The organism is Microbacterium neimengense, assembly GCF_054782995.1.
Window position 1 is genome coordinate 280967 of the sequence record NZ_BAAGRK010000003.1, and the last position, 443036, is coordinate 724002.

Below are 443036 nucleotides of genomic sequence, written 5' to 3' on the forward strand. Positions count from 1 at the left end.
GATCGACGCGGGCGCTCGGGAAGCGCGAACGCGGGCGCGGTGCGCGCCGGTTCGGTGTCGATCGCACTCATACGAGCCTCCGTCGAACGGCGGCGCTCAGGGCGTCGAGAAGGACGACGAGCACGAGGATCTCCAGGATGATGAGCGAGAGCTGGTCGTAGCGGTAGTACGTGCGCACCGCGTCGATGAGCAGGCCCAGCCCGCCGGCGCCCACCAGTCCCAGCACCGACGAGGCGCGAACGTTGAGCTCGAACACGTAGAGCGTCTGAGCGACGAAGGCCGGCCAGGTGTCGGGCAGGGCGAGTGTGCGGTTGATCTGCAGCTGGGTTCCTCCGGCCGCACGGCCCGCCTCGATCGGGCCCGCATCCATCGCGTCGATCGACTCGGAGACGAGTTTGACGATGATGCCGACGTTGAAGAGCACGAGCGCGAGGATGCCGGGAAGCGCGCCGACGCCGACCATCGCGACCAGGACCGCGGCCGACAGCAGGTCGGGGACGGCCCGCACGACGTTCAGCACGGTACGAACAGCGCCGCGCAGCCACGGATGCGGGTTGGTCGGGCGTGCGGCGAGGAAGCTGAGAGGAAGAGAGATGAGCGCGCCGACGGCGGTGCCGATCACGGCCATCTGCAGTGTCTCGAGCAACGGCGCGACCGTGCGCGGGAAGAACGACCAGTCGGGCTGGAGCAGCCCCAGGACCTTGCTCGCGCCGTGCTGCCAGTTGCGTGCGATGCCGCTGAGGTCGAAGTCGATCCCGACGACGGGCAGGCACATGAACACCGTGGCCGCGGCGATGGCGGCGGCGATCACCCAGCCGCGCCACCGGCCGCCGGGTCTGGGCGGCAGCTCGAGCGACGACGCGCTCACGAGTCCAGCCGATCCTCGGCCGTGACCGAGCGACCGTAGATCTGGGCGAAGTCGGCATCCGTGGCATCCGCGGCCGACCCGTCGTAGACGAGCTCGCCTGCCCGCATCCCGATCAGGCGCGTGCCGTACTGACGAGCGAGATCGAGCAGGTGGAGGTTCACGAGCACGGTGATGCCGAGCTCACGGTTGATGCGGCGGAGGTCTCCCATCACCCCGTGCGCCGTGGGCGGGTCGAGGCTCGCGACGGGCTCGTCGGCGAGCACGATCCGCGGCTGCTGCGCGAGGGCCCGAGCGATCGCGACGCGCTGCTGCTGACCGCCCGAGAGCGCCGACGCGCGGTCGTAGACCTTCGCGAGGATGCCGACCCGGTCCAGTGCCTCGTAGGCGAGCTGCTTGTCGCCCGCCGTGTAGGCGCCGAGCAGTGTGCGCCAGGTGGGGGTGTGCGTCAGACGCCCGACGAGCACGTTGTTCAGAACGCTCGTGCGGCCAGCCAGATTGAAGCCCTGGAAGACCATGCCGATGCCGCCGCGCAGGCGCCGGAGCGTACGCGGGCGCGCGCCCGCGAGCTCGATGTCGCCGACCGTCAGCGAGCCGGCGGAGATCGGCACGAGCCCGTTGATCGTGCGGATGAGGGTGGACTTGCCGGATCCGGAGAGTCCCACGACCGCGACCATCTCGCCGGCGGCGATGTCCAGGCTCACACCCCGCAAGCCCATCGTGCCGTTCGGATAGCGCACCTGGACGTCGCGGAGGCGGATGGGCCAGGAGGCCGGGGCCGCAGCCCCGACCTCCTGGCGGAGAGGCGTCGTCACTGCAGCCCCAGCTTCTGCGCCGCACGGGCGACCACGTCGAGCGACGAGGGGTCGGCGGGAGCGAGCTTGGTGATGGAGTAGATGCTCTGCAGCACCTTCGAGCCCTCGTCGGAGCTCGAGTACTCCTCGAGGGCGTCGGTGATCTTCTGCTGCAGCTCGGGCGAAAGGTCGGAGGTGAGGGCGACGCCGTCGTTGGGGATCTCGTCCGTCATCGCGAAGACGACGACCTTCTGGCCCACGTCCGGCACGTCCTTCTTCACGATCGTGCGCGCGTCCCAGAAGCTGAAGCCGACCTCGGCGTCGCCGTTGTAGACCGCGAGCACCGACGCGTCGTTCGCGGTGACCGGCAGCTTCTCGATGTCGGTGTCGGTGTTGATGCCGGCCTCCTGCAGCGCCAGCACGGGGTAGATGTAGCCGGCGGGAGACCCGGGTCCGAGCATCGCGACTTTCGCGCCCTTGACCTTGGTGATCGAGTCCAGTCCCGCCGGGCCCTTCATCGCGTCGGCGCCGTTGCAGAAGAGCATCCCGTCGCGCTCGACGGGAGTGTCCTCGCAGTACTTGTCGGGGTTGTTGGTCATGAACTGCGCAGGGTAGGTGATGTTGCCGTTGCGCTCGGTCTGGAGCACGACCTTGGCGCCGTACTTGTCGCTGGCCTGCCAGAGCTGCAGCGAGGGCAGGAAGCCGATCTGCGCCTGGCCCGCGCCCATCGCCTCGACGGCGGCCTGGTAGTCCTTCGCGACGACGCCCGTGACGGGGATGCCGAGCTTCTCGGTGAGCATGTCGGTCAGGGGCTTCGCGGTGTCGACGAGGCCGTTCTGGTCCTGAGAGGGAACGAGAGCCAGCACGAGGGAGTCGGGGTCCGCCGCGGCACCGCTGGTACCGGGATCGGCCGAGCCGGCACAACCGGCGAGCAGCAGGGATGCGGCCGCAACGACGGCGGCTGCGGCGCCGAGGCGCAGACGGGTGATGTTCATGTGGTGTCCTTCGGATCGGGGTGGGGTGCGGGTCGGTGAGGTCAGGAGACGCGGGCGGCGAGGGCCCAGCGCGCGATGTCGTCGAGGAGGTCGTCCAGTCGCGCGGCGCGGTAGGTGGGCCGCGCGTCGGGAGCTGAGGATGCGCCGACGAGCGCCGTCGCGTGGCCGCGGGCGTGGGCGGGGGCGAGGTCGTTGCGCCAGATGTCGCCGATGCTCAACACGGGGCGGGCGGGATCGAGCTCGTCGAGGAGCGCCTCCAGTCCCGCGGGCTTCGCCGCATCCGTCACGATCCGGTCGAACCGCCCGGCGAGCCCCAGCGCGTCGAGCGCTTCGGGGAGCCGCACATCGGGCGCGTTCGTGAGGAGGATCCGCTCCGCGTCGACCTCGTCGAGCAGTCGCGCGAGGCCCGCGGGTGTGCCGATCGGGGCTGCGGATGTCGCCAGCATCCCGCGACTCGCCCGGTAGCCGAATGCGAGGTGCGCCTCGTCGGCGCCGGCGCGCTGGGCGAGGATGCGGACGAGGTCGTAGCCGTCGACGGCGTCCTCCGCGGTCGGGTCGTCGAGCCCCCGCCGCACCTCGGTGACGAAACTCTCCGGCAGGCGGCCGGCGGCGGCCACGGATGCGGCGTAGGCCAGCACCGGCCCGTCGCCGAGGGCGACGGTACCGTCGAAGTCGAAGATGAGAACAGGACGTGGCACGGGGCTCCTTCAGGTGGACGCTTCGTCCATGGTGAAGGAGGATTGTGGACGCAATGACCACGCCCGATGAACAGCCGGTTAAATCATCGACCGCCCGCGTGGATGCGGCGGCCCGCCGCGCGATGGACGACCCCGCCGCAGCACTCGCGCTCCTGCCCGGCATCGCCGCATCCGTTCGCCAGGACGCCGCGAACGGCCTGTTCGACGCGTGGGATCTCTCCACGGCCATCGACGAGAACACCGGAGAGCCGGTCGTCCCCGAGGCCTTCTTCGCGCATCTGCATGCGGTGGCGGGGCTGGATGCGAGCTGGCCCGTCGGCAACGCGGGGCTCGTGCACGTCTACGGCTATCTCTTCTCCCTCGCCGAGACACCGTACGGACTCAAGCGCGAACGGTGGCTGGATGCGGAACTGGCCGCCGCCTACGGCGAGCGCTCGCTCTTCCACGCCGAGGCGCTGAGTGGCGTTGCGCTCTCCGTCACGCCGCTGGCGCGCATCACGGCCGCCGCCCGCGGCCTGCTGGCCGAGCACACGGTGCGCGAGGAGCGCATCGGCCCGGTACGCGCGCGGATCGCGATCGGGCGGCACACCACATCCGGCCCCTTCGCCCTCGCCTACGCGATCGATCGCGGATCCGGCGAGCGCCTCGTGACGACGTTCCCGGTCTCCTCCCCCGCCGACACGCTCGCCGCGATCGACTCAGCGCCGCCCCGGCTGCGCTGGAACGCCGTCGAGTGAGCCCCCCGCGCACTCAGCTGGGCGCGTGCGCCTCGAGGAACTCGTAGACCTCGGTCGTATCGACGCCGGGGAAAGCCCCGGTGGGCAGGGTCGCGAGCAGGGTACGGGGCGTACGGACGTTCGGCCAGGAGTTCTCCCGCCAGGCGCTCTCGAGCTCGGCCGGTGCGCGTCGGCAGCACACCTCGACCGAGTGTCGTGAGACTCCGCGGTTGGCGGTGTCGCGTCCTAGGAACCACTTCGTGTCCTCGAAGCGCACGCCGACGCTGATCGAGTGCGCCCCTTCGCTCGAGTACTCGACTCGGGCGGTACACCAGTACGTTCCGTTACCCGTGTCGGTGTACTGGTAGTAGGGGTTGAAGCGGTCGTCGACGTCGAAGACCACGCGGCTCGTCCACCGCCGGCAGCACATCTGCCCCTCGATCGCGCCCAGCCGATCGGCCGGGAAGTTCACGTCGTCGTTCTCGTACGCCTTCGTGATGGTGCCCGACTCGTGCACCTTGAGGAAGTGCACCGGGATGCCGAGGTGCACCGTGGCGAGGTTCGTGAAGCGGTGGGCGGCCGTCTCATAGGAGACGGAGTAGAGGTCGCGCAGGTCCTCGATCGAGATCGCCCGGTCGGCCTTGGCGTCGGTGAGCACCGGCACGACGTGGGACTCGGGGACGAGCAGGGCGCCGGTGAGGTAGTTGGTCTCGACCCGCTGGCGCAGGAACTCGGCGTAGCTCGTGGGTTCGCGATGCCCGAGGATGCGGCTCGACAGCGCCTGCAGCACCGCCGTGCGTGCGTCGCCCTTCGCGGCGACCCGGCTCGAGAGGTACAGGCGACCGTGCTTGAGGTCGGCGACGCTCCGCGTCGTCTGCGGCAGGTCCGGAACGTAGTGCAGGGTGAAGCCCAGGTGCGCGGCGATGTCGCTGGCGGATCGCTGCGTGAGCGGGCCGCCGGGGTGGGCCACCGCATCCAGGATCGCCCTGGCCTCGGTCTCGAGCTCGGCGAAGTAGTTGTTCTGCTCCCGCATGAGATCGCGCAGCTCGACGTTCGCCCGCCGCGCTTCCTCGGGCGTGGCGGAGCGCTCGTCGCGGAGCCGGTCGATCTCGCCGTGCAGGGCGAGCATCGCCCGCAGCGCCTCATCGGGCACGGTCTTGCCGATGCGGAACGCGTCGATGCCGAGCGCCTGAAAGGTCTGCCCCTTCATCGCCCGCTGCAGCGCGATCTCCATGGCGGCGCGTTCGTCGAGCGGCTCGGCCTCCAGTAGCGCGTCGACGGTCGTACCGAGCGCCTTGGCGATGGCGCGCAGCAGCGTGAGACGGGGCTCGCGCTTGCCGTTTTCGATCATCGAGAGCTGGCTCGGCGCGCGGTCCACGGCGGCGGCGAGCGCGTCGAGCGTCATGCCCTGCGCCGTGCGCAACTGGCGGATGCGGCGCCCGATCGTCAGGGCGTCGGCGTCGTCGGTCATCGGATCTTCTTCGATCGTCATGGATCGGGATTGTGTCACAAGAACAGAAGAACGAGCAATCTTCTCCTCAGAAATCTCCTTTCGAGGCCGTGATCTTCACCCACAGTGGTCACACGCCTCGGGACGACGACCGTCCCTCAGATCACAGGAGACCGACATGACCAGCACCGCCCCCTTCGCCCAGGGCCCGCTGCGCGCGGGTGACATGACGCAGACCGCCGAAGAGCTGCAGGAGATCTGGAACACGGATCCCCGCTGGGACGGCGTCGAGCGCACCTACTCGGCCGAGGACGTCATCCGCTTGCGCGGCTCGGTGCGCGAGGAGAACACGCTCGCCCGTCGCGGCGCGGAGAACCTCTGGAACCTGCTGCACACGGAGGACTACATCCGCGCGCTCGGCGCCTACACCGGCGGACAGGCCGTGCAGCAGGTGCGCGCGGGCCTGAAGGCGATCTACCTGTCGGGTTGGCAGGTCGCGGCCGACGGCAACCTCGCCGGCCAGACGTACCCCGACCAGAGCCTCTACCCGGCGAACTCCGTCCCCGCTGTCGTGCGCCGCATCAACAACGCGCTCATCCGCCAGGACCAGATCGAGCACGCCGAGGGCGAGATCACGCAGGACTGGCTCGCCCCCATCGTCGCCGACGCCGAAGCCGGCTTCGGCGGCCCGCTCAACGCCTACGAGCTCGCTCAGTCACTCATCTCGGCCGGTGCCGCCGGCATCCACTGGGAAGACCAGCTCGCCAGCGAGAAGAAGTGCGGTCACCTCGGCGGCAAGGTGCTCGTTCCCACGCAGCAGCACATCCGCACCCTCAACGCCGCGCGCCTGGCGGCGGATGTGGCGGGCGTGCCGACGGTCATCATCGCCCGCACCGATGCTCTCGCCGCAGACCTCCTCACGAGCGACGTCGACCCGCGCGACCAGGAGTTCACCACCGGTGAGCGCACCTCCGAGGGCTTCTACCGGGTGCGTCCCGGCATCGACGCGGTCATCAGCCGAGGGCTCGCCTTCGCGCCGTACGCCGACCTCATCTGGGTCGAGACGGGTGAGCCCGACATCGAGCTCGCCCGCGCGTTCGCCGCCGCCGTCCACGAGCGCTACCCCGGCAAGCTCCTGGCCTACAACTGCTCGCCCAGCTTCAACTGGAAGCGACACCTGAGCGACGAGCAGATCGCGACGTTCCAGCAGGACCTCGCGGACCTCGGCTACAAGTTCCAGTTCATCACCCTGGCCGGATTCCACGCCGTCAACTACGCCATGTTCGACCTCGCCGCCGGCTACGCCGAGCGCGCCATGAGCGCGTACGTCGAGCTGCAGGAGGCCGAGTTCGCCGCCGAGGCGCGCGGCTACACCGCCACCCGCCACCAGCGCGAGGCGGGCACCGGCTACTTCGACCACGTCTCGACCGCGCTCAACCCCGACAGCGCGACCCTGGCACTGGCCGGCTCCACCGAGACCGCCCAGTTCCACTGACCCTTCTTCCGTTTCCTCCCCGCCTTCGAAAGGCAGAACCATGACTCCCACCGCTACGGGCCTCGCGCCCGAGAGCACCCGCATCCGCGGCGACGAACGCCACCCCGGCACAGGCCCCATCGCCACCGGGCCCCACACCCCCGCCATCGAGGTCCGCGGCCCGCTCCGTGAGCGCTACGACGAGATCCTCACCCACGAAGCCCTCGGCTTCCTCGCCGAACTGCACGACCGCTTCGCCGGACGCCGGCACGACCGGCTCGCGGACCGGATGCGGCGCCGCTACGAGATCGGAAACGGGCACGACCCCCGTTTCCGCGACGACACGGCCCGCATCCGCCACGACGCCTCCTGGCGCGTCGCCGGCGCCGGTCCCGGCCTCGAGGACCGCCGGGTCGAGATCACCGGTCCGACCGACCCGAAGATGACGATCAACGCGCTCAACTCCGGCGCGAAGGTGTGGCTCGCCGACCAGGAGGATGCCACGAGCCCCACCTGGCGCAACGTGATCGAGGGGCAGCTGTCACTGTTCGATGCGATCCGCGGGCAGCTGTCATTCACGAGCGCCGAAGGCAAGCGCTACGAGGTCACGGCCACCGAGACTCCCACGATCGTCATGCGCCCGCGCGGCTGGCACCTCGTCGAGGAGCACCTCGGGTTCACTGATCGCTCGGGGCGCACGCTCGCCGCATCCGGTTCGCTCGTGGACTTCGGCCTCTACGCGTTCCACAACGCGCACCGGCTGATCGAGAACGGCGCCGGACCCTACTTCTACATCGCGAAGCTCGAGTCGAGCGAGGAAGCGAAGCTGTGGGACGACGTCTTCAGCTTCACCGAGCGACGGTTGGGGCTGGCGCACGGCACGATCCGCGCGACGGTGCTGATCGAGACGCTGCCCGCGGCGTTCGAGATGGAGGAGATCCTCTACGAGCTGCGCGACCACTGCGCGGGGCTCAACGCCGGACGCTGGGACTACATCTTCTCGATCATCAAGAACTACCGCGGCCGCGGGGCGCGCTTCGTGCTCCCCGATCGCAGTGAGGTCACGATGACGGTGCCGTTCATGCGGGCGTACACCGAGCTGCTGGTGAAGACGTGCCACAAGCGCGGCGCCTTCGCGATCGGCGGCATGAGCGCCTTCATCCCGAACCGCCGAGACCCGGAGGTGACCGAGCGCGCGTTCGAGAAGGTCGCCGCCGACAAGAAGCGCGAGGCCGGTGACGGCTTCGACGGCACGTGGGTGGCGCATCCGGATCTGATCCCCGTGGCCCGCGCGGAGTTCGACGCCGTGCTCGGCGACCGGCCGAACCAGCTCGACCGGCAGCGGGACGACGTCGAGGTGACGGCCGCGCAGCTCATCGACGTGCACATCGGCCGCCCCATCACGGCGGCCGGGGTGCACGGCAACGTCTCGGTCGCCATCCGTTACATGGAGGCGTGGCTGCGGGGTCTCGGCGCCGTCGCGATCGACAACCTGATGGAGGATGCGGCCACCGCCGAGATCAGCCGCTCGCAGGTGTGGCAATGGATCCACCAGGACCGCTCGACCGAGGACGGCACCCGCATCACCCGCGAGTACATCGAGGAGCTGATCACGCAGGTGCTCGGCGAAGTGGAGCGGCGCGACGGCGACCGGTTCGACGACGCGGCCGACGTGTTCCGCGACGTCGCCCTGGGCGCGGAGTTCCCCTCGTTCCTGACCCTCGGGGCCTACTCCCGGTTCCTCGTCGAACGCTGATCACGCCGGAATCCCCGGTCGCCCCCGTCGCGGGGCGGTCGGGGATTCCCGCGTGCCCAACCGTCAGGGCGCGAGGAGGTCGAGCAGCTCCGCCGGCGCGGCGGCAGCCAGCAGATCCGGACCCACGACACGCCGGCATCCGTCGAGTTCCACGGTCACCGTCGCACCGGTCTGCGTCTCCGGCAGCGGATGCAGAACCACCGTGGATGCGGCCTCCGCCTCGCACGTCCCCGCGGGCACCGCCTCGTCGATGAGGGCGAGCACTCGCGCGGCCCCCTCCCGGTCGAGGTCGTCGATACCCGCGAACGGCAGCACTCCCTGGATGCTCAGCACCGTCCCCTCGGCGGGAAGAGGCGCCGGCGCGTATCGACAGACCCGCATCCCCATCACCTCGTCGGCGGAGGGTAGCGGGGGCAGCGGCACGGGGACGGCCGTCGCGCCGACCTCCGGGAGGACCCGATCGTGGTCGATGTCCACGCCCGGAAGCGTCTGGGCCAGCACCAGGATCCCGGCGGTCGTGGCGCACCCCGCCGCCGTCGCCTCGGCGGACTCGATGAGGCTGCCGCGCTGGAAACGCGACTCGACCCGGGCGAGCGCGGCGATCGCCGCCTCGATGCGCTCGAGGACATCGGGACGCGGCTTGGCGCATCCGGTACTCGGGTAGAGCGCGCGCACGTAGCGGCCCTCGGCGTCGGCGAGCCACAGTTCCGGCCCGATCCACATGTCCGCGGTACACGCGCCGAGACTCGGCGGGTCGTCCGGCTCGGCGAGGGCCGCGAGCAGCGCACTCAGATCGCCCTCGAACCGCTCGATCCGCGACCCCGCCCAGGTTCCCTCCGCATCCGTCTCGGTGGCGAACGCTTCGCACCGGTAGAACGCTACCGGCACGAAGTCGTCGGGCACGGAGCCTGCGACCACGTCCGGATCCGAGGTACCGAACTCGTCAGCGCAGCGCAGCTCGTCGACGGGTACCGCGTCGCCGCGCGGCTCGCCCGACACGAACGGCAGCGCCCCCGCGCACCCGGTCAGCGTCGCCGCCAGCAGCAGAGCGATGAAGGCCCCCGTCTTCCGCATCCCTCCACGCTACGGATGCGGCACGCAGCCTCGCACAACGAAGCGCTAACGATCAGCGCCCGAAGTCCTGCGTTTCGTCTCGTCGCTGCGCTCCTCGCTCAACGAACACGGCTCAGTCGCGCGACGCCCGTCCCGCGGCGAACCCGTCGGCATAGCCGACCTGACGCCCCATCGCGAGCGCCTCGTCCGTGCCGAGGCGGAACATGTCGTGCTCGCCCGTGCGGGGCAGGGTGCGTGCGCCGGGGGTGTCGACCTCGTCGGTGACATAGCGTGCCAACCCGCGGACCACCGCCACGGGACGCCCCGTCGCCTTGCCCTTGACGAGGTCGCCCGCCGACGCGATCTCGTCGGCGACGACGGGCACCGTCACCACGAGGGGCCTGCCCTGCGCGTCGGTCCCGCCGCGCAGATCGTCGACGACCCGCATCCCCGCCGCGCCTATCGCGATGTCGGTCTGCCCGATGCGCCATGCGCGTCCGAGGGTGTCGCTCACGACGATGCCCAGCCGCACCCCGAAGCGCTCCCGTAGCGCGGTGCACAGCGCGCGAGCCGACGCATCCGGGTCGACCGGCAGCAGCAGGATCGTCCCCTCGGGGGTGTTCGAGGCGTCGACGCCGGCCGCAGCTCCCACGACGCCGAGCCGGTTCTCCACGATCCGGGTCGTGCCGCGCACCCCGACGACCCGCACGGTCTCCGCCGTGATCGCGTCCTCACGATCGGATGCGGCCAGCTGCCGCCCCTCCGCCTTCGAGACGATCTTGGAGGTCACGACGAGGATGTCACCGTCGACGACGCCGTCCGCATCCTCCGCCAGTGCGTCACCGATGATCGCGGCGAGGTCGTCGCCGTCGGCGACCTCGGCGATGCCGTCGAGGGCCCAGATCTGCATGCGGGGTGCGCTCACCCGATCATGTTTCCACACCGCACGGGGGCCTTCGGCCCTGCTGCCGCACACGCTCCCCCGCTAGGCTCGGAGAGTGACCGAACGCGCCCCCGTCTCCCGCAAACTCTCCGCCATCGCCGAATCCGCGACCCTCAAGGTCGATGCGAAGGCGAAGTCACTGCAGGCCGCCGGGCGCCCCGTCATCTCCTACGCCGCCGGCGAGCCCGACTTCCCGACGCCGCAGTTCATCGTGGATGCGGCCGCGGAGGCGTTGAAGGACCCGGCGAACTTCCGCTACACGCCCGCCGTCGGCCTGCCGGTGCTGCGCGAGGCGATCGCCGCCAAGACGCTGCGCGACTCGGGACTCGAGGTCTCACCGTCGCAGATCATCGTCACCAACGGCGGCAAGCAGTCGGTCTATCAGGCGTTCCAGGCCGTGGTGAACCCGGGCGACGAGGTCCTGCTTCCCGCGCCGTACTGGACCACCTACCCGGAGACCATCCGCCTCGCCGACGGCGTGCCGGTCGAAGTCTTCGCCGGCGCGGACCAGGACTACAAGGTCACGGTCGACCAGCTCGAGGCGGCGCGCACCGAGCGCACGACCGTGCTCGTGTTCGTCTCGCCCTCCAATCCGACCGGCAGCGTCTACACGCCGGAGGAGACCCGCGCGATCGGCGAGTGGGCCCTCGCGCACGGCATCTGGGTCATCACCGACGAGATCTACCAGAACCTCGTCTATGAAGGCGCCCGCGCGGTGTCCATCGTCGAGGCCGTGCCGGAGCTGGCCGGCCAGACCATCCTCGTCAACGGCGTCGCGAAGACCTACGCGATGACCGGTTGGCGCGTGGGCTGGATGGTGGGCCCCGCCGACGCGATCAAGGTCGCCGCAAACCTCCAGTCGCACCTGACGAGCAACGTGAACAACATCGCCCAGCGGGCGGCCCTCGCCGCCCTCACCGGTCCGCAGAACGAGGCGGAGACGATGCGCGTCGCGTTCGATCGTCGCCGCCGGCTCATCGTCGACGAGCTCGCGAAGATCGAGGGCGTCACGGTCCCGAATCCGCTCGGCGCCTTCTACGTCTACCCCGACGTCCGGGGTCTGCTGGGCCGCGAGTGGGAGGGCGTCACCCCGACCACGACCCTGGAGCTCGCCGATCTCATCCTCGAGAAGGCCGAGGTCGCGGTGGTTCCCGGCGAGGCGTTCGGCCCGTCCGGCTACCTGCGCCTCTCGTACGCGCTGGGGGACGACGCGCTGCTCGAGGGCGTACAGCGTCTGCAGCGCCTGTTCGCCTGACGCGGGTCACCTGCTCGACGAGGAATCCGCAGGGACCTCGATCGTGATCCGGGAGCCGTCCTCGATGACGCCGTGGCCCTTGTCGGGCGTGGGAGCGAGGATCGGGATCTCCTGCTCGGCCTCCCACACGAGGCGCGCCTCGTGCGCGGACGGGTGGAAGAGTTCGTCGAATCCGAGCAGCCCGCCCGACGAGCCCGCATCCGCGCCGTCCGATCGCTGGCGGCGATGGGTGGAGATGCTCACGAGCACGAAGAGCAGGGGGATGCTCAGCACGAGGACGATGGTCCCCCACCCCAGCACGTCGCTCATCTCGGTCGTCAGTGCTGGTAGGCGCCGTGGATGATGGCTCTGCCGAGCGTCTTGAACGCCAGGTTGAACGAGACCACGGCGGGTGAGGCGTCCGCATCCACTCCGAGCGTCGGCTCGGAGACCGCGTGCACCACGAAGTAGTACCGATGCACCTGGTCACCCTCGGGCGGCGCTGCGCCCATGAAGCCCGCCTGTCCGCCGTCGTTGCGGACGTGGAACGCGCCTGCGGGCAGATCGGCCGAGGCGGCTCCGGCATCGAGGGACGTGACGGATGCGGGCACGTCGACGAGCACCCAGTGCCAGAAGCCGCTGGGCGTCGGGGCATCCGGGTCGAAGCACGTGATGACGTAGGACAGGGTCCCCTCCGGAGCACCCGACCAGGACAGCTGCGGCGAGGTGTTGCCGAGGGCGGCGACCTGGTCGTCCTTCAGCGGCGCACCGTCGGTGACGTCGTCGCTCGTGACGGTGAACGAGGCCACCGCGGGAAGGAGCGGGTACGGGTCCGGCGTCTGGGGGCGAGTGAGATCGGTCATGGCATCGAGCCTACGCAGGGGCCGTGCGAGTGGACAGGGCTTGCGGGCTACCCGCCGGACTCGGCCGCGCAGAGGGCGTCGCCGGCAGCGCTGCGGTAGTAGAGCACGGCGCGGCCGTAGCGGGCTCGGTTGAGCAGGCCCGCCCTCGCCATCACGCGCAGGTGCTGGTTGACCGCGGAGGTCGACACTCCGAGGCGCAGCGCCAGATCGGTCGAGGACGCGGGTTCGCCGAGCTCCGTCAGCAGCACGGCGCGGGTGCGGCCGAGCAGGTCGCTCACCGCCTCGGCGTCCGGGCCGACGGACGCGGACCACATCGCACCCTGGCCGCGCGCGGGGTACATGACGGTCGGCGGCAGGTGGTCATCGATCGGGGTGGACACGCGTGCCGTGAAGATCGACGGCACGAGCGTCAGACCGTCGCCGAGAACGGGCCGGTGGCGCACCTGCGGGTTCCACAGGCGCACGTCCAGGTGCCGACCGTCGTAGCGCACCGCATCCGAGAGCCCGTTGAGCACGGTCCCGATGCCCGCCTGGGCGGCGATGCGCCCCCGGTAGGCGATGTCGGCCTGCATGACGGCGTGCATGCGCGCCCAGTGCGGTGCGAAGCAGAGATCCCACGCGGTCGCGAGGGCGCGCTGCAGGCGCCCGACGACGGCGTCGTGTCGCCCCTGGAACACGCGGGGCACGCTGCCGTGCACCTTCTCGAGATCGGCATACAGGTGCGATCGACTGATCCGGCCGAGATCGGCGAGCTCGTCCTCCAGGGACGTCAACGGCGACGAGGGACGGGGGTTGACGAAGTCCGCGACCCACCGCCGGTCGTTGACGAGCGCCAGCAGCATGTCCTCGTCGAGCAGCGATCTCACGCCCGCGATGCGCTGCACCCACGGGCGCTGCAGGGGAAACCACTCCGGCTCGTAGAGCGCGCGCAGGGCGAGGCCGAGCTCGGACAGCGGCGAGACGCCGAAGCGGATGGCGGACACATCCGCCGCTTCCATCTCGTACCGAATCATGAAGCCATAATCTACATCGATTGCATGGCCGAGTCCCCGCTGCGGGAATGGAACGGTGACGAGCACCATCCCCACCGTTCCTCTGCGCACCCTCATCGCCGGCGATCAGACCCTGCGACGCCTGCTGACGATCACGCTCGTCGACACCCTGGGTCGCGGCGCGTTCTTCACGCTCACGACGCTGTATCTGACGATCATCGTCGGAGTGCCGGTTCTCTCCGTCGGCATCGGCCTGACGATCGCCGGCGCCGTCGGCGTCGTGAGCTCGCTCGTCTTCGGACACCTGGCCGACCGGTTCAGCGCCCGCCGGATGCTGCTCTGGCTGCACGTGCTGCAGGGTGCAGCCCTCATGGGCTACGTCGTGGTGCACGATCTGGCGACCCTCGTGATCGCCGCGTCTCTGGTCACCCTCGCGCAGCAGGGCAACGGAAGCGTGCGCTCCGCCGTCGTGGGCCGGGCGTTCCTCGGCGAGGACCGCGTCCGCATCCGCGCGATGATGCGCACCGTCACCAACGTCGGCATCGGCGTCGGCACGGCCGTCGCCGCGATCCCCCTCGCGCTCGGGACGGCGTTCGCCTTCCAGCTGACGATGGCGATCGCGGGCGCCCTCTTCCTCGTCTCCGCGGTTCTGGTGACGGGCCTGTCGGCCGAACGCGTCGACGCGCAGCGCACGTCACCGGGCGAGACGGATGCAGGCGCGGCGGCGCCCAAGGGTCCGAGCCCGTACCGGGACGCGCGCTTCCTGTGGTTGACGGGACTCATGGGTGTCTTCGGCATCCAGTTCGGGCTGTTCGAAGTCGGCGTGCCGCTGTGGGTCGTCGCGCACACGATCGCCCCCGACGTGCTCGTGAGCCCGCTCCTGCTCGTGAACACGATCGTCGTCGTACTGCTGCAGGTGCGCATGAGCCGGGGGACGGGCACCTTCGCGGGAGCCGGGCGCACCATGCGCACCGCGGGCGTGCTCATGGTGCTCGCCTGCGCGCTCTGGGCGGGAGCGGGGTGGGTCGGCGGCGAGGGATGGCTGCCCGTCGCGATCGCCGCGGTGATCCTCCTCGCGGCGGCGCTCGTGCACTCGCTCGCCGAGATCACCTCGAGCGCCGCCGGCTGGAGCCTGAGCTTCGACCTGGCGTCGCAGGATCGGATGGGCAGCTACCAGGGGGTGTACGGCACCGGCTACGCGCTCGGTGCGATGATCGCCCCCGCCGTGGTCACGATGACGGCGATCAACCTGGGTACGGCCGGGTGGGCGATCCTCGCCGCCATGTTCGCTGCCGCCGCGGCGGGCGTCGTGGTCATCGCCCGCCGCGCCGCGCGCGATGCGGCCTCGATCGACTAGAGCTCGACGCCGACGAGCACGGGTTCGGGCTGGAGGATGAGCCCGAACTCCTGCTGCACCCGCTGCTGGATGAACCGGGCGAGCTCCGCGATTTCGCCCGCCGTGGCTCCGCCGCGGTTCGTGAGTGCGAGGGCGTGCTTGCTCGACACGGCGGCGCGCGAGCGACCGATGCGGAACCCCTTGCCGATCCCCGCGTGCTCGATGAGCCACGCGGCGCTGACCTTCACATCGATCGAGCGCACCGGAGCCGGGGGGACGTACCCGTCGAACTGGTCGAGCGGGATGACGCGCACGGGCTCGATCTCGGGTTCGAGCGGCCACCTCGGGCACTCCGCCGGGAGGGTGCGCGCGAACTCCTGCGACACCACCGCGTTCTGGAAGAACGAGCCCGCGGAGCGCGTGTCGGCGTCGTCCGCATCGAGGACCATGCCCTTGCTGCGGCGGGTGGCGAGCACGGTGTTTCGCACCTCGGCGAGCGAGACGACCGCATCCGGTGCGAGTCCGAGAGCCCGGCGCAACTGCTCGCCGCGCACGGGCGCCGCGCCGTGGCCGACCTGCTGCAGTTCGAGGGTGACCGAGAGGATCACGGCACGACGGGTGGCCACCGATCCGTAGTGGTGCTTGAGCACCGAGGTGCGGAAGCCGAGGTTCAGCTCGGCGGCGGGGACCGTCGACACATCGCCGGTGGACTCGTCGATGAGCTCGACCTCGACGAGGGTCTGCGAGATGTCCTGACCGTACGCCCCGACGTTCTGCACGGGAGCCGCGCCCACGGTGCCGGGGATGCCGCTCATCGCCTCGATGCCGGCGAGCCCCGCGGTCACGGTGTCGGCGACCAGGGCGTCCCAATCGTGCCCGGCCTGCACGCGCAGACGCACGAAACCCTCGCGGGGTGAGGGCAGCCGTTCGATGCCCCGGGTCAGCACGCGCACCACGGTGCCGTCGAAGGGGTCGTCGCCGACCAGGAGGTTCGACCCGCCACCGAGCACGAACCAGTCGTCGCCGTCTGCCCAGACCTCGCGGAGCGCGGAGATCAGCTCATTGCGCGACCGGGCCTCGCGCATCCGCGCGGGGGCGGCGCCCGTGGCCAGTGTGGTCAGCTGCGCGAGCGGCAGCGGCTCTACGGCGGTCATGCCTCGCGGGTCACCCGCACCTGCGCCTTGCCCAGCACGGTCGTGTCGGCGTGGGTCACCGTCAGGTCGATGCGCAGCGTCTCGCCGTCGATCTGGCCCACGGTGGCGACGACGCGCACGTCTGCTCCGGTCTCGGCATCGACGACGACGGGCCGCGTGAAGCGCACGCCGTACTCGCGGATGCGGCCCGCATCCCCGAGCCAGGGCACGATCGTCTCGACCGACAGGCCCATGGTGAGCATGCCATGGGCGAGGACGCCGGGCAGGCCGACGCGGGCGGCGACGTCATCCCGGAAGTGGATGGGGTTGAAGTCACCCGACGCGCCCGCGTACCGCACGAGCGACTCGCGGGTCAGGTGCACGTCGCGCTCGGCGACGACCTGGCCGATCTCGTACGCGGTCATTCCTCGCCTCCGATCAGCAGGATGGATGTGGCGGTCACGACGTGCGCGCCGGCCGCATCCGTCACCTCGGCCTCGCTCGTGACCATGGCGCCCTTGCCCACGGCGCGCACGCCCGTCACGCGCAGCTGCGCGGTGAGCTCGTCGCCGGCGACGATCGGCCGCGAGTAGCGGAAGCGCTGCTCGGCGTGGATCGTGCGCTCGAGGGCGATCCCCGAGTCGGGCTCAGCCAACAGCTGCTGCAAGGTGAGGTCCTGGATCACCATCGCGAACGTCGGCGGCGCGACGACGTCGGCGTAGCCGAGCGCACGGGCTGCGGCCGGGTCGGTGTGCTGGGGGTCGGTGGCGAAGACGGCGCGGGCGAACTCGCGCACCTTCTCACGACCGACGAGGTACGGCGGTGTCGGCTCGAAGGCGCGCTCGACGAGGGTGGGATTCACGGGCACAGCCCCATCCTACCGAGGGGCCCCTGTCGAGCCGCCGTCAGAAATCGCTCAGCGCTTGCGCCCGCGCACGGCCTTGATGGCCATCTGGGTGCCGATGAAGACGAGGAAGGCCGCGAACAAGATGTTGGCGACGAAGGGATCGAGCAGCGTCGCGATCCACGCACCGAGCGCCGTGGTCGTGCAGGCGGCGACGCCGACGAGCGCGGCCGCGAGGAGGTCGACGTTCTTGCGACGCAGGTTCCCGATCGTTCCCGACAGGGCGGTGGGGATCATGAACAGCAGCGACGTACCCTTCGCCTCCAAGTCACTCGCGCCGAAGATGAGCACGAGGATCGGGACGACGATCACGCCGCCGCCGACACCGATCAGGCCCGCCATGATGCCCGTGAACACGCCCACCACGACGAGGGCGATGCCCGAGACCACCGTCACCTCGATGTGTGCGTCGCGAGAGGGGATGACGAAGAACAGGCTCGCGATCACCACGACGATGAAGGCGACGAAGCCCCAGCGCAACGCGGTCTGCGAGATCCGCGGGAGCAGCCACGTGCCGATCTGAGCGCCCACGACGGCGCCGACGGCGAGCAGGATCGCCGGTACCCAGGCGACCGACCCGTGCACGGCGTAGGAGATCACGCCGACGGCGGCGGTCGGCACGATGGCCGCGAGCGACGTTCCTGCGGCGAGACGCTGGTCGAACTTCAGGAACAGGACTAGCAGCGGCACGATCACGGTGCCGCCGCCCACGCCGAACAGTCCCGACAGCAGGCCGGCCAGCAGCCCCGTCGCGATGCAGGTGAGGATGAAGGCGGGAGTGCGTGGCGCAAGCACACGTGCGGGGGCGTCGGTCACCGGGAGAGCCTACCGCCGCCCCCGAGACGTCACTGCACCGACCATCCTCCGTCGGACGCGAGGATCACGCCGTTGATGTTGGCCGCGTCGTCCGAGAGCAGGAAGGTGATGGATGCGGCGAGCTGCTCCGCCGTGGCCACTGTCGGGATGAGCTGCTCGAAGGGCGATACCCGGGCGCGCCCGCTCTCGGAGAGGTGGGGCGGAAGAGCGATGCCCGTGGCGACGGCGCCTGGCGCTACGGCGTTGACCCGGATCCCGGCGGGGCCGTACATGAATGCGGCGGACTTGGTGAGTCCGACCACGGCGTGCTTCGAGACCGTGTACGCGTTCCCTGCGGCGTTGCCGCGCAGCCCCGCTTCCGAGGACACGTTGACGATCGCCCCGGCCCCAGCGGCGGTCATCGCGGGGATCACCGCGCGCGACAGTTTGAACGTGCCGGTGACGTTCACCGACATGACGCGCTCCCACACCGCATCCGTCGTCTCCCCCAGCGGCGAGAAGTCGTCCATGATCCCGGCGACGTTCGCGAGCGCATCGATCCGTTCTCCGGCGGCAGCGACGATCCGGTCGACGGCGCTCTGGTCGGTGATGTCGCCGGCGACCGCCACGAGCTTCTCCCCGTCATGCGCTGCGACCAGCTCGTCCAGGCGATCAGCGGAGATGTCGACGGCGACGACGCGGCCGTCCTCTCGGAGCACGCGCGACGCCACAGCGCGGCCGATCCCGGATGCGGCTCCCGTGACGATCACGGTGCGACCGGCGAAGCGGCCCGCGACCACACGCTCGACCCACGGTGCAGGGCCGGTCTCCTCGGGCATCGTGCCGCCGTTCGCCTGACGGACGAGATCGTCGACGACCGACTGGGGCAGCTGCCCCTGACTCAACGCGACGAGCTGTTGGAGCGGCTGCGACCGGACGGGACCCAGGGCGTCCTCCGTCGTCCCCGAGGACGCGAGCAGGCCGCGGATGAGATCGCCCCCGACGGGGTGATCCAACCATTGCGCGATCGTGCTGTTCGCGGTCAACACCACACTCTCCGACATTGCAGAGCCCTTCTCTCGAGCGGACCGTCGCCGTTCGACGGATAATCCCGCACGGGAAATACTACGCTCATGAGGACCGATGCGCCCGGGAAGATGGAGGAGACGGAGCCGACGTGACGCCAGGATCGCCCTCCCGTCGAGGACGCGGTGAACGCGCGGGGCTGGACCGCGGCGCCATCCTCGACGCTGCGCGGCGCCTGCCCGCGGAGGAGCTCACGATGCAGGGCGTCGCCGACGCCCTCGGGGTCGATCGCAAGGCACTCCACCATTACGTGCACGGGCGAGAGGGCCTGCTGGAGCTGCTCGCCGAGGACGTGTTCCTGACCCGCATCGCGGCACTCGAGATCCCGTCGGATGCTCCCTGGCCGGACGCCTGTCGTCGCTTCGCCGAGGGGATGCGCCAGTCACTGGTGGCCTCGGGCGCCCTCGTCGAGCACTTCCGCACCCTGTCGCGAGCCACCCTCGCCGCGGTCCGGCCCGCCGAGGTGGTGCTGGAGCGTCTGCTCGCCGGCGGCGTCGACGAGGTCACCGCCGGGCGCGCCCTGCTGCTGCTGACCACGGTCGCCACGGGCTTCGCTCGAGAGGAGGTGGCGGCCGCGGGCGCGGGCGGACATCCGCAGGTCGCGCAGTTCCGCGGGATGCTTCGCGAAACGGGCGCCACGGAGCTGAGCGTGCTGCGCCGGCTCGACGGGAGCGGCTTCGACGCCTACGGCGACGCGCAGTTCGCCTTCGACGTCGATGCCGTCATCGCCGCCGTCGACGCCCGCCTGGGCGGGTGAACGGATGCGCGCTCGCGCGTTGTGGGGCGCCCGCTCGCTCTACTCGCGACCGGGATCGATGGGCGTGAAGCCGGCGAGACCGCCGCGCTTGAGAAGCCCCGCGACCGCGAGAGAACCGGCGACAGCGAGGAAGATCGGCAGCAGCAGCGAGAAGCCGGTGTTGGTGAACTCGATGATGAGGGCGATCGCCGTGAACGGTGCGCGCATGTTCGCGGCGAGGAAGGCGGCCGCTGCGACGACCGCGAGGCCCGTGCCGCTCGCTCCCGGCCAGAGCAGCGCCCATCCCGCCGCCGCAGCCGCTCCCAGTGCGGCGCCGATCGCAACGGAGGGCTGCAGCGTGCCGCCGATGGCGCCCGCCCCGAGGGAGAGCGTGGTCGCGACGTACTTGAGCACCGCGAGGATGAGCAAGAACACGACCGGCTCGCTGAGCTCGAAGCCGGCGGTCGCCAGCGCCCGGCCGTTGCCGAGGATGAGCGGGAAGAACATCCCGACGGCGCCGACCGCGGCGAACACGAGCGGGAGCACGACGAGCAGCTTCCAGCCGGTGGGCCGGAAGGCGCTCAATCGTTTGGTCGCCGCCACGAAACTGGTCGCGACGACGCCCATCAGCGGTCCGATGACGAGAGCCGCGACGAGCAGGGACGCATTGACCTCGATCGATCCCAGGTCGTAGAGCGATTGGTCGCCCACGAGCGGCCGCGCGACCAGCGTGGCGATGGCGCTGACCGCGAGCGCGGTCACGGCGGCGGCGATCGAGAACTCGCCGAGGAGGATCTCCACCGCGAACACCGCGCCGCCCAACGGCACGTTGTAGACGGCCGCGAGACCCGCGCCCGCGGCCGAGGCGATGAGGATGCGGCGCCAGCGCGGTGTCAGGCGGAACCAGCCGACGACCTTCGACGACGCCATCGCGGCGAGCTCGCGCGGGGCGACCTCTTTGCCGATCGAGGCGCCCAGCGCGACCGAGACGACCTGCAGCACGGTGTCGACGAGGGTCTCCAGCACCGGCATCCGTCGCCCGTCGACACCCTGCTCGACGCTCGCGACGGGCCTGCCGAAGCGGCGGATGAGATACCAGCCGACGGCCGCGATGACACCGGCGGCGCTGACCGTGACCAGCGGCAGCCAGAACTCGGATGGTGCAGCGAGACCATCGAGGAAGGGACCCCGACCCTCACCCCAGACGAGGTGCTCGATCGAGTGGACGATCCCCACGAGCAGCAGCACGGCGAGCCCTGTGCCGGCCCCGGCGAGGACGGTCGCCGCACCGATGCGAGTGAGGTGACCGACGGCCGGGCGGAGCCGGGTCGCGCTCACCGCAGCGTACGCCGGGAGCTGATCTGGCCGGTGTCGAACCCCATGAGGTGCAGGCCGCCGTGGAAGCGCGCGTGCTCGATCTTGATGCAGCGGTCCATGACGACGGTCAGGCCCTTGCTCTCGCCGTAGCGCGCCGCATCCTCGTTCCAGATCCCGAGCTGCACCCAGACGGCGGGCGCGCCGACCGCGATCGCGTCGTCGATGACCGAGGGGATGTCGTCGGCGCGGCGGAACACATCGACGATGTCGGGCACTTCCGGGAGCGAGGCGAGGTCGGGATAGGCCGGCTGACCGAGGATCTCGGTGGCGTTCGGGTTCACGAAGTACACGCGGTAGGCGCCGGACTGCAGGAGGTACGTGCCGACGAAGTAGCTCGATCGGGCCGGATTCGCCGAGGCCCCGACGATCGCGATGCTCTTCGCGGCGCGGAGGATCGCGAGGCGATCCTTCGCCCCCGGCCCCTCCCACGTGCGCTGCGAGCGCAGCAGCTTGGCGAGGGGCGAGCCGGCGGGCAGGGCGCACGTCAGCCCGTTCGGCAGACGGGTCTCGACGGTCTCCTCGGCGGCGGTCACGTCGTTCATCATGCCTCCTGTGCGGCGGCGAGAGCCTGGTCGAGGTCGTAGATGATGTCGTCGACGTCCTCGATGCCGACGCTGATGCGCACGAGCCCCGGCAGCACGCCGCCGTCGACGAGCTGCTGCTCGGTCAGCTGCGCGTGGGTCGTGGATGCGGGGTGGATGACGAGCGTCTTCGCGTCGCCGATGTTGGCGAGGTGGCTGGCGAGATCGACCGACTCGATGAAGGTGCGACCGGCCGCGCGGCCCCCCTTGACCCCGAAGCTGAAGACGGCGCCGGGGCCCTCCGGCAGGTACTTCTTGGCGCGGTCGTGGTGGATGTGGCCGGGAAGCCCCGCCCAGGTGACGTACTCCACGCGCGGGTCGGCCTCGAGCCATTCGGCCACGGCGCGCGCGTTCTCGACGTGCGCCTTCATGCGGTACGGCAGCGTCTCGACGCCCTGGGCGAGCAGGAAGGCCGAGTGCGGCGCGAGTGCCGGGCCGATGTCGCGCAGCTGTTCGGCGCGGAGGCGCGTGAGGAAGGCGTACTCGCCGAAGTTGCCCGACCACTCGAGCCCGCCGTAGCTCGGCACCGGCTCTGTGAACAGCGGGAAGCGGTCGCTCGACCAGTCGAAGCGGCCCGACTCGACGACGACGCCGCCGAGGGAAGTGCCGTGGCCGCCGAGGAACTTGGTGGCCGAGTGCACGACGATGTCGGCGCCCCACTCGATCGGACGGCAGAGGTAGGGCGTGGCGACCGTCGAGTCGATCACGAGCGGAACACCGGCCGCGTGAGCGACCGCCGCGAGGCCCTCGATATCGGCGACCTCGCCCGAGGGGTTGGCGACGGTCTCCGCGAACACCGCTTTGGTGCGGTCGGTGATGGCGGCCGCGTAGTCTTCGGGGTCCGCAGAGGCGACGAACGTCGTCTCCACGCCGAAGCGGCGCAGCGTCACGTCGAGCTGGGTGATGGAGCCGCCGTAGAGGTTCGCGCTGGCCACGATGTGGTCGCCCGCCCCCGCGAGCGAGGCGAACGTGATGAACTGCGCCGAGAGTCCGCTCGAGGTGGCGACGGCGCCGAGGCCCTGCTCGAGCGACGCGATGCGCTCCTCGAAGGACGCCGTCGTCGGGTTCGCCAGGCGGCTGTAGATGTTGCCGTACTTCTGCAGCGCGAAGCGCGCGGCCGCATCCTCCGTGTCGTCGAAGACGAATGCGGTGGACTGGTAGATCGGCAGCGCGCGTGCGCCGGTGACGGCGTCGGGGATGTTGCCGGCGTGGATGGCGCGCGTGCGGAAGCCGTATTCGCGGTCGGCCATGAAGGGCCCTTTCGAAGGGGGATGCGGGTTTCCCGCAGCCTACCGGCCGCTCGGCGCCGCCCCGATTCGTGTGTCGGCGTGCGTCGACGCACCCGCGCCGGTCGCTATCGTCGGTGGCATGGAGGACTGGACCGAGCAGGCAGCCGAGGCGCTGGACCGGCTGACCGAGTCGGGGCTCGGCGCACCGTGGACCGGGACCGCCCGCATCCTGTCGGCGAGTGCACCGTCCGGTCGACGGCGCTACCAGACCTGCACCGTGGAGCTGGCCCTGGCCGCGGAGGGCTTCGAGGGCGCCACGGCATCCGCCGAGGTCGTGATCGACACCCGGTACTGGCCGGAGCCGGGCACGCTGCTGCCCGCGCGATTCTCGCGCGCGCTCCCTCGCACGCTCGACGTGGACTGGGAACGACTGCGCTCAGCGCGGTGAGAGTGACGGCACGTCGGTGGCGCCGAAGACGTGCTTCAGGGCGCTCCGCGCCGCCCACCACCCGGCCAGGCCGTGCACGCCGGGACCGGGCGAGGTCGACGCCGAACACAGGTAGACCCCCGGAAGAGGCGTGCGCCAGGGGTCTCTGCGCAGCACCGGGCGCTTGAGCAGCTGCGCGACGCTCGGGCTCCCCGCGGCGATGTCGCCGCCGGGATAGTTCGGGTTGTGGCGCGCGAGGTCGACCGCGGTGCGCGAGCGCGCCGCGAGGATCGTGTCGCGAAAGCCGGGGGCGAACCGTTCGATCTGCGCCACGACGGCCTCTTCTCGGTCGAGGTCACTGCCGGCGGGCACATGGGTGTACGCCCACAGGGTGTGGGCGCCGTCCGGGGCGCGCGTGCCGTCGAAGAGCGAGGGCTGCGAGATGAGCACGTAGGGTCGCTCGGGCATCCGCCCGTGCACGACGTCGTTCTCGGCGGCGGCGATCTCGGCGCGCGTGCCGCCCAGGTGCACGGTGCCGGCCTGCGCCACCGCGGGATCCGCCCACGGAACGGGCGCGGACAGCGCGAAGTCGACTTTCGCGACGGCGGCGCCGTAGCGGAACCGGCCGAGCGCCGCGCGGTACGACGGCGGCAGATCGTCGCCGGCGATGCGCAGGAACGCCGCGGGCGTGACATCCAGCAGCACGGCGCGCGCCGGCGGCAGCTCCGCGAGCGAGCGCACCTCGTGGTCGCGCACGACCTCGACCCCGTGATCGCGCAGATCCGCCACCATCGCATCGATGATCGCCTGGCTGCCGCCCACCGGGATCGGCCAGCCGCGCGCGTGAGCGTAGGCGCCGAGGGCGAGTCCGGCACCGGATGCGGCCAGGCTCGGCTGCGGAAGGATCGAGTGCGAAGCCACTCCGGTGATCAGCGCGGGCGCCGCCTCCTCTCGGAATCTCCATCCCCACATCCCGGAGCCCTGATCGAGCACGCGAAGGGCGAACCGCGCGGCGAAGACGGGGTCGGAGGGGATGCGCAGCAGCGATCCGCCGGTGAGCTCGGCCAACTGCGGCGTGTGCTCGGCGAGCGGGCGCATGAGACGCGCGTAGGCGGCTCCGTCGCGCCCGAGCGCGTCGCTCGTGCGCTCGAGATCCCGGTACGCGAGTGCGGCGCGCCCGCCGTCCAGCGGATGCGCGAACGAGACGTCGGGGACCACGAAGTCCACGCGGTCCGGGAGGGCGAAGGCCTGGAAGAACGCGGACTCGAAGGCGAGCGGATGCACCGCCGAGCACACGTCGTGGAGGAATCCCGGCAGGGTCAGCCCCGCCGAGGACGCGCCCCCGCCGAGGGTCGCGGCGCGCTCGTACACGCGGACGGAGAGTCCGGCCCTGGCGAGGGTCACAGCGGCGGCGAGTCCGTTCGGACCCGACCCGACCACGATGACATCGAGATCGCTCACCTTTAGATCATCCCCTCTTCGCGGCGCGACCCTCCGCCAGGAACGCCAGCCGCTGCAGCGTCTCGGCGTTGCGCAGGTGCAACGGGACGTTCAAGATCCATCGGGGGATCCACGATCCGGGGCCGGCGACGGCATCCTCCGTGATGCGCACCACGCATCCGTCGTCGCTCGGACGCACCTCCATGAGCACGCGGGCCTCCCCCACGGGCCAGCCGCGCGCCCGGAGGACGACGCGCCGGGGCGCGTCGTACTCGCGCACCTCCGTGGTGTCGTCGATCAGCAGCGGCCACACGCCGAAAGAATGGTGCAACTGCGCTCCCTCGGCCGGCCACGCCTCATCGACCGACCGCATCCGCGAGGCGCCTACGACCCACGAGGGGTACAACCAGCCGTCCGCCATCACGGCGAAGACGTCCTCCGGCGTACAGGACATGCGACGGACATTGCGTGACATGGTGCCTCCGATCGTCGTGGCGCCACGCTAAGCGCCACAGGCGCGGGGTCCGACGGGGTTGCCCTCCGCCGGCCGCCCCGCTATCCCGCGCCTGTGGCACCCTGGAGACATGCGGATCGCAGTGACGGGATCATCGGGAAAGCTCGGACGCGTGGTCGTTCGCGAATTGGCCGCGGCCGGTCACGAGGTCATCGGTCTCGATGTCGTCGGCGAGCGCGGACCAGGCTTCGTGCAGGTGGATCTGACCGATTACGGCCAGGTCGTCGACGCGCTCGGATCGGTCAACGACCAGCACGACGGCGTCGACGCGCTCGTGCACCTGGCTGCGATTCCCGCACCGGGTCTGCGCGCGGACGTCGCCGTCTTCCACAACAACATGACGGTGTCCTTCAATGTGCTGCACGCCGCGACCCGGCTCGGCATCCACCGGATCGTCACCGCGTCGAGCGAGACCGTTCAGGGGCTCCCCTTCGACGTTCCCCCGCCCTACATCCCCGTCGACGAGGACTACCCCGCGCGTCCGGAGTCGGTGTACTCGCTCGTCAAGCACCTCGAGGAACGGATGGCGATCGAGCTGGTGCGATGGCATCCGGAGCTGTCGATCACGGCGCTGCGCTTCTCGAACGTCATGGTTCCCGAGGACTACGCCGAGTTCCCTTCCTTCGACGGTGACGCTCGGCTGCGCAAGTGGAACCTGTGGAGCTACATCGACGCCCGCGACGGCGCGCAGGCCGTGCTCCGAGCGCTCGAGACGGCTCCGACAGGTTTCGACCACTTCCTCATCGCCGCGGCCGACACGGTCATGTCGCGCCCCAACGCCGAGCTCGTCGCCGAGGTGTTCCCCGACGTCGAGGTGCGAGGCGAGCTCGGCATGAACGAGAGCCTGTTCTCCACGGCGAAGGCGCAGCGCCTGCTCGGCTACGCGCCGCAGCATTCCTGGCGCGATCACGCCTGAGGTTCAGGACTCCGGCTGCACCGGCTTGCTCATCTGCACCGCCGTCACGCCGAAGCCGAGCGACTCGTACAGCCGGCGGGCGCGCTCGTTAAAGCCGAAGACGTTGAGCGCGAGCTCTCGCGCGCCCCGCTCGGCGACGTACCGCTCGGCCAGGAGCATCGCCGCACGTCCGTAGCCGCGTCCGCGATACGGCTCGTCGATCTCGACGTCCCATACCCACCACACGCCCTCGTTGCCGCGCGGATGCGGCCCCAGCCACATCACCCCGACGGTACGGTCGGCCGCCTCGACGTGGAGCACGTCGTGTCCCGCCGCGGGGAGCCCACCCGGGAAGAGCTCGGTATACGACTCGGATGCGAGGCGTTCCGCGGTGACGCGATCGTCGCCCGCGCGCATCCTGTCCTCGGTGTACGCCCGCCGCTGAACAGCGATCCACTCGGGAAACTCTTCGTCTGAGAAGCGGCGGAAGGTGACGTCGACCATGCCTCCATCATCGCGGCCATGCCGACCCGCATCCGCCGCAAGCAGGTCGCGATGTCAGAGGCCCTGCCTACTGTGAAGGTATGTCCGACGATGCACCCCTCTTCGAAGAGGACCCCGACGCGGCGTTCGCGCGCGCTGTCGAGAGGGCGCCGGTGGAGCCCGAGGACGCTGTCGATCGCGTCGTCGAGGTCTCCGCGATGCTGTCCGCCTTCGCCGCCGAGCAGGTGTGGGCGATCGCGGAGATGCGCGCCGATGCGCACGCGGACGCGAAGCGCGCGGGCCGTCACGATCGCGGCATCGTCGAGCGGTCGCTGCGCCTCGAGCTGGCGCAGGCGATCGGGGCCACCGAAGCAGCCGCCGACCGTCTGATCGCCCACGCCGTGGCGCTCGTCGAGCGATACCCCGAGACCCTCACCGCGCTGAGCCGCGCGCGGATCACCCAGCGGCACGCCGAGGCACTGGTCGACGCCGTCGATCGCGCCGAGCCATGGCTGCGCGAAGAGCTGGCCCCGCTCGCGCTGGAGCTCGCGGTGCGCCTGCCCATCGGTGTCTTCCGGCACGCCGTGCGCCGCCTCGTCGACGATGCCCGTACCGCCACGCTGGCCGAGCGGCAGCGCGAGGCTCTCGACACGCGCCGCGTCGCTGTCGACGACGACCGCGACGGAATGGCGTGGCTCAGCGTGTATCTGCCTGCCGTTGAGGCGAGGGCGATCTTCGACCGCCTCACACGCACCGCCGCAGCCCTCATCGCCGCGGAGCCGGCCGCATCCGAAAGCCCGGAAAGCTCCGTGGGCGACGAGGCCAACCGGCAGCGCACGCTCGATCAGGCACGCGCCGACGTCGCGGCCGACCTCTTGATCGACGGCGAGGTGCCGCAGCACGGCGCGCAGGCGCGCGGCATCCGCGCGACGGTCGCGGTCACCGTGCCCGCGCTCACCCTCCTCGGCAAGAGCGAGGCCCCGGCCGTCGTCGACGGCGTGGGCCCCATCCCCCTCGCGAAGGCTCGCGAGCTGTGCGGCGGGGCCGATGGATGGATGCGCGTGCTCACCCACCCCGAGACCGGGCTCGTCCTGTCGGTCGGGCGTACACAGTACCGACCGCCCGCGAGCCTGCGACGGCTCGCACGGTGGCGCAGCGCCAGGTGCAGTGCTCCCGGCTGCATGGTTCCGGCGAATCGGTGCGAGATCGACCACACGATCGCCTGGGAGCACGGCGGTTCGACCGCCGCCGACAACCTCACCCCGTTGTGCAAGGGGCATCACACCGTCAAGCACCACGGCGGATGGAAGGTGCGGCAGTTCGCGGATGCGTCCACCGAGTGGACGAGCCCGACGGGGCGCATCTACACCGTCGTACCCGAGCGACGCACGCCCACGTTCATCACGGACGCCTCACCTCCCGGCGACCCGCCGTTCTGACCACCGCGCCCGAACGTGCCGTCTCGCTCACAACGGCAGGCCGGCCGCCAGTCTGCGCCCGTAGTCGGCGATCCACCGCCCCACCGGGAGCCGTGCCGCGTCGTAGGCACGCAGCGCCTCAGCGGGCGCCCGGTCGGCGAGCAGACCCGCCAAAGCCAGCGCATCGGCGGCCGCCTTCGCCGCACCCATCGCGGTGTGAGGTCGCACGACGACGGCTGCGTCGCCGAGCAGGGCAACACGGCCCGCGGTCATCCGCGGCGGAACGTAGTCGTAGATGGCCTGCAGGAAGGGATGCGGCTCAGCAGCCACCGCGTCGGCGAACGGTGGCGGGAGCAGCCGTGCCGCGTCATCCACCAGTCCCTCGCGCAGGTCGACGGGGAGTTCGCCCGGAGCCAGTGAGCCCGCATCCCGGCGCCTGCCCGATGCGTCCAGGATGTCGCTCAACGCGCCGGCAGTCAGCGTGCGGTACCAGACCCAGTTGTAACGCCGCAGACCCGGCTCGGTCTCGCCGCGCGGCCCGGGCACGAGGTAGCCGAGCGCGTGTCCTCCGCGCCCCGTGAAGAACGCGAACCGTCCGATCAACACCTCGGCGGCCGCGGACGGCAGCGCCGCCTCGGGAAGAAGTCCGCGCCAGGTGACGTAGCCGCTGTACGCGTTCGTGTTCTGCTCAGGCGCCACGAATCCCCGAACCGCCGAGTGCAGGCCGTCCGCTCCGACCACGACGTCGAACTCGCGTCGGCCTCTCGAGCCCAGATCGAGGTATGCACCGCCGGGCGAACCCCCCGCGCCCGCGACGCGCGTCCCCGTGATGTACGCCGCGTCCGCAAGTGTGGAGCGCAGGGCGTCGTAGAGCACGTCCCACGAGAGCTGCGTCTGCGGCGTGGGATCGCGGGAGACGATGCGTCCCGCGGGATCGAGAACGATGCGTTCGGATGTCACGGTGCCACGCGCCGCATCAGGGCGGCCTGCCGCTCGCAGGAGCGCGAGGAGTTCGTCCTGCGCGACGAGTCCCGCGCCCCGGCCCGAGAGCCCGCTCGCCGAACGCTCGAAGACGGTGACGTCGTGGCCGGCCCGGGTGAGCAGTGCCGCGGCGCCGAGTCCGCCGAGCGATCCGCCCGCGATGCCGATCCGCAGTCGCTCTTCCATCTCCGCTTCCTTCCCGCGATCCGTGGACGAGGTCTTGTGCGACGACGATAGAAATGGATCGCGCCGTACGGCTGCGACAGGTGTCGAGGCCTCCTTCACGCGCGTTGTGCGCCACGGCTGGCATGCTCGAATCACAAGACGCGGCCACGGCGGCCGCATCCGCGCCGAGAAGAGGTCCGCATGCTCGAGACGCGTCTGCCCTACGACGACTGGCAGCCGACGAAGGAGACCCTGCACCGGTTCGTGCAGGTGGTCGGCAAGCTGCGGCTCGCGCGCAGCGTGCGGCGCAATCACTGGTGGAACGTGCCGTTCCACCTCACCGGCACCGGGATCACGACGCGTCCGATGGGATCCGACCCGACCTTCGCCGTGGACTTCGACTTCATCGATCACCGCCTGGGCGTGCTCACGAGCGACGGCGTGCGCACCTCGTTCTCGCTGCCGGGGCTGTCCGTCGCGGAGTTCCACGCGCGCCTCGTCCGCGCCCTCGAGAGCGCGGGCGTCGACGCCGCTCCGATCCTCGAGGCGACGCCGTTCGACCTGCCCGACGCAGCCCGCCCGTTCCGCGACGACACCGAACACGACGCCTACGACCCCGCATCCGTCACGGCGTCCTGGCGGCTGCTCTCGGATGCGGGTCTCGTTCTCGAGGAGTTCTGCGGTCGCTTCAGCGGCAAGACGAGTCCCGTGCATCACTTCTGGCACACGTTCGACATCGCCGCGACGCGCTTCTCCGACACCGTCGTGCCGCACACCGGCCAGGCCGACAGCGTCACCCGCGAGGCCTACTCCCGGGAGGTCGTCTCGTCAGGGTTCTGGTTCGGCGACGCCAGCGTGCCCGAGCCCGCGTTCTACTCCTACACGTCACCGGAGCCGCCCGGCATCGCACAGCGCCCGCTCCCCGAGGGAGCGCAGTGGCTGGATCGCGGCACCTCCCATCTCGCCGTGTATCCGCTCGCGCGCGCCCAGGCGACGGGTGACCCGCGAAAGGCCGCGCTCGAGTTCTTCGAGGCCGCGTATCGCGCCGGAGCGGAGCTGGCCGGATGGGACATCGCGCGCTACGCCTGTGTCGACGGCGTGACCGACCCCTTGCGCGCCGCCGTCCGCAGCTGAGTGCGCGCCACCGCTTCCGCGCGGATGCGGCAGGATGGTGCTGCGCGCGAGGGATGGGGGCCCGAGATGACGACGCACGACGACCCGACCGATCAACTGGTCCCGTTCGCCGACCTGCTCCACGACGGTGAGAACGACCCGCCGCCCGTCGATCGACGCGTGCGCCGCCGGCGCCGCTGGATCGTGACGATCGTGCTGTTGGTTCTCGTCGCGCTCCCGCTCGCGGCGGTCGGCGGCTATACGGTCTGGGCGCTGAATGCTCCGTTGCCGGAGCCGGTCATGACCGCGGAGAAGCCCTCGGTGTCGACACCTGGCGCCGCCGGCATCGCGATGCCGACGGAGGGCGCGGCGGCTCTGAGCGTGTCAGGAGGCGACGCCTATCTCGGCGCGGGCGCCAGTGGCATCTGGACCGCCAGCGGGGGTGATGAGGCTCGCCCGCTGGCCAGCATCAGCAAGCTCATCACGGCGCTCGTGGTGCTCGATGCGTCACCGCTCAGTGGGCCGGATGACCCCGGACCGACCCTCACGTTCTCGAAGGCCGACCACGACCTGTACGACGAGTACTACGTGCAGGGTGCGACGATCCTCGCCATGCCGACCGGCAGTTCGATGTCGCTGCGCGATGCGCTCACGGCAATGCTCCTTCCCTCCGCGAGCAACTACGCCGACGCCGTCTCCACCTGGGCGTTCGGCTCGCGCAGCGGATTCCTCGACGCAGCCCGCGCCTGGCTCGACGCGCACGGGATGACCGGCACCACGATCGTGGAGCCCACGGGCATCAGTGCACGCAACACCGGCACTCCCGCCGACCTGATCACCCTCGGCAAGCTCGCTGCGTCCGAGCCGACCATCGCCGCGATCACCGCGATGCCGTCCGCGTCGCTGGGAGAGCTCGGCACCGTGAGCAACACGAACAACCTCTTGGGCATCGACGGGATCACCGGTCTCAAGACGGGGAACCTGGGGCCCGACAACTACAACCTGCTGTACACCTCGACGCTGGATGTGGGAATCGGCGAGCCGCTGCACATCACCGGTGTCGTGCTCGGGGTGTACTCGCGCGACACCGTGGACAGCGTCGTGCGCGCGCAGCTGCAGAGCATCCGCGACGGATTCCACACGGTGCAGCTCGCCGCGGAGGGTCAGCAGATAGGCTCCCTCTCGACCCGCTGGGGTTCTCGTGCGACCCTCGTCGTCGCCTCGGCACCCGGCATTTTGACGTGGTCGGACACCGCGATCACGATCGCAATGGACGTCTCGGCGCCCACGACGTACACCGACGGCGAGGTCGTGGGCAGGATCACCTGGACGGCCGGGCCGAACACGACGACGGCGGACGTCGTCGTCTCGGGCGACATCGAGCCGCCGACCGAATGGTGGCGTCTCACCCATCCGGGACAGCTCGGCGGCGACTAGGCCACGATCTCGCGGAGCGCGTCCACGATACGGGTCGCCCGGTGATCGTCGACGGCCTCCATCCAGTTCGTGACGAACGAGAAGCCGACCCTGCTGTCGAGATCGGCGAACGCGACCTGCCCGCCCGCGCCGTCGTGGCCGAAGCTCGACGGTCCGAGATACCGCCGCGCCTCGGAATCGAGCTGGAACCCGGCGCCCCAGCGCGGCCACGGCGCCGGCGCGTCGAAGAACGGCGCTCCGGCCGTGCGCTCGCGGGTGGCTGCGACGACCGTCTCGTCGTCGAGCAGCCGCACCCCGTCGGTCTCGGACACGGTCGCCGACCACATCGCTGCGACGGCGCGCGCCGTCGCGACGACCCCGGCCCCGGGGATGACGGCGGCCTGCACCGCCGGCATGTTGAAGCCCGCCGCCTCGCCCACGAGAGTCGGCGGCAGAGCGCCGCCGAGGGTCATGGCACGGTCGCCCCAGTCGACGGCTCCGGGTGCGCGCTGAGCAGCCTGCTGTGCCACGAGGCCTTGGAGGGAGGCACCGACGAACAGGTGCGCGGCCGAGCCGGCGCGCTCGGGCGGCAACCCGAGCCACGCGTCCGCACCGAGCAGATCGGCCATCTCGCGGAACGCGGCGGCGGGGGCGAGCCCGCTCGCCCGACGCACGATCTCGCCCGAGATCCAGCCGTGCGTGAGGGCGTGGTACGCCCACGCCTCCCCCGGCTTCCACAGGGGTTCCTGCGCCGCGAGCAGCGCGGCGACGCGGTCGAAGTCGAGCACGTCCGCGGGCGTGAGATCGACGCTCAGCGCCGGCACCCCCGCGCGGTGCGCCAGCGCGTCGCCGACCGTCACCGCATCCTTGCCGTGCTGGCCGAACTCCGGCCACAGTTCGGCCAGGGGGCTGTCCAGATCGACCCGCCCGGATGCGGCGAGCCGCGCGACGAGGATCGACATCAGCCCCTTGGAACAGGAGAAGACCACCGACGGGGTCTCGCGTTCCCATCGACGGTCGACGCGCGCGTCCGCGGAACCGGCCCAGAGATCGATGACGCTTCGACCATCGACGCGGATCGCCAGAGCTCCCCCCATCCCCGGAAGCCCGTCGAACGCCGCCCCGAAGGCGTCGCCGACCGCCTCGAAGCCGCGGGCGATGTGGCCGTTGATCTCGATCATGCTGCGCTCTCCTCGACGATGAGACGGTCGTTCTCCCAGCGCACCGGAAGCGGATCCGACAGCGCGCCCACGAAGACGCCGTCCGTGCCGACGTTCTCGAACGCGAGCATCACGTCGCGCCCGGCCGCATCCTGCGTGATGCGACCGCTGTAGAGCTTCTCGCTCGCGACGAGCACGGCCCGGTCCACGGGGTAGGGCCCGAGCGGATCGTCGAGGGCCACCGCCCAGATCCCGCCCCGCGCACCGGTCCGTGCGCCGGCGAGGTGCGCGGAATCGCACGAGAAAATGAGCGCCCATCGACCGTCGATCAGCACGAGCTGCGGGACTTCGAGGTGCGCGAAACCCGCACCGGGGATGCTGAGCGGCGGACCCACCTCCCAGCGCAACAGGTCGTCCGAGCGGGCGTGGCCGATCACCCCGGCGTCGCGATCGCCATCACCCAGGGCGCGCGCGGTGACGAGCATGTGCCACCCGTCTCCGGCGGGATCGGCGAAGACCCACGGGTCGCGCCACGCCTGTTCATGCCAGGTGCCGTCGCCGAGTGTCTCGTACCACCGCGGGTCCGCGGCGACGACGACCGAGGCATCCTTCGTCCAGGTGCCCGGCTCCGATGCGGATGCGGCCAGCACCGTCTCCACGTTCGTGTGCGCCGCGGGGTCGAGGAACCGCGAGCCCGTGTAGAACATCCGCCAGATCTCCGCGTCGCGGACGACGCTGCCCGTCCACGTGGCCGTCGCATCCGACGCTGCCCCGCCCGACGGCTTCAGCACCGTGCCGTGCACGGTCCACGTGCGCAGGTCGGCCGAGGTGGCGTGACCGATCGTCGCATTGCGGTGGCGCAGATCGGGGTCTCCGAGCGAGGTCGGCGCCTGCAGGTAGTACATGTGGTGGGTGTCGCCGTCGCGGGCGAACCAGAAGTCCCAGACCCAGTGGTCGGGCAGCATGAACGTCACAGAGTTCTCCTCGTGAAGGGGGAAGGGGAAGGGTCTCTCAGCCCTTGACGGCGCCTTGCACCAGCGCGCGGATGAACTGCCGCTGGAAGACGAGGAAGAGCACGACCGCGGGCGTGATGATGATCAACGCCCCCGCATTCAGCAGCGGGATGCTGAGCGAGTACTGCCCCTGGAAGAAGGTCAGCGCACCCGCGACCGTCCGCTGCAGCGGGTCTGCGATGAGCACGACCGGCAGCAGGAACTGGTTCCACGTCCAGATGAACAGCAGGATCGCGAGAGCAGAGAGCGCGGGCATCGCGAGCGGGAGCTGGATGCTGCGGAACTCGCGCCAGAGCGACGCCCCGTCCACGCGGGCCGCCTCGGAGAGCTCCCTGGGCACGTTGATGAAGTGGGCCCGCATCCAGAACACGCCGAACGGCATGTACAGGCCGATGAGCGGGAAGATCACCGCCCACGGGGTGTTCACGGTGCCGAGCGACTGCGCCTGGTAGTAGAGCGGGATGATGAGGGCCTCGAACGGGATCGTCAGGCCCAGGATGAAGAAAACCAGCACCCCCCGACCGAAACGCACCTGGAGCGATCCGAGCGCGAACCCGGCGAGGGTGGCCGCGATGAGACTCGCCGGCACGACGCCGAGAACGATGAGCATGCTGGAGCCCATCAGCTGCCAGACGTGGCCCGTCTCGAACGCGGTGGCGAAGTTGCCCCACTGCGGATCGGTCGGCCAGGTGAGGCCGGTCGGGTTGCGGTCGGCGGGCTGCAGGGCGGCGGAGAACATGCTGACCAGCGGCAGCACGGTGACGATCACCGCCACGCTGAGTAGGAGGTAGCCGAGCACACGCTCGGTGCGGCTGGCGATCACGAGTCGCTCGCTCTCGAGAGTCGTTGGATGGGCAGGACGACGACGAGCACCAGCACCATCAGCACGATGCCGAAGGCGGATGCGAGGCCGACGTCGCTCTGGGTGAACCCGATGCGGAAGATGGACAGGCCCGGCACGAGGGTGGCCCGGCCCGGCCCTCCCTGCGTCGAGGTGTAGATGATGTCGAAGCTGGACAGCGCAGCGATGACGGTGACGGTCACGAGCACGGCGATCTCCTGGCGCAGCCCGGGGAGTGTGATGGTGAAGAACTCGCGCCACCACCCGGCCCCGTCGAGCCGAACCGCCTCGTACAGCGAGACGTCGATCTTGCCGAGACCTGTGAGCAGCAGCACGGTGCACAGCCCGGTCAGCACCCACGATCCGATCAGACCGACAGCGGGAAGCGCCGTGCCGTAGTCAGCGAGCCAGGGTCGGGTGATCCAACCGAGTCCCAGCCATCCCAGGATCTGGTTGACCGCGCCGGTCTGCGCGTACATCCACGACCAGGCGATACCTGCGGCGGCCAGCGGGATGATCTGCGGGAGGAAGAGCACCGTCTGCGCCGAGGCGGCGAAGGCCTTCGACCGGAGCCCCCGGATGAGGGTGGCCAGCACGAGGCCCGCGCCCACCGGGATGATCGTGAAGAACGCGATCAGCACGAAGGCATTGCGGATGGCGCCGAGCAGATCGGGGTCGGTGAAGACGGTGAAGTAGTTGTCGACTCCCACCCACCGGGCGACGCCGATGCCGTTCCAGTCGTAGAACGAGTACTGCACGCCCTGGATGAGAGGCCAGACCACGAACGAGACGTACGCCGCCAGAGCGGGTACCAGCAGGAGCCAGCCGGCGAGCGTCCCGCGCCGGGCGGCGGCTTTCGCAGCTGCCCGGCGCGGGAGTGCGGTCGTCGCCGCGGCGGTGCCGTCGGGTCGGGGTGCCGCCACAGCGGCGACCGCACGGTCGGTCATTTGCCGCCGACCTCCTTCTCGTAGAACGCCTGCACGCGGTCCACGAACTCCTTGCCCGTGATCTGGCTCGTCACCAGCAGCTGGGACTCGGGGATGATCGATCCGGCGTAGATGCCGGCGGTCGTGTTCGCCATGAAGTCGACCTGGCCGTTCTCGGCGCCGATCTGCGCGGACATCGCGAGCGCATCCTCGATGAGAGAACCGGACTCGACCTTCGGCTGCTCGAGCGACGGGTCGCCGCCGGGCGAGGCGCCGGTGACGTCGACGATGATCTGGCGGGCGGTCGGGTCGGTGTGCACCCAGTTGAGGAAGTAGACGATCTCGTTCAGGTGCGCCGACCCTGCCGCCACGGAGAAGGAGTTCGCCGCGCCCATGGCGACGTGGTCGCCTCCGGCCTCCGCCGGCGGGACGAGGAAGAACGACACGTCGGAGCCGAGGGCCTTCTGGTAGTTCGCCGCCTCCCAGTTGCCGTTGAAGGTGAACAGCCCCTCGCCCTCACCGAACCGACTCGTGAAGGTGAAGTAGTCGATCGCGTTGATGTCGGACGGGAAATAGCCCGCATCCGCCCACTTGCGCACGAGCTCGGCACCCTTCACGTTGCCCTCTTCGTCGTAGCGGGCGCCCGGCTCGTTGAACATCCACGACAGGAACTGGTCCTTGTCCACGTACTGGTTCATCGCGGCCTGCACGACGAAGTTGACGACGCCGTCCTTGTCACCGGCCATGATCGGCAGGATGCCGGCGGCCTTGGCCTTGGCCATGTCGTCCTCGAGCTCGGCGAGCGTCTGCGGCGGTGCGTCGATCCCGAGCTGGGCAGCGAGCTTGTCGTTCATATAGATGCCGGTGATGCTGTAGCCGAGCCCGAGCTGGTACAGCGAACCCGAGCCGCGGATGCCGTCCTCGCTCATCCGCAGTGGTGCGAGCTGCGAGGCGGGCCACGCATCCCAGCCGTAGGCGTCGAAGTACGGGTCGAGATTGGCCACGAGACCGTCGCGCACCGTGTCGCCCAGGGTGGGGAGGCGGATGAGGTCGGGCGGTGTCGCGCTCGCCAGCAGCTTGGGTGCGTTGGCCGTCAGGTTCTGGAACGTGTCACGGGTGATGGTGAAGGTCACGTTCGGGTGCTGCTTGGTGAACTCCTCGGTCAGCTTGTCGGTGACCGGGAAGCCCGTCTCGTCGGCGATCGTCAGCTCGACCGGGTCGGAGGTGAGCTCGGTCGAGACGGTGACGTCGCTCTGGGCGGCCGGTGCCGCGGCTCCCGGCGCGCAGGCGGTCAGTGCCGCTACGGCGAGCCCGGTGATCGCCAGCAGGGCGAACGGCCCTGAGCGACGCAGGCGGCGGTGCGGTGTCGTGGTCATGGGGCGACTCCTTTGTCTGTGGTGCAAAACACGGCTCCGGATGACGGGAAGATCGGGTCGTCTTCTCGCCGATCCGGCTGCTGAATGGATTTAGCACGCACATTGTGCGCATACTGGGTCCCCAGTGTCAATGTCCGCTCCGCGTACGCTGGGGGAGCATTCAAGGAGGTGTGCGTGGGCAAGCGAGTCACCCTTGCGGATGTCGCTCGCAGGGCCGGGCTGTCGCCGTCCGCGGCGTCGATGATCCTCAACGGCCGCCCCGACACCCGTTTGTCGGCCGATGCCCATGAGCGCGTGCACGCTGCCGCCTCCGAGCTCGGATACCGGCCGAACGTCGCGGCCAGGGCGCTGCGCACCGACACGACCCACACGATCGGCTTCATCTCCGATCACGTCGCGACGACCCGCTTCGCGAGCGGACTCATCAAGGGGTCCCTCGAGGCGGCGGAGGCGGCGGGGCACGTCGTGCTCGTCGCCGAGACCGGCGGTGAGCCGGAGCGCGAGGTCGAAGCGGTCTCGGCGCTGCTGGATCGCCAGGTCGACGGCATCATCTTCGCCTCCATGCGGGCGCGGGAGACCTTCGTGCCGCCCTTGCCCTCCCGCACGCGCATCGTGATGCTCAACGCGACGAACGACGTGCACACCTGCAGCGTGCTCCCCGACGAGGAGACCGGCGGGCGGCGGGCGGTCGAGCTGCTCGCCGACGCCGGTATCACCGACGGGATCGTGCTGCTCGGCTACGACGCCGAAGCGGAACGCGACGTGTTCCGCTCCGAGACGGTCGCGTCCCGCATCCGCGGCATGTCCGATGCCCTGCGCGAGCGAGGGATGACCCTGGCGCGTTCGGAGTCCATCTGGCTGTGGGAGCCCGCGAGCGGCCACGAGGTGATCGCACGGCTTCTGGCCGAGGGCGAGCGGCCGAAGGCGATCATCTGCCTCAACGACCGGCTGGCCTTCGGCGCGTCGCAGGCGCTGGCCGAGGCGGGCCTCGGCATCCCGGACGACGTGTCGCTCGTCTCCTTCGACAACGACGAGCTCGCGGCCTACCTGCGGCCGGGCCTCACCACCATCGGGTTGCCGCACGAGGAGATGGGCCGACGCGCCGTCGAGCTCCTGCTCGAGCCGGACGGCCCGCCGCCCGGCATCCACCTCGTGGAGATGCCGGTCGTCGTGCGCGCCTCCATCCGACCCGCGCCCCTGGGCTAACCGCCGGCGGGCGAGTAGCCGATCAGCCAGGTCACCCCGAAGGCGTCGCGCACCTGCCCGTCGACGTCGCCCCACGGCCGCTCCCCCATCGCCTCGACGACGGTTCCCGTCGCGGCGAGCGCGTCGAACCATCGCCGGGACGTCGCCGCGTCGCCGGCACCGAGCAGCGCGAAGAGCACGCCGTGCACCTGGACGGATGCGGCACCGTCGGCCGCATCCGAACCGAACAGGTCGACGGGGCCGCGCAGCTCGCCGTGCGCGATCCACGACGGGGCGCCGTCCTGGCGACCGAACTCGGCGAAGGTGTGGAGTTCCAGCTCACCGCCGAACACGTCGCGGTAGGTCTTCAGCGCGTCCGCGGCGATGCCGGCGAACTGCAGGTACGGGACGGGGGCGGCCATTCCCGCAGGCTACCGCCCGCCCCCGACCTGCGTCGCGATCAGACGAGCCAGGCGCGCTCGTCGCCGCTGAAGCGGTTGACGGCGCCCGGCGTGGACGTGGCGCGCTCGTACATGCGCGCGAGCCCGGGCATCACCGCCTGGTTGCGTTCGTCGAGGCTGTCCTGGCGTTCGATGATCTCGTCGAGGCGCTCGGCGAGCTCGGCCCGGGCGGCGCGCTCGTCCACCGTGATCACCTCGCCGCCGGCGACGACCACGCGCCCCTGCACCATGACGATGTCGATCGACGACCCGTTCTCGGAGTACACGAGCTGCAGGTCGAGCCTCTGCCGAGGCGTGAAGGCCATGGTCTCGAGGTCGTAGATCACGAGGTCCGCTTGCTTTCCGACTTCGAGCGAGCCCACGACGTGGTCGAGCACGGCGCTGCGCGCTCCCCCGATCGTTGCCGCGGCCAGCACCTCGGCGACAGTGGGCCACTGATCGATGTCCGGCTCGGTCACCTTGTGCAGCAGGGCCGCGGTCTTTACGACATCGAGCATCCGCGGCGAATCGCTGCTCGAGCAGCCGTCCGTGCCCAGCCCGAGGTTGACGCCCGCGATCTGGAGCTTCCGCCACGCAGCGATCCCCGAACCGAGTTTGAGGTTGGAGATGGGGTTGTGGGAGATCGAGGTGCCGGCCGCGGCGACCGTCTGCATGTCGGCATCCGTGAGCCAGATCCCGTGCGCGAGCGTCGTGTTGGGCGAGAGCGCACCGATCGACGCCATGTAGGAGACGAGGCTGCCACCGTACGACTCGTCTCCGGTGACCAGTTGCGTCTTGGTCTCGAGCACGTGGATGTGGCACTCCGCCGCGAACTCGAGCGCCATCTCGGTCGCCCCGGTCAGCAGTGCGGGCTCGCACCGCTGCGGCGCGGAGGGCGCCACCATGAACCGCAGCCGGCCGTTCGCACGGCCGTGGTGCGCGGCGAAGGCCTCGCGGGCAAAGGTCAGATACTCCTCGGTGGACGGCACGTGCGCGGAGCGGATCTCGCGCACCACGTCGGAAGGCAGGTACTCCTCGGCGAAGGGCACCGTGTCGAGGAACGGGCGGTTGATGACGTGTCCCGAGACGTTAGCCCGCACACCCAGCTGCTCGTAGGCGTCGAAGACCGCGGCGAGCTGCTCGTGGTCCTGCCCCGGCGTCTCGAGCACGTCGTCTACGAGCGTCGTGACCCCCGCCTTGAGCGACTCGATGCCGAAGAGGGTCGTGCGAAGACGCACGAGGTCCGGCGTGACCCGGCTGTCGCCGAGGATCGGATACGACATCGCCATCCACATCTCCAGCGGCAGATTGTCGTAGCGACCCTTGGAGAACATCTCCCACGAGTGGGTGTGCGCGTTCACGAAACCGGGCGCGACCAGGCGATCACGGCCCTCGATGATCTCGTCCCCCGGCTCGGGCTCGAGGTGCTCGCCGATCGCCACGATGACGCCGTCGGCGATGCGGATGCTGCGCACCAGCGGGGTGCTGCCCGAGATCGGGTCCATGGTGATGACGTGGGCGTCGCGGATGAAGGTGCTCATGGTGGTTCTCCGTCGAGGGGTGGGGCGAGGCGGGGCGGGGTCCTCAGCGGGCGGGCACGGTCTCGCGGGGCTCCGGCGTCGCCGTGAACTGCTGCACCTCGACCCATCGCTTGTGGCTGTTGCGGGCCAGCAGCCAGTAGGTGAGGCCGGCGGCGACACCGCCCGTGAGCCAGGAGATGTCGAGGCCGCCGAGCGCCTGCGAGCCGAGCCCCTGCAGCGCCGGCACCATGCCGTTCAGGAACAGCCAGGTGAAGACGATCCCGACGAAGAAGGCGATGATCGCGCGGGGGTTGACGTCGGGCAGACGCTTCGAGCCGACGGCGTCGAACAGGTGGTCGAACCGGCGCGAGCGGCGCTCGAAGATGCCGTAGTGCACGAGCATGATCGCGCCCCACGTGGCGACCCAGCCGACGACCCCGACCAGCCACGCGTCGAGGGTCTGGGCCGCATCCTCCTGGAAGATGAAGAAGACGGCGGCGGCGAGCGAGAGCACGCCGACGAGGATGTTGAGAGCCTTGCGGCCGACCTTGAGGTCGAGAGCCTGCGCGGCGACGCTGAAGCTGTAGATGTTGAGCACGTTCGTCGCGATGGGCCCGTGCAGCACCAGCAGCAGAACCGGAATGGCGAGGGCACCGAAGTTCTCGACGATGAGCTGGCCGGGATCGACCGTGCCGTTCTTCGTGGCGAGGGAGGCTCCGAGCAGGCCGAGCCAGATGACGGGGATGAACTGCCCCAGGGCGCTTGCGAGATACAGCTTGCGGCGCGGGACGCTCGTGCTGATAAAGCGCGAGTAATCCGCCGCATAGGTCAGCCAGGTGATGCCCCAGCCGATGCCGATGGCGGTCATCACTGCCGACATCGCGACGATGCGGTCGCCGCCGGAGAGCTCCGCCCCGGCGGGGCCGGAGTAGCCCCAGTCGATGTCGAGGAAGAACCACGCGACGATCGACATGATCACGAGAACGAGCACGGTCGGGGGCACCGTCCACCGCTCGAACGCCGCGATCGCCTTGTACCCGGCGAGCGCCACGCCCACTTGAATCGCCATGATGAGGGCGGCGATACCGATCTTCCAGCCGATGTTCGCCTGTGTCGGATCCAACCAGCCGAGCTGGCCGAGCAGAGCCGTCACGAGGTCGAGGACGATCCACGTGTTGACGGCGCACCATCCGATGACCACGACGGCCTGGATCACCGAGGGCAGGTAGTTGCCGCGGCGACCGAACACGGCGCGGCCGAGGAGCATGCCGGTGACGCCGGTCTTCTGTCCGAACAGCACGAAGATGCCGAACAGTCCCATGCCGATCAGGTTGCCGATCACGAGCACGAGCATCGTGTCGAGGAGGCTGAGGCCCATGCTGATGCCGAGCGCTCCCAGCACCCAGTTGATGGGCGCGATGTTGGCCCCCATCCAGATCCAGAACTGGCCGGATACGCGGGTGGTGCGGGCGGATTCCGGGATCGGCTGGAGCGTCTCTTCGATGTCGTGCGCACTGGCAGAAGACATGGGCGGTGTCCTTCTCGCGAGGTGGAGCGATCAGTGGAGCGGGTCGCCACCCAGCATGCGGCGACGGTGTTTCCGCGCCCGCGGCGCTCTGTAAACTCGCGGTCACGGCGAATGGACAGAATGTATGCCCCTCCTGCTCGATCAGATCCTCACGGACGCCGTCGTCCAGAAGACCGAACCCGAACTCGTCTGCGGCACCGCATCCGACGTGGATGTGCGCTGGGTGCACGCGAGCGAACAGCTCGACATCGCGCCGCTCCTGCGCGGCGGGGAGCTCATCCTCATGGAGGGGGTCAACCTCGTCACGGCGGATGCGGCCCAGCTGCGCACCTATGTCGACACCCTCGTCGCGCGGGAGATCGCCGCTCTCGCCGTCGAGACGACACCCCGACTCCCTCGCATCCCCGCAGAACTCCTGGAACACGCTCAGGCGAGCGGTCTGCCCGTCATCCACCTGCAGCGCCGGGTGCCGTTCGTGCAGATCTGCGAGAGCATCAACAGCCAGCTCGCCGATGTGAGCCTGCGGCGTCTGCGCATCGCCGATCGGATCTCCCTCGCCCTCTCCGAGGCGATCGAGAACCTGGCGAGCATCGACCAGCTCCTCTCCCTCATCCGCGACCGGGCGAACTCCTCGGCGCAGCTCACGTCGCTGTCGGGTCAGACTCTGGGCGCCGCGCTCGTGGACGCCGAGACAGCGTCGCTGGGCATCGAGTACACCGCACCGGTCTCGTTCGGCGGTACGGTCGTCGCAACGCTGACGCTGCGCCCGGCGGCAGACGCCGACATCCACCTCATCTCGGGTGCGCTGTCACGGGCACCGGAGATCCTCGCCATCGCGCTGCTGCGCACGCATCCGCTCTCCCCGCACGACCGACGCCGCAGCCGTTTCATCTCGCTGCTCGCCTCGACCGGTTCGCGCACCTCCGCCGCCGAGCACGCGCGTGAGCTCGCGGCGCTGGCCGTGCGGCTGGGATTCGAACCCGACGACCGGTTCATCCCGTTCGTCGTCGAACTCGACGACGCCTCGACTGTCGCGGCGGTGCAGGACGCGATCGCCGGGATCTCGCCGCGGTCGACCGGGCAGTTCGCCGACGGACAGTACGTCGGAATCGTGGGGTTCGCCCCGTCATGGGACGCACAGAACGTGCGCGACGCGGTGACGGACGCCCTGCGACGCCTCGCCTCCCGCGGCGGCGTGCGCGCCGCAGTCGGACCCACCAGCGCGAGCGTGGATCGCGCGGTGCGAGCAGTGCGATCCGCGAGGGAGAGCGTGCCGTACGCCTCCGATGCGGAGCCGGTCGTGGATGCGGCGAACATCGCCGTGACACGGCTCTGGCCGCTGCTGTCGCAGATCGAGCCGGTCGCGGAGTTCATCGACGAGCAGATCGGCGCGCTCCTCGATCGGGACGCGGTCTCGCACGGCGAGCTGTTCGACACGCTGCGCGCACTGGCCGAGAATCTCGGCAGCAAGACGGATGCGGCCGCATCCCTCGGCATCCATCGACAGACCTTCTACCAGCGCTTCGAGCGCATCACGGCTCTCCTCGGGCCGCTCGAGCCGGGGTCGGCCCGGATCGGGGCGGTGCTCACCGCCGTGTTCCTCGAGCGGGCACGGCGACAGGCCGCGGCTGCGGCCGGCGCGAAGCAGGATGCTGCGAACGCGTGACGGCGGGGGTCAGTCCTGCTCCGCTCGCACGACGGCGGCGCCGGCGCTCAGCGCGCTGAGCTTCGCGAGCGCCACCTTCCGCGGCAGCGGGGCCATACCGCAGTTGGTGCTGGGGATCAGCTTGTCGGCATCGACGTAGCGGAGCGCGTCACGGAGGGTGTCGGCGACCTCCTCGGGCGTCTCGACCTCATCGGTGGCGACATCGATGGCACCGAGCATGACCTTCTTGCCGCGCAGCAGTTCGATGAGCTCCATCGGCACGCGGGAGCCGTGGCTCTCGAGCGACACGATGTCGATCGCCGAGCGCTGCAGGAGCGGGAAGGACTCCTCGTACTGGCGCCACTCGGAGCCGAGCGTCTGCTTCCATCGGGTGTTCGCCTCGATGCCGTAGCCGTAGCAGATGTGCACGACGGTCTCGGCCCGTAGCCCCTCGGCCGCGCGCTCCAGCGTCGCCACTCCCCAGTCGCGCATCTCGTCGAAGAAGACGTTGAAGGCCGGCTCGTCGAACTGGATGACGTCGACGCCCGCCGCCTCGAGTTCTCTGGCCTCCTCGTTGAGGATGACCGCGAACTCCCACGCCAGCCTCTCTCGGCTTCTGTAGTGGCGGTCGGCGAGCGTGTCGATCATCGTCATGGGGCCGGGAAGCGCCCACTTCAGCGGGCGATCCGTCTGCTGACGCAGGAAGCGCGCATCCTCGACGAACACCGGTTCCGTGCGGCCGACGGCACCGACGACGGTCGGCACACTGGCGTCGTAACGGTCGCGGATGCGCACCGTCTCGCGGCGCTCGAAGTCGACCCCGGCGAGGTGCTCGATGAACGTCGTCACGAAGTGCTGCCGGGTCTGCTCGCCGTCGCTGATGATGTCGATTCCGCGACGCTGCTGCTCCTGCACGGCGATGCGCAACGCATCCTGCTTGCCCTCGACGAGGGCGTCCCTCGCCAGCTCCCACGGCGACCAGAGCACCTCGGGCTTTGCGAGCCACGAGGGCTTCGGCAGGCTCCCGACGATCGCGGTCGGCAGGAGCGCCGGGGTCTCCCCGCGGGTCATCGCGCGAGCGCCGGCTCGAGACCTGCCCAGCGTGCGAGCACATCGCCGTAGGGCGTCAGGAAGTGCTCGGCCGCGTACGTGCCCTGGGTGATCGCCAGCTGCGCGCGCTCGACGCGGTCGTAGTCCACCTGGGTGCGTGAGAAGTCGCCGTGCTCCAGGCTCGGGCGGTAGACGCTGCCCGCCGCCGCGTTCGCGTTGTAGATCTCCGGGCGGTAGATCTTCTGGAAGCTCTCCATCGCGCTGATCGTGCCGACCAACTGCAGATTCGTGTAGTCGTTGGCCAGATCGCCGCGGAAGTAGAACGCCAGCGGCGCCGTGGCACCTGCGGGCATGAAGTACCGCACGCGCAGCCCCATCCGCGCGAAGTACTCGTCGGTCAGCGAGTACTCGCTCTGGAGGTACTCGACACCGAGCACCGGGTGCGTGTTGTCGGTCCGGCGATACGTCTTGCTCGTCGAGACGCTGATGCAGATCACCGGCGGCGCCTCGAAGCGCTCACGGTAGGCGTCCGAGTCCAGGAACGCCTGGAACAGCGCACCGTGCAGGGCGCCGAAATCGTCGGGCACCGTGAAGGCGCCCGCATCCGCGGTGACGGCGGGAAGACGCACGCTGAAGTCGAAGTCGCGGACGTAGGACGAGAAGTTGTTGCCGACGATCCCGTGATGGCGGATGCCGGTGTGCGAGTCGCGGATGTGGACGTCGAGCACCTCGAGCAGCGGGAAGCGGCGCTCCTCCCCGCCGACAGCCAACGCCGCATCCACCGACACGATCTCGAGCTCGACGGCGTAGCGATCGCCGTTCGGGTTGTCCCATCGCGCGAGGTCGTTGCACCGGCGATCGATCATCGTCAGGACATTGCGGAGGTTCTGCTGCCGGCTCTCTCCGCGGGCGAGGTTGGCGAAGTTGGTCGTCGCACGGGACTCGACGGAGGGCGAGTAGTCCTCGTCGAACGGTGTCGTGGAGATGCGGAACGTGAGCTCGTTCGTCATGCGCAGCCAATCGGGTTCTCGCGCGCGCCGGTGGGTCGCGCGGGGATGTCGTGCCATCGTGCCGGTGTTCAGAGCCCATCAGGTAATTCAGGCTGACTATGCGCTCCTATAGGCTTCGGCTATGGCTAAGACCACCGCGGGCATCTCCCTGCAGCAGCTCCACTACTTCGTGGAGGTGGCGGCGGAGGGATCGATCTCCGCCGCGGCCGATCTGCTCTATGTGTCCCAGCCCACGATGTCGGCGGCGATGAAAGACCTCGAGACCCGGGTGGGGCGGGCCCTGCTCATCCGGTCGGCGCGGGGCGTGACGCTCACCGCCGACGGCACCGAGTTCCTCGGCTACGCCCGGCAGGTCGTCGAGCAGGTCGCGCTCCTCGAGCAGCGTTATCTCGGACGTCCGCCGGCCCGGCGCCTGCTCGGCGTCTCCACACAGCACTACTCGTTCGCCGTGGACGCGTTCGTGCGGATGGTGAGGAGTTTCGGTAGGGCGGAGTACGAGTTCTCGCTGCGAGAAACACGCACGTGGGACATCATCGAGGACGTCCGTACCCTGCGCAGCGAGATCGGCATCCTGTACCGCGACGACGTCAACCGGAACGTGATCGACAAGCTGCTCCGCGATGCGGGGCTCGCCTTCCACCCGCTGTTCTTCGCCGAGCCGCACATCTTCATCTCGCGCAAGAACCCGCTCGCCGCACGGGGTCGTGCAACGCTCGACGACCTCGCCGACCTGCCGCGGCTCACGTTCGATCAGGGGGCGAACAACTCGTTCTATCTCGCCGAGGAGATCCTCTCGACCCTCTCCGCGAAGCAGGAGATCCGAGTGTCCGACCGCGCGACCATCTTCAACCTCATGATCGGTCTCGGCGGCTACACGATCTCCACCGGCATCATCAGCGACGACCTCGACCCGGAGATCGTCGCCGTGCCTCTGGACGTCGACGAGAGGATCGAGATCGGCTGGATCGGCCAGGCCGCCCTCGGGCTCACCGAGCAGGCGCAGCGCTACCTCGACGAGGTGCGCGCGGTGGTGTCGGGCTTCGGTGTAGCAGTGTTGGGGTAGAGGGCTCGGACGGAACGGGGGATGTGGTGGGGCAACTCGTCGAGGTCGAGGATGCGTCGTACTCCCATGCCCCCATACGGCTCCGGGGTCAGGATCTCGTCGCGACCGCGGTCGCCTTCTTCGCGGCTCTCGTCTGCGCTGCGCTCGGAACACGCAGCTGGCCAGCGGGAACAGAGTCACGCACCGGAGAGCGGATCCGTCGAGGCTTCGTGCGCCTGGGTGCCGGATCGTTCGAGCTCCGCACGGGAAGCCGTGCGCACCTCGCCGCGTCTACGACGCAGGTGACCTCGAACGTGTGACGGTTCTGCGCATAGTGCAGGGGTCATGAACCCCCTTGCGCGGCTGACCTTCACAGATGGCACGATCTACGACATCGCTTTCTCACACGCGGGTCCGAAAGGCCTTCTGCCCGTGGAGCAGCGCTACGTCGAGGCGTTCGCCATGGCCGCCCGCTCGGCGCTCCGCCCGGCGGGCGCACCTCGCGTCGGATGAACACAATGCTCGGCAACACCAGTTCCGTCGGAGCGGTCGTGCGACAGTGGTCGGATCCGACGCGAGCGGCCTGGAACGGTGTTCCCGCCCGTCCCCTGCAGACGATGATCTGGTATCCGACCCACACCCAGGCGCGCGTCACCGAGCAGCGCATCGCAATCTTCCGGACCGGTCGGTACGCCGTGGATCGCGATGCTCCACGGGTGGCGGACGGGCGGCATCCGCTCGTCGTGGTCTCGCACGGCACCGGGGGCTCCGCCGCCAGCATCGCTTGGCTCTGTCGGCGGCTTGCCGAAGCCGGGTTCGTCGTCGCCGCCGTCAATCACCACGGCGGTACGGCCGCCGAGCGCGGGGGCTTGACGCTCCCGGGTGCCGTCCTGTGGTGGGAGCGCGCCACGGACCTCTCACGCGTGCTCGACAGGGTGCTCGCCGACCCCGCGTTCGGCGTCCGCATAGACCCGACATCGATCTCCGTGGCGGGATTCTCGATCGGTGCCTACACCGCGCTCGCTCTCGCGGGCGCGCGCCTGCAGATCGATCGGTGGCGGCCGTATTGCGACGCTCACGGCGCAGACTCCTCGTTGTGCCGTGTCCCGCCGGAGGCTGGGTTCGGAATCGACGAGGTGTGGGACTTCCTCGACAACGACACGCTCGCGATCGATTCCTTCGCCCGAGCCGACCTCGACTACCGGGACGCTCGTGTGAGAGCGGTCGCGGCGATCGCGCCCGTCACCGTTCCCCTGCTCGACGAGACGTCGCTGGCGGCGGTCACGGCCCCGGTGCACGTGTTCGCCGCATCAGACGACGACCAGAGCACCCTCGACGCAGACGTACGACCGCTCGTCCGCTCGTTGCCGAGCAGTGAACTCACCATCATCGACGGCGCCGGGCACTACACCTTTCTCAGCGAAGGCACCCTCGCCGGGCAGCTGATCGCCCGACGCTTCGTGACGGACAGACCGGGCGTCTCACGGCGGCGCATCCACGATCGCGTCGCTGCCGAGGCGGCTGCGCTCTTCGAGCGGCAGCGCGGTTGACACGTGGCCAGGGTCGGGACTGCAGGAAACCCGACCATGTCAGTGCCAACTCGCGCAAAACCGGCGCTCAATCACATTCAGGATGTCCGTCGGCATCGGTCTGGGTGAGGCCGATGAGTTGCGCGCGGGCGATGATGTGGGGTCGCAGACGGAGGCCGATTATGGCAGGCGTCGCGTCAGCCGCCACCGCCAGACGGGGCACGTCAAGCGCGCTGAGCGTGTAGGTGTATCGGTGGGGTCCGGTGCCGGCCGGCGGGGCGGCGCCGATGAAGACATCGGTGCCGTACTCGTTGCGGCCACGGACTGCGCCGGCAGGGAGGAGGAGGTCGTCCGTTCCCGCACCGGCGGCCAGCGATGTGACGCCGGCAGGGATGTCGATCAGTGTCCAGTGCCAGAACCCGGAGCCGCTCGGCGCATCCGGATCGAACACCGTCAGCACGTAACTCCCGGTCCGAGGTGGTGCGCCCTCCCAGTGCAACTCTGGGGAGCGGTCCTGGCCCCCGGCGGCGGCGCCTCGGGCCCACAGAGGGAGTTCCCCGCCGTTGGTGAAGTCCGGGCTGGTGAGGCTGAACGCCGGAACCCGGGGCAGCTTCCAGTTGGGGTCATTTGTCATGCTCGGTGCCTTTCGGTGCAGGGATGGCGGAGGTGGGCACTCGGCGCCGCGGCATGCGGCTGAAGTGGGCATTCTGGACGATGAGACCGGTCGCGGCCACGACCGCGATGGCAGCGGCATAGAGCAGCACGGCGGTCGTCAGACCTAGCGGTGCGATCAGCAGGCCCGCCGCGATCGCCGGCACCCCGAACGCCACATAGTTGACGACATAGATCGCCGAGAAGACCTCTCCGCGCTCGTGGGCTCGGGCGTGCGGAATGACCAGGCCGACCGCGCCGGCAAAAGCCATCCCGAAACCGGCGCCACTGACGACCGTCCCGACGACGAGGACGACGATGGCGTGGCCACAGATTGCAACGATTCCGAGCAGCATGCCGAGCGCAATCAGGAGGGACCCAAGCTTCGCTCCCGTCCGTGAGCCGAGAGGTTGGCTGAGTACGACGGTGACCGCCCCGATCGCCGAAAGACCAGCGATCAGCGCGCTGGTAGCGAACTCGTCGTCGATATCCAAGAGATCGCGAGCCGTCTCCCCGACGACGGAGAGGTAGAACCCTCCAGCCATCCACACCGCGACAGCGATCGGCACCGCTTTCCAGAACGGTCGCATCGCCGCCTGAGGGACCGCGATTCTGGGGATCAGACTTCGGGCTGCGCCCGGCCGTCGTGATGAAGACTCGCGGACGGTCGCAACGGCAGCCATTCCCATAGCGAAGAGAGCGGCGAGCACCGCGAAGATGGTCGGTTTGGGGTCGAAACGAACCTCCGCGACGGCGCCCGCGAACACCGCACCGAAAGCAAGACCGGCCAGAGGGCCAGCGCTGCCCAAAGTGGCTGTCAGTCTTGCTCGTCGTGCGCCGGCATAGTCGGCGATGGCTGCGGAGATCGCCCCCGTTGCGGCGCCTGTAGCCAAGCCCTGCAGCACACGCGCGAGCACGAAGACACCGATGTCCGCTGAGACGAGGAAGAGGACCAACGACACAAGTTCGAGGGCGGTGGCAGCGAGGACGACGGGCCGACGACCGACGTGATCGGAGAGCCGACCGATCACCAGAAGCGCTAGGAGGATCGCGAGTGCGTAGACGGCGAAGGCGAAGGTCAGAAGCCACGGCTCGAACCCCCACTCTCGGAGAAGGAGTGGCAGGAGCGGAGAGGGGGCCGCGGCCGCGGCGAAGAACAGAAAGAGCAGGGCGGTCATCGTCACCATGCCCCGGATGCCCCCACGGTTTCCCGGCGGCTGAGAAGCTCTCGGAGCAGCTCGTTCAGCGTGCGCCGACCCGTCAACGGCTTTTGGAGCGAGGGGATCGTGGTCGTGCATGCAGCGATGTCCTTCGGTCAGGCAGATACCTCGCGGCTCGGCAGGAGAACTGACTACTGCGACGGTAGAGCCGCACTGCTCACCCGCACATCACCCGGATCAGCCGCCGACATCACCCGGCCCCGCGAGTTATCAGAAGTCAGCTGACCGCGAGCGCTCGGCGAGGCGGGCCACGGCGATGCGAGAGCTGGGGTCGTCCGCCCGCAGAACCGCGAGCGAGAGATCTGACCGACCGGGAACCGTCAACCACTCGTAGGTAAAACACATCGGTCCGACGTGCGCATTCTCCACTCGAATCGGCTGCGGCTCGACGGCCGTCTCCGCGGCCCTCGTCCAGGCGTCAGCGAACCGCGAACTCGTCACCGTCAGCTGATTCACGAGCTCCTCGAACTCCGCGTCCCACTCGAAACGTGCCACCGACTCCTTCAGCGTGTCGGCGATGTACTGACGTGAGGCGGCCAAACCGGCGGGAACGCCGCTGGCGGCGAAAGCGGCTCGAGGGAGGTTTACCCCCTCTCGAAAGAACGGCGAAACGGCTTCCGCGAGACGGTTGGACGCCACGACGGTGAGGTAGCGATCTCGGATGAACGCAGGTGCCGCCGCCCATCCGTCGATCATCCGGCGCGCTTCGTCCGGAACGACCCCCGACGGATCGGCATCGATCATGGCGCAACGCTAACGGTTCGCGAGAGCGCAAGGTGGTAGCAAGAGGGCTACTCATGCGCCAAGCGACACCCTCTCTGCAGCGCTGGTCCACCGCAACCGAGGCGTGGGCGGGAGACAATATGGTCGGCAAGCCGGGTGAGAGGAAGATCAGATGGGGCCAACGCGGCCAGAGAACACTCTCGGCGACTTCCTGCGCACACGGCGTGAGCAGGTGCAGCCGGAGCAGGTAGGGCTCATGCGCTCCAGCGGACGGCGGGTTCCCGGTCTGCGTCGTGAGGAAGTAGCCGATCTCGCCGGTGTCAGCCTCGATTACTATCACCGGCTCGAACAGGGCAAGGACACGCGACCCTCAGACCAGGTCGTCGCGGGGCTCTCTCGCGCACTCCTGCTGGACCATGACGGCCGCCGGTACCTCACCAAGCTTGCTCAGCCCCAGCCGTTCGTGCGGGCACTCCCCGAGGCTCACGTGAGCGAAGCGGTAGCAGAGCTGCTCGCCCAGTGGTCTCACATGCCCGCCCACGTCTATGACGCCAATCTCAACGTCGTCGCGGCGAACCCTCTCGCTCGCGCCCTCGCGCCGAAGCATCTGAAACCCGGAATCAATCAACTCATCGAGGCCTACGGCGACCACGCCGAGTTTTTGGCAGATCCTGCGCCCACCCCGGAACGCGCAACCCAGGAAGATGCATGGGAGCATGCGCTCCGAAAACTGACTGCTGCGTTCCGGTTCAATGCAGACCCCGTCGATCCCGGTTTCAGGGATGTCGTCGGCCACTTGAGCGCCCGATACAGCGCCTTCCGACGTATCTGGGCCCTGCATGAAGCCAAGCCCCTGCTCAGCGGAAAAAGCACGTTCGAGATCGAGCGTCACGGATGGTGTGAGCTCAACTGGCAGACGCTCGATGTCCCCGGCCCTGTCAGCCTCTTCGTCACCGTGCACTTCGCTGCCGCCGGGTCACGCGCGGCCCATGCCCTTGAGAGCCTGGCCACAGGCCGCCACAACGCTCCGGCATCCTCGCCGCCGGGCGACGACGCAGCTCAACGCGGTGCGGACGAGCTTTCCGCTCGACGCTCCACGGCGGCCTCAGAGTCAGCATCCGATGGGGTGAAGACCAGAACGGCCAGGTCATCGTGATTCTTCAGCCCGAGAATGCTGTACGCGAAATGCAGCTCTCCGGCGTCGGCCATCTCGAAGACGATGCGACCCGTCATGCGGGTCGGCGTCCTCGAGTCGGCCCACAGTTCTGAGAATTCTCGAGATCCGATCGAGAGTTCACCGAGGAACCGCTGCGAGGCTCGATCTGCGTCGTGCTCATCGACGAACGCGCGAAGAAGACCCGCAGTCGCGGCCGCCGCTTCTCGCCATCTCGGGTGCGAGGTCTGGCGTTGCGGTGAGAGGAAGGCGAACCGAGCAAGGTTCTGTCCCACGCGGAATGCCCCCGAGAGATCTGCCGCGGTGTCCGTGGCGGCCACCACGTCCAAGTAGCGATCGATAAGGAGCGCAGGGTATGGGCGCCACGAATCCAGGAGCTGCCCCCACTTCCCCGCGTCATTGCGAGCGAGGCTGCGATCGGTCATCGTCCCAAGCTACGGCGGGAGCGAGACCCGCAGCTAGCCCTCGCACCCCCCCTTCGGATGACCGGGAGACCCGCCCGGGTGGACCCTGTCGGGATGAGCCGCCGCAACGATACCGGTCGCGGCTTCCCGCTTACTGCCCGCGGTGGCGGCTGGTCTCGAGGACGACCTTGCCGACCGTGCGTCCAGACTCCAGAAGCTCATGAGCGAGCGAGGCTTCGGCGAGCGGGAAGACCGTGTCGACGACCGCTCGGATCTCGCCCGATTCGATCAGGGGGAAGACATCGCGGACGACACCCGCAACGATGGCTGCCTTCTGATCGGCGGGTCGTCCGCGCAACAACGTCGCGGAGATGCTTGCGCGACGGGAGAGGAGTTCCCAGAGATCGAAGGTGACCGGACCGACAGCTCCTCCGATGATCACGAGGTGGCCGTCGTCGGCGAGGCACTCCATATTGCGGCGAAGGTAGGTCGTACCGATGATGTCGAGGATCGCGTCGACTCCCCGCCCGCCCGTCACGTCGAGGGCCGCCGTGACGAAGTCCTCGCTCCGGTAGTTCACTGCCCTCACCGCCCCGAGATCCAGCGCCGCTCGGGTCTTCGCCTCGCTACCGGCCGTGGTGACCACTCGTGCTCCGATCGCGGTGGCCCACTGGATTGCGAACGATCCGATCCCACCTCCAGCGCCGTGGATGAGCGCAGTCTGGCCGGCCCGAAGGCCAGCGATCATGGCGAGGTTCGAGTACACGGTGCACGCGACCTCGGGCAGCGACGCCGCTTCGATCATGCTGAGCCGAGTCGGGACAGGCATCACCTGAGCAGCGGGTGCGGTCACCTCCTCCGCGTAGCCGCCCCCGGCCACCAGGGCGCACACCCGGTCGCCGAGCCTCCACTCCGTCACCTCGCTTCCGAGCGCCGTCACGATGCCGGCAACTTCGAGCCCGAGACCCGGCGGGGAGTCCGGTGGTACCGGATAGTGCCCGCGTCGTTCGAGGAGATCGGCGTTGTTCACCCCGGCCGCGGAGACCTCGATGCGTACCTCGCGCGGCCCCGGCTCCGGGCGATCGACGCGCACCAGATGCAGGACATCGGGCGGTCCGTGGTGAGTGAAGCGGATGGCGGAGGACATTGCGCGCCAGGTTCCTTTCTCGGTGCGGCCGTGATCGAAGGGGGCTTGTGGCCCCCTTCGATCAGCTAGCTACTCAGTGCTCGTCATAGTGGTCGCCGTGAAGGGCATGACGGTGAGAGTCGTGGATGTAGTCGACATGGTCGCCGTGCACGACCGCCTCGTGTCCGCATCCTTCGCCGTGTTCGTGCGCCTCGGCGGTGTGATGCTCGTCGTGGGCTTGCGTAGCCATTCTTGATCCCCGGCGCAGCTCAGGCCTTGGTGGCGGCGGCTTCGGCCGCGCGGGCCTTCGCGAACGCCGCGATGCTCTGGGCATAGTGCGGGGTCTCGACCTCGCAGTGGGCGCCGGAGGCGTGCTGACGGGCGGCAGCAGCATCCTCGAAGGTCTGGCCGCTGGCGACGATGAACTTCAGGAAGTCCTCGGTGGGATGCGAGGTGACCGTGTTGACGTAGCGCAGCTGGTCGCCCTCGAGCTGCTCGATGCCGAGCTCCCAGATCACCTGAGTGGTGGTCCAGCCTGCCGCCGAATACACGTCGGAGATCGACACCATCTTGCAGTAGGTGGGGCTGGCAACCTCATAGCGGTACTGCTGGATGACGAGACCGGAGCCGATCATCTCGACGTTGATCGACATGGGGGTTCCGTCGTCATCCACCGTGTAACCGGCGGCCTTGTGGTCGCCGGGCGCACAGCGCTGGTACTCGTGCGTCGGCAGGGTCTTGAGCCACTGCTCGATGTCGATGTACTCGAACGGTGCGGTCACATCAGCGGTGACGACGGCGTGCGAGAGCACGAGGTCGTCGCGAACCATAACGCTCATGGATTTTCCTTCCGGTTGTGCCGGGTTCCCGGCGCGGATGCGTGACCAGGGCGGTCACCTCTTCGGGTCTGAAACCCGCATTCGGAACGGTAGATTCGCGCACGACGTCCGCACATCCCCTCGGCTCGAGCGCCACATCGCATGGGGCCGAAGGGGGGAGCGAGGGGGCTAGGGCCACCCTCCCGAGATCGATAACCTCTGAAGGTGCTTGCTGATGGCCGACACGCGCGCCGACTCGGTCTCGACGCGCTCTCTGGGACGGGTGCCGGTCGCTATCACACGCCGATCCGCGGCCGTGGAGCCGAAACGACGCAGATCGGCAACGGATTTGCGAGCGCGGCTGCGGGCGATCAGGCTGTCACGCTCCTCTCCGGCGATCCGGGAATCGGCAAAACGCGCTTGCTGCAGTATGCCCTCGACGTCGCAACCGATCACGGCTGGGGGACGATGGTCGTCGCTCCGGATGTCGACTCCCCGCTGTCCCCACTCGGGGCGATGATCAGCGCCGCGACACGGACCAGCCCTCCCCTCGTGGCGAACGACGACATCGGACCGCTGATGCAGTCACCGGCTCCGAAGTACTGGCTGACGCGAATGATCGCTGATGGCTTGGAGAGCATGGCCGGCAGATCCGGCGCGCTCGTCATCGTCGACGACCTGCAATGGTTGGATGCCGGGTCGCTCGGCGCCCTGGCCGCGCTCATGCACGATCTGCAAGGCGTCCCGATCTATTGGCTCCTCGCCACCCGCACCGGCGTGTACAGTGCGGCGCACCAGCGGTTCCTCGCGGACGTCGGGGAGCTGACGTCCACCATGGCTCTTGCGCCGCTGAACGAGTCCGCTGCCGACGAGATGGTGCGCGACGCGCTCGGCAGCAAGCCAGGCCCGAGCGTCGAGCGGGCCATCACGCGCGCAGCCGGGTATCCCCTCCTCATCCTCGAGCTGATCCGCGGCTTGCAAGAAGAGGGACTGCTTCAGGCGGCCGGGGGTGTCGTGGATCTCAGCGAAGACACCCTCCCGGCTCGGTTCGGAACCTCGACCCGCGATCGACTGCGCCATCTGAGCCGCAATGCCCTCAGGATCGCGCAGATCGGAAGCCTCTACGGCAGAACATTCCCGCTCGGCGGAGTCCTCGACATCCTCGGACAATCCGCCGCGGCTGCCGCGCCAGCAGTTCAGGAACTCCTGGATCTGGGCTTCATCGTCGATACAAGCACCTCGTTCGCGTTTCGCCACGACACCGTACAGGCCGCCGCGAGCGAGAGCCTCTCGCCGTCTCTGCGCCGTGCCATGACACGCGAGGTGATCCACAGCCGCCTCCGCGCGGGAGAGGGGGTCGCCACCCTGGCATCGTCGATCGTCTCCGTCGCCGAAACCGGCGACGACGAGTCGATCGAACTGCTCTTCCTCGCCGCCCACCAGCTCTCGTCCATCGATGTGCACGGAGCCGCCGGTCTGATCATCAGCGGGGCGCGATTGATCTCGACAAACGTAGACCATGCCCACCGCGCTGCCACGATGCTCCCCATCGTGGTCGCAGGGGGACGAGTCGAGGAGGCGATGGAGATCAGCCGAACCCTCAGGCCTCTCCTTCCGCCCGACGCACGCGCTCAGGTGAGCCTCGCGCTGGCTCGTCAGCTCACTGAGTCTGACTTCGACGGCGCAATCCGCGAAACAGACGCCGGCCTCGCCATTCCTGGGGCTTCTGATGCGTCACGGGTGGCGTTGCTCTCCGTTCGCGCGCTCAACTTCGCCAACAAAGCAGACGAAGTCAGACTCCGAACCACCCTGGCGCAGGCCCGTGACATTGCGGACGAGACTCGTGATGGGCTCGCCCTCGCCACTCTCGATGCCACCGAATCAGTGCTGGTCTTCTATCAGCACGACTTCGACGAGGCAGAGCGGCTTCAACGGAAGGCGCTCGAGCGTGTGTCCCATCTGGGCGTTGCCCCCGGGCTCTGGCTGCCGGAGGGTCTCTGGCTCGCATTCATGCGGAACAGCACCGGCCACTGCGAGGAAGCCCTCCGTCTGACCGATGACGGCCTTGCGGAGGCGGTCGGGGCGAAGAACGTCATCGCCGAGGCCTACTGGATGATGGTCCGCTCGCGGGTTCTCTACAGCCTCGGCCGGCTGGAGGATGCCCGGGCGCAGGCCGAGACCGTCCTCGAGCTCGGGGAACAGCTGGGACTCGGCGACTTCATGAACGCTACAGCGGGGGTCGTTCTGCACCGGGTCTCGCTCCGCACGGGGGACCTCTCACTCCGTGACCGAGCCCGTCCACTCGTCCAGAGTCTTGCTGACGGTGTGGGGCTGACCCGAACGGGCAGATGGAGTCTGGCGATGGAGGCACAGGAGCGGATGCGTCCGGCTGAAGCCTACGAATACTCCCGACTCGCGGTGGAGACTCTGCGGGATGCGACGCCATCGATGACGACGCCCGCCGATTTCGCTGATGACTTCGTTCTCGCCTACATCTGTCAGGTCGCCGGCGACTTCGAGGCAGTCGAACTTGTGGCCAGGGTCGCTCAGGAACGCGCAGACCGGAATCCCGAGAACGCCTTGGTCGCTGCAGTCGCTCGAGCCGCGCGGGGAATCCGAGACAGGTCAGCCGACGATCTCCTCGCCGCCGCTGAACAACTGCGCCCAGGCTGCCGCCCCCTGGTCACGGCGACCCTGTTCGAGGCCGTCGGGATCTATGCGACGGACACGACGCAGGCGACGAGCGCGATGACCGAAGCCGTTGCGCTCTATTCGCGATGTGGCGCCACTCGCGACGTCACTCGCGTTCTCCAGCAGCTGAGAAGCAACGGTGTCCGTCAAAGACCCGCCGCGCAACCGGCCGAGCGCGACTACGGGGGGCTGTCTCTCCGCGAACGTCAGGTCGCTTCGTTCATCAGTTCGGGCCTCACCACCCAACAGATCGCGGACGAGCTGCTGGTCTCTCCGCATACCGTCGTCACCTACATCCGACACATCTATGCGAAGTGGGGGCTCAACTCCCGCCGGGAAGTAGCGGCGCGCTACGCCGAATTCGCATCGGGGAGATAGAGGATTCCGAGCCGCTCCTGCACAGACGCGGGCACCGCGTCGGGATCGCTGGCAGTGGCGTTGTACGCGGCGATCCGGCAATGGCCCGCACGCCACCCGCGCGATCGCGTGACCCAGAACGCAGAAAACCCCCGGCGAGAACCGGGGGCCTTGTCTGTAGAGCCAGTACACAGCTACTCGAATACGTCGGCCCTGCTGCCGCCACCGCTGGTGGATCTGCAGAATTGGCTGGTCTGATACCGGATTCGGTCGCCTTCGCTACCCCGGTAGAGCAGGTTGGTCGATCGCTTCGACGGCGTCTTGAACCAGCTCTAGTCAAGCAAATCGCCTCCGAGTACGAGTCGGACGCGACGACCCCAAGTCTCTGCGAGACTTACGGCCTCTCGAAAACCAGTGTCCTACGCCTGCTTCGAGACGAGGGGCAACGTTGCGACGTCGGCCGCTGACCAACGGTCAGGTCGAGGTGGCAAGGACGCTGTACCAGGACGGCCACCCAATCATGGCCATCGCAAGCCGCCTTAACACCAGCTACAACAACCTGCGACAGCGACAGGTCTCATCCAGAGCTCTGACTGTACCGGAGTTGGCAGCCGCGACGAGCGGCGCCCCGCCTCATGGCACCCGGCGCCACCAGATAGGAGTTCCGATGGGAATGTACGTCGCTCTGCATCCACCGATCGTTTCGTCAGCAAGGCCACAGCCAACCGCTGGCCCGAAAGACCATCACCGAACGTGTCGGCTCCGGCACGGGCAACTCGACGACGGTGCACCGCTCCGCGTCGACGGGCCGGTTCGTCACCGAGTCCACTGCCAACCGCAACCTCGGCGGCACGATCAGCCAGCGCGTCTGATCTAACCCGAGAGGGCCTGCACGTCTACCGTGCGGGCCCTCTTTGCGTCGATGGGCTCTCTCAAGAATCAGACGCAGCAGCAACGGAGCGAGCCTCCCGCTCCCACGCTTGGGTGGCTACCTGCACCGCGTCCCATGGGGAGCCGAGTGGAGGCGTGTACGAGAGGTCGAGGTCGCTCATGGCGGCAACAGTCATGCCGTGGTGCAGGGCGGTTGCGTAGGTGTCGACGCGCTTGGAGATTTCGGCGCCGCGGGCGCCGACGAGCTGGGCGCCGAGGAGACGTCCGTCGCGGGTGTCGCCGGTGATGCGGATGCTGATGGGGGTGGCTCCGGGGTAGTAGCGCTTGTGGTCGTCGGCGATCGCGGTGTGACTGTGCGGGGCGTACGCGGCCGCGGCGGCTTCGTGGTCACGAAGGCCTGTGCGCGCGGCCACGAGATCAAAGACCTTGACGACCTGAGTGCCGAGGCTGCCTGCGAAGCGGGCGTTGCCGCCGATGGCGTTTTCTCCGGCGACACGGCCCTGCTTGTGCGAGGTGGTGCCGAGGGGCAGGTAGGTGACGCCGAGGAGGCGGTGGTGGGTGACCACGCCGTCTCCGGCTGCCCATACGTTCGGCAGGCCGGTGCGCATGTGCTCGTCAACGACGACCGCACCACCCGCTCCCGTGCTTGCGCCGGCTGCGGTGAGCAGGCTGGTGTTGGGGCGCACGCCCACGACCACGAGCACGAGGTCGGCGCTGCGGAAGAAAGCGTCACCGTCGCGGGTGCCGCTCACGGTGAGCCGGCCAGCGTCGCGGGTGACAGCTTCGATGCGGGTTCCGGTGAGGACGTCGACGCCGTGGCGGGTGAGTTCGTTGCGGACAAGGGAGCCGAGCTCGGGATCGAGGGTCGAGAGCACCTCGGGGCCTCGTTGGAGCTGGGTGACGTGCAGGCCGCGGACGGTGAGGGCCTCGGCCATTTCGAGGCCGACGTAGCCGGCGCCGACGATGATCGCGGTTTCGGGCTGGTGCTCGTCGAGGTAGCGCTCCAGGGTGAAGGTGTCGCCCATCGAGTGCAGCAGGTGCACGCCGTCGTCGGGGCCGAGGTGGTCGAGGCCGGAGATGCTGGCGGTGGACGGGGATGCTCCGGTGCCGACCATGAGCTCGTCGTAGGCGATCGTCGATTCGGTGCCGGCGGCGTCGCGGACGGTGAGCGTGCGGCCGTCGACGTCGATGCTGGTGGCCAGGGTGTTCAGGCGCAGGTTCATGCCGGTGGCTTCGAGGTCGGCGTGGGTGCGATGCGCGAGAGACTGCCAGGGCTGCACTTCGCGGGAGAAGTAGTAGGGGATGCCGCAGATGGAGAAGTTCGGGTAGGCGTCGGCCACGATGACGGTGACGTCGACGGAGGGGTCGAGTTCGCGGGCGCGCAGGGCGGTGGAGATGCCGGCGTCACTTCCGCCGATGGCTACGAGGTGCATGGGGTGCCTTTCAGGACGTGGTTTCGGGTTGCGTGGGCACCACGACGTCGACTGCGGTGCGCGCGGCGGTCGGGTAGAAGGCGAGCAGCAGCGCGACCCCGAGGGCGGCGCCGACGAGCTGGGCGAGGATGAACGGCGCCACAGAGGCGGGCGCGATGCCGGCGAACGTGTCGGTGAACATGCGGGCGATGGTCACGGCAGGGTTGGCGAATGATGTGGAGCTGGTGAACCAGTACGCCGCGCCGATGTAGGCACCGACCGCGGCCGCGGTCACTGAGCCTTTCCCGGTGCGGGCGAGCGCGAAGATCAGCAGCACGAGCCCGGCGGTGGCGACTACTTCTCCGACCAGGTGCCCGCCGGTCGCGCGGTTGTTTCCGGACAGCGCGGGCGCGGCGTCAAACATCACCCCGGCGAGGAGGGTGCCGGCGATGCCGCCGAGAACCTGCGCGGCCAGGTACGGGGTGAGTTCGCGCAGCGGTAGGCCCGTTGTCTCGCGGCGCCCGAGCAACCAGTCCGCGAGCGACACCACGGGGTTGAAATGCGCTCCCGACACCGGGCCGAGCATGAGGATCAGCACCGTCAGGCCGAGCGCCGTGGTCAGACTGTTCTCGAGAAGCTGCAACCCCACATCATTCGGGGAGAGACGTTGCGCAGCGATACCCGACCCGACCACGACCGTGACGAGCAGGCCCGTTCCGACGAACTCGGCAGCTGCACGGCGCAGAACGTGTGGTCGCCTCACGACGGGGTGTGGGTGGGGGGTGAGTTCCATGTCAGCCTCATCTTGACCCGAATGGGTTAGATCAGTCAAGATTGAATCAATGAACACTGAACGGATTGACTCGGTGGAGGCGCGCGCTGCCCGGCACGCAGCATTGAGCGATCCTTCGCGCCTGCGGATCGTCGACCTCCTCACGCTCGGTGATCTGTCACCATCGGAAATCCGGACGGTCCTGGGTATGTCCGGGAATCTGGTGGCTCATCATCTGAACGTGCTGGAAACTGCGGGCATGGTGGCGCGGTCCCGTTCGGAAGCCGACAAGCGACGCAGCTACGTCCACCTGACCAGCACGGCACTGCAGGGCCTCACTCCCGGTCGAGAGGAGAGGGCAAGCCGGGTGGTGTTCGTGTGCACGGCGAACTCGGCCAGATCTCAGTTGGCCGTGGCGCTGTGGTCGACCCGCAGCAGCATCCCTGCCGCATCCGGCGGCACCCATCCCGCAGACCGGATAGACCCCGGCGCGGTCGCGACGGCGGATCGTCACGCGCTCGACCTTCCCAACGAGTCGCCACGGGCCCTGGAGACGGTGCTGACCGGCTCGGATTTCGTGGTCACCGTGTGCGATAACGCGCACGAAGAACTCGGCGTGAATGCGCATCTGCACTGGTCGATTCCCGACCCGGTGCGCGTCGGCACCGACGACGCGTTCGATACCGCCTACGACGAGCTGGAGCGCCGGATCATCGAACTCGCTCCCCGGCTCGCCGCCACCTGACCCTCCGAGAAAGAGAACCCGTGACTGACACCACCCCGACCGTCCTGTTCATCTGCCAGCACAACGCCGGCCGCTCGCAGCTCGGCGCCGCGCTCCTGGAGCACCTGGCCGGCGGCCGGTTCACCGCGACGTCGGCGGGACTGGCGCCCGCAGACGAAGTGAACCCCGCCGTGGCCGCCACGGTCGCTGAGCTGGGCATGGACATCACCAACCGGGTGCCCCGTGCCGTCACCACGGACGACCTCGATCAAGCGGACGTCGTGGTGCTCATGAAGCCCGGCCTCGCCCTGCCGTCCACGCCCCGCGGCGAAGTCTTGGAATGGTCGTTCCCCAACCCGGAGGCCTGGGATGCCGAAGCCGTGCGGCCGCTGCGCGAAGCGGTCTCCGACATGATCCAGACCACGCTCATCGCACGCTGAGCAACCAGAAGGGGGGCGCGGTCGCTGATGCGATCCCGCCCCTCTCGTGTGTCCGGCTAGACAGCGGCCGGGGCGCCGCCGATTTGGAGCACCTGAGGCGGCGGGGCACAACAGGCGCCGCCCAGGGATGCCCCGGAAGCGTCGAACAGGCCGGCACCGCCGCAGACGCCCGTGTCGGGGAGCCCCAACTCGACCCGTCGAGCGGCCTCGTGGTCGCCCGCGAGCTCGGCGACGACGCTGCGCACCTGCTCGTACCCGGTGAGGGCGAGGAAGGTCGGTGCCCGCCCGTAGGACTTCGCTCCCACGAGGTAGAAGTCAGGCTCCGGCTGGGCGAGGTCGGCCGCGCCGGTCGCCGCAACCGACCCGCAGGAATGCACGTTCGGATCGACCTCCGCAGCGATACGCACGGGGGCCTGCAACGTGGGATCGAGCTCCAACCGCAGCTCCGACAAGAACGACAGATCGGGGCGGAACCCTGTGAGCACCACGACGCGATCAGCGCTGAGCGTGCGGCCGTCCTCTGCCACCAGGACCGGCTGGCCCTTGTCCGTCGTCACGCGCTCGACGCGGAAACCGGTCACGAGCGACACCAGCCCGGCGTCGACGAACTCCTTCGCCTTGATCCCCAGCGCCCCGCGTGCCGGTAGCTCGTCGGCCTCACCACCCCCGAAGGCGTTCCCGGCGGTGGCGCGGCGGAGCGCCCACGTCACTGTGGTGTTCGGGTCGCGGCGCGCCATGCGCGCCAGTGCGAGGACCGCGGTCACCGCCGAGTGCCCGGAACCGATGACGACCGTGTGCTTCCCCTCGAAACCCTCGCGGTCCCGGAAGTCGGGGATGCGATAGGACAGCAACCCGGCCGCGGCCCGCTCTCCCAGCGCGGGCAGACCGTCCGCACCCGCGGGGTTGGGCGAGGACCACGTGCCGGAGGCGTCGATGACCGCGCGCGCCTGCAACCGGTACTCCTCGCCCTCGCTCGGCTGCACGTGCACGGTGAACGGCTGATCGCTGCGGCCCGCGTCAACGAGACGGTCACGACCCAGACGGGACACCCCGACAACCCGAGCGCCGTACCGAACGCGGTCGCCCAGCTCGGCAGCAAGCGGCGCGAGATAGCCGCTGATCCACTGCGCGCCGGTCGGATACCCCGTCGTGGGCGCTGCCCATCCGGTGGGCTCGAGAATCCGCGTCCCGGCCGTGTCGACCAGCTCCGGCCACTCCGAGAACAGGCGCACATGCCCCCATTCGGCAACCGCCGATGCCGGTCCGGCCCCTGCCTCCAGTACAACGACCGGCAGGTCTCGCTCGATCAGGTGGGCGGCGGCCGCGAGCCCCTGTGGGCCGGCGCCGATCACCACGACAGGCAACGCGCTCTCCATCACACACTCCTCAACGCATCGACAGCATTCGATGGATCGAGAATCCTCGATGTATCGACGAATGTCAATGTGACGTGCCAGAATCGGTGCATGCCCGCGACGCTTCCCCTTCTCACAGCCGACGTGGCGGTGTGCTGCTCGCCGATCACCGCCGGGGCGCTGTCGCCGGAAGAGGCCGAGCGGACAGCGCGCACGTTCAAGGCGCTGGGCGACCCCACGCGCGTGAGACTTCTCTCCCTGATCGCCGCATCCGACGACGGCGAGGCATGCATCTGCGACCTCACCGAGCCGGTCGGATTGTCTCAGCCCACCGTCTCCCACCACATGAAACTGCTCGTAGACGCTGGCCTCGCCACGCGTGAGCAGCGCGGCCGTTGGGCATACTTCCGCGTCGTCACTGAGACGCTCGACCAGGCCGCGAGCTCGCTCCACCCATGAGCACCATCGACATCCGTACGATGCGGCCCGGAGACTGGCCCGCCATCGAAGCCATCTACCGCGAGGGTCTCGCAACGGGCAACGCGAGTTTCGAAGCGGATCCACCCACGTGGGACGCTTTCGACGGCGGGAAGCTGACGGCGGGCCGGCTCGTCGCCGTCGACACCGATGACGATGTGATCGGCTGGATCGCCGCGTCGGCCGTTTCCACCCGTGAGGTCTACCGCGGGGTTGTTGAGCATTCGGTGTACGTCGCCGCGCGCGTTCGCGGTGGTGGCGTCGGCCGAGCGCTCCTGAGTTCATTTCTCGAAGCCATGGACAACGCAGGAGTGTGGACGGTGCAGTCGAGCATCTTCCCGGAGAACCACGCGAGCCTCGCGCTTCACGAGCAGACGGGCTTCCGTCGCGTCGGACACAGGGAACGCATCGCGCTCATGACCTACGGTCCGTGGGCTGGCGAATGGCGCGACACCATTTTGATTGAGCGACGCCGCGCAGACGGGTGAAACCATCGTCGAACTGCTCGAGTAAGACCAGAGTCCTATCCCTGAAGTAGAGCCGGTACACCGCTACTCGGATAAATCCGCGCTGCTGCCGCCACCTGTAGTGGAGTTGCAGAAACTGGCTGGTCTCGCGCCCAATCCGCCCCTCTCAACTACCCCCGGAGAGCAGGTGAGTCGATCGCTTCGCCGACGCCTCGAACCTGCGCTGATCGAGCAAATCGTCGCTGAGTACGAGTCGGGCTCGACGACGCCGAGTCTGTGTGCGACCTACGGCCTGTCGAAGACCGGCATCCTTCGCGTGCTTCGAGACGGGGGAGCAACACTGCGACGTCAACCGCTCACAAGCGAACAGGTTGAGACCGCACGAGCAATGTACGAGCGTGGCCATTCAATCGCCACCATCGCGTCTCGCCTCGACACCAGCTACAACAATGTCCGGCAACGCCTCATCAAGGAGGGGGTTCAGCTGCGCCCGCGCGGTGGTAACTACAAGTGAGGTATCTCGTCCCTGGCATTACGCGCGTCAACCTTGGACCAAACAATGACGGTAAGGCAACCGTCAACGTCGAGGGGATTTGGCCGGTGACACCGCGCCACCGCCCCAATCCAACCTCTTTGGCGGCTTGATCGCTCTACGTCGCCTGCATCGAAGACATTCCATCTGGTCGGATTACGCGTCCGCCACGGGTGATCTTCGGGGCGTCGAGGTCCACGGTTGCACCGTCGCTGATTACCGCACCCGCGAGGTCTACACGGCCGGTGGCACCGATTGCCGTGCGCGCGAAATCAATGCGCCCACGGTCGCTGACTACCGCTCGCGACAGATCGATGATCCCGCCCCCGCCGATCGCTGCGTCGGCGAGGTCTACGTTTCCGTCGTTGCTGATCGCCAGCTTGTGCAGGAGCACTTGTCCGTCTTTGTCGATCGACGCGCTCGTGAGGTCTACGTTTCCCCCGTCGCCGATCGACAAGCCCTTAAGGTTTGCGATCCCTCTCTCTCGGATCTGTATTCCCCGAAGGACCACACTTCCAAGATCGGTGACTTTTGCATTCATGAGGTCCACCCGCCCGCGTCTGATTGACACGTCCCGGAGGTCGACGCTCCCGCGTTCGCTGACGACAGCAGCTCGGAGGTCGATACCCCCGTTCCCAACAATCACCGCCTCGGTGAGCTGCAGGCGTCCGGCCCCGCTGATCTGCGCGGCCGCGAGGTCCACACTTCCGTCGTGCCCGATCCAGATGCCGCGCAGGTCGAGCGCCCCGTCTGCTGTGATGAGTGGTCGCGGTAGTTCGACAGGGAAGTCGATGTGGGCGCGGGACAGGTTGAGTTGATGGTTCTGCCAGCTTGGCGACGCCCCTTGCTGCAGGTGGTTCCGGATGACGGCGTATCCGGCTTGCTTGACGGAAACCTCAACTGGGGTGGTGCGTTGGGTGAAGTAATAGTCTTCCGGGTCCGTGTAGTGAGCCTCCTCGGGGTCGAGGGGCGACAACATTTCTTTCGTGCGGGGGGCGCGAAGGTAGCCGGTGAGGACTTCAATGCACACCTGCACTTCATCGCGCTTGTCGAGTGCGTCCCAGTCGTCGGCCAGGGCTCCAAGGGCATAAAGCGCTGCCTGTCGGTTGACGGGGGCGGTGTCGCTGAGAAGCTGCACCGTCGTCACGAAGCGTTCCCGTAGAGATCTTTCGGTTTCGATGCGCCGCTGATCGACAACCTCTGAGAGCCGCGCCGCTTCACGTTTCTGGTCGTCGAACAATCGTTGACGGTCGCGCTCTGCTGCATCTAGTTCCTGTCGATGTCTAGAAAGGCTGAGCCCAACCGTGACAACAGCAATGACGCCGCCAAGCGCGAGAAGCACTAGGTTTCCCGCGGCGCCCAGAAGCTTTCCCTGTTCCTCCGGGCTGAGTCCTGGTACCCAATTGTTCAATAGCCCGGCGGGTACGTACAGGACGATGGGGATTGCCACGGCGACGTAGGCCGTGACACCAGCTGCGATGCGTCGCCCGTAGCTGACACGCTTTAACCAGGCCAGAAATCGCGCCACGGGTCCCGTCTTCGCGGGCTGCTCGTCGCCTGAGGGCTGCTTTGGTGTCACAGCTCGATTATGCGGGTTCGAGTTTGCCGGGTGAGAGCGTGGCCCTCGTCACTTATCGAACCAAACCCACGTGAGCCGCCCCACAGGACATGACCCGTCGACGACGTCTCTGGCACGCGCCCGATCCTGACCCGCGGCACTGACAGAACGAAGACGCACCGTCCTACAGCAGCTGGCCCAAGAGATTACGACTCATGTATTGCGAAACCGATCGGTTTCGCACCATCCCCGAGTCGACTTGGAGGCAGAACGGGGCTCGCCACCTTCGTTTTCGCATTTGGTCTCTCAGTGGTCCGCTTCGCACGCTCGCCTTGCGGTAGGAATGAGTGTGCCGAGGATCAACTGGGATGACGTACCTCTACCCAATGAGGTCACGTACGCCGAGGGAAGACTTACGACTCGCACGTACGTCTCGCGAAGTTTCATCACCCAGTTTGGGCGTGACGCGGGTTACCCGTCGCGCTATGTACACCGGGTCATCGACGAGGTGCAGTCAGACGACGGCGCCGGTTGGGATTGGACCATGCAGGTCATCAGCACCACGCCTGGGGGACGCAAGCAGATACAGCTCCACGTCGCCAGAGAATCCGGCGCCGTCCGAAAAATTAGGATCCAACGCGTGCCCACGTCCGGCGATCTGACTCGATTGGAAAATGTCCTCGAGCTTGACCGCGACCAATCGATGGCGCTGCTGGAAGCGCTTCGCGCCATCGACGCGATACCAATCGAAGGCGATCAGTCCGTGTACGTGGACGACCAATTGCTTCGTGACGTGTTCTCCGACCCCGGAGCAATCGCGCGCGTCTACGCTGACAATCCAGATCGGTTTCGATCTCTCATCGAATCTGACGCGACCGCGGAGGATGTCGTAGCGCTGCAACGTCGCCGAACCGTCGTCACGCAGATGCGCATGTGGATTGACTCTCCGGAACAGTTCGACGCGGCAACGGAAGACGCTGGCGGCCCTGAGCGAGCCTGGCAACGGCTCCTGGAAGAGAATCCCTGGGTCCTCGGGATAGGTCTCGGCGGTCAACTCCTCACGTCGTGGGACGAGGGAAAGCTGGAACAGACGGTTGTCGGCAGAAGCATCAAGGGCGTGGGGAAGCGCGTTGATGCGCTGCTGGCTTCCGCGGGGATCGTACGCAGCCTGGTCTTCGCGGAGATCAAGCATCACCGCACAGCGCTTCTCGCAGAGGAGTACCGCTCCGGCTGCTTCGCACCTTCCAAAGAGTTGGCGGGAGCAGTCGTACAAGTGCAGCAGACGACTCACCTCGCTGCCCGAGATCTTGGTGACTTTCTGCAAGATACGTCGGCTGAAGGAGAACTGCTCAGTTCTGGTGCATTCATACTTCGACCTCGATCGTTCGTCATCGTCGGCTCTCAGTCCGAGTTGACCGGAGCGACAGGAGGGCCGCTCCCGGACCGAGTGAGAAGCTTCGAACTGTTCCGACGCAACCTCCTCGAGCCCGAGGTGATTACCTTCGACGAACTCGTCGCTCGCGCCGAGTGGCATCTGGCGGAGGCAGAGGACACCATTGATCACACGGACGCAAGCATGGGATGAGCCACCCACCTGACCGTGGCACGGTCTCGCTGCTTGGGGTGCTCTGCCGTGAAGAGCGGCATGTACTGGGGGACGGAGAGAGAATGGTGCGGGCGTCTGGCTGGTGAGAACCTGAGCGGATGGAGCTAGACGAGCTGGCGCAACTCGACGTTGACGATCAATGGCTGATCCTTCTCGGTCGAATCGCGAAAGAGACGGTCTGGATGGAGACTCAACTACGGGGCCTCCACGCCCAGCTCAGACACGGCGATGCGACGCGCGAACATCTCTTCGCGACGCCCGACCGGTGGGGCGACCTTCATCGCGAGGCGAAGCAAATGGTCGAAAAGCTGAAGGTCGAGAAGGACGTCCGCGTCGCGATCCTCGATGCCGTGGCAGCCGCCCACGCCGCTAACAAGGGTCGCAACGAATACATGCACCGTGAGCTACTACGCCACGAACAGTGGGACACCGAAGAGCCCCCCGCGGAGAGGCAGGCCTCTGTCGCTCCCGGTGACCGACTTCGAATCAAGATCAGCAACCCCAACGGAATCCCGGCTCCCGAACCGGTCACCCTCGACGGAGCACACCAGCTCGTCAGCGACCTCATCGGCGCCGGTTGGCGTCTACGTTTCGCGCGCCTGCACCTCGCAGCTCGCGGCCACTGGAAAAGCGAACTGACCGCCCACGTGGTCGGCACCTGGGATGGAAACGCCGACCTCATCGGCGGCGATGACGATCCCAACGACTGACCACCGAGTCCACGCATTCTGCGTGACTCCACAAGTAGCCGTTCGAAGATCGATCTAGTGTGACCGCATGACGAGTTCTACGGCTGGGAGTCCTCAGGGTGCTCGACCATCGCGCGGCAAGCCCTCCGCTTCCGGAACGAGACGGGGCCACATGGTGACCGGCAGTTACATTCGCGCCTGGGCCGACGAAAAGAACGTCCTAGACGTCGCAGACGTCCAAAACGGGCGGGGGTACAAGTCTTCGTACAAGAACGCCTCGATCGTCAGCTACGTTTACGACCCCGCTGTCATGGCGGTGGACTTAGAGAACCGGTACGCAGAGATCGAAGACCGGGGCATGTCGGCGATCGCCAAGCTCCGCGCGGAACAGGGGCTCGACCAGAAAGAAGCAGAGGCGGCAATCGCCTTCCTCGACATGCACCTGCATCGCGGCCGATACGCCGACCGCGCCGGCGTTCGAGTACCCGCAGTGATGCTGATGAAGGACGGCACCACCCAAGAGAAGGACCTCCTGCTAGGAGACATGCTGGTCCTTACCCACGAGCACTCAGACACGCTCCGACTGACGTCTCGCGGGCTAGAGAGATGGACGTGGCAGATTTACACAACCGACGTCCTTTTCACGGGCGATGGGGCGGTCCTACTGTGGCGACCGGACGCCCAGCATGATTTCTCCACGGTCACTTTTCCCATCTCGCCCACGCAACTGCTAGTGATCGGCGACGACATCCCGAGTGACCTCAACGTCAACCGCTTCATAGTGAGCAACTGTCGCCGCTGGGTAGTTGGGCAGCGTAGCACCCTCCCACTCGAACGGATAAATCAGATCAAGGCGCAGCAGGAGTCACCGAGCGCGTAAGCCTCGGCCCGGGGCCTATCAATTGGGCAGCTCGTTCCCGCCCAAGCCGCGTCCGACCCCACCGCGCCCCCACGCCTCGTATCGGCCCTGCGCGCAGCCTCCACTCCGGACCCCACTCCCTCCCAGTGACCACATGGTGCGAAACCGGTCGGTTTCGCACCACTGAAACGATGTAAGCGTGGACTCTGACGTCAGCGCGCAGGACCTTCTAACCTCCGGCCGCGCTTATACGACCCGGTCTAGCCAAGCGGCCGCCGACGCCTGATGTCAGGCAACTCGCCGCATCGCGCGCGGCATGGGGCGCCCCTACCGGACGTGGGGTACTCCATCGGGCCGGTTTGGTACGTCAACGCCGTCATCGAGGACTGGCCCGCGACCGGCGCGGAGCGACGCGCACTCCGCGAGTGGGAGATGCGGAACAGCAAACAAGACGACGCAGGCGACGGCGCACCCCAAGTGACAGGGGGGCGCACCCCAAGTGACAGGGGATGGGAGGACATGAAACATGGCGAGGGATGACGCGCGCTCCTTCTTGCTCGACATGCTCGATCGGCGGCCCTGGAAGACGGGCGGAAGGTTGGACTGGCGTTGGAGCACCGTGTGAATGCGGATACCTTCGCGAGAATCGAGGACTGGTACCTGTCCTTCGACTCGGCGAGGGCAGCAGGCGGGTCGACCGAATTTTTCGAGTAAGGCGGTTAGCCCCTCCGAGAAGTAGAACTTATCGACCTCTATTCAAAAAACTCGGACGGTACGACCCTCACGCCGGACCAACAGAGGACTTGGGTAAATACGGCCAGGTCCGAGGCGCCTTCCACTTCCCCAGCGTCGCGTCGACCTCACCCACTCCAGCGACGCATCGGCGCAGACGCTCGCGCGGCGATGATCCGCAGGTACGGCGATGGGGAGACTGCGAAGACCCTCGCCGAGGAGTTTGGTATCGCGCGGAACTCGGTCCTGAACATCCTTCGTGAGCACAATGTCGTCGTGAGGAACCAGTCGCCCAGCGTGGAACAGCGTGATCGGTTGATCAAGGAGTATGAAGCTGGGGCCAGCATCGCAGCGCTGGTCGCGACGCATGGACACTCATACGGTGCAATCCGCCAGGCTCTCAAAGACGCGGGTGTGACGATGCGAGCGAGAGGCGGCAGCTACCGCGAGGTCGGTCGTTGAGTGTCACCCTCAGACATGCACGATCACTCAGCGTCCCGCCCCCCTCGCCTCGCGGCAGGGCCCGAGGGCCCCGGAGGTCCTGACGCTCCACTCCACCAAAGGGCTGGCTTGCGCTCGCCGAAGACCGGACTCGCGGGTGTGGCGATGGGCAGGGCTGTCGAAATGCCTTGCACGGAGAGACCTACGGTACTGTCCGCGTCTCGTCCGACCTGCGCTCGTCATCCCTCGGCTCGACTGACCGCGGTTCCGTCGATCCATCAAACAAGGCCGGCGGTATGACCGCCACATCCCCACCGATGACGGCAACCCAGTCATGTAGCTTTAGGTTCATCTCCCAGCCGCTGCCGTAGAACCGTAGGGTTCTCAAGGCCGCCGAGTGCTCGGAGATGGCTCGAGGTCGATACTTCCTTACGAGGTCGGCGACTGCGGGAACACTGTCATCTCCCGTGTACTGTGCCGACTCAGAAGGCCGCTCTGCGAAGTACGGGCGCACACAACTCCTCACTGCAAGGTGGACTCGGAAACTGGTTGTTAGTGCCGGATCATCATCCTCGCTCGACGCTCACTCACCCCTCCGCCGAGTGATTCAAAGCCGATGCGCTCGGAGTACCGGTGCCGGTGCCCGTGACACGGGACATCGTGCACCGGAGCCCGATTACGCGCGGGACGGGACGCGATAGTGACAGACGTGGTGCTCTCACCGGGCTCGTGGCAGTCCGCGGCGGCGATTAATCTCCTTGGCCGTTGCGATCAGCTCGGCTTCACTAGTGTCATAGAGACGCCGCAATGCTAGTTCGAGGAACTTCGCTCCCGCAATAACATCCATGAAGGCGAGACCACTCTCGTGGGTACCAGCGTTGCCAATCCACTTCACGGCCTCGAGCGTGTGGACAACGTCGGGCTGCGAACCGGCGAAGAGGTCCAAGCGCTCCTGCGTTGAAAGCCTCCTGCGTTTCCTCCTGTTCGTCAGTACTGTGCGCTTCACGCCACGCGCGGTCAGAAGTTCCTCCACGGCCAGCCTGAGTTGGGTGGCGGCAAGATCCGGACTCGTCCAAAGCACTGATGACGAGATCGCAATCGCTGAGGCGACCTTCGACGGCGTGCGCGCGGGGGTGAGCAGTAGCTGAGGCGCGGGGCTGATGTGCCGAAGAATGAAGAAATCGACGAGGCGCTCGCGCTCCTCCTCTTCATCGAACCCCCAACTGAGAACCCAGTCGCCCGCAATCGCCACGTCTCTCGCGCAACCACGGTTGTCGCAGCGGAGCAGGCCTGTGAATGTGCCAGCGAGTTCGTCAGGCCCGTCGAGTTGCCGCCTCACGAGTTCGATGTGAGCACGGGACTTGACGTCCGGGTACTTTACGGTCGATACGAGAGCAAGCGTGCCCTCCAAGCACTCCGGGCAAAGCACCCTTGGCCACGTTTCCGCATCTAGCCATCCGTTCAGTGATTCAAGGGGCTTTGCCATGCGTTGACGCTACTGCGTGCGGGTCCGTGTCACCATCCTTGAGGTGGGAGCCTGCACGGCTGCGTTAACTCTCGGAGCGGATGCCGAGTGACGGCTGCATGCGTTGACGCGCGTGCGGACACAACCGAGCAACAGCTCGGCGACCCTCTTGCGCCGCGAGGCTGATACAGACCAGCTGACGGCCGTCGCGGGCCGAACGCACTGATATGAATGGTCGTGGCGAAGTTCGTGCCGTGGATGAGAGCCGACTATCGCTTCCAGCAGCATCCGAAACGCTGAACGGACTCTGCCGAACAAGGCCCAGTCTGAGATCAGACGTATTCTGAGCTCGAACCCGCACGAGACTACGGAAGCACAGAATGGCAAGCCACACAGTACTGGACGAGCTCGTCGACGAACTTGGGTATCGAGACGGGCGTGGGTACGTCTCCGGCCCAGTTGGTGGCGGGCCGCGGGAGCCCATCTGGACGGACCTCAGCGGCAAGTGCGGGGTCACAGCGGCATATTTCCGGGGCGCGGTTCCCGTAGTTGCCTTCGTGGCCACGGACACGCGCGATCAAGCTCATGAAGTGCAGGGCCGACTCTGGAACTATGGGCGAGTTCCTATCCTCATCGCAGCCACCCCTGACGAGGTCCTCGCCTTCACGTGCAACGTTGCGCAGACAGCCACGAACCCTGACGCAGCCCTCCTGGCCAGGGCAGGCGTGGGAACCACGGCCCAAGTGCTGGAGGACTTCACGAGGTTCAGCGTCGAGTCTGGGAGGCTGACCGCGAACCGACGTCTGGGCAATGACCGGGTGGACCAGTCGCTTCTACGCAACCTTAGGTTCCTGCGGAAGAGTCTCCTCTCCGCCGGCGTGCGACCGAACGAGATCGAGCCGCTTCTCGGACGGTCGATCTTTGTCCGATACCTGGAGGACCGGCAGATTCTCGGGCCGCGAGAGCTTCGCGAATTAGGTCAGCCCGACTCGTTCGCGCGCGCTCTGGCGGGCGGTTGGGACAAGGTCTCCTCCTTCTTCGCGGCCATGTCCGACCACTTCAGCGGTGACGTCTTCCGTACTGATGCGCTAAGCCGCCCGCTACCGGCGGCGGCGTTAAACGTTCTAGCCCAGTTCTTCCAGGGGAGCAGCCTCGATACGGGGCAGACGTCGCTCTGGGGTTACGACTTTTCGATTATCCCGGCTGAGTTTCTCAGCTCGATCTATGAACAGCTCCTCGTGGACCAGCAGAAACATGACGCGGCCTACTACACACCCCGGAAGGTGGTCGATCTGGTTCTCGACGAGCTGCTCCCGGCCCGGCTAGGACACGAGACGCCCCCAACCATCCTCGACCCAGCCTGCGGATCAGGGATCTTCCTCACCGAAGCGTTCCGCCGGCTTGTGCGTCAGCGCACAGACCATACCCACGTGCCGCCCAGCTACGAGGAACTCAGCGAACTCCTCAAGAGTTCGATCTTCGGAATCGACCGGAACGCGGACGCCATCGGAGTCACCGCGTTCGGGCTCTACCTGGCCCTGCTCGAGCATGTCGACCCTCGAACAATCTGGCGCACTGTACGTCTTCCACAGCTAGTCGACCGTAACCTAATCGTTTCGGACTTCTTCGAGAAGAATCCGTTGTCCACCCGGCGATTCGATGTCATCGCAGGCAACCCTCCGTGGCAGAGCGCACTCACGCCGGCTGCAGATCGCTACCTCCTCGATCAGACATATGAGGTCCCCGATAAGCAGATCGCAGCCGCATTCATCTGGAAAACCGCCGAGATGCTTGCGCCTGGCGGGTTGGCGGGACTTGTGCTGCCCTCGAAGACGCTTCTACACAACCAAAGCGCCACCGCAAATCGCTTTAGGTTGGAGTTTTTTACCAGCCTCGATGTGCACACGGTCATCGACCTCTCGCCTTTAAGGCGAACACTATTCGGCGCCTCCAGCCCCGCAGTGGTCACCATCTACGGGCCCCAAACGGCGGAGCCGCGGCCCCAGTTGCTTCATGTCTCACCTCGCCGCACACCGATCTCTGAGATTGTCGACGGCATCGTTATCCCGCAGCAGAACATCCAGCGGGTCTCGCGGGCGAAGGCGTGTTCGGACTCTTCGATTTGGAAGACGTTGCTGTGGGGGGGAGCGCAGGACGTTGCGCTTGTTTCCTATCTTCGCGAGGGTTTTCATACGCTCTGGGACCTTGTGAAGCAGCGTAAGTGGGCGAACGGTGCCGGGTATCAGATCCGTGGAGGTAGGGAGGTTTCTGCGGAACACCTGCACGATCTGCCAGTGTTGAGGACGGGCGATCTTCGCGCGATGCGACGTCCAACCACGTTCCAACCTCCGGTCACTAACACCGTCATGCATAGTCCGCGCAGCAGGCAGATCTATCTCGCGCCGCACGTGCTCATGCGCAAGGGCTTCGCCAAGACTCCCGTCTCCTCCTTTGTCCCCGATGACGTGAGCTTCGCCGACGGCCTCGCTGCCATAGCAGGCCCAAGCGAGGACACCAGCCTCCTTGCGGCGGTCGCGGCCATTCTGGACTCGTCCGTGGCGAAGTACTGGTACTTCATGACGTCCAGCTCATGGGGCGTCGAACGCGAACAGCTCCACCTAAAGGAGTGGCTCGGTCTTCCTTTGCCTGAGTTGGATCACAGCACGGTGTCCAGGCTGGCCGAGATCACGCGAAGGGCTTCAGAAGGCGCGGCGGAAGAAGAATGGAGAGCGGAGCGGGACCGCACAGTTGAGGAAGCGTACGGACTCAACGCAGAGGAGCGACAACTTCTCTCCGATGCGCTTCATGTTCGATTGTTGGAGCTTCAAGGCGGGCCGACCTCGACTGCTTACCAGCCGCCCAACCACAGGGAGTTTGCTGAGTACGCATCAGCTCTCAAGATGCACATGGACCGGTTCGCCATGGGCAATTGGTGCGTCCAGCTCGCCGAGCGTCGCCAAGACTTCGCTCGGGTAACGTGCACCCACGAGCAAGGACAACCAGGGTCTGCTTCCTACACGGTCGAGCGCCTTGTTCAAGATGACAGCGCAGTACTCAACGAGGCGTTGTCCTCTGCCACGATCGTCGAGCCGCATGCGGTGATCCTCGACGACGAGGTGGTTCATCTGGTGAAGCCGAACCGACGTACGGTCTGGACTGCTAGTACCGCAGCACTCGATGCGGCGGACATCTTCAGCGCCCTCCTCACCCCCCACGAAGATGCTTGAGCAGGCGTTTGACCGGGTCGTCGGTCATATTTCCGTTGGCATCTCTGCGCTGGCGGCACGAAGACTGCCCACGCTGGTGAACGACATGTTCGCTGAGGCTTTGTCGAGGTGGGCGTTTAACAATTGGGCGACATTCGATCACCTGGAGGCGAATTGCACTGGACAGTTGTACCGGTGGCTCCATGAAGCACGGCGCTCGGACGCGCGCTTTCGCGTCCTCGAGGTGGGGATCGAGAATGTCACGCTGACGCCGGCGATGTGGGATGGCACAGAGTCGGTGACCACCGCGGTTCGCCCAGACCTACGTATCCGTGTAGGTGACCGAGAGCTCATAATCGAAGCCAAGCGGCTGTCTTGCTCCGGCAATCTCGCTAGGGAATACGTTTACAACGGCATGTCTCGCTTCGTCAGTGCTCGGTACGCTGCCAGGGAGGGGCAAGGGATGATGGTCGGTTACATCCAAGAGCGACTGGACGTCAGCACGCTGCGAGATCGGGTTAACGGATACGTGCACTCACACCCGGACATGGGTGCAGAGCACAAGCTGCTCGATGAGGCCGCCACTCCGACTGGGACGTGGCTCAACTCTTCGCATCAACGCGCTGTCGCCAGCCCCATCGATCTTCGGCACGTCTGGGTCAACCTCGTAGCCAGCACGAGCTAACTCGAATGTCTCCGCCCGGGCGAGCGGAGCGCGACTTCAGGACCAACGAGCGCCTCACGGCCCCCACCATAGCTCGCACCTAACTTCGCGGCGATGGTGTCGATGGTCTCACCGTCCTCATACAGCCTCACCGCGTTCTTCCGTTGGCTAGGCATTCGGTGTGTGGAGAACGAAGTGCCCCCCGGATGCGCCGCGCACCCCGCGTTGGAGGTCAGGACTGGGAGGCCACATCAATGGTCGTCGCACCCGGCGCCCACCGCTTCACGGAGGTAATACCCTCAAGGGCCTTCTGTTTTGTGGTGTACCGCTCCGACGTGGCGATCACTTCATCGTTCGGAGCCTCGAGGTTGAAGTAAAACTGGCCGTCACTTGATTTCATGACGATGAACCATCCGTGGTTTGCCATTCGATCCCCCTTGATCCGTGTGAGATCACTATCGATGCTACGTGGCGCTGGCGTCAATGATCTGCTGCAGCCCCCAGCATGGTCGGAGGCACACGAAATCCTAGGATGTGACGCTGTCGGATAGATATCCGCACACGACTGTTACGGGGGCGGACGATGGGAGCGAAGCCATGCGTCGATCTCATCGAGTTCAGTCTGCGTGGTCGCGAATCCAAGGGCGTGAACCGGAACCTTCACCTTCGCGCCGGCGCGAAGATCTGTACGCTCATCCGGGTCGAGTACGACGCCGTAGATCCGCGTGCGGGTCACCTTCTCGACCGAGATCTTGAACCACTGTTGAGTCCCGTACTGGTACTTTATGAACGCGATCTGCCCCGCGCTCACGTGGTTCCACGGATCGTCTTCGCCGCCGGCTCCTCTTAGTTCCCACCGTTGCGTCTCCAGCCTTTGGTCAGGCAACCTGCGAACGAAGCGAAAGCGAAGAGACATGCGAGCGGGCACGGCCTCGATGAAGATTCGCCCCACCTGTTCACCAACCCATACCGGGCGCTCCCACCGCGGCACGCTGTACACCTCTGCGGCCATCTCGGGCCTGCGAGGGTCGTCCTTCGGGAAGGCTAGCGACATCAACTTTGCGGCCAGGACCGGCATCACGCCGAAGACCACCAGGCCGATGATCACACCAACGAGCAAGGCCCCCGGAGCTGTCAAGTAGTCCTTCATGCGAAGCCCAGTCGTCGAGACGGGGCGCTCACAGGAGGCGACGGTTCAGTTGCAGCGATGGCACCCAGCTCAATCGCTCCGAGCTCGGTCAATCGGTAGTATCGGCGCGCGGGGCGCTTGGCAATGCGAGGGTCGATATGTTCCCATCCATCGGTCAGCCACCCTTCGTTGAGTAGCCGCTGCAGCAGCGGATACAAGACCCCTGAACGAAGGCCAGCGTCACGGCTCAGTTGGAACCCGTAGTGCTCAGACGAGGGAGACCTCATGAGCGCGACCGCCAGCGCTACGAGTGAGTCAGTACGCCGCATGCGCCAACTCTACATAGGGGTGGTGCTTCGAGACAACGGATCGCGTTGCACTTACTAACGCAAGCAACCTCAGCTCCATTGTTAAGTGGCCCGTTCTACATGCCGAGGTGCCGAGAGAACTCTGACGGATCGAGATGGAGGCGCCTCTCCGCATCCATGGGCTCATCCCGGTCGCCTTGACTCGACCGATCACCACCCTCAGCGGCTAGCTTCGTATGCCTCGACAACCTGCTGGGCGATCGCTGGCGGGAAGCATCTCATCGCCTGCTGCCCGCCAGGGATCCTGAGACTTGACCGGCCGGGTCGCTGATGAAGCAGTAGGCTCGGTGATTCGCGTCCTGCGATGCCCCACCGCTCGGTGCTTCGTAGGAGTACGCAAGTGTTGAGCTCGAGTGCGAGATCCCGACGAAGGTTTCGAAGGACGTACGACAAGTGTCGTCGACGACGGGTGTTACGGCCTCGTCGCCGGGGTAGTCCTCCGCGGGAAAGTCCCAGACCTTGTAGATCTCGTAGTCGTGAGGCTGGGAGCAGTCGACCCGCGGCGCCCTGCTAAGGGGTATAGATCCGGACGGGGAGTTCAGGCAGGCCCCCACCACGTTCGAGGTCGCGTTCCCCGCGCCGCCACCCATAATGAGCCCGGCGGCGACGATCGAGATCACTACAACGATCAGGCTGATCCCTGTGAGTATGGCACCGACAATGATGCCCGCGGTCGCGGGCCCATTCTTGTAGCCCGCGCGTTTGGACTGATTGCGGGCATCATCTGGGCCTTCCACGAGTACGCGACCGGCGAGTACTCCGTCGCACAGCTGGCTGCTGCGCTAGAGGAGCAGGGCCTGGTCACCCGACCGTCGCGCACCTACCGTTCACGACCGCTCTCTACGAGCGCGCTCGGAGTCATCCTCGGCGATCCTTACTACACCGGCGTCATCCGCTACAAGGGCAAGCTCTACCCGGGGCGGCACCAGCCCCTCATCTCGAAAGAGCTGTATCTCGAGGTCAAAGCGATCCTCGCCAGCCGCAACCGCACCGGCGACCGGGACCGTGTGCATTTCCACTACCTCAAGGGAATGATCTACTGCACCCGCTGTCATGCGCAAGGCCGAGAGAGCCGTCTGGTCTACAGCCAGAGCACCGGCAACGGCGGCACCTACGAGTACTTCACTTGCTCCGCCAAGCTCAAAGGCCAATGCGACATGCAAGGTATCCGTGCTGAAGAACTCGAAGACGCCGTCGCCACGCAGGTCGCCCTCGAAGGAGTTCCTCCCACGACGCTCGACTGGATCAACGCGGGCATCAGCGCCGCGATGGACGACCTCCAAACGATCGACCGGCAAGCGAAAGAAGCGCTTACCCGACAACTGACCAAGCTCACTCAACAAGAAGCACGCCTCGTCGACGCCCTCGCGGACGGCGACCTCCCCGTCCCCCGGCTCCGCGAAAAGCTGCAACAACTCATGCTTCAAAAGGGAGTCGTCGAAGAACGGCTGATCCGGAGCGACCAGAGCCTCCGCGTCGGCGCAGAACGCGTGCGCGCTGCGATCGACCTGCTCCGTGATCCCGGAGCGATCTACAGGGGACTGCCCGACCCCGCCCGCCGAGAACTGCTACACGCCCTCTTCAGCCGGATGTACGCCGAGATCACCGAGACCGACGTGTCGCTGCAAGGCGAGCGCACGGCCGGCAACGAGGCCATCCAACGCCTCGCGCGCCACGCCAGCGAGCCTGGGGCGCTCAGTGAGCCGTCAATCAAAAAGATCCCCGGCGTATCCGCCGAGGATTTCGATAAGGGAGACCATGGCCGTTATTTTCAGGTCAATGGTTCTAATAAGACCAACTTGGTAGCAGGAGCGGGGCTTGAACCCGCGACCTCACGATTATGAGTCGTGCGCTCTCACCAACTGAGCTACCCTGCCGCGACGTTCCGGCGGCGGACCACCGGATGCTGCGAGCCCCGAGTCAGGATTGAACTGACGACCCCTTCCTTACCATGGAAGTGCTCTGCCACTGAGCTATCGGGGCGCTGCCCGGAGCAATCCGGGCAACCAGAAAAGAATATCAGAGCCGAGGGCCCCGACGAAACACGGCCGGTCAGCCGCCGGCGTGCTGCCGCAGCCACGGCAGCGGGTCGATCGCCGTCGTGCCATTGTCGAGCACCTCGAAGTGCAGGTGGGCGCCGAACGAGTGCCCGGTGTCGCCCACACGACCGATGAACTGGCCGACCTTCACGGTGTCGCCGGTCTTCACCTGCAACGAGCCGTACTGCATGTGGCCGTAGCGGGTGGAGACGAGCTTGCCGTCGATGACGTGATCGATGATGATCATCACGCCGTAGCCGCCGCCGCTCTCCGTCGCGGTGCGCACGACGCCGTCGGCCACAGCCTGGATCTCGGCGCCCTCGCCCGGTGTGAAGTCCAGGCCCTCGTGCATCGTGCCGTCGCGCATCCCGAAGCCGTAGCTGATGGAGACGCCCACCTTGAACGGCCACTGGATCGGGCTGTTCGCGTTATTTGTGAAGAAGTTCGAGTAGTGCGTGATGCCCGACTCAGCGGCGAGCTCCGCGGTCGATGCCGTGGAGTAGTCGCTGCGATCCAGGGCGCTGACCTGCGCGTCCGCCGGAGCGACGTAGGCCTGAATCTCGTCGCTCGACAGCGCGCTGGAGGTGCCGGCTTTCGCACCGGTCGCGATCGACACGGATGCGGCGGCGGAGTTGCCCGCACCCGAGACCGCCTCTGCGGGCGTCGTCATGCCGATCGCCAGGAGTCCGACGATTCCCATCGCACCGACCGTGGCGGATGCGGCGGTCGCACGCTTGAACGCCGCGCCGCTGAACCGGCGACGCTTTACGGGAGCCGGCTCGGCGAGGTCCTGCGCCGCCACGGGCTCCTCGTCGATCGCGGCCGCGGCGACCTGGATCGGCGTCTCACCCGTGAAGGAGAACAACCGCGCAGCGGCCTCGAACTCGTCGGCGATCGCGTGCGCTTCGGCCTCGTCGGCGAGAACCGCGTCGGCGAACACACGCGCCTCGTCGTCGAGATCTACCGCGACATCCCCGACGGGGAGCTCGGCAGGACTGGCCTCGATCTCCGAAACGACCGACACGGTGTCCACGACGGGCAGAGCGACCGGCTCGTCGTCGATGGCGTCCAGGGCGACGTCGATCGGCGTCGCTGCGGCGGCGGAGGTCTGGGCGAGCGAACGCGCGCGGCGACGGGTCAGCGGCGCCTCGGCGACGGACGCCTCAGGCTCCGATACCGACAGCGTCACCTCGGCGGCAGCGACCGGTGCCGCGGGCACGGACAGCGTGACATCGGCGGCCGCGACGGGCTCCGGCACCACCTCGAGCACAAGTTCGGGCTCGGCGGCGGGTGCCGAACTGGCGACGTCGGTCTCGACGCGCTGCGCCGACCAGACCGGCGCGGGGCGCACCGCCGCCTGGCGCGCGCGAAGCTGTGCGCGAGTGCGCGGAGCGACCGCATCCGAGGTCCCCGAAGAAGCCGCCTCAGCAGTGCGGTTCCGGCCGGAGCGTCGCGTGGGAGCGGTCTCCGCCTGGGGATCTAGGGGGGTCAAAACGTAGTCAGCCTCGGTCTCGGTCGCACGGGCAGCGACAGGGAAAACGGAAGGAGGTGCTCATCCTCGTTCGGGCGACGAAGATAACGAATAGGTAAACACTACAACCCGGAGCCTGAGAATGCCATGCGCACGCATCAGTCTTCGAGGCGGGCGAGCAGCGCAGCGAAGAGTCCCGGTGCTGCCGCGACCGTCATCTCTCGATCGGCGCGCTTGCCACCGAGTCCCGCCACGACGCCGCCGGCCTCGGCGACGATGAGGGCACCGGCCGCGTGGTCCCACGGCCATAGGCCCTTCTCGTAGTAACCGTCGATGCGGCCGGCCGCGACGCCGGTCAGATCCAGCGAGGCCGCGCCGATGCGGCGCAGGTCACGCGCGAGCGGCATGACGCGGCCAAGCCGCTCGAGCGCGGGCGCGTGCGTCGCCGGGTCGTACCCGAATCCCGTGGCCAGCAGCGCACCCGCATCCGACGGCTCGGCGACGCGCAGCGTCCGCTCCCCCTCGATCGAAGAGACGAGACGCGCACCTTCGCCCCGCGCCGCGGTGAAGAGTTCGTCGACGGCGGGATTGTAGACGGCCCCCGCCAGCGCCTCCCACTCCTGCGGGTCGGGCTCCCCCGACACCGCGGCGATGCTCACGGCGTATGCCGGAATGCCGTAGGCGTAGTTGACGGTGCCGTCGATCGGATCCACGACCCAGCTGATCCCCGAGGCGGATGTGGCCACGCCGCCCTCTTCGCCGAGGAAGCCGTCGTCGGGGCGCGCCGCTGCGAGACGCTCGCGCACCAGCTGCTCGACCTCGCGGTCGGCGTCGGTCACGATGTCCGCCAGCGCGGACTTCGTCGCGGCGATCTGCACGCCCTCGCGGCGCCGCCGGGCGGCGAGCGCTCCCGCCTCCTTCGCGACCTCGATGGCGAGCGATTGCAGATCCAGAGCGGAAGGCATGCTCCCACGCTACCCTCGCGTCGGGCGACGAATGGCCGTTAGCGTGGCGGCATGACCGTCATCGCACCGACCCATGACGTCGTGATCGTCGGTGGGGGCCACAACGCCCTCGTCGCCGCCGCCTACCTCGCCCGTGCCGGCCGTTCGGTCGTGGTGCTGGAGCGACTCGATCACACCGGCGGCGCGGCCGTCTCCGAGTCCCCGTGGGCCGGCGTCTCGGCACGACTGTCGCGATACTCCTACCTCGTGAGCCTGCTGCCCGCCCGCATCGTCGACGACCTCGGGCTGCGGCTCACCCTGCGGCGCCGACGCTACTCCTCGTACACGCCCGATCCCGCCGACCCGGCGCGCGGCGTGCTGGTCGACACCCGCGACGCCCAGGCGACGGACGCGAGCTTCCGCCGCGCGACGGGCAGCACCGCCGAGTCGGATCGCTACCGGAGCCTCGACGCGCGGGTCGCGCCGCTCGCGCGCACGGTCTTCCCTTCCATGACCGAACCGCTGCCCACCGCATCCGCTCTGCGCAGGGCGCTCGGCGACGACGCGCTGTGGGACGCGATCACGGCCCGGCCGCTGGGCACACTGCTGCGCGACAGCCTGGAGAGCGACCTCGTCCGCGGCATCGCGCTCACCGACGGGCTCATCGGCACGTTCTCGCACGCCGACGATCCGTCGCTGGGGCAGAACCGCTGCTTCCTGTACCACGTGATCGGCGGCGGCACGGGCGACTGGGACGTCCCGGTCGGCGGGATGGGACAGGTCAGCGCGGAGCTCGACCGTGCCGCGCGGAACGCCGGCGCCGAGATCCGCACCCGCGCCCCGGTCACGAGTGTGAGTCCCGACGGCGAGGTTCGCTACGGCGGGAAGGATGCGGGCGTCGTCACCGGTCGACTCATACTCTCCGCCGTCGGACCGGCCGTGCTCGATCACCTGCTCGCAGCGGCGGGGGCCGACGTCCCGCAACGGCCGGAACCGGAGGGCGCGCAGGTCAAGGTCAACATGCTCCTGCGCCGGCTCCCCCGACTGCACGATCGCCACGTCGCACCGGCGGCGGCGTTCGCCGGCACGTTCCACGTGAACGAGACGATGACGCAGCTCAACACCGCGTACACGGAGGCGGTCGCCGGCCGCATCCCCGACCCGCTCCCGGCAGAGATCTACTGCCACTCGCTCACCGATCCCTCGATCCTGGGACCGGAGCTGCAGGAGGCGGGCGCGCAGACGCTCACTCTCTTCGGCCTTCAGGTACCGCACCGGCTCCTGAACGGCGCGGACCCCGAAGCGATGCGCGCCACGCTGCTGGCGGCAGCAGAACGCTCACTCGAGTCCGTGCTCGCCGAGCCTCTCGCCGATTGCATCTGGGGGACCCCGACCGGGGCGCCCTGCATCGAAGCGCGCACCACCGCGGACCTCGAGGAGTCGCTCGGCATGACCGGCGGCGACATCTTCCACGGTCCGCTGTCGTGGCCGTGGCGCGAGGACGAGACGGATGCGACCTCCCCCGCCGAGGCGTGGGGCGTCGACACGGCACATTCCCGCATCCTCCGCTGCGGATCCAGCGCCGCGCGGGGCGGCGCCGTCAGCGGTCTGGGCGGTCACAACGCGGCGATGGCCGCGCTCGCGCTGCTGCCGGGCTGACACGGGAGCGTCACCTGAGCGAGCGCTCGGGCCGGAACGCAGCACTGGGCGGCGAGGTATGACTGCTCAGCGCGGGGGCAGCGGCGGCGGGGGAGGGAAGCCCTCGTAGCCCGGGGCCGCGGGCGGCTCCGACGGCGTGACGGGCGATGCGGATGCGGGCGGCTGGGCGCCATACGCCGCCTCCGCCGTGGGCGAAACGGCCGGCGGCGCCTGGTGCCAACCCGTGGGGTATCCCGTGTAGTACGCCTGCCAGTCGGGCGAGCCGTCGGGAAGGACGGGCAACGGCGTGACGCGGTCGGCGTACGTGGGCCAGGCCTGAGGGGCGGCGACCGGCCAGGTCGGAGGCACCGCCTGGGGCCGGGGCGTCTTGGGGCCGAACAGCAGGTTGACCAGCGGGACCAGTGCGGTGCCGACGGCGGCCAGGATGGTCACGGCGACGACGATGCGCCAGTAGACGTCGTAGAAGTCGACCCATTCCTGGATCGTCAGCGGCAGCACGAGCAGCACAACGAGGGCTGCCACGAGCCCGACGGTCACGTATCCGACGATGCGGTTGAACAGAGTGGGCACGCGCACGATCGCCTTGGTGTACAGCCGCACGTGCAGCACCGCGAGCTGGACGATCAGCACGATCATCAGGAACGAGAAGAACCGGGTGAAGCTGGTGAGCCCGTCGCCGTAGCGGTACGCGTCGAGCGAGGGCCGCTCCGGCATCCAGATGAGGAAGGCACCGACGATGAGGATCAGCACCCACGCGATCATGCTCGTCAGGACGAACCATCCGGGGCGCCGCGGGGCGAGGTGAGCGTCGAGGATCGCGACGCCGGCGAAGGCGGCGAGCAGGAAGATCGTGAGGAAGGCGCGCCCGACGATCCCGTTCTGTGAGCCGATGAGCACCCAGACCACGCTCACGAGCGCCGCGGCGATCAGAGCGCCGATGGCGACCCAGATGCCCGCCCGCACGAGGCGGTTCGGGCTCGACGACTCGGCGGTCGGTGCAGCGGACGGTGCGACGGGCGGTTGCGGCGCGGACATCACGGCTCCCTTCGCGGGCGCCCCTCGCCCGCACCCTCATCCTGGCACGCCGCGCCGATCCGCCGAGGAGGGTTGTGGGCAGCGTGGAGAACCGGCCGTCGCCGCACGGAGAGGCTGTGCTCCCCTGTCACAGATCTCGCTCAACGCGTCGATCTGTGACAGGCGAGCAGGCCGCGCACACGGGTACAACATGGAAAAGCCGAAAGCCCCCAGGCGGGGGCTTTCGGCTTTGGTGGTGGCGAGTGAGGGATTCGAACCCCCGAAGGCTACGCCGGCTGATTTACAGTCAGATCCCTTTGGCCGCTTGGGTAACTCGCCAAGTGCGCACCTGCCCAGCTTGTACAGTCGAGCAGAGGCGCGATCTCCGATACTACCCCCTCGCCGACGTACTCAGAAATCCGCGGCGGGCCCGCGCGCGGCGGCTCAGGAGCCCTGATCGAGCCCCGACAGCGCGGAGGGCAGCCGCAGCAGCGCACCCTCGAAACGACAGGTGGCGGCGGCGACCTCCATCGCCGTGTCAACCAGCGTCACCCAGGCGGCCTCGTCGCTCGGATGCTCGGACAACAACGACGCGACGGCGGAAGAGAGCACCGCGTCGCCCGCTCCCATCGTGTCGATGATGACGCCGGGGACGGAGGCGATCGGACGTTCGATCGCGACCGCATCCGTGACGACGCCCGCACCCTGCGCGCCGCGCGTGGTCAGGACGGCCACGGCACCGAGCTCCCGCATCCGGTCGCGCACCGTGTCCAGCGGTGCCGCGTACAGCAGCTCCGCATCATCGTCGCCGACCTTCACGAGGTCGGCGAGCGCGGCGAGCACTTCGAAGCCCGCGACGAATGAGGCGCGGTCGTGCATCATCCCCTCGCGCGGATTCGGGTCGACCGCGAGCAGCCCGTCGGCGTCGCGCACCGCATCCGCGAGCTCGGCCGCCTGCGCCGCGTCGTCGAACGGGAAGCAGCTGACGACCGTGATCGCCGCATCCGCGATCACGCGACGCTCGTCGTCGCCGAAGTGGATGCGGCGGTTCCAGGCCGCCTCGTTGAACACGTAGACCGGTTCCCCGCCGGCGTTGCGGGTGCTCACCGCGCGCGACGAGCCGTGCGGCGACGGCGTCGCCACGAGCTCGACGCCGAAGTCGTCGAGGTAGGCGCGGATACGGGCGCCGGGCTCGTCCTCACCGACCATCGCGATGAGCGTGGTGGGCAGGCCCAGCCGAGCCAACCCGACGGCCACGTTGAGCGCCGCTCCCCCGACGAACTCGCGCACTCCGGTGTCGTCGCGCAACTCATCGATCAGCGCGTCTCCGATCACTGCGACCCGTCCCGCTGCGGTCATACCCGTTCCCCCTTCACGCGCCCGACGAACGCTTCAGCCCGTGCGCGTGTGCCGTCGATACGGCGATCGACGCTCGCCCGGATCTCGCTCGGCGCGAGGGGGGCCGCCAACCGCACGGTCTCGTGGCACGACAGATCAGCGCACATGTACGTTCCCACACTGTCACCGGTCTCCCCCGCCTCGCCCGCCCGGCGCGCGGTGAACAGCGCGACCTGATCGCCGGGCTGCATCGTGTGGCACAGGTTGCACATCGCCGACCGCGCGCGGCCGTTGCCTTCCGCCGCGCGGAGCACCACGCCCGCCGGACGACCCTCGGACTCGGTCACCAGGTAACCCCGGCCGCGCGACCGCGGGTCGCGCCACGCCAGGAAGTCGAGGTGGTCCCAATCGGTGAGCAGGAAATCGTGCGGCATGGCGGCCACCCGCACCTCCTCCGGCGCGGCGTTCACGAACGACTCGCGCACCTGTTCCTCCGTCAGAGCCCGCATGACATAAGTCTACGAATCGGCGCGAGCGCCCGGATGCGGGCCGCATCCGCCCGTGGAAGAATCGCGGCATGGCAGATTCCTCGTTCGACATCGTTTCCAAGATCGATCGGCAGGAGGCCGACAACGCTCTGAACCAGGCCCGTAAGGAAGTGGAACAGCGCTACGACTTCAAGGGCACGGACGCCTCCATCGAATGGAGCGGCGAGTCGATCCTCATCAAGGCCAACAGCGAAGACCGGGCGAACGCGGTGCTGGACGTCTTCCAGACCAAGCTCATCAAGCGCGGCATCTCGCTGAAGAGCCTGGAGTCGGGCGAGCCCACCGCCAGCGGCAAGGAGTATCGGATCGTCTCGACGCTGAAGGAAGGCATCTCGCAGGAGATCGCGAAGAAGATCGGGAAGATCATCCGCGACGAGGGCCCGAAGAGTGTCAAGTCGCAGATCCAGGGCGACGAGCTGCGCGTGCAGTCGAAGTCCCGTGACGACCTGCAGGAAGTCCAGCGTCTTCTCAAGGCCGCCGACCTCGACGTCGATCTGCAGTTCACCAACTACCGGTAAGCAAGTGCCGACGAGCTTTCTCGTCACAGCTCGCCGGCTGCGGCGTCTTCCTCTGCGACACGCGATCGACAACCCGTTCGGCACCGTCTGACTGCGAGCGGGCGGGGTCGGCGATGCGCACCGCCCCCGCCCGCCAACGACCTCGGTAGGATTCTGCGGCACCCTCTCGATCGAATGAACACCGCTATGTCGCCAGCGCCACCCGTCTCGTCCGGCTCTCATGCCGCCCTCGAGGCGATGATCCGCTCCGACCCGCAGCGACTGCGCGGGCGCTCGATCTCGCTGGGCATCGATCCGTCCGATGCAGACGATGTCGCGCAGGATGCGGTCATGCGCGCGTGGCGAGCCGTGGAGCGCATCCACTCGCCCGAGCCCGGCCAGATGTGCTCTTGGCTCGACGCAATAGCCCGGAACGCGGCCTACGACCTCGCCCGACAACGACGCCGGCATCCTCTCGTTCCCCTCGCCGACGACCGCAGCGATGACGCCGACACCGCCCTCGATGTCGAGATGCGGCTCTTGCTGGCCGGCGCACTGGCAGCCATCAACGACCTCCCGGACGAGCTTCGCCGGCCGCTTCTGTTGAGCGTCGTCGACGGCCTGTCCAGCACGGAGATCGCCGAGCGGCTGGGACTGAGCGCGGCCGCTGCACGTCAGCGCGTGGCCCGCGCCCGCAAGGCACTCGGCGCCTGCCGCAAGGCGGGCATGGAGGAAGCAGGCTGAGCAGGCGCCGCTGATAACCGGAGGGGAGACCGCACGTCACGCGTGAGAACGTCATGAGAGTCGTTTCACATTCCGCCGAGGAACGTCATGGGGTGAAAGCCTGGTCACAAGCAACACCGCGCGCCGGGGATGTTCGGGTCATCGTCGTCGTGTGAAGCGCGATGTCGTGTCGTGTAGCCCCTCCCCTTCGCGGGAGGGGCTTTCTTCTTGGTGCGCTCAGGCCTGCAGTTTCAGGTCGGTGAGACAGGTCGGGTCCTCGGGTCCGGTCGCGATGGACGAGACGGCGACCTCATCTCCGGTGCGTACGGTCAGCGTTGCCTCGATGCCGCGAGGCAGCCAGAAGCCGAAGAATCCGTTGTCCGCCGCCACGAGAGTTTCATCGAGGATCGTGGCGCCGGCGTCGTCGACCACGGTCACCTCGAACGTGCGTCCCGCGAGCTCGCCACGGCAGCTCGTCAGGTTGTGGAAGAAGCACTCGTGCGTCGAGACCTCGTACGGGGCCACCGATAGGTGGAACGAATCCTCGGGCAACGGCTTATCGACCTCGCGGCCGTCCCCCGCGGTGAGCAGCAGCGCGTCTGGGCGCACCGATGCGGAGTAATCGGTCGCCCGATCGGCGACAGGGATCGCCTCCAACGCGTCGATCGCCTCGGTGGCACTCATCGCCTCGACCTCGGCGAAGGAGACGGCCGCGGAAGGGGCGGCGGGCGCCACGGGGGCACTACATGCACTGAGCACCGCCCCGGCGGAGAGGAGGACGGCGGCAAGCCCGAGGGAGAGGGAGGTTCGACGCTGCATGTTCTCCAGCCAAGCGCCCACGATGAACGCGCGCCCCGTGTCGCCCCGTTTCTATGACGGGACGTGTGCGAATCCGTCAGGCGGTGAGGTGCGAGATCAGGATCTGCGTGCCGATGCCGATGAGCACCAGGCCGCCCACGATCTCCGCCGGGCGACGGAAGCGGGTACCGATGCGGTGCCCGATGAGCACCGCGGCGAACGACAGCACGAACGTCACGACGCCGATCGCGATGACCGCGATCCACACCGGGAAGTTGAGGAACGCGAAGCTCAGCCCCACCGCGAGAGCGTCGATGGACGTGGCCACGGCGAGCAGGATCGTCTCGCGCGTCGAGAGGCGGGAGCTTCCGGCTTCGGCGCCCTCCTTGTCGGGCGTCAACGCTTCCCAGAGCATCTTGACGCCGACCGCGGCGAGCAGCGCGAAAGCGACCCAGTGATCGAACGGCTCGATGAACGCGGCGAAGGCGCTTCCGAGGAGGTATCCGAGCAGCGGCATGAGCGCCTGCGCGAGCCCGAAGGCGAGCGCCAGCACGAGGGCGTTTCGAACGATCTGCGAGCGCAGCTGCAGGCCCTTGCCGAGGGCGACCGCGAAGGCATCGGCGGAGACGCCGACGGCGAGCAGAGGCAATGCCCAGAACGACATGACGCTCCTGGTGTGATGGCGGGAGGATGCGGGGCGATCGCCCGCGTCATCCAGCCTGCCGATTTCGGAAAACCGAACTCAACTCCACGACACGATTGTCAGCTTTTCGGCTTCCCAAACATCAGTGGAAGCGTGCGCGCGCCCACTGTTCGAGCGCCGCATACGCCCGGCGGCGAGGCTCGGGCGCGGACAGGAAGACGTCGTGCACGGCCCCCTGGATGCGCGCGATCGTCACGAGCGGGCCGAGCTTCAGCGCGGCGCGCGCGATGTCGTCGACCACCAGCACGGAGTCGGTCGAGGTCATCTGTTCGCTCCAGCGGATCGGCGACGACGACCGCGCCGAAAGCAGGACGAAAGCGGGCGCTCCCACATCCACGCCCGCGGCAATGCGCGCGTGCCCCTCCAGGACGGCGTGCAACCATCCGGGGTGGGTCGCGAACCCCTGTGCGGGGCGCCACTGCTCGCGGTAGCCCGGGGTCGGCAGCACGCCGAGCTCGGTCTGCGCGCGCGTGTAGAACCCGAGGTCCACGACCGGCTGCGCACCGCGGGGCTGCACGCGGGCTCGAGCCTGGATGAGGGGCGCGATCGCCTGGCGCCCGAACGAGCCGATCTGGAACTCCAGCCAGGGACTGTTGAGCACGAGCGCGGATGCGGTCCCCGGATGGCGCGCGGACCACAGCGACAGCGTCAGCCCGCCCGTGGAATGTCCGAGCAGCACGAGACGCCTGTTGCCGCGCGGCCCCATCGCGGCGAGCGCCGCGGCGATGTCGGCGTCGTACTCGTCGAGGCTGTCGGCGTAGCCGGGCACCTGCCCCTCGCGCAGGCTCCGGCCGTACCGGTGCAGGTCGAGGGCATAGAAGTGCGCCCCGAGCCGAGTCCAGAACTGGGCCAGCTCGGTCTGGAAGAAGTAGTCCGACCAGCCGTGGACGTACAGCACGTCCACATCGCGCAGCGGTGCGACCAGCCGTCCGAGCGGATGCGGCAGGTGCCGCACGAGCGTCGCCACCAGCGGTCCGTCGTCCGCGGGAAGATCCAGCGGCAGGGTCTGCTGCACGAACCCTGGCCCGAGGATGTCGGGGACCCAGGCGCTCATGCCGTCAGCCTAGCGACGCACCTCCGGGAAGCGACCGATCGGTCGCGAGCTCACTCGCCGCGCGAGATCGCCACCATCTCGTCGCGCGGCACGACCTTGACGCGGGCCCGCTCGGCGGGAGCACCGAGGGCGATCTCGTGCTCATCGAGCCGGTGCCAGCCCTCGAGGTCGGTCCAGCGCACACCGCGCTCGGCGAGCAGAGCGGGGATAGCCTCCGCAGTGGCGTCCTCGGGCTGCCACCACGAGGCCTGACCGTTGATGAGGTGGCGCACCGTCTCCATCGCGTCGGACTTGGTGTGTCCGATCAGGCCGACCGGTCCGCGCTTGATCCAGCCCGTCGCATAGACGCCGGGGACGACCTCGTTCGAGTCGGGGTGCAGCACCTGGCCCTCGTGGTTCGGGATGACACCGTGGCGCTCGTCGAACGGGACGCCGGGAAGCGGTGAGCCGAAGTAACCGACGGCGCGGTACAGCTGCTGGATCGGGACCTCGCGCAGCTCCCCCGTGCCTGCGACGCCGCCTTCGCCGTCGGGACGCGTGCGCTCGTAGACCAGCGCCGCGACGCGGCCCGCCGCATCCTTCTTGACCTCGACGGGCTTGGCCCAGAAGTGCAGGTGAAGGCGGCGGGACGCCTCGCCGCCGGCACCGTTCGCGCCCGGGCGGGTGCGCCATTCCTGCAGAACGCGGTCGATGACCTTGACCTGCTTGTTGCTCGCGATCGCGGCGAGCGACGCCTCGTCGTAGTCGAAGTCCTCGTCGTAGACGACCATGTCGACGTCGCGCAGCTCGCCGAGCTCGCGCAGTTCGAGCGGCGTGAACTTCACCTGGGCGGGACCGCGGCGCCCGAACACGTGGACATCGGTGATCGTGGAGGCCTCGAGCCCGGCGTGCACGTTCTCCGGGATCTCGGTCGGCAGCAGATCGACGGCGTGCTTGGCGAGCATGCGCGTGATGTCGAGGGCGACGTTGCCGTTGCCGATGACGGCGACCGAGCTGGCATCCAGCGGCCAGGTGCGCGGCACGTCGGGGTGTCCGTCGAACCAGCTCACGAAGTCCGCGGCGCCGTAGGAGCCCTCCGCGTCGATGCCGGGGATGTCGAGGTCCGCATCGCGGATCGCGCCGGTCGCGAAGATCACCGCGTTGTAGTGCTTCTTCAGGTCGTCGAGGGTGATGTCCTCACCGAAGCGCACGTTGCCGAACAGACGGATGTCGCCGCGGTCGAGCACGTCGCGCAGGGCGGTGATCACGCCCTTGATGCGGGGGTGGTCGGGGGCGACGCCGTAGCGCACGAGTCCGTAGGGAGCGGGCAGGTGCTCGAACAGGTCGATCGACACATCGAACGCCCGCTCGGCCTTCAGCAGGATGTCGGCCGCGTAGATGCCCGCGGGCCCTGCGCCGACGATGGCCAGCCGGAGCTTGGTCATGGGAGTCCTTTCGAGGGGTACGGCGGCGTCGGTGGCGACGCCTCGAGCGCTCTGGTTCGCAGGCGCGGAGATCAGCTGCTGCGATCGGCGACGGCGTCGGCGAAACGCGTCAGCGCCTCACGCACCGCACCGCGCGGGAGCGGCTCCAAAGCAGCGACCGCCGCGTCCGACCATTCGTGCGCGAGCGCCAGGGTCTGCTCGGTGGCGGTATGCTCGCGCAGTTCGGCCAGCGGGTCGTCCAGCAGCGCCGGGTCGGCACCGTCGGCGATCTGGGCCACGCCGGCGTCGATGCGCGAGAGCAGGTCGACGGATGCCGCATCGTCGAGGCGTCCGAGCAACAGATACGGCATGGTGGGCACGCCCGCGCGCAGGTCCGTGCCGGGGACCTTGCCGGTCTCTGCCGCATCCGCGGAGAGGTCGATGACGTCGTCGAGCAGCTGGAAGGCGACGCCGACCTTCTCGCCGAAGGTCAGCAGCGGCAGTTCGTAGGCGAGCGGTGCGTGCGAGAAGAGGACGCCGGCCTGCGCCGAGGCCGCGATCAGCGAGCCCGTCTTGTCGCTCAGCACCTGCAGGTAGAAGTCGACGGGGTCGTCGCCCGCCTGCAGCCCGACCGTCTCGTGCATCTGCCCGAGAACGAGCCGCTCGAAGGTATCGGCCTGCAGCTTCATGGCCTTGTCGCCCAGGCGCGACATGATCTGGCTCGCGCGGGAGAAGAGCAGGTCTCCGGTCAGGATGGCGACGCTGTTGCCCCAGACGGAGTGCGCGGCCGGCACGCCCCGGCGCACGTCCGCACCGTCCATGACGTCGTCGTGATAGAGCGAACCGAGATGGGTCAGCTCGAGAGCGGATGCGGCGTCGATGACCTGCTCGTTGACGCCGTCGCCCAACTGCGCGGTGAGCACCGTCAGCATCGGACGCACACGCTTGCCGCCGGCCTCGTAGAGGTAACGACTGGTGGCGTCGGCGAGCGCGTCGGCCACGTGCAGCTCGTCGGCGAGGTGGGCCTCGACCTTGGCCAGACCGTCTTCGACGGTCTTCTGCAGTCGGCGGGAGACGGGACCGGCGAAGACACGATCGGCGAGGCCGAGTCTGTTCGCGAGGTGCGCGCCAGGCGCAGAGGGGCTCCGTGTCACTCCTCTAGCCTACCCGCGGGCCGGAGACGCTCGACCCGCTGTGAGCCGTCAGTTCGCTGCGGGATCGGGGAACGGCGCACGCGCGCGATGCAGCGCCACGATGCCGAACGTGAGGTCGCGGTGCGCGACGTCGACCCAGCCGGCATCCCGGATCCAGCCGCTGAGCGTGCGCTGGTCGGGCCAGTCTTTGATCGACTCGTTGAGGTAGTCGTAGGCGTCCGCGTTCGAGCTGAGGCGGCGGGCGACGATCGGCAGGACGCGGTCGTTGTAGAAGCGATAGAGGCCGGCGAACAGCGGGTGCGGCGGGTGCGAGAACTCGCAGACGACGAGCCGACCACCGGGCTTGGTCACGCGGCGCATCTCGGCGAGCGCCGCGTGCGGGTCGTTCACATTGCGCAGTCCGAAGGAGATCGTGACGGTATCGAACGAGGCGTCCTCGAACGGGAGCGCGGTGGCGTCCGCCTCCTGGAAGGTGAGGTTCATGATGTGCCCGTGGCGCCTGACGCCCTGGGCGATCATGCCCGGTGAGAAGTCGGCGGCGACGACCTCGGCGCCGCTGCGGGCCAGGGCCACCGCGCTCGCGCCAGTGCCGGCGGCGAGGTCGAGGATGCGCTGCCCGGCGCGCGGTGCGATCGCGCGGGTGGCCGCGACGCGCCAGAGTCGGTCGTTGCCGAGGCTGAGCACCGTGTTGGTGCGGTCGTAGCCGGCGGCGACCTCGTCGAACATGCCGCTGACACGGCCCGGATCCTTGCCGAGGTCGGCGCGGTGCTGGTCGGGGCTCTCACTCACGCCCCCAGCCTAAGCCGTGAGTTCGCACCCCTCTCGCTGGGCCTTCCTCGAGCGCGGCGAGTCTAGGCTGGCAGGGTGATTCGTGCCTCGCGTCCTCGGCTGCTCGTCGAGACCCGCGAGATCGACCCGATCGACGATCTGCTGGCCTTCACAGACCCCGCGCGCCCTCTCGTGTGGCAGCGCCGGGGCGAGGGCATGGTGGGTCTCGGCGAGCCGCTCGCGCTCCCCTTCGCCTCCGACGCCGACGCGCGCGCCGACCGCTGGCGAGAGCTGGCCTCCGCCGCGGTCGTGGACGACCCGCTCGAGATCCCCGGCACGGGTCTCGTCGCCTTCGGCGCCCTGCCCTTCGATCGCCGCTCCGACAGGCCGGGCGCCCTGCTCGTTCCTCCCGTCGTGATCGGACGCCGCGACGGACGTTCCTGGCTCACCCGCATCCGCTGGAGCGACGAGGCGGCCATGGCCCCCGTGGCGACGCCCTACGGCGCTCACTGGTCCGCCACCCTGGGACCTGGCCGGCAGCATCCCGCCGGCTACATCGCCTCGGTGCGCGAGGCCGTCGAGGCAATCGCAGCGGGCGAGGTCAGCAAGGTCGTCCTCGCGCGAGACCTCGCGGGCACCGTGCCCGCCGGCTCCGACCTGCGCCGCCTCGTGCGCGCCCTCGCATCCGGCTACCCCGACACGTGGGCCTTCGCCGTCGACGGGCTGATCGGCGCCAGCCCCGAGACCCTCGTGACCGTCGAGCAGGGCACCGTCACCGCCCGCGTGCTCGCGGGTACGACGGCACGCGGCGCGGATCCGGATGCGGATGCGGCGGCCGCCCTCGCCCTCGCCACGAGCACCAAGGATCAGGACGAGCATCAGTTCGCGGTGCGCAGCGTTCTGGCCGCGCTCGATCCGCACACCCGTGCCCTGCGCTCGAGCGAGCAGCCGTTCACTCTCAAGCTGCCGAACGTCTGGCACCTGGCGACCGACGTCGAGGGCGCCCTCTCCGACAGGGCATCCGCCTTGGATCTGGTCGCGGCGCTGCATCCGACGGCCGCCGTCGCCGGCACCCCGACGCAGGCGGCGCTCGATGTGATCCGCCGCTTGGAGCCCTTCGACCGAGGCCGCTACGCGGGCCCCGTGGGATGGATCGACCAGGCAGGCGACGGCGAGTGGGCCATCGCTCTGCGGTGCGCACAGTTCGACGCCCCGGACTCGGGCGGCGACGTCTCCCTCACCGCCTATGCCGGTGCGGGCATCGTGGCGGCCAGCGATCCCGAGTCCGAACTGCTCGAGACGCGCGTGAAGTTCCGCCCGATCGTCGAAGCTCTGGCCTGAGCGCTCAGCGCTCCAGCGGCACCTCGATGAGCTGTCGGCCGCCTGCGGGCGAGGTGAGCGCCTGGTCGAGCGCGGCCCGCGTCGTGATCCGGCGGTACTCCCAGCCGTAGGCGAGAGCGAGATGCTCCAGTCGCACCGACTGCGGCGTGTACTGCACCCGGTCGATCGCGGCCGCATCCGCGACGCTCGCGACTTCGAGTCCGTCGAAGATCGTGCCGCCGCCGTCGTTGCCCACGATCACCTGGATACGCGGCTCCGCCTCGGCCGCCGGCAGCAGCAGCGCGCCGACGTCGTGCAGGAGGGCGAGATCCCCCAGCAGCACGCGGGTCACGCCCGGGCGCCCTTCGTCCTGGCTCGCGATCGCCACGCCCGTCGCGGTCGCGACCGTGCCGTCGATGCCGGCGAGCCCGCGGTTCGCGTGCACCGGAACCTTCTTGCCGCCCAGCACCTGATCGGCGACGCGGACAAGTCGGGAGGACCCGAAGAACAGCCGGTCGTGGGGCCAACTCGCGCGCCACACGGCATCGACGAGCGCCGCTCGATCGAGCGGGGCGCGCAGCACGTCGAGTTCGGCCGAGACCGCCGAGAGCCGCTCGCGCGGGACGGCGGAGGCGAGTCCGTCCGCATCGGGCGCGGGCGGCGAGAGATCGACCGATGCGGCGCGGGAGGCGCGCATCCACTCCCCCAGCCACGCGCGGTCGGCGTCGCCGGGCGCCACGGCGACCGCGTCGACGGCGGTGGTGCGACCGTTGAGGTTCAACGGCTCGCCAGGGCCGCGGATCGCGATGACCTCGACGTCGTCGCGACGCAGTAGAGCGGCGACCTCACGGCTCAGCGTCGGATGCCCCCACACGACGGCACGCTCGACGCGTCCCCCGAGCTCGGGGTCGGACAGCGCCTGCCGGTAGCCGTGCACGAGCAGGCGACCGAACCTGGCCCCGCTGACGATCTCCGCGATGAGCGGCCAGCCGCCCTCGTGCGAGACGCGTTCGGCATCGGCTCCCGCATCCGCCCCCGCGATCACGACCGTGCGCGGCCCCTGCGTCAGCAGCAGCGGAGCGGCTCCGGGCTCCTCGGGAATGTCAGACTCGCCGATCCCCCCGCCGCCCTGATAGAGCGCTCCGGATGCGCGCTCCTCCTCCTGCGCGGCGGAGAGTTCATCGGCGCCGGAGACGGCGAACCACGCGGGAAGAGCACCCGCCAGCGGCTCACGGAAGGGCAGATTGACGTGCACGGGCCCCGCGGGGCGGGTGCCGGCGCCGAGAGCGGCGTCGAAGGCATCATCGGCGAGCCGGCGGAACATCCGACTCTGCTCGGAGGAACCGTCGGCGTCGATCGCGTCGGGCACCGGGGCGTCGATATCGAGACGCGTCGCCGGTTGAAAAAGCCCCGGTTGCCGCGTGGTCTGGTTCGCGCCGACGCCGCGCAGCTCCGGCGGGCGGTCCGCGGTGAGCAGCAGGAGCGGAACGCCGGCGTGATGCGCCTCGAGGGCTGCCGGCATGAGGTTCGCGACGGCGGTCCCCGACGTGCACACCACGGCGGCCGGGACACCGGATTCCCGCCCGATCCCGAGGGCGGTGAACCCCGCGACCCGTTCGTCGATGCGGACGTGCACGCGCACGCGCCCCGACGTCTCGGCGGCGGCGGCGACCAGCGCGAGCGCCTGCGACCTGGAGCCGGGGCTCACCACGATGTGCGCGACACCACGCTCCATCAGCCGCGCGAGCAGCGCCGCAGCCGCATCCGTCGCCGGCGCGCGGCCGGCGTCTTCGGGCGTCGTCATCTCAGCGCGGCTCGTCCTCGTCGGGCCGACGCGGCGCGGGATGCCCCGGCGCCTCCGGCGAGCGGGGCGTGTCGTCGTCGGAGTCGAGCTGTGCGAGCTCCGCTTCCAGACGGCGGATGCGCTCGTCCTGGTCGCTGATGGAGCCGATCGTGCGGAGGAAGTCCGGATCGTCGTCCGGCGCCCGCCGCACCGGTGCCGCGTTCTTGCGCGCGCGCCCGGTCACGAACCACAGGATGCCGCCGACGACCGGCAGCAGGATGACGATGACGATCCACGTGCCCTTGCTCACGCCGCGGTGGCGCGAGGCCGGTTGCACCGCGCAGTCCACGACTGTGTAAACCCAGAAGACGACGGCAACCAGCGCCAGAATGAGCAGGAGCCGGACCATTCCCCCATCCTAGGCCGCGTGGCCTGCACGGGCCCCGAGAGCGCAGGCGCTCGACGCGTAGGATGAGGGGGTGAAGGCCCGTCCCGCGATCGTCTATTCGGTACTGCGCGTTCTCGCGTTCCTCGTGCCGTTCGCGATCCTCATGCTCTTGCCCGTGTTTCAGGAGCTGTACTGGCTCGCGGCCATCTTCGCCGCGCTGATCGGGCTGAGCCTGTCCATCCTCTTCCTGCGCCGACCCCTTGCGGAGGCGACGGCCGATCTCGGCAAGCCCCGTCAGCCGCGCCGCCCGCTCGGTGCCGACGACGCCGAGGCCGAAGACGCCGCATCCGGCGACTGAGTCCTCAGCTCTCGCACCTGACGCGAGCCGGGACGGATGATCGCCGTCCGCCGCTCAGCCGTGGAGCGCCCAGAACACGAGCGCCGCGTAGGCCAGCGAGCCGAGCGAGGTGAGACTCAGCGCCACCACCAGTTCCTTCGGCTCGCGGTACGTCCACACGATCAGCACCGCGGGAAGCACCAGCAGGAGCACGAGCAGCGTGAGCCACGCGGGCGGGTAGAACAACGCCAGGAAGATCGAGATCGCGAACGGCACGAGCACGATCACGGTGAACAGCACCTGCGTCGCCCGCTTGCCGATCCGCACGCTCAGCGTCTTCTTGCCGGCCTTCTTGTCGGGCTCGATGTCGCGCAGGTTGTTGGCCAACAGCACGGCGCAGGCAAACAGACCCGCGGCGACCGCGCCGAACCAGGCCTCCTGCGGCAGCACCTGCACCTGGACCCACGTCGTGCCCAGGGTCGCGACGAGCCCGAAGAACACGAAGACGACGACCTCGCCGAGGCCGGCGTAGCCGTAGGGGCGCTTGCCGCCGGTGTAGAACCACGCCCCGATGATGCAGACGGCGCCCACCGCCAGGAACCACCACTGCTGCGTGCGGATGGTGAGGGCGAGTCCCGCGAGCGCGGCCAACGCGAAGAAGGTGAGGGCGACGATCAGCACGGTGCGCGGCTTCGCTTTGCCTGCGCCCGTCAGGCGGGCGGGTCCGACGCGGAAATCGTCGGTGCCGCGGACCCCGTCGCTGTAGTCGTTGGCGAAGTTGACACCGATCTGCAGGAGCACGGCGACGGCCAGGCAGCCGAGCGCGAGCAGCCAGTGCAGAGCGTTGTCGATCACGAGCGCCGCACCCGTGCCCAGCAGCACCGGCGAGACGGCCAGCGGGAGGGTGCGGAGCCTCGCGCCTTCGATCCAATCCCCCACGCCTGCGCGCCGAACAGGACGCGGACCGACCTGCGCGCGCGCCTTCTGAGGGTTGCCCGAGACGCCGGGTCGCTTCTTCTTGGTCTTACTGGCCACGAGCAGTCATCCTATTGCGACGACGTCAGCGTTCGACGAGCGCACGGAGCGCTCGACGATCCGGCTTGCCGCTGGAGAGCGCGGGGATGCTCGCGACGACCTCGATGCGATCGGGTCGCGCCGGTGCTCCGACGTCGGCACCGACCGCAGCCCGCACCTCGTCCAGGCGAGCGGATGCGGCCGCGTCCGCTCCCGGCACGACGACGACGGGCGTCTCGCCCCACCGCTCGTGCGCCGCGCCCACCACGACCGCGTCCGCGAACCCGGGCAGTCCGCGCACGACGCGCTCGACGCGGTCGAGCGATACGTTGACCCCGCCGGAGACGATCACGTTGTCGAGACGGCCCGTGACCCGCAGGCGACCGGCGTCGAACGAGCCGGCGTCGCCCGTGCGATACCAGCGCACCCCCGCGTCGTCGCGCACGAAGGCGGCGGCCGTGCGCTCGGGATCGTCGCGGTACCCCTCGGCGAGCATCGGCCCCGACAGCTGCACCTCGCCGTCCGCGATCCGCACACGCGCACCGTCCAGCGAAACGCCGTCATACACGCATCCGCCGCTCGTCTCACTCGCGCCATAGGTGCGCACGATGCGCGCTCCGAGAGATGCGGCCCGCTCGCGAACGGCATCCGGAAGCGCCTGCCCGCCGACGAGGATCGCGTCGAACGAGGCGAGGGCCGCACGCACCTCAGACGCGCCGGCCGCGGCGATCAGCTGGTTCACCTGCGCCGGGACGAGCGAGGTGTAGGTTGGCGTGCGCGCGCCGTGCGCGGCGGAGGCCATGCCCCGCGCGGCGGCGACGAAGCCCTCCACCGAGAAGTGCCCCTCGAGGATGGCCGGTTCGTGGCCGGCCAGCAGCGAGCGCACGAGCACCTGCAGCCCCGCCACGTAGGTCGCGGGCAGCGCCAGCAGCCACGCGCCCTCGCCGATCCGCGCGGCGGTGGAGCTCGCGCTCGCGATGAGGGCGCTGCGGCTGAGCAGCACGTCCTTGGGGTAGCCGGTCGACCCCGAGGTCGTGACGACCGCGGCGACCCCCGCCGGCACCGGCACCGGCGCTGCGCCGCCGAGATGCACGGCGGGGCCCGCACCGTCGAGCGCCGCGCGCACAGCCCCCAGCACCCCGCGGGCGCCAGGCGCCGAGGGGGGTCGGGCGGTCAGTAGTGCCACGGGTAGGGCGACCAGTCCGGTTCGCGTTTCTCGAGGAACGCGTCCCGTCCCTCGACCGCCTCGTCGGTGCCGTACGCCAGACGGGTCGCCTCGCCGGCGAAGACCTGCTGCCCCACGAGCCCGTCGTCGACGGCGTTGAAGGCGAACTTCAGCATCCGGATCGCCGTCGGCGACTTGGTGAGGATCGTGCGCGCCATCGCGATGGCCTCGCGCTCGAGGTCGGCGTGCGGGACGACACGGTTGACCGCGCCCATCTCGTACGCGCGCTGAGCCGAGTACTCCTCCGCCAGGAAGAACACTTCGCGCGCGATCTTCTGCCCGACCTGACGGGCCATGTACGCCGAGCCGTAGCCCGCGTCGAAGGAGCCCACATCCGCGTCCGTCTGCTTGAACCGGCCGTGCTCGGCCGAGGCGATCGACAGGTCGGCGACGATGTGCAGCGAGTGCCCGCCGCCGGCCGCCCAGCCGGGGATCACGGCGATGACGACCTTCGGCATGAACCGGATCAGGCGCTGGACCTCGAGGATGTGCAGGCGCCCCGCCCGTGCCGGGTCGGCCACGGTCGTCTCGTCATCGGAGTACTTGTAGCCGTCGCGGCCGCGGATGCGCTGGTCGCCGCCGGAACAGAAGGCCCACCCGCCGTCCTTCGGGCTCGGGCCGTTTCCCGTGAGCAGGACGACGCCGATGCGCGGATTCTGACGAGCCGCATCCAGGGCGCGGTAGAGCTCGTCCACCGTGTGGGGGCGGAAGGCGTTTCGCACCTCGGGGCGATCGAACGCGATGCGCGCGATGCGGCCGTCGCGCGAGACGTGCGCCGTGATGTCGGTGTAGGAATCGGCCCCGGGGGCGAGTTCCCACTCCGCAGGATCGAAGAGTTCGGAGACGCTCACGCTCGCAATCCTAGTTGTCTCGCCAGTGCAAATCCCGTCGGTGAGAGTTGCAAATAATCTGCCGGATAGAACATCGTGCATGCCTGAAATGGCGCGAAAATTGCTAGATCCGGCAATTAATCGACCCAGGCGGCGCAATAATCGAGAGCATGGACGACAAGTACGAAATCCCGCGCCTCGACTTCGGAACGGAACTCGTTGCCACACTCTTCGAGATTGAACGCCTCCGCGCCGACATCGGCACGGGCACCACGCCGTCCGATACCTTCGTCGAGCTGCATCGCCTCTTCGACGTCGTGATGAGCGTGGTGTCGGCGAGGATCGAGGGCAACCACACGACCGTGTACGACGCCATCGAACAGGTCGGATCCGGCGTTGCCGCACAAGAGGACCACTTCCGAGAGATCTCCAACATCGCGGAGACCGCGAGATTCATCGACCGGATCGATCCGGCGGAGCCGCTGTCACACTCCTTCGTGCGCGAACTGCATCGTCGTACCGTCGAGGACCTCCTGCGCGAAGGGGATCCCCATCCAGGCGCCTATCGCGAGGTGGACGTCGCCATCACCGGCTCGGCCCACGTTCCCCCCAGTTGGGTGACGGTACACGCGGAGATGACGTCGCTGCTCGACTTCGCCAACACTCCGCGCCCCTTGCATGAGCAGATGCTGCAGATCGCCATTGCGCACCATCGCTTCGTTTGGATCCACCCCTTCCAGAATGGCAACGGCCGCGTCTCCCGCCTCTTCACGTATGCCATGTTGCGCAAGACGATCTTCGCCACGCGCGGCTACAGCGCGCTCAACCCCACCGCTGTCTTCGGCAACCAGCGTGAGGCCTACATCGCCGCGCTGGAACGCGCTGATGATCTGAGCGATAGCGGCACCATCGCGTGGGCGGAGTTCTTCGTCCGAGGCATCCGCAACGACGTCGCACGTCTCGTTGAGCTGCAGCAACACGACTTCGTGGTCGCTGAACTGGTTGGACCCGCTCTCGAATCCCTCCTTCGAGACGGTCTGATCTCACCACAGGAACGAGACGCGCTTCGCCTCACCCTCGAACGCGGAGTCGTCAAAGCGGGCGATCTCGAACCGACCCTGCCCGGCACCGCGTCAGCGCGCTCGCGCGCCATACGCAGCCTGCTCGATCGACGCCTGCTGCAGCAGGCAGAAGAAGGTCCTCGCTTCTACCGGCTCTCACTCTCACGTGGGCCGCTCGCGCCGCGACTGATCCGCCGGTTGGATTCGCTCGGCTACCTGCCGTCCCTGCTGGCGGATGACTGAGAGCGCTCAACCGTTCTTCGCGTCGCGCCAGCGCAGCCAGCGGCGAGCGATCTCCGGGTCGTAGTCGGGGCCGTTGAGTCCGAGCGTGAAGGTGCGCACGCCCGCGGCGAACAGCGCGTCGGCGTACTCCTCATCGCGATCCTTGAGCTCGTTCGAGATCACGAGGTTCGACACGTCGCGACCCTCGGTCTCCGCCCACTTCTCGATCACGCCGAGCTTGTGCGCGATGTCCTCGGGCGCGACGAAGCTGTGCCAGATGTCGGCGTGACGCGCGACCAGACGCAGCGTCTTCTGCTCACCCGCGCCGCCGATGAGGATCGGGATGCGGCGGGTCGGAGCCGGGTTCAGCTTGCCCCACCGCGTCGTCACGCGCGCGAGGCCGTCGGCGAGCTCGTTCAGCCGCGAGCCGGCGGTGCCGAACTCATAGCCGTACTCGTCGTAGTCGCGCTGGAACCAGCCCGAACCCGTGCCGAAGATGAATCGTCCCTCGCCGCCCTTGGCGCTGATGTGGTCGATCGTGCGGGCCATATCGGCCTGCAGGTCGGGGTTGCGGTAGCTGTTGCAGTTCACCAGGGCGCCGAACTCGACCCGCTCGGTCTGCTCGGCCCACGCGGCGAGCATCGTCCAGGACTCGAAGTGCGCGCCGTCCGGGTCGCCGAACAGCGGGTAGAAGTGGTCCCAGTTGAAGAGGATGTCCACGCCCATGTCCTCGAACCGCACGACGGCGTCGCGGATGTCGGAGTAGGCGGCGTGCTGCGGCTGGAGCTGGAGCCCGAGACGGACCGGAGTATCGAGAAGAGGCATGCCGTCAGCCTACGACCGCCAGCACAATGGAGAAGTGACTCCCGCGCTCGCCGACATCCGCTCGAACCTCCACGTGGTCGCGCTTCCGCTGCGCACCCGCTTCCGGGGCATCGACGTGCGCGAGGCGCTCCTGTTCGAGGGTCCCGCCGGGTGGGCGGAGTTCTCGCCCTTCGTCGAGTACGCCGACGATGAGGCGGCGACCTGGCTGGCCGCGGCGATCGACTTCGCCTGGAACCCGCAGCCGGATGCGGTGCGCACCCGAATCCCGGTCAACGCCACTGTTCCGGCCGTCCCCGCATCCGACGTGGCGGAGGTGCTCAGCCACTTCGACGGCTGCCGCACCGCGAAGGTGAAGGTCGCAGAGGCCGGGCAGACTCTGGCCGACGACATCGCGCGGGTCGCCGCGGTGCGCGAGGCGATGGGGCCGGCCGGCCGCATCCGTATCGATGCGAACGGCGGGTGGAACGTCGACGAGGCGGAGCACGCGCTGCGCGCGCTCGCCGAATACGACCTGGAGTACGCGGAGCAGCCCTGCGCGAGCGTGGCGGAGCTCACGGAGCTCCGCTGGCGCGTGCATCGTTCCGGCATCGACATCGCGGCGGACGAGAGCGTGCGCAAGGCCGCGGATCCGCTGCTCGTCGCCCGCGAGCAGGCGGCCGATCTGCTGGTCGTGAAGGCGGCGCCGCTCGGAGGTGTGCGCCGGGCGTTGCGGATCGTCGCGGATGCGGGGCTTCCCGCCGTCGTCTCCAGCGCCCTGGACACGTCGGTGGGACTCGGCATGGGGCTCGCGCTCGCGGCGGCGCTCCCCGAGCTGGACTACGACTGCGGGTTGGGGACCGCATCGCTGCTGGCGGCCGACGTGACCGCCGCGCCGCTGCGTGCGGTCGGCGGCGCGATCGAGGTGCGACGTGCGGTGCCGGACGCCGACCTGTTGCGCAGGCATACCGCTGACCCCGCCCGCCGCAGCTGGTGGGAGGATCGGCTCGAGCGGTGCTACGGGCTGGTGAGCGAGTCCGGACTCACTCCGCGTCGGTGACCGCCGCCGCCAGCGCCGCCGTGCGCTGGGTCAGCAGGTCCTTGGCGGCGAGGGGCGCGAGGCCCGAGATCACCGCGAAGGCACAGGTAGCGTCCCACACGTCGAGGATCAGCCGCGCGAACTCGATCGCGGGGATGCGCAGCCGCAGTCGGTACGTACCCGCAATATCGCCGATGATCTCCGCGACCCGCTCCGCCATTGCGGCCTCCCAGCCGAGGTAGGCCTCGGCGAGCCGCTCGTCGCGCATCGCGTTCGTGCGGATCTCGCTCATCAGCACAACACCCGATGGCACGTCGGTTCCGACGTCGAGGACGCTGGTGACGAGTTCGGCGACATTGCGGTCGACCGAGGTGTCCTCGCCGAGTTCGCGCACCCGCTCGGTCACCTGCTCCAGCTTCTGGTCGGCGACCTGCTGCATCAGTCCGAGCAGCAGCTGCTCCTTGGAGGCGAAGTTGGAGTAGAAGGCACCGCGCGTGAAGCCGGCGCGCTCGCAGATCGCCTCGACGGATGCGCCTTCCAGGCCCAGCTCGGCGAACACCTCGGATGCGGCGGCGAGAAGGCGCGCACGGGTGTTCTCCCGACTTCGAGGCACGGCAGATTGCGTCACGATCTCTCCTTCCACCACGTCCATGTGGCTTTCATCGATCGCCCAGGTTCACCACGGAGGTGACTCTAGGATACACAGTTGTATCGGATACACTCCCGTATCGAACCCGCCCGATCACCTCGACCCACGGAGGCGCCGGTGTCCACGCTCCTGTACTCGCTCGGCCGCTGGTCGTACCGCCGACCGTGGCGCGTACTGATCGCCTGGCTGCTGCTGCTCGCGCTCGCCGGCGCCGGCGCCGCACTGTTCTCGCAGGGCACCGACAACAAGTTCTCCATCCCCGGCACCGAGTCGCAGGCGGGCCTGGAACAGCTCTCGCGCACATTCCCCCAGGTCAGCGGCACGAACGCGCAGTTCGTCGTGGTCGCCGCCGACGGCACGAAGATCACGGACGACGACTACCGCACGCGCATCGAGGACACGATCTCGACGATCGAGAAGCTCGACGGCGTGCTCGCGGTCACCGACCCCTACGACGCGTCGATCACCGGCAGCATCTCCGACGACGACACCGCGGCGATCGTGCGGATGCAGTTCGACGGTCAGGTGACCGACGTGCCGGAGTCCACGCGCACCGATCTGCAGTCCACGGTCGACGCGCTGGAGCCCGAGCTCCCCGCGGGATCGCAGGTCGCGCTCGGCGGCGATCTGTTCGCCGTCTCGCTGCCCGGGGTCACCGTGACCGAACTCGTCGGTCTGCTGATCGCGCTCGTCGTGCTGATCGTGACGTTCCGGTCGTTCGTCGTCGCGGGGCTCCCGCTCATGACGGCGATCCTCGGGGTCGGTCTATCGATGGCGCTCATCTTCGTGGCCACCGCTTTCGCCTCGGTGTCCTCGACGACGCCGCTGCTCGCACTCATGCTCGGCCTCGCGGTGGGCATCGACTACGCGCTGTTCATCATCTCCCGGCATCAGGACCAGGTGCGAGGCGGCGCGGACCCCGAGGAGTCCGCGGCCCGCGCGACCGGCACTGCCGGCTCCGCCGTGCTCTTCGCCGGGATGACCGTGCTCATCGCGCTCATCGGCCTCGGCTTCGCCGGCATCCCGTTCCTGACGACGATGGGAGTCGCGGCGGCCGTCGCCGTCGCGATCGCCGTGCTCGTCGCGGTCACTCTGACCCCCGCGATGCTCGGCTTCGTGAAGGGGCGCGTGCGCGGCTGGAGCAGGCGCGACCGGCGCCCGGCTGCGGATGCGGCCGCTCCCGCTCGGCGGGGCTTCGCGACGCGATGGGTGGCCATGGTGACGCGCCACCCCGTCGTGACGAGCGTCGCGGTCGTGGCAGTGCTCGGCGTGGCGGCGATCCCGGCGACGAGCCTCGCGCTCGCCCTGCCCAACGCCGGCCAGCTGCCGAAGGGCGACCCGGCCCGCGTCGCCTACGACCTGACGAGCGAGCACTTCGGTCCCGGCGCCAACGGCCCGCTCATCATGACCGGGACGATCGTCACCTCCACCGACCCGCTCACCCTCATGAAGGACCTCGGCGACGAGATCTCCCGCATCCCGGGCGTGAAGGAGGTCGCCCTCGCGACCCCGAACCAGGCGGCCGACACCGGCATCGTACAGATCGTGCCGGAGACCGCCCCCGACGACCCGGCCACGGCCGAGCTCGTGCGGGAGCTCCGCGCCCAGCACGACCGCCTCCGCGACGAGTACGGCGTCGATCTCCAGGTCACCGGCTTCACGGCCGTGGCCATCGACATCTCCGACCGCCTGTCGGCGGCACTGCTGCCCTTCGGCATCTTCGTCGTCGGGCTCTCCCTCATTCTGCTGATGATCGTCTTCCGCTCCATCTGGGTGCCGGTCAAGGCGGCGCTCGGCTATCTGCTCTCGGTCGCCGCCTCGTTCGGCGTCGTCGCGGCCGTGTTCGAGTGGGGCTGGTTCGCCGACCTGTTGCACGTGGCACGCGTCGGCCCGGTCATCAGCTTCATGCCGATCGTGCTGATGGGCGTGCTGTTCGGCCTCGCCATGGACTACGAGGTGTTCCTCGTCTCCCGGATGCGGGAGGACTTCGTGCACGCCCGCCGCGACAACCCCCACCGCCCGGCGAGAGAGATCGCACTGGAGGCCGTGCGCAGCGGGTACACCGCATCCGCCCGCGTGGTGACCGCCGCGGCCATCATCATGTTCGCCGTCTTCGCGGCCTTCGTTCCCGAAGGGGATTCGAATCTCAAGCCGATCGCCCTCGGACTCGCGACAGGAATCGCCATCGATGCGTTCCTCGTGCGTATGACGCTGGTCCCCGCGGTCATGGCACTGCTCGGAGACAAGGCCTGGTGGATGCCGAAGTGGCTGGAGCGCGTCCTGCCGCACTTCGACATCGAGGGTGAGGCCGTCGAACGCGAGCTGTCGCTGCGCGAGTGGGCGAACGATGATTCCGCCGTCGTCGTCGCCGAGCAGCTCGCGCTGCGCACCGAGGCGAGGCCCGTGTTCGGCCCGGTGGATGCGACCGTCGCACCGGGCGAGGCGCTGGTGGTGGCCGCAGAGGATCCCGCCGCGACGCACGCGCTGACGCTCGTCCTGGCGGGCCGACTGAGCCCGAGCGACGGACGCCTGCGCGTCGCGGGCCACCTGCTTCCCGAACGCGGCGCCTGGGTACGGGCGCGCGCCGGGATGGCGCTGCTGGCCACCGCATCCGACCCCGTCGATGACCTCCGACACGCGCTGTCGGGCTCTCCCGCGGTCGTCGTGATCGACGGCGTCGACCGCCTCGAGCGACTGCCCCACACCGAACGCGACACGGCTCTGGCGCTGCTGCGCGACGCCGCGACGCGCCAGCTCACGCTCGTCACTACCGCCGTCGGGTCCGCATCCGACATCGCCGCCGCACGCACACTGCTCACCGACGCCGGCTATCGCACCGGCGAACCCGTCACCCTTCCCACGGCTCCCGCGGAGGTGCTCGCATGACCGTCCCCATCGAACGCTCCCAGACCCGGCGTCCCGTCACCTGGGCGACCGTGCTCGGCATCGTGCTCCTTCCCGTCATCATCGGCGGGCTTCTCGTGGCGGCCCTCTACAACCCCGTGGAACGACTCGAGAACATGTCGGCCGCGATCGTGAACGACGACAAGCCGGTCGAGATCAACGGGCAGCTCGCCCCGCTCGGACGCCAGCTCACCGCGGGACTCGTCGAGGGTTCGTCGGATGTTCCCAGCAACATCGACTGGACGATCTCCAACGACGAGGATGCGGCCGCGGGCCTGGCCGACGGCACCTACAGCGCCGTCATCACGATCCCCGAGAACTTCTCCGCCGCCGCCACCTCCACCGCTCCCGGCTCGACCCCGGAGCAGGCGACGATCTCGGTCGAGAGCGCGCCGGACGCACGCGTGGTCGACCAGGCCATCACCGCGCAGATCACGCAGACGGCCGCATCCGTGTTCGGCAGTGCCGTCTCGAAGCAGTACTTGACGAACGTGCTGCTCGGCTTCACGACGCTGCACGACCAGCTGGGTGAGGCCGCGGATGGCGCGAAGCAGCTCGCCGACGGCTCCGCGAGCGCCGCCCAGGGCGCGACCGAGTTGTCCAGCGGCGTCGGCCAGCTCGCCACGGGCGCCGACCAGCTCGCCTCCGGCGCCGCGCAGGCCGCGTCCGGCGCAGCGGCCCTGCCCGGCGGCGCACAGCAGCTCGCATCCGGTGCGCGCCAGCTGTCCGACGGCGCCGGCAAGCTCGCGGCCGGTCTCGACAGTGGCGCGAACGATCCCCAGATTCCTGACCTGAGGACGGCAGCAAGCGCGGCGACGACGGCCGCGAACAGCGCACTCACCCAAACGCAGACCCTGGGCGCGAAGCTGGGCGAACTCGTGCAGGAGTGCTACAAGACCTACGGCCCCACGGCACCGCTCTGCGCGGAACTGCTCACCACGATCGGCGACAAGGCGAACCCCACACCGAATACGATCGCCGCGATCGGCACGGCTGCCGGAACCGCCGCGGGCTACGGCGCCGGCGTCGTCGCGGGAATCTCGGACGCCGCCGGCGGCGCGCGCGACCTGCAGTCCGGCGCGGGCGGTCTCGCCACCGGTGCCGACCAGCTCGCCGCGGGCGCGGCCCAGCTCTCGGGCGGCGTCACACAGCTCGCCGGAGGCGCGAGCGCCCTCGCGAGCGGAGCGAACCAGGCATCCACCGGGGCCACGTCGCTCGCCGACGGCGTCGGACAGCTCTCGACGGGCGCGGGTTCGCTCGCGACCGGGCTGGACACGGCCGTCGATCAGGTCCCGACCTACACCGACGAACAGGCGCAGCAGACCGCATCCGTCGTCGCCGAGCCGGTCTCGGCGCAGGGCATCGGCTCGAACCTGTTCGGCGCGGCCGCCATTCCGCTGCTCACCGCCCTCGTGCTGTGGTTCGGCGGTCTCGGCTCGTACGTCGCGTTCCAGGCGGTGTCCGCCCGGGCCCTCACGAGCCGCCGATCCTCGGTGACGCTGGCGCTGCGTGCCTTCGCCCCCGGCGCCGTCCTCGGCGCCGTGCAGGGGCTGCTCGTGGCCGGCGTCGTGCAGCTCGCAGCCAGCTACGACTGGGCGGACTGGTCGATCTTCGCGGCGATCTGCGTACTCGCCGGCGTCGCCTTCGCGGCGGTGAATCAGGCTCTCGTGGCCGTCTTCGGCGGAGCGGGCAGGTGGATCGGAGCCATCATCGGCGCATTCATCGTGGCCACGGGAGTCGTCTCCACGGTCCCGGGCGTGCTGACCTCGATCGCCTCCGTCCTGCCGGTGCAGCCCGCTTACACCGCGATGCTCGGCGCTCTGACGAGCGCCGGCGGAGTGACGGCCGGCGTCGGGACCCTGGTCGTGTGGCTGCTGCTGTCGCTCGTGGCGACGACCATCGTCGTCTCTCGACGCCGCACCGTCTCGGCCCGCGCTGCCCTGGCCTGACGCGCGGGGCCGGGGCGGCGGGCCGACCGGGGCCCGGCCTCACCCCCGGTCGGAGAAACGCACTCCCGTCGGAGGATCGACGCCGCATCCTCCGACATTCGACCGACTCTCCGACGCGCGGATGCGGGATGCGGGGACGCCGGATGCGGCCGCCCGGCCGCGCCCACACAGCAGCGTGCCCCGGCAGCCCGAAGGCGCCGAGGCACGAGGTGCGGGGATGCGGGTCAGCTGAGGCCGCTGTAGACGTGCAGTCCCTTGAAGAACAGGTTCACGATCGTGAAGTTGAACATGACGGCGCTGAAGCCGATGATCGACAGCCACGCCGACCGCGTGCCGCGCCATCCGCGCGTGGCGCGGGCGTGAATGTAGCCGGCGTAGAGCACCCAGATCACGAAGGTCCACACCTCTTTGGTGTCGAAGCCCCAGTAGCGACCCCACGCGTCGTTGGCCCAGATGGAACCGGCGATCAGGGTGAAGGTCCAGAAGATGAACCCGACGATCGCGAAACGGTAGGCGAGCGACTCGAGTGCGTCGGCTCCGGGGAGGATGCGCAGGAACCGTGGCCCCGTCTTCGCGTCGGCGGCAGCCGCCTTGCGCTCGCGGCGCGCCTGCAACAGCTGGGTAACCGAGAGCGCGAAGGCGAGCGCGAAGAACGCTGTCGCCAGGGAGGCGACGAACACGTGCACCACAAGCCAAACGCTCTTGAGCGGGTCGGCCAGCGGCACGACGTCGACGTGGAGGAGCGTCGCCCAGCCCATCAGCACCGCGACGAGTCCCGTGATGAACGCACCCAGGAAGCGCAGGTCGTAGCGGAACAGCACGGCCAGGTACACGGCGACGATCAGCACGGTGCCCGTCAAGGCGAACTCGTACATGTTCGACCACGGCACCCGCTCGGCGGCGATGCCGCGCAGCACCGCGCCGGTGAGGTGGAAGAGGAACGCGAGCCAGGTCAGCGATGTGCCGATGCGCGCCCACACCGGACGCGAGCGTTCGCGTCCGCGCGCCGAGAGGGATGCGGCGGCGCGCTCTTCACTCGCCCGCACCTGCGAGATCGTCTCGCCGCCGGCGCCGACGAGCTCACGCTCGCGCACGCGGGCGTCCTGCCGGTCGACGGCGTCGGCGGAGCGGCGGGCGAGGTCGATCGTGTAGGCGATGAACGCGAGGGCGTAGATCGCGACCGCCGTCCAGACGGTGAGCAGCGAGACCGCGTCGAGCGAGAGCTGTTCGGGCATGGGGTCAGTCTACTTTCGGGTCTGCGTCGGTGGTCGGCCGATTCGCGTCGATGATCTCGCCCTCCGCCGCGTCGGCGAAGGCACGTCCGTGCCGATCGGCGAGCTGGTCGACCGCAACGGCGATCTGCGGGTCCTCCCCGCGCGCGAGGCCCGCGTACTCGATCAGCAGCGCTCCCTCGCGCGGCGTGACCTTCACCCACATCCGGCGGCGGGGCACGAACAGAGCGAGTAGGAGCGCGGCGAGCGCGATCACCGCGAACAGCAGCACCCAGGGCGCGCCGACGTCGTGGTGGATGGAGAGCGAGACGAACCGCGGCACGGCCTGTGAGTAGTCGGCGCCCGGCGAACCCGAGTCCAGAGTTCCGTCGGTGATCTCGTTTTGGCTCGGGTCGGCCGCGTTCTCGAACGTGATCGTGCCGAGGCCGTTCGGCAGGTCGGTCGTCTGGCCGGGAAGCAGCTGGATGGAGGACTTGTCGGTGTCGATGCCGGTGAGCTTGGTCATCCCGGTGGGATCCAGGGTGTAGACCGAGCGGGGCGTGCCGTCGTCGATGCCGAGGTCACCCTCGTACACGTCGAGGCTCAGCACGGGATAGATCAGGTCGGGGTAGACCGAGGTGTACGCACCGGTGTCCAGCGGCTGCGCGGTCGGGTAGAAGAACCCCACGAGACCGAGCTGCTGCGGCATGCCGTCGGCGATCTTGACGACGCCGAGCGAGGTCATGTTGTTGTTCTGCGGCAGGAACGGCACGGCGTCGCGGAAGACGACGTCGCCGTCGGCGTCGCGCACGGTGACGATGGGCGCGTAGCCGTTGCCCATGAGGTACACGCGGTCGCCAGCGATATCGAGCGGATGGTTGACGCGCACCTCGCCGTCCTGCGGATCCTGGCCCGGCAGCTGCGTGGTCACGTGTGCGACGAAGTCCCCGGCCTGCCCCGCTGCTGCGGTTCCGGAGGGCTGATACGTCACGTCGAACTTGTTGAGGGTGATCGAGTACGGCGAGAGCTGGTCGGCGTCGACGAAGCGTCCGGGGTTGAAGGACGAGTAATCGGTCAGGGCGTTCACGAAGCTCGTCCCCTGCACCATGGCGCGCTGGCCGGTGTACGTCAGCGCGCCGCCGACACCCACCGCGATGAGCACACCCACGAGGGCGATGTGGAAGAGCAGGTTGCCCGTCTCGCGGAGGTATCCGCGCTCGGCCGACACCGACAGGGCGCCGCGGCCGTCGTAGCGCTCGAGGCGGTAACGGGCGGTTCGCAGGTGCGCTGCGGCCGAGGCGATCGCATCCTCCGCGGCGGCGGCGACATCCGTGCCCTCGGGCAGGCGCACCACGATCTCGCGGTGGTCGTCGAGGCGCGACAGGCGCGCGGGCGTGCGGGGCGGGCGCGCGCGCAGCGCCTTCCAGTGGTGTCGCGTGCGCGGGATGACGCAGCCGATGAGCGAAATGAACAGCAGGATGTAGATCGCCGAGAACCACGGCGAGCTGTAGACGTCGAACAGCTTGAACCAGTCGAGCACCGGGAAGAGGTCTGGGTTGTCGGACCGGAACTGCGTCACACCGTTCGGGTCGGCCGAGCGCTGCGGGAAGATCGAGCCCGGAACCGCGGCGATCGCCAGCAAGAGCAGCAGCACGAGGGCCGTGCGCATGCTCGTCAGCTGCCGCCATCCCCACCGGAGCCACTCGATCGGTCCGAGACGCGGCGACGTCACATCGTCGTCGCGTGCCGGAGCGGGGCGGCCGTCGATGTGGTCCGACGGCCGCAACGGCTCCGAGACGTCGGCTCGATCAGATGGGGAGCGGGACATTGACCAGCACCCCCTGCAACTGCGACATGAGTGAGCTCCAGACGCCGGTGACCATCAGCACACCGAGAACGATGAGCAGGACGCCGCCGAAGATGTTGATGGCACGGATGTGGCGGCGCAGGAACGACACCGACTTGCTGGCCCAGCCGAAGCCGGCAGCCAGCAGGAGGAAGGGGATGCCGAGGCCGAGCGAGTACGCGAGTCCGAGGACTGCCGCGCGGCCGGGGTCGCCCATGTTCCACGACAGCGCGAGGATCGTCGCGAGCGTCGGGCCGATGCACGGCGCCCAGCCGATGCCGAGCGCGAGGCCGAGCAGAGGCGCACCCACCAGTCCGAGGTTCCCCCGGACGTTGGGCTTGAACGTGCGCTGCGCGAAGCCGAGCAGACCGATGAAGATGAGCCCCATGACGATCACGACCGCACCGAGCACGCGCGTGATGATGTCGGAGTACTCCAGGAAGAACCGACCGAGCGAGCCGCCCAGCACGGTCATCGCCATGAAGACCACCGTGAACCCGGCGATGAACAGGAGCACGCTCAGCAGCAGGCGCCCGCGGCCCTTGCGACCGGATGCGGTCCCCGCCGCTCCTCCGAGGAAGCCGAGGTAACCGGGCACGAGCGGGAGCACGCAGGGTGAGAGGAACGAGACGAGCCCCGCGGCGAGCGCCAGCGGGATCGCGACCCAGAGCGCTCCTTCGGCGACGATGCCCGTCACGAACCCTCCTTGAGGGCGTCGCGCACGAGCGTCGTGAGGATCGAGGCGTCGCCGAGCTCACCGACGATGCGCGCGGCGACGCGGCCCTGCTTGTCGAGCACGAGGGTCGTCGGGGTGGCCGTGAGCGGGGTGGCGTCGGCGAACGACAGCTTCAGCTTGCTGTCGTTGACCGCGAGCAGGCTGGGATAGCTGATGCCGTTGTCCTTCGCGAAGGATGCGGCCGTGGGCGCTTGGTCGTAGGTGTTGATACCGAGGAACGACACGTTCTCGCCCTTCAGGTCCTCGTACGACTTCTCGAGGCGCGGCGCCTCGACGATACAAGGGCCGCACGCGGCGTACCAGAAGTTCACGACGAGCACCTGGCCGGCGTAGTCCTCGTTCGTCACCGTCTTGCCGCTGTCGCTCACACCCGTGAACACGATGGGATCGGAACGCTCCGCCGGCGGGGTCTCGACGATCGGCACGCCGTCGGCACCGATGTAGCCCTTGTTCGAGCCCTCCCGGTACTGGTCGGCCAGGGAATCGTTCGCCGAACAGGCCGCGAGGGTGACGGCCAGCGCGCCGGCGACCAGAGCTGCGGCGAGGCGGCGGGGACGGAATCTCATACTGCTCCTACATCGACGGCGCCTTCGACGGATGCGGGCTCCGCGTAGGCGATCTCGCGCCACGCTCCCGGGCCGCCCTCGAAGCTCGTCACGCTGGACAGGGCGCAGCGGCGGGCGCGCGGGTCGTGCCGCAGGGGCAGGCCCGCGATCGCCAGGTGGGTCACCCAGATGGGCAGCTGGTGGCTGACGATGACGACGTCGCCCGCGGGAACCGCATTCCACGCCTTCGCCATCGCCCGCTGCATCCGCGCGACGACCTCGGCATACGGCTCCCCCCAGCTCGGGACGGAGGGGCGCGTCACATGACGCCAGTTCAGGGGGTTGGCCAGGGCCCGCCGCATCCTCTTGCCCTCGAACACGTTCCAGGGCTCGATCACGTCGGGCTCGACGACGGGCTCGAAACCGAAGAGCTCGGTGAACGGCTCGGCCGACTCGCGCGTGCGCTGCAACGGCGAGCAGACCAACGCGGTGACGGGTCGTCCCTCGGCCTGCACGTGCTCCGCGGCCTGGCGCGCCATCCGACGGCCCGCCGCACTCAGCCGGAACTCAGGCAGTCGACCGTAGAGGACACGGTCAGGATTGTGGACCTCGCCATGGCGCACGAGGTGGAGGCGTTCGGCGGGCACCCCCCGATTTTACGTGGATGGCGGATATGAAGAGACTGAGCGTCAGCTGGTAGCGGTCAGTCGCGGGCGCCCACGCGGCGTCGATGGGCGAGCAGGGAGCGCACGCGCGCGTAGACGAACCAGGCGATGCCGACGGCGACGCCCACGATCACGATGACCTGGAACACCTCGGCATACTGCTCGACGATGTGCCACGACTCGCCGAGGAAGTAGCCGGCCAGCACGAAGATCGCGTTCCACAGCATGCTGCCGGCAGCCGTCAGCAGCACGAAGCGCCACAGCGGCATGCGGGTGACACCCGCGGGGATCGAGATGAAACTGCGGAACAGCGGCACCATCCGCCCGAAGAACACGGCCTTGTCGCCGTGCTTGTGGAACCAGGCGACCGTGCGGTCGATGTCTTCCGGATGCAGCAGCGGGACCTTCGCCGCGACCCGGCGCAACCGGTCGATGCCGAGCCACGCGCCGATGCCGTAAAGGGCGAGCGCACCGACCACGGATCCCGCCGTCGTCCACAGGAGCGCCTCGACGAGGGTGAAGCCGCCGCGGCTGGCCGTGACGCCGGCCATCGGAAGGATCGCCTCGCTCGGCAGCGGCGGGAAGACGCTCTCCAGGGCGATCGCGATTCCGGCGCCGATGGGGCCGATCCACTCCATCAGTCCGACCAGCGCGTCCATCAGCTGACTCAGCCAGGATTCGCTCGACGAGGCGCGGACGGGCAGAGCGACCTGGGTCATCGGGGTCCTCGAGACTCTCGGTGATCGGGCGAAGATGTCGTGCGTCGCGTACACGGTATCCATCCGCGGTGAACCGCGGCTGGGAAAGGACCCGGAGGTCTGTCCCCCGCAGAACTAGACGGCGGCCCAGAGCAGGACGGCGCCTACGAGCCAGCTCAGTGCGGCGATGACGCTTCCCACCAGCGGCACCCAGAACGCCCGGCGGCGCACGACGAGCAGCAGCACCGCGAAGAACGCGGTCAGCACGAAGACGATCCACGGCACGGTCAGCATGGTCCACACACCGCCCTGGAGCAGCTCCGTGCGGCACACGCGGCCATCGGCGCCGCATCCGGTGGAGGAGGAGGCAAGCAGGAGCGCCAACGTCGATGCGACGGCCGAGACCGCGGCGGTGGAGACCAGCAGCACGATCGTCAAGACGACATCCCATGCCTTGCGCCGCCGACGCGGAACGGTCCGCTCAGCGTGGCGCTGCGGCATCGACTCGGCGGATTCGCCACGCGGAGCAGGCTCCGGACGAACGGCCCGGGCCTCGTCGGAGCCGATGCGGAACGACTCGGGCGGCAACCGGAAGATCGCGGGTTCCTCGCCGGGGCGCTCACTGCTCACGCCGCCATCGTACGGGCGCCGGGCACGGCCCGTAGACTGCTCTCTCGTGAGTGAACGCGTTCTGGTCAAGCAGCTGAAGTCCCTCCCCGCGGGAGGTGTCTCGGTGTCCGGATGGGTCGAGACCGTCCGCGACCAGAAGAAGGTGCAGTTCGTCATCCTGCGCGATGAGACCGGCGCGGTTCAGCTGGTGAACCCCGCCACCCGCGAGCTCGGCGAGGACGCGACGGCCGAGCAGGCGGCAGCGCTCGCGCTGACCGAGACGATATCGAACCTCGCGACCGGCACGTTCCTGACGGTGACAGGTGAGCTGAAGCACGACGAGCGCGTCAAGCTCGGCGGCGTCGAGATCAAGATCGCGTCGCTGGAGATCGCGGCTGCTGCGCTGCCGGAGACGCCCATCGCCGCCGACAGCGGTCTGGACAAGCGCATGGACTGGCGTTTCATCGACCTGCGTCAGCGCCGCAACAACCTGATCTTCCGTATCCAGACGACGCTCGAGCACGCCATGCGCACCTATTGGGTCGAGCGTGACTACGTCGAGATCCACTCCCCCAAGCTCATGTCCACGCCCGCCGAGGGCAACGCCGAGCTGTTCGCGCTGGAGTACTTCGGCGACCAGACGGCTTACCTGGCGCAGAGCCCGCAGCACTTCAAGCAGATGGCGCAGGCCGCCGGCTTCGGCAAGGTGTTCGAGATCGGCGACGTGTTCCGCGCCGACCCCAGCTTCACCAGCCGCCACGCGACGGAGTTCACCTCGGTCGACGCCGAGCTGTCCTGGATCGACTCCTACGAGGATGTCGCCGCGATGCAGGAGGAACTGCTCGCGGCCGCCTTCACCGCGGTCAAGGAGAAGCACGGCGACGAGATCAAGGAGCTGTTCGACATCGACGTCGTCGTGCCGACGCTCCCGTTCCCCCGCATCCCGCTCGCCGAGGCGCGCGAGATCGTGAAGGCGCGCGGCTATGACATCCCGCGCACCGACGGCGACCTCGACCCCGAGGGCGAGCGTCAGATCTCCGCCCACGTGCGCGAGACCTACGACCACCAGTTCGTCTTCATCACGGACTACCACCCCGAGATCCGGCCGTTCTACCACATGCGCAACGCCGAGACCGGGCTCACGAACAGCTACGACCTGCTGTTCAACGGCACCGAGATCACGACGGGCGCGCAGCGCGAACACCGCATCGAGGTGCTCGAGGCGCAGGCGCTGGAGAAGGGCCTGTCGCTCGAGGGCCTCGAGCACTACCTCGACTTCTTCCGTTACGGCATCCCACCCCACGGCGGGTTCGGCATGGGCCTTGCGCGCGTGCTGATGCTCATGCTCGGCCAGGACTCGATCCGCGAGGTGACCTTCCTCTTCCGCGGGCCCACACGCCTCGCCCCCTGACCCGCCGCCGCTCTCGGCCCCCTCTCCCGGGTGCCCGAGTTGCGACGCAGGTGAGCAGGTGCGCCACTTCTGCGCAGCCGCGACAGGTTGATCCTGTGGCGGGTGCGCGGAAGTGGCGCTCTTGCGTTGCGGCGCAGCCAGCGGATGCGGCAGGCCAACGCCCGAGCCGACCGCACTGGCCACGCTGCGTACACGGCCCGTTCACCGCCACTGTCGGCACCCGTCACCGCCTCCTCATAGCTTCCTCTCGTCCCGATCTGTCGCGCCCCTCGCGCGCGGCCGCATCGAACTACCCGAGAGGAATCCGCATGACCATCCGCTCCACCCGCCGCGGCCGCGCCGTCGCCGGGATCGCTCTGACGGCGATCGCCGCCGTCGCCCTGGCCGGCTGCGCAGGCACGGCCGAGGCGTCCTCCGAGGACTCCTCGAAGGCGCAGGCCGCCACGAGCGTCGCCGACTTCGGCACCTTCGCCGACCTCGAGGCCGCGGCGAAGGCCGAGGGCAAGCTCAACGTGATCGCCCTGCCGCGCGACTGGGCCAACTACGGCGAGATCATCGACTTGTTCACCCAGCGCTACCCGGAGATCTCCGTCGAGGAGCAGTCGCCGGACATCTCGAGCGCCGAGGAGATCCAGGCAGCGAAGACCAACGAGGGCTTGGACACCGCCCCGGACGTGTTCGATCTGGGACTCACCGTCGCCCTGCAGAACACGGCGTCGTTCGCGCCCTACAAGGTGCAGACCTGGGACGACATCCCCGATGCGCTCAAGGAGCCGACGGGCCTGTTCGTCGGTGACTACGGCGGGTACATGTCGGTCGGCTACGACTCGTCGCGCTTCCCCGCCCCGAAGAGCCTCGACGATCTGCTCGGCGACGAGTACCGCGGCGCGGTCGCCATCAACGGCGACCCGACGCAGGCGGGCGCGGCGTTCGCCGCGGTGGGAATGGCTACGGTGCAGTCCGGTGGCACGCTCGACGACTACCAGCCGGGCATCGATTTCTTCAGCAAGCTGAACGCCGCCGGCAACATGCTGAAGCTCGACGTGACCAGCGCGACCGTGGCCAGCGGCGAGACGCCCGTTGTCTTCGACTGGGACTACCTCAACGCGGCCCACACCCAGAGCAACCCCAACTGGAAGGTCGTCGTCTTCGACGGCACCGGCTACGCCGGGTACTACAACCAGGCGATCAACAAGAGCGCGCCGCACCCGGCCGCGGCACGCCTGTGGCAGGAGTTCCTCTACAGCGACGAGGTGCAGAACCTGTGGCTCGCCGGCGGTGCCCGCCCGGCGCGCATGGACGCCATGCAGACCGCGGGAACGCTCGACGAGAAGCTGTCCGCCGCCCTGCCCGCGACGCCGGACAAGACGGTCGTGCCGACGGAGCAGCAGAGCACCGACGCCGGCACCCTGCTCGGCGAGAAGTGGGCCGCGGCCGTCTCGTGACCGCATCCGTCGTGGCCGACCGCGACACGCACGACGCGCGCCCCGCCGCCGGGGAGCCTCAGGCTCCCCGGCGGCGGGGCGCCGGGCGTGACCTGTCCTGGATCGGACTTGCTCCGTTCGCGGCGTACATCGCCCTCTTCCTCGCCCTGCCGACCCTCCTCGCCGTCGGTTCGGGTCTCTTCGACGCCCACGGCGCCTTCACGCTCGACAACCTCGCGGCGCTGGGCGACCCCGTCATCCTCATGACGTTCTGGAACTCGACCTGGGTATCGCTGCTCACCGCGGTGCTGGGCGCGGTCGTGGGCGCGGTCGTCTGCTACGCGATGCTGGGGCTCCCCGAGACCGGCTTCGTGCGCAGCACGGTGGATGCGGCATCCGGCGTCCTGGCGCAGTTCGGCGGCGTGATGCTCGCCTTCGTCATGGTCGCCGCCATCGGAACCCAGGGCATCGTCACCTTGTTCCTCAAGAACGTGCTCGGCATCGACCCCTACGCCGACGGTGCGTGGATCTACTCCGTTCCCGGCCTCATCCCCGCGTACATCGTGTTCCAGGTGCCGCTCATGATCATCACCTTCATGCCGGCGCTCGCGGCTCTGAAGCCCCAGTGGGCCGAGGCCCACCAGACCCTCGGCGGCACGCCGCGCAGCTTCTGGCTCCACATCGGTTTCCCGGTGCTCGCGCCGTCCTTCCTCGCGAGCCTCTTGCTCCTGTTCGCGAACGCGTTCTCCTCGTACGCGACGGCGGCGGCGCTGGCGAGCCAGGGCTCGCAGATCGTCCCGCTGCAGATCCGCACGGCGCTCACGAGCGAAACGCTGCTCGGACGCGAGAACCTCGCCGGCGCCCTTGCGTTCGGCATGATCGTCGTCGTCGCCGTCGTGATGGGTGTCTACGCCCTCATCCAGCGTCGGGCAGCGAGGTGGCAGGCGTGAAGACCTTCGCCCCCTCCCCCCTCATCCGCTGGATCATCGGCATCGTCGTCGGCGTCGTCTTCGCCGTACCGTTCGCCGCAACGGTCCTGTTCACGCTCGCGCCGCTACCCGGCTCCGACGCTCTCACGCCGACGCGGTGGCTCGCCGTCTTCGATGCCGCGAACGCCGCGAAATACGCGCCGATCTGGACGGGCCTCGGCAACTCGCTCTCGCTCGCGGCCGTGACGGTCGCCCTCGTGCTGTTCCTGTTCACCCCCACGATGGTGCTCGTCGCACTGAAGTTCCCGCAGCTGCGTCGCGGCTTCGAGTTCCTGGCCCTGCTGCCGATCTCGATCCCCGCGATCGTGCTCGTCGTCGGCCTCGCCCCGATCTACCTGCAGATCGGGCGGACCCTCGGCACCGGCGCATGGACGCTCGCCTTCGCATACGGCGTGCTGGTGCTGCCGTTCACGTACCGCTCGATCCAGGCCTCGATCGACGCGATCGACATCAAGACCCTGTCGGAGGCCGCACGCACCCTCGGTGCGGGATGGTTCGGCGTGCTCGTGCGGGTCATCGTCCCCAACCTCCGACCGGGGCTGCTCGCCGCATCCCTCATCTCGGTCGCCGTCGTGCTCGGCGAGTTCACGATCGCGTCCCTCCTGAACCGCCAGGTGCTGCAGACGGCGCTCGTCCTCATCAACCGACAGGATGCGTGGGCCGCCGCCATCTTCACCCTGCTGGCACTCGCCTTCGCGTTCGTGCTGCTGCTCATCATCGGCCGGGCCGGACGCCTGGGCGCCGGAAGGAAGAACTCATGACCACGGCAGACACCCCGCTGCGGGGCCTCCCCTCCACCTCCGACAACATGCTGCTGGCGGAGGCCGGCTCCGGCACCCGCGTGCAGTTCCGCGGCGTCGTCAAGGACTACGGCGCGACGCGCGTGCTGCACGGCGTCGACCTCGACATTGCCCCGGGCGAGTTCGTATCGCTGCTGGGTCCGTCGGGATGCGGCAAGACCACCGCGTTGCGTGTGCTCGCCGGCCTCGAGCGCGCCACCGACGGCGCCGTGCTTCTCGCTGGCCGCGACGTGTCGGGTGTTCCCACGAACAAGCGCGACATCGGCATGGTGTTCCAGTCGTACTCGCTCTTCCCGCATCTGCGGGTGCTCGAGAACACCGCGTTCGGCCTGCGTCGTCGCGGCGTCGGCAAGGCCGAGGCCGCTCGGCGCGCAACAGACGCGCTCGACCTCGTCGGCCTCGGCCACCTCGCCGACCGGTTTCCGCACCAGCTGTCGGGCGGCCAGCAGCAGCGTGTGGCGCTCGCGCGCGCGCTCGTGACCGAGCCGCGGGTGCTGCTGCTCGACGAGCCGCTGTCGGCACTCGACGCGAAGGTGCGCGTGCAGCTGCGTGACGAGATCCGCCGCATCCAGCTGCGCCTCGGGATCACCACGGTGTTCGTGACGCACGACCAGGAGGAGGCGCTCGCGGTATCCGACCGCATCGCCGTGATGAACGCGGGCCGCATCGATCAGATCGGTACGCCCGAGGAGCTGTATCTGCGGCCCGCCACGGCGCAGGTGGCGGCCTTCGTCGGCGTCTCGAGCCTGGTTCCGGGCACCGTCGTCGGCGAGTTCGTCGACGTCTGGGGTCAACGCCTGCCGCTGCAGTCGCCGACGGATGCGGGGTCGGTCGACGTTTTCGTACGCCCCGAGAACGTGCGCTTCACGGCATCCGATGCCCCGGGCGTCGAGGCGACCGTGCAGGAGAGCACGTTCCTGGGCAGCTTCCGACGCTCGGTCGTGCGCACGCCGGACGGCACGATGCTGAACGTGCAGCACGACGCGAGTGAGCGCGTGCAGTACGGCGACACCGTGCGGATCGCCCTCGATCCCGTCCCGGTCGCCACGCGCCCGCGCGGCTGACCCCGCCGTCCGCCCCTGGCGCCGGCACGGAGTATCACCCGGGGCGGTACCGCCTGTCGAGTCGAGCTCCGGGTTCCGGCGCACCCCGTAGCGTGGGGGGACCCGAAGGAGGCCCATGCTCGACAACCCTTGGGCGCAGTTCGCCCTGACCCTGGCCATCGCCCTCGTCGCCGCCGCACTGCTCACGCTCGCGGCCACCGTCATGACCCGACTCGCCGCGCGGCGGAGGTCCTGGCCGGCGGGCCTGGTGCGTCGTGCCCGCGCGCCCTTCCGCGCTCTCACGTTCCTCATCGCGACCTGGATCTCCGTCACGGTGACATTTCCGCTCAGCGAGTGGCGTCCGCTGCTCGACCAGGCGTTCACGATCCTCGTCATCGGTGCGACCGCGTGGCTGCTGGGCGCCCTCGTCGCCTTCACCACCGACCTCACCCTGGGCCGCTACCGCATCGACGTCCCCGACAACCGGCTCGCTCGCCGCATCCGCACCCAGACGCTCATCGTCAAGCGTCTCGCGATCGTGCTGATCGTCGTGCTCGCCATCGGCGCGGCGCTGCTCACGTTTCCGGCCGTCCGGGCGGTGGGCGCGAGCGTGCTGGCATCTGCCGGAATCGCCTCGATCGTCGCCGGACTCGCGGCGCAGTCCGTGCTCGCGAACATCTTCGCGGGCCTGCAGATCGTCTTCAGCGACGCCCTGCGCGTCGATGACGTCGTCGTGGTCGAGGGCGAGTGGGGCCGGGTGGGCGAGATCACGCTCAGCTACGTCGTGCTGGATCTGTGGGACGAGCGCAGGCTGGTGCTGCCCTGCACGTACTTCACGACCACGCCGTTCCAGAACTGGACCCGTCGCGGCTCCGAGCTGCTGGGCGCCGTCGAACTCGACCTGGATTGGCGCGTCTCCCCCGCGCGGATGCGGGAACACCTCGACGAGGTGCTCGCACACACCGACCTCTGGGACGGTCGCGCCAGTGTTCTCCAAGTGACCGAGGCCACCGGCGGCTACGTGCGCGTGCGCATCCTCGTCACCGCACGGGACGCTCCGACGCTGTTCGACCTGCGCTGCCTCGTACGGGAGGCGATGGTCACCTGGACCCAGGCCGCCATGCCGGCGGCTCTGCCGGTCCAGCGCGTGCTCATGACCGAGCACGACGGTGCGGCTGCGCAGACGCACGAGCCGACGCCCCAGGATGCGGGACTGTTCACCGGCAGCGCCGAAGCCGAGGCCCGCGCCGACACCTTCACGCAGGCGATCCCCGTCGTCTCAGGCGGGGAGGAGCAGGCTCAGAGCTCGAAGTCCACCGCGACGCGCGACGAGACCACCGAGCGCACGTAGGCGACGACCTCCTGGTGGGCGGGGTGCTCGATGTACTCGTGCAGGCCGTCGACGTCGTCGAAGTCGGCGACGATCGCCACGTCCCAGTTCTCGCCGCCGAGCACGTCGGCCCCCGAGGAGATGGTGCGGATGCTGGGGACGACGCCGTCGAGAGCGAGGAGGCGCGTGGTGATGCCGGTGGCATGCTCGATGCGCTGATCGGCATCGGTGGCGGCAAGCTTCCAGGCGACGATGTGGCGGATGGTCACAGTGATGCTCCTTCGGGGCGGGTGGCCTCCTCGACGGCGGCGCGCAGCCGCTCGGGGTTCACCCGCCAGTACGCGTGCAGGTCGTCATCGATCATGACGACGGGGATCTTCTCGGCCCACTGCTGGTGCAGCGCCGCGTCGTCGAAGATGGACTTCTCCTCGAGCTGGATGCGGTCGGCCGCGTCGTCGGGGAGTTCGGCGAGGACATGCTCGATCACCCCGCGCGCGACGTCGCAGAGGTGGCAGCCTTCTTTGCCGATGAGCGTGATGGTTCTCACGCTCACATCCTAGATCGGGTATACGACCTCAGGACTCGACCGGGTAACCCGCGGCGATCCACTCGCCCGTGCCGCCGTCGACGTTCGTGACCTCGTACCCGCGGGCTTCGAGCGCCTGCACGACGCGCGCCGAGCGGCCGCCCATCTGGCAGATGACGTCGAAGGGCCCCTCGGGCAGGCGGTCGAGGTTGTCGCCGATGGTCGACAGGGGAACGTTGACCGCGCCGGGGACGTGGCCGGAGGCGAACTCCTCCACCTCTCGCACATCGATGAGAGGAACGCCCTCGCGCTCGCGCAGCTGCTGCACCGTGATCGAATTCATGTCACCAGGCTAGACCGCAGACACGAAGCGCCCGTCCAGGGGACAGGCGCTTGTGTCGATGCCGCTTACTTCTTGTTGCGGCGCTGGTGGCGAGTCTTGCGAAGCAGCTTGCGGTGCTTCTTCTTCGCCATGCGCTTGCGGCGCTTCTTGATGACAGAACCCACGGAAAACCTCACTGGTTGGCGGTCTGGGCGCAGGATGACCTGCTCCCGGGAACGAGGCACCGAAAAAATGCCTCGGATAAGTCTAGCCGACGTCGGCGATCGGCCGCTGCACGGCCTCTGTGACGGCGGATTCGGGCACCCGATAACTGCGCCCGAAACGCACGGCGGGCAATTCGCCCGCGTGCACGAGACGGTACACCGTCATCTTCGACACGCGCATGATCTGCGCGACTTCGGCGACGGTGAGAAAGCGCACGTCGGGCAACTCGGCCATGTCCCATCCTCCCCGGGTTCAGCACACTCTAGGGCGACGCATACACGCGTGTAAACCGGAGTGACCCGTGTGACGGGTGTGGTGGTCGTCAGCGACCGCGCTTGCCGAACGCCGCCACGACCGCACGGTTGACGGATGCGGCCGCGCGTCCCACGGCTGCAGCCGCATTCGCTGCCGGTTCCGGCAGCGTCGAGACGAACGCGGCCGTCGCATCCTCGTCCTCGGTGAGGAACGGCATGAGCCACGCATCGATCTCGTCGAGCGGCTCGCGGGAGAGGCTGTAATACCGGTGCTGACCCTCTTCGCGCACCGAGACGAGGTCGCTCTCGCGGAGCACCTTGAGGTGCTTCGAGACCGTCGGCTGGCTCACGCCCAGCTCGCTCACGATGTGCGAGACGCTCGTGCCGTCTTCTCCGGATGCCGAACGATCCAGCAGAAGACGCAGGATGTCGCGCCGGGTCGCGTCCGCGATCACGCCGAAGATGTCCGCCATGCGCCTTAGGTTAGTCGGGCTCCGAGCGGAGTACCATGACACGCGTTCCGGTCGCTGACCGCTCCGCATCTTCGAAGGGTCCCACGGATGACGTCCGACTCCGCGAGTTCGGCGACGCGGCGTCGGCTCAGCGCCGCGTGGGAGCGCATCAGCGATGCGGCCAAGACCTTCACGACCTCGTCGCCGGCGCGCTTCGCGGTCCTGATCTTCTCAGGCCTGATCCTGCTGTTCACGGCGCTCCTGTCGCTGCCCGCGATGGCGGCGGACGGCCGGGTCACCCCGCTCGCGGACGCCCTGTTCACCGCCGTGTCCACCATCTGTGTCACCGGTCTGTCGACGGTCAACATGGGCTCGCACTGGTCGCCGCTCGGGCAGGTCGTGATCTACATCGGCGTCAACGTCGGCGCCCTCGGCGTCCTGACCCTCGCCTCGATCCTCGGGCTCATCATCTCCCGCAGGCTGGGACTGCGGGCGAAGCTCATCGCCGCCGGCGACAGCAATCCCATGCGCGTGCACGGGGGGCCCGTGAACGAGGGTCAGACCGTACGCCTCGGCGAGGTCGGTGCTCTGCTTCGCACCGTCGCCCTCTCCACGCTCGTCATCGAGGCGGGCCTCGCCATCCTGCTCTACCCGTCGCTGCTCGCCGGCGGAGTGGATCCGGTCACGGCGCTCTGGGAGGCGCCCTACTTCGCCGCGATGTCGTTCACGAACACCGGCTTCACCCCCAACGCCGACGGTCTCGCGCCGTTCTCGCACGACTACCTGTTCATGACGGTGCTGATGATCGGCGTGTTCCTGGGGTCCATCGGCTTCCCGGTGATCTTCACCCTGTGGCGGCATCAGTGGCACGTGCGCCACTGGTCGCTGCACACCAAGCTCACCCTCATCACGACCGTCATCCTGTTCTTCGCCGGCGCCGTCGTCTTCGTGAGCCTGGAGTACGACAACCCGCTGACCTTCGGCGGGATGGATGCGTGGGATACGACCTTCCAGTCGTTCTTCCTGTCCGCGATGACACGCTCGGGCGGCTTCTCCGTGGTGGAGATCGGCGATCTGCACGGTTCCTCGCTGCTGGTCGGCTCCATGCTCATGTTCGTGGGCGGCGGATCGGCGTCGACGGCGGGCGGCATCAAGGTCACGACGCTCGCGGTGCTCGCGCTCAGCGTCTGGTCGGAGGCCAAGGGACGCCCGTCGGTGCAGGCGTTCGGCCGCCGCATCCCGAGCGACGTGCAGCGCGTCGCTCTCTCGGTCGTGGCGTGGGGCGCGACGATCGTCGCGATCTCCACGATCACCATCGCCCAGATCACGAAGGCGGATGTGGACAAGGTGCTGTTCGATGTCGTGTCGGGCTTCGCCACGGTCGGGCTGTCGACGGGACTCACCAGCGAGCTGCCGGACCCGGCGGTGTATGTGCTGGCCGCCACGATGTTCATGGGTCGCGTCGGCACCGTGACCCTGGCGGCGGCGGTGGCCGCATCCTCCCGCTCCCAGCTCTATTCGCTGCCGGTCGAGCGCCCGATCGTCGGCTGAACGGCGCTGCTCATCCCTTCGGATGACGCGCTCCGACGAAGGGTCGAAACCGCTTTGGACGCCTTCTTCTCGCGCTTGCCGGTCGCCTAGCGTGAGGGCATGTCGAAGCTGCTTCCGCACCTGCTCCTGCCGATCGTCGCCGCCGTGGCGTTCGGCGTGTGGCTCGCCAGGGAGAGCCCCCGGCTCCTCACCTACTCCGTACCGATGCGGGACGAGACGTTCACGACGAGCCCCTTTGCGCTGGCGTGCGCCGTCGGCCTCGCGCTCGCACTCGCGCTGACGCGGTGGCGCCCGTCATGGAGCCTGACGCTGATCGGCCTGATCCTCGCCGCACAGCTCTTCTTCTGGCCGGCGCGCTTCAGCCAGACGGCATGGACGGCCTACCTGATGCTGCTGCCCGTCGCCTCCGCGGTGGCGTCACGCGCCGTCGAACGACGCCGCCTCCTGTTGGGCGCCCTGCTCACCGAGGCTCTCATCGTCGTCGCGCTCCTGACCGTGCCCGCTCTGTCATTCTCCGGTGTGGAAGGGACGGTCCACGGCACGTCATGGCCGTCGGTCGAGGCGGCGCAGAGCACGGGCTGGTGGTGCGCGCTGACGCTCGCGGCGACCGCCGCGCTCTGGCGTGCGGGAAGCCACCGCCGGCGGCACGTGTGGGTGCCGCAGCCCGCGTCGGCTCCTGACATTCACGACGAGGGGCTCGAATCCCTCTCGGCGCGCGAACGCGAGGTGTTCCGGCTCGTCGCGCGCGGACTCACCAACAGCGCCGTCGCCGCCGAGCTCGTGGTCTCCGAAGCCACGGTCAAGTCACACCTCAGCGCCGCGCTCGCAAAGCTCGGGCTGAGCTCGCGCAGCGAGCTGATCGTCTACGCGTACGAACGAGGAGTCATCCGCCCCGGCGCGAGCTGAATCGGGATCACGGTCGATGCGGGCTGAGCGATCGCCGTAATCTGTTGCCCATGGTTGAGAAGCTCCGCAACGACGCCCCCGTGCTCGTGATCGGCCTCGGTCGCTTCGGCGCCGCCTGTGCGGGCGAGCTCGACCGGCTGGATCGCGAGGTGCTGGCGATCGACGACAACCTCGATCTGGTGCAGAAGTGGTCGGAGCGGGTCACCCACACGGTGCAGGCGGATGCACGCAACATCGAGGCGCTCACGCAGGTGGGCGCCGCCGACTTCCAGGTGGCCGTCGTCGCCGTCGGCTCGTCCATCGAGGCGTCCGTGCTGATCACCGCGAACCTCGTCGACCTGAAGGTCCCGCAGATCTGGGCGAAGGCCGTCTCGCAGTCGCACGGCAAGATCCTCGCCCGCGTCGGCGCGAACCACGTCATCTACCCCGAGCGCGAGGCCGGCGAGCGCGTCGCGCACCTCGTGAGCGGTCGGATGCTGGACTTCATCCGCTTCGACGACGACTTCGTGCTCGCGAAGATGTACCCGCCGCGCTTCATCCGCGGCGTCGGCCTCAACGAGTCCGGTGTGCGCACCAAGTACAAGGTGACGGTCGTCGGCGTGAAGAGCCCCGGCAAGCCGTTCCGCTACGCCGAGGCCAACACGGTCGTCACCAACCACGACCTCATCATCGTCTCGGGAACGAACAGCGACATCGAGCGCTTCGCCTCCCTCGACCGCTGAGTCTCAGCCGCCGGCAGCGACCTCGATGATGTCGGCGAGCGCGTCGGGCTGTGAGAGGAACGGCGAGTGACTCGTGTCGAGCCGCGGCGCGGCGGAGCCTGACCGCGCGGCCAGTGCTTCCTGGGCTGGCAGCGGGAAGATCCCGTCCTGCTCGGTGATGACGTAGGTCGTCGGCGTGTTCCGCCAGGCGACCGAGGTGACTGTGTCACGGAACGAACGCACGGCCTGCGGCAGCAGCCGGGCGCTGGCGGCGGCTGCGACGTCGGGCGCGACATCGGCGAAGAAGAGTTCACGGGGCGGGCGGAGCTCGTCACCGGCGGTCGCGAGCAGCCCGTCGACGTGCCACCAGTCGGGCTCGACCCCGCCGACCGCCGCGAGCAACGACTCTCCTTCGTCGAGCGCGAACGCCGCGACATAGACGATGTGCTGCACGTTCGGCGCGTGGGCCCCCTGCGTCACCGGGACGCCGCCGTAGGAGTGGGCGACGACCACGACAGGACCGGCAACGGCGTCGATCGCCGCACGAACCGCATCCGCGTCGTCCTGCATCCCGAGTGTCTCCTTGTGCGGCGCGTGCCCGGTGGGGAGATCGATCGCCCGCGCCTCCCACCCCCGCTCGGTCAACACGCGGATGAGCTCGTCCCAGCACCAGGCGCCGTGCCAGGCGCCGTGAACCAGGAGCAGGGTCGGTCGTACGGACATCGTCGTCTCGCTCTCTTTCGGGTCGGCGCATCACTTGACCGCGCCATGGGCGAGGCTCACGATAGGAACACCCGCGGGGACCGAGCAGTGGCGCTCGGCGAAAAGAGGTGTCGATGGGCGAAACCACCTCCGGCGTGCGCGTGCGCGGGACGACCCGGGACCTTCCGATCGGGGCGGACTACGACCACTTCTGCGACAGCATCGCCGACGTCTACGTCGGCGTGAGGCCGCGGCGCCCGCACACGGGAAGGTTCGACGCGGACTTCGCCCTGTACCGCGCAGGTCCCACCGATCTCGGCATCATCTCCACTCCGGGCGTGGACGCCCGGCGCGACCGGATGTCGATTGCGAGAGTTCCCGACGACGCCATCTTCATCAACCACAGCCTCAAGCCGTGGGGCTCGGTGCAACGCGGCCGGACCTGGGACGTCGCCGCGCGCTCCGCCACCGTGCTCGAGAACGCGTTGCCTTTCGATGTCCTGGCCGACAAGCGGCAGCGCCTCGATCTGGTGACCGTCCGCATCCCGCGAGAGGAGCTGTCGCCGCGCACGACCCGCGCGCTGGCCTCGTTGGGCGATCGGCTCGCGCGCACGCCGCTCGGGGCGCAGCTGGGTGCGCAGGTGGGCTTGTTGGCGCAGTCGGCGCGCTCAGACCTGACGCGGGTCGCCGCGACCATGAGTCGCACCGTCATCGAGATGCTCGATGCGTTCGCTGCGGCGGATCCCGCCCGCGCGGGCCGATGCGTGCCGACGCGCTGCGAGCGTACGGGCGCAGCCGACTGGGAGACCCGCGCTTGGACCTCGCCGCTGTGGCGCGCGCCTTCGGCTGCACTCCCCGCACCGTCCAGAACGTGTTCGCAAAGGACGGCGACACTTTCTCGGGGTGGCTCCGGGCGGAGCGGCTCGACCGCGCCCGCGAAGAGCTGCGCGGCGACGGCGTGCGGTCCATCGCCGCGATCGCCCGCGCCCACGGATTCGCGGATGCGGGAACGTTCCACCGCGCCTACCGCGCACGGTTCGGCACCTCTCCCGGTGCCGACCGCTGAGGATCAGCCGCCGGCGGCGAGCTCCTTCGCGCGGGCGAGGGCCGCATCCGTCGCTTCCGCGAACACGCGCTCGAGGTGCGCATCCTGCAGCACGGCGACAGCACGCTCGGTCGTCCCCTTCGGGCTCGTGACACGCCGGCGCAGCTCGGCGGGGTCCTCGCCCGTGGCATCGAGCAGCGCCGCGGCGCCGATGAAGGTCTGCTCCGCCATCAACCGCGCGGTGGCGGAGTCGAATCCCTTTCCGACCGCAGCCTCGGTGAGCTTCTCGATGAGCAGGAACACGTAAGCCGGGCCCGATCCCGAGATGGTGGACAGGGCGTCGATCTGCTCCTCCGCCACCTCGACGACGGCGCCCACAGTCTCGAACACCGCCCGCACGACGCCCATGGCGCTCTCGTCGGCGAGCGAGCCTGCAGAGACGCCCGTGACGGCCTTGCCGACCACGGCCGGCGTGTTCGGCATGGAGCGGACGACGACCGCATCCGGACCGAGGATCTGCTCGAACGTGGCGATCGTCACGCCCGCGGCGAGACTCACCACGATCGTGCCCGGACGCAGGTGCGGGCTGATCTCGGCGAGCAGATCGGGGACCATGGCGGGCTTGACGCCGATCAGCACGACGTCGGCGGATGCGGCCGCGTCGACGTTGGCCGCGGCATCGTCCTCGAGTGCGAGCGAGCGGATGCCGGGGTCGGACAGCAGCTCGGCCTTGGCGCGGCTGCGGTTGGTGACGACGACGTCACCGGCGTGCCCGGAGGCCGCGACTCCCTGGGCGATGGCGCCGCCCATGGAGCCGGCGCCGAGGATCGCGAGAGGGGGAAGCTGGCTCATTTTTCCACCCTACGACCCGGGGCGGCTTCAGGTGCCCCGGCTATCATCGAAACGGCCGGGGCCGTGATGTGCCCCCTCCTGGAGGCGTCCATGATCGAACCCACCAGCCCACTGTTCGACGGCATCACCGCCCGACAGGTGGACACCGCACGTATCTCCGCGCGCGTTCTGCTGCGCGACGGCGATCGCAGCGACACCCCCGCCGAGCGCACCGTGGTGCTCCTGCACGGCCTGTTGTCGTCGTCGCTGATCTGGCAGGAGTTCATGGAGGACCTCCCAAGCGACCTGCGCGTCGTCGCGGTCGACCTGCGCGGGTTCGGCGGCACGGAGTCGCTGCCGGTCGACGCCACCCGCGGAGTCGGCGACTTCGCGGATGACCTGCACGCCGTGCTCGACGCCCTCGAGATCCGCGCGGCGCACCTCGTCGGCACCGATCTCGGCGCATCGGTCGCGGCGCAGTACGCGCTCGACGGCCACGGCGCACTGTCGCTGACGCTGCAGGCGCCCATCTCCCCCTATGGCCTGGGCGGCACCCGCCTCGACGGCAGCCCTCTCACCGACGACGGCGCAGGAACCGGCGCCGCGACCGCGAACGCGGAGTTCGTGCGCCGGCTGACCGCGCGCGACAAGAGCGACGAGTCGCCCGCATCGCCCCGGAACGTCTTCCGCGCCGAGTTCGTCTCGGAGTCGTATCGGACGGCTCGCGAGGACGTCTGGGTCGACGCGATGCTCTCCACCTCCACCGCCGGCGGCAACTACCCGGGCGACACCGTGTCGAGCCCGAACTGGCCGGGCGCGGCATCCGGCGACCTCGGCGTGCTCAACGCCCTCGCTCCCGCCCACTTCGACCAGTCCGCGCTCGCGCACCTCGGTGCACGCACCCCGGTGCTGTGGATCCACGGCGAGCTCGATGCGATCGTGTCGGACGCCTCGTTCCTGGATCCGGCCCACCTCGGCTCGCTCGGCATCCTGCCGGACTGGCCGGGTGCGGACGAGGCGCCGAGCCAGCCCATGGTGTCGCAGACGCGTGCCGTGCTGGATGCGGATGCCGCGACCGGTGCGGACGTGCGCGAGCTCATCGTCGAAGGGGCCGGCCACCTCGTTCATCTCGAGCGTCCCGCCGCCGTGCGGCAGGCGCTGCTGGAGGTCATCGGATACATCGGGCACGCCCCGAACCCGGCACCTCCCACCGAGACGATCGTGCTCAAGTCCTCGGACTGAGCGCCGCGAGAGGGCAGACTGACCCCATGGAGTACTGCGTCTTCACGGAACCGCAAGAGGGGTTCGGCTACCGCGACCAGCTGGCCTTCGCGCAGCGCGCGGAGGAGCTCGGTTTCGATGGGTTCTTCCGCTCCGACCACTACATGCGGATGGCCCCCGGCGATCCGCTGCCCGGGCCGACGGACGCCTGGACGACCCTCGCGGGCCTCGCTCGGGAGACCTCCCGCATCCGCCTCGGCACGCTCGTCTCCTCCGTCACCTACCGCGTCCCGGGAGTGCTCGCCGTCCAGGTCGCTCAGGTCGACGACATGAGCGACGGCCGGGTGGAGCTGGGACTCGGCACCGGCTGGTTCGCCGAGGAGCATGCCGCGTACGGCATTCCGTTCCCCGAGAAGCGGTTCGGGCTGCTGGAGGAGCAGCTCGGGATCCTCACCGGGATGTGGCAGACCCCTGTGGGCGAGACATTCTCCTTCCGCGGTGAGCACTACCGGCTCGATGAGAGCCCCGCGCTCCCGAAGCCGGTGCAGGAGCGCGTGCCGGTCATCGTGGGCGGCGGCGGACCGCGGCGCACGCCGGCCATCGCGGCGCGGTACGCGAGCGAGTTCAACATCGGGTTCGCGACCGACGAGGTGATCGCGGAGAAATTCGGCACCGTGCGCGCCGCCTGCGCGAGCATCGGACGCGACCCGGGGAGCCTCAAGCTCTCGGTCGCGCTGCCGACCATCGTCGGGCGCACCGCCGCCGAACGCGAGGGGCGCGCGGCCGCGATCGGGACGGATGCGGCGGGCTTCGACAACGGAGCCAACATCATCGGCGATCCGGCCGCTGTGCTTGAGCGGGTCGAGCGGCTGCGGGCGCTGGGCGCGGATCGCGTCTACTTCCAACTCATGGACATGCGCGACCTCGAGCACCTCGACCTTCTGGGTTCCGAGGCGCTGCCGCTGCTGCCGCGGTGAGGGTGGCGACCGCGCGGGTCGCCACCCTCACCGGCTCAGCTCAACTCAGCTGCGAGAAGAAGTCCCACATGACCGCGTTCGCGTCGACGAGGTCGGTGGTGGCGCCGAGCACCGACGCGTAACCGGCCTGCGTCTCGAGCGCGCGCCCGGGCCAGGTGTGCCCCATGCCGTCGACGACGTACGAGACCACGGGCCCGCCCGCGCAGTCGGTGTACGCCGTGACGCTCACGCCCGCGGTCGGTGCCTCGACGCTCGGCTCGCCGCATCCATCGATCGCAGCCCACCGTTCGACAGCCGACTGGACGCCGTACTGCCAATAGCCCGCACCTCCGCCGTCGTAGGGGTTGATGGGGTCGGCGGTACCGGCGAAGCTCAGCACCGGAGTACCCGCGGCGGGATCGCACGTCGCGGGATCCGGCGCCCACCTGCCATCGCTCTGCTGCTGCGGCACTCCTGCGCGCAGCCCATCGACGGGTGCGATGGCGTCGAACAGGCCCGGCCGTTCGCACGCGGTCGTCGAGATCATGCGACCACCGCCTGAGTATCCCGTCGCGAACACGGTCTCCACGCAGCCCGCCGTCTTCACCCGGTCGACCAGATCGGCGAGGAAGCTCACGTCGTCGGCGCTCTCGGTCGGCGCACCGACCTCGGCGGTCGTCACGACGCCCGGCACGTTCCACGCCCAGAGGCCGTCGGCGTTGCCGGGCACCGACCCCTGCGGCACGACCAGGACGAAGCCCTCCTCGGCGGCGGTCTGTTCCAGCTCGCTGACACCCAGGATCAGATCGACGTTGTTGTTGGACCCGTGCAGCGCGAACACGGCCGCGGTCGGGTCCGCCCCGTCCGGCATGAACACGGAGACGTGGCGCTCGGCGCCCTCGAACGTGTAGTCCACGTCGGTGCGGCCGTGCTCCCACACCGGCGCACAGGACGCGGACGGCGTCGGCGCGGCTTGCGGTTCGGCATCGGCGGCGCATCCGGCGGCGGCGAGCGCGGCCACCGCCACGGCCGCCAGTGCAGCACCGCGGCGCAGTGTCGTGCGGAACTCGGACATGGAGTCTCCCTCTCCTCAGTGATGACGGAGGCCGGGGCGACAACAAAAAAGACCCGGAGCACGACGATGCATATCGTCGGTCTCCAGGTCTTGCCCGTGCGGTAACAACCCCGTACCCGTGCCTCTGCGACGAGGCCACTCGAGCGTAGCGCGCTGCGAGATCACGTCAGCGACGGGCTGTGAAGAACTCCTGGAGCTGCGAGGATGCGGCCTGCTCCGCCACGCCGCCGATGACCTCGACGCGATAGGGCAGACGGCGATCGCGCAGCAGGTCGTACATGGATCCCGCGGCTCCCGCCTTGTCGTCCCACGCGCCGAAGACGACGCGGTCGATGCGCGCCTGCAGGATCGCGCCCGCGCACATGACGCAGGGCTCGAGCGTGACCACGAGGGTGCAGCCGCTGAGGTTCCAGGACCCGGTGGCTGCGGCCGCCCGCCGCAGCGCCACGACTTCGGCGTGGGCGGTGGGGTCCCCGGTGAGTTCGCGCTCGTTGCGCCCCTCGGCGATCGTTCGCCCCTCGACGTCGAGCACGACCGCGCCGACGGGCACGTCGCCGTCGGCCGAGGCGTGCTGCGCCAGCTCCAGCGCACGCGCCATGGCAGCGTCGTCCGCGGGTCGGGTGGGCAGATTCACCCGGCCAGACTAGCTCCGCGGCCCGCATCCGCGTGACGTAATCTGGACCCATGCGCCTGCACGTCGCCGACCACCCGCTCATCACGCACAAGCTCACGGTGCTGCGCGACAAGAACACCCCCTCCCCGGTGTTCCGTCAGCTCACGGAAGAGCTGCTGACCCTCCTCGCCTACGAGGCGACGCGCAACGTGCGGGTCGAAGAGCTCGAGATCGAGACGCCGGTCACCTCGACGACGGGTGTGCGCATCTCCGAACCGCGCCCCCTGGTCGTGCCGATCCTGCGCGCCGGTCTCGGCATGCTCGACGGCATGGTGAAGCTTCTGCCCACGGCCGAGATCGGCTTCCTCGGTATGGCGCGCAACGAGGAGACCCTGCAGCCGTACACATACGCGGAGCGTCTGCCCGACGACCTCAGCGACCGCCAGTGCTTCGTGCTCGACCCGATGCTCGCCACCGGCGGGTCGCTGGGCGCGGCGATCGACTTCCTCTTCGCCCGCGGTGCGCAGGACGTCACCGCGATCTGCATCCTCGGCGCGCCGGAGGGCGTCGCGAAGATCGAGGAGCTCGTCGGCGACCGCGATGTGACCCTCGTGCTCGGCGCCCTCGACGAACGCCTGAACGAGAAGGGCTACATCGTGCCCGGTCTCGGCGACGCCGGCGACCGCCTGTACGGCACGGTCTGAGCTCGGCTCAGAGCCACTTCTTCTTCCGGAAGATCACCCACAGGGCGACCGCGAACACCCCCATGCCGCCAACGGCGAGCGGGTAGCCGTACTCCCAGTGCAGCTCGGGCATGTTCTCGAAGTTCATGCCGTAGATGCCCGCAATGAGTCCGGGCGCGAAGATGATCGCCGCCCACGACGAGATCTTCTTGATCTCGTCGTTCTGCGCGAGGTTGGCCTCGGTCTGACGGCGGGCGACGAGGGCGGAGTGCACCGTCAGCGCCTTATCGAGCAGCGCACGGAACCCATCGATGCGGTCCGCGATGCGGATGACGTGGTCGAGCACGTCACGGAGGTTGCGCTGCACCTCGAGATCGACGTCGTACTTCTCGTAGCCGCGACGCAGCCATTCCAACATCCCGGCCATCGGCTGCACGGCACGCCCGAAGCTGATGACCTCGCCGAAGAGCTCGTAGATGCGACGTGAGAGCGCGTCGTCGTCGCTGTCGCCGAAGAGCTGATCCTCGATCTCGTCGATGTCGTTCTCGATACCGGCGACGACGGGTTCGTATTCGTCGACCACACGATCGAGGATCGCGTAGAGCACGGCCTCCGGCCCCAACTCCAGCAGCTCCGGCTGGTGCTCGAGCCGCTGCCGGACGGCTGCGAGGTTCGGCGACTCGGCGTGACGGATGGTCACCACGAAGCGGGGGCCCACGAACAGGTGCAGCTCGCCGAAGTCGACGTGCTCGAGCTCGTCGTCGTAGTGGGCCGGCCGCAGCACCACGAACAGGGTGTCGCCGTAGCGTTCCACCTTGGAGCGCTGGTGTCCCTGGAGGGCGTCCTCGACCGCCAGAGGGTGCAGGCCGAATTCGCCGGCGACGCTCGCGAGTTCTGCCGGCGCGGGCCGATACATCCCGATCCAGGCGAAGCCGTCGTGGGCGTCGAGGAGTTCGTAGGTCTCGTCGAGGCTGCGCGGGGTCTCCACGCGGTGCCCCTGGACGTAGATGGCGTTGTCGATCAGGGTCATGAGGTTCTCCGGTGTTGCGGGCGCGACACGGCGCCAGAGGATGTGGTTGCGCTCTCCGCCAGGGCGCGGCCACCGGATCCCGTCTCTACCGGAGGGATGCGGCGGTGTGCGCCGTGGCGCACGAACTATCGCCGGCCATGGCCATCACCGCCTCTCGGTCTTCTCGGGTGAGCTCTCTCTCGCGCGGGACGTGCCCGCGCTCCGCCCGCTCAGCGGGCCCGGGCGATCATACCTCTCTCGGATGATCGATTCGCATCCCTCTCGCCGGGACCGGTGACAGCTCGTCCTCGCCGACCAGACGGGCGAACGCGCTCAGCCGCGCCACGCCCTCGGGGGTGCGCGGCAGGTCGTCGAGCAGATCGGGTGAGAAGACGACGTATGCGGCGAACTGCGCCCGGGAAACGGCGACATTCAGCCGGTTCTGCAGCAGCAGGAACTCCAGCCCGCGCGGGGCCTCCCGACCCGAGGACGCGGCGAGCGACACGATCGCGACGACCGCCTCCTGCCCCTGGAACTTGTCCACGGTCCCCACCCTGATGCCCGTGAGGCCCGCCGCCTCCAGCGCGCCCTCCACCTCGACCTGCTGGCCGTTGTAGGGCGTCACGACGATGATGTCTGCGGCGGTGAGCGGCCGAGCGGCGGCCCCGCCGTCGTCATGGCACGTCCAGCTGCGGCCGATCGTGTCACGGACGATGCGCACGACCTCCGCAGCCTCCTCGGGCGAGGCGACCGCGTTGCCCGCGTGCACCACCGGCATCGGGTGCACACCCGGTTCGACGCCGTCGAGCGTGCGAGTGGCCGTCACCGGGGCGGAGGCCAGCTCGCCGTCGTAGGAGAGCTCCGACACGGCACTCGCGAGCGCCGGGTGCATCCGCCACGTGTGGGAGAGGAAGTAGCCGTGGGATGCGGGCAGGACCGCCTGCCCGTCCATGACCCACCCCAGCGCGGACTCGTCGACGGGCTCGGGATGCGTGCCCTGGCTGACCTGCGGCAGCTGCTGCGGGTCACCGAGCATCAGCAGGCGGCGCGCTGCCCGGGACACGGCGATCGTGGAGGCGAGGGAGAACTGGCCGGCCTCGTCGATGACGAGCAGATCGAGACTGCGGCGGGGAACGCGGCCGGCGTGGCTGAAGTCCCACGCGGTTCCACCGACGACGAAGCCGCCCGGCCGGTCCTCGGTGAATGCCGCGAGTGCATTCTTCTCGAACACCGTGAACGACACAGCATCGGCCTGACTCGGGTCTTTGAGCGCTTTGCCGACGAGGTTCGAAGAGAGCCCCGCAGCCACGATTCGATCCAGCATGTGCTCCACGACGGCGTGGGACTGCGCGACGACGCCCACGCGGAAGCCGCGCTCGGCCACGAGGCGTGCGACGACGTGTGAGCCCACGTAGGTCTTGCCTGTGCCGGGAGGACCCTGCACGGCCAGGTAGCTGTCATCGAGGTCGACGACACTGCGCACGATGGCCGCGATGTCGTCGCCGCCCGAGGGTGTCAGTGCGTCCGCCGTGGTGCGCGGAGCGACGCGACGCAGGATGTCGGTGGCCGCGTCGAGCGGGAAGTGCGGATCAGCGTCGATCAACGCGTCCGCCCAGGCGTCGATCGCCGCCTGCTGATTGCCTGCTGCAGGGGGAGCCGCGGGCGCGAGGGCGATCGGCAGCTCCGACCAGGTCTCGCCGTCGGCGGCGAGCTCCTCTACGACGGCACCGTCATCGAGCGCCTCGACGATGCGCACCGCACGCGCCGCATGGATCCACCGCGGGGAGGCCTCGCCGAAGGGCGCCGGGGTCGCGTACACGAGGAAGGGCTGGGTGCCGACGCTCAGCCGAGTGCCCGGCGCGGGATCCCCCCGGAGCTCGAGGCGGCGACGCAGGGCACGCTGACGCCCCTGACCCGGCTGCCAGTCGTCTACGACACGCGTGCGCGTACCGTCGAGCACGACGACGTCGCGGGTGTCCTCCCACAGCGACACCGGCTCGCGGAGGCGGAGGAAGTGCGAGGCCCAGAAGGTCTTCGCCTCGCGCGGGTAGTAGTCGATCGCCGCGGCTCCGAGGCGGAGGGCCGCCGCATCCGCCTCGTCGTCGGTGACGGCCGCACGGCGCTGGAGAGCGACCGAGCGGAACGATGGCTCGTAGACGGCCTCTCCGACGACGGGATCGGCTGACGGGAAGAGCTGGGCCTCGCGTGCGCGGTCGACGAGCCAGTCGCGCAGGCGCAGCGTCGAGACGCAGTCGTCCCGGTTGTATTCGGCCAGATCATCGAGCACGCGCCGAGCCTGGTCGTCCTGCTCCGCCTCGAGCAGCGCCCGCGCCTCGACGTATCGCACGATCGAATCGTCGCCGCGCTGCACGTCGCTCGTACGGCGCTGGGCGCCCATGTACAGCGGCTCGAGCTTCTTGATGGAGTACGACCGGGACCCGACCCGCAGCGCCCTGCGGACGATCGGATACAGGTCGACAAAGACGCCGTCACGCAGCAGACGGTCGACCTCGGCCTCGCGGGTGCCGTGGCGCGCGGCCATCGCCAGCAGATGCGTCGGCTCGTACGGCGCGTAGTGGTAGATGTGCATGCCCGGATGCGCGCGCCGACGCAGATCGACGAAGTCGATGAACGTTTCGAGCGCCGCCTTCTCGTCGGCGAACGAATGCGCCCACAGCGCCGAGTACTGCTGCTCGGGATCGATCCATCCGAAGAGGTAGTCGATCCCCCAGTCGCCGGCACCCTCGGTGTACAGCGGGTCGCCCTCGAAATCGAAGAAGAGGTCGCCCGCGTCGCGTCGTGGCAGGGCGGCGAGCGCCTGCGGCAGCACGACCTCGTAGCGGGGCACGGCATCGACCGGCACCGTGCCGTCGGGTCCGGGAACGCCGGCCGGACTCTCCAATTGGAGACGGGCCTGCGTCCGCAGCGACGTGAAGACCTCGTCGCTCATGCGCTCCGGCGCCCCCGAGGCTGCCGCCAGCTCGTCGATCGTCGTGATGCCGGCGGCACGCAGACGCTCACGCTGCACGGGACGCATCCCTGCGACGAGCAGCAGGTCGCGGTGCGCGGCGACCTCCGTCTCGCACGTCGCGCAGCGCCCGCACGCCACGACACGCAGTGCCCCGCGGCTGTCCGCCCACGCCAGCGGCGCGCCGGCGGTACCCGCGGCGAGGTCGCGGTCGGCGATGAGCGCGCGCAGGCGCGCACGACGCTGCCGGTACACCGGCATGAGGTCGCGCACCCGGTGGGTGCTGACCGAGCCGTCGCCCAGCAGCAGCTCCACACGATCGGCACGAGGGACGCCCGCCGCATCCAGCTGGTCGACGTATGCCGCCAGCTGCATCAAGGCGGTGACGCGGGCGTGGCGGGCGAGTTTGGTGTCCTGCACGATCCACGCACCGTCGGCCGCACGCACCAGGAAGTCGGCGAAGCCCACGAACTCGTCGGTGCGGAAGGCCCCCTGGTAGACGACGTGAGCGCCCGGATCGGCGAGGGCGGCGGCGGTCGCGGCGACCGCATCCGTCATCGCCGCCTCATCGCCCGAGCGGGTCTCGGGGATCTCGACGACTGCGTCGCCGAACTCGTCGCGATAGCGCTGCAGCACGGCCAGTTCGTGTCGCGTGCCGAGTCTGGCCGCCCGCTCGAGCATGACGTCTTCGGGTTCGATGACCGCGGGGATGCGGCCCAGTCGCGCATCGAGCTGGCGCAACCATGCGAACTCGCACTCCGCGGCGGCCTTGAGGTCGCTCGCGCTCCACACCACGCGCCCGCTGTCGGAACCCGCAGGCTCGATGTATCGCATTCGCTCCCTTTCCTTCATCGACACTAGTTGCGGCCGCCGACAGCGCCCCGGCGACGCAACCCCGTTCAGCGCGCCCGTACGGGTGCCAGACTGGACCCGTGAGCACGCACCTGCCCTTCACGAACCCCTACCGGCACGGCTTCGCCCGCGTCGCCGCCGTCACGATCCCGGTCAGCGTGGCCGATCCTGCGACGAACGCGGAGGCCGTGCTCGCCGAGGCGCGCGCCTGCCACGACGACGGCGTCGCGGTCGCACTCTTTCCCGAACTGAGCCTCAGCGGCTACGCGATCGAGGATCTCGTGCTGCAGGACCCGCTGCTGGATGCCGTGGTGGTGGCCATCGAGCAGATCGTCGCCGCATCCGTGGATCTCCGCCCCGTGCTGGCCGTCGGCGCGCCGCTGCGCCACGGCAACCGCCTCTACAACTGCGCGGTCGTCATCCACCGCGGCGAGATCCTCGGCGTCGCCCCGAAGTCGATGCTTCCCACCTACCGCGAGTTCTACGAGCGCCGCTGGTACGCCCCGGGCGACGACCAGCGCGGCGGCGACATCCGCATCGGCGACCTCTACGCGCCGTTCGGACCCGATCTGCTGTTCGAGGCGTTGGATGTGGACGGGCTCGTCGTGCACACCGAGGTCTGTGAGGACATGTGGGTTCCCGTGCCGCCCTCGTCCGAGGCCGCCCTCGCCGGGGCCACGGTGCTGCTCAACCTCAGCGGCAGCCCGGTCACGATCGCCCGCGCCGACGACCGCAAGCTACTCTCGCAGTCCCAGTCGCTGCGCTGCCTGGCCGCCTACGCCTACGCCGCGGCGGGCCAAGGCGAGTCGACGAACGACGTGTCCTGGGACGGCCAGACCATGATCTACGAGGGCGGCCAGCTGCTCGTCGAAACGGATCGGTTCCCGGACGCGACGCGCCGCAGCGTCGCCGACGTCGATCTGGACCGGCTCCGCCAGGATCGCCTGCGCCAGGGCACCTTCGACGACAACCGGCGCTCGCTCGCCGATCGCGTGGGCGCGTTCCGCACGATCCACTTCCGGCTGGACCCGCCCGTCGATCTCACGGGGCTGCGCCGGCCCGTCGCACGGTTCCCGTTCGTCCCGGCCGACCCCGCGCGCCTCGCACAGGACTGCTATGAGGCATTCAGCATCCAGGTCTCCGGACTCGAGCAGCGGATGCGGGCGATCGGGTCCCCGCGCCCGGTCATCGGGGTCTCGGGCGGCCTCGACTCTACCCACGCGCTCCTGGTCGTCGCCCGCGCGATGGATCGGATGGGACGTCCGCGCAGCGAGATCCTCGCGTACACGATGCCGGGCTTCGCGACCGGCGACGACACCAAGTCCAATGCGATCGAGCTCGCCGAGGCGATCGGTGCGACGATCGAGACGATCGACATCCGTCCTGCCGCCACCGAGATCCTGCGCGGGATCGGCCACCCGGCCGCGGACGGCGAACCTCTCTACGACGTCACCTACGAGAACGTGCAGGCGGGGGTCCGTACCGATCTGCTGTTCCGCCTCGCGAACCGGCACGGCGGCATCGTCATCGGAACCTCGGACCTGTCCGAGCTGGCGCTCGGTTGGGCCACCTACGGCGTCGGCGACCAGATGAGTCACTATGCCGTCAACGCCGGTGTCCCCAAGACGCTCATTCAGCACCTCATCCGCTGGGTGATCGCCGACGGCGTCGGCATCGACGAGCGCACGGCCGCCGTGCTGCAGGCGGTCCTCGACACCGAGATCAGCCCCGAGCTCGTCCCCGCCGGAGAGGACGGCAAGGTGCAGTCGACCGAGGACGCCATCGGCCCGTACGCCCTCCACGACTTCACGCTCTTCCACATCCTGCGCTTCGGGATGCGGCCGTCCAAGATCGCGTATCTGGCCGAAGTCGCCTTCGCCGATGCAGAGGCGGGACTCTGGCCGGCCGGCTTCCCCGATGACGAGCGGTACGGCTACCACCGCGAGACGATCGTGCAGTGGTTGCGGGTGTTCCTGAGGCGCTACTTCGGGTTCGCGCAGTTCAAGCGGACCGCGATCCCGAACGGGCCGAAGGTCTCCCCCGCGGGATCGTTGTCGCCGCGTGGGGACTGGCGAGCGCCGAGCGACGGGAACGCCGCCGCGTGGCTCCGCGAGCTGGACGCCGCCCTCGAGGCCTGAGTGCGCCGAAGACCGATCAGTCCTCTTCGGGAGCCCAGGCGAGCGTGATCACGAACGCGTTCCGGGACAGGTCCTGGATCGTGTAGCTCGTCGGTCGATCCCGCACCCACCCGCGGTGGCCGCCCTGATCGAGCTTCACGGCAGTGGCCGACAGTCGCGGCCCGCGCCCGTCCGCGGCGAGCACCGCCTGTGCGCGGCTCCAGTGGGCGAGCAGGTCCAGATCCGTCGCACCCTCCCACATCTGGCTCTGCGCCCGCATCACAGCGCGGGTGTGCGTATCGGGATGCAGGTCGCGCAGGTCGATGCCCACGCGCACGCCGGGTTCGCTGACCGCGACGACATTGGCCGCGCGGTACTCCGCGACCGTCACGATGAGATCGAGCTCCTCGCCGTCGAGCGAGGCGATGAGTCGCGTGTGGTGGCCGAACGTCGTGGGCGCTTCGCGTTCGATGCGCACGGAGGCCGGGTCGACGCCGAGTCGCGCACCGATGATCGCCCGAGCCAGCAGACGCTTGCGGTCGTGCGCGGTGACCGAGGGGTCCCACCCGAGTCGAGCATCGATTCCCGCCGGGGTGTCGAGAACGACCGATTCCATCGCTGCCTCCCGAGATCGCGGGCACAGCCGTCTGCGCCCTGTCTTCGACACTAGCCCGGGCCCGCCACGCGGCGATCGGCCGATCCCGGAAGTAATGGGAATGGGCGGCGGCATCCCCGTCTTGTTCATAGGGAGTGCGCGCACACTGACCGTGCGCAGCAGCGACGAAAGGACATCATGACCCGCATCGGACGCAGCGACCTCGACGTCTTCGGTCTCTCCCTCGGCGGCAACGTGTTCGGCTGGACGGCCGACCGTGACGCCTCGTTCGAGATCCTCGACACGTTCCACGACGGCGGCGGCAACTTCATCGACACCGCAGACGCCTACAGCGCGTGGGTGCCGGGCAACAGGGGAGGCGAGAGTGAGACGCTCATCGGCGAGTGGTTGGCCGCACGCAAGCCCCGCGGCATCGTCATCGCCACGAAGGTGAGCCAGCACCCGGACTTCCGCGGTCTGTCCGCGAAGAACATCCGTGCGGCCGCGGAGGCGTCGTTGAAGCGACTGGGCGTCGACACGATCGACCTCTACTACGCCCACTTCGACGACCCCGAGACGCCGCTCGAGGAGACCGTCGCCGCGTTCACCGACCTCGTGAACGACGGCCTCATCCGTTACACGGCCGTCTCCAACTACTCGGGTGACCGCATCCGCGAGTGGATCGAGCTCGCCCAGGCCGCCGGCGGGCCGCTGCCGATCGCCGTGCAGCCGCACTACAACCTCGTCCACCGCAACGACGTGGAGGAGCACATCATCCCCGTCGCGGAGGAGTTCGACCTCGCGCTCGTGCCCTACTACGGACTGGCGTCGGGGTTCCTCACGGGCAAGTACCGTTCGGCGGATGCGGCGGGTGCCGGTTCGCCCCGCGCCGAGGGCGCCGCCAAGTACGCGACACCGCAGGGCCTCGCCATCATCGACGCCCTCGAGCGCATCGGCGCCGAGCACGGCGCGTCGATCGCGGCGACGGCACTGGCATGGCTCCGCCAGCGGCCCACTGTCGTGGCCCCCATCGCGAGCGCCTCCCGCGCGTCGCAGGTCCCCGATCTGCTCACGAGCGTCGGCGTGACGCTGACCAGCGAGCAGATCGCCGAGCTGGACCGCCTCTCCGCCTGGCAGCCCACCTCCTGAGCACTCCCAGTCGAGCCCGCGACGACCATGATCGTCGCGGGCTCGTCTACGCTCACAGGGTGAGTCTTTTCGGTTCCGGTCCCAGCGACGACCAGGGCAAGCCCTCCGCCACCCGCATCGGCATCTGGATCGCCGTCGCCGGCGTCGGTCTCTTCTTCCTCATCTCGGGGATCATCGGCATCGTCAGCGGGGGCGGCAACTGATGCGCCTGCTCGTCGCAGCGCTCGAGAGCGAGGTGGTCGCCTTCCCGGCAGAGCTCGAGGGATTCGACCGGCTGATCACCGGCCCCGGCAAGCTCCCGGCCGCCGTGAACCTCACGCGCGCGCTCAGCGCCGCCGACTACGAGGAGATCGTGGTGGTCGGCACCGCGGGCTGCCTCGACCCCCTGTTGCAGGGCGATCTGCATGAGATCGCCGGCGCCATCCAGCACGATGTGACCGACCCCGACGGCGTCGTCGGCCAGCACCTGTCGCTGCCCGCGCGGGTCGGCCATGATCGCGAGGGCGTCATCATCGCGACGGGCGACTCCTTCGTCGACGATGCCGAGGCCGTGAAGCTCATTCGCTCGCTCGGCGCCGGCCTCGTCGACATGGAGACGTACGCGTACTTCTGGGTCGCCGCTGAGTTCGGGGTGCCCATCCGCGTTCTCAAGGCGGTCTCCGACAACGCTCAGGACGACGCGATGACCGACTGGGATGCGGCCGTCACCGCCTGCAGCCACATACTGCGCGAGCGCATCCGCGCCGACTACGGGGTCTGATCGCCGATCAGGATGCCGCGTCGGCGACCTTCTGGGAACGACGCCTCGCGCCGAGGTCGGCCACGGCGATGACGAAGGCCACCGCGACGAACAGCGCGACGGTCACCATCCCGAAGCCGTACGCGTCGTGGAACACCACCGCGTCCTCCGCGGTGGTGCCGTCCTCGCGATAGACCGTGGCGTAGAAGAGGGCAAGAGCCACCGCGGTGCCCACAGCGGTGCCGATGCGCTGCCCGAGCTGCCCGACCGATCCGGCGAGGCCCCCATCGCGGACCGGGATGTCGGCGAGGGTGAGGGTCTGGTTGGGCGAGATGACCAGTCCGCCGCCGATACCGCCGACGACCATGACACCGGCCATCACGAACGGCGTGATGGCGTCGGGGACGTACAGCGCCGTGGCGACCAGACCCGCGACGCACGCCAGCACGAGCCCGAGCCCGACGACGACCACGGGTCGCCCGTATCGCACGACGAGCGTGCCGCCGACGAACGAGGAGACCGCGCTGGCGAGGGCGAATCCGATCGTGACCATTCCGGCGAAGACCGGCTCGATGTGCAGGCCGCTCTGCAGGTACAGCGTGGTCAGGAGGAACATCGACGGCGCCGCAGCGAAGTAGGTCGCCTGCAGCAGAGTGCCGTTGCGGTACGAGCCGATCCGGAAGAGCTTCAGCGGGATGAGCGGCTGCTTGCCGATACGGGCATAGCGCTGCTCCCACGCGACGAACCCGGCCGCGAAGAGCACGAACAGCACGAGCAGCCACCACCGTCGCGGATCGTCCCCGGGAGCCCCCGTGGTGAACAGGAACGGCCACATGAGCGAGAGCACCGTGAGCGCGAAGAGGATGACGCCGATGGGGTCGAGGGCGAGCTTGCGGTGCGAGCGAGTGCGTGTGGCGGGCAGGAGGAGGGCTGCCAGCAGGATGGCGATCAGTCCGAGCGGAAGGTTCATCCAGAAGATCCACCGCCACCCGTCCTGAGAACCACCCACGGCGATGAGCAGACCACCGAGCGTCGGCCCGAACGCCGTCGCCACACCGATCGTGGCGCCGAACAGGCCGAACGCACGGCCGCGTTCCTTGCCCTGGAACAGCTGCTGGATCAGCCCGATCACCTGCGGCATCTGGATGCCCGCCGCTGCACCCTGCAGCAGCCGTGCGATCAGCAGCACGGAGGTGTTGGGCGCGAGTGCGCAGACCACACTCATGGCGGTGAACAGCGTGAGTCCGATCAGGAACAGAGCACGGCGGGATCGCTGATCGCCGATGCGTCCCATCGGCACGAGGAACAGGCCGAAGGTGAGCACGTAGCCGGACACGATGAGCTGCAGCTCGGTCGCACCGGCGGAGAAGGCCGTCTCGATCGACGGCAGCGCCACATTGACCTTGGACAGATCGAGGATCGTGAGGCCGGCGACGGCGACGCATACCCAGAACGCTCGCCAGCGCGCGGCGGAACTCAGCGGGATGTCGGTCGTGACCGGGTGAGCCCCAGACGCGCCGGCGGTCGCCACTCTCAGTCCCCGCTGCGACTGAGGGCCGAGCGCAGCACCAGGAAGACGACGAGCGCGACAGCGGCGACGATCACGAGCTTGAAGACGAAGGCGATCACCGAGAACAGCAGGTTGACGAGGAACCAGCCGATCACGATCGATGCGATGACGGCCAGCACCGTCCACAGGGTGTTCTTGCTCACCCTTCCACCTTAGGCGCGCATGCCTGGCCGCGGTCCCGGCTTGCGTCGCACGACGATTCGTCGATCGTCGTCAACGCTGGCGGATGACGCTCGGCCCCTGCGGCGTCGCCTCGATCGTCAGCTGGGCGGGCAGCTGGTCCTTCATCGCCTCGACGTGGCTGATCACACCCACCGTCCGCCCTCCCGCGCGGAGCTCGTCGAGCACGCTCATCGCGAGCTCGAGCGTCTCCGCATCGAGCGAGCCGAACCCCTCGTCGATGAACAGGGTGTCGAGCCGCATCCCGCCGGCGCGCGCGGTGACCACTTCGGCAAGGCCCAGCGCGAGCGACAGCGAGGCGAGGAACGTCTCGCCGCCCGACAGCGACTGAGGCGGGCGCAGCTGGCCGGTGAACGCATCCATGACCTCGATCCCCAGTCCGGATGCGGCGCCGCGGGCGGCCAGCGCGTCGGAGTGGTGGAGGCTGTACCGCCCCGCCGACATCTCGGCGAGGCGTACGTTGGCCGCGGTGACGATCTCCTCCAGCTCGGCCGCCAGCACGAACGTCTCGAGGGTCATCCGCCGGGTGTTCGGTGCGCGCCCCAGCAGGGTGTCGGCGAGACGGGCGATGACCGCCGCATCCTCAGCGAGTTCGGCCACGGATGCGTACGCCGCATCGATGCGGACGACGAGATCGGCGAGCCGGTCGGCCGTCGCCTGGGCACGGCTGAGCTGAGCGATCGCGCTCCCGCGGGCCTCGTCCGCCTCCGCCGCCGCCCGTCGCACCTCGCCGAGCTCGACCTGTTCGTCCGGCACACCGGCGAGTTCGAGCTGCAGCTCGAGCAGCCGCGCCCGCACCAGGGCGAGGTCGCGCTCGTGCGCGTCGACCCGCTCGCTGAGCACCGTCGTCTGCGCCCGCGGTCGCAGGGCGTCGGCGGCCTCCAGAGGATCGGCGAATCCCGCCCGCTCGGCGCCCTCGATGATCTCGGCGAGCGCCGCATCCGCCGCCTCCTGCGCGACGACCAGCGCCGATTGCGCGCTGCGCCGTCGACGCGCGCGATCCCGGCGGGCCACGAGAGCGGCGCGACGGGAGGCCACGTCCTCGAACTCCTCACGCGCCCGCTCGACGGTCTGCGCGATCTCCGCCCGGCGCGCCGACAGCGCGGCGGCCCGCGTGGTCGCCTCCCGCTCGTCGTGGGCTGCGCGGTCGATCGCCGCGGCCAGTTCGCTCTGCTGCGCGTCGAACAGAGCCAGCTCGCGGTCGATGCCGTCGAGGCGGGACTGCGCGTCGCGGGCTCGGCGCAGCGCGTCGTTCGCGTCGGAGAGCAGGCGGTCGAGCTCATCCGGACCGACTGCCCCCGCCACCGCGCGGGCTCCGGTCAGCTCGTCCCTCAGTCCCCGCGCCTCATCGGCTGCTCGGGTCTCGTCCTCGCGTGCCTGCACGACGGCGGCTTCGGCAACGGCGATCGTCTCGTCCGTCACGGCGTCGTCTGCGCGCGGCGCGGGATGCGGGTGCTCGACGGACCCGCAGACGGCACAGGGCTCACCCGGCACCAGGTCGGCGGCGAGCTCGCCGGCGCGCTCCGCGACGCGTCGGCGCATCAGCCGCGCCAGGGCGGCGGATGCTGCGGCGGAGGCGTCGAGCGCGGCCGTGTACGCGGCCTCGGCCGTGGTCAGTCGTGCGTCGAGGTCGGCAGCGCGCCGGCCCGCCTCCTGCCGGTTCCGCGCCGTCTCGACTCCGGTCTCCGCATCAGCGATCCGACTCGCCTCGACGGCGGCTTCGCCACGGGCGGCCTGCAGAGCGTCACGACGCGCGGGCGATTCCGCCCTCTCCGCTGCCAGCCGCGCCAGCGTCTCGCCGGCATCGACGACCGCGCGGCGAGCGGTCTCGAGGTCCGCCTCGAGCGCCTCCAGCTGGCGCTCGCTCTCGGCCGCGGCATCGACACGGGCGAGTTCGCCCGTCAGGGTCTCCTCGGTGGCGTCGAGATCCGCTGCGGGGTCTTCTCCGGCCGAGAGCCACTCCTGCTCGGCCACGGCGGCCTCCGCGGCGGCGGCTTGCGCGGTGACAGCCGTCCGGGCAGCACGCTCGATCGCGCCGCGCAACGCTTCCGCGGCGACCGCTCGATCACGCTCGACGCGGATCTGCGCGACGGCCTCGGCCTCGGCCTCGAGAGCCGCCAGTCGGGCATCCGCCTCAGCGCGGGCGCGCTCCGACTGGAGCTGGTTCTCGCGCAGCGCGAGCTCGGATGATGCCTTCGTCCACAGGTCGTCGGCGTTCGTCCGCGCGATCTCGGCCGTCTCGACGCGGTAGCGCGCCCGTTCGCTCGCGGTGCGCACCGCGTCGCGCCGTGCGGCGAGGTCGTCGGATGCGGGCTGCTCGGCATTCTCGTCGACGAGCAGTTCGGCTTCGGTCAGCAGCGCCTCGGCGTGCACGCCTCGCTCCCGCAGCTGCTGCTGCGTCTCGCGACGCCGGTCGTCGAGCTCACGGGCGTAGTCCTCGTAGCGTCGGGTGCCGAACAGGGTGCGCAGCAGCGCCTGACGTTCATCGTTTCGGGCCAGCAGGAACCGCGAGAACTTGTTCTGCGCGAGCAGGATGACCTGCTGGAACTGCTGCAGATTCAGTCCCAGCACCCGATCGAGGATCTCGGCGACGTCGCGCGGACGCGAAGCGCGGCCGATCCAGGTGCCTTCGACGAGTTCGAACAGTTCGGCGCGCGCCGCCTCCGTCGTCATCCCGCCGCCGCGGAGCTTGGGCCGCGCGTACTCGGGCGAGCGGACGACGCGCCAGCGCACATCACCCACCGTGAACTCGAGGCTGACCTCGGTGGGGTCCTCGGGTGAACAGTGGTCGCTGCGCAGACGTTTGTCGGGACCGTCGTAGCGCGGCACGTTGCCGTACAGGGCGAACGCGACGCCGTCGAGGACGCTCGACTTTCCCGCGCCGGTGCGTCCGGCGATGAGGAAGATGCCGTCGTCGGCGAATGCGTCGAAGTCGACGATCTGCCGGTCGCGGAACGGACCGAAACCCGCCAGTTCGAGCCGGTGGAGCCTCACGCCCCGGCCTCGACGAGAGCGTCCTGCTTCTCGGCGAGCGCGGCGCGCAGCAGCTCCGCCTCGGCGGGCGACGCGGCTTCGCCCTCGCGCACGTGACCGAGGAAGGCGTCGATGAGCTCGCGATCGCTGCGAGCCTGGCGGACGCGCTGCACGTAGCTGGCAACCTCTCCGGCATCCGCGCGGTCGGGGGCATGCGCCACGCTCGCGCAGAACGGGAACCGCTGCTGCAGCCGGCGCATGACATCGCGCTGCGGCAGCGCATCGGTGTACTCGGCGCTCACCCATGACGACTCGGCGTCGGCGAAGCGCGGATCGGTCAGCAGGTCGTCGAGAGGTGCGCGCAGCACCTCGAGACGGCGCGGGATGCTCACATCGCGCCAGGCGACCGACGCGAGCCCGACCTCGTCGAGATCGACGATCCAGACGCCTCGACGACGCCCCTTCTCGCCGAAGCCGTAGTGCAGCGGTGCGCCAGCGTAACGCACCCGGTCACTCAGCTGCTGACGCCCGTGGATATGGCCGAGCGCGACGTAGTCGAGCCCCTCGAACACCGACAGCGGCACGACGTCGAGCGAACCCTGCCGGATCTCGCGCTCCAGCCCCGGCGTCGCCTCGATCCCCGCCGCGAAGCAGTGCGAGACGACCACCGAGCGACCGCCGCGCTCACCGCGGTCGGCGCGCACGAGGTCCATCGCGTGCTGAAGGGTCTGCGCCTGGGTGCGCAGCTCGGCCTCCGGCCACAGATGACGTACCTGTGCCGGAGCGAGGTAGGGGATGCCGTAGACGTGCACCGGGCCGTGCGCGTCGTGCACCGTAATGGGCACGGCGAGGCGGGTGGGATCGGTGAGAACGTGGATGCCGTCGCGCAGCAGCCGGGCCTGGAACCCGAGGCGTGCGGCCGAGTCGTGGTTGCCGCTGGTGACGATCACCTGCGCCCCGGCGTCGCGCAGCCCGACGAGGGCGTCTGTCAGCACGGTGTAGCACTCGGGGGCGGGGGCGGCCGAGTCGAACACGTCGCCGGCCACGACGACGAGGTCGACGGCCTCCTCGCGCACGATCGAGACCATCTCGCTGAGCACACCGCGCAGGGCATCGATCGTGGTGTAGCCGTGGAAGGTACGCCCGATGTGCCAGTCCGAGGTGTGCAGGATCCGCATGTGTTCACGGTACGGGCGGCCCCGGACACGGCGGCGCACCCTCGCCACAGTTCCGAAACATTGCCGCCGTAAGGTGGCGGGCATGGCCATCCGCGACGTCTGCGTCGTCTACATCCTGCGCGGTCATGCGCAGGATGCGCAGGTGCTGCTCGGCTACAAGCGCACGGGCATGGGCCTGGGCCGTGTCGTGGGCATCGGCGGCAACACCGAACCAGGCGAGAGCATCGTCGACGCGGCCGTTCGTGAGGTGCGGGAGGAGACGGGGCTCGAGATCGACCCCGCGCTCCTGGAGCCGGTGGGCCGACTCGTCTACCGCTTCCCCTCCCGCGACAGCTGGTCGCAGCGTTCACACGTCTTCGTCTACCGGGCGCCGGTGGCGGAGCCCGTCGAGACGGACGAGATCGTGCCGGCCTGGTTCGGGCTCGACGCGGTGCCGTACGACCGGATGTGGGACGACGCGCGCCGGTGGCTGCCCGCGGTGCTTCGCGGCGGCACCGCGTACGGGGGCTACACGTTCGGGGACGACCTCGCGACCGTGGTGGCGGAGATGCCGGGCACGCCCGCCGCGTGAGGCTCGGGTGTCCTCGCCCTATGCCGTCAGCCCGTTGAGCTTGCGGATCTGCGCGTCGAACACGGATGCGGGCGCCAGGCGTCGCAGGAGGCTGCCTGCCTTCGCGGCACGGCCGGCGGTGTAGCGCACCTTCGGGTTGGCGACCGTTGCCGCTGTCAGGACGACGTCGGCGACCACCTTCGGCGCGTCAGCGGTGCGCATCGCCTCGGCGAGAACCTTGCGCACGGATGCTCGCTGCTGTTCGTAGGCGGGAAGCGGCGTGTCGCCCCAGCGGGTGTTCGCTTCGAACCCGGTCTTGGTGTAGCCGGGCTCGACAAGGCAGACCCGGATGCCGTTCGTGCGCACCTCGTGGTCGAGAGACTCCGAGTATCCCTCGACGGCGAACTTCGTCGCCGCGTACAGCGACATGAACGGCGCCGGGATGACGCCGAGCACAGAGGAGATGTTGACGATGCGGCCACGACCCGCGTCACGCATGTGGGGCAGGACGGCGTTGGTCATCCGGATCACCCCTGTCAGGTTGATGTCGATCGTCTGCTGAACCTGCGCGATCGACGCCTCCTCCGCAGCGCCCGCCAGTCCCGCGCCGGCGTTGTTCACCAGCACGTCGATGCGACCGAACTTCGCGATGACGTCGGCGACGAGAGCCTCGACCGACCGATCGTCGGCGACATCCAGGCGGGCAAGCCCCCTGTCGTCGGCCGCCGCGTCCGAGTCGCCATTGCGACTGGTCCCCACGACGATGAAGCCGGCCTGGCGGAGAGCGTGTGCGCTCGCCTGCCCGATGCCTCCGCTCGCGCCGGTGACCACTGCCACACGCCGCGCCATCTCGACTCGTTCGCTCATTCGCTTCCACCTTCGGTTCGTTGTCGATCAATTAGAGTATGATCGTAATCCAATCACATCGGCACCGCGTCCTCACGATGCGAATCTCGCCCGGAAGGTTCGATCCTGGAGATCTGATGGCCCGGTACAACAGCGCCCACAAGGAAGCCACGCGACAGCGCATCATCGATCGCGCCGGCCGCCGCTTCAAACGCGAGGGCGTCGACGGAGCGGGGATATCCGCGCTCATGTCCGACGCGTCACTGACCAATGGCGCGTTCTACGCCCACTTCGAGTCGAAGGAGGATCTCGTCTGCGCGGTGGTCAGCGATCAGCTGCAGCGACAGCGAGAGGCCTACGGCGGGGAGCCCTTCACCCGGGAGCGTTTCGAGCAGTTCGCCCGTCTCTACCTGTCGCCGGAACACCGTGCAGATCACGAGGGCGGCTGCCCCTCGGCAGCGCTGCTCGAGGATGTCGTCCACAGCAGCGCACGGACGCGGCACCACTACACCTCGGGCATGCTCGCGATGATCGACGATGTCGCCGCATTCCTGCCCACAGAGGACGCACGCGTGCGTGCCGCAGGGCTCTTCGCATCCATGATCGGCACGCTGCAACTCTCGCGAGCCATCGACGACCCGGAGTTGTCGAGTGCACTGCTGCAGCAGGGACTCGAGGGGATCCTCGATCTCATCGAGCTCTCCTGCGCCGACTCCCTCATCGCGCAGCCCGTGGCGGAGACGCCGGGAACGCCCGCCGCGTAGGGCCTACGCGTTGACCTGCTCGGCGAGGCTCGCCAGCTCCGCGTCATCCGTCTCGATGCCGGCGTCGGAGAACCGCTGACGCAGCACGTCGATGACGCGTTCGATGGGCAGGCCCCTCACGTCGACGCGCGTCTGGTCGATGATGCCGCTCACCTTGTCCTCGCGGGTGGCGATGTGCTGGTCCATGACGGGCTCGTCCTGCGTGCCCTCGGGGAAGGACTCCGTGCTCATTCGTCGTCTCCGGTCGTCAGGTCGGCATCGACGCCCCGGGACGCCTCGTCGGACTCCACGAGTTCCGGCGAAGCCTCGGCGCGCTCGTTCTGCTCGGCTGCCTCCTCGTCGGAGGTGCTCTCCCAGCCCCCGGGCGGGTCGGCGTTGATCACACCCTCTGGCAGATCGCGATCGTCCATGGCGCACTCCCTTTGCTCAGGTTCAGCATCCCGGAACGTGTGCGGGTGGGCTCAGGGGATTGACGCCCGTCGACGGCGACGGTAGAGCGCTCAGACCCGCTGCTGGAGGATGCCCGCGCGCTCGGGGTGAGCGGCGAACCAGTCGGCGACGTACCAGCACATCGGGACGATCTGACGATCGCCCGCCTGCTCGAGCAGGCTCACGGCGCGCTCGACGATCTCGCCCGCGTAGCCGTGGCCGCGGAAGCTGGGCACGGTGAAGGCCCGCGTCATCGAGACGCTGCTCCCGTCGTCGCGGTAGTCGAGGACGCTCACGAGGTCGTCGCCGAGGTACAACGCGTAGCGGGATGCATCCGTCTGGTCTTCGAAGCGGAACTCGGTCACCCCGCCAGGCTACGCCGTCGCGGGGTGACCGAGGGCGTCTCAACCGAGCTCGTCGGACGCCGGAATCGCGCGGGTGCGCGCGAGACGCCGGTACCAGAGGCCCGAGTCCTTGACGGTGCGCTCGAGGGTGTCGAAGTCGACCCGCACGACGCCGAACCGCTTGGCGTAGCCGTAGCCCCACTCGAAGTTGTCCAGCAGCGACCACACGAAGTATCCGCGGAGGTCCACGTCCTGCTCGAGCGCCCGGTGCGCGGCGGTGAGGTGGCGCTGCAGGTAGTCGACGCGTTCGGCGTCGTGCACGGCGCCGTCCGGTGCGACGTCGTCGGCGAAGGCGGCGCCGTTCTCCGTGATCATGAGCGGGTGCGCGGGGAACTCGTCGCGCAGCGCGAGGAGCAGCTCCTCGAGGCCTTCCGGTGCGATATTCCAGCCCATCTCCGTGTACGGCCCCGGCTGCTCGACGAACTCGACGAGCTGATCGCTGCCGGGCCAGGCGGTGCCGCCCGCGCTCGCCTTGTGCCCGTCGTTCTGCTGGCGCGGCGAGGAGCCGTCCCACAGGCGAACGGTCGCCGTGGAGTAGTAGTTGACGCCGAGCACGTCGATCGGCTGGTTGATCTGCTCCAGGTCGCCGTCGTGCACGAACGACCAGTCCGTGACGGATGCGGTGTCCTCCAGCAGATCGGCGGGATACTCGCCCTTCAGCATCGGATGCGTGAACGCACGGTTCGCGAGCGCGTCGATCCGACGCATCGCCTCATCCGCGTTCTCCCCCACGCCACGCAGGACGTGGAAGTTGAGGGTCACGGAGTACTGCGGATCGCCCGTCGACGTCGCCCGCAGCGCCCGGACGGCACGCCCGTGCGCCAGGTTCAGATGGTGCACCGCCGCGAGGGCCGCCGCGGGCTCGTGGCGCCCCGGGGCATGACCGCCCTGGCCGTAGCCCAGGTAGGCCGAGCACCACGGCTCGTTCAGTGTCGTCCAGGTGTGCACCCGGTCCCCGAGCGCTGCACCCATGACCTCGGCGTAGCGCTCGAAGGCATCCGCGGTGGCCCGCACGGGCCACCCGCCCGCGTCCTCCAACGGCTGCGGAAGATCCCAGTGGTAGAGAGTCGCCACGGGACGGATGCCGCGCTCGAGGAGCCCGTCGACCAGACGCGAGTAGAAGTCGATGCCGGCGCGGTTGACCTCACCCGTTCCGGTGGGCATGATCCGCGGCCACGCGATCGAGAACCGGTAGGCGTCCAGTCCCAGCTCCGCCATCAGGTCGAGATCGCTCTCCCAACGGTGGTAGTGGTCGCACGCCACATCGCCCGTGTCGCCGTTCCAGACCCGTCCGGGCGTGTGGCTGAAGGTGTCCCAGATCGACGGCCCGCGACCGTCTTCTGCGGCCGCCCCCTCCACCTGATACGACGCCGTCGCCGACCCGAACGTGAATCCGGGAGGGAACACCAGCCCGCTGTCTCGGAAATCCGCGTTGCCCGTGCTCATCGGGTCACCTCCGCAAGGTCTGCGCGCAGCGTCTCGCTGCGTCCGTCGGGCGTGGTCACGATCACCTCGGCGGTGCCTTCTCCGCCGGGGAACACCCGCAGCGTCAGCCCCTCCAGGTAATCGTAGTCAGGCCGGTCGTCGCGGGCGCCCCATGGCAGGACGGCGCCGGGGCGCACGTACAGCGGCAGCGAGTCGACACCGTGACGCTCCCGGTGCCACCCGCCTGCGGCGCGCTCGCCGGTCAGCAGGTGGGTCCACTCGCCGTCGGGCAGATAGAACTCCACCTCGCCGTCCGCCGAGAACACCGGCGCGACGAGCAGGTCGCCGCCGAGCATGTACTGCCGGTCGAGGTGGGCGCAGGTCGGGTCGTCGGGGAACTCCATCGCCATCGGGCGAAGCAGCGGCACACCGTCGGATGCGGCCTCGACACCGCGCTGGAACAGATACGGCATGAGTCGCATCTTCAGCTGCGTGAAGATGCGAGTGACCTCGACAGCCTCCTCGTCGAAGTTCCATGGCACGCGGTACGACTCCGAACCGTGGAAACGGCTGTGGGAGCTCAGCAGCCCGAAGGCCGTCCAACGCTTGAACACCTCGGGATCGGGGGTGCCCTCGAACCCGCCGATGTCGTGGCTCCAGTGGGCGAATCCGCTCCACGCGAGCGAGAGGCCGCCGCGGAGCGTCTCGGCCATCGACACGAAGGTCGACGTGCTGTCTCCGCCCCAATGCACCGGCATGCTCTGCCCGCCGACCGTCGCCGAACGTGCGAACAGCACCGCGTCGTCCGCTCCGCGCGCCTCGACGAGCACCTCGTGCACCGCCTTGTTGTACAGGTGCGTGTAGAGGTTGTGCATCCGGTCGGGAGCGCTGCCGTCGGCGTAGACGACCTCGAGCGGGATGCGCTCGCCGAAGTCGGTCTTGAAGCAGTCCACGCCCTGCGCGACGAGAGCGCGGAGCTTGTCCTGATACCAGCGGGTCGCGTCGGCGTTCGTGAAGTCCACGAGCCCCATGCCCGCCTGCCACAGATCCCACTGCCACACCGAACCGTCCGCGCGCCGCACGAGGAAGCCCTGAGCCGCCGCTTCGGCGAACAGCGGCGAGCGCTGGGCGATGTAGGGGTTGATCCAGACGCACACGCGGAGGTCGCGCTCGTGCAGTCGCCGCAGCATCCCGTCGGGATCGGGGAACACCCGCGGGTCCCACTCGAAGTCGGACCAGTTGAACTCGCGCATCCAGAAGCAGTCGAAGTGGAAGACCGACACCGGCAGCTGGCGCGCGGCCATCTCGTCGATGAACGAGGTGACGGTCGCCTCGTCGTAGTCCGTCGTAAAGCTCGTCGACAGCCACAGACCGTACGACCAAGCGGGGACGATCGGCGGACGGCCGGTGAGCGCGGTGTAGCGGGTCAGCACGTCCTTGGGGGTCGGGCCGTCGATCACGAAGTACTCGAGCACTTCGCCGGGCACGGAGAACTGCACCCGTTCGACCGTCTCGGAGCCGATCTCGTAGGAGACGTGTCCGGGATCGTTCACCAGCACGCCGTAGCCGCGGCTGGACACGTAGAACGGGACGTTCTTGTAGGCCTGCTCACTGGAGGTGCCGCCGTCGGCGTTCCAGATCTCCACGCTCTGCCCGTTCTTGATGACGGGGCCGAAGCGCTCGCCGAGCCCGTAGATCAGCTCGCCGACGCCGAGGTCGAGCTGCTCGTGGACGAACGTGTGGGCGCGGGCGCTGCTGCCGCCCGCGCGAGCGTTGTCGACGATGCCGGGGTCGACCTGCGCGTCATGGGCGAGGGTGATGTAGCCCTGCGCCTTGTGTCCGCTGCCGGTCAGCCGCCTCTCGCCGGAGAAGAACTCCAGCGACCAGGGCGCCCCCGCGGCGATGCGCGCGGTGAGCGATCCGGTGCGCAGGCGTGCGCCCGCCGCATCCGCCTCGACCTCGGTGGCATGGGGTGCGGGCGCGACACCGAACGAGAGCGGCGGGGTGCCGCCGTCGTGGTGGACGATGCGCACGCGCACCACGCCCTCGGCGGGCGAGGAGAGCGTCACCGTCAGCGTCGCACGGTTCAGGGTGTCTCCACGGCGCTCGATGACCTTGGTCGGGGCGGTGATAACCAGGCCGGGGCCGTCGAGCGTCTCGGTTTCCCAGATGTCGTACGCCTCCTGCGCGTACAACGCCGTGACCCCGGGACGCAGCTGCCAGAAACCATCGGTGAACTTCATTACTTGACTGCTCCTGCGGTGATGCCGCGCGTGAGGGTGCGCTGGAAGATGAGGAAGAAGAGAAGGGTGGGGATCAGACCCAGGAGGGCCGAGGCGCTGGTCGTGGTGACGTCCATGAGTCGGTCGCCCTGCAGGACGCTGATCGCGACTGGCACGGTCTGGTTGGCGTTCGACACCAGGAACGTCAGCGGGATGAGGAACTCGTTCCACGTCCAGATGAAGAAGAAGATGACGAGCACCGAGAGCGTCGGGCGGCTGATCGGGAAGACGACGCGCCACAGGATCTGCCAGCGGCTGGCTCCGTCCATCGCCGCTGCCTCCAGGACCTCCTTGGGGAACGTGCCGTAGACCGAGGCGAGCAGGTATGTACCGAAGGCGGCCTGGATCACCGTGAAGATGATGATCACCGACCACACGTTGTTGTAGAGCCCGACCGCCTTGGAGAGGTAGTAGAGCGGGTACAGCAGCGCCTCCTGCGGCAGGAGGTTCGCCAGCAGGAACAGCAGCACGATCCAGCTGCGCCCCCGCACCCGTCCGATGCCGATCGCGAACGCGTTCAGCACCGAGATGAGCACGGCCAGCAGCGCGACCATCCCGGAGATGAAGAACGAGTTCCACACCTTCTCGGGGAAGTTGACACGCTCCCAGAACGCGGCGAGACCCGTGAAGTCGATCTGGCTGGGCAGGGCGAGGGGTCCCCCGTTCGAGTAGTCGGCGGGCGACTTGAACGAGTTGACGAGGATCAGATAGAACGGCGCGATCACGACGATCGCCCCGACGATGACGAAGGCGAGCATCAGCCAGTCGATGCCGCGCGGGCGGGTCATCCCCCCGCGACCGCGCCGCGGCACGCGCGGCGAAGGGCGCCGCCCGTCCTTCGTGGTGGTCACAGCCATGGTGGCGGACATCAGCGGCCCTCCCTTTCCTTGCGCTCCGCCGCGTTCTGCGCGCGGATGAAGAGCACGGCGACGATCGCGATGACGATGGTGAGTGCGGTGGCGATGGTGGCGCCGTACCCGACCTGCTGCGCCTGGAAGAACTCGCTGTAGGCGTAGTAGGCGGGCACGATCGTCGAGGTACCGGGACCGCCGCGGGTCAGCACGTACACGGGGCCGAAGACCTTGAGGGCCGCGATCGTGCAGGTCAGGGTGACGACGAAGATCTCCGGGCGGATGATGCTCATCGTGATCGAGCGGAAGCGCTGGAACCAGTTCGCGCCGTCCAGTTCGGCGGCTTCGTAGAGCTCGGGGTCGACGCGCTGCAACGCCGCCATGAAGACGACGATCGGATACCCGAGCTGCACCCAGACGAGCACGACCATGATCGCGCCGAGGGCGGTGTCGGGACTGCCGAGCCAGTTGTGCGCGAGGGATCCGAGACCGATGCTCTCGAGGATCGTGTTGAGGGCGCCGTCGTCGGGGCGCAGTACCCAGCCGATGACGATGCCGGCGATGGCCGCGGGAAGGATCTGCGGAAGGTAGTACGTCGCGCGCAGGAAGCTCGCGAGGCGCCCGCCGTACTTGCGGCCGACGACGTCGAACAGGAGGGCGGCGATGATGAGGCCCAGCACCGTGGGCAGGATCACCATGGCGACGATCATCCAGATGCTGTTGCCGAACGACGTCCAGAACTTCGTGTCGCCGAACAGGCGCACCCAGTTCTCGACGCCGATCCACTCCGGCGGCTTGATGCCGCGCCAGCTCGTGAAGGAGAGGTAGATGTTCCACACGAGGGGGATCAGGATCACGACGCTCAGCAGGATCAGCCCGGGGATGAGGTAGAGCCAGTAGCCGACGGATCCGCGCCCGCGCTGCGGGATCAGCGGCTCCTCGGGAAGGGGCTTGGCGCGCCGCGCTCTGGGCGGCCGCACGAACGGGACGGCGGACATGACCGTCTCCTCACTTGGTCGAAGGAATGGGGATGGCGGAGGGGCGGGCGCCCCTCCGCCACCGGGGATCAGCCGCGCAGGCTCGAGACGTACGACTCGTACTCGTCACCGAGTCCGGTCTGCACCTGCTCCGGCGTGGAGCTGCCGTTGGCGAGGTTCTGCAGCTGGGCGACGAGGGTGTCGTAGAACGTCGGCGTGGGCCAGTCCGGGTAGAACGAGAGGCCGTCGGAGTCGAGGATCGAGTTGAACGCGGTGATGAGCTCCTTGCTCTTCTCATCCGTGATGTCGGACTCGTTCGCCGCCACCGGCACTCCGCCGTTGTTGCCGATGATCGCCTGGATCTCGGGGCGCAGCGTGATGTCGATGAACTTGTAGGCCAGATCCTTGTTCTTCGCGTTCTCCGGAACGACCCACAGGTTGCCCGAGGAGCCGAGGCTCAGCTTGCTGCCGGGGAAGTTGAAGATGCCCCAGTCGTACCCGCTGATCTCCTCGGTGAAGCGGCCGTACCACCAGCTGCCCGACACGAAGATCGGGTAGTTGCCGGCGATGAACGCGGTGCCCGCATCCTCCGCCTTCATGCCCGCCACGTCCGGGGAGATGTAGCCGGCGTCGACGTACTCCTTGAGGGTGTCGGTCGCGTAGGTGATGGGCTCGTCGTTCCAGTCCACCGGGTTCTTGTAGAGCTGGTAGTCGTCGACCCACGAGCGGTCGGCCTTGCTCAGCGCCAGCTGGTACCAGAGCTGCCCGAGCGGGTACTCCGCACCCGCCTCGGCGAGCGGTGTGACGCCCTTGGCGACGAACGCGTCGAGCACCTTCACGAACTCGTCGTAGGTCGTCGGCACTTCGAGGCCCGCATCCGCGAAGGCCTGCTTGTTGTAGTAGACCGTGACGAACTCGCCGTAGTTCGGGATGCCGTACCAGGCGTCTCCGCCCATGACGCCGTCCTCGCTGTATCGGGCCGTGGTCTGCAGCGACGGGGCGAGCTTGTCGGCCCAGCCGTTCTCCTCGACCGCCGAGGTGATGTCGGTGAGCAGACCCTGGCTGGCCAGAAGGCCCGCGGTCGCGTTGCCCTTGTTGTACTCCATGATGTCCGGCGCCTCGTCGGAGTTCAGAACCTGGCTGGCGGTGGAGCGGATCTGCTCGAAGCCCTTGGCCTCGAAGTCCACCTTGGCGCCGGTCTCGTCCTCGAAGACCTTGATCGCCTCGTCCCACGCCTTGCCCATGGCGCTGTCTTCGCCCTCGTAGTGCCAGAGCGTCAGGGTGTTGGAGTCCTCCGGGCTGCCGCCGCCGCCCGAGCATGCGCTGAGGGCGAGGGCTGCCACGGCGACGCCGCCGAGCAGGATGAGGGAGCGGTGTGTGGTGCGTGATGTGATGCGTGCCATCTTCGGCACTCCTTTCATGGTGACCGTCGGTGGTCGGGTGTTGCGGGACGGGCGAAGCGGCTTATCGAAGCGCTTCGATAACGCGCAGGAGAAGGGACGGGGACGGGAGGGTCATCTCGACCGGGCGGCGACGGAGCCGACGTCGAGGTAGTGGGGGGCGATGAGGTGCACGCCCGGTTCCGGAGCGGATCCGGACAGGGCGGCGACGGCGAGCTCGACGGCGAGCTCGCAGCTTTCGGCGGGAACGAGAGGGATCGAGTCGAGCGGCGTGCTAAGGGCGGCGGTGTCGAAGGAGGAGCCTACGGAGACGATCGAGATGTCGCCCGGAACGCTGAGCCCCGCATCCGCGAGCGCGTCGAGCACGCCCTGGTGCACGTCCTCCGCGCAGTGCAGCACGATCGCGCTCACGCCCTCGGCCAGCAGCCCCCGGACCCCGTCGCGGATCGTCGCGGTCGTGGGACGCGATTGCCCGGCGTAGCGGAACGCGGTGGGCACACCGCGGCGTTCGGCCGCGCGCTCGAAGCCGGCACGCACGCGCGGCGGGAAGTTCGAGCGCTCGTAGGAGATCTCCGGATGGCCCAGCATGCCGATCGAGCGATGGCCCAGATCGATGAGCCGGTCGGCCGCGAGGGCGGCGGCGCGCTCGAAGTCGAGGTCGACGCACACGAGACCGTCCCGATCGTTCGGAACGCCGATGAAGATGCTGGGAAGGGCGATCTCGCGGGACAGCGCCACTCGGGCATCGTCGGGGGCGACGTCGAGCACCAGGATCGCGTCGACCAGGCCGCTGGCGGCGACCCGACGCATCCCCGCCTGGGCATCCTCGTCGGTCAGCAGGAGGATGTCGTAGTCGTTGCGCCTGGCCGCGACCGCCGTGGCCAGCACGAACGCCATGTGCGTCGGGGCGTGGGTGTCGATGCGCAGCGGTTCTGTGAGCGCGAAGATCTGCGTTCGCCGCCCGGCGAGCATGCGCGCGCCGGCGTTCGGGCTGTAGCCGAGTTCCGCGACGGCCTTCTCGATACGACGACGGGTGTCCACGGCGACGGGCCGCTTGCCGCTGAGCGCGTAGGAGACGGTCGAGATCGACACGCCGGCGGCCTGTGCCACCTCGTTGATCGTGACCATCTCATCCTCTTCGCCGGGTTGGTCGAAGCGCTTCGACGCTGCTTCGTCCAGGACTGTAGAACACGATCGGATGCCAGCGCAACATGTTTCGCGGAGAAAACAACAAATCGATGGCCCGCGGCGCGTTTGACGCAGACACGCCCGGCACGTCATAATCGGCCACATGACTGACGATGCACGTTCTCTGTCCGCCTGGGAGGCGAACGGGACTGCCGGCTCCATGATGGCCGGCCGCATTGTCATGTGTTGTCGAATGTGCCGCTGACTCGGTCACCCCGTCCGACGCCGCCGCGCATCTGAAGCGCCGCGCGTCCTCTGCATCCGCTCTGTGATGCTGCGCACCCGGCCCTGACCCTGGGCCGCGACTGACAACACGCGAATCGGGCACGAGTCCCGGTTCCTCTTCCGGCAAGGAATCCGCACATGTCCTCTCCCGTTGCTCTCGACGACCGCCCCACCGCCCGCCCCGCCCTGCGTCTGGTCACCGACGCTCCCGCAGCGCCCGCTCCGGCCCCCGCCGCCGAGCGCAGTCTTCCCGCCGGCACAGCGCCGCGCGGCTTCGCGCTCTACGTCGGCTTCGACGAGGCGAAGGCCGCCGCCTCCGGCGTATCCCTCGGCACGATCGTCGAGGCGCTTCGACGCACGCTGCACGATCTGGCCCCCGCCGCCGAGACCTACGCGACCGTGGCTCTCGCCCCCGTGGGCGCCGGCGGCCGCGACGTCGACGTCGTGCGCCTCGCGCTGCACGAGCCCTCCGCGGTGGCCCGTACGAAGCCCGAGATCGAGGTCGAGGAGCGCGCCGAGGCCGGCGTCGTCGTCGACATCTCCCGCAAGCGCGTCCTGATCGACGGCGAGTCCGCTGCCTTCACGTTCAAGGAGTTCGAGCTGCTGCAGTATCTCGTGCTGCGCGAGGGACGTACGATCGAGCGCGCCGAGCTGGTCGGCTCCCTCTGGCAGCAGGGCGACGCAGACGCTCCCGGCGAGCGCACGATCGACGTGCACGTGCGGCGCTTGCGCGCCAAGCTCGGGCGCTTCGAGGACATCGTGCGCACGGTGCGCGGAGTCGGCTACCGCTTCGACCGGCACGCCGACGTCGCCATCCGATACGGCCACGGAACGCCCTCCCCCGACCGGTTCTGAGTCGGTCGGCTCGCTGTCGGCGGGCCGACGTAAGGTGTGCACATGGATGCGGGCGCCTCGACGATCGGGCGACGCCTGCCTCGGTCCGCAGCGCCGACGCATTCGCGACCTCGCGAAAGCGTCTACCGCCCTCACGGCGAGGTGGATCTCCATCGAACCGTCGTCTTCCAGCGGCGCGGCGCCCACGACCCCACCCTCGTCGTGGACGGCCACGTCATCTGGCGCGCGAGCAGAACCCCCGAAGGCATCGCCACCCTCGCCCTCCGCGCGAGCGGCGTCGGGATCCGCCTGGCGGCTTGGGGCCCCGGAGCCGACTGGGTGCTCGACCAGGCTCCTGCCCTGTGCGGCGCGCATGACGACCAGGGCGACTTCGACGCCTCCCGGCATCCGCTCATCGCGTCGTCCCACCATCGCCACCCGGGCCTGCGCCTGGGCCGCACCGACCTCGTCTTCGACGCCCTCGCGAGCGCGATCTTCGAGCAGAAGGTCACGGGCCTGCAGGCATTCGGCGCATGGCGTCGAATCGTCACCTGGTTCGGCGAGCGCGCCCCCGGTCCCACCCCGCGACCGATGTTCGCGCCACCCTCCGTCGACGAGTGGCGACGCATCCCTTCCTGGGCCTGGCACCGCGCAGGACTCGAGCCGCCGCAGTCGCGCGCGGTGGTCAAGGCGGCGGCCCACGGCGACAGCATCGTGCGCGCACTGGCGGAGGCATCGGACAACACCCGGCGCGACCGCATCCTCACGAGCCTTCCCGGCATCGGCCCGTGGACCTCGGCAGAGACGCGCATCCGCGCCTGGGGCGACGCGGACGCGGTGAGCGTCGGCGACTACCACCTCGCCCACGAGGTCGGGCATGCACTCACCGGCCGCCGGGTCGACGACGACGCCATGCTCGAGTTACTCGCCCCGTGGGCGGGGCAGCGGCAGCGGGTGATCCGGCTGCTGGCAGCCAGCGGCGTCCACGAGCAGCGCCGCGGTGCGCGCCTGGCGCCCGAGGATCACCGCTCGCACTGAGTCGTCCACCCCCCTACGCTGGGCCCATGACGAACTCGCGCACGGGCTGGCCCCGCGGTCGCACCATGTGGATCCTCGGCACGCTCGCCCTGTTCGCCGTGGGCATCATTGTCGGCATCGCCCTGGGATCGGTGTGGATCGGCCTGCTGCTCGCTCTGATCGTGTCGATCGGATGGCTCATCGCCTACGAGTCGTGGCGAGGTCGCAATGTCGGCATCTACGACCGGGACGACGACGGCGCCCAGCTCTGAGCTTCACGTCCACTGCGTGAGCTTGGCCGGGCTGCGCACGAGCCAGACGTCCACGATCCGCCCGGCGGTGTCGACTCCGAATGCGGCGAGCCCGACCGTTTTGCCGCCCTGGCGCAGCAGGTATCCGAGGCCGTCCGCCGTGTCGACGGGCTCGAGGCTCGCATCCGGCTGCTTGGCGAGGATCCCGAGCACGAACCTCGCGACGTTGTCCGCGCCGACGACGGGACGACGGGCAGCGGACACCAGACCGCCGCCATCGGAGGTCAACACGACCGCCGGATCCAGCGCGACCACCAGCTCCTCGAGCCGTCCGCTCGCGCACGCCGCGGCGAAGGCCGCGACCACTCGGTCGTGAATCGCACGCGATGCGCGTCGACCGCGTTCCTCGGCGACCTTGCGCCGAGCGGATGCGGCGAGCTGCCGCACAGCTGCGGGCGAGCGTCCGACCGTCTCGGCGATCTCTGCGAAGGGAACGCCGAACACGTCGTGCATCACGAAAGCCACCCGCTCTGCGGGCGTCATCGCATCGAGGACGATCTGCAGCGCGAGGCTCACGGAGTCATCCAGCGTGACCGCATCGAGCGGATCCGCCGCCGACCGGACCGCACCGATGGAACCGGCCGCCGGCACGGGCTCGGGAAGCCAGGGACCGACGTAGTGCTCCCGACGAGACCTCGCGGAGCCGAGCATGTCCAGGCAGATGCGCGAGGTGACGCGATTGAGCCACGCTCCCGGCCTGTCGATCGCGGTGCGCTCCTGCTCCCCCAGCGACACCCAGCGCAGGTAGGCCTCCTGCACCGCGTCCTCTGCCTCACCCACGTCACCCAGCATCCGGTAGGCGAGCGCCACCAGCGACACCCGCTCATCCTCGACATCGCGCACGGCTGCACCCCTCTCATCCGTTCGACGACATAGCCTCTCCGATTGTGACCTCACGTTCTGGGGTGCTGTGTCGTCGATGACACAGAAGCACCGATGGACGGGGCGGAGAGGACGGACATGCGAATCGCGATCGCAGGAGGAACGGGGCTGCTGGGCGGCAAACTGGCGCACGAGGCCGAGGGACGCGGACATGAGGTGCGGCTGCTCTCGCGCGCGACCGGCATCGACCTCACGGCACCCGACGGCATCGCCTCCGCCGCAGCGCGGATCGAGGGGTGTGACGCCGTCCTCGACGTCCTCAGCATCGGCACTCAGAACGACGCGGTCTCGATCGCCTTCTTTGAATCCACGACGCGCGCATTGCTTTCCGCAGAGGAGCGAGCGGAGGTGCCTCACCACATCGCCCTTTCGATCGTGGGCGTCGACCGGGCGCCGTCCGCCTACTACGCGGGGAAGGTTGCCCAGGAACGCGCGGTGCAGGAGGGCCCGATTCCGTGGACGGTTCTCCGCGCGACCCAGTTCCACGAGTTCGCGGCGCAGATGTTCACCGTCGCTTCCCGCGGTCCGATCCACCTCGCCCCGCGGATGCGTACGCAGCCCGTCGCCGCTGACGAGGTCGCCGCTCGCCTGGTCGATCTCGCCGAGATGCCGGCGCGCGGACGCGTTCCGGATCTGGCGGGCCCGCACGAGGAGAGTCTCGTCGAGATGATCCGGCGCTACGCCCGCGCCACGGGTCATCGCGGGTGGATCCCGGCGGTGTCACTGCCCGGATCGTTCGGACGAGCGATGCGCGACGGCCGACTGCTGCCCGACGCCGGCGCCACGATCGGACGACAGAGCTTCACCGAATGGATCGCGTCTCTGGGGTGAGTACCACGGGCTGAATCGCGCGCCACCCCTGGAGGGCGCGCACAGCCCGCTCCTAGGATGGGGCGCGTGACCACCACAGATCCTGCCCTGCCACCGATCGATCCTCCCGCCGCATCCGGACCTGCTCTGCAGCTGCGCGGCCTGACCAAGCGCTTCGGTGACAAGGTGGCCGTTGCCGGCATCGACCTCGACGTGCCGACCGGCTCCTTCTACGGGCTCGTCGGCCCCAACGGGGCGGGCAAGACGACGACGCTGTCGATGGCCACGGGGCTGTTGCGCCCGGATGCGGGAACCGCCGTCCTGCACGGAGTCGACGTGTGGCGTGACCCTGTCGCCGCGAAGGCGATGATCGGCAACCTCGCCGACGGCGTGCGCCTGTTCGACCGGCTCACCGGCGAGCAGCTCATCACGTACACCGGCATGATGTTCGGTCTGGCGCGCGATGAGGTGGCCGCTCGCACCGCCGATCTGCTGACCCTCATGGACCTGACGGAAGCCGCCGGCACCGCCGTCGTCGACTACTCCGCGGGCATGACGAAGAAGGTCGCGCTCGCCTGCGCCCTCGTGCACGCGCCCCGCATCCTGGTGCTCGACGAACCGTTCGAGTCGGTGGACCCCGTCTCCGCGGCGAACATCGAAGACGTGCTGCGCAGTTATGCCGGCAGCGGCGGCACCGTGATCGTCTCGAGCCACTCGATGGACCTTGTGCAGCGCATGTGCGACCACGTCGCGGTCATCGCGAGCGGACGCGTCCTGGCGGCGGGCACGATCGACGAGGTGCGGGCCGGCCAGAGCCTGCAGGACCGCTTCGTCGACCTCGTCGGCGGCCGCCACCACTCGGAGGGACCGCAGTGGTTGCGACTCTCCTGAAGCTGCGCTTCCGCGTCCTCGGCAACACCCTCGCCGCGAACCCCTGGCAGCTGGTGGGGTTCATCCTCGGCGGCCTCTGGGCCGTGGGGCTCCTGATCGGCGTGTGGATCGGGCTGTTCGCGGCGGGTTTCGCCGGCCTTGATGTGGTGACGATGGTGGTGACCGCGGGCGGCGGCATCCTCGTGATCGGCTGGGCGCTCGGGCCGCTGTTCGTCGCGGGTGTCGACACGACGCTCGATCCCGTCAAGCTCGCTCCGTTCCCCCTGACGACCAACAAGATGATGGTCGCCCTCACGGCCGCCGGCCTCACCGGCATCCCCGGCATCGCCTCGATCGCGGGCGCACTGGGTCTCTTCCTCGCGCTGTGGCGGTGGCCGATCGCTCTCGTCGCCGCCCTCGTGTGCATTCCGCTCGGCATCCTCACGTGCGTCGTCGTGTCGCGGCTCATCGCCGCGCTCAGCAGCAGCGCCGGCGGGAACCGCCGCACGCGGGAGCTCCTCGGTGGTCTCGCGTTCCTCGTGATCATGCTCGCCGGCCCCATCACGATCGGCATCATGAACCTGCTCGATGCGGGAGTGAGCGCCGCAGGCAATCCCAGCGACCGTATCGGCGGCATCATCTCCGCGGCCTCGTGGACCCCGATCGCCGCCGCGTGGGCGGTGCCGGCGACGCTGGCGTCGGGCGACATCCTCGGAGGCATCCTGAAGCTGCTGATCGGGGCTGCGACTCTGGTGCTCCTCTGGTGGCTGTGGCGACGATCGCTGGCAGCCGCGCTGGTCTCGCCGCCGCGTGCGCGCACCGCCACAGTCAAGGCGGGCAAGATCGGCTGGTTCGGACGCATGCCCACCGGCGGTACGGGTGCGACGTGGGCGCGCGCGCTGACGTACTGGCTGCACGACCCGCGGTATCTCCGTCAGCTCCTCGTTGTGCCCATCTTCCCGGTGCTCATGCTGTTCTACTCGGGCGGCGACGTGCGCAGCCCGCTGTTCGCATACTCCGCCGTGCTCGTCGCTTTCGTGCTCAGCGTCGTCTCCTATGCGGATGTGTCCTACGACGGGACGGCCTTCGCGACGGTGCTCGCCACCGGTGTGCGCGGGCGCCAGGACCGCGCCGGCCGTCTCCTCGCCGCGGCGGGGCTCGGGGTGCCGTTGACCGTCGCGATCGCGATCATCACGGTCGGCCTGTCCACGCAATGGTCGCTGCTGATCCCGGTGCTCGGCGCGAGTCTCGGTCTGCTCCTGACCGGATACGGCGTGTGCGCGATCAGCTCGGCGTCGATCGTGCAGCCCGTGCCGGCCCCGGGCGACAGCCCGTTCAAACGGGTTCCCGGGGCGAGCGTGGTGACGGCGCTGCTCATGTTCGTGATCTGGATCGGCATCGCGGTGCTCTCGTTGCCCTCGCTCATCCCCGCCATCCTCGCCGGCGTGACAGGCGACGCGATGTGGGGATTCGTGGCGCTGGCAGCGGGACTCGTTCTCGGCGTCGTCTTCGCGATCGTCGGAGTGCTGGTGGGCGGACGTGTCTTCGACCGCAACGCGCCCGCCCTCCTTGCGCAGTTGCAGAGCTTCAAGGGCGCCTGACCGCACCGCCACGACGAGGGCCCCGGAGCGTGTGCTCCGGGGCCCTCGTCGTGTGCGCGGGTCAGGCGGGGAAGAGCTCCTCCAGGACGCGGATGACACCGTGCTCCAGGTGCGAGGGCGCACGCAGGCGCGCGCGGGCGGCCACATCCGGGTGCGCGTTGGCCATCGCGTACGAGTGGTAGGCCGCATCCATCATCTCGAGGTCGTTCAGGTAGTCGCCGAAGACGGCGGTCTGCTCCGCCGAGACACCCACCACCTCCTGGAGCCGCCGGAGCGCCACGCCCTTGTTGATGCCGCGATTCATGACATCCACCCAGTGCGCCCCGGAGACGACGACCTGGTGGGTGCGGGCGATGTCCGCCAGCGCGGGAGCTGCGCCCGTCTCGGCGTCGCCGAAGTCGTAGACGGCGATCTTCAGGATGTCGTCCTCGACCTGCTCGAGGTCGGGCACGTGCTCGAGGAGTGCGTAGTATTTCGCCGCCTCCGTGCGGAACGCGCGGTCGTCGCGTTCGATGTACGCGGAGCGCTTGCCGCACAGCACAACGCCGACATCCTGGCTCATCCCCCGCGCACGTCGGAGGACGTCGGCCACGAGATCGCGGTCGAGGGTATCGGAGGCCAGCTCCTCGCCGTCGCGCACGACGTACGTGCCGTTCTCGGCGATGAAGACCATGCCGTCGGCGTGGTCGTCGAACTCGCGGCGCAGGGTCGCGTACTGGCGGCCACTGGCCGGCGCGAAGAGGGCGCCCGCGCGCCGCATCCGCTCCAGGATGGGCCACAGACCCTCGGGGACGCGGCCGTCGCCGTCGAGGAGCGTGCCGTCCATGTCGACGGCGACCAGGCGGATGTCGGACGCGGGCTCGCTCATCCCTCCATCCTCCCCGATCCCTCGGGACGTCCGCGCTCAGGCGGTCGCCGCGGTCTGCTCGGCGAGCGGGGCCGGCGTCTCGGCGTAGCTGCGAGAGAGGCGCCGGTACTGCGGCGACAGGAACGCGACGACGACGATCAGCAGCATCACCAGGCTCGCCGCGACGAACACGAGCGCGATCCCCCGCGCCTCGCCGTCGCCCAGCAGCCAGCGCCACCCCTCGCGACCCGCGTCGGTGCGCATGTAGGGGATGAGCCAGAACTCGGCGAGCGGGCCGATGAGGAAGGCGGAGATGGGCGCCGCTGCGGACTCGATGCTCGCCGCGAAACCGAACACGCGCCCCTGCGTCTCGTAGGGCACCACCCGCTGAATGATCGTCTGCTCGGCGGCCTCTGCCACCGGCATGAGCGCCATGAACACCAGCATCCCCACCGCGTACAACCACCACCATTCGCGCAGGGCAAAGGTGAGCCCCAGCACTGAGACGCCGACGTTGACCCACAGGAGCGTCCGCACGGGGTTCTTGCCGAGACCGAATCTGGCGACCAGGCCGCCGCCGATGATGAAGCCGATGCTCGTGACGCCGAGCACGATGCCCCAGATCTCCACGCTGAACAGCGTCAGGCCGTACGGGTCCATCAACGCCATGAAGACCCCGCCGACGAGGTTGTTGAACGTCGTGAACAGCAGGAGCGGCATGAGTCCGGGCACCGAGCGGATGGCGGGAAGCACCCCGCGGAACGTGAACCGCCGCGGCGGGGCGTCGGGATCGTGCGCCACGCCCCTTTCGGGGATCGGCACGAACAGCAGATGGGCGAAGGCGACGGCCGTCGCGACGATGGCGATGAAGACAGTCGGACCCATGCCGAGCAGGCCCACCGACAGTCCCGAGAACACGCTCGTGACCATGAACGCGACGCCCTGGACGGTGCCCACCAGTCCGTTCGCACGGTCGCGGCGCTCGGCGGGCACCAGCAGGGTGACCGTCGTCGACAGCGCGATGTTGCGGAGGTTCTCGACGACTCCGCCGATCAGGATCACGCCCGCGAACAGCCAGAACCACGGGCCGCCCCAATCGATGAGCGCGGATGCGGGGATCGCGAGAAAGAGGGCACCCGCCAGCAGATACGTCGCCAGGGTGATGAGGCTGGAGAGCACCATCACGGCCTTCTTCTTCATATGGTCGACGATCGCGCCGAAGACGACGCCGAAGATCGCCACCAGCAGCATGTAGCTGCCGCCGATGATGGAGGTGGCGAGCACGTTGCGCGTCTCCAGGTACGCCCAGAACGTGAGCGCGAACCAGAGGTAACTGGTGGTCACGTTGGCGACGAGTGTATTGGCGAGCACCTGATAGAAGCTGCGCATGCGCGACGCCTGGGTGGGCTCGGCCGTGGCGGGACGTTCGAGCATGGCGGGCTCCGCTTCGCTGGATGGTGGGTCCATCATGACGCCGGGCGCCGACATCCGCGAGGGTTCGGGTTTTCCCGAACCCGGTCGTCGGGATTGCTCCGATGTGGACCGCGCGGCACGCCCCTACTTTGGAGACATGACTTCCGCAGCTCCCACCGTGCGACGCGCGAGGCGCTTCGCCCCGGCACAGACCGCCGGGGCGATCGCCCAGCTCGCCGCGCTCGGCCTCATCGGCCCCTTCATCCTGAGCGCCCTGTTCGGCCTGCTCGGCACCGGACTCGGGCTCGTGCCGGCCCTCGGCGTGGGCCTCGTCGTCCTCGTCGGACTCGTCTACGTCATGTACGCGGTCGGATGGCTGGAGATCGCACGGGTCGAAGGGCTCTACGGACTCGGCCTGCCTGCACCGCGCTTCAGCCCCCGCCCGAGGCCGGGCTTCGGCGGCTACCTGCTCTCGCTCTGGCACCAGTTCATCGATCCCTCGATGTGGCGCGCGCTGGCCAACACGGCGATCGCCACCGTCATGGGCGTCACGGTCATCAGCCTCGTCTCGGTCGTCACCGGTGCGATCGGCGTCGCCTTCGCGCCCCTCTCGGGAGTCGACGAGGTGTGGGTCGGCGTGGGCATGATCCCCGCCGGCTGGGCACCGGTCGTCGGCATCGCGACCGCGCTGGCTACGCTCGCGGCGACGATCGGCCTCGGACTGCTGCACGGCGTGATCAGCCGCGCCATCCTCGGTCGCTCCCGGGCTGCCATGCTGGCGCAGGCCGCACGTACCTCGGACGCGCAGCGGGCCGGCGCCATCCGCGCCGCCGACGTCGAACGCACCCGCATCGAACGGGACCTGCACGACGGCGTCCAGCCGCGCCTCGTCTCGGTGGGTATGACCCTGGGACTCGCGCAGCAGAAGATCGACGACGACCCGGCCGCCGCCAAGGCGCTGCTCGAGGAGGCGCACACCTCCACGAAGGCGGCGATCACCGAGCTGCGTCAGCTGGCCCGCGGCATCCACGCCTCCGTCCTCGACGACCGCGGGCTGGATGCGGCCCTGTCCGCCCTCGCGGCCCGCTCCCACGTGCCCGTGGCACTGGACGTGCGCCTGGACGGCCGCTGCTCCCGCGAGGCCGAGACCGCGGTCTACTTCGCGATCGCCGAGTCCCTCACCAACGCGGCGAAGCACTCACGTGCCGCCGAATGCCGCGTGGTCGTGCGGGTCCGCGACGGCGGCACGCTCTGGGCCCGTATCGAGGACAACGGCATCGGCGGTGCACGGGTACTGCCCGGCGGCGGCCTCGACGGCATCTCGAACCGCATCCTCGCCGCCGGCGGCAACGTCCGCCTCGACAGCCCGCAAGGCGGACCGACCGCTCTGGAGGTGAGTGTGCCGTGCGCATCCTGATCTGTGAGGACTCCGTCCTCCTGCGCGAAGGACTCGTCCGACTCCTGGCGGACGCCGGTCACGACGTGGTCGCAGCACTCCCTGACGCGAGCGAGCTCGATGAGAGCGTGGTCACCACCGACCCGGAGCTCTGCATCCTCGACGTGCGCCTGCCCCCGACCTACACCGACGAGGGCATCCGTGCAGCGCTGCGCCTGCGCGCGACGCACCCGCAGCTGCCGGTTCTCGTGCTCTCGCAGTATGTCGAGGAGCGGTACGCGAGCGAGCTGATCGCTGCGAACGGCGGAGCGCTCGGCTATCTACTGAAGGACCGCGTCGCGGATGTGGCGGACTTCCTCGACACGGTGCGCCGCATCGGCGGCGGAGCGACCGTGCTCGATCCCGAAGTCATCGCACAGCTGCTGAACCGTCGCACCCGCGACGAGCGGATGCGACGGCTGACCGAGCGCGAGTCGACGGTGCTGGCGCTCATCGCCGAGGGGCGGTCGAACCAGTCGATCGCCGCGACCCTCTTCCTCTCGGAGGCCTCGGTCGAGAAGCACATCACCGCCATCTTCCAGAAGCTCGAACTCGAGCCCGGCGAGTCGGGCAACCGCCGCGTCCTCGCCGCCCTCGCTCACGTCGAGCACGGCGCCGGCGATACCGGCCCTCAGACACCTCAGACAGGAGCAACACGATGAGCACGCTCACCCCTCCCCCCGCGACCCCCGACGAGGCTGTGCCCTCGAGCCCGGCGACGCCGCCCCGGCATCCGGCCGGCAAGGCCGTCGCGATCACCGCGATCGTCATCGGCGCCGTCATCCTGGGCGGAACCGTGGTCTCCGGCGCCGCCAACGCGGTCACCTCCTCGCTGCCGACCTCCTCCCAGACCCTCACCGCATCGACCGCCGGCGTCACTGAGGTCGACGTGGATGCGAGCGCGGCGCTGTTCGAGCTGCGATTCGACGACGTCGACGAGGCCACGCTCCAGGTCACCTCCGGCCGGTCCGCCTGGCGGATGGACCGTGACGGCGACGAGCTGAAGATCAGCGCTCCCGACGGATTCTTCGGCATCGGCTGGATCGGCCAGCAGCCGCGCGTCCTGCTGACGCTTCCGCGGACGCTCGAGGGCGTCGATGCATCGCTCACTCTCTCGGCGGGAGAGCTTCGCGCCACGGGTACGTTCGGCGATCTCGACACGCACCTCTCCGCCGGCAGCCTCATCGTCTCCGGCGAGGCCCGCACGATCGACACCTCCATGAGCGCCGGAAGCTCCGACATCCGACTGTCGGGTGTCACCGAGGCCGAGTTCGAGCTCTCGGCGGGCGACCTGACGGCCGAGTTGACCGGCAGCGCTCCCCGCAGCATCGACATCGGCGTCAGCGCCGGCTCCGCGGATGTGACGGTGCCGCGCGGCAACTACGACGTCCGCTCCAACGTGGAGGCCGGCGGCGTCGACAACCGGCTCTCGGCCGGCAGCGGCCCCCGCATCCCCGTCGGGGTCCGCGTCTCCGCCGGCGACGTCACCCTCCGCGACAACGGCTAACCGCGAACGAGCATCCATTGTGCGAGCGAGCATCCGATCGGGTGCTCGCTCGCACAATGGATGCTCACTCGCCGAGCGCAGGAGGAGGATGAGAGGGTGACGTCCTCCTCCTTCGCCCCGTGGCTGCGGGCGCAGCCGTCGCTCGCCGGATCGGCACCGGCTCTCGACACGGCGAACCTGCCCGATGAGCCCCACGTACTGTTCGAGCGGTGGCTGCGCGGCGCGGCGGCCGCAGGTGTCGCCGAGCCGCATGTGGCGAGGCTCTCGACCGTCGACGCGGACGGGCTGCCGGACGCCCGCGCGCTGATCCTCAAGGACGTCGGCCCCCGCGGATGGGCGGTCGCCGGTCCCAGGTCTTCCTCGAAGGCCGAGCATCTCGCCGCGCGCCCGGTGGCGGCGCTCAGCTTCTGGTGGCAGCCGATCGTCCGGGCGGTGCGGCTGCGCGGCGGGATGCAGCTCGCCACTGCCGCCGAGGTCGCGGCCGACTTCGAGGCACGACCGGAATCCGCTCGCGTCGGACTGACGTCCGCAGACTGGATGCTCTGGCGGCTCGCGCCTACGCACGTCGAGTTCTGGCAGGGCTCCCCCGACCGACGCCACACACGCATCATGTACGAGCGGCAGGGCGAGAGCTGGCACCACGAGGTGCGCGGCGGCGAGTCCGGCACCGCTCCGGTGGGAGCCGCATCTCGCCGATAGCCTCGAAGGATGCAGCAGGAGCAGGGTCTTTCGGGAGGCAACTCGGCGGGTCCCGTCTTCCGCGCGGGGAACACCGTCCGCAAGGCTTGGACGCCGGCATCTCCGCACGTGCACGCGTATGTCAGTTCCCTGCGCGAGGCCGGCGTCGACGCACCCGCTCCCCTCGGCCGTGACGAGCAGGGTCGCCAGGTGTGGGAGTTCGTTCCCGGCGCGCTGGCGGAGACGGGCCTGACGCGGCCGGAGCTTCATCGCGTGGGCGCGATGGTGCGCGCCATCCACGATGCGAGCGCGGGATTCGAGGTCCCACCGGGCGCCACCTGGGATTCCGCGATCCCGGCGCCCGGGGATGAGCTGGTCTGCCACAACGACCTCGCTCCGTGGAACCTCGTGACCGGCGAGAGATGGGTCTTCATCGATTGGGATGCGGCGGCTCCCAGCACCCGACTCTGGGATCTCGCGTACGCTGCGCAGGCGTTCACGCTCAACGATCCGTCGCGCTCCCCCGCCGACGCCGCAGCGGATCTGGCCGCCTTCGTCGACGGATACGCGGATGCCGAGCTACGTGCGGCGCTGCCCGCGGCAATGGCCGCCCGCGCGGAGGCGATGCACGAGCTTCTGCGCTCTTCCCACGCGGCGGGCCGTGAGCCCTGGGGCTCCATGTACGCATCCGGCCACGGCGATCACTGGCTCGCCGCATCCCGCTACGTACGCGAGCACGAGACGACATGGGCGCGGGCACTGGGCGCGCGCTCGACTCGGCTATGACGCGCCGAGGATGCTGCGCAGGGTCTCGGTGTAGTCCTCGAACGCGCGGCGTCCGGTCTTTGTCAGCGACAGATAGGTGACCGGCGTCCGACCGCGATGCGTCTTCTCGACAGAGACGTAGGACGCCTCCTCGAGCTTGCGCACATGAGTGGAGAGGTTGCCGGCCGTCATGTCGAGCAGTTCCTGCAGTCGCGGGAACGACACGCTGGTGCCGGGGTCGAGAGCCGCCAGAGCGGCGGTGATGCGCAATCGAGCTGCTGCGTGAATGACGGGGTCGAGCTCGGTCACGGTGCCACCCCAGCGACCGGTCGACGGCCGATCCACAGCGCGACGTAGGCGGCGGCCAGGAGAAAGACCCCGCCGCCGGCGACAGCGAGTACGAGCAGAGACGAGCCGGTGAACGGTGCGACGACGGCGACGAGCACAAGCCACGCTCCCATCGCGATCGTCGGCCAGTTGGGCCAGATACCGCCCGCGATCACGTACATGACGCCGACGAAGAGAACTCCGACCACCGGCAGGAAGACCCACAACAGGTCGGGGTCCATGCCGTTGTTCACGAGGCCGAGTCCGACGACGAACAGGCCGAGGAGCCCGACCGGCCACGCCAGGCCGAAGACCGGCCCCGCCCACTCGATCGGTCCGGTGTGACGCAGACCGCGCCCCATTCGCGCCCCGAAGATCGAGCTGACGACCAGCGCCCCCACCATCATCACGCCGCAGACCGTGAGCGCGACCGTGGCCGCCACCACGTCATGCTCCACCAGCCAGAGCGCCCCGAAGCCGATCAGGAAGGCCAGGCCCCAAGCGAGCAGGATCCACGGCACACCCCGCGCCTGCTGTCGTGCCAGCGCGCGCTTCTCGTGCTCGATCACGTGAAGCATCGCGGCGGGGGAGTCAGAAGAGGCAGCGTCGGCGGAAGTCATACTCACTTTGTACCGCAAAGTAGTCTGCAATGGCAAGAGGCGAGTGTGCCGCCTCAGAGCCCGAGCATGCGCCCACTGCGCTCGAAGAGATCGCGGGCCAGAGCGGCATCGTCCGCCTGGGCGTGAGTGCGCGCGGGCTTGCGCTTCACGTAGTACTCCCCCGTCGCGTAGTCGCGGCCCGGCTCGCCGTCCGCGAGGTACACGAGGGTATCGGCACCCTTGGGGATGCTGGTCAAGAAGAGCTTCTTGAGGGGCGTCTGGTAGATCAGGCGCATGGGCGAGCTGGGCGCGTTCGAGAAGCTCGTGGCGATGTTGCCCGGATGGAAGGCGACGGCGCCGATGCCCTGCTCCCGATAGCGACGATCGAGCTCCTTGACGTGGAGGATCTGTTCGAGCTTCGCGGTGCCGTAGGCGCGCGTCGCGCTGAAGGAGCGTTCGTTGTCGAGGTCGTCGATGTCGACCTGGCCGAACAGGCGCGCGCCCACGCTGGAGGTGTTGATGATCGTCGCCGTCGAGGCGATGAGGCGGTCCATGAGCAGCTGAGTGAGCAGGAATGGCGCGAGATAGTTCACCTGGAACGTGAGCTCGTGTCCGTCGATCGTGCTCTCGCGTACCTTCCCGAAGATGCCGCCGGCGTTGTTGGCGAGCACGTCGATGCGCTCGTACTGCGTAAGCAGGTCGTCGGCGAGCGCACGGACATCGGCGAGGTCGGCGAAGTCCGCGACGTGCACGCGCGATCCCACATCCCGGGCGATCTGCGCCGTGCGCTCGCGATTGCGCCCGACGGGGATGACAGTGTGCCCCTGTGCGTGCAGCACCCGCGCCGCCTCCCGCCCGATGCCGTCGCTCGCACCGGTGATCACGATCGTCTTGCCCGCCATGGGACCTCCTTCGCCGCGGCTCGCGAAATCCTAGTCCTCCTCCCTAGCGAGGCAGCATGAAGAAGAGCCCGAGGACGGCGAGCAGGAGCGCCGCGATCGAGACCACGAGCGCATGCGCGTTGCCCCCGTATCGCGCGGAGCGCGCAAGAGCGATGATCGCCAGCAGCACCCAGAGCCATGAGGTGAACAGGAACGCCGCCATCGGCATGAGGGCCGCCATGCTGCTCGCGCCGCTCGTGGTCAGCATGATCGTCGAGAAGGACGCCCAGATGATGGCCAAGGGCACGAAGGCGACGTACGCGAGAACGAGATTCAACGCCTGCGGAGGACGCGGGCGGCCACGCTGGTCAGAGCTCATGTCGTCCTCCGGCGTCGATGGGTCGGAAGTGCCACCGTACCCGGTCGGATCCCGTCAGGACACGCGACAGATGATCTCCCCGTGCAGCACCGAGAACCAGCCGTCGTCGGACGCGGCCCACTCGCGCCACCCAGCGGCGATCCGGTCGAGCTCTTCGGCGTCGGTGTCCGGCCCGGCCTCCAGCTGGCGTGCGAGAGCGGACTGACGGATGCGGTCGGCCCAGAGATCACCCCACCACATCCGCTCGTCGGCGCTCGCGTAGCACCAGGTGCTCGATGACGCGCTGATGTCGGTGAGCCCTGCCTCCCGCGCCCAGGAGAGGAGGCGTCGGCCGGCATCCGGTTCGCCGCCGTTGGCGCGTGCCGCCGCCTGATACAGCTCCAGCCAGCGGTCCATCTCGGGCAGCTGCGGCCACCACGCGAACCCGGCGAAGTCGGCGTCGCGCACCGCGACGATCCCGCCGGGCCGGGTCACTCGCGCGAGTTCCCGCAGCGCCTGCACCGGATCGGCGATGTGCTGCAACACCTGATGGGCGTGCGCCACGTCGAACGAGTCGTCGTCGAACGGCAGAGCGTGCACGTCGGCGATCCGCACGTCGATGTTCGACGCTCCGCGCTCGTCCACCGTCGCACGGGTCAATGCCGCCTCGTCCTTCCCGATCTCGGTCGCGGTGACGTGGGCCACGCGCTCCGCGAGGTCGACCGTGATCGTGCCGGGCCCGGCCCCCACATCCAGCAGCCGGTCGTCGGACCCGAGAAACGGCAGGAGGTACGCGGCGGAGTTCTCGGCGGTGCGCCAGCGGTGCGATCGCAGGACGGATTCATGGTGACCGTGCGTGTAGGTGGACATGCCTCCACATTCCGTCTTCGAGGCGCCGCCATGGAAGACCGTACTGTTCATAGGAGCGATCCACCCACCCAGCCGAGAGGAGCCGGTCATCTCGAACGAACTCGGCGATTTCCTCCGCGCTCGCCGTCAAGACAGGGCGCTCGCGCCCGACCACGACACCCCCGGCGCCCGGCGGACTCCGGGCCTACGCCGGGAAGAGGTCGCGACCCGCGCCGGGATCAGCGTCGACTACTACATCCGTCTGGAGCAAGGACGCGAGTCCCACCCGAGCGACGCGGTGATCTCCGCCCTCGCCGACGCCCTCGCGCTGTCGCCGGATGCGGCCCGACACCTCGTGCGGCTTCGCGACGCCAACGCCGCACCTGCCGAACCGACGGCGGACACCGACCTCGTCCCGCGGATGTCCGCTCTCGTCGCAGCGGTCCGCCCGCAACCCGCGTACGTGCTCGACAGGTTCAGCACGATCGTCGCAGCGAACGAGGAGGGGATGTCGCTGTACGCCGGACTCGCCGAGCTTCCACCGGAGCAGCGCAACACCTGCCGTTACCTGCTCACAGATCCGCGCGCCCGTGAGACGTTCCTCGACTGGGAGGATCTCGCTCGCGGCGCCGTCGCCCACCTCCGCGCGGCGAACGTCGACCGCCTCGACGACCCGCGCCTGGGTGAGCTTGTGCGCGAACTCGGGGCGCGCAGCGAGCAGTTCGCGGCGTGGTGGGGCGGGCACATCGTCGAGCGGCGCCGGGGCGCGACCACCCGCATCCGCGGACTCGACGGCGTCGTCGTCGAGCGGAGCTACGAGATCCTCCATCTGCCGGACGACGCCGTGCGCCTGACGATCTGGCTCCCGCCGGCGGCGTGAGCGCCCGACCTACACTCGTGCCATGAGTGCGTTCCTCCCCGGTTCCCGCGGCACACAACCCTGCCCTCATTGCGGCGCCCAGGTCGCGCAGTCGGACCGGTACCCGGAGTACCTCTGCGGCGAGTGCGAGGCCCGCGCCGTGGATGCGGACGGCGCCCGCGTCACCGGGTCGAACGCATCGTTCGGCGGCGGGTTCGTCCTGCATTGGCCGAACGGGGAGCATGAGTCGCTCCCCTGCGCCTCGGCACGGGTGTGGGTCGATGGCCGCGAGTGGGAGTACTCCGAGGCGCGCTTCGGCGGGGTGCTGATCACGCCGGTACGGGAACGCTAACCCGGCAGTCGGCTATGCGTCAGCAAAGAATCACGAAAAGGTAACGGAAACCTCTTCCCCTCCGTTATCTCACCGTTATAGAGTGCTCGCACGGTAGTTGTTTTGCTGTGGCAGCTACCGACATGTGATTGCAGGACACTCTTGGTGCAAAGGGACAAGGGCCGGTCGGAAGCCTCTCCGACCGGCCCTTACTGCTGTCCGCGATACGTCAGCTCTGCGACTCCGAGACCTGCAGCGCCGGAGCATCGTCACCCGTGGCGATCTCGACCTTGCGCGGCTTGGCCTTCTCGCTGACGGGGATCGTGACGCTCAGCACACCGTTGCGGTAGCTCGCCGAGATCTTCTCGGTGTCGAGCCCCTGACCGAGGCTCAGCTGACGCAGGAAGGTACCCGACGTCCGCTCGCGCGTGATCCAGGTCACGCCATCACCCGCCGACAGCGTGCGCTCGGCGCGGATGGTGAGCAGCTGACCGTCGATGTCGACGTCGACCGACCCGGGGTCGATGCCCGGCAGGTCGGCGGTGAGGACGTAGTGGTCGCCGTCACGGTAGAGGTCCATCGGCATCTGCCGAGGGCCGCGCCGTGCGGTGTCGAAGAACGTGTTCGCCATGCGCTCCAGGTCACGGAGCGAGTCGTATGCAGCCATAGTCGTCTCCTCTCGAGCGGGATCGGATGTGGGATCCGACCCGTAGTCCATAAGTTGAGCCCCCTTGACTCAACAATCACAGATTAGCACTCTCACATGGAGAGTGCCAGTTCCCGCAGGCAGCTCTGGAGCACCGTCGGCGCCCTCATAGAATCGCCCCGTGACCCCCTCCACAGAGGCGGCGACCCGGCCGCCTCTGCTGCGGAGGATCGCCCTGAACCCGCTGATCTGGGCGGCCGCCTGCGGCGTGGCCGCCCTACCCGGATACCTCACCGACGGTGGGTTGTTCTCGTACCTGATGACGATCATCGCGGGCGCGCTGTGCGGAATGTGGTTCGTGAACCTGACGGGGCGATTGCCGCATCCAACCGGCGCGATCGTCCACCTCCTGGTGTCCATCGCCCTCGCGCCGGCGATCTACGCATCGATCGAGCTCCTTCCGCCGCTCTTCGCGCCCGGCGCACCGCAGGCGATCTACGCGGGGCTGCTGCTCGCATTGCCGCCCGCGGCCGGTTGGGTCTGGCTCACCCTCCTCAATCGCGTCATCACCTTCCTGCCCGGGAAGACACGGTCACAGCCGCGGCAGCCGCTGGCGTGGGAGAACGACGGCGATGCCGTCGTCATCCGATTCCGGGCGATACCGATGCGGATGCGGGAACTCACCGCGTGGATGGTCGCCACCATCGTCGCGACGGGAGCGGTCGTCACGACGGCGCTCATCATGTTCAGCACCATCGTCGAGCGGCTCGGACCCCGCATGCTGATCCTCGCGCTCGGGGCGCTCTTCGCCTTCCCCGCCTACCTCATCGTCACCGCGCTGCTGCGCCGGCGCTCGGTCGAGGCGAGCGTGCGCGTGTCACGCGACCGGATGTGGATTACGGCAGGCGGGACGACGCGCGCGCTTCGGCTGAGCGAGATCGAGCGGCTGCGATGGGGCACCAAAAGCGACTACGCGCGGCTCGAGGTCACCGCACCGGGGGTCGACCTGACCCTGCTGGTGGGCATCGCGAAGCAGGCGGACGGCGTGGCGTCCGAGCTGCCTCCCCTGCCGGCGCGAACGCTCCGCCTTGCCCAGACCGAAGGCCTCGAGAAGACCACCTCACGCCGCGGCTTGGTGACCCTCTCGCGCGCCTGAATCAGCGGGCCGAGAGGCGCTCGCGGACGACGCGGCGCAGCACCTTGCCGATCTGCGAGCGCGGCAGGTCCTCCACCTGGACGATGCGCTTGGGCACCTTGTACGAGGTGATGTGCGTGCGCGCGAAGTCGCGCAGGGCGGCCGCGTCGAAGACGGCGCCTTCCCGGGCCACGATGGCGGCCACCACGTCCTCGCCGCCGGAGGGACGCGGAATGCCCACGACGGCCGCCTCCGCCACATCCGGGTGGAGCAGCAGCACCTGCTCCACCTCGGTCGGGCTGACATTGAAGCCGCCTGTGATGATGAGTTCTTTGACGCGGTCGATGACGGTCACGAAGCCGTCCTCGCTCACCGTCACGATGTCGCCGGTGCGCAGCCATCCTCCGGGAAGCAGCACGGCCGCGGTCTCGTCGGGCTGCTGCCAGTAGCCCTGGAACACCTGCGGGCCGCGGATGAGCAGCTCCCCCGCCTCTCCGGCCGGGCGGTCGACCCGCGGATCGTCGGGGTCGACGACCCGGATCTCGGTGCTCGGGAACGGGACTCCCACGGTGCCGGGGCGCCGCGAGGGCCCGATCGGGTTGCCGAGCGCGACCGGCGAGGTCTCGGTCATGCCGTAGCCCTCCACGAGAAGTCCGCCCGTCGCCTCCTCCCAGCGCGTCACCGTGGGCACCGGCAGGCTCGTCGCCCCGGAGATGGCGAAGCGGATGCTGGACAGATCGACGCCCTTACGGGTGCTGGCCCGCGAGAGCGCGTCGTAGATCGGCGGCACGGCGGGCAGGAACGTGGGCTTCGAGGTGGCGGAGGCAGCGACGACCGCATCCACGTCGAACTTCGGGAACAGCACCACACGCGCCCCCAGGGAGATGGCGAAGGTGAGGCAGAGGGTGAGCCCGTACGCGTGGAACAGCGGGAGCACGGCGTAGAACACCTCGCCGCCCTCGGTGAGGCCCGGCACCCACGCGCGCCCCTGAGCGGCGTTGGAGCGGAGGTTGCGGTGCGAGAGGATCGCCGCTTTGGGCGTGCCCGTCGTGCCGCTCGTCAGCTGCAGCAGTGCGGTGTCGTCCAGACGCGGCTTCGGCCACTTGCGCGGGAGCTTGCGCACGCGCACGAAGTCGGACCATTCGAGCAGGCCGCGGGCGCGCGGGCGGGTGGTCATCGCCTCACGCGTCTCGCGAGCCTTGGCCACCGGAAGCCGCAGCGCCAGGCGCTTGCCGAGCGGCAGCGCGTCCGGCATCCGCACCGAGACGATGGCCGAGGGCGCGACGTCCTCGGGGAACTCGGCGACGGTGTCCGCGACCTTGTCCCAGACGATGGCGACGACCGCGCCGTGCACCTCGAACTGGTGGCGCAGCTCGCGCGGCGTGTAGAGCGGGTTGTGCTCCACGACGATCGCCCCGATGCGCAGCGCCGCGTAGAACGCGACCACGTGCTGCGGACAGTTCGGCAGGATGAGCGCGACCCGGTCTCCCGCCTGCACACCCAGCTTGCGCAGCGCGTTGGCGGCGCGGGAGACCTGCTCACCCAGCTCGGCGTAGGTCGTCTCGGAGCCGTAGAACTCCAGCGCGACCCGCTCGCCGTAGCGCGCGACGGATGCGTCGAGAAGGTCGACGAGCGTCTCGGTGACGGGCTCGATCTCCGCCGGCACTCCGTCGGCGTAGGAAGCGATCCAGGGGCGGGCCTCCAGCGGCGAGCCGGAGATCGTGTCCGCGGTCATGTCCATTCCTCCCGTGCGCGCAGCGAGCGGCTCAGCCGGCCGCAGCCTCGTCGAACAGCCACTGCACCGATCCGCCCGCCGCGGTGACGTGAGCCGCGACGACCGCGATCGGCAGCGCGCCTTGGGCGAGCGCCTCGGCCAGCGCGTCCTTCTTGCCGGCGCCCGTGGCGAAGACGATCACGCGCTGCGCGCCGTCGAGGGCCTTCAGCGTGAGAGTGATACGGGTGGGCGGCGGCTTGGGTGAGTTGTGGACGGGGATCACGAGCTCGTCGACCGGGCGGAAGTCGGGGTGGCCGGGGAACAACGACAGCGTGTGACCGTCCTCTCCGACACCGAGCCAGACCAGGTCCAGACGCGGGGCGCCGGCGTCCGTCTTCGGCAGCGCGGCGATCGCCGCGGCGTAACGGCGCGCGGACTCGGCCTCGTCGACCTCGGTGTCCGGACGCAGCTGCACCATGGTGTCGAAACCGGGCTGATCCAGAAGCGCGAGGGCGATCGTGCCCCAGTTCGACTGCGGGTCGCTGATCGGCACCGAGCGCTCGTCACCGATGAGAACGGTGACCTTCGACCAGTCGATCGCGTCCGCATCCTGGGCCGCGAGGATCGCGTAGGCCGCCATCGGCGAGCTGCCCCCGGCGAGCACCCACACGGCGCTGCCGTGCGCATCGATCGCGGCGCCGAGCGTACGGACCGCGTCACGGGCCGCCTCGGCGGCGACGTCCGCGGCCTGCGGGAGGGTGGTGATCGAACCGTAGGTCACGCTGGACTTCTCTCGTCTCGGATGAGGTCGGATGAGCGGGAATCGCCGACAGTCGCGGCGAGCAGCCTCGCCCTCCTCGATTCAACCCCAGGTCGTATGCGATCAGGTGCATGGCAGCTGGGAAACTGGCCGGGTGGATCTCAGCGCAGCCTCCCGACCCGTCGTCCTCACCCCGCTCGGATCGGCCGAGGGCCATCCGATTGTGGTCATCCCCGGCGGACCGTGCCGCCCACCCGAGTACCTCACCGACTTCGCCGGCATCGGCGACATCCATCCCCTCCTCGTCCTCCACCCGTGCGGCACGCCCGCATCCGGCGGCCGCTCCCGCGGCTGGTGGACCGATGCCGAGGATGTCGTCGCGGCGATCGACATGCTCGAGCTCGACGCGGTCCACATCATCGGCCACTCCGCGGGCACGCGCCTCTCACTCGCGGTCGCGACCCGCTTTCCCGGCCGCGTCCGCTCCCTCGCGCTCGTGACGCCGCCCGCGACCTGGCTGACCGGCACCGCGCACGACGGCGACGACCTCGTCGCGCTCCGAGAGGACGCCGAGGGCATCGACGGGTACACATCCGTCATGAACGACGAGCCCGTCACCCAGGTGGCCTTCGAAGAGGCCTTCCAGCGACAGGCACCTGCGACCTATGCACGATGGACGGCGACCGAGCAGGCGCATGCACGCATCGGACGGATGAACCTCTCGGCGGCCGAGGCCTGGTTCCGAGACATCCCGGCCGACGCCGTCGAGCTCATCCGCGCCGCATCGCTGCCGCCCACCCTCGTCGTCGGCGGGGACGTCGACCTGCTGACCGGTCGACGTCCGGTCCAGGAGTACGCCGGAGCCCTCGGCGCCGAGCTCGCCATGATCGCCGATTGCGGACACTATCCGTGGGTGGAAAAGCCCACGGACTTCCACCGCGTGCTCGACGCTTGGCTCACCGCGCGCGGCTGATCACGCCGAGGCACGCCCTCGTCATAGTTCACGCTTGCGTGTACTATCCGATGCATGACCACCGTGCTCAACCGCGCCACCGCGACGCACACCGCTGCTCTGGCCCGACTCGGACACGCCCTCTCCGACCCGACGCGCGCAGGCGTCCTCCTGGCCCTCCGCGAGGCTCCGGCATACCCGTCCGACCTCGCCGATGCCCTCGGGGTCTCGCGGCAGGTCATGTCGAACCAGCTCGCATGTCTGCGCGGATGCGGCCTGGTCGAGGCGATCCCTGAAGGGCGTCGCACCTGGTACCGCCTCGCCGACAGCCACCTCGCACCCGCGCTGGACGAGCTGCTCAAGGTCGTCCTCTATGTCGAACCGGGCTGCTGCGCCGGCGAGACCTGTCGCTGCGCATGAGCACGTCGGCCACCCCGAGCGCAGAGCGCGTCCGTGTGCTGCAGCGCCGCATCCGCTGGATCGTGACGGCGACGATCGCCTACAACCTCGTCGAAGCAGCCGTCGCTCTCGCGGCCGGCGCCGCCGCATCCTCCGCCGCCCTCGTGGCATTCGGCCTCGATTCGACGATCGAGGTGCTCTCGGCGGCGGCGGTCGCCTGGCAGTTCACCCGCCGCGATCCGGAGCGCTGGGAGCGCGGCACTCTTCGCGTGATCGCCGTCGCGTTCTTCGCGCTCGCGGCCTACGTCGCCGCGTCGTCGGTGTGGGCGCTCACGACGCGTGTCGAAGCCGAGCACTCGCCGATCGGCATCGCCCTGACGGCGCTGAGTGTGGCGATCATGCCCTTCCTCTCGCTCGCCGAGCGACGCGCGGGCCGCGAGGCAGGCTCCGCCACGGCTGTCGCGGACTCCGCCCAGACGCTGCTGTGCACCTATCTCTCGGTGGCCGTGCTGGTCGGACTCGTGCTTAACAGCGCGTTCGGATGGTCGTGGGCGGACGCGGTCGCCGGTCTCGTGATCGCCGCGTTCGCGGTGCGAGAGGGCGTCGAAGCATGGCGCGGCGACGCCTGCGCGACCTCGGTCGGCATGGTGCTCGAGAGCGAGCACTGAGCGAAGGTCAGCTCTTCGAGCCGCTGACCGCCAGCACCCCGCCGAGACCGATCATCATCACCCCGCCGGCGCCCGAGAGCGTGGAGACGCGGCGCGGTGAACGGGCGAACCAGGTGCGTGCCGTTCCGGCGGCGAGCGCCCACACGCTGTCGCACACCAGGGCCAGCGTCTGGAAGATCAGGCCCAGCAGCAGCAGTTGCAGCCACACCGCCCCGGCCGCCGGGTCGACGAACTGCGGCAGGACAGCGACGAAGAACGCGATCGTCTTGGGGTTGGTGAGCCCCACGACGAAGCCCTGGCGCAGCAGCGTGAAGGTCGAAACCGGCGCGCGGTCGACGCCGTCCACCCGAGCCCGGCGATGACGGATCGCCTGGATGCCGAGCCACACGAGGTACACCGCGCCGGCGATCTTGATGATGGTGAACGCCACGATGGATGAGGCCACGATCGCTCCGACGCCGAAAGCCACAGCCACGACCGCCGGCACGGTGCCGAGGGCGTTGCCGACGACGCTGAGAACGCCCGCGCGTCGCCCGAGCGCGATCGAGCGTCCGATCACGAACAGCACGCTGGGCCCGGGGATCACGATGATCACCGCCGACGCCACGACGAAGGCGATGAGGTTCTCGAACGGGATCATGGCCGCACTCTAGCGGCCGGTTGTTTCGGCCGGAGTCAGTGACTCTGACCGTGGGGGCGGAGCGGAAGGCCGCGGTCGAGCGCTACGATCGCCGCTGCCGCGACACCCCCGTCGTAGAGGACGAGATGACCGTCGCCGAGAACCCGCGCCGTTCCGGCGTCGAGCGGCACCGCGAGCCAGGACTCCGGCGTGACGTCCAGCTCCAGCAGCCGCCCGGACGAGGTGCGCAGCCGCACCTCGTGAACCGGACCCCATCGACGTCAGTCGCGCCCGTGGTCGACGACCGCCTCCTCGGCGGCATCCATCGCCGCTTCGCCCTCTTCCTGCGACTCGGAGCCGGCGGATGCGGCGGAATCGTTCGTGTGCTTCTGGTCGTGCTCGTCGTGTCCGGTGTTCTTCTCGGCGTTGCTCATCACGATCTCCCTCGTGTTCGATGCCTTCGGATTCGAGACCCGCCCATTCCACTCCTCCGCCGCGATGGGCACAGGGGGGTTGCGCATGGCGCACACCTGGGACAGAGGCGAGCGAAGGCGCGCAGCGCACCCGCCGCGCCCGTTCCGTACCCGCTGTCGGGGATTACGATGCCGAGGGGGTCGAGCACGCGCTTGATCCCCGTCCGAGGCGTCCTGGGTCGCGACCGCGATCCGCGCCCGGGCGGATTCGCCCACGGGCGACAGGCGTTCACGTGTCCGGCATCCACGACCAGAAGGCGGTTCCCGCATATGTCTGAGCTGCTCGTCGCCGCGTCCGAGCTTCGCGACGCTCTCGCCGCCGGACGTTTCGCCGATGGTGGACCCGTGCGCATGCTCGATGTGCGGTGGCGCCTCGACCGACCGGACGGCCTGCCGGAGTACCGGGCCGGCCACATCCCCGGCGCCCAGTACGTGAACCTCGACCACGACCTCGCCTCCCCCGGCGACCCCGCCGACGGCCGGCATCCGCTTCCGCCGGTGGGCGCGTTGCAGGAATCGGTCCACCGCTGGGGCATCGACGATGGCGACACCGTGGTGGTCTACGACGACCTGAAGAACATGTCGAGCGCGCGCGCCTGGTGGTTGCTGCGCTACGCCGGTGTCGCCGACGTGCGCCTGCTCGACGGCTCGCTGCGCGCCTGGACGGATGCCGGCTTCGACATCGAGACCGGCGACGCCGCCCCGCCGGAGCCCGGTTCGGCGACCCTCCGCTATGGCGCGCTGCCCGTGCTGCCCCTCGACGAGGTGGCAGGGTTCGCGGACAGCTCACTGCTGCTGGACGCCCGCGCCGGCGAGCGCTACCGCGGTGAGATCGAGCCGATCGATCCGCGCGCGGGCCACGTGCCCGGCGCGGTGAGCGCCCCCACGACCGAGAACGTCGGAGACGATGGCCGGTTCCATGACCCGGAGACGCTGCGCGCTCGCTTCGCGGCATTCGGTGCCGCACCGGGGTCCCAGGTGGGCGTTTACTGCGGTTCGGGAGTCACGGCCGCGCACGAGGCGGTGGCCCTCACGCTGGCGGGATACACGCCGCGCGTGTTCCCTGGATCGTGGAGCCAGTGGTCGAACCACCCCGAGCTGCCGATCGCGACGGGCCCGGAGCCCCGCTGACTCAGGCCCACAGCTCCTCGATCGGCACCGAGCGGCCGAGCACGTTCTCGGCTGCGCGGTGACCCGACAGGAGTGCGCCCGGGACGGTGGCCGGGTCGTCGCCCCACGTGGCTTCGCCGGCGAGATGCAGGACCCCGCCGATCGGCGTCGCGAGCTCGTCATGATCGGGCCCGACCGAGCCGGGCTTCATGTAGCTGTACGACCCCCGCGAGAACGGATCGTCCTGCCAGCGGGTGACGACGATGCTCTCCGGCTCGGGGATCCCGTCTCCGAACAGACGGCGCAGCTGCACCATCGTCGAGGCGGCGATCTCCTCGTCGCTCCAGTGGCGCGTCGCGACCGCGGCAGGACCGGCGGCGAAGGCGAGCAGCGCGGCCTCGTCGTGGATGCGACCCAGGTCATACCACGAATGCCACCACTGCCCCTCGTCGCCGAACTGTCGGATGCCGTAGACCCCGGCATCCCAGAACCGCACGGGGAAGCGCAGCACGACCTTCTCGAAGGCGTTGGATGCAAGCACCCCGAGCACGCGCCGGTGGGCGTCGGGCAGCGCCGGCGTGATGACGACATCGCCGGACTGCAGCACGCCGATGGGGAGAGTGACCACAGCCGACGTCCCGTGGAACTCGCCCCTGTTCGTCGTGACGGTGACCCCGGCGTCGGACCAGTCGATCGCCGAGACGATGTGGTCGAGGCGGACGTCGAGACCGTCGGCGAGGTTCGTGGCGAGCTCGTCGTACCCCCGGGGGAAGACGACCTCGTCACCGTTGACGGCGTCGTCGTCGAGACCGTGGGCGCCGAGAGCCGACATGTGGACGCCGTACTGCTCCTCGGCCCGTCGCCCGTTGTACTCGCGGATCCGCTGGGCGCGCTCGGCCGTCCAGTCGCGGGCGGCGAGGGCCTCCTCCACGACGTCGGCGTACGTGGCGTCTACGGCGGAGCGGGCGATGACGTCGACGAGGTCGGCATTGAGAGTCCGGACGTCATCGGCGAAACGGCTCACCTCGTCCGGGCTAAGCCGTTCGCCGTCCGGTCCGAAGTAGGTCAGCGGCCGACTGTCGGGCTGGTAGCCGCCGACCGTGAACTCGACCATCGGCATCCCGAACGCGCGCGCGGCCGCCTCGACCGGGCTGTCGTCGATCCCGTGGATCCACGACGCCCCCCGGTCGGTCACGTGATGCCCATCGCGCTGCGAGTGGACGCGTCCTCCCACTCTGTCGCGCGCCTCCAGCACGACGACGCGGCCCGCGCGAGCCAGCAGGCGCGCAGCCGACAGACCGGCGACGCCGGCTCCCACGACGACGGTGTCGAACTGCTCCTGCATGGCGGCTCCCTCGGCTAGACGACCGTGTCACGAGAGTAGTCCTGGAGTCTTCCACGCAGTGTGGCGCGGCATCCGGACGACCCGACATCGACGCGCGGAGGCACGGACGGACCGCTCGGGTCCGTGGAACCCCGGCGCTCCTGATGAAACGGCTGTGGATCACGAAAAGGTAACGGAAACCTCTTCCCCTCCGTTATCTCACCGTTATAGAGTGCTCGCACGGTAGTTGTTTTGCTGTGGCAGCTACCGACATGTGATTGCAGGACACTCTTGGTGCAAAGGGACAAGGGCCGGTCGGAAGCCTCTCCGACCGGCCCTTACTGCATCTCCGGAACATTCGCGAAGCCGCCCGCGAGCACCGCGATCACCGCCTCGACCTGAGCGTCATCCCGCGTCGTGAGCCACCATTCGGCGAGCCCGTCCGCTGCCGCGTGGATCGCCGAGACCACCACCTGCGGCGATGCCAGACGCACGCTTCGCTGCGCGCACCAGAGTTCGAGCCGTTCCGCGATCATCCGCCGGTATGCCTCGGACTCGGCGCGAGCCGCATCCACCAGAGCATCGGAGGCCCGAGCGAGAGCGGTCAGTTCGGCCAGGCGCTCGTATCTGCGCGGATCGGAGCGGACCTCCGCCAGGAAGGACCCTAGCGCCGCAGCCACCGCCACGTAGAGCGTGTCGACGGGCAGCGGCTCCGCCCACACACGAGCCGCGAGTCGCTCCGACTCCCGCTCGAGCAACGCAGCGACGAGAGCAGCCTTCGACCCGAACGCGTAGTTCACCACGCGATGCGCGACACCGGCGCGCTGCGCGACCGAGCGCAGCGAGAGCGTAGCGGCACCCTCCTCGAGCATGACCTCCACAGCCGCGTCGAGGAGCTGTCGGCGGCGCTCGGTCACAGCCAGGTAAGGCCGCGACTGCGGTTCATCGTTCACAGCATCCTCCGAGCCCATGGTTCACACCTGCCTCCATACTAGTTTTATCCAGCCGGACCAATTGGAGTCGCCATGTCGAACATCACCGTCGCTCCCGCCCGCGCCGAGGAGCTGCGCCCCGCGGCCGCGATCCTCGCCGAGGCCTTCGAGCACGACCCGGTTCTCGGGGTCATCGTGCCGCAACGCGACCGCCGTCGCGAACGACTGACGGATCTGTTCGAGGGCACGCTGAGCGCAGGCCCCTACGCGACAGGCACCGTCGACCTCGCCCGCGACGACGACGGCGAGTTGCTGGGAGTCGCCGCGTGGGAGGGCCCCGAGGCGCGCCGCGGGGCGCTCGGGCGTCTCGCTCAGCGACTCCCATTGTTCGTCCGTTCGATCGGATGGATGCGGCTCGCCCGCGCATTCGGACTGCTGAGCCGGATGGAGCGGTACCGACCGAAAGCTCCGCACTGGTATCTGGCCGAGATCGGCGTCAGCACACGGGCCCGTGGCCGAGGCGTCGGGGCGACACTGCTCGCCACACACCTGCGCGCACTCGACGCGATGCGCCAGAACGCGTACCTCGAGTCATCGACTCCCGACAACAGACGCCTCTACCGGCGGCTCGGCTTCGAGGAGCTCACTCCCATCACCGGCCTTCCCGGAGCTCGACCGGTCGCGATGCTGCGCCGCCCCCTCGGCTGAGGCGCGACGCCACTCGGTCGGTGACATCCCCACCCACCGCTGTGTCGCGCGCCGGAGCGACCGCGCATCCGCGAACCCGGCCGCGGCGGCGATCTCGTCCAACGACGGAGCGGATGCGGCCAGCAGGCGCTCCGTCACCCGACGACGCTGCTCATCGACGAGCGCTCCGTACGACGTGCCGGCCTCGGCGAGGCGCCGCCGGAGCGTGCGTTCACTCATCGCCGCCGCACGCGCGTGCGCCGTGAGCGGAGGCATCTCCGGCAGCTCGGCGGCGATCCGAGCCGAGATGCGGGCGACCAGCTCGCGCCGGTCGACCGCAGATGCGGCCTCCGCCTCGAGCGCGGCGCACGTCGTGGCGAACGTCCACGGGTCCGCGTACGGATTCGCCAGTTCGGCGGCCCGGGAACCGATCCACCAGGCATCGTGCGCAGCCGCGAACCGCACCGGCGCACCCAAGCCGCGTTCGTAGACCGTCGCATCCGTGGGACGCGCCCGCGCGAGATCGACCCGCTCCGGCCGCGCAGCACCGGCCGACACGTCGTGGATCATGCGCGTGAAGTGCGCGAAGGCCGCGTCGATCAGCACCCGATCCACGGCTGCATCTCCGGTGTAGGTCTCCGCAACAACCGCCAGCGAGCGCTCGTGCTGTTCGAGACGCCACCGCACGGGCGACCCGGCCAACAGCTGGAACCTTACGGCGACCTCGATCGCGTCGCGCATGCGGGCGGCAGAGAGCATCGCCAAACCCAGCATTCCGAGGACCGTGACCGGTTGCCGCCGTCCGAGCTCGACGCCGAGCGCCGGATCGCCGAGCGCCGCGCCCGCCGCGCCCACGACCAGCCGCATCTGCGACAGCGACACCCGTGTGCTGTCCACGTCGAGCGACCGGCGATCCACCTCCGCGCGACGGAGCGCGTCGTCGACACTCGCCCCACGCTCATCGACGAGCCGCACGAGGTGTCGGAGCAGGTGAGGGCCGACGGTCGCTCTGCGGGGGAGGGTCATACGGTCATTCTGTCTGGCCGTCTGCGTCCGAGGGAACGGCCGTCGAGGCCCGCGCCGCGCGGGAAGCACCCCCTAGCGTGTTGCGCACCCCACCGACAAGGAGGACGCCCGTGAGCTCCACCGCACAGGAGCGCGTCACACGCGCCGTCATCCGTACCCTCGGAGCGCTCCCCGGTCCGCTCCAACGTCTGATCGCGGGCCGGCCGGTCGAGATTGACGGCCAACTCCTGCTCACCGAGGTGCAGGTGGCCCTCCGGCTGCTGAACGCGCTGCCCGGCGCCGCCTTCGAGGAGCTGCCGCTCCCCCAGGCTCGCGCGCAGGTCGATGCGGAGGCGCGGATCTTCGGTCGCAGTGATCCTGTCGACGTCGTCGAGGACATCCTCATCCCGACGCGCGCCGGTGAGGTCGGCGCGCGGCTCTATCAGGGCTCGACGCAGGGCGCGCCGAGCGGCACGGTCGTCTACTTCCATGGCGGTGGGTGGGTCGTCGGCGGGCTCACATCATGCGACTCCGTGTGCCGCTTCATCGCCGCGCACACCGACCTGCGCGTGGTGTCGATCGACTACCGGCTGGCCCCCGAGCATCCGTTCCCCGCGGGCGTGGACGACGCCGTCGACGCGTACCGCTGGGTACGCGATCATCCGGAGTGGGGCACCACGGTCGCCGTCGCGGGTGACAGCGCCGGCGGCAACTTGAGTGCGGTGGTCTGCCAGCTGACCGCCGATGCCCCACCGGATTTCCAGCTGCTCTTCTTCCCTGTCACCGACACGAGCAGGAAGCACACGTCGTATTCACTCTTCGGCGAGGGCTACTTCCTCACCGAGCGGCAGATGGACTGGTACATCCAGCACTACCTGCCTCGAGAAGCCGACCGCACGGATCCGCGAGCATCTCCACTGTTGGGCGAGCTCGCGGGACAACCGCCCGCCCACGTCGCCGTCTCGGGATTCGACGTGCTGCGCGACGAGGGCCTCGCGTATGCGGCCCGCCTGCGCGAGGCGGGGGTGCCCACCACGCTGCAGGTCGTGTCCGGCCACATCCACGCCTTCGTCAACGCCACCGGCGTCGGCAGGACGAGCAGCGCCGCGTTGGCCGAGGCCGTCGATGCGCTCGTGGCGGGCATGCGCACGGCGCGTCTGACGCGCTAGTACGCGCCGTGGGCGCGCCGACGCGCGCGGGACTCGACGAGGACCCCGACGGCGCCGACGATCCACAGCGCGAACGTCGCGCTCATGGCGAACCGCAACTGGTCCCGCGTGTATGCCGCGGGGTCGGCGCCCTGCAGGTCGAGCACGACACCGATCACGTAGACGAGCACGAGGGCCGCGATGAAGCCGCCCATGTTGACGACGCCGGTCGCGGTCGACAGCCGTGAGAGCGGGTTGTCCCGGCGCACCACGTCGAAGGCGATCATGGATGCGGCGCCGCCGCTGGAGAGGGTGACGACCCACACCACGAGCAGCCACAGCGGGGCCTCACCCGGGGTGATCAGCACGGCTGCCAGCGCCACCGCCTGAGCGGCGACGGAGCCCAGCGCGACCAGCGCGCGGCGACCGGGATGCGCAGCCGAGAACATGCCCATCAGCGGGGCGAACACCGCACCGCTCAGCACGAACACGGTCACGAGACCCGCGGCCGCATCACGGGAGAGCCCCTCGCCCGCCATGAGGAACGGAATGCCCCACAGCAGCGCGAATGCCGTACCGGCGAACGGTGTGACGAAGTGGATCCAGAACCCGAGGCGCGTGCCCGGCTCGCGCAGCGCCGCGATCACGAGCGCGAACTGACGCGGACGCGGCCTGCCGTCGGCGGCCACCGGCCGACCCCGCTCGCGGATGATCAGCGCATCGAGAACGGCGAAGACGACGAAGACTCCGGCGACGGCCGCGAAGGCACTCTCCCAGCCGATGCCGTGGGCGAGGGAGGTGAGCAGCACCACACTGAGCACCTGGCCGAGCTGACCGAACTGCGCGGTGACCTGCTGCAGCACCGGCACCCGCTTGGCGGGCAGCCACAGCGCGATCAGGCGCAACACGCTGGGGAAGATGAGCGCGTCTCCGGCCCCGGTCAAAAGGCGCGCCAGGATCGCCGAGGGCACGTCGGGGGCGAACGCCAGCCACAGCGAGCCGCCCGCCATCGTCAGCATTCCGACCGTTCCGATGACGCGGGCACCCCAGCGATCCAGCAGCAGACCCGCCGGGATCTGCATGGCGCCGTAGACCGCGAGCTGGAGCGTGGTGAACAGGGCGAGCGTGCTGGATCCGGCGTCGAACCGCACCGCCATGTCGGTGCCGAGGCCCGCGAGCGAGCTGCGACCCACGATCGCGACGAGGTACGTGAAAGCGCCCGCGATCCAGATGATCCACGGCAGGGCTCCGCGGGCGGGGCCCGGGACGCGGATCGTGCCGGTCGAGGCCCCATAGTCGGTCATTTCGGGTGCGGGGCAGCCGGGAAGGGGCGCACTCCGCGAGCGACAGACATCGACCCCATTCTACCGAGCGCTCAGACGCCGCCGCCGCCCCCGCCACCACCGCCACCACCGGCGGACCCGCCGCCGGTGGAACCGCCGGAACTGCTCGAGCTGGCAACAGCGGCGGCCGAGAGCGAGCTGACGCCGCTCGTGAAAGCGCTCACGTTGAACGCGGTCGCCCCGGCATACCAGAGGGGCGTGCCGGCGCTCTCGTAGTAGACAGCCAGCTGGGCCGCCCATTGCTTCTCGAGACCGAACACCACCGCGTAGGGCAGCAGCGGCTCGTAGATCGCGAGGACCGCCGCCGCATCCGTCGCGTCGACCGGGCGCCGTTCGGCCGTCTGAGGCGACTGCAGCATGCGGATGCGGTCCGCTTCGGCCCAGCTGATGAAGAGCCGGAGTCCCTCGAGCTGCTCCCGGGTCTCGGCACCCTGAGCGCTCAGCGGACGGTGGGAGAGCAGCAGCAGCCCGACAAGCCCGACCACCACGGCGACGATGAGCACGGTGAGGGGGACGGCGGGATACACCTGTGCGGACAAGGCCAACGCTCCCGTGACGACGGTCGCCACCGCCGCGGCGGCCAACGCCCAGACGACCGGAGGACGAATCCCGCGTCGCACCGTCCGGTAGATGCCGCGCTCGACCAGTTCCGCACCGGCCCAGCTGCGCATGTCCTCCGCGGCCTGAGCGAACGCCGTGTTGCGGCCGCCGAACGCGAACTCCGCACCTGGCCGCGCGTTCTCACCGAACAGCCCCTCGATGAACTCCGTGCCGTCCTGGCGGGCGCGAGACGGGTCCACCAGCACGGCCCGCAGCTTCGGCCGCGCCCGGGATCCGCCCGGCACCTCTTCGATCCGGATCGCGCCCCGCACGGCGAGCTCCAGCAGCGTGGCGGGCGCGGCCTTCGAGGGCTTCGACAACAGCGCTGCCGCGGTCAGGGGCGTGACGCCGGCGGGAGGCTCGTACTCGGCGACGACGACGCCGCGGCCGGGAGAGTCGCGCAGGATGCGGCGCCGGACGACGATGGCCCACGCGAACGCCCCCAGGAGAGCCAGGAACGATCCGCTCTGGGCCCAACCCCAGCCGGAGGCGAAGTAGCTGCTGTCGAACATCGCGAAGGTGCCCGGCTCGAACCCCACCGACAGCGTGACCGTCTGGCGCGGGACGACGTTCGCTACCGACACGGATGCGGCCGCCGCATCCGTGTCGAGAGTGATCGGGCACGTCGTCGTGTCCCCTTGCGCACCCACGTAGCAGGCGGCCGCGCCGGTGAGGGAGCCGGCGAGGGCGGGATCGACGTGGAGCGTCGCGGAGACGGAGCCGAAAGCCTGCCCCCAGTCGACGCCATTCACGTCCCAGTAGAACTCCTCGGTCCCCGTGTTCGGGAAGTACCAGGCGACGTTGCTCAGGTCGTAGGTGAAGACGTAGGTCTGCGCGCCGTGCACGAAACCGTCGACGCGCGACGTCACGCTCCACGTGCCGTCGTCGCTATCGACCTCGGCATCACGCGGCGCGCCCGTCTCGTCGGTGACGGAGACCAGTTCGGGACGCAGCGGCTGCCCGTTGTAGGTGTCGGGGATGGTGCGGCGCATGCCGTGGTTCTGATCGGTCTCGGGGAACTCCGCCACGAAGCGCTCGACGACGTGCAGCCGGGAGGTGCCGTCGTCCGCGCGGGTCAACGTGTAGTCGACGTCGAGGCTGCGGAACGTGAAGTCGTCGACTCCGGCCCGGACGACGGTCGCGGGTTTCGGGGACGCTGGCTCCTGCGGGACGGCGGCGAAACCCGCCAGTGTCAGAGCGAGAGCGAGAGCGGATGCGGCGGCGATGGCGCGCGTGGTTGCCCCGGCGATCATGGCACCAGCCTATGCCGGGCACAGCGTACGCTATCGGGCATGAGTGACCGCCGTCTGGCCATCGATGCCTGGGAAAGCCTGTTCCGGGCCCAGCACGAGATCTTCGCCGAGGTGGGTGCCGACTTCGAGCAGAGCGGCCTGCAGCAGGGGGAATACGATGTGCTCCTGACCGTCACGCGCGCGCCCGACATGTCGGCGCGGTTGCGGGATGTGACGCGCAACATGCTCATCAGCCAGCCCAGCGTCTCGCGCCTGGTCGACCGGATGGTCGCGCGCGGACTGCTGTCCAAGTGCACCGATCCCGATGACGGCCGCGGCGCCATCGTGCGGGCCACCGACACGGGTGCGCGACTGTTCCGTTCGATCGCGGCCGTGCACAGCCGCTCGATCGCAGAGCACATGTCGAGCCTCGACGACGACGAGCTGCGCACCCTGCTGGAGCTCACGCAGAAGCTCCGTCCTCGTCGGGACTGAGTGCCCGATCAGCACTCGATGACGTTGACGGCGAGACCGCCCTCGCTCGTCTCCTTGTACTTCGTCGACATGTCGATCCCGGTCTGACGCATCGTCTCGACGACCGTGTCGAGCGAGACGTAGTGCGACCCGTCGCCGCGCAGCGCGAGTCGCGCCGCGGTGACCGCGGTGGCCGCGGCGATCGCATTGCGCTCGATGCACGGAATCTGCACGAGCCCTCCCACGGGGTCGCAGGTGAGACCGAGGTGGTGCTCCATGGCGATCTCGGCCGCGTTCTCGATCTGCGCGGGGGTACCGCCCATGACGGCCGTGAGCCCTCCGGCCGCCATCGCGCACGCGGAGCCGACCTCCGCCTGGCATCCGCCCTCAGCGCCCGAGATCGACGCGTTGGCCTTGAACAGGGATCCGAGCGCGGTGGCCGTCAGCAGAAAGCGTCGGATGCCGCGGGGCCGCTCGTCGTCGGCGATCGCCCGGTCGAGACCGACCCCCGCATCCGCGAGGAAGCGCCACCAGTACATGGCGACGGCGGGAAGGATGCCGGCGGCACCGTTGGTGGGGGCCGTCACCACCCGCCCACCCGCCGCGTTCTCCTCGTTGACGGCGAGGGCGAAGGCGCCGAGCCACTCGCCGGGAAGCTCGCGGTGGCCGACCGCTTGGGCGCTCTCGAGCTGCGCGCGCAGCGAACCGGCGCGACGCTTCACGCCGAGCTGCCCGGGAAGCACACCGTCGTGGGCGAGACCGGCGGCGATGCACGCGGTCATCGCGGCCCAGATCGCGTCGAGCCCGGCGCGCACGTCTTCCTCGCTGCGCCAGGCTTCCTCGTTGCGGCGAGCGATCTCGGCGATCGAGAGGCCTGTCTCGACGCAGAGCGCGAGCAGCTGGGCGGCTGTGGCGTAGGCATAGGGCACGTCGACGGGAGGAGGGGGCTGCTCGCCGTCGCGGCGGATGAAGCCGCCGCCGATCGAGAAGTAGGTCTCGCTCGCGACGGTCTCCCCCGCCGCATCCCACGCCGTCAGCGTGAGGGCATTGGGATGCTCGGGGCGACGCACGCGGGGTGAGAGGACGATGTCCGCCGCCTCGAAGCGGATCGGATGGATGCCGGCGAGCGCGAGCGACGCGTCGCCGCCGAGCGCGGACCAAGCTCCGCGCACCAGCTCGGGATCCACCGTGTCGGGGCGGAGGCCCGCCAGCCCCGCGACGATCGCATCGGGAGTACCGTGCCCGATGCCCGTCGCGCCCAGGGAGCCGAACAGCTCGCACCGCACGCGATGCACGCGCTCCAGCAGTCCCGCATCCGCGAGTCGGCCGGCGAAGACCCCGGCGGCGCGCATCGGTCCGACGGTGTGGGAGCTCGAGGGTCCCACACCGATGGAGAACAGCTCGAACGCCGAGACGTATGCGCTCACCCCGTCAGCCTACGCTCGGGCGGCCGGATGCGGCGGCGTCACTCCTCGACGGCGATCCGCTCAGGGTGCGCGTAGATGTTCAGTGACGTCCCGCGGGAGAACCCCACGAGCGTGAGATGCATCGACGACGCCAGCTCCACAGCGAGAGAGGAGGGCGCGGAGACCGCGGACAGCAGCGGGATGCCCGCCATGACCGCCTTCTGCGCGAGCTCGAAGCTCGCGCGGCCCGACACCTGCAGTACCGTGCCGCCCAGCGGGAGCCGGTCGGCGAGCAGGGCCCAGCCGATCACCTTGTCGACGGCGTTGTGACGCCCGACATCCTCACGCAGCACGAGCAGCTCGCCCGACGCGACGTCGAAGAGAGCCGCCGCGTGCAGACCGCCCGTCTTGTCGAAGAGGGCTTGCCCGCGGCGCAGGGCATCCGGCAGCGAGGCGAGCCACCGCGCGGGCACCTTCGTCCGGTCGGCGGCCAGATCGAAGCGTGAGACCTTGGTGATCTGCTCGATGGATGCGGTCCCGCAGACGCCGCAGGAGCTCGTCGTGTAGAACGTGCGGGCAGCATCCCTGGCGGGCACCTCGCGCCCGGGCGCCAGGGCCATGTCCAGCACGTTGTAGGTGTTCTCGCTCTGAGGCGCGCCGACGGGGGTGCTGCCCGGACCCCCGCAGTGGATCGCACTGCGGACGTCGGAGCCGGCGGCGATGACGCCCTCCCCCGTGAGGAAACCGGCGGCCAGCTCGAGATCATGGCCCGGCGTGCGCATCGTCACGACGAGCGGCTCCCCGCCGACGCGCACCTCGAGCGGCTCCTCCACGACGACCGCGTCCGCACGACGGCGCGTCGAGACACCGTCGTCCGTGAAGGCGATGCGTGTGACCGGCGTGCGCTCGGTGAGTCTTCCCATTCCGCGCTCAGCGGTGCTCGAGGCGCACGATGACCGCCTTCGAGGTCGGCGTACCGCTCACGTCGGCCACCGACTCCAGGGGCACGAGCACGTTCGTCTCGGGGTAGTAGGCGGCCGCATTCTGACGGGGCGTGTCGTAGGAGACGATGCGGAAGCTCTCGGCGCGACGCTCCTCCATCCCGCCGTCCGCATCCGTCCACTCGGAGACGAGGTCGACGATCTCCCCGTCGACGAAGCCGAGCTCACGGATGTCCTCGGCGTTGACGAGCACGACGCGGCGTCCGCCGTGGATCCCGCGGTACCGGTCGTCCTTGCCGTAGACGGTGGTGTTGTACTGATCGTGCGAGCGCAGCGTCTGCAGCAGCAGGCGCCCGGCGGGGATGCGCGGGTACTCGAGCGGGTTGACGGTGAAGCGCGCCTTCCCGTCGATCGTCGCGAAACGGCGCTCATCGCGCGGACCGTTCGGCAGGAAGAACGTGCGTCCCTTCTGGATGCGGCTCTCGTAATCCTCGAACCCCGGGATCACCCGTTCGATGTGCGAGCGGATGATCGCGTAGTCCCCCTCGAGGGCGGCCCAGTCGGCCTGCGGAACGTTGGCCGGGTCGTGGAGACCGGCCGCATCCAGACTCTCCGACTCCACTGTCCCGTGCTCGGGAAGGGTACGTTCGTGGTCGCCGTCATGCGCTGGCGGCGCGTCCTGGGGCGAGGACCCGCCGCCGAAGACGAGGGCGCACAGCCGCGCGATGATCGCGACCTCGCTGAGCATGTCTTCGGAGGGCGGGGCGAGCCGACCGCGCGAGGCGTGCACGGCACCCATCGAATCCTCGACCGTGACACGCTGTTCGCGGCCGCCGCGACGATCGCGGTCGGTGCGGCCGAGCGTGGGGAGGATGAGCGCGCGGCTCCCGGTGATGACGTGTGAACGGTTGAGCTTTGTCGACACGTGCACGGTGAGGCCCACGCGTGCCATTCCCGCCTCGACGACCGCCGTGTCGGGCGTCGCCGACACGAAGTTGCCGCCCATCCCCATAAAGAAGCGGACCTTGCCGTCGCGCATCGCACGGATGGCGGCGACCGTGTCGAAGCCGTGCGCGCGGGGCGCAACGAACGAGAACTCCTGATCGAGCGCATCGAGGAACGCATCCGCCGGCTTCTCGTAGATGCCGACCGTGCGGTCGCCCTGCACGTTCGAGTGGCCGCGCACGGGGCAGACGCCGGCGCCGGGGCGGCCGATGTTGCCCTGCAGCAGCAGCACGTTCACGACGTCGCGGAGGGTGGGCACGGAGTGCTTGTGCTGGGTGAGCCCCATCGCCCAGCACACGATCGTCGCCTTCGAGGCGCGCACCTCGTCGCCGATGGCGCGCAGCTCCTGCTCGCCGAGGCCGGTGGCCTCCTCCAGCTGCGCCCACTGCGCATCCGCCATCTGACGGCGGTACGACTCGAATCCACTCGTGTGGGCGCTGATGAAGGCCGTGTCCAGCACGTCGCCGTCGCGGTCCTGCGTCTCGAGGAGATGCTTGCCGATCGCGTGGAAGAGGGCCTGGTCGCCGCCCGAGCGGATCTGCACGAACCGGTCGGCGAGTTTGGTGCCGCCGAAGGCGACCCCTCGCGGGGTCTGCGGGTTCTCGAACCGCATGAGGCCCGCCTCGGGCAACGGATTGACCGCGATGATGCGCGCTCCACGCTGCTTGGCCTTCTCGAGGGCCGACAACATGCGGGGATGATTGGTGCCGGGGTTCTGGCCGGCGACGATCAGGAGGTCCGCTTCGTGGATGTCCTCGATCGAGACGGTGCCCTTGCCGATGCCGATCGTCTCCGTCAGAGCCGAGCCGCTCGATTCGTGGCACATGTTGGAGCAGTCGGGGAGGTTGTTCGTGCCGAGACCGCGCACGAGCAGCTGGTACAGGAACGCCGCCTCGTTCGAGGTGCGTCCCGACGTGTAGAACACCGCTTCGTCGGGGTGCGACAACGCCTTGAGCTCGTCCGCGATCATCTCGAGCGCCGCATCCCACGAGATCGGGCGGTAGTGCGTGGCACCTTCGTCGAGCACCATCGGATGCGTCAGCCGCCCCTGCTGACCGAGCCACCAGTCGTCGCCTTCGCGGAGGTCCTCGATCGAGTGGGCGGCAAAGAACTCCGGCCCGACGCGGCGCACGGTCGCCTCCTCCGCGACGGCCTTGGCGCCGTTCTCGCAGAACTCGGCGACGTGCCGCTTGTCCTCCTCCGGCCACGCGCAGCCGGGGCAGTCGAACCCGTCCTTCTGGTTCACGCGGAGCAGGGTCTCGGCGGATCGTTTGAGGCCCATCTGCTCGTTCGCGATCTGGAGCGCGTGGAGCACGGCCGGCACGCCCACCGCGACCTTCTTCGGTCGCGACACGTGCACGCGGGTCTCATCGATATTGGCCGTCGGCGGCTTCATCGGCATGCCGCCAGAGTACGCCCCCGCGCGGACGCACGGAGTCGCGCCGTCCGGTCTCAGGGCTCGGCACCGTGCCAGAAGGCGCGGGCCTCACGGGCCGGCGCGTCGTCGCGATGCCCGTTGAGGGCGTCGAAGGCGGCGCTCGCACGCGCTTCTTCACCGTCGGTCTCGGTGACCACCAGCAGGGGCTCTGCGCCGACCGCGGCGAACGCCCGACGCACCGCAGCCGAGCCGAGCGCGCGGATCAGGATCCGCTCGGTCTCCGCGATCCACCGGTCGCTCCACTCGAGGTCATCGTTCGGGTCCGCGCTGAACTCCGGATGCGCATCAGCCCACTCGCCCAGCTCCGCAGCCAGCGCCGCGAGCTCTTCGCTCTCGACCTCGATGCCGGACTCGTCGGGCCACCAACGGTAGTACGCGGCCTCGTCAGGATCGCCGTCGGCATCCGCGGCCTCGGAGAGGCGACTCTCGGTGTGCACGAAGAGGGCGGGCACGGTGTTGCCGTCGGCTACCGTGATCGCCGCCGCGTAGATACGCCCGGCCACGACGTCCGGGGGGAGAGAGCGGACGGCGGCGGCGAGCGCCGCCTCCCAGCGGCGTCCCCAGTCATCGAGGAAGAGCGGCAGGGCATCCATGCGGCCCGATGCTAGCGGAGCATCGGAACGAAACAACGGCCCCCACCGAAGCGGAGGCCGTTGCCGTACTGTCTCAACACAGTGTGCGCCCGAAGGGACTCGAACCCCTAACCTTCTGATCCGTAGTCAGATGCTCTATCCATTGAGCTACGGGCGCATGTTTCCCGTCGCATTCCTGCGCGCGGGCACTAGGAGAGACTACAACACAACCGGGGCTGCTCGCGAATCGAGGCGGCTACTCGAGCTCGCTGACGTCGATCCCCGCCCGACGCTCGCTCGCACCGGACACGGCAGGCGCCGCATCCTCGTCCTTCGCGTTCAGCCTGCGCCGATGCGCGGCGAGGCGTGGAAGGTCCACGAGCCGCAGGCTCTGCATCCGCGCCTGCCGCATCTTGTCGTAGCCCGGCTCGAGGTCGGGTCTGGCGGCCTCGATCCGCAGGGAGCTGTCGATGTTGCGCGCAACCTCTGCCCAGGCCGCCTCACGCGCGGCCTCCACCAGTTCACGGAGCCCGTCGAGGTCCTCCGCGCGCTCACGGAGCTCCTGGGCGATGCGCAGGGACTGCTTGCGCCGACGTCGGAGGTTGCGCACATCACGGCTTCGATAGTCGTGGGTGCCCCCGGAATCGCTGAAGCGGCCACGCGCCAGCTTGCGCTCCCGCTCCGCGCGTTCGGCGTCCGCCTCTGCTTCCTCGGCGAGCTTCAGCAGCGCGTCCTTCGCGTCGGGTACGAAGCGGTCGGCGTCGAATCCTTCTCCGGCGGAGAGGATGTCCACGAGGATGTGGTTCTTCAATGACAGCCGTGTGGCGGCCGCGGCGATGTAGACGCCCTCGGCCACGACGTCAGCGAGTTTCGGGCGCGACGCGCGTGCGGCCCACAAGGCTCCGAGTCCCTTGTGATCCGTCGGTTCGTCCGCTCGTGATGCCACAGCACCCCCTCCCTCGATTCTATCGGAGGGGTCTCGGCGACTCACGGGTCGAGAACGGGGAAAAGCGCCCGCGCGGCTCAGCTCAAGGACTCGACCACCCGGTCGATACGGCGCTGCCGCGTCTCGGCCGCCTTGGCGCCCGCCACCGCGGTGACATGCGCCTTCTGCGCACTCGGAGAAAGGGCGTCGAAGGCAGGGCGGAGCCCCGCGGACGCCAGCGCCTCGGCGAGATCCTCCGGCACCTCCACCGTGCGCGGAGCTGTGTCGAGCTGGACGTCGACGGTGATGGCATCGCCACCGCCGATGCCCGTCTCACGCCGCTTGTCGGCGCTGAACGGGATCAGGTGCTTGCCTGCCATCACTCCGACGGTCGAGCGATACGTGTACCCGTTGACGGTCACCACCAGCGCGGGACGACGACCGCCGCCGAGCTCCTCGATGACATCCGCGGGAACCTCGATGCCCGTGTTGTTCCCGAACTGCGACATGGTCGTCTCGAACAGCATGAGCCGAGTATGCACCCCGAGCGCCGCTAGCAACCAGCCTCACTCGGTGCAACCCCACCGATCCCGCCGGATGGCCGGATTAGCCTGTCTGCACACCTCGACGAAGGGAGCACATCATGGGTTTCATCGATGATGCGAAGGAGACCGCGGAGACCGCCGGTCGCAAGCTCAAGGACAAGTGGGACGACACCACGGACCGCATCGGCGACAAGATCGACGAGGCCAAGGCCGACGCGAACGTCAAGAAGGCCGAGGCCGAGAAGGAGTCGGTCGAGCGCCGCAACGAGGTCAAGGAGAACCTGCGCGACAGCTGACGCCCGGCGGCGTCATCGCGCATCCCTGTCGTCGAAGGCCCCCGGAGAAGGATTCGTCCCTCTCCGGGGGCCTTCCGCATCCCGAGAGCCAGTTCGCCTGTCACAGATCGACGCCGGAGGCGCGATCTGTGACAGGCGAACGTTGCTTTGGAGCGGGAGGATGCGGGTCAGACGGCGCGGATGGTCCAGCTGGCCGAGAGCGACCCACCGGGCTCGAGTACCTGAAGGCCCGTATCGTACGGGTACCGGTCGGCGTTGAACGCGTCCGGCGCGCACGTCATGGGCTCGATCGCGAGCCCCACGCGGTGTCCCGAGAGGCCGGGGCGATCGGCCGTGTGCACCTGGACCCAGGGGCACGTCGAATCCCACGTCATGGCGACGCCGTGGCCGTCCGCATCCGTCACGCGCACCGTCGCGAAGCCGTCCGCATCGCGGATGAGTCCGGTGTAGGCGTGATCGATCTCGGCCGCGGCGATCCGCCGCGCGGTGCGGTAGTCGAATCGCGACGGGTCGTCCGCCTCGACAGCGCGCAGCTCGGTCGGCGCGAGCCGATCCTCCGTGACGTGCAGCACCTCGGCGGCGGGCAGTTCGAAGGTCCAGTCGTCGACAAGTCCGTCGCCTGCCACGAGGTACGGATGCGGCCCCGTGCCGTACGGCGCCGCGGTGTCGGACTCGTTGAGGGCCGTCACCGTCTGCGTCAGGCCATCCGCAGCCAATGCGAAACGCGTCTCCACGCGCACACGCCACGGATAGCCGTCCTGCGCCTCGACCACCGCCGACAGGGTGACGTGGTCGGAGCCCTTGTCGATCGCCGTGTAGTCGAGCCATGCGGCGAGTCCGTGCAGCGCATGCCCGCGTGCGGGCTCGGTCAGCGCGAGCCGGTACTCCTCACCCCCGAAGGCGTAGCGGCCGTCCACGACCCGGTTGGGCCACGGGGCGAGCGTCGCGCCCCGGTAGGCGGGGCGGACCTCGTCCGCCGCGAAGGGGACGACGAGGTCGCGTCCGGCGTACGTGAGGGTGCGAAGGGACGCACCGACACTCGCGATGCTCGCCTCGACGTCACCCGAGCGCAGCAGGTGCTGCGTCCCCGACAGCGGCACCGAACCCGTCATCACAGGCCCTGCGCGAGACGGTAGTACGCCTGGTTCCAGCGGAGCTCCCGCTGGAAGTCGCGCACCGTGGTCGACTCATCGATGACGACCAGTTCGGTCCTCGCGATCTCGGCGAAGTCCCGGAACACCTCGATGCCTACGGCGGTCGACATCACCGTGTGGTGGGCGGCTCCCGCCGCGAGCCAGCAGGCGGCGGAGGTCGCGAAGTCGGGCGCAGGCTTCCACACGGCGCGACCCACGGGCAGCTTCGGAAGCTCGGGCGCAGACACGTTCTCGACCACGTTGGCCACCAGACGGAACCGGTCGCGCATGTCGCTCATGGCGACGACGACAGCGGAGCCGGGGTCGGCCGTGAAGACGAGGCGCACCGGGTCGTCCTTGCCGCCGATGCCGAGCGGGTGGATCTCCAGCCGCGGCTTGGCGGTGGTCAGCGACGGGGCGACCTCCAGCATGTGCGCGCCGAGGATCTTCTCGTCGCCGGCCACGAGGTCGTAGGTGTAGTCCTCCATGAGGCTCGCGCCACCGGGCAGGCCCGCACCCATGACATTGGCCACGCGCACGAGGATCGCCGTCTTCCAGTCGCCCTCGGCGCCGAAACCGTAGCCCTCGGCCATGAGGCGCTGGACGGCCAGGCCCGGAAGCTGCTTCAGAGCACCGAGGTCCTCGAAGCTGGTCGTGAAGGCGCCGAAGCCGCCCTCCTCGAGGAACGAGCGCAGACCGAGCTCGATCGCGGCCCCGTCGCGCAGAGACTGGTGCCGCTCGCCGCCCGCGCGCAGCTCGTCGACGACGTCGTACAGCTCCTCGTACTCGGCCACGAGAGCATCGATATCGGACTCGGATGCGGCGGCGACCGCATCCGCCAACTCGTTGACGCCCCAGGTGTTCACCTGCACACCGAAGCGCAGTTCCGCCTCGGTCTTGTCCCCTTCGGTGACGGCGACGTAGCGCATGTTGTCGCCGAAGCGGGCGAGCTTCAGTGTGCGAACCGCAGCCCAGCCCGCGGCGGCGCGCTCCCAGTCCTCGATCTGCTGGCGGACGACCGGGTTCGAGACGTGACCCACGACGGTCTTGCGAGCAACGCCGAGTCGTGTCTGGATGTAGCCGAACTCGCGGTCGCCGTGCGCGGCCTGGTTCAGGTTCATGAAGTCGAAGTCGATGTCGGCCCAGGGCAGCTCGACGTTGGCCTGCGTGTGCAGGTGCAGCAGCGGCTTCTGGAGGGCGTCGAGGCCCGAGATCCACATCTTGGCGGGGCTGAAGGTGTGCATCCACGCGATCACGCCGATGACGTCGTCGCGGCTGTTGATCTCCAACGCCATCCGACGGATCGAGTCCGCGTCCTTCAGCACGGGCTTCCAGACAACCTTCACGGGAAGCTCACCCAAGCCCGCGACGACCGCCTGCGACTGCTCGGCGACCTGCTTGAGGGTCTCCTCGCCGTAGAGGTTCTGGCTGCCGGTGACGAACCAGACCTCGTAGCCGTCGAGGGAGCTGGACAAGGGGGTACGAGGCATGGATATCTCTCTTTCGATTTTTCAGAGCGCGGCGACGGCGGCGGCTTCGATGGCGAGGCCGGACCGGTAGCGCTCGAGGTAGGCGGCGAAGCCGGCGACGTCGTCGGCGTCGGGCTCCGCGGTCGAGGTCGCGGCGCCGGCGAACACCCGGCGCTCGAGGTAGGTGGACAGATCGAACTCATCGGATTCGCCGAGATACGCGGCGAGCACCGCGATGCCCCAGGCGCCGCCTTCGGATGCGGTCTCCCCCACCGCGACAGGGGCTGCGAGCGCCCCGGCGAGGAAACGCTGAGCGACGCCGGCCGTGCGGAACATGCCGCCGTGGGCGAACATCAGATCGAGCGCGACGCCCTCCTCGGCGAGCACCCTCATCCCCAACGCCAGGGTGCCGAACACGCCGTACAGCTGGGCACGCATGAAGTTCGCAAGATTCAGGCGGCTGTCGGGCGTGCGCACGACGAGTGGACGCCCCTCTTCGAGTCCGGCGATGGGCTCGCCCGCGAGGTGGTTGTAGGCGAGCAGCCCACCCGCATCCGCTTCCCCGCCGACGGCCTCGCGGAAGAGCGTCTCGAACACGGCGTCCGCGTCGAGCGGCTGGCCGGATGCGGCCGAGAAACGGGAGAACATCTCGACCCATGCCGCGAGCTCGCTCGCGCCGTTGTTGCAGTGCACCATCGCCACGGGATCACCCGCGGGCGTGGTGACGAGGTCGAGCTCGTGATGCACGCGCTCGAGGGGGCGCTCCAGGACGACCATCGCGAAGATGCTCGTTCCGGCGCTCACGTTGCCGGTGCGCGGCGCCACGGCGTTGGTGGCGACCATGCCGGTCCCGGCGTCGCCCTCGGGCGGGCAGAGCGGGATGCCGGCACGGAGCGCTCCGGAGGGATCGAGCAGCGCTGCGCCTTCGGGGGTGAGCGCACCTGCCTCGCGGCCAGCGGGAAGCACCTCGGGAAGGATGTCGACCAGCGGGCGACCGATGGCGCCGAGCGCGTCGTAGCGGGCGAGCAGGTCCGCGTCGTAGTCGCGCGTGACCGCGTCGATCGGGAACATGCCCGACGCGTCGCCCACACCGAGGACCGACCGCCCGGTGAGGCGGCGGTGCACATAGCCCGCAAGGGTGTTGATCGAGGCGATGCGCGGCACATGCGGCTCGGCGTCGATCGCCGCCTGATGCAGGTGCGCGATCGACCAGCGGAGCGGGATGTTGACGCCGAACAGCTCGCTCAGCGCGCTCGCGGCGGGCCCCGTGTTGGTGTTGCGCCACGTGCGGAAGGGCACGAGCAGCTCACCGGATGCGTCGAATGCGAGATAGCCGTGCATCATGGCGGAGACGCCGATGGCGGCGTGGCTCTCCGGGCGAACGCCGTGCCGCTGGATCGCATCGGCCACGAGCGCGGCGTACGCGGTCTGCAGGCCGGCGACGACCTCGTCCAGGGAGTAGGTCCAGAGGCGGTCGACGTAGCTGTTCTCCCACGCGTGAGCGCCCACGGCGATGACCGCGCCCGCGTCGTCGATCAGGCATGCCTTGATGCGGGTGGAGCCGAGTTCGATGCCGAGCCAGGTGCGCCCCGTCGTGATGGCGTCTGCAGCGGTCATCGCCGGTCGTCCCCGCTCTGTCCGTAGACGTTCTGATACCGCGCGTAGAGGCTGTCGATCGCCTCCTGCGGGATGGGCACGAGCTCTCCGCCCTGACGTGCGATGTGCACCGTGCGCGCGACGTCCTCCACCATGACGGCCGCCTTGACCGCATCCTTCGCGCTCACCCCGATCGTGAAAGGACCGTGATTGCGCATCAGCACCGCGCGGGAGCGGTGCCCGCGCAGCGTCTCGACGATCCCGCGACCGATCGAGTCGTCGCCGATGATCGCGAACGGTCCTACCGGGATGGGGCCGCCGAACTCGTCGGCCATCGCGGTGATGACACAAGGGATCTCCTCGCCGCGGGCGGCCCAGGCGACCGCGTAGTCGGAGTGGGTGTGCACGACCCCGCCCACATCGGGCATGTTGCGGTAGACGTAAGCGTGCGCGGCGGTGTCGCTGGACGGCGAACGCTCGCTACCGGGCGTGCCGGGGATCACATTGCCGTCGAGATCGCAGAGGATCATGTTCGCAGCGGTCAGATCGTCGTAGGAGACACCGGAAGGCTTGATCACGAACAGGTCGGCACCCGGCACGCGACCGGACACGTTGCCACCGGTCCACACCACCAGTCCGTAACGCACGAGTTCGCCGTGCAGAGTCGCGACATCCTCGCGAACGGCGTCGATCGCCGCCTGGACGTCAGAGGGGAAGGGCGTGGCTGCGCTGCCTGTCACGGGTGCTCCATTGGTCTCGTGGCCCGCGGGGTCCCATACCCGGCCGGCCGAAACAAATGTTACCGGTCACACAGCGCGTGTGCAACGACCACTCATTCGACGAGCACCCGCGTGCGCGCGCTCTCGCGGTGGCAGGACGCGTCGTTGCCGCGTGAACTGATGCACGCGCGGGCGGACGCGGCCGTCGCTAGAGGATGGCGTTGAGGTAACTGATGATCGAGGCGTACACGAGGGCACCCACTCCGAGCGCCAGCAGCGCCACCCCGACGTAGATGAGCCATCGGGACCCGCCCGGCTCCGGATTGCGTTGCCCCTCGCGCGCCATGAGCGCCATGCTACTGAGAATGGATGACGATCGTGTGACGCGGCGCGTCGGATGACGCACGGACCACGAGGCCGTTGTCAAGCCCCTCCGCCCGGGCGCCGGCACTTCCGATACTTGAGGGGCAACACCGCACGCCGGACGTGTTCGGGTCACCGACGGCGAGCGAAGGCACGGAGCGTTTCGCCCGTGCGATGAGAGGCCCTCTCCGGTTCCCCCAGGCCGCAGAGGGCCTCTCCGCTTTTCGCGACGAGGCCGGTCAGCGATGGAGGCGACGCCGTGACACCGTCAGCGCGAGTGCGCCCAGCACGGCGAGCGTGGCGACGAGGAAGGGGACGAGGCTCGCGGCGCGCTGAGCGTGAAGCTCGAGCCCGGGAAGGGCCCCCGCGGCGAAGACGCCGACGGCGACCGCGATGAGAGCGAGCAGGCCGAGGGCGGTGACAGCTACTTGTGTTGCACGATCCATGAGGACTCCTTCGTCCGCCTACCGTGGTGGCACAAAGGTAGTCCTGCGCGGGCACCTGCGACGGATACGCGCCGAAACTGTGGAGATCCGCTCAGCGGACGACGGCGGTCGCGGTCGTCACCTGTGACACGACCTCCTCGCTGACCGAGCCGAGAAGGAAGCGGGCGAAGGCACCGCGCCCGTGCGAGCCGACGACGACGAGGCGGGCCGCGCCCGCCGCATCCGCGATCGCCGCCGCGGGATCGCCCTCGACGACGCGGGTCTGCACCTCGAGATCCGGATACGCCTCGCTCACCGTTTCCGCGACACGGTCGACGGCGGACTGGGTGATCGCGTTGAGGTCGGTGAGATAGAGGTCGGGGTACACACCGAAGTCGCCGGGAACGGCGACCGGCATCCACGCCGAGACGATCGTGAGGGTCTCACCGAAACGTTCCGCTTCGGCCGCCGCGAACGCCACCGCCGCATCGGAGACCTCGGAGCCGTCGACGCCGACTACGACGCCCGTACCGTCAGGGGACGCATCCAGCGGCACCACCACGACAGGCGAGTGCGATCCGGCCGCAATCCGGTAGCCGTGCTGACCACGGCGGCCCTGTCCGCGCTTCTCTCCCCCGATCACCAGCAGCCGCGCGTCTTTGGACGCCTCCACGAGTTCCGCAACCGGATTGCCGTGCGAGACGCGCACCTCGCACGAGACGCCCGACGACCGCAAGAAGCCCGCCTGCTGTTCGAGGCGCTCACGCGTGGCGGTGACCGCCGCCGTCAGCACGTCGTCCTCGCCCACGGCTCCCGTGGCGCCGCCCACGACGGAGAAGAGCACGAGAGACTCCCCGCCGCGGCGCGCGCGGGCCGCCGCCCAGTCGACCGCACGCTGCGAGCCCTCCGCATCCGTCACGCCCACGATGATCGAGTCCGACATCCCTGTGTCCTTCCGGTCGTTGCAGTCAGGGTAGCGCGGGCGCACGGTACAGTCCTTGCGTGAGCTCCACGCCAGCAAGGCCCGCCCGTGGGCGCCGGCGCGCCTTTCCCCGCTGGCTGCTGATCACCGTGCTGGCGGCAAGCCTGGTGATCGTGATCACCGCCATCGGAGTCGTCGGATGGGCGATCACCTCCGGGCTTCAGTTCCTCGGCGCGCAGGCACCGGGCGTGGGTACACGCATCGTCGTGCCCGAGGAGTCCAAGGCGAGCAAGGCCGCGACCGAGGGCGGGCTGGACCCCGACGCGCAGGCAGCGGCCGACTATCTCGCCGCCCAGCCGACCGCTTACTGGCTCACTCCCGAGATCGACCCGATCGGCGACGCGGGTCCCCGCATCCTGAACCTCGCGGCCGAGGCCCGCGATCAGGATGCAGCGCTCGCCGTGGTCGTCTACGGTCTGCCCGAGCGCGACTGCGGCAGCCAGTCCGCGGGCGGGCTGGACGACGCCTCCTACGCCACGTGGACGGCGGAGATCGGCCAGGCGTTGGCGAGCGTGAAGGACGTGCAGAAGATCGTCGTCCTCGAGCCGGACAGCCTCGCCCAAGCACCGGACTGCGATGCCAACATCGACCAGCGGATGAGCGCCCTCCACGATGCAGCGCTGCGACTGGTCGGCGTCGACACGTGGGTGTACCTCGACGGCGGGCACTCCAACTGGCGACCCGCCTCGGAGATGGCCTCTCTCATCCAGCGAGTCGGCGTCACCGACAAGGTACGAGGCTTCGCCACCAACGTGTCGAACTACAACCCCACCACCGACGAGTTCGCCTACGCGCACGAAGTGTCGCAGCTCCTCGGCGGCAGCCACGCCCTCATCGACACGTCTCGCAACGGCGCCGGCACCTCCACGAGCGAGTGGTGCAACGACCCCACGGCGCTCGTGGGCGAGACCGGCGGAACGTACGGCGACGACGTCGTCGACACGAACCTGTGGATCAAACCGCCTGGAGAGAGCGACGGCGTGTGCAACGGCGGTCCCCGCGCCGGGTCGTGGTGGCCGGAAGGTTCCGTGCAGCTCACACGCAACGTGCTCTGACCGCGCACGTCATGGCATCCGCGGTGAATCGCGGGTAATCCGGCGGATATGGAACAATGGCGACGCGTGCGGTGCCACGAGCCGCGGCCTTGAACCGAGAATCGAGGATGCCGGACTCATGAGCGACGCTTCTGACGGGCAGAAGACCGCGGTCATCGTCGAAGACGATCCCGATGTTCGCCACCTCCTGGCCGAGGTGCTCGAGGCGGCGGGGTTCTCCACCGTCTCGGTCGGAAACGGCATCGACGGCGTGCGGGCCGTGCTCGCCTACCAGCCGCTCATCACGACGCTCGACGTCAACATGCCCGGCATCGACGGCTTCGAGGCCGCCCGGCGCATCCGCGAGAAGTCGAACACCTTCATCATCATGTTGACCGGGCTCGCCGACGAGGCCGACGTCGTCCTGGGTCTCGGTGCCGGCGCCGACGAGTACATCGTGAAGCCGTTCCGCCCTCGGGAGTTCCGCGCCCGCGTCGAAGCGCTGCTGCGCAGGCCCCGCCCGGAGCCCGCCGGCCAGACCCGTCGACAGGAGAGCGTCGGTCCGTCGTTCCCCGGAGTGCGGCCGCAGACGCAGTCGATCCCGGTGCAGCCCGAGGTCCGACAGTCCCCCGCGCCGGTGCACATCGAGGAGAGTTACTACCCGCCGGAGGCGACGATGCCGGCCGACCGCATGACCTACGCCACGCCGCCGAATCTCCCGCCTCAGCAGCCTGCCGCGCCCGCGCCCGGCGCGGGAGTCGAGCTCTCCCCACAGACCTCTGGTGCTCTCGTCCCCGGCGGCGGGTTCTGGGTGACGCACCGCGACCTCCAGCTGAACCCGGAGACGCGCATCGTGCTCGTCAACGCTCAGCAGATCGAGCTGACGCGTACCGAGTTCGATCTACTGGCAACCCTCCTCGAGTCCAAGCGGCGCGTGCGCAGCAAGGCCGATCTGACCCTCGTGCTGCGCGGCGAGTCCTACGTCACGTCCTACTACGTGGGCGAGGCCGACAAACGCGCCGTCGAAGCGCACATGACCAATCTCCGCCGCAAGCTGGGCGACAACCCGAGCAACCCGCGCTACATCGAGACCGTGCGCGGCGTCGGCTACCGACTGACCACCGAGCTGCTCGCCCCCTGATCAGGCGGGTGACGAACGAGGAGGGCTCACGGGAAACCGTGAGCCCTCCTCGTTCGGATGGTGCGGGTCAGACCTTGTAGCCCTGGTACCGACGCAGCAGCTTCGAGAACATGAGCAGCGTCTGCAGAACCGTCACGACGCCGACGATGGGCCATCCGATCCAGAGGATGGAGGACTGCACGACCGGGCCCAGCATGTTCCAGATGATCGCCATGGCGACCAGTGCTGCCGCCAGCAGGATGAAGGGCGTCCAGTGGCCGATCGAGCCGCCGCCGCGCTCCGCCTTCGCTTGCATCGCCCAGTTGTCGACCTTCTTCCGCGAGAGGAAGCGAGTCCACGAGCGGAGGAAATGGCTGAGGCGGATCCACATGAAGATCTCCGCAGGGAAGACCAGTAGGGCGAAGAGGATGTCGCGCTGATTGCAGTACTTCATGGTGCGGGCGATGCGCAGGTTCAGCAGCACGGCCGTCAGCACGGGGATCAGCCACAGAGGCGAGAAGACGAAGGCGTTGATCGACAGCGAGCCGGCGAGCAGCACAAGGAATGCGACACGGACGAAGAGGTTGGTGAGCATGCCGAAGTTCTCGAACCAGCGCAGGCGCAGGTTCGGGTGGAACGGCTGCCCCTTGGTGTCGCCGCGCTGCCCGGGCCACATGAGCTCGATCGCGCCGAACGTCCACTTGACCTGCTGCGCGTCGTATCCCTTGAGCGTGGTCATACCGCCGACCGCGGCCCGAGCGTAGGGGCTGATCTTGGTGAGGTAACCGGCGCTCTTGATCTGCAGCGAGAGCAGCGAGTCCTCGACCTCGCTGTCCTTGACCCACGGGGTGTTCTGGCGGTTCTGCTTCATCGCGTCGCGCAGGGCGTTGGTCGAGAAGATCGAGAACTGGCCGCCGAGCACGGCCATGTTGCGGCCGCGGAGGAGGTTCTGCAGGTTGAAGGCCGCGAACTGGGTGCGCTGGCCGGCGATGAGCCACTTGGCCGTGAGCCCCTTGATGGGGCGATCGTCGATCGTGTAGATCGCCGAGATGCCTCCGATGCGAGAGTCGCTGACGGCCTCGGTCTCGAGGTACTCGACGGCGCGCGGTTCAGCGATCGTGTCGCCGTCCACACCGAGGAGATAGTCGCATCCCTCGACGAGCGAGTAACCGTAGTTGAGCGCGCCGACCTTCTTGTCGGGGTTCTTGCCGATGTCGTGCACGAAGACCTCGGTGAACTGCTCGCCGAGGTCGGTCATGATCTCGTGCGGGCCGGCATACTCGGACGCGATCTTCGCCGTGTTGTCGGACGTGTTGTTGATGACCACGTGAATGACATCGGGAACACGCGTCTGGGCGAGCAGGGCCTCGATCACATCGGCGATCGACTCCTCCTCGTTGTAGGCGGGGATGACGCATCCGATCGTGGAGCGGTGCGTGGTCGAGTTCTCGAGCACGGACATGAAGTCCTGCTCGAAGTGGGTCTCGAGGTCGGCGCCGGGCGCCATCGCCGGGTACACGGGCTCCAACTGCTGTGACGGCACCTGCTGATACGCCATGCGGGGGTCCGACACAGTGATCACTTCCTGACGTTCATGGGCCGCGATGCGGCGGGAGATCAGCACGCTGTTCGTGCGATGAGTCCAGACTGCACGCTCAACCGCAAGATCACGGAGGGTCCGGCGAGAAGCTCAGCGCAAGATTGGCGCAAGATCAGCACCGGTGGTCGCCCGCTCAGCCGGGGAAGATCGCGATCGGCAGGTACTGGTACACCGTCTGCTGCTGGAACGAGGTGTCCGTGTTGGCCGTGCCCTCCACCGAGATCGTCAGTGCGAACTCGAGAGTGAGACCGAACGTGTCCGCCGGCAGCTGGTGGATGCTCTGCTGGGGAACGTAGAGCCCGCCCTGGAAGCTGTTGAGCAGCAGTCCCCGGTCGGAGCGCAGCGTGTCGCTGGGAACCAGCGTTCGCGGGTCGGCGCTGAACTGGTAGGGCGACTGCATCTGGTTCGAAGTCTGCGTCGTGGTGGAGTTGATCTGCACCGAGGAGATGTAGACGCGGCGCTTGTCCGTCAGCACCGCCTTCTCATCGACGCGGTGATCGTAGACGTTGACCGCGAAGCCGAAGACCTTCTCGTTGTTCGCGGTCCACTCCTGCGTGCGCTTGGGATCGACGGCCCACACGTTCAGCACGAGCTCGAGATCCTGCGCCACGTCGCTGCGGAGCTCGACCGACCCGTCGTACGTGAACTGCGAGTTGAACGCCATGCTCGCCGAGGGGGCCGGCGAGGGCACGACGGTCGTGGGCTGCACGGCAGTGTTGGTGCCCTGCAGGGAGTTGAAGCCGTCGACGATCTGCGAACACCCGGTCAGGGCCAAGGTGCTCGCGAGGGCGAGAGTGGCCCCCACGCAGAGCCGACGCATACCGCGATCGGCGAAGGGGATTCTCACAGGGCGCTCCTCGGAGACGTGGCCTCACGAGGCTCACGGGATTTCGGGTCGGTGCCGGCCCGTTTCTAGAAAACCCCAGGGTCAGCGCCGAAAGTATACGCGATCCATCCCCGCGCACCATGCACGGGGTCCCCGTCAGTCCTGCGATGCCCCTGCGATGGCGATCGTCAGCGTGTCGCTGGCGGTCTGCTTGGCGTATTCGGCCGAGGTGGGCGTGGTCTGCACGAGGAAGTCGTAGGTGAACTGCACCTGCACGAACGTCGCTTCGGCCGGCACATCACCGATGTTGAAGGTCTGCGAGTAGCTGTAGGGGTCGAGAACCAGGTAGCCGGGGCTCACGGACGACTGGTCGGTCTGGGGCTGGAGGGGGTCGAACGAGCGCGAAGCGTTGCCGGGGACGGCGACCATGGTTGCCTTCTGGAGGAAGACTTTCTGGCCGTCGTTGGGGGTGACGGTGGTCACCATCGAGATGCTGACGGGCTTCAGAGCTGTGGCGGTCCATCGGTCCATGGACAGCGTCGACCAGTAGTTGATCGTCGCACTCACCGCGCCGGCGGGCACGACGCGCTGCGTCGAACCGCTGGACAGGTCGTTGGTCACGGGTGTCGGAACGGGGGTGCTCGAACGCGACGCCGCCGTCGGACTCGGCGTCTGGCCGCCGGTGTTCCACGGCGCCGGACCGCATCCGGTCACCAGGACCATGGCGAGCAGCGGAGCGACGACCGCGACGGGTGCCCAGTGTCTGCGGCGCATGGCGACTCCCGGTGTGAGGTGGACTTCCCACTCTAGCGGCGCGGCATGACCGCTTAAGGTGAAGGCGTGACCAATCCCCTGCTGCCGGCGCCCGCCAGAACGGCCGGACGGATTCTCATCTGGGTGCTGCTCGCCCTGCTCGTCATCCTTGTCGCGGCAGCGGCGTGGCTGGGAGTGCGGGGATACCTCGCCTACGGCCATCTGACCGCGGCGCAGCGCGCCGCCGGGGAGGTCACCCGCAACCTCGACGACACGGATGCGGCGACCGCACGGTTGGCCGACATCGCCGCGGACACGGCGGCCGCGCGCTCCTTGACCTCGGACCCCGTATGGCGGGCGGCCGAGGTCCTGCCGTGGGTCGGGGACCAGCTCTCGGCCGTCGCCACCGTCACCGCGGCCGTGGACGACGTGGCCGGAAAGGCGCTGACTCCTCTCGTGCGCGTCGCGTCGGATTTCTCGGCCGGCGCACTGAAGCCGGTCGACGGACGCATCGATGTCAGCGGTTTCGGCGATATGCACGAGGCAGCCCAGAGCACCACCGCGCAAGTCGCGCTCGCATCGGATGCCGTCGACGACATCGATCGCGCCGCCCTGCTCCCGGCGGTGGCGAACGCCGTCGAGGACGTATCCGGGCTGCTCGCCTCCGTCGAGACGGGTTCGGATGCGGTCAGCCGCGCCACGGCGCTGATGCCGGCCATCCTCGGCGCGGACGGTCCACGCAACTACCTCGTCGTCTTCCAGAACAACGCCGAGTGGCGCTCGCTCGGCGGCATCGTCGGCGCCATGGCGCTCGTGCACACCGACAACGGTCAGATCTCCCTCGCGGCCCAGGCATCCGCCTCCGGCGACATCGGCAAGCTGCGCGACCCGGTGCTCGACATCGGTCCGGAGCTCACGGCCTTCATGGAGACACGGCCTGCGCGATACATGCAGAACGCCACGCAGGTGCCGTCCTTCCCGCTCGCCGCCCAGATCGCGCAAGCCATGTGGGAGCGCGAGTACGGCGTCCGGGTCGACGGCGTGATCTCCCTCGACCCCGTCACCCTGTCCTACATGCTCGCGGCGACCGGACCGGTGGCGCTGCCCACGGGCGACGAGCTCACGAGCGAGAACGCGATCCCGTTGCTGCTGAACGAGGTGTATCTCCGGTATGACTCGGCGACCCAGGACGCATTCTTCCAGGTCGCCGCCGCGTCCGTCTTCGCCAAACTCGCCGCGGGGGACGTCGCCCCTTCGGCCCTCGTCTCCGCCTTGGCGAAGGCCGGCGAGGAGGAGCGTCTGCTCATCTGGAGCAACGCGCCCGAGGAACAGGCGATCCTCGACGGCACGAGCCTGCAGGGTCTGCTGCCGGTGACCGACAGTGAGCGGACGAGCTTCGGCGTGTATCTCAATGATGCGACCGGCTCGAAGATGGACTACTACATGAAGGTCGGCACCGGAGTGCAGTGGTGCACCTCGCAGGGCGGGACGAGCGAAGCGGTGCTCGACGTGTCGCTCACCAACGATGCACCTGCCGACGCGGCGGGCCTGCCCAACTCCATCACGGGAGCCGGCAGCTTCGGCACCCAGGCGGGGCTGACCCGCACGACGGGGTATCTGTATCTTCCCGAGGGCGCCTCCGTGGTCTCCTCCGAGAACTCGGACGGCACGGGCTTCCAGTCCGGAACCGACCAGGGTCGACCAGTTCTCATCTGGTCGTCGTTGCTTGCTCCGGGCGAGCAGGCCAGCGCCAGCATCCGTGTCCGGACGCCGTGGACCCCCGAGCTGAGCGCGCAGGTCACGCCGGTGCTGCCGGGGACGGACTCCGCTCTCGTCGCCTCCTGCGGCTGAGCGGCGTCAGCCCACCTCGACGCGGGCACGCGACGAGGAGAGCGTCGCCGTCACAAGGATCGGCAGGTGGTCGCTGAGCCCCTGTGGCAGCGTCCGGATGTGCTCGATGTCGAACCCGGTGGATGTCGCGAAGTCGTAGTGTCCGCGGAAGAAGCGGTAACGGGTGTACGTGCGGGTGTCGCTGAGGGTCAGCTCGTACCCCTGGTCCCGCACCCGCTCGCCGAGACGCTCCTTGAAGACGGGGTAGTTGTAGTCGCCCACCATTAGAGCGGGAAGCTGCGGTCCGAGATCCTGCAGCTCCGCCAGTGCCGTGCGGATCTGGTGGCGACGCAGCGAGTTGAGCGCCGTGAGGGGCGCCGCGTGGAAGGACGCCACGATGATCTCGCGCCCCGCGTCGATGTCGTGCAGACGCACGCCCAGCATCCGCTCCTCCGCGGGCTTGAGCACCCGATCGTGCAGCGACTTCTTGAGCGAGAGCGCGCGCACCTCCTGCAGCCGGAAGCTGCTCTCCCGGTAGTAGACCGCCAGCCCCAGCCGGTTGCGACTCGTCGCGTCCGCGAGGCGCAGGCCACCGCTCACCTCCGGGATGTCGGTCGTGTCCGCCTCCTGGAGACAGAGCACGTCGACTCCGTGCTGCTCGGCCAGATCAGCGATCTCGCCCGCAGCGCGATGTTTGCGCAGGTTGTAGGAGATGACTTTCATCAGGCCATCCACACTATGCCCGGCACATGAATGACGGATGTCGGTTGCGCAACGCCCAGCGAATTCATTCCTGATCGCGACGCGCGCGCGTCTGCTCGGCCCGCGCCGCCATGAGTTCCGGCTCCGGATAGCCGACCTCCGTCAGCACCAGTCCGCGCGCGGCGAGGACCGGGAACTCGCTGGTCCGCGTCGCCGCCTCGCGCAGTCGTACGACATCCTCGACCGCGAGACGTCCCTGTCCGACCGCCACACACGCTCCCACGAGCGCGCGCACCATCGAGTGGCAGAACGCGTCGGCCTTCACGTTCGCGACGATCGTCCCCTCGGCGTCGCGCCGCCAATCGAACTCGAGGAGCGTGCGGATGGTCGTCGCCTCCTCACGCGGCTTGCAGTACGCCGCGAAGTCGTGCAGCCCCCGCAGCGAGCGCGCCGCCTCATCCATCGCCGCCACATCCAGCGCGGCGCGAACGGTGGTGGTGAACTCCCGCCGCAGCGGGTCGTAGCCGGTGACGTCGTCGGCGATCCGGTACGCGTAACGGCGCCATACGGCCGAGAAGCGCGCATCGAAGCCGTCGGGAGCGAGCGTGGTGCGGCGCACCGTCACATCCGAGTACGAGCTCAAGACGCCGCGGATGCGGCGCGCCAGAGCCTCGACGGGGTCAGGCTCCGACCGGCGCGACGCCGCCAGCCTCGCCTGCTGCGCCTCGTCGAGATCGAGGTGGGCGACCTGGCCGCTCGCGTGCACGCCCGCATCCGTGCGCCCCGCGACCGTCAGCTGCGGCGCGCCGGCGACGATCCGAGCCAAGGCCTCCTCCAGCGTGCCCTGGACGGTGCGCAGGCCCGGCTGCCGCGCCCAGCCGCGGAAGTGCGTGCCGTCATAAGCGATGTCGAGTCGGATCCGCACCGCACAAGCCTACGGGTGCACCCCGCCAGGGCACCCATGCCCGGATCGTAGAATGGCCGGGCTCCCCCTCCCGGATCCTCCCCCATGATCGCTGACACGCCTCCTGCCCCGCGCGCCCGCTACGCAGGTCTCGACGGCCTCCGCGCGGTCGCCGTGACGCTCGTCGTGACCTATCACCTGTTTCCGGGCTGGTGGATGCGGGGCGGATTCATCGGCGTCGACGTCTTCTTCGTGATCAGCGGGTTCCTCATCACCTCGCTCCTGCTCCGCGAGCGCGATGACACCGGCCGCGTCGCGCTGTGGTCCTTCTGGCGCCGGCGCGCCCGGCGGCTGCTGCCGGCCCTCCTGCTCGTCCTGCTGGCGTGCTCGAGCGCGGCATGGCTGATCGGCGGCGACGTGCTCGTGGGGCTTCGACGGCAGCTCATCGGCGCGCTGGTGTTCGGGTACAACTGGACGGCCGTCGTCGACGGCGCGGACTACTTCGGCTCCGGCAGCGGCGAGCTCTTCCGCAACCTCTGGTCGCTCGCCGTCGAGGAGCAGTTCTACCTCGTCTGGCCGCTGCTGCTGCTCGTTCTCCTCCTGCTTCCCCGCGCCTGGATGCGCGCCGGCGCGGCACTGGTGGCGGCGGCCGCATCCGCGGTCTGGATGGCGGTGGTCGTCGCCTCCGGATCCGCCGATCCGCTGACACTGGGAGCGCGCGTCACCCGCGCCTACTTCGGCACCGACACCCACTCCTTCGGCCTCCTGCTCGGCGTGGCCGTCGCATTCGCCTGGCGGGCGGTCGTGCGCGTCGAGCGCGGCTGGATGCACGCTCGTGCCGTTCGAGGCGGCGCGTCCGTGCTGGGGGCCGCCGCTCTCGCGGGTCTCATCCTGCTGGCCACGATCGCTCAGAGTCAGAGCACCGCCACCTTCCCCGGCGTGCTCGTCGCGGCGAGCGGCCTCTCCGCGATCGTGATCGTGGCGGGTGCGTGGCCCGGGTCGCTGCTGGGGCGCGCACTGGACATCCTGCCACTGCGGTGGATCGGCGAACGCTCGTACGGCCTGTACCTCTGGCATTGGCCCGTTTTGGTGCTGCTGGTCGCGGTCTCGCAGGGCACGAGCGTCGATCGCGCCTTCCCGGCGGCCATCGGGGGAGCCGCATTGGCCGTCACGGTGGTCCTGTCCGCACTGTCGTATCGGTTCCTCGAGATGCCGGTGCGCCGACGCGGAGGAGGCCCGGTCATCGGCGAGCTCCGCCAGGCGTTCGCGACCAGCGCGCGCCGCCGCGCGAGAGCCGTGGGCGTCACGGCGGCAGCTCTCCTGCTTGTTGCCGGCACCGCCTGCGCCGTCGTCACAGCTCCTGCGCTCTCCAGCGGAGAGGCCGTGGTCGCCGCCGGCGTGGACGCGCTGCAGGGTCAGCCCGCGCCGACGAACCCGGGCGGGAATCCCGACAACGAGGTCGTCACAGGCGACGAGGTCACCGCCGTCGGCGACTCCGTCATGCTCGCGTCCGCCCCGAGTCTGCTCACCGCGCTGCCGGGAGCGGATGTCGACGCCGCCGTATCGCGTCAGATGTACGCGGCACCCGACATCCTGCGCTTCCTCGCGGACTCGGGCCGCCTGCGCGAGTTCGTGGTCCTGGGCCTCGGCACCAACGGGTCGATCTCGCAGCGCACTCTCGAGCAGGTGCTGGAGGTCATCGGCCCCGACCGTCAGCTCGTGCTCGTCACCGCGTCCGCACCGCGCTCGTGGGTCCCGGGGGTGAATGCCGACCTCGCCGCTTTCGCCCGCACGCATCGCGGCGTGCAGATCGCCGACTGGCAGACGGCGATCGCGCCGCACCTCGATCTGCTCGCCGGCGACGAGGTGCACCCGGGGGATGCGGGCGGCAGGATCTACGCCGACGTCGTCGTCGCGGCACTCGCCGAAGCGCAGCGTGCGAAGGCGCGATTCTCCGCGTTCGCCGAGCAGCGCGCCTTCGAGCAGGAGCTGCGCCAGTCGCAGCTGTTCCAGGCGCCCGGCTCGCCCAGCGCCGGCTGAGCGTCCGCGGGCCCTGCACGACGGAGAACGTGGCCGCAACGGCGCGAACCCCGCGGGATCCGAAGATCACGCGGGGTTCGCGGTGCAAAGGGGCCGGGACGGGTCCCGACGGGTCCGATTACTCGGACTTCTTCTCCTCCGACTCGGCCGGAGCCTCGTCAGCGGTGGCCTCGGGCGCCTCGGGCGCATCCTCGACGACAGTCTCCTCGACCGGAGCCTCTTCGACAACCGTCTCCTCGGCGGGAGCGGCCTCGACGGGAGCCTTGTCGGCCTTGGCGGCCTTCTTGGCCGGAGCGGCCTTCTTCTTGGTGACGGGCTCGAGCACGAGCTCGATCACGGCCATGGGAGCGTTGTCGCCCTTACGGTTGCCGATCTTCGTGATACGGGTGTAACCACCCTCACGCTCGGCGACCTGGGGCGCGATCTCGGTGAACAGGACGTGCACGACTTCCTTGTCACCGATGACCGAGAGCACGCGACGGCGCGCGTGCAGGTCGCCGCGCTTGCCGAACGTGATGAGGCGCTCGGCGAGCGGACGCAGGCGCTTGGCCTTGGTCTCGGTCGTCGTGATCGACTTGTGGGTGAACAGTGCCGCGGCAAGGTTCGCCAGCAGAAGACGCTCGTGTGCGGGGCCGCCTCCGAGGCGGGGTCCCTTCGTGGGCTTGGGCATTCTCAGTTACTCCAGGATTTCGCGGGTGAGCCGGATCAGGCGTTGTCTTCTTCGTATCCGCCGTAGAAGTGGGCGCCGTCGAAACCGGGCACCGAGTCCTTCAGCGACAGACCGAGCGAGACGAGCTTGTCGCGCACCTCGTCGACCGACTTCTGACCGAAGTTGCGGATGTTCATGAGCTGGGTCTCCGAGAGGGCGACCAGCTCGGACACCGTGTTGATGCCCTCGCGCTTGAGGCAGTTGTACGAGCGCACCGAGAGATCGAGGTCCTCGATGGGCATCGACAGCTCGTTCGAGAGCACGGTCTCGACCGGCGCAGGGCCGATTTCGATGCCCTCTGCCTCGACGTTCAGCTCACGGGCGAGACCGAACAGCTCGGTCAGGGTGCGACCGGCCGATGCGACGGCGTCGCGCGGGGCGATCGAGGGCTTGGTCTCGACGTCCAGCACGAGCTTGTCGAAGTCGGTGCGCTCCCCGGCACGGGTCGCCTCGACGCGGTAGCTGACCTTGAGGACCGGCGAGTAGATCGAGTCGATCGGGATCTGGCCCGCCTCGGCGTACTCGTTGCGGTTCTGCGTGGCCGACACGTAGCCGCGACCGCGCTCGATCGTCAGCTCGAGCTCGAAGCGAGCGGTGTCGTTGAGGGTCGCGATGACCAGCTCGGGGTTGTGCACCTCGACACCGGCCGGAGCCGAGATGTCGGCGGCGGTCACTTCGCCCGCACCCGTCTTGCGCAGGTACGCCGTGATGGGCTCGTCGCGCTCGCTCGAGACGACCAGCTGCTTAATGTTCAGGATGATCTCGGTGACATCCTCCTTCACACCGGGGATGGTGCTGAACTCGTGCAGCACGCCGTCGATGCGGATGCTGGTGACAGCAGCACCGGGGATGGACGAGAGGAGGCTGCGACGCAGCGCGTTGCCGATGGTGTAACCGAAGCCGGGCTCGAGCGGCTCGATGACGAAGCGGCTGCGGAACTCCCCGATCTTCTCCTCGGTCAGAGTGGGACGCTGTGCGATGAGCACGATGTGTTCCTTTCGGCTAAGTGCCCGCTATATGACACTTGCGTGGATGAGGTGTTGAGTTTTTCTCGCGGATGCCGGGGCGCACCGTCAGGCGGCGCGCCCCGGCATCCTGAAGCTGTGAGACGTCAGACGCGGCGACGCTTGGGCGGGCGGCAGCCGTTGTGCGCCTGCGGCGTGACGTCCTGGATCGACCCCACCTCGAGGCCGGCAGCGGTCAGCGAACGGATCGCGGTCTCGCGGCCCGAACCCGGACCCTTCACGAAGACGTCGACCTTCTTGACGCCGTGCTCGGCGGCCTGACGGGCGGCCGACTCGGCGGCCATGCCGGCCGCGTACGGGGTCGACTTGCGCGAGCCCTTGAAGCCCACTCCACCCGAGGACGCCCAGCTGATGACGGCGCCGGACGGGTCGGTGATCGAGACGATCGTGTTGTTGAACGTCGACTTGATGTGGGCGTGACCCACGGCGATGTTCTTCTTCTCCTTGCGGCGGGGCTTGCGCGCCGCGGACTTGGCCTGTGCCATGTGCGTGTTCTCCTAAACCCTGGGGGCCGCGCCTTAGCGCGCCTTCTTCTTGCCGGCGACGGTGCGCTTGGGACCCTTGCGCGTGCGGGCGTTGGTCTTCGTGCGCTGACCGCGCACGGGCAGGCCGCGGCGGTGACGCAGGCCCTCGTAGGAGCCGATCTCGACCTTGCGGCGGATGTCGGCGGCGACCTCGCGACGAAGATCACCTTCGACCTTGTAGGTGCCTTCGATGTAGTCACGGAGCGCGACGAGCTGGTCGTCGGTGAGGTCCTTGACGCGGATGCTCTCGTCGATCGAAGTCGCCTTCAGGATCTCGACGGAGCGGGTACGGCCGATGCCGTAGATGTACGTGAGTGCGATCACCACGCGCTTGTCGCGCGGGATGTCGACGCCGGCAAGACGTGCCATGCGGCTCTCCTAGGAGTGAGTGGAGGTGTGGAGCAGGATCGGTGCCCGGGCCTCCGCCCGAGGTGTCCCCCTCGCGGGTTCTGATCCTGCCTGTTGTTCGTTGTTCAGTTGTGGGAGCGGATGCGGCCGTCAGCCGCATCCGCCGACTGCTCGTCAGCCCTGGCGCTGCTTGTGGCGCGGGTTGGACTTGCAGATGACCATGACGCGTCCGTGACGACGGATCACCTTGCAGTGATCGCAGATCGGCTTGACGCTGGGGTTGACCTTCATGATGCTTCCTGTTCGCTGTCTTCGTGCTCCGAGGCGGAGCCGTTACTTCTCGACCGGATTAGCGGTAGCGATAGACGATGCGGCCGCGCGTGAGGTCGTAGGGCGAGAGCTCCACGACGACGCGGTCCTCGGGGATGATGCGGATGTAGTTCTGCCGCATCTTGCCGGAGATCGTGGCGAGCACCTTGTGACCGTTGCTCAGCTCGACGCGGAACATCGCGTTGGGCAGAGCCTCGGAGATCACGCCTTCGATCTCGATGACACCGTCTTTTTTAGCCATAGCCTCGCTACCCTCGTGCAGACCGGTCGATCTGCGGTGGATGGGATTCGGTGCCGGAAACGCCTCGACGGCGACACGCCAACGAAGGCGCAAAGCACCAAAGATCAACTATAGGTGATAGAGCCGCATCGCGCCACTCGGCGAGTGGCGCGATGGCCCCACCCCGCTCAGGAGATCCTGCTGAGGATGTCGGTCTGCGGGTTGTACGTGATCTGGACGAGGTCGCCGTTGACGCGGAGAGTGGGCGTGCCCGTCGCCCCGTCCGGCAGCGACCGCGACTTCGCGAACTTGATGTACTCGTTCGAGGTGATCGCCTTCTCCAGGTCGGAGGTGACGTTCACGCCGGAACTGCGGGCGAGATCCACCAGCTGCTCGTCGGTCAGACCGGTCGAGTTCTCGGCGGGCTGGTTCGCGTACAGTGCCTGCAGGAAGGCGTAGGCGTTGTCGGGGTCGGCAGCGGCCACGGCGTACATAGCGCTCGCGGCGCGGCTCGAGTACTCGGTGCCCTGCGAAAGACGGTCCAGGATCGCGACCGGGTACACGTTCAGAGTGATGTCGCCCGACGCGACGAGTCCCTGGATGGTCTCGCCCTCCGTCTGCTCGAACTGGTTGCAGTAGGGGCACATGAAGTCGATGTACGTGTCGACGGTGTGCTCGCCGGTCCCGAAGGAGATCGCCCCGGTGGACGAGTCGATGTTGGATGCCTCGGGCGCCTTGCCGGGGTCCGAAGCCATGTTGTTGAACACGACGACGAGGCCTCCGACGGCCACGACGGCGACGACAGCGATGACGCTGATCCAGATCGCGAACCAGTTTGTCTTGCCCTTTGCCGCTGCCATGACGCTCTTTCCTACTCGATTTCGACCGGCTTCACACCATACGGAGCCAGTCCCGCGGCTCCGCCGTCGGGGGCCGTGAGAACCCAGATCCCTCCATCATGGACGGCAACGCTATGTTCCCAGTGGGAGCCGGCTGAGCCGTCGACCGTGGAGACGGTCCACTCGTCGTCCTCGACGAAGGTCGCCTCGGACCCCGCCACCACCATCGGCTCGATGGCGAGAACCAGACCCGGCTGGATGCGAGGGCCCGGATCCGGCACACGGTAGTTGAACACCGAGGGGGCCTCGTGCATCTTGCGGCCGATGCCGTGCCCGACATAGTCGCGCAGGATGCCGTACTCCCCCGCCGCCGTGATGTGATCCTCGACCGCGGCACCGATCTCGCCGATGTGGCGTCCGGTCGCCATCGCGGCGATCCCGGCCCACATGGATCCTTCGGTGACCCGGGACAGCTCTTGCCGCGATGCGACGAGCTCCGGCCGCTCGGGGTCGGGCAGGACGATGGTGATCGCCGAGTCGCCGTTCCACCCCCGGAACTGCGCCCCCGCGTCGATCGAGACGATATCGCCGGCTTCGAGCACCCGGTCGCCGGGGATCCCGTGCACGACCTGCTCGTTGACCGACACGCACGTGGTGTGGCGGTAGCCACGAACGAGCTGGAAGTTCGATTCCGCGCCGCGCGCGGTGATCACGGCCGCGGCCGCCGCATCCAACTCGGCCGTCGTCACGCCGGGGGCGATCATCTCGCGCACCGCGTGGAGCGCGGCGGCGGTGATGAGCCCCGGCTCGATCATCTGGCGCAGCTGCGCCGGGGTCTTGTAGATGGAGCGTCGCAGCACGGCTCAGGACGCCGGCGTCAGCCCGCGGGCGATGAGGGCCGTGAGGATGCGCTCGGTGATCACATCGAGGGAGCCGATGCCGTCGATCGCGACGACGAGACCACGCTCGCGGTACACATCGAGGATCGGTGCCGTCTCGTTCTCGTAGATGCTCAGCCGATGCGCGATCACCTCGGCCGTGTCATCCGTGCGACCCTGTTCCTCGGCGCGCTTGGTCAGGCGGGCGATGCTCTCCTCGCGGGGCACGTCCAGCTCGATCACGGCGTCGAGGCTCTCGCCGCGCTCCTCCAGGAACGCATCGAGATCGCCCACCTGTCCGAGGTTGCGGGGGTACCCGTCGAGGAGGAAGCCCGGCGCCGCGTCGTCCTGCGCGAGCCGGTCGCGCACGACTGCGCTCGTCAGCTCGTCGGGAACGAGGTTTCCCGCAGCGATGATGGCCTGAACCTGCTGGCCGAGCTCGGTGCCCTCGGAGATGTTCGCGCGGAACACGTCGCCCGTCGACACCGCCGGGACGCCGAACGCCTCGGCGATGCGCACACCCTGTGTGCCCTTGCCGGAGCCCTGGGGCCCCACGATCAGCAGGCGCGCGGTCATCGCAGGAGCCCTTCGTAGTGACGCTGCTGGAGCTGGGCGTCGATCTGCTTCACGGTCTCGAGTCCGACGCCGACCATGATGAGGATCGAGGTGCCGCCGAACGGGAAGTTCTGGTTCGCACCGACCGTCGCCAGAGCGATCAGCGGAATGAGTGCGACCAGACCCAGATAGATCGAGCCGGGCAACGTGATGCGGGTGAGCACGTAGTCGAGGTACTCGGCGGTGGGACGGCCGGCACGGATGCCCGGGATGAACCCGCCGTACTTCTTCATGTTGTCGGCGACGTCGACCGGGTTGAAGGTGATCGCGACGTAGAAGTAGGTGAACCCGACGATCAGCAGGAAGTACAGCAGCCAGTACAGCGGGTGGTCACCGCGCGTGAGGTAGTTCTGGATCCAGACGACCCAGCCCGGCAGCGCACCATCGGCATCCGGGGTCTGGTTGAACTGCGAGATGAGCGCGGGGATGTACAGGAGCGACGAGGCGAAGATGACCGGCACGACACCGGCCATGTTGACCTTGATCGGGATGTAGGTATTCGTCCCGCCGTAGGTGCGACGGCCCACCATTCGCTTGGCGTACTGCACCGGGATGCGACGCTGCGACTGTTCGACGAAGACCACGAGCGCCACGATCACGACACCGACAGCGAGCACGAGCAGGAAGACCTCGAAACCGCGGGCCTGCCAGATCGACCACATCGCAGCCGGGAAGGTCGCGGCGATCGAGGTGAAGATCAGCAGCGACATCCCGTTGCCGATGCCGCGCTCGGTGACGAGCTCGGCGAACCACATGATGAGGCCGGTGCCGGCGGTCATGGTGATGATCATGAGCAGCTGAGCCCACCATGCGTCGTTGGTCAGCAGCTGCTCGCAGGAGGCGACACCGGTGTTGCCGAAGAGCTGGCCGCTGCGTGCGACCGTCACGAGGGTCGTCGACTGCAGCAGGGCGAGGGCGATGGTCAGGTAGCGCGTGTACTGCGTGAGACGCGCCTGGCCCGACTGGCCCTCCTTGTAGAGGGTCTCGAAGTGCGGAATGACAACGCGCAGCAGCTGGACGATGATCGTCGCGGTGATGTAGGGCATGACGCCCAGCGCGAAGATCGACAGCTGCAGAAGCGCGCCACCCGAGAAGAGGTTGACCAGCGACAGCACGCCCTGCGTGTTCGACGTGTCGGCGAGACACGACTGAACGTTCGGGAAGTCGACGAACGGCGACGGCACGTGCGCACCGAGACGGTACAGCACGATGATGCCCAGGGTGAAAGCGATCTTCCGACGCAGGTCAGGCGTGCGGAACACGCGCGCGATGGCGCTGAACACGTGGATTCCTCCAGAAAGGGTTCCCGGCGCAGGAGGCGCACAGACCACCAGGGTATCCCACCCCGCGCGTGACCGAGCGGCCGCATCCTCCGGGTATGCGACAGGGGCCGGAGATGTCCTCCGGCCCCTGCACGCGGCTTACTTGACGGTGCCGCCCGCGGCGACGATCTTCTGCTCAGCCGAGCCGGAGACCTTGTCGACCTCGACGTTCAGCTTCACCGAGATCTCGCCGGTGCCGAGCACCTTGACCTTCTCGTTCTTGCGAACCGCACCCTTGGCGACCAGGTCGACGACGGTCACGTCGCCACCGGACGGGTACAGCTCCGCGAGCTTGTCCAGGTTCACGACCTGGTACTCGACGCGGAACGGGTTCTTGAACCCGCGCAGCTTCGGAGTGCGCATGTGCAGCGGCATCTGCCCACCCTCGAAGCCGGCCTTGACCTGGTAGCGGGCCTTCTGGCCCTTGGTGCCACGGCCGGCGGTCTTCCCCTTGGAGCCCTCACCACGACCGACGCGGGTCTTGGCGGTGTTGGATCCGGGGACGGGACGAAGGTGGTGCACCTTCAGCACGCCCGGACGCGCCACGGCGACGTCCTTCTTCTCCGCCTTCGGCGCTGCGGCCTTCTTGGCGGCGGGCTTACGGGTCGTCTTGGCAGCGGGCTTCTCAGCCGTCTGCTCGACGTTCTCGTTCTCAGCCATTAGTCGATCTCCTCAACCTTCACGAGGTGAGCGACGGCCTTGACGTAGCCGCGCGTCTGCGCGTCGTCGGGGCGGACGACCGAGTCGCCGATCCGCTTGAGGCCGAGGCTGCGCAGCGTGTCACGCTGGTTCTGCTTCTCGCTCACCTTGGACTTGACCTGCGTGACCTTCAGACGCTGAGCCATCAGGCACCTACCTTCGATGCGGCCGCGGCCTCAGCCTCGGCGCGAACCAGACGTGCCGGAGCGACCTGGTCGAAGTCGAGGCCACGACGAGCGGCCACCTGACGCGGCTCCTCGAGCTGCTTCAGAGCCTCGACGGTCGCGTGCACGATGTTGATCGTGTTCGACGAGCCGAGGGACTTCGAGAGGACGTCGTGGATACCGGCGCACTCGAGCACGGCACGCACGGGGCCACCGGCGATAACACCGGTACCGGCAGCAGCGGGACGCAGCAGAACGACGCCCGCGGCGGCCTCACCCTGGACCGGGTGCGGAATGGTCGATCCCGAGCGGGGGACGCGGAAGAAGTTGCGCTTGGCTTCCTCGACACCCTTCGAGATCGCGAGCGGGACCTCGCGGGCCTTGCCGTAGCCGACACCCACCACACCGTTGCCGTCACCGACGACAACGAGAGCGGTGAAGCTGAAGCGACGGCCGCCCTTGACGACCTTCGACACGCGGTTGATGGTCACGACGCGCTCGAGGAACTGGCTCTCCGAGCGGTCGCGCGACCCGCGGTCACGCTGGTTGGCGTTGCGCTCACGGCCACCGCGACGCGGCTCCCGCTCACGCTCGGCGGGCGCCGTCTCCGTCGCCGCCGCCTGAGTGGCATCGGTCACTTCGGTCTCCTGGTTGGTGTTCGTTGCATCGCTCACAGGTTCAGCCCTCCTTCACGGGCGCCCTCGGCGATCGCGGCGACACGACCGGCGTAGCGGTTGCCGCCACGGTCGAAGACGACGTCGGCCACGCCGGCCGCCTTCGCGCGCTCGGCGACGAGCTCGCCGACCTTGCGGGCCTTCGAGGTCTTGTCGCCGTCGAAGCCGCGCAGGTCGGTCTCGAGGGTGGACGCACTGGCCACGGTGTGGCCCTTGCTGTCGTCGACGACCTGCACGAAGACGTGGCGGGCCGAACGGGTCACGACGAGGCGGGGGCGCTCGGCGGTGCCGACGATCTTCTTGCGAAGACGCGAGTGACGACGAGCGCGGGCCTCGGACTTGGAAGTCACGGCCATGGTTACTTACCAGCCTTTCCGGCCTTGCGCCGGACGACCTCGCCGGCGTAGCGCACACCCTTGCCCTTGTACGGCTCGGGCTTGCGGATCTTGCGGATGTTGGCAGCGGCCTCACCGACGGCCTGCTTGTCGATCCCGCTCACGGTGAGCTTGTTGTTGCCCTCGACCGTGAACGTGATGCCGGCAGGCGGGTCGACCAGGACGGGGTGCGAGAAGCCCAGCGCGAACTCGACGGACGAGCCCTTCTGCGCGACGCGGTATCCCGTACCGACGACCTCGAGGCCCTTGGTGTAGCCCTGGGTGACGCCGATGATGTTGTTGTTGATGAGCGTGCGGGTCAGGCCGTGAAGCGACCGCGACTCGCGCTCGTCGTCGGGGCGGGTGACGAGAACCTGGTTCTCCTCCACCTTGACCTCGATCGGGTGGGCTGCGGTGAGCATGAGCTCGCCCTTCGGGCCCTTGACGGAGACATCCTGACCGGACACCGAGACGGTGACGCCGGCGGGGATGTCGATGGGAAGACGTCCGATACGCGACATATCAGGTCACCACACGTAGGCGAGGACTTCCCCACCCACGCCCTTCGACTCGGCCTGACGGTCCGTGAGGAGGCCAGAGGAGGTGGACAGGATCGCGACGCCGAGGCCGCCGAGGACCTTGGGGATCTCGGTCGACTTCGCGTACACGCGCAGGCCGGGCTTCGACACGCGCTTGATGCCGGCGATCGACCGCTCGCGGTTGGGGCCGTACTTCAGCGTGAGCGTCAGCGTCTGGCCGACACGCGCGTCGGTGACCTCCCAGCCGGAGATGTAGCCCTCCTGCTGGAGGATCTCGGCGATGTGGGTCTTGAGCTTGGAGCTCGGCAGCGACACGGAGTCGTGGTGCGCCGAGTTCGCGTTGCGCAGACGGGTCAGCAGATCTGCGACCGGGTCTGTCATCGTCATGATGGTTTTCCTTCGTTCACCAGGTTTCGACCGCCGTTACACGACGGCCGACCTGTGGTGGATGCCGACGGATGTCGGCACGGGGTGTTACGCCTGAGCGTCCGCCTGGCGGAACGGGAAGCCGAGGTGACGCAGCAGAGCGCGACCCTCGTCGTCCGTGTTCGCCGTCGTGACGATCGTGATGTCGAAGCCGCGGACGCGATCGATCTTGTCCTGGTCGATCTCGTGGAAGACCGACTGCTCCTGCAGACCGAACGTGTAGTTGCCGTGGCCGTCGAACTGGCGGTCGTTCAGACCACGGAAGTCGCGGATGCGGGGCAGCGCGAGGTTCACGAGACGGTCGATGAACTCCCAGGCGCGGTCGCCGCGCAGGGTGACGTGCGCACCGATGGCCTGGCCCTCACGCAGCTTGAACTGCGCGATGGACTTGCGTGCCTTGGTGACGACCGGCTTCTGACCGGTGATCTTGGTGAGGTCGTCGACCGCACCATCGATCACCTTGCTGTCGCGAGCTGCCTCGCCGACGCCGGTGTTCACGACGACCTTGACCAGACCGGGGATCTGCATGACGTTCGCGTAGCCGAACTCGTCCTGCATCGCCTTCTTGATCTCGGCGTTGTACTTCTGCTTCAGGCGGGGCTGGGTCTTGCCAGCCTCCACGGCAGTGGCGGTGCTCATCAGAGGTCCTTACCTGACTTCTTCGCGTAGCGCACGCGGACGGTGCGCTTGACGCCGTCCTTGACCTGCTCCTCGACACGGCGGCCGACACGGGTCGGCTTCTTGGTCGAGGGGTCGACGAGGGCGACGTTGGAGATGTGGATGGGGGCTTCGGTCGTCTCGATGCCACCGGTCTTGGTGCCGCGCTGGGTCTGGCCGACCCGCGTGTGCTTGGTGACGTAGTTGACGCCCTCGACGATGACGCGGTTCTGCTCGGTCAGGACCTTGCGGACCTTGCCCTGCTTGCCGCGGTCGCCGCCCTTGTCCTGCTTCTTACCAGTGATGACCTGAACCAGGTCACCTGCCTTGATCTTGGCCATGAGGGTCAGATCACCTCCGGAGCGAGCGAGACGATCTTCATGAACTTCTTGTCACGAAGCTCGCGACCGACCGGGCCGAAGATACGGGTGCCGCGGGGCTCCCCGTCGTTCTTCAGGATGACGGCGGCGTTCTCGTCGAACTTGATGTAGGAACCGTCGGGACGACGGGTCTGCTTGACGGTGCGGACGACGACGGCCTTGACCACGTCGCCCTTCTTGACGTTGCCGCCGGGGATCGCGTCCTTGACCGTGGCGACGATGACGTCGCCCAGGCCGGCGTAGCGCCGGTTGGAGCCGCCGAGCACACGGATCGTGAGCAGCTCCTTGGCGCCGGTGTTGTCGGCGACCTTGAGGCGGGATTCGTTCTGAATCACTTGTTACTCCTTGGGTTCCAAGTAAGCCCGAGGCTTACTTGGCCTTCTCGAGGATCTCGACCAGGCGCCAGCGCTTGGTGGCGCTCAGCGGGCGGGTCTCGTTGATGAGCACCAGGTCGCCGATGCCGGCGGTGTTGCCCTCGTCGTGCGCCTTGACCTTGGAGGTGCGGCGGATGACCTTGCCGTAGAGCGGGTGCTTCACGCGGTCCTCGACCTCGACGACGATGGTCTTGTCCATCTTGTCGCTGACGACGTAGCCGCGGCGTGCCTTGCGGTAGCCACGGGCGCCGGCGTCACGGACGTCGTGCTCCGCACTCTCGTGCCCAGCGGTCTGCTCGACCTCTGCAGCCTTCTTCGTGGTGGCCATCACTCAGCCTCTCCTTCGGCGGCGGCCGAGGTGTCCTCGGTCTTCTTCGCCTTCGTCTTCTTCGCCTTCGCCGGCTCAGCGGCGACGGGCGTGGCACGGATGCCCAGCTCGCGCTCGCGGATCACGGTGTAGAGCCGCGCGATGTCGCGCTTGACCGCACGGATGCGGCCGTGGCTCTCGAGCTGGCCGGTGGCCGACTGGAAGCGCAGGTTGAACAGCTCTTCCTTGGCCTTGCGCAGCTCCTCGACGAGGCGCTGGTCTTCGAACGTGTCGAGCTCGCTCGGGGCGAGCTGCTTGGTGCCGATCGCCATTACGCGTCGCCCTCCTCGCGCTTGATGATGCGTGCCTTCAGCGGCAGCTTGTGGATGGCACGGGTCAGCGCCTCACGAGCGAGCTGCTCGTTCACGCCCGCGACCTCGAAGAGGACGCGGCCCGGCTTGACGTTCGCGACCCACCACTCGGGCGAGCCCTTACCCGAACCCATTCGGGTTTCAGCGGGCTTCTTGGTCAGCGGACGGTCGGGGTAGATGTTGATCCACACCTTTCCACCACGCTTGATGTGACGCGTCATGGCGATACGAGCGGACTCGATCTGACGGTTGGTCACGTAAGCGGGGGTCAGCGCCTGGATGCCGAACTCGCCGAACGACACCTGGGTGCCGCCGGTGGCCTGGCCGTCACGCTTCGGGTGGTGCTGCTTGCGGTACTTGACCTTGCGGGGAATAAGCATCAGGCAGACGCTCCTTCTGCGACGGGGGCCTCGTTGCGGGGGCCACGACGGCGGTCGCCACCACGGTCGTCGCGACCGCGGGACTTCGGCGCGTTGGCCTGCTCGCGAGCGAGTTCCTTGTTGGTGAGGTCGCCCTTGTAGATCCAGACCTTCACGCCGATACGGCCGAAGGTGGTCTTGGCCTCGTAGAAGCCGTAGTCGATGTTCGCGCGCAGGGTGTGCAGCGGCACACGGCCTTCGCGGTAGAACTCCGAACGGCTCATCTCGGCGCCGCCGAGGCGGCCGGAGACCTGGATGCGGATGCCCTTGGCACCGGCGCGCTGAGCGCCCTGCAGGCCCTTGCGCATCGCGCGGCGGAACGCCACGCGGGCGGAGAGCTGCTCGGCGATGCCCTGCGCGACGAGCTGAGCGTCGGCCTCGGGGTTCTTGACCTCGAGGATGTTCAGCTGGATCTGCTTGCCGGTGAGCTTCTCGAGGTCGCCACGGATGCGCTCGGCCTCCGCACCACGACGGCCGATCACGATGCCGGGACGCGCGGTGTGGATGTCGACGCGCACGCGGTCGCGGGTGCGCTCGATCTCGATGTTGCTCACGCCTGCACGGTCGAGGCTCGACAGCAGGAGCTTACGGATCTTGATGTCCTCGGCCACGTAGTCGGCGTAGCGCTGTCCGGGCTTCGTCGAGTCCGAGAACCACCGCGACACGTGGTCGGTGGTGATGCCGAGGCGGAAGCCGTACGGGTTGACTTTCTGTCCCATTACTTGCTCGCCTTCTTGCTCTGGGCCGGGGCGGTCTCTGCCACCTCGGGCGTCGCCAGGACGACGGTGATGTGGCTGGTGCGCTTCTTGATCTGGAACGCGCGGCCCTGGGCGCGGGGCTGGAAACGCTTGAGCGTCGTGCCCTCGTCGACGAACGCGTTCTTGACGAACAGGTCCTGCTCGTCGAAGAACTCGCCTGCCGCATCCGCCTTCACACGGGCGTTCGCGATCGCCGAGGCGACCAGCTTGTAGATGGGCTCGCTGGCGCTCTGCTGCGCGAACTTCAGGATCGCGAGAGCTTCTTCAGCCTGCTTGCCCTTGATGAGAGCGACGACACGACGAGCCTTCTGAGGGGTCACGCGGATGTGTCGCACGCGTGCGATGGACTCCACCATTTCTTCTCCTCTGCGTCACCGCGTCAGCGGCGACGGCCCTTCTTGTCGTCCTTCACGTGGCCGCGGAAGGTGCGGGTGGGCGCGAACTCGCCCAGCTTGTGGCCGACCATGGTCTCGCTCACGAACACGGGGATGTGCTTGCGACCGTCGTGGACCGCGATCGTGTGACCGAGCATCGCGGGCACGATCATCGATCGGCGCGACCAGGTCTTGATGACGTTCTTGGAACCCGCCTCGTTCTGCGAGACAACCTTGCGAAGCAGGTGCTCGTCGACGAAGGGGCCCTTCTTCAGACTGCGTGGCATCTTCTTGACTCCTACTTGCGCTTCTTGCCGGCGGTGCGACGGCGGACGATGTACTTGTCGCTTTCCTTGTTGGCGTGGCGGGTGCGGCCCTCGGCCTTACCCCACGGCGTGACCGGGTGGCGTCCACCGCTGGTCTTACCCTCGCCACCACCGTGCGGGTGGTCGACCGGGTTCATCGCGACACCGCGGACGGTCGGGCGGACGCCCTTCCACCGCTTGCGGCCGGCCTTACCCCAGTTGATGTTCGACTGCTCAGCGTTGCCGACCTCGCCGATCGTCGCGCGGCAGCGCGCGTCGACGTTGCGGATCTCGCCGGAGGGCAGACGGAGCTGCGCGTAGGGACCGTCCTTCGCGACCAGACGCACGCTGGCGCCGGCCGAGCGGGCCATCTTCGCGCCGCCGCCGGGGCGGAGCTCGATGGCGTGGATGACGGTACCGGTGGGGATGTTGCGCAGCGGCAGGTTGTTGCCAGGCTTGATGTCGGCGCCGGCGCCAGACTCCACGATGTCGCCCTGCTGCAGCTTGTTCGGCGCGAGGATGTAACGCTTCTCGCCGTCCACGTAGTGCAGAAGCGCGATGCGCGCGGTGCGGTTGGGGTCGTACTCGATGTGAGCGACCTTCGCGTTGATTCCGTCCTTGTCGTTGCGACGGAAGTCGATCACGCGGTACTGGCGCTTGTGGCCACCACCGATGTGACGCGTCGTGATGCGGCCCTGGTTGTTACGTCCACCGGTCTTGCTCAGCGGGCGCAGCAGGGACTTCTCGGGCGTCGATCGCGTGATCTCGGCGAAGTCCGCCACCGACGAGCCGCGACGACCGGGGGTCGTCGGCTTGTACTTGCGAATAGCCATAATCTGTGTCCTCTATCCCGACCGTCAGCCGACTGCCGTGAAGATGTCGATGGTGCCCGACTTCAGGGTGACGATGGCGCGCTTGGTGTCCTTGCGCTTGCCGATGCCGAAGCGGGTGCGACGGGCCTTGCCGACGCGGTTGATCGTGTTGACCGAAGCGACCTTGACGCCGAAGATCTTCTCGATGGCGAGCTTGATCTCGGTCTTGTTGGCGCGGGTGTCCACGTAGAACGTGTATTTGCCCTCGTCGATGAGTCCGTAGCTCTTCTCGGAGACGACCGGCTTCAGGATGATGTCGCGCGGGTCCTTGTTGACGGCGGTCATGCCGAGACCTCCTCGGTGGCGGTCCGCGACGCGACGAACGCGTCGTAGGCGGCCTTGGTGAAGACGATGTCGTCGGAGACGAGCACGTCGTAGGCGTTCAGCTGGTCGAAGGCGAGCACGTGGACGTACGCGAGGTTGCGCACGCTCAGCAGGCTCAGCTCGTCGTCACGCTCGATCACGACGAGGACGTTCTTCGCGGGAGTCAGCGCGTTCAGCACCGCGGCGGCGGCCTTGGTCGAGGGAGCACCCTCGACGCCGAACGAGTCGACGATGTGCAGACGGTCGCCGCGAGCACGATCGCTCAGCGCACCCAGGAGGGCGGCCGCAATCATCTTCTTGGGCGTGCGCTGCGAGTAGTTGCGCGGCTTCGGGCCGTGGACGATGCCACCGCCGGTCATGTGCGGCGCGCGGATCGAGCCCTGACGGGCGTTACCCGTGCCCTTCTGCTTGAAGGGCTTGCGGCCGGCGCCGGAGACCTCGCCGCGACGCTTGGTCGAGTGCGTGCCCTGGCGAGCCGCCGCGAGCTGCGCGACGACGACCTGGTGGATGAGGGGGATGTTCGTCTTGACGTCGAACAGGGCGGCGGGCAGCTCCACGGAGCCGGCCTTCTTGCCGTCTGCCTTCACGACGTCGAGCGCGAGAGTCGAGTCAGCCATGTTCTCAGGCACCCTTCACTGCGTTGCGGACGTAGACGATGCGGCCACGAGCGCCGGGCACAGCGCCCTTGACGAGCAGCAGACCCTTCTCGGCGTCGACGGCGTGCACCGTGAGGTTGAGGACGGTCACGCGCTCGCCACCCATGCGGCCGGCCATGCGCATGCCCTTGAAGACGCGGCTGGGCGTCGAGGAGGCACCGATGGAACCGGGCTTGCGGTGGTTGCGGTGCGCACCGTGCGATGCGGAGACACCCTTGAAGTTGTGGCGCTTCATGACACCCGCGGTGCCCTTGCCCTTGCTGGTGCCGACGACGTCGACCAGCTTGCCCGCTTCGAAGACACCGTCGACCGTGAGCTCCTGACCGAGTGAGTAGTCAGCGGCGTTCGCGGTGCGGATCTCGGTGACGTGGCGGCGCGGCGTGACGCCGGCAGCCTCGAAGTGGCCCTCGAGGGGCTTGGTGACCTTGCGGGGGTCGATCTGACCCGCAGCGATCTGAACGGCGTTGTAGCCGTCCTTCTCGGGGGTGCGGATCTGCGTGACCACGTTCGGGGTGATCTGGATGACCGTCACGGGGACGAGCTTGCCCTGCTCGTTCCAGACCTGGGTCATGCCGAGCTTGGTGCCCAGGAGGCCCTGGGAGATCTTGGAGTTGATGTCAGCCATGTCGAACCTCAGAGCTTGATCTCGATGTTGACGTCGGCCGGAAGGTCGAGACGCATCAGCGAGTCGACGGCCTTGGGCGTCGGGTCGATGATGTCGATGAGGCGCTTGTGGGTGCGCATCTCGAAGTGCTCGCGGCTGTCCTTGTACTTGTGGGGCGACCGGATGACGACCACGACGTTCTTCTCGGTCGGCAGCGGCACGGGGCCGACGACGGTGGCGCCGGCTCGGGTCACGGTGTCGACGATCTTGCGCGCTGAGCTGTCGAGCCCCGCGTGATCGTACGACTTCAGGCGAATGCGGATCTTCTGTCCCGCCATAGTCTGCTCACTCTCTTTCTCGCGTCATACCTCTGAGGGCATCGGACGCACGGTGACGCTTGCGCGCCGGGCACTTCTCCCGCTTTCGCGGTGATGCTGCACCACTGTTCTCGTGTCAAACCGACGTCGTCCGACGCCGGCCCCGCACTCCACGCGCAGTGCACGCCCGTTTCCGGGAAGAAGTGTGGGAGATGTCGTTCTGCTGCCCGCGGCCTAGATCCCGCGCTCGAGGCGCTGATCTATGCACTGCCCTGGCAGTGATCCGGGCAGCGAAGCACCCGGAATGTGGAACCTCAGTAGTCTACGTGTCGCCCGGGCGTGTCGCAAACTCGGGCGTGTCGGAACGGCGTGTCGGAACGCCGTGCCAGATCGGCGCGTCGGGCACAACGACAGAACCCCCGGGCCGTGGCCCGGGGGTTCTGTTCTTGACTGTCGTGCGTCAGGCGCCCTGGCGCTGACGACGGACCGCGAATACGGTCACCGCAAGGCCGCCGAGCAGCAGCACGCCGCCGCCGATCCAGACGCCCATCAGCGAACCGCTGTCGACACCGGTGGCCGGCAGACCCGAGCCGGATCCCGTGCCGCCGCTTCCGGTGCCCACGGCAAAGCTCGTGGTCTCGGTGACGGAGACGCCGTTCTTCTGGCCGGTAACCGCGACGTCGTAGGAGCCGGTCGCATTGGACGGCAGCTTGACGTTGAACGAGGCGTTGCCCGCCGCGTTCGTCGACGTGGAGAAGGTCGGCGACGAGCTGATGGCCAGCTTGACCGAGGCCTGGGTGATGCCGGCACCGTTTTCTCCGGTGACGACGAAGCTGATCGGCGTGTTGCCGTCGAAGGCGGTGGCGACAAGCGTCACCGTGCCGCCGGGGACAGGGGCGCCCGAGGTGCTCGCGTCGGGGGCGCCGGGTGTGGGGACGTAGGCCTGCGCTGCCGCGGGAGCGGCAACGAGGGCGGCAGCGGTCAGGATGACCGCTGCGATCTTGGTGCGAAGGCTCTTCATTTTCAACTCCGTGGGGGTGTGAGGCGCAGCCTCAATGGGTACCTGAACGGTCCGGGAGTCGGGTTGGTATGAATCATCCAACCTACCCCCGCAGGCCACGCTAGCTCTTCTCCCAGCCCACTCACAAGTCGAGGGCGTGTTATGCGGCCTTTCTTTACGTCTCCGTAATCTCGCGGTCAATGCACGACACAACCCGAAAAGCCGACAGGGGCCGGGCCCGAAGGCCCGACCCCTGTCGGCGAAGTCCGAAGGACTTACTTGAGGATCTTGGTCACCGTGCCGGCGCCGACGGTGCGGCCACCCTCACGGATCGCGAAGCCGAGGCCCTCTTCCATGGCGATCGGCTGGATGAGCTCGACCGACATCTCCGTGGTGTCACCGGGCATGACCATCTCGGTGCCCTCGGGCAGCGTGATGACGCCGGTCACGTCCGTGGTACGGAAGTAGAACTGCGGACGGTAGTTCGTGAAGAACGGGTTGTGACGGCCGCCCTCCTCCTTGGACAGGATGTACGCCGTGCCCTCGAAGTTGGTGTGCGGGGTGACCGAACCGGGCTTGACGACGACCTGGCCGCGCTCGACGTCGTCACGCTTGGTGCCGCGAAGGAGCAGACCACAGTTCTCGCCGGCCCATGCCTCGTCGAGCTGCTTGTGGAACATCTCGATACCGGTGACGATCGTCTTCTGCGTCGGGCGGATGCCGACGATCTCGACCTCGGAGTTGATCGCCAGGGTGCCACGCTCGGCGCGACCCGTGACGACGGTGCCACGACCGGTGATCGTGAAGACGTCCTCGATGGGCATCAGGAACGGCTTGTCCTTGTCGCGCACCGGGTCCGGGATGGACTCGTCGACGGCCTCCATGAGCTCGACGATCGAGTTGACCCACTTCTCGTCACCCTCGAGAGCCTTCAGGCCCGAGACGCGGACGACGGGGGCGTTGTCGCCATCGAAGTCCTGCGACGAGAGCAGCTCGCGAACCTCGAGCTCGACGAGCTCCAGGATCTCCTCGTCGTCGACCATGTCGCTCTTGTTCAGGGCGACGAGCAGGTACGGCACGCCGACCTGCTTGGCCAGCAGCACGTGCTCGCGGGTCTGAGCCATCGGGCCGTCGGTGGCGGCGACCACGAGGATCGCGCCGTCCATCTGAGCGGCACCGGTGATCATGTTCTTGATGTAGTCAGCGTGACCGGGAGCGTCGACGTGAGCGTAGTGACGCTTGGGCGTCTCGTACTCGACGTGCGAGATGTTGATCGTGATGCCGCGCTGGCGCTCTTCGGGAGCGGAGTCGATCGACGCGAAGTCGCGCTGCACGTTGGTGGCCGACGGGAACTTGTCGGCGAGCACCTTCGAGATCGCGGCGGTGAGCGTGGTCTTGCCGTGGTCGACGTGACCGATCGTTCCGATGTTCACGTGCGGCTTGGTCCGCTCGAACTTGGCCTTAGCCACTGGGTCCTCCTCAGGACGTCGTGTAGAGACTCCGGTCGCTGGGTTGCGACCGGCTCGCTACGGGGATTGTTCTCAGTGTAATAGAGAGGGGTCGTGTGAAGTTGTGAGCCAGAAGTGCGGACGGGACGAAACCGCCCCGTCCGCAGACGAGACCTCCGAGGAGATTACTCGCCCTTGGTCTTCTGAACGATCTCGTCCATGACGTTGCGCGGGACCTCGGCGTAGCTGTCGAACTCCATGGAGTAGACAGCGCGACCGGAGGTCTTCGAACGCAGGTCACCGATGTAACCGAACATCTCGGACAGCGGGACGTTGGCACGGACGACCTTGACGCCGGCCGCATCCTCCATCGACTGGATCTGGCCGCGACGGGAGTTCAGGTCGCCGATGACGTCGCCCATGTACTCCTCGGGAGTACGCACCTCGACGGCCATGATCGGCTCGAGGATGACGGGGTTCGCCTTGCGGACGGCCTCCTTGAAGCCCATGGAGCCCGCGATCTTGAACGCCATCTCCGAGGAGTCGACGTCGTGCGAGGCGCCGTCGAGCAGGATCGCCTTCACACCCACCATGGGGAAGCCGGCGAGCACGCCGACGTTCATGGCGTCCTGGAAGCCCTGGTCGGTGGGGCTGATGTACTCGCGCGGGATGCGGCCACCGGTGACCTTGTTCTCGAACTCGTACGTCTTGTCCGCCGTGACCTCGAGAGGCTCCAGCGCGAACTGGATCTTGGCGAACTGACCCGAACCACCGGTCTGCTTCTTGTGCGTGTAGTCGTGACGCTCGACGGTCTTGCGAATCGTCTCGCGGTACGCGACCTGGGGCTTTCCGACGTTGGCCTCGACCTTGAACTCGCGCTTCATGCGGTCGACGAGGATGTCGAGGTGGAGCTCGCCCATGCCCTTGATGACCGTCTGGCCGGTCTCGGCGTTCTGCTCGACGCGGAACGTCGGGTCCTCTTCGGCGAGCTTCTGGATCGCGAGCCCCAGCTTCTCCTGGTCGGCCTTGGTCTTGGGCTCGATGGCGACCTCGATGACCGGCTCCGGGAACGTCATCGACTCGAGGACGACCTGGTTGGTGCTGTCGGAGAGGGTGTCACCGGTGGTGGTGTCCTTCAGGCCGATGACCGCGTAGATGTGACCGGCGGTCACCGAGTCGACCGGCATCTCCTTGTTGGCGTGCATCTGGAAGATCTTTCCGATGCGCTCCTTCTTGCCCTTGGTCGCGTTGACGACCTGGGCACCGGAGTCGAGGTGACCCGAGTACACGCGGATGTAGGTCAGACGACCGAAGAAGGGGTGCGTGACGATCTTGAACGCGAGGGCCGCGAAGGGCTCGTCGCGGTCGGCGTGACGCTCGATGACGATCTCTTCGTCCTTGGGGTCGTGCGCCTCGATGGCGGGAACGTCCAGGGGCGAGGGGAGGTAGTCGACGACGGCGTCCAGCATCGGCTGCACACCGCGGTTCTTGAACGCCGATCCGCACAGGACCGGGTAGACCTCGGAGTTGATCGTGAGCTTGCGGATCGCGCCCTTGATCTCTGCCAGCGAGAGCTCCTCGCCGCCGAAGTACTTCTCGAGCAGCGCCTCGTCGCTCTCGGCGACCGTCTCGAGCAGCTTCTCGCGGTACTCGGCGGCACGGTCGGCCAGGTCGGCCGGGATCTCCTGGATCTCGTACTTCGCGCCCATGGTGACGTCACCCTTGGCATCGCCGGGCCACACCAGAGCGCGCATCTCGACGAGGTCGATGACACCGACGAAGTCGTTCTCGGCACCGATGGGCAGCTGCAGCACGAGCGGCTTGGCCTTCAGGCGGTTCACGATCGTGTCGACGGTGAAGTAGAAGTCGGCACCCAGCTTGTCCATCTTGTTGACGAAGCAGATACGCGGCACGTCGTACTTGTCGGCCTGACGCCACACCGTCTCAGACTGGGGCTCGACGCCCTCCTTGCCGTCGAAGACGGCGACGGCACCGTCGAGCACGCGCAGCGAACGCTCGACCTCGACCGTGAAGTCCACGTGGCCGGGGGTGTCGATGATGTTGATCTGGTTCTTGTTCCAGAAGCAGGTGACAGCGGCGGAGGTGATCGTGATGCCACGCTCCTGCTCCTGCTCCATCCAGTCGGTGGTCGCAGCGCCGTCGTGCGTCTCGCCGATCTTGTGGTTGACGCCCGTGTAGAAGAGAATGCGCTCGGTCGTCGTCGTCTTTCCGGCATCGATGTGCGCCATGATGCCGATGTTGCGGACCTTGTTGAGGTCGGTGAGCACTTCTTGTGCCACGGGGATGTCCTTACGTGTAGTGGGGTGTCTGTCGTTTCGTCTCGCTTCGCTCGCTCAACGACCGGAGAGATACCGGTCGTTGAGCGAGCGGCGAAGCCGCGAGTCGAAACGCGGCGCCGAGCTGCTGATTACCAGCGGTAGTGCGCGAAGGCGCGGTTCGACTCGGCCATCTTGTGGGTGTCTTCGCGGCGCTTGACCGCGGCACCGAGGCCGTTCGAGGCGTCGAGGATCTCGTTCTGCAGACGCTCGGTCATCGTCTTCTCACGACGACCCTTCGCGTAGCTGACGAGCCAGCGCAGCGCCAGGGTGTTGGCGCGGTGCGGCTTGACCTCGACCGGCACCTGGTAGGTCGAACCACCGACGCGGCGGCTCTTGACCTCGAGGGTGGGGCGGACGTTGTCGAGCGCCTTCTTCAGCGTCGCGACCGCGTCCTGGCCGTTCTTGGCCTCGACGCCGCGCAGCGCCGTGTAGACGATCGACTCGGCGAGCGACTTCTTGCCGTCGACGAGGATCTTGTTGACGAGCTGGCTGACGATCGGTGCGCCGTAGACCGGGTCGTTGACGACCGGACGCTTCGGGGCGGGACCCTTACGAGGCATCTAACTCAACCCTTCTTCGCGCCGTAGCGGCTACGGGCCTGCTTGCGGTTCTTGACGGCCTGGGTGTCCAGGGCGCCACGAACGATCTTGTAACGCACACCGGGGAGGTCCTTCACACGACCGCCGCGCACCAGCACGAGCGAGTGCTCCTGCAGGTTGTGGCCCTCGCCGGGGATGTAGGCGGTGACCTCGGTGCCGTTGCGGAGCTTCACACGAGCGACCTTGCGCATCGCCGAGTTCGGCTTCTTCGGGGTGGTGGTGTACACACGGGTGCAGACACCGGCCTGCTGCGGGTTCGACTTCAGCGCGGGAGCCTTGGTCTTGGTGACCTTCGGCGTGCGCCCCTTGCGAACCAACTGCTGAATAGTTGGCACGTTCTCTCCTTGTCAGTGCTGCACGGTGACAGCGTCGTGGTCTCCCCCGCCCCGGCGGATTCTTTCGATTCGTGTCGGAGAGGGCTCACGCGGACCCACCGGGGCGACAGAATGACTGACGCCCGTTTCGCTGGTGGATATGCCGTGGGGGTGGCCTGTTCGCAGGCCGTTCCCTGAGATGGTGTGCTCTTGTTCACCCTGTTCGTGCCGGGCACGACGCAGGGCGCGCGAGAGCGCACACCCGCTCAATGATACGCGCCGAATCGGGATGCGGTCAAACGACCGCGATCATCCGTCCGCCCGGACGATGCGCAGCTCCGCATCGCCGAGCAGGAAACGCTCCGCGACCTCGTGCTCGGTACCCGGGGCCACGTCGATCTCGTCCTGGGCGACGAAGACGACCACGCCGTTCGTGGAGTCCAGGTCGCTCACCATCCAGGCATCCGCACGCCGGCGAAGCAGCGCATGGGTCTTGGAGACCGTGCGCGTGTCGTCGACGACGGTCACCAGCTGCGCACCGGGGGCGGCGTGCACCGGGACCGGCCGGCGCCCGAGCACGACGGCGTCGCCGGTGAGCTCCATGGGCGATCCGTCGGGCAGCAGCAGCGCCCACTTCGGCCGACGACGTGAGGCGATGACGGTGTCCTCGACGATGTCGCCGACGCCGGGGCGCGATGCGGCGACGGATGCGGCAGCCGGCCGCGGCATCCCCGCGATCGGCGCCCCGGCCACCGCCGACACCTCACCCGAGGCCTCCGGGAATGCATCGGGCTCGGCGACGAAGGATTCCCGCAGCACGGGGGGCGCCGCAGGAGGAACGAAGGAGTCGGCCGGCGCGGGTTCTGCCGCGGCGGGAGCCTGCGGCGTCTCCGGCTCCACCCACGCAGGCGTGGCGGCCGCGGGTGCGGCCTCCTCCTCGACGATCGCCGGCTGCCACCACGACATCACGGGGGCGGGCTCGGGCGAAGCCGGCGCGACGTAAGGGTCGTCGACGGGGGCGGGGGGCCCATCGGCGGCGGGCGGCGCGTAGGGATCCGCGGTCGGCGCCGGGTACGCCTCGTAGGCGGGGGCTGCCGGAGACGGCGGAGCGTAGGAGTCCACCGCGGGCGCGGGGAACGCCGGTGCGGCGTACGCGTCGGGCGCCGGTGCGGCGTACGGATCCGCGGGAGCTGCGGCGTAGGGGTCCGCCGGCGCGTAGGGGTCGACGGCAGGCGCCGCGGGGGCGGGCGGCAGGGGCGGCTCTCCCCAGGCTCCGGCGATCGGCATCGCCGCGGTGGCCCCAGCTGCGGGTGCGCCGGGCGCCGGCGGTGCCGGAGGGATCCATGCCGACGGCGCCGGGACATCGCGGCGGGCGCCGAACTCGTCGGCGGCCGGAGCGTACTGCGGCGCGAATCCCAGGAGGTCATCGACGCCACCTGTGCTCTGGCGAACAGGGGCCTGCTCGATCGGCCTGGCGGAGCCGAATCCCAGCACGCTCGCCCAGACGGGGAAGAGCAGGGCGGCCAGAACCGTCATCCCCACCCCTTGTCCGAACATGACGTTCACGCGGTGCGCGGCGGTGATGAAGGCGACATAGACGAAGATCTGCCCGAAGAACGGGATGAGGTAGAGCAGAAGGAGCCAGGGGCTCAGGCCGCCGATCATGAACAGGACGGCGACGTTGTAGACCGGGATCCACGCCTTCCAGCCCTCGATGCCGAGCTTCGCGTACACCCGCGACAGCGCGAGTGCGCCCCAGACGTAGACCAGGAGCGAGGGCACGAGCGACACGAGAACGAGGACCACGACGGTTCCCGCGTCGGGGACCAACGGCGAGGAGTAAGCGGCGACGAGTGCGTTGAGCATGGATGAACTGCCTCAGGGAGTGGGACCGTCGAGGTCTCGGGGGTCGAAAGGAACGTCGAGCGAACGCGTCAACTCTTCCAGCATGGCGGTGATCTGCGGTTCTACATACTTCGCGACCGCTGCTTGGATGCGGATGCGGTGGTGCAGCAGGACCTGGCATACTTCGCGACCGATCAGGTTCGCGTAGTCGTCGGCCAGCGCCACTTCGTGACGCAGCGCCGCCTTGGCCTCATCGGACAACGGCGGCAGTGCGGGGATGCCCGCATCCGCGTCGGCTGCCATACCCGCGAGGGTGAAGAGAAACGGCGCACCCGGGATCGGCTCCGGATCCAGCGGCAGACCGTCGTACTCGGGCTCGAGGTTCTCGGTGGGGCGATAGCTGCGCGCCCTGTTGCGCGTGGCCTGCTGGTCGAGCTCGGACTGCAGGAGAGGGAGGTTGCGCGCCGTGTACTCCGCGACCGCGTGGTCGACGACGGTCTTCAGGCGAGTGGACAGCCCGTGCTGCACCGCATGCGGGACATCCCCGCCCAGGCCCGCGGCCGAGAGGATCGGCGAACCGAGGCAACGGCGGCACACCGCAAGACGTCCGCGGTGCGTCGCGGGCTCCCAACGGGGCAGCCAACGCAGCCAGGCGTCGACGGCCTGGCTCACCTGCGTCTCGAGCGAGCGCTCCACGCTCTAAAGGTAGCCGTCACCCGCGTCTTTCCGCGGGAAATCCGCGCATCCGGCCCGTCGCGACCGCGGTCAGCTCTCGTCCGGGCCCTCCCAGGGCCATCGGGAACGGCCCGCGTGCGTGCGAACGAGCGCGATCGCGCACCATGCGGCGGCTGCTGCGGCAAGAGCCACCACAGCCCCCTGCCAACCTGTCAGCAGACGGGCCATGAGCGCGAGCCCCACCGCCACGTCCTCCGAGGTCACGGCACCGACGATGCCCGCACTGAGGCTGTAGCAGAACCACACGGCAACCGCGACGAAGAGGGCGCCGGTGTACGCGGGGTTCCCCGGTCGGAGCACGAGAGCCGCGCCCGCGGCGTAGACCGTGCATGCGACGACGACGCCGACAATTCCGGGCGCCTGCCCGACACCCGCCACCGGAACGACCTCGACGTCGGCGAGCAGGCTCACCATCCCGAAAGCGGCGACGATCAGGGCGAAGAGCGCCGCGAGCGTCAGAGCGACGGCGACAGCCGGACGCACCGGCGGAGTCCGAGGCGCGTCCGACTGGGACATCACACCTGGTGGAGCTGCGGGCCCGCCTCGAGGGTGCGCTCGTACTCGCGCTGCGCCTCGTCGTTGAGCGCGGTGACACGACGTCCGCGGGCGGCGACCCACGCACCGAACCAGACCGTCAGCTCACGACCCAGCACGAAGGCGAGGATCGGCAGCGGCGAGAACAACGAACCCTGCAGCAGATCAGCGCCTTGACGCGCGGTCAGATCCCAGAACGGCGCCTGGAACAGGATGCCGAGAAGCGACCCAGCGTAGGCCGCGACACCGACGAGCAGGCCCCAGATGACCCAGTGCGCCCAGCGTGCACGATTGAGGATGGCGCCGAGGATCCAGAAACCGAGGTAAAAGACCACCACCGGCATCCAGAACGTCCACGAGCGGATCAGAGCGAGCGCGTAGTCGGCCGCGTCGGCGTCTGCGCCGCCGAAGCCGCCGTAGAAGTAGCCATAGGCGAAGAGCACACCGAACGACAGGACGGCGAATGCGAGGGCCGCGAGCAGGCCGATCGCACCCGCGGCACCGCGGTTGCCGCGGGGGCGGGGCGCCTCGGGCGCCTGCACGAAGATGGGCTGAGCCGCAGCGGCGGCGTAGGTCGGCTCGGGTGCGGCGACCGGCGTGGTCGCCGCGGCAGCGGCCGGGATCGCGGTCGTGGCAGCCGGCTCGGGGTCCATGGGGACGGTCTCCGGGCGGTCGTACCAGGGCACGTCGTCGGCGGCGCGGGCCCGGTCGGCCGCGGCCTCGGTGACCACGACCTCCTCGACGACACGATCGCCGTCGGGGGTCGGGGCCTCGACGACCACCACGTCCTCCTCGACGACACGCTCCGCGGCGATTTCCTGCTCTCCGGTCGCCGTGCGCTGAGCGGCCTCTGCGTCGGCCAGCGCCTCGTTCGCGTTGCCCACGACGTCGTCCACGACGACAGTCGGCTCCTCGACGGGTTCGCCGGCCGAGGGCGTCTTCTGCTCGGTCATCGCTGTCGCTCCTTCAGCGGGGGTGCACATCCGCTTCCCGAGGGTAACGCCGGGTCGCGTCGGGCCGCGTCAGGCGCGCGGCGCGCGCCGCGGCTAACCTGACCCCATGACGCTGCGCCGGAGGACGAAGACCACCCTGCTCACGACCTCGTCGGCTCTTCTCGCGCTCTTCGCCCTCGCAGCCTGCGCTCCGGATCCAGCACCCGCACCGACGGGCTCGACGCTCGGTTCACCGCCTTCGACCACCCCCACTCCTACGGCGACGGCGACGCCCACCGCGACTCCGGCCGCCATTCCCACGGACTGCCGCGAGATCCTCTCCGATGCGGTGCTCGCTCAGCTCGCCGACGTACCGCTCAACGACCCGGCGTTCGGAACGGCCGGCGCCCAGGCCGACGGAAGCCTCACCTGCATCTGGGGAAGCCCTGCGACCGACACCGGCCGGCTCACGACCACCATCTCCAAGAAGTCGCGCGGACCCGCCCTCGATATGCTCAACGCTCTCGTCGGCGAGGGCTTCACCTGCTACACGCCGAACAGCGGCACACGGTGCGAGAAGGTGTGGGTCGACCCGCAGTACCCGGTCAACGACGGACGGACGCTGTTCTGGCGCGACGATGTGCTCATCGACACCCAGTACGTCGGCCTCGCCCCGTCCGGCTACACGGATGCGGTCATCTCGCGCGTCTTCGACTGAGCGCGCTCAGTTCGGCCAGAGCTGCAGCGCGACCCGTTCGGTGTAGCGATCGGGGTGCCATCCCGTGAACACGCTCGCCAGCCAGGTGCCGTCGCGGATGACCTGGTCCTCGGAGCCTTCCGCGGTCGTCAACCGGCAGCGAACGCCGTCGCCGAAGTCACTGCACTCGTAGCCTGCGCTCTCCAGCGTCGAACGCGCGACGCGGGCGGCGTCCGCATCCACCTTCGCCACCGTCGTCACGATGGAGCCGGCGTTGATGCCGGTGAAGGTACACGAGACCGTCACCTCGGGCGCCAGCGAGGCAGCCAGCGTGGTCGCGGACACGCGCGGCGCGCTCGTGTCCTGTACCGGAACTCCGCCGGCACGCTGGGTCAGTTGCGCCCACAGCGCGTCCGTGTAGAGGGCCTGGCACAGCGGGGTCGATGAGGCGGGGGCGGGGGCGGGGGCCTCACCCTGGGCGATGGGGGCGGATGTCGAGGACCGCAGAGTGTCACCGACCATCTGGATGCCCGCCGGGATCGCGGGAACGGCCAGCACCACGAGCGCCGCCACCACGGCAGCACTTCCGAGCCCCACGACCCATGCCATGAAGCTGTTGCGTCCGCCGATCCGTGCCACCCCGACCTCCCCGATCCACGCTACGCGTCGCATCCGGCGAAGCGGGGCAGCGGCACGCGGCGTCAGGCGCGGGCGGGAATGTGATCGGCGATCCAGCCGTGGACGAGTCCCATGAACCCCGCGTGGTCGTCGCGGAAGACGGTGTGGCCCGACCCCGGCAGCACCGTGACCGTGAGCCCGTCACCGCGCATCGCTGCGGCGACGGTGCGGGTGATCAGCAGGCTCTTCTCCGCCAGCACGACCAGACTCGGCTGCCGGGGCCGACGCGGCGCGACGAGTGCGCGGGTGTCGGCGAGTCCGAGGATCGTGCGCTTGTCCCAGGCCTGCAGCGACGACAGCTCGAGGTCTATGTCCTGCATGCTCCAGCCGGGGTTCATTCGGCGCAGCATCCGCCGACGCGGTTTGGGTGCGATCGCGAAGGCGAGCTTGTACGCGAGCCCCCGCACGCCCCTCGGGAACGCGAAGGCGGGGTCGACGTAGACGGCGGCACGGGGGGCGAGGCGCTCGGCCACGATGCTGGCGACGAGCGCTCCGAGGGAGTGCCCGACGATCAGATCCGGAGCGTGCGCGAGCACGGGTTCCAACGTCTCGATGACATCCTCGGCCCAGGCGCCGGGCGAGTAGCTCCGAGCACGGGGGCTCCGGCCGTGTCCGGCGAGGTCCACGGCCAGCACGCGGAAACCCGCATGCTCGAGGTCGTCGCTCACACGGTGCCACGCCCGCGAGTCGGACATGATGCCGTGGATGAGGATCGCGGTGCGCGCACCGGAGCCTGAGGAGCGGACGGCGAGCTGCATGCCGGAAGGCTAGCCTCCGGGCCTTGGCGCGAGCCGAATGCCCGCTCTGCGACCGGGAAACGACGAAGGCCCCCGAGCCGGAGCTCGGGGACCTTCGTCGTCAGTCCGGGATCAGTTATAGGTCCCGGGGGTGAAGTCGTCCGTCGAGAAGCTGTCGAAGTCGACGTAGCTCAGGTCGGAGTCGCTGTATGCACCGTCCGAGGCGAAGATGCGGTTGGGGTACCGCTCGCTCTTGGCCTCCTCGGTCGCCTCGACCGTGACGTTGCGGTACTTCGACAGGCCGGTCCCCGCGGGGATCAGCTTTCCGATGATCACGTTCTCCTTCAGGCCCACGAGCGGGTCGCTCTTGCCCTCCATCGCGGCCTGCGTCAGAACGCGGGTCGTCTCCTGGAAGGAAGCGGCCGACAGCCACGACTCGGTCGCGAGCGAGGCCTTCGTGATACCCATCAGCTCCGGACGACCCGACGCGGGGCGCTTGCCCTCGCCGACGGTCGCACGGTTGATGTCGATGAAGCGACGCGAGTCGACCATCTCACCGGGCAGCAGCTTGGTGTCGCCGTGGTCGACCACGGTGACCTTGCGCAACATCTGGCGGACGATGACCTCGATGTGCTTGTCGTGGATCGGCACACCCTGCGACCGGTACACGCCCTGCACACCGCCGACGAGGTACTTCTGCACCTCGCGGGCGCCCATGACGCGCATGATCTCCTTCGGGTCGAGCGTTCCGACCTGGAGGGGCTGTCCGACCTCGACGCGCTGTCCGTCCTCGACCAGCAACGTCGCGCGCTTGAGCACGGGGTACACGTGCGGCTCGTCACCGTTGTCGGGCGTGAGGATGACCTTCTTCTGCTTCTCGGTCTCTTCGATCGTGATGCGTCCGTCGGCCTCGGCGATGGGCGATGCACCCTTCGGGGTACGAGCCTCGAAGAGCTCCTGCACGCGGGGCAGACCCTGGGTGATGTCCTCGGCAGACGCGGAACCACCGGTGTGGAAGGTACGCATCGTCAGCTGCGTACCGGGCTCACCGATCGACTGCGCCGCGATGATGCCGACGGCCTCGCCGATGTCGACGACCTTGCCGGTCGCGAGCGAACGGCCGTAGCACTTCGCGCAGACGCCGACGGCGGAGTCGCAGGTCAGGACCGAGCGCACCTTGATGGAGGTGACGCCGCCCTCGACCAGACGGTTGATGAGCACGTCGCCCACATCCGAACCGGCCTCGGCCAGGACCTCGCCGCTGGGGCTGACAGCGTCCGCGGCCAGCGTGCGGGCGAACACCGAGTTCTCGACATTCGCGTCCTTGATGAGCACCCCGTCGGCACCCGCGGCGGCGATGGGCAGCTCCAGCCCCTTGGTCGTGGCGCAGTCCTCCTCGCGGATGATGACGTCCTGCGACACGTCGACGAGACGACGCGTCAGGTAGCCCGAGTCGGCGGTACGCAGAGCAGTGTCGGCGAGACCCTTACGGGCACCGTGCGTCGCGATGAAGTACTCCGCAACCGAAAGTCCCTCGCGGTACGAGGAGATGATCGGACGGGCGATGATCTCACCCTTCGGGTTGTTCACCAGACCACGCATACCCGCGATGTTGCGGATCTGCAGCCAGTTACCACGGGCGCCCGAGCTGACCATGCGGTTGATGGTGTTGTCCTCGGGGAAGTTCGCCCGCATCGCGACCTGAACCTCGTCGGTCGCAGCCGTCCAGATCTTGATGAGCTCCTGACGACGCTCGGCGTCGGTGGTGAGACCCTTCTCGTACTGGGACTGGACCTTGGTGGCCTGCTTCTCGTAACCCGCGATGATCTCCGCCTTGTTCGGCGGGGTCAGCACGTCGCTGAGCGCAACGGTCACACCCGAACGCGTGGCCCAGTAGAAGCCGGCGTCCTTGATGCGGTCCAGGGATGCGGCGACCTCGACCTTGGGGTACTCCTCGGCCAGCTTGTTGACGATCTGCGACAGCTTGCCCTTGTCAGCCTGTTCGCGCACGAACGGGTAGCCCTTGGGGAGCGTGTCGTTGAAGATCGCCTGACCGAGCGAAGCGTCGACGAGACCGTGACGCTCGTAGCCCTCGGGGGCTTCGCCCTCGAGGAAGGTCAGACCGGGAACGCGGATGCGGACCTTGGCCTGCAGGTCGAGGGTGCCCTCGTCCTTCGCCAGGATCGCCTCGCCGACCGAACCGAACACGCGGCCCTCACCGACGGCACCCTCCTTGACCGTGGTCAGGTGGTGCAGGCCGATGATCATGTCCTGCGAGGGCAGGGTGACCGGACGGCCGTCGGACGGCTTCAGGATGTTGTTCGACGCGAGCATCAGGATGCGGGCCTCGGCCTGCGCCTCGACCGACAGCGGCAGGTGCACAGCCATCTGGTCGCCGTCGAAGTCCGCGTTGAAGGCGGCACACACGAGCGGGTGGAGCTGGATGGCCTTGCCCTCGACGAGCTGCGGCTCGAACGCCTGGATTCCGAGGCGGTGCAGCGTGGGAGCACGGTTGAGCAGCACGGGACGCTCGCGGATGATCTCCTCGAGCACGTCCCAGACCTCGGGGCGCGTGCGCTCGACGGCGCGCTTGGCCGCCTTGATGTTCTGCGAGTGGCCGAGATCGATCAGGCGCTTGATCACGAACGGCTTGAACAGCTCCAGCGCCATCTGCTTGGGCAGACCGCACTGGTGCAGCTTCAGCTGCGGGCCGACGATGATGACCGAACGGCCCGAGTAGTCGACGCGCTTGCCGAGCAGGTTCTGGCGGAAGCGACCCTGCTTACCCTTCAGCATGTCGCTGAGGGACTTGAGGGCGCGGTTGCCGGTACCCGTGACCGGGCGACCACGACGACCGTTGTCGAACAGAGCGTCGACGGCCTCCTGCAGCATCCGCTTCTCGTTGTTGACGATGATCTCGGGAGCACCGAGGTCGATCAGACGACGAAGACGGTTGTTGCGGTTGATCACGCGACGGTAGAGGTCGTTCAGGTCGCTGGTGGCGAAGCGGCCACCGTCGAGCTGGACCATCGGGCGCAGCTCCGGCGGGATGACCGGGACGACGTCCAGGACCATCGACGCCGGCGACATGCCGGTCGACAGGAACGAGTTGACGACCTTGAGGCGCTTGATCGCGCGGATCTTGCGCTGGCCCTTGCCCTCCGAGATCTGCAGGCGCAGGCTCTCGGCCTCGGCGGCCAGGTCGAAGCTCTCCAGGCGACGCTTGATCGACTCCGCACCCATGTGGGCCTCGAAGTACTGGCCGAAGCGGTCGACGAGCTCGTTGAAGATCTCGTCCTCGGGCTTGAGGGCGCCGACCTCGAGGGAGCGGAACTCCTCCCAGACGCGCTCGAGCTTGGCGATCTGCTCGTCACCGCGCTTGCGGATGAGAGCCATCTCCTTCTCGGCCGCATCCTTGGCCTTCTTCTTGGCGTCGGCCTTGGCGTCCTCCGCCTCGAGCGTCGCGAGCTCCTCCTCGAGGGCGGCCAGGCGAGCGGCCACACGGGCGTCGCGGCGGTCGCCGAGGTTCTTGATCTCGAGACGCAGGTTGTTCTCGTGGGTGGGGAGGTCGCGGTGGCGGCCCTCCTCATCGACGGAGATCACCATGTACGCGGCGAAGTAGATGACCTTCTCGAGGTCCTTCGGCGCCATGTCCAGCAGGTAGCCCAAGCGCGAGGGAACGCCCTTGAAGTACCAGATGTGGGTGACGGGCGCGGCGAGCTCGATGTGGCCCATGCGCTCGCGACGGACGGAGCTCTTGGTGACCTCCACGCCGCAGCGCTCGCAGACGATGCCCTTGAAGCGGACGCGCTTGTACTTGCCGCAGGCGCACTCCCAGTCGCGCGAAGGTCCGAAGATCTGCTCGCCGAACAGACCGTCCTTCTCGGGCTTCAGGGTGCGGTAGTTGATCGTCTCGGGCTTCTTGACCTCGCCGAAGGACCAACGACGGATGTCGTCGGCCGTGGCCAGCCCGATGCGGATCTGGTCGAAAGTGGTGGATTCGAGCACTGGTTCTCCTGTGTGCCTAATAAATCTCGGTGAGTGAGCCGGGGTCAGATCTCGTCGATGGACGAGGACTCGAACCGGCTGGAGATGTTGATGCCGAGCTCCTCCGCCGCACGGAAGGCGTCGTCATCGGTGTCGCGCAGGTTGACAGCCGTACCGTCGGCCGAGAGGACCTCGACGTTCAGGCAGAGCGACTGCATCTCCTTCATGAGCACCTTGAAGGACTCGGGGATACCGGGCTCCTGGATGTTCTCGCCCTTGACGATCGCCTCGTACACCTTGACGCGGCCGAGGATGTCGTCGGACTTGATCGTGAGGAGCTCCTGCAGCGCGTAGGCGGCGCCGTAGGCCTCGAGGGCCCACACCTCCATCTCACCGAAGCGCTGGCCGCCGAACTGTGCCTTACCACCCAGCGGCTGCTGCGTGATCATCGAGTACGGACCGGTCGAGCGCGCGTGGATCTTGTCGTCCACGAGGTGGTGCAGCTTCAGGATGTACATGTAGCCGACGGAGATCGGCGCCGGGAAGGGCTCTCCGCTGCGACCGTCGAACAGCGTGGTCTTGCCGCTGGAATCGATCAGTCGCACGCCGTCACGGGTGGGGTTCGTCGAGTCGAGCAGACCCGCGATCTCCGACTCGAACGCACCGTCGAACACCGGGGTGGCGACCTTGGTGCCGGCGGGGGCCTCGAAGGCCTCCTTCGGCAGGTTCGCGGCCCACTCCGGGTTGCCCTCGACCTTCCAGCCCTGCTGGGCGATCCAGCCGAGGTGGAGCTCGAGGACCTGGCCGAAGTTCATTCGACCGGGGATACCGAGCGGGTTGAGGATGACGTCGAGCGGCGTGCCGTCGGCGAGGAAGGGCATGTCCTCGACGGGGAGGATCTTCGCGATGACACCCTTGTTGCCGTGGCGGCCGGCGAGCTTGTCGCCCTCGGTGATCTTGCGCTTCTGGGCGATGTAGACCACGACGCGGCGGTTGACGCCCGAGCCGAGCTCGTCGTCGCCGTCCTCGGCGTTGAACTCCTTGACCGCGATGATCGTGCCCTGCTCGCCGTGGGGCACCTTCAGGGAGGTGTCACGGACCTCGCGGCTCTTCTCGTTGAAGATCGCGCGCAGCAGGCGCTCCTCGGCGGACAGCTCGGTCTCACCCTTGGGCGTGACCTTGCCGACGAGGATGTCACCGGGGCGGACCTCGGCACCGATGCGGATGATGCCGCGCTCGTCGAGGTCCTTCAGCAGGTCGGGGCTCACGTTCGGCAGGTCGCGCGTGATCTCCTCCTTGCCGAGCTTCGTGTCGCGGGCGTCGACCTCGTACTCCTCGATGTGGATCGAGGAGAGGGTGTCGTCCTTCACGAGCTCCTGGCTGAGGATGATCGCGTCCTCGAAGTTGTGACCCTCCCACGTCATGAACCCGACCAGCAGGTTCTTGCCGAGGGCGAGCTCGCCGTTCTCGGTCGCGGGACCGTCGGCGATGACCTCGCCGGCCTCGATGCGCTCACCGGCCGAGACCACCACGCGCTGGTTGTACGACGTGCCCTGGTTGGAGCGGTCGAACTTGCGCAGGAAGTAGTCGTCGGTGCCGCCCTCATCCGTCTGGATGGTGACGACGTCGGCGGAGACCTCGGCCACCACACCGGAACGCTTGGCGGTGACGACGTCACCGGCGTCGACGGCGGCGTAGCCCTCCATACCGGTTCCGACCACGGGGGACTCGCTGCGAACCAGCGGCACGGCCTGGCGCTGCATGTTCGCACCCATGAGGGCGCGGTTCGCGTCGTCGTGCTCGAGGAAGGGGATCAGCGAGGTCGCGACCGACACCATCTGGCGCGGGGAGACGTCCATGTAGCCGATCTCTTCTGCCGGGAAGAGGTCGACCTCGCCGCCCTGGCCGCGGCGGGCGAGCACTCGCTCGTTGGCGAACTTGCCTTCGGCGGTCAACTCGACACCGGCCTGAGCGACGATGAAGTCGTTCTCCTCGCTGGCGGTGAGGTAGTCGATGTCGGTGGTGACGCGACCGTTCACGACGCGGCGGTACGGGGTCTCGATGAACCCGAACGCGTTGATGCGCGCGAAGGAGGCGAGCGAACCGATCAGACCGATGTTCGGGCCTTCCGGCGTCTCGATCGGGCACATGCGGCCGTAGTGCGAGGGGTGGACGTCACGGACCTCGACGCCGGCACGCTCACGCGACAGACCGCCGGGGCCCAGCGCCGACAGGCGACGCTTGTGAGTCAGACCCGCGAGCGGGTTGTTCTGGTCCATGAACTGCGACAGCTGCGAGGTTCCGAAGAACTCCTTGATCGCCGCGACGACGGGACGCACGTTGATCAGGGTCTGGGGCGTGATCGCCTCGATGTCCTGCGTGGTCATACGCTCGCGGACGACGCGCTCCATGCGCGACAGACCCGTACGGACCTGGTTCTGGATGAGCTCGCCGACCGCGCGGATGCGGCGGTTGCCGAAGTTGTCGATGTCGTCGACGTCGATGCGGATCTCCGCCTTCTTGCCGGCGCGCACGCCCTCGAAGGTCGTGTCGCCGCGGTGGAGGCGGACGAGGTACTTGATGGTCGCGACGATGTCGTCGACCGTGAGCACCGAGTCGGTCAGCGGGGTGTCGAGACCGAGCTTCTGGTTGATCTTGTAGCGACCCACCTTGGCGAGGTCGTAGCGCTTGGACGAGAAGTAGAAGTTGTCCAGCAGCGCACGCGCAGCCTCGGCGGCGACCTGCTCACCCGGACGGAGCTTGCGGTAGATGTCGCGCAGCGCGTCTTCCTTGGTGAGGATCGTGTCCTTCTCGAGGGTCTCCTCGATCGAGCTGAAGCCCGCGAACTCGTTCATGATGTCTTCACTGGACAGGCCGAGCGCCTTCAGGAAGACGGTGACCGACTGCTTGCGCTTGCGGTCGATGCGCACGCCCACCTGGTCGCGCTTGTCGATCTCGAACTCGAGCCAGGCGCCGCGGCTGGGGATGACGCGAGCCGAGACGATGTCCTTGTCGCTCGTCTTGTCGGCGACGCGGTCGAAGTACACACCGGGCGAACGCACGAGCTGCGACACGACGACGCGCTCGGTGCCGTTGATGATGAACGTGCCCTTGTCGGTCTGGAGCGGGAAGTCGCCCATGAAGACCGTCTGCGTCTTGATCTCACCGGTCTGGTGGTTCATGAACTCGGCCTCGACGTAGAGCGGGGCCGCGTACGTCTTGCCGCGCTCCTTGCACTCCTCGATGGAGTACTTCTCGGGCTCGAGGTAGGGGTTCGTGAAGCTCAGCTGCATCGTCTCGCTGAGGTCTTCGATCGGGGAGATCTCCTCGAAGATCTCCTCGAGACCGCTCGTGGCCGGCACGTCGGTGCGACCGGTGGCCTGGGCCTCGGCGACCCGTGCCTTCCAGGCGTCGTTGCCGACGAGCCAGTCGAAGGACTCCGTCTGCAGCGCCAGCAGGTCGGGGACCGTCAGCGTGTCGGTGATCTTCGCGAAGGACAGACGCGAAGCGCCGCGTCCGTTCTTGGGGGTCTTGGTGGTGGGGGTGCTTGCGTGGGGCGCGGCAGCCAAGGGATAACCTCCATGGGCCCGGGCGGGGGCTCGTGATTCTGATGTCAGATGGAGTGCTCGATCTTCCCGACGCGTTCGCACCGCACGCCGCTATCTGCGGGGGCACGCACGCAGGCCGACCACCATATGAGGGCATGGGAGGAGGGAGCGCAAAGACCAACTATATGTCAGATGACGCGCCGTGTCCAGTCGAATTCTTGACGAGTTTCGCGACCTGCGGTATAACCGCGCGTCCACCCCGTTTGCACTCATCCGACCGTCCTGATCCGCACGCGGGTACCGGGCCTCGCCTGCGCGAGCCGGTCCAGGGAGTCGGCCGTGGCGACGGCGATGACCGGGTACCCGCCGGTCACCGGACCGTCCACCCCGAGCACGACCGGTCGCCCGTCCGGCGGCACCTGCAGCGCTCCGGGAACCATGCCCTCGCTCGCCAGCTCCCCCGTGCGGATGCGGGTCAGCCCGGGCCCCTCCAGCCGCACGCCGATGCGATCAGCGGCCGCGGACACGTGCCACGGGCCGGCATTCAGCGTCCGCCCGGCGTCGGCCGCGAACCAGTCGGCACGCGGCCCCGGCACCACCTCCAGGGTCACGTCGCCCGGGGCGGGCGCCGTCCACGTGACCGCGTCGATCGGCGGCACCTCACCGGCGATCTCCGCCCCCGTGGCGATCTCGTCACCCGCGGCGAGCGGGGCGGGGCCGAGGCCCGCGAGGGTGTCGGTGGCGCGGGAGCCCGCGCTGCGGGGCACGTCGATGCCGCCGCGGACCGCGAGATAGGCACGCAGGCCCGAGGCGAGGGGGCCGACCTCGAGCACCGAGCGCGCTGGCCAGAACAGCGCGCGGTGCGGGTCCGCCTCTCTGCCGTCGATGCGTATCGCACCCAGCCCGCCCGTCACCGCGATCCATCGATCGGCGAGCGCCGTGGCCCGGAACGGCCCCACCAGGATCTCGACGACCGCGGCCATGCGCGCTGAGCCGACGAGGCGATTGGCGAGGGCGGCCGCGCGACGATCGGCCGCTCCGGACACGGCGATTCCCATCGCACCGGCGCCGGGGCGCCCGAGGTCCTGGATCGTCGCGAGCGGCCCGGGTGCCTCGATGCGCAGCGCCGGCGCACCCGTGACCGCCGCCCTCGGCGGTGCGGAGAGCTCGACGCGCGCCCGCTCGGGCCGGAAGCGCACACGTGTCCCGGCGGTCAGCAGCGCCGGAACGGCCGCATCCGGATCGAACAGCGGGGCTGTCGTCGTGCCGATGAGGCGCCATCCGCCCGGCGTCGCCCGCGGATAGATACCCGTGAATCCCGCGGCGAGCGCGACGGTGCCGGCGGGCACGCGCGTGCGCGGGGCGTCCAGGCGAGGGACGTCGAGGCCCCACCCCTCCCCCACGAGATAGGCGAATCCCGGAGCGAACCCCGTGAACCCGACCCGCCAGGGCGTGCGCACATGCCGCTCGACGAGCTCGGTGGGCGACACCCCTGCCCAGCTCCCCGCGTCGGCCAGGTCGATGCCGTCGTAGACGGTGGGAATCGTCACCTCCGGGGCGTCGCTGTCCGCCCGGGGTGCGACCGCATCCGTCGCCGCGATCCACGCCCGCAGCGCCTGCGCCGCAATGCGGCGCGGGTCGAAGCGGACGAGCACCGTCCGCGCCGCGGGGACGAGCTCTTCGACGCCGTCCGGAGCGGATGCGACAAGAGCCGCGTGCAGGCCCAGCACCGCATCCAGGTCGTCGAGCTCGATGAGCAGGCCGCCCGCCCCGAAGGGCAGGACGCGCCGCCCGTCGCTCACCACGGCGCCCGCACCTCGACCCCTGCCGCCGCCAGTGCGGCGCGCACGGCCACGGCCATCTCCACCGCTTCGGGAGTATCGCCGTGCAGGCACAGGGAGACCGCCTCGGCGCGCACGACGGAGCCGTCGACCGCGACGACCTCGCCCGTGGTCGCCAGGCGCACGGCCCGCCGGGCGACCTCCTGCGGATCGTGGAGCAACGCCCCCGGCATGCCCCGGGGCACGAGCGTGCCGTTCGGCAGGTACCCGCGGTCGAGGAACGCCTCGCCGAAGAACGGGACGCCCGCATCCGCCGCCGCTTCGCGCAGGCGCCCTCCGAGTCCCAGCACGGGCACGGGTCGGCCGAGTTCGGCGGCGAGGGCGGTGACTTCGGCGACGACCGCCGACGCCGTCTGCGGATCGCTGCCTGCCGCGTGGTACAGCGCACCGTGCGGCTTCACGTAGCGGATGTCGGCACCGGCTGCGCGCAGCGCGCCCAGCTGTGCGGCGAGTTCGCCTCGAAGTCGGGCGGGCGCGATCCGCAGGGCCTGTCGCCCGAAGCCGGCGCGATCGGGATACGAGGGGTGCGCGCCGATGGCGACGCGCTGCGCCGCGGCGAGGGCGACCGCGGCGCGCATCGCGTCGGGGTCGCCCGCGTGGCCGCCGCACGCGACGCTGGCGCTGGAGATCACCGCGAACATCGCCGCGTCGTCCGCGGTGGGCTCGCCCTCGACGGTCTCGCCGAGGTCCGCGTTCAGATCGATCGAGGGCATGTGCACACGGTAGTGCCGCCGTACTGTGGAGTCATGGCCCGCGCGCGCTACGAGCACGTCTCGCATCCGGAGGCGAGGCTGTCGGACGGTTCGATCGCCCGCATCGCACCCTCGTCGTTCACGAGCGGATTCGAGCTCGACGTCGCCGGCACCCCGCAGTCGCACGTCGACCTCGACGATCCGACCCACCTACACTTCGAGTACATCGGACGGATGGCGGCCGTCATCGACCAGCTGCGGCTGCCCGGTCAACCGCTCACCGCGGTGCATCTCGGCGGGGGCGCTCTCACGATTCCCCGCTACATCGCCCACACGCGCCCTGGTTCGCGTCAGCAGGTCATCGAACTCGAGCAAGCGCTCGTCGATCTGGTGCGCGCGAACCTCCCGCTGCCACGTGGCGCGCAGATCCGGGTGCGCATCGGGGACGCCAGGGCGGGGCTCGCACGGCTGCCCGACTCGCTGGTGGGCAACGTCGACCTCCTCGTGTCGGATGTCTACGCCGGGGCCCAGACGCCCGCGCATCTGACCACCGTGGAGTTCTACCGCCAGGCCGCGCGCCTGCTCGCCGCGGACGGCGTGCTGCTCGTCAACGTCGCCGACGGCGCGGGCCTCGCCTTCGCCCGACGTCAGGTGGCGACCGTGCGGGAGGTACTCCCGGAGATCGCGCTGCTCGCCGAGGTGCAGACGCTCAAGGGGCGACGCTTCGGCAACCTCGTGATCGCCGCATCCGCCGCGCCCCTGCCGACGGCGTGGCTGCCGCGCCTCATGGCGGCGGGGCCGCATCCGGCGAAGGTCGCGATCGGTGCGGAGCTCGACGAGTTCGTACGCGGCGCGGTCCCCGCGACGGATGCGACCGCCACCCCCTCGCCCAAACCCGCCGCATCCCTCTTCGAACTCTGAGCGCGGCCTAGGCGCGCCCGCTCTCCCCTCGCCCTCTCCCCTGACCGCGAGACTGCATCTCGAGCACGAGATCACTGTGTTTACCCGTGATCTCGTCATGGAAATGCAGTCTCGCGGGGGAAGGCGGGCGGGGTGGGTGCGGCGTGCCTGAAGCGCCGAGCGGCACAGGTCGGCGACACTGGATGCGGCGCCGGCACGAAGGGAGCAACGTGAGCTATATCAGGGGGCACCACCCGGAGACGCTGCGTGAGATCGTCGACGAGCGGGAATGCCTGGAGCGGCTCGAAGAGATCGGCTCGCAGCGGAGCCTCGCCGCGCTGATGGAGCGCGTCTGGCTGTTGAAGGTGACCGGCCAGCTCGACGAGGCACTCCTCGTGGCCGAGCAGACGGTGCGCACCGCGCGCATGGCCGGCACCCGCAAGGATCTGCTGCGCGCCCGCATCCTGCACGCCACCGTCCAGCAGGAGCGCGGACAGTTGGGCGCCGCGGCGCACGAGCTCACGACCTGCGCCGAGGAGGCCGAAGGTCAGGGCTGGGCGGGCATCGCCGCCTTCGCCTATCAGCACCGCGGCAAGGTGCACCTGGACGGCGAAGACCTGGATGCGGCCCGCGCCGACTTCAAGCGCACGCTGTTCCTGCGCCAGCAGGCCGGGGCACCCGAGGATCAGCTCGAGACGACGCTGCTCGCCATCGACACGGTCGATCGCCGCCGCATCGCGGCGAGCGTCGCCAGCTGAGCCGCCCGCTGTCCGCGGCTCGATCTACGCTCGTCCCATGTCGGATCTGCAGCGCGTGCGCGTCTGGGCGGAGGCCCTGATCGCTCTGCACCTGGATGACGGCTGGAGCTTCGGTTTCGACAACGCAAAACGTCGCGCCGGTCTCTGCGACTACACGAAGCGCCGCATCAGCCTGTCGCGCTATCTGAGCGCCCGCTACGACGACGACACCAACCACCAGACGCTCCTGCACGAGGTCGCGCACGCGCTGGCAGGCTCCGCCGCAGGGCACGGGCCAGCGTGGAAGCGGGTCGCCCGCGAGCTCGGATACGTGGGCGGCGCGACCCACCACGGCGAGACGGCGACGGACCTCGCCCCCTGGGTAGGCGTGTGCCCCAACGGACACGTCGTCTACCGGCACCGCAAGGCGACCCGTCCGACGTCCTGCGCGAGCTGCGCGCCGCGCTACGACCCGCGCTTCGCGTTCACCTGGACCAGGCGCGAGATCACGCGTGCCGCGCGGATGGCGGCGTCCACGCCGCGCTGAGGCCTCACGCCGCGACGAAGACGCCGTCCCGCAAAACCGGCACCGCGGACGCGGCATCGAGCGTCGCCGCGGACAGCACTGCCTCGCGCGCCCCCGCCTCCAGCAGCGCCTGTCCGCTCGCGCTCGCCGTGAGCAGGTGCCGCACCGCGCTCTGCAGGCCGCGGAACGACTCGCACGCAGCTGCGGCCTCGGGCGAGGTGTGGTCGAGACCGAGCGCTCCGAGCGCGTCGATCACGGCCCCCGCGCCGAGCTGATCCTCGACCGCGACGCGCCAGCCGGCCGCATCCGTATCTCCCGCGGCGATCACCGCGACGGAGGTGCGCGCACCGCGATCCTGCTGCTCCGCCAGCACCGCGGCGGCGACGGACGCTGCGTTGCGCAGGGCCCCGAGCAGCACGACCGCGCCGGCATCGCGAGCGGCCCGGGCGAGCTCGGCGACCCCCGTCTCGGTGAGCGGGACCGCGCTGCCGGCGGCGACCGCATCCACGACCTCGGTCGACGCGGACAGCACATCCACGATCACGACCACGTCGGATGCGGCGAGCCGGCGCACCCCCGAAGCTCCCCACTCGAAGCGGATCTGGTAGCGCGACTGGTCGGTGAGCTCGGGCATCCCTCCAGCGTAGGGCGACCCTGCTGCGGCGCAGAGCCGCGTGACGTTGCGAGACGCGCGGGGCAGACTGGTGCCATGCGCATCCTGCTGAAGTTCGTCATCGACTGCGATCCGGATGCGGCATGGCGGGCGCTGCATTCACCGCGCGCCGTCGCGGAGCTCTACGGTCCGTTGATCGACATGCAGCCCCTCAGTCCGCTTCCGACCAGCTGGGAGAGCGGCCAGGACGTCGCCGTGGGGCTCTTCGTCGGCGGACTCCTGCCCCTCGGTTCCCAGCTCATCTCGGTCAGCGATCGCGCAGTCGACGAACTCCGCGGCCCGGTGCGGATCTTCCGCGACTCGGGGGCGCCGCTGACAGGTCCCCTCGCGTCGCTGGACGTGTGGGACCACCAGATGGCGGTGAGCCCCGCGGGATACGGCCGGACGCTCTGGCGCGAGCGGCTCGTGATCGAGGGTCGGACCGCCCCGCTGTTCTGGCCGGTGCTGTGGGCGACGTGGCAGTGGCGGGCCTCCCGCATCCGCGCGCTCGCGCCCTCGTGGGCGCACGATCCGGAGGCCGCCGCCTCGGCCTGAGCGGGTCCGCACGCTCCGGAGCGGACCCGCTCCACGGCTCACGCCTCGGCGAGCGCCTCGATGGGGGCGACGCGCGTGGCGAGCCGGGTCGGCACGACCGCGGCGACCAGGGTGAGCACGGTCGTCGCCGCGACGATCACGAGCACGGGGATCGGCGGGATGGCCGGCAGCACGAAGGTGGGCTCGGGCGGACGGGTGGGATCAACCGGAACAGAGCCCAGCAGCGACTGCGCCCCGGCCCACCCGTACACGATGCCGAGCAGCAACCCGGTCACGGTGGCCGCGATCGTGATGTGAGCGGCTTCGCGCAGCACCATGGCGCGCAGCTGCGCGTTCGAGACCCCGAGAGTGCGCAGCAGGCCGAGCTCCCGCCGCCGCTGCACCACACCCAACGTCAGCAGGTTGATCAGGCCCACACCCGCGATCACGGCGGAGACGGCCACGAGCCCCATCATGACGGCGGAGAAGGTGTCGAGCACGCGCGACATGTCGTCGTCCAGGACTCCGCCGCCGGCCGCGGTCAAGACGGCCTTCGTGGAGGCGATCGCGACGGCGAACATCGTGATGAGCGTGACGCCCATGACGACACCGATCGCCATCCGGCTCGAGCGCTCGGGGTAGCGCAGGGCGTTCTGTGCGGCCAGCCGCGACATGGCCGAACGGCCGAAGATCGAGCCGACCAGGCGCAGAACGGGCGGCATCACGAGCGTCGCACCCAGCGCGAGCCCCGTGAACGACAGCACGCCGCCGAAGAAGGCGACGACCACGCCCGTGGGGCTGAGGAGCCCGAAGGCGATCCCGCCGCCCAGCAGGAGCGCACCCAGCACCAGCAGGGCGAGCGCCGTGACATTGCGTCCGGTGCGCCGTGCGGCGCGAGCGTAGGGCGCCTCCACCGACCCGCCGAGGGCCTCGAGCGGCGTGACGGTGAGCACCCGCCGCGATCCCGCCCATGCGGCAGCCCACGTGGTGAGCGCGACGATCACCGCGGGGACGACGAGCATCGGCTCCACGGGCGTGAAGGAGACGTCAAGGCCCAGCATCCAATCGGCTGCTCCGACGCCGATGATCGCGACCAGCGCTCCGCCGACGAGACCGACGAGCGCACCCATCGTCCCCACGATCAGACCCTGTCGCGCCAGCTCCGTGCGCTGTGAACGCGCGGAGGCGCCGATGAGGCGGAGGAGGGCGATCCGGCGCGTCCGGCCGGCGACGACCGTGGCGAAGGTGTTGGCCGTGACGACCGCTGCGACGTACACCGCGACACCCACCAGCAGGATGGTGAGGAAGCTGAGCACGAAGGCGAGCGTGCCACTGTCGCCGATGTAGGGATCCGCGCGGAGGAGGGCCGCGATGTACCCGGTGGCGGAGATGAGGATGACGCCGAACGCCGTGGAGATGGCGGAGACGAGGATGCTCGCCCCCATCCCGCGCTCGCGCAGCCATGCGAGGGGCGCTAGCCCCCTCCCCGAGGCGGGCAGCACGACGGCGCTCACGCGACGGCTCCCTGCTCCGCGGCGAGCATGAAGGCGGCGATCTGCTCCGCGCTCTGCCCGCGGTGATCGGCGACGACACGGCCGTCGCCGAGATAGATCACACGGTCGGCGTGGCTCGCGGCGATCGGGTCATGGGTGACCATCGCGATCGACTGTCCGTGCTCCCGGCTCGCGGCGCGCAGCAGTGCCAGCACCTCGCGCCCGGTGCGGGAGTCGAGGTTGCCGGTCGGCTCGTCGGCGAAGAGCAGATCGGGTGCCGTGGCGAGGGCGCGGGCGATGGCCACTCTCTGCTGCTGCCCGCCGCTGAGCTCGTGGGGCCGATGCGTCAGACGCGAGCGCAGCCCGAGCGTCTCGACGAGCATGTCGATCCGCGCACGCTCCATCGCCGACGGGCGACGGTCGTCCAGGTCGAAGGGGAGCGTGATGTTGCCGATGACATCCAGCGTCGGCACGAGGTTGAAGGACTGGAACACGAAGCCGACTCGGCGGCGCCGCAAGACGGTCAGCTCGCGATCGCCGAGGCCGGTGATGTCGGTGTCGCCGATCCACACCGACCCGCTCGTCGGGGCGTCGAGGCCGGCCATGATGTGCATGAGCGTCGACTTGCCGGAGCCGGAGGCGCCCATGATGGCGGTGAACTCGCCGCGGCGGATGCCGACCGCGACGTCGTCGAGGGCGCGGACGGCGCCGGCGCCGCTGCCGTAGGTCTTCGTGAGCCGCGAGACACGCGCGGCGAGGCCGAGTTCGCTGGAGGAGATGTGCATGTCTCCGACGCTATGAATCCGGGGGGATCGGCCGCGTCGCCCGCCCGGCGTATCCGCATCCCTCTGGCGGATGATTCGCGCGAGGGAGGCGCACCTCTGGAAGCGGTCAGACAAGGCCGTGCTCGAAGGCGAAGACGACGAGCTGCACGCGATCGCGCAGGGCGAGCTTGGCGAGGATGCGGCTGATGTGGGTCTTCACGGTCGCCTCCGACAGGAACTCCCGCTCCGCGATCTCGGCGTTGGAGAGCCCGCGGGCGGCGAGCGCGAAGATCTCCCGCTCGCGGTCCGTCAACGCCTGCCAGGCGGGCGGGGTCGCGACGGCCGGAGGAGAGAACTGCGCGAACAGGTCGCGCGTCGCGCTCGCGGCGATGACGGCGGAGCCCGCGTGCACCGTGCGGATGGCTGCGAGGAGGAACTCGGGATCGGCGTCCTTCAACAGGAACCCGCTGGCGCCCTCACGGATGGCGCGCGCCGCCGCCTCATCCAGATCGAAGGTCGTCAGCATCACGATGCGCGGTGCGTCGGGATCGCGCAGCAACTCCGCCGTGGCCGCCAGGCCGTCGAGGCGCGGCATCCGGATGTCCATCAGCACGACGTCGGGGTGCTCGCGGCGCACCACCTCGATCGCCTCGACGCCGTCGCCGGCCTCGCCCACGACGCTCAGATCGGGCTGAGAATCCACCAGCATCCGGATGCCGGCACGGAAGAGCGCCTGGTCGTCGACGAGGACGACGCGCACCGGAGCACTCATGCCGCGGCCCCGATCGGCAGGTACGCGTCGACGACGAAGCCCTCGTCGGTGGCACCTGCGAACAGCGTTCCGCCCACGAGCTGCGCGCGCTCGCGCATGCCGACGACGCCGTGACCGCCAGCGTCCTCGAGGATCCGCTGCGGGTCCCGAGAGGGGGGACGCAGCGCGTTGCGCACGGTTGCTCGCACGTGATCACTCTGCCACGCGAGCCAGACCTCCACCGGGCCGTCACCGTGGCGCAGGGCATTGGTGAGCGCCTCCTGCAGGATGCGGAAGACGGCCAGCTGCACGGCCGCCGGCACGTTCTGAGGCGGCACCGGCGCGATCTGCACCCGCAGATCCACGCCGGCGGCATGGACCTGGGCGAACAGGGCGTCGAGATCCGCCAGTGTCGGCTGCGGCCCGGCCCCCTGCTGATGGCGCAGCTGCGTGAGCAGCAGGCGCACATCCGTCAGCGCGGAACGCGCGGTGGAGGAGATCGTCCCGAGCGCGGTCGTGGCGGCGGCCGGATCGATCGCCGCGGCGTAACGGGCGCCGTCGGCCTGGGCGATCACCACCGCGAGGGAGTGCGCCACGATGTCATGCATGTCGCGGGCGATCCGCATCCGCTCGGACTCGATCGCCACCTGCGCGCGCGCCGCATCTCTCGCCTGCCGGGTCTCTCTGGCGCGAGCCGCGGTGCGCACCAGCGCGCCCGCGGTCCACGACAGCCCGAGGGCGAACAGCGCCGCCAGCATGACGAACACGGCCAGCGGCAGATTGCGCCAGTCCAGACCCGACGAGACCACGTAGGAGTTGACGAAGACGAGGTAGATCGCGATGGCCGCGGAGCCCGCGACCGCGGAGGAGAAGCCGATCCAGAACAACAGCCGCGTCCCGTAGGCGGCGGTCGCGTAGAGCACGACGAAGATCGCGATGTTGCTGAGCATGGGCTGCAGCCCCAGCGCCATCTGTGCGAGCGCGCTCACCCACGCGACGGCCAACGCCAGGAACGGCGAGAACCGGCGCAACCCCAGTGCCACCGCCATACCGAGGGACACCAGCACGCCCCACACCTGATCGCCGGAGGAGGGCGTGTAGAACAGGAACCCCGTGACGCCGAAGAACCCGAACGCGAGGACGGCGTCGACGAGCCACTGCACGGGCGAGAGCTGGCGGAACACTCTGACACGCTACGCGGACGCCGGCGGCACCCGCATCCGTCCAGCGATGTATCCCGCGCTCAGCGACCGCTCGCGCGTGCGGCTGCGGCGAGAGCTGCCGCCGCCCCCTGGGCGTCACCGGGCGAGATGAGCCCCGCCGTCACGCGCACATGGGGTGCGTGCGCCTCCCCCGCCACGAACGGCGCCCCCGCAGCGACCACGATCCCGGCGGCGGCGAGTTCGACCAGGGCCGCTCGCTCATCGAGGACGGGCACCCACAGGTTGATCCCGTCCGGCGGCACGAGCGGGATGCCCTCTCGCCGCAGCGCCCCCACCATCGCCTCCTGCCGGTCCCGGTAGGCGAGGCGGGCGCGCTTCACGGCGGCCACGGAGTCCGGTCGGGTGAGCATGTCCAGCAGCACGCTCTGCAGCAGTCGCGACGTCCACCCCGGCCCCAGCATCCGCCGCGCGATCACGCGGTCCAGCACGCGGGCAGGGCCCCCCATCGCGGCGATGCGGAGGTCGGGCCCGTGGGACTTCGAGAAGCTGCGCACCTGAACGACCTGATCGGGCAGCCAGCGGGCGAGCGTCACCGCGGGCGCCATCGCGATGAGCCCCGAATGGTCGTCCTCGACGACGAGCACCCGGTCGCCGTCGCGAGCCGCGCGGATCGCGCCCGCGAGCTGCTGGGCCCGCATCGAGGTCATCGAGGCTCCGGTCGGGTTCTGCGCCCGCGGCTGCAGCAGCACCGCCGACGGATGCCGGGCGAGTGCACGGGTGAGGGATGCGGGCACCATCCCCTCGTCGTCGACGTCGACCGGCACCGCCTCGGCCCCGAGCGCATCCAACAGGTCGAAGAAATAGGGGTAGCCGGGAGACTCGATCGCCACGCGGTCGCCGAAGCGCACGGTCTGCTCCATCACCCGCGCGATGCCGTCCATCGCGCCGTCGACGACCGTGAGCGTCTCCACCCGCGAGGGCCAGCTCTCCCGCAGGACATCCGCCAGCTCGGGAAGGACCGGGACATCGTGGTACCGCCCCGCTCCCGCCCGCAGATCGACACGCTCGAAGGCTGCGCCCAGGGGCGGCAGCAGGGCGGGGTCGGGCATACCGGACGCCAGGTCCCAGCCGGCGGGCGCCGCCCCCGAGAGGCCCTTCACGCGCGGGGTGAGCCAGGCGCGACGAGGCGCGCGCACGAAGCTTCCCGCCCTCCCCCGCGAAACGATGACGCCGGCGCGCGCGAGTGCCTGCCACGCCGCGCTGACCGTCGCCGGGCTCACCGAGAGCGCCGCGGCGACCTCGCGCACGGTGGGCAGACGGTCGCCGGGCGCGAGCACGCCGTCGGTCACCAGACGTCCCAGTTCGCGGGCGATCCCTTCGGGACTGCGCTCACCGGCCGCGGCGATCCGCGCCCCGACCGGGTCTTTCGCCGAATCAGTCACGGGTGCACCATTAACCATCACGTCACAGGCTGAAACCGAAGAGAAATGTTCAGTCAGAAAGATAACAGAACGGGGATGACCCGCCGGAGCCACTCCGGTCCCCGTCGCTGCGAGGGTCCTCCACGAGAAACGACCGGGAGGCGATGATGACGACGGTACGCGCAGCGATCACGCAGACGACGTGGACGGGCGACAAGGCGTCCATGCTCGACAAGCACGAACAGTTCGCTCGGGATGCGGCAGCCGCCGGCGCCCAGGTGATCTGCTTCCAGGAGCTGTTCTACGGCCCCTACTTCGGGATCACCCAAGACAAGAAGTACTACCGCTACGCGGAACCCGTCGACGGGCCCATCGTGCAGCGGTTCGCAGCCCTCGCGAAGGAGCTGTCGCTCGTGATGGTGCTCCCGATCTACGAGGAGCAGCAGACCGGCGTCTACTACAACACCGCCGTCGTGGTGGATGCGGACGGCTCGATCGCGGGCGTCTACCGCAAGAACCACATCCCGCACGTCGAGAAGTTCTGGGAGAAGTTCTACTTCCGTCCCGGGAACCTCGGCTACCCCGTCTTCGACACCGCGGTCGGCAAGGTCGGCGTCATCATCTGCTACGACCGGCACTTCCCCGAGGCGTGGCGCGAGCTCGGCCTGAACGGCGCACACCTCGCCTTCAACCCCAACGCGACCAAGCCCGGCCTGTCGAATCGCCTCTGGGAGGTCGAGCAGCCGGCGGCGGCCGTCGCGAACGGCTACTTCGTGCTCGCGCCGAACCGCGTCGGACGCGAGGACAACGAGTACGGCGACGACGCCGTCACCTTCTACGGCAAGAGCCAGATCGTCGACCCGCGCGGCAACTATGTGGGCGAGCTCGGCTCGGGCGAGCACGAGGAGATCCTCATCCGCGACCTCGACTTGGACCTCGTGCAGCAGATGCGCGACGACTGGCAGTTCTTCCGCGACCGCCGGCCCGACACCTACGACGAGATCACGGCCCCCTGAGAGGCGGAGCGATCATGACCACCACACTCATCACGGGCGGCACCGTCGTCTCCGCCACCGGTCGCGTGACGGCCGACGTCCTCGTCGACGGCGAGCGCATCGTCGCGGTGCTCGCGCCCGGCTCGCAGCTGCTGGGCAGCGATCTCACCGCATCCGTCGACGCCGTCATCGACGCGACCGGCAAGTACGTCATCCCCGGGGGGATCGACGCCCATACGCACATGCAGCTGCCCTTCGGCGGCACGAGCGCATCCGACACCTTCGAGACGGGCACGCGCGCCGCGGCCTGGGGCGGCACGACCACGATCGTCGACTTCGCCGTGCAGCGCACCGGCGAGCGCGTGCAGGACGGTCTCGCGCACTGGCACGAGCTCGCCGCGGGCAACTGCGCGATCGACTACGGGTTCCACCAGATCGTCGGCGGCGTGGATGCGGACGCGCTGGCGGCCCTGCCGGGACTCATCGACGAGGGCATCACGAGCTTCAAGATGTTCATGGCGTATCCCGGCGTGTTCTACGCGGACGACGCGCAGATCCTGCGCGCCATGCAGGTCGCCGCCGATACGGGTCTGCTCACGATGATGCACGCCGAGAACGGTCCCGTGATCGATGTGCTCGCCGAGCAGCTGGTCGAAGCCGGCAAGACCGGCCCGTACTTCCACGGGATCGCCCGCGCGTGGCAGGCCGAGGAGGAGGCGACGCACCGCGCCATCATGCTCGCGAATCTCACCGGCGCACCGCTGTACGTCGTGCATGTGAGCGCGAAGCAGGCCGTCGAGCAGCTCGCCACCGCGCGGGACAAGGGACAGAACGTGTTCGGCGAGACGTGTCCGCAGTACCTCTATCTCTCGCTGGAGGAGCAGCTGGGAGCCTCGAGCGAGCAATGGGGGGCGTTCGAGGGCGCCAAGTGGGTCTGCTCCACGCCGCTGCGCTCCCGGGCCGAGGGCCACCAGGACCACATGTGGCAGGCGCTGCGCACGAACGACCTGCAGATGGTGTCCACCGACCACTGCCCCTTCTGCATGAAGGGGCAGAAGGAGCTCGGACTCGGAGACTTCCGCGCGATCCCGAACGGGATCGGCTCCGTCGAGCACCGCATGGATCTCATGTACCAGGGCGTCGTGACCGGCGAGATCACCCTCGAGCGGTGGGTGGAGCTGACCAGCACGACCCCGGCACGCATGTTCGGCATGTACGGGAAGAAGGGCGTCATCGTGCCCGGCGCGGATGCGGACATCGTGATCTACGACCCCAACGGGCACACCTCGATCGGCGTCGACAAGACCCACCACATGAACATGGACCACTCGGCGTGGGAGGGCTTCGAGATCGACGGACACGTCGACACGGTCATCGCGCGCGGCAAGGTCGTCGTCGACGCGGGCCAGTACCTGGGCCGGGCGGGCGACGGCCGGTTCGTCAAGCGCGGCCTGAGCCAGTACCTGATCTGATGACACATCTGCGTTTCGTCTCGCTGCGCTCGCTCAACGACCGGGGGCAGAGCCCGCAGACCTCGCTCAACGACCGGAAGGTGTGACCCATGGACTTCGGCGTCGTCCTGCAGACCAACCCGCCCGCATCCCGCACCGTCCAGCTGTCGCAGCTAGCGGAGGCGCACGGCTTCAGCCACGTCTGGACCTTCGACTCGCACCTCTTGTGGGAAGAGCCCTACGTGGTGCACTCCGCCATCCTGAACGCGACCAAACGCATCACGGTCGGCCCCTTCGTGACCAACCCGGCCACCCGCGACTGGACCGTGACGGCATCCGTGTTCGCGACGCTCAACGAGATGTACGGCAACCGGACGATCTGCGGCATCGGACGCGGGGACTCCGCCGTGCGGGTCACGAACGGCAAGCCGGTCTCGATGTCGGAGCTGCGCGAATCGATCCACGTCATCCGCGAGCTCGCGAACTCGCGTCCCGTCGAGTACAAGGGCGCGACGTTGCAGTTCCCCTGGAGTCGCGGGTCGGAGCTCGACGTGTGGGTGGCCGCCTATGGCCCGCTCGCCCTGAAGCTGACCGGAGAGGTCGGCGACGGCTTCATCCTGCAGCTGGCCGACCTCGACATCGCGCGTTGGATGATCAAGGTCGTCAAGGATGCCGCCGCCGCTGCCGGCCGCGACCCGGACAGCATCGCGTTCTGCGTCGCGGCCCCTATGTACATCGGCGAAGACCGGGAGCACATGCGCGATCAGTGCCGGTGGTTCGGCGGCATGGTCGGCAACCACGTCGCCGACATCGTCGCGAAGTACGGCACCTCGGGCGAGGTGCCGCAGGCACTCACCGACTACATCGCGGGACGCACCGGCTACGACTACAACAGCCACGGCAAAGCGGCCAACGATCACGTCGACTTCGTACCGGACGAGATCATCGACCGGTTCTGCCTCCTCGGCACCGCCGAGGAGCACATCGCCAAGCTCGAGGCACTGCGCGAGATCGGAGTCACCCAGTTCGCGGGCTATCTGCAGCACGACAACAAAGAGGAGACGATGCGCGTGTACGGCGAGCGCGTCATCCCCGCCCTGGCCGAGCACATCACGGCGAAGCGATGATCACGCGCCGCGCGGCCGCCGCGATCTGGGGTGTGGTGGGCGTCGCGGCCGTCATCGCCCTCTGGGAGCTCTACAAGTTCCTGGGCCCGGCCGACGGCGTGACGATCGGAGGCGACGGATCGACCGGCAGCGGGGTGATGATCCTCCCGCGCACCCACGATCGCGCCATGCCGCACGTGTGGGAGATGGTCGCCCGGCTGTTCGCCTCGACGAGCGGCGGCGACACCCCGCCGCTGTGGGTGTCGGTCCTGTCGGCGGGAGGCGTCACGCTCGGCATCGCGGCGGCGGGATGGGTGATCGGCGTCCTCGTCGGCGGCATCCTCGCGATCGCGATGCAACGCTGGCGGCTCATCGAGTGGGGCCTGCTGCCCTGGATCGTCGTCAGCCAGACCGTGCCGTTGATCGCGTTCGCGCCTGTCGTGAACGCCCTCGGCGGGCAGTTGGCGCGCGAGGGGATCCCGTGGCCGCAGTGGCTGTCGGTCGCCGTCATCGCTTCCTATCTGGCCTTCTTCCCCGTCGCGATCGGCATGCTCCGCGGTCTGCAGGCGCCCGACAGCATCCATGTCGACCTCCTCCGCACGTACGCGGCGGGCTACGGGACGACTCTCTGGCGGTTGCGGCTGCCCGCGGCGGTGCCCTATCTGCTGCCGGCACTGCGACTGGCCGCCGCGGCGGCGGTCGTCGGGGCGGTGGTCGCGGAGGTGTCCATCGGTATGCGCGGAGGCATAGGACGCATGCTCATCCAGCTCGCCGGCCAGGCATCGTCCGATCCGGCCGCTCCATGGGGACCCACCTTCGGCACGATCGCGCTCGGGCTCGTGGCCGCCGCGTCCGTGGCCCTCGTGGGCGCAGGGCTGAAGAACTACCGCAGAGGCGAGGAGACCGCATGAGCACCGCACCCGCCGTCCGTGCCGCAGGCGTGGGCAAGATCTTCCCGACCCGGACCGGCGATGTCGTCGCGCTCACCGATGTCGATCTGGACGTCGCACCGGGCGAGTTCGTCTCGCTGATCGGCCCGTCCGGATGCGGCAAGTCGACGCTGCTGCGCCTGATCGCGGACCTCGACGCCGCCACCACGGGCGCCCTCGAGATCTTCGGCAAGCCGGCCGCCACCGCGCGGCTCGACCAGGACTACGGCATGGCCTTTCAACAGGCAGGTCTCCTCCCCTGGCGCACGATCGCCGAGAACATCGCCCTGCCCCTGGAGATCCAGCGGGTGACGAAGGCGGAGCGCGTAGCACGGGTCGCCGAACTCGCCGAACTGGTCGGCTTGACCGACTTCGTGCAGCGTTACCCCGACCAGCTCTCGGGCGGGATGCAGCAGCGCGTCGCGATCGCCCGCTCGCTCGCCGCGCGGCCCAAGCTGCTGCTCATGGACGAGCCGTTCGGAGCGCTGGACGAGATGACCCGCGAGCGGCTGCAGGCGGAGCTCACCCGCATCGCGGCCGAGACCGGTGCCGCCGTCGTCTTCGTGACCCACTCGATCCCGGAGGCGGTGTTCCTCTCGGATCGGGTCGTGGTGATGAGTCCCCGTCCCGGGCGCATCACGACCGTCATCCCGACACGTTTCGACCGCATCCGCGACGAGGCGCTGCGCGAATCGACCGAGTACTTCGCGAAGGTCACCGAGGTGCGCGAGGCCCTGCACGGAACGCCGGCGACCAGGGCGAACGAACGATGAGCACGGCGAGAGTCGATCGCCGGCTGCCCGCATGGCTCCGGGTCGCAGCGCCTGCGGGCGTCGCCCTGATCGGGCTGGCGGTGTGGGTGCTCATCGTCGATGTCGCCGATGCGGCACCGCGGATGCTTCCGAGCCCCTTCGCGATCCTCGAGGAGTTCTTCACCCGCTGGTCGATCATCGCGCCCGACATGGCGATCACCGGGACCAACGCTCTCGTGGGCCTCGTCGCCGGAACCGTGCTGGCGATCCTCCTGGCCGCGCTGGCGGCGTCCGCCAAACCGATCGACGGAATGCTCGCGCCTCTCGTGGCGGCGCTCGCCGTCATCCCGATCGTCGCTCTGACCCCCATCCTGAACACGATGTTCGGCGCCTCGAGCCAGTTCGGCCGGCAAGCCGTCGCCGCCATCGCGGCGTTCGTCCCCGTCTTCGTCAACGTGCTCCGGGGCCTGCGCCAGACCCGCCCCGTGCAGCGCGACCTGCTGCGCGCGTCCGCCGCTTCCCGCGCGCAGACATTCCGCTTCCTGACCCTGCCCACCGCCCTTCCCTACCTGATGTCCGGAATCCGCATCGCCGCATCCCTCGCGGTCATCTCCGCCCTCGTGGCCGAGTACTTCGGCGGGCCCGCCGACGGCATCGGCACCGCCATCGCCAGTTACGCGAAGTCGGGCCGCGCCGCTCTCGCGTGGGCATTCGTGCTCGGCGGCATCCTCATCGGCCTTCTCTTCTTCCTCGTGACAAGTCTCCTGGAGCGACTGTCGACGAGGCGGGCCCCGGTCTGACCGGAGGCGTTCCATCGCACCACCCGGCACCACCGAACCCGAAAGGAACAGCATGAGACACAGCATTCGACGCGCCCTCGTCGCCGTATCCGCCGTCGGCATCGCCTCGATGGCGCTGGCGGCCTGCGCAGGCGGAGACTCCGGCGCACCGGCCGCCTCCGGAGACCCCGATTTCGAGCCGCTCACCTCGGTCAAGCTGCAGCTGCAATGGCTGCCTCAGGCGCAGTTCGCCGGCTACTACGTCGCTCTCGACCAGGGCTACTTCAAGGAAGAGGGCTTCGACGACGTCGAGATCGTCCCCTCCGGCGGCGACATCGTCCCCCAGGACGCGCTCGTGGCCGGCGATGTCGACTTCGCCGTGGCGTGGGTACCCAAGGTCCTCGGCACCCTCGAAGCCACGGGGGCCGAGCTGACCGACATCGCGCAGGTGTTCCAGAAGTCCGGCACCCTCCAGGTCTCCTGGGCCGACAGCGGCATCACGTCCGTCGCCGACTTCGAGGGCAAGCGCATCGGCTCGTGGGGCTTCGGCAACGAGTGGGAGATCTTCGCCGCCATGGCAGCCGACAACCTCGACTCCACGTCGGTCTCGATCACGACGCAGGACTTCAGCATGAACGCGCTGCTGGACGGCGACGTGGATGCGGCGCAGGCCATGACCTACAACGAGTGGGCGCAGGTGCTCGAAGTCGTGAACCCCGCGACGGGCAAGCTCTACCAGCCGGAGGACTTCAACGTCATCTCCTACGAGGACACCGAGGGCGCCATGCTCCAGGACGCCCTCTGGGCCGACACGGCACGCCTGTCCGACGACCCCGCCTACGCGGACGCCGCCGTGCGGTTCCTGAAGGCCGTCACCAAGGGTTGGATCTTCGCCCGTGACAACCCCGAGGAAGCAGCATCCATCACCTACGACGCGGCGATCAACGCCGAGGCGGCCTTCCCCGTCGGCCCGGTGCACCAGCTGTGGCAGATGAACGAGGTCAACAAGCTGATCTGGACCGACAGCGACTTCGGCGTCGTGAACGAGGATGCGTGGAAGAAGACGGTCGCGGGCGCCCTCAAGGCGGTCAACCAGGACGGTCTGAACCTCATCACCGAGGAGCCCTCCGACACGGCGTACAGCAACGAGTACATCGAGAAGGCTCTGCAGGAGCTCGAAGCCGAAGGGGTCGCGGTCAAGGGCACCTACACGCCCATCGACGTGACGCTCACCGAAGGCGGTAAGTAGGATCCGCGGTGGGGGCGATGCACGCATCGCCCCCACCGCTCATCGAAGGAGAAGAGCATGACCACCGATCTCGACCGCCGCGCCTGGGAGCTCGACCGCGCCCACGTGTTCCATTCCTGGTCGGCGCAGGCGGCCCTCGATCCGCTCGTCATCGCGGGCGGGGAGGGCACACGCGTCTGGGATCACGCCGGTACGCGCTACCTCGACTTCTCGAGCCAGCTCGTGAACGTCAACATCGGCCACCAGCATCCGGCCGTCGTTGCCGCGATCACCCAGCAGGCCGAGCTGTTGACGACGATCGCGCCGTCGACCGCGAATCTGACGCGGGGCGAGGCGGCGGAGCGCATCATCGCGCGCGCCCCCGAGGGGTTCCACAAGGTCTTCTTCACCAACGGCGGCGCCGACGCGAACGAGAACGCGATCCGCATGGCCCGCCTCGTGACCGGTCGCGACAAGGTGCTCTCGCGCTACCGCTCGTACCACGGCAATACCGGGGCGGCGATCGTGGCCACGGGCGACTGGCGCCGCATCCCGAACGAGTACGCACGCGGACACGTGCACTTCTTCGGCCCGTACCTCTACCGCTCGGAGTTCTGGGCGACGACGCCCGAGGAGGAATGCGCCCGCGCGCTCCACCATCTCGAACGCGTCGTGCAGGCCGAGGGAGCGGCCACCATCGCTGCGATCCTGCTGGAGTCGGTGCCGGGCACCGCGGGTGTGCTCGTGCCGCCCCCGGGCTATCTCGCCGGCGTGCGCGAGATCTGCGACCGGTACGGCATCGTGCTGATCCTCGACGAGGTGATGGCCGGGTTCGGCCGCACCGGCCGCTGGTTCGCCTTCGAGGGCCACGATGTGGTGCCCGATCTCATCACCTTCGCCAAGGGCGTGAACTCCGGGTACGTCCCGGTGGGCGGCGTCATCATCTCCGACCCGATCGCGGCGGCCTTCGACGAGCGCGTCTTCCCGGGAGGTCTCACCTACTCCGGCCACCCCCTGGCGGCGGCAACCATCGTCGCGACCCTCGACGCGATGGAGGCGGAGGGGATCGTCGAGAACGCGGCACGGATCGGACGCGATGTCCTGGGCCCCGCGCTGCACGCGCTCGCCGAGAAGCATGACGTCATCGGCGAGGTGCGCGGCGAGGGCGTGTTCTGGGCGCTCGAGCTCGTCGCCGACCGCGGCACGCGCGAGCCCCTCACCGCCTCCGCGATGGGCGCGCTCAAGAAGGACCTGATCGGACGCGGACTGCTCCCCTTCGTGCAGGACAACCGCATCCACGTCGTTCCGCCGTGCATCGTGACCGACGAGGATGTGAGTGCGGCCATCGCCATCTACGACGAAGCCCTCGCGGCCCTCTGATCCCCCACCCACGACGACGTGACAGGAGAAACGACATGACCCACACCCTCGGACACTGGGTATCGGGAAGCGACTGGGACGGAGCCTCCGAGCGCACGGCCCCGGTCTACAACCCCGCACGGGGCACGGTCACGAAGCAGGTGCGTCTGGCGAGCACTGCGGATGTGGATGCGGCCGTGGCCGCCACCGTGGCCGCCTGGCCGAGCTGGCGCGACGCCTCGATCGCCAAGCGCACGTCGGTGCTGTTCGCGTTCCGCGAGCTGCTGAACGCCCGCAAGCAGGAGCTCGCGGAGATCCTCACGGCCGAGCACGGCAAGGTGCTCTCCGACGCCCTCGGCGAGATCGCCCGCGGCCTCGAGGTCGTCGACTTCGCCTGCGGCGTCGGCCAACTGCTGAAGGGCACCTACTCCGAGAACGTCTCCACCGACGTCGATGTGTACACGCTGCGTCAGCCGGTGGGCGTCGTCGGCGTCATCAGCCCCTTCAACTTCCCCGCCATGGTGCCGCTCTGGTTCCTGCCGATCGCGCTCGCGGCCGGCAACGCAGTGGTCCTCAAACCCAGCGAGAAGGACCCCTCCGCCTCGATCTGGCTCGCGCGCCTGTTCGCCGAGGCCGGGCTCCCCGAGGGCGTGCTCACCGTCGTCAACGGCGACAAGGAGGCGGTCGACGCCCTGCTCGTGCACCCCGACATCCGCTCGATCTCTTTCGTCGGTTCCACGCCCATCGCGCAGTACATCTACGCGACCGCCGCCGGGGCCGGCAAGCGCGTTCAGGCCCTCGGCGGCGCGAAGAACCACATGCTCGTGCTGCCCGACGCCGACCTCGACCTCGCCGCGGATGCCGCGGTCAACGCGGGGTTCGGTTCGGCCGGCGAGCGCTGCATGGCGGTCTCGGTGATCCTTGCGGTGGATGCGGTCGCCGACGCACTGGTCGCGAAGATCACCGAGCGGATGTCGACGCTGCGCACCGGAGACGGCACGCGCGGGTGCGACATGGGTCCGCTCATCACCCGCGAGCACCGCGACAAGGTCGCCGGCTACCTGGATCAGGCCGCATCCGACGGCGCCACGGTCGTGGTCGACGGGCGGGGCATCGAGGTCGACGGCGAGGCGGACGGCTTCTGGCTCGGGCCCTCGCTCATCGACCGCGTACCGCTGAAGTCCGCCGTCTACCGCGACGAGATCTTCGGCCCGGTGCTCTCCATCGTGCGCGTGAGCGGCTACGAGGAGGCGGTCGACATCATCAACGCCTCGCCCTACGGCAACGGCACCGCGATCTTCACGAACGACGGCGGCGCCGCCCGCCGCTTCCAGCGCGAGGTGCAGGTGGGGATGATCGGCGTCAACGTGCCCATCCCCGTGCCGGTCGCCTACCACTCGTTCGGCGGGTGGAAGGCGTCCCTGTTCGGCGATGCAAAGGCCTACGGCCCCTACGGCGTCTCGTTCTTCACCCAGGAGAAGGCGATCACGAGCCGCTGGCTGGACCCCTCGCACGGCGGTCTCAACCTGGGGTTCCCGCAGAACGCCTGAGCGCGCATCGCCCGCGGCCCGCGTAGCCTGTTCGCACCATCACCACGCCGCATCCGCGGCCGACTTCGACGATCGGAGGTTCCCATGTCCATCGACGCCGCCCACCCCTCCCGTGAGCTCAAGGCGATCATCGGCGAGCCCGAGGTCGTCGAGGACGCCGCGAGCCTCGCGGTCGGCGTGGAGGACGATCCTGCCTGGCTCGACCTGAAGGACGCCGCCGTCGCGCTGCAGGGCATGCAGGCCAAGGACGGATCGGTACCCGAGGCGGAAGACCGGACGGCCGCGCGCGTGGAAGTCGAGCGGATCGTCGCGGCCGTGCAGGAGCTCGCTCCGCGCTTCCCGCACGACGCCGACTACCTCCAGGCCCTCGTCGGCGACTTCCTGCGCTGGTCGGCGGAGGACTTCGGCGTGCCGGACTTCTTCGACGCGCTCGTCGCCTTCCAGCCGCAGCAGCACCGCGTGGACGGGATGCGCCACCTCGTCGTGTTCCCGATGTACACGCAGAACGGCTCGCCGAACCGCTACATCGAGGCGGTGCTCGTCGAAGTCATCTGGCCCGAGTTCATCGCCCAGCTCGAGACGGAGTACACGAACGCCCTGTTCGTCTCGCTCCGGCTGGTGGACTTCACGCCGGGCTACGACACGAACTCGGCCGTGCTGTTCCCCGAGACCGTGTCGATGCGGGAGGTGCCCGCCTTCACGTGGGGGGCGATCTTCCAGGACCGCGAAGCGGCGCGCTACCGCAGAGTGGTCGCGGCCGCATCCGAGATCACGAAGCTCGAGCTGCCCGAGGACGCGGCACGGATGCTGACGGACCAGGCGCTCACCGAGCAGACCTTCGTGATGTGGGATCTCATCCACGACCGCACCCACATGCGCGGCGACCTGCCGTTCGACCCGTTCATGATCAAGCAGCGCATGCCGTACTTCCTATACTCGCTGGAGGAGCTGCGGTGCGATCTGACCGCGTTCCGCGAGTGCGTGCTGATCCGCCGACGCCTCGACGAGCGTGTCGCCGCCGGTGAGCAGCTGAGCGAGGTCGACGAGCGGATGCGGGAGCACGCCGGACTCGTGCTGTACGCCGTGCTCTTCGATCGCATCTTCCGCTTCGCGATCACGGGCACCCGGGTGCGCAACTACGACGGGCTCGGCGGCCAGCTGCTGTTCGCGTGGCTGCACCGCCGCGGCGTGCTGCACTGGACGGACACCCGGCTGCGCATCGACTGGGATCAGGTTCCGGATGCGGTCGTGGCACTGGCGGATGCGATCGACGAGCTGTACTGGCGTTCGATCGACCGCCCGAAGACGGCGCACTGGCTGGCGGCGTACGAGCTCGTGAGCTCGGTCGTCACCCCGCATCCGGCCTCGGTGTGGGCGCGGGGCCTCCCGGACGAGGTGCTGTCCGGCCCGCCCGCCGGATTCACCGATCAGGTGCTGACCGACGAGTTCCCACTGTCGATGTTCTACGAGGCGCTGGAGAAGAAGATGCGCGACGTCATCGCATCCACCGCCGGCATCCGCGCCGTCGACTGACCCGCCGGAGCGGCCCGCTCGCCGCATCCGCCCCTCCGGCATGTCCCGCTTTCGGCAATGCATGTCCCAGTTGCGGCAATCCGTGTCCCACTTCCTGCAGGTTTCGGCTCTGATTTCTGCAGGAAGTGGGACACGGTGCGCCGCACCCGGCGTACGGATGCGGGCAGGAGCCGACGTAGATTGGACGATTGTGACGACTCTGCATGACACCGCCGTGCGCGGCTTCGCCTCCGACAACTACTCCGGCGTGCACCCCGAGGTACTGGCCGCGATCGCCGCCGCCAACGAGGGCCACCAGATCGCCTACGGCGAGGACGTCTACACGGCCCGTCTGCAGGAGGTCGTCGGCGCGCACTTCGGCGAGCGCGCGGAGGCGTTCCCCGTCTTCAACGGCACCGGCGCGAACGTCACCGGCCTGCAGTCGATGCTGCCTCGCTGGGGTGCGGTCATCGCCGCATCCACCGCGCACATCAACGTCGACGAGGGCGGTGCGCCCGAGCGCGTGGGAGGCATGAAGCTGCTCACCGTCCCCTCGCCCGACGGCAAGCTCACCCCCGAGCTCGTCGACCGCGAGGCATGGGGCTGGGGCGACGAGCACCGCGCACAGCCCCTCGTGGTCTCCATCACGCAGACGAGCGAGCTCGGCACGCTCTACACGCCGGACGAGATCCGCGCCCTCGCCGATCACGCCCACGAACGCGGGATGCGGCTGCACCTCGACGGTGCTCGCATCTCCAACGCGGCGGCCGCCCTCGACGTGCCGCTCGCCGCCTTCACGACCGACGCCGGCGTCGACGTGGTGAGCCTCGGCGGCACGAAGAACGGCGCGCTGGGCGCGGAGGCGATCGTCGTGCTCGATCCCGCCGCATCCACCGGCCTCACCTACCTCCGCAAACTCAACATGCAGCTGGCTTCGAAGATGCGCTTCGTCTCGGCGCAGCTCGTGGCGCTCTACGAGGGCGATCTCTGGCTGCGCAACGCCTCGCACGCGAACGCGATGGCCCAGCGCCTGCGCCAGGGCGTGGATGCCGGCCTCGCCGACGGCTCGATCCGCGGCGTCTCGTTCACGCATCCCACCCAAGCCAACGGCCTGTTCGCGATCCTGCCCGAGGGCGTTGCTGATCGCCTGCGCGAAAGCTTCCGTTTCTACGATTGGGACGAGGCTCGCCGCGAGGTGCGCTGGATGTGCTCGTTCGACACGACCGAGGACGACATCGACGCGTTCCTCGCCGCGATCGCGCGCGAGACCACGCGCTGACGCACGCTCAGGCTCCGGACGGACGCCCGAGCACGAAGGACGCCACCGACGGACGCCAGTGGCGGGCCACGTAGTCGACGGCCTCATCCACCCCGAGCGCGCGCGACGAGTTGCCGACCCGCACCCAGAGTTCGCGCGTCGAGCCGCCGTCTTTGGGCTGCGTGACGAACACCGGCTTGCCCGCAGGGCGGCACTGCACGAGGCACACGACGACGCCGTCGCCCGCCGTCCCGAACCGGATGCGGGGAAGCGCCGCGGCGTTGCGGCCGAGCGAGGTCGAGAGCATGTCGCGCAGCCACAGCTCGAAGCGGTCGTGGTCGGGCGTGCGCAACGTCTGCAGGTCGCGCTCGAGTCCGACCGCCTCGCCCGCATCGTTCGCGCCGATCACGAGAACTCCGCCGCGCGAGTTGAGGAACGCCGCCACGGTCTTCGCGACGGCGAGCTCCATGCGTGGATCCTTGCGCGATTCGCGCACGTTCCAGCGGGCGGTCTCCTTGAACTCCCGGCGCTCCGACTCGCCGGCGGCGAGCACCGCCGCCGCATCCGGCACCGCACTCGCCCCGCGCACCGCCGCCACCGCTCCTGCGACCAGGAAGGACAGTCCGAGACTCGCCCCCGTCGCGAGCAGCAGGGTGCTCGGCATCCACAGCCGCTGACCCGGGATGAAGAGTCCCGAGACGAGCGCACCGGCGCTGACGCCAAGCACGCCGATGAGGGTCATCGTTGCCGTGCCGAGCGACAGGCGCTCCCCGAACAGCCGTCGCAGCAGCAGGGCGATGCCGTAGGCGACGAGCAGCACGACCGGCAACGCCACGGCGAAGTCGACGAGCGAGGGACTCGCGGGGAACGCGGATGCGGCGAGCGTCATGTCAGCGCAGAGCGCCGACGCTGGCCAGGCCCAGGCGGATGAGGGTTCCCCGGCCGCCTTCCATCTCGGCCGCGAGTGCGTCGGATGCGGCCTCCGCCGGCTCCATCCAGGTCACCTCGAGGGCGTCCTGGCGCGGCTCGCACGTGCCCGTGACCGGCACCACGAAGGCGAGCGAGACCGCGTGCTGGCGGTCGTCGTGGAATGCGCTCACCCCGGGGAGGGGGAAGTACTCCGCGACCGTGAACGGCGTCGGGCTCGGCGGCAGCATCGGAAAGGCCATCGGGCCGAGATCGTTCTCGAGGTGGCGGAAGAGCGCGTCGCGCACGGTCTCGCCGTAGCGCACCCGTCCCGACACGATCGTGCGGGTCATCTCGCCCAGCGGCGTCGCCCGCAGGAGGATGCCCACCTGTGTCACCACGCCCATGCCGTCGGTGCGCACCGGGATCGCCTCGACGTAGAGCATCGGGAGGCGACGGCGCGCCTCGGCGAGCTCGACGTCGCTCAGCCACGCCGGATTGCCGGCGCTCCCGGGCAGCCCCCCGAAGCCCAGGGGATCGCGCGACGAGGCGTCGCCGGGCTCGTGGGGATCTGGATCGGGCGTGCGGACCGGCATGCCTCCTGTATACCCCACACGCCCGCCTCACATGACGGATGGGGGTGGTGGGTAAGAGGATGGAGCGATGGATGCCACCCCGATGCTCGACGACGACGCCGTGCTGTTCTCCGACGACGACAATGCTCCCGATCGCCCCCTGCTCGTGCTGCTCCACGGCTACGCGAGCGACGAACGCGACCTTTTCTCACTCGCAGGGCACCTGCCGGCCGAGTACCGGATGGCGGCGGTTCGCGCGCCGCTCGCGCCGCCGTGGCCGTCGCCGGGCTACTCGTGGTATCCGATCGAGGGCCTGAACGGCCGCGACCCGGGAGCGATCACCGCCGGTGCGGACGCTCTCATCACCTGGCTGGATCGCACGAGCACGGCTGAGACCGTCGGGCTCCTCGGGTTCTCGCAGGGCGGCGCCGTCTCGCTGCAGGCTCTGCGCCGACAGCCCGGGCGCTTCGCGTTCGCGGTGAATCTCAGCGGCTACGCCGCGCCCGGCGAGCTCGACACGGATGCGCCGCTCGCAGCGGTACGCCCGCCGGTGTTCTGGGGGCGCGGTTCCCGCGACGACGTGATCCCCGTTCCGCTGATCACCCACACCGCACAGTGGCTGCCCGATCACGTCGATCTCACCGGGCGCCTGTACCCCGGTCTCGGGCACTCCGTCAGTGCGGAGGAGCTCGTCGACATCCGGGCGTTCCTCGAGCGACAGCTCGACTGATCGCCGCGCTCGGTGTGGACATCGCCCACCGCAGTCGGTAGGGTCTTCGAGTCCTGCCCCTTCCGAAAGGTCGAACCGGTGTACTTCCTCGACGGCTTCCAGCCCACGCGCTGACCCCGTCGATCACCGTGCCCGCGGGCACCCGGGATGTCAGTGCTTCCACCGACATCCCGGGAGGCATCATGCCCGCTCTCTCCGCCGCGGTCGTCCTCGACCGCCTCTCCTTCTCGTGGCCGGACGGCACGGCCGCTCTGACCGGGGTCTCCGGCACGTTCGGCACCGGCGCCACGGGCCTGGTCGGACGCAACGGCTCCGGCAAGACCACCCTGCTGCGCCTGATCGCGGGCGAGCTGCATCCGACATCCGGTCACCTCGGCGTCGACGGCGACGTGGCCGTGCTGCCGCAGCGGCTCGCCCTGGATGCCGACCGCCCCGTCGCCGACCTGCTAGGTCTGGGCGAGGTGCTGGCCGCTCTGCGCGCGATCGAGGCGGGCGACGTCGACGCGCGCCACTTCGACACGATCGGCGACGACTGGGACGCGGAAGCCCGCGCCGTCGCCGCGCTCGATGCCGCCGGGCTTCCCGGCGATACGCTCGACCGGCGCGTCGGCCAGCTCTCCGGCGGCGAAGCCGTGCTCGTCGCGACGGCGGGACTGCGGGCCCGCCGGGCGGCGGTGACCCTTCTCGACGAACCGACCAACAATCTCGACCGTGCGGCACGCGCCCGGCTGCGCGGTCTGCTCGCGGACTGGCCGGGCGTCCTGATAGTCGTGAGCCACGATGTGGCGCTTCTGGACGGGATGGCCGAGACGGCTGAGCTGTATGCGAACCGCCTGACGCGTTTCGGCGGGGGCTACCGCGCGTGGCGCGAGCATCTGGAGAACGAGCAGGATGCGGCACGCGCCGCCGAGCGCACGGCCGCATCCGCCGTGCGGCGCGAGAAGCGCCAGCGGATCGAGGCGGAGACGACGCTCGCCCACCGCCTGCGCACCGGCAACAAGGCCCAGGTCGAGAAGCGGGTGCCGGGAATCATCTCCGGTGCGCGCAAGCGCTCCGCGCAGGTGTCGGCGGGCAAGCTCCGCGGCATGGTGGCCGAACGCGAGGCTGCGGCGCGGGCCGCGTTGGACGGCGCGGAACGGCGCGTCCGCGACGACGAGAGCGTGCACCTCGATCTCCCCGATCCGCAGGTCGCGGCCGGCAGGCGCCTCGCCGAGATCGGCGACCGTTCCCGCACCTGGATCGTGCAGGGCCCCGAACGGATCGCGATCATCGGAGCCAACGGCACCGGAAAGTCGACCCTCCTCGAGCGGCTCGCGGCAGGGACGGTGCACGACTCAACCGGAACGGGCCCAGACGGAGGCGGCGACCGGCAGGTCGGTCCGGTCTGGCTGAGTTCTGCTCGTACGGTTCTGCTCACCAAACGGGTGGGATACCTGCCGCAGCGGCTGGACGGGCTGGCCGACGATGCGACCGTCCTCTCGGTCGTCGCCGCCGCCGCACCGACGATGCCGACGGCGGAGTTGCGCAACCGTCTGGCGCGGTTCCTGCTGCGAGGCGCGGCCGTCGACCGCACCGTCGCCACCCTCTCCGGCGGCGAGCGGTTCCGGGTCTGCCTCGCGCGTCTGCTGCTCGCCGATCCGCCACCGCAACTGCTCCTGCTCGACGAGCCGACCAACAACCTCGATCTGGAGACGGTCGACCAGCTCGTCGATGCGCTCTCCGCCTACGGCGGAGCGCTGGTCGTGGTCAGCCACGACGACGAGTTCCTCTCCCGCCTGGGCATCGACACGGTCCTCGAGATCGACGAGAAGGGGATGCGGGAGGTGCAACAGGGCGACGGGGCGTCATAGGACGCACAAAGAAATCCCAAAGAACGCGCCTCATCGGATCTCTCATGATCGGTTCAACACCGCTCGCCGACATGTCAGGAGACGATCATGAAGCGCATCCCCGATGCCGAGCAGACCCCCCAGGGCCCCGCCTACGAAGGCAGGCTGCTGGACCGGCCCGACGAGGAGGTCGTCGACCAGGGCGCACCCTTCGACGTCCGCACGCTCATCACCCGGCGCGGAGTCCTCGGGCTGGTGGGGGTGGGATTGGGCACGGCGGCGCTCGCCGCCTGCGCGCCCGTCAGCTCCGCCAGCACCACGGGCTCGACGTCGACGCCCAGCGCGACGCCGTCCGCATCGTCCACCGGCGCAACGACGACGACCGCGCTGCCGGCGGGAGAGATCCCGGACGAGACGGCAGGACCGTACCCGGGCGACGGCTCCAACGGACCCGACGTGCTCGAGCAGAGCGGCATCGTGCGCAGCGACCTGCGCACCAGCATCGGCTCCTCGACGGCCGTCGACGGAGTGCCGTTGACCTTCACCTTCACCATCACCGACATGGCGAACGGCGACGCCCCCTTCGCCGGAGTCGCCGTGTACGCCTGGCACTGCGACGCCCAGGGCCGCTACTCCATGTACTCGGAGGGCGTCGAGAACGAGACGTGGCTGCGGGGCGTGCAGGTGGCCGATGCGAACGGACAGGTGACCTTCACCTCGATCGTCCCCGGCTGCTACACCGGCCGCTGGCCCCACATCCACTTCGAGGTGTACCCGAGCATCGACGACATCACCGATGCGTCGAACGCCATCGCCACCTCGCAGCTGGCCTATCCCGCGGCCCCGCTCGCCGATGTCTACGCACTGAGCGCCTACGACGGCTCAGCCCGCAACCTCTCCCAGGTCTCACTGTCCAGCGACAACGTCTTCGGCGAGGACGGGGGCGTGCTGCAGCTCGCCACGGTCACCGGAGACACCACCATCGGCCACACGGCGACCCTCACCGTCCGCGTCGACACCACCACCACTCCCTCCGCCGGCGCCGCGCCCGGCGGCGGCCGCTGACCGAAAGGATCCGTCATGTTCCAGAACCTCACCGGATGGCACGCGCTCATCGTGCTGGCCATCGTCCTGCTCATCTTCGGCGCCGCCAAGCTGCCGGCGCTCGCGCGCAGTGTGGGCCAGTCCGTCCGCATCCTCCGGTCCGAATCGACGGAGCCCCCCGTCGCGGCGCCGGCTGCGCCCGAGCGCGTCGACCTCGCCCCCGCGCAGCACCAGACCGACGACCGTCTCCGCACCGGTTCGAGCTCATGAGCGCGACCGTCGCACCGCCGGCCGGCATGCCGCTTCGCACGCACGTGCGCGAGCTGCGACAGCGGGCGACGCGGGCGACGGTGGCCATCGTGCTCGGCGTGGTCGTCGGGTTCGCCCTCTCCGGCAACCTGCTGGATATCGTGCGCGTGCCGATCGAGCAGATCGCGGCGACACGGGACGCGAGCCTGAACTACACGAGCATCACCGGGGCTTTCGATCTGCGGCTGCGCGTCGCCCTCATCGCCGGTCTCGCCCTGTCGAGCCCGGTGTGGATCGCCGAGATCTTCGGATTCGTGACCCCCGGCCTCACCCGTCGGGAGAAGCGCTACCTGTTCGGCTTCTTCGCCGCCGCGCTACCGCTCTTCCTCGTCGGCGCGGCCTTCGGTCTCGCACTGTTCCCGCACATGGTGGAGCTGTTGAGCTCCTTCGCCGCTGCGGAGGACTCGACCGTCCTCGACGCGTCGACGTACGTCGACTTCGTCCTCAAGATCGTGGTGGTCTGCGGGATCGCCTTCGTCGCGCCGGTTCTGCTGGTTCTGCTCAACGCACTCGGCATCCTCCCCGCACGCACCATCGCTCGGAGTTGGAGGTGGGTGGTCGTGGCCATCGTTCTCTTCAGCGCGATCGCCACCCCTGCCGCGGACATCCTGTCGATGTTCGTGGTGGCCATCCCCCTCGTCGTGCTCTTCGCCGGCGCATGGGCGGTCGCAGCCGTACATGACCGCCTCGACGCGCGGCGGAAGACTCAGACCCCGACCTCGAGAGGAGAAGCCCGTGTTCGGACTCACGGTTGAGAAGCTGTTCCTCGTCATCCTGCTCGCGACGCTCGTCTTCGGCCCGCATCGCCTGCCCGAGGCTGCTCGAACTCTGGCTCAGTTCCTCCGCAGGACGCGCGGCGCGATCGAGGCGGGCCGCGATCGGGTGATCGCGGAGACGGGATTGCGTCAAGAGGACTGGCGCGAGCTGGATCCCCGCCGATACGACCCCCGCCGGATCGTCCGTGAGGCGCTGACCGCGCCCGACGTCCCCACGGTCACGGCAGCGGCCGACCCGGCGAAGTCCACGCCGATCACGTGGCGGATCGAAGGGACCTCGGGCCATCCCCGACGTGTGCGGGTACGGCAGACGCAGCCGTCCAGCGAGGGCGACGGCTGATCAGCGGCCGCCGTCGCGCCCGGCTCCGCCGATGCCGGGCGCGCCCGGCTGACCGTAGGGCCCGTGGTCGCCGGTCGCACGGTGGTCCTGGATCGGACGCACCGACGAGCCGACGCCGCGCATCATGCGCCACACCGACACGGCCGTGAGCGCCCCGATCACCACCACGACGGCCAGGATCACCGCGAGGCTCTGCGTGACGATGCCCAGGACCACGGCGAGCACGGCGGCGAGTGCCAGCATCCCGAGGACCACTCCCAGGATGGCGCCGATCGATGGACGCCGGAGCGGCTGCTGCTCGTCGTACGGCTCGGATGCGCCGGCCATCAGCTCGTCCCTCCAGACGTCGAAGAACCGCCCGCGTTACCCAGGCCCACCGTGTTCGGCTGGCCGAGCGGCCCGAACTGTTCATAACCCGGGCGCTCTCCGGGGCGGTGCTCCGGCGGCGGCGAATCGCGCAGAACGCGGGGCACCCACAGCGCGCCGAGCACGACGACGACGGCGCCGGCGATGATCGCGGCGACCAGGCTCTGGGTGATGGCGGCGGTGAATCCGCCGATGATGCCGGCCAGGACCAGCATGATGGCGGCGAAGGCCACGATGCGCCACACCGAGGAGCGCATCGGGCGATCGTTCTCGTTGTTCGTGTCCATCCAGAAACCCTAGGCACAAGGCTCCGATCCCGCACCCCGTTGACCTGGGCGCGACAGACGTCTAGGCCTGCGCTCTGAGCGCAATCCCCGCCCGGGTGTCGGCGGCTGCGGCCACAATGATCGGGTGAGTGATGTGCTCGACCAGTTCTCGCCTGCCACGCAGGACTGGTTCCGGGGCGCCTTCGCTGCTCCGACCGATGCACAGGCAGGGGCCTGGCACGCGATCTCGCAACGACGCCACGCGCTCGTGGTCGCCCCCACGGGCTCCGGAAAGACACTGTCGGCCTTCCTCTGGGCGATCGACAGCGTGTTCCGCGAGCGGACGGCGTCGCCGACCCCCGCGAAGGATGAGCCGCGCACCCGCATCCTCTACATCTCCCCGTTGAAGGCACTCGGCGTCGACGTGGAGCGCAACCTCCGCTCGCCCCTCGTGGGAATCGGGCAGTCCGCCCGGCGCCTGGGCCTCGCCGCGCCCGACGTGCGCGTCGGCGTGCGCTCCGGAGACACCACGTCCTCGGACCGACGCAAGCTCGTGAGCGATCCGCCCGACATCCTCATCACCACACCCGAGTCGCTCTATCTGATGCTCACCAGCCAGGCGTCCGAGACCCTGCGCGGCGTGCACACCGTCATCATCGACGAGGTGCACGCGGTGGCTGCCACCAAGCGCGGAGCGCATCTGGCCGTCAGTCTCGAGCGCCTCGACACGCTGCTCGAGACGCCGGCACAGCGCATCGGCCTGTCGGCGACCGTTCGCCCGATCGACGAGGTCGCACGGTTCCTCGGGGGTGCGGCGCCCGTCGACATCGTCGCCCCGCGCGCCACAAAGGCCTTCGACATGACGGTCGTGGTGCCGGTCGACGACATGCTGCATCCCCCGCCTCCTCCCGGGCAGCAGGCCGAAGCCGAGGGCGAGGACTGGTTCGCGTCGGGCGGGGGCGAGAGCACCGAGGTCACAGGATCGCTGTGGCCTCACGTCGAAGAGGCGATCGTCGACCGCATCCTCCAGCACCGCTCGACGATCGTCTTCTCGAACTCCCGCCGGCTCGCCGAGCGCCTCACCGGCCGTTTGAACGAGATCTACAGCGAACGGCTGGGGCTCGACCTGCCCGACCCCGCGGTGCCCGCGGCGATGATGGCGCAGGCGGGGGCCACCGCCGGTGCGGAGCCGGTACTCGCCAAGGCGCATCACGGCTCGGTGTCCAAGGAGCAGCGCGCGATCGTCGAAGACGAGCTGAAGTCGGGCGTGCTCCGCTGTGTCGTGGCCACGAGCAGTCTCGAGCTCGGCATCGACATGGGAGCGGTCGACCTGGTGATCCAGGTCGAGGCGCCGCCGTCGGCCGCGTCCGGACTGCAGCGCATCGGTCGCGCGGGTCACCAGGTGGGCGAGGTGAGCCGCGCGGCGCTGTTCCCCAAGCACCGCGGCGACGTGCTGCACACCGCGATCGTCACCGAACGGATGCTGGCGGGTCGGATCGAGTCGATCCGCGTGCCGCAGAACCCGCTCGACATCCTCGCCCAACAGACCGTCGCGGCCGCCGCGCGAGGCGCGATCGAGGTCGAGGACTGGTTCGAGACCGTCCGACGCAGCGCGCCCTTCCGGACGCTCCCCCGCTCCGCCTACGAGGCGACGCTCGATCTTCTGGCGGGCCGCTACCCGTCCGACGAATTCGCGGAGCTCAGGCCGCGGCTCGTGTGGGACCGTGATCACGGAACACTCACCGGTCGCCCGGGCGCGCAGCGGATCGCCGTCACCAGCGGCGGCACGATCCCCGACCGGGGGCTGTTCGGCGTGTTCGTCGCGGGCGAGAGCCAGAACGCCCGCGTCGGAGAGCTCGACGAGGAGATGGTCTACGAATCGCGGGTCAACGACGTGTTCACCCTCGGTACGACCAGCTGGCGCATCGTCGAGATCACGCACGACCGTGTCAACGTGGTGCCCGCGTTCGGCCAGCCCGGCAAGGTGCCGTTCTGGCACGGCGACGGACTGGGTCGGCCGGCCGAGCTCGGCGAAGCACTCGGCGCCTTCTCGCGCGAGGTCTCCGCGGCCGAGCCGGCCCGCGCCAGGGAGCGCCTGTCCGAGGCCGGACTGGATGCGTTCGCGCAGGACAACCTGCTCGCCTACCTCGCCGAGCAGCGCGAGGCCACCGGTTCCGTCCCCACGGATCGCTCCCTCACTGTCGAGCGCGGGCGCGACGAGGTCGGAGACTGGCGCGTCATCCTCCATTCCCCGTACGGCATGCAGGTCCATGCCCCGTGGGCGCTGGCGGTGAACGCCCGCATCCGGGAGCGGCTGGGGGTCGAAGGGTCCGCCGTGGCCAGCGACGACGGGATCATCGCCCGCGTCCCGGATGCCGAGGCGGAACCGCCGGGAGCCGAACTGTTCGTGTTCGACCCCGACGAGCTCGAGCAGATCGTCACCGACGAGGTCGGGGGCTCAGCGCTCTTCGCGTCACGATTCCGCGAGTGCGCCGCTCGCGCCCTGCTCATGCCGCGCACGAACCCCAACCGTCGCAGCCCCCTCTGGCAGCAGCGGCAGCGATCGGCGCAGCTGCTCGAGGTCGCGCGCCGCCACCCCACGTTCCCGATCATCCTCGAGACGCTGCGCGAGGTGCTTCAGGACGTCTACGACCTTCCGGCACTGACCGGGATCGCCCGCAAGATCGCGGACCGCCGCATCCGCCTGGTCGAGACGACGACCTCGCAGCCCTCCCCGTTCGCGCGCGACCTGCTGTTCGGCTACGTCGGCGCGTTCATGTACGAGGGCGACTCGCCGCTCGCCGAGCGCCGTGCCGCCGCGCTCTCGGTCGACCCGGCACTACTGGGCGAGCTGCTCGGCAAGATCGAGATGCGCGAGCTGCTCGATCCCGACGTCATCGCGCAGTTCGAACGCGAGGCCCAACGACTCGACGACGAGCGCAAGGCCCACGGCCTCGAGGGCGTCGCCGATCTGCTGCGCCTGCTCGGGCCCCTCGGCGTCGACGAGCTGGCGCTGCGCCTGACCGACGGTGAGCAGGCGCAGCGGTACGCCGCGGAGCTGATCGACGGCCGCCGCGCGATCCGGGTCGGCATCGCCGGGGCGGAGCGGATTGCCGCCATCGAGGATGCGGGCCGACTGCGCGACGCGCTCGGCGCCGCGCTCCCGGTGGGACTGCCCGTCGCGTTCCTCGAACCGGTGGCCGATCCGCTCGGCGACCTCGTCGCGAGGCACGCCCGCACGCACGGTCCGTTCACCGCCGAGCAGGTCGCCGAGCGCTTCGGCGTCGGGGTGGCTGTCGCACGGCACACGCTTCAGCGCCTGGAGTCGTCGGGCCGGGTCACGAGCGGCTTCTTCCTGCCCGAGTCCACCGGGCGCCGCACCGATGACACCGAGTGGTGCGACAGCGAGGTGCTCCGACGGTTGCGGATGCGGTCGCTGGCCGCCATCCGGGGCAGCGTCGAGCCCGTCTCTCCCGACGCCTTCGCCCGCTTCCTCCCGGTGTGGCAACACGTGACTCGGCCCCTGGACGGGATTGACGGCACCCTCGCCGTCATCGAGCAGCTCGCCGGCGTCCCGATCCCCGCGAGCGCCTGGGAGTCGCTCATCCTCCCCTCGCGGGTCAGGGACTACACCCCGTCGATGCTCGACGAGCTGACGGCCACGGGCGAGGTCGTCTGGGCCGGACACGGCGCGCTCCCCGGTCGCGACGGATGGGTCTCGCTGCATCCCGCCGACGCCGCATCCCTCACTCTGGCCGTCCCCGAGGACGAGATCGCGGCAGATTCGCTCGACGCCCGCATCCTCGACGTCCTCACCGCCGGAGGCGCGTACTTCGCCGCACAGGTGCGAGAGCTGGCGCAGGCGGAGAACGAGCAGTCCGTCGTCGATGCGCTCTGGCGACTGGCATGGGCGGGCCGGGTGACCAACGACACGTTCGCGCCCGTGCGCGGGCTTCTCTCGGGTGGATCACAGGCGCATCGGGTGGCACGCCGGGCGCCCCGCGCGCGGATGTTCCGAGGCACGAGCATTCCGCGGCCGACGGCTCCGGTGCGGCCCGCATCCGTCGGCGGGCGCTGGTCGCTGCTTCCGACGCCGGAGAGCGACCCGACGCTGCGACACACCGCGGCGGCATCGCTGCTGCTGGATCGCTACGGCGTGGTGACCCGCGGCTCCGTGCAGAACGAGGGCCTGCCCGGAGGTTTCGCCCAGGCGTACCGCGTGCTGGCCCAGTTCGAGCAGGCGGGGCACTGCCGACGCGGGTATCTGATCGAAAAGCTGGGAGCGGCGCAGTTCGCCGCATCGGCGACGATCGACCGGCTCCGCGAGTTCGCCGCAGTGGGCGACCCACCGCCTCGCTCCGGCGTCACCCTCGCGGCGACCGATCCCGCCAACCCCTATGGCGCGGCGCTCGGCTGGCCGGCGCGCGACGGCGTCAAGCATCGCCCCGGGCGCAAGGCGGGTGCACTGGTCGTGCTCGTCGACGGCGACCTCGTGCTGTATCTGGAGCGTGGCGGCAAGACGGCTCTGAGCTTCACCGACGACGAGGACGCGCTGGCGGCCGCGGCGTCGTCGCTGGCTCAGACCGCGCGCGCCGGCAGGCTCGAGACCCTCACGATCGAGCAGGTCGACGGGGCCTTCGTCTTCGGCACGGTCCTGGGCCGGCTGCTGCGAGACGCCGGTTTCGTCGAGTCCACACGAGGCCTGACGCTGCGTCGGCTCACCGCAGGCGATGCCGCGCGAGCGGAGCGGTCGACGCGTGCCTGAGGGCGACACCGTCTACCGCGCGGCTGCCCGCCTGCACGCCGCCCTGTCGGGCCGCGTCGTCGAACGGTTCGATCTGCGTGTTCCGCAGCTCGCGACGCTCGACTTGCGGGGTCAGACCGTGCACGCCGTCGTGCCGCGCGGCAAGCACCTGCTGGCGCGGATCGGCGATCAGACGCTGCACTCGCACCTCAAGATGGAGGGCGAGTGGCACGTCTACGCGCCGGGAGCCCGGTGGCGCAAACCCGCCTTCAAGGCACGCGCGATCGTCGGCGTCGCCGCCGCGGATGCGGTCGGTTTCGATCTGGCCATGATCGAGGTGGTCCCGACGGCGCGGGAGGACGAGCTCGTCGGCCACCTCGGACCGGACCCGCTCGGCACAGACTGGGATGCCACCGAGGCGGTCCGCCGGCTCGGAGCCGATACGCGCGCCGCCCACGTCGCGGTGCTCGATCAGCGTAACGTCGCCGGCTTCGGCAATGTGTACGCGAACGAGCTGCTGTTCGTGCGCGGCACCCACCCCGAGACGCCCGCGAACGAGATCGATGCCGCCGGGCTGATCGAGACCGGCGCGCGCATGATCCGCGCCAACCGCGATCGTCCGGCCCGCACGTTCACCGGCCAGGACCGCGCCGGGCAGCGCACCTGGGTGTACGGCCGCGCCGGCAAACCGTGCCGCCGGTGCGGCACCCTCATCCGCGAGACGGCGCTGGGCGCCTCGCCTACGGCGGAGCGCAACGTGTTCTGGTGCCCTCGCTGCCAGCCCGCGCCCGCCTGAACTCTCGTCCGTGGGCCCCGACCTCTGAGCTCCGACCTCCACGGCCGGTCGTTGGCTCTTCGTCACGGCCCCGGCATGTCCCAGTTCCCGCAGGCCATGTCCCACTTGCCGCAGGAATTCGGTCCCAAAAGTGCAGCAAGTGGGACACGGGGCGCACCGAACAGCGCGTGCGGAGCGGATGCGGACAGGGCTGGGCGGACAGGGCGGGGCGAGGGGCTGCTGGACTCTGAGCCGGTTGACGTAGCGACCGGTGGTCACTGCCCCCGCATGTCCCACTTCCCGCAGAGCATGTCCCACTTCCCGCAGAAATCCGGCTCCAAAACTGCAGCAAGTGGGACATGCCGCGGGAGTCGGACCCCAAAAGTGCAGCAAGTGGGACACGGATACGGGAAGCCCGCCCCGGGCGGCGGATGCGGAACGGATGCCGGTGGCTGACGGACCCGGAAGCTCAGTGGCCGATGTAGCGACCGGGGCGGTGGTTCATGGCGAGGACCAGGTTCAGCAGTACGGCGCCGATCGCGCTCAGCAGCGCGGCGGGGGCCGGGATGACCAACAGCGAGATCAGGATGATGACGAGGTCGAGGATCAGTTGGGTCCAGCCGGCGCGAAAGCCGGTGCGCTCCTGGATCAGCAGGGCGACGATGTTGATTCCGCCCAGGCTGGCCTTGTGGCGGAACAGGATCAGCAGGCCGACGCCGGCCAGGAGGTTGCCGCCGAGCGTGCCGTAGATCGGGTCCAGGCTCTCGATGCGCAGGAGAGCGTGGTGCACGACCGACCACCCCGACACGAGCGCGATCGAGACCGCGGTGCGCAGGGTGAAGTCCCACCCCTTCTTCCAGATCGCGAGCACGGCGAAGGGAAGGTTCACGACAGCGAAGATCAACCAGAACGGCCACGAGGTCGCGTAGTCGAACAGCAGGGCGACGCCCGCGGTGCCTCCGGTGACCGAGCCCGCCGACTGCAACAGGTAGAGACCGAGCGAGGTCGCGAACGTGCCGGTCAGGATGCCGAGGATGTCCTCGGGCACACTGTGCGCCGTCTGCTTGACGTCGAAGACCAGTGTCGATGCGGTCTCCGGAGCGCTCGGGCGCGCTCCGAGCTCCGGTTCCATCGCGTCGGCGGCGGGTTCGGCGGGCTCCGGATGCGGCTCGTTCACGTCGTCCATCGTGCCACCTGGATGCGGCTGCTCCACGCCGCGACTACGTCGTTGAAGCGTGCGGCGCAACCCGCATCCGATCCCGCGACGGCTCCGAATATGGTTCGAGGCCGGGAGAGTGCCGGGTCGGGAATGAAAACCCGTACCGGATCGTTTCGACCAGTGCTGGCACCTCGAGGTCCGGAGGAGGCGATCGTGGGCAAGAACTACATCGATATCGAGAACGAGCGCGGTGAGATGCTGCGCTACCGCAAGCACGTGAACGGACGTGGGCTCATCGCGAACGGCGCGAAGGTCCACCCGACGGCCGTGGTCGAAGCGGGCGCCTATGTGGAGCCCGGCGCGCAGATCGCGGCGGACGTCTATGTCGGCCGCGGCGCGTGGATCGAGAGCGACGTCGTCATCGGTCCGAAGGTCAAGATCGCGCCGCACGCGCACATCGGTTCCCGCGCACGCGTGGGCGCCGGCGCGCAGATCGGCGTGCGCACGCAGATCGGCCCCGGAGCGAGTGTCGCCGGGGGTTCGCTGATCGGCGACGACCAGACCATCGCCCAGGGCGAGCGCGTCGCCACCGACCGTCGGGGACTTCGCTCCGCCGCCTGAGCGCACCGCATCCGTTCCCCGCATCGTTCGCCTGTCCCAGATCGCGCCAATCCGCGCGAGATGTGACAGGCGAACTGTCGTTTGCGGGCGCGTGGGGACGGATAGCCTGGGAGCATGGCTGGTCGCGGCGCGCCCAAGGGCGGGAAGAAGCCCACTCGCGCGGGGACGGCCCGCGGCGTCACGGCGAAGCGACCGGCCAAGAGCGGCTCGGTCGGTGCGAAGAAACCGACTCCGCCGCCTCCCGCACCGCCCCCCGCGGGCCCGTTCCGCCTCGGCGCGATCCCCGGGGCCACGCCCGGCAAGTGGATCGACATCTGGCAGGAACGGATGCCGCGCACGGTGCTCGAGCTCGTGCCGCTCGAGGTCGCCGCGCAGGAGGAGGCATTGCGGAGCGGTCAGGTGGATGCGGCGCTGGTGCGTCCGCCCGTGGACACCGACCGCTGGCATCTCATCCGCCTGTACGAGGAGACGGTCGTCGTCGCGTTCTCGGCCGATTCGCACCTCGCCGCGGGTGAGGAGCTCACCGTCGAGGACCTCGAGGGCGAGGTGATCCTCGTCCCGGCCGACGACGTGCTGGACCCGCACGTTGCCGGCACCGTCGCCCCGACCTTCGCGGCACCGCCGACGACGGCGGACGCCATCGAGATCGTCGCGTCGGGTGTGGGCATCGTCATCGTTCCGATGTCGCTCGCCCGACTGCACCACCGCAAGGATGTCGAGTACCGGCCATTCTCGGGCGCCGCGACCGCACCCGTCGGATTCGCGTGGCCCCGCGAGGATGCGTCGCCGCTCGTCGACGCCTTCATCGGCATCCTCAGGGGCCGCACCGCGCAGTCGTCGCGCGACTGAGTGACCTCCGCGGAGACGGCCACAGCCGCGCCATAGAATCGCAGGATGGATCCCCGCCCGCTGCTCTACCTCTGCGCGCGCCCGCAGCGGGATGCGGCCCAGGCGGAGTGGGCGTCGTTCCGTGTCGCGATGGGGCGCGACGCGGACGGACTCCACGCGTGGGATCTGGTTGCCGACGCCCTGCCGTCCGACGCGATCGAGCGCTACGCGGGCTTCGTCGTCGGCGGCAGTCCCTTCAACGTGACAACGCCCGACAAGGGCGCCGTGCAGACCCGACTCGAGGACGACCTGGCCCGCGTGGCCGAGGCCGCCGCATCCGGTGCCACACGAGCGATGTTCACCTGTTACGGCATCGGCGTCGTCACCCGGGTCTTCGGCGGCACCGTCGCCGACACCTACCCCGAGGGCACCGGAGCGACGACCATCACCGTGACGGATGCGGGGCGCACAGACCCGGTGTTCGCCAGCCTGCCCGAGCGATTCGAGGCGTTCACGGCGCACAAGGAGGGCACCGACGTCCTGCCGCCGGATGCCGTGCTGCTCGCCACGAACGAGGACTGTCCCGTTCAGGCCTACCGCGTCGGCGAGAGCCTGTACACGACGCAGTTCCACCCCGAGCTCACGCCGAACGACTTCACGGCCCGCATGCGGATCTACCGCGACGGCGGGTACTTCGATCCGAGCGAGTTCGACGCGGTCGCGGCACGGGTGCTGGCCTCCCCCGTCACCGAGCCCGCGCGCATCCTGCACGCCTTCGCGCGCCTCTGAGACAGTGCCGGCTCAGTCCCGACGCAACCGCTGCACGACGCGCGTCACGGTGACGAGCGCGATGACTGCCGCGGCGCAGACGGCGGCGGCACCGATCGCGGCGCTGTGCGGCTGATCGGCGAGTCGGCCTACGCCAAGCCACGACAGCCCCCAGCACAGGGCGAGCGAGGGGGCGACACGGTCGAACCACGCGATGCCGCATCCGATCGCCGTCACGGCGATCAGCACGACGATGCCCCAGACGTCCGCTGCGTCCTCGGCTGCGGCGGGCAGGATGCGGGTGAGCCACGCCGCCGTGTTCGCGACCGTCGCGAGCGTCACCCACCCGAGGTGCAGGCCCGTGACGCCGTCGATCAGCACGGCGGAGACGACGCCCTCGCTCGGGTGCATAATGGCCCGGCGCCAGGTGATCGAGAGGGCGACGAGCAGCAGCACGATGACGAGCACGGTCAGCGGCAGCGTGGTGAACTGCGCCGAGACGAGCCAGAGGCCGTTGAGGACCTCGGTCACAGCGATCAGCCATCCGAGGCGTCGCTGGCGTTCGCTTGCCCGCTGCCCCGGCAGCGCCTGCCAAATGGCGTAGGCGATCAGCCCCAGGTAGACCGCCGACCAGATCGCGAAGGCGTGCCTGGCGGGGGCGAGATAGCTCGCATCCGCATCGAGGGCGCCGTCCTGCAGGTCCTGCACGGCGGTGCCGCCGAGCAGCCCCGTGCCGACCATGGCCGCGACCAGCATGAAGCCGGTCGCGGCCAGGACGGCGATCTGACGGGTGAGGTCGGATGAGCGTGACGTGGCAACGTTCATCCCATAACGCTAGATAATCTAGCTACCTCTCGCCAGGGCTTGACAGGACCGTACGGGTGCTCAGCGGTAGCTCGAGAGCACGCGCTGAGACTCGCGCTCCGCCTTCTCGTTCGCCTTCCCTTCGCGCGAGCCCGCGAGCTTCGCGCGGATGTGGTCGCCCACCGTGATGGGTTCGTACAGGTCCGGGTGCTCCGCATCGATGCAGGACGGCAGCGTCTCGATCAGCGCATCGACGTCGCCGTCGTGGAAGAAGGCGGCCGATCGCCGCCGCTCGATCGTCCCGTCGATCACGGGCGGCTTCACTCGGTGCAGGGTGGACATCCACCGCTCGTTCGTCCATCGCGCCGTCACGTCACCGAGGTTGATGAGAAGCGCGCCGTCGGCGGGAGCGACGTCGTTCCACGAACCGTCGGCGCCGAGCACCTGCAGCCCCTTCACCTGGTCGGCCCAGAGGATCGTCACGATGCCGTAATCGGTGTGCTCGCCCATGCCGACCAGGTCGCCGTCGAGCGTCACGTCGGTCCCGGGAGGCAGTGCGTAGTTGTTCATCCGCATGACGTCGAGGGAGTGGCCGGTGCGCCGGTCGAAGAAGTCGGGCTCGAGCCCGAGCGCATCGGCGAAGATGCGGGTCATCGTGCGTGCCACACGCGCCGCCTCGGCGAAGTACGCCTGCACCTGCGCCTCGAATCCGTCGACGTCGGGCCACAGGTTGTCGGCGTACTCCGGCTGCGGAAGATCCGGGGATGCGGGATAGTCCGCCTGCGCGGCTCCGACGTTGAACGCCTCGAAGAAGTCGTTCATCCGGTTCGCCGACTCGACCCCCAACGAGAGGCTCAGCGACTCGGACTTGGGCGGGCTGTAGCCGCGGTTGATCTGCGGAGGCGTGCGATAGGTCTTCTTCTGCTCCAGATCGAGGGCGAAGAAGCGATCCATCGCGTCGGTCAGGCCGGCGGTGACCGCATCCGGAATGCCGTGTCCGGTGATCTGGATGAAGCCGACGGTGCGGCAGGCCTCGTCGATCGCGCGCGCGACCTCGGCTTTCGCCTCGGGGCTGCCGTCTGCGACGTACGCGGTGATGTCGACGAGGGGGACGTGGAAGGTCATGGCGACTCCTGGGTGGGGATCGCCCTCGGAAGGGCGACCGATGGGTATCGAGGTAGCCACTTCACGGTTTCCCACCGCGGCTTGCGAGGGCCGCGGCGCGTGTTTACATGAACGCTGCCGTCAGGGTAGACGGCCCGCGTTTCCCCCGCGTTACATCTGCCACGGCCCTCCCGGTCGAGGTACGGCGCGGCCCGCTTGTAGATTCGGAAGGGTTCGCGATGAAGGGGGATCACCACCATGACGGTCGAACTGCCGGGGCTGCCGCCCATGACCTGGACCCACAGCGAAGGTCGGCACCGCCGGGAAGGCGACGTGCTGGTGCTCACCTCCGACGCGGAGGTCGACTGGACGAACGACGCCGCCGGCGGGCAGCCCTCGCACACCTCCACCAGCCTCGCCTTCGACATCGACGAGCCCTTCCAGCTGTCCGCCCGCGTGTCGGTGGACGCGCCGCGGACGACCTTCGACGCCGCCGTGCTCACCGTATGGGTGGACGAGGACTGCTGGGCGAAGCTGTGCTTCGAGTACTCGCCCCAGGGTGAGGAGATGGTCGTCAGCGTCGTGACGGACCGGTTCTCCGACGACGCGAACGGCCCCGTCGTCCTGGACGGCTCCGTCTGGCTCCGCGTATCGAGCCTTCCGGGCGGCGCGTACACGTTCCATTACTCGACGGACGGCATCACCTGGCACTTCGTGCGTCAGTTCCGACTGAACGCGTCGACGCACCCTCGTATCGGCTTCATGTCGCAGGCACCCATGGGCCCTGCCGCGACCGCCCGCTTCCGAGACATCTCCCTGGTCCGCGAACAGCTCGCGGACGTGCGCGACGGGAGCTGAGCCCGCAGCGCTCAGGGCAGGGGCGGGCCGAGCACCACGGCGGCGTCCGCCGGCACGGAGACCATGCCCTCAGCGGACGAGACCGGCGCGGTGGCCAGCAGCACGCTCTCCGCCGCGGCGAGCGGCACGTCCCACGGATCGGACGCGAGGTTCACGACGATCCGCAGCGCCCCGCGTCCCAACACGAACCGCCGCGCGGACGGCGCCGCATCCGGTCGCTCGATCGCCGCAGACAGGTGCGCCGACGCGGGGTCGGTGAGCTCGGGCCGCTCACGCCGCAGCCGCGCGAGGGCTCGGTAGAGCTCGAGGATGCGGACATGGTCGCCCGTCTCGGCTTCCTCCCACGCGAGCTTGGCGCTCTGGAACGTCTCCGGATCCTGCGGGTCGGGCACGAGGGAGTCGTCCCAGTCCGTCCTGGCGAACTCCTCCGCGCGCCCCTTCCGCACCGCCTCGCCGAGCCACTCCTCCGGATGCGAGGTGAAGAACGGCCACGGGCTCGACGCACCCCATTCCTCGCCCATGAAGAGCATGGGGGTACCGGGCGCGGTCAGCGTCAGCACGGCAGCGACCGCCAGCCGGTCGGGCGACAGCGTCGCGCCCAGCCGGTCGCCCGCGGCACGGTTGCCGATCTGGTCGTGGTCCTGGGTGAAGGTCACGAGACGCCAGGTCGGCACCTCCGCGGGGATCGGATGCCCGTGGTGACGCTCGCGGAACGATGAGTACGTGCCGTCGTGGAAGAACCCGCGCGTCCACACCTTCTCGAGTGCGTCGGATGCGGCGAAGTCCGCGTAGTAGCCGCTCGTCTCACCGGTGAGCGCGACATGGACGGCGTGGTGCCAGTCGTCGCTCCACTGCGCGGAGAGCCCGTAGCCGCCCGCCTCGCGCGGCAGGATCAGCGTCGGGTCGTTCATGTCGCTCTCGGCGATGAGTGTCAACGGGCGCCCCACGTGCGCCGACAGGGCGTCGACGGCCTCCGCCATCTCGCGCAGGATGTGGACGGGCCGTTCGTCGTGCAGCGCGTGCACCGCATCCAGTCGCAGCGCATCGACGTGGTAGTCACGGAGCCACATCAACGCGTTCTCGACGATGAAGGCGCGCACGGCCGGCTCGTCGAGGTTGACGGAGTCGCCCCACGTGTTTCGGGTGCCCTCCCGCAGGTACGGGCCGAACTCCGGAAGGTAGTTCCCGGACGGGCCGAGATGGTTGTACACGACGTCCTGCACGACGGCGAGGCCGGCGGCGTGGGCCGCGTCCACGAAGCGCGCGTAGCCCGCGGGGCCGCCGTAGGCCTCGTGCACGGTGTACCAGGCGACCCCGTCGTATCCCCAGTTCCAGACGCCGTTGAACCCGTTCACCGGCAGCAGCTCGATGTGGCTGACGCCCAGCTCGACCAGGTGGGGAAGACGCTCGATGGCCGCATCCAGCGTCCCCTCGGGCGTGAACGTGCCGAGGTGCAGCTCGTAGATCAGACCCCCCGCCAGCTGACGACCGGTCCACCCCGCGTCCGTCCACGCGAATGCGTCGGTGTCGACCCACGCGGATGCCGCGTGCACGCCCTCGGGCTGCCGGCGCGACCGCGGGTCAGGGCGTAGCTCGCCGCCGTCGAGCACGAACCCGTAGCGCTCGCCGTCGGCGAGATCGGCTGGCGCCCGCCACCATCCGTCGGCTCCCGCCGTCAGCTCGGTCTCGCGTGTCAGGTCGGCACCCGAGCGCATCCGTACCCGCCGCGCCTTGGGCGCCCAGAGCTCGATCATCGTCTCGTCCTCGTCTCGTGGGTCGGTCGTCATCCGAGCGGCGTCGCGAGCGCGACCGGCGCGAGCAACGCGACCGGGTAGGTCGCCAGCAGCTGGGCGAGCGGGATCTGCTCGGTGTCGAAGATCCGGCCGGTCAGCTCGTCCTGCACGGCGCCGGCGGGATGCAGCAGCGCCGCGTCGCCCCATCCGCCGCGGGCCGCGAGGCCCATCGGCAGCCGGGTCGCGACCGCGATCGCGCCGCCGCGGTCGAAGGCCACCGCGTGCGCGGCGGCGGCGCCTGTCACGGTCACCGGCGTGTAGCGGGTGAACAGATGAGGTCGGTCGCGACGCAGGCGCAACGCGCGGGAGACCACCAGGAGCTTGGCCGCCGCGCTGTCGTCCACGGGCGGCACGAGTCCTTCATCCAGCCGCGCCAGCGTCTCGGCGCGGGCGGCGAAGTCGACGTGGCGGCGGTTGTCCGGGTCGACGAGCGACTGCTCCCACAGCTCGGACCCCTGATACACGTCGGGGACGCCGGGGCCGATGAGCTGGAGGGTCTTGGCGGACAGGCCGTTCGAGTACCCGGCCGCAGCGATCTCGGCGACGAACGACTCGACGAGCGGTTGCGCCGGACCGAAAGCGGCGTCGACGACGGCATGCATCCGCCGTTCGAAGTCCTCGTTCACATCGAGCCAGCTGGTCGCGTCGCCGGCCTCGCGCGCAGCCTTCTCGGCGTAGGCGTGGAGGCGCTCGGCGCTCGCGGGCCAGGCACCGATGACGGCCTGCCACAGCAGCGCGTCGAACGGCCCGTGAGCGGTCGTCGCGATCTCCCGCAGCGCGTCGAGCGTCTCCGCCCACTGCTCGGGGATCTCCGCGAGGACATCGAGGCGCGCCCGCACATCCTCGCCCCGCTTCGTGTCGTGCGTCGACAGCGTGGTGAGCGAGTGCGGCCACGACGCCTGCCGCCGCGCGAAGGCATCGTGGAACCCCGCGACATCGAGCGAGAACTCGGAGGGGTCTCCCCCGACCTCTGTGAGCGACCCGAGACGGGTGAAGCGATAGAACGCGGTGTCTTCGACGCCCTTCGCCATGACCGGTCCGGTCGTCTGCTGAAAACGTTGCGCGAGCTCGCTCGAGCCGTCGGCGAGCAGCGGCACGAGGGCGGCGATCGCCTCGGCGAGATCCGGGCGGGCAGCGGATGCGGCCTCCGCCGCCTCGTCGAGCCATGCGCGCCCCGCGGGCAGGTAGCTGCGGTAGGTCGGGAACAGCGCGAGGAGTTCTGCCAGCGCCTCTCGGGCACCGGGAACGGGGACCGGCAGCAGGCGCACCAGCCGCGCGACCTCGGATGCCTGGATCGTGTCGGCGATCTGACGCTTCGTGCCGTGGATGAGCTCGCCCCACGGCGGCGCCGACGGGAGACCGGTCTCGATGCGCAGCTGCGCATCCAGCGCGTCGAGTCCCGCGCGCCCCGCGGGGTCGACGAGCACCCGCTCGATCTCGCCGAGGGCGTCGTAACCGGTCGTGCCGACGGTGTGCCACCACGAGGGCAGCTCCTCGCCGTGCTCGAGGATCTTCTCGACCCAGACCGGCAGGCCGTTGGTCACCTCGGCCAAGCGCGCGAGGTATCCGCCCGGGTCGCGCAGCCCATCGGGGTGGTCGACGCGCAGACCGTCAACGAGCCCCTCGCGCACCCACCGCAGGATCTCGACGTGCGCGTCGTCGAACACGTGCGGGTCCTCGACGCGCACGGCGGCGAGCGTCGTCACGGCGAAGAACCGGCGGTAGTTCAGCAGCGCGGCCTCGTCGCGCCAGAAGCGCAGTTCGTAGTGCTGCCGGTCGAGCACCGCGGCGACGTCGTCGAGCTCGAGGCCGTCGAGCGAGCCCGGGGCGAGCGGCAACTCGTGGTCGTAATACCGCAGGAGTCCGTCGGGAGCGTCCGGGGCGGGCACCGGGTCGACGGTGATCTCGCCGATCACCTCCGCGAGCGGGGCGCCGAGGATCGGCAACCGGACCCGGCCGTCGTCGAGCCCGCGGTCGACGTCGAACGCAGACGCGCGCTCGGACGCCTCGCCGAGGCGCAGGTAGTCCCACCACCACGGGTTCTCGCGGGGGACCGAGACGCCCATGTGGTTGGGAACGATGTCGACGAGCACGCCGAGCCCCGCGTCGTGGGCGGTGGCCACGAACCGGTCGAGCGCCTCACCCCCGCCGCGGGCGGGGTCGACGAGGGAGGGATCGACGACGTCGTAGCCGTGATCGGAGCCGGTGGTCGCCTTCAGCAACGGCGACAGGTACACCCATCCCACGCCGAGGTCGGCGAGGTAGGGCACGACCGCGGCGGCCGCATCCAGATCGAAGCTCGGACGGATCTGCAGGCGGTAGGTCGAGGCGGGCAGCATGCGTCCTCCGGGTCAGTGCGGGAGCTCGGACTTGGGAGCCGCGCCCGGCACCTCGTCGACGGGGACCGTGAGGTTCTGCGTCAGGGATGCGGCGACGGAGTGGTCGGGCTCGGCCTCACTCTCGCGGTGCTCGCGCAGCACGATGAGCGACTTCGTCTCGACCGGGAGCACGTCGCCCGGACGGACGGGATCCGAGTCGGCGCGGTTGCCGGCCGTGTCGACCAGCACGTCCCACTCGGGGGAGAAGTCGACGTTCGGCAGCGTGAACTCGACCGGCTCGTCGCCCGCGTTGAAGAGCACGATGAAGTGGCTGTCGATGATCTGCTCGCCGCGGCGATCGCGTTCGCGGATGCCGTTGCCATTGAGGAAGACGCCCACAGCACGGCCGAAGCCGGAGTCCCAGTCCTCGGGCCGCATGGGCGTGCCGTCGGGACGCAGCCACACGATGTCGGGGACGGGTGCGTCCTCCTCCTGCAGCACCGGACGACCGTCGAAGAAGCGGCTTCGTCGGAACGTCGGGTGATCGCGGCGGAGGCGCGACAACGCTGCGGTGAACTCGATCAGGGGCAGGTCGACGTTCTCCCAGTCGACCCAGGTGATCTCGTTGTCCTGCGCGTAGCCGTTGTTGTTGCCGCCCTGCGTACGACCCAGCTCGTCGCCGTGCAGCAGCATGGGGATGCCCTGGCTCAGCAGCAGCGTCGCGATGAAGTTGCGCTGGGCGCGGGCGCGCAGCGTCAGCACCTCGACGTCGTCGGTCGGGCCCTCGACGCCGAAGTTGTAGGAACGGTTGTGGGACTCGCCGTCGTTGCCGTCCTCGCCGTTCGCCTCGTTGTGCTTCTCGTTGTACGAGACGAGGTCGCGCAGGGTGAAGCCGTCGTGGGCGGTCACGAAGTTGACGGAGGCGACGGGTCGCCGCCCGGAGTTCTCGTAGAGGTCTGCGGAACCGGTGAGGCGCGAGGCGAACTCTCCGAGCGTGGCCGGCTCGCCGCGCCAGAAATCGCGCACGGTGTCGCGGTACTTGCCGTTCCACTCCGTCCACTGGGGCGGGAAGTTGCCCACCTGGTAGCCACCGGGTCCCACATCCCACGGCTCGGCGATGAGCTTCACCTGGCTGACGATCGGGTCCTGCTGCACGAGCTCGAAGAAGGCGGCGAGGCGGTCGACCTCGTAGAACTCGCGAGCGAGGGTGGCGGCCAGGTCGAACCGGAAGCCGTCGACGTGCATCTCGAGCACCCAGTAGCGCAGCGAGTCCATGATCAGCTGCAGCGCGTGGGGATTGCCGACGTTGAGGCTGTTGCCGGTGCCCGTGTAATCCGTGTAGTACCGCTTGTCGTCGTCTTCGAGTCGGTAGTACGCCTCGTTGTCGATGCCCTTCATCGACAGGGTGGGACCGAGGTGGTTGCCCTCGGCCGTGTGGTTGTAGACCACGTCGAGGATGACCTCGATACCGGCGGCGTGCAGCGCCCGCACCATGCCCTTGAACTCCTGCACCTGCTGACCGCTCCCGCCCGTCGACGAGTAGGTGTTCTGCGGCGCGAGGAACGCGATCGTGTTGTAGCCCCAGTAGTTCGACAGCCCCTTCTGCTGCAGGGTGTCGTCGTCGACGAACTGGTGCACCGGCATGAGTTCGATGGCGGTCACGCCGAGCTTCTTGAGGTGCTCGATGATGACCGGATGCGCGATGGCGCTGTACGTACCGCGGATCTCCTCGGGGATCGCCGGGTGGAGCTGGGTGAGACCCTTCACGTGCGCTTCGTAGATGAAGGTCTCCGAGTAGGGCGTCTTCGGCTGCCGGTCGCCGCCCCAGTCGAAGAAGGGGTTGATGACGACGCCCTTCATCATGTGGGCGGCCGAGTCCTCGTCGTTGCGGGAGTCGGGGTCGCCGAAGTTGTAGCCGAACAGCGACTGGTCCCAGTCGATCTGGCCGTCCACGGCCTTCGCATAGGGATCGAGGAGCAGCTTGTTCGGGTTGAACCGCTGACCGGATGCGGGGTCGTACGGCCCGTGCACGCGGTACCCGTAGCGCTGTCCCGGCCCCACGTTGGGAAGGTAGGCGTGCCAGACGAACGCGTCGACCTCGATGATGTCGAGACGGGTCTCGACGCCGTCGTCGTCGAACAGACACAGCTCGACGCGTTCGGCCCCTTCGCTGAAGAGCGCGAAGTTCGTACCGTTCCCGTCGTACGTCGCCCCCAAGGGATAAGCCGATCCGGGCCAGGTGTGCACGTCGTCGCCTCCTGAGGCTTCGGATGAGGGGGATTTCACCCTAGTGGACGCGGAGGGCGCGGAATCGTCGGTCACCATCGGAGCATGACCCACGAGCATGAAGGGCGCGCGGGGGTTGACGCCGACCGCCGCGAGGGCTCCGGATCCGAGGGCGCGATCACGCTCCCGCGGGCGGGGTGCGGGCAAGCGCCACCCGCTCGGCGAGGTAGGTGCTGAGCGGCATGAATCCGCCCGCCGCACTCCAGCGCACCATCGGTCCGTCGACGCCGATCCGCAGCGGCGAGGATGCCGCATCCACCGCGTCCGGATCGATCGGCTCCCAGCCGACGTGCACGCTCTGCCCCTCCGCGAATCCGCCCCGGAAGGCTGCCGCGGCGATCGCTGCCCGCTCCCGCTGCGACTCGGCCGCGAACCCGCGCCGCACCTCCTCCCGCGCCCGGACGACCTCGCCCGTCGCGAGGACGGCGTCATCCGTCAGCAGGAGCACGCCCAGATGCCATGCGGAGCCTGCGGGCACGATGCGCGGCGCCGTGGGGATGCCGAGGATGCGGCGGCTGCGCCACACGCCCAGCGCCTCGCGCGGCACCTCGCCCAGCTCGCGCCGGGCCGCATCCAGCAGTTCGGCCACGGCGTCCACGCGCCGAGCCTAACCGCGCTGCAGCCTCAGACGCGGATGACGTTGGACGGGCTGCTCGCCTGCCCCTGCTCTCCGTGCACCTCGCGGTGCAACCGCTCCATGCGCTCGTCGAGCGCGGCCGCGGTCTCGGCCGCCTCGCGCAGGCTCTCCGTGAGCCCCATCGGCACCTGGCGGTCGTACTTGTAGTAGATCTTGTGCTCGAGACTCGCCCAGAAATCCATCGCGATCGTGCGGAACTGCACCTCGACCGGCACGCGTACGGGGCCGGTGGAGAGAAAGACCGGCACCTCGACGATCGCGTGCAGGCTCTTGTAGCCGTTCTCCTTGGGTGTGGCGATGTAGTCCTTGACGGTGCGCACGCTGATGTCGTCCTGCTGGGTCAGCAGGTCGAAGAGCCGGTACGCGTCGGTCGTGAAGCTGCACGTGACGCGAACGCCGGCGATGTCGGTGATGTGCTCGCGGATCGAGGCGAAGTCCGACGGGATGCCCTTGCGCGTGACCTTGTCGACGAGACTGTCGGGCGACTTCAAGCGGCTGGTGACGTGCTCGATCGGGTTGTACTCGTGCATGTGCAGGAACTCGTCCCGCAGGATCGAGATCTTGGTCTCGATCTCCTGCATGCCGAAGCGGTACTCGAGCAGGAACCGCTGCAGTTCGTCGCGCACCTCGCGCAGCTGCGCGGGGGACATCATGATCTGTTGCTGCTCGAGCGGCACCTTCATATCTCCGACCGTACGGGCGCCCGCTCGGTGGGTGCTGTGAGGACCGACCGGATCGGCCATGCCCCGGTCGATCCTCGCGCTCAGCCCAGCGTGCCGGCGGCCTGACGGGCGGCACCCAGCGCCACGTACTCCCCCGGCTCGGGAACCTCCACCGGCAGCCCGAAGACCTCGGGCGCCACGCGGCGCACCGCCTCGGACTGGGCGGCGCCGCCGATCAGCAGCACGCGCTCGAGCGGCACGCCGAGGGCGCGGAGGGCGTCGAGGCCCGCGCCGAGCCCGCACAGCATGCCCTCCACCGCCGCGCGGGCGAGGTTCTCCCGCGTCGTCGAGGCGAGCGTCATGCCCTCCAGGGATGCGGTCGCGTCCGGCAGGTTGGGGGTGCGCTCCCCCTCGAAGTACGGAACGAGCCGGAGGCCGCCTGCGCCCGGCTGCGCCGTCAGCGCGAGTGCGCTGAGCTCGGCGTGGTCGACGCCGAGCAGCCGCGCGATGGCGTCGAGCACACGCGCGGCGTTGAGGGTCACCACGATGGGCAAGAAGTTGCCGGATGCGTCGGCGAACCCCGCGACCGTGCCGGTGGCGTCGATCGTACGTTCGGCGCTGACCGCGAACACCGTTCCCGAGGTGCCGATCGAGACGATCGCATCCCCCGGGACCGCGCCGACGCCGAGGGCGGCACCCGCGTTGTCACCGGCGCCCGGGCCGACGCGGCGGCCGGCCCCATCCGTCACCCACTCGCCGGGTCCGAGCACGCGCGGCAGCAGGGCGTCGTGACCGAGGGCGGCGACCAGCAGCCCGCGGTCGTAGCCGCCCGTCTCGGGCGACCAGTAGCCGGTCCCGGACGCGTCGGAGCGGTCGGTGACGAGTTCGTCGAGCACGGGACCGAGGGCGCTCTCGTCTGCGGGGCCGTACCCCCGCAGACGCCAAGTGAGCCAGTCGTGCGGCAGCGCGACGGCGGCCACGCGCGCCGCGTTGTCGGGCTCGTTGTCGCGCAGCCACCGCAGCTTCGTGATGGTGAAGGAGGCGACCGGGACGAGACCTGTGCGCTCGGCGAGCGCTTCGGCGCCGAACTCGGCGGTCAACTGAGCGGCGGCGCCGCCGGAGCGGGTGTCGTTCCACAGCAGCGCCGGACGGATGACCCGGCCGTCGGCGTCGAGCGCCACCATCCCGTGCTGCTGCCCGCCGATGGACCATGCGGCGATGTCGTCGAGACCGCCCGCTTCCGCGATGGCCGACTGCAGCGCCTCCCACCAGGCCGCGGGGTCCACCTCGGTGCCGTCCGGATGCGGGGCGCGTCCGGTGCGCACGATGGCACCCGATTCCGCGTCGATCACGACGACCTTGCACGACTGGGTCGACGAGTCGACCCCCAACACCAGCGTCATCGCTGCTCCTTCTTCTTCAGGACGCCCTTCCGAGGGACGTCTGCTTCTTCAGAGGGCGCTTCCCGCATCCGCTTCGCGCCGTGTCCCACTTTCCGCAGTTTTCGGGGTCGAATCCTGCGGAAAGTGGGACACGGAGTGCGGCAAATGGGACACGGGTCCCGGCGGCGGACCGAATGCGGGTGCGTCAGCCGCGGGCGCCCAGCAGGTGCTCGGTCGCGAGCTGCTGCAGGCGCACGAAGCCGCCGCCCTTGCCGCCCATGTAGGCATCGGTGTCGAAGTCCTCGTAGGCCGAGCGGTCGGCGAGGAACTGCTCGTACGTCTCGCCGTCATTGAGGGTCGGCACCGACAGCTCGGGGACCTTGGCTGCGGCGAGCGCCTCCTGCACCTCGGGGTCGGCGCGGAAGGCCGCGGCACGCTCCTTCAGGAGCAGGTAGGTGCGCATGTTGGCCGCGGCCGACTCCCACACGCCCTTCTCGTCCTCGGTGCGGCTGGGCTTGTAGTCGAAGTGACGGGGGCCGTCGTACGCCGGAACACCGCCGGGTCCGCCGTTCTCGAGCAGGTCGACGAGCGCGAACGCGTTGTGCAGGTCGCCGTGTCCGAACACGAGGTCCTGGTCGTACTTGATGCCGCGCTGGCCGTTGAGGTCGATGTGGAAGAGCTTGCCGTGGTACAGCGCCTGGGCGATGCCGGCGGCGAAGTTCAGGCCCGCCATCTGCTCGTGCCCGACCTCGGGGTTCAGGCCCACGAGCTCGGGACGCTCGAGCGAGTCGATGAAGGCGATCGCGTGGCCCAGCGTCGGCAGCAGAATGTCGCCGCGGGGCTCGTTCGGCTTCGGCTCGATGGCGAACTTGATGTCGTAGCCCTTGTCGGTGACGTAGTCGCCGAGCAGGTTGACGGCCTCGCGGTAACGTTCGAGGGCGGCGCGGATGTCCTTCGCGCTGTCGTACTCGGCGCCCTCACGGCCGCCCCACATCACGAAGGTCTTGGCGCCGAGTTCCGCGCCCAGGTCGAGCTGGCGGAACACTTTGCGCAGCGCGTAGCGGCGCACGTCGCGGTCGTTGGCGGTGAAGCCGCCGTCCTTGAAGACGGGGGCCGAGAAGAGGTTCGTGGTGACCATCGGGATGATCAGCCCGGTGTCGGCGAGTGCGCCTTTGAGGCGATCGATCTGCTTCTGACGCTCGGCATCGGTGGAGCCGAAGGCGAACAGGTCGTCGTCGTGGAAGGTGAGGCCGTAGGCGCCGAGCTCTGCGAGCTTCTCGACGGCGTGGACGACATCGAGGGCGGGACGGGTGGGCCCCCCGAACGGGTCGGTGCCGTTGTATCCGATGGTCCAGAGGCCGAACGAGAACTTGTCGGCGGGAGTGGGGGCGGGCATGACGCTCCTTCGCGATGCGAGGCGGATATGTTGTTATTCGCAACTTACTACACTGGAGCCATGGACGCCATCGGCATGCGGCAGCGCAACCTCTCCCGCATCCTTCAACTCGTGCACCGCGAGGGCGCCCTCTCGCGCGCCGCCCTCACCGAGGCGACAGGACTCAACCGCTCGACGGTCGCGGCCCTCGTCGCCGAACTCGCGGCGCAGCAGCTCGTCGCAGAGAAAGCACCCGACCCCGCGAGGCGGGCGGGGCGCCCCTCCCCGATCGTGGCCCCACAGTCCCGGACGGTCGCGATCGCGGTCAACCCGGAAGTCGATGCGGTCACCCTCGCTGCGGTCGGGCTCGACCTCTCGATCCCCGTCCGCGCTCGCGTCACGATGCCCGAAGCCCCCACGCCCGCCGAGACTGCGACGCTCGTGGCCGAGCACATCGACCGTTGGCGGCGCGCGGAGCTCGCCGCTCATCGCATCGTGGGCATCGGACTCGCCGTTCCGGGACTCGTCCGCACCGGCGACGGCCTCGTGCGCGACGCCCCTCACCTCGGGTGGCGGGACGTTCCCCTGGCCGAGCTCATCCGGGAAGCGACGGGTCTCCCCACCGCCATCGGCAACGACGCGAGCCTCGGTGTGCTCGCCGAGCACCTGTTCGGCGCCGCGCGCGGCACGGCCGACGTCGTGTACCTCAACGGCGGCGCGAGCGGCATCGGCGGCGGCGTGATCGTCGCGGGCAACCCGCTGGCCGGCACCGGCGGGTACGCGGGCGAGTTCGGGCAGAACCGACCGGGGATCGAGGAGACGGCGGATCGGCGGGTACCCGGCGGCGTCCTGGAGGACGAGGTCAACCGCTCGCTCCTGCTCGCCGCCCTCGGGCTGACGGATGCCGACGACGCACAGCTCACGGATGCGGTCGCCGCCGCATCCGGAGACGCCCGCGCCGAGATCGAGCGGCAGCAGCGCATCCTCGCGACGGCGCTGGCGAACGCGGTGAACGTCCTCAACCCGAGCGTCGTCGTGCTCGGCGGGTTCCTCGCGGCGCTGTGCGCGAGCGATCTGGGCGCACTCGGCGAAGCGGTGCGCGCCCAGGCGATGCCCGCATGCGCCGAGACCCTCCAGCTGCGCCTCGCCTCGCTCGCCGAGGACCGTCTGCTCATCGGGGCCGGCGAACTCGCCTTCGCCGATCTCCTCGCCGACCCTTCGGAGTTCAGCCCGCGCTGAGCGTGAAACGTGTGATGCGCGCCTGGCCAGACCCGACCGCCACCGGCCCCACCCAGGCACCGATGAACCCGCGCGGCGGCCGGGGGGCCAGCACGTCGAGCTCGCAGAAGGCCAGTTCCTCCTCGCCCACGAAGAGCCGCGCCGTGAGATCCCGGATGCGGAGGGTGAGCTCGAGTTCGTCACCGACGGCGTCGCGTCCGAGCGACAACCGCCCGATCTCCGCTCCGGCCAGCACCGCGATCGCCTCACCGGCGCCTGTGACCGACACCTCCAGCTGCTGAGCATCGGAGACCCGCAGCAGGATGCCCGCGCGGAACGCGTCATCTCCCGAGGTGATCCGTACGCGCAGCGACGCCTCGCTGTTCTCGTCGGGCAGACGCCGACCGAGGAACGAGACCCCCGCCGTCTTCGACGGCTCGGCACCACCGGGAAGCAGCAGGCCGTCGTCACCCCAGCTCGCGATCTCCTCCGGCAGTCGCCCGGCGCCGTTCCACTCGAGGTCGAGGCGCTCGGCGGTGAAGTGCTCCTCGACGCGGGTCGACTGCGGCCGTTGATCCGGCACGCCCTCCGCCGTCACGACCTCCTCGACTCGCCCGACGCCCGGCGCGAACAACGGACGGCCGTCGGCCCACGAGACCGGCACGAGGGAGGTCCGACGGCCGAGGATCCCCCGTCGCCCCTCGACGGGGTGCAGCGCCAGCACCGTCGCCCAGCTGCGCCCGCCGGCATCGTCCACCAGGTCGGCGTGCCCCACGGCGACGATCGGCGCCACGGGGCCGAGATCGCGGTGCGAGAGGCGGGGATTTCCCGCATCCCCCGCGTACGGACCCTCGATGCGATCGGCGTAGGCGACGCACACCGCGTGCTCGAGGTCGGTGCCGCCCTCGGCGACCAGCAGCATCCAGCCGCCATCCGGATGCGGCAGCAGGTGCGGCCCCTCGGCCCAGACCGCCCCGACGGCGGCTCCCGTCCAGATCACGACGGGTGCGCTGCGCAGCGCCCCCGAGGCGAGGTCGAGCTCGGCCACCCACACCTCGGTGCGCCCGGGCCAGTAGCCCTCGACGGCCTCCCTCGTGCCGCAGAGCCAGACGCGATCGCCGTCGACCGTGATCGAGGGGTCGAATCCGCCGACACCATCGATCCACACCGGGTCTGACCATGGGCCCTCCGGAGCGTCGGCCGTGACCAGGAAGTGGCCGGTCCGCCCGGCCCAGTCGCCGTCCTCGGGCCCGACGACCGTGCACACCACGACGAGCCGCCCGTTCACCTCGCGCACCGTCGGCGCGTACGTGCCGGAGGACGAGGTGAGTCCGGCAAGGTCGATCTGCCCGGGCCGATGCAGCACGTGCCCCGCGAGCGTCCAGTTCACGAGGTCGTCCGAGACGTGGACGGGCAGTCCGGGCAAGTACTCGAAGCTCGAGGTCACGAGGACGTAGCGGTCGCCGAAGCGACAGATGCTGGGGTCCGGATGGCAGCCCGGCAGGATGGGATTGCGGTAACGACCCATGAATGCTCCTTCGCGTGTTGGTCGGGTGCCGCCCGGTGCGGGCGGTGGTCTCAGCGCTGGGCGCGCGGCGGGGCGGTGGTGGCGCGCGGGACGAGCCGGGTCGCGAGCCGGACGTGCGTCGCATCGAGCTCTTCGCCGTTCATGAGGGCGAGGACCATGGTCGCGGCGGCGGCGCCGAGTCGTTGCATGGGCTGGCGCACGGTCGACAGCGGCAGGGCCGCGCGGGCGGCCTCGGGGACGTCGTCGAACCCGATGACCGACAGGTCCTCCGGCACCGAGAGTCCCAGCTCGTGCGCGACGTCGATGATCGAGAGCGCGGAGAGGTCGTTGGCGGCGAAGATCGCCGTGGGACGGTGCGGCGACGAGAGCATCTGCACGGCGGCCTCGCGAGCGATGTCACCGTGATATCGGCCGACGCCGACGAGATTCGGATCGAAGGGGATGCCGGCCTCGGAGAGCGCGACCCGGTAGCCCGCGTCTCGCGCGGCGGAAGAGCGCAGGTCCGGGCGGCCCGCGATGAAGCCGATGCGGCGGTGCCCGAGTTCGACGAGATGGCGAACCGCCTGCTGCGCGCCGGTGAAGCTGTCGGACTCGACCGTCGGGAGGTCGGCACGGCCGGTGTGCGGGTCGACGGCGACGATCGGCACGTCCGAAGCGACGTTCACGATCGTGGGGGTCACCATGATGGCCCCGTCGATGAGCGTTCCGCTGAGCCGGCTCAGGGAGCGGCGCTCCCATCCCGTCCCCTCCTGGTGCGAGCCGCTGTAGGCCAGGACATCGTGACCGGAGTCGGCCAGCGCGCTTCCCACGCCCTTGAGCACCTCCGCGGAGAAGGGCTCGAAATCGGCGACGAGAACGCCGATCACGCCCGTCCGCCGCGAGCGCATGCTCGAGGCGACAAGGCTGGACTCGTACCCCAGCTCATCGACAGCCGACAGCACGCGTGCGACCGTCTCCTCCGCCACGCCGTACCGGCCGTTGACGGCTTTCGAGACGGTCGCGACGGACACGCCGGCGGCGGCGGCGACGTCGTGAATCGTGACCCTTCGGACCATGACGCCTCAGCGTAGACCACCGGAAAAGGTTTTCGAAAACGTTTGACACCCCTTCGGGCCCTTGTCACACTGACACCGCTCGAACCCTTCGAGCCCCCGCACGACGCCACGTCGAGGCAGCGACGCCACGGATGCTCGTGCCCACAGCAGCACCTCGAGGTGCGACTCGATGAAGAGAAAAGGTGGATCACATGAGAACCAAGAAGTTGCTGGTCGGTGCTGCTGCACTGGCCATGAGCGCCCTGGCGCTCGCTGGCTGCAGCGGCGGCGGCGACTCCGGCGAGAACGGCGGCGATGTCACGCTGACCTTCTGGCACAACTCGACCACGGGTGATGGCAAGCAGTACTGGGTCGACACGGCCGCCGCCTTCGAGAAGGCCAACCCCGGCGTCAAGATCGAGATCCAGTCGATCCAGAACGAGGAGATGGACGGCAAGCTCCAGACCGCCCTGAACTCCGGCGACGCGCCCGACATCTTCATGGCCCGCGGCGGCGGCAAGCTCGCCGACGTCGTGAAGGCAGGACAGGCCATGGACCTCACCGACGGCCTCTCGCAGGCGACGAAGGACGCGATGGGCGGCTCGCTCTCCGCCTTCGCGATCGACGGCAAGAACTACGGCGTTCCGACCGCCGTCCTGCCCTCCGGCATCTACTACGCGTCCGACCTGTTCACCCAGGCCGGCGTCACCGAGACCCCCACCACGATCGACGAGCTCGAGGCGGCCAACGAGAAGCTCCGTGCGGCGGGCATCGACCCGATCGCCGTCGGCGCGAAGGACGCATGGCCCGCCGCGCACTGGTACTACAACTTCGCCCTGCGCGCCTGCTCGAAGGATGCCCTCGACAAGGCGGCCTCCGACCGGTCCTTCGACGACCCGTGCTGGCTGGAGGCGGGCGAGAACCTCGAGGCCTTCATCAAGACGAACCCCTTCAACGACGGCTTCCTCACCACGACCGCACAGCAGGGCGCCGGCTCGTCGGCCGGCCTGCTCGCCAACCACCAGGCCGCGATGGAGCTCATGGGCGCCTGGGACCCGGGCGTGATCGCCTCGCTGACGCCGAACGAGGAGCCTCTCGCCGACCTCAAGTGGTTCCCCTTCCCCGAGATCTCGGGCGGTAAGGGCGAGGCGGGCGCCATGATGGGCGGCGTCGACGGCTTCAGCTGCTGGGTCAACGCTCCCAAGCAGTGCGTCGACTTCCTGAACTTCATCGCCGAGAAGGAGAACCAGGAGGGCTACGCGAAGGCGTTCCAGACCCTTCCGGCATCCACCGAGGCGCAGAGCGTGGTGACCGACCCCGCTCTGGTCGACATCCTCAAGAGCTACAACAACGCCCCCTACGTGGTCGTGTGGCTCGACACCCTGTACGGCCAGAACGTGGGCAACGCGCTGAACGTCGCCGTCGTCGACCTGTTCGCGGGCAAGGGCACGCCGCAGGACATCGTCGACGCCGTCAACGCCGCGGCCGCGAAGTCCTGAGAGGTCGATGACGATGGCTTCCGTTCGCGAACACGCGAGTACCGTCGCTGACGCGGCGGACAGCCTTCCGCCGGCGGGCGGTGCCGCATCCGCGGCATCGCCCGCCCGGCCCCGCCGACGCGGGGGCAGGTGGCGCCTGCGCGCCGAGCTGCTCCTGCTCCTCGGCCCCGCCCTGATCGTCTTCGTCTCGTTCGTGATCTTCCCGGTCGCGATGGCGGCGTTCTACGGCTTCTTCAGCTGGTCGGGCTACGGCGCCCCCACCGACTTCGTCGGCATCCGCAACTACGTCACGATCCTCACCGACCCGGCCTTCCACGAGGCCCTGGGACACAACGGCTTCATCGTCGTCATGTCGCTCGTGATGCAGGGACCGCTCGCTCTCGGGCTCGCACTGCTGCTCAACCGCAAGATGCGGTTCCAGTCCCTCATCCGGGTACTGATCTTCGTGCCGTACGTCATCTCCGAGGTCGTCGTCGGCCTCGGCTGGGGACTGCTCCTGCAGTCGAACGGCGCACTGAACGGGCTGCTCGAGAAGATCGGCCTCGGCGCTCTCGCGAACGACTGGATCTCGAATCCCTCTCTCGCGATCTGGACGCTCATGGTCATCATCACGTGGAAGTACGTCGGTTTCGCCGTCATCCTCTTCCTCGCCGGCCTCCAGGGCATCCCGGAGGAGCTGTCGGAGGCGGCCGCGATCGACGGCGCATCGTACTGGCAGATCCAGCGACACATCGTCCTGCCGCTCATGGGACCGACGATCCGCATCTGGGCGTTCCTGTCGGTGATCGGATCACTCCAGCTGTTCGATCTCGTGTGGATCGTGTGGGGTCAGTACGTCGCCTCGACGGCGGGCACCTCGACGATGGCCACCTACATGGTCGCCAACGGGCGCAATGCCGGAAGCTACGGCTACGGCAGTGCGGTCGCGGTGGTCATGTTCCTCATCTCGCTGGCGGTCGCACTGCTCTACCAGCGCTTCGTCCTGCGCCGCGACACCGCCGGCGCCATCACGGGAGGTGCCCGATGACCGCCACCGCTGCCGTCGTGACCCCGGGCCGGCGCACCCCGACCCGCCGACACTCGAGCGGCCTTCCCGGCCAGCGGAAGTCGTCCAACCTCGCCGTCTACTTCATCGCCCTCGTGCTCGTCGCCCTGATGCTGGCGCCCGTCGCGTACGTCATCTTCGGCGGGTTCCGCACGAACTCCGAGATCACCCTCGACCCGTCCGGCCTTCCGACGACGTGGAACTGGGAGAACTACGTCAACGTGCTGGTCAGCGGCGTCTTCTGGCGCCAGGTGGGCAACTCGCTCATCGCCGCCGTCGCCACGACGCTGTTCGTGGTCGTCCTGGGTCTCATGGCCGCCTTCGCGCTGGCGCGGTACAACTTCCGCGGACGCGGTGCGTTCTATGCGCTGTTCACCGCGGGCCTGATGTTCCCGATGACGGTCGCGATCACGCCGCTGTACATCCTGGTGCGCGACCTCGGCCTCATGAACTCCCTGGCGGGCGTCATCGTGCCGCAGATCGCCTTCGGCCTCCCCATGACGATCATCATCCTCGTCCCCTTCCTCGCCGCGATCCCCCATGAGCTCCAGGAGGCCGCATCCATCGACGGATGCTCGCGCCTCGGCTTCTTCTGGCGGATGGTCGTCCCGCTCGCGGTGCCCGGCATCATCACCGTCGGCATCCTCGTCTTCGTCCAGAGTTGGAACTCCTACATGCTCCCGCTGTTCATCCTCAACAACGAGGCGTCGTTCACGCTGCCGCTGGGCACGCAGGCGTTCGCGTCGCAGTACTCGGTCGACACGGCCAAGGTGCTCGCGTTCACGTCGCTCTCGATGATCCCCGCCCTCGTGTTCTTCAGCCTCTTCGAGCGCCGCATCGTGGGCGGTCTGACCGGGGCGGTGAAGGGCTGATGTCGCTCGAACAGGATGCGGCAGTGTCCGCCACGGCCCCCAGCTCCCGCGTCGTCGACCTGCTCGCGCAGATGACCCTCGAGGAGAAGCTCGCTCAGCTCGTCGGATTCTGGATCGACCAGGGCGACGAGGTCGTGGCGCCGATGGCCGGCGAGATGGCCGGCTCCACGCGATACGCGGATGCGTCGGTACACGGCATCGGCCACCTGACCCGCGTCTACGGCACGCGTCCGGTCGACCCGGTCGAGCGTGCCCAGTGGCTGTGGTCGGAGCAGCGCCGGCTGCGGGAGCAGACGCGGCTGGGCATCCCCGCGATCGTGCACGAGGAGTGCCTCACGGGCCTGGCCGCGTGGAAGGCGGCGACGTTCCCGACCCCGCTCGCCTGGGGTGCGGCGTTCGATCCCGAACTCGTGGCCGAAGTAGGTGAAGCGATCGGCGACTCGATGCGCGAACTCGGCATCCACCAGGGTCTGGCCCCCGTGCTCGACGTCATCCGCGACCCGCGCTGGGGACGCGTCGACGAGTGCATCGGCGAGGACCCCTACCTCGTCGGAACCGTCGGCACCGCCTACGTGCGGGGCCTGCAGGATGCGGGGGTGCACGCGACACTCAAGCACTTCGTCGGCTACTCGGGGTCGCAGGCGGGCCGCAACCACGCACCCGTGCACGCCGGCCGGCGCGAGCTGCAGGACGTCTTCCTGCCGCCGTTCGAGATGGCCGTCCGCGACGGAGGCGCCCGCAGCGTCATGAACTCCTACGCCGACATCGACGGCGTCCCGGTGGCCGCATCCGGCGAACTGCTGACGGGGCTGCTCCGCGAGGAGTGGGGCTTCGACGGCGTCGTCGTCTCGGACTACTTCTCCGTCGCGTTCCTCGAGACGATGCACAAGATCGCCGCGGACCGCGGCGAGGCGGCGGCACTCGCGCTCGCGGCGGGCATCGACGTGGAGCTTCCCACCGGCGACGCGTACGCCGAGCCCCTCGCCCAGCGCGTCCGCGAGGGCGCGGTGCCCATCGCCGACATCGACCGCGCCGTGCTGCGCGTGCTCACCCAGAAGGAGGAGCTCGGCCTGCTCGATGCCACCTTCGAGGAGCCGGCGCCCGCATCCGTCGACCTCGACACCCCTCGCCACCGCGAGCTCGCACGCCGCCTGGCCGACGAGTCGATCGTGCTGCTCTCCAACGACGGCGTCCTGCCGCTGGCCGAGCCCGCGCGCATCGCGCTGATCGGGCCGAACGCGGATGCGGCCTCGGCACTGATGGGCTGCTACTCGTTCGTCAACCACGTGCTGGCGCACCATCCCGGCGTTCCGATGGGGTTCGAGATCCCGTCGCTGCGGGAGGGCCTGATCGCGCGCTACCCCGACGTGTCGTTCGACATCGCCGAGGGGTGTGCCGTCGAGGGCGAGGACCGCTCCGGCTTCACCGCGGCGATCGATGCCGCCCGCGGCGCCGAGGTGGCGATCGTCGCGGTGGGCGACCGCGCCGGGCTGTTCGGCCGGGGAACCGTCGGCGAGGGCAACGACGTGGAGTCGCTCGAGCTGCCCGGCGTGCAGCGGGAGCTGGTCGAGCGCATCGTCGCCACCGGCACGCCCGTCGTCCTGGTGGTGCTGTCGGGCCGCCCCTACGCGATCGACTGGGCCCTCGAGGGCGAGACCGCGCCGGCCGCGGTGCTGCAGTCATTCTTCCCCGGCGAGGAGGGTGCCACTGCCTTGGCATCCCTTCTCGCCGGGGATTCGGTACCGTCGGGGCGGCTGCCCGTCTCCCTCCCGCGGTCGGCGGGGGCGCAGCCGTACAGCTACCTGCATCCGCTGCTGGGCGCGGCGAACGAGATCACGAGTGCGGACAGCACCCCGGTGCGCCCGTTCGGATTCGGCCTCTCCTATACGCGATTCGCACACAGCGACCTCGAGGTGGATGCCGATGCGAGCACCGCGGGCGGCTTCACGGCACGCGTCGTGGTCGAGAACGTCGGCGACCGATCCGGCGTCGACGTGGTGCAGCTGTACACGCACGACCCGGTCGCGTCGGTGACCCGTCCGGTCGCGCAGCTCGTGGGCTACGCCCGCGTCGAGCTCGCCGCCGGCGAGCGGGTCACGGTGGAGTTCGCCGTTCCTGCCGCGCGGCTCGCATTCTCCGACCGCGGCTATCGCCGGGTGGTGGAACCCGGCGCCCTCGAGGTCTGGGTCGGGCCGTCCTGCGACGAGCGCGAGACGGCAGCCGAGACCACTCTTGCGGGAGGGGTGCACGAGATCACGGCGCGCGACGAGCGACTCACGGTGGTGAGCATCACGTCGTAGGCGCCGAGCGGGACGGGCCGGCGCGCGCTGGGGGGACAGATCGCGCGCCGGCCTCTTCGCGCCTTCCGCCCTCGCGACCCCGGTCGTTCAGCGAGCCCAGCCCCGCCCCGGTCGTTGAGCGAGCGCAGCGAGACGAAACGCCGCACCCCGCCGCATCCGCCACACATCTGCGCGACAGCCACAGACAGTCACTGTCCCATCCGCGCAGAACTGGCGCATCTGCGCACATGCGACGCAACTCGGGCAGAGGAGGAGGGCGACCGTCCGACGGGTGCAGTTTGCGCGGGGGCGGGAGTATCGTCGGGCGCAACGAAAGGCGCCGACATGACTGCTGAACCCGCCCCGTCCTTCGACATCGCCGATCTGCAGAGCAAGGCACGCGACCACCTCTGGATGCACTTCGCGCGGCAGTCCACGATGGACTCGCCCGACGGCGTGCCCATCATCGTCCGCGGCGAGGGTCATCACATCTGGGATGCGGCGGGCCGCCGCTACATCGACGGACTCGCCGGCCTGTTCGTCGTCAACGCGGGTCACGGCCGCCGCCGCCTCGCCCAGGCGGCCGCTCGGCAGGCCGAGCAGCTCGCCTTCTTCCCGATCTGGTCGTACACGCATCCGGCCGCGATCGAGCTCGCCGACCGACTGGCCGATCTCGCCCCCGGCGATCTGAATCACGTCTTCTTCTCCACGGGCGGCGGCGAGGCCGTCGAGACCGCATTCAAGCTCGCCAAGAACTACTGGAAGCTCGTCGGCAAGCCGGGAAAGCACAAGGTGATCTCCCGCGCCATCGCCTATCACGGCACCCCGCAGGGAGCGCTCGCGATCACGGGGCTTCCGGGCATGAAGCAGATGTTCGAGCCGCTCACGCCGGGCGGCTTCCGTGTTCCGAACACGAACTTCTACCGTGCCGCCGAGATGGGCTTCAGCGCTACCTCGGAAGAGGAGTTCGGCCGGTGGGCCGCGGACCGCATCGAGGAGATGATCCTCTTCGAGGGTCCCGACACGGTCGCCGCCGTCTTCCTCGAACCGGTGCAGAACTCCGGCGGATGCTTCCCTCCCCCACCCGGCTACTTCGCGCGGGTGCGGGAGATCTGCGATAGACACGACGTCCTGCTGGTCAGCGACGAGGTCATCTGCGCCTTCGGCCGCGTCGGAGAGTACTTCGCCGCCGACGCCTTCGGCTATCAGCCCGACATGATCACCTTCGCGAAGGCGGTCACCAGCGGCTACTCCCCACTCGGCGGCACGATCGTCAGCGACCGCATCTACGAACCCTTCGCGACCGGGACGACGAGCTTCGCGCACGGCTACACCTTCGCGGGGCACCCTGTCTCGGCCGCGGTCGCCCTGGAGAACCTCGACATCTTCGAGGAGGAGCAGCTCAACGCGCACGTCCGCGAGAACTCTCCCCTGTTCCGTGCGGCTCTCGAACGGCTGACCGATCTGCCGATCGTGGGCGACGTCAGAGGCGCCGGATACTTCTTCGGTATCGAGCTCGTCAAGGACAAGGCGACGAAGCAGACGTTCGACGAGGCCGAGTCCGAGCGCTTGCTGCGGGGTTTCCTCTCCAAGGCGCTCTACGACGCGGGACTCTACTGCCGCGCGGACGACCGAGGGGATCCCGTCATCCAGCTCGCACCGCCGCTCACGATCGGGCCGGCGGAGTTCGACGAGATCGAGCAGATCCTGCGCGGTGTGCTCACCGAGGCCTGGCTGCGCCTCTGACACGCCGTCGGCACAGAGACGATTCGGGGGATCATGTCGCATACCAGTGTCTTCGCCGCTCCGTTCGCGCGGTCGGCGGATCGTGACTTCGTGGTGCGCTGCGTGCTCGGTCTCGCGCCGTCCGGCGGCGCGGACATCGGCGAGGTCCTCGCGGCCGTCGGCGAGGTGAAGCCGAAGGATGCGGCCGCATGGCGTTCGGCGTGGCAGACGCTCGGCGAGCGCGTCGCACGACAGGCGGCGGATGCGGCGGCCGGCGGGCGTTCCGACACGGCGCGCTGGGCGTCGCTGCGCGCGGCGAACTATCTGGCGGTCGCGGTGGACGCCGCATCCGCCGCCGACGATACCGACCGGGCGGGGGCGCTGTTCGCCGCGCATCGCGCCGCGTGGGATGCGTTCGCCGCGGGCGCGGGCGTGCGGGTGAGCCGGATCGATGTGCCGCTCGACGGCACCTTGATGCCCGGCTACCTCTTCCACGCGGATGCGGCGGGTCCTCGCCCGACCATCGCCTTCGTCAACGGCAGCGACGGCTCGATCAGCTCGCTCTGGGGCACGGGCGTCGCCGCTGCCCTGGCACGGGGCTTCCACGCGTACGTCTTCGACGGGCCCGGCCAGCAGTCGATGCTCTTCCAGCACCACGTGCCGTTCCGCGCAGACTGGGAGAACGTGCTGACCCCTGTCCTCGACGAGCTCGTGAGCCACCGCTACGTCGACGAGCACCGCGTCGTCGTCTGGGGCATCAGTCAGGCGGGTTACTGGGTGCCGCGGGCGCTCTCCGGCGAGCATCGCTTCGCGGCCGCCGTCGTCGATCCCGGCGTCGTCGACGTATCGACGTCGTGGACGGATCACCTGCCGGCGTCGCTCGGCCGGCTCCTCGACGAGGGGAAGGATGCGCAATTCGATCGCGACATGGCCCTCGGGATGCGATTCTCCCCCGATCTTTCGGCGACGTGGGCGTTCCGCTCCCGGCCGGTGGGTGTCAGCGGGTACGCCGCGGTGATCCGCCGCATCCGGGAGTTCGCGTTGACGGATGCCCAGTCGGCGCGCATCGACACACCACTGCTGATCACCTCCCCCGAGGGCGAGCAGTTCTGGCCGGGGCAGTCGGAGCGACTCGCCGCCATGACGCCGGACGTCTCGCACCTGGTGCGCTTCACCGCCGCCGAAGGAGCGGACGGCCACTGCGAGCCGTTGGCGAGGACGCTCGTGCACGAGCGCGTGCTGGACTGGGTCAGCGCGACGATCCAGGTCTGACAGGCCCGTCCGTTCGCGGCATCAGTTCGCCGTCCACGACGTCGATGCCGGGCACGCTGTCGAACAGCGCGCCCGCCTCGGGCGAATCGGGCTGGGCGTTCTCGTCGCGGGGGCGCATGGGCCTCACCTCCTGCGGGAGACAAGCCTGCCTCATCCGCGGGACGAACCCGGATGCTCTTGACAGCTCGAGCCGGGCGCCGTAGAACTTCTCAGCCGTGTTCGACGGGCTCGTCGGCCGGTTCCGGCACGATCGAGAGGCCATGCGGCCCGGATGCGGCGAGCATGAGGTCTTCGACCCACGCGCGGTTGATCTTCGGCTGACGCGAACCGTAGAAGTGGAACTGCATCGGCACCGACGGGTGCACCCAGAAGCTGCGGCGGCCGCTGCCGTCGCCCACCTCGACGTCGAACATGAAGGGCTCGCCGCGGCGCAGCTTGTTCATCACGACGATGCGCAGATGCGCGAGAGTCCTGTCCTCGATCTCGACGGCGTTCGAGGCGGTGTCGTAAATGAATCGGCCCATGGTGCGAGCATAACCAGCACGTCCCGGATGGCGTGACCTCCCGTTGCGGGCGGGTCGGGATTAGGGTGTGCGCATGGGAACCATCTACTACGGCGGCGGGAGCACGCCGATCCACATCGAGGATCGTGCTCTCGCGCATCTCAAGGTCGTCATCGCGACCAAGCTCCGCCGCGGTGAGAGTTTCACCCTGTCATGGCGGCACCCCGACGACCAGCCGCGCGGCCGGAGCACGCTCTGGCTGCATCCGTCGATCCCGCTGCGCTTCGTCTTCGACGACCCGGAACCGGCCATGCTCAGTCGCGAATGGGTGGAAGAGCTGGCGAACTCGGCCAACTCGTCGGGCGGCATCATGCTCGTCGCCGAGCACTTCGACTCCCACCCCGCGCCGACGGCATCCTGACTCAGGCGGTCGGGGTGAGCGGGCCCCAGTGCCCCGGCGCGGGAAGGTCCGCGTAGCGCACGTCCGCGCCGCCGACTCCCCCGACGCTCGCCACGCACACGAGCAACGACAGCGTCGGGATGCCGAGGTGTCGGTGATCGCGGATAAGCGCACGATCATCGGTCGCCTCCAGCTCAGCGCTCCGCTCGATGACCTCCAGCCAGGTGCGCCACCACTCGTCACCCGACCCCTCCTCGGCCAGCGCGGCGAACTGCGGCAGCCAGTGGGTGATGCGCGCCGTGCGCGGATCGTCGAGGTCGTCGTGGGCGATCATGTGCGTGCCGGGGCTCAGCACGCTCTCGCGCAGCGCCTCACCGTCCCACGAGATCACCCGGGCGCCGGCTGGTGAGACGTCGAGCAGGTTGAAGCCGCGCGTCGGCGGCGTTCCCTCGGGCGCCCGGCCCGCCACCGCCTCCAGCGGCAGCACGCCGCGAGAGATGACCGCGTCATCCGCGAGAGGTGAGGTGTCGGCGCGATTCAGCAGCACCGCCAGCCGGGATGCGGCGGGGTCGGCCGCGAGCCACGCGCCGCCGGCTCGCACGTCGTGCACCCCGATGACGCCCGGGTAGGCGTCCGGCCACCAGGGGCCCAGCCGGTTCCACGGACGATTCGGGTCCTCGTCGCGGATGGCCACGATCCGTGTGGGCTCGCTGGCCTCTTCGGGCACGCGGACGATCACGGTGCACATCGGCGGAACGGTCTCCTTCGCGCGGCGGGACCGGATGCGACAATCGAGACATGTTCGTCGTCGTCGCAGTCACGGGCGGCATCGCCGCATACAAGACGGTACATCTGGTGCGCGACCTCGTTCGCGCCGGCCACGAGGTTCACGTCGTGCCCACGGCCGATGCCCTCCGGTTCGTGGGCCTGCCGACCTGGGAGGCGCTCAGCCGCAACCCGGTCACCACCTCGGTTCACGACGACGTCGCGCGCGTGCGCCACGTCTCCCTCGGACAGCAGGCGGATCTCGTCATCGTCGCCCCCGCCACCGCGAACACGATCGCCAAGATGGCGGCCGGCATCGCCGACGACCTGCTCGGCACGACGCTGCTCGCCACGACCGCACCGGTCGTCATCGCCCCGGCGATGCACACCGAGATGTGGCGCCACCCCGCGACGACCGCGAACATGGCGACCCTGCGCAGCCGCGGCGTGATCGTCGTCGGCCCCGACGACGGTCTGCTCACCGGCGGCGACAGCGGACCCGGCCGAATGAGCGAACCGGCGGACATCCTGCGCGCAGCCCTCGGCCTCGTGTCCGCCCCCGACCTCGAAGGACTACGGGTGCTCGTGAGCGCGGGCGGCACGCGCGAGCCACTCGACCCGGTGCGCTTCATCGGCAACCGCTCGAGCGGGCGGCAAGGCATCGCCCTCGCCCTGGCCGCCGCCGACCGCGGAGCCGAGGTCGATCTCGTCGCCGCACATGTGGAGGCCGCTGTGCTCGCCTCGGCCGCCTCCCACCCCCGCATCCACATCTCGCACGTGGGCACGACCGCCGAGCTGCAGGATGCGGTCGTGGCGGCCGCATCCGTCGCGGATGTCGTCGTGATGGCCGCCGCGGTGTCGGACTACCGCGTGAGCGAGGTCGCCGACACGAAGCTCACGAAGGAGGGCGGCGACGGCACGCTGACGCTGCGGCTCGTCGAGAACCCCGACGTGCTGGCGGGGCTCGCCCGCACCCGCCGCCCCGGGCAGACCATCGTCGGGTTCGCCGCCGAGACCGCATCCGGCGACGACCTGCGCGAGCGCGGGCGCCGCAAGCGCGAGCGCAAGGGCGCCGACCTGCTCGTCGTCAACCGTGTCGGCTGGAGCGAGGGGTTCGAGTCCGAGGAGAACGCCGCGCTGCTGCTGACCGAGGAGGCGGAGACCGAGACCTCCGGCTCGAAGCGCGAGGTCGCCGATGCCGTCTGGGATGCGGTGCTCGGCCTGCGCTGATCAGAGCGCAGGCCTCTCGTCTGTCGCCTGCCGCATCCGGAGGCTCGGCGCAAGGCCCGGGGAGCGAGGCCCTGCGGGGCCTAGCGTCGCTGACATCCCTCACAGAAGGACGATGCGATGACACGTTTCGGCTACACCCTCATGACCGAGCAGAGCGGGCCGCGCGAGCTCGTGCGCTACGCCGCCGGCGCGGAAGAGGCGGGATTCGACTTCCTCGTCTCCAGCGACCACTTCTCGCCCTGGCTGACAAGCCAAGGACACGCGCCCCACGCGTGGACCGTGCTGGGAGCCGTCGCGCAGGCGACGAGCCGCGTCGAGCTGATGACCTACGTCACCTGCCCCACGATGCGCTACCACCCCACGATCGTCGCTCAGAAGGCCGCCACGCTGCAGCTTCTCTCCGAGGGGCGCTTCACGCTCGGGCTCGGCTCGGGCGAGAACCTCAATGAGCACGTCGTCGGTGAAGGTTGGCCGGCCGTGCACATGCGCCAGGACATGCTCGTCGAGGCGATCGAGATCATCCGGGCCCTGCACACGGGCGAGCTCGTCACTTACGACGGCCAGTACTTCCGCGTCGACTCCGCCCGCATCTGGGACAACCCCGACGGCGGCGTTCCCATCGGCGTCGCGGTGTCGGGCGACAGCTCGATCGAGAAGTTCGTCGACCTCGCCGACCACCTCATCGCCGTCGAGCCGGATGCGGATCTCGTACAGGCATGGGACGGCAAGCACCCGGCGAGCGGGTCGGAGTCGGGCGAGAGCCGCAAGATCGGGCAGATCCCGATCAGCTGGGACCCGGACCGCGAGACGGCCATCGCCCGGGCGCACGACGAGTTCCGCTGGTTCGGCGGCGGCTGGGGCGTCAACGCCGACCTCCCGACGCCCGCCGGGTTCGCGGCCGCATCCCAGTTCGTCCGTCCGGAGGACGTGGCGGATTCGATCGCATGCGGGCCGGACCTCGACGAACTGGCCGAGAGCGTGCGGCCGTTCCTGGATGCGGGCTTCACCGACGTCGCCGTCGTGCAGATCGGCGACGCGCAGCAAGAACGTTTCGTCGCCGAAGTCGCCGCTCCCCTGCTGGAGAAGCTCCGCGCGCTCTGATCCGGGCCGGTACGGGGCGCGCCCTGCGGCGACATGTGCACGACCGATCGCCCGGCGGGCGCCCCATCCTCCCCACCAGGCCACTTCTGCACCAGCGGTCGTGCAGATGTCGCGGCACTCGGCCCGGGCGGTCAGTCCACGGGCAGGCGGACGGCGGCGCGCGCCGTGGCGAGTTCCGCGGCGGTGCGCACCGTGCTCCAGCCGCGGGCCTCGGCCATGATGTCGGCGGCGAGACCGAGGATGCGCTCACCGGGGTCCTGGAGACGTCCGATACCGGTGCGCCGCAGCAGCACGTCCGTCAGGTGCTCGGGCGCCTCGTCGCGGACGGCCCACGCGACCGCTGCGAGCGGTTCGCCGTCGGTCGTGGCGCGCTCGGCGAGACGCGGGTCGGATGCGGCGAGCGCCAGCACGGAGCGCGCCCTGCTGCCATAGTGCGCGAAGAGAACGTCAGCCGTGTCGGCGGCGAACCCGAGGCCCGCGGCATCTCGGCGCAGCACGGCCTGCGCGGCCGTGACGTCGTCGACATCACCGCCGGGAAGGGGTGTCTTCGCGGTGGTCGAAGGCGCGGGGCGCAGGCCGTGCGCGGGCAGCCGGTCGACGATCTGCTGGGCGAACGCGCGGGAGGTCGTGTACTTCCCGCCGAGCGCCGAGAGCAGACCCGCAGCGCCGTGCCGCGCATGATCGACGAGATCGGATGCGCGGGATGCCCGGTACGTGTCGGTGCCCGCCGACTCGGCGAGCGGACGCAGACCGCCGTACGCGGCGGTGACATCGTCGAGCGTCAGCGGCTCCGGCAGCTTCGCGCCGGCGTTGATCTCGGCGATGAACCGCTCGATCGCGCCCAGGGTGAGCCGCCACTGGTCCACTGAGCCGGTGTACGGCGTCTCGGTGGGCCCGATGAGGCTCCGATCCCGCCACGGCGCGACGCTGAAGTGGCCGCCGGAGGAGACGGTGAGCACCATCGTCTCGCCGAGCCGTCGGGTGACGAGGTAGATGCCCTCCGAACGCACCGCCGGCGCCGGACCGATGGCTTCGCGCAGCAGCGGGGTCTGGGCGAGGAAGTCGTGCGAGAACGAGCCGGTCGCATCGATCGTCACCGTGGCGGCGAGCTCCGCCGTCTCGTTCGCGACGAGATCGTGCACCTCGGCCCCGACCACGCGCCCGGAGCGCACCAGCAGCCGGGTCGCACGGGTGTAGGTCGAGATGGTCGCGCGGTGGGATGCGGCCGCCTCCGCGAACGCGAGCGTGAGGCGTTCCGGCGAGAGCATCATCGCGTCGTAGTAGAGGATGCCGTGCCGCATCCATCCGAGGCCGCGGTCGACGAGCTCGGCGGCCGACAGCGACCGGTGCCGGGTGATGTGCGCGGCCGCATCCGTGAGCCGATTGCGGTCGAACGACAGCATGTCGTACGCGGTCAGACCGAGATGCTCGACGAGTCCCGGCTCGGGCAGCACCATGCCGATCGGGCGGACGAGGTGCGGCGCGATGGCGAGCAGGGTGCGTCGCTCGGCGAGAGACTCGCGCACGAGACGCACCTCGAGGTTCTTGAGGTAGCGCAGCCCGCCGTGGATGAGCTTGCCGGTGGCCGCGCTCGTGGCGCCGCCGAGATCGTCCGCCTCCACGAGCGCCACCGAGAGCCCCCGGCTCGCCGCCTCGTAGGCCGTGGCCACACCGGTGATGCCGCCGCCGACGATCAGTACGTCGACCGCGGTGTGGGGCAGAGCACGCCGCAGACTCATGCCGCCTCCAGGTCGGCGCGGATGCCGGCGATCATGCGCTCGCGCTCGGACGCGATGTCGAGAAGCCCCAGACGCAGCACGCGCGCGGCGATCTCCCATCGATCGAGGTCGGCGACGCTGACGGTGCCGGCCCGCAGATACGACCGCAGGTAGAAGCGGAGGAGGATACGGCGCACCGCCCCGTAGACGACGCGCATCGGCGCCGAGGTACCCGGAAAGAGCTCCGCCTCGCGGAACAGCAGACGCGTGAGGGCGACGTCGGCGGCGGGTTGACCGGCGACCGCGGTCTGCCAGTCGATGACGACGTTGCGGTCGGCGAGCACGAACACGTTCTGCGGGTGGAAGTCGAGGTGCAGCACCGCATCTCCCGCCGGGAGGGCGCGGATGCGGCGGGCGACGGCATCCCGTTCGGTCGGTGTGAGGGCCGAGAGCGCGGGGGTGTCCAGCTGAGCGACGGCGAGCTCGCGCACGTCGGGCAGCCGGTCGGTGCGGGCGCGGTGGACGAACAGGTGCTCGGCCGCGAGCGTGCTGCCGACCTGGGGCAGGCGCAGGATGTTGCGCTCGGCCACGGCCGTGAGCGGGATGCCGTCGATGCGGTCGAACACGATGCCGTGGCGCCCGTCCACCTCGACGCCGCCGTGACAGCGCACGGGCGTGATGCCGAGCTCGTACGCGAGGCGCGAGGCGGCGATCTCCTGCGCGACCTCGGCGGCGTCGATGCCGCCGAATGCGAGCTTGACGACGCGGTCGTCGCCGTCGGCGAACACCTCGGCGGACCGACCGCGGGCGATCGGCCGGGAGCCCACGGCGCTCATCGCTCGGCTCGCTGCGGCTGGCCGTATCCGCGGCGCGTCGCAGCCTCGACGACCGCGTGCTGCGCGGCGGCGTCCAGCGCGCGGGGCTCGCCGATGGCGCGCGCATGCCAGTACAGATCGCAGATCCATTCCGTGAGCAGCGCGTTCCCGACGGCGTGGACGAGGTCGCGCCCGAGGGCGACGGCACCGTGGTTGGCCATGAGCGCGGCGAGCCGCCCGTCGAGCGCAGCCCCGACGGCGTGCGCCAGTTCGACGCTGCCGAAGGGATGGAAGGGGGCGACCCGAAGCGCTCCGCCGAGGAGCAGCTGCTGGTAGTGCACGACCGGTACCTCGTCGAGCACGAGCGACAGGCTCGTCGCCATCGGTGCGTGGGTGTGCACCACCGCGCCGACCTGATCGGCGGGCGCGTGCCGAAGCACACCCAGATGCAGAGCCGTCTCGGATGTGGGCGCCCAGTCGCCCTCGACGACCTCGCCGTCGAGCGTGACGATCGTCACCTGTTCCGGGGTGAGCTCGCCGAGCACGGCACCGGTCGCCGTCACGGCGGCGAACTCGCCGACGCGCATGCTGACGTTGCCGGCTGTGCCGACGAGGAGGCCTGCTTCAGCGAGGGATCGGGAGGCGTCTGCCACCGCGACGCGCGCGGCGGAGATATCTGACGTCGTTGTCATGGCGCTAGCATGACCGCGAGAACAAACCAAAGTCAAGTTTGGTTTCTGACGAGAGGATACGGCATCCGTGACACGCCTCGCTGCGACCGAACCGGACTGGGACCGCATCCCGCTGCAGCGTGCTCCCCGTCAGCAGCGCTCGCGTGAGAAGGTGGCGCGCGCTCTGGCGGCCGCATCCGGGCTCGTGGCACGAGAGGGCGTGGCGGCTCTGACGCTTCCGCGCGTCGCCGAGGCCGCAGAGGTCAGCGTGGGCGCCCTGTACCAGTACCTTCCCGACCGCGACGCGATCGTGCGCGCGCTTGTCGCGGAGTACCACGCACGGCTCGAGGCCCTGTTGGAGAACGCGGTCGTGCTGACGCGGGAGAGCACGCCGCCCGCCGACCCCGTGGGCCATGTGATCGACGCCGTCGCCGAGATCTACCGCGACCGCGACGCGGTACGCACCCTCGGCACCGCCTCCGCCGGCGGACTCATCGACGCCGACCGGGCGGCCCACAAGCAGCGGATGGCCGAGGCCGCCGCGCGCCTCCTCCATGCCAGTGGGCTCACCCGCGACGAGACGGATGCGACCGCCCGCGCCAGGGTGGCCTTCCTCGCCGCCGACGCCGTGCTGCACGACGCCTTCGCCGCCCCGCCCGCCGCGCAGGAGCAGACCCTGCAGGAGCTGCGCCTGCTCCTGCGCCGCTACCTCCAGCCCTGACCCCACCCCCTCCTTCCCGGTTCTTCCCTCCCGTCCCGGCCGGTACCGCCTGGCTCGACTGTCAGAGAACGAGCCACACGTGTCGATCTGCGACAGGGGAACACGAAGGACCCAAGCTCACCTGTCACAGAACGACGGCTGCGCGTCGATCTGTGACAGGCGAACGGGGGTGCGAACGAGGGCGGGAGGGCGGGGGCCGGGAGGGGGGCGGGAGGGGGACCGGGAGGGCGGGGGCGGGGAGGGCGGGATGCGGGGAGGGGTCAGCCGATGGGGCCGCGCATGTCGTCGAAACCGGCCGCACGAGCCGAAGTGCGCACCCAGTCGAACACGATCTGGGTCTCCGTCGAGGCGACCGCGGGATCCATGCTCAGACGCGTAGCGACGAAGTCGCGCAGTTGCTCGGGCGAGGTCGTCACGACGTGGATGAGGAAATCGGTCTGACCGCCGAGGAAGAAGAGGTTCAGGACGTTCGGCAGGCGCGAGACCTTCTCGGCGTAGGTCTTGATCGCCGGACGCGCCTGCGCGCGGAGTTTGACCGCGACGATGGCCTGAAGGGGCAGTCCCAGAGCGGCGAAGTCCACGTCGGCGTGGGCCGAACCGAGGGCGCCGGACTCCCGCAGCGCGCGCACGCGGGCATGCGTCGCCGAGGGCGAGAGCCCGACTCGCGCGGCGAGCGCCGCGTTGGTCTGTGACGCATCGCGACGCAGCTCCCAGAGGATGCTCTCGTCGACCGGATCCGTCCGTCGGTTCTGCGCCTGCGCCATGCCCTACCTCGCATCCAGCCGGAGATTCTCCGTAATTCTTCTCCAGCAGAGAATTCTCTTCGGCAGCTAGTGATTCTGACACGGTTTTCTTCTAGATTCGGCCCGCTCCCGACGAACATCCTGATACATCGACACGAAGGACGGCGCCCATGCGCATCGGAATCCCCGCCGAGGTCAAGAACCACGAGTACCGCGTCGCCGCCACGCCCGCCGGCGTGCGCGAGCTGGTGCGCCACGGCCACGAGGTCGCCGTGCAGAGCGGCGCCGGGACAGGCAGCTCGATCACCGACGAGGAGTTCGCCGCCGCGGGCGCGCGGCTCGTCGACGTCGCCGAGGCGTGGTCGGCAGAACTCGTGCTCAAGGTCAAGGAACCGGTGGCCTCCGAGTACGGCTACCTGCGCGACGACCTCACCCTCTTCACCTACCTTCACCTGGCCGCCGACGAGCACCTCGTCGACGCGCTGCTGGCTGCCGGCACCACGGCGATCGCCTACGAGACCGTTCAGCTGCCCGACCGCTCCCTGCCGCTGCTCGCCCCCATGAGCGAGGTCGCCGGGCGCCTGTCCGTGCTCACCGGCGGCTACCACCTCCTCGGTTCGCAGGGCGGTCGCGGCGTCCTGCTGGCCGGAGTCCCCGGCGTGCGCCCCGCCAAGGTCGCTGTCATCGGCGGCGGCATCGCGGGCAGCAATGCGGTCGCGCAGGCCGTGGGCCTCGGCGCGGACGTCACCGTGCTCGACATCTCCATCCCGCGGCTGCGTGAGCTGGACGACCTGTACCGCGGCGCGGTGCGCACGGTGGCATCCAGTGCGTATGAGATCGAGCGCACGGTGCTGGAGGCGGACCTCGTCATCGGCGCCGTCCTCATCCCCGGCGCGAAGGCGCCCCGCCTCGTCTCGCACGAGATCGTCGAGCGGATGAAGACGGGCAGCGTCCTGGTGGACATCGCCATCGACCAGGGCGGGTGCTTCGAGGACTCCCACCCCACCACCCACGACGACCCGACCTTCCGTGTCGGCCCCACGATCTTCTCCTGCGTGGCAAACATGCCCGGCGCCGCGGCAGGCACCTCGACGCCCGCCCTGACCAATGCGACGCTGCCCTACGCTCTGGCGCTCGCCGACAAGGGCTGGGAGCGCGCGCTCGCCGACGATCCGGCCCTCGCGCTCGGACTCAACACGCTCCGCGGCGGTATCGCGAACGCGGGCGTCGCCGCCGCCTTCCCCGACAAGCCTCGCGCCTGACGTCGGCCGGATGCGGGGACGCCTCGCATCCGCCGGACTGCACGACTCCGCCCCGCAGGACGATCTCTCCCGTTCGTTCTGCGGGGCGGTTTGCGTGTCACCCACGCCCCGCACGTTACGGCCGCGTTTCCCGCACCTGCGAATCGTGGCGAACGCTTGCCCCGGGCAGGGTGCGTGCGCTTTCATGAACCAACTTGGTCAAACGTCCAACTGCGAAGGCGCAGTGGCGGAGGAGGCTCACATGCAAGAAACGCGACGACCCGTGGCGGTCGTGACGGGGGCGAGCTCGGGGCTCGGGCGCGGGTACGCGCAGCGTTTCGCCGCCCGCGGCCACGACCTCGTGCTCATCGCCCGCCGCGCAGACCGTCTCGAGGAGCTCGCCGCCGCGCTGCGCGCGCGGCACGGCCGTGAGGTCGATGTGATCCCCGCCGATCTCACCGACCCCGCCGCCCCCGAACGGATCGCGGCTGAGCTCGCCGAGCGCGCCCTCACGGCAGAGGTCCTGGTGAACTGCGCCGGGTTCGGCACCGCGGGCGCCTTCGCCGGCGAGGATCCCGCGCGGATCGCTCAGGAGATCGCGGTCGATGTGACGGCGCCGACGGTGCTCACGCGGCTGCTGCTGCCGGACCTCCTCGCCGCCGACGGCGGCATCCTGCTCATGGTCTCCAGCACCGCCGGCCACCAGCCCACCCCGAACCTCGCCGTGTACGGCGCCTGCAAGGCGTTCCTCACCTCGCTCACCGCCTCCATCTGGGAGGAGAACCGCGGCTCCCGGATGCGGGTGCTCGCTGTCTGCCCCGGCCCGACGGCGACCGAGTTCTTCGAGGCATCCGGATCCGAGCAGTTCAAGGTGGGGCGCGTCGGCACGATCGACGAGGTGCTCGACGCGACGTTCGCAGCCCTCGACGCCCGCCGCGGCCCCGTCGTCACTGTCGGCTGGGGAAACCGCATCCAGTCGATCGGCGCCAAGCTCGCGCCGCGCCGGCTCACGCTCAGGGTGGGACACGCCGCGACCGAGCGCGCGGGAAGGAACGCCTGATGCGCCGGCTCTCCTTCGAGGAACGTCGCAGCGAACTGCTCGACGCGGCCGTCCGGGTGATCGGTCGCGAGGGACTGGCTGCGGCCACCACGCGCGCGATCGTCGCCGAGGCCGACATGCCGCTGGGGGCATTCCACTACGTGTTCGCCTCGCGCGACGAACTGATCGCCGCGATCGTCGAGCACATCACCGAGCAGGAACGCCTCGCCGCGTGGATGGATGCCGACACCGACGCGACGTGCGCCGAGGTGCTGGCACGAGGGCTGGACGCCTACCTGCGGCTGCTCGAGTCGGAGCCGCAGCGTGAGATGGCCCTGCTCGACGTCGCCACGCACGCCATGCGGCACGATCCCGAGGCGGTGGAACGCCAGTGGGCCACCTACCGCGCCGCGGCGCGCGCCAGCCTCTCCTACGCCGCCGACCTCTCCGGCATCGCCTGGACACGTCCGCTCGACGAGCTGGCCTGGTCGCTGGCCAGCTGCCTGGACGGACTCACCCTCTCATGGCTCAGCACGCGCGACTCGGATGCGGCCCGCCGCCACATCCGTCTGCTCGCCGATGCCTTCGCCGCCTACGCCACCCCCGTGAAGGAGACCACCGATGCTGATTGAGACCGATGCCCGCGTGCTCGCGCTCACCAACGCGCGCGCCGTGCTGGGGGCCCTACCCCGCCTCGTCGAGCTCGTGCCCGAGGCCGGACGGATCCTCGGGACCCTGCCCGCGCCGACGACGCTCTCGCTCGTCGCGCCCGGCATCCCCGTGACGCGCTACCGCTTCTCGCCCGAGGGCATCGCCCCGGTCTCCGAGGGCCGGGGACCGACCCTGATGTTCCGCTCCGTCGAGCACCTCAATGCCGTCATCGCCGGAACTGCGCAGCCCATCCCGCTCGCCGGCCCCGCCGGCATCCGGTTCCTGACGCGCGTGTTCACGCCGCTCACGGACCTGCTCGGCGTCTACCTGAAGCCGCAAGACGAGCGGCTCGCGGATGCGGAGTTCCGCCGCCGCAGCACCCTGCTCACCCTCGAAGTGGCGGCACGCGCGATCGCGGTCGTCGGCAACGAGGACACCAGCGGGCGCTTCTCCGCCGCGCACATGCCCGACGGCGATCTCGACCTCGAGATCGGCGACGAGCTGCGCTACCGCCTCGAGGTGAAGAACCACCGCATCCGCCTCGACGACGAGCTGTCCGACCCGCCGCGCGCAGCCCTCCGCTTCGCCGACCTCGACGTCGCCGGGGGCGTGATCAGCGGCCGCGACAGCGCACTGGCCTGCGTCTGCGACGGCCGACTCGCCATGCGCGGTTTCATCCCCCTCGTCGACAACACCAGCCGCATCCTCGACCGCGTCGGCGCCTACCTCGGAGAGTGATCATGAGCACCCCCACCCTGACCCCCGTCTACAGCTACACGAAGAGCAACGAAGCGTTCGCCCGTGCCGTGAAGGTCATCCCCGGCGGCGTCCCCGGCCACCTCGGCCCCTCCGAGGGCTGTTTCATTCCCCGATCGGCATACCCGCTGTTCTCCGAGCGCGCCGAGGGCACCCGGTTCTGGGACGTCGACGGCAACGAGTACATCGACTACATGTGCGGCTACGGTCCCAACGTGCTCGGCTACGGCGACGCGGATGTGGTCGCCGCCGCCCAGGCGCAGGCGCGGAAGGAGGACGTGGTCTCGCTGCCTTCGACCACCATGATCGATCTGGCCGAACTGCTCGTGGACACCGTCGCGAGCGCCGACTGGGCGTTCTTCGCGAAGAACGGCGGCGACACGACGACGCTGGCCATCATGACCGCCCGCGCCGCGACGGGTCGCCGGCGCATCGTCTTCATCGAGGGCTACTACCACGGCGTCGCGCCCTGGACGCAGAAGCTCGACTACCCCGGGGTCCTCGAGACCGATGTGCAGGGCAACATCGAGGTGCCGTGGAACGACATCGAGGCCATGCGACGGGTGTTCACCGAGCACCGCGGCGAGATCGCCGCACTCATCGCCCAGCCGTACAAGCACGGCAACTTCTTCGACAACGCCCTGCCCGCCCAGGGGTACTGGCAGGCGGTGCGGCGACTCTGCGACGAGCACGGCGTCGTGCTGATCGTCGACGACGTGCGCGCGGGCTGGCGGCTGGACCTCGCCGGCAGCGACCACTTCTACGGCTTCGAGGCGGACCTGATCTGCTTCTGCAAGGCGATCGCGAACGGCTACAACATGTCGGCGCTGTGCGGAAAGGACAGCCTGCGCGAAGCCGTGTCCAGCATCACCTACACCGGCAGTTACTGGATGAGCGCGGTGCCCTTCGCCGCCGGCATCGCGACGATCGAGAAGCTCAAGGCGATCGACGGCCCCGCCCTGTTCCGCGAGCTCGGGACGACGCTGACGACCGGGCTCACCGAGGTCGCCGCTTCGCATGGCCGGACGCTCGTCGCCTCCGGCGAGCCGGCCCTGTTCTACCTGCGCCTGGCCGACGACGAATCGCTCATGCTCCACCAGCGGTGGATCGCCGAGTGCGTGCAACGCGGAGCCTTCTTCAGCTCCCACCACAACCACTTCATCAACGCGGCCCTCACGAGTGCCGACATCACCCGGACGCTCGAGATCGCCGACGAGGCGTTCCGCGCGATCGAGGCATGACCGCGCTGCCGGCACTGCGCAGACGTGGTGCGGCCGTCGGCGCCGCCTACGCGGCGCAGGGCCTCGGCTACGCCACGATCGTCACCGCTCTGCCGACGATCAAGGACCGCGTCGACATCGGCGACGATGCGGTCTCGCTACTCCTGCTCGCCACCTGCCTCGCCGCGGCTCTCGGATCCGTGCTCGCCGACGTGATCGCCGTGCGCGCCGGCAGCAGGCTCGCCCTCGCGTCAGGGCTCGCGGCCCAGGCGGTGGGACTGCTCTTCGTCAGCTTCACCGCATCCCTTCCGGTGCTGATCGTCGCGATCGTGCTCTACGGCGTGGGCCTCGGCGCGGTCGATGCGTCGTCGAACATGCAGGGCTCGCTCCTGCAGCGCCACCACGAGCGCCCGGTGTTCGGTCGGCTGTACGCCGGATACACCGGCGCCGCGATCATCGCCACCGGGGTCACCGCGGCGGTGCTGGCCACCGGCGCTCCCGCGGGTCTGACACTGGTCATCGCCGCGGCGGCGCAGATCGCGATCGCCGGATGGGGTCTCGGGGCCTTCGATCCCACGCGCGCGGCGCACGAGGTCGACGACACCGCCGCATCCCGCCCTGCCCTGCCGCGCCGCGCGATCTGGGCGGTCGGTGCGATCGTGTTCGCGGCGTTCGTCGTGGACTCCGCCGTCGCAAGCTGGAGCACGATCTACCTCACCGACGGGCTCCGGGCCGACCCGGGCGTCACGCCCCTCGGCTACGGGGCGTACCTCGTCGCGATGCTGGCGGCGCGCCTGGGCACGGACCCGCTCGTGCGACGGATCGGACGGATGCGGCTGGGCGTCGCAGCCGTCGTCGTGGCCGTGGCCGGCGCCGTGCTGGTGGCGGCGGTGCCGTTCGTGCCGGCGGCGATCATCGGCTTCGCGGCGATGGGCGTGGCGTCGGGGGCGCTCGTGCCGATCGCGTTCAGCCGAGCCGGCGAGCTGCTTCCCGAACGCAGCGACGAGGTGATCGCACGCGTGAACCTCTTCAATTACGCGGGCGCCGTCGCCGGAGCCGTCGCGCTCGGACTCATCGCGGCCGGGCCGTCGCTCGGGCCCGCCTTCCTCGTCCCCGCGGTGATCCTCGCCGCGCTCTCGCCCCTGCTGCGCACCCTCCGCCGCCACTGACGCTCGCCGGTTCCGTCTCGGTTCCCTCTCCCGCCCCTGTTCACCTGCCCCAGATCGACGCGCCGCGGTGGTTCTCTGACAGGCGAGCGTGGAAGCTCCGTGTTCGCCTGCCCCAGATCGACGCATGCGGCTCGATCTGTGACAGGGGAACAGGGAGTGCGCGAGCTGAGGGCTCAGCGAGCGAGGGCGGTGCGGATGCGGGCCATCGTCTCCAGGGTGAGGCGAGTGCGCTCCTGATCCTCGGCCGCGGCCGGCCCACCGGCCTCGACGAGGGCCACGAACCGTTCCACCTCGCCGCGCAGCGAGTGACGCTCGTCGGGGATCTCGACGGCTTCCCGGTCGCCGTTGACGGCGTGGCGCACCACGCGACGCGGACTGACGAGGTCGTCGATCGAGAGGGTCGCCCGCTCTCCCTCGATCTCGCTCGGACGCCCGGCGTTCGTGATCTTGGAGTACGACACGTCCACGACGAGACCCGGGTAGCCGAGCAGTGCGACGCCCGCACCGTCCGCACCGCTCGCGATCGGCACGTCGAGCGCCTGCACGCTCTCGGGACGACCGAACAGCAGGACGGCCGCGTGCACGGAGTAGACGCCGAGATCCGCGAGGGCGCCGCCGCCCATCGCGGGATCGAAGATGTTGACGCGCCGCCCCGCCAGCACGTCGTCGTAGCGCGAGGACCGCTTGCCATAGTGCAGCGATGCCCGCCGCAGCACGCCCAGCGTCGGGAGCAGATCGCGCACGACACCGATGCCCGGGTCGTAGGCCAGCCGCATCCCCTCCATCAAGATGAGACCGCGCTCCGTCGCCTCTCGGGTGAGCGCGACCCACTCCTGTTCGGAGGTGACAGCTGGCTTCTCGACGAAGACGTGCTTGCCGGCGGCGAGCGCCGCGCGGATCTGCTCGGCGTGCACCGAGTTGGGCGAGCCCACGTACACCGCGTCGATCGCCGGATCGGCCAGCACCGCTTCCAGATCGGATGCGGCGTGCGGCGCACCGATGCGCCGGGCGATCTCGGCGGCACGGTCCGCATCGCGCGAGGTCGCCGTGTGCAGCGTGATGCCGTCGACCTGGGCCACGGCACGCGCGAAGGCCTCGGTGATGATGCTGGAGCCGATCGTGGCGACGTTGATCATCGCACCAGCGTAGGCGGGGCCAGGAGGGCGTCGGCGCTCACGCGAGCGCGAGCGCCCGGTGGACGGACGCGACGGCGCTGGATCCCTCACCGACAGCCGCTGCCACCCGCTTCATGGATCCGCGCCGCACGTCGCCGGCGGCGAAGAGTCGGGGCAGCGAGGTCTCGAACGGCAGCGGCTCGCGACCCAGCTGCTGCCAGCGGGAGATCGACTGCACGGTGACGTCGGTGCCGGTGCGCAGGAACCCGTGGTCGTCGCGGTCGAGCGATCCGAGCCAGGATGTGGCGGGCTCGGCGCCGATGAAACAGAACAGCCCCCGCGCGTCGACGTCGCCGACGGTGTCGATCCGCACGCTCTGGAGAACGCCGTCGCCGTCCAGCGCCGTCACGTTCGCGGCCGTGTGGATGCGGACCCCGGGACTCTCCAGCAGCCGGTCGACGAGGTAGCTCGACATCCGCTGACGCAGATCCGTCCCGCGCACGACGAGGTGCACGGGGCAGCCGTTGCCGGAGAGGTAGAGGGCCGCCTGTCCCGCGGAGTTCGCGCCGCCGACCACGACGGAAGGCGCCCCGGAGACCTGATGCAGTTCGAGCGGGGTCGCGGCGTAGTAGATGCTGGAGCCTTCGAACCGCGACCACCCCTCGATGTTCAGGCGGCGGTATGCGGCACCCGAGGTGACGATGGCGGTGCGGGTGCGGATGAGGCGGCCGTCGGCGAGGGCGACCTCGAGCCCTTCGGGCACCTCGGCGATCGCGACGGCTTCGCAGGGGGCGTAGACCCGCACCCCGAACTTGAGCGCCTGCAGCGTCGCCTGGCCGATGAGCTGGCCGCCGCTCACCCCGAACGGGAAGCCGAGGAAGTTCTCGATGCGAGAGGTCGCGGCGGCCTGACCACCCGGTGCGACAGCGTCGAGGAGGACCGTGTTCAGCCCCTCCGACGCACCGTAGATCGCGGCGGCGAGACCGGCAGGACCGCCGCCGATCACGACGAGGTCGACGGCCGCATCCGTCTCGGCCTGGTAGCTGAGTCCCAGCCGGTCGGCGACGATGCCGGGCGTCGCGCGCTCGATCGGCTCCCCCTGCAGGTAGGCGATCGGCAGATCCTCGACGTGCACGCCGTGCTGAGCGGCGTGCACGCCCAGGTCGTCCGCATCCACCTCGACCGCCGTGTGCACGAGGTCGAGCCGCTCGGCGAAGCGGTCCAGGGCGAGGAACTCGCGAGAACCGCGCAGACCGACGAACTTGAGGGTGAGGGCTGCCGGGCCGGTCCGCAAGGACTCCCGCCTGTCCCAGAGGGCGTGCAGGATCAGATCGCAGAGCTCGTCGTCCTCCGCCATCAGCCGACGCAGCTGCGCGCGCGGCACCCGCAGGATGCGGCCGGACTCGGCCACACGGGCGGAGAGGAAGGCCCCCTGCCCGTTCAGCAGGCTCAGCTCACCCGCGAATGTGCGCGCACCCATACGTGTGAGCACCACCTCGTCGACCCAGCCCAGACCGTCGCGCACGATCTCGACCTCGGCGGTGTCGACGAGGATCATGTCGTAGTCGTGATCGCCGGAGCGGAACACGTAATCACCGGCGGCCACCTCCTCGGCGGTGCCGTACGCACACAGCCGCTCCCACTGTGCGTCGGTCAGGTCGGAGGGACGAGTCGGCACGGCGACGGTCTCTTGGCTCATACGCGGGATTGTCCTCGCCCGTCGACTCCGTCACAACTCGACGGGCGCGTCACCCGCGTTCGGGGCCCATGAGCGGGCGCAGGGCCCGGGTGAGGGCGGCGATGTCGGCACGATCCGATCCCGCCAGAACCTCGGCCTCGCGCCGGACGAGCTCGGTCATGGCCGCATCCACGACCCTGATGCCCTCCTCGGTCAGCAGGATGTAGACGCTCCGCCCGTCGGAGGGGTTGCGCTTTCGCACCACGAGTCCCCGCGTCGAGAGATTGGCCAGGCGATGCGACATCGTCGCGCTCGTGATCATGGTCCGCTCGATCAGCTGCGCGGGGCTGAGCCGATGCGGCGGATCGGCCCGACGCAGCGCCGCGAGCACGTCGAATTCCCACGAGGCCAGACCCGCCGTCGCGAACGCCGCGGCGCGCAGGCGATCCAGGCGGATGGCCGCACGGCGCAGCCTCGACATCACATCGAGCGGGGTGAGGTCGATGTCGGGCAGTCGCCTGCCCCACGCGTCGATCAGCAGATCGACTTCGTCGTCTCGACGGTCATCGCTCACACGACGACGGTAGCGTGCGCGAGCACCGCTCAGGCGGGATACCGCATCCCGCGCGGCGAGTGCGAGGATCGAAGCGGCGACCCACCGGCGGACGGAGCACCCCATGACCTCGTACAACGACCACGTGATCGCGGAGTTCCGACGAAGCGGGGGACGGGTGGAGAACTTCGGCGACGCCCTCATCCTGCTGCACCACATCGGCGCCCGCAGCGGCCTCGAGCGCATCGCCCCGCTCATGGCCCTGCCGGACGGAGCGGATGCCTGGCTGATCGCCGCCTCGAAGGCGGGAGCGCCGGACAACCCCGCCTGGTTCCACAATCTCCGCACACACCCCGACGTGACGATCGAGACGCCGTCGGGCGAGGTTCAGGTCACGGCCCGCGTGCTCGATCCGCCCGAACGGGATGCGGCATGGCGGCGCTTCCTCGAAGCGAGCCCCGGTTTCGGCGACTACGAGCGACGCACGACGCGCACCATCCCGGTCGTCCGTCTGGAACGCCGATGACTCATCAGCCCGGAGTCGACATCCCCGATGCGCGTGGGCGCACGGGCCTCGACCGCGTCGGGCGCGATCTGGACGGCAACCCCAGGGTGCGGGTGCGCGAGGTCCGCGTGCTCACCTCGAACTGGTTCGTGACGCGCACGACGACCTTCGACTTCCAGCATTCGGACGGCACCTGGACCACAGAGCACCGCGAGACGTACGACCGCGGCGACGGAGCGTGCATCCTGCTCTACGACGCCGAGGCACGCACCGTGCTGCTGACCCGCCAGTTCCGCTACCCGGTCTACGTCAACCGGCATCCCGACGGCATGCTCATCGAGGCCGCGGCGGGCCTGCTCGACGACGAGGCTCCCGAGGCCGCGATCCGGCGAGAAGCCGAGGAGGAGACGGGGCGTCCGGTCGGCGAAGTGGAGCACGTCTTCGATGTCTACATGAGCCCCGGCTCGGTGACCGAGCGGCTGCACTTCTTCGCCGCGCCGTACCGTCGCGGCGACGTCGTGTCGGGCGCACGGGCGGGACTCGCCGACGAGGGCGAGGACATCGAGGTGCTCGAGCTCGGCTTCGACGACGCCCTCGAGCGCATCGGCGTCGACATCGTCGACGCGAAGACGATCATGCTCCTGCAGTGGGCGGCGCTGCGCGGCCCGTTCTCACCGGCCCGGAGCGCCCGTTCGTGACGACGCGGCTCCTGCTGATCTCCGACACCCACATCCCGCCGCGGGCGCGCACGATCCCGGATGCGGTGCGTCGACTCGCGGACGAGGCCGATCTGATCGTGCACGCCGGCGACTGGGTGGTCGCGGGCGTCCTGGACGATCTCGCGCGGCACGGCGAGGTCGTGGGCGTCTACGGCAACAACGACGGCGCGGACCTGCGCGCCCGGCTTCCACTGATCGCGCACCGTCGGATCGAGGGCGTCCGGATGAGCGTCGTGCACGAAACGGGCGACGCACGTTCGCGAGAGCGTCGAATGGATGCGGCCCACCCCGAGACCGATCTGCTCGTGTTCGGACACAGCCACATCCCCTGGGACACGGTCACGCCCGGGGGGATGCGCCTGCTGAATCCGGGCTCCCCGACCGACCGGCGCCGTCAGCCCCACCACACCTGCATGACCGTCACGATCGAAGACGCTCGCATCGAGGCGACGCTCGTCACGCTCTGAGCGCTCGGTCAGCCCTCGTCCTCCGGCGCGAGCACCGACCAGATCGAGGGCGGGTCGCCTGCGGTGCGCTGCAGAATGACGTACTCGGTCTCGGGATGCTCGGCGATGAAGCGCCTCGCCTCCTCGAGCGACATCACCCGCGCCGTCACCTCATCGCCGTTGCGCTCCGACCAGGCGTTCTTGAACTGGACGCGATACTCCTTCATGCCGTCCACCCCGTCACTGGATGCGGTCGACCTGCACCCGGATGAGGTCCGCCTCCGGAAAGCGGTCCAGCAGCAGATCGGCGACCTCGCGGCCGGTGTCGGCCGCGCCCGCCGACGCGTCCGCGGCGATCCGCACCTGGACGAGTTCCGAGGCCGCATCCCCCGTCACGAGCGGGACGACCGCGCCGAGGGCACCGGCCACCGCATCCGCGACGCGCGGCGGGAAGACCGCGGCGACGCCGGAGAAGGCGAGGACAGCTTCGGTCACCGCGTCCCGCGGCGCAGAGGGCAGGGTCATGACGCGTCCTTTCGCGGCTGGGGAGCATGGACGTCCTCGATCGTGACGTCGATCGCGGCCACCTCGAGATCGGTGTGCCGCGCGACGACATCCGCGATGCGGCGGCGCACATCGTCGGCCACGGCGCGCGCGTCGAGATCCCAGGCGATGGATGCGGTGACGTCGATCGTCACGGGCGCGCCGAGCTCCTCGACGTCGCCGAGGATGCGCGTGCGTCCGATGAAGACCCCGTCCAGCTCGTCGGCAGCGGAGCGCAGGAGGGTGCGCACCGCCCCCTCGGCGACCGTGATCCGCACCCTGGGGTCGGGGTGACGCACCGGCAGATCACGCCCGGAGCGCAGCTCCGCCGCGACCTGGTCGAGGATCCCGCCGAACCATCCCGCCGACGGCTCCGGGAGCGAAGCGGCGTCGGCGGCGAACAGATCGCGGGAGAGGTCTCCGACACGGGAGAGGGACTCGAGGGCGTTCAGACACTCCGGGCACTGTTCGATCTCGGCGTCGCGCGGCGAACGTCCGGCCTCCACATAGTCGCTGAGTTCCTGGATCGTGCGCCCGCAGTCCAGGACGTCGGATGAGGCGTTCGATGCGGTCATCGCCATCCCTCCATCCCGATCATGATGCTCGCTCTGGCACGGGCGAGGTTTCCCCGCACGGTGCTCACCGGCACATCCAGTTCTTCCGCGATCTCGGAGTAGCCGAGCCCCGCGGCCTCCCTGAGCAACCAGGTCCGTCGCTGCGCCTCCGGGAGGCGTTCCAGCGCTGCCGAGAGTGCCGCGAGTCTAGCGTTGCGTTCGGCGACGTGCTCGGGCCTGGTGCTCTCGGGTGTGGACGGCTCCCAGTCCTCGAACGGCGTCTCCTTGGCCGAACGGCGCAGGACCCGCAGCGCTTCGCGCGACGCGACGCGCAGCAGCCAGGCCCTGACCGACGAGCCGTCGCGGAGGGTCGGCAGCTGTCGCCACGCGACGACGAACGCATCCTGTACCACGTCGTCGGCGTCGGCTTGCGAGCGGAGCATGCGCGCGATGTAGGCGCGCATGAGCGGGCTGTGCCGTCGCACGATCTCGGCGAAGGCTGCGACGTCGTCATCGACCGCGCGCTCCACGAGGATGCGGTCCGACAACGCTGAGAGGTCCCTCGACCCCGTCTCGGGCTCCACCACCGGCCCTCCGAAAATCCGTCAGAACTTTTTTGTGACGATCCGGCGGGTAGGTGCCTCATGTCAGTAGGGCGAAGTTAGCGCCGACGACGAGAAGCGTCCAGCGCTCTTGTCACCGCCCTGGCAACGAGATAAAGGAGCACACCATGGCCACTGAGCAGAAGACCACTCCCGCCGTCACCCCCGCCCGCGTCGACCGCGGCGCCGTCGGCACGACCGGAGCCGCCCCCGCGGGCGTGGCCGCAGGTCGGACCGTCATCGCCGACGGCGTGGTCGCCAAGGTCGCCGGCATCGCAGCGCGCGAGGTCCCCGGCGTCTACGCGCTCGGCGGCGGCGGCGCCCGCGCTCTGGGAATGATCCGCGACGCCATCAACGCGACCGACCTCACGCAGGGCGTGAAGGTCGAGGTCGGCGAGACGCAGGCCGCGGCCGATCTGACGATCGTCGTGGAGTATCCCGCCCCCATCCAGGAGGTCGCCGCGGGCGTCAGGGCAGCTGTGGCCGGTGCGATCTCGCGCCTGGTGGGCCTGGAAGTCGTCGAGGTCAACGTCGAGGTCAACGACGTGCACCTTCCCGGTGACGACACCGATGACGACACCGAGGCGCGCGTCGCATGAGCGCCACGGTGAGCGGAGCGCTCGTGGGTGCGGTGCTCGCCGTGTCCGCCCTGCTGTTCGGCTTCTGGGGATTCCTCCTGGTGGCCCTATTCATGGGCGTCGGCGCGCTGGTCGGTCGCGTCGTGTCGGGTTCGCTCGATCTTCGCGCGCTCGCCAACGTGTTCTCCGGCCGCCGCACCTCATGAGCACCGCGACCTGGTCCGCGCTCGGCGGCGGGAAGACGCCCGCCGCCGAGACGGTCCTGCCGGGCCGCACGCTCGTGGCCGAGCGCGCCCTGGTCGCCGTGTGCGAACAGGCGGCAGCACGCGCCGTCGGCATTCCCCGGCGCGCGGTCGCTGTCCGGCTCGGCGCGACCGCCGGCGCACTGGCGGTCCGGGTGGAGGCGCCGCTTCCCATCCCGGACCTGTCGGATGAGGCTCGGTCCGCCGATTCCGAAACGGTCACCGCTCGCGCACATCGCATCCGCGAGCAGATCCGCACCGACGTCGCGGCCCTCACCGGCCGCGAGGTGCGCCGCGTCGACCTCACCATCACCGGCGCCCGCATCGAGAAGAGGAGGAGGGTGAGATGAGCACTTCCGATCGCACCCTCGCGCGCGTGCAACGACGCGAGACTCATTCGCCCCGGTCGGCCGCCATGATCGTCGTCGTGATCCTGCTGATCGCGCTGATCGCCTACCTCGGGCTCGAGACCGTGCTCGTCATGGCGGGCGCGCCCGCGCTCGTCGCCGCCCCGGCCGACCTGCTACGCGGCCTCTCCGCGGCGTCCGGTGCAGCCACGACCGCGATCGGCGCCACCGTCGCGCTGATGGGCGCCGTCCTCGTCGTGATCGCCGTCACCCCCGGCCGACGGGCGAAGCACACCATGGCCGCCGCAGACGGCACGATCGTCGTCGTCGACAACGGCGTGATCGCTGCTGCCCTCGCTCAGCATCTGAGCGACATCCTCGGCATCGATCGGCGCCGGCTCACGGTCGGGGTGGGCCACCGCCGCGTCGATGTCACCATTCGGCCGGAGACCGGTCTGGGCATCGACCTCGACGAGGTGCGCGCCGCATCCGAGGCGGAGCTGGCCACGTACCGGCTGAGCCCATCGGTCGCCCTGAGCGTGCACCGCCGCCTCGAGAAGAAGGACGAGCGATGAACACCACCCGTCGCGGCCTCAACCGCGCCCTCGTTCTCCTCGTCGGCCTCATCGCCGTCGCATCGGGAGCGACCGTCGTATGGACGTCCGTCTCTGACGAGGCCCATCGGGTAGGGGAGCAGATCCTGACGGCGGCCGCCGACGCCGCGGATGCCGCACACGCCGCGACCCTCATCGGCGCGGGTCCGGTGTCGTGGGCGGGCCTCGGCGCGGTCGCGATCGCCGTGATCCTCATCGCGCTGCTGATCATCCCGGTCGCTCTGTTGTCGCACCGACGCTCGCGCACCGTGCTGCGCAGTTCCGAGACGGATGCGGCGACCGGCCGCGTCGTCGTCCGGGAGGGCTTCGCCTCCGATGCGGTCACCGAATCGCTGGCGCGGCGCACCGACATCCTCTCGACGCGCGTCGTGGCCGACGACGTGAGGGACGCGCCCGTGCTCCACGTGGCCGTGACCCCCCACCCGCACGCGTCACCGCGGGAGATCGCCGACCATGTGTCAGCCGTCGGCGCCCGTCTCGACGCGCTTCTGGACCGCCCCACGCGCACGTACATCTCACTCCACGCAGGTCTGCGAGCACGTCTCGCCACAGACCGGCGCACCCTCACGTGACCGCGCACCGCGCGGGTCATCCGAAAGAAGAGAAAGGAACCCTCATGGGACTCGACGACAAGATCAAGAACGCGGCTGAGGACCTGGTCGGCAAGGCGAAGGAGGCCGCCGGCAAGGTCACGGGCAACGAGAAGCTCGAGGCCGAGGGCAAGGCCGATCAGGCGAAGTCCGACCTCAAGCAGGCCGGAGAGAACGTCAAGGACGCCTTCAAGTAAGCCGGAACGTACGTGCCCCGCGGTCGTCGGTCGCGGGGCACGTACGCGCGGGGATACCGCTGCCGCGCTTCGACTGCGACGATCGAGGGGTGCCCTCTCCCGCCTCCCCCGCACGCTCGCGGATCGTCTTCGCTCCGGACAGCTTCAAAGGCTCGCTCGATGCGACGAGGGCCGCCACCGCCCTGGCGGAGGGGTGGCGGAGTGTCCGCCCCGACGACGAACTGCTGCTGCGACCGATGGCGGACGGCGGCGAAGGCACATTGGATGCGTTCGACGCGGCGATCCCGCACTCGCGACGAGTGCCCGTCAGCGTGACCGGCCCGACGGGGCGACGGATCGCCTCCCGCTGGCTGATGCTGCCCGGTGAGCGCCCCCGCACCGCCGTGGTCGAGCTTGCGTGCACGTCCGGCATCGAGCTGGTGGCTGATGATGAGAGGGTCGACCCGCTGGCCACGCACACGGTCGGATTCGGCGAAGCCATCCGCGCCGCACTCGCGGCGGGGGCAACCCGCCTGCTGCTCGGCATCGGCGGCAGCGTGTCCAGCGACGGCGGGGCAGGGGTGCTGACCGCGCTGGGTGCGGTCGTCCGCGATGCTCAGGGCCGCCCGGTTCCCTCCGGCGCCGCCGGGCTCGCGCGCGCCGCATCCTTCGACGACGGGGCGCTCATGCCTCCGCCGGCGGACGGCGTCCTCGTGCTCTCCGACGTGCGCGCGCCGCTGCTCGGCCGCGATGGCGCCGCTCAGGTGTTCGGTCCCCAGAAGGGAGCCGATGCGAGACAGGTCGAGGAGATCGAGGCCGCGCTGACGCGGTGGGCACGGATCGTCGGCGTCGCCTCGGACGTCCCGGGCGCGGGCGCGGCCGGCGGATGCGGCTTCGGGCTGCTGGCCTGGGGTGCGCAGCTCTCTTCGGGGGCCGACGCGGTCGCCGAGGCGGTCGGGCTCGACGCCGCCCTCGTGGATGCGGGCCGCGTCATCACGGGCGAGGGGTCCTACGACTCTCAGTCGCTCCTGGGCAAGGCGCCCGGCGTGGTCCGCACGATCGCCGAGGCCCGGGGCGTGCCGGTGAGTGTCGTCGCCGGCCGCTTCGGCGTGCCCGCCGGGGTGGATGATCTCTCGCTGATCGAGATGGCAGGCTCCCCCGCGGCAGCGCTCTCGGATCCGCGACGCTGGCTCCGCGAAGCAGGCGCCCGTCTCGCGCGGAAGCACACGAGCCGCGATAGCGTGTAGAGACGGTACCGGCGAGGCGAGGAGCGCACGATGAGTCTTCGCGCGCGACTGCGTCGGCGGGTCGAACAGGACCTTCGCAGTGCCCGAGTGCTCATCGACGGCGACGCAGAGGCTCTCATCACCGGCATCCGGCGCGTCGTCGGGCCCGACCAGCTCGTGCTGCCCGGCGTCGGCGATCGCCTCGCCGACCTCGGCGTCGTCATCATCGACCGCAAGGCGCACGGTTCGACCCTGCACCGTGCGCAGGGGTTCTTCTCCCGTATCGACGCACAGCTCGTCGAGGACGCACCGCGGATCTGTCTCATCGTCGGCGGCGCGAACTCGGTGGCGCCGCGCACCCTGGCGCGTCTGCTGAGCGCCGAGGTCGTCCATCAGATCGTGGTCAGCACCGCGCCCTCCCTGGCGACCACGCGTGACCGGGCCGACCGCCGACGCCTGCGCGCGCTGGGATGGCTCGGAATCGACATCCTGCGACTCGGTCGCGTCTGAGCGGCGCTGCGCCAACCGCAAGGAATGCGCAAGAAATGCGCAAGATCCGCAATCCCACCTGAGGATTGGGGCCGTTCCGCCCGAATTCCCGTGGACGTCGTCCGCAGCTGAAACCGCTCTCGTAGCGTAGCTCCGGCAGCATTCCGCTGCTCTCGGTGAGCGCCCCGTCACCCGAAGGCGTGGGCGCTCACCGCTCCCTCGGCAGGAGACAAGATGGGGAAGACCCCTGCGCTTCCGAGCGCACGCAAGCGGCAGTGGGGATCCGAACGGCGCCGCGAGCCGCTGCCTACCCTCCACCCGCGTCCCTCGGCGGCGAAGATCGTCTGGGCACGCGTCGCCATCGCGATCACGGTCGCCGGCTGGGCCGCATACATGCTCACCACCGCGCTGCGCCAGATCTTCGCCTACGACGGCGAGAACATCTGGCCCACGGTCGAGGCCTGCATCTACGCCCTCGTCATCACGGCGCTGAGCTTCTCGGCGCTCATGTTCCTCGTGCAGCGCGAGGCCGCGCTCAGACGGTTCCGCGATCACGAACGAGTTCCGCGCGCGGAGCTCGACCGCCACTTCGACGACGAGCACGGCGAGGGGATGACGGTCCTCATCCCCTCGTACGCCGAGGAGCCCTCGGTCATCCGCAAGACCATGTGGTCGGCGGCGCTGCAGGAGTATCCCTCGCTGCGCGTCGTGCTGCTGCTCGATGACCCTCCGTTCCCCACGGATCCGCACACGCTCGCCCGCCTGGAGGCGACACGCCAGATCGCCCTGGGAATCGCAGAGGACCTGGCCGAGCCGTCGTACCGCTTCACAGAAGCGCTGTTCGACTTCGAGCAACGTGCCGCGACGAGCGGCGTCGGCGAGGCGGAGATCCTCTCCCTGCGTGACGAGTATCGCTACGCGGTCGCCTGGCTGAACGACATGGCGGACTCCGAACCGCACGAGGACCACGTCGACACCTTCTTCATCGACCAGGTGGTCCGCGGGCTCGCCGATGACCTGGACCTCACGGCATCGGCGCTCGAGTCCGCCGCCGAATCCGGGACCGAACTCTCCCACCAGCGTCTGCACGAGCTGCACCGACGCCTGGTGTGGATCTTCTCGGTGGATGTCGGCACATTCGAGCGCAAGCGCTACGCCTCGCTGTCCAGCGAGGCGAACAAGGCGATGAACCTCAACGCCTACATCGGCCTGATGGGCGGTCGCTACCGGTTCGTGGAAGGCCCCGGCCGAAAGACCGCGCTGCGCCTGGTCGCCGGCGCCGGGCAGGAGGCCGATCTCGTCATCCCCAACTCGGACTACCTGCTCACCCTCGACGCGGACTCGCTCCTGCTGCGCGACTACTGCCTGCGTCTGGTCTACTTCCTCGAGCAGCCCGGCAACGAACGAGTCGCCGTCACTCAGACGCCGTACTCGTCCTTCCGCGGCGCCCCGACGCGCATCGAACGTCTGGCGGGCGCGACGACCGACATCCAGCACATCCTCCACCAGGGCATGTCGGGCTACGACGCCACCTTCTGGGTCGGCGCCAATGCCGTGATCCGCATGGAGGCGATGGACGACATCATGCAGATCGACGATGTCGACGGCTTCGAGGTGCGTCGCTACGTGCAGGACCGCACGGTGATCGAGGACACGGAGTCCTCGGTGGATCTCGCCGATCACAACTGGACGCTCGTGAACTACCCCGAGCGACTCAGCTACTCGGCCACACCGCCCGACTTCGGCTCTCTCGTGGTGCAGCGCCGACGCTGGGCGAACGGCGGCCTGCTCATCCTGCCGAAGTTCCTGCGTCAGGTGCGCGCCCGCAGACGCAGTTCGCGCCCGGTGCGCCTGGGCGAGTGGATGATCCGCGTGAACTACATGGCCTCGCTCGCGTGGGCGAGCTTCGCGCTGCTTCTCCTGCTCACCTTCCCGTTCGACAGCGACCTGCTGAGCCCGCTCGTCCTGGTCGCGGCAGCGCCGTACTTCCTGTGCCAGGCGAGCGATCTGAAGTACTCCGGCTACCGGTACCTCGACATCCTTCGCATCTACGGCTTCAATCTGATTCTGCTGCCGGTCAACCTCGCCGGCGTGCTGAAGTCGATCGAGCAAGGCCTGACCGGACGCAAGATCCCGTTCGCCCGCACCCCGAAGGTGCGCGAGCGGACGGCGACGACCCTGCTCTACGTCGTTGCGCCCTGGGCGATCGTCGCGTTCTCGATCTTCACCGCCTGGTGGAGCTTCAACGCCCAGAACTGGGGCACGTTCTTCTTCGGCACTCTCAACGCGGTCAGCGCCCTCTGGGCATGCATCGAGAACATCGGCGTGCGCAACTCGATCGTCGATGTGTGGATGGGGCTGACCAACTGGATGTGGGTTCCCGTGTCCACCGGGCCCACGGGTCGCGCCGCCCCCGGTGAACCCGGCTTCGACTGGGAGGACGCACTGTTCCACGGCTACCCCGCCGCCGGAGATCCGGTCCGTCGCGCGGCCCGCCCGGCCGCATCCGCCCCGGTCGTGGCGACACCGCAGCGCGCGCTCGAGGCGAGAAGTGCATCGGGCCGGCGCGCATGAACCCACGCGTCGCCTACACCGCACCGCCCGCTCCCGGCCCGTATGACGGCAAACGCCTCTCACCCTGGCGGGTCGCGCTCGGGATCATCATCCTCGTCGCCATCGTCGCCGGTTCGCTCTTCGGATACCGCCTGCTGGTCGTGGACCAGGTGCGTGCGGTCACGGGGGCTGCCTGGTTCGCGCCGTACGTCGACGTCACGACCACACCGTTCTTCGCATTCGAGAAGCCCGAGAACGATGCCGACCGGGACGTCGTCCTCTCGTTCGTGGTGGCCGCCGCGGCGGATTCGTGCACGCCGTCCTGGGGCGGGTACTACGACCTCGACGAAGCGGCTCGCGATGTGGATCTCGATCGCCGCATCGCGCGGCTGCGCGAGAGCGGCGGCGATGTCGTCCTGTCCTTCGGCGGAGCTTCCGGCACCGAGCTCGCAGGTGCGTGCACCGACGAAGAGGCTCTCGGACAGGCGTATCGAAGCGTCATCGACCGCTACGACGCATCGACGATCGACCTCGACGTCGAGGGGGAGAATCTCGAGGACCCGGTGTCGGGTCTGCGACGGGCGGTCGCGATCGCCGATCTGCAGCGAGAGCGGCGGGCGGCGGGCGAGGAGCTCGCCGTCTGGCTCACGTTGCCGGTCGCGCCCGATGGGCTGACCGCCGCCGCACGCACGGCCATCGCGCAGATGCTGCAGTCCGGTGTGGATCTGACCGGGGTCAACGTCATGACGATGGACTATGGCGTGGACCGCGCCGCGCAGACCATGGCAGAGACCGCCATCGATGCGCTCCGGGCGACGCATGCGCAGCTCGGCGCGCTCTACGAGGACGCCGGAACGACGCTCACCGCGCCCACGCTCTGGGGCAAACTGGGTGCGACACCCATGATCGGTCAGAACGATGTGGCCGGCGAGGTCTTCACGCTCGACGATGCCGCGACGCTGAACGCCTTCGCGCAGCAGCAGCGGATGTCACGACTGTCGATGTGGTCGTTGAACCGGGACCGGACGTGCGGCACCAATTACGCCGACACCTCGGTCGTCTCCAACGACTGCAGCGGCGTCGACCAGCAGGACGCGACATTCGCCGAGACCCTCCAGCCCGGATTCGAGGCCGCACCCGACGAGTCGGCGGGGCGCCGCACCACGCCGGAACCGGTTCCCACGGTGACCGACGACCCCGCGACGAGCCCGTACCCGATCTGGAACGAGACCAACACGTACCTCTCCGGCGCGAAGGTCGTCTGGCGGCAGAACGTCTACGAGGCGAAGTGGTGGACGCGCGGCGACGATCCGGACAACCCGTTGGCGGATGCGGACTCGTGGCCGTGGCGACTGATCGGCCCCGTGCTGCCGGGCGAGACGCCCTATCCGCAGCCCACGCTGCCGGCGGGAACCTATCCGGACTGGGATCCGGCGGCGACGTACACCGAAGGTCAGCGCGTGATGTTCCAGCAGGTCCCTTACGAGGCCAAGTACTGGACGCGCGGCGACAGTCCCGCCGCCCAGGCCACGGACGCGGACGGCTCACCGTGGCAGCCCCTGACGATCGCTCAGCTCGAGCAGATCATCCAGAGCGGCCCCTGACACGGCGCCGCGTCAACCTCCGCCGGGAAGGCCGCACAGCGACGTAGCGTGCCGGCATCCGCTGGATCCGATCGAAAGGAGACCACGATGTCGAACAACACCTTCCCTCCTCCGGTGCCGCTGCCGGGCGACGGCGACCCCGAGGAGACGCCGACGCGCGAGGTGGGCGGCGAAGAGCTGCTGGACGAAGACCTCGACGATGCCCAGATCGACAGCGCCGATGCCGACCGCATCGCCTCCCAGGAGGGCGACGCGAGCTGAGACGGAGCCGAGGGACCTCGCGCCGAACGGTGCGGGATCCCTCGGCCCCGCAGGCGTCATCGGTCCGCGTACTCCGGCGGCCACACCACGCAGAACCGCTCGAAGACGATCTCGTCGTCCTCGGACCAGACGGCGCCGCGCGCGGCGCTGACCCGCTCCCAGTAGCGGCGGTGCTCGCGCTGCCAGCTCTCGAGCGAGCCGTCGTCCTCTGCCTCGTCTCTGGCGAAGGATGCGTCGGCGCTGCCGAAGGGGCCGAGGCGCAGCTCGGTGCTGCGGATCACGATGCGCGGAGCGCCCGTGCTGTCGCAGGCGATCCAGTGCGAGCCGATACGAGGAACCGCCTCGCCGCGCGCCAGGAAGTCGGCGACGAGTTCGGCGGTTGCGCGCTTGCGTCCCGATAGGACGATGTCGAGGAGCTCGTCGGCCAGACGCGCCGAGTCGCCGAAGTGCTCGACGGTGTACTCGGGTGAGGCGCTCACGGCCTCGGGGTGCGCGGCGCGGTACTGCTCCCACATCCGTTCGGCGGCGGCGACGTCCCGGCTGAGTGCGATCGAGGAACGGGATGGTTCGGACATCCATCGATTCTCCCAGCTCGACCAAACCGACAGTGCCCCGGGGCGACGCTCGCCACCCCGGGGCACTGCCTGGTCATCCGCTAGAGCTCGGAGCGGCGCGCCCGCGCGCGCAGCCGGAGCATCACCAGGATGCCGAGGCCCAGCATCGCCGCGCCGAACAGCGAAGCCGACATCAGCGGCGCCGCGTCCTGCCCCGTCGCCGCCAGCGCACCCGCGGCCGCGCGGACGGTGACCGGCAACTGAGCGAGGATGCGGTCGCCATCGCGCAGTTGGATGTGGTGCTCTCCGGGCGTGATGTCCGCGGGGATCGTCACCGTCGCGCGAAGCGCACCGTCGGTCACATCGGCCGTGGCCAGCGCGCGGTACGTGCTCGCGATACCGATCTCCACCTTCGCGACCTCGAGCCCCTGCGCCGTCACCGTCAACGACTCCCCTGCACGCACCTCAGTGCGAGACAGGACCGCGGTGACCTCGGACTCACCCGGGTTACCCGGGTTGCCGGGGTTGCCCGGGTTGCCGGGCTCGGTTCCCTCGTCGGCCGTGAGCGTCCAGTTGTCGACCTCCATGAGCTTCGAGTCCGCGCCGCCCTCGGGCTCCGCGAAGACGAAGAACACGTCGTGCTCGCCGGTCGCACCGGTGAGGTCGGCGCTCACGGTCGTCCACTCGCCCACGGTTCCGCCCACGGCGATCTCGCCGACCACGGGGCCGTCGACCTGGTCCAGGCGGACCTGGATCGACGCACCCTCGACGAGCGGCTTCACACGTGCCGACACAGAGGCGGCCCCGTCGCCGAAATCGACACCGGAGATTCCGGCGAAGTCGCCGTCGTCGATGGAGCTCAGCACCATGTTGCCGCCCCCGTTGTGCTCGGGGAACTCGACGGATGCCGCCTCCGTGGCGACCGTCTTCAGCCCCAGCTGCCATGCCAGCGTCTCGGCCTCGAAGGTGCGGTACGGGTCGAACGCCTCGACCTGCTCGACCCCGGCACGTGTTCCCTGCACGGGCTTGATGGTGCCGTCGTCGTTGAACTCGAGCTTGTCGATGTGCACGGAGCGGTAGCCCTGGGTCGATCCCGGGGTTCCCAGCGCCGCCGCCCACGCCGCGCCACGCGTCTGGGCGTGGTACGTGAAGTACGTCTCGCCCTTGAACGTGAACATGTCGGAGTGGTTGTTGCCGCCGTTGCCCGCGCCGAAGAACGTGCCCTGGTTCTGGAACGCCACACCCGCATACGTGGACGCCGGGAGCTTCATCGGGTCGTCGGTCATCATGTAGGCGATGCCGCCGCGCGACGGGTACTGCCCGGGCACCTCGTTGACCTGGAAGTTCGACGAGTACGAGTAGTAGTACGTGTCGCCGCGCTTGAACATGCTCGAGGCCTCGAACATGCCGGGGCCGTCGATCTCCACGGGGTCGCCGTCGAGCGTCACCATGTCGTCCTTCAACTTCACGACACGCGTCGACTTGGGGTTCTGCGGACCCTGGACGTTGCTACCGGACCCGATCTGGGAGTTGCCGCCGAAGTACAGGTACGCCTGTCCGTCGTCGTCGATGAAGACCTCGGGGTCGAACAGCCACATCCCCTGCGGGAAGCCGCCGCCGGCGATGTAGTCGGGCGAGACTGTGTCGGGGATGATCTTCTTGCCGACCGGATCGGTCCAGGGTCCGAGCGGCGATCCACCCACGACCACGGCCGTTCCGGTTCCGCTGTCGCAGAAGTACAGGTAGACCTTGCCGTCCTTCTCGATGGCTGCCGGAGCCCACGAGTTGCGAGCCCACGGAGCTGCGCCGCCCTCGCGCGCGATCGGCACCGCGCCGTGGTCGACCCAGTTGACCATGTCGGAGGTCGACATGACGTTCAGCCGCGTGATGTCGCCGTAGCCGTTGGACTGCGTCGGCAGGCCGTTCGCGTCCTTGCTGTTCTTCTCGTACTGCTGGGTGTCATCCGTCGAGTAGATGTAGAGGCGGCCGTTGTAGATCAGATGATGCGGGTCGGCGCCGAACTTGTGACCGACGAGCGGATTGTGGTCGCCGACGGGCTTGGTCTGCACCTCCTCCAGGCCGCCGTACGTCGGGGCCGTCGGGGCGTCCGCAACCTTGATCAGTGACATGTCGTCGACCTGGAAGTCCTGCAGCGCATTCGATCCCCACGGCGTCTCGACGAAGAGCCAGTCCGCGGACGCGTGGTTGGCCCCGGCCGTGAACTCCTTGGAGAAGGTGCCCCACTCGCCGCGCGTGAAGGTCTGACCGTTGTCGACGCAGTCGTTGAAGTTGCTCGGGCAGAACGTGAAGTTGAACTGCTGGGTGGGCTCACCCTCGGTGTACTTCAGCTTGCCGCCGAGGCGGTAGGTGGCGCCGACTTCGAGCTTGCCCGTCACCGAGGCGAAGGGACCCGATTGGGTGTTGGTGCGACCGGTGACCTTGAGGGAGTGCGCCCCGCTGGCTGCGTCATCGCTGAGCGCGAGCGTGCCGGAGCGGGCCGCGGTCCATCCCGTGAACCCGTCCACGAACCGGCCATCAGGAAGGAGGTTTCCGGCGACGGCCGGCGGCTCGGTCACGACGGGCGTACCGGGGTCGGTGCCGCCTGCCGCGGTCAGGGAGACATCGTCGATGACGAAGCTCTGCACGTTCGTGTTCCACGGCGTCTCGACGAACATGATGTCGTAGTTCGCGATCGCCGGGGTGAAGGTCTTCTCGAGGACCTTCCACTGACCTGCAGTGACCGTGGCGCTGGTCACGACATCGCACTGGCTGCGCGAACTCGTGCACAGCACGACATTGAAGTTCTGGGTGGCCGTGCCCGCGTCGAACTTCACCGCGAGCGACAGGTCGTAGCTCTTCGCAGGATCCAGGAGGCCGGTGACGGTGGCCGTCGGTCCGGACTGGAACGTGGTGCGACCGCTGATGGCGAGCGACTTGCTCCCCGACTTCGCGTCGCTGCTCTCGGCGAGCGTTCCGCCGAGGGGCGCGGTCCAGCCGCTGATCCCGGCTTCGAACGTGCCGTTCGCGATCAGCGGGGTGGACGCAGCGTGGGCCGCGGGGATCGCGACCGCCGAGGACAGCGCGAGTGCGCCGATTCCCAGCAGGGCGCCGAGTGTCCGTGGCCCGCGTGCGCGTGCACGGCGAGGGGTGCGTAGGGGTGGTCTCACGTCTTGTCTCCTTTGAGTTCGAGTGCCACCAGCGCCTCATCTGCGAAAGCGCCGCTCCCGTCGATCAGTCGCCGGCCTCACCGGCCACGAACCCGGTTCCGACGCAGGGAGCCACCTCGCTCACTGCACCCTGTCCGCGCACGGGAGGCCGCGGGACGCCGTCCCCTTTGCACGCAGGCTGGTCGCCGCTGCGAGGGGCCGACTCACCCTGCGTCGTCGGCGTCTGGTCGTCGGCGAGAACGCGAGGATGGGGAACCGTTGGCGATGTTACCGGTACCATTAGCGCTAACACAATGGTCTTGCATAACGAACTCTCAGTTTCGAACGATTTTCGATGGCCTGAGCGTGCGACTGGGAGCTCGATCACACCCGCGCACGTGAGCGTCCCGCCTCGGAACACCGGGACGGGACGCTCGCGTGTCTGGATGTCGGATGCTCAGCCGTTCGGGTCCGGATGGTGGGCCAAGGGTGTGCCCTGAGCGGCCTTCGCCTCCACCGCAGAGGCCGGTCCGCGCAGCACACGTGCGATGCCGACGGCGACGACGGCACCGATGACCGGACCCAAGAGATACACCCAGTAGCCGCTGAAGTCGCCCGTGGCCAGTGCGGGGCCGAAACTGCGCGCCGGGTTCATGGACGCCCCCTCGAACGGGCCTCCCATCGTGCCCCAGGCGATGATGTAGCCGCCGACGGCGATCGGGATGAAGGGCCCGTTGAGTTTGGGGCCGTTCGCCATGTTGAGCACGAGCAGCACGAGACCGCACGTGAGCACCGCCTCGAATCCGACCGCCGACCATTCCAGTCCCGGTTGCGGCCTCGTGGCGGCCAGGTCACCGCCCCCGCCGGCGAAGGCGAGCGCCAGCAGCGAGCCCGCGGATGCCGCCGCGAACTGCACGAGCCAATAGAACCCGGCCATGATCCAGCCCATGTCGCCACGAAGGGCGAAGGCGAGCGTGACGGCCGGATCGAAGTGGGCCGACATGTCGCCGAGGAAGAAGACGGCGACCATGAGCCAGAGTCCGGAGACGGCGGAGAGCACCAGCGCGAGCTGCCACACCCCGATCTGACCGCCCCACCGCGTGATGATCGCCGCGCCGCCCGACAGGATGAACGTGAGACCGCCGACCCCGATCGCCTCAGACATAAGCCTGCGCAGGCGATGCCGCGGGTTCGTCCAGTCCGCGTAGGCCCGAGGGCCTCCCACGGACGCGATGAACTCCTGCTTCGCCTGCGGGATCCCGCGCCCGATGGGACTCGACCCGCTCATGATCGTTCCTCCCCTCTCGGGCGCAGCTCAGGCACCGCCGACTCCGGACCCGATCATGTTCGCCGGAACGACGATCTTGTCGAACTGCTCGGCCGTCACCTTGCCGGAAGCGAGCGCGGCTTCGCGCAACGTCTGCCCCTTCGCGAGCGCGGCCTCCGCGATGTGCGCGGCGTTCTGGTAGCCGATGGCGGGGCTCAGCGCGGTGACGAGCATCAGGCTGTCCTCGACGTACGCGGAGATCCTGCTCTCGTTGAGCTGCGTTCCCTTGACCGAGTAAGTGAGGAACTTCTCGCAGCCGTCGCCGAGGATGCGCGCGGAGTGCAGCACGTTGTTGATGATGATCGGACGCATCGCGTTGAGTTCGAAGTTGCCCTGCGAGCCGGCGAACGCGACGGCGGAATCATCGCCGATCACCTGGATCGAGATCATGACGATGGCCTCGCACTGGGTGGGATTGACCTTTCCCGGCATGATCGAGGACCCCGGCTCGTTCGAGGGGAGGATGAGCTCGGCGAGGCCCGTCCGAGGACCGGAGGCGAGCCATCGCATGTCGTTGGCGACCTTCATCAGCGTCACCGCGATGCCGCGGAACGCCGCGTGCACCCGAACCATCGCGTCCAGCGAGCCCTGCACCTCGAACTTGTTCGGCGCCGTGACGAAGGGCTTGCCCGTGAGTTCGGCGATCTTCGCCGCCACATTCTTCGAGAAACCGGCCGGCGCGTTCAGCCCGGTGCCCACGGCGGTGCCGCCCAGCGCGAGCTCGTACAGGCCGTCGCGCGCGTGCTCGACGTCGCGAATGCCCTTCTCCAGCTGCGCGGCGTAGCCCGACCACTCCTGCCCGACGGTGAGCGGCACCGCGTCCTCGAGGTGCGTGCGACCGATCTTGACGACGCCCATCCATTGCCGGGACTTCTCTGCGATCTCTCGGTGCAGCTCTCTCAGTCGGGGCAGCAGTCGCTCATCGATCTCGGTGACGGCGGCGATGTTCATCGCGGTCGGGAACGAGTCGTTGCTGGATTGCCCCATGTTCACGTCGTCATTGGGGCCGACCGGGTGCTGGGACCCGAGCGTGCCACCCAGAAGCTGGATCGCGCGGTTCGAGATGACCTCGTTGACGTTCATGTTGCTCTGCGTGCCCGAACCCGTCTGCCAGACGTACAGCGGGAACTCGGTGTCGAGCTTGCCGGCGATCGTCTCATCCGCCGCCTGCGTGATGACACGCGCCTTCCACGACGGCAGCCGTCCCGCAGCCTCGTTCACCAGCGCGGCGGCCTTCTTCACATACCCGTAGGCGCGGTAGACCTCGACCGGCATGTGATCGTGCCCGATCGAGAAATGCAGCAGCGAACGCTGGGTCTGCGCACCCCAGTAACGGTCGGCCGGGACGGCGACCTGTCCCATGCTGTCGAACTCGATGCGCTCGCCCGACGCGTCCAGTCCGATCGGGACGTCGACGTAGACAGGGATGTCGGTGGTGCTGGCGGCAGTGCTCATGATCGATATCTCCGCTTCTGCTTCAGACGAGCCGGTCGACTCACGCCAGCGACGTTAGGAAGCACAGCGCCCGCCGCGCTGCGACATCGGGAGGAAGCGCGCCAGACCCTCGACGGAATCTGACGGGCCATACCGCCGGTCACCCCCCGACGGCCGGCGTCGGCGCTATCGTCGCCTCGTGATCTCTGCTCCGCTGGCGTTGCGAGACGTATCGATCCGCTATCCGCGCGGCGGACAGCCCGATCTCGTCATCATCGAGAGCCTGTCCCTCGATGTTCCCGCCGGACGCATGCACTGTCTCGCCGGCCGCAGCGGTTCCGGCAAGACGAGCGTGCTGAAGACGGCTGCGGGTCTCGTGCGACCGACCTCCGGCAGCGTGGCGTGGTCGGGAATCGAGGTGTCGGCGCAGAGCGACGATACGACCACCGCACTGCGACGCACTCACGTCGGCTACCTCGACCAGGGCGGAGTGCTGATCGACGGCCTGACCTCCCTCGAGAACGTGCTGCTGCCGGCGGTCCCCGACCGGCGCAGCCGCGATCTCGGTCGCAAGGCGCGGGATCTCCTGGGCCGCCTCGGCGTCGGTGGGCGGGCGCGGTCTCATCCCGCGGAGCTCTCCGGCGGCGAACGCCAGCGGGTGGCGCTCGCCCGTGCGCTCCTGCTCGAGCCGCGTCTGCTGGTGGTGGACGAACCGACGGCGAGCCTCGATCGACAGAACGCCGACGGTGTGATCGCGCTGCTGCGCTCGATCGCGGATGCGGGCACGGCCGTCCTCGTCTCGGCACACGACCCGCAGCTCATCGAGGCCGCCGACACCCGAACCGTGATGAGATGAGCCCGCGCGTTCCCCGCCGCGATCGAGCGCGCGTTCCGCGCGCACTCGCCCGCTTTCTCCGCCGACGCCTGCGCCTGACCTCGCTCGCGCTCATCGGGATCGTGCTGGTGGCGGCATCCGGGTTGCAGAGCGCGTCCGCGGACGCCCTGCGCGAGACGCTCGATGCCAACTGGCGCGGCGACTACGACATCCTCGTGACGGCGGGCGGTTCGTCACCGCTCAGCGGCGCGAGCGGGGGTCTGCTCGGCCCCGGCGCCCTGACCGATGCGAGCCTCGGTCACATCGCGAGTGCGGATGTGGCACGCGTCCAGGGCGTGGAGGGAGTCGACGTCGCCGCTCCGATCGGCGCGTTCACGACGCCCACGACCGATGTCGCCAAGGCGACGCTGCTCGTTCCGCTGGACGGCTCTGCGGCGGGACCCCGCGCCTACCGGGTGTCGACCTCGTTGCTCATCGACGACGGCGTCACTCCCGCGCACACGATCGATGCGAGTGTCGACATCGTCGTCGATCAGACGGCATGGGAGGGATATCGCCAACTGCAGGACGGCGAGAACCGACCGGTGCGTGCCGTGACTTCGGCCGGCGAGATCGGCTACGGCGCGGAGACCGACGTCGACCGCAACGTGGCGTGGACGTTCGGCGGATGGGAGTCGGCCGAACAGCCGCCGCCCGGCGAGGGGGTGGTAGCACTCACACTGCCGGTCGAGGCCGTCCGGACCGCCCACGTGGTGCTGGTCGACCCTGTCGCCGAGAAGCGGCTCCTCGGCGCCGCCGGAGCGGTCATGAATCCCCTCATCGAGACGAGCGCGCTGATCGGCCGCTTGGGAGACAACTTCTTCGACCCCGCCGATCCCCCGTCGCCGGGCGATGATCTGAACACGCTGTTCGAGAAGGGCGTCGCAACGCGACCCACGCCGATCCTCACCCGGGCCGTCGACACACCGGCCGCGCATCTGGAGGTGGCGCTGACCCCGCTGGACGCGCCGAGCGACGAGCTCGCAGCCACCCTGACGCGTGCGTCCGCAGGTGACGACGGCGTCTTCCCGGATCTCGACGCCGCGGGCGCAGGCCCGACCACCACTCTCTACTCGGGTGAACCCGGCGACGCGCTCTCTCCCCTGACCTTCGACAGCGTCGATATCCCGTGGCCCGGCTGGACGCCGCCGCCGGCGACCTCCTACGCGCGATATCCGATGTTCCGACTCGCCGGCTCCCCCGTCCTCTCGGCCGTGGATCCGCAGGCGACCACGCTCGCTCATGCCGTCCCCGCCGACGGTCCGGCCGGCCAGAACGACGCATCCGCGCCCGAGCTCCGGCTGCGGGCGACAGGCGAGTCCGACGGCGAGCTGCTCTTCTCGTCCGTGACGCCCTTCCCGGGGACGGATGCGGGCACGGCCGGCCCGTACGAGACGAACACGTGGCCGGTCGGCACCTTCACGCCCGCGCAGCTGCAGGACACGGGGGCGGCGCTGGGGCAAGTGGGGCTCGGGTACGACGAGTCCGCACCGATCATCGTCGACGGCACGGACGCCGCCGCAGGCACCGCGCTGCCCGCATCCTTCTCGGGGCTCGGGCTGAACACCTCCGGCGCCTTCGCGATCGCGGATCTGCAGAACGCACAGTATCTGCACATGACAGATCCGGTCTCCTCGATCCGGGTCCGCGTCGCGGGCATCGACGGGTACACCGCCGATGCCCGGGCCAAGATCCTCGACGTGGCATCCCGCATCCGGGACCTCGGCCTGACCGTCACCATCGTCGCGGGATCGTCGTTCGAGACGGTGCCGGTGGCGCTCGAACCGCCCACGGGCGCCGCCGGTGACGACGCACACCTCGTCGTCACGCAGGAGTACTCGAGACTCGGCGCGGCCGCGATGGCCTCCGAGGGCGTCTCCGGAACGAACCTGGCACTCCTGGTGATGTCGATGCTCGCGGCGACCGCTCTGCTGCTGTTCACGCAGGTGAGCTCGATCGCCTCGCGGCGGGCGGATGCGGCGGTGCTCCGCCAAGTGGGGTGGACCCGACGACGCATCCGCACCTGGTTCCTCTCCGAAGAGGCCGTCGCGACTCTTCTGCTGATCGGAATCGGCGCCGTCACGCTGCTGACGTCGGCCGTGATCGAGACGACCTCGTATCTGGTCGGGATCGCCGTCGCGGCGAGCGCCGTGGGCTCCACCGTGCTGGTGGCGCGCAGCGCCCTCGTGCGCACCGTCGCCGTCCGCCGACCGCGCACCGGATCGGGCGCGGTCACGACACCGGCCCTGCTGGGTCTGCGCAACGCCCGCACGAGCGGGGCGACGACACTGGCACTGGCCGCGGCCCTGGCGCTCGTCGCCTTGGCCGCCTCGACCGCGGTCGCGGTGCTCATGGCGGGCCGAGCCGCCGCGGGAGACTCACGCCTGGGATCGTTCGCCGCGACACAGGCGCTCGTTCCGCAGGGCACCCTGATCGCCGTGACCCTCGGAGCCGCCTGCATCCTCCTCGTCGTCATCCGACGTCTCGGGCTCGAGCGGCGCACGAGCGCGGAGCTGACGCTGCGCGCGATGGGATGGCAGCGCACACACCTGCGGCGCGCGGCGGCGGCCGAGATCTTCACCGCGGCGGTGCCGGGCGTGATGGCGGGGGCGGCGCTGGCGACGGCGGGTGCGCTGGCCTTCGCGCCCGCAGCGACCGTCGCGGCCGTCGTCGTCGGCACCATCGCGGCCACCGTCGCGGGGCTGATCCTCGTCAGCGACGGGGCGCGGTCGTCGGGTCGGCGAGGATCGGCGCGAAGGCGAGCTCGGCGGGCCCGATGAGCATGAGTCGCGAGCGCAGCCGGGAACGCTCGAGGCGCACGACGCGCCCCTCCGCTCCCAGCGGATGCAAGCGCACCGCTGCCGACAGCCGCTCTCTGCTGACAGAGAGAAGCGACCCCAGATAGCCCGAGAGCACCACGAGCTCGGGGCTGAAGGCGTTGACGAAGTTGGTCAGAGCGATCGAGAGCACGTCGACCTGCCGCGCGACCTCCGCCATGACCTTCGGGTCGCGTGCGACCCCCAGTTCGACATCCAGTTCGTCCTCGTCGAGCCGGCGGCGCCCCAGCAACGGCTCGATCAGACTCAGATCGACCTCCGCCTCCAGGCATCCCCGCCGACCGCAGACGCACCTGATGCCACCGGGGTTGACGACCGTGTGACCGAGCTCGCCCGCATAGCCGGACGTGCCGCGCAGCAGCGTGCCGTCCATGATGACGCCGCCCCCGATGCCGCGCAGCGAGCCGCCGAGGTAGAGCAGATTGCGCACCCCGCGTGCGACGCCGAAGCGCGTCTCCACGAGCGCACCGATGCTGGCGTCGTTGCCCGCCGTGACGTGCATCCCGAGCTTGTCGGACATCCGGGCCGCGATGGGCTCGTGCCGCCACTGCAGCGTGGGTGCAACCAGCACCGATCCGCGGGCGTCGACCAGGCCCGGCACCGCGAGTCCCACCCCGACCACGCGATAGTGCCGATCGATATCGGCACGCATCACGTTGATGAGATCGACGGCGAGCTGGACGAAGCGGCGCGGGCTGACGGGCCGGGCGGTGTCGTGGTGGAGGCGAGCGTGCACCGTGCCACCGAGTCCGATGAGCGCGACCGTGACGCCGTCCGCATCCACACCGACGCTGATCGCCGAGACCGCGTCGTCGACCTGCAGCTCCGAGATGGGCCGGCCCGCCTTGCCCGTCGAGGGCACCGCCGGTAGCTCCCTCACCAGAGCCGCGTCCATCAGCTCCGAGACGAGGCCCGTGATCGTCGAGCGGTTGAGCCCGGTCTGAGCACTGAGCTGCGCGCGAGAGAGGGTGCCGTTCAGGCGGAGCTCCGAGAGCACGGCCACGAGGTTCTGCCGGCGGACCGCGTCATTCGTGGTTCCACCCCCCGCGGAGCCCGCGGGGGGTGGAAGTTCAGGCCCCGTCGCGACGGTCACCGCAGTCACCCGGCAATTCTGGCACGGCGTCCGGCGGTCGCCCGGCGCGGGGCGGGGCGCTCACGCGCCGCCGCTGCGCCGCTTGTTGAAGATGTCGAAGGCGACTGCCAGCAGCAGCACGATGCCCTTGATCGCCATCTGCCACGCCGCATCCACGCTGAGGATCGACAGGCCCATGTTGAGCACGCCCATCACGAGACCACCGATCACGGCGCCGACGACCGTGCCGATACCGCCCTGAACCGCGGCCCCGCCGATGAAGACGGCGGCGATCGCATCCAGCTCGTAGTTCTGACCCGCCGAGGCGACGGCGCTGCCGGCACGGGCCGTGCTCACCACGGCGGCGAGGCCCGCGAGCACACCCATGTTGACGAAGATGAAGAAGTTGACCCATCTCGTCTTCACACCGCTCATGACGGCGGCGAACAGGTTGCCGCCCATCGCGTAGATGTGCCGGCCGAACACCGTGCGATTGAGCACGAACGTGTACGCGAGCACGAGCACAGCGAGGATGATGAGCACGATCGGCGTTCCGTTGTACGTGGCGAGCGTCCACGCCGTCGCCATGATCGCCACGACCGCGACCGCGTTCTTCAGCCAGAACGACCACGCGACCTCGCGCGGCAGCTCCATCCGGCGCAGCGTGGCGCGCGTGCGCAGCTGCTGAGCCACGAGTGCGACCGAGGCGAGCAGGCCGAGCACGAGGGTGAGCGCATCACGGTCCGCGACGTAGCCGAAGACGGGCGGAAGCCACCCGGCGCCGATCGCGGTGAAGCCGTCGGGGAGCCCGCTGATCGTGCCACCGGTCAGCAGAACGAGGGTGAGACCGCGGAACAGGAGCATGCCGGCCAGGGTCACGATGAACGCCGGTATCCCCACGAACGCCACCCAGAACCCCTGCCATGCGCCGACGACCGCGCCGACGACGAGGGAGAGGATGACCGCCGCCCACCACGGCAGCCCCCAGTTGTTCATGGAGATCGCCGCGATCGCGCCCACCATGGCCACGACCGACCCGACCGACAGATCGATGTGACCGGCGATGATGACCATCACCATGCCGATCGCGAGGATCAGGACGTACGCGTTCTGCTGGATGAGGTTGTTGACGTTGCCGGGCATCAGGAGGCGCCCACCGGTCATCACCTGGAACAGGACGATGATGATGACCAGGGCGGCCAGGATGCCGTACTGACGGAAGTTGATCCGAGCGAGCAGACCCCGCCTCTTCTTCGGCGGGGTGTCCACCGTCTGCGTCGACGCAGTAGCCATGTCAGTTCCTTCCGGCGGTCATGTGCCGCATGAGCGTTTCCTGGGTCGCGTCGGCACGGTCGACCTCTGCCGTGATGCGCCCTTCGGAGATGGTGTAGATGCGGTCGGAGAGCCCGATGACCTCGGGAAGCTCCGAGGAGATGACGATGACCGCCTTCCCCTGCGCCGCGAGTTCGTTGATGATGCCGTAGATCTCGTACTTGGCCCCCACGTCGATGCCGCGGGTGGGTTCGTCGAGGATGAGCACGTCGGGTCCCGTGAACATCCACTTCGAGAGCACGACCTTCTGCTGGTTACCACCGGACAACCGGCCCGTGATCGCGGCGACGCTGGGCGCCTTGATGTTCATCTTGTAGCGGTACGAGTCGGCGACCTTGTACTCGCGGTAGCGGTCGACGACACCGAGCCGCGCCAGTCGCGCGAGCGCGGACGCGGAGACGTTCACCTGGATGTCGCCGATGAGGTTCAGGCCGTACTTCTTGCGGTCCTCGGTGGCGTAGGCGATGCCGTGGCGGATCGCCGCATCCACCGTGCGGACGTCGATCCGCTCGCCGTTCTTGTAGACCTCACCCGAGATGCCGGTGCCGTACATGCGACCGAAGACGCTCATCGCGAGCTCGGTGCGTCCTGCTCCCATGAGACCGGCGAAGCCGACGATCTCGCCCGCGCGCACCATGAAGGATGCGTCGTCGATCACCACGCGCTCGGTGTCGACGGGGTGGTGCACGGTCCAGTGCTCGACGCGGAACAGCTCCTCGCCGATGTCGGGCTCGCGCGGCGGGAACAGGCTGTTGAGATCGCGGCCGACCATGGCGCGGATGATGCGTCCTTCGTCGGTCTCCGGATCGTCTCGGCGCATCGTCTCGATCGTGCGACCATCGCGGATGATGGTGATGCGATCGGCGATGCGCAGCACCTCCTTCAGCTTGTGGCTGATGATGATGCACGTGATCCCCTGCGCCCGCAGCTGGTCGATGAGATCGAGCAGATGGGCGGAGTCGTCGTCGTTGAGCGCCGCGGTGGGCTCATCGAGGATGAGCAGCTTCACTTCTTTGGCCAGCGCCTTCGCGATCTCGACGAGCTGCTGCTTGCCGACACCGAGTTCGAAGATCTTCGTCGCGGGGTTCTCTTTGAGGCCCACCCGCGCGAGAAGGGCTGCGGCCTCCCGGTTGGTGGCGTTCCAGTCGATGACGCCCCGCCGCGACTTCTCGTTGCCGAGGAAGATGTTCTCGGCGATCGAGAGGTACGGACTCAGCGCGAGTTCCTGGTGGATGATCACGATGCCGGCCGCTTCGCTGTCGTTGATCGAGCGGAACGCGACCTGCTGCCCGGAGAGGGTGATCGTGCCCTGGAAGCTGCCCGCCGGGTAGACGCCGCTGAGCACCTTCATGAGCGTGGACTTGCCTGCGCCGTTCTCGCCGCAGATCGCGTGCACCTCGCCGGGATAGACGTCGATGGAGACGTCGGAGAGCGCCGGCACGCCGTTGAAGGACTTGGAGATCCCCGCCATGCGCAGGATCGGTTCGGTCATGGTGTGTCCCTTCGCCGCCCACGGGCGACGCTCGAGCGGCGGGGCGGGTTGAGACCCGCCCCGCCGCGTGGATGGATCAGAGACCGACGTCGGAGGCCTTGAGGAAGCCGGAGTCGATGAGCTTCGACTGCACGTCGTCCTTCGTGACCACCTCGGGCGTCAGCAGGAACGACGGCACGACCTTCTTGCCGTTGTCGTAGGTCTTGGTGTCGTTGACCTCGACCTCCTTGCCCTGCGTGATCTCCTGGATCATCGTGAACACGCGGTCACCGAGCGCACGCGTGTCCTTCCAGACCGTCATGGACTGGAGGCCGTCGAGGATGGCCTTGACGTTGGCCTTGTCCGCATCCTGACCGGTGATGATCGGGTAGTCCGCACCCGCGGTGTAGCCCGCCGACTTCAGCGACGCCTCGATGCCGATCGCGAGGCTGTCGTTGGGCGAGAGCACCACGTTCACCTTCTTGCCGTCGCCGTAGAACGACGAGAGGCGGTTGTCCATCTCGGCCTGCGCCTTGTCGGACGCCCAGCCCTGGATGCCGATCGACGCCCACGCGTCGTCGTTCGCGGGAGCCTTGCCGCTGGGAACGACCAGCTGCCCCTTGTCGACGTAGGGCTTCAGGACGTCCCACGCGCCGGCGAAGAAGAACTTCGCGTTGTTGTCGTCGGGGCTGCCGGCGAAGGGCTCGAGGTTGAACGGTCCCTTGCCGTCCTTGAGGCCCAGCTGGGTTTCGATGTACTGACCCTGCAGGGTGCCGACCTTGTAGTTGTCGAACGTGGCGTAGTAGTCGACGTTCTCGCTGCCGTTGATGAGGCGGTCGTAGGCGATGACGGTCGCGTCCTGTGCCTTCGCCTCCTCCAGCACCGGGCCGAGCGTGGAGCCGTCGATGGCGGCGATCACGAGGATCTTCGCGCCGCCGGCGAGCTGGTTCTGGATCTGGCTGATCTGCTGATCGGTCTTGTTGTCGGCGTACTGCAGATCGACGGTGCAGCCGGCATCCTTCAGCTTGGCCTGCAGCTGCTCGCCGTCGTTGATCCAGCGCTCGAGGCTGCGGGTGGGCATCGCGATGCCGACATTGCAGTCGGTCGAGGCGGCGGCGCCGGACGGGTCGTCGCCGCCCCGCGTCGACGAACACGCGGCGAGGCTGATGGCGAGGGCGCCGACCGCCACGGCCGCAAGGAGCTTGTTCTTCATGTGATGTGCGTTTCCTCTCTGAATCGCAAGGCCGATAGCGGCGCGCCCGCACTGTCGCTGCGGCGGGCTCGGGGCTTCGTCGTCCCGGCTGATGACCGTCGGAATTATGACGGCTCCGTAAAATTAACCACCGCAGCCGATTTTGTCTAGAGGCACAACATAATCGGGTGGGAGCGATCCCTCCCGCGGCGAACGAGCGTGCCTGCGCGCGAGCGAGCATCCCTTCGTCGAGCGAGCATCAGATGGGGCGCGCGCTCGATGAACGGGTGCTCGCTCGGAGATCGCGAGGGCGACGGTCTACTGGTTGCGGAAGGCGTCGTCGAAGGATGCGGCGGGCTGAGGCCAGAGCAGGCTCCGGACGAAACCGACGGCCTCGGCGGCGCCGTGGAGGCGGTCCATGCCGGCGTCTTCCCATTCGATCGAGATCGGCCCCGTGTAGCCGATGGCGTCGAGGGCGCGGAAGGAGTCCTCCCAGGGCACGTCGCCGTGACCGGTGGAGACGAAGTCCCAGCCCCGGCGCGGGTCCCCCCACGGCAGGTGCGAGCCCAGGACCCCTGCCCGGCCGTTACGAGGCCGCATCCGCGTGTCCTTGCAGTCCACGTGGTAGATCCGGTCCTGGAAATCCCAGATGAACCCGACCGGGTCGATGTTCTGCCACATCATGTGCGACGGGTCCCAATTGAAGCCGAACGCCCCCCGATGATCGATCGCCTCGAGCGCGCGGACCGAACTCCAGTAGTCGTAGGCGATCTCCCCCGGATGCACCTCGTGCGCGAACCGGACCCCCTCCGAATCGAACACGTCCAGGATCGGATTCCACCGCGCCGCGAAGTCCTCGAAACCGCCCTCGATGACGGAGGCCGGCACCGGCGGGAACATCGCCACATACGGCCAGATCGACGACCCCGTGAAACCCACCACCGTGTCGACACCGAGCTTGCGCGCCACCCGCGCCGCACGCGTCATATCCTCCGCCGCCCGCCGACGCACCCCCTCCGCATCCCCATCACCCCACACGTACTCACGCAGGATCGCCTCATGCCGGAAATCGATCGGCGCATCACATACCGCCTGCCCGGCCAGGTGGTTCGAGATCGCGAACACCCCCAGTCCGTGCCTGTCCAGGATCTCCACGCGCGACGCAACGTAAGCGTCATCCTCATCCGCACGACGCAGATCCAAGTGATCCCCGGACGCGGCGATCTCCAGCCCCTCGTACCCCCAGGATGCGGCGAGGCGAGCAACCTCCTCGAACGGGAGATCCGCCCACTGACCCGTGAACAACGTGACAGGATGCGTGCTCATCGACTCTTCTCCTCCGGGGTCGGCCTTCTGTCGGCATCCTGTCACAAGTCGCACATCCACCCGACTAATCCCGGAGAAGGTGAAGCAGAACACGTGTGATTTACTACCCCTATGACGGACGCGGGCAGGGCCCTGGGGAGCGCTCCCGCCGGCGCCGGAGACATCTTCCAGCTCCTGCTCGACGGACACGCGCGCACGAAAGCGGACCTGGTCCATCTCACGGGCCTGGCCCGCTCGACCGTATCGTCGCGCGTCGACGCATTGCTCGCTTCGGGGCTGGTCTCCCCCGCCGGCGAAGCAGCGTCGACGGGCGGGCGGCCGCCGTCGCGTGTCGCGTTCAACCCGCGCGCGGGACTCGTGCTCGCGGTCGATCTGGGCGCCTCCCACGCCACCATCGCCGTCTCCGACCTGAGCGGTCGCATCCTCGCCTCGGTCACGCATCCGATGGACATCGCCAGCGGCCCCGTCGCTGTGCTCGACCACGTCGCCGAGCAGGGCACGACACTGTTGGACGATGCGACGCTCGCGGCAATCCCCCTGACAGGGGTCGGGATCGGAGTACCGGGTCCGGTCGAGCACTCGAGCGGCCGCCCGTACAACCCGCCGATCATGCCCGGCTGGGATCGCTTCGACATCCCCTCCTACATCCGACGCACGTTCGACGTCCCCGTCTTCGTCGACAACGACGTCAACCTGCTGGCGCTCGGCGAGCAGGCGGCGAGCTTCCCCGAGACGACAGATCTGATCTTCGTGAAGGTCGCCACGGGCATCGGCGCCGGAATCATCGCGGGCGGACGCCTGCAGCGCGGCGCCCAGGGGTCCGCGGGCGACATGGGTCACGTGCGCGTGCCTCACACGAGCGCGTCCCGCGGCCGACGCTCCGCAGAGCTCGACCTCGAGGACCTCGCCAGCGGGAGCGCGATCGCTGCCGCCTTGCGCGACCAGGGGGTCGCAGCCGAGACGAGCCAGGACGTGATCGAACTCGTCCGCGCCGGCAACGCGGCGGCCATCGAGGCCCTGCGCCAAGCCGGACGCGATGTCGGCGAGGTGCTGTCGACAGTCGTCAACCTGCTGAACCCGTCGGTCATCGTGCTCGGCGGGAGCATCGCCCGCGCCGGGGAGCATCTCCTCGCCGGCGTGCGCGAGGTGGTCTACCGGCGCTCCATACCCCTCGCGACCCAGCACCTGGCGATCGTGCAATCGCCCACCGCCGAGCGTGCGGCGGTGCTCGGCGCGGCCATGCTCGTCGTACGCGAGGTGCTCTCTGCCGAGAACGTCAACATCCGGGTGGCGCAGGCCGCGGAGTGAACGCGTTGTGTAATCCCTGAAGGCCGCGCACGTCCAGCCCTTCCTTAGGCGGGCGGCCAGCCGCCAGGGTGGACAACGTGGACATCACGGATGAAGTCGGCACCTGGGTCGCGCAGCAGCGGTGGTACGCCGGAAAGAGCCATGAACCGCACTTCCGCGTGCTGGATGCGCAACCCGCGCCGGCCGCCACCCGATACCTCCTGATGGACGACGCCGGCACGCTCCCCGCGCTCTACCACGTGCCCGTCGGGGTGGTCTCGCACGCCGACGAGGCGGACGAGGTCATCGGCCGGACGGTCGACGGACTCCTCGTGGATGCGGCGCGCCAGAGCGCCTTCGCCATCGGCACCCTCGAGGCGATGGGCGTCGACGTGAGCCGCGTGACCGGGTCACGGGTGCTGGCGGTCGAGCAGTCCAACACCTCGATCATCTTCGACGAGGACGGCGAGCCGTCGATCATCATGAAGCTCTTCCGCACGCTCCACCACGGGGAGAACCCCGACGTCACCGTGCAGCGCGTGCTGAGCACCGCCGGATCGCCCTACGTCCCCCGGTTCTTCGGGAGCCTCGACGCCGAGTGGCCGGATGTGGGACGCGAATCCGGCGTCGCGCGCGGCACGCTCGCGTTCGCGCAGGAGTTTCTGCGCGGGGTCCGCGACGGCTGGTCGGTGGCGCTGGAGGCGGCGCGGAAGGGGCGCGACTTCACCGAGGCGGCGCGCGATCTGGGGATCGCCGTAGCCGGGGTGCACGGCGCCCTCGGCGAGACGCTCGGCGCATCCGCACCCGACCCGGATGCGGTCGCCGCCGTCGGCATCGCCTGGCGGCGGCGACTTCGGATCGCGGCGGCAGAGGTCCCGGCGGTCGCCGACCGTCTTCCGGCGATCGAGGCCGTCTACCGCGCCGCGCTCGAGCGGGCATGGCCCCTTCTGCAACGCATCCACGGGGATCTGCACCTCGGTCAGGTGCTCGCCGTCCCGCACGGTGGCTGGCGACTCGTCGACTTCGAGGGGGAGCCGCTGCGCCCGATGACCGAGCGGGCGATCCCGGATCTCCCGCCGCGTGATGTGGCGGGCATGCTGCGCTCGTTCGACTACGCGGGCGCCGTCGGTGAGGCTCCCGATGCCGCGGCGTGGTCCGCCGCGTGCCGCAGCGCTTTCCTCCAGGCGTATGCGAACGCGCCGGGTGCGGTCGCGCTCGATCCCCTGCTCCTCAAAGCCCTGGTGCTCGACAAGGCCGTGTACGAGTCGGTCTACGAGGCGCGCAACCGTCCGGGCTGGCTTCCGGTCCCGCTCGCAGGCATCGATCAGGCACTGAGCGACTGATTCAGTCGGACTCCGGCTCGGGCGCGTGGAGCATCAGGAACCGCGCACCGTACGCGGGCAGTGACACCGAGAAACTCTGCAGATCGTCGACGCGGCCCACATCCTCGCCCGTGGCGGCGTCGGTCACGTCGCTCTGCGGCAGGAGGTGCTCCGAGCGCACCGTTCCGACGATCGGCTCGGCGGAGAAGTTCAGCACCGTCACCTGCATCGGCGCGTCGGCCGTCGCATCCCCGTTGTCGAGCCGGTGCACGAGGACGAGCATCGCCGCGTGCGCCACCTCCGGCACATCCACCTGGGTCGCGGTCGCGATACCGGACTCCCGACGCAGATCCAGGATGCCGGCGAGTCGGCTGGCGAAGGAGGCGGGGTCGTCGAGCTGAGCGGGCAACGGGCCGTAGAGCGCACGACCGCGCGGCATCCCCGCCGCCGACCGTGTGGCGGCGGGATCGGCGTCGAGCAGGTCGTGCGCGCCCCGCTCGATCCAGCGCGTGTCGCCGGCGGAGATGAGATCGGCGACCTCGGCCGCCGGGACGGTCAGCATCCCCACCAGATCCCACCCGGAGAGGGCGAAGACGCCGGGCTGCCACGCGTTGTACGCGCACAGGAGCAGGTGGGCGTCGCGGATGTCCGGCACGTGCTCGTCGCGGACGTCGTCGAGGCGCTCGATGCCCTGCGTCGCCGCGATCAGTGACGCCGTGGTGCAGGCGATCCCGTTCTGCGTGAAGACACGGTTGTAGTCCGCGACCCCTGTCAGGTGCTCGGTCAGTTCGGCGCGCACGAGCTCCGCCAGTTCGCCGCCCGAGACCTCGTGGCCGCGGAAGCGGTAGAGATCCTCGGCGTGGCGGGTCGCCCAGTGGACCAGCTCGTAGGTGAGCTCGTCGTGGTTCTGGAGCCCGTGGACGAGCTGCACCGGCGCAACGCCGAGTTCGAGCGACGAGGTCAGCGCGAGGCGGAGGAACTCGGTCTGCCCCGTCGCGAGCGCATGGTGGTAACCGGGTCGCCCGATGAAGTCGTACGACAGGTCTGCACCGACGGCCCCCGTGTCGCGGATGTCTTCGATCGTCAGGTTCAGCTCCTGGAAGGTGAAGCCGCCGACTTTTCGCACCATGCCCGCAATGATGTGGTTCGCCGCGTGCGAGAGCGGGTGACCCTCCGACCACGCAGGCAGACCCTCCGCGCTCTTCTCGACGCCGAGGAACCCGTTGGCATCCAGACGCAGAGCGCTCGTGCCGAGCTCCCCCAGCGAGTGGAGGGCGTCGCCGATCACCAGCCGCATCCCTGCGAAGGTCGGATCCAGCCAGTTGATCGAGGGCTGTCCCTGCTTGAAGTAATGCAGGTACACCCAGCGCCGGGTCGCGCCGTCGGGACCGATCACGGGCGCGGTGGCGCTCCAGTTGGTCTCCTTCACGCCCGGCGTGTAGAAGATCACCCGCTGCAGCGCCCCGATGATGTATCCGCGTTCGGCGAGTTCGTGCTCGGTGGCCGGGTCCAGGTTCACGCTGTCGACGCCGTCGGGCACCTCCGGGAGCAGCGACCAGTCCTCCCGCGGGATCTCGACCATGTGGTAGATGCCCGGGTAGTCCTTGAAGCCCATTTCTGCGAGGCGGAAGTCGGCACCCTTGCCGGTGTGTCCGGGGACGATGTCGTCGATCACGCTACCGCCGTACGCATCGGCGACGTCGCAGAGCGTGCGGAACTCGTCCTCGGTCCCGAAAGCGGGGTCGATCGCGGTGCTGATGCGGTCGAAGTGACCGTCGACGCTGGGGGTCTCCCCCCATCCCGCGATGCCGCCGGCGCGCTTGACGGGGCCGGTGTGGATCGCCGTGATCCCGATGCGCTCGAAGACCGCCCACAGCTCCTCGTCGCCGAGAGCCGCGAGGAAGGAGTGGCCCGGTCGGGTGATGAGCGAGATCGGATAGGCCGTGAACCACACGTCGCTCGTGGCGATAGCCCGTCGCGCGTCGGGTCGGGCGTACGGATTGCGCCACATCGCGGGCTGGCCGGACAGCTGCCGCGCCAGGACGTCCGCGTCCTTGAGCATCGACTGCCGCACGAGCCACTCGACGTAGGACGGGTTCGTGCCGTTGGCGGTGCGCGGGTCGGTGCGGATGCGGCGCACGCTGCCGCCGCGGAACTGATCGCGCGGGCGCAGCCGCCGCGGACGCGCCGGGTACCGCTGTTCGTCGTAGCTGATCTCGGATGCCTCGAGCTCGCCCTCCCCGGCCTCCGCGGCCATCTTGGGCAGGTCGATGGGGCCGGTGTAGAGGTCTTCGGGCCGGTGGTCGTCGCGCGCCATTCCTCCACGGTAGAGATTCCACCCGCTCGCCACGAGCACTGGCGCGTATCGCGCAGAACAACTATGGATGCGCGCCCGCATGGATTCCGTCTACGAGAGCGCCGGCCGCCCCGGCGCGGCGTAGACCGTGAGCATGACACTCACGTCCCTGCTTCCGACACTCCGCGACAGCATCCCCGCACCGCTCGAGGAGACCGCCTGGCCAGCTGGCACGCACGCATCCCCGCGCGACGTCGTCATCTCCGGGGTGTCGATGCTGCGGCTGTCCGAGATCTGCACCACGCCGTGCGTCTACTCGGGTGCCGCCGTCATCCCGTTCTCGGCGGGGACGGCGTCATCGACCGAGACCGTGACGGTGATCGTCTCGACGGTGACGGGCGTCGACGCGACCGGGGCGTGTCTCGACGCGTGTTTCGATCTGCATCGGCCGCTCTGGAGTGAGGCGCGTCTGCTGGGCCGCGTCTCCCACGCACGGGAGATTGCGCTGGACCTGCACGGCCTCGACGGCGAGGGCACACGCGTCCGCCTCCCCGGCGACCTGCAGCCGGGCGATGTGCTCGCCGTACCGTGCGCCGGCTGTTTCAGCGTCGGCGACGTCCGTGTTGGCCGGGAGCGGTGAGAGGGATGCTGTTCGCCACCGTCGTGTACTCCCACCGCTGTGCGCTCATGGCGGCAACGGCCGAGCATTCCGATGACGCTACGCCGACGCATCCATCGCCTCCGGAGATTGCTCGGACTCGGCGACCCGGGCGGGCAGGCGAAGGGTGAAGGACGCCCCCTCCATGACCTCGTCTGCCGTCAGCGAGCCGCCGAGCGCCGCGGCGAGGGTCCGACTCACCGCGAGCCCGATCCCCGTGCCCGGCACGGCGCTCTCGCGCGCCGCAGACGTGCGGTAGAACCGGTCGAAGACGCGCTCCAGATCCCGCCGGTCTATGTGCGAACCGGTGTTCGCGACGGTGAACCAGACCGCCTCCGGGCCCGCCCCCACCACGACGCGCACCTCGTCACCCTCGTGTGAGTACTTCACCGCGTTCGAGACGAGATTGCCGAGGATGGCGACCAACGCCGCACGATCCGACCGCACGGCCGCATCCGGCTCGATGTCGACCGTGACCGTGCGCGACGCGAGCTCGGGCAGCGCGCACGGGTCGACCACCTCCTCCACGACCGAGCGGATCGGGATGTCCGTCATCTCCAGGCGCGCGGACGAATGAAGGCCGTCGAGAAACCGGTTCGACAGCGCGAGTAGTCGGTCGGCGTTGCGGGCGATGACGTCGACGTGCGCGCGCGACTGCGCCGGCAGCGGTTCGGACAGGAGAAGATCGGCGTATCCGATGATCGCGTTCAGGGGCGCGCGGAGTTCGTGCGACAGGGTGGCCAGGGCGTCCTCCCTCTCCCGCCCGCGGCGCAGCTGGTCGGTGATGTCCTGGGCGACGATCATCGTCCCCAGGCTCGACCCGTCCGTGGCCTTCAGACGCAGAGCCGTGGAGATCAGGGCGACCTGGTTGCCGGGTGGGCCGATCCAGAGCAGTTCTCCCTCGACGGCCTCGCCGCGGACGGCACGCAGAAGCGCCTGATCGGCGGCGGCAACGGGTGTCACGCGATCGGCGGCGTACATATGCGCGCAGACACCCGTCGACGGATCCAGCTCCGCAAGCTCTGCGAAGGCGCGCGAGCGGCGGTTGGTGATCAGGGCGCGTCTGTTCTCGTCGAGCACGACGACGGCGATGTCGGCCGTCTCGGCGTAGCTGCGCAGCACGGCACCGAGACGCTCGATCTGCTTGCCGCTCACGCTCTCGCGTTCGCGCGCGTCGCTCAGGAGCGCTTGGAAGTTCCGATTCGTCTCTACGAGCATGCGGGCGACGACGACGAAGACGGGGATGACGATGGCGAACAGCAGCACACTCGCCCAGTTGGCCGGGGTGAGAGCAACCTGCGTGAGCATCGGCGGCGCGAGGATCGCGACGTACACGCCCACGAGACCTACGGCGGCGCCCCACCTGCCGCCGATCGTCGCGAGCCACACAGCAGGGAAGGCGGCGAGGGCGGCGATCGCGCGGACGTCGTTGTACATGGACAGCGCGAGCAGGATGGCGGCCACGAGGTCCGCTCCGGCGATCGCCGACTGCCGGGAGAAGGGCCACCGCTCGAACGGCAGCGCGAGCGAGATGACGGTCGCGGCTGCGACGAGCAGGTAGCCGATGATCGTCAGCAGCGGCTGCTCGGGCATGACCCCCAGAATCGCCGCGACGACCGCGAGCAGCACGAAGGTCGCGACGATCGCCGACTGCGTCTGCACGAAGAGGTACAGCCTCGCACGCCATGCCGAAGTGCTGTCGGAAGCCACCCCTCCTCCGATCTCTCCGTCCCCACGACGGAACGCTTCCGTCCCCACGACGGAACGATTGACAGTAGCGCGCGAGGAGTTATCGGCGCGTCGCTCTTCTCGCGCAGCGGGCGAGGGTGTATGCCCCGCGGCGGATGCGGGAGTGCTCAGCTCAGCTGAGCCGCCGCGAGAGGTGCACCGTGACCGTATCCCCGATGTCCTTGCCCAGCTTGCGCCGCACACTGGAGTTGAGTGACAGCATGTGCCCGCCACGCCCGGTCACCATGAGTCCCACGTTCTCGAGCGGCACGTCGTCGACCGACAGATCGACACGGACAGCGCGCTTGGTGCCGAAGAAGTCTGCAGAGCCGGGCATCTCGACACACGCCCAGGTCTGCCCCTTCACCTCCACACCGATCGCCGCGGTGAAGGTGTGGTCGAGAGCAACGGATTCAAACGGCATGGTGCCTCCTCGGCATCGGTGAGTGTCGAAGGTAAGACTGTGCGAAACGGGCAGAATCGTCGCATGGGCCGGAATCTCGTGAGCGAAGACCCCGACGCCGCCCGTTCGTGCCTCTCGCACGCACGGTTCGAGAGGGAGCTCGGGCCTCTGCGTGCAGAGCTTCACGCCCACTGCTACCGCATGCTCGGCTCGGTGCACGACGCCGACGACGCACTGCAGAACGGGCTGTTGCGCGCATGGCGGGCCTACGAGCACTTCGACGGGCGCAGTTCGATACGCACCTGGCTCTACACGATCGTCACCCGCACGTGCATCGACGAGGCGACGGCACGCGGGCGGCGAGCGCTGCCGATCGACCTCGGCCCCGCGTCCCCCGTCTCGATCGTGGATGCCGCACCGCACCGCGAGACCGCCTGGCTCACCCCGTACCCAGACCCCGCCGAGCACGGCGAGCGTGCAGCGGACGTCGAACTGGCTCTCGTGGCAGTTCTGCAGCACCTCAGCGGCAACGAGCGAGCAGCGTTCCTCCTCGCGGACATCCTCGGCTTCTCCGCTCCGGACATCGCCGAGATCCTCTCCACGTCCCCCGCATCCGTGCACTCCGCGCTGGGGCGCGCTCGACGCGCCCTCGCCCGGACCCGCCGGCCGATGCCACCGGCGCGGCCCGACCAACTTAGCCTCGCGCGCCGTTTCGCGCGGGCGCTGGCCTCCTCGGACCTCCCCGCTTTCGTGGCGCTGCTCGCTCCGGATGTGACCTGGCAGATGCCGCCGCTTGCAGCGTGGTACGCCGGAGCGGATGCGGTGGCGGCGTTCGCTCGCGCCGTGCCCATGACCCTCTGTCCCAGTTGGCGGACCCAGGTGCTGACCGCCAATGGTCAGCCCGCCGTCGCCTTCTATCTCGGAGAGGCCGACGGCGCTTCTCACAAGGCGTGGTCGCTCACGGTGCTCACCGTCGAGCGGGAGCGCATCGCGGAGATCGCCTCATTCTTGGACCCGGCACTGTTCGCGCGGTTCGGGCTGCCGGACCACATCGTCTGAGCCCGCGACCCGAGTCGTGTCGAGCGCAGTCTCGTCAGGTGTCCGGCGACCGGATGCGGGAACTCGGCTTGACTCGCCGCGACGCCGCCTTCACCGTCGGCGGACCGCGTGAAACGGAGACAGCCATGAGCAGCACCCCCGCCTTCAACCCGTCCGATTTCCTGATCGTTCCCGCCAAGACGTTCGAGCAGCTCGAGGTCGGCGACATCTTCCGCGCCCCCAGTCGCACGCTCACCGACGCCCACGCCTCGGCGTTCCAAGCGGTCTCGGCCGACAATCACCCGATCCACTACGACGAGGAGTACGCCAGAGCGCACGGACACAGCGCTCCGGTGGTGCACGGCCTGCAGGTACTGGCCTTCACCGCGCCCGGTGCGACGCTCTTCCCGCACTACATCGGCGACATCTTCATCGCCTTCACGAGCGTGAGCGCACGCTTCCTGGGCGAGGTCCACGCGGGCGACACGCTCTACCCGCAGCTGGAGATCACGGATCTGTCCGAGGTCGACGGCGCGGGTCAGGTCACGACGCGCGCCACCATCCACAACCAGCGCGGCGAGCTCGTGCTCGACGGCGCGCACACCTACCTGCTCACCCTCACCCCGGCGGCCGGTTCATGAGCTTGCGCCGCTCGGAGATCATCGGTGCGTGGTCGCTCGTCAGCGTCGTCTCCGTCTACAAGGACGGACAGCGCGTCGACGAGCTGGGACCGAGGCCTGCGGGCTACCTCTGCTACACCCCCGAGGGCTTCGTGTCGGCGACCTTGGGGGACAGCACCCGACCCACCTCCGACGCCGGCGACCCGCAGAGCGCGACCGCGGACGAGTACGCAGCGATGACCAGGAAGTTCATCGCGTACGCGGGCCACTACACCGTCGATGAAGCCACGAGCACCGTCGTGCATCGGATGGAGGTCTCGCTGTTCACGAACTGGACCGGGCAGGGGCAGGAACGTCACCTCGCCGTGGACGGCGACACGTTGACGATCACTGCGTCACCCCGCGTAGCCGCCGACGGTCGTTCGTTCCACAGCGAGCTGGTGTGGCGACGGGACGGCCGCGCCACGACGCCCTGAGGGTGTTCGGCCGTCGATTCGCCGCGACGACGCTCACCGGCGGCGGGTGAGCAGCGCCTGCGCGGGCCGTTCGATTCCCCGGTGCAGAACAACGGCCAGACCCAGCGCGATGGCGAACGCCACGATCGCGCCGCCGAGCGCTCCCGCGCCCGTCGGTTCTTGCGGCAAGAGGCCTCGCACGCACTGGAGCACCAGGAGGTGGACGAGGTAGAAGGCGAAGGATGCCGCACCTAGCGTCTGCAGAAGCGGCGACGAGAGCCAGGAGCCTCGCCCGTCGAGGTCGTCCGTGGCGAGCATCACGACCAGCAGCACGAAGCCGATACCGGTTGCCGAGGCCGCACCGAAAGGCGTACCTCCCAGCAGCGATGCCGCGGCATATCCCCCCAACGTCGCCGACAGCGGGAAAACGAGGCCACGCAGGCGCCAGCCGTGGTCGCGCACGAGACATGCCGCAGCGATCCCCGCGATGAACTCGGCCAGGCGCACGGGCGGGAAGCTGTACGGCGAGATGGCGGGCGCCGCCATAGCGATCACCGGCGCGATCCAGGTGGCGGCGAGGCTGAGCACGAGGATCACGCGTATCGCGGTGACGCCGCGGGCGGCGAGGTAGCGGATGAGGAAGGGAGAACAGAGATAGAAGAACGCCTCGCAGGCCAACGACCACGAGACCGGGTTCCCGGCTTGCCACCAGGGCGACCACCAGGAGTTGGCGAACAGCAGGTTGGCGGCGAGCGCGCGCGTATCGGACGTGCGGATAGCCGGGACCATCGTCGCGCCGACCCAGATCGCCAGCGCGACGCCGACCAGATGCAGGGGGTAGACCCGCGCGAACCGGCGCAGGTAGTAGCGGCCGATGCCCGTCGGCCGGTACGAGTAGGCGAGAACGAAACCCGACAGGATGAAGAACAACGACACCGCCGTCGATCCCGCACCGAACAGAACCGACAGCAGTGTCTGCGCCGGCCCGTCGAAGTAGTGCACGTTGCGCAGGTGGTAGCCGAAGACGACGGTTGCGGCCACCCAGCGCAGGCCCGTGAGAGATCCGAGCGGTGCCGTGGCCGCGGGACGGGTCGGTGAACCGATGTGCGCGGGGGATGAGAGCAGCGTGGACATGGCACGAGCCCAGCTGTTCGAGTGTTGCGGGAACGTTCGGCATCCGCTTTACGCTGCGTTTAGGTCGGCTGTGTTCGACTTGCCGAGGAGGTGACCGCCGGTGCGCGTATTGATCGTCGAAGACGAGCCGCTTCTCGCGGATGCGATTCAACGTGGCCTGCGCATCGAGGCGATTGCCGCGGATATCGCCCGGGACGGTGCCCGCGCGGTGGATGCGGTCGCCGAGACGAGGTACGACGTCATCGTGCTGGATCGTGACGTCCCTGTCATCCACGGGGACGACGTGTGCCGCCGGATCACGACGATGAGCGATGCACCGAAAGTGCTCATGCTGACCGCATCAGCCGCGGTCAGCGAGCGAGTCGCGGGGCTGGCGATCGGCGCCGACGACTATCTCACCAAGCCCTTCGACTTCGACGAGCTCGTCGCCCGGATCGCTGCCCTCCACCGCCGCTCCGGAGCGGCTCTTCCGCCGGTGCTGGAAGCGGGCGACCTTCGCGTCGACACCTTCCGCAGGGAAGCGTACCGAGAGGGGCGATTCCTTCATCTGACTCGCAAGGAGTTCGCCGTCTTGGAAGTTCTCGTCCGCGCGGATGGTGGCGTCGTGAGCGCCGAGCAGTTGCTGGAGCAAGCATGGGACGAGAACGCGGACCCGTTCACGAACACGATCCGCGTCACCGTCTCGACCCTTCGCAAGAAGATCGGACTCCCCTCTCTCGTCGAGACCGTTCCCGGTGCGGGTTACCGCATCCTCCGCCCGTCGACGCAAGCTCCCCCGACATGATCGCCTCGCTTCGTCTTCGCACCGTCCTGACCTTGGTCGCCGCCGCCACGGCGGCCGTCGCCGCCGCATTGATCGGGCTGACGACGCTCCTTGTGCTGACCACTCGCGCGGTCCCCAGCACGGTCCAGGAGTCCGAGGGCATGGTCATCTACGACAACGCCGTGACCGTCGGGCAGATGACCTCGCTGATGTTCGGGGTGGTCCTGCCCGTCGGCCTGCTGCTCATCGGCATCGTCAGCGTCGGGACGTGGTTCCTCCTCGGTCGCCTGACCCGTCCGTACGCGGACGCCGTCGTGACGCTCAGCGAGGCGGAAGCAGAGCAGGTTCTGAATGTGCGACTCGCTCCACCGAACGGACCGGCCGAGACCCGCGAGCTGTTCACCGCCGTCAACACGCTCCTGGATCAGGTACAGGCCAGCGCAGAGAGCGGAAACCGATTCGCCGCCAATGCCTCGCACGAGCTGCGCACGCCGCTCGCCACCTCCCGCACCCTGCTCCAGGTCGCCCTGCGCGATCAGCCCTCAGATGATGCAGCAGTCACGTTCCGACGTCTGCTGTCGGTGAACGATCGCATGATCTCCATCACGAGCGCCCTGCTGGATCTCGCGTCCGCCGAGGCTCACCTCAGCATGACGGAGGTCGACCTGCGCGAGCTCGTCGCGGGACAGATCAGCGAGCTCGAGCCCGATATCCGTGAGCGTCGCCTCAAGGTGAGGCTCCGCCTCGACCCGGTGCAGGTCACGGGGAACCCGCAGCTGCTTCGGCAGCTGCTGTCGAACCTGCTCCGCAACGCGGTCCTTCACAACCGTGACGGCGGGACCGTGGCCGTCTCCCTCACCGCGGCCGGCAACCCCGTGCTCGCCATCGAGAACGACGGCGAGCACATCCCTCCGGAACAGCTGCAGACGCTCGCCGAACCGTTCACGCGGCTGCACGCGCGGACCGCGGCGAACGGGCATGGACTGGGCTTGTCGATCGCGCAGCGGATCGCCGAGTTGCACACGATCGACCTCTCGCTGAGCTCTCGACCGTCCGGCGGCCTTCTGCTGACGCTCCGGTTCCCGGGCGACTTGACACCGAGCGCGCTGTGAGGCGAGCAAGGGGTCGCGCGGTCGCGTGGGCAGCGGGCATCTGCGCCGCCGCAGCCGTCGCGACGACGGTGATGGTCGCCGGCATGCCGGCTCCGAGGGCGGACTCGGCGACCGTGGTGATCGGCGCTTCGATCTCCCAGGGCTACCACGCCACGGGCGGACACGATTGGCCGAGCCTCGTCGAACGAGCCGGCGACGCCGCGGCCCGCGGCTGCCGACTGATCAACCGGAGCATCAGCGCCACGCGCTTGCTCGAGTCCTATCCAGATCTGCCCAGCAGCCTGTCACGGCTGCAGGAGGACGCCCTGTCGATTCCCGGCATCCGCAGGGTCATTCTGACCGACGTCATCAACGACATCCAGGCGGTGCCGCACGACGACAGCGCCGAGGACATCCTCGCCGGCATCCGTCGCTTCGCCGCGCAGGCTCATGCCGCGGGAGTACGTACCGCGGTGACGACGCTCACGCCGTATGGCGGGTTCGATCGCTGGGACCCGGCCGGGGAGCAGACGCGCGTCGAGGTGAACGCCGCGCTTCGTTCGGGTCGGATCGCGGGTGTCGACGTGATCGACTTCGACAAGGTGCTCGCCGACCCGGCGGATCCCAGCCGCATCCGCCCCGCTTTCGACTCAGGTGATCACTTGCACCCCAACGATGCGGGCCAGTCCGCGCTGGCGGATCTCGTCGGCGGCGCAGCATCCCTGTGCTGATCCGCGTGAAGGCCCGCTCGGATCTGAGCGGAGCCTGCACGCGATGCGGGTTCAGTCCGCCGGTACGAGATCGAAGCGCTGCGGCGACCCGTGGAGCGTCGGCACCGGTGACTCGTTCGGTGCCGGTTCCGGTACGACGTAGAGCCCTGTAGGCCCGTTAGCCGTGTACGCCAAGGCTTCGAGCCATGCTCGGTTCAGGGCGGGCTCGCGTGTGCCGAAGAACTTGAACTGCAGATTCGCGTTCGGATGCAGCCACACGGAAGTCCGCCCGCTGCCGAGACTCACGTGTTCCTTCCACGTGAGCGCGAACGATTCGTTGCGACGCAGCTTGGTGAAAATGACCTGCTGCAGGTGAGCCAGGGTGCGGTCTTCGAACTCCGCCTTCGTGTACTGGTCGTAGATCAGCTTTCCCATGATGGGCTCCGGCCTGCCAACGCGGAGTGAGCGACGATCAGCCGTTTGACGATGGTTCAGACCTGAGAAATCGACACGCTCCGAGCGGGCGGTTGACGAGCCACGATCCTCTCGATGGTGCAGGTGCGCAACCCCCCTTACGCGAAACGTGTTACGTCAGGAGCGAAACGGCTCCGCCACTTCCCAGTCGGGACCCACGGCGATGAGGACATCGGCCATCGCGTCCGCCCAGTTCTCCGCATCGACCTCGACGCCGTGGCCGTAGCGCTCGCCAGCGATCGGCACGATCAACTGCACGGGTACGACGAAACGCATCCGTCGTGTCTACGCGAAGGCGGCCGGGATGACATATCGCCTTGACATCCCGAGATGCAGCCTCTAGGGCTCATGTGTCAGCAGGGAAGCGCTCCCCGCGTCCTGCGCATCACCAGGGCGACCAGGACGGCATCCACTGCAATCCACGCTACCCACGAGACCGTCATGTACGACCAGTAGTCCGCCGTGCTCGCCTCCGAGAGCGGCGCCATGAAGTTGTACTGCACCATCTGGAAGAGGTTGTTGAACAGCGCGTGCGCGAACACCGCCGGCCAGACGCTCCCCGAGAGATAGCGCAGCGCACTCACCAGGACGGCGGCGAGCAGCAGGTCGACGGTCTTCGAGACGACGTCCCGCCCGTCGAGCTCACCGGCGTGGGCATACGCGAGCGTGAGCGGAAGATGCCAGAGCGCCCACAGCGCCGCGATCAGAGCCGTGGTGACCGCGAAGCCCTTGGGGGCGAGCAGCGTGGTGAGGTATCCGCGCCATGCCAGTTCCTCTCCGGCCACGGGGATCATGAAGACCAGCGACACGGGCAGCGTCAACAGCACGGCGAGGGCAGCGCCGTCCGCCCAGCGCAGCTCGATGAAACCCGCGGCGCCGGCTACCAGGACCGGCGCGACGCCGACCACCACGAGAGCAGTGAACGCGAGCAGAGATGCCCGCAGGATGGCGGGTCCTCTGCCACGCAGGCCCACCGCCGTCGCGGATGCCAGGGTCCAGGGGTCTCCGGCGTCAGCGATCACCGGCCGATGGTGTCTCCGGTAGATGCCGTGCAGAAGCAGGACGGCGGCGAACGGCACCCACTGCAGCAAGGGCGTCGACCACGTCAGATACGCCGGGTCTGCGCCGGCGAACACGGGCAGCGTCGCGGCCACGACCGCGCCCATCACAATGGCGGCGAACGCCACGACGAAAGGGGCGGTCGGCGGGCGTCGGACGCCGGCGGATGCGGGAGATCGAGGGGTCACGCGTCGACGCTAGGAGAGCGGTGCTGTCCTCGGGTACCAGGAAAACCACCGCACCGAGCGCGGAAAACCCGAACGTCCTGCGAGAGACACCGGGCCGGAGCGCGCATTGCCTCTGATCGGCGCGCTTCGCCTCAGCTGATCGCTTCAGGTGCCGGCTTCATCCAGAACGGCGAGTAGTGATAGCCGTCGGGGTCGTCGAACTGACGCTGGTACATGAACGGGTAGTCATCGGTGTCGCCGACGCGACCACCCGCAGCGCGAGCCCGTTCGACGAGTTCGTCGACCGCCTCGCGACTGTCGACGTCGAACGACACCGTGATCTTCGACGGTGTCTCCGGTCCCCCGATGAGATCCTCGGTTCCGCCGACGCTGGCGTACATCCCGCGACTGCCGAGCATGACGTACTGGTCGGGTGCGATCGCGAAGCACGACACATCGTCGCTCGACATCTCCGCGTTCCGGCTCCACCCGAGGGCTGTGTAGAACGCGGTCGCACGCGCGACGTCTTCGACCGGGCAGGTGAGGAAGATGCTCATGAAGGACACCGTCGCAAAGCGCGGACAATGCCGTCAAGAGTCGTCACGCAGCAGCCGCTCCCACGTCGCGGAGTCGTCCAGCGCGGCCAGCAGTTCTTGGGTGCGGGGCTGAGGCGTCTCGATCTGTGCGAGCAGCGCCGCGTTGCCGGTCCGCCTCGCCGCGGCCAGGGTGCGAGCGCGGTCGTGGTGATAGACGCCGGATGTCGCGCGCAGAGCAGCGTCGGCCCCTCTCAGCTGTGCCTCGCGCCGCAGGTCGAGCAGCACGATCGTGTCCTGCATGTGCTCGGGCAGCCCGGCGAACTCCGCCGAGCTCGGAAAACCGTCGGGCTGCGACGGCCGCGCCACCCAGAGGAAGCCGAGGAGTTCGTCGCGCGGAAACCCGCGCACGGTGGATTCCGCGATCCGGACTTTGTCGCCGAGAACGGCGCGGGTATGGACCTCCGCGCGCCCATCGGGGGCCGAGCGGATGGCGGCTCTGCCGAGCAGCTGCTGCGCGCGCACCGCGCGATCAGAAAGGGGAGCCGTGCCCGCATCCGACTCCTGCCGCCGGTTGCGGGCACGGATCCAGACGGAGCCGACGGCGATGGCCGCGGGAACGAAGATGCACAGGAGCACGAAGGCGATGACCACCGCGCGCACGGCACCACCGGCCGACGTGTCGGTGGCGAGGAACACGATCGCCACGATGCCGAGGAGGGTCGCCGCGGCGCCGAGGACGGACCTCAGCGCGCGGCGCACGGGTCGCTCGCGCGGCGGAACCTCCGGCACGCGATCAGCCCTTCGAGGTGAACGACCAAAGGTTGTCGACACCGCCCGAGGTCGCCACCACCGCGACATCCTGATGGATGTCGGCGCGGTCGAACAGCTGCGTCGCGCACGCGCTGATTCCGAACCGCTCTTGGAACCACAGCGACAGCGCCTGCTGCTGCGAGATGCGCCAGGCGAAGAAGCTCGCCTGCTTGTTGTTGCGCGCCTTCCACGTGACCTTCTCGTCGGCCTGGGTGAGGGCGACCGGCAGCGCCGTCTGGATGGCGACCTCGACGGCGTCGAGGTCGGGACTCACACGCGCGGGGTCCCAGTAGGTGCGGATGACGAACCCTGTTCCCTTGCCGCCGGGCGCGGGAAAGCCCCGGTAGACGCCGACGTAGCGCGCGTCGGCCTGGTTCCAGATGTCGAGCGCAGCCTTCGCCGACTTCTTGACGCCGAAGACACCCCCCTCATCGGTGAGCGCGAGAAACGCCTCCGGCGTCGTCAGGGATGCGTCGAGGGCAGCGTGATCGGGCATGAATATTCTCCGTTCGGGCGCGGGATGTTCGCTATGGGGCACAGCATAGGGAGAACGGAGAATCCACCGCGGATGTCATTCACAGGCCGGATGCGGCGCCCGTCGTCAGGGCGACTCCGGCAGACCAATGGCGAGCGTGAACCCGACGTCGCGGAAAGCGAGGGATGCGGGCAGCGTCAAAGCGTCGATCACGGTTCGTCCTCCCCGGCGCCGGCCGTCTCGAAATGCAAGATCTTCTCGTCCATCACCGCGATCGCGCGGGCGAGCACCTGCCGGCGCTCCTCCAAGGCCGCTCGGCGCTCGCGCAGGAAGCCGACGGGGTCGGGCGAGGCGTGAGGCCCGTGCAGCAGATCGGCGAAGGTGCGCAACTCGTCGATCCCGAGCCCCGCATCCTTCATGCAGGTCACGACGTGGATCCAGGCGAGATCCTTCTCGCTGAAGACCCGGTGGTCCCGGTGATCCCGAGCGAGCGGTCCGATGATGCGCTCCTGTTCGTAATAGCGGAGTGTGTCCGCGGTGAGGCCCGTCGCAACGGTGACCTCACCCATCGTGAGCATCGGGGTCATTCCTGCCTTCCGTCGAGTTCGGCGCGGTCTTCGGGGTCCAGGTGCAGCTGGAGAGCGTCCATCGCCTCATCCAGCTGAGCGAGGTCCGACACCCCGACGATCGGGGTCACCGCGGGTGAACCGTCGAGCAACCATGACAGCACGACCTGGTTCCGCGTCGCATCCCAGCGTCGCGCGACCCTGTCCAGTGCGGCCAGACGACACTCCGTATCGGGATGCCGGTACGCCTCCTGCAACCGCTCCGGTCGCGCGAACGCCCCGCCCAGCAACGTCGTGTAGGCCCACATCCCGAGCCCCTCGGATGCGACATAGTCGATGGCTTCGGGTGATGCGATGACGTGGCCCCAGTCCGGAAGGGGTGCGAACGGAATCGGCTGGAGATAGCTGTGCCGCAACTGCACGAAGCGGAAGGGCTCGATGTTGCGCGCCCGTGCCGCAGCGCGCGCTCTCTCGATGCGCCACATCGCGTGGTTGGACGCACCCAACCGCCTGACCCTCCCGTCCGCGACGAGCGCCCCGAACGCCTCGATCTGATCCTCGAGCGGCACCGTGCGGTCTTCGACGTGCGCCCACAGCAGGTCGAGCGTCTCGACACCGAGCCGTTCCATCGATCCCGCCACCGCATCGGCGATGGCACTGGGGGCGAGCCCCTCCAGGGATGCCGCCCCGGCGCCGGGCCGGGTCGGGTTCGCGCCGACCTTCGTCGAGATCGACACGTCGTCTCGCACACCCGGATGGCGACGGAGCCATTCCCCGAGTACCGTCTCGCTCGCCCCTCCCCGGCCGGAAGGCGATGCCCAGAACGCGTAGTTGTCGGACGTGTCGAGCCAGCGCCCGCCGCGCGAGACGAAGCGGTCGAGCAGCGCGAACGACACCTCGTCCGAGAGCCGAGTGCCGAACCACATCGCGCCGAGGGCGAGTCCGTTGCCGTTGCCGTTGCCGTTGCCGTTGCCGTTGCCGTTGCCGTTGCCGTTGCCGTTGAGAGTGTCCATGAACACGCAGCGAATCACCTGGAGCGCGCTCCAGGTCAAATCGGGTTCTGCGACGCGACGTTCGACGACTCCCGGCTTCGCGCCGGATCCGGGACGATCGTCCTCCGCGTCACGGGCTTTGCCGCTCCGCGCGATCTGCGTCATGATGCCGTCATGCGCGCCTCCCGCCCCCTCACCGGCGCACTGCTCGCGCTCGCGACGGTGGTCGCCGCAGGGTGCGCCACCTCGACCGGAAGTCCGGCGAGCACCGACGAGATCGCCGAGCGGGTGGGCGCGGTCGGCATCTCCGCCGATCTCGTCTTCACCACCGAGGTGGCGGGGTACACCCTGGCTCCGCAGTCGGTCGGTGTGTCGAACGACGACGGCATGTCGGCGACCTGGATCCGCGACGGGTCGGGAGCGCTGATCTCGCTGCGCACACAGCGAGGAGATATGGCCGCCGAGACCTGCGCGGCGCTGCCGATGTGGGACGATCCCGAGACTCCCGTCACCTGCACCGAGCAGGACGGGATCTGGCACCGAGAGCACAACGGCGCTCACGAGGACATCGTCGTGCGCGACGGCGCGTGGGTGCTCATCGTCGGGTCGGCCGGAGCCACGACGGACGAGATCGACGCGGCCGCGAAGGCGGTGCACGTGCCCTCATTGACGGAACTCGACCGGATCTTCTCCGACACCCCGAGAACGCCGCCGACCCCCGTGGAGCGCGGCGATCTGCCCGAGAACGGCGACGGCGCCCCCATCCAGCCGTCCGGCCCGGGCGGCTGACGCGCCCTCAATAGACGGTGGCCTGAAACCCCCGACTAATTCAGGAGCGCGTTGTAGGCGAGGCCGAAAATCGGCACGTAGAGAAGCGCGACGAGAACGGTGTGTGTGGCGACGAACGCCACCCCCTCCAGGGCCCGACCCCGGGCGGCGAAGTGATCACGGAGCTTGCGGATGAGGGTCGCGGGGTGGCGAACGTCCCAGCTGTTCAGTCGCAGGTAGCGCCCGAGGTATACGCCGAGCGAGCCGAGCAGTATCGCGACTGCGGCGAACGTCCAACTCCACGCGGGCGGCCCGGAACCGGCCGCGGGATCAGCCATGACGACGATGAGGCCGAAGTGGATCAGCGCGAGGCTGAGCACCGCGTTGGCGAGCCCCGAACCGGTCAGCGTGAGGGTGTGCACGATGTCGTACCAGAGCGGGACGGGAGTCTGCTCACGGCGTGACTGAAGTTGAGCTCTGTGATCAGGTAGATCGAGTTCGGGAAGAACACCAACCACGCCAAGGTGGCGATGCCGAGGTAGATCCAGATAGCGGTGACCGGCAGCGCTGCCGATAGCGCGCCGAGGCTGAGCGCGGCGGGCACCACAAGGATGAACCCGACGAGCCCGACGAACGCCAGAGCCACGGGCGCCAGTGACAACCCGATGTTGACGAGCATCGGCCGGTACAGCGGCACCCGGTAGACCTTGGCGCGGAGCACGATCAGCAGCGCCGCATACGCGTTGAGCAGGACCACGCACACCAGTGCCGTGAGGATCGCGTTCATCGCTCCTGATCCTTCACCACATCCGGGGCGTTCTGGGGCATGGCGCGATCCTATGAGCCGACTGGTCTCTGCCGTATGGATCGCGGCACCCGCAAACGCGAAAACCCCCGATTCCTCGGGGGTTTTCATGGCGGTGACGGTGGGATTTGAACCCACGGTAGGGGGTTACCCTACACAACTTTTCGAGAGTTGCACCTTCGGCCGCTCGGACACGTCACCGCCGACCAGCTTACGTCACGCCGGGCCGAGCCGCCAATCCGCCCGGGCCAGTACCCCTCACCCATCCTGCGTGTCTCACTTGTGCACGCGTCAGGCGCCGCCAGCGTGAACAACCGAGACACGGATGCGGGCGTGCACGGGCCCCGACGGCTCAGCGGGCGAGGGCGGCAACCCCGGCGATGAGCTCGACCGCGCGGGCCGGCTCGTCGATGCCGGCGGCGAAGACATAGGTCGCGGCGAAGCCCGCATCCGAGAGCGCGTCGACGCGCGTGGCGACCTCGTCCGGCTTCGAGGTCGGGTTGATCGCGATCATCGCGGTCTTCTCGATCTCGTCGTAGTCGCGGCCGACGTCGTCGCAGTGCGCGCGCAGCACGTCGAGCTTGTGCGTGGGCACCTCGGCCATCGCCGACAGGTTGCAGGCATCGGCGTACTGCGCGACGAGCTTGAGGGTCTTCTTCTCTCCGCCGCCGCCGATCATCAAGTACGGCTTGGTCACGTTCTGCGGCGAATTGAGCGTGCGCTCGAGCTGCCAGATCGCCCCCTCGTACGGCTCCTCGGAGTCCGACCACATCTGCAGGCAGATCTGAAGCGTCTCTTCGAGCTCGCGGAAACGCTGTGCGACGGGCGGGAACGGGAAGCCGAGTCCCTTGCACTCCTCTTCGTTCCACGCGGCGCCGATGCCGAGCCCGACCCGGCCACCGGAGAGCACGTTGAGCGTGCTGATCTGCTTGGCCAACAGCGACGGATGCCGGTAGATCACACCCGTGACGAGGGTGTGCAGCAGCGCCTTCTCGGTGTGCGCGGCGATGAAGCCGAGCGTGGCATAAGCCTCGAGCATCTCGTGCTCGACCGGACCGATGCCGGGCAGCTGCCAGAAGTGGTCCATAACGGTGATGCGCTGGATGCCGGCAGCCTCCGCGTTGCGCACGTGGGCGGCGAGCGCGGGTCCGAGCTGAGCGGGCCCGCTCTTCCAGGTGAAGTCCGCGATGTGGATACCGAATTCCATGGGCCCGTCCCGTCCGGACGGATGCCGCATCCGCCCTCCGTCGATCAGGGTACGACCGCGGCAGCGCCCCGTGGGCGGATGCGGGTGAACTCATCGGAACACGATGAGAACCGGATGCGGCCTCCACCTCGACGCGCCGGGTTTTCCCCCGGCGAACACACCCGCGCGCGACACCTCCGGTGCCTGCCAGACTGGAGTCATGTCTGCGATCGAGAACTCGAAGCTCACCGTCGTCGGCGCTGGCAGCGTCGGCTCCAGCGTCGCCTATGCCGCCCTCATCCGCGGCTCCGCACGCCACGTCGCCCTCTACGACATCGCGACGGAGAAGGCCGAGGCCGAGGTGCTCGACCTCGCCCACGGCACGCAGTTCACCGGCACGAGCGACATCATCGGCGGCAGCGACCTGTCGGTGGTCGAGGGCTCGCACGTCGTCGTCATCACCGCGGGCGCCAAGCAGCGCCCCGGTCAGACGCGGATCGAGCTCGCGGGCACGAACGCCAACATCATCAAGTCGATGATGCCGCAGCTGCTCGAGGTCGCCCCCAACGCCATCTACGTCATCGTGACGAACCCCTGCGACGTGCTCACCGTGCTCGCGCAGGAGGCCACCGGCCTGCCCGTCGAGCGCATCTTCGCCTCCGGCACCGTGCTCGACACCTCGCGTCTGCGCTGGAAGCTCGCGCAGCGCGCCGGCGTCTCGCCCTCGAGCGTGCACGCCTACATCATCGGCGAGCACGGCGACACCGAGTTCCCGCTCTGGTCCAGCGCCTCCATCGGCACCGTGCCGATCCTCGACTGGCAGACGCCGACGCACGACCGCGTGACGGTCGACGAGCTCGACGAGATCGCGGTCGACGTGCGCGACGCCGCCTACAAGGTGATCCAGGGCAAGGGCGCGACCAATTACGCGATCGGCCTGTCGAGCGCCCGCATCGTGGAGGCGATCCTGCAGGACGAGCACGCGGTCATGCCGGTGTCGACCGTGCTGCACGGCTACCACGGCATCGACGGCGTCGCCCTGTCGGTGCCCTCGATCGTGAGCGCGTCCGGCGCCGTCCCGATCCCCGAGACCGCGTTCAGCCCGAACGAGCTGGGGCTGCTCCGCCGCTCGGCCGATGCGCTGCGCGAGGTCGCAGCGTCGCTGCGCTGATCGCATGATCGAGCTGGCAAACGCCACCTGGACCGAGGTCGGCGACTTCCTCGCGTCCGGAACGCGCGTCGCCGTGCTCCCCTTCGGCGCGCTGGAGCAGCACGGTCCGCATCTGCCCCTGTCGACCGACACGCTGCAGGCGGATGCGGTCGCCCGCCGCCTCGCCCAGAGCCTGGATGCGGCCCTGCTGCCGCCCGTCGCCTACGGCAACACGTGGAGCAACGACGCGCTGCCGGGCACCGTCTCGATCGGCGCCGACACGGTGACCGCGCTCTGCATCGACATCGCCGCATCCCTCGATCGCGCCGGCTACGCCCTGCTCGTGGTGGTCAACGGCGACTACGGCAACCGCCTGCCCGTGCAGCGGGCGGCCGAGCACGCCGCCGCAACCGGTCAGCGGATGCCGGTGCTCGTGCTCGACTACCCCGGGCTCACCGAGATCGGGGATGCGGTGAAGGAGTCGCCGTGGGCGGCTCCGGGCCTCTGCCATGCCGACGAGCTCGAGACGTCGATGGTGCTGGCGGTGGCACCCGCACTCGTCCACCCGGATCGGTACGAGGCGTCCTACCCCGAGCTGCCCGCGGACTTCGGCCTGCGGCAGATGCCGCTCGCGCCCCTGTCGCCGTCGGGGGTGTTCGGCGACCCGCGCCCCGCGACCGCCGAGAAGGGCGAGCAGATCCTCGCGCACGTCGCCGCGGAGAGCGAGCGCGTCGTGCGTCAGGTGCTCGCCGGTCTCGACACCGCCTGAGCCTCAGCGCGCTCAGTCGCCTGTGCCAGCGCTTCCCCGTGCGGTTTGGGCTGGCCTACGCCAACCCTCCCGGTGCGGCTTGCGCTGGCCGTGCCGCCTCCCGCGCCCGTGTCTCACTTATGCACGCCAGGCGGCCGCTGGACGTGCACGTTTGAGACACCGAGGGCCCGCACTCATATCCGTGTCTCAGTTGTGCACGCTGTGCGGCGCTTCGGCGTGCACAACTGAGACACGCACCGTCTTCGCACCCCGACCCACCGCACCCGTGTCTCACTTATGCACGAAACGCGGCCCCCGAACGTGAACGTCTGAGACACGCACCCGCGCGCGCACCGCAGATACGCACGCGAGGCGCGGACCCGCGCCCGTACACGCCCGCGCGGGCGCGCCGCGCAGCGGTCAGGCGGCGGCGCCGCCGGGGATCGCGCCGATCAGCTCGCGCGTGTACGGGTCGGCCGGGGCGTCGAAGATGCGCTCGGCCGTCGCCTGCTCCAGGATGCGGCCGCCGCGCATCACGGCGACGCGGTCGGAGATCTGGCGGATCACCCCGAGGTCGTGCGAGATGAACAGGTAGGTCAGCCCATGCTCGGCCTGCAGGTCGACGAGCAGCTGCAGCACCTGCTCCTGCACCGAGACGTCGAGCGCGGACACCGGCTCGTCGAGAACGATGAGCTCCGGGCGCAGAGCGATGGCGCGGGCGATTGCGACGCGCTGACGCTGCCCGCCCGAGAGCTGGGCGGGACGCCGGGTGAGGAGGTCGGTCGACAGGCGCACCTGTCCGAGCAGGTCGCGCACGATCGAGGTGCGCTCCGCGCGGGCAACTCCGAACGCCTGCAACGGCTCCGCGATCAGCTTCGCCACGCTCATGCGCGGATCGAGCGAGCCGAACGGATTCTGGTAAACCACCTGGATGCGGCGACGCAGCTCCCGCAGCGCCGACCCCCGCAGGTCGGTGATGTCCTCGCCGTCGAAACGGATCTCGCCTTGGTCGCTCGGGATGATCCTGGCGACCATGCGCGCCGTCGTGCTCTTTCCTGAGCCGGACTCGCCGACGAGAGAGAAGGTCGTTCCGCGGGCGACCGAGAAGTCCACCGCCTCGACGGCGCGGATGCCGCGGGCACCGCCGTAGGTCTTGCCGAGGCCCGAGACCTGCAGCAGCGGCGCGCCGGTGTCGGGGACCACGCGGTCCACCACGCTCGCCGACGGGATGAGTCGTCGCGCGTTGAGGCCGGGCGCTGCGGCGACCAGACGCTGCGTGTACGGATGCGAGGGGTCGGCCAGCACGAGCTCCGCCGGACCGCTCTCGACGATCTCGCCCTTCTCGACCACCACGATGCGATCGGCGCGGTCGGCGGCGACCGCCAGATCGTGGGTCACCAGCAGCACGGCGGTGCCGTGCGCCTCGGCGAGGGCCTGCATCCGATCGAGCACGTGACGCTGCACGGTCGCATCCAGCGCGCTGGTCGGCTCGTCCGCGATCACGAGCGCGGGCTCGCACGCCCACGCGATGCCGATGAGGATGCGCTGGCGGAGGCCGCCCGACAGCTCGTGCGGGTACTGCCGCGCCCGCAGCTCGGCCTCGGGAACGCCCACTTCGGTGATGATCTCGACGGCGCGACGGGCCGCATCCGCCCGCGACAGCCCGCGGTGGCGGCGCAGCGTCTCGGCGATCTGCTCACCCACGCGCATCAGGGGGTTCAGGCTGTGGGACGGGTCCTGCGGCACGAAGCCGATCCGTCCGCCCCGTATGCGGCGCAGCGCCGATGCCGAAGCGGTGGTGATCTCGGTGCCGTCGAAGACGATCGATCCGCCGCGCACGTGCGCCTCGGCGGGAAGGAGCTTCACGAGCGCGTGGGCGATCGTGCTCTTGCCGGATCCCGACTCGCCGACGACCGCGACGATCTCGCCGGGGTTCACCTCCAGATCGATGCCGCGTAGGGCGCGGTGGGCACGGCGTCCGGTGCCGTAGTCGACGCGCAGATCCGTGACGCGCAGCAGAGGAGCGGTCATCGGTCACCTCCGATGAAGCGGGCCACGCGGTTGACGGAGAGGACGACCGCGAGGATGACGGCGCCGGGAAGCAGACTCAGCCAGGGCGCGATGGCGACGAAGTCGCGCCCTGCCGATACGAGCGCACCCCACTCGGGCGCCGGCGGTTGGGCCCCGAAGCCGAGGAAGCTCAGCGCCGACACCGACAGGATGGCGAGGGCGAGCTCGAGCGAGGCCATCGCGATGATGGGCCGCGCCGCGTTCGGCATGACGTGACGCACCAGGATCGCGGGGCCTCGGGCGCCGAGCGTCCGGGCCGCTTCGACGTACTCCTCGCTGCGCACGCGCAGCACCTGCGAGCGCATGACGCGGGCGAACGACCCCGCCGTGCCGAGTCCGACGCCGAGGGCGATCGAGAGCGGACCGAAGCCGAGCGAGGCGACGACGATCAGCGCGAGCAGGATGCCGGGGATCGCGATGAGCACGTCGACGAAACGCATCACCACGAAGTCGAGCGGTCCGCCGACGTAGCCGCAGACGAGACCGACGATGGAGCCGATCAGCACACCGGCGACAACAGCGAGCACGGCCGAGGACAGCGAGAGCTGCGCGCCGTAGATCACCCGCGAGAACACATCGCGCGCGAGGTGGTCGGTGCCGAACAGGTGCTCCGCGCTCGGCGGCTCAAGCCGGGCTGTGCCCACCGAGTCGTACGGATCGTACGGGGCGAGCAGCTGCGGCGCGACGACCGCGACGAGGGTCAGCAGCAACAGGAGGAGGGAGAGCAGAAGGCCGGGCCTGCGAAGGATGCTCATCGCGCACCCGCCTTTCGTCCGACGAGCCGCGTTCGGGTACGCGGGTCGATCACGCCGTAGAGGCCGTCGACGATGAGGGTCACGATGGCGTAGACGGTCGCGACGACGACCACGACGCCCAGCACGACGTTCACGTCGCGGGCGAGCACGGCGTCGACGGTGAGCCGGCCGATGCCGTCCCGGGAGAACACGGTCTCGACCACGGCGGTGCCGCCGGCGAGGTATCCGATCTGCAGGCCGATGATCGTGATGGAGGGCAGGAGGGCGTTGCGCAGGACATGCCGCACCACGACCGTGCGCTGCGCGAGGCCCTTCGCGTTCGCGGTGAACACGAAGGGGCTGGCGCCCGCGTCGAACACGGCGGCCGAGAAGACCTGGAAGAAGATGGCTCCGGTCGGCAGTGCCAGGGTGATACCCGGCAGCACGACGCTCACGAAGCCGTTCGTGCCGGATGCGGGGAACCACCCGAGGCCGAACGAGAACACGCTGATGAGTACGAGGCCCGACAGGAACGCCGGGATCGCGATGCCCAGCGGCGGGATCTGGGTGACGAACGCCCGCATCCATGCCGGCCGAGCGACGTAGGCCCAGACGGTGAACGCGAGGGCCGCGACGAAGCCCACCACGAGGGCGAACACGGCCACCGCAGCGGTGTTCGGGAAGGCCCGGCCGATCATCTCCACGACGGGCTGGCCCGTCGCGATCGAGATGCCGAGGTCGCCGCGGAAGAGGGCGAGGAAGTTGACGATGTACTGCTGCCAGACCGGCCCGTCCAGCCCGTAGCGCTCGCGGAGCGCCGCGAGCTGGGCGGGGTCGGTCGTGGTGGCGTCGCCGCCGCGCAGCGAGAGCGCGGCGAGGACGGGGTCCCCGGGCAGCGCGTGGATCAGCAGGAAGGCGACGGTGTAGGTCGCCCAGATCACGAAGAGGCACTGCACGATCTTCGGGATCAGGAAGCGGGCGATCGCCTGTGCCCGCCTTCCCGCTGGGGCCACGCGCTGCTCGGGGATGGTCATCAGTTCGAGACCACCGCGGCGTCGTAGAGGTGCAGACGCGAGGCCGAGTCGAAGGTGATGCCCTCGACGCCGGCGCGCGAGCCGTGCAGCTGCACGGTCTCCAGCGTCGGGATCACGTAGGCGCGCTCGGCGACGATCTGCTGGATCTCATCGACGAGCTTCTGACGGGCGTCGACGTCGGCTGTCTGCGCCTGCTTCTGCAGGAGACCCTCGAGCTCTGCGTCGTCGACGATGCCCCAGCGGGCGGGCGATGCGGTCGACAGCAGGGTGCGCAGCGCGTCGGGGTCCGTGCGGGTCAGACCCGCGCCGAGGGCGTCGTAGTCACCGGAGGCGATGGCGCCGAAGAAGTCGCCCGAGGAGACCATCTTCAGCTGCATGTCGATGCCGATCTCCTTCAGCTGGATCTGCGCCGCCTCGAGCACGTCCTGCGCGTAGAAGGCCGTGACCGTGAAGGTGAGCGACTGGCCGCCCTTCGCGTAGATACCGTCGGAGCCGAGCGTCCACCCGTCGTCCTCGAGCAGCTTCTTGGCGGCATCCGCGTCGAACGCGAGGGTGTCGCCGAGATCGATGTAGCCGGGGGTCGAGGAGGTCAGCACGCTCGTGGGCGCCTTGCCGCTCATCGAGCCGGCGAGTGCGTTGATCTTGTCGCGATCGAGGCCCTTGGTGACCGCCTGGCGCACCGCCTCGTCGGCGAGCACGCCGCGCGAGGTGTTGACGACGAGCGAGTTGGGAACACCCGGGTTCGCCTTGGCGTAGAGGTGGTACTTGTCACCGGCGAATCGCGCCTCGTCCACGTAGGGAACATCCTGGATGACGTCGTACTCGCCGGACTCGAGACCGCCGGTGCGCACCGAGGGCTCGGTGATGATCGGGAAGGTGACCGAGTCGAGGTAGGCCTCGCCCTCGTGACCGCGCAGCGACGAGGCCCAGTCGTAGCCGTCGCGCTTGACGATCTTCACGGCGTCGTTGGGCACGTACGAGTCGAGCACGAACGGACCAGTACCGGCGACGGCCTGGCAGCGCGCCTCGGCGGTCTCGGCGACCGTGGCGGGCGAGAGGATGCCGAGCGACATCGTGGTGGCGCCCTGCTGGAACTGCACGTTGGGAGCGGAGAAGTTCACCGTGAACTCGGTGTCGCTCTTCACGTCGGTTCCCGCGTAACCGGCCAGGTAGCCGTTGGCGAGGGATGCGGAGGCTCCGAGCGCCTTGATCGCGTCGAAGTTCGCGGCGACCGCCTCCGAGGTCAACGGGGTCCCGTCGCTGAAGGTGACGCCGTCGCGCAGGGTGAACGTGTAGGACGTGAGGTCGCCCGCGACCGACCAGTCGCTCGCCAGCCACGGCACGATCTCACCGGTGTCGGGGTTCTGGTCGAGCAGGGAGTCGGTCAGCTGACGGCCGACGATGAGCGAGGTGGTCACCGACGACTGCTGCGGGTCGAGGCAGGTCGGGTCCTCCTTGAGCGCGAAGACGATGTCCTGCGGCAGGTCGGCGGCGGGGGTCGCCGAGTCGGCGGCGGGCGCCGAAGCGGCGCAGCCGGCGAGGGTCGCGACGGCGAGTCCCGCGAGAAGCGGGAGGGCGACGCGTCGGGCGCCGCCGGATCGGATGAGGGTCACAGGATCTCCTTGATGCGGGGAAGGGGTCGGGTGGTGCATGGGGGGAGGTCAGAAGGGAAGCGCACCGGCGACGAGCTCGCCGCGGGCGACCACGGCCACGAGGTTCTCCGGGCGCAGGGTCTCGATGTCCTGCCACGGTTTGCCGCGCACCACGAGGAAGTCGGCGCCGAGACCGGCCTTCAGACGCCCTGTGGTGCCGGTCAGGCGCACCGCGTCCGCGGCATCCGAGGTGCCCGCGACGAGGGCGCGCTCGGAGCTCCACGAGAAGGCCGTCTTCATGAGGCGCAGCTCCTCGAGCTGGTCGCCGAAGCGCACCATGACGCCGTTCGCGTCTGTGCCGAGCACGAAGCGCACGCCGGCCGCGGCCGCGCCCGTGAAGTTCGCGTCCCGCTCGATCACCACGGCGCGCGCCTTCTCGGCCGCCTCGTCGCTGACCGGGATGCGGCGATCCGCGATCGCGTCGTTGATGAGCAGGGTGGGGGCGACCGGCACGTTGCGCTCGATGAGGGTCTCCCAGTGGCGCTCCTCGATGCCGGTGCCGTGCTCGAGAGAGTCGACCTCGAACCGCAGGGCGATGTCGACGCCCTCCGCACTGTGCGTGTGGGCGGCGACGAGCATGCCGAGAGCGTGTGCCTCGTCGACGGTGGCGGCGATCTCCGCATCCGTCTGGTTGCGCCAGCCGACCTTGTCGCCCATCGAGAGCACGCCGCCGCTCGTGTAGATCTTGATGCCGTCCGCACCGGCGCGCGCCCACTGGCGCACGAGCTTGCGGCACTCGTCGGGGGAGTCTGCCACCGGCGGGCGGTGCGGGTAGTGGGGCGGCGTGAAGAGGTCGCCGTGACCGGCGGTCATGCCGACGGGGCCGTGCACGAGCAGACGGGGACCGGGGATGAGGCCGGCCTCCAGAGCGCGGGCGACGGCGTACTGCACCTCGCTGCCCGAGAGGTCTCGCAGGGTCGTGACACCCGCGGCGGCGGCCCGTCGGGCGTGCGCGGCGACGTGCAGGGAACGCTCGGCCGCCGGCGTGATGAGAGGCCATGTCAGCCAATCCGCCCCGGGGGTCGCGGATGCGTCGAGGTGCACGTGCGTGTCGATCAGGCCGGGAATGAGGCTGTACTCGGGCGCGCCCTCTGCGCTTTCGACGGCCGTGATGCGTCCGTCCTGCCAGGACAGACGCGCCACACCGCGGTCTCGTTCGCCGTCCCAGAGATGGAGGACGGGGGTGGTGACAGGCGTGGACACAGCGATCTCCCGGGGGGCGAGGAGGGCAAAAGGGGGCGGGGTGGGCAACGCTGACCGATCGTCACGATACCCAGGAACATGGCCGACAAATCGACAAGTGTTGACATTCGGCCGAATATTTACCGAAGCGAAACACGAGCAACACGCAAGAAATCGCCGTTGGAGATGATCTGAACTATCGATCCCGCGTCGTGGGAACGCTCACTTATCGACAAGCAGCCCGACAGGAGCTTCCATGCAGACCGCCGAGATCCAAACCGGGCGCCGCGTCGTCGTGGTGCTCGAGCCCGGGGACGAGATCCTCACCTCGCTCGCCGACGCCTGCCGTCGGCACGGCATCGCTCAGGCCGCGATCTCGACCTTCAGCGGCGCGTTCCGCACCGTGCGCCTCATCGCGGCCGAGACGCCCGCCGCAGATCCCGAAGCTCCCATGCCGACCGCCGTCGACGTCCCCTACACCGAGGGACTCGGCTCTGGCACGATCACGACCGCACCCGACGGCGCCCCCGTCGTCCACGTGCACGTGGCGGTCGGGGTGAAGGACGACGCCGCCCGCGCCTACGCCGGACACCTGCTCTCGGGCGAGACGCACTACGTCGTGGAGGTGGTGCTGGACGAGATCCTCTCCCCCGCCCTCGAGCGGCACCCGCATCCGGGATCCGCGGGACTTCCGATCCTGCAGATTCCGGCCGTGACTGCGCCATGATGTTCTCAGCCGTGCTCGCGACCCGGAAGGTCCCGCTGTGACGTATCTGCCGCTGCCTCGCCCGCTCGGCGATCGCGCCCACCTTCGCGTCCTGCACGGTCTGCTGCGCTTCGTGCGCGAGGCCGCCGCCAGCCGCACTCCCCTGCCGGGTGAGCTGGAGCTGACGGCGCGCCTCGAGTGCACCCGCCAGCAGCTGCGCAACGCGATGGCCACCCTCGAGGCGCAGGGCATCGTCCGCCGGCGACAAGGTTCGGTGACCACCGTTGATCCGATCGCGCTGCGGTTGAGCGTGCGGCTGGAGGAGCAGTTCGAGCACACCGACCTGCTGGACCGCCTCGGCTACCAGTCGGAGGTCGAGACGCTCTCCAGCGGCACGAGGACCCTCGGTCCTGACGTCGGCGCGCTCATGGAGCTGGCGGCCGAGATGCCCGCACTCGCCGTGCGCAAGCGCTGGCGGGCCGACGGGGCGGTGGCGATGATCGCCGACGATCTGCTTCCGCTCGATGGCGCCGAGCGGAGCTTCGACCCCGACGAGTCCGTCTTCACGGCTGCAGCGAAGGTCTGGGGCGAACCCGTGATCTGGGAGGTGTCGACGCCCGGCGTGACGACCCTCCAGGGCGAGCTCGCGGCGCTCTTCGAGCGGGCGGAGGGCTCCCCGGTGATGACCTCCGAGATCGTGGGGATCGGCGCGAGCGGGCGCCGCCTCATGCACAGCTTCGAGTACCACGCGCCCGACATCGTGTCGTACTCGCTGGTGCGTACCGTCCGCCCGCCCTGGGGCGGCGCCTGAGCCCGGCATCCGCACCCGCGTGCGCGTCCGCATCCGCATCCGCGTCCGCGCGATCCGCGTCCGCGCGCTCGGGTCGAGGTCGCCGTGCGGGCGCTCCCTGAGCTCATTCACCTGTCACAGATCGCGCCTTCCGCGTCGATCTGTGACAGGTGAGCGGAGAGGCTTCGTGCTCGCCTGTCACAATCGGCGCCTCCGGCCGCGATCTGTGACAGGGGAGGCAGGGGGCGGAGCCGAGCGGAGACGCGGGACAGAGCCGAGCGGGGGGCGAAGCCGAGCGGAGCGGGAGGCGGGACGGGACGGGCTCAGGTACGCCGTGGGAGTCAGACCCAGAAGCCGACGTGCGCCTTCGCGGCCTCGTCCTCGAGCAGCGGGCCGACGACCTCGATCTTGCGCTGACCGCGCGCGAACACCTCGCGACAGGGCAGGGAGAACGTCGGGTTCTCGGGGTGGTCCCCCGTGAGCTCGAGCAGGCGGTGCTCGCTGAGCGCGTAGACCACACGATCGATGCCGCACCAGTACGCGGCGCCGGAGCACATCGCACACGGCTCGGCGCTCGTGAACAGGGTCGAGCCCTTCATCCCGTCCGCTCCCAGAACCCGGAACGCGGCGGCGACAGCCTGCAGCTCGGCGTGCTGAGTGGGATCGCCCTCAGGCGGCAGTGAGTTGTTGCCGCACGAGGAGACGACCTCGCCCGCGGCGCTCACGACGATCGAGCCGAACGGATGCGTGCCGTGCGCGACCGCATCTTCGGCGACCTGGATGCTCTGGCGCAGATGGGCGAGGTCGGCCTCTGTCAGTGGGTGCGTCACGAATCTCTCCTTGTGAACAAGTGCTACGAACCGACTTTCACGGTAGCGGCCGAATCCGCCAAAATCCGGGGTGAGCATTACGCGGGTGTTACAAGTCGCGAACGAGATTCGCTCCACTTGTCGACAAGTTGCGCGAAGCGGATAGCGTGCCGCTGTACCTCCCACCCGCATCCGAAGGGGACCCATGTCGCAGAACCACGACGCGCGCATCGACGAGACAGTGATCCGCGCGCTGCCCAAGGCCGAGGTGCACGTACACCTCGAGGGCACGTTCTCGCTGCTCGACATGCTGACGCTGGCGAAGGAGAACGGCGTCGCCCTGCCCGGCCCCGCCGCCACGCTCTTCGACATCTCCACGCACGGCGCGTTCGCCGCCCCGGAGGTCACCACCGGCGGCGGCGCAGGAGCGGGCTCCGCGGGCCTCAGCGGCTTCCTCAGGTTCCTGGACTGGCAGTGCGGGCTGGTCCGCACTCCGGCGCAGGCGGCCCGGGTGGCCTACGCGTTCGCCGTCCGTCAGAGCGCCTCCGGCATCCGCTACAGCGACGTCATCGTCAACCCCACGCACTGGAACGCGTGGCGCGGACGCGAGCTCGACCTGCTCGACGCACTCGGCGCCGGTTTCGACGAGGCGGAGCAGGACGGCCTCTGCCAGGTGGGCGTCGCCTACTCTCTGCTGCGCAACCAGTCCGGCGCCGAGGCGGAACGTCTGGTCGGCGAGCTCGTCGCCGCCAGGCCGCGTCGCGTGATCGCCCTGTCGATCGACGGCGACGAGAAGGTCACCGGCCGCACGGGCGAGAAGTTCCAGGGCGCGTTCGCGCTCGCCGCATCCGCGGGTCTGCACCGCACCGTGCACGCCGGCGAGTCGAGCGGCCCCGAGGGCGTGTGGGATGCGGTGGAGCTGCTGCAGGCGGAGCGCATCGACCACGGCGTGCGCTCCATCGAGGATCCGGCCCTCATCGACCGGCTCATCACCGACGGCATCAGCCTCGGTGTGTGCCCGCGCTCGAACCTCACGCTCGGCATCTACCCCGACTGGGACTCCCACCCCCTCCCGCGCCTGCTGGCCGCCGGCGTCTCGGTCACGCTGAACACGGACGACCCGGCGCCGCTGGGTACCACCCTCGAGGCGGACTGGGCGGTGGCGGCCGACCAGTTCGGCTTCGACTACGCCGATCTGGTCGGCTTCGCTGCGCGTTCCATCGACGCGTCGTTCGCCGACGTCGACACGAAGAGCCGGCTGCACGCCGAGCTCGCCGCCGTGAGGGAGGTCGCCCCCGTATGAGCGGTCGCCGTCGCCTGTCCCTCCTGGCCGCCGCCTGCGGCGCAGGAGCGGTCGTCGTGGCGACGGCACTGACGGGCGCGGCCCTGGTCCGCGCCGACGACACCGTGGAGCTCGCACCTCTCGTCGCCGGCTGGAGCGCGCACTGGCAGGTCACCGGCGCGAAGTCCGAGCCGCTGTACACCGAACGCATCGATGTGCGCCGTGACGGCGACGCGTTCCACGCGCGCATCGAGGTCATCGGTCAGGGCGACACCGCCCTCGGCACGCAGGTCAGCGCCGTCTCGGTGGATGCGGCCGGCACCATCGCCTGGACCGAGGGCTGCACCAAGGACGCGGCGGCCTGCGCCGACGACCCGCAACTGCGCGGCTTCCTCGCGACCGCCGCCCTCCTCTCCCTCGACCGCCAGGGACACCTGCCCGCCACAGGGACGGCCCGCACCCTGCACGGCACGCCGGTCGTCTGCGTGGCCGATGCCGCGCTGCACCCGGATGCGGCCGCCGCCGATGTGCGGCTCGACCCGTGCTTCGACCGCGCCACCGGAGCCGTGCTCGCGCACTGGTCCCCCGACAGCGCGGCCTTCGTGGGGGCCACCCTCGCCCCCGGCTTCACCGTCTCGACCTCCTGACCCGCACCACCCGAACCCGCCACACCCACCCGAAAGGACACCGCAATGCGTCTTCGCCCCCTCCTCGCCGCGGCCATCGCCGCGACGGCCGCGCTCGCACTCGCCGGTTGCTCCGGTACCGCCGATGCCACGTCGTCCTCCGCCGCATCCGATCACGTGATCCGCGTCGGTGCCCTCACCCCCGGCAACGCGAACGACGGCGCCTTCAACCAGGCGCTGGCCGACGCCCTCGCCAAGCTCCAGGACGAAGGCCTCATCACGTACGAGCTGCGCGAGCAGATGGCCGACCCGGCCACCAGCGAGCCGGTCGTGGCGGACTTCGCCAGCCAGGGCTTCGATCTGATCATCGGGCACGGCATCGAACTCGGCGACGCGATCTTCTCCGTCGCCAAGGACTTCCCCGACAGCCACTTCACCGCCTCGGGCGGCGCCGACATCCTCGACAAGTACACCGACAACGTCGAGACCTGGACCTACAGCACGCCCGAGGTGGGATACCTCTCCGGTTACATCGCGGGTCTCACCCAGGCGTCGCCGATCGGACGCGTGGAGAGCCTGGAGCTGGACTTCGTGAAGGCGACGGACTCCTTCTTCCAGCAGGGCGCGCTCGCGGCCAACCCGTCGGCCGAGCTGCTCCCGGTCGTCTACGCCGGGAGCTTCGACGACGCCGAGGCCGCCGCATCCGCGACCGCGGGTCTCATCGGCCAGGGCGCGAAGCTCGTCTACACGACCGGCGACGGCATCGCCGCCGGTGTGGGTGCCGCAGCCTCCAAGGCGGGCGTCCTCTCCGTGGGCGTCTCCCCCGCCGCCGGCGCCGAGGCGCTCAAGACCAACGTGTCCACGGTCGATCTCGACATGTACCCGATCGTCAAGGCGTGGGTCGAAGAGGTCGCGGACAAGAAGTTCGGCGGCAAGGGTGTCACCTCGACGCTCGAGAACGGCGGACTGGTCTACCAGGACATCAACAGCGTCGACGGCGCCGTGCCGGCCGACGTCGCCTCGAAGGTCGACGAGCTCATTGCGGGCCTCAAAGACGGAAGTGTCACCATCTCCTGATGACCATCCCCACCCCTGAGACCGACCGGGCGCTCGTCGCCCGGTCGGTCTCCAAGAGCTTCGGCGCCGTCCACGCCCTGGACGCCGTCGATTTCGCCGTGCGCGCCGGCAGCGTGCACGCCCTCGTCGGGGAGAACGGCGCGGGCAAGTCGACGCTGGCCAAGATCCTCGCCGGCATCGAGTCGGCGGATGCGGGCACGATGACGCTCGACGGAACCTCCTATGCGCCCCGCGACCGCGCGGCCGGCAAGGAGCGCGGGGTCAACATGGTCCCGCAGCAGTTGAGCCTGGTCGGCGAGCTGAGCCTGGTGGAGAACCTGCTGCTCGTGGGCTCGACGCGCATCGCCCGCCGCGGCGCCGCCCGGGCAGCCCTGGCCGACACCCTCGAGCGCGCCGGCGTGAGCGTCGACCTCGACAGTCCCACCGCACGGCTGAGCCAGGCGCACCGCCAGCTCGGCGAGATCGTGGTCGCCCTCGCCGAGGGCGCGACGACCCTCATCCTGGACGAGCCCACCGCCAGCCTCGGCCCCCGCGAAGTGGGCGGCCTGTTCGAACATCTGCGCACGCTCTGCGCCCTGGGTACGGCGATCGTGCTCATCACGCACCGCCTCGAGGAGGTGCGTGCGGTCGCCGACGAGGTGACCGTTCTGTCGCACGGACGCCGGGTGCACCACGGCCCCGCGCGCGGACTCTCCGCCGCCGAGGTCGCGAGACTCATGGTCGGCGACCTCGACGAACCCGCCCCGCGCGCGCACCGCATCCCGGGCGAGACGGTGCTCGCCGTGCAGGGCGTCCACGCCTCGTCCGACACGGATGCAGCTCTGAGGGATGTGTCGCTCGAGCTCCGCGCCGGAGAGATCGTCGGCATCGCGGGCGTCGCCGGCAGCGGCCAGAACACGCTCATCGATGTGCTCGCGGGGCTGCGGGCACCCGCATCCGGATCCCTCGTCTTCGAGGGACGCACGGCGCCCTCGGCCGTCGAGCTGCTCCGCGGGGGCGTGGCATGGATCCCCGAGGAGCGTAGCGACGCGCTCGTTCCCGCACTCTCCCTCGGCGACACGCTGGGGCTCTACGAGGCCGCCAGCGGCGTGCGTACCGACCGCCGTACCCGCGGCGCGGCGCGCGCCTCGGCCGGCGAGCGCCTCACCGCGTTCGATGTGCGACCCGCCGTCCCGACCCTGGCCGCGGGCGGGCTGTCCGGCGGCAACCAGCAGAAGCTGCTGGCGGCGCGCGAGCTCGGTCACACCTGGCCCGGGGGCGCACCGCGCGTCGTGCTCGCCTACGGGCCGACCCAGGGGCTGGATCTGCGGGCGGCCCAGGCCATCCGCGACCGCCTCGTCCAGGCCGCGGAGGCGGGGGCCGCCGTCGCGGTCGCCTCCCACGATCTCGACGAGATCCGCGGTCTCGCCGACCGTATCGTCGTCGTCTTCGACGGACGCATCGTCGCCGACCTGCCCGCGGAGGCGGCGACGACCGCCCGCATCGGCGCGGCGATGGCAGGACTCGACCCCGCAGAGGAGCCCTCATGACCGACTTCACCGACCTGCTGCCGACGACCGAGGAGCTCGTTCATCTGCGCGCGGTCGCGGCGGGGCACACGGCCCCCGATCTGATCGTGCGCGGCGGACTCGTGCAGTCTCCCGGAACCGAGGAGTGGCTCGAGCGCGACGTGCTCGTCGCGGGGCGGCACATCGCGACGCTCACTCCCTGGAACCACGTCCCCACGGCGGGAGCCGAGATCGACGCGCGCGGATGCCACGTCGTGCCGGGTTTCATCGACACACACCTGCATGTGGAGTACACGAACCTCACGCCGGGCGAGCTCGCCCGTCTCTCGGTCGCCCGCGGTACGACCACGGTGCTCACCGACCCGAACGGCGCGGCGAACGTCTGGGGCGCGAGAGGAATGGACCTGGCGTTGTCCACGACGACCCCGCTGCACGTGTTCCAGCAGGTCTCGCCGACCACCCCCACCTCCTTCGCGCTCGAGCGCGGCGGCGCGGTCATCGAAGAAGAGGTCGTGCGCGCCCGCCTGCACGACGACAACACCGCGACCCTCGGGGAGTCCAACCCGTTCGACTACGGCGAGCTCTCCACCGGCCGATTCCGCGAGGCGCTCGTGGCCGGTCGCCGACTCACCGGCCACACGGCGGCGCAGACCCACGAGTCGCTCTGGGGCTACCTGGCGGCCGGCATCAGCGATGACCACAACGCCTCGACCGTCGACGAGGTGCTCGAGCGCACGCGCCTCGGCGCGATGATCACGGTCATGGGATCGTCGCTGGCCGACAACACTGTTCCCCTCTTCGCCGACCTCGACGCGATCGAGCCGGCGCTGCGCCACCTGAGCTTCTGCGCCGACGACAAGCACGCGCTCGACCTGCACACGCAGGGCCACATCGACCACCATGTGCGCCAGGCGATCCGTTTCGGCGTCGACCCGCAGCTCGCGTACCGCATGGCGACCACGCAGCCATCGCACTACTACCGGCTCGACCAGGCCCTCGGCCTGCTCGCCCCCTCCCGCCTCGCAGACCTCCAGGTCATCCGCGATCTCGCCGACGTGCGGCCGGAGGTCGTGGTCGTCGCAGGGCGCGTCGTCGCCAAGGACGGCGTGGCCCTCTTCGACAACACCGACGTGCTGCCCGACTGGGCACGTGGCACCGTGCACCTGCCGGAGCAACTCCCGGTGGATCTGCTCACCGTCGCGGCCCCCGAGGGTGCCACGCGTGTACGCGTGCGCGCGATGGAGATGTACAACGGCTACTTCAAGCGGGAGTTCACCGCATCCCTGCCGGTCGTGGACGGCCAGGTCGTCTCGGACCCCTCGCAGGACGTGCTGAAGATCGCGGTCGTCGACCGCCACCACGGCGAGGCGCTCGCGGGTCACGGGTTCGTGAAGGGCTTCGGCCTCGGCCGCGGCGCCATCGCGATCACGATGAACTGCCCGAACATGAACATCGCCGTCGTGGGCGCGGACGACGACGACATGCGTCTCGCGGTCGCGGAGCTCGGGCGCATGGGCGGCGGGTTCGTGACGGTCGCCGACGGCGAGGTCCTCGCCCGCGTCGCGCTGCCGGTGGGCGGGATGATGAGCGACGCCCCGTTCGAGGAGACCGCCGCAGCTCTCGCGGCCGGGCATGCGGCGACCCACGAACTGGGCTGCGCGATCGCCTCGCCGTACATCATCCTGTCGTTCGTGGGACTCTACGTGGTCCCCGACCTCGGCCTGACCGAGCTCGGCCTGATCGACGCGGCGACGCAGCAGTTCGTCGACGTGCTCGTGCCGGGCCCGGTCGATGCCTGCGGCCACGACCCCGAGGAGCACGCGTGATCCGTTCCTCTCGGATGCGGTCCGTCGCGCTGACCGGCGCGGTGGTCGCCGCGGTCGTGCTGGTAGCCGTCGCGCTCATCCTCTTCGCCGGCGCCGACCCGCTGACGGGGCTGCGAGGGCTGGTGGAGGGCGTCTCCAGCTCGCCGTACCGCGTGGGCGAGCTGCTCGTAGGAGCCGCTCCCGTGGCGATCGTCGCGCTGACGCTGATCCCCGCGCTCCGGGCGGGCGTGTTCTCGGTCGGCGCCGAGGGCCAGGTCACGATGGGCGCCATCTTCGCGACCGCCGCCATCCTGTGGGTGCGCGATGTGACGGCGGATGCGGCTCCCGCCATCCTCTACGCACTCGTCGGATTCGTCGCCGGCGCCGTCGGCGGAGCGGCCTTCGCTCTGGTGCCGGCCTGGCTCGCCGTGCGCTGGCGGGTCAACGTGATCCTGTCCACCCTCCTCCTGAACTACGTGGCCACGGGCTTCCTCGGTTGGACGCTGCGCACGTGGCTCGCCAGCGGCGAGGCGACGGCGACACCGCAGAGCGAGCGCCTGCCCGAGGCGGCGGCCCTTCCCGCCCTCATCCCCGGCACCCGCGCGCACGTCGGCATCCTGCTCGTGATCGTGGCCGTGGTCCTGTTCGAGTGGTGGCGTCGCTCGCGGCAGGCCACACGGGTGGCCGTCTTCGCGGAACGTCCCGCGCTCGCGCTGCGCCTCGGTGCGACTCGACAGCGCACCCTCTACGGCACCATGCTCGTCTCGGGCGCGGGCGCCGGCGTCGTCGGATGGCTGCAGATCGCGGGCGTCAACGAGCGGCTGCTGGGCTCGGTCTCGGGCGGCGTCGGGTTCTCCGGTCTGGCCGTGGCCTTGCTCGGCGGCCTGCTTCCCGCCGGCATCGCCGTGGCGGCCGTCTTCTTCTCGGCCCTCACGGTCGGCGCGGTCGGGATGCAGTCGGCGACCGGGACGATCCCGTCATCCATCGCGGAGGTCATCAAGGGCGTGCTGCTGCTGGGCGTCGCGGTGATCGCCGCGTCGAGGCCGGGTCTCGTCGCTCCCGCGCATCCGGGACCGGCTCCGGCGCCCGACGACGGCGCGTTCTCCGCCGAGGAGATGTCGGATGCGGCGGCTGCATCCGGTGAACCGGTCGTCGAGGCCGAGATCGCCGTCGAGGAGGGCACCCGATGACCATCGCACTGTGGGCGTCGATCCTCGCCGGCGCGATCGCCCTGGCGGCTCCGCTCGTGATCGCGGGGATCGGCGAGGGCTTCGTCGAACGCGCGGGACGACTCAACCTCGGCATCGAGGGCATGATGATCCTGGGAGCCTTCACCGCCATCTACGTCGGAAGCTCCTTCGGCCCCTGGCTGGGTCTCATCGCGGGCGCCGTCGTCGGCATCGCTCTGGCGCTGCTGATGAACGTGCTCGTCTACACGCTCAAGGCGAACGAGATCGTCGTCGGCCTCGCGATCACCCTGCTGGGCCTCGGACTGTCGACCTACCTGTTCCAGCTCTGGATCCCCGCCGGCCGGACGAACGTGAGCGTTCCGACGATCTCACCGATCGACCTCGGCCCGCTCACCGACATCCCCCTCATCGGACCTGCGCTGTTCGGTCAGAGCCCACTCGTGTACGCGACGCTCGTGCTGCTGGCCGCGGCCTGGCTCGTGATGCGCTTCACCCGCTTCGGTCTTCAGGTGCGCGCCACAGGCTCGGCCCCCGCATCCGCGGCCCTGCGCGGCGTGCGCCCGCGGAGCGTCGGGGCGCGAGCGCTGCTCATCGGCGGGGCGACGGCGGGTCTCGCCGGCGCCGTCATCGCCGTCGGCGCCATCGGCTCGTTCACGCCCAATATGACGGCGGGCCGCGGCTACATCGTGCTCGCGATCGTGATCATGGGCCGGATGAACCCCGTCGGCATCGCGCTGGGCGCCCTGCTGTTCGGCTTCCTGCAGAGCTTCTCGCTGCTCTCCCAGTCGACCACCATCCAGCTTCCCAGCGAGCTCTACACGGCGCTGCCCTACCTTGTGACCCTCGTCGTGCTCGTTCTCACCTCCCGCGCCCAGCTGCGCCGTCAGCTGTCCAGCCTCCGCCTGTCCTGACCCGAAAGGACCCGTCCATGCTCACCCGACCTTCCCCCGTCGCCCCGCCCGCCGACGAACAGCACTGGGTCGACACCGCCCGAGAGCTCGCTGTCGGATTCGCCGCCACCGTGGCCACCGACGACGCCGACGCGCGCCTGCCGATCGAGCACCTGCGCGCGCTCTCGGCCTCGGGGCTGGATGCCGCGTTCCTGCCGCGCGAGCACGGCGGCGAGGCGCTGTCGTACGCGACACTCGGCGCCGTCGTGCAGACGCTGGCTGCGGCGCACCCTGCGGTGGCGACCGTCTGGCTCATGCACCTCGGTGCGGCGCACGCGCTCGTGACGCTGTCGTCCGACGAGCAAGCCGCGTTCTTCGCTTCCGAGCTGAAGGCGGGCAAGCGGTTCGCGAACGCCCTGAGCGAGCCGGCCGGCGGCAATCACTTCCTGGCATCCCAGCAGGATGCGGATGCGGTCGGCGAGGACTGGGCGCTGACCGGCCGCAAACTGTTCGTCTCGGGTTCCGAGGCGGCCGACCACCTGTTCCTGAACGCCCGGATCGACGGAGCCCCCGCTTTCTTCGGCGTCACCGTCGACGACACCGTCTCGTTCCCGCCGATCGAGGAGACGATGGGGATGCGGGCCACCCGCAGCCGCACGATCCTCTTCGACGAGACGCCCCTGCTGCGCTCCCGGCTGACGGGACCGCCCGCCCCCGAGTACGCGAACCTCATCACGGTCGGCTTCGCGTTCCTTTCGCTCGGCATCGCCGCATCCGCGATCGACGCGATCGCGGTGACCGCGGGCAAGGTGCGCGGGGGTGCGAGCCTCGCCGACGCCACATGGGTGCGCCAGGAGACCGGCATGGCGTGGGCAGAGCTCACCGCGGCGACGCTCATGGCCCAGCGCACGGCCTGGCTGGCCGATCAGCGCTCCCCCGAGGCGATGCCCGCGGCGACCGAGACGAAGATGCTGGCCAACGAGGTCGCCAAGCGCACGGCCGCCCTCGCCGTCCGCATCGGCGGCGGCGGAGGGTTCCTCGTCTCCTCCCCCATCCAGCGCATCTTCCGCGACGCGCAGGCGGGCGCGCTCATGGCCTACTCCGTTCCGTTCAGTTCCGAGCTCGTCGGAGGCTGGGTGCTGAGCGGGTGAGACCCCCGGGCGCTGCCTTCGCTCGGCGAAGCGGCGCCCGGGTCGGGGTGCGTGGCGGCGATGATCCGCCCGAGGCACGCCGAGGACCCCCCTCCTCGGCGTACCCGGCGGCCGTCGCCACGCATCCTTATGTTCGGCATCAGGCCGTCTCGTCGTGAGTCTGGCCATCGATACGCTGGAATGATGAGCCTCATCGATCCCCGCGAGAAGGAAGCCCGTCGCAACGAGAAGTATCGGGGGAGCACGACAGCTCTGATCGCGACGCTGGTGTTCGGTGTCGCGTCGCTGGCGACGACGGCCGCCATCGGCTTCGGCATCGGCGGCTTCGTCGATCAGTTCCGCGTGATGAGCCTCAACAGCGTCTTCAGTACGTGGGACACCGCCATCCCGATCTGGCTGCGCAGCTGGTCGCTGCCGATCGGCATCGTCGCCACGATCATCATGGTCGGTGGCTACAGCACGTGGAACCACCGCTACTCCGGGCGCACCGACGGCTACGCGTTCCTCGGCCCTCTGCCCATCGTGCTGGCCGGTCTCACCCTCGGCTCCTGGTACGCCACCACGCTGTGGACCGCTCCGGACGCGGTGGGCATCGCGATCGACCCGACGTTCGGACAGAACGAGAACTGGGATGCGGGCGCGTGGATCATGTATGCCGCGCAGTGGTGGCTGCCGGGCGTCTTCGCGCTTCTGACCCTGCTGACGCTGCTCGGCCGCCTGGGCGCCCAGAAGCGCCGCCGTCTGAACAACGAACTCGCCACCCGACTGCTGCAGAGCGGCGCGAAGGTCGAGGCCGAGATCACCGACGCCCCGCTTCGCGAGCCGAACTCCTCCCGGATGATGGCAGAGGTCACGCTGCGTTTCGAGGACATCGAGGGCACGAACCGCTGGGTGAAGTCCATCGTCGTCGTGCCGACGAAGCAGTTCCCGACAACCGGCTCACGCCGCCCCCTGCTCTTCGACCCGGCGGATGCGGGCAACGTCCAGCGCATCCTCTTCTCGCCGACCGGTGGGACCAAGCCCGGCGACTTCGTCTCCGTCTCCGCGGCCGACTGACCCGGCCCGCACCGGGGATGTCGGATGCGGCGCGTAGCCTGAGATCATGGCCACCCGTCGCCCCGCTCCCGCGCCCTTCCGCTGCACCGAATGCGGGTGGACGACGGCGAAGTGGGCCGGCCGTTGCGGCGAATGCCAGCAGTGGGGAACCGTCGTCGAGGCGACGCAGCCGACGGGGGTGATGCGCTCGCTCACGCCGGTGAGCCCCACCGCGGCGCGCGCGGCCCGTCCGATCACCGAGCTCACGACCGCGGAGTCGCCGCGGCGTGCGAGCGGTGTGGCCGAGTTCGACCGGGTGCTGGGCGGCGGCATCGTGCCGGGGGCCGCGATCCTGCTCTCCGGGGAGCCCGGCGTGGGCAAGTCCACGCTGCTGCTCGAGGTCGCGGCCCGTGCGGCGCGCGACGGACACCGCGTGCTCTACGTGAGCGCGGAGGAATCGACCGCGCAGGTGCGCCTACGCGCCGAGCGCACGGGTGCTCTGCACGATCAGCTCTACCTCGCGAGCGAGACCGACCTCGCCACCCTCATCGGCCACGTCGACGACGTCGAGCCCTCGCTGCTCATCGTCGACAGCGTGCAGACGGTCTCCTCCTCGCTCAGCGAGGGTCTCGCGGGCCACCCCAGCCAGGTGCGCGAGGTCGCCGCGACCCTCATCCGCATCGCGAAAGAGCGCGCCTTGCCGGTGCTCATCGTCGGACACGTGACCAAGGACGGCTCGATCGCCGGTCCCCGCCTGCTCGAGCACCTCGTCGACGTGGTCTGCCACTTCGAGGGCGACCGGCAGACCTCGCTGCGGTTCGTCCGCGCGCTCAAGAACCGCTTCGGCCCCACCGACGAGGTCGGCTGCTTCGAGATGACCGGCGACGGCATCAGCGAGGTCCCGGATCCCTCGGGCCTCTTCCTCAGCAAGGGCGCTCCGGTGAGCGGCACGTGCGTCACGGTCGCCCTCGAGGGGCGCCGCGCGCTGCCGGTCGAGATCCAGGCGCTCGTCGTGGCCGCATCCGGACCCAATCCGCGTCGTGTCGTGAACGGCGTCGAGTCGTCACGGGTGGCGATGATTCTCGCCGTGCTGGAGCGCCGCACCGGGCTGCGGGTGGGCGAACGCGACATCTACGTGTCGACCGTCGGCGGCTTGAAGATCACCGAGCCCGCGACCGACCTCGCGATCGCCCTCGCCATCGCGAGTGCCGCGACCGATCGCCCCGTGGGGCACCAGGTCGCCGCGATCGGCGAGCTGAGTCTCACCGGCGAGGTGCGTCCCGTGGCCCAGCTCTCCCAGCGCCGCACCGAGGCCGGCCGTCTCGGCTACACGACCGTCATCGACTCCGGCGCGAAGGACCTGCTCTCCGCCCTCGGCCGGGTGCACATCCCCGCCCCCGCCGCCTCCAGCCGCTGACCCCGCGCCCCTCCGCCTCAGACCTCGAGCGCGGCGATCAGGTCGCCGGGAGTGGCCTGCAGCGGATGTGGGCCCGCGATGTCGAAGAACACGGTCGTGATCTCCTCGCGGTGCGCGCTCAGAAAGCTCCGGAGCCAGTCCGGTCCCTGCAAACCGACCGTGGGCGGCAGCGTGTCGGGCTTGTGGGCTGCATCGCTGAACAGCAGCAGCGCGACCTGCCCGGTGTTCGGATCGCGGTAGGTCCACACCTCGCCGGCATCCAGCGGGTTGTCGCTCTCGCCGGTGCGCATGAGCGGGACGACCGTGGGCCCGTGCCGCAGCGCGAACGCCACCGCCGCCATGTCCTGCGTCTGCAGCGCATCGGTCAGCGCGGTGTTGCGGAACTCCAGCGGAGGCTGCTGCTTCTTCCCGCGTTTCTGCTTACCGGCCATCCCCCCAGCGTATCCGCCGTGCCGTCAGCGAAGCGGCATCCGCAGGCACACGAGACGCGCCCTCCTCTCCCATGACGGAACCTCGACGAACCCGCGGCTCCGGTACAGCCCGAGCGCATCGTGTCGCCAGTCCCACACCGACAGACGCAGGGATGCGGCCCCCGCCGCCGTCGCGCGTCGCGCCGCCTCTGCGATGAGCGCTGCGCCTGCTCCCGCCCCGCGCGCGGCGGGGTCGACCCACAGTCGCTTGATCTCCCCATCCGCTCCGTCCACGCGCAGGACGACCATCCCGACGATCCGGCGATCGCGCTCGGCGAGCAACACGTCCGAGCTCGGGAAGGCCGGGGCGGCGATCTCCGCGGCGTACGCGAGTGAGAGCGGCCCGAACTCCTGCAGACCGTGCGCGACCTTCTCCGCCTCGGTGTGCTCGTGGTACGCGCGCAGGAGTTCGGACACCGCCGCGGCGTCGCCGGCGGAGGCGATGCGGATCGCGGCACGACTCATTCCTCCATTCCACACCCGCGAGCGCGGGAGAATGGACGGATGAGCTGGAGCCTGCGTCCGAGTGTGCCCGAGGACGCGGCATGGATCGCCGAGCTCCGGGCGGAGGTCATGCGGCCCGATCTCGAGCGGCTCGACCGGTACGACCCGGTCTACGTGCGGCAGCGTTTCCTGACGGCGTTCGACCCCGCTCTCACCCGGGTGATCGTCGTGGACGGCGCGGATGCGGGCAGCATCGCCGTGCGCCCGGCATCCGACGGGGTGTGGGTGGAGCACTTCTACCTCGCCACGGCCCACCAGGGCCGCGGAATCGGTTCACAGGTGCTGGCTCTCGTGCTGGCCGAGGTCACCGGAAGCGCAGTTCTGCGCCTCAACGTCCTGCAGGGCTCACCCGCGCGACGGCTGTACGAGCGGCACGGCTTCGCGCTCTACCACGAAGACGAGATCGACGCATTCCTGCAGCGGGAGCCGGTCGCGCCGCTACCGTGAGCGCATGAACCGCGATCGCATCATCGGCATCGTCGCCGCTGCCATCGGCCTCATCCTGGCGACCCTCTTCGTGATCTGGGACCTCAATGGAGCGCCGTCGTGGCTCCACTACGTCTCTTGGATCGCCGGTGGCCTCAGCGGATGGGGGCTGATCGTGGCCATCACTGCCGGCAAACGCGGCATGAGGCCCTGAGCCTCAGCGGCCTTCGTTGGCGACGAGGAAGCCGGCCAACGCCTCCTCCGTCTCGCGGAGCGTGCGGATGCGCCCCGCCACCCGCTCGCGCATCTCGGCCACCCGGCCGAGAAGTTCAGCGTCGCCGTGCGACTTCTCGCCCGTGGCGCAGGGAAGGACGGCGCGAACGTCGTCGCGTGTGAACCCGAGCTCGAACATGGCGTGGATCGTGGCGACCATCGGGACCGCCCGGTCCGAGTAGTGACGGTAGCCGTTCTCGCCGCGCTGCGGACTGATGAGGCCCAGCTTCTCGTAGTGACGGATCGAGCGCGCGCTGACGCCGCTCCGATCGCTCAGTTCGCCGATGATCACGGGCGGCTCCCTCGATTTGACCTTGACACGATGTCAAAGCATATCGTGACGAGCGGCCCCGAGATCGGGCCGGAGAGGCGGCGTTCATGTTGGAGCACATCGAGGTCGACGGGCGGATGCGGACCTTCACCGTCGTCGGCGAGCGGAGCGCGGGGCAGGCGCTCGTCCTGGTCTTCCACGGATCGAGGCAGTCGGGAGAGATCCATCGCGCGTTCACCGGCGGCGCGTACGACGCGCTCGTCGAGAAGGGCGCCCTGGTCGTCTACCTCGACGGCTACCGCGGCAACTGGAACGACGCGCGTCGCGAGAGCCGGTTCCCGGCGCGGCTCGCCGGAGTCGACGATGTCGCCTTCACGCGTGCCGTGATCGCCCGGCTCGGCGAGACGCACGGCATCGACGAGACCCGTGTGTACGCAATCGGATACTCCAACGGCGGGCAGATGCTCATGCGCCTGCTCCACGAGGACGCGCCCCCGCTCGCCGGCGGCGCCATCGTCGCCGCGACACTGCCCGAGCCCGACAGCTTCCTGCTGCCCCAGGGCGTACCTGCGCCGCATCCGGTTCCGGTCCTCCTCGTTCACGGCACGGCCGACCCCGTCGTCCCGTACGCGGGCGGACGGATGCGGCGATGGGCGCAGCTCGTGTTCCGCGTCGGTGGCTCGTCCCTCTCCGCGCCCGAGACCGCCGCCTACTTCGCCCGACGCAACGGCATCGCCTCGCCTCCGACCTCGGGGGCGGATGCGGGACCCCATCCCGACGGCACGCGCGTCGAGCGCACCGACTGGCGGGAGGCGGGCCACCCGCCCGTCACGTTCGTCACCGTGCACGGCGGCGGCCATACGGTTCCCGGGCCGAAGCCCGGCCCGCGCCTGATCGGCCGCACGACCACGAGCATCTCGGTCGCCGACCTCGCCGCCGAGACATTCGGGCTGGGCGGCTAGTTCAGCAGGAACTGCGCCGACTGCGCCGACGGGATACCGCCGATCGACACGGCAAGGTGGTACGACGCGCCGCCGCCCGGCGCCTTGGGCCGGTTCGCGTTCTGGCAGGTGTCGACGGCGGAGCGCGTCCGATCCCACGTGATGGGGGTCGCGCTCGTCACTTCCTGGCCCGCCGCGAGGGTCACGACCATGTCACTGGGCTCGCTCTGGCAGTCGGTCGAGCGCCACCAGGTGTCTTCTCCGGATGTGATCGTGAAGGTCTGGCTCGTCGTGCCGACGTTGATCGTGCAGTCCGCGCCAGACGTGTTCTTCAGCCGGATCGAGAGCTGCGGATTCTGATCGGCGGCGTAGGTGGACTGGTTGGTCAACGCCTCCACGCTCACGTCCTTATTCGTGCACGTGGGAATGCCGGCCTCCGTCGCCTCACCGCCGGTCGTCGCCTCATCCGCGGGCGCATCGGTCGCCGGGGCGTCGGTTGCGGCCGGCGCCGAGGAGTCCGGCGTTGCAACAGGGGCGGATGCGGCCGGAGCGGGCGCCGCGGCGGAGTTCCACGGCTGAGCGATGAAGAGCCACACCAGACCGACCACGACCAGCAGACCGATCAGCGCGACGAGGCGGCGACGGCGGTACACGGCCTTCGACGGGCGACGACGCGGAGTGGGAGAGCTCACGTATCCAGGCTACGTCGCACCCGGCGCCCGGCCTCGGCGGCTCTCCGCGCGGGAACCTCAGAGCTGCTTGAGCATCCTCGTGTTGCCGAGGGTGTTGGGCTTCACATGCGCGAGGTCGAGGAACTCGGCGATGCCCTCGTCGGGGCTGCGCACCAGTTGCGAGTAGACGTCCGGGTCGACCACGTGCTCGCCGATCGGCGCGAAGCCGCGCCGCGTGAAGAAGTCGACCTCGAACGTGAGGCAGAACAGCCGCGAGAGGCCAAGCGTGCGCGCCTGCTCCTCGAGGCCCTCCACGAGCGCCCGCCCGACACCGCGGTGCAGCCAGGCGTCGTCGACGATCAGCGTGCGGATCTCACCCAGGTCATCCCACATGACGTGAAGCGCGCCGCATCCGATGAGTTCGCCGTTCGCATCCTCGGCGACCAGAAACTGCTGCACGGCCTCGTAGAGCACGACGATGTCCTTGCCGAGCAGGATGCGGCGCTGGACGTACGGCTCCAGCATCCGGTGGATCGCACGCACATCTGCCGTCCGCGCCGGCCGCACGGTGAACTCGCTCACGGTGCAACCCTACGCCGGGATGCGGCGCGAACGCCGAAGGGCCGGATGCGGCGTGCATCCGGCCCTTCGGTGTATGGCGTATCAGCTTCCGGCGACGATGTCCGGCGTGGCCGAGATCTCGCCGGCGACGCTCGCGCCCAGCGCGACCTTCTCGCCACGCGGAGCGATGTCGAACGTGAACCGGCCGCCCTCGGCGTCGACCTTCACGTGGTCGCCCGCGTTGAGCTCGCCGTGGAGGATCCTCTCGCTGAGCTGGTCCTCGACCTCGCGCTGCATCGCACGGCGCAACGGACGCGCACCGAGCGTCGGGTCGAAGCCGATCTCGATGAGGCGGTCCTTGGCCGCATCCGACAGCTCCACCGTGAGGTCGCGGTCGAGCAGACGCTCGGCGAGACGCTTGGTGAACAGACCCACGATCTGGCGCAGCTCCGCCTTGTTCAACTGCGGGAAGACGATGACGTCGTCGACGCGGTTGAGGAACTCGGGCTTGAAGTGACGCTTCAGCTCCTCGTCGACCTTGCCCTTCATCCGCTCGTACGTGGTCTGTGCGTTGCCCTCGACCTGGAACCCGACCGGACCGCCGGCGATGGCCTGCGAACCGAGGTTGGTGGTCATGATGATGACCGTGTTCTTGAAGTCGACGACGCGGCCCTGACCGTCGGTCAGGCGACCCTCCTCGAGGATCTGCAGCAGCGAGTTGAAGATGTCGGGGTGAGCCTTCTCGATCTCATCGAACAGCACGACGGAGAACGGCTTGCGGCGCACCTTCTCGGTGAGCTGGCCGCCCTCTTCGAAGCCGACGAACCCGGGAGGGGCACCGAACAGCCGCGAGACGGTGTGCTTCTCACCGAACTCGCTCATGTCGAGTGAGATGAGCGCGCCCTCGTCGTCGAACAGGAACTCGGCGAGCGCCTTGGCGAGCTCGGTCTTTCCGACGCCCGTGGGGCCGGCGAAGATGAACGAGCCGCTGGGACGCTTCGGGTCCTTGAGGCCGGCGCGCTGACGACGGATCGTGCGACTGAGGGCCGCGATCGCCTCTTCCTGGCCGATGACGCGCTGGTGCAGCGCCTTCTCCATGAAGACGAGACGGCTGGTCTCCTCCTCCGTCAGCTTGAACACGGGGATGCCCGTGGCCTGTGCCAGCACCTCGGCGATCAGGCCCTCGTCGACGACCGCGGTGGTCGCGACGTCGCCGTTCTTCCACTGCTTCTCGAGGCGCAGACGCTCCGCGAGCAGCGACTTCTCCTCGTCACGCAGGGATGCGGCCTTCTCGAAGTCCTGCTCCTCGGATGCGGCTTCCTTCTGCTCGCGCACCTTGGCGATCTTCTCGTCGAACTCGCGCAGCTCCGGCGGGCTCGACAGGATCGACAGGCGCAGGCGCGCGCCGGCCTCGTCGATCAGGTCGATCGCCTTGTCGGGCAGGAAGCGGTCCGAGATGTACCGGTCGGCGAGGTTCGCGGCGGCGACGATCGCACCGTCCGTGATCTGCACCTTGTGGTGCGCCTCGTAGCGGTCGCGCAGGCCCTTCAGGATGTTGATCGCGTGGGGCAGGCTCGGCTCCGCGACCTGGATCGGCTGGAAGCGGCGCTCGAGGGCCGCATCCTTCTCGAAGTGCTTGCGGTACTCGTCGAGGGTCGTCGCACCGATCGTCTGCAGCTCGCCGCGCGCGAGCAGCGGCTTCAGGATGGATGCGGCGTCGATCGCGCCTTCGGCGGCACCAGCCCCCACGAGGGTATGGATCTCGTCGATGAAGACGATGATGTCGCCGCGCGTGCGGATTTCCTTGGTGACCTTCTTCAGGCGCTCCTCGAAGTCGCCGCGGTAGCGGGAGCCCGCGATGAGCGAGCCGAGATCGAGCGAGTAGACCTGCTTGTCCTTCAGCGTCTCGGGCACGTCGCCCTTGACGATCGCCTGCGCGAGACCTTCGACGACGGCCGTCTTGCCGACGCCGGGCTCGCCAATGAGGACAGGGTTGTTCTTGGAGCGGCGCGAGAGGATCTGCATCACGCGCTCGATCTCCTTCTCGCGCCCGATGACCGGGTCGAGCTTGTTGTCGCGCGCGGCCTGGGTGAGGTTGCGGCCGAACTGGTCGAGCACGGCCGAGCCGCCCTGTGCACCGGTCGTGGCCTGCTCGCCGGCGCCGGTGGCGACGCCCGCGGGCTCCTTGCCCTGGTAGCCGCTCAGCAGCTGGATGACCTGCTGACGCACCTTGTTGAGGTCGGCGCCGAGCTTGACGAGCACCTGGGCTGCGACGCCCTCGCCCTCGCGGATCAGGCCGAGCAGGATGTGCTCGGTACCGATGTAGTTGTGGCCCAGCTGCAGCGCCTCGCGCAGGCTCAGCTCGAGCACCTTCTTCGCACGCGGCGTGAAGGGGATGTGGCCGGTCGGCTGCTGCTGACCCTGGCCGATGATGTCCTGGACCTGCTCGCGCACGGCGTCGAGCGAGATGCCCAGGCTCTCGAGCGCCTTGGCGGCGACGCCCTCGCCCTCATGGATGAGACCGAGCAGGATGTGCTCGGTACCGATGTAGTTGTGGTTGAGCATCTTCGCCTCTTCCTGGGCGAGCACAACCACGCGACGGGCTCGGTCGGTGAATCTCTCGAACATCGCGGCTACTCCTCCGGCGCCAGATGACGCCAACATCGGGCGCACCCTCCGGCGCGCTGTACATCGAGGCTAACCAGAGCACGGATGCGGCAAGCCCGTGTTCGCCGTGGGCGCACCGCATCAGCCGCTTGCGGTCACACCGGTCATCCCATATCGTTTTTCGATAACAACGATATTCGATATGCCAGGGAGGACCCCATGACCACCCTCACTCAAGCCCGCGTGCTGCGCGGCAGCGACATCGCCGCGATGTGGATCTTCGTCGGCGCCGGGATCGCGGTCGTCGGTGTCACGCTCTTCTTCGCGATCGGGCGGATCGTCGACGCACTCAGCGGCAAGGCACTCCCCGTCGAGGCGCTGTTCTCCGACACCACGGTCCCCGCTCCCATCGGTCCCGACGGGGCGATGCGCGACATCCTGCTGGAGCGCGCGTGGATCACCCCGAGCAGCCTGTCGGTCACCGGCACGGGCGCGCTGGTGATCCAGCAGCTCGTGCTCGCCGCATCCGTCACCGCGGTCGTCGTGTGTCTGCTGCTGGTGACGCTGTCGGTCATGCGAGGGCGCGTGTTCAACGGTCGCAACACGGTGCTCGTGGTCGCCGCGGGCGCGTCGGGACTCGCAGGACTGTTCGGAGTCCCGTTCTTCGGCAACATCGTCGCCAACGATGCGTTCCGCGACATCTCGCAGGGCACGTTCGACAACCCCGTCATGAGCGTGGACCTGCCGCCCGTCATCCTCGCCGCCTTCATCGTGGCGATGGCCAGCACCGTGTTCACAGTCGGCGACCGGCTGCAGCGCGACACCGAAGGCCTCGTATGAGCCCCGCCGAGGACGACGGCCCCAGCGGTGTCCACTGCCGGCTCGACGAGCTGCTGACCGAGCGCGGGATGACGCTGGCGGAGCTGTCCCGCGCGGTGGGGGTCTCGGTGGTCAACCTGTCGGTGCTCAAGAACGACCGTGCCCGCGCCATCCGTTACTCGACACTGTCGGCGATCTGCCGGGCTCTGGACTGTGAGATCGGCGACCTCCTCGTCCGCCAGGACTGACCCCGCTCGAGTGTTCCCAGTCTCCGCTTCCCCCGACCCTGCGCCCGACGCATCCGTTCCCCTGTCACAGATCGACCACTCTTCCTCGATCTGTGACAGGGGAACGAGGCTTACTGCTGCTCGCCTGTCACAGATCGCGTAATCGGCGTCGACCTGTGACAGGCGAGCACGACCGCCGCGGCCGGACATCACCCCCGAGATGCGAGCGCGCGACGCACCCGCGCCATGAGGCGACCGGGCTGCTCGAAGACGTCCTGCTTCGTTGCCCGGATGACGAGCCACCCGGCCGCGGCGAGACGCTCGTAGCGCTCGATGTCCGACGCCCACTGGCGCGGGTCACGCAGGTGGTGCTCACCCTCGTACTCGAACGCGATGCGACGCTCCGGATACGCGAGGTCGACGCACGCGAGGTACTCGCCTGCCACGAACACGTCGACGTTGAGATCGGGCTCGGGCAATCCTGCATCGACGATCGTGAGCCGGAGCCATGTCTCCGGTCGCGACCCCGATCTGGCACGCAAACGTGGGAGTGCCTCCCGGAGACGCGCCACCCCCACCCTCCGCCCCGCATCCGCTGCTCGGCTCATCTCGGAAATCGACGCCAGCGGCTCGAGCCGCCAGTCGCGCAAGACCGCGTCACCGACGGCCACGACGTCGTAGGGATGGCGGAGGGATGCGGCCAGCATCGCCCAGGTCGTCGCCGGCGAGGTGAGACGCAGACCCGTTTCGCGATGCTGGATGACCGAGGTGAGGTCGGGGACCGCTTGATGACCGGCCACACCGCGTCCCCGCGGAGGACGCCGCGGGGCCAACACCCCCACGTGCACCTCGTCGTCGCGAACCAGGCGCGGCGGCAACGGCAGCCCGAGGAGAACCGCCGCCGTCGCGTGGGTGAAGAACTCATGTGCGCCCATCTGAGTCGCGAAATCTAAGGCTCGTCCGATGTGGCGAGCCTCATGGACGCCAAGCAGACCGCCGCGCCACTGCGCAGGGAGCTCACGCTCCTTCGCGCGCACTCCGTGGAACGGACGCAGCAGATCGGGCGCACGTAGCGTCGCCTCGGAAACGCCGAGTTTCCGTGCGGCACCCACACGAAATGCGGGTCCGAGCTCGTAGGGGATGTCTCCTGACACGGCTCCACACTGGATGCACGCCGGGCCGACGGCGGGTCATCCCCACATCGACACGCCGCGGCGCGCACGTGTGGAGGAACGCACCCGCGCCGCACGGTGCGCGAGCCCCCAAGACTCCCCTGTCACAGATCGAGCCGAAGCGATCGATTTGTGACAGGCGAGCATCCGGACGAGCCGCTCGCCTGTCCCAGATCGAGCCGATTTCGTCGATCTGGGGCAGGCGAAGCAACTGACGTTCGACGGCATCAGCGAGGACCGGTCAGAGGACGGGGACGCGGGTGTTCTCGAACGTGTCGCCCACCAGCACCAGCTCGACACCGGGCCCCTCGGCCACGCCCTCGGCGGAGCCGATCAGCGCACGCGGGGCCATGTCCATCGTGCAGGCGCGGTCCGCGGCCGGGGCCTGGAAGGTGAGCGTGATCTCGGCGTCCGTCGTCTTCGTGATCGTGTCCACGACGGGCGCACAGGAGGAGGAACCCCACGTCACGAGCGCGAATCCGCCCGAGGTGAGCCATCCCGCGCTCGGCAGGAAGTCGGTCTGGGTGCCGGGCCCTGCGAGCCCCTCCGCCCCGGGCAGCTCGATACTGCCGGACGCGTTGCCGAACGTCACATCCACACGCGTCGCCTGCGCGGGATCGACGCCCTCAGGCACTCCCACGAGCGTGACGCGCTCAGCGATGTCGGCGGTGCAGGGTCGGTCGGCGTCGGTGGCGGGGTCGGCCAGCGTCACCGAGACGACGCCGTCGGTGAGAACGGCCTCCTCGGCGACCGGCGCGCAGGTGGAACTGCCCTCGGTCACGACCGCGATCATGCGGCCGCCGTCGACCCACCCCGCATCCACCTGCAGGTCGGCGACGGCCGACTCGCCGGGCGCGGGTTCGCCGACGCATCCGGTCAGCATGCCGGCGGCGATGAGCAACGAGCCGGTGACGGTGAGCAGGGTCGTGGTGCGGCGCATGACGGCTCCCTCGAAGATCTGCGGATGCGGCCGCGATGCGGCCTCCGGCCTCTCATCCTGTCGCAGTGGCCTGCGCATCACCGGAAAGCCCGGTAACGGCCCGGTCACGATCGCCGCTACTGCAGGGCGGACGTCAGCCGGGCGAGGTTGTCGAGCACCGTCGAGCGCAGGGGCTGGCGTAGCCACTCCTCGAGGGTGAGTTCGGTGCTGAGGTTGCGGTAGTGGTCCTCGACCTGCCGCATCTCGTCGACGAACTCCTCGCCGCGCACGAGCATCGAGATCTCCATGTTCAGACCGAACGAGCGCATGTCCATGTTGCTCGATCCGATGACCGCGACCTCGTCGTCGATCGTCATGGCCTTGGTGTGCAGGATGTAGGGCTTGCGGTACATCCAGATGCGCACGCCCGCGCGCAGCAGCACCTCGTAGTAGCTGCGCTGAGCGTGGTAGACCATCGCCTGGTCGCCCTCTTCGGAGACGAACAGCTCGACTTCGACGCCGCGATGGCAGGCGGTCGTGATGGCGTTGAGGATGGACTCGTCCGGCACGAAGTACGGGCTGACGAGGATGATCCGTTCCTTCGCCGCGTACATGAGCCCGAGGAACAGGCGCAGGTTGTTCTCGAACTCGAACCCTGGACCGCTCGGCACGATCTGGCAGTCGAGGTCACCGGTGGCCTGGCGCAGGTCGAACTCGTCGACCTCCTCCGTCAACAGCTCGTCGGTCTCGCTGTACCAGTCGGAGAGGAAGACCGCGTTGACGCTGCCGACGACGGGCCCCTCGAGGCGCACCATGAGATCGACCCAGTGCAGGCCGCGGCGGATGTTCTTGCGCAGGTTGTACGTCGAATCGGTGACGTTCTGCGAACCCATGAAGGCGATGTCGCCGTCGATGACGAGGAGCTTGCGGTGATTGCGCAGGTCGGGGCGCTGATACTTGCCGCGCAGCGGCTGCACGGGCAGCATCAGATGCCACTGCGCCCCCATCGCGTCCAGGCGTTTCAGCGTGCGCCGGTAGAACGGCTTGCCCCGGTTGGCCCAGTGATCCAGCAGCACGCGTACCGTGACGCCCCGCTCGCGGACCTCCTCGAGCGCGCGGAAGAAGTTGTCGGTCGAGGCATCCGATTGAAGGATGTAGAACTCGACGTGCACGTAGCGCCGGGCGCTGCGGATGGCGTCGGCCATCGCGTCCAGGCTCTCCTGGTAGTCGGCGATGAGGTGCGCCTCGTTGTCGCCGGAGAGCGGCATGGCCCCGAGGTTCGTGTTCAGCCGCACGAGCGAGGTGAACCAGCCCGGAGCACCGGGACGCAGCGTGCCGTGATCGAGCCCCGCCGTGGCCTGCTGGATGTACTCGTTGATCGCGCGCTGTTTGCGGCGGCGCTTGCGCGGCAGCCGCGGCGTGCCGATCACCAGAAACAGCACCACGCCGATCACGGGGATGAAGTAGATCGCCAGCAGCCACGCCATGGCCGCCGTGGGGCGTCGGTTGCGGGGGACGATGATGATCGCCGCGATGCGGATCACGACGTCGAAGACGAAGACCGCGATCAGCCACCACGATCCGAGATCGATGTCGATGTTGATCATGCCGTCTCCCCCGCCCGCATCCTGCTCAGCGTACTGGCAGGGCGCGGGATGGCCGCGTGGTGCGCGCTCAGTGGTCGGAGGCGACCGGAGGCAGGCCGCGCTTGGCGCGTTCCTCGGCCTCGATCTCCGAGTACACGCGCCGCTCGGTGCGGTCCATGCGCAGGATCGAACGCACGATGAAGAAGAACGTCGCCGTCACGACGATGGTCGGCAGAATCGACCACAGCGCCGCGACCCAGATGTTCTCCACGCCTCCATGGTACGCGACGGCTTCTCCACACCGGCCGGGCCCCGGCGCGGCGGCCTGTGGGTTCGGCTCCCGCCGGCCACGAGCGCGCAGCCTCGACGCATGACCACGATCATCAAGGCCCGGGATGCGGCCGACTTCCTCTCTCTCGTTCCTCGGCTGCTCGGCTACGAGCCGCGACGCAGTGTCGTGCTGATCCCCTTCAGCGCGGGGCGCACCGCCGGCGGACTGCGTGTCGACCTGCCGCCCGCAGCGGCCGACACGGATGCGGTGGCCTCGACCCTCATCGGCTTCGCCTGCCGAGTCGAGCACACCGACGCCTACGCCGTGCTCGTGTACGACGACGCCGAAGCCGTGACGCACGCGGAGCTCGTCGCGGCCTTGGAGGTCAGGGCGCAAGCGTGCGGGCTGCGTCGCATCGACGCGCTCCACATCGCGTCCGGGCGCTGGCGCTCCTATCTCGATCCCGCACTCGGCGGGACGATCGCGGGCGATACGGATGCGGGCGCGAACCGCCCCGCCGCCGACCAAGGCGCGGGAGCGTACCTGCCGCACGTCGACCTCGCGCGGAGCGAGCGGGTCGGCCGGGCGCTGACGGAGTGCGCCCGTGCGCTGGACTGGGTGCTGAACGGGTCGCGCCCGGCGGACGCCCGCATCCATCCCGATGCTCTCGTCGCATCGCTCGCTCTGGAGGATCTGCCCGCCTTCTTCGAGACCTGGATCCCGCCCCGCGGTGCGGTGCCGTCGCCAGGCGACGCGCCCGACGCGGAGCACGCCGACGTGCAGGATCTCGCGCTGCTGATCTGGTGCCTCCAGCGCCCTGCGCTCCGCGACATCGCGCTGGCGACGTGGGTGCGCGGCATCGACGGCGGGGACGCCGCCCTCACCGCCCAGCAGGAGTGGGAGGCCGGTGTCGCGTATCCGGACGAGCTGGGCGCGTGGATGATGGGCGAGGGGGCCCGCCCCGACATCGATCGCCTCACGGGCGCCCTCGAGGTATGCCGACTCGCGGCCGCGTCCGCCCCCGCCGCGTATCGTCCCGGAGCGTTGGCGGCGAGCGCCTGGCTCTCCTGGGCGCTCGGGCGTTCCACCCATGCCGCGCGCTACTGCGAGCAGGCGCTCGCGATCGACGCGGAGCACGGCCTGTCGCTCATCGTGCTGTCGATGGTCGACGCGGGCCACCTGCCCGACTGGGCATTCCGGGGTCAGCCCGGCCGACTCACTTGACGAGCGGGAAGAGGATGGTCTCGCGGATACCGAGACCGGTCACGGCCATCAGCAGCCGGTCGATGCCCATGCCCATGCCGCCCATGGGGGGCATGCCGTGCTCCATCGCCCGCAGGAACTCCTCGTCGATGCGCATGGCCTCGTCGTCGCCCCGCGCGGCGAGCTTCGCCTGCTCGACGAAGCGCTCGCGCTGGATGACCGGGTCGATGAGCTCGGAGTAGCCGGTCGCGAGCTCGAAGCCGCGCACGTAGAGGTCCCACTTCTCCACGACACCGGGGATCGAGCGGTGCTCGCGCACGAGTGGGCTGGTATCGAGCGGGAAGTCCATGACGAACGTCGGGCGCACCAGGTGCGTCTTCACGAAGTGCTCCCACAGCTCTTCGACGTACTTGCCGTGCGTCGCGTGCGGCGGTTCGTCGACGCCGGCGGCCGCGGCGATGCGGGCCAGCTCGGCGACGGACGTCTGCGGAGTGATGGGCTCGGCGTCGATCTCGGATGCGGCGAGCGCCTCGTTGAGCGAGTCGTACATCGAGATGCGGTCCCAGTCGCCCCCGAGGTCGTACTCCGTGCCGTCGGCCCAGGTCACGACGTGGCCCGCCTCCGGACGTCCGGCGAGACGGTTCGTGGCCGCGGCGGCGTTCTGGATGAGCTCCTGCGTGAGGTCGGCGATGCCGTTGTAGTCGCTGTACGACTCATAGGCCTCGAGCATCGCGAACTCGGGGCTGTGGGTCGAGTCGGCGCCCTCGTTGCGGAAGTTGCGGTTGATCTCGAAGACCCGGTCGAGTCCGCCGACCACGGCGCGCTTGAGGAACAGTTCGGGTGCGATGCGGAGGTACAGCTCGGTGTCGAAGGCGTTGGAGTGCGTCACGAACGGACGCGCCGACGCGCCACCGTGCTGCACCTGCAGCATGGGCGTCTCGACCTCGATGAACTCGTGCCCCGCGAAGGTCTCACGCAGGCTCGCGTTGACCGCGGCGCGGGTGCGCACGGTCGCCCGCGCCTGGTCGCGCACGATGAGATCGAGGAAGCGCGAGCGTACGCGCGTCTCCTCGTTCAGCTCGGAGTGCAGGTTCGGCAGCGGCAACAGCGCCTTCGACGCGATCTGCCATTCCTCCACCATGATGGACAGCTCGCCGCGGCGGCTGGAGATGACCTGGCCGCGCACGAACACGTGGTCACCGAGGTCGACGAGCTCCTTCCAGCGCTGCAGCGACTCCTCGCCGACGGCGGCGAGCGAGACCATGGCCTGGATGCGGCTCCCGTCGCCCGACTGCAACGACGCGAAGCAGAGCTTGCCGGTGTTGCGGCTGAAGACGACGCGGCCGGCGACACCGGCGACGACGCCGGTCTCCTCGCCCGCCTCGAGGCTGGCGAAGCGCTCCCGCAGCGCGGGGATCGTGTCGGTCACGGCGACGGAGACCGGATAGGCGCCGCCTGCCGCATCCGTCCGCTCCGCGATGAGTCGCTCGCGCTTGGCCAGTCGCACCGCCTTCTGCTCGAAGACGTCCTCTTCGGGGGTCTCGGCGGGCGCGGTGTTCTCGGGCTGAGAGGTCATCGTGGGGGCTCCTCGGAAGTCGCCGTCAAGTCTATCCGGGGCGCCTGCGGTGCCCGGTTGCCCGCGAACGGGCTCAGCGCACGAAGATCTCGGCGTTGTCGACGAAGCGGTGACGGCCGACGGTCGCGGCGATGAGTGCCAGCGCAGGCCCTTGGTGGCCCTCGTCGACGGGCAGGAACGTCCTCGGGTCGACGACGTTGAGGTACTCGAGCCGGATGCGGGACTCGCCCATGAGCGCGCTCTGCGCCGCCGCGATGCACGCGTCGACGTCGCGGTCGGCGTTGGATGCGGCGGCCTCGAGCGCCCGCGGCAGCAGCGCCGCCGCAGCGCGGTCGGCGGCGTCGAGGGTCGCGAGCCGCGTCGAGATCGGCACGCCGTCTTCGCTGCGCACCGTCTCGGCTTCGACGATCTCGACGTCGAAGAAGAGGTCGCGCACCATCCGGCGCACGAGGAACACGCGCTGGCGGTCGCGCTCGCCGTAGACGGCGACATCGGGGCGCACGATGTTCAGCAGCTGCGCCTCGACCGTCAGCAGCCCGTCGAAGTAGAACGGGCGCACCCGGCCCTCGTAACGCAGGCCGAGATCGCCCGCGCTCACCTTGGTCGTGGCCTTGCCCGCGGGCAGCAGCTCGGCCGCATCCGGAGCGAACACGAGGTCGACGCCCAGGCGCTCGAGCAGCGCGGCATCCGCCTCGGGCGTGCGCGGATAGGCCTCGTACTCGGCGTGCGTGGCGAAGCGCAGCGGGTTCACGAAGGAGGAGACGACCACGATTCCGGCGCTCTCGCGCGCGGTGCGGATGAGGTCTGTGTGGCCGTCGTGCAGCGCACCGATCGTCGAGACGAGTGCGACACGCGTGCCCTGGGGAGCCGCGGCTCTGGCGTCTGCCAGTCGGGTGCGCAGCTCCGCGATGGTGCGGATCATCCGTCGATCGTATCGCCCACGGGTCCGCGCGGATCCGCGCGTGTCAGGGCGTGGTCGACCGTCGAACGCACGAGGGCCGAGAGGTACCCGCCCGGGTTCTCGACGCCGATGCCCGCGAGCAGACCTGTCGCCTGCTGCACGATCACGCGGGAGAACTCGGTTGCGGTCGCGATCGCCTCCGCATAGGCGGGGCGGTCGGCCTCGGCGATGACCACGGGCTCGCAGCCGATCTCGACGGCGAGTGCCTGAGCGATCGGCAGCACCGCCGCGGGCGCCGTGACGGCGGCGTAGGAGGCGGCGAGCTGGCGCAGGTCGATCGTGGTCCCCGTGAACGTGATGGCCGGATGCACCGCCAGGCCGATCGCGCCGAGCCGCTGCGCAGGTGCCAGCACCTCGGTGCCGTACCCCGGGTCGGTGTGCAGCACGAGCTGCCCCGGCTGCCAGCCGCCGAGCTCGGCGAGACCTGCGACGAGGGACGGGAGCTCGTCGTGCGGGACGGCGAGCACCACGAGCTCGCTGCGCCGCAGGATCTCGGCCGCATCCAGCACCGGCACCCCGGGCAGGATCGCCTCCACGCGGTCCTGATCGCTGCCGGCGGTGATGCCGGTGAGCGCGTGCCCCGCACCACCGAGAGCGGCCGCCATGATGGGTCCCACCCGGCCCGCACCGATCACTCCGACGCCCAGACGGCCGTCTCGCCTCATCCGTTCTCCTCCTCGTCTCGTTCCTCGCCGCGCGCGAGCGTCGCCGTGTCCTCGACGAACCACCGGTGCGATCTGTCGGTGCGGGCCGCCGTCACCGCTCGGCGCGCCACCTCTTCGAACATCCCGCGCGCGGCCTCGACATCGATGCCCCCGAGGCTGGTGTCGACCGCTCCGGCGACGGTGTGCGCACGGGTCGAGGCCACGCGCAACGCGCGGTCGAGGGGCCCCTGCTGCAGCGCGATGGACTGCAGCCGGGCGAGCGGCACGACGACGAGCGAACGCCAGAATCTCCCGCGCCGCAGGAACAGCGCCGCATCCGTGAGCGCGAAGCCGTTGCGCCGCCACGACACGGGGCGCAGGATGCGGGCACGACCCGGCGTGGTCGTGAAGGCGGGGTCGCCGTCGGCGCCGAGCAGACCGCGGTCGAACAGGAGCGCGCGTTCGGCGTCGTCGAGCCAGGGCAGCAGCAGCGCCACGACCCGCTCCGCGTCCTCGCGGGTGCCGACCGGCAGCACGCGAGTGAATGCCTCCGCCGCCTCCTGGCCCGCGCGGGAGCCGGACAGCCGGTTGACCGTGATCGTCCACCATCCCGCGGGGCGCCAGAGGATCGGCTGGTGCACACGCACAGCGTGCACCCGACCCGGCGGAAGGATCTCGGTGACGGTCGTGAGGATGCCGAAAACGATGCGCACGCCGTGGTCGGTCGGCGCGATCGCGTAGCGCAGCGCACGGACCGTTCCCCGCCCGATATAGGTCGCGAACCCGATCATCGTGGGGAGAATGGCGAACACGAGCCATCCGGGCCCCGTCGCCGCCCAGACGACGAGCGCGATCATGACCGCCAACACCACCACGGTCGAGTCGCGCAGGAGCATGGAGCCGATGACCCGCCCGGCCGGGATGCGAACGACGGATGCGGGTTCCACCTCGGGCTCGTCGGTTCCCGCCACGAGCGAATCCATCGCCTGCGAGGCGGTCTGCACAGCCGCCGAGCGCCACGACGTTGCGGCGCCGGCGCCGCTCGGGCGGCTCTCGCCGAGCGTGCGGCCGGATGCGAGCCGCAGGATGTCGGCGCGCACCTGTTCCGCGTTCGAGGTCGAGAGGTATTCGAGGCGCACGTTCGCGTCGAGGCCGGCACCGACGACCTCGAGCTTGGCGAGACCGAGCAGGCGTGCCACGAGGGGACGCGTGAGGTTCACGCCCTGCACGCGGTCGAGGGGTGCCCGACGGTTGGTGCGGAAGACGACACCGGAGCGCACCTCGACGTCGTCGCCCGTGATGCGGAAGGTGTGGAAGCGCCACGACATCCAGAACACGAGGATGAGGGCGACGACCACCAGCAGCACGACGCCCAGCGCGAGCAGCACGAGGTCGTGCCCGAGCACGTAGTCCACAGGGTCGCCCGGAACCGGGCCCGAGAACCCGGGAGCCAGCCAGGGGGCGAAGATCTCGATCAGCCGATCCCGCAGGTTGGCGACCACGAAGCCGAGGACGACCACCAGGAACAGTCCGCCTCTCAGCAGGGGCGTCAGCGGGTGCAGCCGATGCCACTCGCCGTCGCTCAGCGCGGAACGGCCCGCATCCGGTTCGGTCACAGTCCCGTCCGCCGGGATTCCGCGACGGCGATGAGCACGTCGCGCAGCTTCTCGGCCGCGTCCTGCGTGAGCCCCGGGATCACGACGGCGGATGCGGCGGCAGCGGTCACGAGCTTGAGTTGCGCGATGCCGAAGGCCCGGTCGAGCGGGCCGTGGGTGATGTCGACGAGCTGCATACGGCCGTAGGGAACGGCGACGACGCGCTGGAAGAGGATGCCGCGGCGCAGCACGAGATCGTTCTCGCGCAGCCGGTAACCGAACGAGCGGATCTGGCGCGGGGTCAGGATGAGCGTGATGGCCAGCACGACCAGCAGCACACCCGCGGGGATCCATACCCAGCCGGTGCCCGTCACCGCCGCGATGATCGGCGCCGCGACCGCCACGAGCACGAACCCGGCCGCGAGTGAGATCAGCTGCACGGTCCGGTACGCGCGGGCGAGCTGGTGCCACGAGCCGTCGCGCACGAAGAGTCCCTCTCGGCGGGACTCGAGCAGCTCGTCGAACGTGCCCGCATCCAGCGCCGCCTCGTCAGAGGTGGGAGAGGGTGTCGCCTCCGGGGCTCCCGGCGTCGGGTTCGTCATCGTCGTCCTTCCGGATCGTGCACAGACTCTCGGCCACCAATGCGGCCACCACGAGGAAGACGCAGGCCACGATCGTCGCGATCAGGGTGCTGAACGAGCCTACCGAGGGGATCACGGGCCGCGTCAGCAGGAAGACGGAGAGCCCGATGGCGACGCCGCCCATCGCCGCACCGACGATACTCGCGGCCTTGGCGAGCATCGCGATGCGCACGGCGCGGAACGGGTCGAGCGGCGTGGCCGAGTGCCCACGACTCGCGCGCCGCACCCCGATCCCCAGTGCGAGCGCCAGCGCGCCGAGCAGCGCGAGGAGGATCGGCAGCGTCAGAACGGGGGTGAAGGTCGCCTGACCGGATGCCGTCAGCACCTGGTCGATGAGGAAACCGACGCCGGCGCCGAGCACGACGGCGATCGCGAGGGAGGCGGGCGAGGTGCGCTTCATGACAGGGCCTCAGCGAGGTCGGCGACGCGGCCGACGCCGGGCAGCACCGCGTCCGCGTCGAGGGCGAGCCAGGGCCGCAGGACGAAGTCGCGCTCGCCGGCCCGCGGATGCGGCAGCACGAGCGTCGGCGTCGTCGAGCGCACGTCGCCGTGGGCGATGAGATCGAGATCGAGCGTGCGATCACCCCATCGCTCGCGCCGACGCCGGCCGTGATCGGCCTCGATGCGGTGGAGGAACTCCAGCAGCACGGACGGGGCGAGGCGGGTGTCCACGAGCGCGACGGTGTTGAGATAGCGCGGGGCGTCGGGGTCGGGTCCGTCAGGGCGAACCGCCACGGTCTCCATGACGGGGGCGACGCGCACGTTCGTCGTCAGCGGCAGCCGAGCGAGATCGGCCGCCGCCTCGTCGAGCAGCGCGCCGCGGTCGCCGAGGTTGGAGCCCAGCGCGATCACCGCCGTGACGGATGCGGCCTCCGCCGGTGCCGACGAGCCGTCGAAGCCCTGCGCGAGTCGGCGGCTCATCGGTCCCCCCGGGCGCGCACGATCGTCACGGCGGCGTCGGCGAAGGGAACCGTGATGGGCGCCTGCGGCTTGTGCACGGTGACCGTGACCTCGTCGACGAGCGGGCGCGCCAGCACGACGGCGGCGATGCGGGCGGCGAGCGTCTCGATGAGATCGACCGGTTCGCCCGTCACGACGGCCACGACCTCTTCGGCGATCTCGCCGTAGTGCACCGTGTCGGCGACGTCGTCGCTCACAGCTGCGGGGGCGAGGTCGAGGCGCATCGTCACATCGACGACGAACTCCTGCCCGTCGCGCTTCTCATCGGGATAGACGCCGTGGAAGCCGAGGGCGCGCAGGCCTGTGAGGGTGATCGTGTCGCGGCTCATCCTGCTCCTCCCGAACCCCACGCCTCCGCGATCGCGAGGGCGTCGGCGGTGGCCTGCACATCGTGGACGCGCACCCCCCACACCCCGGCGTGAGCGGACAGCGCACTGGTGACGGCGGTGGCCCGGTCGCGGCGAGCAAGGTCGTCCGTGCCGAGCGTCTCGCCGAGGAATCGCTTGCGGCTCGTGCCCACGAGCACGCGCGGACCGATCCCGACGACCTGCGGCAGCGCCCGCAGCATCTCCCAGTTCTGCGCGCCTCGCTTGGCGAAGCCGACGCCGGGGTCGAGCACCAGACGAGACGGCGGGATGCCGGCGGATGCGGCGGCCTCCATCCGTGCGATGAGCTCTCCCGTCACCTCGCGGGCCAGGTCGCGGTACTGCGCCGGGGCATACATGTCGTCGGAGTGGCCCCGCCAGTGCCCCAGCACGATGTCCACGTTCGCGTCGGCGGCCACATCCAGGATCGAAGGATCCGACAGGCCGCCGGAGACGTCGTTGATGATCCGGGCACCCGCGGCCACGGCGGCGGCGGCGGTCGCCGCGTTCATCGTGTCGACGCTGACGGCCACCCCGGACTCGGTGAGCGCGTGTACGACCGGCAGGATGCGCTCCTGCTCGACCTCGACACCGACCCGCTCCGCTCCGGGCCGGGTGGACTCGCCGCCCACGTCGATGATCTGGGCGCCCTCGCCGACCAGGCGCAGCGCGTGGCGCACCGCCTCCTCGTGCGCGAGGAAACGGCCCCCGTCGCTGAAGGAGTCGGGCGTCACGTTGACGATGCCCATGATGAGACAGCTCACGAGGCTCCTCCTGCGATCAGCGCGATGAGTTCGGCGCGGGCCGCGGGTTCAGCGAACTCGCCGCGGGCGGCGATGGTCACCGTGGTCGCGTCGACCTGGCGTCCGCCGCGCATCGTGACGCACTCGTGCGACGCCTCGAGCACGACCAGCACCCCGCGCGCATCCAACCCGTTCGCGATCGCATCCGCGATCTGCTCGCCGAGGCGCTCCTGCACCTGCGGGCGGGACGCGAGGATGTCGACGACACGCGGCAGCGCCCCGAGTCCGACCACGCGCTCGGCGGGCAGGTAGGCGAGGTGCGCCTTGCCCGCGAAGGGGAGGAGGTGGTGCTCGCACACCGACCGGAAGCGGACGTCGCGCAGCACGACGGGTCCCGAGGGGAGCGTCTCCGGCGCCGGCCCCTGCGCCACCGAGATGGTGTGTGAGAGCGGTTCGGATGCGTCCTCACCGACGCCGGCGAAGAAGTCGGCGTACAGCTCTGCCACGCGATGCGGGGTCTGCTTCAGCCCGGGACGGTCGGGATTCTCCCCGATCGCCTCGAGCAGCTGGCGGACGAGGTCCGCGACGCGAGGGCGGTCGACGGCCACGACGGCCTACGCGGTCGCGGGACGAGCCTGACCCGACGGACGCTGACGCGGCGTCGCGGGGGTGGCCGCCGCACCCGCCTCCTGCGCTGCGGCCACACCGACCTGCGGCGCGCGCGCCGGCACGTCGACGGGCGGCAGCGGTGAGACCGGGCGCTCGGAGCTGGACAGCCACTGCGGACGCGGGGGCAGCCGCTTCACGTCCGAGAAGATCTCGGCGAGCTCGATGTGATCCAGGGTCTCCTTCTCGAGGAGCTCCAGGGCGAGCTTGTCGAGGATGTCGCGGTTGTCGTTGATGACCTGGTATGCCTCGTTGTGGGCCTGCTCGATGAGAGCCCGCACCTGCACGTCGACGCGCTCGGCCACCCGCTCACTGAAGTCGCGGCCGTGGCCCATGTCGCGGCCCATGAAGACCTCGCCCGAGGACCCGCCGAGCTTGACCGGTCCCACATCCGTGGTCATGCCGTACTCGGTGACCATCTTGCGCGCGATGCTGGTGGCCTTCTCAATGTCGTTCGAGGCCCCCGTGGTCGGGTCGTGGAAGACGATCTCCTCGGCCACGCGACCACCCATCGCGTACGTCAGCTGGTCCTGCAGCTCGTTGCGGGTGACGGAGTACTTGTCGTCGAGCGGCAGCACCATCGTGTAGCCCAGCGCCTTGCCGCGCGGGAGGATGGTGACCTTCGTGACCGGATCGGTGTGGTTCATCGCCGCCGCCGCGAGCGCGTGACCGCCCTCGTGGTACGCCGTGATGAGCTTCTCCTTGTCCCTCATGACGCGCGTGCGACGCTGCGGACCCGCGATGACACGGTCGATCGCCTCGTCGAGGGCGCGATTGTCGATGAGCTGAGCGTCGGAGCGGGCCGTGAGCAGGGCGGCCTCGTTGAGCACATTGGCGAGGTCGGCACCGGTGAAACCGGGGGTCTTGCGGGCGACGACCTCGAGGTCGACCGAATCCGCGAGCGGCTTGCCGCGGCCGTGCACCTCGAGGATCTGCTTACGCCCCTTGAGGTCGGGGGCGTCGACGCCGATCTGACGGTCGAAGCGGCCCGGACGCAGAAGCGCCGGGTCGAGGATGTCGGGACGGTTCGTCGCGGCGATGACGATGACGTTCGCCTTGGGGTCGAAGCCGTCCATCTCGACGAGCATCTGGTTCAGCGTCTGCTCGCGCTCATCGTGACCGCCGCCGAGACCGGCACCGCGGTGACGACCGACGGCGTCGATCTCGTCGATGAAGATGATCGCCGGGGCACTCTCCTTGGCCTGGTTGAACAGGTCGCGCACGCGGCTGGCGCCGACGCCGACGAACATCTCGACGAAGTCGGAGCCCGAGATCGAGTAGAACGGCACGCCCGCCTCGCCGGCGACGGCGCGCGCCAGCAGGGTCTTACCGGTTCCGGGAGGGCCGTACAGCAGCACGCCCTTCGGGATGCGGGCACCCAGCGCCTGGAACTTGGTGGGGTCCTTCAGGAAGTCCTTGATCTCCTGCATCTCTTCGATGGCCTCGTCGGAGCCGGCCACATCCTGGAAGGTGACGGTCGGGGACTCCTTGGTCACGAGCTTCGCGCGCGACTTGCCAAACTGCATGACCTTGCTGCCGCCGCCCTGCGCGGAGGAGATCAGGAACCAGAAGATGATGCCGAGCAGCAGGATCGGCAGCAGGAGCGAGATGAGCCCGTCGAACCAGGTCGCACGCGGGACGACGTCGTTGTAGCCGTCGGACGGCTTGGCGGCGTCGATGGCCTGGACCACCTCGTCGGCGCGGGCACCGACGTAGTAGAACTGCACGTCGTTCGCGCCCTCGTAGGGCTGGGAGAGCTTCAGGTCGACGCGCTGGTCACCGTCGGTGTTGGTCACCTCGGTGACCGTCGAGCCGCTGAGCAGTTCGAGGCCCTGCTGGGTCGTGATCTGCTTCGCCGCCCCCAGGCTCGAGATGAGCGAGAAACCAACGATGAGGAACAGCCCGATCACCAGAACGTACAGGAGCGGGTTGCGCGTGATCTTCTTGAAGTCCATTTCGCGGGGAGACCCCGGCCCTTTCGTCGACGTACCGCCTCCCGACGGTCGTTTCAGGGTAGCGCGGGCTCTCTATGCCGGGTCTGTGCATTCGCCCACGGCGTACAGGCGCGCGCATTCCCGGTCGTTGAGCGGGCGCCACCGGTCGTTGAGCGAGCGCAGCGAGACGAAACGCAGCGCTGGCGGGCTTCGACTCGTCGCTGCGCTCCTCGCTCAGCCCTGACCCGCGACGCATCAGCGCGGCTGCGCCGCGGTGACCCGTCGCGCGTCAGCTGTAGACGTGGGGGGCAAGCACCGCGACGTCGCGCAGGTTGCGGTAGCGCTCGGCGTAGTCGAGGCCGTAGCCGACGACGAACTCGTTGGGGATCTCGAATCCGACGTAGCGGCAGTCGACCTGCACCTTGGCGGCCTCGGGCTTGCGGAACAGCGCGAAGACCTCGACGGATGCGGCGCCGCGGGCGGCGAAATTCTCCAGCAGCCAGCTGAGCGTCAGCCCCGAGTCGATGATGTCCTCGACGATGAGCACGTGCTTGTCGTGGATGTCGGTGTCGAGGTCTTTGCGGATCTGCACGACACCGCTCGAGCGGGTGCCGGTTCCATAGGAGGAGACGGCCATCCAGTCCATCGGCACGAGGCTCGGCAGCGCGCGGGAGAAGTCGGCCATGACCATGATCGCGCCCTTGAGAACGCCCACGAGCACGAGATCCTTGCCCTCGTAGTCGGCGGCCACCTGGGCCGCGATCTCCTCGAGCTTGGCGAGGATCTGCTCCTCGGTGGCAAGAACGGTCGTGAGGTCGTCTGCGATGTCCGCTGCGCGCATGCGTCGAGTCTAGGCGGCGGCACCGGCGGCGCCCTGTGTGCGGGCCGGGTCAGGTCGAGGCGCTGAAGACGATCCGGCCGCCCACGCGGGCCGCGCGGCAGGCGGGCAGGTCGATGGAGCCCTGGCCGCGCCAGTCGGTGACGAGCCGCTCGACCTCCTGCGTCTGGCGGTGCGTGAGGGAAACGTGGAACTCACTGGCCACGACGTGGCGCAGGATGCGGGTGCGCAGCGCCGACGGGTTGGCGGCCAGGGCTGCGACCGAGACGGCGATCCCTGCCTCGGCGGGCTCGACGATGTCTTCGATCGTCTCGTCGATCATCTCGGCGAAAGCCGCCGCATCCGCTCGCAGCTGCTCTGCGGTGCGGGCGAGGGCTTCGGTGATGCCGGGCCCGAGCTCGCGCTCGAGCACCGGCAGCACCCGCTGACGCACCCGCACGCGGGTGAAGGCGGGGTCGTCGTTGTGCGGGTCGTGCCACGGCTCCAACTCGGCGGCGGCGCACGCGGCGAGCGTCGTGGCTCGCGAAACGCCCAGCAGCGGTCGGAGCCACGTGAGACCGGCGTCGTCCTCACGCTCCGGTGCCATCCCGCCGAGGCTCGTCGCTCCCGAGCCCCGGGCGAGTCCGAGCAGCACGGTCTCGGCCTGATCGTCGAGCGTGTGCGCGAGCAGCACCGCAGACGCGCCGAGACGTTCGGCGGCCGCCGCGAGTGCCATGCGACGGGCGTTGCGGGCGGCGGCTTCCAGCCCCTCGCCCGCCGCCGACACCTCGACGCGCACGACCTCGGCGGCGAGCCCGAGCCCGCGGGCGAGATCGGCGGCGCGTGCGGCGACCGCATCCGATCCGTCCTGGAGTCCGTGATCGACCGTCACCGCGGTCGCGCGCACGTCGAGCGCAACGGCTTCGAAGGCGACGGCGGCGGTGAGCGCCAGGGAGTCCGCACCGCCCGAGAGCCCGATGACGACGGCCTGTCCGCGCCGGGATCCGAGCACCGCGCGAACGGCGCGGCGCACCTCGGCGGTGGCGGGGTCGAGTCCGGGTCGCATGCCACCACGCTACTGGCGCGGATGGCGGCGGTTCGGCCGACACGACTCAGCCGGAAAGCCCGCACGGGTCGGTTCCGCGCCGGGTTCCGCGGGTTCTGGCTGAGTCCTGCCCACGGAAGGCCCGAGACGGGCCGACTAGGCTGTGTGGCGAATCCGCTGAACTTCCGAAGGAGCACAGGAATGGGCGCATACGACGCCGTCATCGAGATCCCGCGCGGCAGCCGCGTGAAGTACGAGGTCGACCACGGCACGGGCCGGGTCTTCCTGGACCGCGTTCTGTTCACGCCCATGGGCTACCCCAGCAACTACGGCTTCTTCGAGAACACGCTCGGTGAGGACGGCGACCCGCTCGACGTGCTCGTGCTGCTCGACCGCGACATCTACCCCGGCGTGCTCGCGAAGGTGCGCCCGGTCGCCGTGCTGAAGATGAGCGATGAGGCCGGCGGCGACGACAAGGTCGTGGCCGTGCTGGCGAAGGACCCGCGCTGGGCGCACATCCAGGACGTCGGCGACATCGATGAGTGGACCAAGGGCGAGATCGGCCACTTCTTTGAGCACTACAAGGACCTCGAGCCGGGCAAGTGGGTCAAGGTCGACGAGTGGGCTGGCGCCGCCGAGGCCGAGCGTCTCGTCGCCGAGGCTTTCGAGCGCTTCGAGGAGCACGAGGGTCAGACCAAGACGCAGGGTGAGGGCGAAGCACCCAACTCCCTCTGAGCGCACTCAGACGAAGAGAGCGGATGCGGCACCGGCCGCATCCGCTCTCTTTCTGTCTCGGGCCGTCTCAGAAGTAGATGCCGCGATCCGCCATGAAGTTGCGCGGGTTGACGGTGCCGCTGGGGGTGTAGCACTCGAAGTGAAGGTGGCAGCCGAACGAGTTGCCGGTGTTGCCGACGCCCGCGATGACCTGGCCGGCGTTGACCCATTGCCCTCGTGACACGTAGATGCCGCCGTCGGAGATGTGGGCGTAGCCGGTTCCGTATCCGCCGCCGTGGTCGAGGCGGATGTAGTTGCCGTATCCGCCGTTGCGACCCGCGAACGTGACGGTGCCGCCGGTTGCCGCGTAGATGTTGCCCCAGCATCCGGCCGCAAGGTCGATGCCGTAGTGGTAGCCGCTCGCGCAGTAGCTCGGCCCGCACTGGGAGTAACGGGGACCGTACTCGGAGGAGACGCCGCCACCGGCGGGGCGCACCCATCCTGAGCCGCCGCCACCACCGCCACCGCCGCCCCCGCCACCGCTGCCGCCGCCGGGGTTGTTCTTCGCCGCTTCCTCTGCCGCACGCCGAGCAGCCTCTTCGGCAGCCTTTCGAGCTTCTTCCTCGCGACGCTTCTGCTCGGCCACACCCGCCTGGTAGTCGGCGACCGTCTTGGCGGTGGTGTCCTGCAGAGCCGCGAGCTGCGCCTGCAGCGTGCCGAGGTACTGGTTCTGCTCGTCGAGGGCGGCCTGCGCCGCCTGGGCCGCAGCCTGCGCCTCCTGCATCGCCTGCTCAGCGGCCTGCTGCAGCTTGTCGCGCTCATCGCGAGCCGACTTGGCTTGATCGGTCAGCGACTGGGCGGCGTTACGCGCGGAGACGGCGGAGGCGTAGACATCCTGGTTGCGCTCGAGGAGCTTGTCCATCGTGCCGAGGCGGGCGAGCAGGTCGTCGGCGCCGGCCGCGGAGCCCGCGAAGAAGAGCTGCAGCGACGTGTCGTCGCCACCGGCCTTGTAGAGCTGACTGGCGACGCGACCGGCCTTGTTGGCCGCCTCCGTCGCGGCGGCCGCCTGCGCGTCGGCCTGCGACTGCAGATTGTCGGCACGCGCAGCGGCATCGAAGTACGCCTGCTGGGCGGTGAAGTACTCCTGCGACTTCTGGTCGGCCACCGCCTGCTTGGCGACGACATCGGCCTGCAGCTGGGCGATGAGGTTCTGGATGCGCTGGATCTCGGCGCCCTTGGCCGCCTCGTTGTTCTTCGCTCTCTGCACGTCGTCCCACGAGGGGTAACCGTCGATCGCGAACGCTTGGGGCTGGAGCGGGCCGGCCAGCGCGGCGAGTCCGACGACGCCGAGCGCACCGGCACCCAGCGCGACGCGGCGGGTCATCGTGGGCCAGAGGGCGCGCTTCTCTTGGGCGGTGGGGCCGCAGCCGCAGTCCTCTTCCACCCCGGTCAGGTCTTCGGCAGTCACAGCAGCCCCTCGTTCACCGGCGTAACACCGATAACACTAACAACATCAGTCACATCCGCAACGGCTTCTTCGAGCGCAGGATGCTGGTGGTCCCGCGCCATCCTCTCCCCTGATCGACGCCCCGTCGGGCAGCGACGCGCGCGGGCGGTCGGACCCGATTTCGCATTTGCTGGAACCTCGCCTATGCTTGCTCTTCGGTAAGCGTGAGCCCGAAGGGTTCATCCGGCCCCATCGTTTAGCGGCCTAGGACGCCGCCCTTTCACGGCGGTAGCACGGGTTCGAATCCCGTTGGGGTCACACAACCGAATACAATTAAACAAGCATGGCCCTGTAGCGCAGTTGGTTAGCGTGCCGCCCTGTCACGGCGGAGGTCGCGGGTTCAAGTCCCGTCAGGGTCGCTCTGAGCGACGGGCCCTTCTCGAAGGGCCTTTCGTTTAGGACGCGGCATCGCGTCGCCTCGCGCGATACGGATGCCGCGGGGCTCTGTAGCTCAGTTGGTAGAGCGCACGACTGAAAATCGTGAGGTCACGGGATCGACGCCCGTCGGAGCCACAAGGGTGATCGTTACAATCACCCCAGAAACCCTCGCGTAGCTTCTACATCGCGGGGGTTTTGCTTTTGTGTGGTGACGAACGGTCTCTGCACGGTGTTGCCGGGCCGGGGGCACGCGCGAAGCCCGGTGGTCGGCACGGGAATCGGGCTCGCTGTCAGCGGTTAGCTCGCCTCGACCCTCGGCGGGGTCGTTCGGGTCGTTGACATGGCCGGCGGAGACTCCTTCACCCCGTGGCGGCCCGGACAAGCGCCGTCGAATCACCGGCATCGGCCAGGACGACGGCGTGCTGACGAGCAACCGAGGTCGACAGGTCAGCGTCCTTCCGCCGCGCGGGCGAGACGACGCCCCGCCTCTTCGAGCCAATGCTCCGCGCCGCGCTGCGCATCATCGGCGCCACCGGCGAGCGCGGTCAACGAGACGGCGGCCTGGAATGCGGTCGTATCGGCGTCCGCATCGATACGACCGGCGACTAGAGCAACGGGCGCAGCGGAGCGGGCCGCCACGACACCGGGCACCTTCCCCGACGCTGACTGCACGTCGTAGGCGCCCTCACCGGTGACGACCCAGGATGCGCCCCGCGTCGCCGCATCCAATTCGATCAGGTCGGCGACCGCTGCCGCGCCGGGCGTGAGCCGTGCGCCCCACGCCGACAGCGCGAATCCGACGCCGCCTGCGGCGCCCGCACCGGCGGAATCCGGATCGACGTCGAACAACTCGGCGTACCGGCGCAGCGCCGCATCCACCTTCCCGAGCTCGCCCTCCGCGAACCCCTTCTGCGGACCGAACACCGCCGCGGCGCCCCGCGCGCCGCACATCGGGTGGGTCACATCCGTGAGCACGATCGCCCCGCCGGGCGGCAACGGACGGGCAGTCGACAGATCGACGGAGCGGATCGTGTCCAGCCCACGCGCGCCGCGCTCCGGATCGCCGGCGATCGCCGCTCCGAGCGCGGCGAGCATGCCCGCGCCGCCGTCCGTCGAGGCACTGGACCCGATGCCGAGGATCAACCGTGACACTCCCTGATCGAGTGCGGCGGCGATCGCCGCGCCGAAGCCGCACGACGTCGCGTTCCAGGGGTCGAGATCGCCCGAAAAGAGCTCGATGCCCGCCGTCGACGCCAGATCGATCACCGCGGTCCCCCGCGGCGTTTCGTCGTCGGCGGGCAGCAGCAGCCACGACGTCGTGACCGGCGGCAGCGACGGCCCCGGCGCCGGAACCTCGAGCGGGATGCGGCGGGCGCCCGGCACGGCATTCGCGAACGCGTCGAGCGTCCCCTCGCCGCCGTCCGCCATCGGGCGTAGCAGTGCGTCGATGCCCGGGTCGACCTGCCGCCAGCCCACGGCGAGCGCACGGGCGGCGACCGCCGCGGTGACGGAACCCTTGAAACTGTCGGGGGCGAAGACGACGCGCGTCATCGGATGTCGGGGGTGCTCGCGCGCAGGATGACCTCGGCGGGCGCGGCCTGCGGCGGACGTGGGTCGTCGGTCAGCGCAAGATGCAGCGCGGCCGCGCCGATCTGCTCGAGTGGGATCCGCACCGTCGTGAGCCCCGGAGTCACGTCGCGCGCCGTCGGGATGTCGTCGAAGCCTGCAACGGCCACATCCGCGCCGACCTCGCGGCCGCTCGATCTGATCGCCGCGGCTGCTCCCAGTGCCACCACGTCGTTGGCCCCAAACACGACGGTGCCGGCGGGTAGCGGACCCTCGAGCACCGCCGCCATCGCACGCTCGCCGTCCTCTCGCGTGAAGCCACCGCGCCGCAAGTCGAGCTCTCCCCCGTCGGGCAGGAACCCGGCGGCAAACCCACGCAACCGCTCGTCCGAGGTGCGAAGCCCCTCCCCCGCTCCGATGACAAGCGCACGGCGATAGCCGCGCGCGCGGAGCGCCTGCCCGAGCAGAGCGGCACCCTCCTCGTTGGCGACCGGCAACGCACGCATGCCCGCCGCACCGCTGCCCAAAGCGACCACGGCGCACCCGGCTTCGACGAGCGCGTCGGTCTCGCGGCGCAGCTCGAGTGACGGTTCCTCGCCGAATCGCGAGCCGGCAAGGATGACCGCCCGGGGCCGTTGCCCACGCAGCACATGCAGCAGCTCGATCTCGCGCTCGGGGTCACGGCCGGCCACGGCCACGACGAGGTGGAGTCCGGCATCGGATGCGGCGGCGGTGACACCCGCCGCGATCTGACCGAAGTACGGGTCGGCGATGTCGGAGACGACGAGCGACACCAGCGCCGCAGAACCGCGCGCCGTGGCCTGGGCGTAGAGGTTGGGCGAGTATCCCAGCTCGGCGGCTGCGGCGATCACTCGGTCGCGATAGGAATCGGCGACCTTGCGCGCCGAGCCGTTCAGCGCCCGCGAGGCCGTCGCCGCCGACACGCCGGCGCGGCGTGCCACGTCGTCGAGCGTGGGCGCGCGCCGCGCGGGATTCACGCCGTTCACGCCCGCGAGTCTACGGCGGAACGCAGCCACGGCGAGACGGTCTGCGCGAAGCCCGCGGCCACTCGGGCGACGACCTCGTCCGCCGGAAGCGCCCAGATGTCGGCGTTGAAGATCTCCACCTCGATGTCGCGGTCGTAGCCTGTCGCAACGACCGCGCGGGTGAGCGCGCCGATGTCGATCACGCCGTCGCCCGGGTAATGGCGACCGAGCAGTACGTCGGCAGGCAGCGGCGTCTTCCAGTCGCAGACCTGGTAGGTGGCGATGCGTCCCTCACGGCCCGCTCGGGCGATCGAGTCGAGCACGTCCGGATCCCAGAAGACATGGAACGTGTCGACCGTGGCGCCCACGACCTCCGGCTCGAACGAGGCAGCGATGTCGAGCGCCTGCCCGAGGGTCGAGACCAC

General features: G+C 69.4%; 454 protein-coding genes, 8 tRNA genes and 1 pseudogene (2 of these 463 running past the window's edge). 181 read left to right on the forward strand and 282 right to left on the reverse strand.

Annotated features, from left to right (window positions below):
• The 5 genes in view from phnE (ACYVJS_RS03935) to ACYVJS_RS03955 are tightly spaced (at most 41 nt apart) and all read right to left on the reverse strand, a layout consistent with a single transcriptional unit that may run on beyond the window.
• Positions 1 to 71: the 5' portion of a phosphonate ABC transporter, permease protein PhnE gene (gene phnE, locus ACYVJS_RS03935; protein WP_460737973.1), read on the reverse strand. It extends 763 nt beyond the left edge of the window; only the first 71 of its 834 coding nucleotides appear in the window; its start codon is at positions 69 to 71; the stop codon falls past the left edge of the window.
• Positions 68 to 868, reverse strand: coding sequence for a phosphonate ABC transporter, permease protein PhnE (gene phnE, locus ACYVJS_RS03940; protein ID WP_460737975.1), 801 nt, complete (start codon positions 866 to 868; stop codon positions 68 to 70). The genes phnE (ACYVJS_RS03935) and phnE (ACYVJS_RS03940) overlap by 4 nt, the downstream gene beginning before the upstream one ends.
• Entirely contained in the window at positions 865 to 1680 is an 816-nt protein-coding gene (gene phnC / locus ACYVJS_RS03945; RefSeq protein ID WP_460737977.1) for a phosphonate ABC transporter ATP-binding protein, read from the reverse strand. Before phnC ends, phnE (ACYVJS_RS03940) begins: the two co-directional genes overlap by 4 nt.
• Complete coding sequence (gene phnD, locus ACYVJS_RS03950; protein WP_460737979.1) at positions 1677 to 2654, reverse strand: phosphate/phosphite/phosphonate ABC transporter substrate-binding protein; 978 nt, start codon at positions 2652 to 2654, stop codon at positions 1677 to 1679. Before phnD ends, phnC begins: the two co-directional genes overlap by 4 nt.
• Before the next feature lie 41 nt (positions 2655 to 2695).
• A complete protein-coding gene (locus ACYVJS_RS03955; protein ID WP_460737981.1) occupies positions 2696 to 3352 on the reverse strand; it encodes an HAD family hydrolase in 657 nt (218 codons plus the stop codon).
• Between the two features lie 53 nt (positions 3353 to 3405).
• Here ACYVJS_RS03955 and ACYVJS_RS03960 point away from each other — a divergent pair, with 53 nt between their 5' ends.
• Entirely contained in the window at positions 3406 to 4089 is a 684-nt protein-coding gene (locus ACYVJS_RS03960; protein ID WP_460737983.1) for an amino acid deaminase, read from the forward strand.
• A gap of 13 nt (positions 4090 to 4102) precedes the next feature.
• On the opposite strand, the gene ACYVJS_RS03965 is transcribed toward ACYVJS_RS03960, so the two are convergent.
• On the reverse strand, positions 4103 to 5560 hold the full coding sequence (locus ACYVJS_RS03965) for a helix-turn-helix transcriptional regulator (RefSeq protein ID WP_274286124.1): 1458 nt from the start codon (positions 5558 to 5560) through the stop codon (positions 4103 to 4105).
• A gap of 136 nt (positions 5561 to 5696) precedes the next feature.
• Here ACYVJS_RS03965 and aceA point away from each other — a divergent pair, with 136 nt between their 5' ends.
• On the forward strand, positions 5697 to 7013 hold the full coding sequence (gene aceA / locus ACYVJS_RS03970; RefSeq protein ID WP_460737986.1) for an isocitrate lyase: 1317 nt from the start codon (positions 5697 to 5699) through the stop codon (positions 7011 to 7013).
• 40 nt (positions 7014 to 7053) lie between these two features.
• Positions 7054 to 8748 (forward strand): malate synthase A, encoded by a 1695-nt coding sequence (aceB, locus tag ACYVJS_RS03975; RefSeq protein WP_460737988.1) that lies wholly within the window; start codon positions 7054 to 7056, stop codon positions 8746 to 8748.
• A gap of 63 nt (positions 8749 to 8811) precedes the next feature.
• Here aceB and ACYVJS_RS03980 read toward each other — a convergent pair whose 3' ends face one another.
• Together ACYVJS_RS03980 and ACYVJS_RS03985 are read right to left on the reverse strand one after the other, a co-directional pair.
• The gene (locus tag ACYVJS_RS03980) at positions 8812 to 9822 is read right to left on the reverse strand and encodes a hypothetical protein (protein WP_460737990.1); all 1011 of its coding nucleotides are present in this window, start codon (positions 9820 to 9822) and stop codon (positions 8812 to 8814) included.
• Positions 9823 to 9934: 112 nt separating this feature from the next.
• Positions 9935 to 10726, reverse strand: coding sequence for a coenzyme F420-0:L-glutamate ligase (locus ACYVJS_RS03985; protein WP_460737992.1), 792 nt, complete (start codon positions 10724 to 10726; stop codon positions 9935 to 9937).
• Positions 10727 to 10799: 73 nt separating this feature from the next.
• Here ACYVJS_RS03985 and ACYVJS_RS03990 point away from each other — a divergent pair, with 73 nt between their 5' ends.
• Positions 10800 to 11999 carry a pyridoxal phosphate-dependent aminotransferase gene (locus tag ACYVJS_RS03990; protein WP_460737994.1) on the forward strand — a complete coding sequence of 400 codons (1200 nt, stop codon included), beginning with the start codon at positions 10800 to 10802 and terminating at the stop codon, positions 11997 to 11999.
• 6 nt (positions 12000 to 12005) lie between these two features.
• On the opposite strand, the gene ACYVJS_RS03995 is transcribed toward ACYVJS_RS03990, so the two are convergent.
• From ACYVJS_RS03995 to ACYVJS_RS04005, 3 genes are read right to left on the reverse strand one after another with little or no spacing between them, the layout of a single operon-like run.
• Entirely contained in the window at positions 12006 to 12308 is a 303-nt protein-coding gene (locus ACYVJS_RS03995; protein ID WP_460737996.1) for a hypothetical protein, read from the reverse strand.
• 8 nt (positions 12309 to 12316) lie between these two features.
• Positions 12317 to 12841: a YbhB/YbcL family Raf kinase inhibitor-like protein gene (locus ACYVJS_RS04000; protein ID WP_460737998.1), complete on the reverse strand. Its 525-nt coding sequence runs from the start codon at positions 12839 to 12841 to the stop codon at positions 12317 to 12319.
• Between the two features lie 47 nt (positions 12842 to 12888).
• Positions 12889 to 13854 (reverse strand): DUF5937 family protein, encoded by a 966-nt coding sequence (locus tag ACYVJS_RS04005; RefSeq protein ID WP_460738000.1) that lies wholly within the window; start codon positions 13852 to 13854, stop codon positions 12889 to 12891.
• 55 nt (positions 13855 to 13909) lie between these two features.
• Here ACYVJS_RS04005 and ACYVJS_RS04010 point away from each other — a divergent pair, with 55 nt between their 5' ends.
• Entirely contained in the window at positions 13910 to 15190 is a 1281-nt protein-coding gene (locus ACYVJS_RS04010; RefSeq protein ID WP_460738002.1) for an MFS transporter, read from the forward strand.
• On the opposite strand, the gene ACYVJS_RS04015 is transcribed toward ACYVJS_RS04010, so the two are convergent.
• The 5 genes from ACYVJS_RS04015 to ACYVJS_RS04035 are packed head-to-tail and all read right to left on the reverse strand — an operon-like array spanning position 15187 to position 19065.
• On the reverse strand, positions 15187 to 16323 hold the full coding sequence (locus ACYVJS_RS04015; protein WP_460738004.1) for a UDP-N-acetylmuramate dehydrogenase: 1137 nt from the start codon (positions 16321 to 16323) through the stop codon (positions 15187 to 15189). The genes ACYVJS_RS04010 and ACYVJS_RS04015 overlap by 4 nt on opposite strands.
• The gene (locus ACYVJS_RS04020) at positions 16320 to 16727 is read right to left on the reverse strand and encodes a MaoC/PaaZ C-terminal domain-containing protein (protein ID WP_460738006.1); all 408 of its coding nucleotides are present in this window, start codon (positions 16725 to 16727) and stop codon (positions 16320 to 16322) included. The genes ACYVJS_RS04015 and ACYVJS_RS04020 overlap by 4 nt, the downstream gene beginning before the upstream one ends.
• Complete coding sequence (locus tag ACYVJS_RS04025; RefSeq protein WP_137417870.1) at positions 16724 to 17170, reverse strand: FAS1-like dehydratase domain-containing protein; 447 nt, start codon at positions 17168 to 17170, stop codon at positions 16724 to 16726. The genes ACYVJS_RS04020 and ACYVJS_RS04025 overlap by 4 nt, the downstream gene beginning before the upstream one ends.
• 48 nt (positions 17171 to 17218) lie before the next feature.
• A complete protein-coding gene (locus tag ACYVJS_RS04030; protein WP_460738008.1) occupies positions 17219 to 18022 on the reverse strand; it encodes a sulfite exporter TauE/SafE family protein in 804 nt (267 codons plus the stop codon).
• Positions 18023 to 18051: 29 nt separating this feature from the next.
• Positions 18052 to 19065, reverse strand: a complete 1014-nt coding sequence (locus ACYVJS_RS04035; RefSeq protein ID WP_460738010.1) for an SDR family NAD(P)-dependent oxidoreductase — start codon at positions 19063 to 19065, stop codon at positions 18052 to 18054.
• Positions 19066 to 19178: 113 nt separating this feature from the next.
• Between ACYVJS_RS04035 and ACYVJS_RS04040 the strand changes: the two genes are divergently transcribed.
• The gene (locus tag ACYVJS_RS04040; protein WP_460738012.1) at positions 19179 to 19844 is read left to right on the forward strand and encodes a TetR/AcrR family transcriptional regulator; all 666 of its coding nucleotides are present in this window, start codon (positions 19179 to 19181) and stop codon (positions 19842 to 19844) included.
• A 39-nt stretch (positions 19845 to 19883) separates the two neighbouring features.
• On the opposite strand, the gene ACYVJS_RS04045 is transcribed toward ACYVJS_RS04040, so the two are convergent.
• The 3 genes from ACYVJS_RS04045 to ACYVJS_RS04055 are packed head-to-tail and all read right to left on the reverse strand — an operon-like array spanning position 19884 to position 23031.
• The gene (locus ACYVJS_RS04045) at positions 19884 to 21161 is read right to left on the reverse strand and encodes a chloride channel protein (protein WP_460738014.1); all 1278 of its coding nucleotides are present in this window, start codon (positions 21159 to 21161) and stop codon (positions 19884 to 19886) included.
• Positions 21158 to 21742, reverse strand: a complete 585-nt coding sequence (locus ACYVJS_RS04050; protein ID WP_460738016.1) for a CoA-binding protein — start codon at positions 21740 to 21742, stop codon at positions 21158 to 21160. The genes ACYVJS_RS04045 and ACYVJS_RS04050 overlap by 4 nt, the downstream gene beginning before the upstream one ends.
• Positions 21742 to 23031, reverse strand: a complete 1290-nt coding sequence (locus tag ACYVJS_RS04055; RefSeq protein ID WP_460738018.1) for an O-acetylhomoserine aminocarboxypropyltransferase/cysteine synthase family protein — start codon at positions 23029 to 23031, stop codon at positions 21742 to 21744. Before ACYVJS_RS04055 ends, ACYVJS_RS04050 begins: the two co-directional genes overlap by 1 nt.
• Before the next feature lie 118 nt (positions 23032 to 23149).
• Between ACYVJS_RS04055 and ACYVJS_RS04060 the strand changes: the two genes are divergently transcribed.
• Complete coding sequence (locus ACYVJS_RS04060) at positions 23150 to 23458, forward strand: hypothetical protein (RefSeq protein WP_460738020.1); 309 nt, start codon at positions 23150 to 23152, stop codon at positions 23456 to 23458.
• Here ACYVJS_RS04060 and ACYVJS_RS04065 read toward each other — a convergent pair.
• Positions 23447 to 24898, reverse strand: a complete 1452-nt coding sequence (locus tag ACYVJS_RS04065; RefSeq protein WP_460738022.1) for a phytoene desaturase family protein — start codon at positions 24896 to 24898, stop codon at positions 23447 to 23449. The two genes, ACYVJS_RS04060 and ACYVJS_RS04065, sit on opposite strands and share 12 nt — an antisense overlap.
• Positions 24899 to 24905: 7 nt before the next feature.
• The gene (locus ACYVJS_RS04070) at positions 24906 to 25352 is read right to left on the reverse strand and encodes an SRPBCC family protein (protein WP_460738024.1); all 447 of its coding nucleotides are present in this window, start codon (positions 25350 to 25352) and stop codon (positions 24906 to 24908) included.
• Positions 25353 to 25461: 109 nt separating this feature from the next.
• Here ACYVJS_RS04070 and ACYVJS_RS04075 point away from each other — a divergent pair, with 109 nt between their 5' ends.
• Complete coding sequence (locus ACYVJS_RS04075) at positions 25462 to 26307, forward strand: NAD-dependent epimerase/dehydratase family protein (RefSeq protein ID WP_460738026.1); 846 nt, start codon at positions 25462 to 25464, stop codon at positions 26305 to 26307.
• Positions 26308 to 26310: 3 nt separating this feature from the next.
• Here the strand turns inward: ACYVJS_RS04075 and ACYVJS_RS04080 are convergent, their stop codons facing one another.
• The gene (locus ACYVJS_RS04080) at positions 26311 to 26790 is read right to left on the reverse strand and encodes a GNAT family N-acetyltransferase (RefSeq protein WP_460738028.1); all 480 of its coding nucleotides are present in this window, start codon (positions 26788 to 26790) and stop codon (positions 26311 to 26313) included.
• An 80-nt stretch (positions 26791 to 26870) separates the two neighbouring features.
• On the opposite strand from ACYVJS_RS04080, the gene ACYVJS_RS04085 reads away from it, so the two are divergent.
• Positions 26871 to 28208 carry an HNH endonuclease signature motif containing protein gene (locus tag ACYVJS_RS04085; RefSeq protein WP_460738030.1) on the forward strand — a complete coding sequence of 446 codons (1338 nt, stop codon included), beginning with the start codon at positions 26871 to 26873 and terminating at the stop codon, positions 28206 to 28208.
• 27 nt (positions 28209 to 28235) lie between these two features.
• Here ACYVJS_RS04085 and ACYVJS_RS04090 read toward each other — a convergent pair whose 3' ends face one another.
• Positions 28236 to 29354, reverse strand: a complete 1119-nt coding sequence (locus tag ACYVJS_RS04090; RefSeq protein WP_460738032.1) for an FAD binding domain-containing protein — start codon at positions 29352 to 29354, stop codon at positions 28236 to 28238.
• A gap of 180 nt (positions 29355 to 29534) precedes the next feature.
• Between ACYVJS_RS04090 and ACYVJS_RS04095 the strand changes: the two genes are divergently transcribed.
• Positions 29535 to 30467: a DUF5996 family protein gene (locus tag ACYVJS_RS04095; protein WP_460738034.1), complete on the forward strand. Its 933-nt coding sequence runs from the start codon at positions 29535 to 29537 to the stop codon at positions 30465 to 30467.
• 66 nt (positions 30468 to 30533) lie between these two features.
• Positions 30534 to 31883, forward strand: coding sequence for a D-alanyl-D-alanine carboxypeptidase family protein (locus tag ACYVJS_RS04100; protein ID WP_460738036.1), 1350 nt, complete (start codon positions 30534 to 30536; stop codon positions 31881 to 31883).
• Here the strand turns inward: ACYVJS_RS04100 and ACYVJS_RS04105 are convergent.
• The 5 genes from ACYVJS_RS04105 to ACYVJS_RS04125 are packed head-to-tail and all read right to left on the reverse strand — an operon-like array spanning position 31880 to position 37178.
• Positions 31880 to 33043, reverse strand: a complete 1164-nt coding sequence (locus ACYVJS_RS04105; protein WP_460738038.1) for a serine hydrolase domain-containing protein — start codon at positions 33041 to 33043, stop codon at positions 31880 to 31882. The two genes, ACYVJS_RS04100 and ACYVJS_RS04105, sit on opposite strands and share 4 nt — an antisense overlap.
• Positions 33040 to 33987, reverse strand: a complete 948-nt coding sequence (locus tag ACYVJS_RS04110) for a glycosyl hydrolase family 32 (RefSeq protein WP_460739858.1) — start codon at positions 33985 to 33987, stop codon at positions 33040 to 33042. Before ACYVJS_RS04110 ends, ACYVJS_RS04105 begins: the two co-directional genes overlap by 4 nt.
• Positions 33988 to 34033: 46 nt before the next feature.
• Entirely contained in the window at positions 34034 to 34858 is an 825-nt protein-coding gene (locus ACYVJS_RS04115; protein WP_460738040.1) for a carbohydrate ABC transporter permease, read from the reverse strand.
• Complete coding sequence (locus ACYVJS_RS04120; protein ID WP_460738042.1) at positions 34855 to 35823, reverse strand: carbohydrate ABC transporter permease; 969 nt, start codon at positions 35821 to 35823, stop codon at positions 34855 to 34857. Before ACYVJS_RS04120 ends, ACYVJS_RS04115 begins: the two co-directional genes overlap by 4 nt.
• A complete protein-coding gene (locus ACYVJS_RS04125) occupies positions 35820 to 37178 on the reverse strand; it encodes an ABC transporter substrate-binding protein (protein ID WP_460738044.1) in 1359 nt (452 codons plus the stop codon). Before ACYVJS_RS04125 ends, ACYVJS_RS04120 begins: the two co-directional genes overlap by 4 nt.
• Positions 37179 to 37352: 174 nt before the next feature.
• Between ACYVJS_RS04125 and ACYVJS_RS04130 the strand changes: the two genes are divergently transcribed.
• Positions 37353 to 38384, forward strand: coding sequence for a LacI family DNA-binding transcriptional regulator (locus tag ACYVJS_RS04130; RefSeq protein WP_460738046.1), 1032 nt, complete (start codon positions 37353 to 37355; stop codon positions 38382 to 38384).
• Here ACYVJS_RS04130 and ACYVJS_RS04135 read toward each other — a convergent pair.
• From ACYVJS_RS04135 to ACYVJS_RS04145, 3 genes are read right to left on the reverse strand one after another with little or no spacing between them, the layout of a single operon-like run.
• Complete coding sequence (locus ACYVJS_RS04135; RefSeq protein ID WP_460738048.1) at positions 38381 to 38785, reverse strand: VOC family protein; 405 nt, start codon at positions 38783 to 38785, stop codon at positions 38381 to 38383. The genes ACYVJS_RS04130 and ACYVJS_RS04135 overlap by 4 nt on opposite strands.
• A gap of 38 nt (positions 38786 to 38823) precedes the next feature.
• Positions 38824 to 40344 (reverse strand): amidohydrolase family protein, encoded by a 1521-nt coding sequence (locus tag ACYVJS_RS04140; protein WP_460738050.1) that lies wholly within the window; start codon positions 40342 to 40344, stop codon positions 38824 to 38826.
• 43 nt (positions 40345 to 40387) lie between these two features.
• Complete coding sequence (locus ACYVJS_RS04145) at positions 40388 to 41851, reverse strand: purine-cytosine permease family protein (RefSeq protein WP_460738052.1); 1464 nt, start codon at positions 41849 to 41851, stop codon at positions 40388 to 40390.
• A gap of 124 nt (positions 41852 to 41975) precedes the next feature.
• Between ACYVJS_RS04145 and ACYVJS_RS04150 the strand changes: the two genes are divergently transcribed.
• On the forward strand, positions 41976 to 43517 hold the full coding sequence (locus tag ACYVJS_RS04150) for a PucR family transcriptional regulator (protein WP_460738054.1): 1542 nt from the start codon (positions 41976 to 41978) through the stop codon (positions 43515 to 43517).
• Between the two features lie 9 nt (positions 43518 to 43526).
• Here ACYVJS_RS04150 and ACYVJS_RS04155 read toward each other — a convergent pair whose 3' ends face one another.
• Both ACYVJS_RS04155 and ACYVJS_RS04160 read right to left on the reverse strand, forming a co-directional pair.
• Positions 43527 to 44567 carry a methionine synthase gene (locus ACYVJS_RS04155; protein WP_460738056.1) on the reverse strand — a complete coding sequence of 347 codons (1041 nt, stop codon included), beginning with the start codon at positions 44565 to 44567 and terminating at the stop codon, positions 43527 to 43529.
• Positions 44564 to 45556 carry a putative oxygenase MesX gene (locus tag ACYVJS_RS04160; RefSeq protein ID WP_460738058.1) on the reverse strand — a complete coding sequence of 331 codons (993 nt, stop codon included), beginning with the start codon at positions 45554 to 45556 and terminating at the stop codon, positions 44564 to 44566. The genes ACYVJS_RS04155 and ACYVJS_RS04160 overlap by 4 nt, the downstream gene beginning before the upstream one ends.
• 121 nt (positions 45557 to 45677) lie before the next feature.
• Here ACYVJS_RS04160 and ACYVJS_RS04165 point away from each other — a divergent pair, with 121 nt between their 5' ends.
• Genes ACYVJS_RS04165 through ACYVJS_RS04180 form a run of 4 tightly spaced genes read left to right on the forward strand, consistent with a single transcriptional unit; the run spans position 45678 to position 48148 of the window.
• Positions 45678 to 46619, forward strand: a complete 942-nt coding sequence (locus ACYVJS_RS04165) for a LysR family transcriptional regulator (RefSeq protein ID WP_460738061.1) — start codon at positions 45678 to 45680, stop codon at positions 46617 to 46619.
• Between the two features lie 26 nt (positions 46620 to 46645).
• Positions 46646 to 46918, forward strand: a complete 273-nt coding sequence (locus ACYVJS_RS04170; protein WP_460738063.1) for a hypothetical protein — start codon at positions 46646 to 46648, stop codon at positions 46916 to 46918.
• A 25-nt stretch (positions 46919 to 46943) separates the two neighbouring features.
• Positions 46944 to 47111: a hypothetical protein gene (locus tag ACYVJS_RS04175; protein ID WP_460738065.1), complete on the forward strand. Its 168-nt coding sequence runs from the start codon at positions 46944 to 46946 to the stop codon at positions 47109 to 47111.
• Between the two features lie 5 nt (positions 47112 to 47116).
• A complete protein-coding gene (locus tag ACYVJS_RS04180; protein WP_460738067.1) occupies positions 47117 to 48148 on the forward strand; it encodes an alpha/beta hydrolase family protein in 1032 nt (343 codons plus the stop codon).
• 67 nt (positions 48149 to 48215) lie between these two features.
• Here the strand turns inward: ACYVJS_RS04180 and ACYVJS_RS04185 are convergent, their stop codons facing one another.
• From ACYVJS_RS04185 to ACYVJS_RS04195, 3 genes are all read right to left on the reverse strand, one after another.
• On the reverse strand, positions 48216 to 48761 hold the full coding sequence (locus ACYVJS_RS04185; RefSeq protein WP_460738069.1) for a YbhB/YbcL family Raf kinase inhibitor-like protein: 546 nt from the start codon (positions 48759 to 48761) through the stop codon (positions 48216 to 48218).
• On the reverse strand, positions 48751 to 49956 hold the full coding sequence (locus ACYVJS_RS04190; RefSeq protein WP_460738071.1) for an MFS transporter: 1206 nt from the start codon (positions 49954 to 49956) through the stop codon (positions 48751 to 48753). Before ACYVJS_RS04190 ends, ACYVJS_RS04185 begins: the two co-directional genes overlap by 11 nt.
• A 252-nt stretch (positions 49957 to 50208) precedes the next feature.
• Complete coding sequence (locus tag ACYVJS_RS04195) at positions 50209 to 50742, reverse strand: MmyB family transcriptional regulator (RefSeq protein WP_460738073.1); 534 nt, start codon at positions 50740 to 50742, stop codon at positions 50209 to 50211.
• A gap of 151 nt (positions 50743 to 50893) precedes the next feature.
• Between ACYVJS_RS04195 and ACYVJS_RS04200 the strand changes: the two genes are divergently transcribed.
• A complete protein-coding gene (locus ACYVJS_RS04200; protein ID WP_460738075.1) occupies positions 50894 to 51877 on the forward strand; it encodes a helix-turn-helix transcriptional regulator in 984 nt (327 codons plus the stop codon).
• Here the strand turns inward: ACYVJS_RS04200 and ACYVJS_RS04205 are convergent.
• From ACYVJS_RS04205 to ACYVJS_RS04220, 4 genes are all read right to left on the reverse strand, one after another.
• Positions 51781 to 52320, reverse strand: coding sequence for an MmyB family transcriptional regulator (locus ACYVJS_RS04205; protein WP_460738077.1), 540 nt, complete (start codon positions 52318 to 52320; stop codon positions 51781 to 51783). The two genes, ACYVJS_RS04200 and ACYVJS_RS04205, sit on opposite strands and share 97 nt — an antisense overlap.
• A gap of 130 nt (positions 52321 to 52450) precedes the next feature.
• Positions 52451 to 53446 carry an NAD(P)H-quinone oxidoreductase gene (locus ACYVJS_RS04210; RefSeq protein ID WP_460738079.1) on the reverse strand — a complete coding sequence of 332 codons (996 nt, stop codon included), beginning with the start codon at positions 53444 to 53446 and terminating at the stop codon, positions 52451 to 52453.
• A gap of 73 nt (positions 53447 to 53519) precedes the next feature.
• Positions 53520 to 53675 (reverse strand): zinc transporter permease, encoded by a 156-nt coding sequence (locus ACYVJS_RS04215; protein WP_460738081.1) that lies wholly within the window; start codon positions 53673 to 53675, stop codon positions 53520 to 53522.
• 19 nt (positions 53676 to 53694) lie between these two features.
• Positions 53695 to 54264, reverse strand: a complete 570-nt coding sequence (locus ACYVJS_RS04220; RefSeq protein WP_460738083.1) for a hypothetical protein — start codon at positions 54262 to 54264, stop codon at positions 53695 to 53697.
• Between the two features lie 204 nt (positions 54265 to 54468).
• Here ACYVJS_RS04220 and ACYVJS_RS04225 point away from each other — a divergent pair, with 204 nt between their 5' ends.
• On the forward strand, positions 54469 to 57312 hold the full coding sequence (locus ACYVJS_RS04225; RefSeq protein ID WP_460738085.1) for an ATP-binding protein: 2844 nt from the start codon (positions 54469 to 54471) through the stop codon (positions 57310 to 57312).
• Between the two features lie 911 nt (positions 57313 to 58223).
• Here the strand turns inward: ACYVJS_RS04225 and ACYVJS_RS04230 are convergent.
• Together ACYVJS_RS04230 and ACYVJS_RS04235 are read right to left on the reverse strand one after the other, a co-directional pair.
• The gene (locus tag ACYVJS_RS04230) at positions 58224 to 59615 is read right to left on the reverse strand and encodes an FAD-dependent oxidoreductase (protein WP_460738087.1); all 1392 of its coding nucleotides are present in this window, start codon (positions 59613 to 59615) and stop codon (positions 58224 to 58226) included.
• A gap of 10 nt (positions 59616 to 59625) precedes the next feature.
• On the reverse strand, positions 59626 to 60387 hold the full coding sequence (locus tag ACYVJS_RS04235; RefSeq protein ID WP_460738089.1) for an aquaporin: 762 nt from the start codon (positions 60385 to 60387) through the stop codon (positions 59626 to 59628).
• 49 nt (positions 60388 to 60436) lie between these two features.
• Here ACYVJS_RS04235 and ACYVJS_RS04240 point away from each other — a divergent pair, with 49 nt between their 5' ends.
• Together ACYVJS_RS04240 and ACYVJS_RS04245 are read left to right on the forward strand one after the other, a co-directional pair.
• Positions 60437 to 61111 (forward strand): arsenate reductase/protein-tyrosine-phosphatase family protein, encoded by a 675-nt coding sequence (locus tag ACYVJS_RS04240; RefSeq protein ID WP_460738091.1) that lies wholly within the window; start codon positions 60437 to 60439, stop codon positions 61109 to 61111.
• 20 nt (positions 61112 to 61131) lie between these two features.
• Positions 61132 to 61530 carry an arsenate-mycothiol transferase ArsC gene (locus ACYVJS_RS04245; protein ID WP_460738093.1) on the forward strand — a complete coding sequence of 133 codons (399 nt, stop codon included), beginning with the start codon at positions 61132 to 61134 and terminating at the stop codon, positions 61528 to 61530.
• A 56-nt stretch (positions 61531 to 61586) separates the two neighbouring features.
• Here ACYVJS_RS04245 and ACYVJS_RS04250 read toward each other — a convergent pair whose 3' ends face one another.
• Positions 61587 to 62906: an FAD-dependent oxidoreductase gene (locus ACYVJS_RS04250; RefSeq protein ID WP_460738095.1), complete on the reverse strand. Its 1320-nt coding sequence runs from the start codon at positions 62904 to 62906 to the stop codon at positions 61587 to 61589.
• 90 nt (positions 62907 to 62996) lie between these two features.
• On the opposite strand from ACYVJS_RS04250, the gene ACYVJS_RS04255 reads away from it, so the two are divergent.
• The 3 genes from ACYVJS_RS04255 (at position 62997) to ACYVJS_RS04265 (ending at position 64343) form a co-directional block, all read left to right on the forward strand.
• Positions 62997 to 63344 carry an ArsR/SmtB family transcription factor gene (locus ACYVJS_RS04255; RefSeq protein ID WP_460738097.1) on the forward strand — a complete coding sequence of 116 codons (348 nt, stop codon included), beginning with the start codon at positions 62997 to 62999 and terminating at the stop codon, positions 63342 to 63344.
• A complete protein-coding gene (locus ACYVJS_RS04260; RefSeq protein ID WP_460738099.1) occupies positions 63341 to 63850 on the forward strand; it encodes a GNAT family N-acetyltransferase in 510 nt (169 codons plus the stop codon). Before ACYVJS_RS04255 ends, ACYVJS_RS04260 begins: the two co-directional genes overlap by 4 nt.
• Positions 63851 to 64016: 166 nt before the next feature.
• A complete protein-coding gene (locus ACYVJS_RS04265) occupies positions 64017 to 64343 on the forward strand; it encodes a helix-turn-helix domain-containing protein (RefSeq protein WP_460738101.1) in 327 nt (108 codons plus the stop codon).
• 136 nt (positions 64344 to 64479) lie between these two features.
• On the opposite strand, the gene ACYVJS_RS04270 is transcribed toward ACYVJS_RS04265, so the two are convergent.
• Positions 64480 to 65940, reverse strand: coding sequence for a hypothetical protein (locus ACYVJS_RS04270; protein ID WP_460738103.1), 1461 nt, complete (start codon positions 65938 to 65940; stop codon positions 64480 to 64482).
• A gap of 523 nt (positions 65941 to 66463) precedes the next feature.
• Between ACYVJS_RS04270 and ACYVJS_RS04275 the strand changes: the two genes are divergently transcribed.
• The 4 genes from ACYVJS_RS04275 (at position 66464) to ACYVJS_RS04290 (ending at position 70267) form a co-directional block, all read left to right on the forward strand.
• Positions 66464 to 67504 (forward strand): Shedu immune nuclease family protein, encoded by a 1041-nt coding sequence (locus ACYVJS_RS04275; protein ID WP_460738105.1) that lies wholly within the window; start codon positions 66464 to 66466, stop codon positions 67502 to 67504.
• 119 nt (positions 67505 to 67623) lie between these two features.
• Positions 67624 to 68235: a hypothetical protein gene (locus ACYVJS_RS04280; protein ID WP_460738107.1), complete on the forward strand. Its 612-nt coding sequence runs from the start codon at positions 67624 to 67626 to the stop codon at positions 68233 to 68235.
• A 151-nt stretch (positions 68236 to 68386) separates the two neighbouring features.
• Positions 68387 to 69094 carry a hypothetical protein gene (locus tag ACYVJS_RS04285; protein WP_460738109.1) on the forward strand — a complete coding sequence of 236 codons (708 nt, stop codon included), beginning with the start codon at positions 68387 to 68389 and terminating at the stop codon, positions 69092 to 69094.
• An 882-nt stretch (positions 69095 to 69976) separates the two neighbouring features.
• The gene (locus ACYVJS_RS04290; protein WP_460738111.1) at positions 69977 to 70267 is read left to right on the forward strand and encodes a helix-turn-helix domain-containing protein; all 291 of its coding nucleotides are present in this window, start codon (positions 69977 to 69979) and stop codon (positions 70265 to 70267) included.
• A gap of 697 nt (positions 70268 to 70964) precedes the next feature.
• Here the strand turns inward: ACYVJS_RS04290 and ACYVJS_RS04295 are convergent.
• A complete protein-coding gene (locus tag ACYVJS_RS04295; protein WP_460738113.1) occupies positions 70965 to 71732 on the reverse strand; it encodes a DUF4145 domain-containing protein in 768 nt (255 codons plus the stop codon).
• Positions 71733 to 72091: 359 nt separating this feature from the next.
• Between ACYVJS_RS04295 and ACYVJS_RS04300 the strand changes: the two genes are divergently transcribed.
• Both ACYVJS_RS04300 and ACYVJS_RS04305 read left to right on the forward strand, forming a co-directional pair.
• Positions 72092 to 74938 (forward strand): HsdM family class I SAM-dependent methyltransferase, encoded by a 2847-nt coding sequence (locus ACYVJS_RS04300; RefSeq protein ID WP_460738115.1) that lies wholly within the window; start codon positions 72092 to 72094, stop codon positions 74936 to 74938.
• Positions 74931 to 75602: a hypothetical protein gene (locus ACYVJS_RS04305; RefSeq protein WP_460738117.1), complete on the forward strand. Its 672-nt coding sequence runs from the start codon at positions 74931 to 74933 to the stop codon at positions 75600 to 75602. The genes ACYVJS_RS04300 and ACYVJS_RS04305 overlap by 8 nt, the downstream gene beginning before the upstream one ends.
• On the opposite strand, the gene ACYVJS_RS04310 is transcribed toward ACYVJS_RS04305, so the two are convergent.
• From ACYVJS_RS04310 to ACYVJS_RS04330, 5 genes are all read right to left on the reverse strand, one after another.
• On the reverse strand, positions 75599 to 75757 hold the full coding sequence (locus tag ACYVJS_RS04310; RefSeq protein ID WP_460738119.1) for a helix-turn-helix domain-containing protein: 159 nt from the start codon (positions 75755 to 75757) through the stop codon (positions 75599 to 75601). The two genes, ACYVJS_RS04305 and ACYVJS_RS04310, sit on opposite strands and share 4 nt — an antisense overlap.
• Before the next feature lie 56 nt (positions 75758 to 75813).
• Positions 75814 to 76008 (reverse strand): YegP family protein, encoded by a 195-nt coding sequence (locus tag ACYVJS_RS04315; protein WP_460738121.1) that lies wholly within the window; start codon positions 76006 to 76008, stop codon positions 75814 to 75816.
• Between the two features lie 141 nt (positions 76009 to 76149).
• Positions 76150 to 76731, reverse strand: a complete 582-nt coding sequence (locus ACYVJS_RS04320) for a hypothetical protein (RefSeq protein ID WP_460738123.1) — start codon at positions 76729 to 76731, stop codon at positions 76150 to 76152.
• Positions 76728 to 77039, reverse strand: coding sequence for a PadR family transcriptional regulator (locus ACYVJS_RS04325; protein ID WP_460738125.1), 312 nt, complete (start codon positions 77037 to 77039; stop codon positions 76728 to 76730). Before ACYVJS_RS04325 ends, ACYVJS_RS04320 begins: the two co-directional genes overlap by 4 nt.
• A 257-nt stretch (positions 77040 to 77296) precedes the next feature.
• On the reverse strand, positions 77297 to 77668 hold the full coding sequence (locus ACYVJS_RS04330) for a septum formation family protein (RefSeq protein WP_460739859.1): 372 nt from the start codon (positions 77666 to 77668) through the stop codon (positions 77297 to 77299).
• Between ACYVJS_RS04330 and ACYVJS_RS04335 the strand changes: the two genes are divergently transcribed.
• The gene (locus ACYVJS_RS04335) at positions 77555 to 78922 is read left to right on the forward strand and encodes a recombinase family protein (RefSeq protein ID WP_460739860.1); all 1368 of its coding nucleotides are present in this window, start codon (positions 77555 to 77557) and stop codon (positions 78920 to 78922) included. The two genes, ACYVJS_RS04330 and ACYVJS_RS04335, sit on opposite strands and share 114 nt — an antisense overlap.
• Here ACYVJS_RS04335 and ACYVJS_RS04340 read toward each other — a convergent pair.
• The 4 genes from ACYVJS_RS04340 to ACYVJS_RS04355 all read right to left on the reverse strand — a co-directional run bounded on the left by ACYVJS_RS04340 (position 78879) and on the right by ACYVJS_RS04355 (position 81553).
• A tRNA-Met gene (locus ACYVJS_RS04340) sits at positions 78879 to 78955 on the reverse strand. The genes ACYVJS_RS04335 and ACYVJS_RS04340 overlap by 44 nt on opposite strands.
• 34 nt (positions 78956 to 78989) lie before the next feature.
• Positions 78990 to 79061: transfer RNA gene (locus ACYVJS_RS04345), tRNA-Thr, on the reverse strand.
• A 69-nt stretch (positions 79062 to 79130) separates the two neighbouring features.
• Positions 79131 to 80468, reverse strand: a complete 1338-nt coding sequence (locus tag ACYVJS_RS04350; protein WP_460738128.1) for a M23 family metallopeptidase — start codon at positions 80466 to 80468, stop codon at positions 79131 to 79133.
• 278 nt (positions 80469 to 80746) lie between these two features.
• Entirely contained in the window at positions 80747 to 81553 is an 807-nt protein-coding gene (locus ACYVJS_RS04355; RefSeq protein WP_460738130.1) for an inositol monophosphatase family protein, read from the reverse strand.
• 51 nt (positions 81554 to 81604) lie between these two features.
• Between ACYVJS_RS04355 and ACYVJS_RS04360 the strand changes: the two genes are divergently transcribed.
• On the forward strand, positions 81605 to 83191 hold the full coding sequence (locus tag ACYVJS_RS04360; RefSeq protein ID WP_460738131.1) for a phytoene desaturase family protein: 1587 nt from the start codon (positions 81605 to 81607) through the stop codon (positions 83189 to 83191).
• Between the two features lie 66 nt (positions 83192 to 83257).
• On the opposite strand, the gene ACYVJS_RS04365 is transcribed toward ACYVJS_RS04360, so the two are convergent.
• The 4 genes from ACYVJS_RS04365 to ACYVJS_RS04380 form a co-directional block, all read right to left on the reverse strand.
• Positions 83258 to 84226: a hypothetical protein gene (locus ACYVJS_RS04365; RefSeq protein ID WP_460738132.1), complete on the reverse strand. Its 969-nt coding sequence runs from the start codon at positions 84224 to 84226 to the stop codon at positions 83258 to 83260.
• Between the two features lie 233 nt (positions 84227 to 84459).
• Positions 84460 to 84544 (reverse strand) — tRNA-Tyr (locus ACYVJS_RS04370).
• 105 nt (positions 84545 to 84649) lie between these two features.
• Positions 84650 to 85564, reverse strand: coding sequence for a PfkB family carbohydrate kinase (locus tag ACYVJS_RS04375; RefSeq protein ID WP_460738133.1), 915 nt, complete (start codon positions 85562 to 85564; stop codon positions 84650 to 84652).
• Positions 85561 to 86052 carry an FBP domain-containing protein gene (locus tag ACYVJS_RS04380; protein WP_460738135.1) on the reverse strand — a complete coding sequence of 164 codons (492 nt, stop codon included), beginning with the start codon at positions 86050 to 86052 and terminating at the stop codon, positions 85561 to 85563. Before ACYVJS_RS04380 ends, ACYVJS_RS04375 begins: the two co-directional genes overlap by 4 nt.
• Before the next feature lie 68 nt (positions 86053 to 86120).
• Here ACYVJS_RS04380 and ACYVJS_RS04385 point away from each other — a divergent pair, with 68 nt between their 5' ends.
• Both ACYVJS_RS04385 and ACYVJS_RS04390 read left to right on the forward strand, forming a co-directional pair.
• Positions 86121 to 86609: a YajQ family cyclic di-GMP-binding protein gene (locus tag ACYVJS_RS04385; protein WP_137417904.1), complete on the forward strand. Its 489-nt coding sequence runs from the start codon at positions 86121 to 86123 to the stop codon at positions 86607 to 86609.
• A gap of 186 nt (positions 86610 to 86795) precedes the next feature.
• Positions 86796 to 87332, forward strand: coding sequence for an RNA polymerase sigma factor (locus tag ACYVJS_RS04390; protein WP_460738137.1), 537 nt, complete (start codon positions 86796 to 86798; stop codon positions 87330 to 87332).
• 216 nt (positions 87333 to 87548) lie between these two features.
• Here the strand turns inward: ACYVJS_RS04390 and ACYVJS_RS04395 are convergent, their stop codons facing one another.
• From ACYVJS_RS04395 to ACYVJS_RS04420, 6 genes are all read right to left on the reverse strand, one after another.
• Positions 87549 to 88130, reverse strand: coding sequence for a CueP family metal-binding protein (locus tag ACYVJS_RS04395; RefSeq protein WP_460738139.1), 582 nt, complete (start codon positions 88128 to 88130; stop codon positions 87549 to 87551).
• A 76-nt stretch (positions 88131 to 88206) separates the two neighbouring features.
• A complete protein-coding gene (locus ACYVJS_RS04400; protein ID WP_460738141.1) occupies positions 88207 to 88773 on the reverse strand; it encodes a manganese efflux pump MntP in 567 nt (188 codons plus the stop codon).
• Between the two features lie 121 nt (positions 88774 to 88894).
• A complete protein-coding gene (locus ACYVJS_RS04405) occupies positions 88895 to 89866 on the reverse strand; it encodes an alpha/beta hydrolase (protein ID WP_460738143.1) in 972 nt (323 codons plus the stop codon).
• A 50-nt stretch (positions 89867 to 89916) separates the two neighbouring features.
• Positions 89917 to 91290, reverse strand: coding sequence for an FAD-dependent oxidoreductase (locus ACYVJS_RS04410; RefSeq protein ID WP_460738145.1), 1374 nt, complete (start codon positions 91288 to 91290; stop codon positions 89917 to 89919).
• A gap of 71 nt (positions 91291 to 91361) precedes the next feature.
• Positions 91362 to 92423, reverse strand: a complete 1062-nt coding sequence (locus ACYVJS_RS04415; protein ID WP_460738147.1) for a polyprenyl synthetase family protein — start codon at positions 92421 to 92423, stop codon at positions 91362 to 91364.
• A gap of 48 nt (positions 92424 to 92471) precedes the next feature.
• A complete protein-coding gene (locus ACYVJS_RS04420; protein ID WP_460739861.1) occupies positions 92472 to 93149 on the reverse strand; it encodes a class I SAM-dependent methyltransferase in 678 nt (225 codons plus the stop codon).
• A 141-nt stretch (positions 93150 to 93290) separates the two neighbouring features.
• Here ACYVJS_RS04420 and ACYVJS_RS04425 point away from each other — a divergent pair, with 141 nt between their 5' ends.
• Complete coding sequence (locus tag ACYVJS_RS04425) at positions 93291 to 94532, forward strand: isochorismate synthase (RefSeq protein WP_460739863.1); 1242 nt, start codon at positions 93291 to 93293, stop codon at positions 94530 to 94532.
• Positions 94533 to 94536: 4 nt separating this feature from the next.
• On the opposite strand, the gene menD is transcribed toward ACYVJS_RS04425, so the two are convergent.
• Both menD and ACYVJS_RS04435 read right to left on the reverse strand, forming a co-directional pair.
• On the reverse strand, positions 94537 to 96315 hold the full coding sequence (gene menD, locus ACYVJS_RS04430; RefSeq protein ID WP_460738149.1) for a 2-succinyl-5-enolpyruvyl-6-hydroxy-3-cyclohexene-1-carboxylic-acid synthase: 1779 nt from the start codon (positions 96313 to 96315) through the stop codon (positions 94537 to 94539).
• Between the two features lies 1 nt (position 96316).
• A complete protein-coding gene (locus ACYVJS_RS04435) occupies positions 96317 to 96703 on the reverse strand; it encodes a PLDc N-terminal domain-containing protein (protein WP_460738152.1) in 387 nt (128 codons plus the stop codon).
• A 70-nt stretch (positions 96704 to 96773) separates the two neighbouring features.
• On the opposite strand from ACYVJS_RS04435, the gene ACYVJS_RS04440 reads away from it, so the two are divergent.
• The gene (locus ACYVJS_RS04440) at positions 96774 to 97040 is read left to right on the forward strand and encodes a DUF4229 domain-containing protein (RefSeq protein WP_460738154.1); all 267 of its coding nucleotides are present in this window, start codon (positions 96774 to 96776) and stop codon (positions 97038 to 97040) included.
• 54 nt (positions 97041 to 97094) lie between these two features.
• Here the strand turns inward: ACYVJS_RS04440 and ACYVJS_RS04445 are convergent, their stop codons facing one another.
• Genes ACYVJS_RS04445 through ACYVJS_RS04455 form a run of 3 tightly spaced genes read right to left on the reverse strand, consistent with a single transcriptional unit; the run spans position 97095 to position 100109 of the window.
• Positions 97095 to 98054 (reverse strand): 1,4-dihydroxy-2-naphthoate polyprenyltransferase, encoded by a 960-nt coding sequence (locus tag ACYVJS_RS04445; RefSeq protein ID WP_460738156.1) that lies wholly within the window; start codon positions 98052 to 98054, stop codon positions 97095 to 97097.
• Between the two features lie 25 nt (positions 98055 to 98079).
• Entirely contained in the window at positions 98080 to 99171 is a 1092-nt protein-coding gene (locus ACYVJS_RS04450; protein ID WP_460738158.1) for an AMP-binding protein, read from the reverse strand.
• Between the two features lie 35 nt (positions 99172 to 99206).
• Complete coding sequence (locus tag ACYVJS_RS04455) at positions 99207 to 100109, reverse strand: 1,4-dihydroxy-2-naphthoyl-CoA synthase (RefSeq protein WP_460738160.1); 903 nt, start codon at positions 100107 to 100109, stop codon at positions 99207 to 99209.
• Between the two features lie 149 nt (positions 100110 to 100258).
• Here ACYVJS_RS04455 and ACYVJS_RS04460 point away from each other — a divergent pair, with 149 nt between their 5' ends.
• Positions 100259 to 101392: a Fic family protein gene (locus ACYVJS_RS04460; RefSeq protein ID WP_460738162.1), complete on the forward strand. Its 1134-nt coding sequence runs from the start codon at positions 100259 to 100261 to the stop codon at positions 101390 to 101392.
• Positions 101393 to 101398: 6 nt separating this feature from the next.
• Here the strand turns inward: ACYVJS_RS04460 and ACYVJS_RS04465 are convergent, their stop codons facing one another.
• Positions 101399 to 102196, reverse strand: a complete 798-nt coding sequence (locus tag ACYVJS_RS04465) for an LLM class F420-dependent oxidoreductase (protein WP_460738164.1) — start codon at positions 102194 to 102196, stop codon at positions 101399 to 101401.
• Between the two features lie 34 nt (positions 102197 to 102230).
• Between ACYVJS_RS04465 and ACYVJS_RS04470 the strand changes: the two genes are divergently transcribed.
• A complete protein-coding gene (locus tag ACYVJS_RS04470) occupies positions 102231 to 103232 on the forward strand; it encodes an o-succinylbenzoate synthase (protein WP_460738166.1) in 1002 nt (333 codons plus the stop codon).
• On the opposite strand, the gene ACYVJS_RS04475 is transcribed toward ACYVJS_RS04470, so the two are convergent.
• Positions 103216 to 103839 (reverse strand): TetR/AcrR family transcriptional regulator, encoded by a 624-nt coding sequence (locus ACYVJS_RS04475; protein WP_460738168.1) that lies wholly within the window; start codon positions 103837 to 103839, stop codon positions 103216 to 103218. The two genes, ACYVJS_RS04470 and ACYVJS_RS04475, sit on opposite strands and share 17 nt — an antisense overlap.
• A 138-nt stretch (positions 103840 to 103977) precedes the next feature.
• Between ACYVJS_RS04475 and ACYVJS_RS04480 the strand changes: the two genes are divergently transcribed.
• Positions 103978 to 106746 (forward strand): MMPL family transporter, encoded by a 2769-nt coding sequence (locus ACYVJS_RS04480; protein ID WP_460738170.1) that lies wholly within the window; start codon positions 103978 to 103980, stop codon positions 106744 to 106746.
• Positions 106743 to 108713, forward strand: coding sequence for a YhgE/Pip domain-containing protein (locus tag ACYVJS_RS04485; RefSeq protein ID WP_460738171.1), 1971 nt, complete (start codon positions 106743 to 106745; stop codon positions 108711 to 108713). The genes ACYVJS_RS04480 and ACYVJS_RS04485 overlap by 4 nt, the downstream gene beginning before the upstream one ends.
• Positions 108714 to 108937: 224 nt before the next feature.
• Here ACYVJS_RS04485 and ccsB read toward each other — a convergent pair whose 3' ends face one another.
• The 7 genes from ccsB to ACYVJS_RS04520 form a co-directional block, all read right to left on the reverse strand.
• On the reverse strand, positions 108938 to 109948 hold the full coding sequence (gene ccsB / locus ACYVJS_RS04490; RefSeq protein ID WP_460738173.1) for a c-type cytochrome biogenesis protein CcsB: 1011 nt from the start codon (positions 109946 to 109948) through the stop codon (positions 108938 to 108940).
• Between the two features lie 4 nt (positions 109949 to 109952).
• Positions 109953 to 111752: a cytochrome c biogenesis protein ResB gene (resB, locus tag ACYVJS_RS04495; RefSeq protein WP_460738175.1), complete on the reverse strand. Its 1800-nt coding sequence runs from the start codon at positions 111750 to 111752 to the stop codon at positions 109953 to 109955.
• On the reverse strand, positions 111733 to 112467 hold the full coding sequence (locus ACYVJS_RS04500; RefSeq protein ID WP_460738177.1) for a cytochrome c biogenesis CcdA family protein: 735 nt from the start codon (positions 112465 to 112467) through the stop codon (positions 111733 to 111735). Before ACYVJS_RS04500 ends, resB begins: the two co-directional genes overlap by 20 nt.
• Positions 112464 to 113072: a TlpA family protein disulfide reductase gene (locus ACYVJS_RS04505; RefSeq protein ID WP_460738179.1), complete on the reverse strand. Its 609-nt coding sequence runs from the start codon at positions 113070 to 113072 to the stop codon at positions 112464 to 112466. Before ACYVJS_RS04505 ends, ACYVJS_RS04500 begins: the two co-directional genes overlap by 4 nt.
• The gene (locus tag ACYVJS_RS04510) at positions 113069 to 113698 is read right to left on the reverse strand and encodes a histidine phosphatase family protein (protein WP_460738181.1); all 630 of its coding nucleotides are present in this window, start codon (positions 113696 to 113698) and stop codon (positions 113069 to 113071) included. The genes ACYVJS_RS04505 and ACYVJS_RS04510 overlap by 4 nt, the downstream gene beginning before the upstream one ends.
• Before the next feature lie 56 nt (positions 113699 to 113754).
• Positions 113755 to 114435: a DedA family protein gene (locus tag ACYVJS_RS04515; RefSeq protein WP_460738183.1), complete on the reverse strand. Its 681-nt coding sequence runs from the start codon at positions 114433 to 114435 to the stop codon at positions 113755 to 113757.
• A gap of 114 nt (positions 114436 to 114549) precedes the next feature.
• Entirely contained in the window at positions 114550 to 115044 is a 495-nt protein-coding gene (locus tag ACYVJS_RS04520) for a DUF6264 family protein (protein ID WP_460738185.1), read from the reverse strand.
• Positions 115045 to 115090: 46 nt separating this feature from the next.
• On the opposite strand from ACYVJS_RS04520, the gene aspS reads away from it, so the two are divergent.
• The 6 genes from aspS to ACYVJS_RS04550 all read left to right on the forward strand — a co-directional run bounded on the left by aspS (position 115091) and on the right by ACYVJS_RS04550 (position 122041).
• Complete coding sequence (gene aspS, locus ACYVJS_RS04525; RefSeq protein ID WP_460738187.1) at positions 115091 to 116434, forward strand: aspartate--tRNA(Asn) ligase; 1344 nt, start codon at positions 115091 to 115093, stop codon at positions 116432 to 116434.
• Positions 116435 to 116742: 308 nt separating this feature from the next.
• Positions 116743 to 117879 (forward strand): ABC transporter substrate-binding protein, encoded by a 1137-nt coding sequence (locus ACYVJS_RS04530; RefSeq protein WP_460738189.1) that lies wholly within the window; start codon positions 116743 to 116745, stop codon positions 117877 to 117879.
• Positions 117876 to 118808 carry an ABC transporter permease gene (locus ACYVJS_RS04535; protein ID WP_460738191.1) on the forward strand — a complete coding sequence of 311 codons (933 nt, stop codon included), beginning with the start codon at positions 117876 to 117878 and terminating at the stop codon, positions 118806 to 118808. Before ACYVJS_RS04530 ends, ACYVJS_RS04535 begins: the two co-directional genes overlap by 4 nt.
• Positions 118805 to 119608 (forward strand): ABC transporter permease, encoded by an 804-nt coding sequence (locus tag ACYVJS_RS04540; RefSeq protein ID WP_460738193.1) that lies wholly within the window; start codon positions 118805 to 118807, stop codon positions 119606 to 119608. The genes ACYVJS_RS04535 and ACYVJS_RS04540 overlap by 4 nt, the downstream gene beginning before the upstream one ends.
• Entirely contained in the window at positions 119605 to 120711 is a 1107-nt protein-coding gene (locus tag ACYVJS_RS04545; RefSeq protein WP_460738195.1) for an ABC transporter ATP-binding protein, read from the forward strand. The genes ACYVJS_RS04540 and ACYVJS_RS04545 overlap by 4 nt, the downstream gene beginning before the upstream one ends.
• Before the next feature lie 115 nt (positions 120712 to 120826).
• The gene (locus tag ACYVJS_RS04550; RefSeq protein ID WP_460738197.1) at positions 120827 to 122041 is read left to right on the forward strand and encodes a mechanosensitive ion channel family protein; all 1215 of its coding nucleotides are present in this window, start codon (positions 120827 to 120829) and stop codon (positions 122039 to 122041) included.
• Here ACYVJS_RS04550 and ACYVJS_RS04555 read toward each other — a convergent pair.
• From ACYVJS_RS04555 to ACYVJS_RS04580, 6 genes are all read right to left on the reverse strand, one after another.
• The gene (locus ACYVJS_RS04555; protein ID WP_460738199.1) at positions 121990 to 122289 is read right to left on the reverse strand and encodes a Dabb family protein; all 300 of its coding nucleotides are present in this window, start codon (positions 122287 to 122289) and stop codon (positions 121990 to 121992) included. The genes ACYVJS_RS04550 and ACYVJS_RS04555 overlap by 52 nt on opposite strands.
• Positions 122286 to 122567 carry a glutaredoxin family protein gene (locus ACYVJS_RS04560; protein ID WP_460738201.1) on the reverse strand — a complete coding sequence of 94 codons (282 nt, stop codon included), beginning with the start codon at positions 122565 to 122567 and terminating at the stop codon, positions 122286 to 122288. Before ACYVJS_RS04560 ends, ACYVJS_RS04555 begins: the two co-directional genes overlap by 4 nt.
• Before the next feature lie 28 nt (positions 122568 to 122595).
• Positions 122596 to 122889: a rhodanese-like domain-containing protein gene (locus ACYVJS_RS04565; protein WP_460738203.1), complete on the reverse strand. Its 294-nt coding sequence runs from the start codon at positions 122887 to 122889 to the stop codon at positions 122596 to 122598.
• A gap of 65 nt (positions 122890 to 122954) precedes the next feature.
• The gene (locus tag ACYVJS_RS04570) at positions 122955 to 123053 is read right to left on the reverse strand and encodes a 30S ribosomal protein bS22 (protein WP_003792170.1); all 99 of its coding nucleotides are present in this window, start codon (positions 123051 to 123053) and stop codon (positions 122955 to 122957) included.
• A gap of 82 nt (positions 123054 to 123135) precedes the next feature.
• On the reverse strand, positions 123136 to 123327 hold the full coding sequence (locus ACYVJS_RS04575; RefSeq protein WP_137417931.1) for a helix-turn-helix domain-containing protein: 192 nt from the start codon (positions 123325 to 123327) through the stop codon (positions 123136 to 123138).
• Positions 123328 to 123415: 88 nt separating this feature from the next.
• Complete coding sequence (locus ACYVJS_RS04580) at positions 123416 to 123820, reverse strand: ArsR/SmtB family transcription factor (RefSeq protein WP_460738205.1); 405 nt, start codon at positions 123818 to 123820, stop codon at positions 123416 to 123418.
• 87 nt (positions 123821 to 123907) lie between these two features.
• Here ACYVJS_RS04580 and ACYVJS_RS04585 point away from each other — a divergent pair, with 87 nt between their 5' ends.
• The 3 genes from ACYVJS_RS04585 to ACYVJS_RS04595 all read left to right on the forward strand — a co-directional run bounded on the left by ACYVJS_RS04585 (position 123908) and on the right by ACYVJS_RS04595 (position 126978).
• Positions 123908 to 125350, forward strand: a complete 1443-nt coding sequence (locus ACYVJS_RS04585) for a TrkH family potassium uptake protein (RefSeq protein WP_460738207.1) — start codon at positions 123908 to 123910, stop codon at positions 125348 to 125350.
• 99 nt (positions 125351 to 125449) lie between these two features.
• Positions 125450 to 126256, forward strand: coding sequence for a response regulator transcription factor (locus ACYVJS_RS04590; RefSeq protein WP_460738209.1), 807 nt, complete (start codon positions 125450 to 125452; stop codon positions 126254 to 126256).
• A gap of 50 nt (positions 126257 to 126306) precedes the next feature.
• A complete protein-coding gene (locus ACYVJS_RS04595) occupies positions 126307 to 126978 on the forward strand; it encodes a potassium channel family protein (protein WP_137417935.1) in 672 nt (223 codons plus the stop codon).
• 3 nt (positions 126979 to 126981) lie between these two features.
• On the opposite strand, the gene ACYVJS_RS04600 is transcribed toward ACYVJS_RS04595, so the two are convergent.
• Positions 126982 to 127680, reverse strand: a complete 699-nt coding sequence (locus tag ACYVJS_RS04600; protein ID WP_460738212.1) for an alpha/beta fold hydrolase — start codon at positions 127678 to 127680, stop codon at positions 126982 to 126984.
• A gap of 113 nt (positions 127681 to 127793) precedes the next feature.
• Between ACYVJS_RS04600 and ACYVJS_RS04605 the strand changes: the two are divergent.
• Together ACYVJS_RS04605 and ACYVJS_RS04610 are read left to right on the forward strand one after the other, a co-directional pair.
• Positions 127794 to 128375, forward strand: a pseudogene (locus ACYVJS_RS04605) (AraC-like ligand-binding domain-containing protein); the annotation flags it as partial.
• 44 nt (positions 128376 to 128419) lie between these two features.
• Positions 128420 to 128725 (forward strand): helix-turn-helix transcriptional regulator, encoded by a 306-nt coding sequence (locus tag ACYVJS_RS04610; RefSeq protein ID WP_460738214.1) that lies wholly within the window; start codon positions 128420 to 128422, stop codon positions 128723 to 128725.
• 3 nt (positions 128726 to 128728) lie between these two features.
• On the opposite strand, the gene proC is transcribed toward ACYVJS_RS04610, so the two are convergent.
• A complete protein-coding gene (gene proC / locus ACYVJS_RS04615; RefSeq protein WP_460738216.1) occupies positions 128729 to 129556 on the reverse strand; it encodes a pyrroline-5-carboxylate reductase in 828 nt (275 codons plus the stop codon).
• Between the two features lie 90 nt (positions 129557 to 129646).
• On the opposite strand from proC, the gene ACYVJS_RS04620 reads away from it, so the two are divergent.
• Both ACYVJS_RS04620 and ACYVJS_RS04625 read left to right on the forward strand, forming a co-directional pair.
• Positions 129647 to 130777, forward strand: coding sequence for an alpha/beta hydrolase (locus tag ACYVJS_RS04620; RefSeq protein WP_460738218.1), 1131 nt, complete (start codon positions 129647 to 129649; stop codon positions 130775 to 130777).
• Between the two features lie 26 nt (positions 130778 to 130803).
• Positions 130804 to 131733, forward strand: a complete 930-nt coding sequence (locus ACYVJS_RS04625) for an LLM class F420-dependent oxidoreductase (protein WP_460738220.1) — start codon at positions 130804 to 130806, stop codon at positions 131731 to 131733.
• A 40-nt stretch (positions 131734 to 131773) separates the two neighbouring features.
• Here the strand turns inward: ACYVJS_RS04625 and ACYVJS_RS04630 are convergent, their stop codons facing one another.
• Entirely contained in the window at positions 131774 to 132787 is a 1014-nt protein-coding gene (locus ACYVJS_RS04630) for a CE1 family esterase (protein ID WP_460738222.1), read from the reverse strand.
• Positions 132788 to 132953: 166 nt separating this feature from the next.
• Entirely contained in the window at positions 132954 to 133385 is a 432-nt protein-coding gene (gene tadA / locus ACYVJS_RS04635; RefSeq protein ID WP_460739864.1) for a tRNA adenosine(34) deaminase TadA, read from the reverse strand.
• 86 nt (positions 133386 to 133471) lie between these two features.
• On the opposite strand from tadA, the gene upp reads away from it, so the two are divergent.
• Positions 133472 to 134104: a uracil phosphoribosyltransferase gene (gene upp / locus ACYVJS_RS04640; RefSeq protein ID WP_137417940.1), complete on the forward strand. Its 633-nt coding sequence runs from the start codon at positions 133472 to 133474 to the stop codon at positions 134102 to 134104.
• 7 nt (positions 134105 to 134111) lie between these two features.
• On the opposite strand, the gene ACYVJS_RS04645 is transcribed toward upp, so the two are convergent.
• Entirely contained in the window at positions 134112 to 135113 is a 1002-nt protein-coding gene (locus tag ACYVJS_RS04645; RefSeq protein ID WP_460738224.1) for a magnesium and cobalt transport protein CorA, read from the reverse strand.
• A gap of 226 nt (positions 135114 to 135339) precedes the next feature.
• Positions 135340 to 138894, reverse strand: a complete 3555-nt coding sequence (locus ACYVJS_RS04650; protein ID WP_460738226.1) for a TM0106 family RecB-like putative nuclease — start codon at positions 138892 to 138894, stop codon at positions 135340 to 135342.
• Between the two features lie 98 nt (positions 138895 to 138992).
• Here ACYVJS_RS04650 and ACYVJS_RS04655 point away from each other — a divergent pair, with 98 nt between their 5' ends.
• The gene (locus ACYVJS_RS04655; RefSeq protein WP_460738228.1) at positions 138993 to 141050 is read left to right on the forward strand and encodes an NAD(+) synthase; all 2058 of its coding nucleotides are present in this window, start codon (positions 138993 to 138995) and stop codon (positions 141048 to 141050) included.
• Between the two features lie 16 nt (positions 141051 to 141066).
• On the opposite strand, the gene ACYVJS_RS04660 is transcribed toward ACYVJS_RS04655, so the two are convergent.
• Positions 141067 to 141645: a hypothetical protein gene (locus ACYVJS_RS04660; protein ID WP_460738230.1), complete on the reverse strand. Its 579-nt coding sequence runs from the start codon at positions 141643 to 141645 to the stop codon at positions 141067 to 141069.
• A gap of 177 nt (positions 141646 to 141822) precedes the next feature.
• Between ACYVJS_RS04660 and ACYVJS_RS04665 the strand changes: the two genes are divergently transcribed.
• The 3 genes from ACYVJS_RS04665 to ACYVJS_RS04675 are packed head-to-tail and all read left to right on the forward strand — an operon-like array spanning position 141823 to position 143533.
• A complete protein-coding gene (locus ACYVJS_RS04665; protein ID WP_460738232.1) occupies positions 141823 to 142773 on the forward strand; it encodes an aldo/keto reductase in 951 nt (316 codons plus the stop codon).
• Positions 142774 to 142832: 59 nt separating this feature from the next.
• Positions 142833 to 142976 (forward strand): hypothetical protein, encoded by a 144-nt coding sequence (locus tag ACYVJS_RS04670; protein WP_161594077.1) that lies wholly within the window; start codon positions 142833 to 142835, stop codon positions 142974 to 142976.
• Complete coding sequence (locus tag ACYVJS_RS04675) at positions 142976 to 143533, forward strand: phosphorylase family protein (RefSeq protein WP_460738235.1); 558 nt, start codon at positions 142976 to 142978, stop codon at positions 143531 to 143533. Before ACYVJS_RS04670 ends, ACYVJS_RS04675 begins: the two co-directional genes overlap by 1 nt.
• Positions 143534 to 143540: 7 nt before the next feature.
• Here ACYVJS_RS04675 and ACYVJS_RS04680 read toward each other — a convergent pair whose 3' ends face one another.
• The 4 genes from ACYVJS_RS04680 to ACYVJS_RS04695 form a co-directional block, all read right to left on the reverse strand.
• On the reverse strand, positions 143541 to 145043 hold the full coding sequence (locus ACYVJS_RS04680; RefSeq protein ID WP_460738237.1) for an MFS transporter: 1503 nt from the start codon (positions 145041 to 145043) through the stop codon (positions 143541 to 143543).
• A gap of 2 nt (positions 145044 to 145045) precedes the next feature.
• A complete protein-coding gene (locus ACYVJS_RS04685) occupies positions 145046 to 145225 on the reverse strand; it encodes a hypothetical protein (RefSeq protein WP_243233624.1) in 180 nt (59 codons plus the stop codon).
• A 70-nt stretch (positions 145226 to 145295) separates the two neighbouring features.
• The gene (locus ACYVJS_RS04690; protein ID WP_460738239.1) at positions 145296 to 148256 is read right to left on the reverse strand and encodes an AAA family ATPase; all 2961 of its coding nucleotides are present in this window, start codon (positions 148254 to 148256) and stop codon (positions 145296 to 145298) included.
• Entirely contained in the window at positions 148253 to 149413 is a 1161-nt protein-coding gene (locus tag ACYVJS_RS04695) for an exonuclease SbcCD subunit D (RefSeq protein WP_460738241.1), read from the reverse strand. Before ACYVJS_RS04695 ends, ACYVJS_RS04690 begins: the two co-directional genes overlap by 4 nt.
• An 82-nt stretch (positions 149414 to 149495) precedes the next feature.
• On the opposite strand from ACYVJS_RS04695, the gene ACYVJS_RS04700 reads away from it, so the two are divergent.
• Complete coding sequence (locus ACYVJS_RS04700; RefSeq protein WP_460738243.1) at positions 149496 to 149984, forward strand: 8-oxo-dGTP diphosphatase; 489 nt, start codon at positions 149496 to 149498, stop codon at positions 149982 to 149984.
• 18 nt (positions 149985 to 150002) lie between these two features.
• On the opposite strand, the gene ACYVJS_RS04705 is transcribed toward ACYVJS_RS04700, so the two are convergent.
• The gene (locus ACYVJS_RS04705; protein ID WP_460738245.1) at positions 150003 to 150830 is read right to left on the reverse strand and encodes an oxidoreductase; all 828 of its coding nucleotides are present in this window, start codon (positions 150828 to 150830) and stop codon (positions 150003 to 150005) included.
• A 116-nt stretch (positions 150831 to 150946) separates the two neighbouring features.
• Here ACYVJS_RS04705 and ACYVJS_RS04710 point away from each other — a divergent pair, with 116 nt between their 5' ends.
• Complete coding sequence (locus ACYVJS_RS04710) at positions 150947 to 151573, forward strand: TetR/AcrR family transcriptional regulator (protein ID WP_460738247.1); 627 nt, start codon at positions 150947 to 150949, stop codon at positions 151571 to 151573.
• A 3-nt stretch (positions 151574 to 151576) separates the two neighbouring features.
• On the opposite strand, the gene ACYVJS_RS04715 is transcribed toward ACYVJS_RS04710, so the two are convergent.
• The 9 genes from ACYVJS_RS04715 to ACYVJS_RS04755 all read right to left on the reverse strand — a co-directional run bounded on the left by ACYVJS_RS04715 (position 151577) and on the right by ACYVJS_RS04755 (position 160469).
• Entirely contained in the window at positions 151577 to 151804 is a 228-nt protein-coding gene (locus ACYVJS_RS04715) for a hypothetical protein (protein ID WP_460738249.1), read from the reverse strand.
• Complete coding sequence (locus ACYVJS_RS04720; protein ID WP_460738251.1) at positions 151801 to 151983, reverse strand: hypothetical protein; 183 nt, start codon at positions 151981 to 151983, stop codon at positions 151801 to 151803. The genes ACYVJS_RS04715 and ACYVJS_RS04720 overlap by 4 nt, the downstream gene beginning before the upstream one ends.
• A 90-nt stretch (positions 151984 to 152073) precedes the next feature.
• A complete protein-coding gene (locus tag ACYVJS_RS04725; protein WP_460738253.1) occupies positions 152074 to 152367 on the reverse strand; it encodes a GNAT family N-acetyltransferase in 294 nt (97 codons plus the stop codon).
• A 39-nt stretch (positions 152368 to 152406) separates the two neighbouring features.
• A complete protein-coding gene (locus tag ACYVJS_RS04730) occupies positions 152407 to 153852 on the reverse strand; it encodes a glycoside hydrolase family 1 protein (RefSeq protein ID WP_460738255.1) in 1446 nt (481 codons plus the stop codon).
• A complete protein-coding gene (gene yicI, locus ACYVJS_RS04735) occupies positions 153849 to 156074 on the reverse strand; it encodes an alpha-xylosidase (RefSeq protein ID WP_460738257.1) in 2226 nt (741 codons plus the stop codon). Before yicI ends, ACYVJS_RS04730 begins: the two co-directional genes overlap by 4 nt.
• On the reverse strand, positions 156074 to 156982 hold the full coding sequence (locus ACYVJS_RS04740; protein ID WP_460738259.1) for a carbohydrate ABC transporter permease: 909 nt from the start codon (positions 156980 to 156982) through the stop codon (positions 156074 to 156076). The genes yicI and ACYVJS_RS04740 overlap by 1 nt, the downstream gene beginning before the upstream one ends.
• Complete coding sequence (locus ACYVJS_RS04745) at positions 156982 to 157962, reverse strand: carbohydrate ABC transporter permease (protein ID WP_460738261.1); 981 nt, start codon at positions 157960 to 157962, stop codon at positions 156982 to 156984. Before ACYVJS_RS04745 ends, ACYVJS_RS04740 begins: the two co-directional genes overlap by 1 nt.
• 68 nt (positions 157963 to 158030) lie before the next feature.
• The gene (locus tag ACYVJS_RS04750; protein ID WP_460738263.1) at positions 158031 to 159344 is read right to left on the reverse strand and encodes an ABC transporter substrate-binding protein; all 1314 of its coding nucleotides are present in this window, start codon (positions 159342 to 159344) and stop codon (positions 158031 to 158033) included.
• A 111-nt stretch (positions 159345 to 159455) separates the two neighbouring features.
• Entirely contained in the window at positions 159456 to 160469 is a 1014-nt protein-coding gene (locus ACYVJS_RS04755) for a LacI family DNA-binding transcriptional regulator (RefSeq protein ID WP_460738265.1), read from the reverse strand.
• A 423-nt stretch (positions 160470 to 160892) separates the two neighbouring features.
• Here ACYVJS_RS04755 and ACYVJS_RS04760 point away from each other — a divergent pair, with 423 nt between their 5' ends.
• From ACYVJS_RS04760 to ACYVJS_RS04770, 3 genes are read left to right on the forward strand one after another with little or no spacing between them, the layout of a single operon-like run.
• Positions 160893 to 161609 (forward strand): winged helix-turn-helix domain-containing protein, encoded by a 717-nt coding sequence (locus tag ACYVJS_RS04760; RefSeq protein WP_460738268.1) that lies wholly within the window; start codon positions 160893 to 160895, stop codon positions 161607 to 161609.
• A 42-nt stretch (positions 161610 to 161651) separates the two neighbouring features.
• Complete coding sequence (locus ACYVJS_RS04765; protein ID WP_460738270.1) at positions 161652 to 162626, forward strand: DNA-3-methyladenine glycosylase family protein; 975 nt, start codon at positions 161652 to 161654, stop codon at positions 162624 to 162626.
• A gap of 26 nt (positions 162627 to 162652) precedes the next feature.
• The gene (locus tag ACYVJS_RS04770; RefSeq protein ID WP_460738272.1) at positions 162653 to 162877 is read left to right on the forward strand and encodes a hypothetical protein; all 225 of its coding nucleotides are present in this window, start codon (positions 162653 to 162655) and stop codon (positions 162875 to 162877) included.
• 3 nt (positions 162878 to 162880) lie between these two features.
• Here ACYVJS_RS04770 and sigJ read toward each other — a convergent pair whose 3' ends face one another.
• Positions 162881 to 163759, reverse strand: a complete 879-nt coding sequence (gene sigJ / locus ACYVJS_RS04775; protein ID WP_460738274.1) for an RNA polymerase sigma factor SigJ — start codon at positions 163757 to 163759, stop codon at positions 162881 to 162883.
• 117 nt (positions 163760 to 163876) lie between these two features.
• Between sigJ and ACYVJS_RS04780 the strand changes: the two genes are divergently transcribed.
• Genes ACYVJS_RS04780 through ACYVJS_RS04790 form a run of 3 tightly spaced genes read left to right on the forward strand, consistent with a single transcriptional unit; the run spans position 163877 to position 167079 of the window.
• Positions 163877 to 164629, forward strand: a complete 753-nt coding sequence (locus ACYVJS_RS04780) for an SDR family oxidoreductase (protein WP_460738276.1) — start codon at positions 163877 to 163879, stop codon at positions 164627 to 164629.
• Positions 164630 to 164686: 57 nt separating this feature from the next.
• Complete coding sequence (locus ACYVJS_RS04785) at positions 164687 to 165499, forward strand: ABC transporter ATP-binding protein (protein ID WP_137417963.1); 813 nt, start codon at positions 164687 to 164689, stop codon at positions 165497 to 165499.
• Positions 165481 to 167079 (forward strand): hypothetical protein, encoded by a 1599-nt coding sequence (locus ACYVJS_RS04790; RefSeq protein ID WP_460738278.1) that lies wholly within the window; start codon positions 165481 to 165483, stop codon positions 167077 to 167079. The genes ACYVJS_RS04785 and ACYVJS_RS04790 overlap by 19 nt, the downstream gene beginning before the upstream one ends.
• Positions 167080 to 167140: 61 nt before the next feature.
• On the opposite strand, the gene ACYVJS_RS04795 is transcribed toward ACYVJS_RS04790, so the two are convergent.
• Positions 167141 to 167947, reverse strand: coding sequence for a Cof-type HAD-IIB family hydrolase (locus tag ACYVJS_RS04795; RefSeq protein WP_460738280.1), 807 nt, complete (start codon positions 167945 to 167947; stop codon positions 167141 to 167143).
• A 36-nt stretch (positions 167948 to 167983) separates the two neighbouring features.
• Entirely contained in the window at positions 167984 to 169360 is a 1377-nt protein-coding gene (locus ACYVJS_RS04800; RefSeq protein WP_460738283.1) for an MFS transporter, read from the reverse strand.
• Positions 169361 to 169496: 136 nt separating this feature from the next.
• Here ACYVJS_RS04800 and ACYVJS_RS04805 point away from each other — a divergent pair, with 136 nt between their 5' ends.
• From ACYVJS_RS04805 to ACYVJS_RS04825, 5 genes are all read left to right on the forward strand, one after another.
• A complete protein-coding gene (locus ACYVJS_RS04805) occupies positions 169497 to 170756 on the forward strand; it encodes a sensor histidine kinase (protein WP_460738285.1) in 1260 nt (419 codons plus the stop codon).
• Positions 170744 to 171436, forward strand: a complete 693-nt coding sequence (locus tag ACYVJS_RS04810) for a response regulator transcription factor (protein ID WP_460738287.1) — start codon at positions 170744 to 170746, stop codon at positions 171434 to 171436. The genes ACYVJS_RS04805 and ACYVJS_RS04810 overlap by 13 nt, the downstream gene beginning before the upstream one ends.
• Positions 171433 to 172281 (forward strand): head GIN domain-containing protein, encoded by an 849-nt coding sequence (locus ACYVJS_RS04815; protein ID WP_460738289.1) that lies wholly within the window; start codon positions 171433 to 171435, stop codon positions 172279 to 172281. Before ACYVJS_RS04810 ends, ACYVJS_RS04815 begins: the two co-directional genes overlap by 4 nt.
• 96 nt (positions 172282 to 172377) lie before the next feature.
• Positions 172378 to 172980, forward strand: coding sequence for a pyridoxine/pyridoxamine 5'-phosphate oxidase (locus tag ACYVJS_RS04820; protein WP_460738291.1), 603 nt, complete (start codon positions 172378 to 172380; stop codon positions 172978 to 172980).
• A 9-nt stretch (positions 172981 to 172989) separates the two neighbouring features.
• Positions 172990 to 173745, forward strand: a complete 756-nt coding sequence (locus ACYVJS_RS04825; protein ID WP_460738293.1) for a phosphotransferase — start codon at positions 172990 to 172992, stop codon at positions 173743 to 173745.
• On the opposite strand, the gene ACYVJS_RS04830 is transcribed toward ACYVJS_RS04825, so the two are convergent.
• The 5 genes from ACYVJS_RS04830 to ACYVJS_RS04850 are packed head-to-tail and all read right to left on the reverse strand — an operon-like array spanning position 173740 to position 176759.
• Positions 173740 to 174033, reverse strand: coding sequence for a transcriptional regulator (locus ACYVJS_RS04830; RefSeq protein WP_234074558.1), 294 nt, complete (start codon positions 174031 to 174033; stop codon positions 173740 to 173742). The two genes, ACYVJS_RS04825 and ACYVJS_RS04830, sit on opposite strands and share 6 nt — an antisense overlap.
• A complete protein-coding gene (locus ACYVJS_RS04835) occupies positions 174030 to 174671 on the reverse strand; it encodes a hypothetical protein (RefSeq protein ID WP_460738296.1) in 642 nt (213 codons plus the stop codon). Before ACYVJS_RS04835 ends, ACYVJS_RS04830 begins: the two co-directional genes overlap by 4 nt.
• Positions 174672 to 174724: 53 nt before the next feature.
• Positions 174725 to 175552: an SDR family NAD(P)-dependent oxidoreductase gene (locus tag ACYVJS_RS04840; RefSeq protein WP_460738298.1), complete on the reverse strand. Its 828-nt coding sequence runs from the start codon at positions 175550 to 175552 to the stop codon at positions 174725 to 174727.
• 43 nt (positions 175553 to 175595) lie between these two features.
• Complete coding sequence (locus ACYVJS_RS04845) at positions 175596 to 175910, reverse strand: hypothetical protein (protein WP_460738300.1); 315 nt, start codon at positions 175908 to 175910, stop codon at positions 175596 to 175598.
• Between the two features lie 54 nt (positions 175911 to 175964).
• Entirely contained in the window at positions 175965 to 176759 is a 795-nt protein-coding gene (locus tag ACYVJS_RS04850) for a class I SAM-dependent methyltransferase (RefSeq protein WP_460738302.1), read from the reverse strand.
• On the opposite strand from ACYVJS_RS04850, the gene ACYVJS_RS04855 reads away from it, so the two are divergent.
• Together ACYVJS_RS04855 and ACYVJS_RS04860 are read left to right on the forward strand one after the other, a co-directional pair.
• Positions 176758 to 177618 (forward strand): helix-turn-helix transcriptional regulator, encoded by an 861-nt coding sequence (locus tag ACYVJS_RS04855; RefSeq protein WP_460738305.1) that lies wholly within the window; start codon positions 176758 to 176760, stop codon positions 177616 to 177618. The genes ACYVJS_RS04850 and ACYVJS_RS04855 overlap by 2 nt on opposite strands.
• A gap of 22 nt (positions 177619 to 177640) precedes the next feature.
• Positions 177641 to 177949 carry a hypothetical protein gene (locus ACYVJS_RS04860; protein WP_460738307.1) on the forward strand — a complete coding sequence of 103 codons (309 nt, stop codon included), beginning with the start codon at positions 177641 to 177643 and terminating at the stop codon, positions 177947 to 177949.
• A 208-nt stretch (positions 177950 to 178157) separates the two neighbouring features.
• Here the strand turns inward: ACYVJS_RS04860 and ACYVJS_RS04865 are convergent, their stop codons facing one another.
• Positions 178158 to 178595, reverse strand: a complete 438-nt coding sequence (locus tag ACYVJS_RS04865; protein WP_309735107.1) for an Hsp20/alpha crystallin family protein — start codon at positions 178593 to 178595, stop codon at positions 178158 to 178160.
• 160 nt (positions 178596 to 178755) lie between these two features.
• Here ACYVJS_RS04865 and ACYVJS_RS04870 point away from each other — a divergent pair, with 160 nt between their 5' ends.
• On the forward strand, positions 178756 to 179730 hold the full coding sequence (locus tag ACYVJS_RS04870) for a hypothetical protein (RefSeq protein ID WP_460738309.1): 975 nt from the start codon (positions 178756 to 178758) through the stop codon (positions 179728 to 179730).
• A gap of 1 nt (position 179731) precedes the next feature.
• Here the strand turns inward: ACYVJS_RS04870 and ACYVJS_RS04875 are convergent, their stop codons facing one another.
• Positions 179732 to 181444, reverse strand: a complete 1713-nt coding sequence (locus ACYVJS_RS04875; RefSeq protein WP_460738311.1) for a long-chain-fatty-acid--CoA ligase — start codon at positions 181442 to 181444, stop codon at positions 179732 to 179734.
• Positions 181445 to 181475: 31 nt separating this feature from the next.
• Complete coding sequence (pgl, locus tag ACYVJS_RS04880) at positions 181476 to 182204, reverse strand: 6-phosphogluconolactonase (RefSeq protein WP_460738314.1); 729 nt, start codon at positions 182202 to 182204, stop codon at positions 181476 to 181478.
• A gap of 133 nt (positions 182205 to 182337) precedes the next feature.
• On the opposite strand from pgl, the gene ACYVJS_RS04885 reads away from it, so the two are divergent.
• From ACYVJS_RS04885 to ACYVJS_RS04895, 3 genes are read left to right on the forward strand one after another with little or no spacing between them, the layout of a single operon-like run.
• Entirely contained in the window at positions 182338 to 183156 is an 819-nt protein-coding gene (locus ACYVJS_RS04885) for an alpha/beta fold hydrolase (RefSeq protein ID WP_460738316.1), read from the forward strand.
• A gap of 54 nt (positions 183157 to 183210) precedes the next feature.
• Positions 183211 to 183555 (forward strand): ArsR/SmtB family transcription factor, encoded by a 345-nt coding sequence (locus tag ACYVJS_RS04890; protein ID WP_243233705.1) that lies wholly within the window; start codon positions 183211 to 183213, stop codon positions 183553 to 183555.
• Positions 183552 to 184202, forward strand: coding sequence for a cation transporter (locus tag ACYVJS_RS04895; protein WP_460738319.1), 651 nt, complete (start codon positions 183552 to 183554; stop codon positions 184200 to 184202). The genes ACYVJS_RS04890 and ACYVJS_RS04895 overlap by 4 nt, the downstream gene beginning before the upstream one ends.
• Positions 184203 to 184209: 7 nt before the next feature.
• Here the strand turns inward: ACYVJS_RS04895 and ACYVJS_RS04900 are convergent, their stop codons facing one another.
• From ACYVJS_RS04900 to ACYVJS_RS04910, 3 genes are read right to left on the reverse strand one after another with little or no spacing between them, the layout of a single operon-like run.
• Positions 184210 to 184842 carry a LysE family translocator gene (locus tag ACYVJS_RS04900; RefSeq protein ID WP_460738321.1) on the reverse strand — a complete coding sequence of 211 codons (633 nt, stop codon included), beginning with the start codon at positions 184840 to 184842 and terminating at the stop codon, positions 184210 to 184212.
• 35 nt (positions 184843 to 184877) lie between these two features.
• Complete coding sequence (locus tag ACYVJS_RS04905) at positions 184878 to 185078, reverse strand: hypothetical protein (protein ID WP_460738324.1); 201 nt, start codon at positions 185076 to 185078, stop codon at positions 184878 to 184880.
• Between the two features lie 24 nt (positions 185079 to 185102).
• Positions 185103 to 185342, reverse strand: coding sequence for a hypothetical protein (locus tag ACYVJS_RS04910; RefSeq protein WP_460738325.1), 240 nt, complete (start codon positions 185340 to 185342; stop codon positions 185103 to 185105).
• Positions 185343 to 185564: 222 nt separating this feature from the next.
• Between ACYVJS_RS04910 and ACYVJS_RS04915 the strand changes: the two genes are divergently transcribed.
• Positions 185565 to 186425, forward strand: a complete 861-nt coding sequence (locus tag ACYVJS_RS04915) for a sulfurtransferase (protein ID WP_460738327.1) — start codon at positions 185565 to 185567, stop codon at positions 186423 to 186425.
• Position 186426: 1 nt separating this feature from the next.
• Here the strand turns inward: ACYVJS_RS04915 and ACYVJS_RS04920 are convergent, their stop codons facing one another.
• The gene (locus ACYVJS_RS04920) at positions 186427 to 187749 is read right to left on the reverse strand and encodes a flavin monoamine oxidase family protein (protein WP_460738329.1); all 1323 of its coding nucleotides are present in this window, start codon (positions 187747 to 187749) and stop codon (positions 186427 to 186429) included.
• 317 nt (positions 187750 to 188066) lie between these two features.
• Positions 188067 to 188681: a TetR/AcrR family transcriptional regulator gene (locus ACYVJS_RS04925; protein WP_460738331.1), complete on the reverse strand. Its 615-nt coding sequence runs from the start codon at positions 188679 to 188681 to the stop codon at positions 188067 to 188069.
• A 72-nt stretch (positions 188682 to 188753) separates the two neighbouring features.
• Between ACYVJS_RS04925 and ACYVJS_RS04930 the strand changes: the two genes are divergently transcribed.
• Positions 188754 to 189368, forward strand: coding sequence for a GNAT family N-acetyltransferase (locus tag ACYVJS_RS04930; protein ID WP_460738333.1), 615 nt, complete (start codon positions 188754 to 188756; stop codon positions 189366 to 189368).
• Here ACYVJS_RS04930 and ACYVJS_RS04935 read toward each other — a convergent pair.
• Positions 189252 to 190373, reverse strand: coding sequence for an AraC family transcriptional regulator (locus tag ACYVJS_RS04935; protein WP_460738335.1), 1122 nt, complete (start codon positions 190371 to 190373; stop codon positions 189252 to 189254). The two genes, ACYVJS_RS04930 and ACYVJS_RS04935, sit on opposite strands and share 117 nt — an antisense overlap.
• A 110-nt stretch (positions 190374 to 190483) precedes the next feature.
• Between ACYVJS_RS04935 and ACYVJS_RS04940 the strand changes: the two genes are divergently transcribed.
• A complete protein-coding gene (locus ACYVJS_RS04940) occupies positions 190484 to 191521 on the forward strand; it encodes an alpha/beta hydrolase (protein WP_460738337.1) in 1038 nt (345 codons plus the stop codon).
• Here the strand turns inward: ACYVJS_RS04940 and ACYVJS_RS04945 are convergent.
• Positions 191518 to 192804 carry an MFS transporter gene (locus tag ACYVJS_RS04945; RefSeq protein WP_460738338.1) on the reverse strand — a complete coding sequence of 429 codons (1287 nt, stop codon included), beginning with the start codon at positions 192802 to 192804 and terminating at the stop codon, positions 191518 to 191520. The two genes, ACYVJS_RS04940 and ACYVJS_RS04945, sit on opposite strands and share 4 nt — an antisense overlap.
• Positions 192805 to 192875: 71 nt before the next feature.
• On the reverse strand, positions 192876 to 194696 hold the full coding sequence (locus tag ACYVJS_RS04950) for a DUF2207 domain-containing protein (RefSeq protein WP_460738340.1): 1821 nt from the start codon (positions 194694 to 194696) through the stop codon (positions 192876 to 192878).
• Between the two features lie 39 nt (positions 194697 to 194735).
• Between ACYVJS_RS04950 and ACYVJS_RS04955 the strand changes: the two genes are divergently transcribed.
• The gene (locus ACYVJS_RS04955) at positions 194736 to 195170 is read left to right on the forward strand and encodes a MarR family winged helix-turn-helix transcriptional regulator (RefSeq protein WP_274286290.1); all 435 of its coding nucleotides are present in this window, start codon (positions 194736 to 194738) and stop codon (positions 195168 to 195170) included.
• An 8-nt stretch (positions 195171 to 195178) separates the two neighbouring features.
• Here the strand turns inward: ACYVJS_RS04955 and ACYVJS_RS04960 are convergent, their stop codons facing one another.
• The 7 genes from ACYVJS_RS04960 to ACYVJS_RS04990 form a co-directional block, all read right to left on the reverse strand.
• Complete coding sequence (locus ACYVJS_RS04960) at positions 195179 to 196576, reverse strand: L-serine ammonia-lyase (protein ID WP_460738341.1); 1398 nt, start codon at positions 196574 to 196576, stop codon at positions 195179 to 195181.
• Positions 196577 to 196614: 38 nt separating this feature from the next.
• Positions 196615 to 197478, reverse strand: a complete 864-nt coding sequence (gene fdhD, locus ACYVJS_RS04965; protein ID WP_460738343.1) for a formate dehydrogenase accessory sulfurtransferase FdhD — start codon at positions 197476 to 197478, stop codon at positions 196615 to 196617.
• A gap of 7 nt (positions 197479 to 197485) precedes the next feature.
• On the reverse strand, positions 197486 to 199903 hold the full coding sequence (locus ACYVJS_RS04970) for an FdhF/YdeP family oxidoreductase (protein ID WP_460738344.1): 2418 nt from the start codon (positions 199901 to 199903) through the stop codon (positions 197486 to 197488).
• A 50-nt stretch (positions 199904 to 199953) separates the two neighbouring features.
• Complete coding sequence (locus ACYVJS_RS04975) at positions 199954 to 200532, reverse strand: DUF4303 domain-containing protein (protein ID WP_460738346.1); 579 nt, start codon at positions 200530 to 200532, stop codon at positions 199954 to 199956.
• Between the two features lie 84 nt (positions 200533 to 200616).
• Positions 200617 to 200689: transfer RNA gene (locus ACYVJS_RS04980), tRNA-Arg, on the reverse strand.
• Positions 200690 to 200767: 78 nt separating this feature from the next.
• Positions 200768 to 201457, reverse strand: a complete 690-nt coding sequence (locus ACYVJS_RS04985; protein ID WP_460738348.1) for an asparagine synthase — start codon at positions 201455 to 201457, stop codon at positions 200768 to 200770.
• Positions 201458 to 201534: 77 nt separating this feature from the next.
• Positions 201535 to 201963, reverse strand: coding sequence for a YdeI/OmpD-associated family protein (locus tag ACYVJS_RS04990; protein ID WP_460738350.1), 429 nt, complete (start codon positions 201961 to 201963; stop codon positions 201535 to 201537).
• A gap of 116 nt (positions 201964 to 202079) precedes the next feature.
• Here ACYVJS_RS04990 and ACYVJS_RS04995 point away from each other — a divergent pair, with 116 nt between their 5' ends.
• Positions 202080 to 202277 (forward strand): hypothetical protein, encoded by a 198-nt coding sequence (locus ACYVJS_RS04995; protein WP_137418015.1) that lies wholly within the window; start codon positions 202080 to 202082, stop codon positions 202275 to 202277.
• A 167-nt stretch (positions 202278 to 202444) separates the two neighbouring features.
• On the opposite strand, the gene ACYVJS_RS05000 is transcribed toward ACYVJS_RS04995, so the two are convergent.
• From ACYVJS_RS05000 to ACYVJS_RS05030, 7 genes are all read right to left on the reverse strand, one after another.
• On the reverse strand, positions 202445 to 203389 hold the full coding sequence (locus ACYVJS_RS05000) for an aldose 1-epimerase family protein (protein WP_460738353.1): 945 nt from the start codon (positions 203387 to 203389) through the stop codon (positions 202445 to 202447).
• Positions 203389 to 204900: an L-arabinose isomerase gene (gene araA, locus ACYVJS_RS05005; protein ID WP_460738355.1), complete on the reverse strand. Its 1512-nt coding sequence runs from the start codon at positions 204898 to 204900 to the stop codon at positions 203389 to 203391. Before araA ends, ACYVJS_RS05000 begins: the two co-directional genes overlap by 1 nt.
• Positions 204901 to 204921: 21 nt before the next feature.
• The gene (locus ACYVJS_RS05010; RefSeq protein ID WP_460738357.1) at positions 204922 to 206496 is read right to left on the reverse strand and encodes a xylulokinase; all 1575 of its coding nucleotides are present in this window, start codon (positions 206494 to 206496) and stop codon (positions 204922 to 204924) included.
• Positions 206493 to 207215: an L-ribulose-5-phosphate 4-epimerase gene (locus ACYVJS_RS05015; protein ID WP_460738359.1), complete on the reverse strand. Its 723-nt coding sequence runs from the start codon at positions 207213 to 207215 to the stop codon at positions 206493 to 206495. The genes ACYVJS_RS05010 and ACYVJS_RS05015 overlap by 4 nt, the downstream gene beginning before the upstream one ends.
• Before the next feature lie 187 nt (positions 207216 to 207402).
• A complete protein-coding gene (locus tag ACYVJS_RS05020) occupies positions 207403 to 207540 on the reverse strand; it encodes a hypothetical protein (protein WP_309735047.1) in 138 nt (45 codons plus the stop codon).
• Positions 207541 to 207796: 256 nt separating this feature from the next.
• Positions 207797 to 208003: a hypothetical protein gene (locus ACYVJS_RS05025; protein WP_460738362.1), complete on the reverse strand. Its 207-nt coding sequence runs from the start codon at positions 208001 to 208003 to the stop codon at positions 207797 to 207799.
• 91 nt (positions 208004 to 208094) lie between these two features.
• Entirely contained in the window at positions 208095 to 208925 is an 831-nt protein-coding gene (locus ACYVJS_RS05030) for a universal stress protein (RefSeq protein WP_460738364.1), read from the reverse strand.
• Positions 208926 to 208984: 59 nt separating this feature from the next.
• On the opposite strand from ACYVJS_RS05030, the gene ACYVJS_RS05035 reads away from it, so the two are divergent.
• Both ACYVJS_RS05035 and ACYVJS_RS05040 read left to right on the forward strand, forming a co-directional pair.
• The gene (locus ACYVJS_RS05035) at positions 208985 to 210019 is read left to right on the forward strand and encodes a glycoside hydrolase family 6 protein (protein ID WP_460738366.1); all 1035 of its coding nucleotides are present in this window, start codon (positions 208985 to 208987) and stop codon (positions 210017 to 210019) included.
• A 118-nt stretch (positions 210020 to 210137) separates the two neighbouring features.
• Positions 210138 to 211139, forward strand: coding sequence for a response regulator transcription factor (locus ACYVJS_RS05040; protein WP_460738368.1), 1002 nt, complete (start codon positions 210138 to 210140; stop codon positions 211137 to 211139).
• 67 nt (positions 211140 to 211206) lie between these two features.
• Here the strand turns inward: ACYVJS_RS05040 and ACYVJS_RS05045 are convergent, their stop codons facing one another.
• The 3 genes from ACYVJS_RS05045 to ACYVJS_RS05055 form a co-directional block, all read right to left on the reverse strand.
• Positions 211207 to 212625, reverse strand: a complete 1419-nt coding sequence (locus ACYVJS_RS05045; protein WP_460739865.1) for a glycosyltransferase family 2 protein — start codon at positions 212623 to 212625, stop codon at positions 211207 to 211209.
• A gap of 226 nt (positions 212626 to 212851) precedes the next feature.
• Positions 212852 to 213565: a fructose 1,6-bisphosphatase gene (locus ACYVJS_RS05050; protein ID WP_460738370.1), complete on the reverse strand. Its 714-nt coding sequence runs from the start codon at positions 213563 to 213565 to the stop codon at positions 212852 to 212854.
• Positions 213566 to 213700: 135 nt separating this feature from the next.
• A complete protein-coding gene (locus tag ACYVJS_RS05055; RefSeq protein WP_460738372.1) occupies positions 213701 to 214318 on the reverse strand; it encodes a hypothetical protein in 618 nt (205 codons plus the stop codon).
• A 66-nt stretch (positions 214319 to 214384) separates the two neighbouring features.
• On the opposite strand from ACYVJS_RS05055, the gene ACYVJS_RS05060 reads away from it, so the two are divergent.
• Positions 214385 to 216148, forward strand: coding sequence for a DUF4012 domain-containing protein (locus ACYVJS_RS05060; protein ID WP_460738374.1), 1764 nt, complete (start codon positions 214385 to 214387; stop codon positions 216146 to 216148).
• Between the two features lie 6 nt (positions 216149 to 216154).
• Here ACYVJS_RS05060 and ACYVJS_RS05065 read toward each other — a convergent pair whose 3' ends face one another.
• On the reverse strand, positions 216155 to 216850 hold the full coding sequence (locus ACYVJS_RS05065) for an endonuclease/exonuclease/phosphatase family protein (protein WP_344229078.1): 696 nt from the start codon (positions 216848 to 216850) through the stop codon (positions 216155 to 216157).
• 64 nt (positions 216851 to 216914) lie between these two features.
• Entirely contained in the window at positions 216915 to 217754 is an 840-nt protein-coding gene (gene truA / locus ACYVJS_RS05070; RefSeq protein WP_460738376.1) for a tRNA pseudouridine(38-40) synthase TruA, read from the reverse strand.
• Positions 217755 to 217838: 84 nt separating this feature from the next.
• Here truA and ACYVJS_RS05075 point away from each other — a divergent pair, with 84 nt between their 5' ends.
• Entirely contained in the window at positions 217839 to 219773 is a 1935-nt protein-coding gene (locus ACYVJS_RS05075; protein WP_460738378.1) for an acyltransferase family protein, read from the forward strand.
• Between the two features lie 118 nt (positions 219774 to 219891).
• Here ACYVJS_RS05075 and rplQ read toward each other — a convergent pair whose 3' ends face one another.
• The 39 genes from rplQ to ACYVJS_RS05270 all read right to left on the reverse strand — a co-directional run bounded on the left by rplQ (position 219892) and on the right by ACYVJS_RS05270 (position 245944).
• Positions 219892 to 220443, reverse strand: coding sequence for a 50S ribosomal protein L17 (gene rplQ / locus ACYVJS_RS05080; RefSeq protein ID WP_460738380.1), 552 nt, complete (start codon positions 220441 to 220443; stop codon positions 219892 to 219894).
• Between the two features lie 35 nt (positions 220444 to 220478).
• Positions 220479 to 221468 (reverse strand): DNA-directed RNA polymerase subunit alpha, encoded by a 990-nt coding sequence (locus ACYVJS_RS05085; protein ID WP_137418030.1) that lies wholly within the window; start codon positions 221466 to 221468, stop codon positions 220479 to 220481.
• A 125-nt stretch (positions 221469 to 221593) separates the two neighbouring features.
• Positions 221594 to 221992: a 30S ribosomal protein S11 gene (rpsK, locus tag ACYVJS_RS05090; RefSeq protein WP_039395885.1), complete on the reverse strand. Its 399-nt coding sequence runs from the start codon at positions 221990 to 221992 to the stop codon at positions 221594 to 221596.
• Positions 221993 to 222025: 33 nt separating this feature from the next.
• Entirely contained in the window at positions 222026 to 222400 is a 375-nt protein-coding gene (rpsM, locus tag ACYVJS_RS05095; RefSeq protein ID WP_137418031.1) for a 30S ribosomal protein S13, read from the reverse strand.
• Between the two features lie 153 nt (positions 222401 to 222553).
• Positions 222554 to 222670, reverse strand: coding sequence for a 50S ribosomal protein L36 (rpmJ, locus tag ACYVJS_RS05100; RefSeq protein WP_005050492.1), 117 nt, complete (start codon positions 222668 to 222670; stop codon positions 222554 to 222556).
• A gap of 58 nt (positions 222671 to 222728) precedes the next feature.
• A complete protein-coding gene (gene infA / locus ACYVJS_RS05105) occupies positions 222729 to 222950 on the reverse strand; it encodes a translation initiation factor IF-1 (protein WP_017201569.1) in 222 nt (73 codons plus the stop codon).
• A 167-nt stretch (positions 222951 to 223117) separates the two neighbouring features.
• Positions 223118 to 223789, reverse strand: coding sequence for a DsbA family protein (locus ACYVJS_RS05110; protein WP_460738384.1), 672 nt, complete (start codon positions 223787 to 223789; stop codon positions 223118 to 223120).
• A gap of 11 nt (positions 223790 to 223800) precedes the next feature.
• The gene (gene map, locus ACYVJS_RS05115; RefSeq protein WP_460738386.1) at positions 223801 to 224628 is read right to left on the reverse strand and encodes a type I methionyl aminopeptidase; all 828 of its coding nucleotides are present in this window, start codon (positions 224626 to 224628) and stop codon (positions 223801 to 223803) included.
• A gap of 3 nt (positions 224629 to 224631) precedes the next feature.
• On the reverse strand, positions 224632 to 225222 hold the full coding sequence (locus ACYVJS_RS05120; RefSeq protein ID WP_243233180.1) for an adenylate kinase: 591 nt from the start codon (positions 225220 to 225222) through the stop codon (positions 224632 to 224634).
• On the reverse strand, positions 225219 to 226544 hold the full coding sequence (gene secY, locus ACYVJS_RS05125) for a preprotein translocase subunit SecY (RefSeq protein WP_137418035.1): 1326 nt from the start codon (positions 226542 to 226544) through the stop codon (positions 225219 to 225221). Before secY ends, ACYVJS_RS05120 begins: the two co-directional genes overlap by 4 nt.
• A 138-nt stretch (positions 226545 to 226682) precedes the next feature.
• Positions 226683 to 227243: a 50S ribosomal protein L15 gene (rplO, locus tag ACYVJS_RS05130; protein WP_243233178.1), complete on the reverse strand. Its 561-nt coding sequence runs from the start codon at positions 227241 to 227243 to the stop codon at positions 226683 to 226685.
• Complete coding sequence (gene rpmD / locus ACYVJS_RS05135) at positions 227243 to 227428, reverse strand: 50S ribosomal protein L30 (RefSeq protein ID WP_137418037.1); 186 nt, start codon at positions 227426 to 227428, stop codon at positions 227243 to 227245. Before rpmD ends, rplO begins: the two co-directional genes overlap by 1 nt.
• Entirely contained in the window at positions 227428 to 228120 is a 693-nt protein-coding gene (rpsE, locus tag ACYVJS_RS05140; protein WP_137418038.1) for a 30S ribosomal protein S5, read from the reverse strand. Before rpsE ends, rpmD begins: the two co-directional genes overlap by 1 nt.
• A complete protein-coding gene (gene rplR / locus ACYVJS_RS05145) occupies positions 228117 to 228476 on the reverse strand; it encodes a 50S ribosomal protein L18 (RefSeq protein WP_137418039.1) in 360 nt (119 codons plus the stop codon). The genes rpsE and rplR overlap by 4 nt, the downstream gene beginning before the upstream one ends.
• Before the next feature lie 2 nt (positions 228477 to 228478).
• The gene (gene rplF / locus ACYVJS_RS05150) at positions 228479 to 229015 is read right to left on the reverse strand and encodes a 50S ribosomal protein L6 (protein WP_460738390.1); all 537 of its coding nucleotides are present in this window, start codon (positions 229013 to 229015) and stop codon (positions 228479 to 228481) included.
• A gap of 6 nt (positions 229016 to 229021) precedes the next feature.
• Positions 229022 to 229420 carry a 30S ribosomal protein S8 gene (gene rpsH / locus ACYVJS_RS05155; protein WP_137418041.1) on the reverse strand — a complete coding sequence of 133 codons (399 nt, stop codon included), beginning with the start codon at positions 229418 to 229420 and terminating at the stop codon, positions 229022 to 229024.
• 87 nt (positions 229421 to 229507) lie between these two features.
• Positions 229508 to 230098: a 50S ribosomal protein L5 gene (gene rplE / locus ACYVJS_RS05160; RefSeq protein WP_243233176.1), complete on the reverse strand. Its 591-nt coding sequence runs from the start codon at positions 230096 to 230098 to the stop codon at positions 229508 to 229510.
• The gene (gene rplX, locus ACYVJS_RS05165) at positions 230098 to 230457 is read right to left on the reverse strand and encodes a 50S ribosomal protein L24 (protein ID WP_137418043.1); all 360 of its coding nucleotides are present in this window, start codon (positions 230455 to 230457) and stop codon (positions 230098 to 230100) included. The genes rplE and rplX overlap by 1 nt, the downstream gene beginning before the upstream one ends.
• Positions 230458 to 230462: 5 nt before the next feature.
• Positions 230463 to 230831 carry a 50S ribosomal protein L14 gene (gene rplN, locus ACYVJS_RS05170; protein ID WP_045246799.1) on the reverse strand — a complete coding sequence of 123 codons (369 nt, stop codon included), beginning with the start codon at positions 230829 to 230831 and terminating at the stop codon, positions 230463 to 230465.
• A gap of 34 nt (positions 230832 to 230865) precedes the next feature.
• Entirely contained in the window at positions 230866 to 231198 is a 333-nt protein-coding gene (rpsQ, locus tag ACYVJS_RS05175) for a 30S ribosomal protein S17 (RefSeq protein ID WP_460738393.1), read from the reverse strand.
• The gene (gene rpmC, locus ACYVJS_RS05180; RefSeq protein ID WP_137418045.1) at positions 231198 to 231509 is read right to left on the reverse strand and encodes a 50S ribosomal protein L29; all 312 of its coding nucleotides are present in this window, start codon (positions 231507 to 231509) and stop codon (positions 231198 to 231200) included. Before rpmC ends, rpsQ begins: the two co-directional genes overlap by 1 nt.
• Positions 231509 to 231928 (reverse strand): 50S ribosomal protein L16, encoded by a 420-nt coding sequence (rplP, locus tag ACYVJS_RS05185; protein WP_137418046.1) that lies wholly within the window; start codon positions 231926 to 231928, stop codon positions 231509 to 231511. Before rplP ends, rpmC begins: the two co-directional genes overlap by 1 nt.
• Positions 231928 to 232686, reverse strand: coding sequence for a 30S ribosomal protein S3 (rpsC, locus tag ACYVJS_RS05190; protein ID WP_137418047.1), 759 nt, complete (start codon positions 232684 to 232686; stop codon positions 231928 to 231930). Before rpsC ends, rplP begins: the two co-directional genes overlap by 1 nt.
• Positions 232686 to 233081, reverse strand: coding sequence for a 50S ribosomal protein L22 (rplV, locus tag ACYVJS_RS05195; RefSeq protein ID WP_137418048.1), 396 nt, complete (start codon positions 233079 to 233081; stop codon positions 232686 to 232688). Before rplV ends, rpsC begins: the two co-directional genes overlap by 1 nt.
• A 23-nt stretch (positions 233082 to 233104) precedes the next feature.
• Positions 233105 to 233386: a 30S ribosomal protein S19 gene (gene rpsS / locus ACYVJS_RS05200; RefSeq protein ID WP_053546372.1), complete on the reverse strand. Its 282-nt coding sequence runs from the start codon at positions 233384 to 233386 to the stop codon at positions 233105 to 233107.
• A gap of 11 nt (positions 233387 to 233397) precedes the next feature.
• Positions 233398 to 234237 carry a 50S ribosomal protein L2 gene (gene rplB / locus ACYVJS_RS05205; RefSeq protein WP_137418049.1) on the reverse strand — a complete coding sequence of 280 codons (840 nt, stop codon included), beginning with the start codon at positions 234235 to 234237 and terminating at the stop codon, positions 233398 to 233400.
• Positions 234238 to 234261: 24 nt separating this feature from the next.
• Positions 234262 to 234561: a 50S ribosomal protein L23 gene (gene rplW, locus ACYVJS_RS05210; protein ID WP_137418050.1), complete on the reverse strand. Its 300-nt coding sequence runs from the start codon at positions 234559 to 234561 to the stop codon at positions 234262 to 234264.
• A complete protein-coding gene (gene rplD / locus ACYVJS_RS05215; protein ID WP_460738397.1) occupies positions 234558 to 235217 on the reverse strand; it encodes a 50S ribosomal protein L4 in 660 nt (219 codons plus the stop codon). Before rplD ends, rplW begins: the two co-directional genes overlap by 4 nt.
• Positions 235218 to 235221: 4 nt before the next feature.
• A complete protein-coding gene (rplC, locus tag ACYVJS_RS05220; protein WP_137418052.1) occupies positions 235222 to 235881 on the reverse strand; it encodes a 50S ribosomal protein L3 in 660 nt (219 codons plus the stop codon).
• Between the two features lie 8 nt (positions 235882 to 235889).
• Complete coding sequence (gene rpsJ, locus ACYVJS_RS05225; RefSeq protein ID WP_045246810.1) at positions 235890 to 236198, reverse strand: 30S ribosomal protein S10; 309 nt, start codon at positions 236196 to 236198, stop codon at positions 235890 to 235892.
• Between the two features lie 439 nt (positions 236199 to 236637).
• The gene (locus tag ACYVJS_RS05230) at positions 236638 to 237198 is read right to left on the reverse strand and encodes an LPXTG cell wall anchor domain-containing protein (RefSeq protein WP_460738400.1); all 561 of its coding nucleotides are present in this window, start codon (positions 237196 to 237198) and stop codon (positions 236638 to 236640) included.
• 254 nt (positions 237199 to 237452) lie between these two features.
• Entirely contained in the window at positions 237453 to 238646 is a 1194-nt protein-coding gene (gene tuf, locus ACYVJS_RS05235) for an elongation factor Tu (protein ID WP_137418064.1), read from the reverse strand.
• A 164-nt stretch (positions 238647 to 238810) separates the two neighbouring features.
• A complete protein-coding gene (fusA, locus tag ACYVJS_RS05240) occupies positions 238811 to 240925 on the reverse strand; it encodes an elongation factor G (protein WP_274286323.1) in 2115 nt (704 codons plus the stop codon).
• Positions 240926 to 241053: 128 nt separating this feature from the next.
• A complete protein-coding gene (rpsG, locus tag ACYVJS_RS05245; RefSeq protein WP_137418066.1) occupies positions 241054 to 241524 on the reverse strand; it encodes a 30S ribosomal protein S7 in 471 nt (156 codons plus the stop codon).
• A gap of 5 nt (positions 241525 to 241529) precedes the next feature.
• A complete protein-coding gene (gene rpsL / locus ACYVJS_RS05250; protein WP_036318318.1) occupies positions 241530 to 241898 on the reverse strand; it encodes a 30S ribosomal protein S12 in 369 nt (122 codons plus the stop codon).
• 288 nt (positions 241899 to 242186) lie between these two features.
• On the reverse strand, positions 242187 to 243743 hold the full coding sequence (locus tag ACYVJS_RS05255; protein WP_460738404.1) for a DUF5684 domain-containing protein: 1557 nt from the start codon (positions 243741 to 243743) through the stop codon (positions 242187 to 242189).
• Between the two features lie 12 nt (positions 243744 to 243755).
• Positions 243756 to 244418 (reverse strand): spermidine/putrescine ABC transporter substrate-binding protein, encoded by a 663-nt coding sequence (locus tag ACYVJS_RS05260; RefSeq protein WP_243233168.1) that lies wholly within the window; start codon positions 244416 to 244418, stop codon positions 243756 to 243758.
• 69 nt (positions 244419 to 244487) lie between these two features.
• Complete coding sequence (locus ACYVJS_RS05265) at positions 244488 to 244973, reverse strand: hypothetical protein (protein WP_460738407.1); 486 nt, start codon at positions 244971 to 244973, stop codon at positions 244488 to 244490.
• Positions 244973 to 245944, reverse strand: a complete 972-nt coding sequence (locus ACYVJS_RS05270; RefSeq protein ID WP_460738408.1) for an ABC transporter — start codon at positions 245942 to 245944, stop codon at positions 244973 to 244975. Before ACYVJS_RS05270 ends, ACYVJS_RS05265 begins: the two co-directional genes overlap by 1 nt.
• A gap of 106 nt (positions 245945 to 246050) precedes the next feature.
• Here ACYVJS_RS05270 and ACYVJS_RS05275 point away from each other — a divergent pair, with 106 nt between their 5' ends.
• Complete coding sequence (locus ACYVJS_RS05275) at positions 246051 to 246641, forward strand: hypothetical protein (RefSeq protein WP_460738410.1); 591 nt, start codon at positions 246051 to 246053, stop codon at positions 246639 to 246641.
• A 6-nt stretch (positions 246642 to 246647) separates the two neighbouring features.
• On the opposite strand, the gene ACYVJS_RS05280 is transcribed toward ACYVJS_RS05275, so the two are convergent.
• The 6 genes from ACYVJS_RS05280 to ACYVJS_RS05305 all read right to left on the reverse strand — a co-directional run bounded on the left by ACYVJS_RS05280 (position 246648) and on the right by ACYVJS_RS05305 (position 258124).
• Complete coding sequence (locus ACYVJS_RS05280; RefSeq protein WP_460738412.1) at positions 246648 to 247259, reverse strand: hypothetical protein; 612 nt, start codon at positions 247257 to 247259, stop codon at positions 246648 to 246650.
• A gap of 62 nt (positions 247260 to 247321) precedes the next feature.
• On the reverse strand, positions 247322 to 248056 hold the full coding sequence (locus ACYVJS_RS05285) for an alpha/beta fold hydrolase (RefSeq protein WP_460738414.1): 735 nt from the start codon (positions 248054 to 248056) through the stop codon (positions 247322 to 247324).
• Between the two features lie 111 nt (positions 248057 to 248167).
• A complete protein-coding gene (rpoC, locus tag ACYVJS_RS05290) occupies positions 248168 to 252043 on the reverse strand; it encodes a DNA-directed RNA polymerase subunit beta' (RefSeq protein WP_460738416.1) in 3876 nt (1291 codons plus the stop codon).
• Between the two features lie 44 nt (positions 252044 to 252087).
• Complete coding sequence (rpoB, locus tag ACYVJS_RS05295) at positions 252088 to 255591, reverse strand: DNA-directed RNA polymerase subunit beta (RefSeq protein WP_460738418.1); 3504 nt, start codon at positions 255589 to 255591, stop codon at positions 252088 to 252090.
• Positions 255592 to 255839: 248 nt separating this feature from the next.
• Positions 255840 to 257372, reverse strand: coding sequence for a 5-oxoprolinase subunit B/C family protein (locus ACYVJS_RS05300; protein WP_460738420.1), 1533 nt, complete (start codon positions 257370 to 257372; stop codon positions 255840 to 255842).
• Positions 257369 to 258124, reverse strand: a complete 756-nt coding sequence (locus ACYVJS_RS05305) for a 5-oxoprolinase subunit PxpA (RefSeq protein WP_460738422.1) — start codon at positions 258122 to 258124, stop codon at positions 257369 to 257371. The genes ACYVJS_RS05300 and ACYVJS_RS05305 overlap by 4 nt, the downstream gene beginning before the upstream one ends.
• Positions 258125 to 258157: 33 nt before the next feature.
• On the opposite strand from ACYVJS_RS05305, the gene ACYVJS_RS05310 reads away from it, so the two are divergent.
• The 3 genes from ACYVJS_RS05310 to ACYVJS_RS05320 all read left to right on the forward strand — a co-directional run bounded on the left by ACYVJS_RS05310 (position 258158) and on the right by ACYVJS_RS05320 (position 260287).
• Positions 258158 to 259024 (forward strand): spermidine synthase, encoded by an 867-nt coding sequence (locus ACYVJS_RS05310; protein ID WP_460738424.1) that lies wholly within the window; start codon positions 258158 to 258160, stop codon positions 259022 to 259024.
• Between the two features lie 209 nt (positions 259025 to 259233).
• Positions 259234 to 259761 carry a hypothetical protein gene (locus ACYVJS_RS05315; protein ID WP_460738426.1) on the forward strand — a complete coding sequence of 176 codons (528 nt, stop codon included), beginning with the start codon at positions 259234 to 259236 and terminating at the stop codon, positions 259759 to 259761.
• Between the two features lie 37 nt (positions 259762 to 259798).
• Positions 259799 to 260287 carry a SprT-like domain-containing protein gene (locus ACYVJS_RS05320; protein ID WP_274286336.1) on the forward strand — a complete coding sequence of 163 codons (489 nt, stop codon included), beginning with the start codon at positions 259799 to 259801 and terminating at the stop codon, positions 260285 to 260287.
• A 4-nt stretch (positions 260288 to 260291) separates the two neighbouring features.
• Here the strand turns inward: ACYVJS_RS05320 and ACYVJS_RS05325 are convergent, their stop codons facing one another.
• Positions 260292 to 260900 carry a 2-phosphosulfolactate phosphatase gene (locus ACYVJS_RS05325; protein ID WP_460738428.1) on the reverse strand — a complete coding sequence of 203 codons (609 nt, stop codon included), beginning with the start codon at positions 260898 to 260900 and terminating at the stop codon, positions 260292 to 260294.
• A gap of 75 nt (positions 260901 to 260975) precedes the next feature.
• On the opposite strand from ACYVJS_RS05325, the gene ACYVJS_RS05330 reads away from it, so the two are divergent.
• Entirely contained in the window at positions 260976 to 261473 is a 498-nt protein-coding gene (locus ACYVJS_RS05330; RefSeq protein WP_460738430.1) for a hypothetical protein, read from the forward strand.
• Between the two features lie 38 nt (positions 261474 to 261511).
• Here the strand turns inward: ACYVJS_RS05330 and ACYVJS_RS05335 are convergent, their stop codons facing one another.
• The 5 genes from ACYVJS_RS05335 to ACYVJS_RS05355 all read right to left on the reverse strand — a co-directional run bounded on the left by ACYVJS_RS05335 (position 261512) and on the right by ACYVJS_RS05355 (position 267065).
• Positions 261512 to 262966 (reverse strand): ABC transporter permease, encoded by a 1455-nt coding sequence (locus tag ACYVJS_RS05335; protein ID WP_460738432.1) that lies wholly within the window; start codon positions 262964 to 262966, stop codon positions 261512 to 261514.
• Positions 262963 to 263730 (reverse strand): ABC transporter ATP-binding protein, encoded by a 768-nt coding sequence (locus tag ACYVJS_RS05340; protein ID WP_137418083.1) that lies wholly within the window; start codon positions 263728 to 263730, stop codon positions 262963 to 262965. Before ACYVJS_RS05340 ends, ACYVJS_RS05335 begins: the two co-directional genes overlap by 4 nt.
• A 106-nt stretch (positions 263731 to 263836) precedes the next feature.
• Positions 263837 to 264481 (reverse strand): response regulator, encoded by a 645-nt coding sequence (locus tag ACYVJS_RS05345; protein ID WP_460738434.1) that lies wholly within the window; start codon positions 264479 to 264481, stop codon positions 263837 to 263839.
• Positions 264478 to 265644, reverse strand: a complete 1167-nt coding sequence (locus ACYVJS_RS05350) for a sensor histidine kinase (protein WP_460738436.1) — start codon at positions 265642 to 265644, stop codon at positions 264478 to 264480. Before ACYVJS_RS05350 ends, ACYVJS_RS05345 begins: the two co-directional genes overlap by 4 nt.
• A 59-nt stretch (positions 265645 to 265703) precedes the next feature.
• Positions 265704 to 267065, reverse strand: a complete 1362-nt coding sequence (locus tag ACYVJS_RS05355; protein ID WP_460738437.1) for an aminotransferase class I/II-fold pyridoxal phosphate-dependent enzyme — start codon at positions 267063 to 267065, stop codon at positions 265704 to 265706.
• Positions 267066 to 267211: 146 nt separating this feature from the next.
• Between ACYVJS_RS05355 and ACYVJS_RS05360 the strand changes: the two genes are divergently transcribed.
• The 11 genes from ACYVJS_RS05360 (at position 267212) to ACYVJS_RS05410 (ending at position 279984) form a co-directional block, all read left to right on the forward strand.
• Positions 267212 to 268060: a nitrilase-related carbon-nitrogen hydrolase gene (locus tag ACYVJS_RS05360; RefSeq protein WP_460738438.1), complete on the forward strand. Its 849-nt coding sequence runs from the start codon at positions 267212 to 267214 to the stop codon at positions 268058 to 268060.
• A gap of 14 nt (positions 268061 to 268074) precedes the next feature.
• Positions 268075 to 269511 carry a dihydropyrimidinase gene (gene hydA / locus ACYVJS_RS05365; RefSeq protein ID WP_460738440.1) on the forward strand — a complete coding sequence of 479 codons (1437 nt, stop codon included), beginning with the start codon at positions 268075 to 268077 and terminating at the stop codon, positions 269509 to 269511.
• 89 nt (positions 269512 to 269600) lie between these two features.
• A complete protein-coding gene (locus ACYVJS_RS05370) occupies positions 269601 to 270617 on the forward strand; it encodes a TIGR03842 family LLM class F420-dependent oxidoreductase (protein ID WP_460738442.1) in 1017 nt (338 codons plus the stop codon).
• Positions 270614 to 271507 (forward strand): ABC transporter permease, encoded by an 894-nt coding sequence (locus ACYVJS_RS05375; protein ID WP_460738443.1) that lies wholly within the window; start codon positions 270614 to 270616, stop codon positions 271505 to 271507. The genes ACYVJS_RS05370 and ACYVJS_RS05375 overlap by 4 nt, the downstream gene beginning before the upstream one ends.
• Positions 271504 to 272298 (forward strand): ABC transporter ATP-binding protein, encoded by a 795-nt coding sequence (locus ACYVJS_RS05380; protein WP_460738445.1) that lies wholly within the window; start codon positions 271504 to 271506, stop codon positions 272296 to 272298. Before ACYVJS_RS05375 ends, ACYVJS_RS05380 begins: the two co-directional genes overlap by 4 nt.
• Complete coding sequence (locus tag ACYVJS_RS05385) at positions 272295 to 273077, forward strand: ABC transporter permease (RefSeq protein WP_307322483.1); 783 nt, start codon at positions 272295 to 272297, stop codon at positions 273075 to 273077. The genes ACYVJS_RS05380 and ACYVJS_RS05385 overlap by 4 nt, the downstream gene beginning before the upstream one ends.
• Before the next feature lie 52 nt (positions 273078 to 273129).
• Positions 273130 to 274305: an ABC transporter substrate-binding protein gene (locus tag ACYVJS_RS05390; protein WP_460738448.1), complete on the forward strand. Its 1176-nt coding sequence runs from the start codon at positions 273130 to 273132 to the stop codon at positions 274303 to 274305.
• Between the two features lie 57 nt (positions 274306 to 274362).
• The gene (locus ACYVJS_RS05395) at positions 274363 to 275664 is read left to right on the forward strand and encodes an aminotransferase class III-fold pyridoxal phosphate-dependent enzyme (RefSeq protein ID WP_460738450.1); all 1302 of its coding nucleotides are present in this window, start codon (positions 274363 to 274365) and stop codon (positions 275662 to 275664) included.
• Between the two features lie 35 nt (positions 275665 to 275699).
• Positions 275700 to 277193 carry a CoA-acylating methylmalonate-semialdehyde dehydrogenase gene (locus ACYVJS_RS05400; RefSeq protein WP_460738452.1) on the forward strand — a complete coding sequence of 498 codons (1494 nt, stop codon included), beginning with the start codon at positions 275700 to 275702 and terminating at the stop codon, positions 277191 to 277193.
• Positions 277194 to 277277: 84 nt separating this feature from the next.
• Positions 277278 to 278726, forward strand: coding sequence for a DUF6421 family protein (locus ACYVJS_RS05405; protein ID WP_460738454.1), 1449 nt, complete (start codon positions 277278 to 277280; stop codon positions 278724 to 278726).
• A 190-nt stretch (positions 278727 to 278916) separates the two neighbouring features.
• Positions 278917 to 279984, forward strand: a complete 1068-nt coding sequence (locus ACYVJS_RS05410; protein ID WP_460738456.1) for a threonine aldolase family protein — start codon at positions 278917 to 278919, stop codon at positions 279982 to 279984.
• A 7-nt stretch (positions 279985 to 279991) separates the two neighbouring features.
• Here the strand turns inward: ACYVJS_RS05410 and ACYVJS_RS05415 are convergent, their stop codons facing one another.
• Positions 279992 to 280852 carry an AlbA family DNA-binding domain-containing protein gene (locus ACYVJS_RS05415; protein ID WP_460738458.1) on the reverse strand — a complete coding sequence of 287 codons (861 nt, stop codon included), beginning with the start codon at positions 280850 to 280852 and terminating at the stop codon, positions 279992 to 279994.
• Position 280853: 1 nt separating this feature from the next.
• A complete protein-coding gene (locus ACYVJS_RS05420; protein WP_460738460.1) occupies positions 280854 to 281465 on the reverse strand; it encodes an NUDIX hydrolase family protein in 612 nt (203 codons plus the stop codon).
• A 67-nt stretch (positions 281466 to 281532) separates the two neighbouring features.
• On the opposite strand from ACYVJS_RS05420, the gene ACYVJS_RS05425 reads away from it, so the two are divergent.
• The 6 genes from ACYVJS_RS05425 (at position 281533) to ACYVJS_RS05450 (ending at position 286472) form a co-directional block, all read left to right on the forward strand.
• The gene (locus ACYVJS_RS05425; RefSeq protein WP_460738462.1) at positions 281533 to 282174 is read left to right on the forward strand and encodes an alpha/beta hydrolase; all 642 of its coding nucleotides are present in this window, start codon (positions 281533 to 281535) and stop codon (positions 282172 to 282174) included.
• 182 nt (positions 282175 to 282356) lie between these two features.
• Positions 282357 to 284024, forward strand: a complete 1668-nt coding sequence (locus ACYVJS_RS05430) for an ABC-F family ATP-binding cassette domain-containing protein (RefSeq protein WP_460738464.1) — start codon at positions 282357 to 282359, stop codon at positions 284022 to 284024.
• Between the two features lie 87 nt (positions 284025 to 284111).
• Positions 284112 to 285068: a dioxygenase family protein gene (locus ACYVJS_RS05435; protein ID WP_460738466.1), complete on the forward strand. Its 957-nt coding sequence runs from the start codon at positions 284112 to 284114 to the stop codon at positions 285066 to 285068.
• 15 nt (positions 285069 to 285083) lie between these two features.
• A complete protein-coding gene (locus ACYVJS_RS05440; protein WP_234074469.1) occupies positions 285084 to 285317 on the forward strand; it encodes a Sec-independent protein translocase subunit TatA/TatB in 234 nt (77 codons plus the stop codon).
• Positions 285314 to 286111 (forward strand): twin-arginine translocase subunit TatC, encoded by a 798-nt coding sequence (gene tatC, locus ACYVJS_RS05445; protein ID WP_460738468.1) that lies wholly within the window; start codon positions 285314 to 285316, stop codon positions 286109 to 286111. The genes ACYVJS_RS05440 and tatC overlap by 4 nt, the downstream gene beginning before the upstream one ends.
• Entirely contained in the window at positions 286092 to 286472 is a 381-nt protein-coding gene (locus ACYVJS_RS05450; protein ID WP_460738470.1) for a Sec-independent protein translocase subunit TatA/TatB, read from the forward strand. The genes tatC and ACYVJS_RS05450 overlap by 20 nt, the downstream gene beginning before the upstream one ends.
• Here the strand turns inward: ACYVJS_RS05450 and ACYVJS_RS05455 are convergent, their stop codons facing one another.
• Positions 286473 to 286799 carry a hypothetical protein gene (locus ACYVJS_RS05455; RefSeq protein WP_344229179.1) on the reverse strand — a complete coding sequence of 109 codons (327 nt, stop codon included), beginning with the start codon at positions 286797 to 286799 and terminating at the stop codon, positions 286473 to 286475.
• The gene (locus ACYVJS_RS05460; RefSeq protein ID WP_344229181.1) at positions 286799 to 287125 is read right to left on the reverse strand and encodes a hypothetical protein; all 327 of its coding nucleotides are present in this window, start codon (positions 287123 to 287125) and stop codon (positions 286799 to 286801) included. Before ACYVJS_RS05460 ends, ACYVJS_RS05455 begins: the two co-directional genes overlap by 1 nt.
• 124 nt (positions 287126 to 287249) lie before the next feature.
• Between ACYVJS_RS05460 and ACYVJS_RS05465 the strand changes: the two genes are divergently transcribed.
• Together ACYVJS_RS05465 and ACYVJS_RS05470 are read left to right on the forward strand one after the other, a co-directional pair.
• Positions 287250 to 291869, forward strand: coding sequence for an ATP-dependent helicase (locus ACYVJS_RS05465; RefSeq protein ID WP_460738473.1), 4620 nt, complete (start codon positions 287250 to 287252; stop codon positions 291867 to 291869).
• Positions 291862 to 292644, forward strand: a complete 783-nt coding sequence (locus ACYVJS_RS05470; protein ID WP_460738475.1) for a DNA-formamidopyrimidine glycosylase family protein — start codon at positions 291862 to 291864, stop codon at positions 292642 to 292644. Before ACYVJS_RS05465 ends, ACYVJS_RS05470 begins: the two co-directional genes overlap by 8 nt.
• Positions 292645 to 293092: 448 nt before the next feature.
• Here ACYVJS_RS05470 and ACYVJS_RS05475 read toward each other — a convergent pair whose 3' ends face one another.
• On the reverse strand, positions 293093 to 293755 hold the full coding sequence (locus ACYVJS_RS05475; RefSeq protein ID WP_460739866.1) for a YitT family protein: 663 nt from the start codon (positions 293753 to 293755) through the stop codon (positions 293093 to 293095).
• Between the two features lie 240 nt (positions 293756 to 293995).
• Between ACYVJS_RS05475 and ACYVJS_RS05480 the strand changes: the two genes are divergently transcribed.
• From ACYVJS_RS05480 to ACYVJS_RS05490, 3 genes are all read left to right on the forward strand, one after another.
• Entirely contained in the window at positions 293996 to 294403 is a 408-nt protein-coding gene (locus ACYVJS_RS05480; RefSeq protein ID WP_274286362.1) for an acyl-ACP--UDP-N-acetylglucosamine O-acyltransferase family protein, read from the forward strand.
• Between the two features lie 114 nt (positions 294404 to 294517).
• A complete protein-coding gene (locus ACYVJS_RS05485) occupies positions 294518 to 295252 on the forward strand; it encodes a LysR family substrate-binding domain-containing protein (protein ID WP_460738477.1) in 735 nt (244 codons plus the stop codon).
• A 45-nt stretch (positions 295253 to 295297) separates the two neighbouring features.
• Positions 295298 to 296020: a glutamine amidotransferase-related protein gene (locus ACYVJS_RS05490; RefSeq protein WP_460738479.1), complete on the forward strand. Its 723-nt coding sequence runs from the start codon at positions 295298 to 295300 to the stop codon at positions 296018 to 296020.
• Between the two features lie 12 nt (positions 296021 to 296032).
• Here ACYVJS_RS05490 and ACYVJS_RS05495 read toward each other — a convergent pair whose 3' ends face one another.
• Positions 296033 to 296824 (reverse strand): tryptophan-rich sensory protein, encoded by a 792-nt coding sequence (locus tag ACYVJS_RS05495; RefSeq protein ID WP_460738481.1) that lies wholly within the window; start codon positions 296822 to 296824, stop codon positions 296033 to 296035.
• Positions 296825 to 296884: 60 nt separating this feature from the next.
• On the reverse strand, positions 296885 to 297928 hold the full coding sequence (locus ACYVJS_RS05500; RefSeq protein ID WP_460738483.1) for an isopenicillin N synthase family dioxygenase: 1044 nt from the start codon (positions 297926 to 297928) through the stop codon (positions 296885 to 296887).
• 237 nt (positions 297929 to 298165) lie between these two features.
• On the opposite strand from ACYVJS_RS05500, the gene ACYVJS_RS05505 reads away from it, so the two are divergent.
• Positions 298166 to 298765, forward strand: a complete 600-nt coding sequence (locus tag ACYVJS_RS05505) for a DUF1349 domain-containing protein (protein WP_460738485.1) — start codon at positions 298166 to 298168, stop codon at positions 298763 to 298765.
• A gap of 11 nt (positions 298766 to 298776) precedes the next feature.
• Here ACYVJS_RS05505 and treZ read toward each other — a convergent pair whose 3' ends face one another.
• The 7 genes from treZ to xylA all read right to left on the reverse strand — a co-directional run bounded on the left by treZ (position 298777) and on the right by xylA (position 309239).
• Positions 298777 to 300519 carry a malto-oligosyltrehalose trehalohydrolase gene (gene treZ, locus ACYVJS_RS05510; RefSeq protein WP_460739867.1) on the reverse strand — a complete coding sequence of 581 codons (1743 nt, stop codon included), beginning with the start codon at positions 300517 to 300519 and terminating at the stop codon, positions 298777 to 298779.
• A 29-nt stretch (positions 300520 to 300548) separates the two neighbouring features.
• Positions 300549 to 302897, reverse strand: a complete 2349-nt coding sequence (treY, locus tag ACYVJS_RS05515; RefSeq protein WP_460738487.1) for a malto-oligosyltrehalose synthase — start codon at positions 302895 to 302897, stop codon at positions 300549 to 300551.
• Between the two features lie 12 nt (positions 302898 to 302909).
• Complete coding sequence (gene glgX, locus ACYVJS_RS05520; RefSeq protein WP_460738489.1) at positions 302910 to 305123, reverse strand: glycogen debranching protein GlgX; 2214 nt, start codon at positions 305121 to 305123, stop codon at positions 302910 to 302912.
• 157 nt (positions 305124 to 305280) lie between these two features.
• A complete protein-coding gene (locus ACYVJS_RS05525; RefSeq protein WP_460738491.1) occupies positions 305281 to 305760 on the reverse strand; it encodes a glutaminase in 480 nt (159 codons plus the stop codon).
• A 26-nt stretch (positions 305761 to 305786) separates the two neighbouring features.
• Positions 305787 to 306482, reverse strand: coding sequence for a GTP pyrophosphokinase (locus ACYVJS_RS05530; RefSeq protein WP_460738493.1), 696 nt, complete (start codon positions 306480 to 306482; stop codon positions 305787 to 305789).
• Positions 306483 to 306562: 80 nt separating this feature from the next.
• Complete coding sequence (xylB, locus tag ACYVJS_RS05535) at positions 306563 to 307864, reverse strand: xylulokinase (protein WP_460738495.1); 1302 nt, start codon at positions 307862 to 307864, stop codon at positions 306563 to 306565.
• 184 nt (positions 307865 to 308048) lie between these two features.
• Positions 308049 to 309239 carry a xylose isomerase gene (gene xylA, locus ACYVJS_RS05540; protein ID WP_460738498.1) on the reverse strand — a complete coding sequence of 397 codons (1191 nt, stop codon included), beginning with the start codon at positions 309237 to 309239 and terminating at the stop codon, positions 308049 to 308051.
• A gap of 60 nt (positions 309240 to 309299) precedes the next feature.
• Between xylA and ACYVJS_RS05545 the strand changes: the two genes are divergently transcribed.
• Positions 309300 to 310457 (forward strand): ROK family protein, encoded by a 1158-nt coding sequence (locus ACYVJS_RS05545; RefSeq protein ID WP_460738500.1) that lies wholly within the window; start codon positions 309300 to 309302, stop codon positions 310455 to 310457.
• Here the strand turns inward: ACYVJS_RS05545 and ACYVJS_RS05550 are convergent.
• Positions 310444 to 311964, reverse strand: a complete 1521-nt coding sequence (locus ACYVJS_RS05550; RefSeq protein WP_460738502.1) for a glycoside hydrolase family 43 protein — start codon at positions 311962 to 311964, stop codon at positions 310444 to 310446. The two genes, ACYVJS_RS05545 and ACYVJS_RS05550, sit on opposite strands and share 14 nt — an antisense overlap.
• 50 nt (positions 311965 to 312014) lie before the next feature.
• Positions 312015 to 313019, reverse strand: a complete 1005-nt coding sequence (locus tag ACYVJS_RS05555; protein ID WP_460738504.1) for a LacI family DNA-binding transcriptional regulator — start codon at positions 313017 to 313019, stop codon at positions 312015 to 312017.
• A gap of 191 nt (positions 313020 to 313210) precedes the next feature.
• Between ACYVJS_RS05555 and ACYVJS_RS05560 the strand changes: the two genes are divergently transcribed.
• The 6 genes from ACYVJS_RS05560 (at position 313211) to ACYVJS_RS05585 (ending at position 321690) form a co-directional block, all read left to right on the forward strand.
• Positions 313211 to 314497 (forward strand): extracellular solute-binding protein, encoded by a 1287-nt coding sequence (locus ACYVJS_RS05560; protein WP_460738506.1) that lies wholly within the window; start codon positions 313211 to 313213, stop codon positions 314495 to 314497.
• Positions 314498 to 314510: 13 nt separating this feature from the next.
• The gene (locus ACYVJS_RS05565; protein ID WP_460738508.1) at positions 314511 to 315524 is read left to right on the forward strand and encodes a carbohydrate ABC transporter permease; all 1014 of its coding nucleotides are present in this window, start codon (positions 314511 to 314513) and stop codon (positions 315522 to 315524) included.
• Positions 315521 to 316414: a carbohydrate ABC transporter permease gene (locus tag ACYVJS_RS05570; protein ID WP_460738510.1), complete on the forward strand. Its 894-nt coding sequence runs from the start codon at positions 315521 to 315523 to the stop codon at positions 316412 to 316414. The genes ACYVJS_RS05565 and ACYVJS_RS05570 overlap by 4 nt, the downstream gene beginning before the upstream one ends.
• Positions 316414 to 318714: a beta-xylosidase/alpha-l-arabinosidase gene (locus ACYVJS_RS05575; RefSeq protein ID WP_460738512.1), complete on the forward strand. Its 2301-nt coding sequence runs from the start codon at positions 316414 to 316416 to the stop codon at positions 318712 to 318714. The genes ACYVJS_RS05570 and ACYVJS_RS05575 overlap by 1 nt, the downstream gene beginning before the upstream one ends.
• A gap of 324 nt (positions 318715 to 319038) precedes the next feature.
• Positions 319039 to 320439 carry an aspartate aminotransferase family protein gene (locus tag ACYVJS_RS05580; RefSeq protein WP_460738514.1) on the forward strand — a complete coding sequence of 467 codons (1401 nt, stop codon included), beginning with the start codon at positions 319039 to 319041 and terminating at the stop codon, positions 320437 to 320439.
• A 33-nt stretch (positions 320440 to 320472) separates the two neighbouring features.
• Positions 320473 to 321690 carry an alpha/beta hydrolase family protein gene (locus ACYVJS_RS05585; RefSeq protein ID WP_460738516.1) on the forward strand — a complete coding sequence of 406 codons (1218 nt, stop codon included), beginning with the start codon at positions 320473 to 320475 and terminating at the stop codon, positions 321688 to 321690.
• Here ACYVJS_RS05585 and ACYVJS_RS05590 read toward each other — a convergent pair.
• Together ACYVJS_RS05590 and ACYVJS_RS05595 are read right to left on the reverse strand one after the other, a co-directional pair.
• Entirely contained in the window at positions 321668 to 321808 is a 141-nt protein-coding gene (locus ACYVJS_RS05590) for a hypothetical protein (RefSeq protein ID WP_460738518.1), read from the reverse strand. The genes ACYVJS_RS05585 and ACYVJS_RS05590 overlap by 23 nt on opposite strands.
• 91 nt (positions 321809 to 321899) lie before the next feature.
• Complete coding sequence (locus tag ACYVJS_RS05595; RefSeq protein ID WP_309734854.1) at positions 321900 to 322214, reverse strand: DUF7882 family protein; 315 nt, start codon at positions 322212 to 322214, stop codon at positions 321900 to 321902.
• A gap of 73 nt (positions 322215 to 322287) precedes the next feature.
• On the opposite strand from ACYVJS_RS05595, the gene ACYVJS_RS05600 reads away from it, so the two are divergent.
• Positions 322288 to 322614, forward strand: a complete 327-nt coding sequence (locus ACYVJS_RS05600; protein ID WP_243231181.1) for a DUF7882 family protein — start codon at positions 322288 to 322290, stop codon at positions 322612 to 322614.
• 1 nt (position 322615) lies between these two features.
• On the opposite strand, the gene ACYVJS_RS05605 is transcribed toward ACYVJS_RS05600, so the two are convergent.
• The gene (locus ACYVJS_RS05605; RefSeq protein WP_460738521.1) at positions 322616 to 323341 is read right to left on the reverse strand and encodes an NRDE family protein; all 726 of its coding nucleotides are present in this window, start codon (positions 323339 to 323341) and stop codon (positions 322616 to 322618) included.
• 50 nt (positions 323342 to 323391) lie between these two features.
• On the opposite strand from ACYVJS_RS05605, the gene coaBC reads away from it, so the two are divergent.
• Positions 323392 to 324588 carry a bifunctional phosphopantothenoylcysteine decarboxylase/phosphopantothenate--cysteine ligase CoaBC gene (gene coaBC / locus ACYVJS_RS05610; protein ID WP_460738523.1) on the forward strand — a complete coding sequence of 399 codons (1197 nt, stop codon included), beginning with the start codon at positions 323392 to 323394 and terminating at the stop codon, positions 324586 to 324588.
• Between the two features lie 117 nt (positions 324589 to 324705).
• Complete coding sequence (locus ACYVJS_RS05615; RefSeq protein ID WP_460738525.1) at positions 324706 to 325689, forward strand: LLM class F420-dependent oxidoreductase; 984 nt, start codon at positions 324706 to 324708, stop codon at positions 325687 to 325689.
• Positions 325690 to 325820: 131 nt separating this feature from the next.
• On the opposite strand, the gene ACYVJS_RS05620 is transcribed toward ACYVJS_RS05615, so the two are convergent.
• Genes ACYVJS_RS05620 through ACYVJS_RS05630 form a run of 3 tightly spaced genes read right to left on the reverse strand, consistent with a single transcriptional unit; the run spans position 325821 to position 328914 of the window.
• Positions 325821 to 327428, reverse strand: coding sequence for a glycerol-3-phosphate dehydrogenase/oxidase (locus ACYVJS_RS05620; RefSeq protein WP_460738527.1), 1608 nt, complete (start codon positions 327426 to 327428; stop codon positions 325821 to 325823).
• On the reverse strand, positions 327425 to 328243 hold the full coding sequence (locus ACYVJS_RS05625) for an aminoglycoside phosphotransferase family protein (protein WP_460738529.1): 819 nt from the start codon (positions 328241 to 328243) through the stop codon (positions 327425 to 327427). The genes ACYVJS_RS05620 and ACYVJS_RS05625 overlap by 4 nt, the downstream gene beginning before the upstream one ends.
• Entirely contained in the window at positions 328240 to 328914 is a 675-nt protein-coding gene (locus ACYVJS_RS05630; RefSeq protein WP_460738531.1) for a class II aldolase/adducin family protein, read from the reverse strand. The genes ACYVJS_RS05625 and ACYVJS_RS05630 overlap by 4 nt, the downstream gene beginning before the upstream one ends.
• 67 nt (positions 328915 to 328981) lie before the next feature.
• On the opposite strand from ACYVJS_RS05630, the gene ACYVJS_RS05635 reads away from it, so the two are divergent.
• Positions 328982 to 329614, forward strand: coding sequence for a TetR/AcrR family transcriptional regulator (locus ACYVJS_RS05635; protein WP_460738533.1), 633 nt, complete (start codon positions 328982 to 328984; stop codon positions 329612 to 329614).
• Positions 329615 to 329874: 260 nt separating this feature from the next.
• Here the strand turns inward: ACYVJS_RS05635 and ACYVJS_RS05640 are convergent, their stop codons facing one another.
• Positions 329875 to 330378, reverse strand: coding sequence for an Lrp/AsnC family transcriptional regulator (locus ACYVJS_RS05640; protein ID WP_243231149.1), 504 nt, complete (start codon positions 330376 to 330378; stop codon positions 329875 to 329877).
• Between the two features lie 149 nt (positions 330379 to 330527).
• Here ACYVJS_RS05640 and ald point away from each other — a divergent pair, with 149 nt between their 5' ends.
• From ald to ACYVJS_RS05670, 6 genes are all read left to right on the forward strand, one after another.
• Entirely contained in the window at positions 330528 to 331619 is a 1092-nt protein-coding gene (gene ald / locus ACYVJS_RS05645) for an alanine dehydrogenase (protein ID WP_460738535.1), read from the forward strand.
• 241 nt (positions 331620 to 331860) lie between these two features.
• A complete protein-coding gene (locus tag ACYVJS_RS05650) occupies positions 331861 to 332658 on the forward strand; it encodes an SDR family NAD(P)-dependent oxidoreductase (protein WP_460738537.1) in 798 nt (265 codons plus the stop codon).
• The gene (locus ACYVJS_RS05655) at positions 332658 to 333269 is read left to right on the forward strand and encodes a TetR/AcrR family transcriptional regulator (RefSeq protein WP_460738539.1); all 612 of its coding nucleotides are present in this window, start codon (positions 332658 to 332660) and stop codon (positions 333267 to 333269) included. The genes ACYVJS_RS05650 and ACYVJS_RS05655 overlap by 1 nt, the downstream gene beginning before the upstream one ends.
• On the forward strand, positions 333259 to 334026 hold the full coding sequence (locus ACYVJS_RS05660; RefSeq protein ID WP_460738541.1) for a hypothetical protein: 768 nt from the start codon (positions 333259 to 333261) through the stop codon (positions 334024 to 334026). Before ACYVJS_RS05655 ends, ACYVJS_RS05660 begins: the two co-directional genes overlap by 11 nt.
• Before the next feature lie 2 nt (positions 334027 to 334028).
• Positions 334029 to 335285: an aminotransferase class III-fold pyridoxal phosphate-dependent enzyme gene (locus tag ACYVJS_RS05665; RefSeq protein ID WP_460738543.1), complete on the forward strand. Its 1257-nt coding sequence runs from the start codon at positions 334029 to 334031 to the stop codon at positions 335283 to 335285.
• Positions 335282 to 336433, forward strand: coding sequence for an MFS transporter (locus ACYVJS_RS05670; protein WP_460738545.1), 1152 nt, complete (start codon positions 335282 to 335284; stop codon positions 336431 to 336433). Before ACYVJS_RS05665 ends, ACYVJS_RS05670 begins: the two co-directional genes overlap by 4 nt.
• A gap of 173 nt (positions 336434 to 336606) precedes the next feature.
• Here the strand turns inward: ACYVJS_RS05670 and ACYVJS_RS05675 are convergent, their stop codons facing one another.
• The 3 genes from ACYVJS_RS05675 to ACYVJS_RS05685 are packed head-to-tail and all read right to left on the reverse strand — an operon-like array spanning position 336607 to position 339800.
• Complete coding sequence (locus ACYVJS_RS05675) at positions 336607 to 337569, reverse strand: Gfo/Idh/MocA family protein (RefSeq protein WP_460738547.1); 963 nt, start codon at positions 337567 to 337569, stop codon at positions 336607 to 336609.
• 37 nt (positions 337570 to 337606) lie between these two features.
• Complete coding sequence (locus ACYVJS_RS05680; protein ID WP_460738549.1) at positions 337607 to 339247, reverse strand: FAD-dependent oxidoreductase; 1641 nt, start codon at positions 339245 to 339247, stop codon at positions 337607 to 337609.
• Between the two features lie 49 nt (positions 339248 to 339296).
• On the reverse strand, positions 339297 to 339800 hold the full coding sequence (locus tag ACYVJS_RS05685; protein ID WP_460738551.1) for a MarR family winged helix-turn-helix transcriptional regulator: 504 nt from the start codon (positions 339798 to 339800) through the stop codon (positions 339297 to 339299).
• A gap of 103 nt (positions 339801 to 339903) precedes the next feature.
• Between ACYVJS_RS05685 and ACYVJS_RS05690 the strand changes: the two genes are divergently transcribed.
• Genes ACYVJS_RS05690 through ACYVJS_RS05700 form a run of 3 tightly spaced genes read left to right on the forward strand, consistent with a single transcriptional unit; the run spans position 339904 to position 341470 of the window.
• Complete coding sequence (locus ACYVJS_RS05690) at positions 339904 to 340305, forward strand: nitroreductase/quinone reductase family protein (protein ID WP_460738553.1); 402 nt, start codon at positions 339904 to 339906, stop codon at positions 340303 to 340305.
• Positions 340302 to 340982 carry an NUDIX domain-containing protein gene (locus ACYVJS_RS05695; RefSeq protein ID WP_460738555.1) on the forward strand — a complete coding sequence of 227 codons (681 nt, stop codon included), beginning with the start codon at positions 340302 to 340304 and terminating at the stop codon, positions 340980 to 340982. Before ACYVJS_RS05690 ends, ACYVJS_RS05695 begins: the two co-directional genes overlap by 4 nt.
• Positions 340979 to 341470, forward strand: a complete 492-nt coding sequence (locus ACYVJS_RS05700; RefSeq protein WP_460738557.1) for a metallophosphoesterase family protein — start codon at positions 340979 to 340981, stop codon at positions 341468 to 341470. Before ACYVJS_RS05695 ends, ACYVJS_RS05700 begins: the two co-directional genes overlap by 4 nt.
• Before the next feature lie 8 nt (positions 341471 to 341478).
• Here ACYVJS_RS05700 and ACYVJS_RS05705 read toward each other — a convergent pair whose 3' ends face one another.
• Genes ACYVJS_RS05705 through ACYVJS_RS05720 form a run of 4 tightly spaced genes read right to left on the reverse strand, consistent with a single transcriptional unit; the run spans position 341479 to position 343133 of the window.
• On the reverse strand, positions 341479 to 341676 hold the full coding sequence (locus tag ACYVJS_RS05705; protein WP_460738559.1) for a hypothetical protein: 198 nt from the start codon (positions 341674 to 341676) through the stop codon (positions 341479 to 341481).
• A gap of 13 nt (positions 341677 to 341689) precedes the next feature.
• Positions 341690 to 341974, reverse strand: a complete 285-nt coding sequence (locus ACYVJS_RS05710; RefSeq protein WP_460738562.1) for a hypothetical protein — start codon at positions 341972 to 341974, stop codon at positions 341690 to 341692.
• Positions 341971 to 342567 carry an Asp23/Gls24 family envelope stress response protein gene (locus ACYVJS_RS05715; protein ID WP_460738564.1) on the reverse strand — a complete coding sequence of 199 codons (597 nt, stop codon included), beginning with the start codon at positions 342565 to 342567 and terminating at the stop codon, positions 341971 to 341973. Before ACYVJS_RS05715 ends, ACYVJS_RS05710 begins: the two co-directional genes overlap by 4 nt.
• Positions 342564 to 343133 carry an RNA polymerase sigma factor gene (locus ACYVJS_RS05720; RefSeq protein ID WP_460738566.1) on the reverse strand — a complete coding sequence of 190 codons (570 nt, stop codon included), beginning with the start codon at positions 343131 to 343133 and terminating at the stop codon, positions 342564 to 342566. Before ACYVJS_RS05720 ends, ACYVJS_RS05715 begins: the two co-directional genes overlap by 4 nt.
• A gap of 143 nt (positions 343134 to 343276) precedes the next feature.
• Between ACYVJS_RS05720 and ACYVJS_RS05725 the strand changes: the two genes are divergently transcribed.
• The 11 genes from ACYVJS_RS05725 (at position 343277) to ACYVJS_RS05775 (ending at position 351828) form a co-directional block, all read left to right on the forward strand.
• Positions 343277 to 343747, forward strand: coding sequence for an Asp23/Gls24 family envelope stress response protein (locus tag ACYVJS_RS05725; protein WP_460738568.1), 471 nt, complete (start codon positions 343277 to 343279; stop codon positions 343745 to 343747).
• Positions 343744 to 343932, forward strand: coding sequence for a DUF2273 domain-containing protein (locus ACYVJS_RS05730; protein ID WP_460738570.1), 189 nt, complete (start codon positions 343744 to 343746; stop codon positions 343930 to 343932). Before ACYVJS_RS05725 ends, ACYVJS_RS05730 begins: the two co-directional genes overlap by 4 nt.
• Positions 343929 to 344318, forward strand: coding sequence for an NTP pyrophosphohydrolase (locus ACYVJS_RS05735; RefSeq protein WP_460738572.1), 390 nt, complete (start codon positions 343929 to 343931; stop codon positions 344316 to 344318). The genes ACYVJS_RS05730 and ACYVJS_RS05735 overlap by 4 nt, the downstream gene beginning before the upstream one ends.
• Positions 344315 to 344890, forward strand: coding sequence for a DUF6286 domain-containing protein (locus tag ACYVJS_RS05740; RefSeq protein ID WP_460738574.1), 576 nt, complete (start codon positions 344315 to 344317; stop codon positions 344888 to 344890). Before ACYVJS_RS05735 ends, ACYVJS_RS05740 begins: the two co-directional genes overlap by 4 nt.
• Positions 344887 to 345501, forward strand: a complete 615-nt coding sequence (locus ACYVJS_RS05745; RefSeq protein WP_460738576.1) for a hypothetical protein — start codon at positions 344887 to 344889, stop codon at positions 345499 to 345501. The genes ACYVJS_RS05740 and ACYVJS_RS05745 overlap by 4 nt, the downstream gene beginning before the upstream one ends.
• Before the next feature lie 44 nt (positions 345502 to 345545).
• Complete coding sequence (locus ACYVJS_RS05750; RefSeq protein WP_460738578.1) at positions 345546 to 345716, forward strand: CsbD family protein; 171 nt, start codon at positions 345546 to 345548, stop codon at positions 345714 to 345716.
• An 89-nt stretch (positions 345717 to 345805) separates the two neighbouring features.
• A complete protein-coding gene (locus ACYVJS_RS05755; RefSeq protein WP_460738580.1) occupies positions 345806 to 346942 on the forward strand; it encodes a glycerate kinase in 1137 nt (378 codons plus the stop codon).
• A gap of 30 nt (positions 346943 to 346972) precedes the next feature.
• Positions 346973 to 347431 (forward strand): hypothetical protein, encoded by a 459-nt coding sequence (locus tag ACYVJS_RS05760; protein WP_460738582.1) that lies wholly within the window; start codon positions 346973 to 346975, stop codon positions 347429 to 347431.
• Between the two features lie 213 nt (positions 347432 to 347644).
• Positions 347645 to 349984 (forward strand): glycosyltransferase family 2 protein, encoded by a 2340-nt coding sequence (locus tag ACYVJS_RS05765; protein WP_460738584.1) that lies wholly within the window; start codon positions 347645 to 347647, stop codon positions 349982 to 349984.
• Positions 349981 to 351567, forward strand: a complete 1587-nt coding sequence (locus ACYVJS_RS05770; protein ID WP_460738586.1) for a chitinase — start codon at positions 349981 to 349983, stop codon at positions 351565 to 351567. The genes ACYVJS_RS05765 and ACYVJS_RS05770 overlap by 4 nt, the downstream gene beginning before the upstream one ends.
• 87 nt (positions 351568 to 351654) lie before the next feature.
• The gene (locus ACYVJS_RS05775) at positions 351655 to 351828 is read left to right on the forward strand and encodes a hypothetical protein (protein ID WP_460738588.1); all 174 of its coding nucleotides are present in this window, start codon (positions 351655 to 351657) and stop codon (positions 351826 to 351828) included.
• A gap of 56 nt (positions 351829 to 351884) precedes the next feature.
• Here the strand turns inward: ACYVJS_RS05775 and ACYVJS_RS05780 are convergent, their stop codons facing one another.
• From ACYVJS_RS05780 to fumC, 4 genes are all read right to left on the reverse strand, one after another.
• Positions 351885 to 352403, reverse strand: coding sequence for an ASCH domain-containing protein (locus tag ACYVJS_RS05780; RefSeq protein ID WP_460738590.1), 519 nt, complete (start codon positions 352401 to 352403; stop codon positions 351885 to 351887).
• 80 nt (positions 352404 to 352483) lie between these two features.
• A complete protein-coding gene (locus tag ACYVJS_RS05785; protein ID WP_460738592.1) occupies positions 352484 to 355549 on the reverse strand; it encodes a carbohydrate binding domain-containing protein in 3066 nt (1021 codons plus the stop codon).
• A 436-nt stretch (positions 355550 to 355985) separates the two neighbouring features.
• Positions 355986 to 356816 carry an MIP/aquaporin family protein gene (locus ACYVJS_RS05790; protein ID WP_460738594.1) on the reverse strand — a complete coding sequence of 277 codons (831 nt, stop codon included), beginning with the start codon at positions 356814 to 356816 and terminating at the stop codon, positions 355986 to 355988.
• A gap of 27 nt (positions 356817 to 356843) precedes the next feature.
• Positions 356844 to 358310: a class II fumarate hydratase gene (fumC, locus tag ACYVJS_RS05795; protein WP_460738596.1), complete on the reverse strand. Its 1467-nt coding sequence runs from the start codon at positions 358308 to 358310 to the stop codon at positions 356844 to 356846.
• 178 nt (positions 358311 to 358488) lie between these two features.
• Here fumC and ACYVJS_RS05800 point away from each other — a divergent pair, with 178 nt between their 5' ends.
• A complete protein-coding gene (locus ACYVJS_RS05800; RefSeq protein WP_460738598.1) occupies positions 358489 to 359145 on the forward strand; it encodes an ABC transporter ATP-binding protein in 657 nt (218 codons plus the stop codon).
• Positions 359142 to 361943: a hypothetical protein gene (locus tag ACYVJS_RS05805; RefSeq protein ID WP_460738600.1), complete on the forward strand. Its 2802-nt coding sequence runs from the start codon at positions 359142 to 359144 to the stop codon at positions 361941 to 361943. Before ACYVJS_RS05800 ends, ACYVJS_RS05805 begins: the two co-directional genes overlap by 4 nt.
• Here ACYVJS_RS05805 and ACYVJS_RS05810 read toward each other — a convergent pair.
• From ACYVJS_RS05810 to ACYVJS_RS05830, 5 genes are all read right to left on the reverse strand, one after another.
• Positions 361876 to 363102, reverse strand: coding sequence for an ROK family protein (locus ACYVJS_RS05810; RefSeq protein WP_460738602.1), 1227 nt, complete (start codon positions 363100 to 363102; stop codon positions 361876 to 361878). The two genes, ACYVJS_RS05805 and ACYVJS_RS05810, sit on opposite strands and share 68 nt — an antisense overlap.
• A 51-nt stretch (positions 363103 to 363153) precedes the next feature.
• Positions 363154 to 364365 (reverse strand): multiple monosaccharide ABC transporter permease, encoded by a 1212-nt coding sequence (gene mmsB / locus ACYVJS_RS05815; RefSeq protein WP_137418164.1) that lies wholly within the window; start codon positions 364363 to 364365, stop codon positions 363154 to 363156.
• A 1-nt stretch (position 364366) separates the two neighbouring features.
• On the reverse strand, positions 364367 to 365896 hold the full coding sequence (gene mmsA, locus ACYVJS_RS05820; RefSeq protein WP_137418165.1) for a multiple monosaccharide ABC transporter ATP-binding protein: 1530 nt from the start codon (positions 365894 to 365896) through the stop codon (positions 364367 to 364369).
• Positions 365897 to 365972: 76 nt separating this feature from the next.
• Positions 365973 to 367088: a multiple monosaccharide ABC transporter substrate-binding protein gene (chvE, locus tag ACYVJS_RS05825; protein WP_460738605.1), complete on the reverse strand. Its 1116-nt coding sequence runs from the start codon at positions 367086 to 367088 to the stop codon at positions 365973 to 365975.
• Positions 367089 to 367385: 297 nt separating this feature from the next.
• Positions 367386 to 368393, reverse strand: coding sequence for a sugar phosphate isomerase/epimerase family protein (locus tag ACYVJS_RS05830; protein ID WP_460738607.1), 1008 nt, complete (start codon positions 368391 to 368393; stop codon positions 367386 to 367388).
• A 111-nt stretch (positions 368394 to 368504) separates the two neighbouring features.
• On the opposite strand from ACYVJS_RS05830, the gene ACYVJS_RS05835 reads away from it, so the two are divergent.
• Together ACYVJS_RS05835 and ACYVJS_RS05840 are read left to right on the forward strand one after the other, a co-directional pair.
• The gene (locus ACYVJS_RS05835) at positions 368505 to 369701 is read left to right on the forward strand and encodes an ROK family protein (RefSeq protein WP_460738610.1); all 1197 of its coding nucleotides are present in this window, start codon (positions 368505 to 368507) and stop codon (positions 369699 to 369701) included.
• A 77-nt stretch (positions 369702 to 369778) separates the two neighbouring features.
• Entirely contained in the window at positions 369779 to 371023 is a 1245-nt protein-coding gene (locus tag ACYVJS_RS05840; RefSeq protein WP_460738611.1) for a maltokinase N-terminal cap-like domain-containing protein, read from the forward strand.
• 1 nt (position 371024) lies between these two features.
• On the opposite strand, the gene treS is transcribed toward ACYVJS_RS05840, so the two are convergent.
• On the reverse strand, positions 371025 to 373319 hold the full coding sequence (gene treS, locus ACYVJS_RS05845; protein WP_460738613.1) for a maltose alpha-D-glucosyltransferase: 2295 nt from the start codon (positions 373317 to 373319) through the stop codon (positions 371025 to 371027).
• A 133-nt stretch (positions 373320 to 373452) separates the two neighbouring features.
• Between treS and ACYVJS_RS05850 the strand changes: the two genes are divergently transcribed.
• Positions 373453 to 373938, forward strand: a complete 486-nt coding sequence (locus ACYVJS_RS05850; protein ID WP_460738615.1) for a hypothetical protein — start codon at positions 373453 to 373455, stop codon at positions 373936 to 373938.
• 78 nt (positions 373939 to 374016) lie between these two features.
• Here ACYVJS_RS05850 and ACYVJS_RS05855 read toward each other — a convergent pair whose 3' ends face one another.
• Positions 374017 to 375666 carry a sensor histidine kinase gene (locus ACYVJS_RS05855; RefSeq protein ID WP_460738617.1) on the reverse strand — a complete coding sequence of 550 codons (1650 nt, stop codon included), beginning with the start codon at positions 375664 to 375666 and terminating at the stop codon, positions 374017 to 374019.
• Between the two features lie 151 nt (positions 375667 to 375817).
• Complete coding sequence (locus ACYVJS_RS05860) at positions 375818 to 376108, reverse strand: DUF1905 domain-containing protein (RefSeq protein ID WP_460738619.1); 291 nt, start codon at positions 376106 to 376108, stop codon at positions 375818 to 375820.
• 63 nt (positions 376109 to 376171) lie between these two features.
• Here ACYVJS_RS05860 and ACYVJS_RS05865 point away from each other — a divergent pair, with 63 nt between their 5' ends.
• The 3 genes from ACYVJS_RS05865 to ACYVJS_RS05875 all read left to right on the forward strand — a co-directional run bounded on the left by ACYVJS_RS05865 (position 376172) and on the right by ACYVJS_RS05875 (position 378221).
• A complete protein-coding gene (locus ACYVJS_RS05865; protein ID WP_460738621.1) occupies positions 376172 to 377146 on the forward strand; it encodes an RNA polymerase subunit sigma-70 in 975 nt (324 codons plus the stop codon).
• Positions 377147 to 377271: 125 nt separating this feature from the next.
• On the forward strand, positions 377272 to 377766 hold the full coding sequence (locus ACYVJS_RS05870; protein ID WP_460738623.1) for a MaoC family dehydratase: 495 nt from the start codon (positions 377272 to 377274) through the stop codon (positions 377764 to 377766).
• Positions 377763 to 378221 carry a lipocalin-like domain-containing protein gene (locus ACYVJS_RS05875; RefSeq protein ID WP_460738625.1) on the forward strand — a complete coding sequence of 153 codons (459 nt, stop codon included), beginning with the start codon at positions 377763 to 377765 and terminating at the stop codon, positions 378219 to 378221. The genes ACYVJS_RS05870 and ACYVJS_RS05875 overlap by 4 nt, the downstream gene beginning before the upstream one ends.
• A 33-nt stretch (positions 378222 to 378254) precedes the next feature.
• Here ACYVJS_RS05875 and ACYVJS_RS05880 read toward each other — a convergent pair whose 3' ends face one another.
• A complete protein-coding gene (locus ACYVJS_RS05880; RefSeq protein ID WP_460738627.1) occupies positions 378255 to 379334 on the reverse strand; it encodes an acyltransferase family protein in 1080 nt (359 codons plus the stop codon).
• A gap of 100 nt (positions 379335 to 379434) precedes the next feature.
• On the opposite strand from ACYVJS_RS05880, the gene ACYVJS_RS05885 reads away from it, so the two are divergent.
• From ACYVJS_RS05885 to ACYVJS_RS05895, 3 genes are read left to right on the forward strand one after another with little or no spacing between them, the layout of a single operon-like run.
• Entirely contained in the window at positions 379435 to 380118 is a 684-nt protein-coding gene (locus ACYVJS_RS05885) for a response regulator transcription factor (RefSeq protein WP_460738629.1), read from the forward strand.
• Entirely contained in the window at positions 380115 to 381209 is a 1095-nt protein-coding gene (locus ACYVJS_RS05890) for a sensor histidine kinase (RefSeq protein ID WP_460738631.1), read from the forward strand. The genes ACYVJS_RS05885 and ACYVJS_RS05890 overlap by 4 nt, the downstream gene beginning before the upstream one ends.
• Entirely contained in the window at positions 381206 to 381919 is a 714-nt protein-coding gene (locus tag ACYVJS_RS05895; protein WP_460738633.1) for a GDSL-type esterase/lipase family protein, read from the forward strand. The genes ACYVJS_RS05890 and ACYVJS_RS05895 overlap by 4 nt, the downstream gene beginning before the upstream one ends.
• 51 nt (positions 381920 to 381970) lie before the next feature.
• Here the strand turns inward: ACYVJS_RS05895 and ACYVJS_RS05900 are convergent, their stop codons facing one another.
• The 8 genes from ACYVJS_RS05900 to ACYVJS_RS05935 all read right to left on the reverse strand — a co-directional run bounded on the left by ACYVJS_RS05900 (position 381971) and on the right by ACYVJS_RS05935 (position 387142).
• Positions 381971 to 382333 (reverse strand): DUF7882 family protein, encoded by a 363-nt coding sequence (locus ACYVJS_RS05900; RefSeq protein WP_460738635.1) that lies wholly within the window; start codon positions 382331 to 382333, stop codon positions 381971 to 381973.
• A 156-nt stretch (positions 382334 to 382489) separates the two neighbouring features.
• Positions 382490 to 382648: a hypothetical protein gene (locus tag ACYVJS_RS05905; RefSeq protein ID WP_460738637.1), complete on the reverse strand. Its 159-nt coding sequence runs from the start codon at positions 382646 to 382648 to the stop codon at positions 382490 to 382492.
• A 77-nt stretch (positions 382649 to 382725) separates the two neighbouring features.
• Complete coding sequence (locus ACYVJS_RS05910) at positions 382726 to 383619, reverse strand: lysostaphin resistance A-like protein (RefSeq protein WP_460738639.1); 894 nt, start codon at positions 383617 to 383619, stop codon at positions 382726 to 382728.
• 131 nt (positions 383620 to 383750) lie between these two features.
• Positions 383751 to 384155, reverse strand: coding sequence for a VOC family protein (locus ACYVJS_RS05915; RefSeq protein WP_460738641.1), 405 nt, complete (start codon positions 384153 to 384155; stop codon positions 383751 to 383753).
• A 33-nt stretch (positions 384156 to 384188) separates the two neighbouring features.
• The gene (locus ACYVJS_RS05920; protein WP_460738643.1) at positions 384189 to 384923 is read right to left on the reverse strand and encodes a hypothetical protein; all 735 of its coding nucleotides are present in this window, start codon (positions 384921 to 384923) and stop codon (positions 384189 to 384191) included.
• 4 nt (positions 384924 to 384927) lie between these two features.
• The gene (locus tag ACYVJS_RS05925) at positions 384928 to 385440 is read right to left on the reverse strand and encodes a hypothetical protein (protein WP_460738645.1); all 513 of its coding nucleotides are present in this window, start codon (positions 385438 to 385440) and stop codon (positions 384928 to 384930) included.
• A gap of 188 nt (positions 385441 to 385628) precedes the next feature.
• Positions 385629 to 386006, reverse strand: a complete 378-nt coding sequence (locus tag ACYVJS_RS05930; RefSeq protein WP_460738647.1) for a MerR family transcriptional regulator — start codon at positions 386004 to 386006, stop codon at positions 385629 to 385631.
• Positions 386003 to 387142, reverse strand: a complete 1140-nt coding sequence (locus ACYVJS_RS05935; protein WP_460738649.1) for an aldo/keto reductase — start codon at positions 387140 to 387142, stop codon at positions 386003 to 386005. Before ACYVJS_RS05935 ends, ACYVJS_RS05930 begins: the two co-directional genes overlap by 4 nt.
• Before the next feature lie 9 nt (positions 387143 to 387151).
• On the opposite strand from ACYVJS_RS05935, the gene ACYVJS_RS05940 reads away from it, so the two are divergent.
• Positions 387152 to 387766 carry a hypothetical protein gene (locus tag ACYVJS_RS05940; RefSeq protein ID WP_460738651.1) on the forward strand — a complete coding sequence of 205 codons (615 nt, stop codon included), beginning with the start codon at positions 387152 to 387154 and terminating at the stop codon, positions 387764 to 387766.
• Between the two features lie 35 nt (positions 387767 to 387801).
• Here ACYVJS_RS05940 and ACYVJS_RS05945 read toward each other — a convergent pair whose 3' ends face one another.
• The 4 genes from ACYVJS_RS05945 to ACYVJS_RS05960 all read right to left on the reverse strand — a co-directional run bounded on the left by ACYVJS_RS05945 (position 387802) and on the right by ACYVJS_RS05960 (position 389757).
• Positions 387802 to 388167 (reverse strand): DUF1361 domain-containing protein, encoded by a 366-nt coding sequence (locus tag ACYVJS_RS05945; protein ID WP_460738653.1) that lies wholly within the window; start codon positions 388165 to 388167, stop codon positions 387802 to 387804.
• Complete coding sequence (locus ACYVJS_RS05950; protein ID WP_460738655.1) at positions 388149 to 388532, reverse strand: hypothetical protein; 384 nt, start codon at positions 388530 to 388532, stop codon at positions 388149 to 388151. The genes ACYVJS_RS05945 and ACYVJS_RS05950 overlap by 19 nt, the downstream gene beginning before the upstream one ends.
• 128 nt (positions 388533 to 388660) lie before the next feature.
• A tRNA-Ser gene (locus tag ACYVJS_RS05955) sits at positions 388661 to 388751 on the reverse strand.
• A 151-nt stretch (positions 388752 to 388902) separates the two neighbouring features.
• Positions 388903 to 389757, reverse strand: coding sequence for an LLM class F420-dependent oxidoreductase (locus ACYVJS_RS05960; protein WP_460738657.1), 855 nt, complete (start codon positions 389755 to 389757; stop codon positions 388903 to 388905).
• 199 nt (positions 389758 to 389956) lie between these two features.
• Between ACYVJS_RS05960 and ACYVJS_RS05965 the strand changes: the two genes are divergently transcribed.
• Entirely contained in the window at positions 389957 to 390907 is a 951-nt protein-coding gene (locus tag ACYVJS_RS05965) for an L-lactate dehydrogenase (RefSeq protein WP_243231015.1), read from the forward strand.
• A gap of 4 nt (positions 390908 to 390911) precedes the next feature.
• A complete protein-coding gene (locus ACYVJS_RS05970) occupies positions 390912 to 391655 on the forward strand; it encodes a creatininase family protein (protein ID WP_460738660.1) in 744 nt (247 codons plus the stop codon).
• Between the two features lie 399 nt (positions 391656 to 392054).
• Here ACYVJS_RS05970 and ACYVJS_RS05975 read toward each other — a convergent pair whose 3' ends face one another.
• The 5 genes from ACYVJS_RS05975 to ACYVJS_RS05995 are packed head-to-tail and all read right to left on the reverse strand — an operon-like array spanning position 392055 to position 398327.
• A complete protein-coding gene (locus ACYVJS_RS05975; protein ID WP_460738662.1) occupies positions 392055 to 393665 on the reverse strand; it encodes a dipeptide ABC transporter ATP-binding protein in 1611 nt (536 codons plus the stop codon).
• A complete protein-coding gene (locus ACYVJS_RS05980) occupies positions 393662 to 394459 on the reverse strand; it encodes an ABC transporter permease (protein WP_137418210.1) in 798 nt (265 codons plus the stop codon). The genes ACYVJS_RS05975 and ACYVJS_RS05980 overlap by 4 nt, the downstream gene beginning before the upstream one ends.
• Positions 394456 to 395472 (reverse strand): ABC transporter permease, encoded by a 1017-nt coding sequence (locus tag ACYVJS_RS05985; RefSeq protein ID WP_460738664.1) that lies wholly within the window; start codon positions 395470 to 395472, stop codon positions 394456 to 394458. Before ACYVJS_RS05985 ends, ACYVJS_RS05980 begins: the two co-directional genes overlap by 4 nt.
• Entirely contained in the window at positions 395472 to 397085 is a 1614-nt protein-coding gene (locus ACYVJS_RS05990) for an ABC transporter substrate-binding protein (protein ID WP_460738666.1), read from the reverse strand. The genes ACYVJS_RS05985 and ACYVJS_RS05990 overlap by 1 nt, the downstream gene beginning before the upstream one ends.
• A 48-nt stretch (positions 397086 to 397133) precedes the next feature.
• Positions 397134 to 398327 (reverse strand): metal-dependent hydrolase family protein, encoded by a 1194-nt coding sequence (locus tag ACYVJS_RS05995; protein WP_460738668.1) that lies wholly within the window; start codon positions 398325 to 398327, stop codon positions 397134 to 397136.
• Positions 398328 to 398562: 235 nt separating this feature from the next.
• Between ACYVJS_RS05995 and ACYVJS_RS06000 the strand changes: the two genes are divergently transcribed.
• Together ACYVJS_RS06000 and ACYVJS_RS06005 are read left to right on the forward strand one after the other, a co-directional pair.
• Positions 398563 to 399033 (forward strand): PPC domain-containing DNA-binding protein, encoded by a 471-nt coding sequence (locus ACYVJS_RS06000; RefSeq protein ID WP_460738670.1) that lies wholly within the window; start codon positions 398563 to 398565, stop codon positions 399031 to 399033.
• Between the two features lie 37 nt (positions 399034 to 399070).
• Positions 399071 to 399823 carry a GntR family transcriptional regulator gene (locus ACYVJS_RS06005; protein WP_460738672.1) on the forward strand — a complete coding sequence of 251 codons (753 nt, stop codon included), beginning with the start codon at positions 399071 to 399073 and terminating at the stop codon, positions 399821 to 399823.
• Positions 399824 to 400143: 320 nt separating this feature from the next.
• Here the strand turns inward: ACYVJS_RS06005 and ACYVJS_RS06010 are convergent, their stop codons facing one another.
• Positions 400144 to 400632, reverse strand: a complete 489-nt coding sequence (locus ACYVJS_RS06010; protein WP_460738674.1) for a nucleoside deaminase — start codon at positions 400630 to 400632, stop codon at positions 400144 to 400146.
• 184 nt (positions 400633 to 400816) lie between these two features.
• On the opposite strand from ACYVJS_RS06010, the gene add reads away from it, so the two are divergent.
• The 10 genes from add to radA all read left to right on the forward strand — a co-directional run bounded on the left by add (position 400817) and on the right by radA (position 412592).
• On the forward strand, positions 400817 to 401914 hold the full coding sequence (gene add, locus ACYVJS_RS06015) for an adenosine deaminase (RefSeq protein WP_460738676.1): 1098 nt from the start codon (positions 400817 to 400819) through the stop codon (positions 401912 to 401914).
• On the forward strand, positions 401911 to 402540 hold the full coding sequence (locus tag ACYVJS_RS06020) for a hypothetical protein (protein ID WP_460738678.1): 630 nt from the start codon (positions 401911 to 401913) through the stop codon (positions 402538 to 402540). The genes add and ACYVJS_RS06020 overlap by 4 nt, the downstream gene beginning before the upstream one ends.
• Before the next feature lie 45 nt (positions 402541 to 402585).
• Positions 402586 to 403596, forward strand: a complete 1011-nt coding sequence (locus tag ACYVJS_RS06025; protein WP_460738680.1) for a BMP family lipoprotein — start codon at positions 402586 to 402588, stop codon at positions 403594 to 403596.
• On the forward strand, positions 403596 to 405125 hold the full coding sequence (locus ACYVJS_RS06030; RefSeq protein ID WP_460738682.1) for an ABC transporter ATP-binding protein: 1530 nt from the start codon (positions 403596 to 403598) through the stop codon (positions 405123 to 405125). The genes ACYVJS_RS06025 and ACYVJS_RS06030 overlap by 1 nt, the downstream gene beginning before the upstream one ends.
• On the forward strand, positions 405122 to 406930 hold the full coding sequence (locus ACYVJS_RS06035; RefSeq protein ID WP_460738684.1) for an adenine deaminase C-terminal domain-containing protein: 1809 nt from the start codon (positions 405122 to 405124) through the stop codon (positions 406928 to 406930). Before ACYVJS_RS06030 ends, ACYVJS_RS06035 begins: the two co-directional genes overlap by 4 nt.
• Positions 406927 to 408099 (forward strand): ABC transporter permease, encoded by a 1173-nt coding sequence (locus ACYVJS_RS06040; RefSeq protein ID WP_460738686.1) that lies wholly within the window; start codon positions 406927 to 406929, stop codon positions 408097 to 408099. The genes ACYVJS_RS06035 and ACYVJS_RS06040 overlap by 4 nt, the downstream gene beginning before the upstream one ends.
• Complete coding sequence (locus tag ACYVJS_RS06045) at positions 408096 to 409010, forward strand: ABC transporter permease (RefSeq protein WP_460738688.1); 915 nt, start codon at positions 408096 to 408098, stop codon at positions 409008 to 409010. The genes ACYVJS_RS06040 and ACYVJS_RS06045 overlap by 4 nt, the downstream gene beginning before the upstream one ends.
• Positions 409011 to 409027: 17 nt before the next feature.
• A complete protein-coding gene (locus tag ACYVJS_RS06050) occupies positions 409028 to 410140 on the forward strand; it encodes an acyl-CoA dehydrogenase family protein (protein ID WP_460738690.1) in 1113 nt (370 codons plus the stop codon).
• Positions 410141 to 410323: 183 nt separating this feature from the next.
• Positions 410324 to 411196: a hypothetical protein gene (locus ACYVJS_RS06055; RefSeq protein WP_460738692.1), complete on the forward strand. Its 873-nt coding sequence runs from the start codon at positions 410324 to 410326 to the stop codon at positions 411194 to 411196.
• Between the two features lie 46 nt (positions 411197 to 411242).
• Complete coding sequence (radA, locus tag ACYVJS_RS06060; protein ID WP_460738694.1) at positions 411243 to 412592, forward strand: DNA repair protein RadA; 1350 nt, start codon at positions 411243 to 411245, stop codon at positions 412590 to 412592.
• Positions 412593 to 412609: 17 nt separating this feature from the next.
• Here radA and ACYVJS_RS06065 read toward each other — a convergent pair whose 3' ends face one another.
• Both ACYVJS_RS06065 and ACYVJS_RS06070 read right to left on the reverse strand, forming a co-directional pair.
• Positions 412610 to 413023: a dehydrogenase gene (locus tag ACYVJS_RS06065; RefSeq protein WP_460738696.1), complete on the reverse strand. Its 414-nt coding sequence runs from the start codon at positions 413021 to 413023 to the stop codon at positions 412610 to 412612.
• 24 nt (positions 413024 to 413047) lie between these two features.
• Entirely contained in the window at positions 413048 to 413527 is a 480-nt protein-coding gene (locus ACYVJS_RS06070) for a GNAT family N-acetyltransferase (RefSeq protein ID WP_460738698.1), read from the reverse strand.
• Positions 413528 to 413566: 39 nt separating this feature from the next.
• Between ACYVJS_RS06070 and ACYVJS_RS06075 the strand changes: the two genes are divergently transcribed.
• Both ACYVJS_RS06075 and ACYVJS_RS06080 read left to right on the forward strand, forming a co-directional pair.
• On the forward strand, positions 413567 to 414013 hold the full coding sequence (locus tag ACYVJS_RS06075) for a GNAT family N-acetyltransferase (RefSeq protein WP_460738700.1): 447 nt from the start codon (positions 413567 to 413569) through the stop codon (positions 414011 to 414013).
• A 4-nt stretch (positions 414014 to 414017) separates the two neighbouring features.
• Positions 414018 to 414206, forward strand: coding sequence for a hypothetical protein (locus tag ACYVJS_RS06080; RefSeq protein WP_460738702.1), 189 nt, complete (start codon positions 414018 to 414020; stop codon positions 414204 to 414206).
• A gap of 3 nt (positions 414207 to 414209) precedes the next feature.
• Here ACYVJS_RS06080 and ACYVJS_RS06085 read toward each other — a convergent pair whose 3' ends face one another.
• Positions 414210 to 414557, reverse strand: coding sequence for a MerR family transcriptional regulator (locus ACYVJS_RS06085; protein ID WP_460738704.1), 348 nt, complete (start codon positions 414555 to 414557; stop codon positions 414210 to 414212).
• Between the two features lie 86 nt (positions 414558 to 414643).
• Between ACYVJS_RS06085 and ACYVJS_RS06090 the strand changes: the two genes are divergently transcribed.
• Positions 414644 to 415498, forward strand: coding sequence for a CE1 family esterase (locus tag ACYVJS_RS06090; protein ID WP_460738707.1), 855 nt, complete (start codon positions 414644 to 414646; stop codon positions 415496 to 415498).
• Here ACYVJS_RS06090 and ACYVJS_RS06095 read toward each other — a convergent pair.
• From ACYVJS_RS06095 to ACYVJS_RS06105, 3 genes are all read right to left on the reverse strand, one after another.
• Complete coding sequence (locus ACYVJS_RS06095) at positions 415495 to 416169, reverse strand: hypothetical protein (protein ID WP_460738709.1); 675 nt, start codon at positions 416167 to 416169, stop codon at positions 415495 to 415497. The genes ACYVJS_RS06090 and ACYVJS_RS06095 overlap by 4 nt on opposite strands.
• A gap of 57 nt (positions 416170 to 416226) precedes the next feature.
• Positions 416227 to 416730, reverse strand: a complete 504-nt coding sequence (locus tag ACYVJS_RS06100; RefSeq protein ID WP_243230962.1) for an amino-acid N-acetyltransferase — start codon at positions 416728 to 416730, stop codon at positions 416227 to 416229.
• Positions 416731 to 416811: 81 nt separating this feature from the next.
• Positions 416812 to 419337, reverse strand: coding sequence for an ATP-dependent Clp protease ATP-binding subunit (locus tag ACYVJS_RS06105; RefSeq protein WP_460738711.1), 2526 nt, complete (start codon positions 419335 to 419337; stop codon positions 416812 to 416814).
• 198 nt (positions 419338 to 419535) lie between these two features.
• On the opposite strand from ACYVJS_RS06105, the gene ACYVJS_RS06110 reads away from it, so the two are divergent.
• The gene (locus ACYVJS_RS06110) at positions 419536 to 420156 is read left to right on the forward strand and encodes a hypothetical protein (protein WP_460738713.1); all 621 of its coding nucleotides are present in this window, start codon (positions 419536 to 419538) and stop codon (positions 420154 to 420156) included.
• Positions 420153 to 420383, forward strand: coding sequence for a helix-turn-helix domain-containing protein (locus tag ACYVJS_RS06115; protein WP_460738715.1), 231 nt, complete (start codon positions 420153 to 420155; stop codon positions 420381 to 420383). The genes ACYVJS_RS06110 and ACYVJS_RS06115 overlap by 4 nt, the downstream gene beginning before the upstream one ends.
• A 188-nt stretch (positions 420384 to 420571) precedes the next feature.
• Here the strand turns inward: ACYVJS_RS06115 and ACYVJS_RS06120 are convergent, their stop codons facing one another.
• The 4 genes from ACYVJS_RS06120 to ACYVJS_RS06135 all read right to left on the reverse strand — a co-directional run bounded on the left by ACYVJS_RS06120 (position 420572) and on the right by ACYVJS_RS06135 (position 424310).
• Positions 420572 to 421516, reverse strand: coding sequence for an endonuclease domain-containing protein (locus ACYVJS_RS06120; protein WP_460738717.1), 945 nt, complete (start codon positions 421514 to 421516; stop codon positions 420572 to 420574).
• 259 nt (positions 421517 to 421775) lie between these two features.
• Positions 421776 to 422474 carry a hypothetical protein gene (locus tag ACYVJS_RS06125; RefSeq protein WP_460738719.1) on the reverse strand — a complete coding sequence of 233 codons (699 nt, stop codon included), beginning with the start codon at positions 422472 to 422474 and terminating at the stop codon, positions 421776 to 421778.
• A 116-nt stretch (positions 422475 to 422590) separates the two neighbouring features.
• The gene (cls, locus tag ACYVJS_RS06130; RefSeq protein WP_460738721.1) at positions 422591 to 424060 is read right to left on the reverse strand and encodes a cardiolipin synthase; all 1470 of its coding nucleotides are present in this window, start codon (positions 424058 to 424060) and stop codon (positions 422591 to 422593) included.
• Between the two features lie 67 nt (positions 424061 to 424127).
• On the reverse strand, positions 424128 to 424310 hold the full coding sequence (locus ACYVJS_RS06135) for a hypothetical protein (RefSeq protein ID WP_274286507.1): 183 nt from the start codon (positions 424308 to 424310) through the stop codon (positions 424128 to 424130).
• Positions 424311 to 424409: 99 nt separating this feature from the next.
• Between ACYVJS_RS06135 and ACYVJS_RS06140 the strand changes: the two genes are divergently transcribed.
• Positions 424410 to 425534 (forward strand): DUF4192 family protein, encoded by a 1125-nt coding sequence (locus ACYVJS_RS06140; protein WP_460738723.1) that lies wholly within the window; start codon positions 424410 to 424412, stop codon positions 425532 to 425534.
• Here the strand turns inward: ACYVJS_RS06140 and lysS are convergent.
• The 13 genes from lysS to tilS all read right to left on the reverse strand — a co-directional run bounded on the left by lysS (position 425527) and on the right by tilS (position 437481).
• Positions 425527 to 427089 carry a lysine--tRNA ligase gene (lysS, locus tag ACYVJS_RS06145; RefSeq protein WP_460738725.1) on the reverse strand — a complete coding sequence of 521 codons (1563 nt, stop codon included), beginning with the start codon at positions 427087 to 427089 and terminating at the stop codon, positions 425527 to 425529. The genes ACYVJS_RS06140 and lysS overlap by 8 nt on opposite strands.
• A 73-nt stretch (positions 427090 to 427162) precedes the next feature.
• Positions 427163 to 428011, reverse strand: coding sequence for a pantoate--beta-alanine ligase (panC, locus tag ACYVJS_RS06150; protein ID WP_460738727.1), 849 nt, complete (start codon positions 428009 to 428011; stop codon positions 427163 to 427165).
• Positions 428008 to 428715 (reverse strand): DUF2520 domain-containing protein, encoded by a 708-nt coding sequence (locus ACYVJS_RS06155; protein ID WP_460738730.1) that lies wholly within the window; start codon positions 428713 to 428715, stop codon positions 428008 to 428010. The genes panC and ACYVJS_RS06155 overlap by 4 nt, the downstream gene beginning before the upstream one ends.
• Positions 428712 to 430310 carry a PH domain-containing protein gene (locus tag ACYVJS_RS06160; protein ID WP_460738732.1) on the reverse strand — a complete coding sequence of 533 codons (1599 nt, stop codon included), beginning with the start codon at positions 430308 to 430310 and terminating at the stop codon, positions 428712 to 428714. The genes ACYVJS_RS06155 and ACYVJS_RS06160 overlap by 4 nt, the downstream gene beginning before the upstream one ends.
• Positions 430307 to 430891 carry a PH domain-containing protein gene (locus ACYVJS_RS06165; RefSeq protein ID WP_460738734.1) on the reverse strand — a complete coding sequence of 195 codons (585 nt, stop codon included), beginning with the start codon at positions 430889 to 430891 and terminating at the stop codon, positions 430307 to 430309. The genes ACYVJS_RS06160 and ACYVJS_RS06165 overlap by 4 nt, the downstream gene beginning before the upstream one ends.
• Entirely contained in the window at positions 430839 to 431330 is a 492-nt protein-coding gene (locus ACYVJS_RS06170) for a DUF3180 domain-containing protein (protein WP_460738736.1), read from the reverse strand. Before ACYVJS_RS06170 ends, ACYVJS_RS06165 begins: the two co-directional genes overlap by 53 nt.
• The gene (gene folK, locus ACYVJS_RS06175) at positions 431327 to 431851 is read right to left on the reverse strand and encodes a 2-amino-4-hydroxy-6-hydroxymethyldihydropteridine diphosphokinase (RefSeq protein WP_460738738.1); all 525 of its coding nucleotides are present in this window, start codon (positions 431849 to 431851) and stop codon (positions 431327 to 431329) included. Before folK ends, ACYVJS_RS06170 begins: the two co-directional genes overlap by 4 nt.
• Complete coding sequence (gene folB, locus ACYVJS_RS06180) at positions 431848 to 432219, reverse strand: dihydroneopterin aldolase (protein WP_460738740.1); 372 nt, start codon at positions 432217 to 432219, stop codon at positions 431848 to 431850. Before folB ends, folK begins: the two co-directional genes overlap by 4 nt.
• Positions 432216 to 433004 carry a dihydropteroate synthase gene (gene folP, locus ACYVJS_RS06185; protein WP_460739868.1) on the reverse strand — a complete coding sequence of 263 codons (789 nt, stop codon included), beginning with the start codon at positions 433002 to 433004 and terminating at the stop codon, positions 432216 to 432218. The genes folB and folP overlap by 4 nt, the downstream gene beginning before the upstream one ends.
• A gap of 11 nt (positions 433005 to 433015) precedes the next feature.
• Positions 433016 to 433606: a GTP cyclohydrolase I gene (gene folE, locus ACYVJS_RS06190; RefSeq protein ID WP_460738742.1), complete on the reverse strand. Its 591-nt coding sequence runs from the start codon at positions 433604 to 433606 to the stop codon at positions 433016 to 433018.
• Between the two features lie 6 nt (positions 433607 to 433612).
• A complete protein-coding gene (gene ftsH, locus ACYVJS_RS06195) occupies positions 433613 to 435619 on the reverse strand; it encodes an ATP-dependent zinc metalloprotease FtsH (RefSeq protein WP_460738744.1) in 2007 nt (668 codons plus the stop codon).
• 268 nt (positions 435620 to 435887) lie between these two features.
• Positions 435888 to 436439: a hypoxanthine phosphoribosyltransferase gene (hpt, locus tag ACYVJS_RS06200; RefSeq protein WP_243230918.1), complete on the reverse strand. Its 552-nt coding sequence runs from the start codon at positions 436437 to 436439 to the stop codon at positions 435888 to 435890.
• Positions 436440 to 436488: 49 nt separating this feature from the next.
• Entirely contained in the window at positions 436489 to 437481 is a 993-nt protein-coding gene (gene tilS / locus ACYVJS_RS06205; RefSeq protein WP_460738747.1) for a tRNA lysidine(34) synthetase TilS, read from the reverse strand.
• Between the two features lie 180 nt (positions 437482 to 437661).
• Here tilS and ACYVJS_RS06210 point away from each other — a divergent pair, with 180 nt between their 5' ends.
• A complete protein-coding gene (locus ACYVJS_RS06210; RefSeq protein WP_460738749.1) occupies positions 437662 to 438195 on the forward strand; it encodes an inorganic diphosphatase in 534 nt (177 codons plus the stop codon).
• Between the two features lie 67 nt (positions 438196 to 438262).
• Here ACYVJS_RS06210 and ACYVJS_RS06215 read toward each other — a convergent pair whose 3' ends face one another.
• A complete protein-coding gene (locus ACYVJS_RS06215; protein WP_460738751.1) occupies positions 438263 to 439642 on the reverse strand; it encodes a peptidoglycan DD-metalloendopeptidase family protein in 1380 nt (459 codons plus the stop codon).
• A gap of 224 nt (positions 439643 to 439866) precedes the next feature.
• On the opposite strand from ACYVJS_RS06215, the gene ACYVJS_RS06220 reads away from it, so the two are divergent.
• From ACYVJS_RS06220 to ACYVJS_RS06230, 3 genes are all read left to right on the forward strand, one after another.
• Positions 439867 to 439939: transfer RNA gene (locus ACYVJS_RS06220), tRNA-Glu, on the forward strand.
• 27 nt (positions 439940 to 439966) lie between these two features.
• Positions 439967 to 440040 (forward strand) — tRNA-Asp (locus ACYVJS_RS06225).
• An 81-nt stretch (positions 440041 to 440121) separates the two neighbouring features.
• Positions 440122 to 440194, forward strand: a tRNA-Phe gene (locus tag ACYVJS_RS06230).
• Positions 440195 to 440506: 312 nt separating this feature from the next.
• On the opposite strand, the gene ACYVJS_RS06235 is transcribed toward ACYVJS_RS06230, so the two are convergent.
• The 3 genes in view from ACYVJS_RS06235 to ACYVJS_RS06245 are tightly spaced (each overlapping or abutting the next) and all read right to left on the reverse strand, a layout consistent with a single transcriptional unit that may run on beyond the window.
• On the reverse strand, positions 440507 to 441610 hold the full coding sequence (locus tag ACYVJS_RS06235; protein ID WP_460738753.1) for a glycerate kinase: 1104 nt from the start codon (positions 441608 to 441610) through the stop codon (positions 440507 to 440509).
• Positions 441607 to 442632, reverse strand: a complete 1026-nt coding sequence (locus ACYVJS_RS06240; protein ID WP_460738755.1) for a LacI family DNA-binding transcriptional regulator — start codon at positions 442630 to 442632, stop codon at positions 441607 to 441609. The genes ACYVJS_RS06235 and ACYVJS_RS06240 overlap by 4 nt, the downstream gene beginning before the upstream one ends.
• Positions 442629 to 443036 carry the end of a sugar phosphate isomerase/epimerase family protein gene (locus ACYVJS_RS06245; RefSeq protein WP_460738757.1) on the reverse strand. It continues 477 nt past the right edge of the window, so 408 of the gene's 885 nt are visible here — the last part of the coding sequence; the start codon falls outside the window, past its right edge; the stop codon is at positions 442629 to 442631. Before ACYVJS_RS06245 ends, ACYVJS_RS06240 begins: the two co-directional genes overlap by 4 nt.

Bases quoted from the DNA above. Each gene is read 5' to 3' on its own strand.
- proC (WP_460738216.1), bottom strand. From the start codon at position 129,556: ATGAGCCAGCTTCCCCCTCTCGCGATCCTCGGCGCCGGCTCCATGGGC.
- ACYVJS_RS04360 (WP_460738131.1), top strand. From the start codon at position 81,605: ATGACCGTCATCGCACCGACCCATGACGTCGTGATCGTCGGTGGGGGC.
- ACYVJS_RS04565 (WP_460738203.1), bottom strand. From the start codon at position 122,889: ATGAATTCGATCACGGTGCAGCAGCTGCGCGAGCGCGAGGGCGTTCCT.
- add (WP_460738676.1), top strand. From the start codon at position 400,817: ATGTCGCAGAACCACGACGCGCGCATCGACGAGACAGTGATCCGCGCG.
- ACYVJS_RS04700 (WP_460738243.1), top strand. From the start codon at position 149,496: ATGGCCATCCGCGACGTCTGCGTCGTCTACATCCTGCGCGGTCATGCG.
- ACYVJS_RS04590 (WP_460738209.1), top strand. From the start codon at position 125,450: ATGTCGAAGCTGCTTCCGCACCTGCTCCTGCCGATCGTCGCCGCCGTG.
- ACYVJS_RS05345 (WP_460738434.1), bottom strand. From the start codon at position 264,481: ATGAGTGCTCCGGTGCGCGTCGTCCTCGTCGACGACCAGGCGCTCTTC.
- coaBC (WP_460738523.1), top strand. From the start codon at position 323,392: ATGTTCGTCGTCGTCGCAGTCACGGGCGGCATCGCCGCATACAAGACG.
- xylA (WP_460738498.1), bottom strand. From the start codon at position 309,239: ATGCCCGCCCCCACTCCCGCCGACAAGTTCTCGTTCGGCCTCTGGACC.
- ccsB (WP_460738173.1), bottom strand. From the start codon at position 109,948: ATGCCCGAACAGCTCTCGCTCGACGCGGTCTCGCTGCTCACCGTCTGG.
- ACYVJS_RS06170 (WP_460738736.1), bottom strand. From the start codon at position 431,330: ATGAAGCGCACCTCGCCCGCCTCCCTCGCGATCGCCGTCGTGCTCGGC.
- phnD (WP_460737979.1), bottom strand. From the start codon at position 2,654: ATGAACATCACCCGTCTGCGCCTCGGCGCCGCAGCCGCCGTCGTTGCG.
- ald (WP_460738535.1), top strand. From the start codon at position 330,528: ATGCGCATCGGAATCCCCGCCGAGGTCAAGAACCACGAGTACCGCGTC.
- ACYVJS_RS04895 (WP_460738319.1), top strand. From the start codon at position 183,552: ATGAGCACGTCGGCCACCCCGAGCGCAGAGCGCGTCCGTGTGCTGCAG.
- ACYVJS_RS05550 (WP_460738502.1), bottom strand. From the start codon at position 311,964: ATGGGTCGTTACCGCAATCCCATCCTGCCGGGCTGCCATCCGGACCCC.
- ACYVJS_RS04435 (WP_460738152.1), bottom strand. From the start codon at position 96,703: ATGGTCCGGCTCCTGCTCATTCTGGCGCTGGTTGCCGTCGTCTTCTGG.
- ACYVJS_RS04660 (WP_460738230.1), bottom strand. From the start codon at position 141,645: ATGGAATCGGTCGTTCTCGACACCCCGGCGGGAATCGATGCTCGACTC.
- ACYVJS_RS04050 (WP_460738016.1), bottom strand. From the start codon at position 21,742: ATGAACGACGTGACCGCCGCCGAGGAGACCGTCGAGACCCGTCTGCCG.
- rplF (WP_460738390.1), bottom strand. From the start codon at position 229,015: ATGTCGCGTATCGGACGTCTTCCCATCGACATCCCCGCCGGCGTCACC.
- ACYVJS_RS05930 (WP_460738647.1), bottom strand. From the start codon at position 386,006: ATGACCCCGATGCTCACGATGGGTGAGGTCACCGTTGCGACGGGCCTC.
- ACYVJS_RS05780 (WP_460738590.1), bottom strand. From the start codon at position 352,403: ATGTCCGAACCATCCCGTTCCTCGATCGCACTCAGCCGGGACGTCGCC.
- ACYVJS_RS04665 (WP_460738232.1), top strand. From the start codon at position 141,823: ATGACCCGCATCGGACGCAGCGACCTCGACGTCTTCGGTCTCTCCCTC.
- ACYVJS_RS04005 (WP_460738000.1), bottom strand. From the start codon at position 13,854: ATGATTCGGTACGAGATGGAAGCGGCGGATGTGTCCGCCATCCGCTTC.
- ACYVJS_RS05385 (WP_307322483.1), top strand. From the start codon at position 272,295: ATGAGCACGGCGAGAGTCGATCGCCGGCTGCCCGCATGGCTCCGGGTC.
- ACYVJS_RS04595 (WP_137417935.1), top strand. From the start codon at position 126,307: ATGGTTGAGAAGCTCCGCAACGACGCCCCCGTGCTCGTGATCGGCCTC.
- ACYVJS_RS04780 (WP_460738276.1), top strand. From the start codon at position 163,877: ATGCGAATCGCGATCGCAGGAGGAACGGGGCTGCTGGGCGGCAAACTG.
- ACYVJS_RS04765 (WP_460738270.1), top strand. From the start codon at position 161,652: ATGGATGCGGGCGCCTCGACGATCGGGCGACGCCTGCCTCGGTCCGCA.
- ACYVJS_RS04390 (WP_460738137.1), top strand. From the start codon at position 86,796: ATGTCGCCAGCGCCACCCGTCTCGTCCGGCTCTCATGCCGCCCTCGAG.
- ACYVJS_RS04610 (WP_460738214.1), top strand. From the start codon at position 128,420: ATGCGTGCCGACGCGCTGCGAGCGTACGGGCGCAGCCGACTGGGAGAC.
- ACYVJS_RS04950 (WP_460738340.1), bottom strand. From the start codon at position 194,696: ATGATCGCCGGGGCAACCACGCGCGCCATCGCCGCCGCATCCGCTCTC.
- ACYVJS_RS05860 (WP_460738619.1), bottom strand. From the start codon at position 376,108: ATGCCGTTTGAATCCGTTGCTCTCGACCACACCTTCACCGCGGCGATC.
- ACYVJS_RS04195 (WP_460738073.1), bottom strand. From the start codon at position 50,742: ATGATCGATGCCGATCCGTCGGGGGTCGTTCCGGACGAAGCGCGCCGG.
- ACYVJS_RS04215 (WP_460738081.1), bottom strand. From the start codon at position 53,675: ATGGCTACGCAAGCCCACGACGAGCATCACACCGCCGAGGCGCACGAA.
- ACYVJS_RS05330 (WP_460738430.1), top strand. From the start codon at position 260,976: ATGCGCATCCTGCTGAAGTTCGTCATCGACTGCGATCCGGATGCGGCA.
- ACYVJS_RS04365 (WP_460738132.1), bottom strand. From the start codon at position 84,226: ATGTCCGCGCCGCAACCGCCCGTCGCACCGTCCGCTGCACCGACCGCC.
- ACYVJS_RS04460 (WP_460738162.1), top strand. From the start codon at position 100,259: ATGGACGACAAGTACGAAATCCCGCGCCTCGACTTCGGAACGGAACTC.
- ACYVJS_RS04405 (WP_460738143.1), bottom strand. From the start codon at position 89,866: ATGAGCGCCTGGGTCCCCGACATCCTCGGGCCAGGGTTCGTGCAGCAG.
- ACYVJS_RS04620 (WP_460738218.1), top strand. From the start codon at position 129,647: ATGATCGAACCCACCAGCCCACTGTTCGACGGCATCACCGCCCGACAG.
- ACYVJS_RS05305 (WP_460738422.1), bottom strand. From the start codon at position 258,124: ATGCCCTCGATCGATCTGAACGCGGACCTCGGCGAGACCGTCGAGGGC.
- treZ (WP_460739867.1), bottom strand. From the start codon at position 300,519: ATGATCGAGCTCTGGGCGCCCAAGGCGCGGCGGGTACGGATGCGCTCG.
- ACYVJS_RS05420 (WP_460738460.1), bottom strand. From the start codon at position 281,465: ATGCCGGTCCGCACGCCCGATCCAGATCCCCACGAGCCCGGCGACGCC.
- rplR (WP_137418039.1), bottom strand. From the start codon at position 228,476: ATGGCCGTGACTTCCAAGTCCGAGGCCCGCGCTCGTCGTCACTCGCGT.
- ACYVJS_RS05000 (WP_460738353.1), bottom strand. From the start codon at position 203,389: ATGACGGGTTCGGTGCCGCTGTCGGGGACGCAGCACCTGCTGCGCTCG.
- ACYVJS_RS04190 (WP_460738071.1), bottom strand. From the start codon at position 49,956: ATGACCGCCCTGCTCTTTCTGTTCTTCGCCGCGGCCGCGGCCCCCTCT.
- ACYVJS_RS05710 (WP_460738562.1), bottom strand. From the start codon at position 341,974: ATGACCCTGCCCTCTGCGCCGCGGGACGCGGTGACCGAAGCTGTCCTC.
- ACYVJS_RS05360 (WP_460738438.1), top strand. From the start codon at position 267,212: ATGACGACGGTACGCGCAGCGATCACGCAGACGACGTGGACGGGCGAC.
- treS (WP_460738613.1), bottom strand. From the start codon at position 373,319: ATGGCGCGCGACGACCACCGGCCCGAAGACCTCTACACCGGCCCCATC.
- rpsG (WP_137418066.1), bottom strand. From the start codon at position 241,524: ATGCCTCGTAAGGGTCCCGCCCCGAAGCGTCCGGTCGTCAACGACCCG.
- ACYVJS_RS05485 (WP_460738477.1), top strand. From the start codon at position 294,518: ATGGCTGGTCGCGGCGCGCCCAAGGGCGGGAAGAAGCCCACTCGCGCG.
- ACYVJS_RS04920 (WP_460738329.1), bottom strand. From the start codon at position 187,749: ATGCAGGAGCAGTTCGACACCGTCGTCGTGGGAGCCGGCGTCGCCGGT.
- infA (WP_017201569.1), bottom strand. From the start codon at position 222,950: ATGGCTAAAAAAGACGGTGTCATCGAGATCGAAGGCGTGATCTCCGAG.
- xylB (WP_460738495.1), bottom strand. From the start codon at position 307,864: ATGACGCTGGTGTTGGGGGTCGACTCGTCGACCCAGTCGTGCAAGGTC.
- ACYVJS_RS05735 (WP_460738572.1), top strand. From the start codon at position 343,929: ATGAGCACCGCGACCTGGTCCGCGCTCGGCGGCGGGAAGACGCCCGCC.
- ACYVJS_RS04580 (WP_460738205.1), bottom strand. From the start codon at position 123,820: ATGGCGGACATCTTCGGCGTGATCGCGGACGCGACCCGGCGCGACATC.
- ACYVJS_RS04850 (WP_460738302.1), bottom strand. From the start codon at position 176,759: ATGTCCACCTACACGCACGGTCACCATGAATCCGTCCTGCGATCGCAC.
- ACYVJS_RS04160 (WP_460738058.1), bottom strand. From the start codon at position 45,556: ATGACGAACGAGCTCACGTTCCGCATCTCCACGACACCGTTCGACGAG.
- ACYVJS_RS04815 (WP_460738289.1), top strand. From the start codon at position 171,433: ATGAGCACGCTCACCCCTCCCCCCGCGACCCCCGACGAGGCTGTGCCC.
- ACYVJS_RS06055 (WP_460738692.1), top strand. From the start codon at position 410,324: ATGAGCCTCATCGATCCCCGCGAGAAGGAAGCCCGTCGCAACGAGAAG.
- ACYVJS_RS04730 (WP_460738255.1), bottom strand. From the start codon at position 153,852: ATGAGCACGGGCAACGCGGATTTCCGAGACAGCGGGCTGGTGTTCCCT.
- ACYVJS_RS04600 (WP_460738212.1), bottom strand. From the start codon at position 127,680: ATGTCCGTACGACCGACCCTGCTCCTGGTTCACGGCGCCTGGCACGGC.
- aceB (WP_460737988.1), top strand. From the start codon at position 7,054: ATGACTCCCACCGCTACGGGCCTCGCGCCCGAGAGCACCCGCATCCGC.
- ACYVJS_RS04855 (WP_460738305.1), top strand. From the start codon at position 176,758: ATGCCTCCACATTCCGTCTTCGAGGCGCCGCCATGGAAGACCGTACTG.
- ACYVJS_RS05865 (WP_460738621.1), top strand. From the start codon at position 376,172: ATGGGCCGGAATCTCGTGAGCGAAGACCCCGACGCCGCCCGTTCGTGC.
- ACYVJS_RS04325 (WP_460738125.1), bottom strand. From the start codon at position 77,039: ATGCGGCGTACTGACTCACTCGTAGCGCTGGCGGTCGCGCTCATGAGG.
- ACYVJS_RS04900 (WP_460738321.1), bottom strand. From the start codon at position 184,842: ATGATCCCGTTCGAGAACCTCATCGCCTTCGTCGTGGCGTCGGCGGTG.
- tadA (WP_460739864.1), bottom strand. From the start codon at position 133,385: ATGGCGCGTGCGCTGGAGCTGGCGCAGCACGCCTCGGCCGACGGCGAC.
- ACYVJS_RS05575 (WP_460738512.1), top strand. From the start codon at position 316,414: ATGTCGCTCGAACAGGATGCGGCAGTGTCCGCCACGGCCCCCAGCTCC.
- ACYVJS_RS04260 (WP_460738099.1), top strand. From the start codon at position 63,341: ATGAGCACCATCGACATCCGTACGATGCGGCCCGGAGACTGGCCCGCC.
- ACYVJS_RS04070 (WP_460738024.1), bottom strand. From the start codon at position 25,352: ATGTCACGCAATGTCCGTCGCATGTCCTGTACGCCGGAGGACGTCTTC.
- ACYVJS_RS04085 (WP_460738030.1), top strand. From the start codon at position 26,871: ATGTCCGACGATGCACCCCTCTTCGAAGAGGACCCCGACGCGGCGTTC.
- ACYVJS_RS04240 (WP_460738091.1), top strand. From the start codon at position 60,437: ATGAACACTGAACGGATTGACTCGGTGGAGGCGCGCGCTGCCCGGCAC.
- ACYVJS_RS04875 (WP_460738311.1), bottom strand. From the start codon at position 181,444: ATGACCGCGGACACGATCTCCGGCTCGCCGCTGGAGGCCCGCCCCTGG.
- ACYVJS_RS06035 (WP_460738684.1), top strand. From the start codon at position 405,122: ATGACCGACTTCACCGACCTGCTGCCGACGACCGAGGAGCTCGTTCAT.
- ACYVJS_RS06110 (WP_460738713.1), top strand. From the start codon at position 419,536: ATGACCACCCTCACTCAAGCCCGCGTGCTGCGCGGCAGCGACATCGCC.
- ACYVJS_RS05875 (WP_460738625.1), top strand. From the start codon at position 377,763: ATGAGCTTGCGCCGCTCGGAGATCATCGGTGCGTGGTCGCTCGTCAGC.
- ACYVJS_RS05475 (WP_460739866.1), bottom strand. From the start codon at position 293,755: ATGGAACCGGAGCTCGGAGCGCGCCCGAGCGCTCCGGAGACCGCATCG.
- ACYVJS_RS05625 (WP_460738529.1), bottom strand. From the start codon at position 328,243: ATGAGCGCCGTGGGCTCCCGGCCGATCGCCCGCGGTCGGTCCGCCGAG.
- ACYVJS_RS05745 (WP_460738576.1), top strand. From the start codon at position 344,887: ATGAACACCACCCGTCGCGGCCTCAACCGCGCCCTCGTTCTCCTCGTC.
- ACYVJS_RS04585 (WP_460738207.1), top strand. From the start codon at position 123,908: ATGACGTCCGACTCCGCGAGTTCGGCGACGCGGCGTCGGCTCAGCGCC.
- ACYVJS_RS06210 (WP_460738749.1), top strand. From the start codon at position 437,662: ATGGGCGCATACGACGCCGTCATCGAGATCCCGCGCGGCAGCCGCGTG.
- rplD (WP_460738397.1), bottom strand. From the start codon at position 235,217: ATGGCTGACTCGACTCTCGCGCTCGACGTCGTGAAGGCAGACGGCAAG.
- ACYVJS_RS05960 (WP_460738657.1), bottom strand. From the start codon at position 389,757: ATGGAATTCGGTATCCACATCGCGGACTTCACCTGGAAGAGCGGGCCC.
- ACYVJS_RS05695 (WP_460738555.1), top strand. From the start codon at position 340,302: ATGACTCATCAGCCCGGAGTCGACATCCCCGATGCGCGTGGGCGCACG.
- ACYVJS_RS05970 (WP_460738660.1), top strand. From the start codon at position 390,912: ATGATCGAGCTGGCAAACGCCACCTGGACCGAGGTCGGCGACTTCCTC.
- ACYVJS_RS05935 (WP_460738649.1), bottom strand. From the start codon at position 387,142: ATGACGCAGATCGCGCGGAGCGGCAAAGCCCGTGACGCGGAGGACGAT.
- tilS (WP_460738747.1), bottom strand. From the start codon at position 437,481: ATGCGACCCGGACTCGACCCCGCCACCGCCGAGGTGCGCCGCGCCGTT.
- araA (WP_460738355.1), bottom strand. From the start codon at position 204,900: ATGCCTCGTACCCCCTTGTCCAGCTCCCTCGACGGCTACGAGGTCTGG.
- ACYVJS_RS05560 (WP_460738506.1), top strand. From the start codon at position 313,211: ATGAGAACCAAGAAGTTGCTGGTCGGTGCTGCTGCACTGGCCATGAGC.
- ACYVJS_RS04770 (WP_460738272.1), top strand. From the start codon at position 162,653: ATGACGAACTCGCGCACGGGCTGGCCCCGCGGTCGCACCATGTGGATC.
- ACYVJS_RS04300 (WP_460738115.1), top strand. From the start codon at position 72,092: ATGGCAAGCCACACAGTACTGGACGAGCTCGTCGACGAACTTGGGTAT.
- ACYVJS_RS05670 (WP_460738545.1), top strand. From the start codon at position 335,282: ATGACCGCGCTGCCGGCACTGCGCAGACGTGGTGCGGCCGTCGGCGCC.
- ACYVJS_RS04630 (WP_460738222.1), bottom strand. From the start codon at position 132,787: ATGTCCGAGTTCCGCACGACACTGCGCCGCGGTGCTGCACTGGCGGCC.
- ACYVJS_RS06235 (WP_460738753.1), bottom strand. From the start codon at position 441,610: ATGACGCGCGTCGTCTTCGCCCCCGACAGTTTCAAGGGTTCCGTCACC.
- ACYVJS_RS04505 (WP_460738179.1), bottom strand. From the start codon at position 113,072: ATGAGATTCCGTCCCCGCCGCCTCGCCGCAGCTCTGGTCGCCGGCGCG.
- ACYVJS_RS05600 (WP_243231181.1), top strand. From the start codon at position 322,288: ATGGGAACCATCTACTACGGCGGCGGGAGCACGCCGATCCACATCGAG.
- rpsM (WP_137418031.1), bottom strand. From the start codon at position 222,400: ATGGCACGTCTTGCCGGCGTCGACATCCCGCGCGACAAGCGCGTGGTG.
- ACYVJS_RS04180 (WP_460738067.1), top strand. From the start codon at position 47,117: ATGCTCGGCAACACCAGTTCCGTCGGAGCGGTCGTGCGACAGTGGTCG.
- ACYVJS_RS03995 (WP_460737996.1), bottom strand. From the start codon at position 12,308: ATGAGCGACGTGCTGGGGTGGGGGACCATCGTCCTCGTGCTGAGCATC.
- ACYVJS_RS05405 (WP_460738454.1), top strand. From the start codon at position 277,278: ATGTCCATCGACGCCGCCCACCCCTCCCGTGAGCTCAAGGCGATCATC.
- ACYVJS_RS04720 (WP_460738251.1), bottom strand. From the start codon at position 151,983: ATGGACGATCGCGATCTGCCAGAGGGTGTGATCAACGCCGACCCGCCC.
- ACYVJS_RS04290 (WP_460738111.1), top strand. From the start codon at position 69,977: ATGATCCGCAGGTACGGCGATGGGGAGACTGCGAAGACCCTCGCCGAG.
- rplW (WP_137418050.1), bottom strand. From the start codon at position 234,561: ATGACCGCCGTCAACAAGGACCCGCGCGACATCATCCTGAAGCCGGTC.
- ACYVJS_RS06080 (WP_460738702.1), top strand. From the start codon at position 414,018: ATGAACCGCGATCGCATCATCGGCATCGTCGCCGCTGCCATCGGCCTC.
- ACYVJS_RS05585 (WP_460738516.1), top strand. From the start codon at position 320,473: ATGTCGCATACCAGTGTCTTCGCCGCTCCGTTCGCGCGGTCGGCGGAT.
- ACYVJS_RS04155 (WP_460738056.1), bottom strand. From the start codon at position 44,567: ATGACCCGCGGGGAGACCCCGGCGCTCCTGCCGACCGCGATCGTCGGG.
- ACYVJS_RS04185 (WP_460738069.1), bottom strand. From the start codon at position 48,761: ATGACAAATGACCCCAACTGGAAGCTGCCCCGGGTTCCGGCGTTCAGC.
- ACYVJS_RS04095 (WP_460738034.1), top strand. From the start codon at position 29,535: ATGCTCGAGACGCGTCTGCCCTACGACGACTGGCAGCCGACGAAGGAG.
- ACYVJS_RS05965 (WP_243231015.1), top strand. From the start codon at position 389,957: ATGTCTGCGATCGAGAACTCGAAGCTCACCGTCGTCGGCGCTGGCAGC.
- ACYVJS_RS04835 (WP_460738296.1), bottom strand. From the start codon at position 174,671: ATGACTTCCGCCGACGCTGCCTCTTCTGACTCCCCCGCCGCGATGCTT.
- ACYVJS_RS04805 (WP_460738285.1), top strand. From the start codon at position 169,497: ATGACTTCCGCAGCTCCCACCGTGCGACGCGCGAGGCGCTTCGCCCCG.
- ACYVJS_RS05870 (WP_460738623.1), top strand. From the start codon at position 377,272: ATGAGCAGCACCCCCGCCTTCAACCCGTCCGATTTCCTGATCGTTCCC.
- ACYVJS_RS05040 (WP_460738368.1), top strand. From the start codon at position 210,138: ATGAGCGACGCTTCTGACGGGCAGAAGACCGCGGTCATCGTCGAAGAC.
- rpmJ (WP_005050492.1), bottom strand. From the start codon at position 222,670: ATGAAGGTCAACCCCAGCGTCAAGCCGATCTGCGATCACTGCAAGGTG.
- ACYVJS_RS04055 (WP_460738018.1), bottom strand. From the start codon at position 23,031: ATGGCCGACCGCGAATACGGCTTCCGCACGCGCGCCATCCACGCCGGC.
- ACYVJS_RS05620 (WP_460738527.1), bottom strand. From the start codon at position 327,428: ATGAGTCTGCGGCGTGCTCTGCCCCACACCGCGGTCGACGTACTGATC.
- ACYVJS_RS05665 (WP_460738543.1), top strand. From the start codon at position 334,029: ATGAGCACCCCCACCCTGACCCCCGTCTACAGCTACACGAAGAGCAAC.
- ACYVJS_RS04910 (WP_460738325.1), bottom strand. From the start codon at position 185,342: ATGCGCAACCCCCCTGTGCCCATCGCGGCGGAGGAGTGGAATGGGCGG.
- ACYVJS_RS04715 (WP_460738249.1), bottom strand. From the start codon at position 151,804: ATGAGCACGGAGTCCTTCCCCGAGGGCACGCAGGACGAGCCCGTCATG.
- ACYVJS_RS04945 (WP_460738338.1), bottom strand. From the start codon at position 192,804: ATGACCGACTATGGGGCCTCGACCGGCACGATCCGCGTCCCGGGCCCC.
- menD (WP_460738149.1), bottom strand. From the start codon at position 96,315: ATGACGACGCCCGAAGACGCCGGCCGCGCGCCGGCGACGGATGCGGCT.
- rplB (WP_137418049.1), bottom strand. From the start codon at position 234,237: ATGGCTATTCGCAAGTACAAGCCGACGACCCCCGGTCGTCGCGGCTCG.
- ACYVJS_RS05320 (WP_274286336.1), top strand. From the start codon at position 259,799: ATGTCGGATCTGCAGCGCGTGCGCGTCTGGGCGGAGGCCCTGATCGCT.
- ACYVJS_RS05605 (WP_460738521.1), bottom strand. From the start codon at position 323,341: ATGTGCACCGTGATCGTCCGCGTGCCCGAAGAGGCCAGCGAGCCCACA.
- ACYVJS_RS05500 (WP_460738483.1), bottom strand. From the start codon at position 297,928: ATGACCTTCCACGTCCCCCTCGTCGACATCACCGCGTACGTCGCAGAC.
- ACYVJS_RS05765 (WP_460738584.1), top strand. From the start codon at position 347,645: ATGGGGAAGACCCCTGCGCTTCCGAGCGCACGCAAGCGGCAGTGGGGA.
- ACYVJS_RS05980 (WP_137418210.1), bottom strand. From the start codon at position 394,459: ATGAGCATCCTTCGCAGGCCCGGCCTTCTGCTCTCCCTCCTCCTGTTG.
- ACYVJS_RS06075 (WP_460738700.1), top strand. From the start codon at position 413,567: ATGAGCTGGAGCCTGCGTCCGAGTGTGCCCGAGGACGCGGCATGGATC.
- ACYVJS_RS05340 (WP_137418083.1), bottom strand. From the start codon at position 263,730: ATGCACATCTCCTCCAGCGAACTCGGCCTCGCCGCGCGTGTCTCGCGG.
- ACYVJS_RS05120 (WP_243233180.1), bottom strand. From the start codon at position 225,222: ATGACCGCGCGCCTGCTGATCGTGGGGCCCCAGGGCTCCGGCAAGGGC.
- ACYVJS_RS05230 (WP_460738400.1), bottom strand. From the start codon at position 237,198: ATGAAGAGCCTTCGCACCAAGATCGCAGCGGTCATCCTGACCGCTGCC.
- rplV (WP_137418048.1), bottom strand. From the start codon at position 233,081: ATGGTGGAGTCCATCGCACGCGTGCGACACATCCGCGTGACCCCTCAG.
- ACYVJS_RS05890 (WP_460738631.1), top strand. From the start codon at position 380,115: ATGATCGCCTCGCTTCGTCTTCGCACCGTCCTGACCTTGGTCGCCGCC.
- ACYVJS_RS04230 (WP_460738087.1), bottom strand. From the start codon at position 59,615: ATGCACCTCGTAGCCATCGGCGGAAGTGACGCCGGCATCTCCACCGCC.
- ACYVJS_RS04175 (WP_460738065.1), top strand. From the start codon at position 46,944: ATGAACCCCCTTGCGCGGCTGACCTTCACAGATGGCACGATCTACGAC.
- ACYVJS_RS05770 (WP_460738586.1), top strand. From the start codon at position 349,981: ATGAACCCACGCGTCGCCTACACCGCACCGCCCGCTCCCGGCCCGTAT.
- ACYVJS_RS05790 (WP_460738594.1), bottom strand. From the start codon at position 356,816: ATGAGCGGGTCGAGTCCCATCGGGCGCGGGATCCCGCAGGCGAAGCAG.
- ACYVJS_RS04975 (WP_460738346.1), bottom strand. From the start codon at position 200,532: ATGGATGCCCTGCCGCTCTTCCTCGATGACTGGGGACGCCGCTGGGAG.
- ACYVJS_RS05985 (WP_460738664.1), bottom strand. From the start codon at position 395,472: ATGACCATCCCCGAGCAGCGCGTGGCCCCAGCGGGAAGGCGGGCACAG.
- ACYVJS_RS04015 (WP_460738004.1), bottom strand. From the start codon at position 16,323: ATGACCGCCGTAGAGCCGCTGCCGCTCGCGCAGCTGACCACACTGGCC.
- ACYVJS_RS04955 (WP_274286290.1), top strand. From the start codon at position 194,736: ATGAGTGACCGCCGTCTGGCCATCGATGCCTGGGAAAGCCTGTTCCGG.
- ACYVJS_RS04675 (WP_460738235.1), top strand. From the start codon at position 142,976: ATGCGCCTGCTCGTCGCAGCGCTCGAGAGCGAGGTGGTCGCCTTCCCG.
- ACYVJS_RS04205 (WP_460738077.1), bottom strand. From the start codon at position 52,320: ATGACCGATCGCAGCCTCGCTCGCAATGACGCGGGGAAGTGGGGGCAG.
- ACYVJS_RS04795 (WP_460738280.1), bottom strand. From the start codon at position 167,947: ATGAGCGAGCCCGCGTCCGACATCCGCCTGGTCGCCGTCGACATGGAC.
- ACYVJS_RS05590 (WP_460738518.1), bottom strand. From the start codon at position 321,808: ATGCGCCCCCGCGACGAGAACGCCCAGCCCGATTCGCCCGAGGCGGGC.
- ACYVJS_RS04695 (WP_460738241.1), bottom strand. From the start codon at position 149,413: ATGCGGATCCTGCACACCTCGGACTGGCACATCGGGCGTACCTTCCAC.
- ACYVJS_RS05395 (WP_460738450.1), top strand. From the start codon at position 274,363: ATGACCACCGATCTCGACCGCCGCGCCTGGGAGCTCGACCGCGCCCAC.
- ACYVJS_RS05065 (WP_344229078.1), bottom strand. From the start codon at position 216,850: ATGAAAGTCATCTCCTACAACCTGCGCAAACATCGCGCTGCGGGCGAG.
- ACYVJS_RS04135 (WP_460738048.1), bottom strand. From the start codon at position 38,785: ATGGCCGCCCCCGTCCCGTACCTGCAGTTCGCCGGCATCGCCGCGGAC.
- ACYVJS_RS04250 (WP_460738095.1), bottom strand. From the start codon at position 62,906: ATGGAGAGCGCGTTGCCTGTCGTGGTGATCGGCGCCGGCCCACAGGGG.
- ACYVJS_RS04090 (WP_460738032.1), bottom strand. From the start codon at position 29,354: ATGGAAGAGCGACTGCGGATCGGCATCGCGGGCGGATCGCTCGGCGGA.
- rpsK (WP_039395885.1), bottom strand. From the start codon at position 221,992: ATGGCACAGGCCAAGTCCGCGGCGCGCAAGCCCCGCCGCAAGGAGAAG.
- ACYVJS_RS04020 (WP_460738006.1), bottom strand. From the start codon at position 16,727: ATGACCGCGTACGAGATCGGCCAGGTCGTCGCCGAGCGCGACGTGCAC.
- ACYVJS_RS05285 (WP_460738414.1), bottom strand. From the start codon at position 248,056: ATGCAGCTCGCCGTCCGCTCCTCAGGCTCCGGTGCGCGCACCGCGATC.
- ACYVJS_RS05950 (WP_460738655.1), bottom strand. From the start codon at position 388,532: ATGAACGCGATCCTCACGGCACTGGTGTGCGTGGTCCTGCTCAACGCG.
- ACYVJS_RS05505 (WP_460738485.1), top strand. From the start codon at position 298,166: ATGACGGTCGAACTGCCGGGGCTGCCGCCCATGACCTGGACCCACAGC.
- ACYVJS_RS04110 (WP_460739858.1), bottom strand. From the start codon at position 33,987: ATGCTGCCCGACCACTGGGTCTGGGACTTCTGGTTCGCCCGCGACGGC.
- treY (WP_460738487.1), bottom strand. From the start codon at position 302,897: ATGCTGCCCGCCTCGACCTACCGCCTGCAGATCCGTCCGAGCTTCGAT.
- ACYVJS_RS04465 (WP_460738164.1), bottom strand. From the start codon at position 102,196: ATGCCTCTTCTCGATACTCCGGTCCGTCTCGGGCTCCAGCTCCAGCCG.
- ACYVJS_RS04035 (WP_460738010.1), bottom strand. From the start codon at position 19,065: ATGTCGGAGAGTGTGGTGTTGACCGCGAACAGCACGATCGCGCAATGG.
- ACYVJS_RS05565 (WP_460738508.1), top strand. From the start codon at position 314,511: ATGGCTTCCGTTCGCGAACACGCGAGTACCGTCGCTGACGCGGCGGAC.
- ACYVJS_RS04385 (WP_137417904.1), top strand. From the start codon at position 86,121: ATGGCAGATTCCTCGTTCGACATCGTTTCCAAGATCGATCGGCAGGAG.
- ACYVJS_RS04310 (WP_460738119.1), bottom strand. From the start codon at position 75,757: ATGCCTAGCCAACGGAAGAACGCGGTGAGGCTGTATGAGGACGGTGAG.
- ACYVJS_RS04860 (WP_460738307.1), top strand. From the start codon at position 177,641: ATGAGTGCGTTCCTCCCCGGTTCCCGCGGCACACAACCCTGCCCTCAT.
- ACYVJS_RS05655 (WP_460738539.1), top strand. From the start codon at position 332,658: ATGCGCCGGCTCTCCTTCGAGGAACGTCGCAGCGAACTGCTCGACGCG.
- ACYVJS_RS05680 (WP_460738549.1), bottom strand. From the start codon at position 339,247: ATGAGCCAAGAGACCGTCGCCGTGCCGACTCGTCCCTCCGACCTGACC.
- ACYVJS_RS04000 (WP_460737998.1), bottom strand. From the start codon at position 12,841: ATGACCGATCTCACTCGCCCCCAGACGCCGGACCCGTACCCGCTCCTT.
- ACYVJS_RS06000 (WP_460738670.1), top strand. From the start codon at position 398,563: ATGCAGACCGCCGAGATCCAAACCGGGCGCCGCGTCGTCGTGGTGCTC.
- ACYVJS_RS05495 (WP_460738481.1), bottom strand. From the start codon at position 296,824: ATGAACGTTGCCACGTCACGCTCATCCGACCTCACCCGTCAGATCGCC.
- ACYVJS_RS06115 (WP_460738715.1), top strand. From the start codon at position 420,153: ATGAGCCCCGCCGAGGACGACGGCCCCAGCGGTGTCCACTGCCGGCTC.
- rplE (WP_243233176.1), bottom strand. From the start codon at position 230,098: ATGAGCACCGCCACTGCCGTGGAGGCTGGCAAGACCCAGCCCCGCCTG.
- upp (WP_137417940.1), top strand. From the start codon at position 133,472: ATGCGCCTGCACGTCGCCGACCACCCGCTCATCACGCACAAGCTCACG.
- ACYVJS_RS05760 (WP_460738582.1), top strand. From the start codon at position 346,973: ATGAGTCTTCGCGCGCGACTGCGTCGGCGGGTCGAACAGGACCTTCGC.
- hpt (WP_243230918.1), bottom strand. From the start codon at position 436,439: ATGCGCGCAGCGGACATCGCAGACGACCTCACGACCGTTCTTGCCACC.
- ACYVJS_RS05430 (WP_460738464.1), top strand. From the start codon at position 282,357: ATGCCCGCTCTCTCCGCCGCGGTCGTCCTCGACCGCCTCTCCTTCTCG.
- ACYVJS_RS05530 (WP_460738493.1), bottom strand. From the start codon at position 306,482: ATGAAGGTGCCGCTCGAGCAGCAACAGATCATGATGTCCCCCGCGCAG.
- ACYVJS_RS04375 (WP_460738133.1), bottom strand. From the start codon at position 85,564: ATGACCGCAGCGGGACGGGTCGCAGTGATCGGAGACGCGCTGATCGAT.
- folK (WP_460738738.1), bottom strand. From the start codon at position 431,851: ATGAGCCGCCGACTCGCGCAGGGCTTCGACGGCTCGTCGGCACCGGCG.
- ACYVJS_RS04990 (WP_460738350.1), bottom strand. From the start codon at position 201,963: ATGCTGTTCGAGACGACCATGTCGCAGTTCGGGAACAACACGGGCATC.
- ACYVJS_RS05440 (WP_234074469.1), top strand. From the start codon at position 285,084: ATGTTCCAGAACCTCACCGGATGGCACGCGCTCATCGTGCTGGCCATC.
- rpsQ (WP_460738393.1), bottom strand. From the start codon at position 231,198: ATGGCCACCACGAAGAAGGCTGCAGAGGTCGAGCAGACCGCTGGGCAC.
- ACYVJS_RS05010 (WP_460738357.1), bottom strand. From the start codon at position 206,496: ATGACCGCTGCAGACGCCATCACGACGGGGCGCACCTGGCTCGGCATC.
- ACYVJS_RS04420 (WP_460739861.1), bottom strand. From the start codon at position 93,149: ATGTTCGACGAGGTCGCCGCCGGCTACGACCGCACCAACACGGTGCTC.
- ACYVJS_RS04515 (WP_460738183.1), bottom strand. From the start codon at position 114,435: ATGACCCAGGTCGCTCTGCCCGTCCGCGCCTCGTCGAGCGAATCCTGG.
- ACYVJS_RS04280 (WP_460738107.1), top strand. From the start codon at position 67,624: ATGGAGCTAGACGAGCTGGCGCAACTCGACGTTGACGATCAATGGCTG.
- ACYVJS_RS04800 (WP_460738283.1), bottom strand. From the start codon at position 169,360: ATGCTCGAACGTCCCGCCACGGCCGAGCCCACCCAGGCGTCGCGCATG.
- ACYVJS_RS04100 (WP_460738036.1), top strand. From the start codon at position 30,534: ATGACGACGCACGACGACCCGACCGATCAACTGGTCCCGTTCGCCGAC.
- ACYVJS_RS05025 (WP_460738362.1), bottom strand. From the start codon at position 208,003: ATGGATCGTGCAACACAAGTAGCTGTCACCGCCCTCGGCCTGCTCGCT.
- ACYVJS_RS05925 (WP_460738645.1), bottom strand. From the start codon at position 385,440: ATGCCCGATCACGCTGCCCTCGACGCATCCCTGACGACGCCGGAGGCG.
- ACYVJS_RS06050 (WP_460738690.1), top strand. From the start codon at position 409,028: ATGCTCACCCGACCTTCCCCCGTCGCCCCGCCCGCCGACGAACAGCAC.
- ACYVJS_RS04060 (WP_460738020.1), top strand. From the start codon at position 23,150: ATGGAGGACTGGACCGAGCAGGCAGCCGAGGCGCTGGACCGGCTGACC.
- aceA (WP_460737986.1), top strand. From the start codon at position 5,697: ATGACCAGCACCGCCCCCTTCGCCCAGGGCCCGCTGCGCGCGGGTGAC.
- ACYVJS_RS05830 (WP_460738607.1), bottom strand. From the start codon at position 368,393: ATGAGCACGCATCCTGTCACGTTGTTCACGGGTCAGTGGGCGGATCTC.
- ACYVJS_RS04550 (WP_460738197.1), top strand. From the start codon at position 120,827: ATGCTCGACAACCCTTGGGCGCAGTTCGCCCTGACCCTGGCCATCGCC.
- ACYVJS_RS05775 (WP_460738588.1), top strand. From the start codon at position 351,655: ATGTCGAACAACACCTTCCCTCCTCCGGTGCCGCTGCCGGGCGACGGC.
- rpsS (WP_053546372.1), bottom strand. From the start codon at position 233,386: ATGCCACGCAGTCTGAAGAAGGGCCCCTTCGTCGACGAGCACCTGCTT.
- ACYVJS_RS04305 (WP_460738117.1), top strand. From the start codon at position 74,931: ATGCTTGAGCAGGCGTTTGACCGGGTCGTCGGTCATATTTCCGTTGGC.
- mmsB (WP_137418164.1), bottom strand. From the start codon at position 364,365: ATGGCTACTGCGTCGACGCAGACGGTGGACACCCCGCCGAAGAAGAGG.
- ACYVJS_RS05675 (WP_460738547.1), bottom strand. From the start codon at position 337,569: ATGATCAACGTCGCCACGATCGGCTCCAGCATCATCACCGAGGCCTTC.
- rpsJ (WP_045246810.1), bottom strand. From the start codon at position 236,198: ATGGCGGGACAGAAGATCCGCATTCGCCTGAAGTCGTACGATCACGCG.
- ACYVJS_RS05490 (WP_460738479.1), top strand. From the start codon at position 295,298: ATGGATCCCCGCCCGCTGCTCTACCTCTGCGCGCGCCCGCAGCGGGAT.
- ACYVJS_RS04530 (WP_460738189.1), top strand. From the start codon at position 116,743: ATGACCATCCGCTCCACCCGCCGCGGCCGCGCCGTCGCCGGGATCGCT.
- ACYVJS_RS05975 (WP_460738662.1), bottom strand. From the start codon at position 393,665: ATGACCGCTCCTCTGCTGCGCGTCACGGATCTGCGCGTCGACTACGGC.
- ACYVJS_RS04845 (WP_460738300.1), bottom strand. From the start codon at position 175,910: ATGAGCTCTGACCAGCGTGGCCGCCCGCGTCCTCCGCAGGCGTTGAAT.
- ACYVJS_RS04840 (WP_460738298.1), bottom strand. From the start codon at position 175,552: ATGGCGGGCAAGACGATCGTGATCACCGGTGCGAGCGACGGCATCGGG.
- ACYVJS_RS05265 (WP_460738407.1), bottom strand. From the start codon at position 244,973: ATGTCCCAGTCGGACGCGCCTCGGACTCCGCCGGTGCGTCCGGCTGTC.
- ACYVJS_RS05020 (WP_309735047.1), bottom strand. From the start codon at position 207,540: ATGGCGCGCGAGGGGCAACGCAATCCGGAGCCGGGCGGGTCCCGATGG.
- radA (WP_460738694.1), top strand. From the start codon at position 411,243: ATGGCCACCCGTCGCCCCGCTCCCGCGCCCTTCCGCTGCACCGAATGC.
- ACYVJS_RS04395 (WP_460738139.1), bottom strand. From the start codon at position 88,130: ATGCAGCGTCGAACCTCCCTCTCCCTCGGGCTTGCCGCCGTCCTCCTC.
- ACYVJS_RS05435 (WP_460738466.1), top strand. From the start codon at position 284,112: ATGAAGCGCATCCCCGATGCCGAGCAGACCCCCCAGGGCCCCGCCTAC.
- fumC (WP_460738596.1), bottom strand. From the start codon at position 358,310: ATGAGCACTGCCGCCAGCACCACCGACATCCCTGTCTACGTCGACGTC.
- rpmD (WP_137418037.1), bottom strand. From the start codon at position 227,428: ATGGCTCAGCGTCTGAAGGTCACGCAGGTCAAGTCCAAGGTGAGCGAG.
- ACYVJS_RS06105 (WP_460738711.1), bottom strand. From the start codon at position 419,337: ATGTTCGAGAGATTCACCGACCGAGCCCGTCGCGTGGTTGTGCTCGCC.
- ACYVJS_RS04915 (WP_460738327.1), top strand. From the start codon at position 185,565: ATGTCTGAGCTGCTCGTCGCCGCGTCCGAGCTTCGCGACGCTCTCGCC.
- panC (WP_460738727.1), bottom strand. From the start codon at position 428,011: ATGATCCGCACCATCGCGGAGCTGCGCACCCGACTGGCAGACGCCAGA.
- chvE (WP_460738605.1), bottom strand. From the start codon at position 367,088: ATGAAGAACAAGCTCCTTGCGGCCGTGGCGGTCGGCGCCCTCGCCATC.
- ACYVJS_RS05455 (WP_344229179.1), bottom strand. From the start codon at position 286,799: ATGGCCGGCGCATCCGAGCCGTACGACGAGCAGCAGCCGCTCCGGCGT.
- ACYVJS_RS05940 (WP_460738651.1), top strand. From the start codon at position 387,152: ATGCGCGCCTCCCGCCCCCTCACCGGCGCACTGCTCGCGCTCGCGACG.
- ACYVJS_RS05640 (WP_243231149.1), bottom strand. From the start codon at position 330,378: ATGGCGCAGGCGCAGAACCGACGGACGGATCCGGTCGACGAGAGCATC.
- ACYVJS_RS05595 (WP_309734854.1), bottom strand. From the start codon at position 322,214: ATGGGCCGATTCATTTACGACACCGCCTCGAACGCCGTCGAGATCGAG.
- ACYVJS_RS04710 (WP_460738247.1), top strand. From the start codon at position 150,947: ATGGCCCGGTACAACAGCGCCCACAAGGAAGCCACGCGACAGCGCATC.
- ACYVJS_RS04645 (WP_460738224.1), bottom strand. From the start codon at position 135,113: ATGACCCTGATCGACAACGCCATCTACGTCCAGGGGCACCGCGTGGAG.
- yicI (WP_460738257.1), bottom strand. From the start codon at position 156,074: ATGAAGTTCACCGATGGTTTCTGGCAGCTGCGTCCCGGGGTCACGGCG.
- ACYVJS_RS04410 (WP_460738145.1), bottom strand. From the start codon at position 91,290: ATGACCAAGCTCCGGCTGGCCATCGTCGGCGCAGGGCCCGCGGGCATC.
- ACYVJS_RS04200 (WP_460738075.1), top strand. From the start codon at position 50,894: ATGGGGCCAACGCGGCCAGAGAACACTCTCGGCGACTTCCTGCGCACA.
- ACYVJS_RS04150 (WP_460738054.1), top strand. From the start codon at position 41,976: ATGCCCCTCCTGCTCGATCAGATCCTCACGGACGCCGTCGTCCAGAAG.
- mmsA (WP_137418165.1), bottom strand. From the start codon at position 365,896: ATGACCGAACCGATCCTGCGCATGGCGGGGATCTCCAAGTCCTTCAAC.
- ACYVJS_RS04320 (WP_460738123.1), bottom strand. From the start codon at position 76,731: ATGAAGGACTACTTGACAGCTCCGGGGGCCTTGCTCGTTGGTGTGATC.
- ACYVJS_RS03965 (WP_274286124.1), bottom strand. From the start codon at position 5,560: ATGACGATCGAAGAAGATCCGATGACCGACGACGCCGACGCCCTGACG.
- folP (WP_460739868.1), bottom strand. From the start codon at position 433,004: ATGGGCATCGTCAACGTGACGCCCGACTCCTTCAGCGACGGGGGCCGT.
- ACYVJS_RS04705 (WP_460738245.1), bottom strand. From the start codon at position 150,830: ATGAGCGAACGAGTCGAGATGGCGCGGCGTGTGGCAGTGGTCACCGGC.
- ACYVJS_RS04970 (WP_460738344.1), bottom strand. From the start codon at position 199,903: ATGCCGATGAAGCCGCCGACGGCCAATATCGATGAGACCCGCGTGCAC.
- ftsH (WP_460738744.1), bottom strand. From the start codon at position 435,619: ATGGACTTCAAGAAGATCACGCGCAACCCGCTCCTGTACGTTCTGGTG.
- ACYVJS_RS05730 (WP_460738570.1), top strand. From the start codon at position 343,744: ATGAGCGCCACGGTGAGCGGAGCGCTCGTGGGTGCGGTGCTCGCCGTG.
- ACYVJS_RS04865 (WP_309735107.1), bottom strand. From the start codon at position 178,595: ATGGCTGCATACGACTCGCTCCGTGACCTGGAGCGCATGGCGAACACG.
- rplC (WP_137418052.1), bottom strand. From the start codon at position 235,881: ATGGCTGACATCAACTCCAAGATCTCCCAGGGCCTCCTGGGCACCAAG.
- folB (WP_460738740.1), bottom strand. From the start codon at position 432,219: ATGAGCCGCGACACGATCACCCTCACAGGCCTGCGCGCCCTCGGCTTC.
- ACYVJS_RS04105 (WP_460738038.1), bottom strand. From the start codon at position 33,043: ATGATCGAGATCAACGGCCACATCGCCCGCGGCTTCGAGGCGGTCGGC.
- ACYVJS_RS04545 (WP_460738195.1), top strand. From the start codon at position 119,605: ATGACCACGGCAGACACCCCGCTGCGGGGCCTCCCCTCCACCTCCGAC.
- ACYVJS_RS04650 (WP_460738226.1), bottom strand. From the start codon at position 138,894: ATGCGATACATCGAGCCTGCGGGTTCCGACAGCGGGCGCGTGGTGTGG.
- ACYVJS_RS05325 (WP_460738428.1), bottom strand. From the start codon at position 260,900: ATGCCCGAGCTCACCGACCAGTCGCGCTACCAGATCCGCTTCGAGTGG.
- ACYVJS_RS04080 (WP_460738028.1), bottom strand. From the start codon at position 26,790: ATGGTCGACGTCACCTTCCGCCGCTTCTCAGACGAAGAGTTTCCCGAG.
- ACYVJS_RS04575 (WP_137417931.1), bottom strand. From the start codon at position 123,327: ATGGCCGAGTTGCCCGACGTGCGCTTTCTCACCGTCGCCGAAGTCGCG.
- ACYVJS_RS05555 (WP_460738504.1), bottom strand. From the start codon at position 313,019: ATGGTCCGAAGGGTCACGATTCACGACGTCGCCGCCGCCGCCGGCGTG.
- ACYVJS_RS05415 (WP_460738458.1), bottom strand. From the start codon at position 280,852: ATGACGCTCGCCGCATCCGCGTTCCCCGCGAGTCCCTCGCTCGTCGAC.
- ACYVJS_RS04740 (WP_460738259.1), bottom strand. From the start codon at position 156,982: ATGTCCGCCACCATGGCTGTGACCACCACGAAGGACGGGCGGCGCCCT.
- ACYVJS_RS04760 (WP_460738268.1), top strand. From the start codon at position 160,893: ATGTCCTCTCCCGTTGCTCTCGACGACCGCCCCACCGCCCGCCCCGCC.
- ACYVJS_RS04785 (WP_137417963.1), top strand. From the start codon at position 164,687: ATGGGGCGCGTGACCACCACAGATCCTGCCCTGCCACCGATCGATCCT.
- ACYVJS_RS05915 (WP_460738641.1), bottom strand. From the start codon at position 384,155: ATGAGCATCTTCCTCACCTGCCCGGTCGAAGACGTCGCGCGTGCGACC.
- ACYVJS_RS06140 (WP_460738723.1), top strand. From the start codon at position 424,410: ATGACCACGATCATCAAGGCCCGGGATGCGGCCGACTTCCTCTCTCTC.
- ACYVJS_RS05275 (WP_460738410.1), top strand. From the start codon at position 246,051: ATGACGCTGCGCCGGAGGACGAAGACCACCCTGCTCACGACCTCGTCG.
- ACYVJS_RS05850 (WP_460738615.1), top strand. From the start codon at position 373,453: ATGACACTCACGTCCCTGCTTCCGACACTCCGCGACAGCATCCCCGCA.
- ACYVJS_RS05045 (WP_460739865.1), bottom strand. From the start codon at position 212,625: ATGGCGCCCGGCGCCGACCTCGAGACCCACTTCGAGCAGGACTTCATG.
- ACYVJS_RS04220 (WP_460738083.1), bottom strand. From the start codon at position 54,264: ATGAGCGTTATGGTTCGCGACGACCTCGTGCTCTCGCACGCCGTCGTC.
- ACYVJS_RS05460 (WP_344229181.1), bottom strand. From the start codon at position 287,125: ATGGACACGAACAACGAGAACGATCGCCCGATGCGCTCCTCGGTGTGG.
- ACYVJS_RS04120 (WP_460738042.1), bottom strand. From the start codon at position 35,823: ATGACCGACCGTGCGGTCGCCGCTGTGGCGGCACCCCGACCCGACGGC.
- ACYVJS_RS05390 (WP_460738448.1), top strand. From the start codon at position 273,130: ATGAGACACAGCATTCGACGCGCCCTCGTCGCCGTATCCGCCGTCGGC.
- ACYVJS_RS04255 (WP_460738097.1), top strand. From the start codon at position 62,997: ATGCCCGCGACGCTTCCCCTTCTCACAGCCGACGTGGCGGTGTGCTGC.
- ACYVJS_RS05380 (WP_460738445.1), top strand. From the start codon at position 271,504: ATGAGCACCGCACCCGCCGTCCGTGCCGCAGGCGTGGGCAAGATCTTC.
- ACYVJS_RS05055 (WP_460738372.1), bottom strand. From the start codon at position 214,318: ATGCGCCGCAGACACTGGGCACCCGTCGCGGTCGTCGCTCCGCTGCTC.
- ACYVJS_RS04125 (WP_460738044.1), bottom strand. From the start codon at position 37,178: ATGACCACGACACCGCACCGCCGCCTGCGTCGCTCAGGGCCGTTCGCC.
- rpmC (WP_137418045.1), bottom strand. From the start codon at position 231,509: ATGGCGATCGGCACCAAGCAGCTCGCCCCGAGCGAGCTCGACACGTTC.
- rpsH (WP_137418041.1), bottom strand. From the start codon at position 229,420: ATGACGATGACAGACCCGGTCGCAGATCTGCTGACCCGTCTGCGCAAC.
- ACYVJS_RS06070 (WP_460738698.1), bottom strand. From the start codon at position 413,527: ATGAGTCGTGCCGCGATCCGCATCGCCTCCGCCGGCGACGCCGCGGCG.
- ACYVJS_RS04930 (WP_460738333.1), top strand. From the start codon at position 188,754: ATGTCGAACATCACCGTCGCTCCCGCCCGCGCCGAGGAGCTGCGCCCC.
- ACYVJS_RS05715 (WP_460738564.1), bottom strand. From the start codon at position 342,567: ATGACCGCATCGAACGCCTCATCCGACGTCCTGGACTGCGGGCGCACG.
- ACYVJS_RS04485 (WP_460738171.1), top strand. From the start codon at position 106,743: ATGACCGTCCCCATCGAACGCTCCCAGACCCGGCGTCCCGTCACCTGG.
- ACYVJS_RS06045 (WP_460738688.1), top strand. From the start codon at position 408,096: ATGACCATCGCACTGTGGGCGTCGATCCTCGCCGGCGCGATCGCCCTG.
- cls (WP_460738721.1), bottom strand. From the start codon at position 424,060: ATGATCAACATCGACATCGATCTCGGATCGTGGTGGCTGATCGCGGTC.
- ACYVJS_RS05740 (WP_460738574.1), top strand. From the start codon at position 344,315: ATGAGCACTTCCGATCGCACCCTCGCGCGCGTGCAACGACGCGAGACT.
- ACYVJS_RS05880 (WP_460738627.1), bottom strand. From the start codon at position 379,334: ATGTCCACGCTGCTCTCATCCCCCGCGCACATCGGTTCACCGACCCGT.
- ACYVJS_RS05110 (WP_460738384.1), bottom strand. From the start codon at position 223,789: ATGGCAGCGGCAAAGGGCAAGACAAACTGGTTCGCGATCTGGATCAGC.
- ACYVJS_RS03980 (WP_460737990.1), bottom strand. From the start codon at position 9,822: ATGCGGAAGACGGGGGCCTTCATCGCTCTGCTGCTGGCGGCGACGCTG.
- resB (WP_460738175.1), bottom strand. From the start codon at position 111,752: ATGTCCCGCTCCCCATCTGATCGAGCCGACGTCTCGGAGCCGTTGCGG.
- ACYVJS_RS04625 (WP_460738220.1), top strand. From the start codon at position 130,804: ATGGAGTACTGCGTCTTCACGGAACCGCAAGAGGGGTTCGGCTACCGC.
- ACYVJS_RS05650 (WP_460738537.1), top strand. From the start codon at position 331,861: ATGCAAGAAACGCGACGACCCGTGGCGGTCGTGACGGGGGCGAGCTCG.
- ACYVJS_RS05805 (WP_460738600.1), top strand. From the start codon at position 359,142: ATGAGCCCGCGCGTTCCCCGCCGCGATCGAGCGCGCGTTCCGCGCGCA.
- ACYVJS_RS05425 (WP_460738462.1), top strand. From the start codon at position 281,533: ATGGATGCCACCCCGATGCTCGACGACGACGCCGTGCTGTTCTCCGAC.
- ACYVJS_RS04275 (WP_460738105.1), top strand. From the start codon at position 66,464: ATGCAGGTCATCAGCACCACGCCTGGGGGACGCAAGCAGATACAGCTC.
- ACYVJS_RS05750 (WP_460738578.1), top strand. From the start codon at position 345,546: ATGGGACTCGACGACAAGATCAAGAACGCGGCTGAGGACCTGGTCGGC.
- ACYVJS_RS06155 (WP_460738730.1), bottom strand. From the start codon at position 428,715: ATGAGGCGAGACGGCCGTCTGGGCGTCGGAGTGATCGGTGCGGGCCGG.
- ACYVJS_RS04935 (WP_460738335.1), bottom strand. From the start codon at position 190,373: ATGACCCTCCCCCGCAGAGCGACCGTCGGCCCTCACCTGCTCCGACAC.
- ACYVJS_RS06065 (WP_460738696.1), bottom strand. From the start codon at position 413,023: ATGGCCGGTAAGCAGAAACGCGGGAAGAAGCAGCAGCCTCCGCTGGAG.
- ACYVJS_RS05570 (WP_460738510.1), top strand. From the start codon at position 315,521: ATGACCGCCACCGCTGCCGTCGTGACCCCGGGCCGGCGCACCCCGACC.
- ACYVJS_RS06165 (WP_460738734.1), bottom strand. From the start codon at position 430,891: ATGACGAACCCGACGCCGGGAGCCCCGGAGGCGACACCCTCTCCCACC.
- lysS (WP_460738725.1), bottom strand. From the start codon at position 427,089: ATGACCTCTCAGCCCGAGAACACCGCGCCCGCCGAGACCCCCGAAGAG.
- ACYVJS_RS05255 (WP_460738404.1), bottom strand. From the start codon at position 243,743: ATGCTCAACGCACTCGTCGCCGCTTACTCCTCGCCGTTGGTCCCCGAC.
- ACYVJS_RS05690 (WP_460738553.1), top strand. From the start codon at position 339,904: ATGACCTCGTACAACGACCACGTGATCGCGGAGTTCCGACGAAGCGGG.
- rplP (WP_137418046.1), bottom strand. From the start codon at position 231,928: ATGCTTATTCCCCGCAAGGTCAAGTACCGCAAGCAGCACCACCCGAAG.
- ACYVJS_RS04745 (WP_460738261.1), bottom strand. From the start codon at position 157,962: ATGTCCGCCGTCCCGTTCGTGCGGCCGCCCAGAGCGCGGCGCGCCAAG.
- rplO (WP_243233178.1), bottom strand. From the start codon at position 227,243: ATGGCTGAGAACGAGAACGTCGAGCAGACGGCTGAGAAGCCCGCTGCC.
- ACYVJS_RS05615 (WP_460738525.1), top strand. From the start codon at position 324,706: ATGACACGTTTCGGCTACACCCTCATGACCGAGCAGAGCGGGCCGCGC.
- tatC (WP_460738468.1), top strand. From the start codon at position 285,314: ATGAGCGCGACCGTCGCACCGCCGGCCGGCATGCCGCTTCGCACGCAC.
- ACYVJS_RS05375 (WP_460738443.1), top strand. From the start codon at position 270,614: ATGATCACGCGCCGCGCGGCCGCCGCGATCTGGGGTGTGGTGGGCGTC.
- ACYVJS_RS05310 (WP_460738424.1), top strand. From the start codon at position 258,158: ATGGCCCGCGCGCGCTACGAGCACGTCTCGCATCCGGAGGCGAGGCTG.
- ACYVJS_RS05905 (WP_460738637.1), bottom strand. From the start codon at position 382,648: ATGCGTTTCGTCGTACCCGTGCAGTTGATCGTGCCGATCGCTGGCGAG.
- ACYVJS_RS04750 (WP_460738263.1), bottom strand. From the start codon at position 159,344: ATGGCACGCATCACATCACGCACCACACACCGCTCCCTCATCCTGCTC.
- ACYVJS_RS04285 (WP_460738109.1), top strand. From the start codon at position 68,387: ATGGTGACCGGCAGTTACATTCGCGCCTGGGCCGACGAAAAGAACGTC.
- ACYVJS_RS04145 (WP_460738052.1), bottom strand. From the start codon at position 41,851: ATGTCTTCTGCCAGTGCGCACGACATCGAAGAGACGCTCCAGCCGATC.
- ACYVJS_RS04355 (WP_460738130.1), bottom strand. From the start codon at position 81,553: ATGCCTTCCGCTCTGGATCTGCAATCGCTCGCCATCGAGGTCGCGAAG.
- ACYVJS_RS05660 (WP_460738541.1), top strand. From the start codon at position 333,259: ATGCTGATTGAGACCGATGCCCGCGTGCTCGCGCTCACCAACGCGCGC.
- ACYVJS_RS05705 (WP_460738559.1), bottom strand. From the start codon at position 341,676: ATGAAGGAGTATCGCGTCCAGTTCAAGAACGCCTGGTCGGAGCGCAAC.
- ACYVJS_RS05370 (WP_460738442.1), top strand. From the start codon at position 269,601: ATGGACTTCGGCGTCGTCCTGCAGACCAACCCGCCCGCATCCCGCACC.
- ACYVJS_RS05580 (WP_460738514.1), top strand. From the start codon at position 319,039: ATGACTGCTGAACCCGCCCCGTCCTTCGACATCGCCGATCTGCAGAGC.
- ACYVJS_RS04140 (WP_460738050.1), bottom strand. From the start codon at position 40,344: ATGAGCACCTTCATCCGCGACGCCCACGTCATCACCATGGACCCGATC.
- ACYVJS_RS03960 (WP_460737983.1), top strand. From the start codon at position 3,406: ATGACCACGCCCGATGAACAGCCGGTTAAATCATCGACCGCCCGCGTG.
- ACYVJS_RS04825 (WP_460738293.1), top strand. From the start codon at position 172,990: ATGCAGCAGGAGCAGGGTCTTTCGGGAGGCAACTCGGCGGGTCCCGTC.
- ACYVJS_RS04330 (WP_460739859.1), bottom strand. From the start codon at position 77,668: ATGGGTGGCGGCGCGGGGAACGCGACCTCGAACGTGGTGGGGGCCTGC.
- ACYVJS_RS06125 (WP_460738719.1), bottom strand. From the start codon at position 422,474: ATGCGCCGCACCACGACCCTGCTCACCGTCACCGGCTCGTTGCTCATC.
- ACYVJS_RS04315 (WP_460738121.1), bottom strand. From the start codon at position 76,008: ATGGCAAACCACGGATGGTTCATCGTCATGAAATCAAGTGACGGCCAG.
- ACYVJS_RS05075 (WP_460738378.1), top strand. From the start codon at position 217,839: ATGATCGCTGACACGCCTCCTGCCCCGCGCGCCCGCTACGCAGGTCTC.
- rplX (WP_137418043.1), bottom strand. From the start codon at position 230,457: ATGGCCAAGATCAAGGCAGGTGACCTGGTTCAGGTCATCACTGGTAAG.
- ACYVJS_RS05630 (WP_460738531.1), bottom strand. From the start codon at position 328,914: ATGACAACGACGTCAGATATCTCCGCCGCGCGCGTCGCGGTGGCAGAC.
- ACYVJS_RS05030 (WP_460738364.1), bottom strand. From the start codon at position 208,925: ATGTCGGACTCGATCATCGTGGGCGTGACGGATGCGGAGGGCTCGCAG.
- ACYVJS_RS04400 (WP_460738141.1), bottom strand. From the start codon at position 88,773: ATGTCGTTCTGGGCATTGCCTCTGCTCGCCGTCGGCGTCTCCGCCGAT.
- ACYVJS_RS04295 (WP_460738113.1), bottom strand. From the start codon at position 71,732: ATGGCAAAGCCCCTTGAATCACTGAACGGATGGCTAGATGCGGAAACG.
- ACYVJS_RS04235 (WP_460738089.1), bottom strand. From the start codon at position 60,387: ATGGAACTCACCCCCCACCCACACCCCGTCGTGAGGCGACCACACGTT.
- ACYVJS_RS04890 (WP_243233705.1), top strand. From the start codon at position 183,211: ATGACCACCGTGCTCAACCGCGCCACCGCGACGCACACCGCTGCTCTG.
- ACYVJS_RS05725 (WP_460738568.1), top strand. From the start codon at position 343,277: ATGGCCACTGAGCAGAAGACCACTCCCGCCGTCACCCCCGCCCGCGTC.
- ACYVJS_RS04165 (WP_460738061.1), top strand. From the start codon at position 45,678: ATGGCTAAGACCACCGCGGGCATCTCCCTGCAGCAGCTCCACTACTTC.
- ACYVJS_RS05900 (WP_460738635.1), bottom strand. From the start codon at position 382,333: ATGGGAAAGCTGATCTACGACCAGTACACGAAGGCGGAGTTCGAAGAC.
- ACYVJS_RS05270 (WP_460738408.1), bottom strand. From the start codon at position 245,944: ATGACCGAGCAGAAGACGCCCTCGGCCGGCGAACCCGTCGAGGAGCCG.
- fdhD (WP_460738343.1), bottom strand. From the start codon at position 197,478: ATGGGAAGACTCACCGAGCGCACGCCGGTCACACGCATCGCCTTCACG.
- hydA (WP_460738440.1), top strand. From the start codon at position 268,075: ATGACCACCACACTCATCACGGGCGGCACCGTCGTCTCCGCCACCGGT.
- ACYVJS_RS04995 (WP_137418015.1), top strand. From the start codon at position 202,080: ATGGGTTTCATCGATGATGCGAAGGAGACCGCGGAGACCGCCGGTCGC.
- ACYVJS_RS04075 (WP_460738026.1), top strand. From the start codon at position 25,462: ATGCGGATCGCAGTGACGGGATCATCGGGAAAGCTCGGACGCGTGGTC.
- ACYVJS_RS06020 (WP_460738678.1), top strand. From the start codon at position 401,911: ATGAGCGGTCGCCGTCGCCTGTCCCTCCTGGCCGCCGCCTGCGGCGCA.
- ACYVJS_RS04380 (WP_460738135.1), bottom strand. From the start codon at position 86,052: ATGCGGGCTCTGACGGAGGAACAGGTGCGCGAGTCGTTCGTGAACGCC.
- ACYVJS_RS05545 (WP_460738500.1), top strand. From the start codon at position 309,300: ATGGACGCCATCGGCATGCGGCAGCGCAACCTCTCCCGCATCCTTCAA.
- ACYVJS_RS05400 (WP_460738452.1), top strand. From the start codon at position 275,700: ATGACCCACACCCTCGGACACTGGGTATCGGGAAGCGACTGGGACGGA.
- ACYVJS_RS04755 (WP_460738265.1), bottom strand. From the start codon at position 160,469: ATGGTCACGATCAACGAGGTGGCACAGGCCGCCGGCGTGTCGATCTCG.
- ACYVJS_RS06025 (WP_460738680.1), top strand. From the start codon at position 402,586: ATGCGTCTTCGCCCCCTCCTCGCCGCGGCCATCGCCGCGACGGCCGCG.
- ACYVJS_RS05835 (WP_460738610.1), top strand. From the start codon at position 368,505: ATGACGGACGCGGGCAGGGCCCTGGGGAGCGCTCCCGCCGGCGCCGGA.
- ACYVJS_RS06030 (WP_460738682.1), top strand. From the start codon at position 403,596: ATGACCATCCCCACCCCTGAGACCGACCGGGCGCTCGTCGCCCGGTCG.
- rplQ (WP_460738380.1), bottom strand. From the start codon at position 220,443: ATGCCCAAGCCCACGAAGGGACCCCGCCTCGGAGGCGGCCCCGCACAC.
- ACYVJS_RS04210 (WP_460738079.1), bottom strand. From the start codon at position 53,446: ATGTCCTCCGCCATCCGCTTCACTCACCACGGACCGCCCGATGTCCTG.
- ACYVJS_RS06090 (WP_460738707.1), top strand. From the start codon at position 414,644: ATGTTGGAGCACATCGAGGTCGACGGGCGGATGCGGACCTTCACCGTC.
- rpsC (WP_137418047.1), bottom strand. From the start codon at position 232,686: ATGGGACAGAAAGTCAACCCGTACGGCTTCCGCCTCGGCATCACCACC.